The sequence below is a fragment of the Herbaspirillum sp. Her4 genome (assembly GCF_057961335.1).
This window is the reverse complement of the sequence record NZ_CM176330.1, coordinates 3,483,577-3,941,713: the sequence shown is the minus strand read 5'-3', so window position 1 is coordinate 3,941,713 and position 458,137 is coordinate 3,483,577. Positions and strand designations below refer to the sequence as shown.

General features: G+C 61.5%; 405 protein-coding genes, 1 tRNA gene, 10 pseudogenes and 1 riboswitch (1 of these 417 cut by a window edge). Of the genes and pseudogenes, 169 read left to right on the top strand and 247 right to left on the bottom strand.

Annotation, left to right across the window (positions count from 1 at the left end; all coding sequences use genetic code 11):
- The first annotated feature begins 269 nt into the window (after positions 1-269).
- Together copC and copD are read left to right on the top strand one after the other, a co-directional pair.
- Entirely contained in the window at positions 270-635 is a 366-nt protein-coding gene (gene copC / locus ACWFUC_RS17880) for a copper homeostasis periplasmic binding protein CopC (RefSeq protein ID WP_121045680.1), read from the top strand.
- Positions 632-1,516, top strand: coding sequence for a copper homeostasis membrane protein CopD (copD, locus tag ACWFUC_RS17875; RefSeq protein ID WP_489622878.1), 885 nt, complete (start codon positions 632-634; stop codon positions 1,514-1,516). Before copC ends, copD begins: the two co-directional genes overlap by 4 nt.
- A gap of 83 nt (positions 1,517-1,599) precedes the next feature.
- On the opposite strand, the gene ACWFUC_RS17870 is transcribed toward copD, so the two are convergent.
- Complete coding sequence (locus ACWFUC_RS17870) at positions 1,600-3,174, bottom strand: subtype B tannase (protein ID WP_489637248.1); 1,575 nt, start codon at positions 3,172-3,174, stop codon at positions 1,600-1,602.
- A gap of 383 nt (positions 3,175-3,557) precedes the next feature.
- Here ACWFUC_RS17870 and ACWFUC_RS17865 point away from each other — a divergent pair, with 383 nt between their 5' ends.
- The 4 genes from ACWFUC_RS17865 (at position 3,558) to ACWFUC_RS17850 (ending at position 6,823) form a co-directional block, all read left to right on the top strand.
- Entirely contained in the window at positions 3,558-3,944 is a 387-nt protein-coding gene (locus ACWFUC_RS17865; protein WP_489634066.1) for a DUF2946 domain-containing protein, read from the top strand.
- 322 nt (positions 3,945-4,266) lie between these two features.
- Positions 4,267-4,632: a helix-turn-helix domain-containing protein gene (locus ACWFUC_RS17860; RefSeq protein WP_489634065.1), complete on the top strand. Its 366-nt coding sequence runs from the start codon at positions 4,267-4,269 to the stop codon at positions 4,630-4,632.
- Between the two features lie 119 nt (positions 4,633-4,751).
- The gene (locus ACWFUC_RS17855) at positions 4,752-5,147 is read left to right on the top strand and encodes a DUF2946 domain-containing protein (RefSeq protein ID WP_489634064.1); all 396 of its coding nucleotides are present in this window, start codon (positions 4,752-4,754) and stop codon (positions 5,145-5,147) included.
- Between the two features lie 239 nt (positions 5,148-5,386).
- On the top strand, positions 5,387-6,823 hold the full coding sequence (locus tag ACWFUC_RS17850) for a c-type cytochrome (protein ID WP_489637247.1): 1,437 nt from the start codon (positions 5,387-5,389) through the stop codon (positions 6,821-6,823).
- Here ACWFUC_RS17850 and ACWFUC_RS17845 read toward each other — a convergent pair.
- From ACWFUC_RS17845 to ACWFUC_RS17825, 5 genes are all read right to left on the bottom strand, one after another.
- Complete coding sequence (locus tag ACWFUC_RS17845) at positions 6,739-8,832, bottom strand: TonB-dependent siderophore receptor (RefSeq protein ID WP_489637246.1); 2,094 nt, start codon at positions 8,830-8,832, stop codon at positions 6,739-6,741. The genes ACWFUC_RS17850 and ACWFUC_RS17845 overlap by 85 nt on opposite strands.
- A gap of 54 nt (positions 8,833-8,886) precedes the next feature.
- Positions 8,887-9,645, bottom strand: a complete 759-nt coding sequence (locus tag ACWFUC_RS17840) for a MotA/TolQ/ExbB proton channel family protein (RefSeq protein WP_489637245.1) — start codon at positions 9,643-9,645, stop codon at positions 8,887-8,889.
- A gap of 298 nt (positions 9,646-9,943) precedes the next feature.
- Positions 9,944-10,714 (bottom strand): amino acid ABC transporter ATP-binding protein, encoded by a 771-nt coding sequence (locus ACWFUC_RS17835; protein ID WP_489622867.1) that lies wholly within the window; start codon positions 10,712-10,714, stop codon positions 9,944-9,946.
- Positions 10,711-11,361: an amino acid ABC transporter permease gene (locus tag ACWFUC_RS17830; RefSeq protein WP_034333493.1), complete on the bottom strand. Its 651-nt coding sequence runs from the start codon at positions 11,359-11,361 to the stop codon at positions 10,711-10,713. The genes ACWFUC_RS17835 and ACWFUC_RS17830 overlap by 4 nt, the downstream gene beginning before the upstream one ends.
- A gap of 63 nt (positions 11,362-11,424) precedes the next feature.
- Complete coding sequence (locus tag ACWFUC_RS17825) at positions 11,425-12,582, bottom strand: trans-sulfuration enzyme family protein (RefSeq protein ID WP_489622866.1); 1,158 nt, start codon at positions 12,580-12,582, stop codon at positions 11,425-11,427.
- A 100-nt stretch (positions 12,583-12,682) separates the two neighbouring features.
- Between ACWFUC_RS17825 and ACWFUC_RS17820 the strand changes: the two genes are divergently transcribed.
- Together ACWFUC_RS17820 and ACWFUC_RS17815 are read left to right on the top strand one after the other, a co-directional pair.
- Positions 12,683-13,612, top strand: coding sequence for a LysR substrate-binding domain-containing protein (locus ACWFUC_RS17820; protein WP_489622865.1), 930 nt, complete (start codon positions 12,683-12,685; stop codon positions 13,610-13,612).
- A 298-nt stretch (positions 13,613-13,910) separates the two neighbouring features.
- The gene (locus ACWFUC_RS17815; RefSeq protein WP_489622864.1) at positions 13,911-14,741 is read left to right on the top strand and encodes a transporter substrate-binding domain-containing protein; all 831 of its coding nucleotides are present in this window, start codon (positions 13,911-13,913) and stop codon (positions 14,739-14,741) included.
- Between the two features lie 127 nt (positions 14,742-14,868).
- Here ACWFUC_RS17815 and ACWFUC_RS17810 read toward each other — a convergent pair.
- Positions 14,869-15,200, bottom strand: a pseudogene (locus ACWFUC_RS17810) (integrase core domain-containing protein); the annotation flags it as partial.
- Between the two features lie 354 nt (positions 15,201-15,554).
- Between ACWFUC_RS17810 and ACWFUC_RS17805 the strand changes: the two are divergent.
- The 3 genes and pseudogenes from ACWFUC_RS17805 (at position 15,555) to ACWFUC_RS17795 (ending at position 17,021) form a co-directional block, all read left to right on the top strand.
- Positions 15,555-16,073, top strand: coding sequence for an SRPBCC family protein (locus ACWFUC_RS17805; protein ID WP_489622863.1), 519 nt, complete (start codon positions 15,555-15,557; stop codon positions 16,071-16,073).
- Between the two features lie 63 nt (positions 16,074-16,136).
- Positions 16,137-16,619: pseudogene (locus ACWFUC_RS17800) on the top strand (NAD(P)-dependent oxidoreductase); the annotation flags it as partial.
- Positions 16,605-17,021 carry an NAD-binding protein gene (locus ACWFUC_RS17795; RefSeq protein ID WP_310839754.1) on the top strand — a complete coding sequence of 139 codons (417 nt, stop codon included), beginning with the start codon at positions 16,605-16,607 and terminating at the stop codon, positions 17,019-17,021. The pseudogene ACWFUC_RS17800 and the gene ACWFUC_RS17795, both read left to right, overlap by 15 nt.
- Before the next feature lie 15 nt (positions 17,022-17,036).
- Here ACWFUC_RS17795 and ACWFUC_RS17790 read toward each other — a convergent pair.
- Positions 17,037-17,363, bottom strand: a pseudogene (locus ACWFUC_RS17790) (2OG-Fe(II) oxygenase); the annotation flags it as partial.
- Between the two features lie 163 nt (positions 17,364-17,526).
- Between ACWFUC_RS17790 and ACWFUC_RS17785 the strand changes: the two are divergent.
- Positions 17,527-20,469: a Tn3 family transposase gene (locus ACWFUC_RS17785; RefSeq protein ID WP_489622805.1), complete on the top strand. Its 2,943-nt coding sequence runs from the start codon at positions 17,527-17,529 to the stop codon at positions 20,467-20,469.
- Positions 20,470-20,660: 191 nt separating this feature from the next.
- Positions 20,661-22,889: a TonB-dependent receptor gene (locus tag ACWFUC_RS17780; RefSeq protein WP_489622804.1), complete on the top strand. Its 2,229-nt coding sequence runs from the start codon at positions 20,661-20,663 to the stop codon at positions 22,887-22,889.
- On the opposite strand, the gene ACWFUC_RS17775 is transcribed toward ACWFUC_RS17780, so the two are convergent.
- A complete protein-coding gene (locus ACWFUC_RS17775; RefSeq protein ID WP_489622803.1) occupies positions 22,886-23,179 on the bottom strand; it encodes a hypothetical protein in 294 nt (97 codons plus the stop codon). The genes ACWFUC_RS17780 and ACWFUC_RS17775 overlap by 4 nt on opposite strands.
- Before the next feature lie 40 nt (positions 23,180-23,219).
- Positions 23,220-24,001: pseudogene (locus ACWFUC_RS17770) on the bottom strand (transposase family protein); the annotation flags it as partial.
- Here ACWFUC_RS17770 and ACWFUC_RS17765 point away from each other — a divergent pair.
- From ACWFUC_RS17765 to ACWFUC_RS17755, 3 genes are all read left to right on the top strand, one after another.
- Positions 23,893-24,297: a tyrosine-type recombinase/integrase gene (locus tag ACWFUC_RS17765; RefSeq protein ID WP_489622802.1), complete on the top strand. Its 405-nt coding sequence runs from the start codon at positions 23,893-23,895 to the stop codon at positions 24,295-24,297. The pseudogene ACWFUC_RS17770 and the gene ACWFUC_RS17765 overlap by 109 nt on opposite strands.
- A 427-nt stretch (positions 24,298-24,724) precedes the next feature.
- Positions 24,725-26,209 (top strand): SulP family inorganic anion transporter, encoded by a 1,485-nt coding sequence (locus ACWFUC_RS17760; RefSeq protein ID WP_489622801.1) that lies wholly within the window; start codon positions 24,725-24,727, stop codon positions 26,207-26,209.
- Positions 26,210-26,340: 131 nt separating this feature from the next.
- On the top strand, positions 26,341-26,781 hold the full coding sequence (locus ACWFUC_RS17755) for a sulfatase-like hydrolase/transferase (RefSeq protein WP_489622800.1): 441 nt from the start codon (positions 26,341-26,343) through the stop codon (positions 26,779-26,781).
- Positions 26,782-26,859: 78 nt separating this feature from the next.
- Here the strand turns inward: ACWFUC_RS17755 and ACWFUC_RS17750 are convergent.
- Both ACWFUC_RS17750 and ACWFUC_RS17745 read right to left on the bottom strand, forming a co-directional pair.
- Positions 26,860-27,195: pseudogene (locus tag ACWFUC_RS17750) on the bottom strand (NAD(P)H-dependent oxidoreductase); the annotation flags it as partial.
- A gap of 1,093 nt (positions 27,196-28,288) precedes the next feature.
- Positions 28,289-29,041 (bottom strand): EAL domain-containing protein, encoded by a 753-nt coding sequence (locus tag ACWFUC_RS17745; protein WP_489622799.1) that lies wholly within the window; start codon positions 29,039-29,041, stop codon positions 28,289-28,291.
- Between the two features lie 313 nt (positions 29,042-29,354).
- On the opposite strand from ACWFUC_RS17745, the gene ACWFUC_RS17740 reads away from it, so the two are divergent.
- A complete protein-coding gene (locus ACWFUC_RS17740) occupies positions 29,355-29,957 on the top strand; it encodes a recombinase family protein (protein ID WP_489622798.1) in 603 nt (200 codons plus the stop codon).
- Positions 29,958-30,313: 356 nt separating this feature from the next.
- Here the strand turns inward: ACWFUC_RS17740 and ACWFUC_RS17735 are convergent, their stop codons facing one another.
- Entirely contained in the window at positions 30,314-31,939 is a 1,626-nt protein-coding gene (locus tag ACWFUC_RS17735; RefSeq protein WP_489622797.1) for a methyl-accepting chemotaxis protein, read from the bottom strand.
- Between the two features lie 266 nt (positions 31,940-32,205).
- On the opposite strand from ACWFUC_RS17735, the gene ACWFUC_RS17730 reads away from it, so the two are divergent.
- Together ACWFUC_RS17730 and bfr are read left to right on the top strand one after the other, a co-directional pair.
- The gene (locus ACWFUC_RS17730; RefSeq protein WP_489622796.1) at positions 32,206-32,397 is read left to right on the top strand and encodes a hypothetical protein; all 192 of its coding nucleotides are present in this window, start codon (positions 32,206-32,208) and stop codon (positions 32,395-32,397) included.
- A gap of 189 nt (positions 32,398-32,586) precedes the next feature.
- Entirely contained in the window at positions 32,587-33,063 is a 477-nt protein-coding gene (bfr, locus tag ACWFUC_RS17725) for a bacterioferritin (RefSeq protein ID WP_489622795.1), read from the top strand.
- Positions 33,064-33,202: 139 nt separating this feature from the next.
- On the opposite strand, the pseudogene ACWFUC_RS17720 reads toward bfr, so the two are convergent.
- From ACWFUC_RS17720 to ACWFUC_RS17700, 5 genes and pseudogenes are all read right to left on the bottom strand, one after another.
- Positions 33,203-34,282: pseudogene (locus ACWFUC_RS17720) on the bottom strand (IS3 family transposase).
- Between the two features lie 283 nt (positions 34,283-34,565).
- Positions 34,566-34,943: a hypothetical protein gene (locus ACWFUC_RS17715; protein WP_489622793.1), complete on the bottom strand. Its 378-nt coding sequence runs from the start codon at positions 34,941-34,943 to the stop codon at positions 34,566-34,568.
- Positions 34,944-35,362: 419 nt separating this feature from the next.
- Positions 35,363-35,845 carry a 3'-5' exonuclease family protein gene (locus ACWFUC_RS17710; protein ID WP_489622792.1) on the bottom strand — a complete coding sequence of 161 codons (483 nt, stop codon included), beginning with the start codon at positions 35,843-35,845 and terminating at the stop codon, positions 35,363-35,365.
- A gap of 14 nt (positions 35,846-35,859) precedes the next feature.
- Positions 35,860-36,468, bottom strand: a complete 609-nt coding sequence (locus ACWFUC_RS17705; RefSeq protein WP_489622791.1) for a 3'-5' exonuclease — start codon at positions 36,466-36,468, stop codon at positions 35,860-35,862.
- Between the two features lie 100 nt (positions 36,469-36,568).
- Complete coding sequence (locus ACWFUC_RS17700; RefSeq protein ID WP_489622790.1) at positions 36,569-36,787, bottom strand: hypothetical protein; 219 nt, start codon at positions 36,785-36,787, stop codon at positions 36,569-36,571.
- Between the two features lie 258 nt (positions 36,788-37,045).
- Here ACWFUC_RS17700 and ACWFUC_RS17695 point away from each other — a divergent pair.
- The 3 genes and pseudogenes from ACWFUC_RS17695 to ACWFUC_RS17685 form a co-directional block, all read left to right on the top strand.
- Positions 37,046-37,381, top strand: a pseudogene (locus ACWFUC_RS17695) (DUF4158 domain-containing protein); the annotation flags it as partial.
- Between the two features lie 12 nt (positions 37,382-37,393).
- A pseudogene (locus tag ACWFUC_RS17690) lies at positions 37,394-38,310 on the top strand (IS3 family transposase); the annotation flags it as partial.
- On the top strand, positions 38,300-38,611 hold the full coding sequence (locus ACWFUC_RS17685; RefSeq protein WP_489622789.1) for a Tn3 family transposase post-transcriptional regulator TnpC: 312 nt from the start codon (positions 38,300-38,302) through the stop codon (positions 38,609-38,611). The pseudogene ACWFUC_RS17690 and the gene ACWFUC_RS17685, both read left to right, overlap by 11 nt.
- Positions 38,612-38,971: 360 nt before the next feature.
- Here ACWFUC_RS17685 and ACWFUC_RS17680 read toward each other — a convergent pair whose 3' ends face one another.
- The 3 genes from ACWFUC_RS17680 to ACWFUC_RS17670 are packed head-to-tail and all read right to left on the bottom strand — an operon-like array spanning position 38,972 to position 41,276.
- On the bottom strand, positions 38,972-39,337 hold the full coding sequence (locus tag ACWFUC_RS17680; RefSeq protein ID WP_489637244.1) for a DUF3325 domain-containing protein: 366 nt from the start codon (positions 39,335-39,337) through the stop codon (positions 38,972-38,974).
- Positions 39,334-40,983: a PepSY-associated TM helix domain-containing protein gene (locus ACWFUC_RS17675; protein ID WP_489637243.1), complete on the bottom strand. Its 1,650-nt coding sequence runs from the start codon at positions 40,981-40,983 to the stop codon at positions 39,334-39,336. The genes ACWFUC_RS17680 and ACWFUC_RS17675 overlap by 4 nt, the downstream gene beginning before the upstream one ends.
- Positions 40,980-41,276: a DUF3649 domain-containing protein gene (locus tag ACWFUC_RS17670; protein ID WP_489637242.1), complete on the bottom strand. Its 297-nt coding sequence runs from the start codon at positions 41,274-41,276 to the stop codon at positions 40,980-40,982. The genes ACWFUC_RS17675 and ACWFUC_RS17670 overlap by 4 nt, the downstream gene beginning before the upstream one ends.
- Positions 41,277-41,508: 232 nt before the next feature.
- On the opposite strand from ACWFUC_RS17670, the gene ACWFUC_RS17665 reads away from it, so the two are divergent.
- Positions 41,509-41,727, top strand: a complete 219-nt coding sequence (locus tag ACWFUC_RS17665) for a glutaminase (RefSeq protein WP_489634275.1) — start codon at positions 41,509-41,511, stop codon at positions 41,725-41,727.
- A 267-nt stretch (positions 41,728-41,994) separates the two neighbouring features.
- Here ACWFUC_RS17665 and ACWFUC_RS17660 read toward each other — a convergent pair whose 3' ends face one another.
- A complete protein-coding gene (locus ACWFUC_RS17660; protein ID WP_489637241.1) occupies positions 41,995-43,482 on the bottom strand; it encodes a tyrosine-type recombinase/integrase in 1,488 nt (495 codons plus the stop codon).
- A gap of 2 nt (positions 43,483-43,484) precedes the next feature.
- The gene (locus ACWFUC_RS17655; RefSeq protein ID WP_489634277.1) at positions 43,485-44,438 is read right to left on the bottom strand and encodes a DNA-binding protein; all 954 of its coding nucleotides are present in this window, start codon (positions 44,436-44,438) and stop codon (positions 43,485-43,487) included.
- A 310-nt stretch (positions 44,439-44,748) separates the two neighbouring features.
- Between ACWFUC_RS17655 and ACWFUC_RS17650 the strand changes: the two genes are divergently transcribed.
- From ACWFUC_RS17650 to ACWFUC_RS17605, 10 genes are all read left to right on the top strand, one after another.
- Positions 44,749-45,558: an endonuclease/exonuclease/phosphatase family protein gene (locus ACWFUC_RS17650; RefSeq protein ID WP_489637240.1), complete on the top strand. Its 810-nt coding sequence runs from the start codon at positions 44,749-44,751 to the stop codon at positions 45,556-45,558.
- A 171-nt stretch (positions 45,559-45,729) separates the two neighbouring features.
- The gene (locus tag ACWFUC_RS17645) at positions 45,730-46,278 is read left to right on the top strand and encodes a Chromate resistance protein ChrB (protein WP_489637239.1); all 549 of its coding nucleotides are present in this window, start codon (positions 45,730-45,732) and stop codon (positions 46,276-46,278) included.
- Positions 46,279-46,315: 37 nt separating this feature from the next.
- Positions 46,316-47,305: a COG4280 domain-containing protein gene (locus tag ACWFUC_RS17640; RefSeq protein WP_489637238.1), complete on the top strand. Its 990-nt coding sequence runs from the start codon at positions 46,316-46,318 to the stop codon at positions 47,303-47,305.
- 52 nt (positions 47,306-47,357) lie between these two features.
- Positions 47,358-47,431, top strand: a riboswitch (Fluoride riboswitch).
- Positions 47,432-47,505: 74 nt separating this feature from the next.
- Positions 47,506-48,846, top strand: a complete 1,341-nt coding sequence (locus ACWFUC_RS17635; RefSeq protein ID WP_489637237.1) for a voltage-gated chloride channel family protein — start codon at positions 47,506-47,508, stop codon at positions 48,844-48,846.
- Positions 48,839-49,195 carry a DUF190 domain-containing protein gene (locus tag ACWFUC_RS17630; protein ID WP_489637236.1) on the top strand — a complete coding sequence of 119 codons (357 nt, stop codon included), beginning with the start codon at positions 48,839-48,841 and terminating at the stop codon, positions 49,193-49,195. The genes ACWFUC_RS17635 and ACWFUC_RS17630 overlap by 8 nt, the downstream gene beginning before the upstream one ends.
- Entirely contained in the window at positions 49,192-49,569 is a 378-nt protein-coding gene (gene crcB, locus ACWFUC_RS17625) for a fluoride efflux transporter CrcB (RefSeq protein ID WP_489637235.1), read from the top strand. The genes ACWFUC_RS17630 and crcB (ACWFUC_RS17625) overlap by 4 nt, the downstream gene beginning before the upstream one ends.
- Positions 49,570-49,579: 10 nt before the next feature.
- The gene (locus tag ACWFUC_RS17620; RefSeq protein ID WP_489637234.1) at positions 49,580-49,900 is read left to right on the top strand and encodes a DUF190 domain-containing protein; all 321 of its coding nucleotides are present in this window, start codon (positions 49,580-49,582) and stop codon (positions 49,898-49,900) included.
- A gap of 70 nt (positions 49,901-49,970) precedes the next feature.
- On the top strand, positions 49,971-50,198 hold the full coding sequence (locus ACWFUC_RS17615) for a hypothetical protein (protein WP_489637233.1): 228 nt from the start codon (positions 49,971-49,973) through the stop codon (positions 50,196-50,198).
- A 41-nt stretch (positions 50,199-50,239) separates the two neighbouring features.
- Positions 50,240-50,452, top strand: a complete 213-nt coding sequence (locus tag ACWFUC_RS17610) for a hypothetical protein (RefSeq protein ID WP_489637232.1) — start codon at positions 50,240-50,242, stop codon at positions 50,450-50,452.
- Between the two features lie 428 nt (positions 50,453-50,880).
- Positions 50,881-52,137 carry a class I SAM-dependent methyltransferase gene (locus ACWFUC_RS17605; RefSeq protein WP_489637231.1) on the top strand — a complete coding sequence of 419 codons (1,257 nt, stop codon included), beginning with the start codon at positions 50,881-50,883 and terminating at the stop codon, positions 52,135-52,137.
- Between the two features lie 73 nt (positions 52,138-52,210).
- On the opposite strand, the gene ACWFUC_RS17600 is transcribed toward ACWFUC_RS17605, so the two are convergent.
- From ACWFUC_RS17600 to ACWFUC_RS17590, 3 genes are all read right to left on the bottom strand, one after another.
- Positions 52,211-54,058, bottom strand: coding sequence for an alkaline phosphatase family protein (locus ACWFUC_RS17600; protein ID WP_489637230.1), 1,848 nt, complete (start codon positions 54,056-54,058; stop codon positions 52,211-52,213).
- A gap of 555 nt (positions 54,059-54,613) precedes the next feature.
- Positions 54,614-55,126 (bottom strand): 3'-5' exonuclease family protein, encoded by a 513-nt coding sequence (locus tag ACWFUC_RS17595; protein ID WP_489637229.1) that lies wholly within the window; start codon positions 55,124-55,126, stop codon positions 54,614-54,616.
- Between the two features lie 11 nt (positions 55,127-55,137).
- Positions 55,138-55,722 (bottom strand): 3'-5' exonuclease, encoded by a 585-nt coding sequence (locus ACWFUC_RS17590; protein ID WP_489637228.1) that lies wholly within the window; start codon positions 55,720-55,722, stop codon positions 55,138-55,140.
- 620 nt (positions 55,723-56,342) lie between these two features.
- Between ACWFUC_RS17590 and ACWFUC_RS17585 the strand changes: the two genes are divergently transcribed.
- The 3 genes from ACWFUC_RS17585 (at position 56,343) to ACWFUC_RS17575 (ending at position 62,839) form a co-directional block, all read left to right on the top strand.
- Positions 56,343-59,357 (top strand): Tn3 family transposase, encoded by a 3,015-nt coding sequence (locus ACWFUC_RS17585; RefSeq protein WP_489637227.1) that lies wholly within the window; start codon positions 56,343-56,345, stop codon positions 59,355-59,357.
- Positions 59,354-59,704 carry a Tn3 family transposase post-transcriptional regulator TnpC gene (gene tnpC / locus ACWFUC_RS17580; RefSeq protein WP_489637226.1) on the top strand — a complete coding sequence of 117 codons (351 nt, stop codon included), beginning with the start codon at positions 59,354-59,356 and terminating at the stop codon, positions 59,702-59,704. The genes ACWFUC_RS17585 and tnpC overlap by 4 nt, the downstream gene beginning before the upstream one ends.
- A gap of 219 nt (positions 59,705-59,923) precedes the next feature.
- Positions 59,924-62,839: a Tn3-like element IS1071 family transposase gene (locus ACWFUC_RS17575; protein ID WP_489625081.1), complete on the top strand. Its 2,916-nt coding sequence runs from the start codon at positions 59,924-59,926 to the stop codon at positions 62,837-62,839.
- 143 nt (positions 62,840-62,982) lie between these two features.
- On the opposite strand, the pseudogene ACWFUC_RS17570 reads toward ACWFUC_RS17575, so the two are convergent.
- From ACWFUC_RS17570 to ACWFUC_RS17550, 5 genes and pseudogenes are all read right to left on the bottom strand, one after another.
- Positions 62,983-63,348 (bottom strand): annotated as a pseudogene (locus ACWFUC_RS17570) (PKHD-type hydroxylase); the annotation flags it as partial.
- A 52-nt stretch (positions 63,349-63,400) separates the two neighbouring features.
- Positions 63,401-65,674, bottom strand: coding sequence for a catecholate siderophore receptor Fiu (locus ACWFUC_RS17565; RefSeq protein ID WP_489625557.1), 2,274 nt, complete (start codon positions 65,672-65,674; stop codon positions 63,401-63,403).
- 377 nt (positions 65,675-66,051) lie between these two features.
- Positions 66,052-67,434, bottom strand: a complete 1,383-nt coding sequence (locus tag ACWFUC_RS17560; protein WP_489622861.1) for an MFS transporter — start codon at positions 67,432-67,434, stop codon at positions 66,052-66,054.
- 35 nt (positions 67,435-67,469) lie between these two features.
- Positions 67,470-68,477 (bottom strand): alcohol dehydrogenase catalytic domain-containing protein, encoded by a 1,008-nt coding sequence (locus ACWFUC_RS17555; protein ID WP_489622860.1) that lies wholly within the window; start codon positions 68,475-68,477, stop codon positions 67,470-67,472.
- Positions 68,470-68,967 carry a lactoylglutathione lyase family protein gene (locus ACWFUC_RS17550; RefSeq protein WP_489622859.1) on the bottom strand — a complete coding sequence of 166 codons (498 nt, stop codon included), beginning with the start codon at positions 68,965-68,967 and terminating at the stop codon, positions 68,470-68,472. The genes ACWFUC_RS17555 and ACWFUC_RS17550 overlap by 8 nt, the downstream gene beginning before the upstream one ends.
- 123 nt (positions 68,968-69,090) lie before the next feature.
- Between ACWFUC_RS17550 and ACWFUC_RS17545 the strand changes: the two genes are divergently transcribed.
- The gene (locus ACWFUC_RS17545; protein WP_121045402.1) at positions 69,091-69,999 is read left to right on the top strand and encodes a LysR family transcriptional regulator; all 909 of its coding nucleotides are present in this window, start codon (positions 69,091-69,093) and stop codon (positions 69,997-69,999) included.
- A 291-nt stretch (positions 70,000-70,290) separates the two neighbouring features.
- Here ACWFUC_RS17545 and ACWFUC_RS17540 read toward each other — a convergent pair whose 3' ends face one another.
- From ACWFUC_RS17540 to ACWFUC_RS17515, 6 genes are all read right to left on the bottom strand, one after another.
- Positions 70,291-72,393, bottom strand: coding sequence for a TonB-dependent receptor (locus ACWFUC_RS17540; protein WP_489622858.1), 2,103 nt, complete (start codon positions 72,391-72,393; stop codon positions 70,291-70,293).
- A 96-nt stretch (positions 72,394-72,489) separates the two neighbouring features.
- Positions 72,490-73,719 carry an MFS transporter gene (locus ACWFUC_RS17535; RefSeq protein WP_489622857.1) on the bottom strand — a complete coding sequence of 410 codons (1,230 nt, stop codon included), beginning with the start codon at positions 73,717-73,719 and terminating at the stop codon, positions 72,490-72,492.
- Entirely contained in the window at positions 73,716-75,575 is a 1,860-nt protein-coding gene (locus ACWFUC_RS17530) for an IucA/IucC family protein (protein ID WP_489622856.1), read from the bottom strand. Before ACWFUC_RS17530 ends, ACWFUC_RS17535 begins: the two co-directional genes overlap by 4 nt.
- A 633-nt stretch (positions 75,576-76,208) precedes the next feature.
- Positions 76,209-79,388 carry a hypothetical protein gene (locus ACWFUC_RS17525; RefSeq protein ID WP_489637225.1) on the bottom strand — a complete coding sequence of 1,060 codons (3,180 nt, stop codon included), beginning with the start codon at positions 79,386-79,388 and terminating at the stop codon, positions 76,209-76,211.
- 754 nt (positions 79,389-80,142) lie between these two features.
- Positions 80,143-80,451 (bottom strand): hypothetical protein, encoded by a 309-nt coding sequence (locus tag ACWFUC_RS17520; protein WP_489622787.1) that lies wholly within the window; start codon positions 80,449-80,451, stop codon positions 80,143-80,145.
- 53 nt (positions 80,452-80,504) lie between these two features.
- A protein-coding gene (locus ACWFUC_RS17515) for an IS3 family transposase (protein WP_489622786.1) occupies positions 80,505-81,604 on the bottom strand; the annotation gives its coding sequence in 2 pieces (ribosomal slippage) (positions 80,505-81,352 and positions 81,352-81,604; 1,101 coding nt in all).
- A gap of 78 nt (positions 81,605-81,682) precedes the next feature.
- Here ACWFUC_RS17515 and ACWFUC_RS17510 point away from each other — a divergent pair.
- Entirely contained in the window at positions 81,683-82,348 is a 666-nt protein-coding gene (locus tag ACWFUC_RS17510; RefSeq protein ID WP_489622785.1) for a hypothetical protein, read from the top strand.
- Between the two features lie 95 nt (positions 82,349-82,443).
- On the top strand, positions 82,444-82,674 hold the full coding sequence (locus ACWFUC_RS17505) for a hypothetical protein (protein ID WP_489622784.1): 231 nt from the start codon (positions 82,444-82,446) through the stop codon (positions 82,672-82,674).
- A gap of 38 nt (positions 82,675-82,712) precedes the next feature.
- On the opposite strand, the gene ACWFUC_RS17500 is transcribed toward ACWFUC_RS17505, so the two are convergent.
- From ACWFUC_RS17500 to ACWFUC_RS17435, 14 genes are all read right to left on the bottom strand, one after another.
- Entirely contained in the window at positions 82,713-83,159 is a 447-nt protein-coding gene (locus ACWFUC_RS17500) for a VirK family protein (RefSeq protein ID WP_204725584.1), read from the bottom strand.
- A gap of 19 nt (positions 83,160-83,178) precedes the next feature.
- On the bottom strand, positions 83,179-84,435 hold the full coding sequence (locus ACWFUC_RS17495; protein WP_489622783.1) for an esterase-like activity of phytase family protein: 1,257 nt from the start codon (positions 84,433-84,435) through the stop codon (positions 83,179-83,181).
- The gene (locus ACWFUC_RS17490; protein ID WP_204725583.1) at positions 84,410-85,318 is read right to left on the bottom strand and encodes a nucleoside hydrolase; all 909 of its coding nucleotides are present in this window, start codon (positions 85,316-85,318) and stop codon (positions 84,410-84,412) included. Before ACWFUC_RS17490 ends, ACWFUC_RS17495 begins: the two co-directional genes overlap by 26 nt.
- A complete protein-coding gene (locus ACWFUC_RS17485) occupies positions 85,315-86,250 on the bottom strand; it encodes a carbohydrate kinase family protein (protein ID WP_489622782.1) in 936 nt (311 codons plus the stop codon). The genes ACWFUC_RS17490 and ACWFUC_RS17485 overlap by 4 nt, the downstream gene beginning before the upstream one ends.
- Positions 86,247-87,353 (bottom strand): ADP-ribosylglycohydrolase family protein, encoded by a 1,107-nt coding sequence (locus ACWFUC_RS17480; protein ID WP_209584986.1) that lies wholly within the window; start codon positions 87,351-87,353, stop codon positions 86,247-86,249. The genes ACWFUC_RS17485 and ACWFUC_RS17480 overlap by 4 nt, the downstream gene beginning before the upstream one ends.
- A 32-nt stretch (positions 87,354-87,385) precedes the next feature.
- The gene (locus tag ACWFUC_RS17475; RefSeq protein ID WP_489622781.1) at positions 87,386-88,357 is read right to left on the bottom strand and encodes an ABC transporter permease; all 972 of its coding nucleotides are present in this window, start codon (positions 88,355-88,357) and stop codon (positions 87,386-87,388) included.
- Positions 88,347-89,492: an ABC transporter permease gene (locus ACWFUC_RS17470; RefSeq protein ID WP_489622780.1), complete on the bottom strand. Its 1,146-nt coding sequence runs from the start codon at positions 89,490-89,492 to the stop codon at positions 88,347-88,349. The genes ACWFUC_RS17475 and ACWFUC_RS17470 overlap by 11 nt, the downstream gene beginning before the upstream one ends.
- The gene (locus ACWFUC_RS17465) at positions 89,489-91,084 is read right to left on the bottom strand and encodes an ABC transporter ATP-binding protein (RefSeq protein ID WP_489622779.1); all 1,596 of its coding nucleotides are present in this window, start codon (positions 91,082-91,084) and stop codon (positions 89,489-89,491) included. The genes ACWFUC_RS17470 and ACWFUC_RS17465 overlap by 4 nt, the downstream gene beginning before the upstream one ends.
- Positions 91,081-92,193 (bottom strand): BMP family lipoprotein, encoded by a 1,113-nt coding sequence (locus ACWFUC_RS17460; protein ID WP_489622778.1) that lies wholly within the window; start codon positions 92,191-92,193, stop codon positions 91,081-91,083. The genes ACWFUC_RS17465 and ACWFUC_RS17460 overlap by 4 nt, the downstream gene beginning before the upstream one ends.
- Before the next feature lie 20 nt (positions 92,194-92,213).
- The gene (locus ACWFUC_RS17455) at positions 92,214-92,969 is read right to left on the bottom strand and encodes a GntR family transcriptional regulator (RefSeq protein ID WP_489622777.1); all 756 of its coding nucleotides are present in this window, start codon (positions 92,967-92,969) and stop codon (positions 92,214-92,216) included.
- A 132-nt stretch (positions 92,970-93,101) separates the two neighbouring features.
- Entirely contained in the window at positions 93,102-93,782 is a 681-nt protein-coding gene (locus tag ACWFUC_RS17450; protein WP_489622776.1) for a MotA/TolQ/ExbB proton channel family protein, read from the bottom strand.
- 67 nt (positions 93,783-93,849) lie between these two features.
- Positions 93,850-96,321, bottom strand: a complete 2,472-nt coding sequence (locus ACWFUC_RS17445; protein WP_489622775.1) for a TonB-dependent receptor — start codon at positions 96,319-96,321, stop codon at positions 93,850-93,852.
- A gap of 140 nt (positions 96,322-96,461) precedes the next feature.
- On the bottom strand, positions 96,462-97,169 hold the full coding sequence (locus ACWFUC_RS17440) for a TonB family protein (protein ID WP_489622774.1): 708 nt from the start codon (positions 97,167-97,169) through the stop codon (positions 96,462-96,464).
- Positions 97,169-97,582, bottom strand: coding sequence for an ExbD/TolR family protein (locus tag ACWFUC_RS17435; RefSeq protein ID WP_310838616.1), 414 nt, complete (start codon positions 97,580-97,582; stop codon positions 97,169-97,171). The genes ACWFUC_RS17440 and ACWFUC_RS17435 overlap by 1 nt, the downstream gene beginning before the upstream one ends.
- A gap of 491 nt (positions 97,583-98,073) precedes the next feature.
- Between ACWFUC_RS17435 and ACWFUC_RS17430 the strand changes: the two genes are divergently transcribed.
- The 3 genes from ACWFUC_RS17430 to ACWFUC_RS17420 all read left to right on the top strand — a co-directional run bounded on the left by ACWFUC_RS17430 (position 98,074) and on the right by ACWFUC_RS17420 (position 105,852).
- The gene (locus tag ACWFUC_RS17430) at positions 98,074-102,876 is read left to right on the top strand and encodes a hypothetical protein (RefSeq protein WP_489622773.1); all 4,803 of its coding nucleotides are present in this window, start codon (positions 98,074-98,076) and stop codon (positions 102,874-102,876) included.
- 127 nt (positions 102,877-103,003) lie between these two features.
- Positions 103,004-103,477: a CesT family type III secretion system chaperone gene (locus tag ACWFUC_RS17425; protein ID WP_489622772.1), complete on the top strand. Its 474-nt coding sequence runs from the start codon at positions 103,004-103,006 to the stop codon at positions 103,475-103,477.
- Between the two features lie 38 nt (positions 103,478-103,515).
- Complete coding sequence (locus ACWFUC_RS17420) at positions 103,516-105,852, top strand: flavin monoamine oxidase family protein (protein WP_489622771.1); 2,337 nt, start codon at positions 103,516-103,518, stop codon at positions 105,850-105,852.
- Positions 105,853-105,938: 86 nt separating this feature from the next.
- Here ACWFUC_RS17420 and ACWFUC_RS17415 read toward each other — a convergent pair whose 3' ends face one another.
- The 6 genes from ACWFUC_RS17415 to ACWFUC_RS17390 form a co-directional block, all read right to left on the bottom strand.
- Positions 105,939-106,640 carry an ABC transporter ATP-binding protein gene (locus ACWFUC_RS17415; RefSeq protein ID WP_204725570.1) on the bottom strand — a complete coding sequence of 234 codons (702 nt, stop codon included), beginning with the start codon at positions 106,638-106,640 and terminating at the stop codon, positions 105,939-105,941.
- Complete coding sequence (locus ACWFUC_RS17410; RefSeq protein ID WP_489637224.1) at positions 106,637-108,337, bottom strand: branched-chain amino acid ABC transporter ATP-binding protein/permease; 1,701 nt, start codon at positions 108,335-108,337, stop codon at positions 106,637-106,639. Before ACWFUC_RS17410 ends, ACWFUC_RS17415 begins: the two co-directional genes overlap by 4 nt.
- Before the next feature lie 49 nt (positions 108,338-108,386).
- Complete coding sequence (locus ACWFUC_RS17405; RefSeq protein ID WP_489622769.1) at positions 108,387-109,253, bottom strand: branched-chain amino acid ABC transporter permease; 867 nt, start codon at positions 109,251-109,253, stop codon at positions 108,387-108,389.
- A 5-nt stretch (positions 109,254-109,258) separates the two neighbouring features.
- Positions 109,259-110,446 carry a substrate-binding domain-containing protein gene (locus ACWFUC_RS17400; RefSeq protein WP_489637223.1) on the bottom strand — a complete coding sequence of 396 codons (1,188 nt, stop codon included), beginning with the start codon at positions 110,444-110,446 and terminating at the stop codon, positions 109,259-109,261.
- Positions 110,447-110,514: 68 nt separating this feature from the next.
- Positions 110,515-111,921, bottom strand: a complete 1,407-nt coding sequence (iaaH, locus tag ACWFUC_RS17395; RefSeq protein WP_489622767.1) for an indoleacetamide hydrolase — start codon at positions 111,919-111,921, stop codon at positions 110,515-110,517.
- Positions 111,922-112,022: 101 nt separating this feature from the next.
- The gene (locus ACWFUC_RS17390; protein WP_489625555.1) at positions 112,023-112,913 is read right to left on the bottom strand and encodes a SphA family protein; all 891 of its coding nucleotides are present in this window, start codon (positions 112,911-112,913) and stop codon (positions 112,023-112,025) included.
- A gap of 196 nt (positions 112,914-113,109) precedes the next feature.
- On the opposite strand from ACWFUC_RS17390, the gene ACWFUC_RS17385 reads away from it, so the two are divergent.
- The 3 genes from ACWFUC_RS17385 (at position 113,110) to ACWFUC_RS17375 (ending at position 116,312) form a co-directional block, all read left to right on the top strand.
- The gene (locus ACWFUC_RS17385) at positions 113,110-113,325 is read left to right on the top strand and encodes a hypothetical protein (RefSeq protein WP_489622766.1); all 216 of its coding nucleotides are present in this window, start codon (positions 113,110-113,112) and stop codon (positions 113,323-113,325) included.
- A gap of 318 nt (positions 113,326-113,643) precedes the next feature.
- Positions 113,644-114,378, top strand: a complete 735-nt coding sequence (locus ACWFUC_RS17380) for a response regulator transcription factor (protein ID WP_489637222.1) — start codon at positions 113,644-113,646, stop codon at positions 114,376-114,378.
- A 329-nt stretch (positions 114,379-114,707) separates the two neighbouring features.
- Positions 114,708-116,312, top strand: coding sequence for a methyl-accepting chemotaxis protein (locus ACWFUC_RS17375; protein WP_489625554.1), 1,605 nt, complete (start codon positions 114,708-114,710; stop codon positions 116,310-116,312).
- Between the two features lie 22 nt (positions 116,313-116,334).
- Here the strand turns inward: ACWFUC_RS17375 and ACWFUC_RS17370 are convergent, their stop codons facing one another.
- The 4 genes from ACWFUC_RS17370 to ACWFUC_RS17355 all read right to left on the bottom strand — a co-directional run bounded on the left by ACWFUC_RS17370 (position 116,335) and on the right by ACWFUC_RS17355 (position 123,118).
- On the bottom strand, positions 116,335-118,728 hold the full coding sequence (locus ACWFUC_RS17370) for a hypothetical protein (protein WP_489622764.1): 2,394 nt from the start codon (positions 118,726-118,728) through the stop codon (positions 116,335-116,337).
- Positions 118,729-118,862: 134 nt separating this feature from the next.
- On the bottom strand, positions 118,863-120,914 hold the full coding sequence (locus tag ACWFUC_RS17365; protein ID WP_489637221.1) for a hypothetical protein: 2,052 nt from the start codon (positions 120,912-120,914) through the stop codon (positions 118,863-118,865).
- A gap of 192 nt (positions 120,915-121,106) precedes the next feature.
- Entirely contained in the window at positions 121,107-121,562 is a 456-nt protein-coding gene (locus ACWFUC_RS17360) for a CesT family type III secretion system chaperone (RefSeq protein ID WP_204725561.1), read from the bottom strand.
- A 461-nt stretch (positions 121,563-122,023) separates the two neighbouring features.
- Positions 122,024-123,118, bottom strand: a complete 1,095-nt coding sequence (locus tag ACWFUC_RS17355; protein WP_204725560.1) for an ATPase, T2SS/T4P/T4SS family — start codon at positions 123,116-123,118, stop codon at positions 122,024-122,026.
- A 317-nt stretch (positions 123,119-123,435) separates the two neighbouring features.
- Here ACWFUC_RS17355 and ACWFUC_RS17350 point away from each other — a divergent pair, with 317 nt between their 5' ends.
- On the top strand, positions 123,436-124,113 hold the full coding sequence (locus ACWFUC_RS17350; RefSeq protein ID WP_259435131.1) for a response regulator transcription factor: 678 nt from the start codon (positions 123,436-123,438) through the stop codon (positions 124,111-124,113).
- On the opposite strand, the gene ACWFUC_RS17345 is transcribed toward ACWFUC_RS17350, so the two are convergent.
- The 36 genes from ACWFUC_RS17345 to ACWFUC_RS17170 all read right to left on the bottom strand — a co-directional run bounded on the left by ACWFUC_RS17345 (position 124,098) and on the right by ACWFUC_RS17170 (position 154,242).
- On the bottom strand, positions 124,098-124,595 hold the full coding sequence (locus ACWFUC_RS17345; RefSeq protein WP_489622763.1) for a lytic transglycosylase domain-containing protein: 498 nt from the start codon (positions 124,593-124,595) through the stop codon (positions 124,098-124,100). The genes ACWFUC_RS17350 and ACWFUC_RS17345 overlap by 16 nt on opposite strands.
- Positions 124,570-125,070: a hypothetical protein gene (locus tag ACWFUC_RS17340; protein ID WP_489637220.1), complete on the bottom strand. Its 501-nt coding sequence runs from the start codon at positions 125,068-125,070 to the stop codon at positions 124,570-124,572. The genes ACWFUC_RS17345 and ACWFUC_RS17340 overlap by 26 nt, the downstream gene beginning before the upstream one ends.
- Positions 125,036-125,977, bottom strand: coding sequence for a shufflon system plasmid conjugative transfer pilus tip adhesin PilV (pilV, locus tag ACWFUC_RS17335; RefSeq protein ID WP_489637219.1), 942 nt, complete (start codon positions 125,975-125,977; stop codon positions 125,036-125,038). The genes ACWFUC_RS17340 and pilV overlap by 35 nt, the downstream gene beginning before the upstream one ends.
- Positions 125,978-126,077: 100 nt before the next feature.
- Positions 126,078-126,737 carry a type IV pilus biogenesis protein PilM gene (gene pilM / locus ACWFUC_RS17330; protein WP_489622762.1) on the bottom strand — a complete coding sequence of 220 codons (660 nt, stop codon included), beginning with the start codon at positions 126,735-126,737 and terminating at the stop codon, positions 126,078-126,080.
- Positions 126,686-127,255, bottom strand: a complete 570-nt coding sequence (locus ACWFUC_RS17325; RefSeq protein ID WP_489637218.1) for a type 4 pilus major pilin — start codon at positions 127,253-127,255, stop codon at positions 126,686-126,688. Before ACWFUC_RS17325 ends, pilM begins: the two co-directional genes overlap by 52 nt.
- Before the next feature lie 19 nt (positions 127,256-127,274).
- A complete protein-coding gene (locus ACWFUC_RS17320) occupies positions 127,275-128,351 on the bottom strand; it encodes a type II secretion system F family protein (protein ID WP_204725555.1) in 1,077 nt (358 codons plus the stop codon).
- Positions 128,341-129,960, bottom strand: coding sequence for an ATPase, T2SS/T4P/T4SS family (locus tag ACWFUC_RS17315; protein WP_204725554.1), 1,620 nt, complete (start codon positions 129,958-129,960; stop codon positions 128,341-128,343). The genes ACWFUC_RS17320 and ACWFUC_RS17315 overlap by 11 nt, the downstream gene beginning before the upstream one ends.
- Complete coding sequence (gene pilP / locus ACWFUC_RS17310) at positions 129,957-130,460, bottom strand: type IV pilus biogenesis protein PilP (RefSeq protein ID WP_204725553.1); 504 nt, start codon at positions 130,458-130,460, stop codon at positions 129,957-129,959. Before pilP ends, ACWFUC_RS17315 begins: the two co-directional genes overlap by 4 nt.
- A complete protein-coding gene (pilO2, locus tag ACWFUC_RS17305; protein WP_209585032.1) occupies positions 130,450-131,727 on the bottom strand; it encodes a type 4b pilus protein PilO2 in 1,278 nt (425 codons plus the stop codon). The genes pilP and pilO2 overlap by 11 nt, the downstream gene beginning before the upstream one ends.
- A gap of 17 nt (positions 131,728-131,744) precedes the next feature.
- Complete coding sequence (gene pilN / locus ACWFUC_RS17300) at positions 131,745-133,469, bottom strand: PilN family type IVB pilus formation outer membrane protein (protein ID WP_489625553.1); 1,725 nt, start codon at positions 133,467-133,469, stop codon at positions 131,745-131,747.
- Positions 133,469-134,062: a toxin co-regulated pilus biosynthesis Q family protein gene (locus ACWFUC_RS17295; protein WP_259435126.1), complete on the bottom strand. Its 594-nt coding sequence runs from the start codon at positions 134,060-134,062 to the stop codon at positions 133,469-133,471. The genes pilN and ACWFUC_RS17295 overlap by 1 nt, the downstream gene beginning before the upstream one ends.
- Before the next feature lie 354 nt (positions 134,063-134,416).
- Positions 134,417-136,501: a type III secretion system outer membrane ring subunit SctC gene (gene sctC, locus ACWFUC_RS17290; protein WP_489625516.1), complete on the bottom strand. Its 2,085-nt coding sequence runs from the start codon at positions 136,499-136,501 to the stop codon at positions 134,417-134,419.
- Entirely contained in the window at positions 136,498-136,914 is a 417-nt protein-coding gene (locus ACWFUC_RS17285; RefSeq protein ID WP_489625515.1) for a hypothetical protein, read from the bottom strand. The genes sctC and ACWFUC_RS17285 overlap by 4 nt, the downstream gene beginning before the upstream one ends.
- Before the next feature lie 4 nt (positions 136,915-136,918).
- Positions 136,919-137,146 (bottom strand): hypothetical protein, encoded by a 228-nt coding sequence (locus ACWFUC_RS17280; protein ID WP_017453244.1) that lies wholly within the window; start codon positions 137,144-137,146, stop codon positions 136,919-136,921.
- Positions 137,147-137,270: 124 nt separating this feature from the next.
- Entirely contained in the window at positions 137,271-137,879 is a 609-nt protein-coding gene (locus ACWFUC_RS17275) for a FliH/SctL family protein (RefSeq protein WP_489625514.1), read from the bottom strand.
- Positions 137,880-137,911: 32 nt separating this feature from the next.
- Positions 137,912-138,502, bottom strand: coding sequence for a hypothetical protein (locus tag ACWFUC_RS17270; RefSeq protein ID WP_489637217.1), 591 nt, complete (start codon positions 138,500-138,502; stop codon positions 137,912-137,914).
- A gap of 32 nt (positions 138,503-138,534) precedes the next feature.
- Positions 138,535-139,392, bottom strand: coding sequence for a type III secretion system inner membrane ring lipoprotein SctJ (sctJ, locus tag ACWFUC_RS17265; RefSeq protein WP_489625512.1), 858 nt, complete (start codon positions 139,390-139,392; stop codon positions 138,535-138,537).
- Between the two features lie 102 nt (positions 139,393-139,494).
- Positions 139,495-139,896: an EscI/YscI/HrpB family type III secretion system inner rod protein gene (locus ACWFUC_RS17260; protein ID WP_204725546.1), complete on the bottom strand. Its 402-nt coding sequence runs from the start codon at positions 139,894-139,896 to the stop codon at positions 139,495-139,497.
- Positions 139,897-139,980: 84 nt separating this feature from the next.
- The gene (locus ACWFUC_RS17255) at positions 139,981-140,586 is read right to left on the bottom strand and encodes a hypothetical protein (RefSeq protein ID WP_489625511.1); all 606 of its coding nucleotides are present in this window, start codon (positions 140,584-140,586) and stop codon (positions 139,981-139,983) included.
- Positions 140,583-141,695 (bottom strand): type III secretion system export apparatus subunit SctU, encoded by a 1,113-nt coding sequence (sctU, locus tag ACWFUC_RS17250; RefSeq protein ID WP_489625510.1) that lies wholly within the window; start codon positions 141,693-141,695, stop codon positions 140,583-140,585. The genes ACWFUC_RS17255 and sctU overlap by 4 nt, the downstream gene beginning before the upstream one ends.
- Positions 141,692-142,486 (bottom strand): type III secretion system export apparatus subunit SctT, encoded by a 795-nt coding sequence (gene sctT, locus ACWFUC_RS17245; RefSeq protein ID WP_489625509.1) that lies wholly within the window; start codon positions 142,484-142,486, stop codon positions 141,692-141,694. The genes sctU and sctT overlap by 4 nt, the downstream gene beginning before the upstream one ends.
- 13 nt (positions 142,487-142,499) lie before the next feature.
- Positions 142,500-142,763 (bottom strand): type III secretion system export apparatus subunit SctS, encoded by a 264-nt coding sequence (sctS, locus tag ACWFUC_RS17240; RefSeq protein WP_204725542.1) that lies wholly within the window; start codon positions 142,761-142,763, stop codon positions 142,500-142,502.
- Between the two features lie 41 nt (positions 142,764-142,804).
- Positions 142,805-143,464, bottom strand: a complete 660-nt coding sequence (gene sctR, locus ACWFUC_RS17235) for a type III secretion system export apparatus subunit SctR (protein WP_204725541.1) — start codon at positions 143,462-143,464, stop codon at positions 142,805-142,807.
- The gene (gene sctQ / locus ACWFUC_RS17230; protein WP_489625508.1) at positions 143,458-144,555 is read right to left on the bottom strand and encodes a type III secretion system cytoplasmic ring protein SctQ; all 1,098 of its coding nucleotides are present in this window, start codon (positions 144,553-144,555) and stop codon (positions 143,458-143,460) included. The genes sctR and sctQ overlap by 7 nt, the downstream gene beginning before the upstream one ends.
- Positions 144,556-144,629: 74 nt before the next feature.
- Positions 144,630-145,247 (bottom strand): hypothetical protein, encoded by a 618-nt coding sequence (locus ACWFUC_RS17225; RefSeq protein ID WP_259435120.1) that lies wholly within the window; start codon positions 145,245-145,247, stop codon positions 144,630-144,632.
- A 3-nt stretch (positions 145,248-145,250) separates the two neighbouring features.
- Positions 145,251-145,754 (bottom strand): hypothetical protein, encoded by a 504-nt coding sequence (locus ACWFUC_RS17220; RefSeq protein ID WP_204725539.1) that lies wholly within the window; start codon positions 145,752-145,754, stop codon positions 145,251-145,253.
- Entirely contained in the window at positions 145,751-147,139 is a 1,389-nt protein-coding gene (locus ACWFUC_RS17215) for a FliI/YscN family ATPase (RefSeq protein WP_204725538.1), read from the bottom strand. Before ACWFUC_RS17215 ends, ACWFUC_RS17220 begins: the two co-directional genes overlap by 4 nt.
- Positions 147,140-147,144: 5 nt before the next feature.
- A complete protein-coding gene (locus ACWFUC_RS17210) occupies positions 147,145-148,182 on the bottom strand; it encodes an FHA domain-containing protein (protein ID WP_489625507.1) in 1,038 nt (345 codons plus the stop codon).
- A gap of 55 nt (positions 148,183-148,237) precedes the next feature.
- On the bottom strand, positions 148,238-148,663 hold the full coding sequence (locus tag ACWFUC_RS17205; RefSeq protein WP_259435116.1) for a hypothetical protein: 426 nt from the start codon (positions 148,661-148,663) through the stop codon (positions 148,238-148,240).
- A 68-nt stretch (positions 148,664-148,731) separates the two neighbouring features.
- Positions 148,732-149,196 carry a hypothetical protein gene (locus tag ACWFUC_RS17200; protein ID WP_489625506.1) on the bottom strand — a complete coding sequence of 155 codons (465 nt, stop codon included), beginning with the start codon at positions 149,194-149,196 and terminating at the stop codon, positions 148,732-148,734.
- 198 nt (positions 149,197-149,394) lie between these two features.
- Entirely contained in the window at positions 149,395-151,485 is a 2,091-nt protein-coding gene (gene sctV / locus ACWFUC_RS17195) for a type III secretion system export apparatus subunit SctV (protein ID WP_204725535.1), read from the bottom strand.
- A gap of 8 nt (positions 151,486-151,493) precedes the next feature.
- Entirely contained in the window at positions 151,494-151,760 is a 267-nt protein-coding gene (locus ACWFUC_RS17190; RefSeq protein ID WP_259435114.1) for a hypothetical protein, read from the bottom strand.
- A gap of 22 nt (positions 151,761-151,782) precedes the next feature.
- Entirely contained in the window at positions 151,783-152,235 is a 453-nt protein-coding gene (locus ACWFUC_RS17185) for a hypothetical protein (RefSeq protein ID WP_204725533.1), read from the bottom strand.
- On the bottom strand, positions 152,232-152,558 hold the full coding sequence (locus ACWFUC_RS17180; RefSeq protein WP_204725532.1) for a hypothetical protein: 327 nt from the start codon (positions 152,556-152,558) through the stop codon (positions 152,232-152,234). The genes ACWFUC_RS17185 and ACWFUC_RS17180 overlap by 4 nt, the downstream gene beginning before the upstream one ends.
- A 10-nt stretch (positions 152,559-152,568) precedes the next feature.
- Positions 152,569-153,201 carry a hypothetical protein gene (locus ACWFUC_RS17175; RefSeq protein WP_489625505.1) on the bottom strand — a complete coding sequence of 211 codons (633 nt, stop codon included), beginning with the start codon at positions 153,199-153,201 and terminating at the stop codon, positions 152,569-152,571.
- A gap of 237 nt (positions 153,202-153,438) precedes the next feature.
- Positions 153,439-154,242, bottom strand: coding sequence for a hypothetical protein (locus tag ACWFUC_RS17170; RefSeq protein WP_489625504.1), 804 nt, complete (start codon positions 154,240-154,242; stop codon positions 153,439-153,441).
- Positions 154,243-154,530: 288 nt separating this feature from the next.
- On the opposite strand from ACWFUC_RS17170, the gene ACWFUC_RS17165 reads away from it, so the two are divergent.
- Positions 154,531-155,139 (top strand): RNA polymerase sigma factor, encoded by a 609-nt coding sequence (locus tag ACWFUC_RS17165; RefSeq protein WP_204725530.1) that lies wholly within the window; start codon positions 154,531-154,533, stop codon positions 155,137-155,139.
- A gap of 126 nt (positions 155,140-155,265) precedes the next feature.
- Here ACWFUC_RS17165 and ACWFUC_RS17160 read toward each other — a convergent pair whose 3' ends face one another.
- From ACWFUC_RS17160 to ACWFUC_RS17105, 12 genes are all read right to left on the bottom strand, one after another.
- Entirely contained in the window at positions 155,266-155,700 is a 435-nt protein-coding gene (locus tag ACWFUC_RS17160) for a hypothetical protein (protein ID WP_489625503.1), read from the bottom strand.
- A gap of 185 nt (positions 155,701-155,885) precedes the next feature.
- Complete coding sequence (locus tag ACWFUC_RS17155; RefSeq protein ID WP_489625502.1) at positions 155,886-157,181, bottom strand: class I SAM-dependent methyltransferase; 1,296 nt, start codon at positions 157,179-157,181, stop codon at positions 155,886-155,888.
- A gap of 16 nt (positions 157,182-157,197) precedes the next feature.
- Positions 157,198-158,700 carry a methyltransferase regulatory domain-containing protein gene (locus ACWFUC_RS17150; RefSeq protein WP_489637216.1) on the bottom strand — a complete coding sequence of 501 codons (1,503 nt, stop codon included), beginning with the start codon at positions 158,698-158,700 and terminating at the stop codon, positions 157,198-157,200.
- Between the two features lie 162 nt (positions 158,701-158,862).
- The gene (locus ACWFUC_RS17145) at positions 158,863-159,030 is read right to left on the bottom strand and encodes a hypothetical protein (protein ID WP_204725527.1); all 168 of its coding nucleotides are present in this window, start codon (positions 159,028-159,030) and stop codon (positions 158,863-158,865) included.
- Between the two features lie 70 nt (positions 159,031-159,100).
- Entirely contained in the window at positions 159,101-159,685 is a 585-nt protein-coding gene (locus tag ACWFUC_RS17140) for a hypothetical protein (RefSeq protein WP_489625500.1), read from the bottom strand.
- Between the two features lie 75 nt (positions 159,686-159,760).
- On the bottom strand, positions 159,761-162,679 hold the full coding sequence (locus ACWFUC_RS17135; protein ID WP_489625499.1) for a hypothetical protein: 2,919 nt from the start codon (positions 162,677-162,679) through the stop codon (positions 159,761-159,763).
- A gap of 336 nt (positions 162,680-163,015) precedes the next feature.
- Positions 163,016-163,567 (bottom strand): hypothetical protein, encoded by a 552-nt coding sequence (locus tag ACWFUC_RS17130; RefSeq protein WP_209585315.1) that lies wholly within the window; start codon positions 163,565-163,567, stop codon positions 163,016-163,018.
- Between the two features lie 15 nt (positions 163,568-163,582).
- Complete coding sequence (locus ACWFUC_RS17125) at positions 163,583-164,791, bottom strand: J domain-containing protein (RefSeq protein ID WP_489625498.1); 1,209 nt, start codon at positions 164,789-164,791, stop codon at positions 163,583-163,585.
- A 282-nt stretch (positions 164,792-165,073) separates the two neighbouring features.
- Positions 165,074-166,639: a class I SAM-dependent methyltransferase gene (locus tag ACWFUC_RS17120; RefSeq protein ID WP_204725641.1), complete on the bottom strand. Its 1,566-nt coding sequence runs from the start codon at positions 166,637-166,639 to the stop codon at positions 165,074-165,076.
- Positions 166,640-167,125: 486 nt separating this feature from the next.
- Complete coding sequence (locus ACWFUC_RS17115) at positions 167,126-167,299, bottom strand: hypothetical protein (RefSeq protein WP_204725523.1); 174 nt, start codon at positions 167,297-167,299, stop codon at positions 167,126-167,128.
- 39 nt (positions 167,300-167,338) lie between these two features.
- On the bottom strand, positions 167,339-167,551 hold the full coding sequence (locus ACWFUC_RS17110) for a hypothetical protein (protein WP_204725522.1): 213 nt from the start codon (positions 167,549-167,551) through the stop codon (positions 167,339-167,341).
- Between the two features lie 109 nt (positions 167,552-167,660).
- Entirely contained in the window at positions 167,661-167,906 is a 246-nt protein-coding gene (locus ACWFUC_RS17105; protein WP_209585343.1) for a hypothetical protein, read from the bottom strand.
- 218 nt (positions 167,907-168,124) lie between these two features.
- Here ACWFUC_RS17105 and ACWFUC_RS17100 point away from each other — a divergent pair, with 218 nt between their 5' ends.
- Positions 168,125-168,544 carry a hypothetical protein gene (locus tag ACWFUC_RS17100; RefSeq protein WP_259435103.1) on the top strand — a complete coding sequence of 140 codons (420 nt, stop codon included), beginning with the start codon at positions 168,125-168,127 and terminating at the stop codon, positions 168,542-168,544.
- 175 nt (positions 168,545-168,719) lie between these two features.
- Here the strand turns inward: ACWFUC_RS17100 and ACWFUC_RS17095 are convergent, their stop codons facing one another.
- Positions 168,720-169,202 (bottom strand): CesT family type III secretion system chaperone, encoded by a 483-nt coding sequence (locus tag ACWFUC_RS17095; protein ID WP_489625496.1) that lies wholly within the window; start codon positions 169,200-169,202, stop codon positions 168,720-168,722.
- A 70-nt stretch (positions 169,203-169,272) separates the two neighbouring features.
- Positions 169,273-169,398 carry a hypothetical protein gene (locus ACWFUC_RS17090; RefSeq protein ID WP_259435101.1) on the bottom strand — a complete coding sequence of 42 codons (126 nt, stop codon included), beginning with the start codon at positions 169,396-169,398 and terminating at the stop codon, positions 169,273-169,275.
- Positions 169,399-169,729: 331 nt separating this feature from the next.
- On the opposite strand from ACWFUC_RS17090, the gene ACWFUC_RS17085 reads away from it, so the two are divergent.
- From ACWFUC_RS17085 to ACWFUC_RS17075, 3 genes are all read left to right on the top strand, one after another.
- Entirely contained in the window at positions 169,730-171,571 is a 1,842-nt protein-coding gene (locus ACWFUC_RS17085) for a hypothetical protein (protein ID WP_489625495.1), read from the top strand.
- A gap of 91 nt (positions 171,572-171,662) precedes the next feature.
- Positions 171,663-172,757, top strand: a complete 1,095-nt coding sequence (locus tag ACWFUC_RS17080; RefSeq protein ID WP_489625494.1) for an aspartate/glutamate racemase family protein — start codon at positions 171,663-171,665, stop codon at positions 172,755-172,757.
- Between the two features lie 30 nt (positions 172,758-172,787).
- Positions 172,788-173,282: a CesT family type III secretion system chaperone gene (locus tag ACWFUC_RS17075; RefSeq protein ID WP_204725520.1), complete on the top strand. Its 495-nt coding sequence runs from the start codon at positions 172,788-172,790 to the stop codon at positions 173,280-173,282.
- 103 nt (positions 173,283-173,385) lie between these two features.
- Here the strand turns inward: ACWFUC_RS17075 and ACWFUC_RS17070 are convergent, their stop codons facing one another.
- From ACWFUC_RS17070 to ACWFUC_RS17025, 10 genes are all read right to left on the bottom strand, one after another.
- Complete coding sequence (locus ACWFUC_RS17070) at positions 173,386-174,768, bottom strand: CapA family protein (protein ID WP_204725519.1); 1,383 nt, start codon at positions 174,766-174,768, stop codon at positions 173,386-173,388.
- A 39-nt stretch (positions 174,769-174,807) separates the two neighbouring features.
- Positions 174,808-175,659 carry a serine hydrolase gene (locus tag ACWFUC_RS17065; protein WP_489625493.1) on the bottom strand — a complete coding sequence of 284 codons (852 nt, stop codon included), beginning with the start codon at positions 175,657-175,659 and terminating at the stop codon, positions 174,808-174,810.
- 60 nt (positions 175,660-175,719) lie between these two features.
- Positions 175,720-176,610: an N-formylglutamate amidohydrolase gene (locus ACWFUC_RS17060; RefSeq protein WP_204725517.1), complete on the bottom strand. Its 891-nt coding sequence runs from the start codon at positions 176,608-176,610 to the stop codon at positions 175,720-175,722.
- Between the two features lie 29 nt (positions 176,611-176,639).
- A complete protein-coding gene (locus ACWFUC_RS17055) occupies positions 176,640-177,623 on the bottom strand; it encodes an ABC transporter ATP-binding protein (protein ID WP_489625492.1) in 984 nt (327 codons plus the stop codon).
- Between the two features lie 2 nt (positions 177,624-177,625).
- A complete protein-coding gene (locus ACWFUC_RS17050; RefSeq protein WP_209568949.1) occupies positions 177,626-178,585 on the bottom strand; it encodes an ABC transporter ATP-binding protein in 960 nt (319 codons plus the stop codon).
- 9 nt (positions 178,586-178,594) lie between these two features.
- A complete protein-coding gene (locus ACWFUC_RS17045; protein ID WP_204725514.1) occupies positions 178,595-179,560 on the bottom strand; it encodes an ABC transporter permease in 966 nt (321 codons plus the stop codon).
- 13 nt (positions 179,561-179,573) lie between these two features.
- On the bottom strand, positions 179,574-180,545 hold the full coding sequence (locus ACWFUC_RS17040; RefSeq protein WP_204725513.1) for an ABC transporter permease: 972 nt from the start codon (positions 180,543-180,545) through the stop codon (positions 179,574-179,576).
- Positions 180,546-180,874: 329 nt separating this feature from the next.
- On the bottom strand, positions 180,875-182,452 hold the full coding sequence (locus ACWFUC_RS17035; RefSeq protein ID WP_489625491.1) for an ABC transporter substrate-binding protein: 1,578 nt from the start codon (positions 182,450-182,452) through the stop codon (positions 180,875-180,877).
- Between the two features lie 226 nt (positions 182,453-182,678).
- Positions 182,679-183,434: an IclR family transcriptional regulator gene (locus ACWFUC_RS17030; RefSeq protein WP_204725511.1), complete on the bottom strand. Its 756-nt coding sequence runs from the start codon at positions 183,432-183,434 to the stop codon at positions 182,679-182,681.
- A 128-nt stretch (positions 183,435-183,562) separates the two neighbouring features.
- Complete coding sequence (locus ACWFUC_RS17025; RefSeq protein ID WP_204725510.1) at positions 183,563-184,771, bottom strand: porin; 1,209 nt, start codon at positions 184,769-184,771, stop codon at positions 183,563-183,565.
- Positions 184,772-185,132: 361 nt separating this feature from the next.
- Between ACWFUC_RS17025 and ACWFUC_RS17020 the strand changes: the two genes are divergently transcribed.
- Complete coding sequence (locus ACWFUC_RS17020; RefSeq protein WP_489625490.1) at positions 185,133-185,723, top strand: RNA polymerase sigma factor; 591 nt, start codon at positions 185,133-185,135, stop codon at positions 185,721-185,723.
- Positions 185,724-185,829: 106 nt separating this feature from the next.
- On the opposite strand, the gene ACWFUC_RS17015 is transcribed toward ACWFUC_RS17020, so the two are convergent.
- A complete protein-coding gene (locus ACWFUC_RS17015) occupies positions 185,830-186,594 on the bottom strand; it encodes an IclR family transcriptional regulator (protein ID WP_204725508.1) in 765 nt (254 codons plus the stop codon).
- Between the two features lie 337 nt (positions 186,595-186,931).
- On the opposite strand from ACWFUC_RS17015, the gene ACWFUC_RS17010 reads away from it, so the two are divergent.
- Positions 186,932-187,093, top strand: a complete 162-nt coding sequence (locus tag ACWFUC_RS17010; RefSeq protein WP_259435090.1) for a hypothetical protein — start codon at positions 186,932-186,934, stop codon at positions 187,091-187,093.
- A gap of 29 nt (positions 187,094-187,122) precedes the next feature.
- Here the strand turns inward: ACWFUC_RS17010 and ACWFUC_RS17005 are convergent, their stop codons facing one another.
- The gene (locus tag ACWFUC_RS17005; protein WP_204725507.1) at positions 187,123-187,851 is read right to left on the bottom strand and encodes an SDR family oxidoreductase; all 729 of its coding nucleotides are present in this window, start codon (positions 187,849-187,851) and stop codon (positions 187,123-187,125) included.
- A 134-nt stretch (positions 187,852-187,985) separates the two neighbouring features.
- Here ACWFUC_RS17005 and ACWFUC_RS17000 point away from each other — a divergent pair, with 134 nt between their 5' ends.
- Both ACWFUC_RS17000 and ACWFUC_RS16995 read left to right on the top strand, forming a co-directional pair.
- Complete coding sequence (locus ACWFUC_RS17000; protein WP_310158012.1) at positions 187,986-189,371, top strand: aminotransferase; 1,386 nt, start codon at positions 187,986-187,988, stop codon at positions 189,369-189,371.
- A gap of 298 nt (positions 189,372-189,669) precedes the next feature.
- Positions 189,670-190,344: a hypothetical protein gene (locus ACWFUC_RS16995; protein WP_489625489.1), complete on the top strand. Its 675-nt coding sequence runs from the start codon at positions 189,670-189,672 to the stop codon at positions 190,342-190,344.
- A gap of 622 nt (positions 190,345-190,966) precedes the next feature.
- Here ACWFUC_RS16995 and ACWFUC_RS16990 read toward each other — a convergent pair.
- Together ACWFUC_RS16990 and ACWFUC_RS16985 are read right to left on the bottom strand one after the other, a co-directional pair.
- On the bottom strand, positions 190,967-191,251 hold the full coding sequence (locus tag ACWFUC_RS16990) for a hypothetical protein (RefSeq protein WP_489625488.1): 285 nt from the start codon (positions 191,249-191,251) through the stop codon (positions 190,967-190,969).
- Positions 191,252-191,907: 656 nt separating this feature from the next.
- Positions 191,908-193,146, bottom strand: coding sequence for a sigma-54 interaction domain-containing protein (locus ACWFUC_RS16985; protein WP_489625552.1), 1,239 nt, complete (start codon positions 193,144-193,146; stop codon positions 191,908-191,910).
- A gap of 373 nt (positions 193,147-193,519) precedes the next feature.
- Between ACWFUC_RS16985 and ACWFUC_RS16980 the strand changes: the two genes are divergently transcribed.
- The 8 genes from ACWFUC_RS16980 (at position 193,520) to cydX (ending at position 200,489) form a co-directional block, all read left to right on the top strand.
- A complete protein-coding gene (locus ACWFUC_RS16980; RefSeq protein WP_489625487.1) occupies positions 193,520-194,395 on the top strand; it encodes an MBL fold metallo-hydrolase in 876 nt (291 codons plus the stop codon).
- Between the two features lie 22 nt (positions 194,396-194,417).
- Positions 194,418-194,612 carry a YgaP family membrane protein gene (locus tag ACWFUC_RS16975; protein ID WP_034337443.1) on the top strand — a complete coding sequence of 65 codons (195 nt, stop codon included), beginning with the start codon at positions 194,418-194,420 and terminating at the stop codon, positions 194,610-194,612.
- Positions 194,613-194,680: 68 nt separating this feature from the next.
- Positions 194,681-196,348 (top strand): bifunctional protein tyrosine phosphatase family protein/NAD(P)/FAD-dependent oxidoreductase, encoded by a 1,668-nt coding sequence (locus tag ACWFUC_RS16970; RefSeq protein ID WP_489625486.1) that lies wholly within the window; start codon positions 194,681-194,683, stop codon positions 196,346-196,348.
- A 10-nt stretch (positions 196,349-196,358) separates the two neighbouring features.
- Positions 196,359-197,153, top strand: coding sequence for a sulfite exporter TauE/SafE family protein (locus tag ACWFUC_RS16965; RefSeq protein WP_489625485.1), 795 nt, complete (start codon positions 196,359-196,361; stop codon positions 197,151-197,153).
- Positions 197,154-197,219: 66 nt separating this feature from the next.
- Entirely contained in the window at positions 197,220-197,492 is a 273-nt protein-coding gene (cydP, locus tag ACWFUC_RS16960; RefSeq protein ID WP_489625484.1) for a cytochrome oxidase putative small subunit CydP, read from the top strand.
- Between the two features lie 3 nt (positions 197,493-197,495).
- On the top strand, positions 197,496-199,118 hold the full coding sequence (locus ACWFUC_RS16955; protein WP_489625483.1) for a cytochrome ubiquinol oxidase subunit I: 1,623 nt from the start codon (positions 197,496-197,498) through the stop codon (positions 199,116-199,118).
- Positions 199,119-199,145: 27 nt separating this feature from the next.
- On the top strand, positions 199,146-200,285 hold the full coding sequence (gene cydB / locus ACWFUC_RS16950; protein ID WP_489625482.1) for a cytochrome d ubiquinol oxidase subunit II: 1,140 nt from the start codon (positions 199,146-199,148) through the stop codon (positions 200,283-200,285).
- 36 nt (positions 200,286-200,321) lie between these two features.
- Positions 200,322-200,489 (top strand): cytochrome bd-I oxidase subunit CydX, encoded by a 168-nt coding sequence (gene cydX / locus ACWFUC_RS16945; protein ID WP_034334022.1) that lies wholly within the window; start codon positions 200,322-200,324, stop codon positions 200,487-200,489.
- A 310-nt stretch (positions 200,490-200,799) separates the two neighbouring features.
- On the opposite strand, the gene ACWFUC_RS16940 is transcribed toward cydX, so the two are convergent.
- The 5 genes from ACWFUC_RS16940 to ACWFUC_RS16920 form a co-directional block, all read right to left on the bottom strand.
- Complete coding sequence (locus tag ACWFUC_RS16940) at positions 200,800-201,468, bottom strand: methionine ABC transporter permease (RefSeq protein WP_259435081.1); 669 nt, start codon at positions 201,466-201,468, stop codon at positions 200,800-200,802.
- Positions 201,452-202,621 carry a methionine ABC transporter ATP-binding protein gene (locus ACWFUC_RS16935; RefSeq protein ID WP_489625481.1) on the bottom strand — a complete coding sequence of 390 codons (1,170 nt, stop codon included), beginning with the start codon at positions 202,619-202,621 and terminating at the stop codon, positions 201,452-201,454. The genes ACWFUC_RS16940 and ACWFUC_RS16935 overlap by 17 nt, the downstream gene beginning before the upstream one ends.
- A 31-nt stretch (positions 202,622-202,652) precedes the next feature.
- On the bottom strand, positions 202,653-203,474 hold the full coding sequence (locus tag ACWFUC_RS16930; RefSeq protein WP_121040230.1) for a MetQ/NlpA family ABC transporter substrate-binding protein: 822 nt from the start codon (positions 203,472-203,474) through the stop codon (positions 202,653-202,655).
- A gap of 149 nt (positions 203,475-203,623) precedes the next feature.
- The gene (locus ACWFUC_RS16925; protein WP_489625480.1) at positions 203,624-204,457 is read right to left on the bottom strand and encodes a MetQ/NlpA family ABC transporter substrate-binding protein; all 834 of its coding nucleotides are present in this window, start codon (positions 204,455-204,457) and stop codon (positions 203,624-203,626) included.
- Positions 204,458-204,678: 221 nt separating this feature from the next.
- Positions 204,679-205,740, bottom strand: a complete 1,062-nt coding sequence (locus ACWFUC_RS16920; RefSeq protein WP_489625479.1) for a DNA-binding protein — start codon at positions 205,738-205,740, stop codon at positions 204,679-204,681.
- A 168-nt stretch (positions 205,741-205,908) separates the two neighbouring features.
- Between ACWFUC_RS16920 and ACWFUC_RS16915 the strand changes: the two genes are divergently transcribed.
- Positions 205,909-206,904 carry a site-specific integrase gene (locus ACWFUC_RS16915; protein WP_489625478.1) on the top strand — a complete coding sequence of 332 codons (996 nt, stop codon included), beginning with the start codon at positions 205,909-205,911 and terminating at the stop codon, positions 206,902-206,904.
- A 25-nt stretch (positions 206,905-206,929) separates the two neighbouring features.
- Here the strand turns inward: ACWFUC_RS16915 and ACWFUC_RS16910 are convergent, their stop codons facing one another.
- Complete coding sequence (locus tag ACWFUC_RS16910) at positions 206,930-207,298, bottom strand: hypothetical protein (RefSeq protein ID WP_039788085.1); 369 nt, start codon at positions 207,296-207,298, stop codon at positions 206,930-206,932.
- A gap of 270 nt (positions 207,299-207,568) precedes the next feature.
- Here ACWFUC_RS16910 and ACWFUC_RS16905 point away from each other — a divergent pair, with 270 nt between their 5' ends.
- Positions 207,569-208,189, top strand: coding sequence for a carboxymuconolactone decarboxylase family protein (locus tag ACWFUC_RS16905; protein WP_209568968.1), 621 nt, complete (start codon positions 207,569-207,571; stop codon positions 208,187-208,189).
- Positions 208,190-208,266: 77 nt separating this feature from the next.
- On the opposite strand, the gene ACWFUC_RS16900 is transcribed toward ACWFUC_RS16905, so the two are convergent.
- From ACWFUC_RS16900 to ACWFUC_RS16890, 3 genes are all read right to left on the bottom strand, one after another.
- Positions 208,267-209,061 (bottom strand): EAL domain-containing protein, encoded by a 795-nt coding sequence (locus ACWFUC_RS16900; RefSeq protein ID WP_489625477.1) that lies wholly within the window; start codon positions 209,059-209,061, stop codon positions 208,267-208,269.
- A 72-nt stretch (positions 209,062-209,133) separates the two neighbouring features.
- A complete protein-coding gene (locus ACWFUC_RS16895; RefSeq protein WP_489625476.1) occupies positions 209,134-211,653 on the bottom strand; it encodes a YbcC family protein in 2,520 nt (839 codons plus the stop codon).
- Between the two features lie 23 nt (positions 211,654-211,676).
- Complete coding sequence (locus tag ACWFUC_RS16890; protein ID WP_489625475.1) at positions 211,677-213,239, bottom strand: NADH-quinone oxidoreductase subunit L; 1,563 nt, start codon at positions 213,237-213,239, stop codon at positions 211,677-211,679.
- Positions 213,240-213,337: 98 nt separating this feature from the next.
- Between ACWFUC_RS16890 and ACWFUC_RS16885 the strand changes: the two genes are divergently transcribed.
- From ACWFUC_RS16885 to ACWFUC_RS16855, 7 genes are all read left to right on the top strand, one after another.
- Positions 213,338-214,231 carry a LysR family transcriptional regulator gene (locus tag ACWFUC_RS16885; protein WP_034329222.1) on the top strand — a complete coding sequence of 298 codons (894 nt, stop codon included), beginning with the start codon at positions 213,338-213,340 and terminating at the stop codon, positions 214,229-214,231.
- A gap of 202 nt (positions 214,232-214,433) precedes the next feature.
- Entirely contained in the window at positions 214,434-214,649 is a 216-nt protein-coding gene (locus tag ACWFUC_RS16880; RefSeq protein WP_034329223.1) for a hypothetical protein, read from the top strand.
- Between the two features lie 153 nt (positions 214,650-214,802).
- Positions 214,803-215,120 (top strand): ArsR/SmtB family transcription factor, encoded by a 318-nt coding sequence (locus ACWFUC_RS16875; protein WP_121040210.1) that lies wholly within the window; start codon positions 214,803-214,805, stop codon positions 215,118-215,120.
- Between the two features lie 2 nt (positions 215,121-215,122).
- The gene (locus tag ACWFUC_RS16870) at positions 215,123-215,572 is read left to right on the top strand and encodes a YeeE/YedE family protein (protein WP_489625474.1); all 450 of its coding nucleotides are present in this window, start codon (positions 215,123-215,125) and stop codon (positions 215,570-215,572) included.
- Complete coding sequence (locus ACWFUC_RS16865) at positions 215,569-215,997, top strand: YeeE/YedE family protein (protein ID WP_134222363.1); 429 nt, start codon at positions 215,569-215,571, stop codon at positions 215,995-215,997. The genes ACWFUC_RS16870 and ACWFUC_RS16865 overlap by 4 nt, the downstream gene beginning before the upstream one ends.
- 87 nt (positions 215,998-216,084) lie before the next feature.
- Complete coding sequence (locus tag ACWFUC_RS16860) at positions 216,085-216,960, top strand: MBL fold metallo-hydrolase (RefSeq protein ID WP_209580436.1); 876 nt, start codon at positions 216,085-216,087, stop codon at positions 216,958-216,960.
- Positions 216,961-217,384: 424 nt separating this feature from the next.
- A complete protein-coding gene (locus ACWFUC_RS16855; RefSeq protein WP_034341368.1) occupies positions 217,385-218,080 on the top strand; it encodes a VIT1/CCC1 transporter family protein in 696 nt (231 codons plus the stop codon).
- A 3-nt stretch (positions 218,081-218,083) separates the two neighbouring features.
- Here ACWFUC_RS16855 and ACWFUC_RS16850 read toward each other — a convergent pair whose 3' ends face one another.
- Positions 218,084-218,497, bottom strand: a complete 414-nt coding sequence (locus ACWFUC_RS16850) for a DUF2306 domain-containing protein (protein ID WP_121040200.1) — start codon at positions 218,495-218,497, stop codon at positions 218,084-218,086.
- A gap of 285 nt (positions 218,498-218,782) precedes the next feature.
- The gene (locus ACWFUC_RS16845) at positions 218,783-220,834 is read right to left on the bottom strand and encodes a response regulator (RefSeq protein WP_489637215.1); all 2,052 of its coding nucleotides are present in this window, start codon (positions 220,832-220,834) and stop codon (positions 218,783-218,785) included.
- 236 nt (positions 220,835-221,070) lie between these two features.
- Here ACWFUC_RS16845 and ACWFUC_RS16840 point away from each other — a divergent pair, with 236 nt between their 5' ends.
- Positions 221,071-221,901: a VOC family protein gene (locus ACWFUC_RS16840; protein ID WP_489625472.1), complete on the top strand. Its 831-nt coding sequence runs from the start codon at positions 221,071-221,073 to the stop codon at positions 221,899-221,901.
- Between the two features lie 12 nt (positions 221,902-221,913).
- Here ACWFUC_RS16840 and ACWFUC_RS16835 read toward each other — a convergent pair whose 3' ends face one another.
- The 18 genes from ACWFUC_RS16835 to ACWFUC_RS16750 all read right to left on the bottom strand — a co-directional run bounded on the left by ACWFUC_RS16835 (position 221,914) and on the right by ACWFUC_RS16750 (position 241,377).
- Positions 221,914-223,926 (bottom strand): AsmA family protein, encoded by a 2,013-nt coding sequence (locus ACWFUC_RS16835; RefSeq protein WP_489625471.1) that lies wholly within the window; start codon positions 223,924-223,926, stop codon positions 221,914-221,916.
- A 186-nt stretch (positions 223,927-224,112) separates the two neighbouring features.
- Entirely contained in the window at positions 224,113-225,858 is a 1,746-nt protein-coding gene (locus ACWFUC_RS16830) for a methyl-accepting chemotaxis protein (RefSeq protein ID WP_489625470.1), read from the bottom strand.
- A 226-nt stretch (positions 225,859-226,084) separates the two neighbouring features.
- Positions 226,085-226,477: a D-ribose pyranase gene (gene rbsD, locus ACWFUC_RS16825; RefSeq protein WP_034341119.1), complete on the bottom strand. Its 393-nt coding sequence runs from the start codon at positions 226,475-226,477 to the stop codon at positions 226,085-226,087.
- A gap of 21 nt (positions 226,478-226,498) precedes the next feature.
- Positions 226,499-227,398 (bottom strand): ribokinase, encoded by a 900-nt coding sequence (rbsK, locus tag ACWFUC_RS16820; protein ID WP_121040193.1) that lies wholly within the window; start codon positions 227,396-227,398, stop codon positions 226,499-226,501.
- Positions 227,399-227,434: 36 nt separating this feature from the next.
- Complete coding sequence (locus ACWFUC_RS16815) at positions 227,435-228,448, bottom strand: LacI family DNA-binding transcriptional regulator (protein WP_489625469.1); 1,014 nt, start codon at positions 228,446-228,448, stop codon at positions 227,435-227,437.
- 11 nt (positions 228,449-228,459) lie between these two features.
- Entirely contained in the window at positions 228,460-229,446 is a 987-nt protein-coding gene (locus tag ACWFUC_RS16810) for an ABC transporter permease (protein ID WP_121040189.1), read from the bottom strand.
- Positions 229,447-229,497: 51 nt separating this feature from the next.
- Positions 229,498-231,066, bottom strand: a complete 1,569-nt coding sequence (locus ACWFUC_RS16805; protein WP_134222354.1) for a sugar ABC transporter ATP-binding protein — start codon at positions 231,064-231,066, stop codon at positions 229,498-229,500.
- 92 nt (positions 231,067-231,158) lie between these two features.
- Positions 231,159-232,103, bottom strand: a complete 945-nt coding sequence (locus ACWFUC_RS16800) for a sugar ABC transporter substrate-binding protein (RefSeq protein ID WP_039788120.1) — start codon at positions 232,101-232,103, stop codon at positions 231,159-231,161.
- A gap of 428 nt (positions 232,104-232,531) precedes the next feature.
- Positions 232,532-232,657: a hypothetical protein gene (locus tag ACWFUC_RS16795; RefSeq protein ID WP_255475291.1), complete on the bottom strand. Its 126-nt coding sequence runs from the start codon at positions 232,655-232,657 to the stop codon at positions 232,532-232,534.
- A 491-nt stretch (positions 232,658-233,148) separates the two neighbouring features.
- Positions 233,149-234,345, bottom strand: a complete 1,197-nt coding sequence (gene nhaA, locus ACWFUC_RS16790) for a Na+/H+ antiporter NhaA (RefSeq protein WP_489625468.1) — start codon at positions 234,343-234,345, stop codon at positions 233,149-233,151.
- Positions 234,346-234,569: 224 nt separating this feature from the next.
- Positions 234,570-235,007, bottom strand: a complete 438-nt coding sequence (locus ACWFUC_RS16785; RefSeq protein WP_039788122.1) for a universal stress protein — start codon at positions 235,005-235,007, stop codon at positions 234,570-234,572.
- 159 nt (positions 235,008-235,166) lie between these two features.
- Positions 235,167-235,964 carry an N-formylglutamate deformylase gene (hutG, locus tag ACWFUC_RS16780; RefSeq protein WP_489625467.1) on the bottom strand — a complete coding sequence of 266 codons (798 nt, stop codon included), beginning with the start codon at positions 235,962-235,964 and terminating at the stop codon, positions 235,167-235,169.
- Positions 235,965-235,983: 19 nt separating this feature from the next.
- Positions 235,984-237,450, bottom strand: coding sequence for a formimidoylglutamate deiminase (locus ACWFUC_RS16775; RefSeq protein ID WP_489625466.1), 1,467 nt, complete (start codon positions 237,448-237,450; stop codon positions 235,984-235,986).
- Positions 237,451-237,547: 97 nt separating this feature from the next.
- Positions 237,548-238,207: a HutD/Ves family protein gene (locus ACWFUC_RS16770; protein ID WP_489625465.1), complete on the bottom strand. Its 660-nt coding sequence runs from the start codon at positions 238,205-238,207 to the stop codon at positions 237,548-237,550.
- Positions 238,197-238,970: an amino acid ABC transporter ATP-binding protein gene (locus ACWFUC_RS16765; protein ID WP_245201944.1), complete on the bottom strand. Its 774-nt coding sequence runs from the start codon at positions 238,968-238,970 to the stop codon at positions 238,197-238,199. The genes ACWFUC_RS16770 and ACWFUC_RS16765 overlap by 11 nt, the downstream gene beginning before the upstream one ends.
- Positions 238,970-239,635, bottom strand: coding sequence for an amino acid ABC transporter permease (locus tag ACWFUC_RS16760; RefSeq protein WP_039788129.1), 666 nt, complete (start codon positions 239,633-239,635; stop codon positions 238,970-238,972). Before ACWFUC_RS16760 ends, ACWFUC_RS16765 begins: the two co-directional genes overlap by 1 nt.
- Before the next feature lie 113 nt (positions 239,636-239,748).
- Complete coding sequence (locus ACWFUC_RS16755) at positions 239,749-240,501, bottom strand: glutamine ABC transporter substrate-binding protein (RefSeq protein ID WP_489625551.1); 753 nt, start codon at positions 240,499-240,501, stop codon at positions 239,749-239,751.
- Positions 240,502-240,639: 138 nt separating this feature from the next.
- Positions 240,640-241,377: an IclR family transcriptional regulator gene (locus tag ACWFUC_RS16750; RefSeq protein ID WP_034332582.1), complete on the bottom strand. Its 738-nt coding sequence runs from the start codon at positions 241,375-241,377 to the stop codon at positions 240,640-240,642.
- 262 nt (positions 241,378-241,639) lie between these two features.
- Between ACWFUC_RS16750 and ACWFUC_RS16745 the strand changes: the two genes are divergently transcribed.
- The 3 genes from ACWFUC_RS16745 to prpF are packed head-to-tail and all read left to right on the top strand — an operon-like array spanning position 241,640 to position 246,224.
- The gene (locus ACWFUC_RS16745; RefSeq protein ID WP_134222347.1) at positions 241,640-242,362 is read left to right on the top strand and encodes a GntR family transcriptional regulator; all 723 of its coding nucleotides are present in this window, start codon (positions 241,640-241,642) and stop codon (positions 242,360-242,362) included.
- A gap of 53 nt (positions 242,363-242,415) precedes the next feature.
- Entirely contained in the window at positions 242,416-245,037 is a 2,622-nt protein-coding gene (gene acnD, locus ACWFUC_RS16740; protein WP_489625464.1) for a Fe/S-dependent 2-methylisocitrate dehydratase AcnD, read from the top strand.
- On the top strand, positions 245,034-246,224 hold the full coding sequence (prpF, locus tag ACWFUC_RS16735) for a 2-methylaconitate cis-trans isomerase PrpF (protein WP_287019532.1): 1,191 nt from the start codon (positions 245,034-245,036) through the stop codon (positions 246,222-246,224). The genes acnD and prpF overlap by 4 nt, the downstream gene beginning before the upstream one ends.
- 87 nt (positions 246,225-246,311) lie before the next feature.
- Here the strand turns inward: prpF and ACWFUC_RS16730 are convergent, their stop codons facing one another.
- From ACWFUC_RS16730 to ACWFUC_RS16720, 3 genes are all read right to left on the bottom strand, one after another.
- Positions 246,312-246,518: a hypothetical protein gene (locus tag ACWFUC_RS16730; RefSeq protein ID WP_039788137.1), complete on the bottom strand. Its 207-nt coding sequence runs from the start codon at positions 246,516-246,518 to the stop codon at positions 246,312-246,314.
- Positions 246,519-246,644: 126 nt separating this feature from the next.
- A complete protein-coding gene (locus ACWFUC_RS16725; RefSeq protein WP_489625463.1) occupies positions 246,645-247,394 on the bottom strand; it encodes a transporter in 750 nt (249 codons plus the stop codon).
- 522 nt (positions 247,395-247,916) lie between these two features.
- A complete protein-coding gene (locus tag ACWFUC_RS16720; protein ID WP_489625462.1) occupies positions 247,917-248,849 on the bottom strand; it encodes an HDOD domain-containing protein in 933 nt (310 codons plus the stop codon).
- 353 nt (positions 248,850-249,202) lie between these two features.
- Between ACWFUC_RS16720 and ACWFUC_RS16715 the strand changes: the two genes are divergently transcribed.
- The 11 genes from ACWFUC_RS16715 (at position 249,203) to ACWFUC_RS16665 (ending at position 258,964) form a co-directional block, all read left to right on the top strand.
- Positions 249,203-250,273 (top strand): ligase-associated DNA damage response exonuclease, encoded by a 1,071-nt coding sequence (locus ACWFUC_RS16715; RefSeq protein WP_209568983.1) that lies wholly within the window; start codon positions 249,203-249,205, stop codon positions 250,271-250,273.
- Positions 250,266-251,969 (top strand): ATP-dependent DNA ligase, encoded by a 1,704-nt coding sequence (locus ACWFUC_RS16710; protein WP_489625461.1) that lies wholly within the window; start codon positions 250,266-250,268, stop codon positions 251,967-251,969. Before ACWFUC_RS16715 ends, ACWFUC_RS16710 begins: the two co-directional genes overlap by 8 nt.
- Positions 251,950-254,508 carry a ligase-associated DNA damage response DEXH box helicase gene (locus ACWFUC_RS16705; RefSeq protein ID WP_489625460.1) on the top strand — a complete coding sequence of 853 codons (2,559 nt, stop codon included), beginning with the start codon at positions 251,950-251,952 and terminating at the stop codon, positions 254,506-254,508. Before ACWFUC_RS16710 ends, ACWFUC_RS16705 begins: the two co-directional genes overlap by 20 nt.
- The gene (gene pdeM / locus ACWFUC_RS16700; protein ID WP_489625459.1) at positions 254,505-255,161 is read left to right on the top strand and encodes a ligase-associated DNA damage response endonuclease PdeM; all 657 of its coding nucleotides are present in this window, start codon (positions 254,505-254,507) and stop codon (positions 255,159-255,161) included. The genes ACWFUC_RS16705 and pdeM overlap by 4 nt, the downstream gene beginning before the upstream one ends.
- A gap of 60 nt (positions 255,162-255,221) precedes the next feature.
- Entirely contained in the window at positions 255,222-256,025 is an 804-nt protein-coding gene (locus ACWFUC_RS16695) for a transporter substrate-binding domain-containing protein (RefSeq protein ID WP_489625458.1), read from the top strand.
- A gap of 290 nt (positions 256,026-256,315) precedes the next feature.
- A complete protein-coding gene (locus tag ACWFUC_RS16690; protein WP_489625457.1) occupies positions 256,316-256,639 on the top strand; it encodes a hypothetical protein in 324 nt (107 codons plus the stop codon).
- Between the two features lie 55 nt (positions 256,640-256,694).
- Positions 256,695-256,943, top strand: a complete 249-nt coding sequence (locus ACWFUC_RS16685; protein WP_489625456.1) for a hypothetical protein — start codon at positions 256,695-256,697, stop codon at positions 256,941-256,943.
- Between the two features lie 94 nt (positions 256,944-257,037).
- Positions 257,038-257,610 carry a hypothetical protein gene (locus ACWFUC_RS16680; RefSeq protein ID WP_489625455.1) on the top strand — a complete coding sequence of 191 codons (573 nt, stop codon included), beginning with the start codon at positions 257,038-257,040 and terminating at the stop codon, positions 257,608-257,610.
- A gap of 178 nt (positions 257,611-257,788) precedes the next feature.
- Positions 257,789-258,274 (top strand): YncE family protein, encoded by a 486-nt coding sequence (locus tag ACWFUC_RS16675; protein WP_039788152.1) that lies wholly within the window; start codon positions 257,789-257,791, stop codon positions 258,272-258,274.
- 69 nt (positions 258,275-258,343) lie between these two features.
- Positions 258,344-258,784, top strand: coding sequence for a hypothetical protein (locus tag ACWFUC_RS16670; RefSeq protein ID WP_489625454.1), 441 nt, complete (start codon positions 258,344-258,346; stop codon positions 258,782-258,784).
- Positions 258,785-258,808: 24 nt separating this feature from the next.
- The gene (locus tag ACWFUC_RS16665; RefSeq protein ID WP_489625453.1) at positions 258,809-258,964 is read left to right on the top strand and encodes a hypothetical protein; all 156 of its coding nucleotides are present in this window, start codon (positions 258,809-258,811) and stop codon (positions 258,962-258,964) included.
- Between the two features lie 45 nt (positions 258,965-259,009).
- Here ACWFUC_RS16665 and ACWFUC_RS16660 read toward each other — a convergent pair whose 3' ends face one another.
- From ACWFUC_RS16660 to ku, 4 genes are all read right to left on the bottom strand, one after another.
- On the bottom strand, positions 259,010-260,377 hold the full coding sequence (locus ACWFUC_RS16660) for a hypothetical protein (protein ID WP_489625452.1): 1,368 nt from the start codon (positions 260,375-260,377) through the stop codon (positions 259,010-259,012).
- Between the two features lie 106 nt (positions 260,378-260,483).
- Positions 260,484-261,569, bottom strand: coding sequence for a nucleotide excision repair endonuclease (locus tag ACWFUC_RS16655; RefSeq protein ID WP_489625451.1), 1,086 nt, complete (start codon positions 261,567-261,569; stop codon positions 260,484-260,486).
- Between the two features lie 186 nt (positions 261,570-261,755).
- Positions 261,756-264,329 carry a DNA ligase D gene (ligD, locus tag ACWFUC_RS16650; protein ID WP_489625450.1) on the bottom strand — a complete coding sequence of 858 codons (2,574 nt, stop codon included), beginning with the start codon at positions 264,327-264,329 and terminating at the stop codon, positions 261,756-261,758.
- Complete coding sequence (gene ku, locus ACWFUC_RS16645; RefSeq protein WP_489625449.1) at positions 264,326-265,345, bottom strand: non-homologous end joining protein Ku; 1,020 nt, start codon at positions 265,343-265,345, stop codon at positions 264,326-264,328. The genes ligD and ku overlap by 4 nt, the downstream gene beginning before the upstream one ends.
- 229 nt (positions 265,346-265,574) lie before the next feature.
- Between ku and ACWFUC_RS16640 the strand changes: the two genes are divergently transcribed.
- From ACWFUC_RS16640 to ACWFUC_RS16625, 4 genes and pseudogenes are all read left to right on the top strand, one after another.
- Positions 265,575-267,269 carry a thiamine pyrophosphate-binding protein gene (locus ACWFUC_RS16640; RefSeq protein WP_489625448.1) on the top strand — a complete coding sequence of 565 codons (1,695 nt, stop codon included), beginning with the start codon at positions 265,575-265,577 and terminating at the stop codon, positions 267,267-267,269.
- A 3-nt stretch (positions 267,270-267,272) separates the two neighbouring features.
- Positions 267,273-267,530, top strand: coding sequence for a hypothetical protein (locus ACWFUC_RS16635; RefSeq protein WP_489637214.1), 258 nt, complete (start codon positions 267,273-267,275; stop codon positions 267,528-267,530).
- Positions 267,531-267,677: 147 nt separating this feature from the next.
- Positions 267,678-267,896 carry a hypothetical protein gene (locus ACWFUC_RS16630; protein WP_121040144.1) on the top strand — a complete coding sequence of 73 codons (219 nt, stop codon included), beginning with the start codon at positions 267,678-267,680 and terminating at the stop codon, positions 267,894-267,896.
- Positions 267,897-267,968: 72 nt separating this feature from the next.
- A pseudogene (locus ACWFUC_RS16625) lies at positions 267,969-268,517 on the top strand (type 1 glutamine amidotransferase domain-containing protein); the annotation flags it as partial.
- 385 nt (positions 268,518-268,902) lie between these two features.
- Here ACWFUC_RS16625 and ACWFUC_RS16620 read toward each other — a convergent pair.
- The 3 genes from ACWFUC_RS16620 to ACWFUC_RS16610 all read right to left on the bottom strand — a co-directional run bounded on the left by ACWFUC_RS16620 (position 268,903) and on the right by ACWFUC_RS16610 (position 270,292).
- Positions 268,903-269,151 carry a hypothetical protein gene (locus ACWFUC_RS16620; RefSeq protein ID WP_121040142.1) on the bottom strand — a complete coding sequence of 83 codons (249 nt, stop codon included), beginning with the start codon at positions 269,149-269,151 and terminating at the stop codon, positions 268,903-268,905.
- Positions 269,152-269,292: 141 nt separating this feature from the next.
- Positions 269,293-269,862, bottom strand: coding sequence for a DUF4142 domain-containing protein (locus tag ACWFUC_RS16615; protein ID WP_121040376.1), 570 nt, complete (start codon positions 269,860-269,862; stop codon positions 269,293-269,295).
- A 157-nt stretch (positions 269,863-270,019) separates the two neighbouring features.
- The gene (locus ACWFUC_RS16610) at positions 270,020-270,292 is read right to left on the bottom strand and encodes a SemiSWEET family transporter (protein ID WP_489625446.1); all 273 of its coding nucleotides are present in this window, start codon (positions 270,290-270,292) and stop codon (positions 270,020-270,022) included.
- A 277-nt stretch (positions 270,293-270,569) separates the two neighbouring features.
- Here ACWFUC_RS16610 and ACWFUC_RS16605 point away from each other — a divergent pair, with 277 nt between their 5' ends.
- Positions 270,570-271,100: a CBS domain-containing protein gene (locus ACWFUC_RS16605; protein ID WP_034329987.1), complete on the top strand. Its 531-nt coding sequence runs from the start codon at positions 270,570-270,572 to the stop codon at positions 271,098-271,100.
- A gap of 375 nt (positions 271,101-271,475) precedes the next feature.
- On the opposite strand, the gene ACWFUC_RS16600 is transcribed toward ACWFUC_RS16605, so the two are convergent.
- Positions 271,476-271,736, bottom strand: a complete 261-nt coding sequence (locus ACWFUC_RS16600) for a hypothetical protein (protein ID WP_252696111.1) — start codon at positions 271,734-271,736, stop codon at positions 271,476-271,478.
- Positions 271,737-272,024: 288 nt separating this feature from the next.
- Here ACWFUC_RS16600 and ACWFUC_RS16595 point away from each other — a divergent pair, with 288 nt between their 5' ends.
- On the top strand, positions 272,025-272,780 hold the full coding sequence (locus ACWFUC_RS16595; protein WP_034336803.1) for a YoaK family protein: 756 nt from the start codon (positions 272,025-272,027) through the stop codon (positions 272,778-272,780).
- A gap of 199 nt (positions 272,781-272,979) precedes the next feature.
- On the opposite strand, the gene ACWFUC_RS16590 is transcribed toward ACWFUC_RS16595, so the two are convergent.
- Positions 272,980-273,318: a KGG domain-containing protein gene (locus ACWFUC_RS16590; RefSeq protein ID WP_034336800.1), complete on the bottom strand. Its 339-nt coding sequence runs from the start codon at positions 273,316-273,318 to the stop codon at positions 272,980-272,982.
- 383 nt (positions 273,319-273,701) lie between these two features.
- Between ACWFUC_RS16590 and imuA the strand changes: the two genes are divergently transcribed.
- Genes imuA through ACWFUC_RS16575 form a run of 3 tightly spaced genes read left to right on the top strand, consistent with a single transcriptional unit; the run spans position 273,702 to position 279,108 of the window.
- Positions 273,702-274,451, top strand: a complete 750-nt coding sequence (gene imuA, locus ACWFUC_RS16585; RefSeq protein ID WP_489625445.1) for a translesion DNA synthesis-associated protein ImuA — start codon at positions 273,702-273,704, stop codon at positions 274,449-274,451.
- Positions 274,378-275,862 (top strand): Y-family DNA polymerase, encoded by a 1,485-nt coding sequence (locus ACWFUC_RS16580; protein ID WP_489625444.1) that lies wholly within the window; start codon positions 274,378-274,380, stop codon positions 275,860-275,862. Before imuA ends, ACWFUC_RS16580 begins: the two co-directional genes overlap by 74 nt.
- 9 nt (positions 275,863-275,871) lie before the next feature.
- Positions 275,872-279,108: an error-prone DNA polymerase gene (locus tag ACWFUC_RS16575; RefSeq protein ID WP_489625443.1), complete on the top strand. Its 3,237-nt coding sequence runs from the start codon at positions 275,872-275,874 to the stop codon at positions 279,106-279,108.
- Between the two features lie 26 nt (positions 279,109-279,134).
- On the opposite strand, the gene ACWFUC_RS16570 is transcribed toward ACWFUC_RS16575, so the two are convergent.
- The 3 genes from ACWFUC_RS16570 to ACWFUC_RS16560 all read right to left on the bottom strand — a co-directional run bounded on the left by ACWFUC_RS16570 (position 279,135) and on the right by ACWFUC_RS16560 (position 282,342).
- Positions 279,135-280,316, bottom strand: a complete 1,182-nt coding sequence (locus ACWFUC_RS16570; protein WP_489625442.1) for a GGDEF domain-containing protein — start codon at positions 280,314-280,316, stop codon at positions 279,135-279,137.
- Positions 280,317-280,559: 243 nt separating this feature from the next.
- On the bottom strand, positions 280,560-281,501 hold the full coding sequence (locus ACWFUC_RS16565; RefSeq protein ID WP_121040118.1) for a LysR substrate-binding domain-containing protein: 942 nt from the start codon (positions 281,499-281,501) through the stop codon (positions 280,560-280,562).
- 64 nt (positions 281,502-281,565) lie between these two features.
- Complete coding sequence (locus ACWFUC_RS16560; protein ID WP_489625441.1) at positions 281,566-282,342, bottom strand: FadR/GntR family transcriptional regulator; 777 nt, start codon at positions 282,340-282,342, stop codon at positions 281,566-281,568.
- A 311-nt stretch (positions 282,343-282,653) separates the two neighbouring features.
- Between ACWFUC_RS16560 and ACWFUC_RS16555 the strand changes: the two genes are divergently transcribed.
- From ACWFUC_RS16555 to ACWFUC_RS16540, 4 genes are all read left to right on the top strand, one after another.
- Positions 282,654-284,087: an aldehyde dehydrogenase family protein gene (locus ACWFUC_RS16555; protein WP_489625440.1), complete on the top strand. Its 1,434-nt coding sequence runs from the start codon at positions 282,654-282,656 to the stop codon at positions 284,085-284,087.
- Positions 284,088-284,131: 44 nt separating this feature from the next.
- The gene (locus tag ACWFUC_RS16550; RefSeq protein ID WP_121040112.1) at positions 284,132-284,890 is read left to right on the top strand and encodes an SDR family oxidoreductase; all 759 of its coding nucleotides are present in this window, start codon (positions 284,132-284,134) and stop codon (positions 284,888-284,890) included.
- 148 nt (positions 284,891-285,038) lie between these two features.
- Entirely contained in the window at positions 285,039-286,346 is a 1,308-nt protein-coding gene (locus tag ACWFUC_RS16545; protein WP_489625439.1) for an MFS transporter, read from the top strand.
- A gap of 323 nt (positions 286,347-286,669) precedes the next feature.
- Complete coding sequence (locus ACWFUC_RS16540; protein ID WP_240733893.1) at positions 286,670-287,455, top strand: glycosyltransferase family 2 protein; 786 nt, start codon at positions 286,670-286,672, stop codon at positions 287,453-287,455.
- Positions 287,456-287,484: 29 nt separating this feature from the next.
- Here ACWFUC_RS16540 and ACWFUC_RS16535 read toward each other — a convergent pair whose 3' ends face one another.
- The 5 genes from ACWFUC_RS16535 to ACWFUC_RS16515 all read right to left on the bottom strand — a co-directional run bounded on the left by ACWFUC_RS16535 (position 287,485) and on the right by ACWFUC_RS16515 (position 291,504).
- Positions 287,485-287,778: a hypothetical protein gene (locus tag ACWFUC_RS16535; RefSeq protein WP_034335679.1), complete on the bottom strand. Its 294-nt coding sequence runs from the start codon at positions 287,776-287,778 to the stop codon at positions 287,485-287,487.
- 99 nt (positions 287,779-287,877) lie between these two features.
- On the bottom strand, positions 287,878-288,594 hold the full coding sequence (locus ACWFUC_RS16530) for an ABC transporter ATP-binding protein (protein ID WP_489625438.1): 717 nt from the start codon (positions 288,592-288,594) through the stop codon (positions 287,878-287,880).
- Entirely contained in the window at positions 288,587-289,345 is a 759-nt protein-coding gene (locus ACWFUC_RS16525; RefSeq protein WP_489625437.1) for an ABC transporter ATP-binding protein, read from the bottom strand. Before ACWFUC_RS16525 ends, ACWFUC_RS16530 begins: the two co-directional genes overlap by 8 nt.
- The gene (locus ACWFUC_RS16520) at positions 289,342-290,565 is read right to left on the bottom strand and encodes a branched-chain amino acid ABC transporter permease (protein ID WP_489625436.1); all 1,224 of its coding nucleotides are present in this window, start codon (positions 290,563-290,565) and stop codon (positions 289,342-289,344) included. Before ACWFUC_RS16520 ends, ACWFUC_RS16525 begins: the two co-directional genes overlap by 4 nt.
- A gap of 3 nt (positions 290,566-290,568) precedes the next feature.
- A complete protein-coding gene (locus ACWFUC_RS16515; RefSeq protein ID WP_121040103.1) occupies positions 290,569-291,504 on the bottom strand; it encodes a branched-chain amino acid ABC transporter permease in 936 nt (311 codons plus the stop codon).
- A 164-nt stretch (positions 291,505-291,668) separates the two neighbouring features.
- Between ACWFUC_RS16515 and ACWFUC_RS16510 the strand changes: the two genes are divergently transcribed.
- From ACWFUC_RS16510 to ACWFUC_RS16485, 6 genes are all read left to right on the top strand, one after another.
- Positions 291,669-293,144, top strand: coding sequence for a protein adenylyltransferase SelO (locus tag ACWFUC_RS16510; RefSeq protein WP_489625435.1), 1,476 nt, complete (start codon positions 291,669-291,671; stop codon positions 293,142-293,144).
- A gap of 88 nt (positions 293,145-293,232) precedes the next feature.
- The gene (gene msrB / locus ACWFUC_RS16505; RefSeq protein WP_034335690.1) at positions 293,233-293,628 is read left to right on the top strand and encodes a peptide-methionine (R)-S-oxide reductase MsrB; all 396 of its coding nucleotides are present in this window, start codon (positions 293,233-293,235) and stop codon (positions 293,626-293,628) included.
- Positions 293,629-293,673: 45 nt separating this feature from the next.
- The gene (locus ACWFUC_RS16500; RefSeq protein ID WP_039788195.1) at positions 293,674-294,294 is read left to right on the top strand and encodes a septation protein A; all 621 of its coding nucleotides are present in this window, start codon (positions 293,674-293,676) and stop codon (positions 294,292-294,294) included.
- The gene (locus tag ACWFUC_RS16495) at positions 294,291-294,575 is read left to right on the top strand and encodes a BolA family protein (RefSeq protein ID WP_039788198.1); all 285 of its coding nucleotides are present in this window, start codon (positions 294,291-294,293) and stop codon (positions 294,573-294,575) included. The genes ACWFUC_RS16500 and ACWFUC_RS16495 overlap by 4 nt, the downstream gene beginning before the upstream one ends.
- Before the next feature lie 94 nt (positions 294,576-294,669).
- Entirely contained in the window at positions 294,670-295,446 is a 777-nt protein-coding gene (locus ACWFUC_RS16490; RefSeq protein ID WP_489625434.1) for a peptidylprolyl isomerase, read from the top strand.
- Positions 295,447-295,950: 504 nt separating this feature from the next.
- Positions 295,951-297,060: a porin gene (locus tag ACWFUC_RS16485; RefSeq protein ID WP_121040093.1), complete on the top strand. Its 1,110-nt coding sequence runs from the start codon at positions 295,951-295,953 to the stop codon at positions 297,058-297,060.
- 180 nt (positions 297,061-297,240) lie between these two features.
- On the opposite strand, the gene purL is transcribed toward ACWFUC_RS16485, so the two are convergent.
- Positions 297,241-301,272, bottom strand: coding sequence for a phosphoribosylformylglycinamidine synthase (gene purL, locus ACWFUC_RS16480; RefSeq protein WP_343725000.1), 4,032 nt, complete (start codon positions 301,270-301,272; stop codon positions 297,241-297,243).
- 469 nt (positions 301,273-301,741) lie between these two features.
- Between purL and ACWFUC_RS16475 the strand changes: the two genes are divergently transcribed.
- From ACWFUC_RS16475 to ACWFUC_RS16465, 3 genes are all read left to right on the top strand, one after another.
- Complete coding sequence (locus ACWFUC_RS16475) at positions 301,742-303,013, top strand: FAD-dependent oxidoreductase (protein ID WP_204725453.1); 1,272 nt, start codon at positions 301,742-301,744, stop codon at positions 303,011-303,013.
- Between the two features lie 238 nt (positions 303,014-303,251).
- Positions 303,252-304,820 carry an NAD(P)H-hydrate dehydratase gene (locus ACWFUC_RS16470; protein ID WP_489637213.1) on the top strand — a complete coding sequence of 523 codons (1,569 nt, stop codon included), beginning with the start codon at positions 303,252-303,254 and terminating at the stop codon, positions 304,818-304,820.
- Entirely contained in the window at positions 304,774-305,718 is a 945-nt protein-coding gene (locus ACWFUC_RS16465) for a DMT family transporter (protein WP_489625432.1), read from the top strand. Before ACWFUC_RS16470 ends, ACWFUC_RS16465 begins: the two co-directional genes overlap by 47 nt.
- 10 nt (positions 305,719-305,728) lie before the next feature.
- On the opposite strand, the gene ACWFUC_RS16460 is transcribed toward ACWFUC_RS16465, so the two are convergent.
- On the bottom strand, positions 305,729-306,436 hold the full coding sequence (locus ACWFUC_RS16460) for an ABC transporter ATP-binding protein (RefSeq protein WP_039788208.1): 708 nt from the start codon (positions 306,434-306,436) through the stop codon (positions 305,729-305,731).
- On the opposite strand from ACWFUC_RS16460, the gene ACWFUC_RS16455 reads away from it, so the two are divergent.
- On the top strand, positions 306,435-307,112 hold the full coding sequence (locus ACWFUC_RS16455; RefSeq protein WP_489625431.1) for an arylesterase: 678 nt from the start codon (positions 306,435-306,437) through the stop codon (positions 307,110-307,112). The two genes, ACWFUC_RS16460 and ACWFUC_RS16455, sit on opposite strands and share 2 nt — an antisense overlap.
- 80 nt (positions 307,113-307,192) lie before the next feature.
- Here ACWFUC_RS16455 and ACWFUC_RS16450 read toward each other — a convergent pair whose 3' ends face one another.
- The 3 genes from ACWFUC_RS16450 to ACWFUC_RS16440 all read right to left on the bottom strand — a co-directional run bounded on the left by ACWFUC_RS16450 (position 307,193) and on the right by ACWFUC_RS16440 (position 311,033).
- Complete coding sequence (locus ACWFUC_RS16450) at positions 307,193-307,912, bottom strand: glutamine amidotransferase (RefSeq protein ID WP_489625430.1); 720 nt, start codon at positions 307,910-307,912, stop codon at positions 307,193-307,195.
- 464 nt (positions 307,913-308,376) lie between these two features.
- A complete protein-coding gene (locus ACWFUC_RS16445) occupies positions 308,377-310,296 on the bottom strand; it encodes a SurA N-terminal domain-containing protein (protein WP_489625429.1) in 1,920 nt (639 codons plus the stop codon).
- A 212-nt stretch (positions 310,297-310,508) separates the two neighbouring features.
- A complete protein-coding gene (locus ACWFUC_RS16440; RefSeq protein ID WP_489625428.1) occupies positions 310,509-311,033 on the bottom strand; it encodes a hypothetical protein in 525 nt (174 codons plus the stop codon).
- 337 nt (positions 311,034-311,370) lie between these two features.
- Here ACWFUC_RS16440 and ACWFUC_RS16435 point away from each other — a divergent pair, with 337 nt between their 5' ends.
- The 16 genes from ACWFUC_RS16435 to ACWFUC_RS16360 all read left to right on the top strand — a co-directional run bounded on the left by ACWFUC_RS16435 (position 311,371) and on the right by ACWFUC_RS16360 (position 330,978).
- The gene (locus ACWFUC_RS16435; RefSeq protein WP_489625550.1) at positions 311,371-312,459 is read left to right on the top strand and encodes a putative 2-aminoethylphosphonate ABC transporter ATP-binding protein; all 1,089 of its coding nucleotides are present in this window, start codon (positions 311,371-311,373) and stop codon (positions 312,457-312,459) included.
- Between the two features lie 12 nt (positions 312,460-312,471).
- On the top strand, positions 312,472-314,229 hold the full coding sequence (locus tag ACWFUC_RS16430; protein ID WP_489625427.1) for a putative 2-aminoethylphosphonate ABC transporter permease subunit: 1,758 nt from the start codon (positions 312,472-312,474) through the stop codon (positions 314,227-314,229).
- 81 nt (positions 314,230-314,310) lie between these two features.
- Positions 314,311-315,342 (top strand): putative 2-aminoethylphosphonate ABC transporter substrate-binding protein, encoded by a 1,032-nt coding sequence (locus ACWFUC_RS16425; RefSeq protein ID WP_039788217.1) that lies wholly within the window; start codon positions 314,311-314,313, stop codon positions 315,340-315,342.
- A gap of 155 nt (positions 315,343-315,497) precedes the next feature.
- Positions 315,498-316,700, top strand: a complete 1,203-nt coding sequence (locus ACWFUC_RS16420) for a TIGR03364 family FAD-dependent oxidoreductase (RefSeq protein ID WP_489625426.1) — start codon at positions 315,498-315,500, stop codon at positions 316,698-316,700.
- Positions 316,701-317,269: 569 nt separating this feature from the next.
- Complete coding sequence (locus ACWFUC_RS16415) at positions 317,270-318,931, top strand: MFS transporter (RefSeq protein WP_134222306.1); 1,662 nt, start codon at positions 317,270-317,272, stop codon at positions 318,929-318,931.
- A gap of 343 nt (positions 318,932-319,274) precedes the next feature.
- Positions 319,275-319,919 carry a LuxR C-terminal-related transcriptional regulator gene (locus tag ACWFUC_RS16410; protein ID WP_489625425.1) on the top strand — a complete coding sequence of 215 codons (645 nt, stop codon included), beginning with the start codon at positions 319,275-319,277 and terminating at the stop codon, positions 319,917-319,919.
- Positions 319,920-320,289: 370 nt separating this feature from the next.
- Positions 320,290-322,206 carry a methyl-accepting chemotaxis protein gene (locus ACWFUC_RS16405; protein ID WP_489625424.1) on the top strand — a complete coding sequence of 639 codons (1,917 nt, stop codon included), beginning with the start codon at positions 320,290-320,292 and terminating at the stop codon, positions 322,204-322,206.
- Positions 322,207-322,252: 46 nt separating this feature from the next.
- Positions 322,253-323,866, top strand: a complete 1,614-nt coding sequence (locus ACWFUC_RS16400; protein ID WP_489625423.1) for a chemotaxis protein CheW — start codon at positions 322,253-322,255, stop codon at positions 323,864-323,866.
- A gap of 33 nt (positions 323,867-323,899) precedes the next feature.
- Positions 323,900-325,021, top strand: coding sequence for a chemotaxis-specific protein-glutamate methyltransferase CheB (gene cheB, locus ACWFUC_RS16395; RefSeq protein WP_489625422.1), 1,122 nt, complete (start codon positions 323,900-323,902; stop codon positions 325,019-325,021).
- Between the two features lie 13 nt (positions 325,022-325,034).
- The gene (locus ACWFUC_RS16390; protein ID WP_489625421.1) at positions 325,035-325,649 is read left to right on the top strand and encodes a HEAT repeat domain-containing protein; all 615 of its coding nucleotides are present in this window, start codon (positions 325,035-325,037) and stop codon (positions 325,647-325,649) included.
- On the top strand, positions 325,649-326,509 hold the full coding sequence (locus tag ACWFUC_RS16385) for a CheR family methyltransferase (RefSeq protein WP_489625420.1): 861 nt from the start codon (positions 325,649-325,651) through the stop codon (positions 326,507-326,509). The genes ACWFUC_RS16390 and ACWFUC_RS16385 overlap by 1 nt, the downstream gene beginning before the upstream one ends.
- Positions 326,506-326,892 carry a response regulator gene (locus ACWFUC_RS16380; RefSeq protein ID WP_034309545.1) on the top strand — a complete coding sequence of 129 codons (387 nt, stop codon included), beginning with the start codon at positions 326,506-326,508 and terminating at the stop codon, positions 326,890-326,892. The genes ACWFUC_RS16385 and ACWFUC_RS16380 overlap by 4 nt, the downstream gene beginning before the upstream one ends.
- Complete coding sequence (locus tag ACWFUC_RS16375) at positions 326,889-329,300, top strand: chemotaxis protein CheA (protein WP_489625419.1); 2,412 nt, start codon at positions 326,889-326,891, stop codon at positions 329,298-329,300. The genes ACWFUC_RS16380 and ACWFUC_RS16375 overlap by 4 nt, the downstream gene beginning before the upstream one ends.
- Complete coding sequence (locus tag ACWFUC_RS16370) at positions 329,297-329,536, top strand: hypothetical protein (RefSeq protein WP_034341450.1); 240 nt, start codon at positions 329,297-329,299, stop codon at positions 329,534-329,536. The genes ACWFUC_RS16375 and ACWFUC_RS16370 overlap by 4 nt, the downstream gene beginning before the upstream one ends.
- Before the next feature lie 76 nt (positions 329,537-329,612).
- Positions 329,613-329,987: a response regulator gene (locus ACWFUC_RS16365; protein ID WP_034309554.1), complete on the top strand. Its 375-nt coding sequence runs from the start codon at positions 329,613-329,615 to the stop codon at positions 329,985-329,987.
- Position 329,988: 1 nt separating this feature from the next.
- Positions 329,989-330,978 carry a methyl-accepting chemotaxis protein gene (locus ACWFUC_RS16360; RefSeq protein WP_166675059.1) on the top strand — a complete coding sequence of 330 codons (990 nt, stop codon included), beginning with the start codon at positions 329,989-329,991 and terminating at the stop codon, positions 330,976-330,978.
- Here the strand turns inward: ACWFUC_RS16360 and ACWFUC_RS16355 are convergent.
- Complete coding sequence (locus tag ACWFUC_RS16355) at positions 330,975-331,913, bottom strand: LysR family transcriptional regulator (RefSeq protein WP_121040041.1); 939 nt, start codon at positions 331,911-331,913, stop codon at positions 330,975-330,977. The genes ACWFUC_RS16360 and ACWFUC_RS16355 overlap by 4 nt on opposite strands.
- 214 nt (positions 331,914-332,127) lie before the next feature.
- Between ACWFUC_RS16355 and ACWFUC_RS16350 the strand changes: the two genes are divergently transcribed.
- The 3 genes from ACWFUC_RS16350 to ACWFUC_RS16340 are packed head-to-tail and all read left to right on the top strand — an operon-like array spanning position 332,128 to position 335,135.
- Positions 332,128-333,429: a CitMHS family transporter gene (locus ACWFUC_RS16350; RefSeq protein WP_489625418.1), complete on the top strand. Its 1,302-nt coding sequence runs from the start codon at positions 332,128-332,130 to the stop codon at positions 333,427-333,429.
- A 43-nt stretch (positions 333,430-333,472) separates the two neighbouring features.
- Positions 333,473-334,828, top strand: a complete 1,356-nt coding sequence (locus tag ACWFUC_RS16345) for an acyclic terpene utilization AtuA family protein (protein WP_489625417.1) — start codon at positions 333,473-333,475, stop codon at positions 334,826-334,828.
- 1 nt (position 334,829) lies between these two features.
- On the top strand, positions 334,830-335,135 hold the full coding sequence (locus ACWFUC_RS16340; protein ID WP_034336919.1) for an AtuA-related protein: 306 nt from the start codon (positions 334,830-334,832) through the stop codon (positions 335,133-335,135).
- Positions 335,136-335,193: 58 nt separating this feature from the next.
- Here the strand turns inward: ACWFUC_RS16340 and ACWFUC_RS16335 are convergent, their stop codons facing one another.
- Positions 335,194-335,448 carry a hypothetical protein gene (locus tag ACWFUC_RS16335; protein WP_083859734.1) on the bottom strand — a complete coding sequence of 85 codons (255 nt, stop codon included), beginning with the start codon at positions 335,446-335,448 and terminating at the stop codon, positions 335,194-335,196.
- 322 nt (positions 335,449-335,770) lie between these two features.
- Here ACWFUC_RS16335 and purT point away from each other — a divergent pair, with 322 nt between their 5' ends.
- Both purT and nadB read left to right on the top strand, forming a co-directional pair.
- Positions 335,771-336,982, top strand: coding sequence for a formate-dependent phosphoribosylglycinamide formyltransferase (gene purT, locus ACWFUC_RS16330; RefSeq protein ID WP_489625416.1), 1,212 nt, complete (start codon positions 335,771-335,773; stop codon positions 336,980-336,982).
- Between the two features lie 169 nt (positions 336,983-337,151).
- Positions 337,152-338,756, top strand: coding sequence for an L-aspartate oxidase (gene nadB, locus ACWFUC_RS16325; RefSeq protein ID WP_121040032.1), 1,605 nt, complete (start codon positions 337,152-337,154; stop codon positions 338,754-338,756).
- A 4-nt stretch (positions 338,757-338,760) separates the two neighbouring features.
- On the opposite strand, the gene ACWFUC_RS16320 is transcribed toward nadB, so the two are convergent.
- The 7 genes from ACWFUC_RS16320 to ACWFUC_RS16290 all read right to left on the bottom strand — a co-directional run bounded on the left by ACWFUC_RS16320 (position 338,761) and on the right by ACWFUC_RS16290 (position 344,356).
- On the bottom strand, positions 338,761-339,468 hold the full coding sequence (locus ACWFUC_RS16320) for a hypothetical protein (protein WP_489625415.1): 708 nt from the start codon (positions 339,466-339,468) through the stop codon (positions 338,761-338,763).
- Between the two features lie 156 nt (positions 339,469-339,624).
- Positions 339,625-339,948: a helix-turn-helix domain-containing protein gene (locus ACWFUC_RS16315; RefSeq protein WP_489625414.1), complete on the bottom strand. Its 324-nt coding sequence runs from the start codon at positions 339,946-339,948 to the stop codon at positions 339,625-339,627.
- Between the two features lies 1 nt (position 339,949).
- Positions 339,950-340,246, bottom strand: a complete 297-nt coding sequence (locus tag ACWFUC_RS16310; RefSeq protein WP_489625413.1) for a DNA-binding protein — start codon at positions 340,244-340,246, stop codon at positions 339,950-339,952.
- An 80-nt stretch (positions 340,247-340,326) separates the two neighbouring features.
- Positions 340,327-341,919, bottom strand: a complete 1,593-nt coding sequence (guaA, locus tag ACWFUC_RS16305) for a glutamine-hydrolyzing GMP synthase (RefSeq protein WP_134222283.1) — start codon at positions 341,917-341,919, stop codon at positions 340,327-340,329.
- Between the two features lie 105 nt (positions 341,920-342,024).
- Positions 342,025-343,494, bottom strand: coding sequence for an IMP dehydrogenase (gene guaB, locus ACWFUC_RS16300; protein WP_489625412.1), 1,470 nt, complete (start codon positions 343,492-343,494; stop codon positions 342,025-342,027).
- A gap of 132 nt (positions 343,495-343,626) precedes the next feature.
- Entirely contained in the window at positions 343,627-343,932 is a 306-nt protein-coding gene (locus ACWFUC_RS16295) for an RnfH family protein (protein WP_039788241.1), read from the bottom strand.
- Entirely contained in the window at positions 343,925-344,356 is a 432-nt protein-coding gene (locus ACWFUC_RS16290) for a type II toxin-antitoxin system RatA family toxin (RefSeq protein WP_034336959.1), read from the bottom strand. The genes ACWFUC_RS16295 and ACWFUC_RS16290 overlap by 8 nt, the downstream gene beginning before the upstream one ends.
- Before the next feature lie 67 nt (positions 344,357-344,423).
- Between ACWFUC_RS16290 and smpB the strand changes: the two genes are divergently transcribed.
- On the top strand, positions 344,424-344,873 hold the full coding sequence (smpB, locus tag ACWFUC_RS16285; protein WP_088753876.1) for an SsrA-binding protein SmpB: 450 nt from the start codon (positions 344,424-344,426) through the stop codon (positions 344,871-344,873).
- 73 nt (positions 344,874-344,946) lie between these two features.
- Here the strand turns inward: smpB and ACWFUC_RS16280 are convergent, their stop codons facing one another.
- Together ACWFUC_RS16280 and ACWFUC_RS16275 are read right to left on the bottom strand one after the other, a co-directional pair.
- Complete coding sequence (locus ACWFUC_RS16280) at positions 344,947-346,527, bottom strand: glycosyltransferase family protein (protein ID WP_489625411.1); 1,581 nt, start codon at positions 346,525-346,527, stop codon at positions 344,947-344,949.
- A gap of 46 nt (positions 346,528-346,573) precedes the next feature.
- The gene (locus ACWFUC_RS16275) at positions 346,574-347,311 is read right to left on the bottom strand and encodes a hypothetical protein (RefSeq protein ID WP_489625410.1); all 738 of its coding nucleotides are present in this window, start codon (positions 347,309-347,311) and stop codon (positions 346,574-346,576) included.
- Between the two features lie 370 nt (positions 347,312-347,681).
- Between ACWFUC_RS16275 and ACWFUC_RS16270 the strand changes: the two genes are divergently transcribed.
- Together ACWFUC_RS16270 and ACWFUC_RS16265 are read left to right on the top strand one after the other, a co-directional pair.
- Positions 347,682-348,371 carry a response regulator transcription factor gene (locus ACWFUC_RS16270; RefSeq protein ID WP_039788247.1) on the top strand — a complete coding sequence of 230 codons (690 nt, stop codon included), beginning with the start codon at positions 347,682-347,684 and terminating at the stop codon, positions 348,369-348,371.
- A 1-nt stretch (position 348,372) separates the two neighbouring features.
- A complete protein-coding gene (locus ACWFUC_RS16265; RefSeq protein ID WP_039788249.1) occupies positions 348,373-349,797 on the top strand; it encodes an ATP-binding protein in 1,425 nt (474 codons plus the stop codon).
- A 107-nt stretch (positions 349,798-349,904) separates the two neighbouring features.
- On the opposite strand, the gene ACWFUC_RS16260 is transcribed toward ACWFUC_RS16265, so the two are convergent.
- The 5 genes from ACWFUC_RS16260 to ACWFUC_RS16240 form a co-directional block, all read right to left on the bottom strand.
- Complete coding sequence (locus tag ACWFUC_RS16260) at positions 349,905-351,125, bottom strand: serine hydrolase domain-containing protein (protein WP_489625409.1); 1,221 nt, start codon at positions 351,123-351,125, stop codon at positions 349,905-349,907.
- A gap of 69 nt (positions 351,126-351,194) precedes the next feature.
- A complete protein-coding gene (locus tag ACWFUC_RS16255; protein WP_034336986.1) occupies positions 351,195-352,106 on the bottom strand; it encodes an SPFH domain-containing protein in 912 nt (303 codons plus the stop codon).
- Positions 352,107-352,149: 43 nt separating this feature from the next.
- Entirely contained in the window at positions 352,150-352,584 is a 435-nt protein-coding gene (locus ACWFUC_RS16250) for an NfeD family protein (RefSeq protein WP_489625408.1), read from the bottom strand.
- Positions 352,585-352,735: 151 nt separating this feature from the next.
- Positions 352,736-355,090 carry a phosphoenolpyruvate synthase gene (gene ppsA / locus ACWFUC_RS16245; protein ID WP_240733890.1) on the bottom strand — a complete coding sequence of 785 codons (2,355 nt, stop codon included), beginning with the start codon at positions 355,088-355,090 and terminating at the stop codon, positions 352,736-352,738.
- Positions 355,091-355,100: 10 nt separating this feature from the next.
- Positions 355,101-355,406 (bottom strand): hypothetical protein, encoded by a 306-nt coding sequence (locus ACWFUC_RS16240; RefSeq protein ID WP_489625407.1) that lies wholly within the window; start codon positions 355,404-355,406, stop codon positions 355,101-355,103.
- Positions 355,407-355,455: 49 nt separating this feature from the next.
- On the opposite strand from ACWFUC_RS16240, the gene ppsR reads away from it, so the two are divergent.
- Positions 355,456-356,310, top strand: a complete 855-nt coding sequence (ppsR, locus tag ACWFUC_RS16235; RefSeq protein ID WP_039788257.1) for a posphoenolpyruvate synthetase regulatory kinase/phosphorylase PpsR — start codon at positions 355,456-355,458, stop codon at positions 356,308-356,310.
- On the opposite strand, the gene ACWFUC_RS16230 is transcribed toward ppsR, so the two are convergent.
- The 17 genes from ACWFUC_RS16230 to rpsB form a co-directional block, all read right to left on the bottom strand.
- Positions 356,291-356,785, bottom strand: a complete 495-nt coding sequence (locus ACWFUC_RS16230; protein ID WP_489625406.1) for a DUF6314 family protein — start codon at positions 356,783-356,785, stop codon at positions 356,291-356,293. The two genes, ppsR and ACWFUC_RS16230, sit on opposite strands and share 20 nt — an antisense overlap.
- Positions 356,786-356,799: 14 nt before the next feature.
- The gene (locus ACWFUC_RS16225) at positions 356,800-357,591 is read right to left on the bottom strand and encodes a TrmH family RNA methyltransferase (protein ID WP_489625405.1); all 792 of its coding nucleotides are present in this window, start codon (positions 357,589-357,591) and stop codon (positions 356,800-356,802) included.
- An 11-nt stretch (positions 357,592-357,602) separates the two neighbouring features.
- Positions 357,603-358,235, bottom strand: a complete 633-nt coding sequence (rnhB, locus tag ACWFUC_RS16220; protein ID WP_121040000.1) for a ribonuclease HII — start codon at positions 358,233-358,235, stop codon at positions 357,603-357,605.
- A 59-nt stretch (positions 358,236-358,294) separates the two neighbouring features.
- On the bottom strand, positions 358,295-359,470 hold the full coding sequence (gene lpxB / locus ACWFUC_RS16215; RefSeq protein WP_209580550.1) for a lipid-A-disaccharide synthase: 1,176 nt from the start codon (positions 359,468-359,470) through the stop codon (positions 358,295-358,297).
- On the bottom strand, positions 359,454-360,242 hold the full coding sequence (lpxA, locus tag ACWFUC_RS16210; protein WP_489625404.1) for an acyl-ACP--UDP-N-acetylglucosamine O-acyltransferase: 789 nt from the start codon (positions 360,240-360,242) through the stop codon (positions 359,454-359,456). The genes lpxB and lpxA overlap by 17 nt, the downstream gene beginning before the upstream one ends.
- A gap of 135 nt (positions 360,243-360,377) precedes the next feature.
- Positions 360,378-360,842, bottom strand: a complete 465-nt coding sequence (fabZ, locus tag ACWFUC_RS16205) for a 3-hydroxyacyl-ACP dehydratase FabZ (protein WP_006462531.1) — start codon at positions 360,840-360,842, stop codon at positions 360,378-360,380.
- Positions 360,835-361,923: a UDP-3-O-(3-hydroxymyristoyl)glucosamine N-acyltransferase gene (lpxD, locus tag ACWFUC_RS16200; RefSeq protein WP_489625403.1), complete on the bottom strand. Its 1,089-nt coding sequence runs from the start codon at positions 361,921-361,923 to the stop codon at positions 360,835-360,837. The genes fabZ and lpxD overlap by 8 nt, the downstream gene beginning before the upstream one ends.
- A 128-nt stretch (positions 361,924-362,051) precedes the next feature.
- The gene (locus tag ACWFUC_RS16195) at positions 362,052-362,561 is read right to left on the bottom strand and encodes an OmpH/Skp family outer membrane protein (protein ID WP_227022628.1); all 510 of its coding nucleotides are present in this window, start codon (positions 362,559-362,561) and stop codon (positions 362,052-362,054) included.
- Between the two features lie 45 nt (positions 362,562-362,606).
- A complete protein-coding gene (bamA, locus tag ACWFUC_RS16190) occupies positions 362,607-364,982 on the bottom strand; it encodes an outer membrane protein assembly factor BamA (RefSeq protein ID WP_489625402.1) in 2,376 nt (791 codons plus the stop codon).
- A 193-nt stretch (positions 364,983-365,175) separates the two neighbouring features.
- On the bottom strand, positions 365,176-366,549 hold the full coding sequence (gene rseP, locus ACWFUC_RS16185; protein WP_310157683.1) for an RIP metalloprotease RseP: 1,374 nt from the start codon (positions 366,547-366,549) through the stop codon (positions 365,176-365,178).
- On the bottom strand, positions 366,546-367,718 hold the full coding sequence (gene ispC / locus ACWFUC_RS16180) for a 1-deoxy-D-xylulose-5-phosphate reductoisomerase (protein WP_489625401.1): 1,173 nt from the start codon (positions 367,716-367,718) through the stop codon (positions 366,546-366,548). The genes rseP and ispC overlap by 4 nt, the downstream gene beginning before the upstream one ends.
- A gap of 26 nt (positions 367,719-367,744) precedes the next feature.
- Positions 367,745-368,572 carry a phosphatidate cytidylyltransferase gene (locus ACWFUC_RS16175; RefSeq protein ID WP_489625400.1) on the bottom strand — a complete coding sequence of 276 codons (828 nt, stop codon included), beginning with the start codon at positions 368,570-368,572 and terminating at the stop codon, positions 367,745-367,747.
- Positions 368,572-369,330 carry a polyprenyl diphosphate synthase gene (gene uppS / locus ACWFUC_RS16170; RefSeq protein WP_083859609.1) on the bottom strand — a complete coding sequence of 253 codons (759 nt, stop codon included), beginning with the start codon at positions 369,328-369,330 and terminating at the stop codon, positions 368,572-368,574. The genes ACWFUC_RS16175 and uppS overlap by 1 nt, the downstream gene beginning before the upstream one ends.
- Before the next feature lie 193 nt (positions 369,331-369,523).
- On the bottom strand, positions 369,524-370,084 hold the full coding sequence (gene frr / locus ACWFUC_RS16165; protein ID WP_034332968.1) for a ribosome recycling factor: 561 nt from the start codon (positions 370,082-370,084) through the stop codon (positions 369,524-369,526).
- Positions 370,085-370,200: 116 nt separating this feature from the next.
- Positions 370,201-370,917, bottom strand: a complete 717-nt coding sequence (pyrH, locus tag ACWFUC_RS16160; RefSeq protein WP_006462540.1) for a UMP kinase — start codon at positions 370,915-370,917, stop codon at positions 370,201-370,203.
- 316 nt (positions 370,918-371,233) lie between these two features.
- Positions 371,234-372,121: a translation elongation factor Ts gene (tsf, locus tag ACWFUC_RS16155; RefSeq protein WP_034332958.1), complete on the bottom strand. Its 888-nt coding sequence runs from the start codon at positions 372,119-372,121 to the stop codon at positions 371,234-371,236.
- Positions 372,122-372,257: 136 nt separating this feature from the next.
- Positions 372,258-372,998, bottom strand: a complete 741-nt coding sequence (gene rpsB, locus ACWFUC_RS16150; RefSeq protein ID WP_039788284.1) for a 30S ribosomal protein S2 — start codon at positions 372,996-372,998, stop codon at positions 372,258-372,260.
- Positions 372,999-373,339: 341 nt separating this feature from the next.
- On the opposite strand from rpsB, the gene map reads away from it, so the two are divergent.
- From map to ACWFUC_RS16135, 3 genes are all read left to right on the top strand, one after another.
- A complete protein-coding gene (gene map / locus ACWFUC_RS16145; RefSeq protein WP_121039982.1) occupies positions 373,340-374,164 on the top strand; it encodes a type I methionyl aminopeptidase in 825 nt (274 codons plus the stop codon).
- A gap of 145 nt (positions 374,165-374,309) precedes the next feature.
- Complete coding sequence (locus ACWFUC_RS16140; RefSeq protein WP_489625399.1) at positions 374,310-376,862, top strand: [protein-PII] uridylyltransferase; 2,553 nt, start codon at positions 374,310-374,312, stop codon at positions 376,860-376,862.
- Between the two features lie 110 nt (positions 376,863-376,972).
- A complete protein-coding gene (locus tag ACWFUC_RS16135; RefSeq protein ID WP_034332946.1) occupies positions 376,973-377,719 on the top strand; it encodes a pseudouridine synthase in 747 nt (248 codons plus the stop codon).
- Positions 377,720-377,794: 75 nt separating this feature from the next.
- On the opposite strand, the gene ACWFUC_RS16130 is transcribed toward ACWFUC_RS16135, so the two are convergent.
- A complete protein-coding gene (locus ACWFUC_RS16130; RefSeq protein ID WP_121039976.1) occupies positions 377,795-378,280 on the bottom strand; it encodes a cyanophycin metabolism-associated DUF1854 family protein in 486 nt (161 codons plus the stop codon).
- A gap of 3 nt (positions 378,281-378,283) precedes the next feature.
- Positions 378,284-380,560, bottom strand: a complete 2,277-nt coding sequence (locus tag ACWFUC_RS16125) for a cyanophycin metabolism-associated ABC transporter (protein WP_121039973.1) — start codon at positions 380,558-380,560, stop codon at positions 378,284-378,286.
- A gap of 647 nt (positions 380,561-381,207) precedes the next feature.
- On the opposite strand from ACWFUC_RS16125, the gene ACWFUC_RS16120 reads away from it, so the two are divergent.
- Together ACWFUC_RS16120 and cphA are read left to right on the top strand one after the other, a co-directional pair.
- Positions 381,208-383,406, top strand: coding sequence for a cyanophycin synthetase (locus ACWFUC_RS16120; protein ID WP_134222264.1), 2,199 nt, complete (start codon positions 381,208-381,210; stop codon positions 383,404-383,406).
- A 61-nt stretch (positions 383,407-383,467) separates the two neighbouring features.
- Positions 383,468-386,041, top strand: coding sequence for a cyanophycin synthetase (gene cphA / locus ACWFUC_RS16115; protein WP_489625398.1), 2,574 nt, complete (start codon positions 383,468-383,470; stop codon positions 386,039-386,041).
- A gap of 79 nt (positions 386,042-386,120) precedes the next feature.
- Here cphA and def read toward each other — a convergent pair whose 3' ends face one another.
- The 6 genes from def to ACWFUC_RS16085 form a co-directional block, all read right to left on the bottom strand.
- Entirely contained in the window at positions 386,121-386,657 is a 537-nt protein-coding gene (gene def / locus ACWFUC_RS16110) for a peptide deformylase (RefSeq protein WP_489625397.1), read from the bottom strand.
- 93 nt (positions 386,658-386,750) lie between these two features.
- Positions 386,751-387,641, bottom strand: coding sequence for a UTP--glucose-1-phosphate uridylyltransferase GalU (gene galU, locus ACWFUC_RS16105; protein ID WP_039789660.1), 891 nt, complete (start codon positions 387,639-387,641; stop codon positions 386,751-386,753).
- Between the two features lie 126 nt (positions 387,642-387,767).
- Positions 387,768-389,840 (bottom strand): NAD-dependent DNA ligase LigA, encoded by a 2,073-nt coding sequence (gene ligA, locus ACWFUC_RS16100; RefSeq protein ID WP_489625396.1) that lies wholly within the window; start codon positions 389,838-389,840, stop codon positions 387,768-387,770.
- A 24-nt stretch (positions 389,841-389,864) separates the two neighbouring features.
- A complete protein-coding gene (locus ACWFUC_RS16095; RefSeq protein ID WP_489625395.1) occupies positions 389,865-391,202 on the bottom strand; it encodes a cell division protein ZipA C-terminal FtsZ-binding domain-containing protein in 1,338 nt (445 codons plus the stop codon).
- A 400-nt stretch (positions 391,203-391,602) separates the two neighbouring features.
- Complete coding sequence (gene smc / locus ACWFUC_RS16090) at positions 391,603-395,133, bottom strand: chromosome segregation protein SMC (protein WP_084320190.1); 3,531 nt, start codon at positions 395,131-395,133, stop codon at positions 391,603-391,605.
- A gap of 207 nt (positions 395,134-395,340) precedes the next feature.
- Positions 395,341-397,113, bottom strand: coding sequence for a methyl-accepting chemotaxis protein (locus tag ACWFUC_RS16085; protein WP_489625394.1), 1,773 nt, complete (start codon positions 397,111-397,113; stop codon positions 395,341-395,343).
- 356 nt (positions 397,114-397,469) lie between these two features.
- Here ACWFUC_RS16085 and dapC point away from each other — a divergent pair, with 356 nt between their 5' ends.
- The 8 genes from dapC to ACWFUC_RS16045 all read left to right on the top strand — a co-directional run bounded on the left by dapC (position 397,470) and on the right by ACWFUC_RS16045 (position 405,829).
- Positions 397,470-398,681 carry a succinyldiaminopimelate transaminase gene (gene dapC / locus ACWFUC_RS16080; RefSeq protein ID WP_121039951.1) on the top strand — a complete coding sequence of 404 codons (1,212 nt, stop codon included), beginning with the start codon at positions 397,470-397,472 and terminating at the stop codon, positions 398,679-398,681.
- 65 nt (positions 398,682-398,746) lie between these two features.
- On the top strand, positions 398,747-399,580 hold the full coding sequence (gene dapD / locus ACWFUC_RS16075; RefSeq protein ID WP_039788307.1) for a 2,3,4,5-tetrahydropyridine-2,6-dicarboxylate N-succinyltransferase: 834 nt from the start codon (positions 398,747-398,749) through the stop codon (positions 399,578-399,580).
- A gap of 118 nt (positions 399,581-399,698) precedes the next feature.
- Positions 399,699-400,058 (top strand): ArsC family reductase, encoded by a 360-nt coding sequence (locus tag ACWFUC_RS16070; RefSeq protein ID WP_039788309.1) that lies wholly within the window; start codon positions 399,699-399,701, stop codon positions 400,056-400,058.
- Between the two features lie 2 nt (positions 400,059-400,060).
- The gene (gene dapE / locus ACWFUC_RS16065) at positions 400,061-401,188 is read left to right on the top strand and encodes a succinyl-diaminopimelate desuccinylase (RefSeq protein ID WP_489625393.1); all 1,128 of its coding nucleotides are present in this window, start codon (positions 400,061-400,063) and stop codon (positions 401,186-401,188) included.
- 23 nt (positions 401,189-401,211) lie between these two features.
- Complete coding sequence (gene prmB / locus ACWFUC_RS16060) at positions 401,212-402,102, top strand: 50S ribosomal protein L3 N(5)-glutamine methyltransferase (protein ID WP_134135288.1); 891 nt, start codon at positions 401,212-401,214, stop codon at positions 402,100-402,102.
- A gap of 51 nt (positions 402,103-402,153) precedes the next feature.
- Positions 402,154-404,136, top strand: coding sequence for an ATP-binding cassette domain-containing protein (locus ACWFUC_RS16055; RefSeq protein WP_489637212.1), 1,983 nt, complete (start codon positions 402,154-402,156; stop codon positions 404,134-404,136).
- A 134-nt stretch (positions 404,137-404,270) separates the two neighbouring features.
- The gene (locus ACWFUC_RS16050; RefSeq protein WP_121039936.1) at positions 404,271-405,074 is read left to right on the top strand and encodes a cystine ABC transporter substrate-binding protein; all 804 of its coding nucleotides are present in this window, start codon (positions 404,271-404,273) and stop codon (positions 405,072-405,074) included.
- Between the two features lie 95 nt (positions 405,075-405,169).
- Positions 405,170-405,829, top strand: coding sequence for an amino acid ABC transporter permease (locus ACWFUC_RS16045; RefSeq protein WP_199900340.1), 660 nt, complete (start codon positions 405,170-405,172; stop codon positions 405,827-405,829).
- Between the two features lie 98 nt (positions 405,830-405,927).
- Here the strand turns inward: ACWFUC_RS16045 and ACWFUC_RS16040 are convergent, their stop codons facing one another.
- Entirely contained in the window at positions 405,928-406,209 is a 282-nt protein-coding gene (locus ACWFUC_RS16040; RefSeq protein WP_039788314.1) for a hypothetical protein, read from the bottom strand.
- Between the two features lie 189 nt (positions 406,210-406,398).
- On the opposite strand from ACWFUC_RS16040, the gene ompR reads away from it, so the two are divergent.
- Genes ompR through ACWFUC_RS16025 form a run of 3 tightly spaced genes read left to right on the top strand, consistent with a single transcriptional unit; the run spans position 406,399 to position 409,118 of the window.
- Positions 406,399-407,157 carry an osmolarity response regulator transcription factor OmpR gene (gene ompR / locus ACWFUC_RS16035; protein ID WP_039788315.1) on the top strand — a complete coding sequence of 253 codons (759 nt, stop codon included), beginning with the start codon at positions 406,399-406,401 and terminating at the stop codon, positions 407,155-407,157.
- 37 nt (positions 407,158-407,194) lie between these two features.
- Entirely contained in the window at positions 407,195-408,556 is a 1,362-nt protein-coding gene (locus ACWFUC_RS16030; protein WP_204725417.1) for a sensor histidine kinase, read from the top strand.
- Positions 408,549-409,118 carry a flagellar protein FlhE gene (locus ACWFUC_RS16025; RefSeq protein WP_489625392.1) on the top strand — a complete coding sequence of 190 codons (570 nt, stop codon included), beginning with the start codon at positions 408,549-408,551 and terminating at the stop codon, positions 409,116-409,118. The genes ACWFUC_RS16030 and ACWFUC_RS16025 overlap by 8 nt, the downstream gene beginning before the upstream one ends.
- Before the next feature lie 11 nt (positions 409,119-409,129).
- On the opposite strand, the gene radA is transcribed toward ACWFUC_RS16025, so the two are convergent.
- Together radA and alr are read right to left on the bottom strand one after the other, a co-directional pair.
- A complete protein-coding gene (radA, locus tag ACWFUC_RS16020; protein WP_489625391.1) occupies positions 409,130-410,515 on the bottom strand; it encodes a DNA repair protein RadA in 1,386 nt (461 codons plus the stop codon).
- 83 nt (positions 410,516-410,598) lie between these two features.
- Complete coding sequence (gene alr, locus ACWFUC_RS16015) at positions 410,599-411,678, bottom strand: alanine racemase (protein ID WP_489625390.1); 1,080 nt, start codon at positions 411,676-411,678, stop codon at positions 410,599-410,601.
- Between the two features lie 268 nt (positions 411,679-411,946).
- On the opposite strand from alr, the gene lplT reads away from it, so the two are divergent.
- On the top strand, positions 411,947-413,218 hold the full coding sequence (gene lplT / locus ACWFUC_RS16010) for a lysophospholipid transporter LplT (RefSeq protein WP_121039922.1): 1,272 nt from the start codon (positions 411,947-411,949) through the stop codon (positions 413,216-413,218).
- 33 nt (positions 413,219-413,251) lie between these two features.
- Here lplT and ACWFUC_RS16005 read toward each other — a convergent pair whose 3' ends face one another.
- Genes ACWFUC_RS16005 through tsaB form a run of 4 tightly spaced genes read right to left on the bottom strand, consistent with a single transcriptional unit; the run spans position 413,252 to position 416,505 of the window.
- Positions 413,252-414,262, bottom strand: a complete 1,011-nt coding sequence (locus ACWFUC_RS16005; protein WP_489625389.1) for a DUF1853 family protein — start codon at positions 414,260-414,262, stop codon at positions 413,252-413,254.
- A gap of 13 nt (positions 414,263-414,275) precedes the next feature.
- The gene (locus ACWFUC_RS16000) at positions 414,276-415,295 is read right to left on the bottom strand and encodes a uracil-DNA glycosylase (protein ID WP_489625388.1); all 1,020 of its coding nucleotides are present in this window, start codon (positions 415,293-415,295) and stop codon (positions 414,276-414,278) included.
- Positions 415,292-415,789 carry a ribosomal protein S18-alanine N-acetyltransferase gene (gene rimI / locus ACWFUC_RS15995; protein WP_310835541.1) on the bottom strand — a complete coding sequence of 166 codons (498 nt, stop codon included), beginning with the start codon at positions 415,787-415,789 and terminating at the stop codon, positions 415,292-415,294. Before rimI ends, ACWFUC_RS16000 begins: the two co-directional genes overlap by 4 nt.
- Positions 415,786-416,505, bottom strand: a complete 720-nt coding sequence (tsaB, locus tag ACWFUC_RS15990; RefSeq protein WP_489637211.1) for a tRNA (adenosine(37)-N6)-threonylcarbamoyltransferase complex dimerization subunit type 1 TsaB — start codon at positions 416,503-416,505, stop codon at positions 415,786-415,788. Before tsaB ends, rimI begins: the two co-directional genes overlap by 4 nt.
- Before the next feature lie 111 nt (positions 416,506-416,616).
- Between tsaB and ACWFUC_RS15985 the strand changes: the two genes are divergently transcribed.
- Positions 416,617-417,045 carry a thioredoxin family protein gene (locus tag ACWFUC_RS15985; RefSeq protein WP_489625387.1) on the top strand — a complete coding sequence of 143 codons (429 nt, stop codon included), beginning with the start codon at positions 416,617-416,619 and terminating at the stop codon, positions 417,043-417,045.
- Between the two features lie 37 nt (positions 417,046-417,082).
- Here ACWFUC_RS15985 and ACWFUC_RS15980 read toward each other — a convergent pair whose 3' ends face one another.
- A complete protein-coding gene (locus tag ACWFUC_RS15980) occupies positions 417,083-417,994 on the bottom strand; it encodes a LysR family transcriptional regulator (protein ID WP_039788330.1) in 912 nt (303 codons plus the stop codon).
- Positions 417,995-418,244: 250 nt separating this feature from the next.
- Between ACWFUC_RS15980 and ACWFUC_RS15975 the strand changes: the two genes are divergently transcribed.
- The 3 genes from ACWFUC_RS15975 to ACWFUC_RS15965 all read left to right on the top strand — a co-directional run bounded on the left by ACWFUC_RS15975 (position 418,245) and on the right by ACWFUC_RS15965 (position 420,542).
- On the top strand, positions 418,245-418,523 hold the full coding sequence (locus ACWFUC_RS15975; RefSeq protein ID WP_489625386.1) for a DUF4148 domain-containing protein: 279 nt from the start codon (positions 418,245-418,247) through the stop codon (positions 418,521-418,523).
- 528 nt (positions 418,524-419,051) lie between these two features.
- Positions 419,052-420,305 carry an aspartate kinase gene (locus ACWFUC_RS15970; protein ID WP_006462578.1) on the top strand — a complete coding sequence of 418 codons (1,254 nt, stop codon included), beginning with the start codon at positions 419,052-419,054 and terminating at the stop codon, positions 420,303-420,305.
- Between the two features lie 143 nt (positions 420,306-420,448).
- A tRNA-Ser gene (locus ACWFUC_RS15965) sits at positions 420,449-420,542 on the top strand.
- A 264-nt stretch (positions 420,543-420,806) separates the two neighbouring features.
- Here ACWFUC_RS15965 and sodC read toward each other — a convergent pair.
- The 6 genes from sodC to rph form a co-directional block, all read right to left on the bottom strand.
- Positions 420,807-421,343: a superoxide dismutase family protein gene (sodC, locus tag ACWFUC_RS15960; RefSeq protein WP_034335522.1), complete on the bottom strand. Its 537-nt coding sequence runs from the start codon at positions 421,341-421,343 to the stop codon at positions 420,807-420,809.
- Positions 421,344-421,602: 259 nt separating this feature from the next.
- A complete protein-coding gene (locus ACWFUC_RS15955) occupies positions 421,603-423,675 on the bottom strand; it encodes a putative bifunctional diguanylate cyclase/phosphodiesterase (protein ID WP_489625549.1) in 2,073 nt (690 codons plus the stop codon).
- A 5-nt stretch (positions 423,676-423,680) separates the two neighbouring features.
- A complete protein-coding gene (locus ACWFUC_RS15950) occupies positions 423,681-424,880 on the bottom strand; it encodes an EAL and HDOD domain-containing protein (RefSeq protein WP_489625385.1) in 1,200 nt (399 codons plus the stop codon).
- A 141-nt stretch (positions 424,881-425,021) separates the two neighbouring features.
- Complete coding sequence (hemW, locus tag ACWFUC_RS15945; protein ID WP_489625384.1) at positions 425,022-426,266, bottom strand: radical SAM family heme chaperone HemW; 1,245 nt, start codon at positions 426,264-426,266, stop codon at positions 425,022-425,024.
- Positions 426,263-426,853: an RdgB/HAM1 family non-canonical purine NTP pyrophosphatase gene (gene rdgB / locus ACWFUC_RS15940; protein WP_134222244.1), complete on the bottom strand. Its 591-nt coding sequence runs from the start codon at positions 426,851-426,853 to the stop codon at positions 426,263-426,265. Before rdgB ends, hemW begins: the two co-directional genes overlap by 4 nt.
- A 153-nt stretch (positions 426,854-427,006) precedes the next feature.
- Complete coding sequence (gene rph / locus ACWFUC_RS15935; RefSeq protein WP_039788342.1) at positions 427,007-427,735, bottom strand: ribonuclease PH; 729 nt, start codon at positions 427,733-427,735, stop codon at positions 427,007-427,009.
- A gap of 315 nt (positions 427,736-428,050) precedes the next feature.
- On the opposite strand from rph, the gene ACWFUC_RS15930 reads away from it, so the two are divergent.
- From ACWFUC_RS15930 to ACWFUC_RS15910, 5 genes are all read left to right on the top strand, one after another.
- Positions 428,051-428,965, top strand: a complete 915-nt coding sequence (locus tag ACWFUC_RS15930; protein WP_489625383.1) for a YicC/YloC family endoribonuclease — start codon at positions 428,051-428,053, stop codon at positions 428,963-428,965.
- Positions 428,966-429,032: 67 nt separating this feature from the next.
- Positions 429,033-429,671 carry a guanylate kinase gene (gene gmk, locus ACWFUC_RS15925; RefSeq protein WP_039788345.1) on the top strand — a complete coding sequence of 213 codons (639 nt, stop codon included), beginning with the start codon at positions 429,033-429,035 and terminating at the stop codon, positions 429,669-429,671.
- A gap of 75 nt (positions 429,672-429,746) precedes the next feature.
- On the top strand, positions 429,747-429,950 hold the full coding sequence (rpoZ, locus tag ACWFUC_RS15920) for a DNA-directed RNA polymerase subunit omega (protein WP_008328299.1): 204 nt from the start codon (positions 429,747-429,749) through the stop codon (positions 429,948-429,950).
- 35 nt (positions 429,951-429,985) lie between these two features.
- On the top strand, positions 429,986-432,247 hold the full coding sequence (locus tag ACWFUC_RS15915; RefSeq protein ID WP_039788346.1) for a RelA/SpoT family protein: 2,262 nt from the start codon (positions 429,986-429,988) through the stop codon (positions 432,245-432,247).
- A 213-nt stretch (positions 432,248-432,460) separates the two neighbouring features.
- Positions 432,461-433,687 (top strand): DUF2252 family protein, encoded by a 1,227-nt coding sequence (locus tag ACWFUC_RS15910; protein WP_489625382.1) that lies wholly within the window; start codon positions 432,461-432,463, stop codon positions 433,685-433,687.
- 7 nt (positions 433,688-433,694) lie between these two features.
- Here ACWFUC_RS15910 and ACWFUC_RS15905 read toward each other — a convergent pair whose 3' ends face one another.
- Positions 433,695-434,663, bottom strand: a complete 969-nt coding sequence (locus ACWFUC_RS15905) for a LysR family transcriptional regulator (protein ID WP_039788350.1) — start codon at positions 434,661-434,663, stop codon at positions 433,695-433,697.
- A gap of 142 nt (positions 434,664-434,805) precedes the next feature.
- On the opposite strand from ACWFUC_RS15905, the gene ACWFUC_RS15900 reads away from it, so the two are divergent.
- Complete coding sequence (locus ACWFUC_RS15900) at positions 434,806-435,414, top strand: FMN-dependent NADH-azoreductase (protein WP_489625381.1); 609 nt, start codon at positions 434,806-434,808, stop codon at positions 435,412-435,414.
- 72 nt (positions 435,415-435,486) lie between these two features.
- Here the strand turns inward: ACWFUC_RS15900 and ACWFUC_RS15895 are convergent, their stop codons facing one another.
- Positions 435,487-436,827 (bottom strand): DUF3422 family protein, encoded by a 1,341-nt coding sequence (locus tag ACWFUC_RS15895; RefSeq protein WP_489625380.1) that lies wholly within the window; start codon positions 436,825-436,827, stop codon positions 435,487-435,489.
- A gap of 122 nt (positions 436,828-436,949) precedes the next feature.
- A complete protein-coding gene (gene greB / locus ACWFUC_RS15890; RefSeq protein ID WP_034334847.1) occupies positions 436,950-437,507 on the bottom strand; it encodes a transcription elongation factor GreB in 558 nt (185 codons plus the stop codon).
- A gap of 192 nt (positions 437,508-437,699) precedes the next feature.
- Between greB and ACWFUC_RS15885 the strand changes: the two genes are divergently transcribed.
- Positions 437,700-438,587 carry a methylglyoxal synthase gene (locus tag ACWFUC_RS15885; RefSeq protein WP_489625548.1) on the top strand — a complete coding sequence of 296 codons (888 nt, stop codon included), beginning with the start codon at positions 437,700-437,702 and terminating at the stop codon, positions 438,585-438,587.
- Positions 438,588-438,594: 7 nt separating this feature from the next.
- Positions 438,595-439,209, top strand: a complete 615-nt coding sequence (locus ACWFUC_RS15880) for a hypothetical protein (protein ID WP_489625379.1) — start codon at positions 438,595-438,597, stop codon at positions 439,207-439,209.
- An 89-nt stretch (positions 439,210-439,298) separates the two neighbouring features.
- Here the strand turns inward: ACWFUC_RS15880 and ACWFUC_RS15875 are convergent, their stop codons facing one another.
- The 4 genes from ACWFUC_RS15875 to ACWFUC_RS15860 form a co-directional block, all read right to left on the bottom strand.
- Positions 439,299-440,657: an EAL and HDOD domain-containing protein gene (locus ACWFUC_RS15875; protein WP_134222239.1), complete on the bottom strand. Its 1,359-nt coding sequence runs from the start codon at positions 440,655-440,657 to the stop codon at positions 439,299-439,301.
- 150 nt (positions 440,658-440,807) lie between these two features.
- Positions 440,808-441,695, bottom strand: a complete 888-nt coding sequence (locus tag ACWFUC_RS15870; protein ID WP_121039868.1) for a 23S rRNA (adenine(2030)-N(6))-methyltransferase RlmJ — start codon at positions 441,693-441,695, stop codon at positions 440,808-440,810.
- A 199-nt stretch (positions 441,696-441,894) separates the two neighbouring features.
- On the bottom strand, positions 441,895-443,631 hold the full coding sequence (locus ACWFUC_RS15865; RefSeq protein WP_209580617.1) for a ClcB-like voltage-gated chloride channel protein: 1,737 nt from the start codon (positions 443,629-443,631) through the stop codon (positions 441,895-441,897).
- Positions 443,624-444,001, bottom strand: coding sequence for a winged helix-turn-helix domain-containing protein (locus tag ACWFUC_RS15860; RefSeq protein ID WP_134135268.1), 378 nt, complete (start codon positions 443,999-444,001; stop codon positions 443,624-443,626). The genes ACWFUC_RS15865 and ACWFUC_RS15860 overlap by 8 nt, the downstream gene beginning before the upstream one ends.
- Positions 444,002-444,148: 147 nt before the next feature.
- On the opposite strand from ACWFUC_RS15860, the gene modA reads away from it, so the two are divergent.
- From modA to ACWFUC_RS15845, 3 genes are read left to right on the top strand one after another with little or no spacing between them, the layout of a single operon-like run.
- A complete protein-coding gene (modA, locus tag ACWFUC_RS15855; RefSeq protein ID WP_489625378.1) occupies positions 444,149-444,919 on the top strand; it encodes a molybdate ABC transporter substrate-binding protein in 771 nt (256 codons plus the stop codon).
- A gap of 21 nt (positions 444,920-444,940) precedes the next feature.
- A complete protein-coding gene (gene modB / locus ACWFUC_RS15850; protein WP_489625377.1) occupies positions 444,941-445,615 on the top strand; it encodes a molybdate ABC transporter permease subunit in 675 nt (224 codons plus the stop codon).
- A gap of 46 nt (positions 445,616-445,661) precedes the next feature.
- Positions 445,662-446,330: an ATP-binding cassette domain-containing protein gene (locus ACWFUC_RS15845; RefSeq protein WP_489625376.1), complete on the top strand. Its 669-nt coding sequence runs from the start codon at positions 445,662-445,664 to the stop codon at positions 446,328-446,330.
- Positions 446,331-446,483: 153 nt separating this feature from the next.
- On the opposite strand, the gene aceA is transcribed toward ACWFUC_RS15845, so the two are convergent.
- Positions 446,484-447,788 (bottom strand): isocitrate lyase, encoded by a 1,305-nt coding sequence (gene aceA, locus ACWFUC_RS15840; protein ID WP_034333643.1) that lies wholly within the window; start codon positions 447,786-447,788, stop codon positions 446,484-446,486.
- A 493-nt stretch (positions 447,789-448,281) separates the two neighbouring features.
- On the opposite strand from aceA, the gene ACWFUC_RS15835 reads away from it, so the two are divergent.
- Positions 448,282-450,513, top strand: coding sequence for an FUSC family membrane protein (locus tag ACWFUC_RS15835; RefSeq protein ID WP_343725060.1), 2,232 nt, complete (start codon positions 448,282-448,284; stop codon positions 450,511-450,513).
- Positions 450,514-450,588: 75 nt separating this feature from the next.
- Here the strand turns inward: ACWFUC_RS15835 and rraA are convergent, their stop codons facing one another.
- The 5 genes from rraA to ACWFUC_RS15810 all read right to left on the bottom strand — a co-directional run bounded on the left by rraA (position 450,589) and on the right by ACWFUC_RS15810 (position 457,428).
- Entirely contained in the window at positions 450,589-451,089 is a 501-nt protein-coding gene (gene rraA, locus ACWFUC_RS15830; protein ID WP_489625375.1) for a ribonuclease E activity regulator RraA, read from the bottom strand.
- A 49-nt stretch (positions 451,090-451,138) separates the two neighbouring features.
- Positions 451,139-452,887, bottom strand: coding sequence for a diguanylate cyclase (locus tag ACWFUC_RS15825; RefSeq protein ID WP_204725400.1), 1,749 nt, complete (start codon positions 452,885-452,887; stop codon positions 451,139-451,141).
- Positions 452,888-453,360: 473 nt separating this feature from the next.
- On the bottom strand, positions 453,361-455,949 hold the full coding sequence (gene clpB / locus ACWFUC_RS15820) for an ATP-dependent chaperone ClpB (protein ID WP_489625374.1): 2,589 nt from the start codon (positions 455,947-455,949) through the stop codon (positions 453,361-453,363).
- A gap of 105 nt (positions 455,950-456,054) precedes the next feature.
- A complete protein-coding gene (gene crcB, locus ACWFUC_RS15815) occupies positions 456,055-456,429 on the bottom strand; it encodes a fluoride efflux transporter CrcB (protein WP_121039842.1) in 375 nt (124 codons plus the stop codon).
- 18 nt (positions 456,430-456,447) lie between these two features.
- Entirely contained in the window at positions 456,448-457,428 is a 981-nt protein-coding gene (locus ACWFUC_RS15810; RefSeq protein ID WP_489625373.1) for a LysR family transcriptional regulator, read from the bottom strand.
- A gap of 210 nt (positions 457,429-457,638) precedes the next feature.
- Between ACWFUC_RS15810 and ACWFUC_RS15805 the strand changes: the two genes are divergently transcribed.
- Positions 457,639-458,137, top strand: the 5' portion of a protein-coding gene (locus tag ACWFUC_RS15805) for an efflux transporter outer membrane subunit (RefSeq protein WP_489625372.1). The gene runs 965 nt beyond the window's last position; 499 of the gene's 1,464 nt are visible here — the first part of the coding sequence; it begins with the start codon at positions 457,639-457,641; its stop codon lies off the right edge, out of view.

Sequence of the window (458,137 nt, the reverse complement as noted above, 5' to 3'; positions counted from 1 at the left end):
CCGATCGGGCCGCTCACGGAAATCAAGCCTTCCTGTGAGAAAAAGACAGGAAGTCCTTGCCTGTAAAGGATTTGTAAGATTTTCGTCAGATGCACATTCGGCTTGTCTGCGACAATATGTCGCATGTGCTATGCCTTGGTCGTGGCAAACTTGTCGCCCGCGAAGATGTGCGCCCGGATGCTGGCTCAGTCAGCTTCCATGAATCAAATCACCGGTCCGATCAAAGTAGGTACATCCCCTCAGCCGATCCCATAGTGGAATTGAAGATAATGAAAAACGTTAAGCGCCTCCTGTCGCTAGTGATCCTTTCCAGTCTTTTCCTGGCGCAATTCGTCTGGGCGCACGCCCACCTGAAGACGGCCATTCCTGGCGATCAGGCGGTAGTGGCTTCACCAGCAGAGCTGACACTCACTTTCTCAGAGGGATTGAATCTGAAATTCAGCGGCGTCAGGCTGTCAGGCCCCGATCAGAAGGAAGTCAAATTGGGTGAGTCCATGCTCATGGACGAGGGAAAGTCATTCATGGTGGGGATCCCCACACGACTGGCACCGGGTACCTACACGGTGCAATGGCATGCCTTGTCCGTGGATGGACACAAGACCGAGGGCAGCTATAGCTTTTCCGTAGCGCCTTGATTTCTCCCACGCTTCTGTTGGGGCTTTGCCGGCTGTCACTCGATGGTGCGGCACTGTTTTTGTGGGGCTCCGGCCTGACCTTGTTTGTGCTGGTGGCAGAGCCGCTCAGGAGCGTGCTATGGCAACGCCTGGGCGTATGGCGACGTCTTTTGTTCGGACTCCTGTTGACTGCCGTGCTTGCCAGTTTGCCCGTGCAAGCCAGTATTCTTGGCGATGGCTGGGCTGATGCCTGGCACCTTGACATGCTCGCTGCGGTAGCCAACGGGACCTCAATCGGTACGGCATGGTGGACCCAGCTGGTCGCCGTTTGCCTGCTCCTGCTCAGCGTGACGCAATCGGATCGCGTGGGCCTGTTTGCATGCATCGCGGGTAGCGGCATCATACTGACGAGCCTGGCGCTGACCGGTCATGCCGTCATGCATGAGGGAGGGGCGGGAGTACTGCATCAGGCAAACGACGTTCTCCACGTTTGGAGCGTTGGCGCTTGGATAGGCGCGTTGCCTGTCGTCTTGATGATCCTGTCAGACCAATATCGCCGCGCGCATCCGGATCTGGTCAGTACAATCTTGCGGCGTTTTTCAAATATCGGCCATGCAGTGGTGGCATTGGTTTTCCTGACAGGCTTGCTCAATACCATCCTCATTCTTGGACGACTGCCGTTAGACTTCCATTTTCGCTACCAAGCGCTGTTGAGCATGAAGATCCTGGTGGCTGGCGCAATGATGGCGATTGCCGTGTTCAACAGGTATGTACTGGTACCGTCGATGCGTCATCATCGCAATGCCCTGCGACAGATACGCCGTCTGACCCTGGCGGAAATTTTGCTCTCCTGGTTTGCGTTGATGTTGCTGGCATGGCTGGGAATGTTGCAGCCAAATTGAAAATGCTGCCACTGCGGCAAAGCGCCGCAGCGTGACGTCTTGAGCACATGCTCTTGCGCTCCGAGATATCCGGTCTCCCCAGCCTAACTCACCTGCGCCTGGATCCATGCAAACAGCGACTCCAGGTCGTAATCGCCACTATGTGGGCGGTTCCAGGCGAACTCCAGATTGACCTGTGCGCCACGCTGACGTGCCGCTGCAGCGAGCAGCGTCGGCACCGCCAGCGAGGTGTCCCGATCCATCGTGCCTTGTCGGATGCGCCAGCGTTGCGCCACTACGGAGCGCGCATCAGCGATTTCCTGCATCGCATCCATGGCCTTGACCGTCTGTGGCTCAGCCAGGCCAGCACCGGAGACCTTGCTGTGCTGCGCCGAGAATGCGGTGAAGTGGCGCTTGTCGGTGTTCGCATCGCCGAACAGCTGATTCTCGCCGGTTTCCAGGGCCAGGCCATCGAAGGCTGGTTGACTCTTCATGCGTCCGACACTACGTGCATAGGCACTGAAATCGACTGCTACCACCTTGTCATCGCGACGCTGAAGCCATGCCAGCTGACCCAGGTCAGTGCCGCCCGCCTGGGCCTTGCGGGCCGAGTCGAGCAACAGCCCGGCGATATGATCACGCAATGATCCGTGACCATCGGCCTGCAGGCTGAGCGTGCCTCCCTCCGGCGAACGCAGGCCCAATGCATTGACATAGTCGACAAATGCCGCACGCAGTTGCGCCGACAGCTGCAACTGCGCATCACTGAGCTGCCCCACGACTTCCTGACGCTGAATTTTGTAATCAAGCATCGAGATAGCCACGTTGCGATACTCTCGCACGCCCTCGAACTGCCATTCGTAGGCTTCATCGGCATGCGCCAGATTGGTAATGGGGCAATAAGCAGATACGGCGAAGATATCGTCGCGCCCCGGCGCTGCCCCCAGCTTGTTGAGCTCAGCCTCGTAGTCAGGGTGATTGCCGCTGGCACCCAACAGCGCTGACAAGGCACCACCCGCGCTGGTGCCATTGGAGATGATACGTTCGGGGTTGCCGGGGAAGCGGCCAGCGTTGTAGCGTAACCAGCGCACTGCCGCCTTGAGATCGACGATGGCGGCAGGCGCCTTGCCGGTCCATCGGCCATCGCTCGCTTGCAGAGTGCGTCCCCGCGCACCCGGGGCCGCGACGATGAATCCACGCGCCAGGGCCACGGCACTGGCGCTGACGGTATTTGTGCCCATAGGGGGAGGTGGCAAGGCCCCCGGAGGCAGGTCTGGCGGCGGATTGTGTTGCTGCCCAGGTTGGCCACCCGGCGGTCCCGGTGGAAAGCCGCGTCCGGCAAGAGTCCCTGGTTTTGCGGGCATGTAGCCGCCTACCGCATTGGGAAAGAAAATCGGGGCGCTACGCGCGTCGAAGCTACCGATGCGGCCGCCTTGAAAGTAGGTCTCGGGAATGTACAGATTGAGTACCTGGTACTCCGGCTCGACCGGTCGCGCCACGTAGGGGATGCCCTCGAAGGCGCGTACCTGGATGACCTGGCCATCAACCGTTACCTGTTGCTGTTTGTAATGCGCCGTGTCCAGCAGCAGTTGCGGGTTCTCTCGGATCGGCTGCGCAAACGCGGCCTTGGAAACCGTGGCCGCTGCAAGCAGTGCCAAATTGAATTCTCGTCGATTCATGAGGATGTTGCCTTATTGAAATTTAAAGCCATGCCAACTGCATCGCCTGGTTCGCGAAGGGAAAAAATGGCGTAACCCTTGAATCTTCTCCGCGCAGCCTGTGCCAGAAATGGCCTGCCTGAAGATCATATCAGTCGAGAAGTTCTTCAAGCTGGTTTTCAGAAATTTACTTCATGGACGGCGTGATTGTTTTGACGAGAATTTGATCAGTAACCGACGGGGAGATTCCAACGCCAAGCAATGCTACGGAAGTCGCATGGCACATGACCTTGCTGCGGCAAATTGACGCAGCCAGGTCCATGCAGCGTCAGCACCTGCGAATGCGGGCTTATCATAGCTGACGCCAAATCCTATTTTTGCCTCTCGTTTCCAGACCTCCGAACATGAGTTTGAGCCGACGCTTTCATCAACTGCTCGCATGGCTTGCGCTATGCGTGATGGTGTTTGGTGCTGCCGCTCCAACCATTTCGCGGACGCTGGCCTCCAATAGCCAGCTCACCTGGATGGAAGTCTGTAGTGCCAGTGGCACCAAGCGCGTCGCGGCACCGGGAAACAGTACGACAGGGCAGGAGAAAGTGCCCATCGACGGAGCACACTGCGGCTATTGTGTCCTTCAGCAGCACGCACCGACACTACCCTCTGTTGCCCCCGGCATCACCTCGCTGATTGCGTTGCTCGCGCATCCTGTCTTCTTCATTGCTGACGTCACCGTGGTCGCGGTTCTGGCTCCCACGGCACATCGCAGTCGAGCGCCTCCGGGTCTCGTTTAATCGCCTAGATCATGTGTGTTGCACAGGTCTCTTTCGCAGACTTGTGCAGGTCTTTGTGTGCCTGGCCAGTCTAACCACAGATGTTCAGCAAGGCAGAACATGAGCAAGCAGCATGCATCCAGGCAGGGATGCATGCCATCGGCTCATCACAATGGGAAAGCGAGCGCAGTCAGCGCGGAGGCTTTCTCATTTCCCTCCCGATCCATTCAGCGAACGCTCCGTTCAGGATGCCGCAACACACGTACGTCCGATTGCATGATCTCCAATCGAGACGTCCATCACGAGGTTTGTTACCCCGGCCTGTCCGGCCCCAGGAGGCCATATGCAAACGAATGATTATTTGGAATTGGTAAAGAGAAAGCTCGACCTGCAGTCCGACCACGCATTGGCAAACGTACTGGGTGTGACGCGCAGTGCGATCAGCCACATGAAAAGCGGAAAAAGTGGTATCGGCGATGCGACAGCAGTGAAGGTGGCCCAGCTAACGGGCATTCCGGTTGCTCACGTCCTGATCGCCATTCATCTTGAACGCTCGAAGGCCCCTGAGGTGAAAGCAGCGTGGGCCTCAATGATGGAAAAATTTCCCGCACCTGTTGATACCCTCATGCCACACCGCAATCGGCACCTGGACTGTTTTTCAGGGTGCTCGCATGAGGTATGTGTCGCTGATGGACATTCTGCAAGTTGAACATGTCGTCACTGCGGCAAATTGACGCAGCCAGAAGAATAGCTGCTCGTCGGTCGCAAGAGCGGGCTTATCATGACGTATCCTCGCCGTCACTTGGCCTACGTTTCGGATCGCTGAACATGAGTTTTAGCCCACGCTTTCATCGACTGCTCGCATGGCTGGCGCTATGCGTGATGGTCTTTGGCGCTGCCGCTCCGACCATTTCTCGAACCCTCGCCACCACCAGTCAAGTCACCTGGATGGAAGTCTGCAGCACGAGTGGCGTCAAGCGTGTAGCCGTACCAGGAAACAGTACAGCAGGGCAGGAGAAAATGCCGGCTGACGGAACGCACTGTGGATATTGTGTTCTTCAGCAGCACGCTCCGACACCGCCATCTGCAACGCTCAATATCACTTTGCTTGTGGCGGTGCTGGTGCATCCTGTCTTCGTCATTCCTGACGTTACCTTCGCCCAAACCTTGGCGCTCACGGCACATCGCTGTCGCGCTCCTCCCGGTTACCCGCAATTCCCTTGATTCCACGTGTTGTACCCGCCCTTTTCGCGGACTCGTGCGGGGCTGTACGCGCGTGCTCGGTGTGAGCGGAAATGTCGGCCCCAATAGCCCATGAATCAGCCGCAATCCTCTCAAACAGAGGTTTGCGTCATTGGCTATTGCACCGGTACAGCCCGAAATAACAGTCGGCCGGGATGCCGCAATGCTCTTGCGCCAGGCAACCGCGCACCTGAATAACAATAACTATCGAGGAGTAACGTATGGACATGCTGGGCATGTATCCGACGTTCTACGTCCCGGCCGTGGGAACGGCATGGGTCATGGGCATCATCGGCGTCATTCACGTCGTGGCCTCTCACACGTCGGTGGGAGCCTCTTTCCTTTTCGCTTTGCTGGAGACCAAGAGCTACAAGGAAGACAAGCCTCAACTCATGGAATTCATTCGCAAGTACGGCATGTTCTTGCTGGTGTTTTCCTACATCATCGGATCCATTACCGGTCCCGGTATCTGGTATGCGATCACGGTGGCCAGTCCACGAGGAGTGGGTGGGCTAATTCATAACTTCGTCTGGGTCTGGGCCGCAGAATGGGTCTACTTCACGGTGGAGGTGCTCGGAGTCTATGCGCTGGTCTACCTGATCGGGAAGATTGATGCAAAAACGCACCTCAAGCTCACCTGGTCTTTTGCGCTGGCCTCATGGGCAACCATGTTGCTGATCGTGGGGATCCTCTCCTTCATGATGTGGCCAGGCCATGAGAACTGGTATCAGACCGGCTCCACCAACGATGCCTTCTACAACATGAACTTCTTTGCGCATCTGGGGACACGGACCGGTTCAATGCTGGTGATGGCGGCAGTAGTTGGCTTGCTGGTCGCGAGTCGGGTCGATGATCTGTCCCTGCGCCGCAGCGTGGTCAAAATGCTCGCTCCCGTGGGACTGGCGGGTGGCCTGTTCGCGGTGATGATGTTCTTGTACTACCTGCGCACCTTGCCTGAGAACGCCATCGTGATGCTCAACAGTCATCTGCTGCCCATCTACGCGCAAGGGATGGTTGCTGTCTTTCTGGTAGCGACAGCCTGGTTGATATTTGCTTGGTGGAAGCCCCAGCGGATCTATACCTCGTTGGCGCTGGCGATGTTGGCGTTCATCTCGGTAGTGGGAGTATGGCCGGAGGAACGCATGCGCGAGTCGATGCGCAAGCCATTCGTGGCAGGGCAATACATCTACGGCAATCAGATCATCGCACGTGACGTACCGGGCAAGGGGATTGTCGCCGAGGTCGACTTGATCGCCCAGAAAGGGCTGACTCAGGTGCATCCCTTCATCCCTGATCGCCTCCGCATCATCACCGATGGCAATCGGCTGGAAGCAGGGCGGCTGTTGACCAAAATTGCGTGTGCGAATTGCCATGCCCTGGAGCCTAGGGCCCCATTGCGCAGCCTGCCCGACAAGTTTCATGGCGCCACCGATGAAGATCTCATTGCCTCCTTCCTGGCCGGTCCGTTGCGGCATGGTACGCAGGTCTATATGCCACGCATCGATCTGCCAGATCGGGAGATCCGTGCCATCGCGCATTTCCTGGCTGTTACCAACACGGGAGCGGATGTGAATCAACTTATCGCGCAACAACAATTGGCCGCTGGTGATGCGCGGCTATACCCCGAGAGCTGCAGAGTGTACCGACCAAAGTCATAGGCGGCCTGAGCATCCACTGTCGCCATGCCTGGCACGGAGACGGTATTGGGCAAGGTCAGCTGACGGCGGCCGAGTGCCGTGATACCGGCTCCGAATGACAATCCCTCAGCGGCGCCATCCAGTACGCGATAGCGGAAGGCCAGGCGTCCGCTATGTCTGGGCACACGGGCCAGTGTGTCACCAACCGGGATCGTATTGTCTTGCGTAACCACCGCTTGGGTATAGGCGTAGTTCGCCAGCAAGGACAACGCTCGAACCGGTTCCCAGGTCATGTCGGCCTCGAATCCGCGTGCGCGTTGCTGTCCCGTCTGGATCGACACGAGGGGATTGGCGGGATCGGCGGTGGCGACGTTGTCACGAGTTTGTTCGAACACGGCCAGCGTGCCCGACAACTTGCGCGCTTTATCGTCAAGCTTGATACCCAGCTCGATGTTCCTGGAGCTCTCCGGCTTGGGTATCGATGAACCAATGAAACCGAAAGGTGCGCGGAATGCAGTTGCATAACCGGCATACAGGGCCAGGCCTTGCAGCAGGTCGTAATTGACGCCGACCCGCGGCGAGACATGGTGGTAGGTTTTGTCGGTCCCCTGTTCGGCCTCTTGAAACTCAAGCTGAGTCAGGCGCAGGGCCCCTGTGAAGTGCCAGCGGCCATAGTGAGCCTGGTCCTGCACGTAAGTTGCGAGGGTGCGGTAGCGATCCGTCTGCGTCGAGTTGATGGGGGTCTTGTCACCAAAGGAGAGGTTGTATTGAGGGTTGGAAAGATCAATCGAGCCGACACTCGTCCCATCAAAGCCCATCCCCGAATAAAACTTCGTCAGGTCGTATGCAACCCCAGCGACCCACTCGTGACGTCCCCCCAGCATGTTGAATGGCGCGATCAAATGCGCGTCGAGAGCGGTTTCACGCGTGCTGGTGCTCATGGTGAGCGGGAAGATGGGATAGGTGGTGGGCGTAGATGCACTGGGCGCTGCGAGTGCCGGATAGATGAAGCTTCCGTATTCGCCAACGTTACTGGTGTAGTACTGTGCGGACGCCTCCAGGCGAACGCCGTCATCAAACTTGTGGCGCAACTCGATCTTTCCGAGACGATTGTTGATATCCGTCATGGGCTGGCCATTGGGCGCACCTGGAAAGGCATTGCGATAAAGCTGACCCGCCAGCGCCTGTTGAGCGGGCAGCCCTGAGTACTCAAGCTGCTGCGTACGGTTGTACTGGCCAGAGAAAAGAATCTCGGTCTGCGCGTCGGGCTTGAACAGGATGCTGGGCTGGAAAAAAACGCGTTTCCCGTGGACCTTGTCGATCCAGCTGTAATTTTCCTGGTATTCCCCTGCAAGGCGTATTGCAAGCTTGTCGCTCAGCGTTACGTTGTAGTCACCATAGGGGTTGGTGGTGGAGTAGCTACCGGCTCGTACGCCGACAAAGCCTCCATTTCTGCCAATCTCAGGACGTGTCGACTCAATGTTGATGAGTCCGCCCAGGGGAGACCCCAGTCCACCACCATACAAGCTCGAACTCGGTCCCTTCAGCACCTCGATTCGTTCGACGCCGACCAGCCCTGCCGGATTGAATGCCTGTTGATTCCCGCCGAAGATGGACAGGCCATCCAGATAGGTCTCCGCAGGAAATCCGCGGATGATGGGAGCGATCAGCAATGCTTCTTCCGGCTTGGTCGGTACCACTCCGGAAACGTTGACGAGTGCATCAGCGAGGCTGTGGACGTCCTGGTCATCCAGGAGGGATCGCTTCAATACGGAGACGGACTGCGGTGTCTGAAGCAACGGTGTCTCCGTGCGCGTCGCCGCGCTGGAGCGTGAAGCAGCGTAGCCCGGGCTCTCTTCCGTAACGACAACCTCAGGAAGCTCCGAAGACACGGGCGGCTTGTTTGAAATGCTTTCAGCAGCAACTGCATTGGTGATGGCAGTCGAGGTGGCGTTGCTGGTTTGCGCCATGACGACTGTTGCAAATGGATAGATCAATGCGATGGCGGCTGCCAGGGAAGTCTTTTTCATCGTTTAAAGTTAATTGGAGACGAACTCGGGAAGCCTGATAACTGCTCAGCAGGGTTAGCGCCTGAGCGACCTGCCTGGCTTGCGCAGGTTCTCCCGGGGGGACGGCGAGCCGCTCAAGGGCAACGCATGGACTTGGTCCTCGCCTGCACGAGCGCCAGTGACGAACAATGCGTGCAAGTCGAAACCGAACTTGTTCAAGCGTGCCAGCGTGCTTTTGTTGCCGCGTACCAGCGCGTTATAGCCAAAGGTGGCGGGAATCGCTACGGCCAGTCCCAATGCGGTCATGATCAGCGCCTCCCCAACGGGGCCGGCAACCTTGTCGATGCTTGACTGGCCGGTGGTGCCGATGGAGACCAGTGCGTGATAGATCCCCCAGACTGTTCCGAACAGGCCAACAAACGGTGCCGTCGATCCCACAGAGGCCAGAACGGCCATGCCCGCTTGCAGACGCGCAGCAGCTTCATCAATGGATTGCCTTAGACCGAGGGTGATCCAGTCGCTGATCGCCAGCTGTTCATGCAAATGTCCCTGGTGCTGCTGATGATGAATGAGCGCCGTCTTCCCGGCATGGGCCAGCGCGAAAAATGGATTGTCATGTCCCAAAGTGCTCAGAGCGCTCTCCAGATCACCTGCCGTCCAAAAATCACTGCGGGCGGCCTCGCCGGACTTGCGCAGACGAAGCAGGGCAAGTGCCTTGGTCAGGATCACATACCAGGAGGCGATGGACATGCTTATCAGCAGAATCGCGACTGCGCGCGTGACCAAGTCACCCTGCGCCCACAAGCTCTGAAGGCCGTAAGGACTGACTTCCATGATGTTTTAAGCCTTCATGAGGCGGGCCGTGCCGGGCCGCCCTGGATGGGAGAAGACCCGAATTATGCGCGCAGGACCAGGCGCAGGGCGTGCGACAAATTGTCACATTCTGTTTACCGATGTCCTGCCGATCTCATGCTCGCCTGTCAGGCCGGCCCATGGAAGATCCAGCTCACTATCCTGAACCTGTTCAATCGTCGCGATGACACGGGTGGTTCGGCCTCCAACTTCAATGACACCTTGAGCCTGGGCCGCGCGTTGTCGGCCCAGGTCACGGCGCCTCGCCAGCCTGCGCACATCATTCGTGGAGGCGTCCCAGGAACTGCCGCGAGCGCTCGCTGCCCTGCGCGCCGAAGAACAGGGCAGGGGTGGTATCTTCCAGCACGTGTCCACCTTCCATGAAGAGGATGCGGTCGGCTACATCCCGGGCGAAGCGCGTTTCGTGCGTCACCACCAGCATGGTCATGCCTTCCGCCGCCAGCGCGCGCATCACGTTCAACACGTCGTCGCGCAGTTCCGGATCCAGTGCCGAGGTCGGCTCATCGAAGAGGATCACTTCCGGATCCATGGCCAGTGCGCGGGCAATGGCCACACGCTGCTTCTGGCCACCGGAGAGCTTGCCCGGATAGGCATCGGCTTTCTCCGCCAGTCCGACCTTGCCCAGCAGCGCGAGGCCGCGCTCACGGGCCTCCCCCTTGGCGACCCCCTTGACCGAGACCAGGCCTTCGATCACGTTCTGCAACGCCGTCATGTGCGGGAACAGATTGAAAGACTGGAACACCATGGCTGTCTGCTGCCGGATCTGCAGCGTCTTGCGCCGCAGTTCGCGCGCGGGCAGCGTCGCCGGATCGTTCAGCGCCACGCCGCAGATTTCGATGCTGCCGCGATCCGGCAATTCCAGCAGGTTCAGCGAGCGGATGAAGGTGGTCTTGCCGGACCCGGAGGGGCCCATGATGACCACCACTTCGCCCCGCGCGACTTCGAGGTTGATGTTGCGCAGTACCTGATTGGCGCCATAAGCCTTGGCCAGGGCGCTCACGCGCACAGTACGGGAAGAAGACGGATTCATTGATAGCGCCTCGACAGTTTCTCTTCCAGCCAGGTTTGCAGGAGAGTGAGCAGTTGATTGATGACCCAGTAGATGGTCCCGACGATGATGAACATGTCCATGTAGCGGAAGGTGGTCGCTCCCAGCTGGTCGGCCACGCGTGTCAGCTCCACCACGGTGACGGTGGAGGCCAGCGAGGTGTCCTTCATCAGCGCGATCAGGCGACTGCCTACGGGTGGAATGGCGATGCGCAGGCCTTGCGGCAGGATCACGCGCCATAGCGTCTTCCAATAACCCATGCCCATGGCCCAGGCAGCTTCCCACTGGCCGCGATCAACCGCATTGATGCCGGAGCGAAAGTTCTCGCTCAGGTAGGCCGCCGAGAACAAGGTCAGCGCCAGCAAGGCGGCGGGGATGGGATCGATGGTGATGCCGTAGTTGGGCAGGCCGAAATAGATCAGCAGGATCTGGATCAGCAAGGGCGTGCCGCGAAACACCGACACATAGGCAAACGCCAGCCAGCGCAGCGGCCGCGCATCGGAAATGCGGGCCAACGCAATGAGCATGCCCAGCGCCGAGCCCAGCACGAACGAGCCGATACCCAGCCCGATGGTCACCACTACCGCTTTTTCCAGCAGCGGTAGCGCCCTGACAAACAGATCAATCATGGTTCTCCTCCCGGTTGCAGCGCCTGCATTGGGGCGCTGCTTCAATGTTCATTGATGCGGGCATCACGCCTGGGCTGCCGCGCTTGCATACTGGGCCAGTGCCTGATCCAGATCGGCGATCAGCAGGGCGGGGTCTTCCAGACCGATGGACAGGCGCACCACCGGCTGGTCGGTCGCCGGGAAGGCGCGGTTGGCCTGCAGCGCGGCCGGATAATACGCCGCCAGGCTGTGCACGCCGCCCCAACTGGCACCGATGACGAAGTGCTGCAGGGCGTCGAAGAAGCCGTGGAAGGCGCTTTCCGGCGCCGGTTGCAGGATCATCGAAAACAGGCAGCCAGGGGTCTTGTAGTCGCGCTTCCAGAGGGCATGGCCGGGGTCGCTTTCCAGCGGCGGATACATCATGCGCGCCACCATCGGATGGCCGGCCAGATGGCGTGCCACCTGCAGGGTCGACGTACCTTGTGCCTGCACCCGCAACGGCAGCGTTTCCAGCCCGCGCAGCACCAGGAAGCAATCCTCGGGACTGACCTGCTGGCCGAGGATGCTCTGGGTCTCGCGCAGGATGCCGTAGTGGCCGTGGTCATTCATGCTGATGCATCCCATGAGCACGTCGGAGTGACCGCCCAGGAACTTGGTGGCGGCCTGGATGCTGAAATCCACGCCCAGATCCAGGCATCTCAGCCCCAGCGGGCTGGCCCAGGTGTTGTCCAGCATGGTCAGTACACCGCGCTCGCGTGCCACGGCCGTGATGGCCGGGATGTCCTGCATTTCCATGGTGACCGTGCCGGGCGCTTCCATGCAGATCATACGAGTGGTGGGCTTGATCAGTGCGGCGATGTCCGCACCGATGTCCGGCCGGTAGAGTTCCACCTCCACGCCCATGTGCGCCAGCCATTTCTCGGCAAAGGTCTTGAGCGCACCATAGCAGGCCGCCGAGACCAGCAAATGGTCGCCACCGCGCACGAAGCCCATGACGGTGGTCATCAGGGCGGCCGCACCGGAGGGCGCAATGACGCAGTGGCGGGCGTTTTCCAGCGCGGCGACACGCTGCTCCAGCAGGCGCGCCGTGGGGGTGCCGGTGACGCCATAGCTGAAGCCATCGGGCTGGCGCTGCTTGCGCTGGACAAAGTCCTCGAAGGTGTCGAATACCACGGTGGAGGCGCGCATCACCGGGGGCGAGAGACTGGCGAACGCGGGTTGCGATGAAATAGGGTGGCTCATGCGATTAATTTGTTAATCTAAAAAAGAGGAACCCAGTATCCGAATTCGCGCCGCAGCCATCAACAGCACGCGGGACTAACTCTATAAGTGGTACTTATATATGGACATGCGAGACATTCAGGTCTTCCGCGCCGTCATGCGCGCCGGGACCACCAGCAAGGCCGCCGCCCTGCTCAACGTATCCCAGCCCGCGATCAGCCAGTCGATCCGCAAGCTGGAAGCGACTTCCGAACTGCGGCTGTTCGAGCGCACCCGTGGCCGCCTGGTGCCGACGCAGGAGGCGCTGGCCTTGATCGTGGAGGTGGATCGCTGCTTTGCCGGCTTCGAGATGATCGAGCACCGCATCCGCAGTTTGCGCTCGTTCGGACTGGGCCGTCTGGCCATTGCTTCTTTTCCCGCACTGGGCAATGGTTTCATGCCGCGCGCCATCGCCGCCTTCGGACTGGGTGAGCGGCGTGTGCAGATGTCGTTCCAGATCATGAGCTCGCGCGAGGTCTACCAGCAGGTCAGCGCAGGGCAGCTGGATTTCGGACTGATGGCCGATGAGCTGTCAGTCTCCGGGCTGGAGCATTCGCAATTCATGAGCGTGCCGGGTGTGATCGTGATGAACGACCGGCACCCCTTGGCCGGCAAGCCGGTGATCACGGCTGACGATCTGCTGGAACATCCCTTTATTGCCCTCAATCCGGAAGATGCCAGCCGCCGGCGTCTGGAGCAGGAGCTGATGCTGCAGGGGAAGGTCTTGCGTCCCATCCTGGAGACGCCTTATTCCAATTCGGTGTGCGAATTCGCCATGCGCGGCGTTGGCATGGGCATGGCGCATCCCATCCTGGCGCTGGATTACGTCACGCGCGGCCTGCGCCTGAAGCCGATGGAAGTGACGGCCAACTTTACGGCGCTGCTGGTTTTCCGGCCTGGGGTGCCGATGTCGGAGAATGCCAAGGAACTGCTGCGGGTGATGCGGATCCAGATGGAGTCGGACATGAGCTCACTGCGCCAGGTGCTGTACCAGAAACCCGGCACGTTCTGAACTTCCCGGCAATGCACCGATTTGAGCGCTGCGCACAAGGTTGGGGCAAGGCCATGCTGCACGAGACCGCAAGAAGAGCAGTCAGCCCCGAGATAACTGGGACAGGGGGTGAAACACTGTTGGCCCTTATCATTTTGCTGTTCCGGATTGGTGCAGCATATCTTGTCGATCCATCAGTTTGATCGAGGAAAGTATAAGTTCTGCTTATCACTCAAGAAACGTGTACGGATTGCTGATCCCCCGGCCTGCGCACAGAATGGGCTTCCGATTTCATTGATGATCAAGAGGGGACAGCACCATGAAGTTGCATCATTTCATTCCCGCCTGCCTGCTGGCAGCGCTCCTGGGCAGCGCAGCGGCTGCCGTGACAGCCCAGAACATTCCGGCCGACATTCTGGCCAATGCCCGTGCATCGGGCGTGATCCGCATCGCCAATACCCAGAGCAGCCCGCCCTGGAGCCTGATCGATGACAAGCTGCAACCGGCCGGTTATGACGTCGAGGTGGCCAAGGAAGTGGCGCGCCGCATCGGCGTGGCCAAGGTGATCTTCGTGGCCGACAGTTTCAAGAATTTTGTGGAAGGACTCAAGGCGGGCAAGTACGACATGGTGATGAACGACCTCACCCCTTCGCCGGAACGGGAGAAGCAGGTCGATTTTGCGGCACCCTATGGCGTGGAGGATTTTCGTATCTTCGTACTGGCCAGCAATGCCAGCATCAAGGACAAGCCCGATCTCAAGGGCAAGAAGGTCGGCGTGACGACCGGCACCACCAACGAAAGCTGGGCGCGGGCCAATCTGAAGGAATCGGATATCCGCGCCTATGACAATGGCGGTTTCGTCTTCAATGACCTGGGCAATGGGCGCATCGATGCGGTCATCAGTTCGCACTTCGGTGGCATGAAATACGCGAACGTGAACAAGTTGCCGATCAAGGAAGTCGGACCAGTACTGATCTACCAGCTGTCGGCACCGGCCATGGCCAAGGGCCAGCAGCCATTGAAGGAGGCCGTCAGCAAGGCCATTGGCGACATGACGCGCGATGGCACCATTGATAAGCTGGCGCGCCGCTGGGTGGGTGCGGATTTCGATATGGTGGGGGATATCCAGCGGGCTTTGCAGCAACCTTGATTTTCTTGTTGCCGTATCGGTAACGGGTGTTCAGCGGCAGGCCAGCAGGCTTGCCGCTAGTGCATTGTAGTCGGACAGGTTCGCTGCAAAATTCGGTACAACTCAGTCAATAACGGACACTCTTGTTTTATGCGGTCCGCAGTTTCCTGTTGAATTGTTCAACAAACCGAGCGGGGGCAATGTTGCCAAGACGAGAGTGACGCCGCTTGCGGTTATAAAAAATTTCGATGTGTTCCCGAATCGACACCCCAGCCTCTGCACGCGTTGTGTAACGTTGGCGATGAATCAGTTCGTTTTTCAAGCTGCCCAGACGCTCTCCGTCGGCGCATTGTCGTAGCAGTTCCCTTTACGCGACATCTATGCCCGCGCGCCAAACTTCTTCAGCAAACGACCAAAGGCATGGGAGCAATACTGACTGCCACGGTCCGTGTGATGAATCAGGCCATGTGCCGGGCGTCTCGGTGCGGAGCTCCCTTGTGTATCTCTGTTTCTCTGATTTGCTTATTGCTTGCTCCTGTTGGTCAAGTTTAACAAACAGGCGTGTCCGGAAATTTCAGGGCTACCTAACGATGGGTTGTTTGCATGGATCCACACACAGGTAGAACAAGCTGCCAACTGAGGGGAGGGATCATTTCTCATATCATTTGAGCTGATGACAATAATAAGAAAACAGGATTGGATTTATATCTGATTTGTTCGCATCATGACCTTCCTGTGATGAGGCAATCCTCTGCGACCGTCGGCAAATGCCAGTCCGACACGCTGGTAGCTTGCCTCATCTTCATTCAACTGCACCATGAAAAGGAATGTGACATGAACGCCATCATCTGGCCCGAAGGCTACGTGCCGGGCTTTACCGAGAATTTTGCTTCCAACGAAGTCATCGTCGCTGGCCTGAGTGCGGCCGACGTTTGGCCGCTGCTTGCCGTGCCATCGCAATGGCCGACCTACTACGCCAACTCGGCGAATGTACGTTTCTACGACGGCAAGGGTCCGCAATTGGCTGACGGGGACCGCTTCTATTTCGAAACCTTCGGTTTCCCGGTCGAGGCGCAATGCAATGAATACGTGGCCCCCACCGCCGGCCAAGCCGGTCGTATCGCCTGGCACGGCTGGGCCGGGGAGGTGGGCAGCGACGATCGCCTGGATGTGCATCACGCATGGCTGGTGGAAGACCTGGACGGAGGGCGGGTGCGGATCCTCACGCAGGAAACGCAGAAAGGCAAGCCGGCCGAGGTGCTGCACAATACCAAGCCCAACCCGATGATCAACGGACACCAGGACTGGCTGGATGGCCTGGTGGCAGCAGCACGTCAGGCACGTCGCCCGTAACGGCGTCGCCATTTTGTTCATTCAGGGCCGGGCCCCTGCAGTAAGCCCGCCCGCCAAAAGGAAAGACACATGACAACAATCGCCGTATTGGGCTTGGGTGCGATGGGCTCGCGCATGGCCGCCAATCTCATCAAGGCAGGTCACACCGTGACCGTCTGGAATCGCAGCCCGGCTGCCGCCGACGCCTTGGTAGCCGCCGGCGCCAGATGGGCCGGCACGCCCAAGGAAGCCGCCATGGGCGCGGACTTCGTCATGGCCATGGTGCGTGACGATCAGGCTTCGCGGCAGGTGTGGCTGGATGCAGCCACCGGTGCGCTGGCCGGCATGAGTCCTGGTGCCATTGCGATCGAGAGCTCGACGCTCACTCCGGACTGGATACGTAATCTGGGACGCCAAGCTGCCGACCGGTCGATCGGCCTGCTCGAGGCACCGGTATCGGGAAGTACGCCCCAGGCCGAGGCGGGCCAACTGGTCTATCTGGTCGGTGGCGAGGCTGCTACGCTGGCCCGCGCCGAACCCGTCCTGAAGACGATGGGCAGCGTCATCCAGCACGTGGGTTCGCTCGGGGCGGGGGCACTGACCAAGCTGACCACCAATACCTTGCTTGGTATCCAGGTCAGCGTCCTTGGCGAATTGATAGGCCTGCTCCGTCATGCCGGCGCGGACGTGGCAAAGGTACTCGAAGCCGTTGCGGCGACGCCCGTATGGAGTCCGGTTGCAGGGCGTGTGGCCGGCTCGATGCTCGCGGGAGGCTTTGCCCCGCAGTTTCCGGTCGAGCTGATCGAGAAGGACTTTACCTATACCGTGGACACTGCAACGTCGGAGCTGATGGTGCCAACCATCGCTGCCGCGCGCGGAGTCTTCCGTGCCGCAATGGAGTGTGGCCTGGGCAAGGAAAACATGACTGCCGTGGTCAAGTTGTTCACGGAGCCTGCGCGTAGCACTTGAGCCGGTGATCCGACGTCACGGTTCACTCCACATGCGCAGCAGGTTGTGATAATTGCCGGTCAGCGTGAGCGTTTCCTTGCATTCGCCCACGCGGCTGCGGAGGCTGTCGATGGAGCGATCCATTTCGTACAGCAGGGTCCGCCGTGCATCATCCCGGATCAGGCTCTGCGTCCAGAAGAAGGAGCATACGCGCTCTCCGCGCGTGACCGGCTCCACGCTGTGCAGGCTGGTGGCCGGATAGAGAATCAGGTCGCCGGCAGGCAGCTTGACCTCATGTTCACCATAGCTGTCGACGATGACGAGACCGCCGCCGTCGTAATCCTCGGGATCACTCAGGAACAGGGGTCTCTTTGATCTACGTGCAATGACCGACGGTAGATCGTTCCACTGTTTACGCGGGCTTCAGCGGTGTGCACTGCAACAATTCCTTTAAAATCAGGCACTTGCTGTTTGCCTTTTCCACCGCGTATGATGGTGCGCATTGTTCTCTTCAGAGAGTCAAACAATGGACCACTGGCACGCTCCCTACCTCGGCTTGCGCCATATCCCGCCCGAACTCACCGAGTTTGAGCTAAACACGTTCTTCACGTTTTCCCCCAAAGAACGCGCATTGATTGAAGCGAGGCGCAGCCTTCTTTATCGCCTGGCGCTCTCCCTCCACATTGGCTTTATTCGGATGACCGGCCGCACGCTTGATGCCTACAAGCAAATTCCGAAGGTTCTGTGGAGCCATCTCGGGGAGCAATTATCTATCGACCCGCCCGAGATCGGAACATTGCGCTCCCTGTATGAGACGCGGCCACGGACCTTAATCGACCACCAGCAGCTGGCACAACAGGCGCTGGGCTTTTCCTCGATGACCGAGCACCAGCGACGTTACCTGGTCCGCTGGCTTAAGGAGACCCTGGTCGGCCGACCGGATGCCTCTAGCCTGCTCATGCAAGTCAAGGTATGGCTATACCAGCATCAAATATTGGTTCCGCACGATAGGCTTCTCAGGCGCGTGATCGCCGAAGCGATACGCAGCCATGAGGCTGCCTTGGAGACTGCCCTGGTACGCTACCTCGGGGAGGCCAATATCCAGGGGTGGAGCCGGGACCTACCGGCACCGTATGAGGACAGGGGAAGCCTGCAACAGTGGCTATGGGCGGTCCCTGTGAAGCACTCGACAGTTCAGATGTCTGAATTGTTCGCAAAAATCGATCACCTCAAGGAGCTGCGTGTTCCCACGGACTGGCCTGCCGAAGTCAATGAGACGCTCGTGCGACATTACGCGCGTCGTTGCGCTAATCGCCCACCTTCCGTCAGCAAGCGTATTCAATCGCAGTCCCGCCGACTAGAGACAGCTTGCTTCATGCGCTACGCACTGTGCTCAGCTACAGACCAGCTGCTTGCGATGTTTCGACGGTGGGCGATTGACGTCACGACCGAAGCAGGTCGACAGGTCGATGCCGGGCGACCTGACCTCAAGAAGCAGCTTTGCGGCTTCGCAGAGGCAGTCAAGCTTCTTGCTCTGGAGACTGCTTCTCCAGCTGCGGAAACGCTGCTCAAGATCGTGGAACTGGCTGACCAGGTGCTGCAACAGCACGCCCCGAGTCGACGGAGCTTGATTCGTCTGCAGCTGATGGCAAAGAGTGCGCAGGCCCGCGCTTTGTTACACAAGCTGGTCGACTTGCCCTTTGAGTCGGAGTCGCAACATCCGGTTGTTGACGCCATTCACGTGCTTCGCGGTCTGTACGGCCCAGACGGTGGCAACGAATTACCATTTCACACCAATATCAAGATCGGCCGAGTCTGGCGTGAGATCATCCAGGGCGAGGATCGCGTTGCGGCACTGCGTGCGTTTGAGTGGGCCACTATTTCCGCTCTGAGAATGGCGTTGCGCAATGGATCGGTTTTCGTGAATCACAGCTTTTCATTCCGCAGCCGGGAAACCATGCTTATTTCCCGCGAGGAATGGAAGGCAAAGCGGCACCATCACTACGGCGACCTTGGAGTATCGGAAGACCCCAAAGTTTTCCTGAATAATGTCATTGAGCACCTGGACGAAGGCCTAGAACGGCTGAAGGATGCCTACCTGTCCGGTGACGTGCGCATCGAGGCTGGAAGCATTCGCAACGAGGCCTTGGTGGCCGAAGAGCGAGATCCCCACCTCGATGCGCTACGGCGGGCCATCTTCGAAGACCGCCCAGTCGGGCAACTTCCGACGATCATTCTCGACATCGATAGTGAAGTGCGATTTTCTTGGCTGCTGTTGGGGAGGGAACCGCGCTCACGCAGCGAACTGCTTCTCGTCTATGCCGCGGTGCTGGCCCACGGCACATCCCTGTCAGCAGCGGACATTTCACGCATGATCCCGGAGCTCAAAGCTTCGTCGATCCGGCAGATGATGAAACTGGTGGCAGACGAGCGCAAATTGCGAGAGGCTGCAGATGCAGTCCTGGCGTACATGCACCGACATCCCATCGCCGCGCATTGGGGAATTGGCGATCTGGCGTCGTCCGACATGATGAGCTTGGAGACCACACGCACGGTCTGGCAAGCGCGCGCCGACCCGCGTCGCCGCACGGCCTCAATCGGCATCTACACCCATGTGCGCGATCGCTGGGGTATTTTTTACGATCAGCCCATCCTCCTGAAGGAACGCCAGGTAGGTGCAGCCATCGAGGGCGTGGTTCGTCAAACCGCTACGGAAGATGTCGCTCAGCTCGCAGTAGATACCCACGGTTACACCGACTTCGGGATAGCCGTGGCAAAGGGTCTCAAGTTTGACCTTTGCCCTGTGCTTCAACACATGCGTGATCGATACCTCCATGTCCCCCGTGGCCACATGGTGCCGGATGAAATCCTGCCAGTGGTGGTCGGCGACGTTGACCTGGACGGGATCGAAGCAATTTACGATGAATTCGTCCGAGTGGTGGCATCCATCAAGAGCGGGCGCTGCACCGCTGTCCAAGCGCTGCAGCGTTTTGGATCGTCTGCCCGTGGCCAGGACGTGTACGACGGCGGCACGCAGCTTGGTAGGCTGCTCCGGTCGATCTTCTTGATCGACTACTTTACCAATTCGACCTTCCGCCGTGAACTTCGCCATGTGCTCAATCGCGGCGAGGCTGTGCATGCAATTCAGCGCGCTGTCCACACCGGCAAAATCCCCACCGAGTTGGCCAAGCGTCCGGATTCGTTGGCGGCAGTTTCGTCAAGTCTTTCCTTGCTGACCAATGTGCTCATGGCCTGGAATACCCGTCATATACAGCGTACCGTTGACCGTTTTGAGGAATTCGGCGGCGAGCCTATCGCTCCAGAACTTCTGAGGCGGATCGCTCCTACTCACCTGGAAGGACTGAATCTGCGCGGCACCCTTGAGTTTCCCTTGGCGGAATACGCGATACGTATTCTGCCTAGCAGTGCGGTCACGAGTTTACCGGCCAGTCAGAAACAGATCCGATAGCATGGCGAGATTGGTGTCGACAAATTCAGGCCGCTAAGACCGCTGCAACCAGCTTAGCGCGCTTTCTTTCCCGTTTCTGAGACGATCCTCCATTACGGAAGTAAAGTTTTCATTAATTAATGTAAATGCGAACGATAATTACTTATAATCCGATAATTCGTTTTCCTGCCGCAACTTTTGAAAGTTTCTTCATGTCACTCTCGCACTTCCACCGCCTCACGCCGCTGGCCGCCGCGCTGGCACTGGCTTTCCTCAGCCCCCTGCCGGCCCTGGCGCAGAGCAGCGCCACCAGCACCAGCGACAGCACCGCCAGCAGCGACCAGAAAGACCAGCAACTGCCCACCATCACCGTCAATGCCTCGGCTGACGCCTCCGCCGATGGCCTGACCAAGGAATTCGCCGGTGGCCAGGTCGCGCGCGGCAGCCGCCTGGGCGTGCTGGGCAATGTCGACAATCTGGACAGCCCGGTGCGCTCGGTGGCCTACACCCAGCAACTGATTGCCGACCAGCAGGCGCATGGCGTGGGCGACGTACTCAAGAACGATCCGGTGGTGCGCACCACGCGCGGCTATGGCAACTTCCAGGAGTCGTACATGATCCGCGGCTTCATCGCCAACTCCGACGACCTGATGTACAACGGCCTGTTCGGCATCCTGCCGCGCCAGTATGTGGCCGCCGAAATGATCGAGCGCGTCGAGGTGCTGTACGGCGCCAGCGCCTTCCTCAACGGCGCCACACCGGGCGATGCCGGCCTGGGCGGCACCATCAACATCGTCCCCAAGCGCGCCGCCAATGAGCCGCTGACCGAGGTGACGATGGGCTACGAATCGGGCAACAGCAAATATGCCGCCATCGATTTCTCGCGCCGCCTCGGGCCGGAAGATCGCCTGGGCGTGCGCATCAACGCCGCCCGCCATGCCGGCGGCACCGGCGTGTCCAATGAAAAGCGCGAAACCAACCTGTTCTCGCTGGGTGTGGATTATCGCGGTAATGATTTCCGCCTCTCAGCCGATCTGGGCGTGCAGGAAAACAATCTCAACAACATGCGCTCCAGCGTCACGCTGGGCAGCGGGCTGACTTCGGTGCCGGCGGCGCCGAGCGGCTCGGCCAACTATTCCCAGCCGTGGTCGTATTCCAATGAACGCGACATCTTCGGCACCGTCCGTGGCGAATGGGATCTGTCCGATCACACCACCGCCTGGGCGGCCTTCGGCGCCCGCCAGGGTACCGAAAACAATTCGCTGTCCGGCATCCGCGTCAACAACGCCAGCACCGGCGCCGCCTCCACCTACCGCTTCGACAATGCGCGCCAGGATGATGTGGCCACCGGGGAAGTGGGCATCCGCACCCAGATCAAGACCGGCGCGGTCTCACACAAGCTGGTGGCCGCCGCTTCGATGTACTCGCTGAACTCGCGCAATGCCTATGGCTATTCGTCCTTCTACGCGCTGGGCACCAATCTGTACAACCCGACGATGTACAGCCAGCCGGCACTGACCACGCTGGGCAACAGCCTCAGCGACCCGCAGACCACCACCCGCACCAACCTGGCCAGCGCGGTGGTCTCCGACACGCTGGGCTTCTATAACGATCGCCTGCTGGTTACCGTGGGCGTGCGTCAGCAGCAGCTCAAGTCCGACACCTATGCCTACAACACCCACCTCAACAGCGCGCACTACGACCAGAGCGCCACTTCGCCGATGGCCGGCGTGGTCTTCAAGGTGCAGAAGAACCTGTCCCTCTATGCCAACTACATCGAGGGTCTGCAGCAAGGCAAGCAGATTACCGACACCACGGCGGCGAACTATGGCCAGGTGCTTGCCCCGTACAAGTCCAAGCAGAAGGAAGTGGGCGTGAAGTATGAACTGGGCGGCCTGGGTCTGGGGGCGGCCTTCTTCACCACCGACCGTCCGCTGTCCTACAAGGATGCGGTCACCAACATCGAAGCCACCAACGGTCTGCAGCGTAACCGCGGCGTCGAACTGACCGCCTATGGCGAGCTGAGCAAGAACCTGCGCCTGCTCTCGGGCATCACCTTCCTCGATGCCAAACAGCAGCAGACCAACGGCGGCACCAACAATGGGAACTACGCGATCGGCGTGCCCAGGCTGCAAGCCAATGCCGGTCTGGAGTACGACATCCCCGGCGTGCGCGGCCTGAGCATCAATGGCCGCGCCACCTACACCTCGACTCAGTACGTGGATGCCGCCAACAAGCTGGAAGTGCCGTCGTGGGTGCGCTATGACATCGGCGCGCGCTACCTGACAGACATCGGCGGACACGCCGTGACCTTCCGCGCCGCCATCGAGAATCTGGCCAACCGCAACTACTGGGAATCGGCCGGTGGCGCCTCCAACTCGGGCTATCTGGTCCTGGCCAACCCGCGCACCTTCAGCACCTCGGTGTCGGTGGCTTTCTAAGCCGCATCGCCAACCGGCCTGCGCGCTGCAGGCCGACAGCAAAACGCCTGCTGTGTCGACGAGGACAGCAGGCGTTGTCGCATGGGCGCCGGCACCGGGCGGCGCTGCCTCAGTCGAAGCGCGGCGTAGGCGATCAGCATTTCCTCGATGAACAGCTTTGGCGAGAGCGGATGGTCGGCAATGGCGGGACGTTCCCCCATGCCGCGGATGGCCGCCGAAATCGCTAGCGCATCGAGGCACTGGGCCAGACGCAGCAGTTCCTTGGCATGCCGCCGGTAGTAGCGCACCACGCCGGCCTAACGGTGTAACGCTTGTTACAGCGTTACGCCGGAAGTACCAGCGCCCGGCGACTTGGGTGGGCAGGAACTTCATGTCCCAGCACCACACCTGGCGCTGCGCGGTGGCGATGTGCGTGGTGGGCCGGCGACTCTTGCGCGGGGCCTTGGCGCGTCCGCGGTGACGCGCCTGTCCCTGGGTGCGCAGCACGCGCTGGAAGCTCGACTCACTGGCGATGTACACCCCCTGGTCGGCCAGCATGGGCACGATGCGTGCTGGCGGCATGTCCGCAAAGCGCGGCTCGTTGGCCACGCGCAGCAACTGCGCGCGCTCAACTTCGGTCAGTGCGTGGGCGGGCATGGGGCGCACAGCTTGCGGTCTCCTATCGCCCGTGTCGAGGCCCTGATGGGCTCTCCAGCGCTGCAGGGTACGAGCAGTGATGCCCGCGATCTCGCAGGCCTGGTGCAAACGCGCTCCCGCCTTGCAGGCGGCCTCGATGTTGCGGGCATGTTCCTGGCGATCTTGCAGGTCGATCATTCGTCCTCGTCCCGCAGGTTTCTTTGCAAGATCGCCTCGCATTTTTTTGAGAGTACCAGCAGCGCCGCCGTCTCCGTCAGGGCCTTGTCCTTGCGCCGGACCTCGCGTTCTAGTTCCTTGATGCGTCGCTGATCCTGTCTCGTCTGCGACGGGCTCGCGCGCGCCTCCTCGGGAACGGCCAGCGCCTGCGTTGCGTTTGACTTCCACTGCTGCAACTGCTGGGGATACCGGAACGTGCTGCCCTGCCACAGCGCTACGCACTTGGCTGGACGCGGCCAGCATTGAGGGCGGCGCGGTTTTCCGCTCGGTCAATAAGTGGGAAATGGTCGGTGAGCGGCCAATTCACCCCGCGAGCATCAATACGATCCTGGCAGATTGTGCAGCATTGACCGCTCTAGACTACATCCCCGATCTTTCAAGTCACAGCCTGCGGCGAGGCATGGCAACTAGCGCCTATCGCGCTGGCGCGGACTTCCGACAAATCAAGCGGCAAGGCGGCTGGCGACATGACGGCACCGTGCAGGGGTACATCGAGGAGGCTGGCCGTTTTGAGGAAAATGCCGCGCGACATTTACTCCGAAAGCCTCCTGCCTGATCCTATTATCTTTGAGTGTTGTGAGTGAGGTCCGTGGCAACTGCCGGGTGACTTTTAGCGCTATAAATGTTCAAGTAGACCGGCTATTTCGGAGAGCGAGACGCATTAGCTTCGAACAAACTTTTGCACATCTTTGTCGCATCGCTTAAACTCTCAACTCTAAATTCATCAATTAATCTCATCTCTCCACCCATGTAGTCCATTCGAACCTCCACTCTGTTAATAAAACAGCTTCCGCTGGGGGTTCGTTCGCGTGGGTTTTGCCTGAGCGTTCGTTTAGAACGTCATTTTTCCCATTCAAAATCTAAATGTATGCTTGGTTCGAAGCCGGCGTGTGTAACGCTTGCGGGCTCTCTGCGCGTGGCGTGTTGCCATGTGACGTAGATGCGTACAGCCATCTGCGTATCGCTCATTGAATTTGGAAACTATGAAGACTCGTACCTTTAAAGAAGAATGGTTATCTAACGTCCGGGGGGACGTCTTGGCAGGAATCGTAGTGGCATTAGCCCTCATTCCTGAAGCACTTGCTTTTTCAATCATCGCTGGAGTTGACCCAAAAGTTGGTCTCTATGCAGCTTTTATCATTGCAGTGGTGTCGGCAATTGCTGGGGGGAGGCCAGGCATGGTCTCGGCAGCGACAGGCGCAATTGCGTTGCTGGTAGTGTCTCTAGTAAAAAATCATGGTGTCGAATACCTATTCGCAGCGGGAATCATGGCAGGGATCCTACAAATAGCAGCGGGCTATTTGAAGCTGGGCGCTTTGATGCGGTTTGTCTCTCGATCTGTCATCACAGGATTTGTGAATGCACTCGCCATTCTCATCTTCCTTGCGCAACTGCCGGAGCTGCGCCATGGAGGAATGACTGTCTATGCCTTAGTTGCTGCGGGTCTCGCTATTATTTATCTGCTGCCAAGAGTGACGAAGGTTGTTCCCTCCCCCCTCATTTGCATAGTAGTTCTCACAGTCATATCGATCGTTATGGGCTTGCCTGTGCGCACGGTTGGCGACATGGGGGCCTTTCCGGACAGCCTGCCGTCGTTCCTTATTCCCAACATCCCGTTCAATATCGAGACACTGAAAATCATCTTGCCATATTCCTTGGCGATTGCCGTAGTGGCTCTGCTTGAGTCGCTGATGACTGCAGCGATCATTGATGATTTCACCGATACTCCCAGCGATAAAAATCGAGAATGCCGTGGGCAAGGACTGGCAAATATTGTTGCTGGTTTCATCGGAGGGATGCCTGGCTGCGCTATGATTGGCCAGTCGGTGATCAACGTGAAATCTGGTGGTAGCGGCCGGTTATCGACGTTTGTTGCTGGTATCGGTTTGCTTGTTCTCGTTGTTTTTCTGGGGCCTTGGGTAAAGCAGATCCCAATGGCTGCATTGGTGGCAGTAATGATCATGGTATCGATCAGCACCTTTAGCTGGCGTTCAGTTAAGAATCTCGCCAGACATCCAACGATGTCCTCAATCGTCATGGTTGCCACCGTTGTCGCAGTAGTCGCAACAGACAATTTGGCTATTGGTGTTGGCGTGGGCGTTTTATTGAGCGCGGTCTTTTTTGCATCCAAAGTGCAAAAAGTGACACTGGTTGAATCAATCGTTATCGAGACCGGAAAACAGAGGAAATACACCGTACGTGGGCAGATATTTTTTGCTTCTTCCGACGCATTGATTGGCGAATTTGACTTCAAAGAAGAAATTGAAAGCGTCGTGCTTGATTTAACCCATGCGCATTTCTGGGATATCACAGCAGTCGATGCTTTGGATCGTATCGTCCATAAATTCCGACGCAATGGTATCAACGTGACAGTCACGGGCTTGAACCGAGCGAGTGCCACCATGATCGAGAAATTTGCGACCCACGACAAAGCCGGCCATTCCAATCAAGCCAATATGGGTCACTAATCTCTTTCGCAGAGATTGACTGACTTTGCGCAGAGCACCGCACCACCAGGCGGTGGTGCATTACCCACGCCAAGACGATCACGGTCGTATGGCGTAGATAAAATCGCACCAAGAATTAAGGAGAACCTCGAGTGAGGCAAGTAGTTCACCGGCTCTGTATTGGGATCAGTGGCCTTGGCATTTTCTGGTTACTTGGCTTGATCAGCGCCAACGAATTGGAAGCGGGCCGCTCTTCGTGGGTAGTCGAGTCCAGAGGCGAATATGACAACGCGGTGGCTTACAGTGATTTCGTAGTTGCAAGCCTGATCAAAGAGGCAATGGCTGCGGGTGGTAACAATGCAAGCGTCATCTATAGCTCTGACCATGCACAAGAAGTTGGTCATACAAGAAACCACACTGTGCAATCATTATCAGATCGATCCGGTTATGAGATTCCACTTCTGGTATGGACGCGAGGCGAGAGCAACAACAAAAACAGTTCCGACCTGAACTTGCAAACCGATCCTATCAAACTGATCATTTGGACCATACTCTTGCCGGCTTGCTCAAGATCCGATCGATCTACTACGTAGAGTCAAAGGATCTTTTAAGTGAGAATTTCGTTAGACGCGCTCGTTTTATAAACGGAAGCCTATATTCACCTTGAGTTATCAGAGTGATGCCTGATTCAGCCGCAGGGACAACTTCTCGGCAGTTTCTCGGCGCTCGCTGTAGCGGTCAGTCAAAAATGGGGAAATATCGCGCGTCAACAACGTGAACTTGAATAATTCCTCCATCACGTCGACCACGCGTTCGTAGTATGGCGACGGCTTCATCCTGCCGACATCATCAAACTCCTGATAGGCTTTGGCCACCGACGACTGATTAGGAATGGTCAGCATACGCATCCAGCGGCCGACGATCCGCATTTGGTTCACGGCGTTGAAGGACTGCGAACCTCCAGATACCTCCATGACGGCCAACGTCTTGCCTTGAGAGGGACGAATGAACCATTCGTGAGAAAATGCGACCAGGCCCAGTCATTCAACGCTTTCGTTTCAAAATACCCAGGCGAGTTTTTTTAGCTTGTTCCTGTTTCAATCGTTTTCGTCTGCTACCGAGCGACGATAGGATAAGCAGTGCAACACCAAAACTAATGGCAGAAAATAAGACGATGATTTGCGATGCTAAGCGTGACATGACAATGCAGATGTTTTGAGCTCGGAAGAATTATTTGGATGGGAGCTGGTTGATAGGCGCATATCGCCTATAGCAACGTTGCTATTTCTCCGAAATGCTATTGTCGCATAAGAACTTAGGGCTTCTCTGCGGCCTTTCTTCAATTCCTAATTCGGCCAAATATTTAACTACTTCCACCTCACTCAACTCAACCGACGACACGCCAGTATGTTCTCTGAAGTCTCCACTTAGATGGCGGAGCGCTTTTAATGGAATTTTGGTTTTCTCGTGAACAGCAAGAAGAATCCATGACGCGACTTGTCGGCCATGCCTGATTCGACTCAGCGTAGGAGGAGCAATACTAAAACGTCGAGCGAGGTCCGCATCAGAGCTGTCCCGAAAGTGACTTCGCAAAAAGTCCAATAGCGAATGCTTGACTACATAGGCTCTTAAATTAGGCATCCTGGTGCTTTCATTGTCCGTGCAAAGGTCATTTTTTTACTCACGCCATTTACGTTCGTCATTATTGATCAGAATTACTCACCGAAGTATTTAACGTAGACTGACCATAGACAGAATGTTATCCATAGCTGAGCGCAGTGGCGACTGTGGCATTCATCGTTGCGGAATCGTAGCTTCGCTGGAAGCTGCTGTTTGTGAATATTTTTATTTTTTAGGATGTTCATAGCATTTTCTTTATCGAAACCAAATCAACACAAGCCTCTGATTTAACTTTCCAAATGATGAGATTCAGCGGGACGGGATTTTTCATAAAAAAAGACCACCAGTTTTTTTGCCGGGGGAAGCAGACTGGTGGCCAAACTGTGTCATGCCAGGGGGGGGGCTGGCAGTTACAGAGCCCAACTCAAAACGAGGGATTTTGAGTGCGCTTTGATTGTTGTCGTAATCTATGTCTCCACCTTATGCTCCTCGAAGGCGAATGGGAGGCGACTTACTCGCAGGACGGCTAATACCAAATCCCTGAAGCCATTTGATATCCAGTTGCTGGGCAATTTGAACATCGACCTCGTTTTCTACCCCCTCAATGACAACGGTAGGCGCAAGCGACTTGCTGAGTGTAGTTAGACACCACAGCTTTTCCATCCCCTTCTCCGATGCACGAGCTGCCCATAAGAAACTGGCATCAATCTTGACTACATCTGGACACAGTTTTCTTGCAAATTGCAGTCGACTCTTACTTGCATCAAAATCATCGATTGCAACTTGGCAGCCCATATCTTGAAGGACTCTTCCGCATCGCACAGCCGCCTCAACATCCAAAAATGAGGCGCTTTCTGTTATCTCTAGCGTCAATCTCGAGGCAATATCTGGGCGCTTTCTTAAAGGAAGAATCAACGCTTCCCAGTGTTTGTCTTCCCACAGACTGCATGCTGAAAGATTGCATCCTATGCGTAGATTTTGGTGATGCATCAACACCTCTAATGCCGCACCAACGACCAGATGATCCAACTCACGGATCATGCCACTCTGCTCCAAGGCACCAATGACAGCCCCAGTACTTGATGCCTCTAATCCCGATATGCGCATCAGACACTCTTCATATAGGACACGCTCGGCGCAGAGTCGATCAATAATTGTCTGAAAAAAGAGGATCACCCGCCCATCATTCAGGCCGCACTGAAAATCCGAAATCAACTTTTCGCGGGTGCACATCACGGTAGGGCCTCACGCCCGAACGCGGCTGGTTGTTTGCGAAATCCCATAGTCATCTCTTTACCCGATTTCGCCTCGCCGCATACCCATTCTCCCCACGTGCCGCGTAGCATATAAACGTTCCTTTATGTAACGATGCTTTTCATCGTTGTACATAGCCGCAAAGACGGCTCTAGATGCTTACCTTGGACAATAGTTCTTAATGGTCAAAAAGGAACTTTTTTGTCAATCGAAGGCGATAGAGAAAATTGGTGCTTCGACTGAATTTCTCACTCCGCATCGCCTTCTCGCTATCAAGTAGAAAGGTAGAACTATGATTATTGGATACGCACGAGTGTCAACAGAGGACCAGTGTCTTGATTTGCAGATTCAGGCGCTTACCCAGATAGGATGCGAGAGAATTTATAGAGACCATGGAATGTCTGGGGGAACGCAATCGCGTCCAGGATTAAATCGAGCCTTAAAATCTCTAAAAAAAGGAGATACATTGGTAGTGTGGCGCTTGGATCGCCTTGGCCGCTCTTTGGCCCATATGATTCGAATTTTGGAGCAGCTTGGAAAGAATCAGATTGCATTTCGCTCGATTACGGAATGTATAGACACTGATTCATCGGGCGGTCGGCTGATTTTTCATGTGATGGCTGCGCTCGCCGAATTCGAAAGAACATTAATTAGCGAGCGAACACGTGCTGGAATTGCGGCTGCCAAAGTCAGGGGAGCACGTTTTGGACGTCGGCCACTGCTAAGTGATGAACAGATTCGTACAGCCGGTGGAATGATGGCGAAAGAGAATTCCAGCCTGAAGGAACTGGCCGCATCTTTGGGTGTTCATCCGCGGACCTTACAAAGAGGTCTAACTCGTTTGACTGAAACTTCAGGAAGGAGTCGAGTTTTCGAAGAAGCCAAATTGACCTGACCTTAAAAAATGGTCCGGCTTGAAATTTCATATTGGCTGCGAAGAATATTCGTGTCTTATCGAACCGAATTTCCCCCACGACATTTTGCGTACCGTATTGCTTACTGGAGCCTGTCCGACGGAATACATTTCGAACATCGGAACTTTTCTGGATGAAACGCTCCTTGAGCTCGCTATCATGGCCGTAGAGGAGGCGGCTGATGATCCACAAACACACGCGCACAACTGAATTTGCAAGAAATTTTGTGTAACCAAATAAAAAAGCGCCAGCATAAGAGCTGGCGTTTTCCATTATTAAACGAATGTGATTCGTTCTCGCGATGAAGCATAGCATAAGGCGCGCTCGAACTTGCGGTTCAATTCCCCAGTAACGGCATCATAGGTCGTAACGTGAGATCGCTCTCCACGACATGGGGCAACGCCGCGGACTTGGTCTTGAAAACCGAGGCCGCATCACGTAGCCGGTCGGCCTGATGCGCCATCGATTGAGCTGCACTGGTAGCCTGTTCAACTAGGGCTGCATTCTGCTGAGTAACTTCATCCATCTGAGAAATGGCAATATTTATTTGGCCAATACCCGAACTCTGCTCGCTAGACGCCGCCGTAATTTCGCTCATCAAATCATTGACCTGTTTAATGGAGGCTACTAGCTGATCCATTGTGCTACCTGCCTCAATGACCAGCTTCTGTCCTGTCTCTACATGTTGTACCGAAGATTCGATGAGTGTGCGAATCTCCTTCGCTGCAACTGCGCTACGCTGTGCCAGCGAGCGCACTTCGGTGGCCACCACCGCAAAACCTCGGCCCTGTTCACCGGCACGGGCTGCTTCCACGGCTGCATTCAGAGCCAGAATGTTGGTCTGAAAAGCAATCCCTTCGACGGTGGCAATGATCTCGGTGATCTTGTAAGAGCTTGCGGAGATATCCTTCATTGTCGCCACTACACGTTCGACCACTTCACCGCCACGCTGCGCATTGAGCGCTGCTGATTGCGTAAGCTGGTTGCCTTGTGAGGCGTTCTGGGTATTTTGCTCTACGGTCGATGTGATCTCCTCCATGCTAGACGCAGTCTCTTCCAGAGACGCTGCTTGCTCTTCAGTACGACGAGAGAGATCGAGATTGCCCACAGCGATTTCATTGGCCGCAGTGGAAATCGATTCCGCCGATTGCTTAATGCCATCGACGATACCCATCAGTTGCGCGCGCATCGCTTCCAACGAAGCCATAAGACTGCTGCGATCGTGCTCCACCAGCGGAATGCTCACAGCCAAGTTGCCCTGTGCAATTTCCGCAGCCAATTCCTGCGCTTTCGCCGGTTCCCCACCGAGCTGGCGTAGCACACTGCGCACGATTATCAGAGCTGCAATTACCGACAGCATTACTGAGACGACGACTAGCGCTAGGATCGCAGTCAGGATGCCCTGCGCAGTGGTATTGGCTTCATCCCCCGCTTGCGCATTGAGCTCGTCCTCAAAGCTCCCCAATTCGTCGAGACGGTCGAGCCACTGGCTCTGCAACGGACGAATCTTTTCCACCAGCATAGTGACAAGTTCAGCCGTCTTATTTTCCTGCCCCAGCGCCACTGCCTGGTTCAGTAGCGGCTGGGTCTCGCCGGCATTCTTTGCAATCAGAGCGAAGAGTTCATTTTCCTTGTTCGTGGTACCCGGTAGTTCGAACAATTTGGCCAACTTGCTCTGCGCATCCTGATAGGCAACGTCCTGACGTTTGATGCGGTCAACTTCGCGGCTGATCAACGTCGGGTCCTGAAACAGCGCTATGTTGCGAATTGAAAGAGCACGGATGCGCACACTGTCGTTCATCACGTTGGCCAGCATGCCCTGTTGGTTGTTGACCAGGATATCCGACAAATTGCTACGGATCTTCAGAAGACCCCATATCCCGGCCGAGGAGATTGCCAATAGCAAAATTATGACGCCACCAAAACCTAATATAAGACGAGTAGATACTTTAATATTTTTCACGAATAGCCCTTTGGATCGAGGTAAACAGCGCTGAAGGTGGTAATGAAATGCCAGAAATACTCTTTGCAACTGAATAGCCAACAGCTAGCGAGCAAGATGCTGAGCTATCGCCAAAAAGACTCCGTTATGCGCATAGATTTCTCTCTCGCACTAAGGATATTTATAACGCCCCTCTATAGGCGGGCTCGCAACAAAAAAAGGAGTATAGAGCGATGAGGACAAGTACCTCTGGCTCGCGCGCAGATCAAACTTTTTAAGTTGCCGACTTGACCAAACAAGTTGGCTTTATTTCGCTGATGGCGCGCAAGTTGCTGATTTTCCAATTCCACGCTGGCTTTGGACTCAACATTATTTTTACCGCATCATATCACAACCTCGCAAGGCGAATTGGCCCCTCATCCCTTAATAGTCAAGTTGCAAAAGCCAGGCAATGGGGCTTTAATCTTTTAGCGGCGTAAAGATCCCTCACAATTTCACTTTAAATAACTATTAAAGGGAAACATATTAATGTTAGGAATGATTCGTGCTAATTAATAATGAAGATATTTCTCACCTGCGCTATGATGCGCCCGCACAAAGTAAGCTAGGAGGACGCGCCCCATAGGTGCCTCCTACCTCGTTCCACTAACATTTTTAGAGAGGCCCATATGAAAGGCGATCCAGCAGTTATCAAACTCCTCAATGCACAGCTGACGAATGAACTTACGGCCATCAACCAATATTTTCTGCATGCCCGCATGTACAAACATTGGGGCTTAGAAAAAATCGGGCAAAAGGAGTATGCAGAATCCATTGGTGAAATGAAACATGCGGACAAACTGATTGATCGCATTCTGATGTTGGATGGTCTCCCAAACCTTCAGTCCCTACATAAACTGATGATTGGGGAAAATACGAAGGAAATGATTGAATGCGATTTGAAACTGGAAAAGGCGGCTCACCAGACTGTCAAAGAAGGCATCACCACTTCTGAAAAACATGGCGATTATGTATCACGCGATCTCTTCTTGCTAATCCAAGAGGACACCGAAGAACATATTGACTGGTTGGAAACGCAGCTGGATCTAATCGAGAAAGTCGGCATGCAAAACTACCTGCAAAGTCAGATGGTGCCTGGAGAATAGTTGTATTCCCCGATCATACTTCTGCAAAAGTCTCGATGGACAGCACTGCAATCTGGATAGACAAGCTAGACAATACCCCAGGTAGGTGCAGGTCACAGGGTAATCCCCCCATTTCTAACGTTTGCCAGAAGTAGAAACGTCAAGCAGCCATGGCCAGCCTCTGTTTCGGGGTAAATCCGCCCAAGGCCATGTTAGGGCGTTCATGGTTGTAGGTCCACATCCAGTTGCTCGCAAATTGCTGAACGTGCTCCAAATCATCCCACTGATACTGAGATAGCCATTCATAGCGCACAGTCCTGTTGAACCGTTCCACATAAGCGTTCTGCTGCGGCTGGCCCGGCTGGATGTACTGCAGCTCAATGCCCGTTTGCTGTGCCCACTGTGTAATTGTGGTACTCCGGGCCGTTGTCGCATCGAATGGCGCTGGGTTTACCGCGCCATTCGATGATTTGCTTCAGGCTACGAATCACTCGCTCCGATGGTAGCGAGAGATCCACTTCGATGCCCAGTGCCTCTCGATTAAAGTCGTCGATCACATTGAACAAGCGGATGCTTCGCCCATCTGCAAGCTGGTCGTGCATGAAGTCCATCGACCAGGTCTGGTTGCAGCCACTAGGTACAGCAAGCGGCCTAGGTACTTCGCGGACCAACCGCTTGCGCGGTTTGATACGCAGGTTCAACTCCTGTTCGCGATAGATACGGTAGACGCGCTTATGATTCCAGCCAAAGCCACGGACGTTGCGCAGATACAGGAAACACAGACCAAAGCCCCAACTGCGGTGGTTATCGGTCAGTCGGAGCAACCAGTTTGCGATCTCTTCATTCTCTGGCTTACGCTTGCTGATATAGCGATAACAGGTTTCGCTTACCTTAAACGCCTGACAGGCAAGCTTGATCGGCACACCACGTTCTTCAACAACGCGCTTGGCCATCTCGCTGCGACGAGATGGCCTTACCAGTTTTTTTCGAGCGCCTCTGCCACAATCTCGGCCTTGAGCTTTTCCTCGATGTACATTTTGCGCAGCCGGGCGTTCTCCGCTTCGAGCTCCTTCATGCGCGCCATCATCGATACATCCATGCCGCCGTACTTCGAGCGCCATTTATAGAACGTCGCTGTGCTGATGCCTAGTTCGCGGCAGATGTCCGGAACACCAAGGCCTGCTTCAACACGCTTGATCGCCTCGATAATCTGGCTGTCTGTGAACTTCGATCTCTTCATTTGTAGAACTCCTCTGTGAGAATATTCTACTTCTGGCGGCGTTGGTTTTAAGGGAGGATTACCACAGGAACATATGTTTCAGGTTTAGTACGTTCCGCCTGCATCTCGGAGATTACCTCTGCGCGTGTATTACTTTTTAACTGGCTGGGTTGGGCATTCGCATCGGCAAATGCTCGATGGTCTAGCCTGTATAGGACGTTGGAAGCTCACGAAAAGCGTAGCAGTTAGCCTTGGCATCATTGAGTGCGTGGTGCTCGGGTAGCTTATTCTTTCGGTGAAATTCTTACCGCAATAGCTCATTTATGCGATCGGCGACCAGTTGACGTCTGCACCAGGGCGGCACCCGTCCATCCAAGGCATCGTAGAAAAGATCCCAGTCCGTCTGATAGTCGTAGCAAGTAAAGACTTCTTGGCCCGTCGGCCGTACTAGCCTGAGCCAATTGGTCATCTGCAGGTAAAGGTCGTCCTTATTCATTTCCGCATGCGGTGCGTATTCCAAAAGCGGAAGGACCGCGGCCTTAACGAATTCGCTGCATTCACGCACCTCGTAGGGTAGCTCGGCATAAAACTCTTCGCCGGTTTGTGCTACCAGGCCGATGCTGATCAACTGCGGATCGAGAAAGTCGGTGAATTCGGTGTCGATGAAAACGTTGAATGACATCGTGTGGTCCTTCGTTAAACAACTGCACTCGCTTGGCCTGGAAGCATGGCATGTCCTAATACCCATGGTATCAGCTTGGCAATATTGACTGCATCGTCCAGCCCGCGATGATGCAGCCCCTCCAGGCTGATCCCGGCTAGCGCGCATGGCCCGAACCATGCCGACTCCCTTACCAATGCGCTGAGCCTTCGCAAACAGTCGCTTGGCATTCTTATGGGGCATCATCAAGGGCATATCAATGCCGTGGCGCTGGGCGGCGTAGCCTATGATTGTTGCTCTTAGTCCGGGGGAATTAGGGCGAGCAATCTGGGAAGTTTTTTGGCCACAGTTTCGTGCGCATCGCTCTCGATCTCCTGATAGATAGTCAGAACCTGTTCGCCCATCAACGCCAGTTTGGCTAAGGACCATACGGCAGTTAGCTAGTTAGCTTGCTGCTCGAGAGGGGGCTCTCGAAATGCATAGCAATTTGCACGAGCGTCGTTCAGTGCATGATGTTCCGGCAATTTGTTTTTCTTGTGGTATTCGTATCTCAGGAGCTCGTTGATGCGGTCTGCCACGAGCCGACGCTTGCACCAAGGGGGAACCCTGCCATCCAACGCGTCATAAAGTAGATCCCAGTCTGTCTGGTAGTCGTAGCAAATGAAGACGTCTTCGTTAGTGGGCCGAACGATACGAAGCCATTGCGTTATCTTCCCGTACAAATCTTCCATTGCCACTTCCGCATGCGGGGCGTATCCAAGCAACGGAAGTACGGCATCTTTCACAAATGCGCTACACGCCCTGATGTCGTAGGGGAGTTCAGCGTAGAACTCTTCCCCGGTCTCCGCCACGAGGCCGATGCTGATGAGCTGCGGATCGAGAAAATCGGTGAATTCGGTATCGATGAAAACATTGAACGCCATAGCAAAGTCCTAGCTTATAAAACCGGACCATTGGGAACGCCAAGATGGGCGCTTCCTAGGATCCAAGGCATCAATTTGGCGATGTTTACGGCATCGTCGAGTCCTCGGTGATGCTGCCCCTCCATTTCGATCTTAGCGAGCGCGCAGGCCTTTGCCATGCCCACCTCTTTCCCAATGCGCTGAGCCTTGGCAAACAATCGCTTGGCATTTTGGTGCGGCATGGTCAGCGGTGAAACAATACCATACCGCTCCGAGTCCCTTTGCATCTGCTTGAAGTCGTAAGCTCCCCAGCTAATCCAGACTGTATCTCTCGACACAGCCTCGCTGACAAAAGTCTGAAGCGCCTGCGCAGCAACAGGAAACAGCGGTGCCTGATCAACCTCGTCTTGGGTGATACCGATCAATTGCTTGCAAAATGGGGTAAGCACCGGCCGTACCAGCGGTTTCACCAGCTGCTGAAATCGCTCAAGCACCACGCCACCTTCGGTGACCCAGCAAGCACCGATTTCAATGATTTCCATCTCTTCCGGCGGGATGCTACCGTCGTCCGAACAGGTCGCTTCGAGGTCGACAACGAGAATTCTTGCCACATGATCCTCTTGATAATGGGGTTGGTCCGGCATGGAGGGTAATTTCGCATGCGAAATTACTGCCTTTAGTCACTAAAGGATCTGTTGCTTTCGCAACTTGAGCCGGCTCAACTTATAGGCTAGCCGGTAGCTATCAGCTAGCTGAGAAATGTTTGCTACTGAATTTGCGGCTGACGCGAGTGGAAAATATTCGCCCGTCCATTGAGCGCATCGGCCGGGTAGTCACTGCAATGGCACCATCCTTAATGGACAGGAAAACACGTTGGCCTATCTTCCAGTCGGTCAATGCCTTCGGCCACGAGACTTTGCCGCCGCGTTCGAGAATGGTGGAGTAGGTTTGACGTTTCTTCATGCAAGCTTGATTGTGCAGTTTTGATCAGAGACGATCACGTTTTGGGGCATTTCATTCCACAGTTTATAGCATCTCGTGGTCACAATTTATTCATGTCGTGACTTGAGTCCGCACAACATACAAAGAATATCTGAGAGCGTGAAAACTTGCCATTGACAACGAACCTTCGGCTGATGCAATGTCCGTGGAGCCTGTTGATGTCACTCCGATTTCTCAACGATTTCGCCTTTGAGCGACCCTGCCAAGGATCCCATTACCATGGCCAGTATCGAACGGACTGCGTATCCTAGATTTCCACGTACGCTGACACTTAAAGATCTTCATGCGACCTTCACCCCGCGGCCTGAAGAAATAGAATGGGCCGCCGGGTTCGCCCGTTCCGCGCCGAGGCGCCTCGGATTACTGGTGAATCTGAAATGCTTTCAGTTTTTACGCTACTTTCCTGCCATTGAGGCAATTCCCCCGGAAGTTGTGGAGCATATTTCTGCGAGTCTTGGAATGCAGCCTGTCCACGCAATTTCGTACCCTGACTCGAACATATCCCCATATCGCCATCACAAGGCAATTCGCACGCTACTCGGGGTAACGCCATATGAGCACGTGAAGCTTTCGGATGCTGTCATCGATAACCAGATACTGCGCGAGGTCAGCCGGGGAAACTTCTGAGCCCGGCACGTCGCCGCCAGGCTGTGGCCCATGTCAGAATGAGCTTGGGTCACGCTGAACGGCGTATCTGCCGGGCGCTCCATCTCTCCCGTTCCTCGGTTCGTTATGCTGCCCAGCCGCGCGCGGATGAGGCGCCATTAACCGAAGCCATCATCGAACTGGCCAGCCAGTATGGCCGTTACGGCTATCGACGCATTCACGCCATGCTAGAAGCTCAAGGCTGGGAGCTGAGTCGCTCTCGGGTGGAGCGTATCTGGAAACTAGAGGGCTTGAAGGTGCCAGTGAAACAGCCAAAGAGAGGAAGGCTGTGGCTAGCCGACGGTAGCTGCATCCGAATGCGGCCGGAATATGCCAATCATGTCTGGAGCTGGGACTTCGTCATGGAGAGAACGCATGATGGACGTGTTCTGAAAATCCTGGTGCTCATCGATGAGTTCACCCGCCGCTGTCTCGCGCTGCACGTGGCCAGGCAAATTCGCAGTAATGACGTCATCGATATCCTGGCTGAGGCCATGGTGACCTACGGTGTTCCGGCCTATCTACGCTCTGACAATGGGCCGGAAATGGTCGCCAAGAATCTTCGGCGCTGGCTTGCATCGGTCGGTTCAAAGACGCTGTATATCGAGCCAGGAAGTCCATGGGAGAACGGATACTGCGAATCCTTCAACGGCAAATTCCGGGATGAACTGCTCAACGGAGAAATCTTCTACACCCTCCGAGAAGCTCAGGTCATCATTGAGCGATGGCGTCATCAGTACAATACCGTTCGACCGCACAGCTCACTGAAATACCGGCCGCCGGCACCGCAGGCTACACTGCCGGCAACAACCCCAGCACCACTGCGGCTTGCCGCTTAGACTAACTTTAAGTCTGGACCAGTTGTTTCAGGCCGGTCAGGCGTTACTAACCATCGTCGACGAACTTGATAGGGTCATAGATTTGCTGCGCGCAGAAGATGGATTGCGCGACGAATTGCTTCGCCTGCATGGAATGGCGCACACCGTCTTAAACGGCGCGGGTCTCTCTGTGCCGACAGGGGAGGACTCTTTACCAGAGACAGTATTTGACACAATCAGCTGTGTTCAACGCGTCGTAGGGATTATGCGCGGTTGGCAGCGCTCAATAGAGCCCCTTGAAGCACTCACACCAAAAGATTGATTCTATTATAAAGCCGCCGGTCTTTATTACTTTTAAGCTTATGTATGAACATTGGCCTTATCTCGGTTGCCCCCCCTATTGGGGCGATAAGTATTCTGACACGGGGGGGATGGGGACAATGCATCACCAACATAAGCTTGTCAACGGGAAAAAATCACTGCAAGATTTCGAGCGCCGAACCTGCGTCAGCTCGACGTGCAGCATGAAAAAAAGGGCTGCGACATATTGCCGCAGCCCGCAAATACAACAGAGAGGAAGTGTGATTGGCCCTGATTTCAGCGCTGCGCTTCTTAATCCAAATCAAACCGACGGCGCAGATCCGCTCGCTTTCTGCATGCCCGCACAACACATCGCCGGACATCAGAAAGGAGTGACTGCGCTCACCCACCACACCATCAGGGGCAGCGCGCCGAGCAGCAGCGCACGCCTTATCGCAGGCAGGCGAGCAGGCCAGTAGCTCACGGCCAGTACCAGCAACAGCGCAGCCAGCGTCAACACGCCCAGCCCAGCCACCAGGCCGACGCCCCAGCCCTGCATGTGTACGTTGAGGGCCAGGCTGGCCAGCAAGCCCAGCACGGCTGCGCCGCGCAAGCGCATGCGCAGCGGCGGCGCGGGTTCGACGCCGCGTCCGTGGATATCGGTGTAGTGGCGATCCATCGCCATGGCCAGCGCGCTCCATGCGCCGCCAGCCAGCACCAGCGCCAGCAGGAAGCCCGGGGCGCTCATGCGATTTTCTTCGCGACTGCAGGATGCGCTGCGCGCCGCACCGGCACCGATCGTTCCTGCGATGCACGCTGACGCCGTGCAAGCAGGTGTGCGGCCAGCGCCAATGCCGATCCCAGCGCCAGCAGCGTGAGATCGCATCCGGCTACCGCCCACGGCCCACGCCCCTGCAGCAGCGTCACGCCCAGGTGCGAATGTGTAGTGAACACATTAAGCACCGGCAAACCCAGGAACAGCGCTGCCCCTGCACCCAGCTGCAAGCGCCACATGCCCAGGCTGGGGCGGATCTGCGCCAGCACCGCCGCGATCGCCCAGGCGGCAAAAAATAGGTGGATCTCCATCTGCGCGCGCTCCGCCAGTTCCACCGGCAGCAGGCGATTGGCCCAGAAGTAGCTGGCGAAGGCGATCGGCAATCCGGCAATGGCACCGAGGTTGAGCGCCTCTACCAGCCGCGGGCCGAACCCGGCGCGGGCATCAGCGGCGATGGCCTTGGCTTGTTTCTGGCGCGTCTTGACGGCCCACAGCAAGGCACCGGTGGCCACCATCAGGTAGCCACACAGCCCGCACAGGAAGAACAGCATACGCAGCCAGGGATCGGCGAAATGTGCCAGGTGCAGTCCGACCAAAGCGCCGCGCGTGACCGCCGTGGCGCTGACTGCCTCACCGAGCGCCGCCACTTGACGTCCGCTGACGCCCTCGAAGAACAGCGCCGGTTGCAGTGACGAAAGTGTGGCCAGTTTCTGGCGCGTGACGACCACTGTCGCCTTGGCATCACCCGGGTTGTTGACCACCACCAGCGCCAGCGGTGCGCCTTGCCAGTGCTGCCGCGCGCGTTCGGCCAGGGCCTGCAGCGCGGTCAGCGGCGCCGCCACGCCCGCCGCCTTGACGCGTCCGGTGCCGCCCGGAAACACTTCCTCGAAGAAGGCCTTCTCGCCGCCCTGGTCGCGATAAGCGCTTTGCACGCCCCACGGCATGATCATGAACATCAGCGTGATCAGCCCGGTGTAGGTGATCATCAGGTGGAAAGGCAGCGCCAGCACTGCCGTGGCGTTGTGCGCATCAAGCCAGGAGCGCTGGCCCTTGTTGCGGCGGAAAGTGAAAAAATCGGCAAAGATGCGCCGGTGCGTAATCACGCCGCTGACGATGGCCACCAGCATGAAGAGCGCACACACGCTCACGATCCAGCGTGCCCACTGCACCGGCAGGTAATGCAGGTCGAAATGCAGGCGATAGAGGAACTCGCCGCCCCGCGTATCACGTACCCGCGCCAAGGGCTGGCCGGTGGCGGCATCGATACGCTCGCTCTTGAAGCGGCTGCGCGGGGAACTCGCTGCTTCCTTGCCGGCAGCAGCAGGCGGCGCGATCCAGCCGACCCGCATGGCCACGCTGCGTTCGTCCGGCAAGGTGATGAACCAACGCTCGGCCTGCGGCGCGCGTTGCTGCAGATAAGCGGCTGCACGTTCGATCGCTTGGGCCTGCGTTACCGGCGCGGCGGCGCTGGCGTGCAGCTCGGGCATCATCCACAGGCTGATCTCTTCCTTGAAGTAACTGGCACTGCCGCCGGCAAACACCAGCAGCAATACCCAGCACACCAGCAGCCCGCACCAGGTGTGCAACCAGGCCATGGACTGCCGCAATCCCTCCTTCATGGCAGCACCCGTCCGAACCAGGCCAGCAACGCCAGCGCCAGGGCCGGCAAGGCCAGCCCGCACCAGGCGCGGCAGGCACTGCGGGCCGCAAAGACCCAGATCACGGCACACGTGAAGACCGCAAAGGACAACATGGTCGCCGTCATCACAGCATCGGCCCGCCCCATGGGCAGGAAGCGCGCCGCCACCATCGTCGCCAGCGTGGTCAGCACGTAGCCGCCGCCCACGGCAGCCAGCGCGCGAGAGAGCACGGCCAACCGGTAGCGCAAGCCGGACGGGGCCGCAGAAGTCATTTTGTCAGGCACCATGAAAGTGAAAGCCGGAAGGCGGAGCCACGCTGCAGCCGGACTCGGGAGCAGGCAAGCCTCCAATTTATTTGATAATGATTATCAATTATATGGAGTCTACGGCGGCTGGACAAGTCCGCTTGCTGCACAAAGCGCTCTACCCGCATCACCAGGAGAACGCCGGTCATGCCTGGCCGCACTCATCTGGCCACCATCGCGCGCATGACGGTGTGCGCTCATGCTCACTACCGGCACCAATGAGTATTCCGGCATGACCGCCTTCGCCATTGGCCTGCCCACCAAGAGCGGCGTGGGTGGCGGCGTGCTGTCGGTGATCCCAGGGCGCGGCTGCATCTGCGCCTGGTCGCCGCGACTGGACCCGCGAGGTAATTCGGTGCGCGCAATGAAGGCGCTGGAACTGATGTCGAACACGGCCGGGCTATCGGTATTCGCCTGAAGTAAGGGCGCAAAAAAGTAGAAATCTCGCAGCATTGAAATACGTTGTGCTCTATCTCTCGCACCATCAGCGCAATCGACTACTAATTCAGCGAAGCCTTAATGAGTTATTGCGCTACGAGTTTCACAAGAAAAACAATATGCCCGAACACCATGCGCTCAATGATGCAAGAGCCAATTGCTACGCATTCCGGGAGCTGCCTGCTGAATCCAGTGGAGCTTCGTTTGCATAGAGCTAAAGGTGTAGGCAATAGAGCTGTTAGAAGTCTTACTTGCCACCGTTAGTAAAACTGGTCTCAACGAAATTACGCAACTGGGCCAAATCTGTCTTGGAATAGCCGGCAGTCGTTTGCACAGACGCATGGCCGAGTAAAGCTTGCGCAACTGGAAGTGGCACCTGGTGATCGACCACCAGTGCCTTTGCATACGCATGGCGTAACCAATGCGGTGAAGCGGCCTCTAGTAACGACGCCAGAGCGCCATCGTTCGGTCGAAGAGTGGTGGCGACTTCCTCAAAAATCGCCTTCACCTCACTGTACAAGCCGCTCTCCTGCAATGCGCCGCCTTTGAATCCATGGATTAGCGGTGCCACCTCGTGGGCGGCAGGCTGCGCAGTCAATCCGCGCGCAATGCGATAGGTCGTGAGGGCGTTTGCCGCGACATCCGGTAATGGAATGGCCCGATCCTTATTGCCTTTGCCATGGACGTAGAGCGTCCATTTGCCGTCATCCTCTACAGCGACACGCGGCAAGTTGGTGTCGACATGCCACGCCAGTTCTGCAAGGCGAATTCCGCCATAACGGTACAGAACCCAGATTGCACGCCTGCGCAGGAGTGCCAACTCAGTCTTTCCTTCGATTGGCGTATCTAGCCAGGCGTCGCAGGCATTGAGTGCGGTCGGGGAAAGAAATCGTTTTGGAGAAAACTCATTCCTGGCCTGCGTGCCGGTGACCAAGCCAGAGGCCGGGTTGGCGATGAGATAACCGGTATCGAACCAATATTGATAGAGACTAGCGACGACGGCCAGTGCTCGCGCCTGCGTGCGCTCACTAGGCGCCACAACACGTTGCTGACCTTGGTCGGAGATGCTGATGCGGGCCACGCGTAACGAATCGCGGTAAGCCAGCAAATCGTTACGAGTAAGGTTGGAAAGCGGTCCTATCTGCCGATCCCGGCACCAGCTGATGAGGCGTCGTAGATCGGCGGCATATGCACGCAAAGTATGCCGGGAGCGACTTGCCCGGTCACGCAAAAACAGGGAGAGCGCTTGGCAGTCGTCAAAGGTCGCCAGCGTATTCGTGGAAGCTTCTTGGTTAACAAAGCGCCCGCTACGCGAAAGCCAGGCCACGAGCGTTCGGACATGCTGGGGATCGATAGCCGCGACCCATCTCTGGTGATCGCCAGAGTCTGATGCCTGCACCTGTATGGGTTCCCAATGCCGGAATCGTCGACGATACGTGCGAAGAAGTCGGTTCAATGTATCTTGCGGACTGGGTGCGTTATCCGTTGCAGCAGTGCGAAGGCGACCACTTTCCCACCACTCAACGACCTCGGTATGATCGAGCAATAGATCAAATACTGATCGCATCTCGACCTTCGCCGTCCCCAGCGAAGAAAAAGCACGCTTTATCTTGGCCAGCGTCCAGCGTTCATAGCAGGTGTGCCCGAGCACATGGGTGAGATATGCCAACGCCTCATCGGTGTCTTCAGGCAGTGGCGCTGGTGGAGCTACGCCGTGATCGAGCCAGCGTGCCATGATCAGCCGCCTTTGCGGCGGGGTGCTGGCTGCTTGCTGCCTGGGGGCTCGGCAGGTGCTGGCGAGCGCCGGTGCCGCGTTGTTGCAGCGTTGGCCAGAGTGGAGCGCATGATTTCTTCCAGTTGGGAACGCTGACTTGCGTTTACAGCCTTCAGTGCGGTGGCTTCACCCACGGCGGCCTGTCGCTTATCGCGTTCTGAAGCAGCGTCCGCTTCGGCATGAGAAATAGCTTCTTCTAGCGTCGAAATCCGTCGCTCTGCAAATTTTAGCTGTGAGCTCAGCCGGCTCTGTTCCTGTTGAAACTGCTGCCGCTGCAATGCCGTTTCTTGGAGCAGTTGCTTGGACAAGCCTTCATATCGCTGCTGTGCTGCCACCAGGCTTTCTTGATGAATCTGTGCGGCAGCGGCACTTTGCTCACGTGACTCATGCAGTGCGGCCTGGGTTGACTTCAAATCTAGCTGCATCGATGCCACGCTCGCATGTGCTGCCACCAACTCGGCGCGTGCTTGGGCCACCTCTTGGTCCCGCATAGAAAGAAGCGCGCGTATCGCATCCAATTCTTCACGCAACATATCCACCCGCATATTTGCCTCGGCCACGGTCTCTTGGGCGGTCTCGACCGATTGCTGGGCTTCGAGCTTGAGCTTTACGACATCATCGAGCTGCGAAGACACCGCCGCCTGCCAAAGCTGGCGCATGAGATCGGAAATATCTGCCGGTATATCTGGGAGAGCCATGTCGGCCAAGCCGGCGCTGATAATTTCCGATTCAATCGCGTTTATGGTCCGGCCGAGCGTCGCCGGATCGCCGCCGCCAAGCCGATCCTTCAACTTGCGTACCGAGACGATGCGGCGAAAGCGCTCGCGGGTCGGCGGGGATGAGTCATGGGCCTCGGCCAGCATCGACAGGATGGTCGAACGGATCTGATCGGGGGAGGCAATGGCGGGGCGGGACATAGAGAGGCTCCGTTGGCGGACGAATATCCTTATATTACATACATTCCTAACGTTATGTACGGTTAAAACGTTAGTTTTAATTTTTAAAATAAAAGATAACTCCTATTATCGTCTTAAAACAGGCCAATGAGGAGGCTAAATGCCAGCCTGCGGCCGGTCGCGCATGGGGAGTAGGTTGGATATGAGGGGAAAGGCACCAGTCAGCAAGCAACTGATTTAAAAGGGAAATTTCATTTTGGTCGCCCGGAAAGCCTCGTCAGTACTGGGGCCGCCTACCGTCGCAAAATGCACCGGAATCAAAGAGACCCCATTGAACAACCTGAAAGTTTTGACGTACAACTCCCTCTTCGGAGGGGCGGACGGCAGTGACACGAGCAGATCAGCCACACAGATTCAACTGATCAGCAAGTTGCAGCCTGATATTTTCCTCATGCAAGAAGCGCGGTCATGGGATGGCGATGGCTATAGCCTCTTATTTGCAATGGAGAAACAAATCGGGATGCGCGGATTCTTGTCGCCAGCCCTCGTTACGTGTCAGCACGTCGTGACCTTCATTCGTGAGCCGCTCAAGCCGATCCGATTCACCTCGGACGCCGCTCACTTTCATCACGCCATGGGGGCATTGGTGGTGCATGTGCCGGGCATCGAACGGCCGCTGACCGTCTACAACGTGCACCTATGCCCTAATGGGGCGACATTGCGACAGCGCGAGGCGGCTTACCTGGCCGTGCAGGCGGCGCCAGACAGCCTCGCACTGATTGCCGGCGATTTTAATTCTGCGTCGCAGTACGACGATACGCCCGAGGACTGGAACAAGCTTCCCGACCATCATCGATCCAGGTATCTGGGTGTTGACCTCAAGGAGATTGATCGGAGCGTCACATCCCATCTTGACGCGGCAGGATGGATAGATATCGGTAACGCGTTGGACCTTCACAAGACACCCACCGTACCGACACGTTGCTACCCGCGCAGCGAATTTCCAACCATGCGGTGTGATTACGTGTTCGCTACCCGCGCATTGGCGCTGATGGCGCGGAGCTACGAAGTCATCCGTAATAGCAGCACTGATGTTGCCTCCGACCACTATCCGGTACTCACCAGCTTCGATCTCTCTTGATGGAGAAATGCGCATGTTTCTTCCTACATTGGTAGAGCGAGCCAGGCTTAACCGACCTAGCCGGCGGGAACGACCAATCGATGGCAGCAAGCTTGAGCCTCACGAGCGCCCACCATGGGTTAAGCGCCTGCTTGAGCGAGCGATCACCCATCTTCTGAACTGAAAGTACCTATGAAAGCAAACTGGCTTCTCCTCAGCTATAAGATCCCTCCGGAACCCGCCAAAGCCAGAGTGGCAGTCTGGCGCAAAATCAAAGCCTGTGGGGCGGTGTACCTGCAAAGCAGCGTGTGCGTGATCCCAAATAACGCGGAGCATCAACGCATCCTCCGCATGCTCCAAAACGATATCGTCACGAATGCTGGAGAGGCTTTCGTATTAGAGGCGGTTGGTCTTGACGATCATCAGGAACAGCTCCTAACACAGCGATTCAACCAAGATCGCGACGAGGAATACGAAGAGTTTCTCGATAAGTGCAACGACTTCGAAAAGGAAATTGCCAAGGAAACAGCCGAGGAACATTTCACCTACGCTGAGTTGCAAGAGAACGAGGAAGATCTCAAAAAACTCAAGAATTGGCTGGAGAAAATCCGCAAGCTGGATTTCTGCAACGCCCCCAAGGGCGAAGATGCCGCCAAGCGCCTTTCGTTCTGCGAGCAGCTTCTGGATGAATACGCGAACACCGTCTTCCAACGGGAAAACTCGCGCCTCAATGACGGCTGACTCCTTCACTCATCTCCACGCTGAAAGGTAGATTTAAATGCTAAATCTGGCTCATCTTGCACCTACAGTGCTCGCTTCGTTTATGGCCTCATTGGTCGAATTTGTAGAGGCGCTGACCGTCGTATTGGCGGTCGGCACCGTCCGAGGATGGCGACCGGCTATTGCTGGCACCGTCAGCGCCCTAGGCATTTTGCTTCTGATGGTCGTCTTCTTCGGGAAATCGCTGGCAGCCATTCCCCTGCCAATTATCCAGCTTGTCATCGGCACCTTGTTGTTGATGTTTGGGCTACGCTGGCTGCGCAAGGCCATCCTGCGCTCGGCCGGTGTCATACCACTGCATGACGAAACAGCGGCCTATCAAAAGGAAACAGCACTTCTCCGCCAGGACATGCCTTCCAAGAATGCCTGGGACAAAGGTGCCTTCCTCACCGCTTTCAAGATTGTGATGCTGGAAGGCATTGAAGTGGTCTTCATCGTCATTGCCATCGGCGCAAGCGGGCAACTCATGCTGCCGGCGTCCATCGGCGCGTTGGCAGCCTTGCTCGCGGTCATTCTGTTGGGACTGTGGCTCCACCGCCCCTTGGCGAATATTCCGGAAAACACCCTGAAGTTCGGCGTCGGCATTCTCCTGGCGGCTTTCGGAACATTCTGGGTCGGGGAAGGTATCCGTATCGAATGGCCAGGGGAGGACCTGATTTTGATTGCCCTCATCGTCGGATATTTTGCTATTGCTCACGTTGTTCTGTGGGCTTGCAGAAAAAGACGCGCGAGCCGCATCCTTTCGACCCGGGCGACACAAAAGAAGGCTGTGGCCAGCAATCCCGGGTGGCTGGCTACGATCTGGATCGAGCTGGTAGCCATGTTCGTTGATGATGGCGTACTGGCAGGAGGTACGCTTGCCTGGATCGCAGTGGGCTGGGGAGCAATGGCGATTGTATCGGCACCAATGGAACTTGCGGCCAGCCTGTTTTCAACCGGGCTGGCCATTATCCTGGCCGCCAGCGCGATTAGAGCGTCGTCAAGATAAGACAACAGCGAGGCAAACATCGGTTGTTCTTTAAATCGAAACTTGCTAGTATCTGTTCCAAGGAGATGGCATTCCTCCTCGAACCGCCACCAACATTCTGTTGGGGCTGATGATGCCTACAGTAACCTGGTAACCCAGGACTGTAGGCATTCGCCTTTATAGTTCTGCTCGCCAGGCCGATTACTTCAATCCCTGGCAGCATGAAACACTACAAACACCCCGAACAACTTGATCTGCTTCCGTACATCGGAAAATGGTGCGTCATCGCCAGCTTGATTGCCGCCCTGGCGGGCACCGCATCTGCATTCTTCTTGTTCGCGCTCGAATACGCCACGCATTGGAGGGAAAGCCATGGCTGGATCATCTGGCTCCTGCCGTTGGGCGGCTTCGTTGTTGGCTGGCTCTATCTCCATACGGGCAAGCCGGTCGAGGCTGGCAACAACCTGCTGATTGACGAAATTCACGACCCGAAGAAAGTGGTGCCACTACGGATGGTACCGCTGGTCCTGTTTGGCACCGTGATGTCGCACCTGTTCGGTGCCTCGGTGGGCCGAGAAGGTACTGCCGTGCAGATGGGCGGTGCGCTGGCTGACCAGTTGACGCATCTCTTTAAGATGCGGCACGAAGACCGCCGCATTTTGCTAATGGCCGGGATAAGTGCAGGCTTCTCGTCGGTCTTTGGTACACCCATGGCCGGTGCCATCTTCGGGCTGGAAGTCTTGGCCATCGGGCGTATGCGCTATGACGCCATTTTCCCTTGCTTTGTGGCTGCCATTGCGGCCGATCAGATTGGGTTAGCTTGGGGCGTCCATCACACCCACTATTCCATGACCGGAAGCGCGCCTATCGCGATTTGGAGCGTTGCGGCCGTGATCGCGGCAGGCATCATCTTCGGCCTGATCGGCATGATCTTCGCCAACACGACCCATAGCCTGTCTTCTTTCATGAAGCGCCACGTCTCTTATGCACCATTGAGACCGTTTATTGGCGGCTTGGTCGTCGCCATCGCGGTATGGCTCGTCGGCACGGATCGCTACATTGGCTTGGGTATCCCAGTGATTGTGGAATCCTTCCAGCACCCAGTGGCACCCTGGGATTTCCTGGCCAAGATGATTTTTACTGTCACCTCGTTGGGTACGGGCTTTAAGGGTGGCGAGGTGACGCCCCTGTTCTACATCGGCGCCACCGTCGGTAATGCCTTGGCGCCGGTGCTGCATCTGCCATTTTCCCTTTTGGCGGGTATCGGATTCGTGGCGGTCTTTGCCGGTGCGGCCAATACCCCCATTGCTTCCACCATCATGGCCATCGAATTGTTTGGCCCTGAAATTGGCCCCTTCGCCGCGCTTGCCTGCGTCGTGAGCTATCTCTTCTCTGGACATACCGGCATTTACCACGCCCAACGAGTGGGACATGCAAAGCATCGTCCGCACCCAGAAGGAATGAAGATATCTGAGATCAGCGCCTATCGGGCGAAACTGAAGAACGAGCATCAGCAGCAGACCACCGAATCTAAGACAGAGAAGGTCCAGGACCATGACTGAGACGACTGCGCTTCGGCTGTACTTCCCGATTTCTGCCAAGGCGAAAGCCACCCGATTCTGGCACAAGCTATCCGCGCCAGCGCTTGCGCATCACCTGGTAGCCGTGGCGCATCGCGCAGGTATTGCGCAGGTCACCCTGCATCATGTGACGGCCGGCTATCTGCCTGGCGAAAAGATGAGTCATCACCATCCGGATGTCTCATCAATGCGCCATCCCCAGTGCCTCGAATTGCTTGACTCGGAAAAGCAACTGCGCAAGTTCCTGCACGATCACCATGAGGAGCTGACCAAGGTTCGCGCCGTACTTTTCCGGTGTGAATTGCCCCTTGAGGCAGGAGACAAAACATGATCAAGGCAATCGCTGTCATCAGTCTGGGAGGCGCCGTAGGGTGCGTCGCCCGCTGGGGGCTCAGCACCAGGTTTAACGGCATGTTCAGCGTTATCCCAGCCGGTACGCTTCTAGCCAACTGGCTCGGTGGCTATCTCATCGGGCTGGCTACCGCCTATCTGGCTACCCATCCGATGATCGCGTCGGAGTGGCGCCTGTTCATTGTTACCGGTTTTCTCGGCGGGCTGACGACCTTTTCCACGTTCGCTGCAGAAGTTGTTTCCTTATTGCAGAGCGGCCGGCTTATATGGGCGATTGGCGCAATTGGCCTGCACGTGGGTGGCGCCTTGCTGATGACGATTCTCGGTATTTCCACAGTGATGTTGACACGTTAAGGAGCCCACCATGAAAGGCTTTCAGATCACCTTTTTCACGCAGCAAGACCGCAAACACAAAGGGAAGCCGTTGGCCGAATGGTTGCTGCAGTTCGCGCGTGAGAACGGTGCGCACGGCGGCACGATCACGGCTGGAAGCGAAGGATTTGGACGAGATGGACGGATACATTCCGCGCACTTCTTTGAGCTGGCCGATCAACCCATCGAAGTAGTTGTCGCCGTGGACGAACGCACCTCGACGACGCTGTTTTCTGGACTTGAGACAGAAGGTGTATCGGTTTTTTACGTGAAGACGGCCGTCGAATTTGGTGCAATAGGCTCGCCAAAGTAAAACGGCATCGGTCAACCTGGGAGAAATAATGGAGACAAAAGAGAAGCCAAGCAGCCAGGAGATGCGGGACTTGAAAGCCAAGCTGAACCTGCACATTGGGATGCTGACAGCCGCCCACTTCGTGATTCTGGCTGGTTGGTTGGGCCTATCTCAACTCGAATACAGAAATCCAAGAGTCGTACTTTGCTTATTGATTTTGACGTCGTTGACCTGGCTGTGGTTGGTTGTCACAGCCAGGCGTCGCTGGAGTTTATGGAGGGCGCAGGAGCGCAAGGAGACGACGCCAAGTGAGCACTAAGACTCACCATTGCGTCAATTTTTCATATTTAGGAGATCACCATGGCAATTACGCTGAAGAGTCGACATCCAAAGAAAGAACAGCAGAGCCTGGCCATTGGCCTGGAGAAGTGGCACGAGAGCCTATTGCTAATAAGCGCTCTGCTAATCGTTGGCGCGCTCTTTCTCGGAAGTGAAAATGCAGAACAGCATATCCTGCACTTATTGCACTGGATCGGAAGTGACTGTAGCTGGTGCCGCATCTCCCCCATTTGAAATCTCGCCAGCGTGACTAAAGCGATCCTTCAGTCGCTTTAGTCTGCTTACTGATGCTGGACTGGGTAAGTCACGGATCATCTGGATGCTTCCGCTATGACGTTTCGGTGCGGTTGGGCTCTGTCTTCCTACTGGCAAGCCGCTAGGGCCGACAACAACCTGTTGCTCTTGGGTACCGTCATGTTTCATCTTCTCGGCGCTTTGGGCGGAAAGATGCGGCGGCTCAGCCAAGGGGAGGCTGGCTTACAAGTCGGCCGATACCGAGATAAGTCCGGAAATCGCATTTAATCCTGCAAGTACTTAACGTCGCAGTCTTTATTGCGAGTAAACGGTAGCTTGAAGGGAGAGTTTTTGCTTAATTGCCGCCCTGACGCAAGTAGCACTCCTGGCAGGGCCTAAAGAAGTCATCACTAACGTGGAGGAAAATCGTGTTTTGGGAAAAGAAGCTTGACGCCTGGGTACAAAACATCCGTAACGTATCCGCGCTGCCCCTGCGGTTGGTGCTGTGGAACGGACAGCAGTACGACTTCGGTACCGGTGTGCCGGAAGTCACCCTGAAAGTCCCGCATGCATCGGCCATCACCTCGCTGTTGACACCGTCGCTCTCCAGCCTCGGCGAAGCCTATGTCGAGGGCAAGATCGAAGTCGAGGGCAAGGTCAAGAACATCATCAACGTCGCCAACGCGCTGGCCGCCAACACCCTCAAGGCCGAAGGCCGCCTGGGCCGCGTGGTGCGCAGCGTGACGCACACCAAGAAGCGCGACGCGGAAGCTATCCAGTACCACTACGACGTCTCCAACGACTTCTACAAGCTGTTCCTCGACGAGAACATGGTCTACTCCTGCGCCTACTTCGAGAATGGCGACGAGGACCTGGGCAGCGCCCAGCTGAAGAAGATCGACCATATCCTGGAAAAGATCCAGCTCAGGCCCGGCCAGAGCCTGCTCGACATCGGCTGCGGCTGGGGGGCGCTGGTGCTGCGCGCGGCGCAGAAGTATGGCGCCCACTGCGTGGGAGTGACGTTGTCGAAGAACCAGTATGCGCTGGCGCGCGAACGGGTCGAAGCCGCCGGGCTCTCGGACCGCATCGACATCCGCCTGCAGGACTACCGCGATGTCACCGGCAGCTTCGACCGCATCACCTCGGTGGGCATGTTCGAACACGTCGGCGTCAAAAACCTGCCGGTTTACTTCGCCCAGATCTGTAAGTTGCTGGCGGATGATGGCATGGCGATGAACCACGGTATCACCAGTACCGACATCGAGAATGGCGAATCACCTTATGGCGCGGGTGAATTCATTGACAAATACGTCTTCCCCGCCGGCGAGCTTCCGCACATCAGCACCGTGCTCAAGACCATGCAGGAAGGTGGGCTGGAAGCCTTCGACGTGGAAAACCTGCGCCGCCACTACGCCCGCACCTGCGGCATCTGGGCCGACAACTTCGAAGCAAATACCGCAGCCATCCAAAATGTGACCGACGATAAGCATTACCGCATATGGCGCGTCTACCTGGCCGGTAGTGCTTATGGTTTCGAACACGACTGGATTTCGCTCTATCAGGTGATCTGCACTAAGGCTGGCAACAGCGCCCAGACGCTGCCGTGGTCGCGCAAATATATCTACCAAAAAGAAGACTCGCCTCCTCATCAAGCAGGTACTTTATCGACGCGACCCAGCACGTAAGTAAAAAAGCCGCTCCCGAGAGCGGCTTTCAACATAAATTGGATTGACGCTTGGGTATAAAACCCTGGGTTTATCAGTGAGTCCCAATAGCGTCCAGACCAACTGTCTTACCAGGAAAGCCAGCGGCATCAAAATAGCGAGTCTTACCGACCTCTTGATACATTAAGACGGTACGTAATCCCTCATCTGAAGCAAGCGACTTGATTGTTGTTTTCGTCACTACCGGAATTTTCCCATGAGGCATTGCCTCCGTCAGCACTCTCCCAACCAGCTTTCCTTGATTCGAAATTTTTAACCGAAGAATCGCAGCAATTGTCTTTCCTACATCAGCATTGCTTACCGGGGCGGTATCAACAAACTGAGTTTTGAAGTCTGGTCCATAAGCGGCATTAAAATTAAAGGTGTCGGCTCTGCTGAAACTACCATGCATACCTTGTCCCTGTTGCAGACCCGTATCAGCAATTTCTACTGCACAAGTATTTACAATGTCGCAGCCTGTAGAAAACGACTTGAAATTCACGGCAATGGCCGGCATTGGTGTGATCGCGGAGCCCTGTAGGTTGATATCCTTCAGCGTTAATGTGCCTGGAAAAGTTCCCAAGCGGCTATCGACGAACACGCCGCTCACATAATCTTGCGCAAGCAAGGTTTTTACAATTTTTTCGGCCAATTTTTGTGAAGCTGCTTTGCCAGAGGTTGACGGCAAATAGATCAGGTCTGAGCCCCCATTTCCGGCCACAACCACTAATGGCTTATCTGGATTGTCGCCGAGAACACCATTTGCAAATTTTGAGTGAGCACCGGTCGGGATCTGAGCGTTCTTTTGGTCTGGATCCCACAGCGTCAGGCCTAACGCAACTGCGAGATCTTTAGCAAGAAAGCCGGGCGGCAAAAATCCTTCTGGGACGTCCGAATAGCGCTCTTTCGCGGCATCACTGGTAGCGCTTTGCTTGGAGATCGTTGAAAAGCCATGATCCGCAGAAACCACGATATCGGTAGTTTTGTCCAACCCTAATTCAACCAAGGCCTCTTGAATCTCGCGTAAGTTATCGTCTGCATTCTTGATTGCCGCAAGTGTGGTTGGGCCATTGATGCCCGGCACCAATTTGTTCAGGCTGTCGCCTTGATTGTGTTGCGTGCCATCGGGATCACGAGACCAGAACACTGCGACAAATGGTTTGTCGTCTTGCTTGAATTTTTTGAGTACAACCTTAGTGAATAGCTGGGCAAACCATTTTTGCTGTTCTACGTTGGCCGTAAGGGTGCCGGGTATAACGGCCGAACCCGATTTTCCGTTATCTCCACGGGTAGGCGCAGACACCGGTAACCCGGCGGCCAACAAGCCTTCCGCAGCCCATTTCGCCAATGGAATGCCATTTTTTGTACCGGTTGAATCGTCCGCAATGATTGTTTTTTGCCCGGTGCGTTCGGTATGATCAAAAATCAGAACTGGCCCCAGTTTGCCGATAGAGGCCGTATTGAATCCGGCCTTACGAGCTGCCTTTAAAATTGTTTCGGCATTAAGATAGTCGCCCGCAAAATGCTCATCAACGTCGCCAAGCACTGGATCGCTCTCCAAGAACGGCGTGACAGACGCGCCAGCTCCCGGTACCGGATAGCCAGTATAGATTGTATTGCTGAAATCTCCGGTATCCCCTAAATAGTGCCCTGTCGCCATTGCCGAGGCATTTGCGGTCGTAAATGTTGGAAACAACGAATGACTATTCGCAAATCTGACTCCTGCATCGCGCAGGTTTGACATAGTTGGTGCTGTATCGGGACGGACCATCTCTGCCCGCATTCCGTCCGGGACGAACAAGATTACGTTGTGTGGCTTGTCTGCGGCCTGTGCCGCGTTCATCGCGACGTAGACGCCAACTCCAAGGGCGATTTTCAGTAGCGGGTTAACTCGAAACGTCATTGTGTTTCTCCTTGGCGCAAATATATATTTGAATTGTTTCTGCTGAGTGTTACTCGTGCCACGAAAACCGCATGGCCGGGCGTAAATATCCTGCAAAGGAGTTACTAAATCAAGGAAAGCGCCCTACGCGTTAATGAAATGTTTCACTTCTTGGAATTGCTTTATTTGTTATATCGCTGTCACAAAATTTTCTTAAACTAGATAAATTTATAAAAATTTCTAGCTCTGATGTTCGGGCAAGCTGTTTTGCTGATGGCACTCATACCGTAATAGCTTAGTAATACTGATACGATCAGCAACGAGACGTCTACACCATTGAGGCAAGCGGCCATTCAGGGCGTTATAAAAGAGGACCCAGTCAGTCTGGTAATCGTAGCAAATGAAGACCTCTTCATCTTTTGGCCTTACCAGCCTGAGCCAGTTCGTCATCTAGACATAGAGATCGTCTTTGGTCATTTCGGCATGCAGCGCGTATCCCAATAGCGGACGGACGGCCGATTTGACGAACTCGCTACATTCGCCGACTTCATAGGGGAGCTCTGCCGCGCTCCAAGTTCAATCGGCCCCTTGTGGTGATCGGGCCACCGATGCGCCATCTGACGTTGGTGGTAGCTCCCGGAAAGCATAGCAATTCGCCCTGGCATCATTAAGAGCATGGTGTTCAGGCATCTTGTTTTTCCGATGGAACTCGTACCGTAGGAGCTCGTTAATGCGATCTGCGACGGGGTGACGCTTACACCATGGTGGCACGCGCCCGTCTAGTGCATCGTAGAAAAGATCCCAGTCCGTTTGATAGTCGTAGCAAATAAAGACATCTTGATCCTTTGGTCGCACCAGCCTGAGCCAGTTCGTCATCTGGACATAGAGATCGTCCATGGTCATTTCGGCGTGCGGTGCGTATCCCAAGAGCGGAAGGACGGCCGCCTTGACGAACTCGCTGCATTCACGCACCTCGTAGGGAACCTCGGCGTAAAACTCTTCGCCGCTCTGGGCCACCAGGCCAATACTAATCAACTGCGGATCAAGAAAATCAGTGAACTCGGTATCGATAAAAACGTTGAACGGCATCGTGCGCTTCCTCATAAGACCACTGCGCTGGTTTGGCTCTGGCCAGACAGCGTGGCTTGTCCCAATACCCACGGCATCAGCTTGGCGATATTGACGGCATCATCGAGTCCGCGATGATGTCGCCCCTCCAAAGAGATGCCGGCCAGCGTACACGCCCGAACCATGCCCACCTCCTTGCCAATGCGCTGCGCCTTCGCAAACAGTCGCTTGGCATTCTGATGCGGCATGGTCAAAGGCATGGCGATGCCATGGCGTTGGGCGTCCCTTGTCAGTTGTTTATGATCGTAGGCTCCCCAGCTCATCCAGACAGTATCGCTCGCCACCACCTCGTTGACGAAGGCCTGAAGCGCTCGGGCTGCGACAGGAAAGAGAAGAGCCTGATCGACTTCCTCTTGAGTAATGCCGATCAGTTGCTTGCAAAATGGCGTGAGTGTCGGTCGCGTCAGCGGCCTGACCAAGTGCTGAAACCGTTCAAGCACCACACCACCTTCGGTGGCCCAGCAGGCGTCGATTTCAATGATTTCCATCTCTTCCGGCGTGATGCTGCCGTCGTCCGAGCAGGTTGCTTCCAAGTCGACTACGAGAATTCTTGCCACGTGATCCTCTTGATTATTGATATGCCAGGAGTGAAGGGCAATTTCGCATGCGAAATTGCCTGCCTTTAGTGACTAAAGGGGGACAGTAGCTTTCGCGACTTGAGCCGGCTCAAGTTTGACTAGCTGATAGCTATCACCTAGCTGAGAAATGCATGCTGTTGAATTTTCGACTTACGCGAGCGGAAAATATTCGCCCATTCATTGAGCGCGATGGCAGGGTGGTTACGGCGATCGCACCGTCATGAATGGACAGGAACACACGTTGGCCAATCTTCCAGTCCGTCAACGCCTTCGGCCATGAGACTTTGCCGCCGTGTTCGAGGATGGTTGAGTAGGGTTGACGTTCTTTCATTGGCTGCGAGGGATCCCAAAATACAAAGTTGATGGGCCGATGGCCACGATTTGAGCTATTTCATGACACAGTTTAGTGCATCTCGTGCCCACAATTTATTCATGTCGTGATTCGAGGCGAAGCAAGGCATTTAGGATAAGCGAGAGCGTGAAAATTTGCCATTGACAATGACGCGGCGGCTGATGCAATGTCCCGGAAGCCGCAAAAATTCCCCATGTTCTTTCAATGATTTCGCCTTTGAACGACTCCGCCAAGGAATACTCGCACCATGGCCAGTATCGAACGGACCGCGTATCCAAGATTTCCGCGAACGCTCACGCTTAAAGACCTTCAGACAGCCTTCACACCCCGTCCGGAAGAAGCTGAATGGGCGCAAAGTTTTGCCAGATTGCCAGCACGTAGGCTTGCGTTGCTGGTCAATTTGAAGTGCTTTCAATTCCTCCGATATTTCCCGCCCATAGATTCCATCCCCGGCGAGGTAGTTGAGCACATATCCGCCAGCCTCGGGATGCAGCCGGTGCTGAAGATATCGTATCCCGACACGGACACTTCTCCCTATCGACACCACAAGGTGATACGCGCACTCCTCGGGGTCAAGACCTATGACCAGGTCAAGACAAAGGCACTTGCCATTGACATCGCCGAACGGGCAGCCGCTGTCGTGGACACGCGCGTTGATATCATCAACATCACGATTGAAGAGTTGGTCCGGCTGGGATACGAATTGCCAGTGTTCAGTACCCTGGACAATATTGCTGAACAGGCACATGCGCGAGCAGAATCGATCTTTTACACCGAGATAGGACAGCGCCTCTCATCTACGCAAAAACGCTGGCTCGACGGACTTCTCGAAACAGATTTGCCACAGCGCAGAACCCTCTATCACCAAATAAAGCAATCGGCAAAGAAGGCCTCCAGAAAGCATCTCGATCTTGTGATTGACCAACTCAATTGGCTTGAGTCGCTTCCCGATGCCAGTGAGCTTCTGCGCGATGTTCCCGCTAACAAGCTGCGACATTTGTCGGAGCGTGCGGCTGTTCTGGATGCCGCCGAAATGAAGAACTACCGGCCGCAGAAGCGCTACACCCTCATTCTTGCGTTGATCTGCCATATGCGGGTAGCTGCTCGTGACGATATCGCCGAGATGTTCATCCGTCGGATAGGCGCGATTCACAAAAGTGCCCGAGAGGAACTGCTAGTTCTGCAGGCCAAGCAACGAGAGCTAAGTGAGGATCTCGTCGCCACATTGGAACAGGTCGTCGAGATTTTAGCAGAGGGCTTGGAAGACGCTCCCACAGGAAAACGCATTCGCGAACTCTTGGCTCCGCATGGAAGCCTTGATCGCTTACAAGGCGACTGCGAGGCTATCCGTGTGTGGAGCGGTGGCAACCATCTTCCATTATTGTGGAAACCATACAAATCGTGGCGTGCGGCGATGTTTCAGATGGCCAAGGTATTGGTGTTCAACCCGGCCACTCAAGATAAAACATTGTTGAAGGCTTTGGAAGTAGTGTTGGAAAACGAACATCGCAAAGCAGAATGGATCAGCGACGAAGTCGATCTATCCTTTGCGTCGGAACGCTGGCGCAAGCTGGTGCGGCGCTCCCACGGCCTCGGAAATCCTACCAATCGGCGTTATCTTGAGGTGTGTGTTTTCTCGCACCTAGCCAGCGATCTGCGCAGCGGGGACATGTGTATCGAGGGTGCAGGCACATTTGCCGATTATCGGGATCAGTTACTTCCCTGGAGTGAATGTGAGGCTCTACTCGCTGACTATTGCGATCGAATCAGTATCCCCAGCACCGCCGACAGCTTTGTCGATCACTTGAAGAATTTGTTGGCAGACACCAGTTCGCAAGTCGACAACGAATTTCCCAATCACGCGGGTGACGTCACAATCAGCGCCAATGGTGAACCCACATTGCGGCGAGTCACGGCGCGAGAAATCCCGGCTTCGGCTATCGCGCTCCAGGCGGCCATCGAAAATCGTCTGGTGCCGCGTAATCTGCTCGATATCTTGGCTAACATCGAACACTGGACCGGCTTTACTCGGAATTTCGGGCCCCAGTCAGGCGATGACCCAAAATTGAGAAATGCGAGAGAGAGATATCTTCTCACCGTCTTCGCGATGGGTTGCAACCTGGGACCGCACCAGGCGGCACGGCACCTTTCCAACGGCGTGACGCCTCACCAGCTTTCCTATGTCAATCAGCGTCACATGAGCCTTGAGCAGCTGGATAGCGCCTGCCGCGACCTGACCGAGCTCTACCTGCGACTGGAACTGCCCAAACTGTGGGGCGACGGTAAAAAGGTAGCCGCCGACGGCACGCAATATGATTTCTACGAGCAGAACATGCTCGTGGGCATGCATTTCCGGTACCGCAAGATGGGCGCAGTTGCGTATCGACATGTTGCAGACAACTACATTGCGAATTTCCGCCACTTCATACCGCCGGGCATGCTGGAGGCCATTTACGTGATCGAAGGGCTGCTTAAAGCAGGCCTGAGCGTGCAACCTGACACCGTCTACTCGGATACACACGGGCAATCGGAGGTGGTTTTTGCGTTCACTTACTTGAACGGGATCCAGCTGATGCCGCGGATCCGCAATTGGAAGGATTTGAAATTCTATAAGGCTGAGAAAGGAACGCGGTATAAGCACATTGATCGGCTCTTTAGCGATGTCATCGACTGGAAGCTCATTCGGAACCACTGGAAAGACCTCATGCAGGTCGCAATCTCAATCCAGCAAGGGCGAGTGGCATCACCCATGCTCTTACGCAAGCTAAGCCACGACGGGCGCCACAATCGCCTTTTTGCGGCATCTCGCGAACTAGGGCGAGTTCTCCGCACTGTTTATCTCTTGCGCTGGATTTCTCAGAAGGAAATGCGTCAGGAGGTCACTGCAACAACGAACAAGATTGAGTCTTATCACGCATTTACCAAATGGCTGGACTTCGGGGGCGATGTCATCACGGAGAATGATCTGAATGAGCAGCAGAAGCGGATCCGCTATATTGATCTGGTGGCGTCGGCGGTGATCTTGCAGAACACGGTCGACATGATGCGCATTATTCAAGAACTGTACGCCGAGGGTGAAAACATCGCCGTAGAAGATGCAGCGTTCATGAGTCCGTACGGCACCACCGGGGTCAAGCGGTTTGGCAATTACCATCTGGACTTGAAACGCCCGCCGGAGGCATGGTTAAAAGAGTCGCTGTTCCGGCAGGCGGCAAAACGTGCGAGGGAACAAGCGACTAAGGACGCAGAAGGAGCAGCATGACAATGCATCACCGAACTACACTGAGCGCATACGGGCTAGTCGATGCACAGGCCTTAACCGAACTGGAGGAGGGTTTCGATACATCCGCCATCCTTCGGATGGTCGACCAGCTCGATGACATGGTCGATCAGCTGCGCTCTGAGGATGGTTTGCGCGACGAATTGCTGAGACTCCACGGTATGGCGCACACCGTCATCAACGGCGTCGGAATTTCCATTCCTACGGGGGAGGACACCATCACGGAAGTTGCCTTCGACACCGTCGCCAGTATCCATAGCCTCCGCGCCACTATGCAGTCGTGGCTTCTGATACTAGAGCCGCTGGAAAAGCTGACACCCAAAGATTAGGCATAAAAATCGGTTTCTATATTACTTTTTGGCTTATATCCGAAAATTTGCTTTATCTCGGCTGGCTCCCCTGAGGGGTCCCCTCGTTTTCAGTGCAATAAGTGACGGTACGCAAAGCTAGCACTGGCGCGGGGGTGGTCTGGGTAGATCGTTGATTTCATTGACTTTCCTGTTCGCTTTGTAAACGGGTATGGTGGCCTCCCACTTTTGAGGTTCACGATGCAGGGTTGGCACACAACGTTTTTGGGGATGCGTGGGCTCCCCCGCGATATCAGCGACTTCGAGATGAAGGCATTTTTCACCTTCGATGGTGCCGAGCGCGACGCAATCAATGCACGCCGAGGTGATTCCCACAAGCTTGGTCTGGCGCTCCATATTGGTTTCCTGCGCATGAGTGGGCGTTTGCTCGGTGCCTTTCGGGTAATTCCAGTAGCCTTGTGGCGCCACCTTGGCAACGAGCTTGGCATTGCAGCACCAGAAGTCGCCTCGCTGAGAGCCATGTATGAACGCGGGCGCACGCTATTCGATCACCAACAAGTAGCCTGCACGGTCCTTGGATTCCAGTGGATGAGCGAGCACCAGCGCCGCTCACTGGTACGTGAACTGCGCGACGAAGTGGCGCGCTGCGCCGACCGCGATCAGCTACTCGTGCGGGCGCGTCAATGGCTGTACAAGAACAAGCTGGTGATCGTGCACGAGCGGGCAATTCGGACACTGATTGCGGCGGCACTTGCCCAGCTTGAAGTTGAAACAGGCACCGCCATCGCCGCCAGCGTTGATCCAGCAACACTTGATCGCTGGCGAGCCTCAGTTTCAGAGCTGCGCCCAGATGGACAAACCCAGCAGAGTTGGCTATGGGCTGCACCGGCGAAACACTCAACCCGCCAAATCAGCGAGGTACTGGAGCGCATCGACCTGCTTTACACGCTGGACGTTCATAAGCACCTGGCAGACATCCCCGATCTCATCTTGCGCCGCTACGCGCGCCGACTTGTCTCCAGGCCGCCCTCAGCCGGAGCCAAGATCAAAGAGCCAGCGCGCACCGTGGAGGTCGCATGCTTTCTTCGGTATTGCCTGTTCACCACCACAGACCAGTTGATCCTTATGGTGCAGCGCCGGATCGCCGATCTGTGGCGTCAGGCTGCCGCCGATGTCCCCGCTACCGTCAATTGGGCCGCAATGTACAAAACGCTGCTCGGCGAACTTGTTGCCTTGAGCGCGCAAGGTGCGGTGCCAGATGCTGAGTTGCGTGCCCGTCTTGAAGCCTTGATCACCGAAACCCAGAAACGCAAACCACCGAGCAGGGCCTCCCTGGTCCGCGAGGGATTGATTGATGGAATTCGCCCCGTGCGGTCGTTGCTCGTCGCCATTGCAAAGCTGCCCTGGCAGGCCACCGGCGAGCATCCTGCCATCGAGTACCTTGCCAAGCTGCAAGCTTTATATCTCAAAGGATCCAGAAAGCTGCCAGTTGAAGTGGTGGCACCAAGTCTGGGAATGATCTGGCAGGTTTCGATCTCCAGCCCAGACCGGGAACGGGCGTTTCAGGCGTTGGAGGTGGCCACCCTGTTTGCCCTGCGCCGCGCGGTGCGCAATGGCTCGGTCTGGATTGAGCACAGCCTGAGCTTTCGGGGTCGTGCGCGCTTGTTCTTCACGGACGAGCGTTGGCAGGCAGAGTCCAAGAAACACTATGCCCGTCTATCGTTACCCAGCAAGGCTGCCACTTTCTTGAAGCCTTTGCTGGCCAGAGTAACTGCCGGTGTCGATGCGGTGGCCGCTGCAGCCCGCAGTGGCGTACTGCGCGTGGATGATGAACTCCATTTGTCGCCATTGCCCGCAGAGGACGAAGACCCAGAAGTGACCAAGCTGCGCGCGGCTTTGGATCACCGCATCGGTGAGGTTCAATTGCCGGAAGTGATTCTGGCCGTTGACGCCCAGGTGCGCTTTAGCTGGATCATGCTCGGACGTGAGCCGCGCTCTACCGACGAGCTGCTGATGGTCTATGCCGGCATCATGGCCCACGGCACCAGTCTGACTGCGGTCGAATGCGCGCGCATGATTCCGCAATTGTCTGCCACCAGCATTCGCCAGGCCATGCGCTGGGCGCGGGACGAACGGCGTCTGAGCCAGGCCTGCCAGGCTGTGCTGGAATTCATGCAGCGACACCCGATTGCCGCCACCTGGGGGCGGTCCGATTTGGCATCTTCTGACATGATGAGCATGGAGACCACCAAACGGGTGTGGCAAGCCCGGCTTGATCCTCGGCGCAACACACCTTCCATTGGAATCTACTCCCATGTAAAAGACCGGTGGGGCATCTTCCATGCGCAGCCCTTTGTGCTCAATGAGCGCCAGGCGGGCGTGGCCATTGAAGGTGTCATCCGCCAAGAAAAGCTGGAGACCAGCCAGCTTGCTGTGGATACCCATGGCTACACCGACTTTGCCATGTCACATGCCCGTTTGCTTGGTTTTGATCTTTGCCCGCGGTTGAAGGAACTCAAACAGCGCCACCTCTTTGTGCCACGCGGCACCAAAGTGCCCACAGAAATCGCTGCGGTGTGCGAAGCCAATGTCGACGTCGCTTTGATCGAAAAGCATTGGGATAGTCTGGTGCACCTGGCAGCCTCGGTCATGAGCGGACATGCCAGTGCGGTGGCAGCTCTTGCGCGGTTCGGTTCTGCCGCCCAGGGCGATCCAATCTATGAGGCTGGCGTGCAATTGGGGCGGTTGCTGCGTACGGCGTTTTTGGCTGACTACTTTGTCAAGGACGCTTTCAGGAACGAGTTGCGCCGGGTGCTCAATCGGGGCGAGGCTGTTAACGCCCTCAAGCGCGCCATTTATACCGGCCGGATCAGCCCGGCGCAGGCCAAACGTGTCGATGAAATGCAGGCTGTGGCCGATGCGTTGAGCCTGATGGCCAACATCGTGATGGCGTGGAATACCTCACAGATGCAGGCGGTCCTGGATCGCTGGTCGAACCGCCGCCAGGTCATTCCACCGGAACTGATCGGGAAGATTGCGCCCACCAGGCTGGAGAGCATCAACTTGCGGGGTGTGTTTCGCTTCCCGGTTGACCGCTATGCTGACCAAATCCTGCCTTCGCGGCCAAATGCATCGATAACTGGCACCAATGGATGAAACCGACCACGGTTTGACGCCACGAATCGCAGATTTGAAAGTGAACAGGAAAGTCAATGAAATCAACGATCTACCAACACCACCTCCGCGCCAGTGCTAGCTTTTCGTACCGTCACTTATTGCACTGAAAACGAGGAGACCCCGAACAACGTGCTGGAGACATCGGTGCGCAGCCACATCGGTGAATGGGGAACCCCGCGCAGCGAGCCGTCTACATGCAGGCCGTAGGTTTCCCCGGTGCTGCTGGCATAGCGGTTGAACAGAGGCGGCATGTAGCGCGCCGGCAGCGCTGCCCGGAAGAACATCGGATTCTGCTGCAAGGCGCGCAGGATGAGCTGTCCCTGTTCGCGTGCCACCGGGCAATCTTCAGGCAGTTGATGGTTGCGCTTGACCTGAGCGCCCTGGCTGCCGACCGTGGCGCGACCATCGATCCAGTCGGCTGCATCAATGGCGTCACGCATCGCTCGGACCTGCTCCCGGCTCAGTACGTTGGGAATATGCAATAACATCGTCCAGACCTCATAAAAATCCCGGGGCCTTCAGCCCCGGGGACATCTTCCGTCAGAAGTGATAATTGACGGTCACACGCGCCGAGCGCTCCAGGCCCGGGGTATAGCGATATCCCAGGTAGTTGATGGCGGTGATGTAGTGCTTGTCGAAGAGGTTGTAGACGTTGAATTGCAGATCCCAGTTCTTGCTGACCTTGTAGCTTGCCATCGCGTCATACACCCAGTACGCAGGAATGTGGTCCGGCGTGGTGGCCAGCTTGGTCTGGCGCTTGACGATGCCGACATAGCGCGCGCCGCCGCCGACGGTCAGTCCCATTGGCATGCGGTAGCTGCTCCACAGGCTCAACGCGTTCTCGGGGGCATAGGGCAGGGTGGACGAGCCATCCTGTGCGGTCGCCGCTCCGACCACGATATCGGTCTTCTGATGCGTATAGGCCGCAGTCACGTCCCAGTCGCGGGTGATCTTGCCGGTAGCGGACAGTTCGACACCCTGCACGCGTTTCTTGCCGATCTGGGAATACGTGCCATCGTCATTCTCGTAGACTTCGTTGTAGACATCGGTCCTGAACAGCGCCGCGGTCAGAAGGAGATTCTGGTTGAAGAATTCCCACTTGGTGCCCGCTTCCAACGTCTTGGACTTCTGCGGTTCCATACTCGGATTGCTGGCGCTGCTGGTTGAACTCGACAGCGAATAGGCACCGAAGCTGCTGGTGCTGCCCGGCGGCAACTGCGATAGCGCGTAGTTGACATAGAGGTTGCCGTTGCTGGTCAGCTTGTAGAGTGCGCCCAGCTTGTAGGTGAACAGGTTGCCGCTGCCCTCGATATTCGTGTTGCCGGTAGTGGCGATGGCGTTGTAAGTGGTCTTGTAGTGATCCAGGCGCAGACCCGCATTGACCTGCCAGCGTTGGTTGATCTTGAGCGTATCGAACGCATACAGCGCGGCGGTATCGGTCTGCCACACAGCGTCCTGCCCGTTGCGGGTAATGGTCAGGCCGCTGGAGGTCAGTTGCGGATCGTAGAGGCTGAGGGAAGACAGGGTGCCGGTCTTGTTCAAGCCGTAATTGGTTTGCTTCTCCCGCGAGATTTCGAAGCCGGAACTCAGGCTGTGTTCCATGCCGAACGTCGTGAATTTCGTCGTCAGGTTCGTCTGGTTGGAGATGATCTCGTCGTCAAGTTGCTTGGCTGCACCCAGACGGGTAATGGTGCCGTTGCTGGTGGTAGGAACGCCGGCCGTGACGGCCAGGTAGTCGACACTGTTCTTGCCCCAGCGCGTGGTGTTCTGCAGCATGGTGGAGCCGTTGATATCGTGCTCGACACGTGCAGTAGCCATGGTAGCGATGGAGTTGTCGTGCGAATCGCTGCTGCCGTAGTAATTGCTGCTGTTGACCTGGCTTGCAGAGGACAGTCCGGCGACGGTTCCGGAGAAGCCGGCCATACCGATGGTGGGCAGTCCACTTTCGGGCAGGTTGTTCTTTTCCACGTGCAGCAGGTTCAGGTAGACCCGGGTATCGGTATGCAGGCCGAAGGCCAGTGAGGGAGCGACACCCCAACCGCGGTTCCTGACCTGATCACGACCGGCTACACCAGAATCCTCGCCAACCAGGTTCAGGCGGAAAGCCGTACCGCTTCTGAATTCATCCAGGTTCTTGTTCCAGTCCAGGGTAGTGCGCCGGTAGCTGCCGCTACCCGCGCCTGCGGAAGCATCGAAGCTGTCAGCCAGCTTGGGTTGCTTGGTCACCAGATTGATGGAACCAGCCGCCGAGCCACGGCCATTGTCGGTACCTGCCGCACCCTTGGTGACCTCGACCTGTTCGATATTGAACATGTCGCGGGTCACTGAGCCGAGGTCGCGAATGCCATCGACGTAGATGCTGTTGGAAATATCCAGCCCGCGCATGTAGAGCGCATCACCGACATTCGGGCCGCCGTTGCCTTCGCCGGCGTTGAAGGTGCCGACGCCTGGCACGTTGCGCATGGCCTCGGTGAGGGTGGTCACGCCCTCGGATTTCAGCACTTCCTTGTCGAGTACCTGGATGGTCTGGGTGGTCTCGGCCAGAGGGGCAGTGTACTTCGGCGAAGACAGGACCTTGGTCCCGCTTGCCTCGACGGTGATACCGGGCAGAGCGGTGCTGCTGTCAGCACCGGTGCCGGTATCAGCGGCGTGGGTCACGGACACCGACAGTGTCATGGCCAGTCCGGTGATGACGGTAGCACTGCCGCGAGAGAGCGGTGAGACAGGGAAATCGTTTGGCGCGCGTTTGCGACTTTTTATGTATGACACGAAGCGTCCTCTGTGAAGCGGAAAGGCAATCGCCACCGCCCGCATTGACATGCAGGTGGCGAAGATTCCTGGTTTGAAGGGAGGGGGCGAGTCTGGCGGCTGGCGGGATTTCGCGGAGTATCTGGCAGATGCAGGTGCAAGCCGTGGATGGAGTCTGCAAGCGACTGCTAGAACTGAAATATTTTAAATAAGAATTATTTATATTTAAAACACATTCGATGTCCTTTACCTGGATTTGCAGCCCCAGGAAATACCAGGCGGATGCGCTTCAATCGTTGCGCGTGTATTGCAACAACGTTGATCCGAATTTAATGGGTAGGCCTCTTGTCAGGGTGGACTGCGTTGAATCAGATGATCCATGCGCGATAGAACGCCCGAGATGATCATGGAAACCTGCGCGCGACAAAATGCCAACTTGGGGTTCAGCCCTGCCCGCCGCGTTGAATGAACTCCTGCCCTGCATGCGCAGGTAGCCGCAGCACGCCCAGCAGGCTCACCACCACCATCAGTGCCAGTACGATGAAGGCCGTCTGAAAATCTTCCAGGGTGGGAGTAACGAGGTTACGGTTCACCCCGCCGTGCGCCAGGCGCACGCTCAGTGAAGCGACGGTGATGCCGGCTGCCATGCCAATCTGATTGATCGTGTTGGACAGTCCGTTGGCATGTCCCATCATGGCTTTGGGCACATCGGCAAAACCGATGGTGCCGAGGGCGGTGAACTGCATCGAGCGCGTCATTCCGGCAACGATCAGCAGTGGCACCATCAGGATCGGTGAGTCGTGTGGCTGCAATTGGGCGCAGCCCAGCAAGGCAAGTGCACAGAGCGCGCCATTGAACAACAGGACCTGGCGGTAGCCGAACTCGCGCAACACGCGGGTGGTCATGCTCTTCATCAGAAGGTTGCCGGCGAACAGTGCCAGTACCAGCAGGCCGGCCGTACCTGGATCAGCACCGAAGCCGAGCTGGAACATCAGCGTGAGCAGAAAAGGCGCAGCACCGATGGCCATGCGGGCCAGTGTGCCGCTGAACATGGCAAAGCGGAAAGTAGGAATGCGCAGTGCTGCCAGGTCCAGCATCGGCGCGCTGCTGCGCAAGAAATGCCGACATGACAGTCCGCCCAGAATCACTCCGGCCAGGCCGGACCATAGGCTTGTTGCGTCGATATTGGCCTCCAACTTCTCCAGTGCGATCAGCAACAGCGAGATGCTGCCGCCACAGAGCAGGAAGCCGGTCCAGTCGAAGCGAGTGATCTGTTCGCCACGGACGTCGGGAAGGATGCGCCACGCCACCACCCACGCCAGCAGACCGAGGGGGGCGTTGATCAGGAAAATCCATTGCCAGCCCAGATGCTGGCTGATGAAGCCGCCCAATGGTGGACCGAGCACCGGGGCCACCAGCGCCGGCCAGATCAGTGCGGACATCGCAGCCATGAGATTTTCGCGCGGGGTCTGGCGCAGTATCACCAATCGCCCGACCGGGACCATCAGGGCGCCGCTGATGCCCTGGATGATGCGGATCGCAACGAAGGCTTCCAGATGCTGCACCAGTGCGCAAAGCACTGAGCTGAGCGTAAAGAGGGCGATAGCCGACATGAAGACCCGGCGCGAGCCGAAGCGATCGGCGATCCAGCTGCTGGCAGGGATGAAGATGCCCACGGCCAGCAGATAGGCACTGATGCCTACATTGAGGGCCAGTGGCGTGACACCGAAGTCGCGCGCCATGGCGGGGATGGCCGGCGTCGTGATGGCACCGTCGAGGATCTCCATGAACAGGGCGCCGGTGACCAGCCACGTAATCCAGCGCATCCGGGCGGCGTTTCCCCGTAAGGCCGTAGCGGCGTTCATGAACTGACGTGGACCAGCGACTTGCCGGTGAAATTGCGCTGCTTGAGTCCTTCGAGCGATTTAGGCAGCTGATCGAAGTCATGCAGCAGATGCTGCTCGGCTTGCAAGTCCCTCCGGGCGAGATCCTGCAACATCTGCTGGCCAGCGCCGGTGAGCGTATTCCAGTCGGCATCGCTGCCATGCACGTGCAAGGCACCCAGCGCCACTTCATGTAGCGACAGCGCGCGGCCGAATGGCGCGCAAGGCCAGTGTTCAAGGCGACCCTGTATGCAGACCAGATGGCCATTGGCATCCAGGGCGGAGGCGAGCAGGGCGGCATGCTGTGCACCGATGCAATCGATGATGGCCGTGACGTGCAGGTCATTGATCAATGCACCATGAGTCGGCGACAGGGGGCCATCGAGGCAGTTGATCGCTCCCAGCGCATGCAGGCGCGGCCAATGACGCGCATGGGCCATGGCGGTTACCTGCCAGCCTTGACGGCACGCCAGCTGCACCAGATAGTGGCCAACCGATCCGCCGGCTCCGCTGATGAGCAACCTCCGGCCCGCAGGCGCAGGCAGCTTCTGCAGCGCCATCCAAGCCGTCAATGCAGGGCAGGGAAAGGCTGCTGCATCAGCAAAGCTCATTGCATGCGGAATACGCATGAGCGCACGCGCATCGACCACGGTGTACTCGGCAAAGCTGCCACCACGGCGCAGGTCCTGGTGATAGGCCACACGGCTGCCCAGCCAGTTGTACGGTACGTCCGGACCCAAGCGCATGACTTCTCCCGCACCGTCCACCCCGGGCACATGTCCGGGGGCCCAGGATGCGCCCATGCGGCCCAGTACTTTCCAGTCAACCGGGTTGAGACCGACGACGCGATTGCGCACCAGCACCTGGCCCGTCCCGACCTGCGGCAGCGGCTGCCGCTCGGGGCGCAAGGCCCGCGTGTCAAAACCTGCATACCAACCCCACGCGAGGTGGTCCGGTGGCAGTGGCGGCAAGGCGATCTCAGGCATAAGCCCCCGCCGAATAGGTCAGCTCGTAGCTGTGACTGTAGATCTCCAGAATATTGCCGAAAGGGTCTTCCATGTAGACCATGCGATAGGGTTTTTCGCCGGGAAAGTAATACCTGACGGGCATGCGCTGCTTGCCTCCGGCTGCCACGATCCGGGCGGCCAGCCCTTCGACATCCGGGTCCTGCACACAGAAATGGAAAACGCCGCTTTTCCAGTACTGGAAGTTGTCAGCCGGGCGTTCAGCGTTGCGGAACTCGAAGATTTCCACGCCGACACGGTCACCCGTGGAGAGATGGGCGATACGGAAAGAGCCCCAGCCGACGCCGAAGACATCGGTACACATCACGCCGATGGCGCTGTCATTTTCGCTGATCGTGGTGGGCGGCATGATGAGGTACCATCCCAGCACTTCGGTATAGAACTTGACGGCAGCATCCAGATCCGTGACTGAGAGGCCGATGTGAGAAAAATTCCGGGGATAGCGGGGCACGAGATTTCCTTTCCAGACTGAGGGCGCAGCGGGAGATTTGCGACGGACCAGAGGGTCGTAGTGTAGGACCTGCCCCGAATCATTAAAATGACGTGCAAATTATCAGTGCCATAAATTTTGCTTATGCTAAATCCGCAATGGCTGCGAACCTTTGCCACACTGGGCGAGGAGGGCAGCTTCACCCGTAGTGCCGATCGTCTGGGCCTCACGCAGGCGGCCGTGAGTCAGCACGTGCGTCAGTTGGAACTTGAGCTGGGGCCCTTGCTGATTCGCAGCCCGCGCCGCCTCGAGTTCACGCCAGCCGGCCTGCTGTTGCTGGAATACTGCCGTGAGGCTGATCATGCCGAGCGCCGTTTGCGTCAGCGTCTGGTAGAGGCGGACCATACGCCGGGGGAGGTTTCTCTCATCACCCCGGGCAGCATCGGACTATGCCTGTATCCGCTACTGATGGATTTGCAGCAGCGCTGGCAGGGGCTGTCAGTGCGCCACCGCTTTGCTCCCGATACCGAAGTATTGCGTGAGGTACTGGAGAACCGCTATGAACTTGGGGTGTTGGCGCTGCGGCCCGATGATGCGCGTCTGAGTGTGACGCACTTCGCAGAAGAGCCGCTCGAACTGGTGGTACCCGCCGGCCGTCATGCAGATCAGTGGGATGATCTTGCACGACTGGGTTTCATCGATCATCCGGACGGGCAGGCCATGGCCACGCGTCTGCTCAGCCGTCGCTTCCCGGACGCACCTGGGGTGCGGCAGCTGCCCTGCCATGGCTTCAGCAACCAGATTGGCCTGATCCTGGAACCAGTGAGCCGCGGGTTGGGCTTCACGGTGATCCCGCGCTTTGCGCGTCAGGCGTTCGCTCGACAGGATCAGTTGCAGGTCATCCAGAATGGCACCCAGGTGGTCGATAACCTGTGGCTGATCCATCGGGCGGAGTGGCCCTTGTCGCCGAGTGCGCGACGAGTGGTGGAGTTCCTCCGCGAGACCATGATGAATCTGGCGCTCCACCGCATCAACAATGGTCGTCCCGGCTGACTTCCTTGGCGGCAGCTGCGCCGGATCCAGCCAGTGCATTGCGCCTCGCTACAGCATAACGACAGCATCAGATGGCCGGCCAATTCAAGCCACCCCGCTAAGGCTGAGGGTTGAATCCATTTCATGATGGCCGAGGGAATATATCCCGTACCGAGGCAGACTTCTCGAATCATCGGTAGTCCTGGAGATCCGGGCCAGGCCGGCCGCGACTTGCTCGCCTCCGCATCGGCTCTTGTCTGCAAGGGGACAGGATCCGATGCGGCGCAAAGCCGGTACGCGGCCGCTCCGCCATCAGAACCGGTAACGCGTACTCACCAGCAGGCTGCGCGGCTCGCCGGGCATGTTGTAATCGTTGGCGGCACTGTGGGCGGAGATGAAGTAGCGGCGATCCAGCAGATTCTTCAGTGACAGCGTGACGTCAAACTTCTCGGCTACATAACCTGCGCCAAGATTGATGACTGCATAGCCGGGCAATACCGTCAGGTTGTCAGAGGAAGCGAAACGCGCCGATTCGGCCCGCGCGCCCGCCGCCACCCAGTAGCCATCAGGCAGATCGCGCTTGAGCCACAGGTTGAAGGTGTGACGCGGCGTAAGGGACGACACGTTACCCTGGAAGGGCGTGCCAGCGGAGGTCAGCCCGCTGGATTGAACGATGAGCCCATTCATGTAGGCATAGCCGGCGATGAGATTCCAGTGCGGTGCAAGCTCGCCGCTGGCGGACAATTCCACACCGCGCGTGCGCTGTTGACCGACGTTGATGGCAAAGCCCGGCCGGTTCGGGTCGGCAACCTGGATGTTGTTCTGCGTCATCTCGAACAGCGCGGCCGTCAGGCTGGTCTTGTCGTTGAGCTCGTACTTGATGCCGACCTCCTTGCTCTCGGTCTTGGTCGGTTCCAGCTGGGCGCTGTTGCCGTAGAAGACGAAGGAGTCCGCCAGCGGCTGGAAGGAACGGCTGTAGCCGGCATACAGCGAGGTGCGCTCATCGGGCTGATAGACCAAGCCCACACGGGGCGACAGCGGGGTGTCGACGCGATTGAGGCTGGATCTGGCGACCTTGTCATCGCGGTCCTGGGACAGGCGCTCATAGCGCAGACCGGCCAGCAGTTTCCATTGCGGCGTCAGGCTGATCAGGTCCTGGACATAGGTGGCCAGCGTATTGATCCGGGTCTCCGCATTGATGTTCGGCACGGCGTTGGCCGCAATGGGCGACAAGTTGGCCAGCACCGGATTGAACAGGGAATAGGTCGCCGCATTGTTGCGCGTGACCTGCCAGTCAGTCTTGTTTTGCCAGCTGTATTCCACGCCATACAACAGCTCGTGGTGCATGCCCGCCAGTTGCAGTTTCTGGGTCAGTTCGTTTTGCCAGAACAAGCCACGCTCGGCACGCTGGCGATGGGCCTGGGCGATCGTCACCGTCGGATTGGCGGTCTGGGTGACCCGGCTGATGGTAGTGTAGTTGCGGTCGAGATCGAAATCGTAGGTGCGCAGCACCGAGCGCCAGGCCAGGCGTTCGCTGAACTTGTGGTCGAGGGTAAAGGTGGCGTCCTTCACCTCGGATTGCACGAAGGCCCTGTCGCGCCCGTTGGCCGCACCGTAATAGGTGGCAATGGGCACATCGGCGGGACGGCCCCGGTAACTGGGGATGCCCTGGTCGGCCAGTCGCCTGTCGTGCAGATAATTGAATTGCGCCGTGAAACTGGTCTGCGCATCCGGCTTGTAGGTCAGGGAAGGGGAGAGTGCCTGGCGTTCCAGGAAATACTGGTTGCGGAAACTGCTGGAGTCTTCCACCGCGCCGGTCAGGCGAAACAGCAGCGTGCCGTCGGCGCTGTTGCGGCCTACGTCGAATTCGGTGCGCTTCTGTCCTTCGCTGCCGACGGTGAGCCCGATCTCGCTGACCGGATCGTCGCTCGGTTTCTTGGTCACACGATTGACGATGCCGCCCGCCGAGCCGCGTCCGTACAGCACGGAGGCCGGACCCTTGAGCACTTCCACGCGTTCCACATTGGAGAGGTCGCGGAAATACAGCGCATCATCGCGCACGCCATCGATGAACTGATCGGTGATGGCGCTGAAGCCGCGGATGATGACCTGGTCGCGCTGGGCGTCGCCCAGACTGAAACTGAGACCGGCCACGTTCTGCAGGGCATCCTGCAGCGACAGGGCATTCTGATCGCGCATGACCTGCTTGGTGACGGTGTTGACGGTTTGCGGCACGTCGCGCAGCGGTACGTCGATCTTGGTGGCCGCCGAGGAGTTCTTGGGCCGGTAGCCGCTGTTGTCATCTGCGGTCGCCTTGACGGTCACTTCCGGCAGCGCATTGGTTTGGACTTGTTGCGCGTAGCTGTCGAAGACCAGGGCCAGCAGGGCACTGAGGGTACACAGTTTGGTGTTCATAGCAATATTGTTTTACGTTGTGAATGGACGAACTTCTGTTGCAGAGGCTGGCGGAAGGCTGGCGGAGGGAAAGCTTGTGACGGCAAGGGAGGTGTTTCAGCTGGCGGCCTCGCGGGTGTCGGAACGTCGCTGCAAACCATGCAGGGCGGCGGCCACGATCAGATAGACGGCAGCGTTGGGCCAGAACACTTCACTGATCGGCAGCCAGCCCATGGCCGAGGCACCGGCAGCTGTTCCGAGCAGGGCACCGGCCTTGGCCGCGCTGTTGCCGGCGCCGAGCACCCAGCCTTGGCGGTGGCCATCGGCCTGGCGTGACAGCAGGGTGTAGAACACCGGCAGCAATGCGCCGAGGAACACGCCCCACAGCAAGCGTGCCGCGACAAACCATGCCGGCACATGACTCATGGACTGCAAGGCCAGCGTGGCAGCGCAGGCCAGCGTGATCCACTTGACCCGCTGCAGGACTTGCTCCGGTGCCAGTGCAGCGAAGGCGCGTGCCCAGAGCGGAGCCGCAATGCACAGGCCCAGTGCGGTAGCGCCATAGCAAAGGCCGGTGAAGCTGGCATTGGCATGCAGGACCTGATCGGCATACACCGCAAAGAAAGCCTGCGGCATGATCTTGCCCGCCTGCACCAGCAAGATGCCCAGCAACAAGCCTTGAAACGCGTGCAGTGCAGGGCGTTCTGCCGCCGTTGGAGCAACCGGCTTTGATGATGCGCGCTGTCGATCAGTCGGCGCGGCTGGCTTGACGAAGGGCAGGGCCACCGCAGCCAGCAGCGCGCACAGCACGCAGACCAGCGCGGTCGTCAGGTTGACGATCCAGAACCCCCAGAGGTCAAACAGGATGCCGCCCAGCCATGGGCCCAGGGCTGAGCCCATGGCGGTGGCTACTTGCAATCGTGCCATGAGTGAGCTGCACTGCGCCGGGGTGGCCAGACCCGCACCATAGGCTTGCGCCGTAGCGATGAAGCCGCCCAGCGCGCCCTGGATCAGGCGTGCCAGCAGTACTACGGTGACGCTGTCGGTCCAGGCCGCCATCAGCTGGCTGACCGCCAGCGCCAGCAAGGCCCGCACCACCATCGGCTTGTGGCCGGTCTGGTCGCCCAGGCGGCCCCACCAGGGGGCAGTGAGCATGGTCATCAACAAGGGGCCGGCATAGACCGCCATGCTGACCCAGGCCAGCGTGGCAGCCGACATGGGAGCCAGCTCCCGCAAATGCAGAGGCCAGAAGGGGCCGCTCATTTCCATCGCGCCCATCGAGAGCAGCTGGATGGCCATCAGATAGCGCAACGCCACAGCCGGACTGCGGCCCATCAACACGCTCATGCTGCGCCCAGCAGGGGATTGGGCATGCGCAGGACGACGTCCTCGGAGGTGTCGCTCAGGCGCATGCGGACGAAGGACTTGGCCGGCCAGTCATCCTGCAGCAGTGCCCGATACTCGGTTTGCCAACGCTGCGGTTCGGTGTTTGGCTTGAGTTCCGCGAAGCAGGCTTCGAGACGCTCGCGCAGTACCGCCATGAATGCTGCTTCCGGCTTCTGATAGGCGCGTGAGAGCAGCAAGGCAAGTTCGATGATGTGGCACAGCATGAAGGCGTGCAGAAATTTGTCGCGCACGGAATCGTTGTCTTCGAACAGGGTGTGCTTGCTGCTGTAAGTTTCCAGCGCCAGTCTGCTGTGGCGCAAGGCGGGGGCATGGATGCGCAGGTCCCCAAAATCGCGCAACAGCATCTGCACGGGCCGAAGTTGGGCATCCACCATCACGAAGCTGTTCTGCTGATGGGCTTCAAAGGCGATGCCATAGCGCAGATAAGCTCCCAGCACTGCCGGCAAAGCGACGTCCAGATAGGCAGCAAAGAAGTGTTCGGCAGCATCGGCGTCGTCTCCCCACGCTGCGCTGACCAGATCGCAGACCAGCGGACGCCCGCTCAGAGGGGAATCTGCAAACAAGGTACCCACCGGTACCGGCATGCGCTCCTTGCAGCGTTGCGTCATGGGGTTGCTGCGGTAGAGCACGGCCAGGTGGCGGGAGACATCGTCATTGCCCTGCGGGGCGCGGTAATACAGGCCGACTTCTTCACCGAGGATGGCCAGCCGTCCGCCGAAACCGTCTTCCCTGGCGATGATGTCGCGCAGCAGCCTGGTCAGGCGCGGGCCCATCACGGCAGACTTGGGCGAGACGGTACGCTCGACGCTGGTCAGGCGCAGCGATACGGGCAATTTCATGTGCGGCTGTGTCGGCGAGCCTTCAGGGACCACGGTGCGGAAGGACATGGTCGGCCGGGCTGGCAGGCTCGCTTCGGGCAGCAGCAGGAGCTGGCGCTTTTCCAATGCCTGAGCGAAGCGTTCGGGGATGGCGCGATCCAGCTGGTAGGGATGCAAGGGCAGGGGGAGCCAGTGTGAAACGTCTTCACCTCGGTGCTGCAAGGCTGTTGTCCACGTTTCCCAGGCTTGCGGGTAGTGGGTAGCGAACCATTGCCGGTATTCGGCGTGGTCCTGGCCGCCGGTGATGCAGGCGACATCGACGTGCATTGCTGCCAGGGAGAGCGTGATCGTGGCTTCAAATTCGGGCGAGAGCGCCATGACCTCGGCGCTGCTCAGGCCGAGTTTGGTCTTGTAGTTGGGGTGCCAGGGATGGCCCAGCGTGCCCCATTGTTCCAGCAGCAGGCTCGGGTTGGGGTGCGCTGAACGGAATAATGCGGCGACAAAATTGGTCTGCTGATGCCCGAACTCGGCACGCAATCGAAGTCCCCAGTGTTGGCGGTAATTCAGGCAAACGGCGTCATTTTCTGCGCTGTTGGAGAGCTCCATGATCAGCCGTTGCAGGCTGGCTTCGGAAATGTCCTCATGCGCCCGAGCCACCTTTGCCAACAACATGGACGAGCTCAGCAAGGCTTGCGGGACCGGGTTTCCGACACTGTAGTGTGCAATGGAACCGTGGAGCTGGCAGTTGTCCGCCACACCCAGGTGCAGGCCCTCGATGCGCAGCATGCTTTGTGCTTTCCACAAAGGCAGCCAGGCGTAGTGCCCATCGAAGATCAGGTGTTCCCGCTGCAGCAGCTTTTCGCGGAACAGCGCTTGCAGGGTGCGTTGCAGGCTGCGCTGCCGGGCTTGATGCCAGGCTCGGTTGAGATGGACATCTTGGGGTTCACCTAGGTCCTGGATGAGATTCAAAGTACGCATATTGTTGCCTCATGTAACAAAGTGTCTTTGAATTGTATCAAATGAGAATAGCTATAATTCTTATTTATTCGAGGGGTATTTATTCGTATAATTTGTATTATGTAAAATAGTTATTTCCCACCTCGAAGCCCACGAGAAAAGCCGCCATTCGTTCGTTGAAGTAAAAGTGCCTTATTACCTGAAACGAATTTGCCTTTTTCTGTTGCAAATGAAGAGAAAGTGCCTTGTTACCAAGGTCGATCAATCCGCCAAACTGCATCCCCTTGGTGTTGCGCACCCTTCATAGCTTGAAGGACACACTACTCAAGGCGGCACGAGAAGTTAGCTCCAGCGTCTTGGTTTTCGAACACTATGAACAGACCGCGAACAGGTTTTGGGGTTTCGAACAAGGCCCGTGAGGAACTCAGTTGTGTAGGCACTAGAATGGAATAGCCCCTTGAATCTCAGGACACGAAGACTCTCTTAAAATAGAGGATAGTCTTATGACCAGTTTTACGACTAGGCAAACCGTGGACCACATCGAGATTCTGACCGAGCCGGAGCGTCGCAGAAGACGCACGCCCCAAGAGAAAATAGCCATCGTCCAGGAGACCTTGGCTCCTTTGCGCTGAAAACACTGGCCGAGACATTTGCTCATAGCGTTACGTCCACCTGCGGCCCTTGATAGGACTGTAGCGCCTGCAGTAGCTCTCCACGCTTCTCCTCCGTGAGTGGGCGCATTTGCTCATGCGGCGCGATCCTGCCCTCCAGCAGATTATCGGGCATCTGCAAGGCAGCTACCGCGTTGGGCTCGCGGGCCAACGCGGTAGCAAAACCTTTCACGCACGCCGCCAGTTTGTTGGTCTGCTTGCGTTGTGCCAGCTTCTCTATGAAGGCCAGGCGGGCATCCACATCCAGCCCGGCGCACAAGGCTTCACTCAGGCGTTGCTGAACCGAAGGCGCAAGCGCGGCAAAGATGTTCTCGTTGATGGCGGCGAAGATCCTGGCTCCGATGTCGCGATAGGAGCCCAGACGCAGGTGACGCAGCATCTCTTCTGCTGCAGCACGCTGTAGGGCTGGGTCCTCGGATTGCAGATTGCGTTCATGCAGCAAGGCCCAGTCCGAAAGGATATGCGCGCGGGTCTCGGCACTCACTCCGGGCAAGCCTGAGTCCAGGCACATCGCGAAAAGTGACTCCCAACGAGACAGATCTTCTTCTGGCATCGCCCCCGGTGCAAATGCCAACGCACTTCCGGTCAGCAGCGAGGCAATGGCATGCGGCGCATAGCGGGCTCGTTCCATCGCAGCCGACAGGTTCTCGCCCTCGCCTGTGCCGGCGGCCATACCGGTTCGCTGAATCTCCGCGCGCATCGCCGCCACATCCGTACCATGGCGTGCCGCATCACTCAAGCGTGGGGCGAAGGCGCTGCAGACAATACCAATCTGATCGGTAATCAGCGCGTCGGACAGGTATTCGGACTCCTCCAGCAGGCTGTCGAGTTCCTCCCTGAGCCACTGCTTCTGGCCGGCCACCCTATCCGCGGCATACTTGGAAGTCTGCGTCGCACTGACGATGAGCTCGTCCATCACGGCCTCGCAGCGCTGCAGCGTCAAGGGCGCAGGGATACCACGCGTGTCGAAACGCTTGTTGATGATCTGTATCGCCGTAGGGCCCCAGTGCATCACGTCGCCCTCCTCCAGCATGGTACGAAAAGCATCCTTGGCGACCTCCATGATCTTGTGGTGCAGTTGGGGAACATCATTGACGGACAGTCCACCTTCCAGCATCCAACCCAGCGCATAGTGTTTCTCAACCAGCTCTTCCCTGCTCTCGCGGCCCACGGTCAAGCGCAGCAATTCTCTCCCGACATCCAGCATCGACGTCCCCAGGAAGCCGAAACTGGTCCGTAGCTCCACCTGGCGCGCAAGGATCTGCATGGCCCGACGAGCATTTAAGGTATTCAGGAGAAGGAAAGGCAGATCCTCTTCCCGCAAGATCATCCCGGCATCGATCTGGTGCGTCTTTCGAAGACAGAAGGCATCGACAAAGGCGGCATTTCTGGTGGCTTCGTCGATGAGCTTGAGTTCATCGTCCTGCGCGTGGCCGAGCATGTGCACCAGCAACTGGCTCTCGTCATTGTTGATCCAGCCAAGATCCTGCTCTGCCTCGCGCAGCTTGCAGTTGGCCAGGCGGGTCTTGGCATCGTCACGTCCGATGACGGTCACTGCCCCCGCCATGATCTTGCCACTGCCCAGTGAGGTGTATTTCTGATAGCTCTTGCAGAGTACGATCTTGAGCTGACCACTGTCGATCAACGGCTGCAGCTTCTCGATGACATCGGCGAGATCGGATTTGCCATCGGCAGCACGTTGCTCCAGCGTCGCATCAAGCACCAGTACACCGGGATCGCTTTTACTCATCTTCCCGTTCTTGACCCAGGCGATGGTCTGACTGACCAGCTTGTCGGTGCTCCAATCGTTCTGCTTGTCCTGTTCGCCGTGGCGCTGGGGCCAGCTCGGATGAAGTGGTGCCATGCGGATGCGGTCCTGGTCGTACCAATGTCCCTTCGAGTGCAGCTTGACCGTCTCAAAGTAGTCCGGCAAGGGATCCTGTTGGGCCAATGCCTGTGTGCGCTTCGTGCCGGTCAGCTTGCGCGCCATTTCCACGCCTGTGGAAATGGCATCCATGCCGCTGGAGAGCAGGAAAGTTTCCGGTGGAGCGATCTGCAGCTGACCCAGCACCGGTCCACATCGGCGCTCTAGCAATGCTGCCGTTGCCTTCTTGAAATCGGTCTCGCCGTAGGGCTGGACGGACGCCAGCAGAAGATGCATTTCCTCAATGATCGCCTCCTGTGCCGAGAAGAACAGCGTGGAGTCGTTGGTCACCGTGGTCATTGCCTGCGCAGTCCTGAGGAGGCTGTCGAGAGCATTGGCGATGAGGGGATCGTGTCGCAATCCGGGGCTGTCCAGCTTGCTCTGCAGGGTCTGCTGCAATGCTGCCAGCAAGGATGCGGTGCTGTTGGCTACCGTCTGCATGGCATGACCAGGTGGCAGCTGCCGCAGTGATGCTATCGTGCGTGCCATGTCTTCGCCCCAGGCCGACTGCAAGTGCGCGTGATTGTCGATGCGTTCCTCATCAAAGAGTTGCTGCAGCGTTTTGCGCGGCCGTACCGTATTGTCAGATGCCGGATGGGTAGACTGCCAGTGGAGCTTGTCGACATGGAAATGCGACGGTTGGCAGCCCAGGCGTCGCACCAATTTTTGCGCCTCGGGTGCCAGTGCCTCGCTGGCCAATTCGATGGCCACCAGGCCCGACTTCAAGGGCAGGATCCGGCCTGGCTCCTTGCGCCCGGGGACCAGGCGGGAAGCCGAATTGCGCATTTTGAGCTGGGCAAGGATGCGGGCCGCGTTGGTCTGCGAATTGGCGAAAAGGACGCACTTGGAAGGATGGCTGCGCCCCAGGATGCGGTAGATGTCCAGGCATTGCGTCCTGGTTCTCTCGGAGGGCGCATCCCGCTGATATTCAGCACTTTCTTGATGTTCCACCGTAAGGCCGGGCACATGGCGTTGCTCCAGTGCGGGCCCGCTCAGTGCGTATTCTTTCCTGGCCGTGAGGAGGCCATATTGACGGGCCAGATAACCGCTATCGTGGATGCCTTGCAATTGCTCGCGGCGTTGACGCGCGTAGCTGGCCGAGCCGATATGGTCGAGTGCGGCAGTGCGATCGTGCCTCCAGCGCACCGCCAGGTACTGTTCCAGCGCGGATGAAAAATCATCGCCACCCTGAGGCGCAGCTTCAGCTGTGCGCGGGCCCGAGTGCGCTGACAGCGCCATGTCGTCGGCGAACTCCGTAGACTGGAGCCAAACTGGACGGCTGTGACGCATGCTGGCCGACCCCGTCTTGGTGGCACCGAGTACAGCCGATGGTCCCCCGCTCGATGAGGCCGCTGCCTCCTGAGCATTGAGTTCAGTCTCCGTGGGGACCATGGTGCTGATCGAATGGCTGGCAATCCTCATCCGCAGGCTCCTGATGGGCAATGGAGCTCATGAGTGGTGCGCGGACGCGCCTGGTTCCATTGCACCTGCCCTTCCGTGCCGCTCAAGTGTTCGGGTGCTCTGCCCTGCGAGGGCACCGCCCGCTACCCGGCATCAGGTTCCAAACGTACTAGCGGATTGCAAGCGAAAGACCGGAAAAAAATTCCGATGATCGGCGACAGGTGTTGACTGACTCGCAGAGTCGGGCCTGTGCCGGTGATCCGAAGTAAAGCCCCCAAACGATGGATCAATGCCCAGCCCTTGTTGGGTGCACAGACAAGCGCAGACCAATCCGAAAATCGCCTAAAAATAGACAAATCGGGAAAATCAAGAATGGATAAATTATTCGCGTTGTTTCAGATGCGCTCGGCGAACTTATCTACTCGTTCCAGCACCCATCAGGACATTGAATCTTCATCACTCCAACTGCCCACGTCGGTTTTCATTTAGAAATATGTTTCCGTGCTCAAATCCTTCCGCCCACCTCAATGCATCTCTCCCATGGAGTACGGCGCCGGAAACAGAGGATTGCGGCGCAGAAAACGCCGGTCAATTACCTTGCGGCAGTCCTGCTGCTGCGCTTGGCGACTCCAGCCAGGTCGGCGGACCGCCTCGCCGCCGCGAATCCACGCTGGCCAAATTCAGTCGCCTCTTCCGGCATCAGGAAGCTGCGTCCGGTTCTGTCAATGAGTGCGCCGATATCGATCATCCACAATGGGACGAACTGCAGCCTGCGCTGCGCAAGTACGTCAAAGCACGCATGCAAAAGGCACTGGCCCAGCAAAGGCACTTCGGTGCCGACCATCTTGAAAGCCAGAAAGGAATCTGCCGAGGTATGGGCTCCGTCTGGCTTCGTCTGCATCAGGCGAAACCTTCGGCAAAAGCCTCTGACCTGCGTCGGTAATTTGTAGCCAGTCAGGCAGTGAGTCGGTTGTCGATCATATTCGATTCCAGCCAGGCTCGACGGACCGTAGCTGGAGGTTGGTACTGATGTGCGCTATGCGGCCTGCGCTCGTTGTAGAACTGACGCCATCTTTCAATCAGCACTTTTGCCTCTGCCCGACTGCGGAACCACTCCCGGTTAAGCAGTTCGTCACGCAGCTTGCCATTGAAGCTTTCCACGAATCCGTTCTGCCATGGACTGCCTGTCGCAATGAAGGCGGGACCAACGGAGGCATCCCGCAGCCAGCGCATGACCTTGGCCGCTGTGAACTCGGCGCCGTTGTCCGACCGAACGTAGGCCGGCTTTCCATGTAACCGCATCAATCGCGAGAGCGTCAGAATGACGTCCTGGGAGCGCAAACTGGCAGCAACTTCGATGGCCAGGCATTCCCGGGTGTATTCATCGATCACGCACAGCATCTTCAATGAGCGTCCATCCACCATCTGGTCATGAACAAAGTCGTAGCTCCAGACCGAATTGGGCTTGGTTGCTCCAGGTAGCCGAATGTCGTTGCCGCATCGACGCCTGCGAGGCCGCTTTCGTGGAATACCCAGTTTGAGCGCGCTCCAGAGCCGTCGTACTCGGGACTCGCCCAAGGCCAGCCAGGCAGACATACGCCGATAGCCGAATCGAGGGACCTCTTGCGATGCCGCGATCAGCTGCTGCGTCAGACTCCGATCCTTTTCAGGTTGTAGCAACTGATAACCTGCTACCCGCCGGCTCAGATCCAGATAACGACATGCCTTGCGTTGCGACAGCCCCCGACGAGTAAGGACTTCCAGCGCTTCGCGCCGGCCCGCGGAGGTCATCATTTTTTTCGGCTTAACTCCTTCAAGCCATCAATCACCAGCAGCTGCTCCGCCACCATGCGTTTGAGCTTGTCGTTCTCGGATTCAAGCTCTCTGAGCCGCCGGGCATCCGAGACATCCATACCGCCAAACTTGTTTCTCCAGCGGTAAAAGGTCTGCTCTGTAATGTTATGACGCTTGCACAGATCTACCGTCGCAATCTCCTTGCTCTCTGCTTCTCGCAAGATGCTGATGATCTGTTCGTCCGTAAATCGCTTCTTCATTGAGTTCTCCTTGGCGTTAGCATAAAGAACTCACTTAGCCGGTGGCTACAAAATTCGTCTCAGGTCACCTCGGTACGCATGTCCCTGCTGATGTCGGAGCGTGGTACGGCACATGCCACCATCGCACAACGACTGTACGCCCAGGAAAATGTTCATCACCACTCCGGTGCAGCGCCGTCGCTAAAGAGGCTGCTGGAGCTGGGGCTCGAAGCCCAGTTCGATACGGCGGTATCAAATCTCTCAAGCGTCTACTCAAGTCAGGCGAGATGCATCAGCAATGAATTTTTCACGGGGTCAGCAGCGTATCTACGTGCAGAACAGCTACTGAAAAGATCGCCCGGTTATTACGATCTTGGCATTAGTCTCACCAATCAGAGCGGAGAAGAAGCCGGCCACAACCTCAGCGTATTTTCGCAAGGGGATAGGCATTCACTGACCGTGTTTGATTCAAACTTGGGTGAGTGCAAGGTGCCACCGGGTGAATTGCCCCGATTCATGAACGAGATGTCCCGGTTTTACCAGGCGACAAGAGCTTACGCATTCTCAGGAATCCGTTCCATCCTGAAAATGGAGTTCACTGAGGACGTCAGCGCAACCCCTCTTGCGCAACTGGCTGGCGAACTGGATGGATCATGCAGGGTAGCGACGGATCAGGATCTGGCAGCAGGAGCTTCAGCGTTCCGAGCCATGTCGCACATTTCGCTCGCCATGCCTGCACGCATCGAGCTTACGCACCGCGCCTGATACAGGTGCTCAATGCGTCGAGGAACTCTTTCTCCAGTCACACCTACCTATGCGTGGCGGCTCACTTAGTCTCAACCTGGCACACAGGAGGAATCATGCTCGATTGGCTGGAAATCACGGGGATCGGCTGCGGCATCGTTATCGTCATCCTGTTCCGCATTGCGTTACGCAACGCCATACGACAAACCGTGGCCGAAGAAATGGAACAGTGGCGAAAGACCGGCCGCGTCCATGCCGACCAAAATCAGGAGCGGCCTTTGTCCTTTACTTCATCGCGTCACGAACTGGTCTTCGAACTGAGCTGCAACCGCGACCGCTATCGCTAGGGCCTTTGCACAGGGCGTACACGCCCTGCACTCATGGCTCATTGCCGGAAGAACCGGATGCCTTCATTGATGCTGCACTGGTAGGAAATGCGCTCTCCAAGCCGCGTGTAAGCAGGCAGCTGGAACATGTCAGCAGTGAAGGTTACGCTCTGATCGGCCTTGACCTGGTAGCGCAGGAATTGCCATAACGGCTCCCCGTTTCTGCTCACAGTAGGATGGCTGTCCGAGAAGCTCAGCACGCCATCCATGACAAGATAAGCATCGATGGTCAGGCCCCCTTTCGCTTTGCCAGTCCGGCTGGTCACCCCATCCGGGCGGCAATGACTCAGGTCCAGCGAGAGCCGCACAGTCGCGCCCTGGTCGAGCGCCTGCACGATGTCGGCCTGGCTGGATAACGCCGTCACAGGGACTGTGTCGGCGAAAGCGGAGGGCACGCTCAAGCACAGACCGATGAGAGGCAGTGCTACGGTGGACAGAATTTTCATTGAAAGCAGTCCTTTCTCTTCAAGGGGGAATCACTTCGAACGCCAATAGCTGCGTTACCTGGGAGGCATTGAAATTATTATCTGAAATGAAGACCAGGCTGTCATGCCCGTTGGCCAGTCGCGGCCCCCAGGATACGCCCTCCAGATTGTCGATCTTCGCCAGCGGCAAGGTGTCAAAGTCGAGGATCAGTCGTTTGCCGGCCGGCCTGATGCAGCACTGTCCGGCCAGTGCAGGCATCGCCGCAATATCGGTAGCATTGCTGATATCCATTTCGTAGAGCCGGATGTGGAAGCGAAACACGCCATCGCTCCCCTGCACTCCCGAGCGTTCCAGTGCCAGCAGATGATGTGCATCGACGGCCAGCAACTCGGAGAGGCCGTTATCGGCATATCGGCCTCCCGGTGCATGCGCAATTGCGTCCAAGGAGTAGGCATATTGGGCGATGATCGTGCCGTCGCGACGATAGTGAGTGATACGGGCCAGAGCACCATGTTCCAGCGTAGGTACTTCGCCGTCCTGATACAAGGGAGCCTCCATCCCCAGCCACAGTGTCTGTCCGTCGGGCGAGAAAGAAAGACCTTCGAAGGAAAGATTGTCGCGCGGCCCCAGTGGCTGATCCGGGCGCACCTGGAACATCGTACCGGTGGGAAACTGTGACAGGTAGCTCCCGTCGCGATCAGCGCGCCGGACAAAGGGCGACATCTTTTTCGGACGATTACCCTCACTGCTATACCAGAGACTGCCATCGAGCGGATCAACCCGTATGGATTCCAGATCAGGAATATCGCCGCCCCGCACTGCCGCTTCTCTTGCATCCGGGTACAGGCTGCCATCGGCTTGTCTCAGCAGCGTCACCGCATCCACCTGCAGGGCATGAAATCCCTGCAGGTCATAGCGCAGCTTCAAGGTGTAAAAGCGCGCGGGACTGACCTCGGAGCGATCATCGCTTTCCGCGACCCAGGTGTCGGAGCGGGGATCGTAGTCGATTCCGGACAAGCCGCCGATCACCGTCCCCATGAATGGCGCATTGAGCGCAATACGCTGCTCGCCCAGCAGACGCAGGCTGCCCACAAGGGATTTCGTCGGTGTGCTCTGGTCCGGGTTGACGGCACAGCCGCCCAACCAGAAAGCCAGCAGGCAAGCCAGCCACACCAGGCGGGTGCGGATCAGAAAAACAGGCAACGGTAATGAACGCATAAACAGGAACGGTTGGAGTTCAGCGACGGTCCATCGCATGACAAAGCCGGATTCACGGGAGACCGGAAAGTTTTTCAAGCACCAGCGCCAGCAACCCGTCGTTATCGACGCTGGTGGCGGCTCGAATGAAGGAGGCAGACGCATCTGGCGGGTCAAACTGCGTGAGCGCATAGCCCTCGGTGAGACCGGGGCGCCAGTCGACCTCAACGCGGCACAGCTGCTCGCCAAACAAGGCAGGTTGCAGCAGCGCGGCAACCGGGCAGACATCGTGCAGCAATGGATCCATGGCGGCGTATTGCCTGAGCATGGCGGCGGCCGCTTGCCCGCAGCGATTGGCCAGGCACCCTGTCGTCTCGATCCACGCGGGGCTCATGACCGCCTGGTGCGTTACATCCAGCGGATACAGATGGATGGCAGCACCGCTGCGCATGACCAAGTCAGCCGCCAGCGGATCGGCATAGAAATTGAACTCGGCCGCCGGGGTGATATTGCCCGGCACCCGCAAGGCGCCGCCCATGATGGAAAGCCGCCTGCTCCGCCGCAGAATGCCCGGCACCAGCAATTCGGCCAGTGCCAGATTGGTCAAAGGGCCGATGGCCACGAGGTCGATACTGCCGGCGGGTGCCTGCTGCAGATGGCGCACCAATGCCAGCGCACCGTGCTCGCTCTCGAGAGCAGCGGGTGTCCCGGGCAGGACGCCACCGAGGCCGTCTTCACCATGCACCAGGTTGCAGCGCGCCGGTTGGCCGCTCAAGGGGCGCTCGGCCCCGGCGTGAACAGCCAGGTCTGGCCGACCGGCCAGATCCATCAGCTTGCGGGCATTGCCGGCCGTGATCGCAGCAGGCCGGTTGCCCGCCGTGGTGGTGATGGCCAACAGATCCAGCTCGACGCTGCCGGCAGCAAGGAACAAGGCCAGCGCATCGTCGATACCGGGATCGCAGTCGATGATGACAGTGCTCATGAAGTGGCTCCTGTGCAAGCGGTGGCGGTAAGGATGGCGGCCACGCTGCCCTGGTCGGGCAAGCCGTGGCGCGCACCGAGGGCGCTGACGACGCAGCTGGCAGCAGCGCAGGCAAAACGCAGCGCCAGCGACAAGGGCTGTCCTCTCAGGCGGGCACTCAGATAGGCCGCGTTGAAGCAGTCGCCGGCCCCGGTGGTATCGACCACCTGTGCGGGGAAGGCCGCGTGGCGGGAGGAACTGGTACGTACTGCGCCAAGGGCCCCACCCGCCCCCAGCGTGACGATGATCTCCGAGGGGCCCAGGCGCAAAGCCTCGGTGAGCACCTGAGCGGAGGGTGCGCAGCCGGTCGCCTTGTGAAAGCCCGCCTCGTTGAAAAACACGATGTCCGCCAGCGAGGCCCGACGCCACATCTCGTCTGCGTTCGGTGCCACGGCTGCCTCCAGATCGATGGCCACGAGCGTGCCAGTAGCACGGGCCAGGTGACTGACCGTCTCCAGCTCAGCCAGATCGTAGGGCATGGCATAGACCAGCCGCGACTGTCTGAGCGCCGTGTGCAAAGCGTCCGTATCCAGCGTGGCGGCGGCCATGGGCAGGTAGATGATCGACTTCTCCCCGGAAGGCGCCAGGATTGCGACTGCCGACGCCGAGGCCGCCTGCTGCTGCACGGTCAGCCATTGCGTGGCAACACCATACTCCCCCAGGGAGTCGCGCAGCAGCTGCGCATGAGGATCATCGCCAACCCGTCCGAATTGGGCGCAGTGCATCCCCAGCCGACTGGCCGCACAGGCCACATTGGCCGTGGTGCCGCCGGGCAGGACGCCCAGCCATTGCCCCACGGTCTTGCCGCCGGGCGGCGGCAGCTGCTCGGCGCGCAGCATCAGGTCGGCCACCGGGTCGCCCAGGGTCAGCAGGTCGTACGGGCGCGAACTCATGGCTGTACCCGTGGCGATACGGTGCTGGAGAGACGTTGGGCGCGTTGCGCCATGTTGACGATCGCAAGCTGGCTAAGGCCCTCGGCGATCTGCTGCAGGTCGAAGTCGTCATGATTGACTTCCAGGAATTCACTGAGCAGATCGGCCGGCAACGCAGCCGTGCCGCGCAGAGCGCCGACGATGGCCCCCGCCATGGTGGCGATGGAATCCGTATCATTGCCGATCGAGGAACACAGTGCGATGGTTCGCAAAGGATCACCCTGCGCATAGCACACCACGCCCAGGGCCGCCGGTACGGACTCCGCTGCCAACACGGAATTGCCGACCTTCTTTTCCATGTTCACCAGAAACTCGCGGTCGTTGCGCGATTCGGCGGCGATACTCAAGGCCATTTCCAGCCTGGCCAGATAATTCGGCCCGGCCACGGAGCGCGCATGCTGGCTGGCCATTCGCTCGCCCATACGGCCGCCGTGGGTGGCCGCCGCCAGCACCTGCTGCAGATCGTCGCTCACCAGCGCCTGGGCAGTGGCAGCGCTGATCGAGCAGGCGGCGGAAATGGCCACATCCGTATCGTGTGAAGGCAGGCAGGTGACCAGTGCCTGTTCGCAGGCCGCCGCCAGATCGCCGGGATGAATCAGCCCAGCCGGTGCCACCCGCATGGCCGCACCATTGGTAATGCCAATGGTGGTCATCTTGCGCCGCGAGCTGCCAATGATGCCCACCTCATTGACATCGCCGCCCTCTTGCAAGGCCTTGACCATCAGCGCCGTGCTCGGCCCCATGAATCCCGCCTTGGGGCTGGTGCTGGCCCAATCCAGCAGGCAGCTCACCCAGCCGTCATAGTCGAGCCGTCCGTCGGCGGCGATCAGGGCGCGCGCCAGGTAGTACATCTGGCTGGCGTCATCGGTGACCTCAGCGCGCTTGCCGGCATTGGCACCGGCAAAGGTGTCATCGGGCGGGGTGCCGAAGCGGGTCACCAGTCCGCCGTGACGGGCGGCGATCTCGTCGATGCTCCATTGTTCGGTCTGGGCACCGAGGGCGTCGCCCATACCGGCCAGGGCCAGCGAGGCGAAGATCCTGTCCCTCAAGTTTGTGCTGCTCACATGCTTCTCCTGTAATGCGAAGGGGTTGTTGCTTAGCTTGATCTGTGCGCCCTGCCCTGCTTGCGTGCACCGGCGGCGACCAGCGCCAGCAGGGTGACCACAGGAGGCAGCATGTACAGCAGTTGCGGTGCCATGCCCGCCGCACCGAGCCGGGTCGAGAGGACCGCGCTGGCACCGAAGAGCAGGGACGCCAGCACCGTGCCGGTGAGGCCGCGCGCGCCGACGAAGACCGCCGCCAGTGCCAGGAATCCACGTCCGGCAGTCATGTCGGACTGGAACAGACTGAGGTAGCCCATGCTCAGGTAGACCCCGCCCAGGCCAGCCAGCATCCCCGAGACCACCAGTGCCAGATAGCGCATGCGCTTGACCGGAATGCCCGCCTCGGCGGCGGCCTGCGGATGCTCCCCTGAGGCACACAGCCACACGCCGGTACGGGTATGACGCAACAGCAGGCGCAGCAGGGGAATGGCCAGCAAGGCGGTCCACAGCAGCAGATGATGGCCCCGACCATGTTCGCCATTGAGCAGCAGGTCCAGTTGCGGCCAGGACTGCAGGCCGGGAAGATGCAGCGCCGGCAGCACTGGCGTATCGAGGCTGGCGGTCGAGCCCTTGTCGCCGACCAGCGTGGACAGCAGGAACACCGTCAGGCCGGCAGCCAGTACGTTGAGGGCGATGCCGGCCACGATCAGATCGGCACCCCATTCGAGGTGGAACACCGCCAGCAGCAGCGCCAGCAGCATGGCCGCCAGTACCCCGGCCAACGCCCCCAGCCAGGCGTGCCAGACCGGCGGCAGGCCCGGCAGCCAATACGCCGCCAGCACCGACCCCACCACGGCAAAGAAAGCCGCCACCAGCATCAGGCCTTCCAGGCCCACGTTGATGCAACCTGCCAGATCAGAAATCAGTCCACCGAGCGCGGCCAGCAGGATCGGTGTAGCGGCGCGCAGCAACGCCGGCAGCAAGGTGGCGGCAGCCATGCTCCAGGCCCAGTAGTCATGCGTCATGTCGGCCTCCCGCTACCCTGCGCGCGCGCCAGCGCAGCCAGCCCCCGGCCAGCGCCGGCTGCATGCGTTCGGCCACCAGGAACAGGATGACCAGCGCCTGGATCACCAGCACCACTTCGCGCGATACATCGGTACTGCGTTCCATGGCCAGTGCCCCGGTACGCAGATACGCATACATCAGCGCCGCCCACGGCACTGCGCGCGGCTCGCAGCGAGCCAGCAACGCTACCAGCAAGCCTTCGTAACCGAGTCCGGCAGGCAGATCGACGGGCAGGCGCTTGAGCAGGCCGTGGCTGATATGCATGCCCGCCAGCGCGGCCAGCACCCCGCCCGCTCCCATCGACAGCCAGACCGTGCGCTGTACCGGCAGGCCGGCCTGCAAGGCGAACGCAGCTGACTGTCCGACCACCCGGATTTCGTAACCCAGCGTGGTGCGCATGAGCAGCAGCCAGCTGGTCCAGACCAGTAGCGGCAAGGCCAGCAGCATCACCGTCACGTTGGTATGGACCAGCAGCACCGGCAGCTGCAGCGAGGCCGGCAGGAAGGGCGTGACGATGAAGCCGCCGGCGGGGTCGCGCAGCCAGCCGCTGACCAGCCAGCGATAGGCCTGCACCGCCACGATATTGAGCATCAGAGTGGTGACGATCTCGTTGGCCTGAAAGCGCGTCTTGAGCAGCCCCGGCAAGGCACCCCAAAGGAATCCGCTGGCACAGGCCGCCAACATCGACAGGCTCAGGACCACAAACCACGGCCCCGGCAGATAGAGGCTCACCACGGTAGCGGCCAGCGCGCCCAGGAACAGCTGACCATCTGCGCCCAGCGAGAATTGCTTGGCGCGGAAAGGAATGGCCACGGCCAGACCCAGCAGGGTCAGCGTGATGGCGTCTTCGATCACGGCCCCGAAACGTACCAGGCGGGTCAGTTGCCAGCCCTCGCCCGCACCCCAGTGCAGGCGCGGCAAGGCACCGGTGAGCAGGGTCAGGAACGCGCGCAGGGGCTCGCTGCTGACCGCGCACATGATCAGGAAACCACACCCCAGACCGGCGGCCAGCGCCACCGGCAGCCGCAGACGTTGCGCCAGGGCTTGCTGACGTTGCAGACGCTGCTGCAATGGCAGGGCGATCGCTTGCTTCATGCGGGAACTCCGGAAAATGTGACTGCGTTATCGAGCAAGGCGGTGGCATTTTGCTGGCGTTGGGCGCCGGTCAGATAGGGACCGAGGACATCGGCGCTCAGCCCGGCTGCATCGAAGTGCGCTACCAGCGCCCCCTCGGCCATCACGGCCACGCGGTCCGACAGCACCAGCAATTCATCCAGGTCTGCCGAGATCAACAGGATTGCCGCACCGCCCTCGCACAAGGCCAGCAACTGACCATGCAAGGCCCGTGCAGCACCGATATCGACCCCGCGCGTGGGCTGGCTGGCGATCAGCAGACGCGGCCCGGCCGCCACCTCGCGCCCCAGCACCAGTTTTTGCATGTTGCCGCCGGAGAGCGCTCCCATCAGCGTCGCCGATGAAGGAGCGGCCACACCGCAGTGCTGCATGAGCGTGGCGGCGGTACGGCCGATGGCGGCGCTGTCGAGCCAGCCGCGGCGGGCAAGCGGTGCCTGGTGGTAACTGACGGCGATGAGGTTGTCGGCGATGCTCATCTCGGCTGCCACGCCGTCGCGCATGCGGTCTTCGGGGATGTAGCCCACGCCGCAGGCACGCACCTCACGCACACTCAGGCCGGTGAAGCGCCGCCCCTGCAAACGGCCTTGTCCGCCGCTGGCTGGCTGCAGGCCCAGCAGCACCCGCGCCAGCACATCCTGCCCATTGCCCTCCACGCCGGCGATGCCGAGAATCTCTCCGGCTGCGATGTCCAGTGACAGCGACTGCAAGGCCAGGCGTCCGTCTGCATGATGCGCCTGCAGATCGCGGATTTCGACCAGCGGCTGCGTCGCCCGCTGCCGGGTACGCGCGGGCATGGTCGGCGGTGCCTTGCTGACGATCATGCTGCCCAGTTCGGCCTCGGAAAAATCGCTTACCCGACCGCTGCCGCTGACCCGTCCCTTGCGCAACACCGTAAAGCGGTCGGCGACATCGCGGATCTCCTTGAGCTTGTGACTGATCAGCACCACGGTGAGACCCTGCGCCACCATGCTGCGCAGAACGCGGAACAGGCTCTCGGCTTCCTGCACCGAAAGCACCGCCGTGGGCTCATCAAGCAGCAGCACCCGCGCACCGCGATAGAGCGCCTTGAGAATACCCACGCGCTGTTGCACCCCGACCGGCAGGTCGCGCACGCGCGCCAGCGGCTCCACCTCCAGTCCGAATTGTTGCACCAGCGATTGCACGCGCCGCAACGCCGTCTTGCGGTCGATGCGCCAGCCTCGCCGGGGCTCCGCGCCCAGCACGATGTTGTCGGTCACGGTGAAGGAAGGCAGCAGATGCAGATGCTGGGGCACCAGCCCGATTCCGGCGGCAATGGCTTGCGCCGGATCGGCCAGTACGCGCGCCTGGCCGTCCAGCCAGAGGCTGCCGCAGCTGGGTTGTTCCAGGCCATAGAGCATCTTCATGACGGTCGATTTGCCGGCCCCGTTCTCGCCCACGATGGCGTGGATCTCCCCGGCCCGGATGGACAGGCTCACATCGTCGTTGGCCAGCGTGCCGTTGGGATAGAGTTTGGAGACTTGGCGCAACTCCAGTAGCGCCGTGCCGGCCTGCGGCATCGCTGGCGTGCTCATCCCCTTGCCTCCGTGTTGGCGCGGGCAAAGCCACTGGGCGGGCGCACGCGGCCACTCACCAGATCGGCGCGCACGGTATCCAGACGTTGACGCAGGGGCTGCGGCAGCCGGTCCAGCACCTCCGAATGCGGTGCCAGCCCGATACCGCCCTCGGCCAGGCCGAGGGAATCGGCGCGTCCATAGGGCAGCTGCTGCCGCAGCGCCAGACTCAGGGCCTGCACGATGGCCACATCGACGTTCTTCAACACCGAGGTGACGATGGCGGCGGCGCGCTGGGGATTGCTGTGGTGATACATCTCATACTGGTCCAGATCCACGCCGATGGTGTAACGATGCGCCTCGCTGGCCGCTTCGGTCACGCCCTGCCCGGTCGCACCGGCCGCCTGAAAGATGAGACCGGCACCCGCCGCCATCTGGGCATTGGCAATATCCTTGCCGGCCGCAGGATCGGAAAAGCCGTTGGCATACTGTATCGCCACCCGTATCGATGGATTGGCCGCACGTGCGCCCGCATCGAAGCCCAGCAGGTAATCATCGATCACCGGCAATTGCATGCCACCCACCTGCCCCAGACCGGCGTTGGCGGGCAGGCCCGGCAGCAGCCGCTCCTGCAGCAGCATGGCGGCCAGATAGCCCGCCAGGTAAGCGCCCTCGTTCTGGCGGAACAGGATGGAATGTACATTCCCGCAAGCACAGCGGGCATAGTCCACTGCAGCATCGAACATCACGAAGCGCATGCGCGGAAACTCTCCGGCCAGCCGCTGTACGTAGGGCACCATGGTGAAGGTGCCGGCCAGCACGATATCGTAGTCGCCACTATCGGCCAGATCGGCCAGCGCGGACTCCCAGCGCGTCGGGTCATTGCCGCCTTCGACCACCCGCACGCTGACCGGCAGTTCACGCCCGGCGCGGCGCATTCCCTTGGCCGCCGAATCGAAAAAGGATTTGTCGCCCAGCGTGCCATTGATGAACAGGACCGCACGCAGCACCGTCTTGTCATTGCCCTTGCGTGCCAGCCGATCGGACCAGTGCGCCAGTAGCGACAGCAGTGCCAGCAGAAGCAGGGCCCAGGCCAGGCGAGGCAGCAGGTAGCGGAGAGTGGCGTTCATCAATGTGGGCAGAGGCAGGTTCAGCGCGTGCCGTCGCTATGACGGGCGACGCGCGTGCGGTAGCGGTAACTGGACACGTATTTCATGAGGCAATATTCGATAGGCTGGCGGCGGTCGGACAAAGTGATCCGTTCGCAGATGAGCAGAGGTGCCGCCACCGGTACATCCAGCCATTGCGCGTCGTCGGCATCGGCCGCACCGGCACACAGATTTTCCACGGCCTCGGCCGGGTCGAAACCGTACTGTGCCGTCAGCAGCTTGTAGAGCGAACCGCTGCGCTCGATCTGGCTGCGGGTCAGGCGCGATCCGCGCGGCAGGACCAGATGGGCATCGTGCACCCCGACCGGAACGTCGTCGATCAGGCGCACGCGCCGCACCCGTACCAGCGGCGTACCGGACTCGATATTGAGCAAGGTGGCGATGGCCATGCTGGCACCGATGTTCTCGATGCTGATGATGCGCTGTCCAGGTACGCCGCCCCGATTGCCGGTATCTTGCGAGAAGCTGTCGATGAAGCGCGTGGTGCCACGCACGATGGCCGGCGAGACAAAGGTGCCGCGTCCATGATCGCTGTAGATGATGCCGCGCTCTTCCATGTAGCGCAGTGCCTTGCGCACCGTATCGCGACTGACTTCATAGTGCTCTGCCAGCTCGCGCTCGGGCGGTAGCGCCTGATTGTCGGTGAGCAGGCCGCGATCGATCGTGTCGCGGATGATATCGGCCAGCCAGCGGTAGCGCGGCAGCTGGGTTTCGCTTGGAGTGAGGTCTTTTTTCATGACGGCAATCTTACATTGGTACGTACCAGTTGTAAATCACTGAACCCGGACCGAAACCGTCGCACCGGGCAGGTGCGAAGTGGTGAAGTGGCGAAGTGAGTCTCCGGCGCGTACCAGCCCGCTCCGCTTAGCTCAGCCTGCCGCCAGCACCGGATGGCGGGCGCTGCGGGCCGCCTCGCCGGCGTCGCGCAGGCCGCGGCTGTCGTCCTCGGCAGCATCATGTTCCAGACCGGAACTGCGCAGCAACAGTTCCTTGAGCAGGTCATTGAGGTTGTCGGCGCATTCACGCAAATAGTTGTAAAACAGCAGACCGAACAACGCAATTGAAATGCCCAGCGCGGTGGCATACAGTGCCGTGCCGATGCCCTTGGAAACGCCCGAGGGGTCGGAAATGCCCGAGGAGGCCAGGACCGCGAAGGTATCGATGATGCCCAGGATGGTGCCGACCAGGCCCAGCAACGGTGCGGCCGTGACGATGGTATCGAGGACCCAGAGGCGCGCATTGACCCGTTTCTTGCCGGCGATGTAGATGGCCTCGCCGAGGTCTTCCTGCTGGGAATGTGTCAGCCCTCTGCCCTGTGTCTGCAGCGCCTCGCGCACCAGTTGCACGGGCACCGTCTGGCGTTCCAGCAGCGCGGGATCGATGAGCGACGAGCCACCCTCCCCGGCACTCATCGTGCGCAGCAAGCGTGCTGCGTCGCGGGCGCTGAAGAGGAAGAACAGCTGCCGTTCCACGATCATGAAAACCGCCAGTGCAGCGGCCGCATACATGGCATAGAAAGTCAGTTCATGGAATAGCTGGATGGCATTCATAAAAGCTCCTTGGGGTAGAGGCACTGCCGGTTTCAGGAAGGCAGTGCGGTCGGTCAGGCCAGTCGGATCAGAAATCGCTGCTCAGCGATACCTGGAAGGTGCGCGGTGCGCCGACGTAGAACAGCGGTGCCGAAGCCGCCGCGATGGCGGCACCATTGGTGCCGGTGGTGGCGTTGGCATTGGTGGTGAAGGACGAACCGCTGGGACCGGTCATGCTCAGGTATTTCCTGTCGAACAGGTTGAGCAGCTGGAAACGGATCGTCGGCGTCTGCAGGAACAGGGTCTTGTTGAAGCGATAGCCTGCGCCGAGATCGAAGAGCGTATAACCGCCGATGCTGTCGTCGTTGACCAGCGTGGTGTAGCGCTGGCCGACGTAGCGCCCTTGCGCACTGGCGTAGAAGGGACCGGTGGTGTACTGCAGCGACAGGGAGGCCAGCCATTGCGGGGTGTCGGGCATCTGCTTGCCTGCGGTCTGCAAGGTGGTGGCGGTGCCGTTGGCGGCCCGTACGGCCACCTTGTCATCGAGCATGCTGGAGTCGGCATGGGTCAGCGAGCCATACATGTTCCAGTTGTCATTCATCTTGTACCCCGCTTCCAGCTCCAGGCCATAGGTGCGCGAGGCACCCACGTTGAACTGGGTGCTCAGGGCCGAGACCGGATCATACTGGCTGGCGATGCGGTCCTTGAAGTCGATGTAGAACACCGAGCCGGAGAGTGTCAGGCGGTTGCCTGCATAGCGGTAGCCGAGGTCGATGTTGTTGGATTTTTCCGGACTGACCTTGGGCGAGCCGATGCGCAGCGGCACGATGTTGCCCTGGCTGTCACGTGCGATCAGCGCGCCATTGACGATGGAGGTGGTGTAGTTGCTGGCGGCCGCGGTCTGTACCAAGCCGGTATTGGCGGTGTTCTCCGGTGCGCGGGCATTCTGCCCCAGATTCAGGAAGACCGACTGGGTTTCGGTGAGCTGATAGCGCAGGCCGACATTGCCCAGCGTATTGCTGAATGTCTGCTTCACTTCGTAGTCCGCCCCGCCGCTGTTGGCGGTCAGGCCGCTGGCAAAGTTGAGGTAGTCGCGCTTGACCTCCTGGCGCTTCAGGCCCAACTGGATGTTGAGGCGATCATTGACCAGCGAGAAACTGTCCTGCAGGAACACCGTGTGCGCATCCACCCGGGTGTACCAGTTGCGACCGGCATTGTAGGGCGCCCCATCGGCGTACTTCAGGTACTGGGCACTGTTGGTCAGCCAGTAATCCGAGGTATTGCCATTGCTGTCGATGGAGACGAAGGGACTGTATTGCTGCGAGATCCCGCGATCCAGCCACAATCCGCCCGAGAGGTTGTGGCTGCCCAGTTGATAGTTGGCCTTGGTGGTGACACCGAAGCGATTGGTCTGGCTGATATTGCTGCCGTAGCCCAGGATCGTATCGAGCGTGTCGCCGTCGCCATTGAGGTCGCCGATGCCACCGTGCAGCAGGTTGCTGCCGCGCGCCTCCGAGACGCTGGTGAGCTGGTTGCCGCCGGTGCCGTAGCCGTAGATGTAGTACGGATTGACATCCACGCTGGCCTGCGGCGAGAGCTGCCAGTGGTTCACCATCGATACCTGATAGTTTTCGAAGGGATTGTTGTTGAAGCCCTGGTAGTTGCCGAGGATGGCGGCATTGGCCGTGGCCTCATTCTGGGCCGTACCACTTCCGGGTGTCAGGTGGCTCGGCGGTGTCGTGCCGAAATCATAGCCATAGCCGAAGCGCGCCAGATCGGCCTTGCTGACGGTGCGATAGTTGGCATTGTCCATCTTGTTCCACAGGAAGGCCAGTTTGGAGTAGCTGCCTGAGCCGAAATCGAAGACCGCCTTGGCGTCCACGTGCTCGCGCTTGGCGCTGCCGCTGCCCTTGAACTTGTCAGCACCGGCCTGCGACATGGAAATGAAGAACTTGGCCCGGTCATTGGCAAACTTGCCGGAATCGAAGCGCACGAATTCCTTGTTGTAACGATTGGAGCCGAAGGCGAGATTGAACTTGCCACCCAGCGTGTCCCGCGGGTCACAGGTACTGATGCCGACGTTACCGCCACTGGCACCGACGTGCGGTGCCTCCATGTCACCGCTGCCCTGGTTGAGGAAGACATCACAGGTGTTCTCGGGATCGGCGAACTCCTGGATGTTGATCGAATAGTTCAGCGAGTCGTTCAGCGGTGCGCCATCCAGCGTCAAGCCCATCTGATTGGCGTTGTAGCCGCGTACCCGCAGCGTGCCGCCGAACAGGCCAGTGCCGTCCTGGTCGAACGCCGATACCCCCGGCAGGCTCTGGATGATCTGGAAGGCCGTCGAAGAGGCTCCCATTTTGCTGATGGCCTCGCGACTGACCGAGCTGCGCGCCTTGGGCGTGTCGTCGGCCTGGATCATGCCGCCGCCCGGTGCCTCGGCCGCACCGGTGACGGTGATCTGACCCAGATTGCTGGTCTCCTGCGCCCATGCCGGCACCAGTTCGGTCAGGAACAGGCCCGACACCAGCAGGGCCAGCTTGTTGAATTTGAACTTCATCGTTGCGACTCCCATAGAGTGGTTCGGTTGTGCCTCGCGCGCCTTGCCGACGCTGATGGCCATTGCGTTTCTCATGCATCGCCCATACGATGCCGACTGCTCGGAAAAGCTTTACTGGCGTGGGCCACGGGTGGTCCGTATCAGTCCGTTGCCGGTTTGAATTCGAGATCGACTACGAAGCGGTGCGTGGATTGTCCAGGCTGGAACTGTTCGGGAAACGCGGGGAACCGCCCCATCCCCACACTGCGCCGCGCGGCCTGGTCAAGCAGCATCGAATTGGAACTCTGCTCGATACCGGCGTCGACCACCGAACCATCGCGATTGAGGATGAACCACACCTTGACCGTTCCTTCCGGTCGCTGCAGGCTGGCTTCACGCCCGGTCGGATAGCGCTTCACGGCATTGAGATAGGCGCGCACCCGGGCGATGAATTCGGCCTCCACATTCGGCTTGGGTGCAGGCGGTGCCGGTGGCGTCGGCGGCGCCACCGCTGCCGGCGCAGGCGCTGCGGGCGCTGGCGGGGTGGGCGCTGCCACCGGCGCGGGCACCCTTACCGCCGGCGTGGTCGTCGGCTTGGGCAGCTCGGGTTTTGGCACCGGCGGTGTCGGCCTGGGCGGCGGCAGGCTGCGCGGGGCCGGCTCGGACGGCGGTGTCTTGGGCGGCTGCGGTGGCTGCGGTGGAGGGGGCAGGCTGACAGGATCGATGACCTCCAATTTCACTGGCTCGTCGTACTTCGGCTTGAGCGGCTTGACCACCTGTATCCCGGCCGTCACGAGCAGCAGGATCAGCCCGGTTGCCGGCAAGGCGGCTACCCAGTCGCGATGGCGATAAATGAGCTGCATGGCCATCACTTGCGCTTGGACACGAAGGACAGCGCATCAAAGCCGTTGCCCTTGAGGACATCCATGAGGTCGATCACGCGCTGGAACTCGATCTTCTGATCGGCATTGACGATGAGCACCAGCTTCTTGCCGGGCTCCTTCTGCTGCAATTGCTTCAGGCCCGGCACCAGCGCCTCCAGCTTGACCGGCTTGCCTTCGAGCTCCAGCTCCCCGCCTGCTCCCAGGGCGATGCGTGCGATGTGCTGGGTCTGCAGGTCGCTGGCCGAGGAGGAGCTGGGCAAGGAAGTCTTGATGCCCAACGCCGGAATGACGTTCAGGCTCAGCAGCACGAAGAAGACCAGCAAGAACATCATCACGTCGATCATCGGAATGATCTCGATACGCGCCCTGCGCTTTTCCGTTTCGCCCCAGCTTCTCATCGCTTCAACTCCTTGGTCGGTGTCGCGCATGGGAAAAAGTTCGCACGCGCCCTGAAAGTGAGGCGATTATGAAATTTCAGAACTCGGCTGTCAATAAGTGGTACGTACCAACTTAATATCTTTTTGATTTTCTTGTTTTTAATATTGCGGTAACAAAAATGCGGTATTGGGGACGTTTACTTCGCTTGTCGTTACGGGGATATTTCTACTTATGCACCGTTAAAGTGCTATATAAGGCCAATTTAGGGCGGTCAACGCAAAACTGCCTGCCCCGCATCCCTGCCGTCGGGGAATTGCAAGGCGCGCCCAAAAGGAACCTTTTTGCACCAGTGGTACGGTCCAATTAGTGGTTAACTGCGCTATGAGAATATGACATTTCGATGACGTTGGAACGATGTGACGGTTCGTGCCACCCAGCAGCAGACCCAAGGTCATTGCCGCGTCGCGCGACGCCGGCAGGACCTCCTTCAGCCCTCTTCTCTTGCACCAACATGGCCCATATTTCTTCTTCACGCCCAGCGTTCGGCGACATCGCCGAGCCGAGCGGGGCGTCATCTGCAACATCAACGACCGTCGCTCACACTGAGGCGGCGTCGCCTCCGCAATCGGCGGATTCCGTTCGTCTGCCATCCGGTCGCAGCCTGGAACGCCGACCGGTACAGCTGCAAGGACGCATCGAGCAGCAGCAAATACCGGTTCTGCACCCGCATATTGACGCCCCGGCCGACGTCCATATCGAGATCGCGCCCGATGCCACGTTGCTGTCGGCGCTGCGCACACCAGTAGCGGCCCCCTCGCCTGCGCTGGCACAGCTGCACCAAGACATGCGGCAGAGCGGCGTAAGCCGTGCCGAATTCGACGAGATCGTCGTGGCCCTCAATGGGCGGCACGTGGAATCGGCCTCGGCCGGGATCAGGCTGGCCTCGCTCAATGATCATGTCGGCATCGCCAGTTTTCCGTTCGCCTTCCGTACCAGCACGGTCGCCACGCACCTGCTGGTGGTCAAGGACAGCGTGCCGGGGCCGCAGGGCCCGGACGAGCTTTACTTCATCAAGGGTTACGCCAACCGGCTGGTCAGCGCGCGCGCGCTGCTGGGGTTTGACGCACGGCGCGAGGAACTCATGGCGGCAGAACGCAGCGGCACGGGCGGTCCGCAAGTGACCATGGAAACCTACTTCTGTACCTATTTGCTGGAGTGTTCGCGGCGCTCGGTCCTGTTCGCGCGCCGCAGCGTGGACGAGAGCAATACCGTAGTCATGCCGGTGCCGCCCAATGCCACCCAGTTCCCCCGCCAGTTTTCATGGGCCAACGCCGAGAACTACATGGCCGAGGGATTTGGCGATCCGCCACCATCGAGCCGCGCCGACGGCCGGAGCAGTGATTTCCGCTTGGGCTACTGCGATCTCAATGGTCCGGAGAACCGGGCCATCATCTTCCTCACCGACCAGAAGTACCACGATACCCCGCGTCCGATCCAGAGCCGCTCCTATGGCGAGTATCCGGCCAGTCTGAACATCAGCGGCGGCGCCATCGCCCAGGTGACCGGCTTCGATGAACGCGGGGTGGAGATCATCGCGCCCAGCAATGCGCCGGGCGTGAAGAATGCGACCATGCGCCAGCTCATCGAATCCTTCATGGACGAGCGGCCACGTAACCGCACCCTCATCGTACGCACAGAAGACCAGTACAGACACCGCTTCGAATACACGCAGCAGGGCCTGCAAATGACCCTGCTCGATCCGCATGGCGATGCGGTCAAGGCGCTATCGCCCTTGCCAGGTGCGGATGTCTCGACCTATGGGTGGCGCGGCGACAATACCGGCCCCTATGGCAGCATTGCCGGCTTTGCCGATCCCCGGATCATCGTTTCCACCGGCGAGGAAATCCCCGCCGCCCCCTTCCTCAAGGATCGCCATTCGCTCAAGGGCATTGCCACGGCGGCCTCGCATGTGCTGACCGACATCATCCTCAACGACCTCAATCCCATGGTCGCGGGCACTACCGCCAATGGCATCATCCGCACCAGCCTGCGCGCACTGATCACCGGGACCACGGTCTATGGCATGACGGCGCTGATGAACAGCCTGCGCGACGAAAAGACGCACACCTTGTTTTCCGGTGCCCGCGCCTTCACCGGTTCGGGCGCGGGTGTCGTCGACGAGAAGACCATTGCCAGCGCCATCGCAGTGACCGTGCTGGCACAGGATGTGGTGACTGTGGCCTACCGTTTTGCGTACAAGAATTTCGTCAAGGACACGGCCAAGAGCCGGGAAAACATTCCGGGGCAGATTTTCAATGAAGCGCTGCTGCCTTTCCTGGGCGAGCTGGGGCGGCTGCTGCTCAATTACGGCATCCAGTCCCGCATGGGACTGCCGCGCGGCAATCAGAACGATATCTACAGCCTCTTCGGCGTGGCCACGGTGCTCACCGGCATCGAATTCCTGCGCGGCCGCTCGGGCGACCCGCAAAACCATCTGTTGCTCAGCGCAACCTACAAGGCCATGGACTTTTTCGCGGCTGACCTGGTGTTCCGTTCGCTGGGCGCGGTCTACGGTGCCCCGCCGCCTGCGGCCAGCGCCAGCGGTGCTGCCGCCGGGCACGGCGACATGGGCCGCAATTATCTGGAAGCGTTCGTCACGCGTCTCGGTGTACGTGGCGTTGACAAGGCCTTGCTGCCGATACTCTCTATCGTGTTTGCCGGTGCCGGTCTGGCCGGCCGTTCCGCGCGCGCCGGCGAAGACCAGCTGGCGCGGGAGAACAGTCCCAACAATCTGCTGGCACGGGTGCGCGATCTGCTCAACGTCTTTTCGCTGGAAACCGAGCGCATGCTTGAGCAAGGACGTGATCGTCTGGAAGATGTGGAAGCCTTTCGACGAACCTCGGTCATGCTCAAGGATGGCGTGGAGAAAATGCGGCGGGCGATCAACCATCTCAACCTGGAGGCACCACGCACGGCACGCACAGAGCTTGAACAGGTGCAGGCAGCGGCCCGTTTCCACGAGATGTCGCCGGCACGGCAACAGCAACATCTGGAGGATGTGCAGCGTTATTACGAAGAGATGATCGCCGCCTCCGACCTGCTCTCCGGGCGCGCGCACCCGCCCGATATCGAGCAGGCCGGTCCCTCGCAGCTCCCTGATCTGGAACTGGCTGCCTCCAACAGCATTGCCAGTTTGCCGGTGCGCATCCGCAAGGCCACGGAACAGTTGATGAAAAGTTTTCCGGCGACCTATGCGGTCAACTCGGCCATGGCCTATCCGACCGCAGTGTCGCCCGACTTCATCAGTGCACCGCTGCCGCACACAGCCAGCCCGTCGGCACCCTTCGCCCGCACCGAACGCATTCCGCGCGAACAGACCACCTTTACCGATGCCCAGGTACCTTACGTCAAGGAATTGCAGCAGACGCTGGGCAATGCACCGGGCATGCCGCAGACCGTGGATCACAGCAATCCGCTCTACCAGCGTCTGAGCGATCGCATGATCGAGGAAGGACGGGAAGCGATCCATGCCTATACGCTGGAGTCGCAGCTGTTCCACTACCTGCTGCGTTGGGCGCAGACCGGGCAGGCGCGCTATCTGCGGCTGGCGCCGGGCGTGTGGTTCAAGACGGCGGCCATGAACCAGCGTGGCAATCTCACCGGAGAGCGTGATCGCATGGTCACGCCTTTATCGGTCCTGATGGTCAATCTGATGTCCCTGCACGCCAAGACCGTCCCGCACAACGTCTACCGGGCCGTGGTGACCGATGCCTACTACGTGGAGCAGTCGCGCCAGGCGCAGGCGCGCGAACGCTATGGCGCGGATGCCGTCTTCATCGGCGAGGGGGCCCTGCTGGCCATGACCGAATTCATGTCGGTCACCAGCTCCGGGCACATGGCGGCGACCTTCCTGCAGGGATTGGGCTATGGCGCGGCCCCGCTGGATCGCAGCCAGAAGATGGTGATACAGCAGGAGACCGCCGTGACGGTCATCCCCTTGGCCGAGCACATGCAGGTGGAGAGCCTGCTCATGGCCGGTTCGGTCGCGGTGCTGGATCGCATCGATCATGATCCGCCAGCCGAGCGCCCGCAGCGCGGGGGGGCGGACGGCCCGGACGACGCAGAAGAATTCAATCTCGGTCAGGTGCTCTACATCCGCCAGCTCGACACCTTCCAGGCCGAGGTGCGCTATCACCGTTATCTGGAAGCGTTGGAACAGGCCCGGCAAGATGGTCAGCCGCTACAGCTGGAGCTGGAAGACGGTGCCATCTGCTGCCATCCGGAGACGGCGCAGATGTATCGCTACGATGCGCAACGCCAGGAGATGATCTTTACCGGCGGTACGCTCAACAATTTTCACGGCGCGCCGCTGGAGCCTCGCGAAGATGAACCGGCGCGCTGGCGCCATCCCTACCATTCGGCGCTCAGTCCGGCGCAGATCCGCGTGGGCATACTGGGCGCCATCCTTACCGGCCATCCGATCACGCCGTTTCTCAACGACGCCGTGCGCAACGTATCGCATGAGAAGTTCCGGGAAAAAGGGGGCTACTACGACGTCAATCATCCGAATCACCGCTACAAGCAGCGCGACGACGAGCGGCGCCAGGCCATGAAGGAGCGGGTGCGTGCCAATGTGTTGCCGGAGATTCTCGATTGGACACCCGCAACGCGCTTCCCCCTGCCCGCCCCCGGCCAGCCGTTCCTGCCCGGTCGGCCCTTCCCGGGCGAAATGCTGGCACGTACGCTGTCGACCGCCCTGCACCGTCCGCTGATGGTCATGGAAGTGGATGAGGCCGGCCAGCTGCTGCTGGAACAACAGGAAGTGCGCGACGACAACCACGCCCTGCGCCTGCAGAATGTGCTAGCGATACGACGGCATTTCCTCAAGACCCACGACCTGTTCGACCTCACCTATTCCCCCGAGGTCGCCCCGATGTTGGGCGTCGGGCCGCGCGGCTACTATCTGGTCACACTGCATGAGGCCAGCTATCGGGCAGTTCCGGTACGTATTGCCGGTGATGGCCTGCAGGCCGGCAATCTCATTCATGCTTTCCTGGCGGCCGCGTATCCCAACCCCGACCAGCGCCGCTATCAGGTACGTGATGGTACTCTGGTCAGTGCTACCGACACGACGCGCGGCTGGCGCAGACTGGTGCCGGGACGCCCCGACTACGTGGCCAATTCGGCCCGCGATGTACTCGCCTGTCTCAAGAATTTTGCGCGCAGCGACTACGATCCCATCGATCAGTGGCTCGACCGTACCCATGCCGAACTGCATGGTGAGCGAACGCAGCCAGCCGCGACGGCGCGCTGATCAGGCGGCGCATGAGATGGAACCGGCGCTGCCCGGATGCCACTTATCGATGCGGGAAAAGAACCGGGGCGTCGCCTGATGGGCGCCCTCCTTTCTTCCGCCTTTTAACGATGCCTCTTTCACGATCATGTCCCACTCCCCTTATTCCCGGCTCATCGCGCAGTTCTGCGGTCTGACCCTGTTCGAACAGCCTGAAACCCTGCTCAAGGGCCAGGCTTTTCAGGTAGAGGGAATCGATTTCTCCCTGATCCACAGCGAACAGATCAATCCGGCGCGCATGACCATCTGCTGCGATCTGGGTGAACTCGGCCAGACGCAGGCTCCGGATCTCTGCCAGAAACTGCTGAAGATGAACCTGTCGCTGCACACCACCGAGAAGCCGATCTTTGCACTCTCGCCGGACACCGGGCACCTGGTCCGTCTGCAAGCCGAGACGGTGGCCGAGTTGACCCCGGGATCGCTGCTGCAAAAGTTAAAAGTCCTCGCACACGAAGCGCGGCAATGGCGCATCGATCCGCTCCTGCTCAGCCAGGAGCGGCGCGCGCCACCGCCCAACAAGGGTGCATCCAGTTTTGCTTCACTCATGGTGCGCAACCGCTGAGGGCGGAGCCGCCCCATGACTTACCAAGGAATTCAATCATGCACAACGTCACAGAAACTTCCCGGACGGGCTTCGATGCTACTGCATCCACTTCCTCCGGCCGCGAAGTTGCTCCATCCACTTCTGCCGCCAGTCTCACGGCCGCTACCTTGTCCCTTCTGGAGAGCGGCCCCAGCCGCACCAATGGCAAACGCGATCTGCCCTTCATCAATACCACCCGGGTGGGCGAGTGGCCGGCGGTCCGTCCGCAATCCCTGGCCGCACCGATGCTCCACAATCTGGAACTGCTGCGCAATATGCCCAAGGGTGAACAGCGCCTGCAGGCACAGCGCGAGATCTATCAGCACTGGCATGTCATGAGCGAAGCCGAAAAGGTCGAGTTGCTCAAGCATGTCAGCGTGCAATACCTGAAGGGCGATATCAGCCCCAACCCTACCTTGGAGAACAAGGAGTTATGGCTGGCCAATCAGTATTACCATCTCGCCGCTGAAGGCGTCCCCGGTGGCATGCTCGGTCACCTCAAGAGTACCCTGCCGCCTGCGCGACTGGCTGCGCTGATCGCGGTACGCCGCCAGGGCCCGTCGGTCAGCGTGTTGCATTCGCTGCTCAGCGAGATGAGCTCGCCTCAGCGCAACAAGCTACTGATGCATCTGGATGAGGGCGAACGCAGTGCGATCACTGAAATCCTGGAGAAGAAGCCGGACATCAGCTTCATCGACACCGGTTACAGTTACAAGAAATACCTGAAGTTCAATGACGGCATCGCCGTCTTGCCGCCCGAGGCCATGAACAAGAAGGTGGCCATCGTGGGCAGTGGTGCAGCCGGCACCGTCGCCGCACGTGAGCTGCTCAAGATCGGCCTGACCCCCGTCATCATAGAAGCCGACAAGCGCATCGGTGGTCGCCTGGAATCCCGTCCCTATCATGACGGCGAGACAGAATCGAAAGCCTTCTCGGAAATGGGCGCCATGCGCTTTCCGCCCACCGGGGAAACCTGGTTCCACTATCTCAAGCAGTTCGGTGTGAAAACCGATCCGAATTTCCCCAATCCGGGAAAGATCGACACCAAGCTGTTCTATCGCAATCAAGTCATCGACTGGCCGGCAGGCAATGCCACGCCCTCGCACCCGGTGTTGCAGAAGGTGGGGCGCGACTTCACCGAATTTGCGACCGCGCTGATGATGCCGCTGGAAGAGGCCCGAGCTGTCCATGATACGGAAAAGATGGAGGCGATCTGGCAGGGCTATATCACCAAGTACAAGGACATGAGCTTCCAGGCCGCCGTGCTGGAGGGACTCAAGGAACAAAAAGGCTGGGGCAAGACGGAAATGGATGCCTTCGGTGCACTGGGGATCGGGACGGGCGGTTTCGGTCCTTTGTACCAGGTCAATTTCCTGGAGATTCTGCGCGTCATGCTCAACAAGCTGGAAGATCGCCAGAACCTGCTGCCCGACGGCACCAGCGCAGCGCTGCAGCAGTTCTATTCGGAACCGGTGACGCGTCCTGACGGCAGCAAGGTCAGTCTCGAGGACAGCGCCGACATTCGTCTGCAGACCAAGGTGACGAGTGTACAGATGGATAATGGTCGTCCGAGCCTGACCACCGTCCGCCAAAACGGAGACGCGGCCGAGGAGAGTACCGAAACTTTCGACGCCGTGATCGTCACGGCCACTCCGCCCGCCTTGCAACGCATGGGATTGACCGTGACCTCCGGAAAAGGCACGGATCCGCTTAGCGATACCGTCAAGAGTGCGCTGATGGATCTGCACATGATGGACTCTTCCAAGCTTTTCATCCGTACCCCGACCAAGTTCTGGCTGGATGAGCAAGGAAAGCCGCGCAAGGATATTCCGCAGAGCATCCAGACCGACCAGTCGCCCCACGGCATCTATTGCCTGGATTATCCGGGCGTGAAGGAAGGCGTGGTACTGGTCAGCTACACCTGGGGGGACAAATCCACCAAGCTCATGGCCATGACGCCCGAAGAACGGCTAAGCGAATTCAAGAAAGTGATCGAACAGGTCAGTCCCGAGTTCGCCCGCAACCTGGAGCCGGTCAATGACGAGATCCACGCCATCGACTGGCAGGGCACCCCCAACCAGTACGGGGCCTTCAAGCTCAATACACCCGGTCAGGAGGCCAGCCAGCAGGAGGCCTACTACCAGTACCTAAGCGTCAACGAGAACCATCCCGATACCGATACCGGGGTCTATATTGCGGGGGACTCGATCTCCCACACCGGGGGCTGGGTCGAAGGTGCGGTCACGACTGCGCTCAATGCGGCGGTGGCCACCGCCGTCCATCTGGGCGGCACCGTACCGGAAAATTCGCCACTTAGCCTGGACAAGAACAAGTACGACTACGGCGCTGCCTGATCGCCACGCTCGAGACCTTCAGTTCGACACTGCGTGAAGCAAATTCACGCAGTGTCCTGATCCTCGGTCACACCCCGGATTGCGGCTCACACGGCCAGATAAGCCTCGATGCGTTCGCGCGAAAATTGCGCCAGCGGAGCGCTGGCAACGAACTCCCCATGATCCATGATCAGCAGGTGATCGCAAACCGACAGCAGGAAGTCGATATTCTGTTCTGCCAGCAGAAAGGCCTTACCCCGTGCCTTGGCCTGTTGGATGACCTGTGCCATGAGCGCGATATTTTCAGGAGCCACTCCTTCGCTGGGCTCATCCAGCAAGCTCAAGGCCCCCTCTTCACTCATGATGCGGACAAAGGACAAGAGTTTCTTTTCCCCTCCACTCATCACCCCAGCCTTCTGTGGCAGCCGAGACTGCAGCCGCGGAAACAGTAGAAAGCTGTTGGCAAAAATCGCCAGGTCGCGGTCAGCCTGCCCCAGCGTCAGATTATCAGCCACCGAAAGCTCGTCAAAGACCACCCGTTCCTGCGGCGCATAGCTCATGCCCAGTGCCCGATAGGCATAGGCAGCCTGCCCTTCCAGCACCTGACCGGACCAGACCACGCTACCGGAAAAGGGGCGGATGATTCCGGCTAGGGCGCGCAAGAGCGTACTCTTGCCGACGCCATTGCGGCCGATCACACCCACCGCCTGCCCGGCGCTCACCGTAGCGCTCACGCGATGCAGAACTGGCGTGTCCGCATAACCGGCCACCAGATTGTCGAATGTCAGCAGCGGGACGGGTAGCGTCATTTTCTTCCTCCCAGATAGACCTTGCGTACCTCGGGTGATGCCTTGATCTGCGCCAGTGCGCCCTGTGCCAGCAACTGTCCTTGGTGCAGCACGAAGACATGGCCGCCGATGGCCTCCAGCGCACTCATGTCGTGCTCGATCAGCAGCGCGCTGGCACCGAGATGGTCGACGCTCCAGCGTACGACCTCCATGAGTTGCTGGGTTTCCGCCGGCGAGAGCCCGGCGCAGGGTTCATCGAGCAGCATCAGTCGCGGCTCCATGAGCGCCACCATGGCGAACTCGAGCATCTGGCGCGCTCCTTGCGATAGACTGCCCGCTGCCAGCTCCGGCCGCTGCTGCAGCAACGGCAGCCTTGACAGCAAGCGCTTGCCGAACGCCGAGTGCCATCCCAGTGGTGCGCTGCGCAGATAATCGCGTGGCGACAAACGATTGGCCCAGAGTGCAATGAGCAGGTTGTGTCTGACGCAGAGTCCAGGGAATACCGAGGGAATCTGGAACTTTCGTCCGATGCGCAATTGCGCCACTCGCCATGCGGGAGAGCGGGCGATCGAATGGCTGTTGAACCAGATTTCGCCCCGGTCGGCCGTCAGGCGTCCGCTCATGGCGTTGAACATGGAGGTCTTGCCTGCCCCGTTGGGACCGATCACGCAACAGATGCCGCGCGTTCGGCTCTCCAGCGTCAGCCCGTCAAGAATGCGTACCGCCCCGCGACGCACGTGCACATCCTGCAGTTGCAGATGAGGGACGGCATCGCGGCCGCTGGGCGCACCTGACGACAGCGCCGGTGCTTGCTGTTCCGTGAGCGAGGTGGACGGTCGCACCCAGCGCGCCGGCCAGCGCAGCCAAGGCGCCACCGCGCCTGAGAGTCCCTGCGGAAACCACAGCACCGCGGCGATGAAGATGAGCGCCATGAGCGCTTCCCAGAAGGGATAGCGATCCCGCAAGCTGGCCGAGACCAGACCGATGATCACCGTGGCCGCCAATGCCCCCACCGGACTGCGGCGACCACCGATGGCCGCCCAGATCACGAATTGCGTGGACATGCCGATGCCAATGGCACTGGGTGTCACAATGCCCTGGTGGGGAGCGTACAGCAGGCCGGCCAGTCCGGAGGCCGCCGCGCCGATGGCAAAGGCAATCGCCTTGAGCCTGCCGGTATCGAAACCGAAGAGTTGCAGACGCTCCTCGTTCTGCTCCAGGGCGCTCCACAAGATGCCGAGCGGTGAACGCAGCAGTCGGCAGAAAATCCAGGTACTGCCGATGGATACCACGGCGATGACGTAGTAGAGCGTGGCGTATCGATCGGTTCCGGGAAGATCGGGAATGTCGACCATGCCATTGAAGCCGCCCGTCAGGCCGCTGAAACGATTGGCCAGCAGGCTGGCCAGCATGGCCAGCGCCAGCGTGATGAGCGAGAAGAACGGGCCATTGTCCACCTTGCGCCCAAAGACTGCACGGGCCAGCAGATAGGCAATGGCCGCCGGCAACAGCAGGCACAGCGGCAGCAGCGCCAGCATCACGGGCTGCTGCATGGCGGCCCGCAACAGGGTTCCTGAGAGGTAGGCACCCAGCCCGAAGAACACGGCCTGCCCCAGACACAGGAAACCGACATTGCCCCAGCACAGCGCCACGCCTTGCGTGACGATGCCCAGCAACAGGTAGAGCGCGATTTGATAGGCATCGAAATCCCCCACCATGGCAGGCACCAGCAAGAGCGCAGCGCTGATCAGGACAAGGGCAAGGCGGTTAGCGGCGCGCGATGAGACCATTGGGACGAATCCAGAGAAAGAGTATCGACACGATCAGCACCGCGGCATAGCCAGCCGTCTGATCCAGCAGGTTGGCCGTGAGGCTCTGGGTGGCACCAATGATCCCGGTACCGGCCAGCAGGCCTGCCACGCTGCCGAAACCGCCGACGATGAGCACGAAGAACGCGTTGAGCAGATAGTCCAGCCCCATGTAGGGCTCGACCCGTACCAGCGGTGCCAGCATGACGCCGCACAGGCCGGCCAGCGTCACGCCCGTCACGAAGCTCAGGCTCGCCAGCCGCGTGGTATTGACACCGACCGCCCTGGCCAGGACCGGATTGCCGGTCATGGCGCGGATACGCGCACCAACCTGACTGCGGCCAAACCAGATTCCCAGCGCCAGCAAGCCCAGGAACACGCACGCCATCAGTTCGAGCCGATAGAGCGGATAGGCCAGCGTCCCCAGTTGCAGCGGCTGCGCGGCTGCCAGCGTCACGTTCTGGTATCCGGCACCGAAGGCTGCCTTGATCAGCTCACGCATCACGATCGACAGTCCCCAGGTCGCCAACAAGGTATCGAAGGGACGGCTGTAGAGCGTGCGGATCAGGTAGCGTTCCACCGCCCATCCGACCGTGGCGCAGACCACGATGGCCAAGGGCAAGGCCATCAGGGTCGGCAGTCCGCGTTGCTGTATGAAGACCACGCAGTAGGCTCCCAGCATGACGAACTCGCCATGGGCCATGTTCATCACCCCCAGCAATCCGAACACGATACCCAGTCCGATGGCTGTCAGCGCCAGGATGGAGAGCACGTAGAGCAGGTCCAGCCCCATCGTCGCCAGCGCGCTTGCAAGCATCGCAGTCATGGTGCTCAGACTTTGCAGCTCTGGCCGGCACCCACGGCGGGGAAGGTCTTGGCGATCTCAAAGCCGCTCGGTGAGGCACGCGCGACGAGGATATCCTCCACCACATGTCGCTGATGCATTTCCACCCGACCGCGCGGACCGTCGTAATGGGCCCCTTCGCTTGCGACATTGAAGGCAGGAACCGTAATCTTGCCCGCGCGTCGGGCCAGCTCCTCGAACATCAGGAATCCCTCGTAGCAGGATTCGGCCAGGCTGTTGAGTTGCGCATCCGGACCCTTGAATCGGGCCTGGTAGCGCGCCGCGAAGGCCTTGGCCGGTGCGGTCTGCAGGGCGGCAAAGTAACCGGCGGAGGAATACAGATTCTCGGCATTCTGCACACCGATACCGGCCAGCGTGTTTTCTTCGATCAGTGTCCCCAGACGGGTGATGCCGGCGGCCAGACCGAGGCCGGCGAAGGCGCGATTGAAACTCACCGAGGCCCCGCCCACCAGGGTGATGAGTACCGCGTCGGCGCCACTGGCCCGGATCTTGGCCAGGCTGGCATCGAAGTTGTCGACCGAGAACGGTACATATTCCTCACCGACCACGCTGCCACCGCTGCTGGCGATATGGGTGCGCGCAATCGCATTGGTCTCGCGTGGCCAGTTGTAGTCGTTGCCGATCAGGTACCAGCGCTTGAGTTTGCGTTGCTCGCTGAGCCAGGGGATCACCGGTGCCAGCTGCTGGGCCGGTGTTTCGCCGGTGACGTAGACGCCGGGAGAGCACTCCCCGCCTTCGTAGGAAGCGGTGTAGAAATACGGCACCTGGCCCCGCAGCATGGTGGTCAGTGCACCACGGACGGCACTGTCGTGCATGCCGACGAATGCACGTACGCCGGCACCCTTCCATAATTTGAGGGCAGTCTGCGTGGCGGCTTCCGGCCCGGCACCGGCGTCGCCGAAGAGCACCTCGATCTTTTGTCCGAGAATGCCGCCACGGGCGTTGATGTCATCCTGGGCGAGCAGGCAGCAATTCTTGCTGGATGGGCCGAACAATCCGGCCGGACCGCTTGCAGGAATCATGGCGCCGACCTTGAGTGTGTCGGCCGCGTGGGCGTTGCGGGCGGTCAGCGCGCCAGCCAGACCCAGTACGCTGCTGCTGGCCATGCCGGTGACGCCGAGTAAAGTGCGGCCGAGAAAAGTACGACGTTGCATGATGCGTTTCTCCGGAAAAATGAAAGGATGGACGAACGATGGAAACAAGACCTGCAAGCGACACCGGCCTAGCCAGGCTGCCGCGGCGGGGGCGGTATGGTGCCGAGGATCGCCTCCACGCAAGCGGCCACCTCCAGCAGGCGGCGGTCCCCACCGGCCGGACCATCCAGTTCCAGACCCACCGGCAGACCGCGGTCCGACAAGCCCAGCGGGATGCTGATGCCGGGTAACCCGGCAATACTGGCACCGTCGACATTGCGGGCGAACGCACCGAAGGTCGGGACGCGTTCTCCGTTGAGATCGACGCTGGCGTCCTCGCCGATGGGGCGGGCAGTGAGCGCGGTGGTGGGAAAGATCAAGGCATCGAGGCGCTTGCTGCGCAAGCAGTCGTCATAAAGTGCCTGGATCATCGCGCGCTCCTTGAGCGCTTGGCGATATGCCTGTTCCGGGACCGGCTGATCCATGGCGGCTTGAATGATGCCGGCCACGTCGGCGCTGCCCACCTGCTTCAATACGTCCAGCAAGGCTTGCTTGGCATCCGTGGCATGCAGATAAGCAGGAAGATCGACCAGAAACTCATACAGCACGATAGCGAACCCGGCGGCACCATTGAGTGCCTGCAGCGTCGGCAGTTCGACATCGATCAGCTCCACGCCAGCCTTGGCCAACCGCGCCAGCGCACTCTCGGCGGCAGCTTCTACCTGTTGCTCCAGGCCGACCCAGGAAGGGTTGCGCAATACACCCAGCCGCAATTGCCGGGGCGAGATAGCGCTCAGAGGCTGCGGCTCGCGGCTACCCGTCATGATCTGGTCCAGCAGGGCTACATCGGCTACGCTGCGCGCCATCGGACCGGGGGTGTCGCGCGTATGTGAAATCGGCACGATGCCCTGCTGCGAATAGCGTCCCGAACTCGGTCGCAGACCCACCACGCCACACAGTGCCGCCGGGATACGGACCGAACCGCCGGTGTCTGTGCCCACCGCGGCCGGTGCCAGTCGCGCCGCCAGCAGGGCGGCCGAGCCGCCACTGCTGCCGCCGGCAATCAGATTGAGGTCATACGGATTGCGGCATGGCCCGTACACGCCGTTGTTGTTGGTGATGCCGAAGGCCAGTTCGTGCAGGTTGGCCTTGCCTGCATACAACGCACCAGCAGCAAACAGGTGCGCTGCCACCGGCGCATGATGTTGCGCCACGTGCTGTCGCAACGACGCTGTGCCGCCCGTGGTGGCGATACCAGCGACGTCGATATTGTCCTTGATAGCCACAGGGATGCCGGCCAGCGCACCATGCCCACCACCATTATCGACCGCTCGCGCCTGCGCTCGCAGCAACGCGGGGTCGCGGTGCAGGTAGCAATTCAGATGTGCCTGCGCTTCGGTCTCAGCGATGAGTACATCGACATATTCCGTACAGGAGAAACGGCGATCGGCAAGTCCTTTTCGCACTTCGATCAGGGTCAGTTCCAGCAGGTCCATGAATTCATCCATTCACTAGTAAAGTGACTGGCCACGCTGGCAGGCAGTCCCCGCAAGCGTCACGCCCAGTCTCAAGGTGATGCGGGCCACAGCCGCGCCAATCAGAACTTGAATACGCTCTTGAGCCACAGGCTCTTGCCCTGTACCCGGTTCTCCACCCTGGTCTCGGTGAGGTACTTGAGTTCGAAGGAAGCGAAACTGGCCTGATAGAACAGACCGGGGCCGATTGCCAGCACCCGTCCCTTGTTGCCGTCGCTGCCCACTTTCACGCCGTTCTGTTCGTCGTTGGTGATCTGCTGGAAGTAATAGCCCTGCAAACCTGCCTTGAAGCTGGAGGTAAAGGCGTAACCGAAGTTGTAGTCGGCCTCGAAGTACTGACCGGATTTGTAGTTGGTGGCGTTGTTGCGGGTATTGAAGCTGTAGGTAAAGCGACTGGAAATATCGATGCCGTTGGCCGGTGCGTAGGTCCAGCCAAACTGTGGCCGAATGGTGGTGTAGTTCGAACCGATGTTGGCCAGCCGGTCCTTGTTGTACAAGCCGGTCGGTGCGACCAGCGCCATCAGGCCGTACCAGTGCCAGTCACCCTGATGCCACGCCACCAGCGAACCCACCTCCAGATCGCCCAGCCCGGTGCGACTGTCTGTGCGACCTGCGGCCTGGACCGTCTGGTCTACCAGCGGCAGCGCACCGTAGAAGCCCAGCAAGCCACCATAGACGTTGGTGTTGGTCATGTGGACGATCTTGAGGGCCGCCACATTGGCCTTGACGCTGAACCCAGGCACGGAGGAATTTCCATTACCGTCGTTGAAGCGGTCTCCACTGTAGTGGTTCAGAAACGCCAGGCCGTAGGTGCCCGGCGGCGGCAGCGCGCCTGCCATGAAGCCGTCTGCACCATTGGGTGTATTGCCGCCGCCGCCTTCCACGGCCAGCACAGCTGGAGACGCCAGCACCATGCCCGACCAGAACAATCCTTTCAACAGAATCTTGCGCATCACGTCACTCCCCTTTTTTGTCAATTGGTTGGTGGCAACTTGCCGCCAACGCTTCCCGCACGCACGCCGCACAAGCGAGCCAGTCGCAGCGCATCCCCCGGAGATGGCATCTCGCCCAGAGAAACAGCTCATCGGCTGAAGTGGAGAATAGGTCAGCGTAGCGTGCGCGCCTATCCACAAGAATGAGGATGCAGTGATGAGCCAAAAGGTCGTCTGCGCAAATGTCGCCATCGTGCCGCCGCGCATCGCTTGCTCCCTGCCATCGGCCCGAAATGCAGGCGAGATCGGTGCTTGCGGCCGGCGCGCAACATCTGCGGCATTGCGTCGTGACGGCAAACTCGGTAGCATGGACGCGCTGCAAATCCGGCTCGCGAGACGGCGGGCGAAGGAACCAGCAATAAATACGATTTAAATAATTTATAAAGTATGGAGACCGCGCGGCGACAGGATTGACTCCATGTCACTGCGTACCCAGTAGTCCCTTGTTCATCGATGATGTGAGAGCGTACCGGCGGCAAAGCGGATGTGGAATGCATCTTGCTTGATGGCAGGTCGCTTGCCTGCGTGCCACCTGTGGCGAAGACATCTGCATCCGAATGCGGCATCCACAGGTGCATGGCGGCGCGATCAGGTGCGGGCACGATGCTTTTTGGTGCGTGATCCGTGACGAGCAAGGGGCGACAGATGTGTGTTGAGGAGGGCACGACGCGTGTACATTTCGGCCGAGAAATTGCAGTTGCTTGAGCACATCATGTGGGGGCTCAATGGCTGCCACTCCAACCATGAAGTTCGCGAATTCCTTTCCCTGCCGCTGCTCCGGTTGCTGGAAGCGGATTACTTCGCGTCCTATACCTGGGATGATGACCGGCAGTGTTTCAATGACCGGGTATCGGTCAATATGGATCCGGCCAATCTGGCCAACTACGAGCACTACTATCAGTATCGCGATCCCATCACCCATCAGCTTCAGCGCCTAAGCGTACCGACCCTGGTCACACAGGTGATGCCGATGGAGCATCTGCAGCGCACCGAATTCTTTAACGACTTCCTGGCGCGCGACGGCTTGTGCTTCGGCATCAACATGTTTGCCTATGATGGCACCCGCAATATCGGCGACATCCGCATCTGGCGCGGCGCACGGAAAGAAAACTTCAGTCCGGCGGCGCTGCAGTTGCTGGCGCTGATCCAACCATCGTTCACCCACGCCTTGCAGCGGACCAAGCCGCGCCCGACAGTCTCGGCGGCCGGTGAAGTCGACCTCGCCGTCGTATCCCGACTGTCAGAGCGCGAACGCGATCTGGCCCGCTACATCTGCAGAGGGCTTTCCGACAAGGCGATTGCGCGTGAATTGCACATCGAATTCTCGACTGTACGCACCCATATCTCCAAGATCTTCAAGAAGCTCAACGTCAGCAACCGGACGCAACTGGTCAAGTGTCTGATCGAAGAACGCCAGACAAGCTGACGGGAACCTGACGCGCTGGCTTCAGTGCAGTCGGCCTCACGCGGAGCCGTATCAGCATTCCGCCGCCCCCCCGCTTTGCAGGCCCCCCCTGCGCCCCTTCGTCACTCGCCATCGGGCTGCATTACCCTGCCCATTTTCAGCTCGATCTCATTGTCCTCTTTGCTTTGGAGCGTAACGCCGACGTCCATGCTTGGCGGGCGCAGTCGCGCCATGTAGCAGCACTGCGTGCCATGAATTAATTTTTTAGTGTCTCATTGCTCAATACACTGTTACCATTAGCGATACTCTACTTTTTGATACAGCGCGACGTTCTCTTAAAAGGAGCAGTGATGTTCACACATCTGAAGATAGCCAAGCGGCTTGGCTTGGGCCTTGGGCTGGTTCTGGTGTTGTCTTGCATGACCACTGGCGTCGCGTTATGGAATCTACAGACATTGAGCGACGCCTCCTCGGCCATGATGAAGAAACCCCTGATGAAAGAGCGGCTCAGCAGCGACTGGTATCGGGCCATCGAATCCGGGATCATGCGCACTACTGCCATCGCCAAAAGCAGCGACAACTCACTGACGGCTTTTCTTGCTACCGAAGGGCCCAAGAAATCAGGGGATTTGCAAGAACATATCGGCAGCCTGCTCGACACCGATGAAGAACGCGCCCTGTTTGAGAAGATCGGCGTCCAGCGCAAGCGTTATCTGGCGGCGCGGGATCGGGTCAATCAGCTGAAGGCTGGCGGCCAGGCCGAGCAGGCGCTCAAGACACTGGAAAATGAATACGTTCCGGTGGCCAAAGACTTCCAGCAGCTCATGCAAGCCTTTCTCAACGTCCAGCGCCAGCAGATCGACAGCATCAATATCGAGATTGAACGCACGGCAAAGCAGAGTCGTCGGCTGCTCTTGATTCTGGAGGGCCTGGCCATCCTGCTGGCGGCCATCGTGGTGCATCTGCTGGCGCGTTCCATCATCGGCCCGCTGACCGAGGCGGTCCGGGTCGCGGACCGGGTCGCCCGGGGCGATCTGACGGCCAACCTTCAAGTGGACCCACGGGACGAGGTCGGCCAGTTGATGCAATCGCTGCATTCGATGACGCTCAATCTACGCGAACTCATCAGCAAGCTGCGTATCAGTATCCACGGGATTGCCATCGCCTCGGCCGAAATCGCCACCGGCAACCAGGATCTTTCGATACGGACCGAGCAGCAGGCCTCTTCGGTGGAAGAAACCGCGGCCGCCATGGAACAGATCGCCACCACCGTCAAACGTAACGCGGAACACGCCCGACGTGCCGACCAGACCACGGCCATTGCTTCCAGTGCGGCCTCGGCTGGTGGTGAGGCGGTAGCGCGAATGATACGGACCATGGAGACCATCAATGCTTCGTCCCAGAAGATCTCCAGTATCATCGGCGTCATCGATGGCATCGCCTTCCAGACCAATATCCTCGCACTCAATGCTGCAGTAGAGGCCGCACGTGCCGGTGAACAGGGACGCGGCTTTGCCGTGGTGGCCACGGAAGTGCGCAGTCTGGCCCAGCGTTCGGCGGCCGCGGCCAGGGAAATCAAGGAATTGATTACCGATTCGGTACTCAAGGTCAATGCAGGCACCGCGCTGGTACAGGAAGCCGGCAAGACCATCCACGGCATCGTGGTGAGCGTGGAAAGCGTCGCCGCCATCATTGGCGATATCAGTTCCTCCGGTCAGGATCAGGCAAGCGGGATCGCCGAAGTCAGTGACGCCATCAACCTGATCGACGACGTCACGCAAAAGAATGCCGCCTTGGTGGAACAAGCCATGGCAGCAGCGGCCGCCATGAAGGATGAGACGCGTAGTTTGACGGGCCTCATCAGCATCTTCAAGCTCGAGGGCAGTAGCGAGACCCCTGTACTGGAGGATGCGTCCGGCCGCCCGGTCAAGCCCTCACTGGCACTGCAGTATTGAGCGTTCAGACGCGGCTGGACTGTCAGGTCTGCGGTCGCTCAAGCAATGAACGAATGGAGGGATAGTCGTACAGTTCGTCCCCCATCGCCGAGATCGTGTCGGCGCGTACGCCCGGCGACGGCAGCCTTGCCAAGCCCGCCCTTGCCAGTGCGTCCAGTGCGCGGCGCAGCATGTGACGCGACTGCGCCACCTCGGCTTGCGGCCACCCGCGCGCCCGCGCCATGTTGTACAAACCGACCGGTCCGCTGGTGAGGCCATGTCCTATGGCGCGCCCCAGAAGCCTTAGTTCGTCCCGACGGGTATAGGTAAAGCGTCGGTAAGCCTGGGTGCCGCGCAGGTCCACGCTGCGCGTGGACGTCTGAAGAGACCAGCGGGGATCGTCCTGGGGCGGGTTGTCGAGGGCCGAGGGCGGCGGCCCGGAGAGGATGCGTTTGTTGTCGGCTTTGGTCACCCGTACCTCGCCGGTCGCAGCCGTAAAGACGGCACCGCCGGTGACACCCGCGGTGGCCGCCCCGGCCATCGGGGCAGGTTGCAGTTGTTGGCTATCGCCCGCGACCTGCAGACTGTCGATGTTGGTGAGGGTATCGAGGATCGGCAGGCTCGTACCGGTCGAGATTCCCCCTTGGAAAGCCTGTACATACCGCTGGATGATCTGGGCTGACTCGCCCGGTTTGCGCAGGCGTGCGCGGCGATTGCACTTTTCAAGGTAAGACAGATCGTCCAGACAGCGACCGATCAGGCCGTCTGCCGGGAGCTGGCGCCAGTGTTCCATGTCGAACGATTCAAAGTCGTCGATCTCACGGGTGGCGATGGCGATTTCCCCAGCCAGCTCGGCGCTGCGTCGCTGCAGCACCGCCAGCGGTCGTTGGCGGCTGCCGCCTGCGGCAATCTGGCGTTCAAGCTCCAATTGTTCCTTGATCAGCGTGGCGAACGCGTCTTCATACACCTCCCTGATCGCCGCCACGCGTATCTCCGGTTGGGTGATGAAGGATTGGCGCAAAGCGGCTTCATTGACGTCCGCTGCAGTGAGTTCCGAGAAGTGGCGCTTTGCCGCCTGCGGCAGCAGGAAATCGCCCCATTTCACATTGGCGCGCAGATTATAACGGTGCCGGTTACGCCGCTCATCCAGATAGCCGGCCGCCCATTGCAAGGGAATGGTCGCGCCAAGGATGGCCGGACCGGCAATCTGGCCGGCCACGGGCACGGTCGCCGTGATCACTGCCCCGCTCACGCCGATGCCGTTGACGGCCATGCCCCAGGCCTTGCTGTAGGTCTGGGTGCGATTGAGACCGATGCGCCGCCGGTAGCTACGGTCGATCAGCTCGTGCAAGTCCCTGAAGGCAGAGACCAGGCCGGCCAATGCTGCGGAATGATCGTCTCCATCGACCACTCGCTCGAACTGCGTGATCGCCTGTTCCAGCGCCTGGCGACGGGCCGCGGCCCTGTGCAGGATCTGGCCCATGTCCGAGCTCTTGTCGATCTCCGGCCTGACCACCGGCTGTCCGCCGGCACGCTTGAACGACTCCTTGATATCGGTGAACGTGCGCAACCGCCCCGTGACGAACGGATTGATCAGGTTGGGCGGGAGTTCATGCGCGAGTATCTTGAATACCTCCGCCAGGACCTTGAGCGCTGCACCACTCCCGGGCAACTCCGATACACCCAGGCTGATCAGTGCGGCGGCTGTACTGACCACACGCCCGGCAACGCTGTGCAGGCCCTCATAACGTCCGGCAATGCTGATGCCGCGCAGATATCTGGCGACGTCGATATTGAGCGCCTCCATCATGTGCGCGGTGGCCACGTCGGTGAGCAGCGTACGGGAATAGTTCTCCGGATGGTGCCGGAGTTCTGTGAGCAGATCGTCAATCGGCTGCTGATACAGGCGCTGTAGCGTCTGGCGCTCCTCGCTGGACTTTGGCAGGCGTGGCAGGAATTTAGCAAGATTGCTCTTGGGGAAATAAATTTCGGCGGCTCGCCGCAGTTTGATCGCTGCCACCGCATGGTCCAGGTCCAGCTGGCGATCGATGGCATGTTGATACTCCAGCAGCAGCTCACCGCGCCGCGCAAGCTGCAGCAGCTCCGGGGACACCCTCGGAGCGCTGTCGGCACGCGGTGCCTGGCTGTCGATGAGGCTGATATGGTCAAGCTCGCTGTCGGCGATCTCCTCGGAGGGTGGTGCCACGCACCCTTGTGGCAACGGTGCCGAAGCAGTCCTGCGCACCTGCGCCAGCAAGGCCGCAGCTGCGCGCCGGTCGGACATGATGCGTTGTGAATGACCACGTTCCTCTTGGTCGGCGGCCGCTAGCTGTGGTTGAGCGCCGCCGTCGGCCGGCGCAAGCGCACGTGCCAGCGGCGGCGGTAGCGGTAATTCAGAGACCGCAGGTAGGTGGAAAGAAGTGGAAGCGGTTTTCATGGGACGTGTAAAAGACTTGCGATGGGACGCATGGGAACAGCCGACTGCGGCCGTCGATGTATTCGACGTGCCGCTGGCGGCCAATGCGCTTGCCCTACGGGGAACGACAGCTGGCCATCACGGCCGAATTCCGGTCAGCCGTTACCGGCGGCGAATTTGCTTGCGTTGTCGATGCGCTGCTGTAATTGCGCCTGCGTATGCCGGGCGCTGCGGGCGCTGTATTCGATCATCGCGCGCTTCACGACCGCCGTGGGCAAGGCGAACATCGAACGGCCAATCGACTTCAATCCTTGCACAACAAGACCTGGCTGGAAGCCGACGCGAGGCGTTTTGCCGAGTTTGGCGTCTTCGCGCATCTCGCTGCGCTGGGTGATCTTGTCGTTGACCAATGCACCGCTGGAGAAGGCACCGGCCACGCCGATGAGGGACATGACCGAGGCGATGGCATAGCGGCCACCGTTGCTGACCACCGGTGCGGCTGCGGCTGCTACGGTGGGGGCGGCCGCCAGTACGGGGGCCAGGCTGTTCACCGGAGACGGGGCCTGGGCCAGCACTTGTACGGCACGGCGGTGCGCCTCGGTGGACTCTGCCTGGATCATCCGTATCAAGGCCGAAACCACCAGCGGCATGTTACTGCCGGCAAACACCATCTGGAACTGGGCCCCCACTCGCTGCGCCACCTGCGGAATGAAGTCCGACGGCAGACGCATGCGGACCCATGCTGTGCGCAGGGCGGTCTCCCATTCGTGCTTGCCGTCGACGCTGCGCAACAGGATCGCGCGATTTTCCGGAGAGACATCTAGCCAGTTATCTTTCTGGACATGCTCCTTGTCCGCCTTCGCCTGCGCCAATTCTTCATCCAGGGCCGCATAGCGCTGCCGCGCACCTTCCATGGTGTCGAGCTTGCGCTCTTGGACGGCGAGCGCCCTGCCCTCGCCTGCCTCGGGGTCTGCACTGGCGGCAGCCAGTCTGCGCCACTCATGCGGATTCATGCCGAGCATGTCGGCCATCTGCTGCTCCAGATACTGGATCTGCAGGGACAGGTACTCCTTGAATTGGCCCAAGGCGACCGCCTCGCCTCGAGTCCATTGGCGCGGAACATCGCTTAGGTCGAGATGTTCCGTTGAGAGTTCTTGCAAGCGCAGTTGGCCCTGCTCCAGTTGCGTCTGCTGCTCGGGCCGGATCAACCGGGTCGAACGCAAGGTGGCCAGGAGGGTATCGCTTTGCTTGGCCAGCTGTCCTTTGGGCCCGGCCCAGAATTGTTGCAGGCCCATGGTCAGTACTGCGGTGCCGATCTGGATATAGGCCGAGAGGTGTGAATTGGCCGTGGCCGTACCGCTGATCTGCCCGGCCAGCGTGCCCGCCACGCGCAGGACACGATTCCATGCCAGGTAATACTGGCTGACGTAGTTGAGTTCGGTGACGTCCTTGCGCACCTGGAATTTGTTCTGTAACTGTGTGTGCTGCTGCATCAGGCCAATCGCCTGCTCACCGTCCTGCTGCATTTGCGCGACCTGCGCGTCCCAGGCCGGCGAACCTTTCTCCAACGTGGCCAGTGCCTGGCTATGTTCTTCCATACGTTTGGAAGACAATTCCATCTGGCGGGTGACGTCGATGAGCTGCTGCCGGGTCTCGGGATAGAGTGGTGCCCGCATTTCCTTCGAGCGTGCTGGCTGCCCCTTGGCGCGCATCAGCTCCTGGCGCGCCACCATGGGAATCTGAATGGCCGCATTGATCATCGGCGTAATCAGCGAGAAGCCCACCTGCATGCACAGGTTCACCAGCGCATAGTGGACCGGATGGTTCTTGAGTTCGTCGCGCGGGACCGAGGCGGTATAAATGGAGGGCAGCACGGAAAGGAAATTGCCCAGCTGGCTGCTCATCGCGTACACCGTACCCGAACCGACCCAGCCTCCCTTGAACACTCCACCCACCACTGCCTTGAATTCCTCCGGCGTGATGTGTTGCATCTGCAGATAGAGTTCCTGCGCGCGGGTCCAGTCCTGCTGCGCTTGTGGTCTGCCTAGCTGCGTTTGCTGTTCCCTTACGAATGCAAGTGCCTGCTCGGGATTGACCGGCCGACTCTTCACCTGCAGATAGTTGTCCAGGATCTGCCGCAGTTCGATATCGCCGGCATGCGCAGTTTCGGCTGCTGAAGCCAGTGGCAGGACCGCCAGTTCCTGCACTGCAGGTGCTTGTTGCTGAACGATCTCCCGCAAGCTGGCTGGTGGCGGTGTCAGGCTGATGCTGATGGCTGGCACCGGTCCAGCCGGGGTTGACGTCGATCCTGATTCGCGAGTCGGCGACAGGGTGTCGACCTCCGTGATTTCCGATGTGATGTGCATGATATGTTCCGTAATCAAGGCTAGTGCGCTGGCTTATGCTGCGCTAAAGAGCCGGTGTTGGGTCTTGGATCTGGTGCGAGTGGCACTTTCCAGGAAATGATTCTGCTGCCATTGCCTTGCTTCGGCGGCATAGTGGACGAAGGCATTGACCAGTTTGGGCGCATCGATCTGCGACAGTTCGGCGCGTCCCATCAGCATGGCGTGGCCGGTCTCAAAGTTGACCGAGAAAGTCGGTGTTCCCACGCCGAACATCAGCAGATTGCATTCCAGCAGACGCTGCAGGATATCGGCGCGGTCGGCGTTGTCGGGGATGGGGCCGAAGTCGCAAAAATAGGCGAGGCTGCCCTCCTCCATGGCCGCACCATCCATCAGGGTGAAATTGATGCCATCGATTTCCAGGTGTGCATGCTCGGCCACTCCCTCCGGAGGAAGGGTGTTGGCAAGCCGCGAGATGTCGGCCACCAGCGTGCGAAAGTCAGTTTCTTTCATTGAGGTCTTTCGAAGTTGACCACGGATTGAGTCCGCTGTTGTGTTCTGCGTGTCACACAGATGTCAGCTTCTTTCGTTAAAAATGTCGATAGCGAGCGACTCCGTGCACAGTCATGGGTCACCATTGCTGTGACCACAGTTCCACTCATCACGGCATGTTTATCGCGATCTGCCGGGCAGTTCACAGGGTGACAGGGGCGTAGCGCCGCCGATGGTCTCGCGTGAGCGCCATGGGTGCGATGAGAGAAATATAAAAAAGATGTGCCTGATAGAACCTGCTTCCGGGGAACTTGGTATAAACCAGCAGTTTCAGATAGCAGGAAAAGAAAAAGCCCAGTGACGCATTGCGCGTCCTTCGTGCGTGCGAATGCGATGGCATTGCGCCATCGTTGTAATGCCTGCGCAATTTTTTGCCGGCACGATGCGGACGGGGGAGCGACCCCGCCCGTCATGGCCAGGTGTCAGCGCTTGCTGGTCAGCATCTCATGCAGTTCGATGCGGTTATAGGCAATGCGCAAGGCATCGCGCGGATTGATCCGCTTCTTGGCGATCAACTGGATCAGGACATCGTTGAGCGTGCGGGACATATTATCTTCCTTGCGCTTCATGAAGTCGCCGATGAGCGGCAGCTTTTCCGGATCCATGATGAAGGGCGCGATCTGCTGGTTGTTGTTGAACACCATCTCGCTGGCCATGACGTGTTGTTCGCCATCTTCGGAAGGCAGCAGGCTCTGGAAGATGACCCCGATCAGGGAATCCGCCAGCGATGCCGCCCGCTGAGTCCGCTGATCGGGCGGAAAGAAACTGAGTAGCTTGGTAATGGCGCGCACTGCACTGCTGGTATGCAGCGTGGCCAGGACGAGGTGGCCCGATTCGCCGGCATGCAGGACCGTGTCGGCAGTCTCGAAGTCGCGAATTTCTCCGACCATCAAGACGTCGGGTTTCTGGCGCAGGGCTTCGCGCAGACCGCTGGAAAAACTCCCGGTATCGGTGGGCACCTCTTTTTGAGAGATGATGGATTGCTTGCGTTGAAGTTCGTATTCGATGGGTTCTTCGATCGTGACGATATGCGCGTGACGGGTGGCGTTGATGTACTCCAGCATGGAGGCCATCGTGGTTGTCTTGCCCGCCCCCGTGGGGCCCGTGATGAGGATGAGGCCCTTGGTGACATCCAGGATGGTCTTGATGTAAGGCGGCAATCCGGTGTTCTCCAGCGCCATCGGCTCCAGTGGGAAGCGGCGGATCGAGATCGCCACCCGGGTGCCGCGCGCCATGCGGAACACATTGCAGCGCAGACGCCAGCGGTCAAGGATGAACGGAGAATCGATCGCCTTGTCGATGATCTTGTCTTCCCAATCCTCGTCGATTGCGTTGAGCAGAGGTTGCATCTCCCCGAGCGTCACGGGGAAGTCGCCACAAGCCTGCCAGCCACGGGGCGTCTTCAGCATCAGTGGCTCGTCCTGCTCGATATGGATATCAGAGAACGTCTTTTGGTTATTCAGCAGCAGGAGCAGTTCTTGCTGCAGATCTCGCGCAAAGGAGGAGTTGTTTGCCATTCGGTCACCTGGGTAGATCATGATTTATTGAGCAACCGGAGAAACATTATTGCCTTGTCTGTCCAGTTTTGGCATTGAACCACTAGGGATGAAGCCATTGTTGAGCCCCGGAGGATCGAATGAAATTGCTCTATATTAATAATTGAAGTATACCTTCCGTTGAATGACGAGATGTTCAAGAATTCTCAACGATTTGACAACCGAAATCTGGAATATCCATCGACGTAGAGATGGCATAACACAGCTTGAATCGCGAAATGAAAATAGCATGCTATCTACGTAACCCGGCTGTATATGTCCAAGTGAAGGAAGCACTAATGCGAGCTGGCCTCGAGCCGGTGCATTTCACGACGGAGACTGATCTCTTGCGCTCGCTGCGGCGCAGGGGATTCAGCCTGATCATCATCGATATCACCGTTGCCCCCGGAAGTGACGATAATATCTTCTCCTGGCTGAACTACCGAAGCGGCGATCGGACCCCGACCCTGGTCTTGTCACCTACCCGTAGCGCCGAGCTGGCTGCGCTGACACTGGACAGCGGGGCTGACGACTTTCTGGTTCGTCCTTTCGAGGTCATTGAGTTTACTGCGCGTGTGAATGCCCTCATCCGGCGCTCGGCACCGGCCGCGAGCCGGCGCACGATTGAATATGCGGGATTTTCCCTGAACCGCGAATCTACACGATTCAGCTATCAGGGAACACCGATCAACCTGACGCCGCGCGAATTCAGCATGGCGTGGCTGTTCTTTTCCTCTCCCGGGGTCTACATCTCGCGCGAGACCATCGGTGCCGTGATCTGGAGCACCGACAGTGAAATCGCCGGCCGTACCATCGAACAACACGTCTACAAACTGCGCAAAAAACTGCAGATCGACCCTGACCGGCCGGTGGTCATGATCCGCACCGCCTACAACCAGGGATATCGATTGGAATTATGCAAGGAGCTCGCGCCCGGTCTGCACGCCGCAGACCCGGACGACTATCTTCCCGCTTGAACCAGCGCTTCGCTCGGGATATTGCGATAGACCCGCCGCGCATATTCGATTCTCAACTTGGGATTTCTGGCGTTATAGGCACCGACCGCCTCCCAGGTCGGTCCCATTCGCTGCATGTTCTGGGACAGGATCCATGCGCCGACCTGCAGATTCACACAGGGGTCCTTCAAGCGGGACTCGTCGATCCCGTACTTCTTCAGTGTAGGCAGCCAGGCGCTGTTGATCTGCATGAGCCCGATGTCGTAGGAGCCGTTCTTGTTCTGGTTCCTCGCCAGAGGATTGAGATTGGATTCGGTTTTGGCGATCGCATACAGCAGATGCACGTTCACGCCGTACCAGTTGGCCACCTGCTCCCAGCAGGCATGCGCCAGGCCGCAGCTTGACGCCAGCAGCGTGCCGGCCAGCAGGTTACGCCAGAGGCGGCGCGCGAGGAGCGCATGCGCGGCAGCGCGCCGATCAAGGTGAATAGGTACCGTTGGCATATCTAAAAGTCTTGTCCTGGTAGCAAATGAGGGGCGTGGCGTTCTGGTCCATCAGGATCGTGCCGATCGGAAACTTGATGAAGGGATTGCCATCGTCGTCAATTGCGTTGTAGTTGCAGGGATCATGAGGGTTCGCGGAGTCGTACAACTGGATACGCGGCGAATGCATGCCGCCCCTCGAGTTGACGTTGCCCTGGGCGTAGATGTTGTCGGCGTTGATGTTCTTGCCGACCGCGAGGTTGATGCCAACGGTCATGTTGCGACCTGCGCTCATATCGTTGCCGGCTCCGACGTTGCCTTGGCTATTAATGTCACCAGTGGCGCTGATGGTTCCCCCGGAGGTGATGGACTGGCTGGCGGCCAGCTGGCTGGCATCGAGGGTGCCGGGTACGGTCATGTTGCCCTGCTGGTCCACCGCCAAGGCTACCCACTTGGTGCCATCATAGGTAAATGCACGATTCAGCCCGGTGACCATGCGCACATCGCCGGCCAAATTTCCTGAACTGGGCAGCCCCCCCCCAGCTGGCCACCGGCTCGCGCCATTGTGATGAGGTCGACCAGCGGCCATTGCTGGCGCAAGTGATCAGGTTGCGCGTGGCGCTGTCGATGGCGATTCCCGCCTCTGCCACGCCGGCCGCATTCAGGCAGGACGCGCCGCTTTGCGTCAGCGCCGCCGCCGCAAACCGCACAGGCGTATTCATGCGGTTCAGCTCGGGCCGCCCCGGGACCGCGCTACGGTACAGAAAATCCGTGGAGAGTTGTCCCGGCCCATCGTAGAAGACGCTCGACACCAGATGGCCACCATCGGCGGCACCGCCGCTTAATGCCGGGGCACCGCTGCAGGCCACTGAACGATAGGGATCGGTGGCGATGCTCCAGGAGGCACCGCGCGCCACCCCGGGATTGGCGGCCGTAATGTAGCCGCTGCCGATGCCGGCATTCATGGAGACGGCGGCGATCTCGCGGTCGGGGATCTTGTTGCCCCCGCTGGTGATCACTAAGGCATCGAACTGCCCGGGATGACCTACCGGATCCGGCTGGCGCACCAGGATGCAGGGAATCTGCCCATAGGGGTTGCTGGTGGCCATCCCGCTGGCTACCAGCTTGGCGGCTTTCAGGTCGGCCAGGCCGACGGCGACTACTGTACTGGCCGTGGGGGTGGCGCTTTGCAAGGACTGGTTGTTAATACTGAGATATTTCGTTGCAGCCGCACTGATCTGCGACTGATAGTAGGCGGTCTGCGTGCCCTTGAGATCATCGATGGAATCGTCGATCAGGTGCGCCAGACCCAGCAGGATCATCGAACCGATGACCAGTGCGCCGAGTACTTCAATAATGGCGAAACCGCGCTGCGGACGGGTACGTGAGGCAGGATGAGGCATGGGATCGGCTCCGGGAAGAAATGGCGCAGGCCGGGCTGCACGAACAGCGGCAACAACTGGGCAACGGGAGGTCAGTCTGGGGACTGGCGGTGCGCTTGCTTCATTGGGTCATGGCGATCCATAGCGGAGAACCATCTGGAATGGCTCTGCCAGCCAGCGCGGTGACCGGAATGCCGGTATCGCCGAAGACACCCGATTGCAGTGTGCTTTTGCCGGTCCGATAGACGCCGACCAGCACGGAATCGCCGGACAGCTGGGCGAGATCGGCAAGAATGTTGATCGAGGGTAGCGACGTTCCGTAGACATAAATGATTCCGTCCTGATCACGGTAGTTGCTCCAGATAAGCCGGTCGCTTTGCTGATAGAGCAGCGACCAGCTCGGCAAAGCGCGTGCGCTTTTAAGGGCCTCGATGGAGACGCTTGTGCCACGCAGGTCGTTGGCACTGAAATAGTCGATGACCGCCTGGCGGTACAGGGCCATCTCCGAGGCCGTTTCCCGGCAGAGATTGGACTGGACCACGGCCAGTTGCTGACTGCTGGTGCTGCAATAAAAGCCACCCGCCGCGATCATTACCAGTGCCACGATGAGGCCCCACATCGCTCTGTCCTTTCCTTGGTCGACATCAGCGTCACCGGGTGATGCGCGTTCCTGCATCAACCCGATGATCAAACCATCCGCCTCGCTGGAGGCATGGGCAGCAGCGGCTTTCAGGACGCGGTAAAGGTCACCGAATTGCCAGCTGCCGAATTCACCGTGCATAGCGCATTGGCATTGCTCACCGTCGCCGGGAAGGTGGTGATCGGACTGTTGCCCCCCTGGTCGATCTGGGTCCAGCCGCTGGCACCGCTGATCATGCTCACGCATACATCCTGCGGTACTGCGTTGTAGGTGATGGTAAAGCCGGTGCTGGTTCCAACGATGGTCACCGCCCCACCCCAGCTGTTGCTCAAGGTGGTATTGGTCGGACGTGCCAGGGTGTTGGGGATGGCATTGGCCAGCAGCAGGCTCGGCACCAGCGAGGACGTCGGATAGCTCTGGCCAATATAGAGCTTTCTGACGGCGGTCCGGATGGCCACGACCTCTTCGGTCATCTGGTTGGCCTTGGCGCTGCCGAAGGCGCCTGTGAGCAAGGAGACCGCGCCCAGTACCACAATGGCCGCAATGCCCAGGTAGGCAATGCCTTCCAGCAGCGACGCCCCTTGCTGTCGCGCCAGCAGGCTATCTGAACGGATGGCCAGATGGTCATTTTTGCTATGGATGTGTTTACACTTCATCATGCTTTCCTTGTCTGGTAGTTCAATGGACACTTCGCGTTAGTGCTGCAATTTCCTGCTGGATGCCGAAAAATCCGGTCACGAGCCAGCCAATGACCAAGGCCAGGGTAATGATGGAAAAACCGTTCAATACCTTCATCCTCAGCGAGATGGCCTCCACTCCCTGCTCCATCCATTCATCTGCCAGAAGCTTGAGCGCTTCTGCAAATCCTTTGTATTCTGCGTAGACGCACAGATCATCGATGACCTCCTTGGATGGGAACTGATACCCGGCATTGCGAAGTGCTTCGCCACAGTTCAGGCCCGAACGTACCCCCAGCAAGGCACCATCCAGTCGTTCCCGCAACCAGGGTTGTGCCATCGCCGACAGGCGCAGCAGCGACTTCTCCACCGTCACGCCGGCCGACTGCAAGGCCGAGAACGCGGTAAGGAATCCGCATCCGACCATCAGGCGATAGATTGAATAAGGCGGCAACTGGTCCACCAGGATGCGCAGCGAACCGGTCCAGCGGCTCATCGACAGCGCCAGGGCGACCAGCAGTACCAGCAGGCCCAGCACGGCGTAAGCCATCCACTGCTGTACCCACAGCGACATCAGGTACAGCGACCTGGCCGCACCATGCCAGCCGGAGGGATCGATCATGCGGGTGAACTCGGGGATAACCCGCGTCCCGAAGAGGTAGATGTAGACAATCACCAGCGCCAGCACCGATAACGGATAGGCCAGTCCGCCGAGAATCACCCCCTTGATCTTCTTGCCCGCCTGCACCACGCTCACCACCGCCATGAGCGTGTGCTCCAGCTTGCCTGACTGTTCACCGGCCATGATGATCATCTGCTCGGAGCGCGGCACCCACCATTCCAGTCCCTCGGCCAGCAGACGCCCGTTCTGCACCATGCGCCGACAGTCATCCAGGACGATGGCCAGCGGCTCACCCGGCTTCTTGCCATGTTCAGAGGCGCGGTCACGCAATTCTTCCAGGATCTTGAGCAAGGGCAGTCCATGCGAGAGCATCTTGGCGATCTTGCGGTACAGGCTCAACCTGACCGTGGCCGTAAATTGGGTCCGTGCCCACCAGCGATTGAGATCACGCAGCACCGTCGGCCTCCACCACGTGCAGGTGATTTGCGGCGGTCGCCGCCGCCCCCTGGAAATAACCGACCACCTTTTCCGCCATGGCCGGATCGATCAGACCGGCCACCACCTTTTCGAGTGCATGATCGGCGATGCTCCTGCCACCCAGCAATTCCTTCCAATGCCGCCACGCCTGACATTTCTCTCCCATCCGTAGATGGCGGAAAAAAATCTCGTCCGGCACGATGACCTCGGCAACGACGGTCCGTCCGATCGTGCCGCGATGCGAACAGAGTTCGCACCCCGGGCCGGAGACGAAGACGTCCTGCAGACGATCCGGGATCACCTTGCGCAAGCGCGCCAACAAGGCCGCCGACACCCGATCCAGGTGCGCCAGCAGTGGTTGCTTGCAATGCGGGCAGAGCTGCTTGACCAGACGCTGACTGATCAGGCCAGTGATGACCGTGTGGTCAAGCACCATGCTCTGCTGCAAGCCCAGATCGACGAGACGGTCCACGATGGCAAGGGCACTGTTGGCATGCAGGGTGGTCCAGATCTGGTGGCCTGTCATCGAGGCGCGCAAGGCATTCTGGGCCGAAGCCCGGTCGCGGATCTCACCGATCATGATGGTGTCCGGATCGAGCCGCATGGCATTTGAGATGGCCGCCGAGAACAGGCGCGAGCGTTCCTCTTCGGTGTGGGCATTGGTCACCGTGGTCTGAACCGCGCCTTCGATCGGGTATTCGACCGGATCTTCGATGGTCAGTACGTGCAGTTTCCCCTCACTTTCCAGAATCTGCCCGCTAAGCACACGCTGCAGCGTGGTCGACTTGCCCGAGCCAGTGGGTCCGCTGATGATGTTCATGCCGATGGGCTGTTCCTTAAGACGTTGCAGGTCGCTCACCTGCTGGGCAGAAAAGCCCAGCGAGCCCAGATCCAGGTTCTCGCCCACATCGTTGTACAACAAGCGCAGTACCATCACGCTGCCCTCGTTGGTCGGCACCGTGGCGATACGCACCCCATACAGCTCCGGCGGCAGCTTGTCACGATCGGCGATGCTGGCATCCTGGCGTTCGGTCGGTTTGTAGGAACTGTCGGATACCGAGGTCATGGCACCATACAAGGTCGCCAACAAGCGCTCACCGTATTCACGGGTTTGCCCGCCGACCGGCAACAGATCGTTGTGAATGCGAAAAAAGATCTCCGTACAATTTTTCCGCACCCGCAGGTGGATGTCCGAGGCCCGCACCCGGCAGGCCTTGTTGAGCATTTCCTTGGCCGTGACCTGCATCATCGAGTGTTCTTGATTGCGCTCGGCCTGGATCGGCAATCCATTGCTGTTGATGCGGCGGATCAGCTCGATGCTGGCCTGCACTTCCCTGAAGGGATGGCCCATGCGCTCCAGTCGTCCGCGGTAGGACAGCACATGCGGATTGAATGCCTGACCGGCCGCCACTAGCAGCCTGCCATCTCCCAGCAGACATAGCAGTTTCTTCTCTTCCGGTCGCGCCTCCAGGCTGCCGGCATTGCTGAGCAAGCCCAGTCCACAGAGCGCCTGAAGATCGTCGAGTCCAAGTGTGGCCTGCCCCTTGCCCGCTGCCTGGCCTTCCTGCCGTTCGGCATGCTGGATCATCGCGCAGCACTCCTGGCTGGCGCAGCTGGCATACCCAATGCAGTGCCAGCGTAAGCGCCGTTGAAGCCCACGCTCTGCGGTACATAGGTCCCCAGGCGGATACGCTGATTGGACTTGGATATCACCACGACCTCACGAGGCGTTACCGAGACCACTTTCATGCCATTGGACAGGGTATCTCCCTGTTGGACATCGACGATGCTGCCGTCACTAAGCTGCAGGGTGGCGAAAATCTTGCTGCCCACGCCTTCGATGGCGCGGATCACCGGGTCGCCCACCACCACGGGCTGCGTGATGGCAGCCGTCATGCTTTGCTTCATGGCAATTTCATTCTGTCGCGTAACGATGTTGGACTGGATCTCCAACTGTCGCTCACGGGCCTTCAATACCAGGGTTTCCGCTTCGATCCGCGTGAGGCTCTCGGAGACATTTTCCGCCGAGGCCGACACCACATGCAGTGCCGTGGCTGCGACCCAGATCAGTGCCAGATTATTTTGCATAGATCGTTCCCTCCAGAGACCACTCGGCCCCGTGATAAACAAGTTTTTCGACCCGGACGCCCGGGCGGTTGAGCATGGTGGCGATGTCGGTCGGTGCCATGCCATGGGCATTGATGGAAAAAAGGTAAGAGCGCCATCCCGGCTGCCACTGCTGTTGTTGCGGCTGTTGCTGCGCCTGCAGCTTCAGCGGCGCTACCGCGCTCACCTTCATGGGCAAACCGATGGCCTGGAAGCGCGACATCAGCCCTTCGAGGGTTGGCTGGGCCTGGCCCAGTGCATCGTTGTCACCGCTGGCCATCGACAAGGGACGGACGTAGCTGGCCTTGTCGCCACCGGCATCGACAATAGCTGCCGGCACCTGGGCCCGCAGCAGGGCGATGGTCGAATCGCCGCGCAGCCAGCTGTAGCTCTGGCGCTCGGGTGTGCAGAGGTAGCTTTCAAGCTGCCAGCCGCCTGCGGTCAGATGATCGAACTGATTCATGCAGGTCCTCACCATCACTGGCGGCAACGGGATGTGCGACCAGGGGTGAGCGGCAGCCTGGGCATCGCGCTCGATCTGTGCGCGCGCACGGGCGATGGCCTGTTCGTTTTCGTGTTCGGCCAGCTTTTGCTGGTAATAGCGCCAGCCCAGCCATCCGCCTGCGACCACCGCCAAGACGACGGCGGTACCCACTGCAGTGGGCAGCCAGGCTGGCAGACCGTCAATCTGATACAGGCGCCACCACTTGTGCACGCGAATGCTGCCGTCCTTCTTGCGCGGGATCAGGGTGGCGATGGTGCGCGCGTTGAAATTGTGGAAGCCCATATCGGCCAGCTCGGGCTCCCCAATGACCACATTCCAGCCCCCCAGCGCATAGTCGGAGTGCAGTCGGTCCAGCACCTCCTCCTTCTCGCCGACGAAGTCGCCGTTGGGCAGGAAGTTGGCGTCGCGCACAGCCAGGTACAGCCACTTTCCGTCCGGGAGCATGAACGCCCCAAGCCAGTTGTGGACCGCCTGCTGCTCACCATCGTAAAAGGCCCCCTCGATGGCCAGCGTCTTGGAAACAATCGCCGCCAGGGAGAACATCCCACAACGCCCCCCCTCCCGGCTATGCGCAAAACCGGCCTGGGCGGTGGAGTGGTCCATGCGGATGACCAGCAGATCGGAATCGATCTTGCGGCCGAGATCGATGGCCTCCTTCTTCAGTTCGCGTGGACGCGACAGGGACTGCCAGAAAAGTCCGCAGACGAACCGGTGCTTTTCTATCTGGGTGACATAGCTCGCCATGGCTCGGGTCCTGTTCCTTAGATCGCCGCCATGGCCACCGGCGTGATGAGCACGACGATGATTTCTTTATTGTTCTGGCCATTGACGCCACCACCGAGCAGGAAATTCCTGGGCGTCCCCACCCCTTTAAAATCGAGGTTGTCATCAGTCTGTTCGAAGCCGCTGATGATGAGCGTCTCGTTGGATTTCATGGCGACACGCTGCAGGAAATTGCGGGTATCGAGTTCCGGGGATTCGATACGGCTGCCGTTGCTTTCGATCTGCCGGATGCCACGCAGGGTAGAGATGTCAGTGGAGAACTGCAGCATCACCGTACCATTGGTCAGCACGTGCGGCAGGATGCTCATGTTGAAGCCGGCCGTCACTACGCCCGGGATCAGGGTGGTGGTGGTACCGACCTGCGCCACGATCGACGTCTGCGAAGACTGCAAGTAACTGGTCTGGCGTGCTACCTGCACCGGTACGGGCTGGTTGTTCAGGGTCACGACCGAGGCGGTGGTCTGGCGACGCACCTTGCCCTGTTCGGACAAGGCATTGATCACCGCTGTGGTACCGGAAAACTTGGACGAGCCGACGATACCGGCCGTGAAATTGCCGGAGCCCGGCGAGGCTGGCGTGAAGCTGTTGCTGATGCCGAAGTTCCGGTTCAGGCTGTTGTAGACCGCACTCCAATTGATACCGTATTCGTCGGAATGCGACAGACTTACCGACAGCACCGTCACATTGATGGCGATCTGGCGTGACAGTGCCTTGTTCTCGCCATCGATATAGGCGGCGATCTTGTCCAGCGAATCCGGGGTATCGACGACCGTGATGGCACCGGTGGCCGGCGAGGCCAGTACCTTGCCATAGGGCGAGAGCATGACCTTGATGGCATTCTCAATACCACTGTAGACCGATAGCTTAGAAGCGACCCCTGTGTTCTGGGAATTGTTGGCCGATACGGCACTGCCACTGGAAGTCGCGCTGCCCCCGCCACTGTTACCGCCTCCCGAGACGCCACCGGTGGAGGTCGCACCGCTGGTTACGGTGGCCGTGAAGGTGGAGTCGCCTGGAATGGCATTGATCTGGAAGTTGCGCGACTCCGTGTGGAAGAACTGAATGGTCCCGTCAACGTATTTCCATGAGACGCCGAACCGCGCAGCGGCGGTATCGAGCAAGCCCTTGAGCGAACCATTGGCATAGGAAATTCGTACGCCTGTCGACGCATCTCCCGGCAGGGACAGCAATTGTGGCGTCGGAGCAGAGGGCAGCGGCAGGCGTGCGGCATTGCCGGCCGTCGCGCCCGGTGCTGCTCCCTGGTTATTCTCGCCGGGCAAACCAGGCGGCAGCGGCTGGGTGGCATTGAACCCGGCCGCTCCCGGGCGATTGCGAAATGCCATCCCGGCCACTTCCTGGGTATCGGCGGTGACCCGGCTGGGAATGCCGGTGCGCAAAGTGATGCGCTCGGCCAGCTCGCTTAGCGAATAGAGGGTGCGATCAAAGGTAGTGGGTTCGTAGAAGATGGGCGGTAGCGCCGGTTGCCCCAGCTTGACCACGTTCTTACCCAACCAGATGCCGCTGTCGTGAGTCACCAGCGGCGTGGACGGCATCACCGCGCCTGGTGCGGTGCGGCCGACCTCCTTGACCAGGCTGGCGGTCTTGTCGGTGGTGGCATCGATATCGCTTTCCATCTTGTGTAGCGCGGTGCATCCCCCCATGACGACGACCAACGGTGCCAGCGCCCAGTATTTTGCCTTCATCATTCCGCCCCCTTGGCCGTGATACGCAAGACCTTGTTACCTTGATAGAACATGGCTTTCATCGGGATCTCGGCACTTTCCATGCCGCGTGTCACGGCACCCACCGCTTCCTCGAAACTGCCATGGACAGTGGTGCGGGTCTCGACCGCGTAGTCCACCGGCAGCTCCCACACCAGTTGCCATCCAGCCTTGCTGGCCCAGCGCGCCAGGGCGGCATTGAGGGTCTTGTCAGAGACGATGATTTCCCAGGTCTCCTGTGCATCCGGTGCCGTCGGACTCTGCGGCAGCGCTGCCGGCAGTTGCTCCACATCCGGTGCCGGCGTAGTGGCCCCGCCATTCCTGCCCTTCCCGGCTGCCCGCGTCTTCTGACCATCCAGCTTGGCCAGCATGATCACGCCGTTGTCGCCGGTGGCCAGCCCCGTCGGGGCGGTATCGCAGTCATCAGAGAGGCCGCCCTCGTCCGCCAGCAGGTCGAACCGGCTCGTCACGGGGAACAGATGCTCGGTGGAGGTTTGCGCCTGGGCAGCCTGCAAGCCACCGGCCAACAGGGTGCAACCCAGCGTAAAGGAGAAAATACTTAGTACCCTGTTCATGCATTTGTAAGTAATTTGTTCTGAATACATGACTAACCCTTATGCGTCATTTGGTTGAATTCTTCACCGCCCGATGCTCTTGTCACGGTGTTGCAGCGATACAGAAAGTGTCGTCTGCCCGCAATTTCTCCTCGAATCCAGTGTGGCGACCTTGACTCGGTCGGCATCTGTTCGTTTGATTTCTGGTTGATAGTAAAGAAGATTCAAGACGGAGATTCTCAAAAAATATGACCGGCATTTTCTTAGAATCGTCCCCACCATTTCTTAAAAAGAGCGAACGTTCGATTTCTCACCAAATCGCTCTCACGACCGTCGCCCTCTTGTGCGAGAAGGCTGTATTCACTGCGCGGTCACCTACATCATTCCGACGCCGGCGGGTCGCTTGCACTGGACTCGCGCCCGGGTGGGCAGGCGCAAGCCATTCCCAATGGGGCTGAAAGGGCCAGGTGCGGCAGCAGTGGCGACCGGGGCCGGAGAGGTAACGGGCACAGTGGCGGGAGTCGCGCTGGCCACTGCCGTATCGCTTGCGCCGGCCGCATGCGCCGGCGGTCCCACCGGTAGCACGGGTCCGGTCGTGGAACCGGGGATGCCAGGAGGCAGCGCAGGCATCGGTGTGGCTGGCGCGCCCGGCATTGAAGCAGGCGCAGCGGGGATGGCCGGTACACCCGATTGATCAGGCGACTTTTCCCGCAATGCCTTGGCCGTGGACACATCCAGACCGTCGGTGCCGGTGATGCGTGGCGTGATGAGGAACAGTCGCTCCTTGGTGCTGGTTGACTGCGATTCGCTGCGGAACAGCCCGCCCAGGACCGGCAAGTCTCCCAGGACCGGAACCTTCTGCTTGTTCTTGCTCAATGCCTCGGCCCGATAACCGCCGATCATCAGGGTCTGCTGTGAGTCGATAATGGCCTGGGTGCTGATGGTGGAACGGGTGACGCTGGTCGATACCGTATTGTTGGCATTGCCGGAGTTACCGCTGTCGTTGCTGTCCAATGAGCCATCTTCGATGTCTACTTCCAGTCGCACCCGCGTCTGTCCGCCGTCATGGATGATGCGCGGGATCACGCGCAGCTTGGTCCCGGCGGTGATGTCGGCCAGGTCTGCCACACGCTCGCCCACCAGCGACACGTAGGCGCTTCGGCTCAGGTCGAGCACGGCCGCCACATTGTCCAGAGTCAGTACGGTAGGCGTGGCTAGGACGTGGGCATCGCCATGGGACTCCATGGCCTTGAGTCGCGCATAGAAGCGGGCGGCATTGCTGATGAGCAGCGTGGCCCCGGGTAATGGCAGGTTCATACCTTCCGAGGCCGCAGTGGTGGCATTGATGGTACTGTTGACTGCCCCGGCGCGCACCCCCCATTCCACGCCCATGTCGGAGAGCTTGCTGCGATCGATATCAACGATGAGGGCCTCGATTTCGATCTGCTGCGGCTGGACATCGAGTTCGGCAATCAGCGAGGCGTACATGTCGCGCTTGTTGATGTTGTCGTAGATCATGATGGCATTGAGGCTGGGATCGGCTTCGATGCGCGGACGTCCGTCCTCTTCGCTGGCGCGTCCGGACTCTCCGGCACCAGCGCCGCTGCGACCCGTCTCCATCCCGCCTCCCGGCATCATCAGGTTATTGCCATTGCCCATCGGCGCAGAAAACAGCGGCCCCAGACCCTCGCTGGCGCTATCGCCAATGGCAGCGCGCTCATTTTTGGGCAGGCGCGATCGTTTATTGCTGGCGGCATCGAAGCGTGGCGTGGAACCGCTCAGTTTCTCACCACTGTTGGGACCGAACAGCAGGTTACTTAGGATGGTCTTGATACCGGGAATGGTCTCGGTCTTGCCGCGCGAGGTGATGACACGGTCCATCGCCGTGGCGTACTTGAGGCGGAACATCATGATCTGCCGTCCCTTGCGGGGCACTTTTCTGTCACTGGCGGGCAGCAGCACATTACGGGCCAGATCGACATAGCTGCGCGGGCCGCTGACAATGACCACGCCCTCATCCGGCAGCTCGCCCCAACCGAACCGCTCGTCATACAGACCCAAGCCGACCAGCGCAGCCTTGGCATCCTGCACGGCATCCTCACCTACCTCCAGCCGCTCGGAGGTGTTGTCGCTGGCCGCGGCGACGTAGAGCGTGTTGTTGTAGACGAACCAGCGAAACTTGTAGGTCGCACCGAGCCGGTTGAGAAACTCGATACCGTTGTCGGCTTTGAGTCGTCCTTTCACCAGGCGGTCGCCCTCGCCGCTCATCGACAGCCGGACCCCATAGGTACGGGAAAAATCCTCCAGCACACCAGTGAGCGTCATGCCGCTGGCATTGATGGAAAAACCGCTGTCCTTCCATGCTGCGGGTACTGCCGCATGCAGTGTCGTCCCCCACAGCAGCAACGCCACCAGCAAGATGCCCATGCCCCACGATTTGATCAACTCGCGGATATTCATTTCATTCCCCCGGACTGAAACAACAGTTTGTAGAAGCGTTCTTCATCGCGCCTGGCGTGTTTGTCATGGCTGGCAGGTGTGCGGGACAAGGCGGCACGCCACAAGGCCAGCTGGTTGAGCAGCTGCTCCAGCGGCTCTGCCAGGTCTGACCAGCCGCTTGCACCGGCCACCCAGCGCGACAGTACCAGTCCGGCCTCCGGCTCCCAGCCCAGACCTGCTTCGAATTCTCTGGCGCTCTGGAAACTCACACGCATGGCCTCGGCCAGTGCGCTGTCGCTGGGTCGACCGCCGAGGTAGACGCCAAGCTCGGCGCCTTCCTTCCGTACCCGCAGAAACACCGTCTCGCCATCGATGACGACCGGTTCGTCCGGCGGCAGGGTCTGCAGCCAGTGGTCTGGGCTCTCGGGGGACATCGTGTTACTTGGTTTCGTTGAGGACGGTTTTCAACGGCTTTTGCAGCAGATTGAACTGGGCGCTCATGGCGCTTTTGGTGACGGATTGCTTTTGCAGCAGATCCATGAAGGCAGCTGGATCAGGCATTTCGCCATCGGCCTGCTGGCGGTTGAAGTCGTTGATCTTCTGGCTGATCTCATCGAACTTCTTGTCCATGTGGCGCAGATTCTGCAGTACCGGATTGCTCGACATGACACTCATCTCCTCATGTGGATGACAGGGGGCGTACGGCAGATAGGTGGCAGCGGTCAGGACTTCAGTTCGGATTTTTTGCGAGGTCGCTATCGGCCGGGCCGATGCGCTCTACCACCGCAGCTCATGACGGGGCTTGCGGTTTGAGGTGAGTGCTGGCACCGGCCAGACCATCGCGCAAGGCCTGCACCGCCAGTGCGAAGTCGCTGCGCCACTCCCCGCTGGCCGCCTCCAGCCGGCAACTGCCGGGGGGCAGCGCGGGATCGGTCTGGATCTCCCAGGGCGAAGCCGGCAGCAGCGGCTGGTCGTCCGGATGGACCCACAATACTGCCTCATGCAGCTTGGCTGGTGCCTCCTGCCGTACCCTGCGCAGCATGGCGGCGATGCGGTCGCGCGGGGTAAGCTCCAGCAGCAGGCGCTCTATGACGTCCTGCGCCAGTTCCACGACCACTTGTTCGATGCGCTCCAGCATGTCGTACTGCGCTCGCTGCAAGCCGTCAAGCAACGCAGTACCACGTTGCGCGACTTCTTCCTGCTGTCGCTTCACGGCGTGCTGCGCCTCTTCTGCGGCCTGTTCGCGGACCAGTTCAGCCTCGTCGCGGGCCTGCGCCAGCATCTGCGCTGCCAGTTGTGCCGCATCGCTGGTCACGGTCAGACCGGTCAGACGCAGCACACCGTGGTGCGCACGCAGATGATCCGGCATGGTCACACGTTGCACCGCAAAGTCGCTCATGGGTCGTCACTTTCATAAAACGCGGGTCGATATCATCCTTGTTGCGCGCGCATGCAACAGGACTGCCAACACCGCAAGGCACGCCGGGCGGCGGCGGCTGATTCGGATACCGGCGGATGAGCCGCAGCGGGCAAGGCGCTGTCGATGCGGCTGCGCTCGGAGTGATCCAGCAAGCCGCGCAAGCGCGCCCACATGCCGGGAAAATGCTGTTCCAGCCGCCAGGCCAGTTCGGCCAGTCCGACCAGCACAGCGTCTGCCTGCCCGTCGTCGTACCTGCTGATCCCAGGGACGCAGCGCGTCAGCGGCTGGGCCAGCGAGACGCGCTGACACCAGGTCTGTTGGTCCCGCGCCAGCGTACCGAGAACCGACTGTTGGCGCTCACGCGCGGCGAACAGGCCGCCGAACAGCCCGGCACGGTGGCGCAACTCCTCCCCCTGCTGGCTGGCTGCACTCTGCCAGCCAGGTTCGAACAGGCGCGGCAAGTCCGGGGCCAGCGCGGCGCGTTCACACCAGGCGCGATAACTGTCGCGCTTGGCCACCAGGGTCGCGCTCATCCCCGGCAGGACGGGCAGCTCAAAGTATTGCCAGGGGGCGAACCACCAGTCGAGAAAGGCCTGACTCAAGATCGGCGATGCTGGGTCGGCAAGCAGATCTTTCACGATTTTCCCTGCCCTGCCTTGCCTGCCGTCGCAGCTGCGGCTGCGGGGGCTGGCGAAGTCGGCGTTGCCGTAGTCGCACTCGGCTCGCTGGGATCTGCGGACTTGGCCTTGCGCATCGCTAGCCGGGCGATCATCAACATAAGCTTGGGATTTCGCTGTACGTGCAGCAATACCAGCCAGCCGCCCACCAGCAGGACCAGCAAGACCAGCCCCAGCAGGGTCAGGCCAAGCGCCCTCACCGACGAGACAGCCACCACGAAGGGACCCAGAGTGGTCCATTCGATACCCGCCGTGGCTGCCTCACCGGGCATCATCACCACCGAGACCTTGGCACGTCCCTCCTCGCCGCTTAGGCCGGGAATACTGGAGGCCACCAGCTTGCGGATGCGCGGCATGACCATATCCTCGTCCAGCGGTGCACGATATTTGACGAATACCGCTGCTGACGACGGCTGAATCGGTTCGCCCGGTGCAATCCGCTCCGGCAGGACGACATGGACGCGCGCCGAGATGACATGGTCGAACTGCTGCAGCGTTGATTCCAGTTCCTCGGAGAGCCCATGAATGTAGCGGATACGCTCCTCCATGGGGGTGGAAATCATCCCCTGCTTCTTGAACACCTCGCCCAGGTTGGACAGGCTGCGGCGCGGCAGGCCAGCCTCGTTCATGGTCTCGGTGGCGCGCGAGAGATCATCCTCCTTGACGATCAGGGTCACGCCTTCCTTGCTCTTCTGCTTCTCGACACTGATGCCCTTGCGATTGAGCACCAGAACGATTTCGTTGGCATCGCCATCGGACAGGCCGGCCTGCAGATTGACCGATCGGGAGCAGGCCGATAGCAGAAGCAGCAGCACCAGGATCGCTCCCAGGCGCGGCAGCTGTGCCAGCAGCCGGTTACTGCACCGTGATGGCGAGCGCAGGGAGAGGACATTGGCTAGTGAGCGAAAGCGCATGGCTTATTGCAGCTTGGTGAGAGAATCAACCGAGGTCACCGCCTTGGAGACGACCTTGGAGACGGTCTGCACCCGTAGCTGGAAATCATTGAGTGCCATCATCGCTTTCATCAACTGCATGGAGTCACCGGTGCGGGTGGCTTGTTCCAGCAGCTTGGAGACGTACTGCTGGTCCTGCTTGATCTCCGCCGCCAGGTGCGTGGTGCGGCCAACGATGGCCGAACCCAGGGAGGCGTTGTCGGTCTTGATATGCGCCGGATCGTTGTTCAGATGGCGCGCCAGGGCCGCACGGAAATCGCTGCTGTCGGCCGCATTGACGGGCTGCAAGTCCAGCATCACGTTGTTGTTCTTGCCCAGCGTTTCAAAGGAATAGCCGGCGCTGCCAGCCTCGGTCATCACACTCATGTTTTCGCCTCTCCAGGAAATGGCCGCTCTTGACTCCTTCCTGTGTGGTCGCTGGCGCGCCGCTGGTTCCGCCCCTGCCCGTGATCAGAAATCGGGGAGCAGGTCGCACAATTGCCCGCCGCAGCCCAGCGGCGAGGAAGGATCACAGAACCCGGACTGCAGGCAGCGACGTTGCCGCTGGCTCGGCGACAGGGGGGCACCGGGCGCAATCAGTGGCGGCCTGATGATGCGAGAAGTTCGCAGGAACACCGCGACTTGGGTGTAGTTCAATGCAAGATGATGGGCGCGATCACCGCTGCCGATGATGCTCTCTTCGCCATCGCCGCGCCCGGTGCCGCCCGTGGCGAGGCCGACCTTGTCATCCGACGGGCTATCCGTTTCGTCCAGCAGCAGACCGCCAGCCTCCTGGGACCTTGCTTCGGTGCCAGGAGAGGAAGACAGTGCGGCCGCCGGCATATCGCCGATGATCTCCAGCTGGACGGTGCAATTGAAACCGGTGATGTCACTGATGCCGGTATGTGCTGCACTGTTCTCCGAGCTGTCGCGACCTTCCCTGGCGCTGCTCACGCGCACCCGGGTGATGGTCTGGCTTAGCGTGGCCTTGATGGTGCGTCGGGGCAGGCTTTCGCGGGCTGTCCCAGGAGTGCTCGGCTGCTCGGCACTGCAGAGATGCTCGGTCATTTTCATCATGGTGGCATTTCGGATGAATCCGGCTTGATGCCGTAGCTTTCCAACTCGACGTGGCGGTCGGTCCGGGCACTGGCCACCAGCTCATGCACCACGGCATAGACATGAGCGACGGCCTCGTAACTTTCTCTCGGAATCACCGTATCCTCATCGCAATGGGCGTACAGGTGGCGGGCCAGCCAGACATGGCGAATCACCGGAATGCCGCATTCGCGCGCGCGCCGGATCATGGCCCGGGCCGTCTCGTTCTTGCCTTTGGCCAGTACCTGCGGAACCATCTGTTGGCCCGCATCGTAGTAAAGGGCCACCGCGAAGTGGGTGGGATTGACCACCACGGCGTTGGCATTGGCGGTCTTGGCCGCCGGTGCCTCGTTGGCCCACTGACGCGCCAGCCGCTTGCGCTGCCCCTTGATGAGCGGATCGCCCTCGGACTCCTTGTGCTCGCGTTTAATTTCCTCCTTGTCCATCATGAGTTCCTTCTTGTGGAAGTATTTCTGGATGGCAAAATCGACCATGCCGATACACAGACAGACCACGATGACGACGTGGAAAATGGACCGCAGGATCGTCAGAAAACCGTAATAGCTGTCCTTGGGATCGCCGCTGGAGAGAGAAACGATGTTCGCCAGATTCCCGCGCACCAGCACGTAGACGATCCAGCCGATCAACAGCGCCTTACCCACGGTGGTCATCAGCTCTACCAGCTTCTTCTTGGAGATGATCTGCTTGAGACCATTGACCGGATTGAGCTTGTCGAACTTGGGCGTAAGCGCCTCGCTGGCCACCAGCATCCCGAACTGACCCCAGTGCGCGGCCACGCCAATGACGATGCAGACCACAAAGCAGGTGGCCACGACGATGGCCACGAAGATGCCGGCCGAACTGAGGATGGACATGGCGACCGGGATGAAATCCTGTCCCACTCCATGGATGCCGGCATCCATCAGGTTGGAGATGGCACCGCGCCAGAGTGATTCGGTGGCCAAGGCCAGCTCGGCCACCACCACCAGCATGGCCAGCCGCGCCAGGTCCCGACTGACAGCGATCTGGCCCTTCTTCCTGGCATCCTCGATCTTCTTATGGGTAGGTTCTTCGTTCTTTTCGTCGCTCATCGTTTCCCCGCATCGCTCAGGCTGGCCAGCAAATCCAGCAGGTGGGCAAAATCACCGGTGACGTGATGGGAAAAAGTGGCCCAGTACATCAGCAGAATCAGCAAGCCGACCAGGCTCTTGATGGGGGCCGACGCAAAGGAGACCTGCAGATTGGAGGCGAATACGCCGATGATGGCGAAGGCGAATTCGATGAGCATCAGGGGAATGATGACCGGCGCACCGTAAACCACGACATACCACAGGAACTCACCGAAACGTGTGACCAGGACATCGAAATGCCCTGCATCAAAAGGTGGCAGCAAGGTGTAGGCAGGCCATAGGGCATAGCTCTCCAGCAGGATCCGCGCCAGAGCCGAAAACAGTCCTGCCTGCACCATCACCAGCACCACCGCCTGCAGCAGCATGGCACCGAGGGCACTGGCATCACGGTCGACGCTGGCGTTGTTGGCCTGGATCTGGATGGGGGAGCGCTGCATGTCGAAGATAGATCCGATAGACTGCGTGACCCACAGCGGGAGCGCCATCAGAACACCGAACAGCAGACCGATCATGGCTTCCTTGAAGGCCAGCATGGCCGAGAGCAGGAAATCGGGAACGCGGTCCTGTACGAACAGAAAGGTCGGTACCGCGGCTGGCAGCGCAATGGCCATGGCGGTGGCGTTCTTGGCCATCCCGGTCAGCACGTTCAGGCCGAAACCGGGAAGGATCACCAGGCACACCAGCACGCGCGGCGTGACGATGGCAACGGTCACCATCACCGCATGCAGGTCGATCAGGGTGGAGGATTGCATGGGGACCGCCGTCTTAGCGGCCGATGTCGGGAACCATGGTCATGGCCAGATCCGCCAGCCGCAGCAGTTCAACACCGATCCAGCGGCCCATGGTTGCCAGCGTGACGGCCACCGCCACCAGCTTGACCACATAGGGCAGCGTCTGGTCCTGGATCTGGGTCACCGCCTGGATCAATGAGACCGCTACGCCGCACAGCGTAGCAATGACCAGCGGCGGTGCCGACATCATCACTGCCATCCACAGGCCTTGCTGGAAGAAATTGAGCGTATCAGCCATGTTCGCTTTCTCGTGAAATTGCGCCGATCCGGTAGGTCCTGTCAGACATAGGACAGCGCCAGCGCGTTGAGCAACTTGCCCCAGCCGGCCACCAGTGTGAAGAGCAGCAGCTTGAGGGGAATGGTGATGGTCTGCGGACTGACCTGCTGCATACCCAGCGCCATCAAGAGATTCGAAATCAGCAGGTCGATGATCACGAATGGGATATAGATCAGAAACCCGATCTCATAGCCGGCCTGCAGTTCCGATACCACGAACGCCGGGATCAGAATGAGCGCATCGCTGGGGCGAGCCTCCTTGGCCACGTCCTTGGGCCAGAGCTTCTTGGCCGATGCAAGAAACAGCTCGCGCTGCTCCGGTCGGCTGACTTTCATCATGAATTTGCGCAGTGGCTCGAAGGATTCCTGTGCTCTCACCAACAATGGCGTGGTCCGTGAAGCGACCGGCGAGGACTCCGTCTGTAATGCGTGTACCCCGATTTCCTGTACCGTCGGGGCCATAATGAACACGCTTAACGCCAGTGAGATGCCATAGATCGCCAGTGTCGGTGGCACCTGCTGCACCCCGATGGCGTTGCGCAGGACCAGCAACACCAAGGAAATCTTCAGGAACGAGGTAGTGGTCACCACCAGCAGCGGGATCAGCGCCAGCAGGGCCAGCAGGACAGAAAACGAGACGACGTCAAACTGATTGTTCAGCATGCCCCACCCCAGTGGACGATACGAATGCCCAGCGCACCATCCACATCCACCACTTCGCCTTGTCCTACCCGGCGGCCTCCGCAAAAGATGCCGATATCGCCAGGCTGGCCGGACTGCAAGGCAAGAATCGATTGCGGTGCCAGACTGCGCAGTGCTCCCAGCGGCAAGGTAATGCGTCCCAGTTCAAAGGCCAGCGTCAGCGACAACTCTTCAAGCGTGGCCGGCGCGTCGTCGTCCGTAGCGCTCTCCCCTGCGGATGAATCCGCCGCTGCGCCATAATCGAGATCCTCTGCTGATTCCATATCCAAGCCTGACTCCGATGAGATGAGTTGCAGTTGCGCGGGAGCGAGATAACGTACACGCCAGCTGCGCCCGGCCAGATTGAGCCTGCCCGTGCCATTGCTCTGGAAGGCCGGACGGGAGGGCAAGATGATGTCCCCCGGTGCCAGTGCGGCGCAGGCAGCATCGCTTAGTCGGTGCCATCCGAGCACCACGGGTTGGCACCACGGGATCGCCAAAAAATCGTCTTCCGATGCGCGCAACGCGGTGAGATCACAGTCCTCCAGCAAGCGCAGCAAGGTTTGCGGTGCCGCGTGCAGCCGGCCCAGCATCAAATGAGCGTCTTGCTGCAGGCTCAATTCCAGGGTACAGACCTGCGATGTGTCGGCTATCGGTGCAACCCTAATCTGTGCTGTCCGGCACGGCAGGCTGCCCTGCAATCTGGCGGCCACGGCAGCGGTCAGCCACGGTGGACATTCCTGCGCTGATTGAGCGGCCAGTGCTGCCGTAAGGTCGATGCCGGTGAGTACGCGCAACCAGCGTATGCCGTCGTCCAGCCATACGGAGCCGGCCGGTCCCGACAGCAGGAGCGCAATGTCTGGTGTTTGTGCCACCGCATTGGCTGTGGCCAGACGCAGCGTCAGCTCGGCGTCCTGGTCCGGCAGCACCATAAGTAACCCACGTCCGACCTTGCGCGTCAGTGCCGCCAGGCTGGAAGAAACCTTGGGTGCGCGGCGCAGAAGAGGATTCGTGGTCAATCGGGCAGACTCGCCGTTCTGCTCCGCCAGGTCGCCGGAAACGGTATCGGGCATGAATGGGGCATCCTGCTGCATGGTTGATCGTGGGGGCCTGCACTGCGGCTGGCTCCGGGCTATTGGCCATCCGGCTAGAGCACGGCCAGTCGCACGCTTCTGCCCATACGTCGCGCCAGTCCCTTTTCCAGTTCCAATCTTTTGCCAAGCAGGATCTGGCGCAGCCGATCGCTCCCGGCCGCCAGCAGGAACGAGGCCAGCGACTCTCTCAGGTCGGTCAGCACGGCCAGCGTCTCGCCTCCGGGCAGCATGACCTCGAAGACGCCGCTCTGTGCCTGTACGGGCAGCAGATCGAGCAAGGCCTCGGTATCGAAATTCGACGTCGCGTCCGTGCTGCCCAGTCCCTCTTCGGACTGGCTGTCGTCCTCCCCCGAGTGCCCCTGCTCTCTGCCCTCGGGCATCACGAAGCAGCCCTCCATACGGGCCGCATCACTGGCGCTGGCGGGCGTGCGTTCGCCGCTGCCCGACATGGCGGAACGTTCCCGGGTCACCCGCCGGGGGCTCTCGGGCGCACGTGGACGCAGATTGCTCTGCGTAGCGGGCTGACCATGCGAGAGAGCTGCTGCCGGGGCCGGCCGTACCGGCGGCAAGTGCGTCGTGAATGGCGGCGCGCGATTGGCCGGTGAGCGCTGTACGGGCAGCGGTTCGCCATAGATGCGCTCCAAGACCGAGGAAATTGTTTGAGGTGGCATTCTTCATTGCTCCATCATCTGCGCCTGCGCGCGCATTTCGTCACGCAAGACGCACAGTTTTTCCTGCTGCCGATTGGCTTCCAGCACCTTGCGCCGTGCCTCGAAAAAGACGCTGCGGGCCTGCCGGCAACGTTGTACCCATTCCTGGCAGCGCAGATACAATTGGGCGCTTTCCGCCTGCATGCGCTTGTACAGTGCCTTGGCACGATTGAATTGCCCGGTGGTCAGTGTCATCTGCATGAATTCACGGCGCGATTGCTGCCACTGCGCCTGGGTGCGGGCCATCATGTCCCGCCAGAGTTCCCGTGCCTGCCGCAATTGATTGCGTGAAGCCCGCCAGGCCTGGCGGGCTTCGTTGCGTTCGCGCTCCAGACGCCCGAGACGCTGCTTGCGCACATGGAGCAACTGATCCAGCCGCCGGTCCTCGCGTTTGCGTTCGGGTACATCGATGACCTCACGGCGGCTGCGACGCCCGATCCCATCCGCGATCTGATGCGCAGTCGTCATGCCTGCAATTCCATGAGCTTGTCGAGCGTCGGCTGGAACGGGTCACTGCTGCTGGTATCCTGGCGCAGGAAGGCCAGTTGCTCGGCCCGCAGCTTGACGGCGCGGTCGGCCACCGGGTCGGTACCGCTCTTGTACTCGCCCAGCCGGATGAGCAGCTCCATCTCCTGATAGCGCGCCATCAGTTCCCGGAAATGCGATGCGGCCTTGCGATGCTCACGAGTGGTCACATTGCTCATCACCCGGCTGATGCTGGCCAGCACATCGATGGCCGGGTAATGCCCCTGCTCGGCAAGCTTGCGGGTCAGCAGAATATGGCCATCCAGCAGCGACTTGGCTTCGTCGCCGATGGGATCCGACGCCGATTCACCATCGACCAGCACCGTGTACATCGCCGTAATCGAACCCTGCGGGGTCCCCCCGGCTCGCTCGATCAGGCGTGGCAGCATGGTGTAGACCGAGGGCGTGAAGCCGCCCCGGGCCGGTGGCTCACCGGCGGCCAGACCGATTTCGCGCTGGGCACGGGCAAATCGGGTCAGTGAGTCCACCAGCAGCAATACCTTCATGCCACGATCGCGGAAAGCCTCGGCGATGGCGGTGGCGGTAAAGGCCGCGCGCGCCCGTTCCATCGAGGTCCGGTCGGAAGTCGCACAGACCACCACGGTCTTGCGGATCAATTCGGCATCCAGTTCATGTTCCAGGAATTCGTTGAGCTCTCGGCCACGCTCGCCGATCAGTCCGAAGACAATGGCCTGGGCTTCACAGCCGCGCGCAATGGCCGCCATCAGCGTGGTCTTGCCGCATCCTGGCCCCGCAAAGACGCCGATACGCTGTCCGGTCCCCATGGTCAGCAGACCGTCGATGGCCCGCACGCCCGTGGCCAGCGGCACCGAGATGCGTGGCCGGTCGGTAGCCTTGGGGGCGTCGCGCATGACTGGCGACATCGCGCGCCAGGTGGCCACGTTCTCCGCCGCTGCCGGCGCGCGGAACATCCAGCGACCGAATCCGTCCAGCACGCAACCGAACAGGTGATCCCCGACCTCGATGCTGTGGGCGCGCCGCAAGGGTTCAATGACGGTACTGCTTGAGACCCCCTCCAGCGGACTCAAGGCCGACAGGATCGCCGCCTTGTCGGTGAAGCCCACCACTTCGGCCAGGATCGGCGGACTTTCGACGTGCGGGTCGCGCAGATGGCAAAGCTCGCCGATCTGGACCGGCGGCATGTGCGCTTCCACCAAGGTGCCCAGCACCTGCGACACCTTGCCGAAACTGACGAAACCCGGACGCACAGGCAGACTCTGGCGCCATACCCCGAGCTGCTGGCGGATATGCTGCAGTTTCCTCTCCAGCGGATCGGCCTCGTTGACGGCTGCGGTTGTGCTTGTCATCGGGTTTACCACCGGACGTTGATGTTGCGGCGGCCGGTGAAACTGACCTGGTTGCTGTCGATGCCGGCCAAGACAACGCCGCGATATTCGTCGCCGATATAGAGACGCCGACCGTCGTCGGTGACGATGCTGGCGTTGCTGCCGGAAATCACCTGCTGGATGCGAAACGGCAACATCGATTCGGCGCTGCCGATCTTGACCCTCACTGGGAAGTCAATGTCATGTGCACGCACGAAGTTGGCTAGCATGCGCTGGAAGCGCTCGCTCTCGTCCTCATCCAGGGCCGCCTCCAACACCCACTCGCGATCGGCCAATTGCAGATTGAAACGCTTGAGCAGATCCACCTCTGCCAGCCGCTTGCGGAAGGCCGCACGCAACTGTTCAGGCGTCATCTTGGCAGCAGGTGCCTCGATGGCCGCCGTAGCCCCAATCGGCGGCAACAGCCGCTCATTGGGGCTCAAACTTTCCTCCACGCCGGACGGGTAATGGCGGGTGATGGCATACGCCGCTGCCGCCGACAGCAGCGCGGCCAGCGACAAGGGCAGCAACAACAGGCGACGCCCGCGGTTGGCGCTGGTGGGCAGGTTAGGCAAGGTCTCTACCGTGGGTATGGCCGTAGCCTCTATGGCACTCCTCACCGCGTCGTCCATGACCGTGTGGTTCTCTTTGTCGTCTTCCGAGGCGGGCGGGATCGACGCATCCGGCGCCTCAACCACGCTGCCGACCGGCTCCGGTGGAGGGTCCCGCCAAATACTGCCTTCTTCGGTAACGGTCAGCCAGATCGGGCCGAGGCGTGCGAAATCGCCGACCTCCAGCTTGAGGGATTCACGCTGTTGGTTATCCTCGGCATTGTGCAGTTGGCCGTCCAGCGCTTCCAGCGTCCAGCCCTCGGGGCTCAACGAAACACTGGCGTGGTGTGTCGCAATGCCGGGGTCCGCCAGGACCACATCGGCCTCGTCGCTGGCACCGATGATGCAGACCTGGTCGCCAAGCGGGATAGTTGCACCGCGAAGATAACCATTCAGAATCCGCATTTCATGCATGACGATGCTCCATCAAATTCAAGTGTGAACCGTTGATGTTGGTGCCCCTGCTGGCTCAGAACTCGGCACTCTTGAGCAGGGCCAGCAAGAGGCTGCCACCGCCGCTCCTGGCGGTCGATGGGTCCAGTGGATTCCAGCCGGGATTGTCACTGTTAAGCAAGGCCCCGATGACCATGGCTTCGGCCAGTTCACGGCGCTGCTTGGCCTGCTTCTCGCGCTCCCGGCCGGCTGCTTGCAAGGAAATGGTGCTGTCAGACTTGCTGCGCAGCAGCGCAGGGGTGCGTTTTTCCTTTTCGGCCAGCGCCTGATTGACCTCCTGCATGACTTCCCCGATGAACAGGCAACATTTCTCCCGGAGCTGGTCGATCTCCTGTGCCAGAAAGCTATCCTTGCTCGCCCGGTCGATGATGTTCTGCGCTTGCTCCCGGGTCATCGGTGACGCGTGCGGCTGCGCTGGTACTTCTTTTGCAGAAAAGCTCATGACTTACACTCCGTTGAATCAAGCGATAGGGATAGGCGAAAGGACGGTGTGCTGAAACGCCAGTCGCATCAGCTCTGTTCGCGGCGATCCTGCCGCTCTGGCGCCGATGCACCGGCCTCAGCTTCGCGTTGACGTTGGCGTGCCAGGGCTTCCAGAACATCTGTGAAAGTCGGCGGCGTGGTCGTTGCATGCGCACCGTGCAATGCACCAGGCACCCGCGTCTCCAGCAGTGTCAAGAGCCTAAGCAGATCTTGCTCGACCCTGTGCTGCTCGCCTTGCAACCGTTGCCTTGCATGCGCAAAGATGCCGGTGTAGAAGGTGTGGGTATGGTGCATCTCGCCGTTGCGTGCCGAAAAAACGCGCATGGTGTGTTCGAGGTGCTTCAGGCTGAAGTTGGCATACGCCACCATGAACCGCCGCGATAGCGACACGGCCTGACGCGAGACCTTGGCCAGCAGGGACGAGGATCCGGTCTCTGCGGCGTGATCGTGATGAATCTCGGGCGCTCCCGAGGAATTGATGTGAAAAGCCATGATTGTTGCTCCAACAGATGGATTGCGATGAGCGCCGTGATGGCAGCCCCTGACATCTTCACCGTCGCGCCTTGCGGTCGCAGGCATCCAGACTGACTGCAGGCTGGCAGCGGGGCGGGACGGAGAAGACCTACCCTACTTTATGTCGGTCTGTGGCAACAAGTTCCACTGTGGCGCAGTGGCGCTGACCTGCCCGGCTCAGATCTCGATCATCCCGACCGGCTTTACCTTGGCATGCTGGGTCAGTTCGGAAAAGGCGAAGACCGGCACCGGAAAGAACTCTTCTTCGATGAGCTTGCGCACCGAGCGCCTGATGTCGGCGGCGGTCACCAGTACCGGTGGCGTGATGGGTGTACTGACGTTGGAAGACAATTCGTTGAGGCGGTCCAGAAACATCTGTTCCAGTTCCGAATCGATGTCGAGGTAACTGCCCTGGCTGGTCTGGCGCATGGCATTGCGCAGCTTGTCTTCCAGTTCAGGCGACAGCAGGATCACCTCGATGAGACCCTCCCTGGCGACCTCAAAGCAGAGCTGACGCTTGAATGCCAGCCGCACGTAGTCTGCGATGACATCCGGATCGCGTTCCTTGGGTGCCCAATCCAGGGTAGTCTCCAGCAGCAGGCGGGCGTTACGCAGGGCGACGCCTTCGCGCGTCAAGCGCTGTACCACTTCAGTGAGCCGGGGCAGCGTCACCGACTTGATGACTTCCTTGCCCAACTCGGGGTAACGCCGCTCGGCCCAGCGCGTGAAGCGGATGACCTCGTTGACGCCGACAAACATCTGGCAGTTGCGCAGCATCTCCACCTCGATATCGGCGGAGAAGACGTGTTCCCAGCGCTGTACTGGCACGCCTGTCTCGGCCAGTTTTTCTTCATCTTCCAGGCGCAGCCAGACGCGGCGACGGCGCGATCCGGCGATATTGCGTTCGTGCGCCTCGAAGCCCAGCTCGGTCACCCGCTCCAGATTCTCGCGGGTCGCCCCCCAGCCCAGCATGATGGGTTCGTCGATCAGGGGAACCTCCGCCATCAGGAATTGCACGCGACCTTCCGGCACGGCAGTATGAAACTCGAACTCGATGGGCTTGAGATCCGGAATGCCACGCCGCTCAAGCAGTCCGTTGCGCATGATGCGTACCGCCGAGCGAATGATTTCGGCCTCCGGCGTGTTGCGCATGGCTTCAGGCATGCGCAATGTAAAGGGGGTGGTGGCCGAGAAGTTGGTGAGGTCGACGATACCGGCGTTGGCGCGCTCGATCTCCTCGGCCTCCAGCTTGCTCTGGGCATCGGCCAGCGGTTTGAGGATCCCGACCATGCCGGCCACGAACAGAGCCAGCGCAAGAATGATGAAGACCATGCTGGGCATGCCAGGTATGGCGGCAAACAACAGCATGATGGCCGCTGCCGTCAGCAGAGCCCGCGGTTCGGCAAACAACTCGCCGACCAGGTCGCGGCCGATATTGGTACTCTTTCCCGCTTCCTCATCCTTGCTGACCCGGGTAGTGATCACGCCTGCACCCAGCGAAATCAGCAGTGCCGGAATCTGCGCAATGAGCGCGTCGCCAATGGAGAGGATGGAATAGACCCGCATCGATTCTGCGGCATCCAGATTGCGCTGGATGATGCCGATGGAGATGCCGCCGATAAGGTTGATGGCCACGATGCAGATGCCGGCGATGGCATCCCCTTTGACGAACTTCATCGCGCCGTCCATGGCTCCGTGCAGCTGGCTTTCCTGTCCCAGCTTGGCGCGTTTTTCCTTGGCTTCTTCGGCCGTGAGGATACCTGCGCGCAGATCGCTGTCGATGGACATCTGCTTGCCGGGCATGGCATCCAGCGAAAAGCGTGCCGATACCTCCGAGACCCGCTCCGAGCCCTTGGTGATAACGATGAACTGCACCACCGTCAGGATCAGGAAGATCACCAGACCGACCACCAAGTTGCCGCCCACGACAAAGTTACCGAAGGTCTCGACGATATGACCGGCGTCGCCTTCCAGCAGGATCAGCCGCGTGGTCGAGACCGAGATGGCCAGCCGGAACAGCGTGGTCAGCAGCAGCACCGCCGGGAAGGTGGAAAAGGCTGTGGGCCCAGGCATGTACATTGCCACAATCACGATCAAGCCGGAGATGCACAGGCTCAAGGCGATGAGCATGTCCAGCAGCCATACCGGCATGGGCAGCACCAGCATGAACACGATGCCGATGACGAAGGCGGCGACGATCAGCTCGGCGCGCTGGGCAAGTTTGGCAGCAAACTTGTTGAGCGCCATCAATATCCCGATTCCTTGCATGCCTTCCCCTAGAGATTGGTGGCGCACGGCGCCTCGGACGCCCCGCCTGCATTGAGCCTGGCGAGGATCAGGTCGATCCAGGCTGCGTTTTCCGTGTTGCGCATGGTCACAAGACGCTGTCGGTCCACCGGCTCAAGCAATTCGGTCGCCGCATAGGACGCCATCAGGAACAGTTTCGGATCGTCCGGCCACACCTGCAGGCAGCCCTGGGCCAGCTCAAGGGCCGCTTCGTACTGGTAGGCGCTGAAGTAGCCCCAGACCAGACCGATGGCCATGAGCCGTTCCTCGGAGAGGGCATCATGCGGTCTCTTTCTTCTCATCATTTTCCTGGTCTTGCTGAATGGACGGTCCCTCGGCGTGGCTGCGCCGCATCTGCTGCAGGCGCAGACGCCAGTCGATGTTGTCGTTGATCCTGCGCACTGCGGCTAGACAAGGGCCGCGTTGTTGTTCAGGCAGTTGCAGCGAATGGGCGATCAGCACCTTCTGCAGTTCGCGCATGCGCGGCACCGGGTTGATGCTCCATGCCGGGCTGTCAGAGGAGCATTCGGGTCCCAGCAACCGGTTAAGCACCACCATCCCCGGATCTACCGGCAGATCAAGGGGGGGCAGCGAATTCTCCTGCTCTACCGGCAACAACTCCGGCAGCGCCTTACGGTTGACCGGCAGCTGGGGAAGACTATGGATCTCCCCAAGCTCGTCTAGTCCGGGCAGATAGCCCGGATCACTGGCACTGACTTTCTGATGGATCAATTGAGCAACTCCTCTGCAATGGCCAGCGCCGCATCGTCCAGTGGCGGGACTTGCTCATGCACGCTGTTCAGTCGGCGCAGCACGTAAAGGCTGCCGTCGGTGAACATGGCGGGCAGCCAGGTGCCATACCGTTCCAGATCTTCCGCGCGTCGGCTCAAGATCTGCCTAACAGATGCTGCCCCCTCGCGCGTGCCGCCCAGCCCGACAATGACGCCCTCGGCCAGTGGGTACACGAACAGCACCAAGCCATCCTCCAGACGTCGGGTGGCCACCACCTTCTGCAAGCTGGCGTCATGAATCATCGTGGTGAGAATCTCTTCCATCTCCCTGCTCTCAGCTCCGGATCCTGGTTTCCTGCTGGCGCATGGCCAGCACCGATTCACGCCACTGGCGCTCGCGAATCTCGTCACGGGTCGTCACGCTCGACGCATCGTCCTGGTAGAGGTTGATCTGACGGGTCAGCTCTTCCAGCAATTCGCGGCGCATCTGCATTTTCTCTTGCGGCCACAGCATGGTGGGCAAGCGCGTCATAGCATCCCGGATCAGGAGATACACCCTGCCCTTGCCGTGGTTGTCGAGCTTGCGCACATCCACCATCTGCGACACCAGATGTGCCATCTTGCCCTTGCCCCAGCCCGCTTCTGCGGCGGTGAGCATCAGTACCGCCAGTTCCGCGCTGCTTTGCGTGATCAACAGCTTCTCCTTATCGGACAGCGTCACGCGCAACTCATCGGCGATGGCGATACTTGATCGCACCAGCGTAAATGCCGAGGCATCGGACATTGTGAGCCAGTAGCGACCCATGCTCCGATGCGGGTTCTTGCGCAAATCCGATTTCATCTTGATTCTTCCTATCTTGGCGAGTGGATGAAAACACTGACGAAGAATTGAATGAAAAAAGTGCCCGCCCTGTCGGCAGACGCTGCCATCAACGGCCGATGCGAAGGGCGGCGGTACGCTGCCCATGCCAGCGTTGTTCTAATATTCGGGTCTCCGCAACATGGCCGATGGCTGGCCAAGACCGTGCAGGTCTGTACCGTGGGCAGGCAGCCACCCATCCAGGAGCTTGCGTCGCAGCGCCTCGGCCACGGCAAAATCGAATCGCAGGTTCATGCCGCGGCCCCGCCTGGATAATGTCGCAGCGCAGGCCATGTCAGTACTCGTTGCATTACGGTTCGCTTTCATTTCATTTTGTGAAGAGGCTTAGAATCCGGCCATCATGCGTGCCCGCAAGCTGCTCAGGGCTTGCTCACACTTGGCCGGTCCAAAATTGCGGATGAGTGCCTTGAGCATGGTCAGCGGTGTCAGCGGTGCATCGAAATTGCCCTTGGACTTTGCTCCAATCAGGAAACGCAACTCGCGCGTGCTGGGGCCGCTGGCGGAAACACCCTCCTCGCCGACCATCGCTTCCAGTGAATTGACCATTTCATCGCTCTGCTGCAAGGCGCGTCGAAGCTCATGGGGATGGCGCTCGGTGAGATTGTTCATCATCGCCGCAAGTGCCTTCTTGATTGCACGGTCCTTGCCGCCGCCCTGCGGATTCTGCTCAATCTGCTCCAAGGCCTCGTAGAACACGTGGTAACGCTGCAGCGGATCGAAATACCTGGACAGCATGGCCTCTACTTCCGCCTGGCGCTCACGGTCAGCCCCGTTGCGCAGCAGATCCAGGGTCTGTTCGATTGGCGCGAACAGTTCTTCTTCGTCCTCGTCTCGTTGTTCCTTCTCGCCCACTCTGACTTTGGACTTGCGTGTGGGCGTGGACGGCTTTTGCTGGCTCTGCGCGCGCACCGGTGTGCGCAAACGCTGCCGCAGACTCTTGCGGCTGAAAGCCAGTCCCTCCTGAACCCCGGCCAGGACCTCCAGCGCATCAAGCGGACTGAGTTCGGCCGCCGTATTGGCATTGCCCAAGGGATCCATGCCGGGGCGATGGCCGTGACGCAGATGCGGCCTGGGCAGCGTAGGGTCCGGGCTGACGTTGTCGAGGCCGTCGAAGGGGGTGATTTTCATGTTCATGATCTTGAGTGGTTCAGCCCGCGTCTATGGTTCCTTCTCCTGCCTACGGCGCCTCTGACGATCGCGCAACCTTGTCGGTGGCTACCGTAACATCACCGGTTCCGGAAATTTCTCATCAATGATGAAGAGCTTCCTCAACATTTTTCAAAGTCTCATGAATGTTCACCGTTTTGATGAAACTTCATTTGTCGCTGCTATCTTCCGCTCCAACCAGCAAGGTTCGCCCTCCAACGCGGCGTAACCGAGCCCCCACCCACCCCTCGAATTTCCAAGGAGGAGCAAATGAATCAAGCATTGGAAGAACAACTGCACGACAGCAGCATGCAACATGACGAGCAGGCCCACGAACAAGCGGCGGCTCAACCCGCCCCCATCGACGTCGTTCAACTGTTTACCGAACACAGAACGCATTTGTTACGCTTCATCCAGCGCTATGTCGGCAGCTATGAAGATGCCGAAGACGTAGTACAGAATACGTTCATCGAAGCCAGCAAATGCGCGCATCGCTTTTCCGGACTCTCCAAGCCCTCGACCTGGCTGTTTGGAATTGCCCTGAATCTGGCACGTAACCAGGTCCGTCGAAACATCGCCGACCGTTGCGATGCCGTCGATGAGAATTTCATGGAACAGATCGTCGATACGCACGCGGATCCGGCCGTGCTTTATGAAATGCGGCAGATGGCCGAGAAGGTCGAAAACCTGCTCAACGAATTGCCCGTCAAGATCCGCGCCACTTTCGAAGCCGTACTCGATGGCGATGCGACCTACGAGGAAGCCGCCGAGCACCTGCACATCCCGATTGGCACCGTGCGCTCACGGGTCTCGCGCGTACGCGCCACCGTGCGCAGCAAATATGGCAGCGCACCGCTGAGCCAGAGTCTGTATGCCTGACGCGCGTCACAAGCCTGCCCTGTTGGTCCAGGGCAGGCGCGCATGGCCGTCCGCGGCGGGCGAGCCCGCACGTGCCGGGATCACGGGTGGCCGTCAAGGAAAAAGAGGAAATACGCCCTAGCTACCCTAGGCGGCACCGGCATTGATCGCCAGATGATAGTCGCGGGCAATGTCGGCGGTGAGGAGAATGGCATCCATGATGTTGCGCTCGTGGGCCAATGTGGCCACGGCGATGCGCTGCACGACGATATAGCGGCCCTGATCGGCATGCCAAAGGAAATCAGTCTGCGGTGGCAGGGGCGGGGCGCCCGGCGGGGAAAACATGCGCGGCAGGTAATGCGGCTGCTCGCAACGGGGCAGCAAGGCCGTGATTGCCAGGTGGTGATCCGAGGTATCGGGATCGATCAGGGTCCGTGTGAAAATCTCGCCCAACTGCAACTCCAGCACCGCCACGGCCGCATCAGCTTGGCCGGTCAGGCCAATGAGTTCGCGCAGCAGGCGGTTGACCCGTTCAATGTGGGTCTCGCCGGACGGACCAGACTTCTTTTCTTCACTATCCAATGGTGGCGTCTCGCTATTGTTGCAAACGGGAAAGGCCAGCTATCCTCCCCGAGCCATGATTGTCCAAGCCCAGCGCGCCAGCCCAATGCAGCCGTTATTCTAACCGCGAAACGCCGTGGGCCGGCGCGCCTTCTCAACGACGCCGGGCCCTATACGGATGCGCGAACGCGCCCATGGCAAACGCATCAGCGTTTGTGCAAAGTGCGCCCTGCCGATGCATGCCGCATCTCGATTGCATCGCCCTGGGCAGCAGTGAGACGCTGCACGGGGGCGGTCGGCAGCTCACCAGCGTTGAGAAAATGAACGCCGGCCTGACCCGAGGCTGTCAGCAATGCGGCCATCTGGCCAATGTCTTCCAGGCGCAACGGGAACAGGGCAGGAATCTCGGCCAGCTCCACCAGACTGTGCGGACGCCGTACCAGCGCATCGAGCACCGGCTGATAAAAACGAGGATCGGCCTTGACCGTGCCGATGGACAATTCCAGATCCAGCGTGAGGCTTTCGGGCAGGCTGGTCAGCACTAGGCCGAGTTGACGCAGCCAATGCTCACGCCGCGGAGAAGTCATGCGCCGTAAGCCGCGCAGGTAGATATCCGAACGCCAGCTGGTGTTGCACAGGTAGTCCTTGACTGTTTCGCGCAGTATGGGGTCGCCCACGGTCGCCAGCAGCTTTTGCTGCTGTGGCGTCAGGTAGAGCTGGGGAAAGGCCTGCGCCAGATCTGCCGAGCCGACGTGATCCATCTTGGCACCGGCCATTACCCTTGCGACGTCCGCATGGTAAAGCGCCGTCCAGCCATCACTAAAGTATTCGCAGGCGAGATAGCCGCCCTTGTCGTGGCGCAGCGAATCGAGCCGGTGCTGCAGATTGGGATTGCCATCGAAAAAGCTTGCACCCAATGCTTGCAGTTGCTGCACCATCTCGCGTGCCGCTGCCATTGATTGGTGCGTGGCAGGACCACCGCTGCAGACCCGTTCCCGGATCAGGCGTTGTAGGGGCAAGGAGGGGCTCCATCCTGGCATGGCGTCATAGTTCAGGTAGACGACGCCGCCCGGCTTGAGATAGCGGGAGATAAGGTCGACGATATGCTGGCGCTGGCCGCCATCGACCCGGCTGTATAGGCCGCACAGGGAGATGAAGTCCATCGGCGGCAAATCGGTCAGCCTGGCAGCTACCTCGGCGACGCTGTGTTCCAGTACATAGAGGTTTTCCAGTTCAGCGACCTGTGTTGATTCCCGTGTGCACAGCATCTGGACGGGTCTGCAATCGATGGCGTAGAAGTGTCCCTGTGGATTGGCTGCCGCCAGCACGCTGGCGGTCAGGTCCGGCCCCATTCCGAGCACAAGGTAATTGAACGGACGATCCAGTGCGACCGGTTCCACACCACGGAGGATGCAGGAAAAACTCAAATGCACAGGGCTTGGCTCCCGGTAGACACCGGTCGGGTCATCAATGCCGGCGTGATACGCTTGTTTGCACTCCATATTTCCTCTTCGTGGATCAATGCGCGCCGCCCTGCGTCGGATCCGGCAGCATCAGCAAGTGCTTCCAGAACGGTCGGCGACGGGTCAGGATGGCCTTGACTGTTTCTTGTACCTCATGCAATTTTTCTTCCGTACTCACCAGCTCGCGCTCGTCCAGAAGAATTGGCACATGCTGCGACTCGACCTGGCGCAGCACCCGGCTGGCCAGGTTGGTGGAACTCATGGTGGCGGTGTGCGGATCGGCCAGCGAGTCGTAGACCAGTCGCTGGAACAGTGGCGTTGCCACGCCGCTGCCCAGCAAGGGCGACGCGAATACCCGATATTCGCTATGCAGCTGGGCGATCGCCTGGTTCAGACGCAACGCCGGTAGTCGATCCTGCGTGGCGGACTGGAGGAAATAAGGCGCGGCCTGCCCGGTGTCGACCAGCAAGGCCGCCAACTGGGCAATGTCAGCCAGGCTGCGATCTTGCAGGCATCGCAGCTGGCGCAATTGCGACAAGCTCTTCGGACCGTCCGCCAGCGCGTCCAGCATGGCACCGTAGATCTCGGTATCGGGCTGGTAGCCACAGAGGGGAAAACCCATCTTCAGACTCACCGTCTCCCGTAACACCGTCAAAGCCAGACCAATGCGCTCGAACCATTGCTGCTGACGCCGGGCACCCAGAGGGCGCTTGCCGTGCATGTAGATATCCTTGCGAAAGCAAGTGTTCTTGAGATAGTCCTTCACCGTCTCACGTAGCGCGGAGTCCTCGATCTGCAGCAACAGGTCGCGTTGCTGTGCATTCAGGTACAACGCCGAAAATGCCCACGACAAGTCGGCCGATCCTACATACGCCAGCTTGGCCTGGGCCGCATCGCGAGCCACATCGATGTGATAGAGCGGCTGCCAAGCTTGGCTAAGGTATTCGTGAATCAGTTCGGGCGTGCCACCAGCATCCTCTTCCAATGCGAGCCGCAGATGGGCCTGCAGATTGGGGCTGGTGGTGCTGGTGAAATAGTCGCCTTGGGTTTCCATCAGTGCCCGCACCAGACTGCGGGCCCGGTCGATGTGTGCTTGCATGCGGCCCTGAGAAAGGCTCGCATGTTCCAGCAGAAGGCGCTGCAGTGGCAAGGTCGAGGCCCAACCGGGCATGGCGTTGTAGTTCAGATAGACCACCCCGCCCGGTTTCAGGTAACGGTCAACCAGGCGCATGATGCAATTGCGTTGCTCGGCGCTGACCCAGCTGTAGATGCCATGCATCGTGATGAAATCCAGCGGCGGCAGTGCCGTCAGGCCGTCGGCCAGATCAGCGAAACTGGTTTCCAGAAAGTGGATGTTTTTCAGTCCTGCCGACTCGGACAGTTGCCGGCTGCCCGCGATGTGCGCCGGATTGCAATCGACAGCATAGAAGTCTGCTTGAGGATTGGCAGCGGCGAGGATATTGGCGGTCAGACCCTGGCCCGATCCCAGTTCCAGATAACTGAAGTGCCGCTCGGGGGAAGGTGGCTCGCAGCCATTGAGCAGACATGCGAAGCTCAAATGGGCAGGGCTCTGCTCGGGAAAGAACCTGGCCATCTGGGCGAAATCGGCAACATAGCCTTCATGACATTCCATTGGAATCCATAGTGATGAATTGAGATGACGTTGGCCGCTTGATGCGCACCAACCCGCAGCAGCGCCAGGCCCCTGCCCTAAGGCGCTTCATTTTCGTTGCAGGCGGCGAATGCGATGCCAGGGAAAGTGCTCATCAAGGCGTAGTTCCTCGCCATCCCCGAAGTGCTCCAGGTACGGCGTCCTGCGACGCTTGCGGTTCTTTTTCGGCCCGTTCTCGCGCTCCATGGCGTCGATGCCAGACAGATACCTTTTCATGCTGAACTCCAACCGGGATGAATGCAGATTGATTTCTGAAGCAGTCTTGCCGCCACAACTGCAGCGGACCTTAGGTCTGTGCCGCGTGAGCGACGGGCCGCCAAGGTGCCTCGAACAGCGCACCGTGCATCCGGGCGAACTGGGCGCGTTCGCGCCTGGCACGGCCGACCCCGCTCGTCCTTTTCATCGGAGCCTTATTCGGCGTCGCTAAGGCTGTGGCCGCCGGATCCTCTTTGGACCTGCCCGCCCTGCCCTCGCCGACGCGCCGCATGTAAGGCTTATCCACGCGCAGGCCGCGCGCCAGTTCGTCGCCCTGCGGAATCGCTTCCAGCGGCTCGCTGGCTTGCATGTCCATGCGCTGCCAGTGCGCGATGTCGCCTTGAACAATCTCTGACGAATCACCGTAACGGCGCTTGTCGCTGACCCGGTTGCGGGCCGCACCGGGTGCCCGCTCCAGAAAAGCGCGGGTACCACGCCGTGGATGATCGATCGCCTTGGCCGGTGCGCTCTGGGGCGCGGGTGCGAGGGACGCTGTAGGTGCCGGGGTCATGTCCTGTGCGGACAGACTTTCCTGGATGTCGATGTAATCACGCAGGAACAAGGCGTAGTCGATCGCACGGGATGGTCCGTGGGTATTGATGCGTGCAATTGACATGATGCTTCCTATCTATTTACTGAATGTTCAGACGGTGCCAGACCGTATGCCGTCCGGCCGGGCACCGTCCTTTATTTAGCCAGCGGAAAACTGACCAGCCTTCACCGCAGCAGCGAAGTCCAGTTGTCCCAGCAGACCATCCTGCTTGCCGGTGTTGGCCGACTCCAGTTCCTTGAACAACTGTCCACCGTTGGCCATCAAGGCCTGTGCGGCTTGTTGCACTTCCGGAGGAACGGCCTTGAGCTTGCCATCCTTGTCCTGGTAATAGCCGGTCTCGGCGATGTTCTTCACATCGCTGGCCGACAAGAGATCGATCTTGTTGTCCTTCAGAAAGTGATCCATCGTATTGCCTGCGCTATAGGCCGACGGCAACACGGTATTGGGTGTGGCGATGGTGGGCATAGCGTTTTGGCTGTCCAGGCTGCCATTCTTGACGGCGGCGGCGAAGTCCTTCTGACCCAGCAGGCCGTCCTGTTTACCGGTGTTGGCCGACTCCAGCTGCTTGAACAACTGCCCGCCATTGGCCATCAAGGCCTGTGCGGCTTGCTGTACTTCCGGCGGAACGGCCTTGAGCTTGCCATCCTTGTCCTGGTAATAGCCGGTCTCGGCGATGTTCTTCACATCGTTGGCCGACAGCAGATCAATCTTGTTGTCCTTCAGGAAGTGATCCATCGTATTGCCCGCGCTATAGGCCGACGGCAACACGGTATTGGGTGTGGCGATGGTGGGCATGGCGTTCTGGCTGTCCAGGCTGGCATTCTTGACGGCGGCGGCGAAGTCCTGCTGACCCAGCAAACCGTCCTGCTTGCCCGTGTTGGCCGACTCCAGTTCCTTGAACAACTGACCGCCATTGGCCATCAAGGCCTGTGCGGCTTGCTGCACTTCAGGCGGAACGGCCTTGAGCTTGCCATCCTTGTCCTGGTAATAGCCGGTCTCGGCGATGTTCTTCACATCATTGGCCGACAGCAGATCGATCTTGTTGTCCTTCAGGAAATGGTCCATCGTATTGCCCGCACTGTAGGCCGATGGCAGTACGGTATTGTCGGCCACGATGGTCGGGGAACCGGTCGACAAGGTCGAGGCGTTGTTGTCCAGGCTATGGTTCTTGACGGCGGCGGCGAAGTCCTGCTGACCCAGCAGGCCATCCTGCTTGCCGGTGTTGGCCGACTCCAGTTCCTTGAACAACTGACCGCCATTGGCCATCAAGGCCTGTGCGGCTTGCTGCACTTCAGGCGGAACGGCCTTGAGCTTGCCATCCTTGTCCTGGTAATAGCCGGTCTCGGCGATGTTCTTCACATCGTTGGCCGACAGCAGATCAATCTTGTTGTCCTTCAGGAAGTGATCCATCGTATTGCCCGCACTGTAGGGAGACGGCAGTACGTTGGTGGGTGTGGCAATGGTGGGCATGGCGTTCTGGCTGTCCAGGCTACCGTTCTTGACGGCGGCGGCAAAGTCCTTCTGGCCCAGCAAGCCGTCCTGCTGGCCGGTATTGGCCGACTCCAGCTGCTTGAACAGCTGGCCGCCATTGGCCATCAAGGCTTGAGCGGCTTGCTGCACCTCGGGCGGAACGGCCTTGAGTTTGCCGTCCTTGTCCTGGTAATAGCCGGTATCGGCGATATTCTTCACATCGTTGGCCGACAGCAGATCAATCTTGTTGTCCTTCAGGAAGTGATCCATCGTATTGCCCGCGCTATAGGACGACGGCAACACGATGTTGGGCGTAGCGATGGTGGGCATGGCGTTCTGGCTGTCCAGGCTGCCATTCTTGACGGCGGCGGCGAAGTCTTTCTGACCCAGCAAACCGTCCTGCTTGCCGGTGTTGGCCGACTCCAGTTCCTTGAACAACTGACCGCCATTGGCCATCAAGGCCTGTGCGGCTTGCTGCACTTCAGGCGGAACGGCCTTGAGCTTGCCGTCCTTGTCCTGGTAGTAGCCGGTCTCGGCGATGTTCTTCACATCATTAGCCGACAAGAGATCGATGTTGTTGTCCTTCAGGAAGTGATCCATCGTGTTGCCGGCGCTGTAGGCCGAGGGCAACACGTTGTTGCTGGCGACGCTGGTGGGGCTATTCCAAGGGCCGGCGCTACGGGTATTGTTGAACCCGTCCAGACTACCGTTCTTGACAGCGGCATCGAAGTCCTTCTGTCCCAGCAGACCATCTTGCACGCCGGTGTTGGCCGATTCGAGCTTCTTGAAGAGCTCGCCGCCGTTCTCCATCAGTTCCTCGGCCGCCTCGCGAACGTTTTCAGGCAGGGGTTTGAGGCTGCCGTCCTTGTCCTTGTAGTAGCCAGTCTGGGCCATATCACGGACATCATCCGCCGACAGCAGATCGATCTTGTTGTCCTTCATGAAGCTGTCCATCGTCTTGCCGGCGTCGTAACCAGATTGACCGTTGGAGAGCAGACCCTGCATCACTGCCTGCAACAGAAAGTCATCCGCCAGGCCGTTGCGGGGCGTCGTGCGGTTAGTACCGGAATCGTCCGACAGGATTCCCTGGCGCTGGGCAGCAGGAAAGTCCTTGGGACCGAGCAGGCCATCCTGCTTGCCGGTGTTGGCCGACTCCAGTTGCTTGAACAGCGCGCCGCCATTGGCCATCAAGGCTTGGGCAGCGGCCTGCACATCGGCCGACACCGGTTTCAGGTTGCCGTTCTTGTCCTGGTAATAGCCGGTATCGGCGATATCGCTCATCTGCTTGGCTGACAGCAGACCGGTATTGTTTTCCTGCTGGAAGTTGCGGATGGTATTGGCTGCGCTCGCGCTGGAGGGAGTGCGTCCGCCCCCCAGGCCCATCAGACTCAGGATCGCGCCCTTGAGATTGTCGGGGATGGGTAGATTGTTGACCATATCGGAGGTCGTGCCGTCACCCTCCTTCAACAGAATATCGCTGGACTCGGGATCGAGTTGCCCACCCGGTAGAGCACCTGGAAGGAAATTGTCCTGGTCAATGTTGTAGGTGGTCGTGGTGGTGGTCGTGGTGGTGATGTTTACCGACATAGATTTCTCCAAAAGATGGTGGACTATCCGCACGCCCGTGGCGCGCGGCAGCATCCACTGGTGGAGAGAGTCTTCCCCAACGCCATGCCTTCCACTGCCGCAACACCGATGGACTCCCGAATGAGTGACGCCGCGTCTTGCCAGGTTCCTTTTTTTGAATCCATGCCGCAAGCGCTCACTTGGCCGACAGTTAATGAAGACACGACCAACGACAAGCACGGCCGCTTCGGAGAAGACAGCCGCGCCGGACGAGGCAATTTGCACAGACGGTACGGGACGATTCCGTCCCGCTTTCATATCGCAGGATATGGATGAGCGCTCGTCGTGGTTTTTGGCTTACTGTTGCAGCATCTTGATCAGCAGGTTGCCGGATGAGGCCGCGCTGGTGGAAGGGTCATTCGGATCCCACACTTCATTGCCCCAGTTGACCAGGCTGCCGATGACCAGATCCTCGGCCAGCTCCCGACCGTTGCGGATCAGGGATTCACCATCGCGCGACATCTTTTTGAGCGTGCGCAGATCCATCTCTTCGCGCCGACCACCGAGCCGCGTTGATGCCTCCGTCGTGTTGACCAGCGCCGCGAAGACCTGATCTATCACGGCTGACATGCCTTCCTGGAGCTGCTTGCGCAGCAACTCCATCTCCTGCTCTGACAAGCCGATATTCCTAAGCGCCTCCAGCTGTCGCATGCCCTGCTGATCCTGCTGTTGTACGCTATCCGATGCCTGCTCCATGCAGGCCTGCGCTGCCTGGGCAAGCGCGGTGAAGTCAGTGTAGGCGGCCGTCGTTGCGGGACCCGGCGGCAGCTGGCTGGGGATGCGTTTTAGTGGCAACTTGAGCTGCGGATCGGGATAAGAGAAGTACATCGTCAATTCGTCGCGTTCCATGTTGGATCCTGGCGCTCAAAGCTGGGCAAAGGCAGGGCTGGAGAGGAATTTGTAGGCGCGATCGATCTGCTCGTACTTTTGCTGGGCTACCGCCTTTTCCGTGTCGCTTTTATTCACCTGTTTATCGTAGTGCCAGCGAAAGGCCAGTTTCTTGTAATGGGTCCTGATCGTGGCCTGGTCACGCTCGTCCGGTTTCAGCCCGAGTGCGGCAAGAGAATCCGCCGCCAGTTTGTGCAAGTCCTGTCCGGCGTATTCCTGATCGAAGAAGCCGGTCCGGTTAAATTCCTCGTTGACCTCGACGAAGACCTCTCCGGTAACGTGATCCTTGACAGTGCGCTCCCTGCTGACGCCATCGTCCGCAGTCCGCCAGTCTGATCTGGAGTGATGCTCCCCGGTCGTCTGATGAAAGGTATCGTGCCAGGTCGTCTTGGTGACTTCGTCGTAGGTGGTTCGGGAACGCACGCCCCGATCATCAGCGGCGCTCCACGCCGTACAACGGTAATGCGTTTGTTCTCCGGGATGGAAGTAGGTCTTCCATTCGGTCGCGTTGGCATGATCCCGGATCATGCCGACAAACCAGCCTTCGTTATTCGGAACGACCGGATCAAAGATGCTGAAATGTTGCAGCGGCGGTCCCTCGCGTCGACTGGTGGTCCAGCGGCGTTGATGGCGGTGTTCGATCTCGTCACGCTGCTGCCAGCCGTCGGTGCCGCTTCTCCAGTCGGTCACGGAGATACGTTCGCCGGTATCGACATGATGGGTAGCATTCCATTTCACGCCATCGCTGTGCCACTCCATTCTCTCGATCCGTTCCTTGGCATCGAAGTGGGCCCCCGGCAGAATGCTTGCGCCAGGCGGCAGTACGGCACGCCAGGGCCGATGGATGGCACGCTCCGCGTCATGGGGCTGGTGACTGGCGTAGATACCGTATTGCTTGAGCTTGCTGTAAAGCTCCTGGATCAGCGTGCTCATTTGTACCTGCAATTCAGCCAGTCGCTCACGAGCCTCGGTATAAGCCTGTTGCGCACGCGGATGGTTACGCATGCGCCGGGACAGATCGGCGGCATCGAACTGGGTACATTTCTTGTACCAAGCACTGTTGCGCATGGTACTGAAGGACGAGGACAGTTTGGCGGCACCCTCGCGAATCTTGGCACGACCCTCGCCGCCGACAGAGAAATAGTCACTGATCGACCGGAGACTGAAATTATTGTAAATGGGCATCTTGGTATCCTCGGAAAGAAGCGGGGCGAAAAATACGTCGCCGACCTGATTTCTGAGTCGCGAAAGACTTGCACCGGTTCCCTTCATAGAAGATGCTTGTGAAAAGATGGCACGGTCTCGCGATGAAATGTGGAGGACAGGGAAACTCTCGTTGCCCGTCATGAGACCGACCGGGGCTGTCAGCCCCCCTCACCCCATGCGAAGAAATGACATGCACCGCGCCACCATCTCACCACGATGGATGAAACCGGTTCCCGCTATCTCGGTGGCGCGCGCCGCACATCAGGGCGTGGCGGACTGCGGTGCCATATTCAGATTGCGCCAGACCGGCATGCGCTGTTCGGCAATGGCTTCGGCCAGATAGCGCAATTCGGCATCGATCTCGTGCGGCGCTTCCAACGCCACGCCCGCGCGTTCGACCTTGGCACCTTGACGCTGTACGGCTTGCGCCATGGCCTGTACCCAGCCTTCCGGCTGTAGCACCGCGTGCCCGGCCTGATCGTAAGCTACCCGCTGTAGCAGGCTGGATTTGACGCCATTGCCCAGCAACGGCGAGGCCAGGGCCTGGAAATGATCGCACTCGCGGGAACGGGCTGCGATCACCCTGTTCAGGCGCGCTGCAGGTGCCTGATCGTTCCCGGCCGCGGAAAGAAAGAATATCGAAGCTTGCCTGCCGGCCATCAATAAGCTCGCCATCGACGCGACCTCGCGCAAGCCATATCCACGGCTGCGGATTTCTGGCAGAGCGGCCAGCTCGACCAGCGAATGCGGGCGCTCCAGCAGCGCCTCGATCATCGGATCGGCCAGGCGCGCATCGGCGTTGATCTTGCCGATCACCAGCGTCAGTTCCAGATTGATCCGTGAGCGAGGCAGGGTCAGCGCCACACCGCAGCGTTCCAGCCAGGCATCACGACGGGCCGGGCTCATCATCCGCGCGCCGCGGACATAGATATCCTCCCGGAATGAGCTGTTGCGCAAATGGTCCCATGCCAGCTCACGCATTGCGCTGTTGGGCAGGCCGGCCAGCAGGTCGCGTTGTCCCTGTGTCAGGTACAGCTCCGCGAAACTGTTCTCCAACAACGCCGAGCCAACATAATCAAGCTTGACCGCAGCCATTGCTTGGATCACATCGATGGAATACAGCGCATCCCATCCCTGGTTGAGATATTCGTGGGCCAGGTAGTCCACGTGTTTTCCACCCAACATCTCCAACCGTAGCCCTAGTCCATCGCTGGCAGCACGGGCGAAGGCGGCGGCATTCTGATCACGTAGCGCCCCGACCAGTGCGCAGCCCTGCGCCACCTGGCGCTCGCAGGACTGCGTGCTGTCGCGGCCGAATTCGCGCAGGAGGCGCTGCAGGGAGAGCGCCGAACTCCAGCCAGGCATGGCGTTGTAGTTGAGATAGGCGATGCCGCCCGGCTTGAGGTAACGACGCAGGAATTCGGCGATGTACTGGCGGTTGGTGGCATCGACCCAACTGTAGACGCCGTACATGGTAACGAAGTCGAACTGCGGTAGATCGACCTCGCCGCCTGCCATCTGCTCGAAACTGCATTCGAGTACGGTCAGATTGTCCAGCGATGCGGCGTCCACCATCTCGCGTGCGGTCTGGACGTGGGTGGGCAGGAAGTCAACGGCATAGAAGCGCCCTTGCGGGTTGGCCGCCGCCAGCACCGCCGAGGTCAGGCCCTGGCCGCAGCCCAGTTCCATATAGGTGAAGGGTCGATCCAGCGGCACCGGCTCAACACCGAGCATCACACAGCCCACACTCAAATGAACCGGGCTTTGTTCGGCGAAGAAACTGACCGGATAGTCAATGCCATGCACATAGCCATTACTCCATTCCATTGCGGTTGCCTTTCTGTCGTAAGAAAAGCGCCACCCCGGATCTCCGGGCAGGCGCTGCACATGCAACACACTGCATGCAGTTGTACTGATCCGCTGGCCTATTTGCGGGGCATGCGACGAATGCGGTGCCAGGGGAAATGCTCATCCAACCCGGGCTGCTGCAGCCTGTCCACAGGCAGTGCCACAGCTGAAAAGCAGTGGCCGTTTCCTACATCGTCGAGCGAATGTGATTGGGGCATCATGGTCGTCATCCAGTCAGATCAAGCAGGTAAAGAAGACGCAGCGCAGTGATTTCTACGATATCCGGCTTATTCCGGTTCGGCGGCGAATGCGGCCAGAGACACCGAGTCGAAAGGGAACATTGCGAGCAAACAGACGCTTACCCACAGTGGCCCGAAGATCCGCATCTGCAGGCCGGACATCAAGCTCCTTGCCGGCGAGTGAAAACAAGCGTTGAAAAGGAATGGTCGGTGGCCGCAGCGCTGATCAGATTGCCGCTTGCGCAGCATCCTCGGCCTTCTTGATGAACTTGGTGAACACTGTGACGTTGTCGACATTTGTCACCGCAGCACTGATGGCCGATTCGATTTGCATAGAGCGTCCAGCGCCCTTGCGAACGCCGTCACCCACGCCAACCGAAGAAGTCGCATTACTGATCATCCATGTCTCCTTGCAGCAGTCGCGTCTGGCACGTACTGCCTATTGCTGGTCGTTGACGTTCTTGGCCATGGCGCTGAAGATCTTCAGCTTGGCCAGCGATGTAGCCTGCTGCGACACCCACAGCTGGAATTCCATGGCATTTTCCGAGCCCGCCTGGGCATTCTGCACCATGGGATCTTCACCACCCTGGCGCAAGCTGGGATTGCCGTAGGACTGGGACGAATTCGTCATCTGGCTTTGATAAGTGCTCATCAGCGTCTCCTTTCGTGAGAACGTCACTTGAAAAAAGAATCGGCAGTGGCAGTGGCGGCACCGCTGTGGATGCCGCCACTTGCCGGAATCGTTCCGGTCGTTACCGGTCTTAGATATTTTGAATGGCGTTATCCTCCCCTTTCTTCACAAATTTGGTATATGCGGTAACGGCATTGACAGCGGTTTCAGCTGCGCTTTCCATACTTTGATCCGCAATTGCATGTCCAGAGCCTGCAAGAGAAGCACCACCTACAGCAGCCATAACAACCTCCATGAATGGTAAAAAAAAGTACCGCACCACCAGAACAGCAGAACGGTCACTGATGGGTGGGAAAGTCGACTCCGACAGTTCCATCTTCGAGATTATTTTCCTTGTGGACCGGTCAGGCGGATTGTCCGCGAATCTCCCTGTATGGACTTGTCTGGCTGTCCGGTTCCATTCTTGGCACGCGCTTGCGATCAAGCTGTGAGGCGATGTGACGAAATGAAAGAGTCGCACGGAACCGTTGCGGCCCCCGGGACGACCTATCGGGGCAGTAATGATGTTCCCTTCAACTCTTACAAGGAAATAACATGAGCTTAAGTATCTCGTCTGGCGGCGTCAGCAGCATCCCGACCGGCGCTGAAATGGATTCGTTCTCGTCGACCCTGAAAAATGCATCATCCGGCGACCTGCTCAAAGCCCTGGGCAAAGAAGGTATGGAGCCATGGCAGAAGGATGCCATCCTCAAGGAACTGGAAAATCGAGCGCAGCAATCGCAGAAGTCCGATTCCAACAACGGTGCCAACAGCGCCGGCAATGGTGGCGGTAATGGCGGCGATGATGACGAGATCAAGAAGCTGCTCAAGAAACTGACCAAAGGCACCATCAGCCCTGGCGAAGAGCAGAAGCTGGCCGGTGCCCTGGGCGTGGATACCCAGACCCTGGACGCAGCCAAGGGCGGCGACGCTGGCGGTGGCGACACTGGCGGCGGCGATATCAAGGGCGGCTGATTCTGTAGCAGGGTCGCGCGATGGCATGCTCGTTCCTGCCATCGCAGCGCCTGTGCGGTACCGGCAGGCGGCGCAACAAACCATTCGCAATCCCGGCATGCCGGGATGTCGTCGTTGCTCGCGTGTTGCGCGACCAGGGATCGCACGAACTACGCGCGTCACTATCCTGACTCACTCACATTTCCGTTCCGTCCTCGCCAAACAGGTAATGGTCGCGTCGCCAGCGCAGTGCCAGACTTACCAGAAAATCAAACAGTTCCAAGGTCGATTCCAGCGAGGCCGAACTTAGTGAAAAGCGGCAGATGAGGATAATGCTTTCCCTCTGCGCCTGATAGGTGAAGGCCGGACAATTGGCGTTGAAGAGATACATGTTGGTCTCCAGCAGACGCAGCAATATCTGCTCTCGCTGAAATTGAGGCAGCGAACCGAACTCGCAAGACAGCAACACGCTGTCAGGCACGATCAGCCCACCGTGGTAGAGATTCAATTCCACCCCTTTCACTTGCATGGTGGTCGCCTGATGCGTGGCTCCCTGCAACGGTAGGCCGAAATGTGCGCCCAGTTGTTCAATCAATTGTCGGTAACGGCTGATCGTCATATTTTGCTTGTTGTAGGCCCGCGTTTTTTGCGTACGCCAGGCGGTGCCGGTGCGGGGCAAGCACCTCCAACCCCGTCACCGGCAGCCGGCTGCACGACATCCTTGTAACGTCCTGCTCCGGCCTGCAGTCTTACTTGATGTCTTCCGGTTTGGGACTGCTGTCTTCGGTGCATCCCTCGATGAAGGTCCCGACGGGATTCATGAGGGTATCCAGAGGATGGGTCAAAGCATGAAACAGACCGCCAATGAGCGACATGGATGCACTCCTTTCCTTGAGATGAAGTTGACTCGACATGAGTCGACATGAGTGGCCGCAGCACGGTGCCCTGTTCCTTCCCCGTCTTGTTCCCAACGCCTTCCCGCGCCAACTTCGTCCGGTCATTCCGATTTTATTTCCGTGATGGAACCACCTCTTTTCGCGCCTCTACTCAATGACGCGGGTTCAATGAATTCCCCGCCACTCAACCCGGAAGCATCTTTGGCGTGACATGCACACACCGCCCACCCATTGGCGCGGACATGCCCCTGTTACACGGCAACTGCCTCCGGTTCATCACGCAATTTTAAGAATACAAAGGCAAGAAAAAATGGCACACATTCCTTCCACCAGCGGCGTCAAGCGCGATTACGACGACTACGCCGACACCCCTTCCCAATCGCCCACCCAGGCCACGACGCCCACTGAAACCGGCGGTACGCCGCGCGTATCAGGTTCCGGCTCGCGCGCCTCCGCGCTGCGGGCGGTCTCTGATCCAGTTGTCTCCGAGATCCTGCAGAACATCACCGGCAAGGACGATGGCCTGGCCGCCAAGAACCTGTCGTTGCTGCAAAAGCGCCTCGGTTCCGGCTTCGTCAAGATGATGACCAGCCCCGGCGTGGCCGACCTGGTGCGCGACGTCAAGCTGGAACAGAACTTCGAAACCCAGCGCGGACAGGACGCGGCACTGGCCAAACATTTTGGTGACGCGTCGGCCGTACCGCTGCCCGCCAACATCAACCCAACCGAATTCGTGGTGGCACCGCTGGACATCATGCCCTACAAAGTCGGCGACTCCGGCGAGTTCCGCGCCACCCTGCTGGAACTCAACGGCACCGGCTACGGCAACATCACCACCATGGAGCCCAACACCCTGGACACCGTGATGAGTTCGTTCGGCAATGTCAGCCACATCCTTGAAAAAGAACCGACGGCACTGTTCCTGGTCGCCTGTTCGGGACGGGAAGATCCGCCCGCATTCGGGCAAAGCAAGAAGATCCACGAAAAGCTGATGATCGCCAATGCCATGCAAACCACCATCGCGCAGGCACAACAGGAGCAAGCCGAGAAGACCGGCCAGCCGGTCCTGGGCGTGCAGGTGCTGGGCGTGGACAGCTTCGATGCCGACGCCCTGGTCATGAGGGACGGCAAGCCGGTCATCGAGAACAGCAAGGCGCTGGAAAAGCCAGGACGCGACAAGGATGGCGTGGAAAACATGAAAACCATTCTCAACGGCCACAGCTGGGACAGCCCCATCCAACCCACCGTACTGGTCGGCTATACAGCGCAACTGGCCAAGGCCATCGAGATCCAGGATGGCACGCCCTTCCTCAATGGCCGCAAGGTCAGCTTCATTGGCAACGATCGCCTGGTGCTCAACATCAATGCACTCAATGAGGGCAGCGGCAAGAAACTCGATACCAGCAAGTTCACCTCCAACAACATCAGCTATGTGCCGGCCGCTTCCAAGGGCCACGCCTACGCTTTCACCAACCAGTTCAACAAGGCCGAGGGTGCCGCCTATCCGGGCTTCTCGCGCGAGATCGTCAATCGCCAGGCGTCCACGTTGGAAGATGTGGAGAAGGAAGTGATGAGCATGCTGGCCGAGGGCAAGCGTGTCATCATCAAGCCCAGTGGCACCGGCCATGGCGACGGTATCCGCGCCTTCGATATTGCCGAGAAGGAGACCCCGGAACTGATCCGGCAGGAAATCAAGGAGTCCTATGAATCGGTCAAGGGGACCTACGGTGACCGTGGCGGCTTCCCCTACACCATCTCCGAGTACCTGACCGCTGACCGTGTCTCCAAGGAGGACTCGCCGCTGAAATCGATGAAGTACGAATTCCGTGTGGCCGTGTATTCGGATTACTCCGACAAGGAAAAGGGCCCCCAGCTCAAGGCGGTGCCGGCGATCATCAAGATCGATGGCGGCTCCAAACTGCGCGAAGGCGAAAGCGGCGACTTCTCCAAGAGCTTCGCCAGCGTCTCGGCCCAGGTGCTGGCCACTGGCCTGCCCGCGTCCGAATTCATGAAGCCACTGTGCAGTGAAGCCACGCTGGACCTGGTCGGTGTGAGCAAGGACGAGATGACCGACCTGTGCAAGTGGTCGACTCGCCTGGTGTCGCACATCCTGGCCAACGTCGACCAGAGCGACACCATCCTCGACAAGTAATTTCCGCAAAGTCAGACAGCGCAATCGCGTGCGGCCGAGCGCCGCGCGCGGCTTGTGCCCTTCTCCACCCATTCGACTGACAGGTATTATCATGGCTGCCATTTCACCTCATTCGTCCGGCGACACCAGCCTGGCGAGTTCCTCAGAACAAGCCCCGGTCCAGGAACGTGCCCCCGCTTTGCAAGCGCGGGGGGTTCCGTGGGGACCGGCCCTGCAACTGAACAACAACGACATCTATCCCATCCTCGAACAGAAGTGGAAGAGGACCCTCGATCTGGGCAGCAGTTTCCAGGAGGGCTCATCTCCCAAGCGCCTGCGCACAGAGGATATCGACACGGCCCAGGTGCCGCTGCCGCCCTGCGTCAACTTCGTCCCGGTCGGGGTGGTCGGCGGCATGGGCCCGGAAGCGACACTGGACCTCACCCAGAAACTGTTCAAGACGGCCAAGGAGGTGGGCGACCCGAAGTCCGACCAGGATCATATGCAGGTCATCACGATGAACATCCCCAATCTGATCAAGGACCGTACTGCCTATCTCAACAGCTTCACCGGCGACCGTAACAACGCCGACGAATGGCGCGCCCATCTGCTCAAGAACGATCCCAACAATCCCTATCATGGCTCGCTCGCCGTGGCACAGGCCTGCGTGGCCGCCGGGGCGCATTTCCTCATCTTTCCCTGCAATACCTTCCACGCTTACCACGGCGTGCTGTCGGAAAAACTGAAGGTCCCGCTGCTGCATATCGCCGAAGCCACCATGTGGGCGCTGCGGAAGCAGAATCTGGATCCGGACAAGTCGGTCGGTCTGTTGGCCACCAGCGGCACCATCGATAGCAAGCTCTACCAGACCACGGCAACGCGGATGGAGCAGTACGGCTGCCCCCGCATCAAGTGGGCGCTACCCTCTGCGGCGTCCCAAAAGGACAATGTAATGGCCGGCATCTACGAAGGCGTCAAGTTCGGCGACATGGAGAAAGGAACCAGACTGCTGGACCAGGCGGTTCAGGAACTGGGCAAGGAGCACAAGCTCTCGGCCGTGGTGGAAGGATGTACCGAAATTCCCTTGGCATTGAAGGACAAGGATTACGGCAACATCAAATTGATCGACCCGACCCAGGCGCTGGCGGAGATGGCGGTGGAGTTTTCCCGCAACCTGGCCCGACTGGAAACGAAGTTCGCACGCTAGGCCCGATACGGAAGAGCGACGAGGTCATCCATGTCCAAACAGCAATATGAACAACTGATACACCAGCTCTGCAACCTGTGCCAGATCAAGGGTGCGCAGGGCATTCTGGAGGGCGGTCCGGTAGCGGTGAACGATGTCGTGTTCTCACTGGCCCACCACGAGCAGGTCAGTCCCGATACCCTGCTGGTCTATTGTGATTTCGGCGCGGTGGAAGCCGGACGCGAAGCCCAGGCCTATCGCGCACTGTTGGAGACCAATCTGTTGATGTACGCCGGCAACGGCCCCATCTATACGCTCTCGCCGGCGACTGGTCGCGTCGTCTTTGCCAACCGTTACCGGCTCGGCGGCATGGATGCCGTTATGCTGCGTTCGATTCTGGCCCATCTGGCCGCCAAGGCCATGGACTGGCGCAAGGATCAGTTGCTCGATCCTCCGCCGGTCAGGCGGCATCATGGACATGCCAGCAAGATCCCACAGCTGTGGAGCAGACCCACGCCCACCGACGATGATGCCTACAAGCATTGAAGCGGTGTGCGCCAGTCCAGCTGAACTGGCGTGTCGCTAGGAATCCCCGTCTGATGATGCTGCCTGCCCTCCCCGGCAGGCAGCGTTTTTTCTGCCGTCTTGTTCAGGCCAGGCTGATGATGCCCAGTTCCCCGACAATATCGATGCGGGTGCCGTAGACGGCAGACAAGCGTTGCAGACGTTGAAGGATGCGCTGGGCGTCATCGCCGTGGGCGATGCGCGGAATGCCGCGATCGGCATCGCGTTCACCCTCCCAGTGCATCTCGATGGGATGCAGTACGATCTGTTGCAGTTGGCCACGACTGCCGTAGCGATTGACCGCCACCACGCTCTCATACCACACCTGTTCCTTGAACACCCCGTGTACCCGCCGGTGTTCCATGAACTCGGCTTCGGTCATGGACATCGGTTCGACCTTGTCCTTCTCGTGTTCATCGCGGGTGATGGGCTGCTGCTGGTTCTCCATGAAGAAGAAATTGCCCAGCGAGTAGTAGATCGGCTTGCCCTTGTAGATTTCGATTCCGCGCAACTGGTGGGGTCCGTGGCCGATGAAGGCATCGGCACCATTGTCGATAGCCTGGCGGGCCAGCAGCGGCATGAAGTCCGGCGGCGTCTCGCAGAAATTTCCCGGTTCATGCGTGTGCATGGAAGCGATGGCGAAATCGGCACTCTGCTTGCCCTGACGCAGATGATGGATGATTTCCTTGCGGTCACGCTCGTCCATGGTGAAGGTGAAATCAACGCCCTCGCCGACCTCCTCGCTGGCCCGGTACTTGATATCGAACAAGGTCACCGTGCCATTGCGGGCATCGGCAGCCAGAACGGACTTGCGCATCATGCCCTTGGGCAGCGCATCGCGAATGGCTGCTAGCATCGCCAATCGCTGCGGGGAAACTAGTACATGACGCATGGTGCGCAGGGCATTGAGGCCGGGGCGTCCCGGAATCTGGCCCAGCGGATCGATGGCCCGGGCATTGGCCTCGAAGCGCGACGCCAGCGCCACCATGGCCACACGCGCCGCCGGGATGCACAGGAAGCGCGCCGCGCGGGCCTGCGCCAGCGTCTCGCCGGTTCCGGCATGAACCATGCCGGCTTTGTCGAACAGCGCATCGGTATAGCGCATGCCCTCCACGCCCCAGTCGGTGGTGTGGTTATTGGCACGGCTCATGAGATTGAAACCCATGTCCTTGATATCCTGCGCCACTGCAGGCGTACTGATGAGCCACGAGCCACCGGCCAGCGCCGACGGATAACCGCCGAAGCGCTGCAGATCGATGGCGGTTCCCTCGAAATTGCCGAAGGTGACATCCCCGCTCTTGAGCAGGGCGATCAGGTCCGGGCTCTTGCGCTGCAGTCGGGGAAAGATCGCATCGGTCAGGATCAGGTCGCCAGCGGCCACCAGAGTGAACCCCTCCGGCACGTTGGCATCCATCCACGAAGGGGCCAGTTGTCCTTCTGCGTGGTGGCCGTCTTGCTTGTCATTCATGTCTGCTCTTTCATTACGTTAAGCGGGACGGGACACGGATCAGCGGTCGTTGCCGATATCGTCCCAGCAGGCGCGCGCCAGGCGGCCCAGGGTATTGAAAGCCGACACGTAGCCAGGCATACCGTCAGGCATTTCCCAGGGCACCTGGTCGGTGTAGCCGGTCAGGATGAACACGGGCTGTTCGTTGCGAAACACGATGCCGCCGTCCATGCGACCACGCTTGCCGGTACCACCCTTGTGCGCGACCTTGGTATCGGAGGGCAGCAGCGATGCCATTTTGGTGCGTAACTTCTGCCAGCTCAAGACCTCGATGGCAAATGCACATTGTTGCGGCGTGCAACCCAGGCGCTGCGCCACTTCGTGATCGGAACAGCCCTTGAGGATCAGGTCATACAGCAGTCCCTGATCGCAGGCGCTGATGGTGGTCACTTCGTCGAGCTTGTGATCAGCCGGCATATCCGGACGCGGCACCGAATTGCGATGGACCGTATTGCGCATACCGATGGAACGACAGAACTGATTGATCTCCTCCAGGCTGATGCGTTCCATCACCATGGCCGTACAGACGTTGTCGCTGACGATGATCATCTGGACCAGAGCGTCACGCAGGCTGATGGTGAAGCCCGGCGTAAGGAACTTGAAGGTCCCCGACACCACGCCCTGACGCAGCCTTTCCTCGTACAGGATGGGCGCATTGAGGTCCAGTCGGCCCTGGTTGACGGCGCGCAGCACGGCCATCAGGATCGAGGTCTTTCGGGTGCTTCCGGACGGGAAGGCGACATGTCCGTCGCGATCAGCCTCCTCGCCGGTGAGCAGGTTCTTGACATACCAGGCGGTCACATAGGGCTGCTCTTCGCAGATGGCGTTCAGGCGCGCTACCAGGTCTTGCATCTTGATTTCCTTTTCGACGATTTCCGATTCTGTGCGATGTGAGGAGGTGACGGAATCGCCTCATGGCGCTGGCGTCACCGGCGGATTCTGCTGCATCTCCTTGCGCAGGTGCTCGGCCAGCGAGCCCAGGAAGCTGCTCAAATCGTGCTGCAACCGCTCGAAACCCTCGTGTTTTTCGCAGCGCTTTTCATTCATGTAGACGCTGCGCTTGATCTCGATCTGGATGCTATGTCGTCCGAGCGTCGGTACACCGTAATGCTGGACGATATAGCCCCCCTGATAGGGCGTGTTGATCCTGACGCGATAGCCGCGTCGGTCAAACTCGCTGGCGACCCACTCGGTGAGTGCGCTGCTGGCCGAGTTGCCCTTGCGATCGCTGACCACGATGTCGGGGCGGTCCGCGCCATTGTCCACGTTCATGGCATTGCCCACCGACTTCATCGAATGGCAGTTGATGTGCCAGAAGCGGCCGAAACGCTGGAGCGCTTCATCGAGCAATGCCGCCAGAACGGCATGGTAGGGTTGATAGTAATGGCGCAGGCGATGTTCGACCTCCTCGATCCCCAGCTTGTCCTGATACATCGGGATGCCCGGCAAGGCGTGACGCCGGATCAGGCCCATACCGCGGCTGCATGCCGCCGACGGAGTCAGCGCATGGGGCCAGGGCTGGGCCAGCATCTCCTGGTCGATATCATCGGGGGCGCGATTGGGATCGATGTAGGCGCGTGGAAATCGCGCCGACAGCAAGGCCGCCCCGACCGCCGGCGCGCCCGCCCACAATTCGTCGACATAAGCGTCCCAGGTGGTCTGCAAAGCCTCGGCGGATGCCACGATGCCGCTGTTGAAGGGATACAGCGTGCCACTGTGGGGCGAATCGACCACCAGCGGCAGCTGGGTCTCGCTCACGCCCGGGCGCAGTAATGCATACACTTGATTGACTGACTTGATCATTGCTTTTCCCGTTGGATACTGCGACGCCGTCAGGCGTCATTGAGATGGCATGCGGACCAGTGGCCATCGCCGATGCTGCGCAGCATCGGCCGTTCCTCGCTGCAGCGACGCATGGCACGCGGACAGCGAGGGTGAAAGGTACAGCCGGCGGGTGGGTTGAGCGGACTGGGCAGCTCGCCCTGGATCGGCCGATGTTCCACCACCTTGGCATCGAGCCTTGGCGCATCGGCCATCAGCGCCTGGGTATAAGGGTGATTGGGCCGGGCAAACACCGAACGCTTGTCGGCGATCTCCACGATGCGGCCCAGATACATGATTGCCACCCGATCCGCGATGTATTCCACCACCGCCAGGTTATGGCTGATGAAGAGATAGGTCAGCTGCTTGGTCTCGCGCAATTCCATGAACAGGTTGAGAATCTGCGCCTGCACCGACACGTCCAGCGCCGAGACCGCCTCGTCGCAGACGATGAACTTCGGGTCCAGTGCCAGCGCGCGCGCAATCGCAATGCGCTGTCGCTGCCCGCCGGAGAACTGGTGCGGATAACGACCGGCATAGGATGGGTCAAGACCGACCTGCTTGAGCAGATCGCCGACGAAGGCAGAGGCATCCTTGCGTTGCACCAGTCCGTGATACAAGGCCGCTTCGCTGATGACCTGATCCACGCGCTGACGCGGATTGAGCGAGGCATACGGGTTCTGGAATACCATCTGAATGTTCAGGTGTGTCTGCAGGCTCGGCTTGGTCATATCCTCGCCTTTGAAGGCGAGACTGCCGCTGGTGGCCGGCAGCAGACCGGCAATCATCCTGCCCACGGTGGATTTGCCGCAGCCCGATTCACCGACCAGCCCCAGGACTTCACCGCGTTCTATACACAGCGAGACTTCATTGACCGCGTATACCCGCTGTGCCGGCGGCTTGGCCAGCCCCAGCTTGCCCAGTGCACGTGTGAGCCCGCTGCTCTTGAGGCTGAAGCTCTTGCTCAATTCGTTGGTCGTCAGCATTGTTGTCATCCTCATGCACTCAATGGGTAAAAGCAGCGATGTTCCCGGCCGCCCGCAGCCACGACCGGCGGAATGGTCTGGCAAGCCGGCGCTGCACGACTGCAGCGTGGCGCGAAGGAACATCCGGGCGGCAGTCGCAGCAGGGGCGGCGTGGCACCGGGAATGGAGTAAAGGCGCTTGCCTTGATGCTCGGCCTGCGGCAGCGAGTCGATCAGGCCTTGCGTGTAGGGATGCAGCGGCTGCCGGATGACCTGCTGTACCGGCCCGCGCTCGATGATGCGGCCGGCATACATGACGCACAGATCATCGGCCAGATCCTTGACCACACTGATGTCGTGGGTGATCCAGATCAGGGCGGTTCCGCTTTCGCGCGCCAGCTGTTTCATCTCGTACAGGATCTGGGCCTGGATCGTCACATCCAGGGCCGTGGTCGGCTCATCGGCGATGATCAGATCCGGATGATTGATGATGGCATTGGCGATGGCAACGCGTTGACGCATGCCCCCGGACATCTCGTGCGGGTACACCCGCATGCGCTCCTCCGGGGCCGGGATGCCGACCCGCTTCAAGGCATCGCAGACGCGCGCATCGATCTCCTTGCGCGATACCTTGCGATGGATGGCAATGGTCTCGCCCAGTTGCGCGCCAATGCGCATGACCGGGTTCAGAGACATCATCGGATCCTGAAACACCATCGCGATGCGATCCCCGCGCAACTGGCTCCAGCGCTTGGGGCTGGCTTGCCGCAGGTTCTCGCCGTTGAAGATGATCTCGCCGCCCGTGACACGGCCCGGCGCGTCGATCAGGTTCATCAATGAAAAAGCCGTGACGGACTTGCCTGATCCCGATTCGCCGACGATGCCCAATACCTTACCTTTTTCCAGCGTGAACGAGACATCGTCCAACGCCTTGGCCACACCCGCTTCCGTGTGAAATTGGGTGACCAGATTCCTGACTTCCAGCAGTGCCATCTTCGCTCCTTATGCATCCAGCTTGGGGTTGAGGACCACGCGCAGCTGGTCGCCCACCAGACTTACCGCCATGACTAGCAGGACCAGCGCCACACCGGGAAAGACGCTGATCCAGTATTGGTTCGACAGCATGTAGTCGAAACCGTTGGAAATCAAAAGGCCCAGGGAAGGCTTGGTCTGCGGCAGGCCGATGCCCAGAAAACTCATGGTCGCCTCCAGCGTGATGGCATTGGCCATCTGATTGGTAGTGGTGACGATCAGCGGTGCCACGCAGTTGGGCAACACGTGGCGGAACATGATGCGGCGCGCCGGCAAGCCTTGGCCCAAGGCCGCCTCGATGTAATCCTTGCCGCGTTCGACCAGGGCCGCGCCGCGCACATTGCGGGCAAAAATGGCCCACTGCACCAGCACCAGCGCCATCAGCGTCTTGTCCACCCCCTGCCCCAGCACGGCCAGCAGCACCAAGGCCACCAGGATCGTCGGCACGCTTAGTTGCACATCGACGACGCGCATGAGCAAGGCATCCACCTTGCCGCCAAAGTAGGCCGACACCAGGCCCAGGCTGGTGCCCAGCACCAGTGCCACCAGCGCACTGGCCACGCCGATGCCCAGACTGATGCGCAAGCCATAGAGGATGGCACTAAGCATGTCGCGGCCAGCGCCATCGGTGCCCAGTACGTAGTGCATGCTCTGGTCGGTACTGAGCGTACCGGGACTGCGTTCGGCTTCTAGGATGGAGACCTTGGACAGATCATAGGGATCCTGTGGGGCAATCAGGGGTGCGGCTACCGCCGCGACGATCAGGATGGCCAGCAGCAGTGACGCCGCCGTGCCGACGCGGCTCTTGAAGAAGCGTCTGGCCAGAACGCGCCAGGGAGACTCCGAGGCAGCGGTTTCGGTGGACGGCCTGGCGATACCTGCTCCGGAATGAGCCTCCGATGCCAGTGCGCCTGTCTCGATATCATTCATCATCATTATGTTTGCCTCTTCAAGCCGACTTGGTCCGCAGACGCGGGTCCAGAATCAGATACAACACGTCAACCACGAAATTGATCACCACATAAAGCAGCAAGACCACCATCAGATAGGCCACCACCACCGGCCGGTCCAGCTGCAGTACCGAATCGATGATGAGCTTGCCCATGCCGGGCCAGGCAAAAATGGTTTCGGTGATCAGGGAAAAGGCGATCAGGTGACCGAACTCGATGCCCATGACGGTCACGATGGGAATCATGACGTTGGGCGCGATATGCCGCATCATCAGGCGTACCGCCCCTACCCCCTTGGCACGCGCAAACTTGACATATTCCTGTACCGCCACCTCGCGCGTGCCGGCCTCGGTCATGCGCATCACCAGGGCGATGTTGTGCAGGGCCAGCGTACTGGCCGGCAGGATGATGTATTGCAGCCCTTCCCAGCTAAGGAAACTCACCTGCACTCCCAGCAAGGAAGTGGTCGGACCGCGGCCGCCGGAAGGCAACCATCCCAGATTGACCGAAAATACCAGGATCAGCAGCAGGCCCAGCCAGAACACCGGCACCGTCACACCCAGCACCGAAAATCCCATGGCAAGCTTGTGCACGCGACTACCGGGGCGCAAACCGGACCACATCCCCAGCGGAATGCCGATCAACGCCGACAGCAGCAAGGCCGCCACAGCCAGTTCGAAGGTGGCCGGCATGCGTTCGAAGATCAGGCCGATGGCCGGCTGATTGAAGACGAAGGAATTGCCCAGATCCCCATGTAAGGCATTGGTCACGAAGCGCAGGTATTGCTGGTACATCGGCAGATCCAGCCCCAGCGCATGCGAGGCGCGCTGTATTTCTTCCAGTGGTGCATCCGGTGCGACCAGCAGATGAATGGGGTTGCCCACCAGATTGATCCCGACGAAAGCCAGAATCGACATCACAAAGATCACCAGCACGCTTTGCAGCGCGCGCCTCAACAACATCTCAAACATCGTTCCGCTCCCATGTCGAATTCACGCCGGACTCCTGCTCGCGATCAGGAGGCTGTCCCGGCAGCCCCTCGCAGCTCATGATACGCCGTATCAATGAGCGATACTATATATTATCAAGCGATACCGTGTCAAACAAAGATCACCATCCGAAACATCTTTTCATGCCCTGCGATTCCAGGCGGAAACCCAGTTCCAGAGCGGGATTGCAGCAATCATCGCAGATCGTCTTCGGGCGCGGAGCCGTGGAGAAACCGTGGTTCAGCAAAAGAAAAAAAGGAGTGCAATCTGCACTCCTTGCGCACTCCTTCCCGGGTCGTATGCGACGATCTTTACTTCTGGCGGATATCCATGGCCATGGTGAATCCGTCAGCGCGCGGTGTCAGAACGAGGCTCTTCTTCATGGCCCAGGATGCATTGAGGTGCTGCAACGGAATGATGGCGACATCGCTCAAGGCCAGGCGGCTGGCCTGCCGCTGCAGATCCGCCCGGGTTGCCTCATCGGTAGTACCCGCAGCGCGTTCGATGAGGGCATCCACTTCCTTGTTGCTGTAGCGTCCATAGTTGCTCACGCCAACAGAGGCTGCCGCGTTGTAGCTGTGGATCATCGACACCAGCCCCGTGAGTGAATCGCCGGTCACCGCCCCGTTGCCGACCAGGAAGGCACTGAATTCAGGCTCGCCGCTGCCGCCACTTCCGAAGGCACGGGTCTGGAACACGGCATATGGCATCGTCGCCACGTCCGTCTTGATCCCCACCTGACTCCATTGCTGGGCGACCGCCTCGCATAGTCGGGCGTCATTGACATAGCGGTTGTTCGGGCAATGCAGGGTCAGCTCAAAACCTTGCGGATAGCCCGCCTGCGCCAGCAACTCCCGGGCCTTGGCGACGTCATAGGCGGGCATTCCGAGGTCGGCGTCATAGCCGAAGAATCCCTTGGGCACCGTTTGCAACGCCGCCGTGGCATCGTCCTTCATGAGGTACTTGATGATGCCGTCGCGATTGATGGCCATCGTCATCGCCTGACGCACCTTGAGATCCTTCATGGGATTCTTCTTCAGGGGGGCGCCACTGGCGTCGCGCACGAAGGGCGAACTGTCGCGGAACTGATCCAGCGCCAGATAGTTGAGCATGTAGGACGTCACCGAGACCAGCTTGAAGGCACGCAGCGATGTCTCCATGTTGGCGGTGATATCGTTGATGATGTCCAGCGAGCCCGATAGCAAGGCGGCTGCGCGAGCCGGCTCACGCGGAATGAACTGGAAGCTCACGGTATCCCAAGGCTCCTTCTCGCCCCAGTACGTCGGATTCTTGGTGAGCACGAGTTTCTGTCCATGCAGCCAACTGCCGAAGCGATACGGTCCGGTGCCGATGGCCGATTTACCATTGGCGAAGCTTTCTTCGCTGACGTGCTCACCCAGGGATCTGGGCAGGATGGCGATGAGGCCGAGATTGTCTGGCAGCGTCGGGCTGACGTGCTTCGTCTTGACCTGCACGGTCAGGGGCGCACTGACACTGATGGCGCTCACTTCGCGCAGATAGGAGCGGAAGGTGCGCGGTCCCGAAAGATTCATGGCGCGCTCGATCGAATACTTGACGTCCTCGGCCGTCATGGTCTGCCCATCATGGAACTTCACATCCGGCCGCAACTTGAATTCCCAGGTGGTCGGATTGAGCATGCGCCACGACAGCGCCAGGCCAGGCTTGGGACGCAGCTGATGATCCTGGGCCACCAGTGAGTCATAGACGTGAACCCAGATGTTGCGGTTGGCGCTGTTGAGCACATGGGGATCGGCCGAGGTGATCTCCGCCTTGAACCCGATCTTCAGTTCAGCCGCCTGCACGACCGACCCCAGCAGCCCAACGGCAATACAGGCTGCGGCAAATACTTTCCTCACTACCTTGAACATGTTGCGACCCTCTCCTTGACTTCGATTAAACAGTTGAAGCTGCCGCCATCAGCTCATTGCCTGTCACCCTCTGGCCGGTGCAGCAATGCGTCCGGCCAGAGGCAGAACACAAGAACCGTATTGGCGCGCCCGCTTATTTCATGACGGCTTCGCCTCGTTGTCGCTCGCATCAACCATCCTTACCAGCGGCCGCCAGATGAGCACATGGATATATTTCGTCCGGCGCTCAACGATATCCCAGATTCATTGACAATTGGCGCGCCGCCGTTCGCAGCATGCCTGCCATTGTCGCGACCTCCTCGCCACCGATACGGCTGGCCGGGCCGGCCACGCTGATGGTGGCCATCACCTCGGCATTGGCATTGAAGACAGGCGCTGCAATGGCCACCGAATCGACCGACATCTCACCGTAGGAGACCGCATGCCCCGCCTGCAGGACCTTGGCCAGCGCCTGCTTGAGGCTGCTGCGATTGACCAGCGTGGCCCCGGTGAAGCGCTTGCGTTCTGTGCGCAGGATATGATCCTGAATCTCCCGCGGAGCATAAGCCAGCAGTACCTTGCCTGACGCTCCCGCATAGAGCGGTCGCCGGTTACCTGGCTCGCACGGAGCGCTGACCGGCTCTACGGATTCCCAGCGTGCAATGCAGACCGATTCCAGACCATCGCGAATGCGCATCTGTACGGTTTCCTGGCAGGTAGTACCGATCTGACGCAGATATTTCTTGCCCAGTCGGGCCAGACTGATCTGACCTTCGGCCTCCACCCCCAGGTACAAGGCATTGTGGCCCAGGCAATAGACAGGTGCCTGGTGATCACGACATACCAGACCACTCTTCTCCAGCGTATAGAGCATGCGGAACGCCCGCGCCTTGGTCATCCCCGAGCGTAGCGACAACTCCGTCACACCCAGGCCGGGACATTTCGCCACCAGCAGGAGCAGCCCCAGCGTCTCTTCAACTGCATCGATTGTGTAATCAGTCATGACTCTGATGTCTCGGCAGGAGTCCAGCGCGGTTCTCCGGCGCTGCATAGGCAGGCCGACGTTCCAGAAAAAAGCCAATCCCGCAAGCGAGATTGGCAAAGAGGAGACACCTCAAGAAAAACGGAACCTTAGAAGCGATGCAGGATGCCCAGCGCCAGGGCATTCTGCGACTTGTCCGCGCCCGGCGCGCCATTGCTGGTCAGGCCCGGGCTGTACATGTCGGAGGCCCGCATGTTGGCCACCATCGCATACAGCAGGCTGCGCTTGGACAAGTTGTAGTCGGCACCCAGCACCAGCGTGGTGAGCTTGCCCTTGTTGGATGCACCCACGAAGTCGTAACGGGAATGGATCACGCTGCCCTTGAAGACCCAGTTACCCAACTTGTAGTCGGCACCGACGTCATAGATATCAGCACGCGAATTGTTGATGCCGCCCGCAGTGAATGCCGCCACGCCGCTGGTGGCGGTCGCTGTACGTACAAAGTTGACCGCAGTACCCGACGAGGCGTTGACCAGCGGCTGCTTGACCAGCGAATAAGTACCGCGCAGGGTCACCGGACCGATATCGTAATTGCTGCCCAGCATCCAGACCTTGGTGCAGGTGTCGCCTGCATTGCCCAAGGTGGAAGTATTGCAGCCGGCGTTGGTGGCCGCGCCCTGATCACTGCTGGTATTGGTGGTTGCCGAGCCGACGGTCGCCGCCTTCTTCGACTGCCAATAGGCGAAGCCGATGCCGAACGGGCCATTGTCATAGTTGGCACCCAGTCCCAGCGACTGACCGGTGCTGTTGGAGCCGGCCGTTTCGCCGAAGGCGTAAGTGAAATTCGCCTGGAAGCCACCGAAGTTCGGTGTGGTGTAGTAGATCATGTTGTTGGCACGTTCGCCGGTGGCACGATCCAGATTGTTGCCATGCGCCTTGCCGGTGAAGGGCAGCATGCGCGATGCGGTGGAATACTGATTGGCGATGAAATCGGTGTAATCCTTGCGGCGACCCAACTGCACATCACCGTAGTTTCCCGACAGACCCACCGTGGTGCGGCGACCGAAGGTGGCACCATTCTGCGTGGAGGCGCCGTTATCCAGCGTAAAGCCGCCTTCAATGACGAATTCGGCCTTGTTTCCGCCACCCAGATCCTCGGCACCACGGAAGCCGAGACGCGACTGCGTGTACTGACCCGAATCGATGCCCACGCGGTTACCTGTGCTGGTACCGGTGGTAGCCACTTTGTCGACATAGCCCAGACCAGCCGTGGCAATGCCGTAAATCTCCACCGAGCTTTGCGCACAGGCGGTCCCCACGATGCCCAGGCAGGCCAGTCCAATTGCGGATTTCTTCACATCTCTCTCCCTTGATACCAGATTGTCGATAATAGAAACATCACCCCAACGTATCGCTAAGCAAACCAATGTAACGATAGGCGATATGTTAAACAGCTGTATTGAGATCGTCAACGATGTTTCATCAAAAAATATACGGTATTATCATGTGAAACAGAAGTGACTATTCAGGTGCAAAAAATACACCGGAAGATGCGCTGGCAGGCGACTTTGCCCAAAACGAGACCATACCCGGCTTCAATGTTGGCTGAAGCGGGTGTTTCATTGAACGAAGAGCGCTGGCGTGCTCCGTACATTGCGTCGATGACTACCTCAGGCCATGCATGCCAGCCTATTGACACCTGAGCACAAGGAAAGCGAGATGCAACACGACATGCCGAAAAAGAGGCAACAGCGCCGCGTACCGGACGCCGATCTGGCCGCAGACGACGCTGGCTTGATGGCGAGCATCGCCAAGGGCGATGTGCTCGCTTTCGAGAAATTATATAAACAGTATGGTCCGCGGCTGACGGCGTTCCTACGTCGCTTCACCGCCCACCCCCACCTCATAGATGAGATCATCAACGACACCATGTTGGTGGTATGGCAGAAAGCGCACACCTACAACCAGACCTGCAAAGTCTCGACCTGGGTGTTTTCGATCGCCTATCGCCAAGGCCTCAAAGCACTGCGCAGCTTGCGGCAAAAGACAGAGATCTTGGTCGACGAAGATGAACTCAGCGACATGCCTGAGCCGGAACAGCAGATGAACCATCTGCAAATGAGGAAATTGCTGGAAAACGCGCTGGGGGAGCTATCGCTGGAGCAGCGTAATGTGATCGCCCTGACCTTCTACCACGGCATGGCCTACGACGAGATCGCACACACCATGAGATGTCCGGTCAATACCATCAAGACCCGAATGTTTCATGCACGGCGCAAGCTCAGATCGCTGCTGCATGCGTATCAATGAAGGACCAAGAGGCGTTCCAGGCCGGACCGGGAACGTGTCCCGGGAGGACTCGACTCATCGCGCGAGCAGTCCGGCTTGAAAGCTATACAGATAAGGCCTGTGTTTCTCAGGCCAGCGCGTCGACGTAACCGAGCAGTTGGGAGAAACGGGCGGCGGACTGGGTGATGATCTTGACGTACTTGTCCAGTTTCTCTTTGGGAACGCGGCTCGATGGCGCCGTCATGGACAGCGACGCCACCACATTGCCTTGGGAATCGCGCACCGGAGCAGCGACCGCCACCATGTCCGCCGTCTTTTCGGAATGGGAAATGCTGAATCCCTCCGCCAGGATCTTCTTGAGTTCCTTCTTGAGATCGGTCTGCTTGATGATGGTGTTCGGGGTGAATTTCTCGAGCTTGCCGGAGAGGATCTCGGCCTGCACATCGGCCGGCGCATAGGCCAGCAAGAGCTTGCCGGAAGCCCCTGCAAACAAGGGACGACGATCACCCAACTGGCTGTGAACCCGGATCGCATGCGGTGCATCCCACCACGCCACGCAGACCGTATCCATGCCGTCGCGCACCCTGACCAGGACGCTCTCGTTGCATTCGTTTCCGATATCCTGAAGGATGTCACGGGCCACGCTGACCAGGCTCAACTGGCCCTGCGCGGCGGTTCCCAGAATCAGCGCACGATAGCCGAGGCTGTAGGTCGCCATGGGCAACTGACGCCGTACCAGACCGCGCTCCTCCAGCGTAGTGAGCAGCCGGAAGGCTCGTGCCTTGGTATTGCCGGAGCGCTTGGCCAGCTCGGTCACGCCATGCCCCCCTTCTTCAGCCACCAGAAACAGCAGCTCTATCGCCTTGCTGACGGCATCGACGGTGTAACTCATAAATCAGTTTCCTTGTTATTCAACGCAATCTTCACGAGACCGTCACCGACGGCCTGGTCCCGCCCCCACGGGATGGCCATTTTCGCAGAAATACGCGCATGGTGTTCGCCCGCCCGGGCGAATCAGGTCACCGCATCTGGCACCTGGTCCGTAACCTGCCCGATGAAACGGAAGATCAAGACCAAAACGATACACTGTTTCCCTGACGGAAACAATACAAGTCTGTAGCACGGCGGTGCATCTGCTTGGCGAACCAACTGGCGCGCCATCGCCACTAACCGTGGCCAAGCATGCAGACCGTGACAGCCGATGGCGCAATCCGGGAGGAGATGCTCAGATGAGAAAATTTGCAGTCCGGGTAAGAACGGCCGAACAAGCCTATACCTACATGGAACTTGCTCACAGCAGCGGCGACGCGGCGGCGGCAGCTTGCGATCGCTTCGGACCGTGCGGCGTGACGGTCATCCCCCTGTCCGGCCATGGCTACCGCCCTGCCTGAGATCGCCAGCCTATACGCCCTGGCGGCGCTCAAGCCAGGCTTGCCACCGGCTGCTGCCCGAACGCTTCAGCCAGAAGAAACTCCACCAGATGCCGCGCACAGGTAGCCGGTTCCGCCAGTTGCCCCTGCGCCCGCAGGCTAAGAAACAGTTCCCGCAAAGGAAATCGCTCGGCGGGAAGCTCCCGCAGTTGCGCCTGCATGTCGGTATCGACCACCCCGGGGGCCAAGCTGCAGATGCGCAGCCACGGCAAGGCATCCTGCGCGACCGCGCGTGCATGCTGGTCCAGCGCGGCCTTGCTCGCGCCGTATACCGACCACCCAGGATAAGCGTGGCGACCAGCACCACTGGACAGATGCAGGATGCGGCAAGTGCATCCGGGGCGGGCTTGCACAAGTGTCGCCACCCTGGCCGACAGCATGAGGGCCGAGCCGACATTGAGCATGACAGCCCGGGCGACGTCATGGGCGCACTGGAATGGCAACGCAGCGCTCGGTTCGATCGTGGCAGCGTTGTTGATCAGCAGCACCTGCCCCTGATCTGCGAAAAAGGCCGCCAATATGCCACTGTCTAGCCAGCTGCCCAGTTGCCGGGGATCGGCCAGATCGATCGCCTGTTCATGCAACAACCCGGGCCAGTGCCGGGCCAGCGCGTCATTGCGGCCACGCGCCAGCCCCAATACCGCAATCTCGCGTTGCATCAATTCGGCGGCGATGGCCGCCCCAAGACCACGGCTGTGGCCGGTCACGATGGCTTTCATGTTTACTCCTGCGGTCGGGATCCTGCCGGTGGGGGAACCGCCGGCGCTGCGATGCCACTCAACGAGAAATGGTCCGCCACGGCACGCTCTGCTCCGTTGGCGCTCCCCGAGGCAAACTTCTGCTGACAAAAACCATGAACCATATCGTCGGTCGCGTACTGGAGCAAAGAGACTATCGGGCCATTCATCTGGCGCGACATCTGTTGCCCTTCGAGGATCACAAGTTCCTTCAACCCGAGCATGCACGCGTCATCGTACGCGGGCAGGGCCTGCATGTCTGGGACGAGCAGGGCCATCGCTTGCTCGATGCCATGTCCGGCCTGTGGTGTACCACCCTCGGCTACGGGCGGCAAGAGCTGGTGGACGCGGCCGCCAGGCAGATGACGACCTTGTCCTACTGCAGCCAGTTCTTCAACACCACCCACCCTGCCGTAGCCGAGCTGTCTGCCCGATTGTTCGAGCTGCTGCCGGCCTGTTACAGCCGCGTGCTGTATTGCAACTCGGGCTCCGAGGCCAACGAGACGCTCATCAAGGTCGTCCGCCGCTACTGGGAACTCGCCGGCCGCGCCGGCAAGCGCGTCATCATCGGGCGTCACAATGCCTATCACGGGTCGACGGTTGGCAGCGCCTCCCTGGGCGGCATGAAGATGATGCACGCGCTGGGTGCAAGCCTGCTGCCCGAGGTCGCGCACATTGAGCAGCCCTTCTGGTTCGGCTATGACGGTTCGCTGGGCCAGACCGAGTTTGGGTTGCATGCAGCGCAAGCCCTGGAGCGCAAGATCATTGAACTCGGTGCGGACAACGTGGCGGCATTCGTGGCGGAGCCCTTTCAGGGCGCCGGTGGCATGATCTTCCCGCCCGCCAGCTATTGGCCCGAGATACAGCGCATCTGCCAACGCCATGACGTTTTGCTGTGCGCCGATGAGGTGATCGGTGGCTTCGGACGGACCGGTCATTGGTTTGCGCATCAGCATTTCGGGTTCCAGCCCGACCTGATCACCATCGCCAAGGGCCTCACTTCCGGCTATGTGCCCATGGGCGGATTGCTGCTCTCCGAGCGCGTCGGCGAGACATTGGCCGAGCGTGGTGGCGTGTTTGCTCATGGCTTCACCTACCAGGGGCATCCGGTTGCCGCAGCGGTCGCGCTAGCGACCTTGTCACTGCTGGACCAAGGCGGTGTCCTGGCGCGACTGGCTAGCTGCACCGGGCCGTATCTGCAGGCCCAACTGCGCAGCCGGCTGGGCGACCATGTACTGGTCAACGGTATTGAAGGAACAGGCGCGGTAGCCGCCCTGCAGCTGGCCCCGAAAAAGCAGGGCAAGCAGCGCTTTGCCAACGAAAATGCGGTGGGGCTGTATTGCATGCAGCGGGCGCAGCACCATGGACTGATCGTGCGCACTTCCGGCGCACGCATCATCCTTGCGCCGGCGCTGGTGGCCAGTCTTGCCGAACTGGACGAACTGATCGACAAGCTCGCGCTGACGCTGGATGACACGGCGCGGGCTTTGAAGATGGCGTGATCATGAGCATGCACCTGCGCATGCATGTTCACTCCTTGCTGCGCTCGATGCGTAGGCGACGCAGCCAGCGGCATGCCCGCATGGCAAGCAACCCCAGCACCGGCATCCTGCGCTCACTGCGGTACCGGACCCTGGCGCTGCGTTGCGTAGGCGTGGAACCGCGCTGCCGAACCTTGCCACCCAGAACAGTCCGCCTTCGCTGATCTCGGCGAAGGCGGTACGCCTTGTCAAGACAAGACGGGATTCCCGGACATGCTTTCTCATCCTCGCATCCCGATCGATCATGGGAGATCCTAACGTGTCCGCGAAGCATTCACCCTTTTCTCTTTGGGGCCTGACGCTGGAGGCCGAGACCGCTCCTCATCAGCCGCCCATGAAGCAAACCTTCATCGTCCGGCTCGGGCGGGAAGCCGGCGTACTCACCTTCGCCTCGGCACTGGATGCGGAAATCTATTGCCAGCATCTGGCGGCGAGCGGCGTAGGCAGATGGCAGCGAGAACGCCTGGAACGTATCGACCTTTCCGTCGTGCTGGCAGCGATACCGGAACAACAACAGCGGCTCATGCTGTCGCTGGGGTACTATGCCTCCGAGAGCAACGACTTGCTCGCCGATGACAGCCAATCGCTCGTGACGCCCTTGCTGCCGGTGCAGTTCGATATGCGCCAGCGGCGACATGGCCCGCGCCAGATGCGTATCGGAACCGATATTCCGGCCTTTGTCCAGTATTGGTGGGGCCTTATAGGGGGCGAGAATTATGGCCAGCTGATCGGTGCGCTCGAAAATCACTCCGAATGCGCCGTGAGCCAATGTGCGACCGAGGCGCTGCGCAAGATTCACATTACGGGCATCAGCGACTATCTGCGTACGTGGACCATTAAGGGAATTACTGAGATCTATGCGTTGTACCGACCGGATGCCGGCGAATGGGGCTTCCGCCGGGCAAGCCAGGAGCCAGTACGACAGCTCCAATGATGGCCGGAAATTTCTACTTTAGACGGGTAAGGCGCGCATTGCGAAACGCCCTGTGAGATCGCTCCTGCCCAAACCAGTTGGGACTGTCAAACATGATTCTTAGCTCGTTTATAAATAACCGGGTCGTTTCGAAGCACAACTTGCGCGGCAAGCGGAAAAATTTCTAGATCAACCTTGACCCATCCGCGCTTCTCAGGAGGTAGCTTTCAATACTCAGCGGAAGAAACTCAAGGACAAGATAGCCGTTGAGCTAGCGCAGAATAGTTTCCTAAGGCTGGCTGCGGCGATGCTCAATCTTTGGAAAAACTAAGGGGGAGACTGAACCGTCCGCCCTTTCCATCCTTCGTTCCCACCCTCCCCAGCTTATGATCTACGAAGCGAAAAGTGGGAATCGTTCTTGCTACTACATCGGTTGTATAAGCAATTTTTCCATTTCCTTTGTATAGCCCTTCAGCGACGGGTGAGCAATGACACGTATGCTACAGGTTGACTGAAGATGCGACGCTGCTACCTAAAATTTCCTAGCCGGTCTCCCGCAAAATGGTGAAATTCACGACATGAATTACGCTCGGCTCTTGCCTAAGGACGAAGGCGAGATGATTATCAAATTTCAATTCAATACTCAACGGAAGAAACTCAAGGACATATCCGCTCCGATGAGAAGCGTTAAAGGAAGCTTGTCTGGAAAAATAAACTTAACAGTCACAGTATGGTTTTGAACATGTCGCAACGTTAACACGGTAAATTTTTCGGTCTTGGCGGATAACGAGCCTTTTCCCCAAGTTGTTCCTCCAGGCAACTTATCGCTGATACGCGCCTCTATAGTTCTTTTCTTTTTATCAAGGTTAGGACGGATTCCGATTGAACGGCGCGAAAAGATTAGGCCTCCGTGATGAGTAAAGCGCATTCGAGTAGTACTGCTTGTATGTAGGCCAATTGTCCCTGTATAGCAAACCGTTGCCTATTTTTGGGAGAGTCGAAAAACCAGCAGTCTGCTTTGGCAGAGCGCTTGTCCATCGCTGCAACCGCGGAAATACGCTGTCGACCCGGGAGTGATGGAGCTGAAAAGTTACTCAGTATCGAGTAGAGAGATGACTTAGACATCGCGGCCTCGCAAGGGGCGAACATAGTTTTACTATAGGCCGCAAATCTGACATTTCAATCAAAAATAGGAGCTAGTCAAGATCTGGAAAAGGAGGATGGTTCTTTCACTGGAATTGGAGATTTTGAAAGTACCAATTATTCCTTCATCGCTCCGACTTTCTATTTTGGATCAGCAACATTTAGGAAGGAAAGCTTCGTAAGGGTGCGCCTAAAGGAAGGTAGTGCGTGGGACAACCCGATACCTTACCCCGGCAAACTTTCCATCTAAGCGCTGCATGGTCGTTCGTTGAAGTAAAAGTACCTTATTATCTGAAGTAAATTTGCCATCTTTTGCTGCAAATGAAGCAAAAGTGCCTCGCGGTCGCCTCGCCAGCTTCGACATTGATCGGTGCTCAGCGAGCGCCTTCGGGGAAAAACCGATCCGTTCCGTGTACAGACTGAGAATTACCTTGCCCAGCGCTAATCAGATTCTGCCTCTTTCATACGTCTATATAACGTACGTTCGCTCATCCCCAAACTTGCTGCCAGCTCTTTGCGGCTTCCATTGAATTCGCGTGCTATCTGTACAAGATCATGTACTTGGCGGGCACGCTTGTCGATCCCAGGAGTTCGCGGCGGATTGAAACGATCCAATGCCAGATGCTCTTTCTTGATCATGCCATCGTCCGCAAACAGGCGCGCCCGCTCGATCACGTTGCGAAGTTCACGGATATTTCCGGGCCAGTCGTGCTGCAACAACTGCGCCATGGCTTCCGTAGAGATTTTCAGCGACTTGCCTTCTCCCCCTGCCCCCCTCTGAAGTAATGACTCGACCAGCAAAGGTATGTCATCGGGCCGCTCGCGCAATGGCGGAAGATGAATCGGGAAGGCACTGATGCGGTAGTAAAGATCCTGACGGAAATCGCCTCTGGCCACCATTTCCTCCAACGGCTTATGGGTGGCAGCCACGAGGCGAAATTCGGACTGCTGCGTATCCACTGCACCAACGCGTCGGAACGTGCCAGATTCAATCAACCTTAACAGCTTCACTTGCATCGCCAACGGCACGTCGCCGATTTCGTCCAGGAACAAGGTACCACCCTTGGCTGTTTCAACCAGGCCTGCCTTGCGAACATGGGCGCCGGTAAAGGCGCCCTTTTCGTATCCAAATAACTCGCTCTCGAACAGGGTCTCCGTCAATCCCGAGCAGTCCACCACCACGAACGGCCCATGCACCCGAGGACTGGCCTCATGCACTGCGCGCGCAAACAGTTCCTTGCCACTACCTGACTCTCCAAGCAGCAAAACCGGTAGATCCGACATCGCCACCCGCTGCAATTCGCCCAGGGCACGATTGAAGGCTGCAGACTTGCCAACCAGCCCCTGGCGACTGGCTTGTACCGAGGCATGACGCACAGTCTGCAGACGCTCGACGAATCCCACCACGCGATGCTGGTGATCGATGATGGGCCGCAGCTCAACATCCACATGTTCTGGTCCGCGCGGCGTGTGATGAATGTGCAGTACTCGATCCGGCCCCTTGGTGGCCAGTGCACGTTGCAAAGGACAATGTTCTCCTGCCTGATCGCAAGGAACCTGGTAATGGTGTGACATTGCATAGCACTTGTGGCCAATGGGGGACCTGCCAGCTGTGGCGAACTGCCTCTTGTAGGCGGTATTGGCAGCCAGAATCTCGTACTCCGTATTCATCACGATCATCGGCGTGGGCTCATGGTCCAGATAGGAAATCAGGGCCTGTACCTGGAACGACTGCAAAACATCGGGTAGCGACTCCACGAAATCTCTCGCTTTCTTCAAGACAAATTCAGGCAAATGCCGCATCCAGGCGGTTCTGGCAAATGGACCTCAGCAGCAAGTCCATGTGGGAACCTCCCTCTGATTTGGGGCGGCGCACATGCGCTGCCAAGTGGCAGTATGACACTGCCACTTGGCAGTGTCACTGGCAGTCATTCGGACTGCATATGAAGTGCATTTGTAAAAATTTCCTTATAAATCAGTTGGTTGAAAAATTCCCACGATCTGGCACAAGTTTTGATATGAACAAAATATCTGACAATCAGAGGAGGACAACGTGGACAACCTGCATATTGAAGGTCATTTCGACCCTGCCACCAGTACTGTGAGCTATCTGGTACTGGACCGCACAACCCGGCAATGCGCACTGCTGGACAGCGTGCTGGACTACGATCCCAAATCCGGCCGTACCTCCACCAGTAGCGCCGATCACCTGATCAGGCGCGTGCAGGAGCTCGAGGCTTCGGTGCAATGGATCCTGGAAACCCATGCCCATGCCGACCATCTGTCTGCGGCACCCTATCTCAAGCGCAAGCTGGGCGGACGTATCGCTATCGGTGAGCACATCCGACAGGTGCAAAACGTATTTGGGGCGCTTTTCAATGCCGGCAGTGAATTTGCTCACGATGGCAGCCAGTTCGATCACCTGTTCGCCGATGGTGAGCACTTCCGGATCGGCGCTCTGCAGGCGCGTGTCATGCATACCCCCGGCCATACGCCGGCCTGTATCACCTATGTCGTGGAGGAAGGTGATCAGATCGCAGCCTTCGTCGGCGACACCCTGTTCATGCCCGACTACGGGACCGCACGCTGCGATTTCCCCGGCGGGAACGCCCGCACGCTCTTCCATTCGATCAACAAGGTCCTGAGCCTGCCGCCGCATACCCGTATCTACCTGTGTCACGACTACCAGCCCAACGGCCGGCAGCTTCAGTTCGTCACCACCGTGGCTGAAGAGCGTAGCAATAACATCCATGTCCGCGATGGCATCAGCGAGGAGGAATTCGTGGCCATGCGCAGTGCCCGTGATGCCACCCTCGCCATGCCGGTACTGCTGCTACCGTCGGTGCAAGTCAACATGCGTGCGGGGCAGTTGCCACCGGCCGAAGCCAACGGCATGCGTTATCTGAAGATCCCGCTGGACGCAGTCTGATCACCAACCCTGAGGAGTCATCATGAAATGCAATGTAGGCGGTATCGACCGCATCTTGAGAATCGTCATTGGCGTCGTCCTGGTCATCCTTTCGGCGACCGGTACCGTGGGATGGTGGGGCTGGTTGGGCCTGATCGCAATAGGAACCGGCTTGTTCCGCTTCTGTCCGCTGTATCCGCTGCTGGGCATCAGCAGTTGCGCTACCCGGGATCGCTGATCCCCCTCCCCTTGCTGGCCGACGCCGGGGCGTCGCCGCCAGGGGCACATCAATCAAGGAGACATTCCATGAACATCAAGCAACTGACGGCCAACTTGTCCGTCTCGGCCCAGGTCATGCCTGCCGATATGGCAGAGATCGCGGCGGCCGGCTTCAAATCCATCATCTGCAATCGTCCGGACGGGGAAGCCGGCGACCAACCCAGTTTCAGAGAGGTGGAACAACAAGCTCAGACTGCGGGCATCGAGGCGCACTATCTGCCGGTGATCCCTGGTCAGGTGGCCGATGCCCAGGCGGACGAATTCGACCATCTTCTCGAAGAGCTACCCAAGCCCGTGCTGGCCTATTGCCGTAGTGGCATGCGCAGTACCACGCTGTGGGGGCTCTCGCGCGCCGGCCGCATGTCCACGGGGGAGATATTGACCCGTGCCGAACAGGCGGGTTACGACCTGAGCGCACTGGTGCGCAGAATCAACCAGAGCAATGCCACCCCATTCGATGTGGCCGACTCGACGCACAAGGTAGTCATCGTGGGTGGTGGCGCGGCAGGGATCTCGGTGGCGTCGAGCCTGCTGGCGCGCCAGCCTGGACTGGATATCGCCATCATCGACCCGGCCGATGTCCATTATTACCAACCCGGCTGGACCCTGGTTGGCGGCGGTGTATTCAAGCCCGCGCAGACAGCCCGGGTGATGGGATCGCTCATCCCGCGCGGCGTACGCTGGATCAAATCGGCCGTGGCAGGTTTCGAGCCTGAGCGCAATGCGGTGCTGCTGGAAGGCTGCCGTGTGGTCAAGTACGAGCAGCTGGTGGTCTGTCCCGGCCTGAAACTGAACTGGGACGGCATCGAAGGCCTCACCGATACCCTGGGTCGCAACGGCGTGACGTCCAATTATCGTTATGATCTGGCGCCCTACACCTGGGAGTTGGTGGAGCGTTTCAAAGGAGGCGATGCCGTGTTCACCCAGCCGCCTATGCCCATCAAATGCGCTGGCGCCCCGCAAAAGGCCATGTATCTCTCTTGCGATGCGTGGCGGCACGCTGGCGTGCTCAAGAAATCGAATGTGCAGTTTCGCTCTGCTGGCGCCGTGCTCTTCGGCGTGGCCGAATACGTACCAGCCTTGATGGAGTATGTGCAGGCCTATGGCATCAATCTCAACTTCGGACAGACCCTGACTGCCATCGATGGTGGACGCAAGATCGCCACCTTTGCAGTCAGCTCCCCCGATGGCAGCTCCCAGAAAGTGGAAGTCCCCTTTGACATGATCCACGTGGTGCCGCCGCAGACCGCGCCAGACTTCATCCGCAGCAGCCCTCTGGCCGATCCGGCCGGGTGGATCGATGTCGATCAATCGACCTTGCAGCACAAGCGCTTTGCCAACATCTTCGGGCTGGGCGATGCGGCCAACTCGCCCAACGCCAAGACCGCCGCTGCGGCCCGCAAACAGGCGCCGGTGGTCGCCCACAATGTGCTCCACAACCTGGGCCGGCAATCCGTTCAGGCCCGCTACAACGGCTATGGCTCCTGCCCCTTGACGGTGGAACGCGGCAAGATCGTTCTGGCTGAATTCAACTATGGCGGGAAGCTGGCGCCCAGCTTCCCGGCGTGGATGCTGGATGGCACACGTCCATCGCGCCTGGCCTGGCTGCTCAAGGAGCGCATTCTGCCGCCGCTGTACTGGGAAGGCATGCTCAAGGGACACGAGTGGCTGGCGCAACCCGAAATGGTCGGTTGAGGAGACAGAGATGAGCATGAGCCTGTTACTGGGTGCCCTGGTGGGCTGCATCATGGGGCTCACCGGTGCCGGTGGCGGTATCCTGGCCATTCCGCTGCTGGTGTTCGGCCTGCATCTGAGCGTGCCGCAGGCCGGTCCCATCGGCTTGCTGGCCGTTGGCATTGCTTCGGCGATGGGGGCGGTGATCGGTTTGCGGGCCGGCATCGTACGCTATCGCGCCGCCGCGCTGATCGCCGTTGTCGGCATTGTTCTCACCCCGCTGGGAACGTGGCTGGCCCATCAGCTCGATACACGCTACCTGACGCTGCTGTTTGCCATTGTCATGGTGTGGGTGGCCATCAAGGGCATGCGTGATGCCCGGCGCAGCAGGACGGCCGCGGCTACCGTACCAGATGACTGCCCCTGCCTGCGCGACCAGAGCGGACGCTTCGTCTGGACACCACGTTGTGCCAGTCGCCTGGCCGTCATGGGCGGCTTGGCGGGTGTGCTTTCGGGGCTGCTCGGCGTGGGTGGCGGGTTCGTCATCGTACCGTCCTTGCAGCGGGTGACCGACCTGGCCATGCAGTCTGTCGTCTCAACTTCGCTGGCGGTGATCGCGTTGATTTCATTGGTCAGCGTCGGCACCAGCATGGTCAGTGGTCACTTCGATCTGGGTATTGGATTACCTTTTTCTGCGGGAGCGATGGCTGGTATGTTGCTTGGCGGGAAGCTTGCAGTACGCTGGCACCCAGCCCATCTGAAACTGGCATTTTCGATAGTTTGCATGGTAGTGTCTGCTGGCCTGATCATGAAGTCTATTTACTGATCATTGGGCGTCCATGCTTTCATTTCAAATCGGCTTTCCTACACACCCACATAAAAAATAGAGGTGATGATGAAGCAATTTTTGGGGCAAAAGTGTAATCCAGGGGGCACTTCCAGACGGCTGACAAGCATGCCGCTGGCGGCGGAAATCTCCATTCTGCTGATCGTCAAAGTGGCCCTCATTACTGGGCTGGCCAAGACCTTTTTCGCACATCCCGAAGCCAAGCACATGCAGATGCCGGTACAGCGGGTGGAGCAACGCATGCTCGCGCCAAATTCCGTATCGGCATCGTCGGCTGACATGCAACAGGCATCTAAAACAATTACCAAACCGGAGTAAGACATGGTTCCCATTGATGAAGTCGTCTCTTTGTCGCGGCTGCAGTTCGCCGTCACGGCGCTCTATCACTTCCTGTTCGTCCCCCTCACCCTGGGCTTGTCCTGGATCCTGGTCATCATGGAGTCGGTCTATGTCATGACCGGCAACCAGATCTACAAGGACATGACCCGCTTCTGGGGCAAGCTCTTCGGCATCAACTTCGCCATGGGCGTGGCCACCGGCATCACCCTGGAATTCCAGTTCGGCACCAACTGGTCCTATTACTCGCACTACGTGGGCGACATCTTCGGCACCCCGCTGGCCATCGAAGGCCTGATGGCCTTCTTCATGGAATCGACCTTCGTCGGCCTGTTCTTCTTCGGCTGGGACAAGCTCTCGCGCAAGCAGCACCTGATCGTCACCGTGCTGGTGGCGCTGGGCTCGAACCTGTCGGCGCTGTGGATCCTGATCGCCAACGGCTGGATGAACAATCCGGTGGGCGCCGAATTCAACTTCGAGACCATGCGTATGGAACTGGTCAGCATGACCGAGGTGATCTTCAACCCGGTGGCGCAGGTCAAGTTCGTACACACCGTGGCCGCCGGTTACGTGACGGCATCGATGTTCGTGCTGGGCGTCTCCGCCTGGTACTTGCTCAAGGCCCGCGACACCGCCTTCGCGCTGCGTTCCTTTGCGGTGGCAGCAGGTTTCGGCCTGGCCGCCACGCTCTCGGTGATCGTGCTGGGGGATGAATCGGGCTACACCGCCGGTGAAGTCAACAAGGTCAAGCTGGCCGCCATCGAAGCCGAGTGGGACACCCACCCTGCCCCCGCCGGTCTGACTCTCTTCGGCCTGCCCAATGACAAGGAAGAACGCACCGACTACGCCGTCAAGATTCCCTACGTGCTGGGCCTGATCGCAACCCGCTCGGCCGATACCCAGGTGCTGGGCATCAAGGATCTGAAGAAGGAGCATGAAGTCCGCATCCGCAACGGCATGCTGGCCTATGCCGCGCTGACCCGGCTGAAATCCGGCGACAAGTCGCCCGAGGCCCGCGTCGAGTTCGACAAGCTCAAGAAGGACCTGGGCTACGGCCTGCTGTTGAAGAAGTACACCAACAACGTGGTCGATGCCACGCCGGAGCAGATCAGCATGGCTGTGAACGACACCATCCCCAAGGTCGCGCCGCTGTTCTGGGCCTTCCGCGGCATGGTGGCGCTGGGCTTCCTATTCCTGTTCATCTTCGCCGCCTCGTTCTGGTTCCTGGCCAAGAAGCAGCTGGCGCCGCAGCGCTGGCTGCTGCGCCTGGCCGTGATCGCCATCCCGCTGCCCTGGATCGCCGCCGAGCTGGGCTGGATCGTGGCCGAATACGGTCGCCAGCCCTGGACCATCGCCGGCATCCTGCCGACCCACCTGTCGGCCTCCTCGCTGCAGCCGGGCAGCCTCTACTTCAGCCTGGCCGGGTTCATCCTGTTCTATACCTTCCTGCTGGTGGTGGAGATGATCCTGATGGTGAAGTACGCGCGCCTCGGCCCCAGCAGCCTGCATACCGGCCAGTACTACTGGGAAACCAAGGGTCATGAAAAGAGCCCCGGCGATGTCCTGCCGCCGCCCCTGAATCCGTCGGCCAATGCCGGCAGCCACTAAGCCACCAGAAGAAATGAGGAAAGCAGAATGATCTTCGATTACGAAACACTCAAGCTGATCTGGTGGGCCTTCGTGGGCGTACTCATCATCGGCTTCGCCCTGACCGACGGCTTCGACTTCGGCGTGGGCATGATGCTGCCCTTCGCCGGCAAGAACGACACCGAGCGCCGCATCCTGATCAACTCCATCGGCCCCACCTGGGAGGGCAACCAGACCTGGTTCATCACCGCCGGCGGCGCCACCTTCGCAGCCTGGCCGCTGGTGTATGCGACGGCCTTCTCGGGCTTCTACATTGCCCTGATGGTCTTGCTGTTCTCGCTGTTCTTCCGTCCGGTGGGTTTCGACTACCGCAGCAAGGTGGCCGATCCACGCTGGCGCAATGCCTGGGACTGGGGCCTGTTCATCGGTGGTTTCGTGCCGCCCCTGATCTGCGGCGTGGCCTTCGGCAACCTGCTGCTGGGTGTGCCCTTCCACTATGACGACACCATGCGGGTCGAATACACCGGCAGCTTCTTTGCCCTGTTGAACCCCTTCGGTCTGCTGGCGGGCCTGCTGTCGGTGGCCATGCTGCTGATGCACGGTGCGGCCTTCGCCTTCGTCAAGACCGAGGCCGCCGTGGGGGAGCGTTCGCGCAAGACCGTCATCAGTGCGGCGCTGGTGACGGTGCTGCTGTTCGTGGCCGGCGGCTTCTGGGTAGCCCAGATGCCTGGTTATCGCATCACCTCCATGCCGGACGCCAACAGCGCCTTCACTCCCCTGGCCAAGACGGTGGAAGTGGTCGCCGGTGCCTGGTTCGACAACTACGCCAAGTGGCCCGTGACCAAGCTGTTCCCGGCGCTGGGCGCGGCCGGTGCGGTACTGGCGGCCTTGCTGGCGCTGGTGCGCAGTGCCCGCCTGGCCTTCATCGCCAGCGGGCTGTCGGTGACCGGCATCATCCTCACCGCCGGCATGTCGCTGTTCCCCTTCGTCATGCCCTCTTCACTGGACGCCAAGAGCAGCCTGACCCTGTGGGATTCGGTCTCCAGCCACAAGACCCTGGGCCTGATGTTCTGGATGGTGCTGATCTTCCTGCCGCTCATCATCGTCTATACCGGCTGGGTCTATCGCGTGGTCAAGGGCAAGGTTACCGCCCGCGACATCCACGAGAACGAACACACGGCGTATTGATTACGCGCAATCGCAAACTGCAACGAGGAGAACATCATGTGGTATTTCGCCTGGATACTCGGCATCGGCCTGGCCCTGGCCTTCGGCATCATCAACGTCATGTGGCTGGAAGCCAACTATGCCTTCGGCCGCCGCAAGGCTGAAGAAACGCATGCGCGCTTCGTCGATGCGCGCAATCACGCCGAAAGCCGTCAGGGACGCTGAGCGGGTCTGATCTGAGGGAATTATTCAGATCAAAGAGATGGCATTATTTTCTTCTGGCCACTTTGCGGCACTCCCTGTCTGATTGGAAGGCCAGCAATTGCAGGCCTTCCGCACCGAATATGCGCGCCGCATGCAACAGGCTTACCCGTCCAGCGCGGACGGCAGCACGCTGCTGCCGTTCCAGCGCATGTCCATCGTGGCGAGCTTGCCAGTATGAACATGCGCTGCCATACAAAACAGCGGGCCCCTGCATGCAGGGGCCCGCGAAATCAACAGCAAGCCTCAGGACTTGGTCAGCGCTACAGTCCCATCAGCGTTCACGCAGCCAGCGCACGTAGCCGTCCCCGATACGCTGCACCACCGACACCAGCAAAATCAGCACCGCAATGACGATCACCATCACCTGCGTATCGAATCGCTGATAGCCATAGCGGATTGCCAGATCCCCCAGCCCGCCCGCGCCCACGGCACCGGCCATGGCCGAAGAGCTGATGAGGGCCACCAGCGTGATCGTGAAGCCCCCCACGATGCCGGGCAGAGCCTCGGGCAGATAGACATGCCGCACGATGTCCCATTTCTTGCAGCCCAGTGCCTGCGCTGCTTCGACCAGACCGGGATCAACCTCGCGCAAGCTCACCTCGACGATGCGCGCAAAGAAAGGCGTGGCGCTGATGGCCAGCGGCACGATGGCGGCCCAGACGCCGATGGTGGTGCCCGCCACCAGGCGCGTGAGCGGAATCAGCGCCACCAGCAGAACGATGAAGGGCGTGGCGCGAAAACCATTGATGATGCTGCCCAATACCCGGTGCACGCGCGGGGAGGCCAGGAAGCCGCCCGGCGCCGTCACGATCAGCAGCACCGCCAGCGGAATGCCCGCCACCAGCGCCAGTGCGCCCGAGATGCCTACCATCTGCAGCGTATCGACCAGCGCATTGCCGTAGCGCTCGATGGGAATGGAAAGACTAAGTTCGAGTGACATATCCCAACTCCTTGATGTGATGCGCAATCGCCGTGGGTCCCTGTGTCAGGGCCTGCCAGTCTGGTGATCCCGTGACGTCGGCCAAGGCGATGTAGAGCTGACCGTGGGTATGTCCCTGGATGCGCTCCACGCTGGCCTGCAGCAAGCGCGTCTTGCCGCCCAGCGCCTGAGCCACGCGCAACAGATCAGGCTCCAGGCCATCCCCGCCACGGTATTGCAATTGCAGAATGCGCTCATGCAGCCCGGACGGCGGCACGGTCTGCAGTTTGTCCAGCAGTTCCGGCGGCAGGCCTTGCTGCAGTGGCGCCAACAAAGCTTGCGTGGCTGGATGGGCGGGATTACCGAACACCTGCCACACCGGTCCCAGTTCAGCGATGCGTCCCTGTTCCAGCACCAGCACCTGGTCGGCGATCTCGCGAATGACGCTCATTTCATGCGTGATCAGGATCACCGTGATGCCCAGCTTGCGGTTGATGTCGCTCAGCAGTTGCAGGATGGCGTGAGTGGTTTCCGGGTCCAGCGCCGAGGTGGCCTCGTCGCAGAGCAGGATCTCGGGCCCGCTGGCCAGGGCGCGGGCAATGCCGACACGCTGCTTCTGGCCGCCCGAGAGGCGGCGCGGATAGGTATCGGCCTTGTCCTGCAGACCGACCAGGGCCAGCAGTTCGCGCACCCTGCCCTCCACCTGCTGGCGCGGCACGCCGGCCACGCGCAGCGGCAAGGCGATGTTGTCAAAGACGGTCTTGGCCGAGAGCAGGTTGAAATGCTGGAAGATCATGCCGATGCGCCGGCGCAATTGCACCAGTTGCGCATCCTCGAGGGTCGCGATATCCACCCCATCGACTTCGATGCGCCCGCTGGTGGGCGTCTCCAGCCGGTTGATGGTGCGCAGCAGGCTGGATTTGCCGGCCCCGCTGCGGCCGATGATGCCGAAGATGCTGCCGGGCGCAATCTCCAGGTCGATGTCCTGCAAGGCCTGCACCGGGCCGGCCGATGAGAGGTAGGTCTTGCCGACCTGGCGCAAGGCCACCCTGCCCTTGGGACCGCTGCCGGGCCACGGGCCGCCAGGGGCCGAGGCCTGCGCGGCAGCATCATGCTCCGCCTCGGGACGGCTGGGAGCGGTCAAGGATTGTCTGGCCGTGATCGAGAGTTCCATGCGGTTTCCTTCCGGGACGGGTGCGGCGGTTTCAGGGCTTCTGCCAGGCCAGCGTGTAGAGACGCTTGTCGCTGTTGAAGGCACGATGGATGTCGGCCTTGACGGTCTCCGAGTTCTGGTAGATGCGGATGAATTTCTGGATCACCGGATCATTCACGCGGCTGGCCTTGGTGACGAACTGGATGGCGAAACGGGCATCCTCGATACCGGAATAGGCCAGGCCGCTGGAAGGATCGAAGGCCTTGGCCGCCACGATGAAGTGCGGATAGCCCTGAGCCAGGTCGACATCGGGCGTGATGCGCACCAGCTGCGGGCCTTCCACTTCCACGAAGTTCAGCTTCTTGGGGTTCTCGACGATGTCATTGAGACTGCCCAGGTAGCCGACGTTGGGCTTGAGCTTGATCAGTCCCACACTCTGCAGCAACAGCAAGCCGCGCCCCTGGTTGACAGGATCGTTGGCGATGCCGACCTTGCCGCCCTGTGGCACTTGGGCGAAGGACTTGTGCTTGAGCGAATACAGGCCGACGTTGGCCAGGATGCCGGTACCGGCACTGGCCAGCTTGTAGCCGTTCTTCTGTATGGCATTGTCGAGGAAGGGCTGGTGCTGGAAATAGTTCAGGTCCAGGTCCCCTGCATCCACCGCCACATTGGGCGTGGTCCAGTCGGTGAATTCGACGACTTGCACGTCAATGCCCTGGTTCTTGGCTTCCTTGGCGGCCACTGCGATGGAGTCGCCATAGGCCCCAGGCACCACGCCGATGCGCAGCTTGTCGGCGGCGTGCGCCACACCGGCATGGGCAGAAAGGACAGTCAGGACGACCAGCAAATGACGGAAAAGACGGGAAGGCTGCATGCAGGGCTCCGGAAAAAATGGGTTTTGGGAAAAAATGTTCAGGTCGTGAATCAGCCGCTGGCAGCGTCGGCGCAACGGGAGGCCGCTGGAAGCGGGCTTGCGGCCGGCGAGGCTCGAGATGATCACTCGCCAGCGACACAAAGCTTCATTCAGGGCTTTTGCCAGGGCAAGCTGTAAAGCCGTTTGTCGTGCGCATAGCGCTCATCGATCTTGGCCAGCACGGCGGGCGATTGCTGGTACAGCGTGATGAATTTGCGGATGCGCGGGTCAGCGGCATTGCTGGTGCGCGAGACGAAGACGATCGCGAAGCGCTGGTCGTCCACGGTCGAATATTGCAGGCCGCTTTTGGCGATCTCCGGCTTGCCGGCGGCAACCAGATGCGCCGGGTAACCCTGCGCCAGATCGACGTCATCCAGAGCGCGGACCAGTTGCGGACCTTCGATTTCCTTGAAATCCAGTTTCTTCGGGTTGCTGGCGATGTCAGCCAGGCTGGCCTTGGCGCCCACACCGGGCTTGAGTTTGATCAGTCCGGCGCGTTCCAGCAGCAGCAGTCCCCGGCCCTGGTTGACGGGATCGTTGGCCACGGCCACGGTGGCACCGTCCTTCAGTTGCGCCAGGCTCTTGATGCGGGTGGAAAACAGGCCGATGTTGGGCAGCACGCCATAACCGGCAATCGCAAAGGCGTAGCCACGTTGACGGATGGCGTTTTCCAGGAAGGCGGTGTGCTGGAAGTAATTCAGGTCGAGGTCGCCGGATTGCAGGGCGACATTGGGCGTGGTCCAGTCGGTCATCTCGACCACGCGTACCTCCAGTCCCTGCCGCTTGGCTTCTGCTGCGGCCACTTGGATGGAGTCGGCGATCACGCCGGGCGTCACGCCGATGGTCAGAGCTTGAGCGTGCGAAAACGCTGCGCTCAAGGCCAGGATGGCACCGGCCAGAGTCTGCGGAAACCGGAAGCGGCGAATGAAGTTCTTTGCGTGCATGACCTGATCGTGGAGTCGTTCAATGGAGGCAGCGGACACGGCCTCGAAAGCCGCCGCGAGCCCCGATTGTGGTCGATCAGATCATTTGGAGCTACAAAGTAAAACATGCTTGGATATCAGCTTTTTGCATGAGCCTTCATCGGCGGGCATGGCTGGCTGAATGGAAGTGCAGCACGGACGTGCAGCGAGCGCATGCACGGCACCACTGCCCTGCCCCGGTATCAGCCGGGGTCGGTGCCTGAGTCTTTTGGTACCGGTGGCGCTGCCTTTTTATCCTGTTGCACAGCGGAGTGGTCGCGCCACTCTTTGAGCAGCGCTTCGTGCGTTTCCAGTCGTGCGCGTACCGCCGCCAGCTCGCGCTCGCCCTGCTGCCATTGCCGGCGCCCGCTGGCGGCCTCTTCTTCGGCACTGATGACCCGGGCCTGCAGTTGCGTCAAGGCCTCGTTCCTGGCAGCCAGCTGCGCTTCGAGCACGCGCTTGGCGGAAGCCTGTTCCTGCAGCACCTCCATTTGTTGTTCGCGACGCGTGGCCAGCGTGTGCTGTTCTGCCAGCGCCTGCCGCGCATGTGACAACTCGGCAATCAGGCGCACGCCTTCCTGATTGAGCCGGGTGACGTCCTCCTGGCGCACCACTGCATCCTGGCGCAACTGGCGCAATTCGGCTTGCAGGGTCTGGAGTTGTTGCTCGTGGCGTCGCTGGTCCTGGTCGCGCTGGTCCTTGGCGGCACTGCGGTAGTGCTCCAGGGCATCGCGAGCGTGCTGGTGCTTTTCTTCGAGCGACTGGCGGTGCTGTTCGTTTTCGGCCAGGCGTTCCTGCAAGGCAGCGAGCTTCACTTCCAGGGTGCGTGCCATGGCGGTTTGCTCCTGGCGTTCCTCGCGGGTTTTCTCATGGGCGGCGCGCTCGGCGATCAGGGCTTTTTGCGTCTGATCCAGACGCAGGCCCTGCTCGCCATGGGCGGCCTTCAGCAATGCCAATTCCTGCGCCAATCGGGCCGTTACCGTCTCCGTTTCCGCACGCACTGCCTTGACCTCTGCCCGGGCCTCCTCCTGCAACTGCACGGCGAGCCGCTCCACCAGGTCCTGCAGAGCCTCGCTGACGCTGCGCGGCTGGCTCTGGCCGCCCTCCTCTTCTTCCAATTCCTTCAGGTATTTGTGGATTGTAGTCTTGGAGCCGGTATTGCCCAGTTCTACCCGCACAGCATCCACCGACGGATGTCGGCCCAATGCCAGCAAGGAATCGCGCGCTTTCTTTACTTCCGATTTGTAGAGGCCGGTACGTGCCATGGTCCAAATCCGTTATTTGATGATGAATTACATAATACGTAATTACATACTAATATTGAAGAATATTTATGCAGATGTCGAAAATAATTAACACAGGATATTGGATGATTATCGAATCTGATCGCGTAAAATCCTCCGAATCTGCCCTCACCCGTCTGTAATGAGCCCATGCCAGCCGCACCAGCACCGTTGAATATCGATGACTATCTGCACGCCGCCACGCGTGACAACACTCGCCGCAGCTATCGTGCGGCCGTGAAGCATTTCGAAGTGGAATGGGGTGGTTTTCTGCCAGCCACGGCGGACAGCCTGGTGCGCTATCTGGCTGAGCACGCCGGCAAGCTGGCGCACAACACGCTCAAGCAGCGCATCTCCGCGCTGGGCCAGTGGCATGTCGACCAGGGATTCCCGGACCCGACCAAGGCTCCGGTCGTGCGCAAGATGCTGCGCGGCATCCTGGAACTGCATCCTGCCCAGGAAAAACGCGCCAAACCGCTGCAGCTGGAGGCGCTGGAGCAGACCATCGCCCATCTGGAACGCGAACGGGAACTGGCACGCCAGCAGGCGCGCTTTGCCGACCTGCTGCGGCATACGCGCGACAAGGCATTGTTGCTGATCGGATTCTGGCGGGGATTTCGCAGCGACGAATTGGCGCGGCTGGATATCGAACGCATTGAGGCGGTGGCAGGCGAAGGCATGCGCATCCACCTGCCCCGCACCAAGACCGACCGCAGCCTCAAAGGCAGCACCTACAAGACGCCGGCGCTGTCACGGTTGTGCCCGGTGGCGGCTTATCTCGACTGGCTGGCGGTGAGCGGCCTGAGCAGCGGACCGGTACTACGCGGCATCGATCGCTGGGGCCGCATCAGCGAAGAAGCGGTCAATGCGGCCAGCATCATCCCCTTGCTGCGACGGATCCTGAAATCGGCAGGGATTGATGATGCACATCTCTACAGCTCGCACTCGCTGCGGCGCGGCTTTGCCAGCTGGGCCAGCGCCAATGGCTGGGAGATGCGCGCCCTGATGGAATACGTGGGATGGAAAAACATTCATTCGGCGGCACGCTATGTGGAATCTCAGGATCCCTACCACCGCGCCATGCTGGAGCGTCTGCTGCCGCAGCAAATTGCGGTACTCGGCACGCCCGATCAGGCCGAACCATAAACCACCGCGATCCCGTCTGGCCGGACTACTCGCAGTCCGGATTGCCGTGCGTTCTCACGCATTGCGCACGGGCGCAGGCGGCGATCACCTGGTTGCGGCCATATTCATTGATGTCGACCGTCACGTAGACGGGATATTGCTGATATTCGGTACGCAGGATGTCCTGGCAGACCGTATCGGTCCGGTTGCCGTTGACCACCGAGCTGCAGCGCGTCTGTCCGGTCGGCACCTGGATGGTGCGGGTGCGCATTTCCATCCGCGTCTGCTGGATGATCGGATACTGGGCATAGGCGGCCGGGGCGCACTGGCTCTCGGTGGCGCGATAGGCCTCGGTGGCGCAACCGCCAAGCGCCAGCATCACGGCCAGCCACGGGAGCACGGCGTAGGTTTTCATCGGTAAGGTCTCGTTGCTTGTTCAGTGGGCAGAGATTGTAGCCGCGCACGGGTCCCGGCACCATGACGACGCGCAGCAGCACCTCCGGACGGGAGCGAAATCGGCAAGGACGTGCCGATGTTGCATGACATTCACATGGGCTCAGGCGAAAGTGAAGACTCAGCAACACAATCCGCTGAAGCTCCCCTATCCTAGAGCCGCCGTCGCGGTGGCCCGCCAAGGCCAGCGTCGGCACCATAACCAGACCAACATCCAGAGACAGAGACCTTCATGAAACGATTCCTGCGCATTGCCCTTGCCTCGACCTTGCTCTCGGCCGCCGTCGCCCAGGCTGCGGATCGCCTGCCGGTGATCCCGCCCGATCAATACACGCCGGAACAGAAAAAAGCCGCCGATGAATTCCTGGCCGCCCGCAAGGTGCCGGTGTTCGGGCCCTTCGAACCGCTGATGCACAGCCCGCAAGTGATGACGCAGGCACGCTCGATGGGCGACTACCTGCGCTACAACTCGGCCATCGGCAATACCCTCAGCGAACTGGTGATTCTGATCACGGCCCGTGAATGGACCCAGGATTACGAGTGGTACGTACACTATCCCATCGCCATCAAAGCCGGCATCAAGCCGGAAGTGGCGGCGGCCATCGCCGACGGCCGCCGTCCCGAGGGCCTGAGCGAGGACGAGCAGATCGTCTATGACTTCTCGCTCGAACTGCATCGCAACAAGCGCGTCTCCGATCCGACCTTCGCCCGCGCCGAAAAGCGTTTCGGCAAGAAGGGCGTGGTCGATCTGACCGGCATCAATGCCTATTACACGCTGCTGGCCATGCAGATGAACGCGGCGCAATACCAGGCACCGAAGGAGGCCAAACGGCTGGTGCGCTTCCCCGAATAAGGGCTGGCAGGACGCAAAAAAAGCGGCATCTCCGGATGCCGCTTTACTTTCTTGTTTGCTGCTTCTTTTCGACCTGATCAGTCCCAGGCCTGGGTCGGCACGATGGCCAAAGTCTGGAAAGCTGGCTTGGCAAACCAGTACCCCTGCATCAGGTCGATCCCCAGCGCCGCCAGGTGATCGCGTTCGGCACGGGTCTCGACGCCCTCGGCCAGGATCTCGATATCCAGCTCCTCGCAGATGGCGGCGATGCCGGCCACGATGGCCTGGCGCGGCTTGTCGGTGTCGATGTTGCGGACCAGGTCCATGTCGATCTTGATCAGATCGGGCTGGTATTCGGCCAGCAGGTTCAGGCCCGCATAGCCGGCGCCGAAGTCATCGATGGCGGTACGAAAACCGAAGCGGCTGTATTCCCGGAAGATGTTCACCAGGTGCGGGCGGTCGACCACGCGCTCCCCTTCGGTTACCTCGAAGATGATGCGTTCGATCGGGAAGTCATGCTTGCGTGCGGCCTTGAAGGTGCTCTGGATGCAGACCTCCGGGCGGTACACCGCATTGGGCAGGAAATTGATCGACAGGTACTGCGTCATGCCCAGCCGTGCCGCGCCTTCCACCGCCTTGGTACGGCAAGCCTGGTCGAAACGATAGACGTTGCTGTCGTTGACCTGGTTCAGCACCGTGTACGCGGGCTCGCCCTGCGGCCCGCGCACCAATGCTTCATAGGCGTACACCGAGCGCGTGGACAGGCGCACGATGGGCTGATAGGCATATTCAAACTCGATGTCCAGCTTACCGTCGTCCGAGCAGCCCTCGCAGGAGCGACGCGCAGCGTCCTCTCCCGGGCTGGCATTGGAGTCTGGAATGATGGGGATCATGCTTTCTCCGGTAAATCATTAGTTGCAAAACGGCATCTATGCTACCGCATCTTGCCAACGATACCAGAAGTTTCACAAGCCGATTGACTTCCATCCCTCGCGCCGCCACTGCTCCAGGCCTGCCTCTCCGAAACGCCACAGGTGCAGCCAGCCATGCTCCAGCAGCTGACGCACGATGGCGTGGCGGGCGACCACGGCATCGATGGCCTCGGCCGGCGCATCGATCACGACGGTCAGGCGCAGCGGTTCATGCACCCACTGCTGGCCATCATGCAGCGACTGGCGCGACAGGCCGATGCGCAGATCGCCGCCATTGCCTTCGAAGACACCGATGGTGCCCCCGACCACGTTGTGCAAGAGCTTGTTGCCGCTGCCCAGGCGCTGCGGATCGCTGGTGGAGGCGTGATATTGCCAGTTGATCCAGTGCGTCACCAGCATGGGCGCGGTCATCAGCAGTTCCAGCACGCTGCCGTCCCGATCCTCGCTGGCCTCGTAGTCATGCAGGAAGCAGCGGCCACCCAGGTCCAGTCCACGGCTGCGTGAACGCGGGGCGATCAGGAAGGCGGCATTGCCGGTCAGGCCCCATTCAGGACGCGTCTCGGCACCGTCGTTGGCGCGGCGGCGCAGTTGCTTCAGCAAGGCCGGCGCGGCCTGGGCCGGCTCCATCCCCAGGCGCAGCGCACGCTCGCGGCGGACACGGTCACCGGCCTCGGCCAGCACCGGCTGCAGGGCTTGCCAGCGCGCGCGGGCCGCTGCCGGCATCAGGTCGAGATCGAAGGCTTCGATTTCGTCGGTCGTGGTGTTGTGCAGGACGGCCAGGAAGTGGCTGTCTTCGGGGATGAAGATCTGCCGGTCCAGCAGGCCGCGGCGCACCTCCTGTTCGTTGAGCAACTGGGCCAGCGTGCGCGCGTTGACTTCGCCGGTCTGGCCGCAGCAGGCGCCACAGTCCAGCGCTGCCGCATGCGCGTTGTTGGCGGACTGGCTGCCATGCCCGGCCAGCAGTACCAGCGGGGCCACCTGGCGATCCAGGCCCATGGCGTGCAGCACGCGGGCGGCCAGTGCCACCTTGTCGTCCAGCGCGACGCCGACCAGTTGCGGCCGGCACACTTCGCGATAGCGCGACGGCAGCCCGGCCAGGTCATCGCGCGCACGTTCGGCCTGGCCAGGCTGCAGCCATTTCCAGAGACCGCCCAGTGCTGTCACACCCGCCACCTCGACGAAGGAAAACGCCGACCCCGGCCAGCGCGTATTGCCCTGCCACTGTTCCTTGAAGGCCAATGTCTTGCGCCGCGCCCGTGCCACGGCACTGGCCAGCACGCCGCCATCGGCGACCGTTCCGGCGGGGGAGACCACATCCTGCACCTGATAGGCCGGTGCCAGCAGGCCCGGCAACTGCGGACGGCTGGCCTCGGTGGCCAGCGGCGTGTAGGCCACCGGCAGGCCGAAGAAACCCGCGAAGCCCATCGTCTGCATGCCGGGATGGACCGCCTCCAGCGCCCGCCGTAGCGGTTCGCTGCGTACATCGATGCAGAATGCGGCCTGCACCTCGACCTGCGGCGCTGCATTGGCCGACTGTTGCAGCAAGGCTGCCGCCAACTTGCGCTGGTAGCCGGCCTCCAGTGCGACCTGCCAGAGTTCATCGACCAGCAGGTCCTGACGCACTTGTTCCAGACGCTCCTGCGAGCGTGCCCAGGCCTGTTGCACCGTGTGGAAGGCGTGGCTGGCGGCTTCGTCATCCTTGCACTCCAACAGCAAGGCACCCCAGGCCATGCGGATGGCCAGCAATTCACGCAGGTGTTCATCACTGCCGCCTGCGAGTTTGGCCTCCCAGCCCAGATAGGCACACCACGAGGCCCAGCCATTGACGGTCAGCAGGACCGATTCAAGATAGTCGGCCCAGACCTCGGGCGGCAGGTCCATGCGCCGCATCACCCAGCGTTCGGCCTCGCGCGCGCAGGCCGGCAGCGCCCGGACGCCATCGGCAATGTGCGGCAGGCCCATCAGCAAGCCGATGCCGTGGTCGTGCTCCAGCGTCTCGCGCCAGAAGGCATACAGGCCCATGCCGCGTTCAGGCTGCCAGTCGGCCTGGTGCTGGTCGAAGTAGGCGGCACAGGTCTGGCTGACCTGGTGCGTGATGGCCTGCCGCCAGGAGAGCCGGGTGTGGCGCTGGGGATCGTTGTCCAGCACGTCGATCAGCAGCGGCAGCCGTGGCGCCGGGCCGGTGGCGGCCAGTACCGACAGACAGTGGGCAACGTCGAAACCGCGTTCCTGGGCCTCGATCGAGTGTGCCAGGGCGTATTCCAGATCTGCTTCGGTCACCCGGCACTGGTCCCAGGCCTGCTGCAGCTGTTCCTTGGGCGGAAAGACCTGGATGCCGCCCAGCAGGGCCATGCGCGCGGCCACCTGGCGCAGCGGCATGCCGACCCGCGACCAGTGCGGATTGACGGCGATGGCACGATCCAGTGGCCAGGCCGGGGCGATGGCACCGCAGGCGTCCTGGCAGGCTTGCTGCAATTGCTGCTCCAGCTCGGCGCTCCACGCAGCGATCGGCGCGGCGGCTGGTCCTTGGCTATCTTGGGCTAATACGTTCATGCTGTTTCTCCGGTGAGGCGGGCTCAGCCCTGGCTACGGCCATCGGCGGCGAGATTGTTCACTTGTTGTTCGGCAGCGGCCCGGCGGGCACTGGGAGCCCAGTTCGAGGGCCACAACTGCAGCGCCAGGCGGGTATAGGCTTCATCGAGGTAGAAGCCGGCGTAGCTGCGGCGTCGCCAGGCGGCCATGGACTGCGGTGCCAGTTGCAGCAAGCCCATGCAGACATACAAGGCCAGCATCGCCAGCAAGGCCGTCACGCCGAACACGGCACGCGGGTAATCGTTGACGTGCAGCGGCAGCAGGTGGGCCACCAGGGCCGCGAGGGTCAGGCCGGCCGCACCCAGCAGGCCCAGCAGCCAGCCGCGCAGGCCACCACTGCCCTTGGCCGTGGAGCGCCACAGCAGCGGTGCCCAGGCCAGCCCGAGGATGCCGCTCCACCACCATGGCCAGGCCGCATGCGGGCTCAGGCTGTGCAGGCCCAGCACCAGGGCGATGCTGACCATCGGGGCGAGGATCACGCTCCAGGCCGACGGCAGCGCCGGGTTGTGCAAGGCCGACAGGCGGGTCTCCCGCACCACCGAGGAGGCCGACAGGAAGGCGTGTGCCTTGTACAGCGAGTGGCCGATCAGGTGCAGCGCGGCGAACAGGTACAGTCCGGCGGCACACTCCAGCAGCATGAAGCCCATCTGCGCCACGGTCGACCAGGCCAGTTTGACCTTGATGCTGATGCGGGTCAGCATCACCAGCCCGGCCAGCAACACGGTACCGGCGCTGACGATGAGCAGCACGGCGCGCGCCGCGACGGCCTGCTCCAGCAAGGGTGCAAACCGCACCAGCACGAAGCCGCCCAGATTCACCACGCCGGCATGCAGCAGCGCCGAGACCGGGGTCGGCGCTTCCATCACCTGAATCAGCCAGCCGTGCACCGGCAGCAGCGCAGTCCGCAGAATCACCGCAAGCGTCAGGCACAGTGCGCTGATCTGCAGGCTGGTGCTCATGCCGTGCTGGCTCAGGTAGGCCCACAGGTCCGAGAAGGAGCCGCTGCCCACGGTCGTCCAGGCCAGTGCGGCCGCCGCGATCAGCAGGCAGTCGGCGATGCGGTCGGCGATGCTTTTCTTGTACGAAGCCAGACGGGCAAAGGGACGTTCCGGATAGAAGCACAGCAGGCGTTGCAGGGCCAGGCCCACGACGGCCCAGGCGGCGATCAGCACCACCCAGTGATCAGCCAGCAACAGCAGGTGGACGGCAGTCAGTACCAGCGCGAGCGCCGCGGCATACTGGCGCTGGCCGGCTTCACCCTGCAGGTAGCGTGCTGAAAAACTGCCGATGACGGTGCCCAGTCCCTGTACCAGCAGGGCCAGCACCAGGCCCAGCGTGGACGGATGCAGCACGCCCGGCCACGGGGCGCTGTCGCGTGCCATCACCAGGTTGAACAAGGTCAGCAGCAAAGCCAACAGGGAGAGCGACTGGAACAGCGTCCAGACGCGCGGCGGTGCCAGCCGGAACAGACACAGCGCCAGAGCGGCGGCCATCGTCAGCGCGGGCGGTGCCCAGGCGCTGCAGGAAATCAGGGGGATGGTCGTCATGACAAGAACCTCATGCATTGGAATGGCATCATGATGCTTGCCATCGATCGTTCTGTAAATTACATTTATCAGAACAAATTCATTCATAAAATCGAACGATGCGCCTAGAACAGCTTAACTTTCATCATTTGCGTTATTTCTGGCGGGTGGCCAAGCTCGGCCATCTGACACGGGCGGCGGAAGAACTGCACACCTCGCAATCCGCCGTGTCCGCGCAGATCCGCCAGCTTGAAAAGCAGCTGGAAGAAGATCTCTTCATCCGTGAAGGCCGCCGCCTGACGTTGACCGACACCGGGCAATTGGTGTTCACCTATGCCGACAATATCTTTGGACTTAGCCAGGAGCTGCTGGGCCGGCTGGAAGGCCGCTCGGCCGGGGTGACGCGCCTGCGAGTGGGTAGCGTGGCCACACTGTCGCGTAACTATCAGGAAAACTGGATCCGTCCCATGCTCTCTGACCCCTCGGTCTCTCTGACGCTGGAGTCGGGCTTGCTGGAAGGGTTGCTGGAGCGGCTGATGCAGCATCAGCTTGATGTGGTGCTGGCCAATGAGACCGTGCCCTCCGACCCGGATCGGCCCCTGCACTGCCGCTTCCTGGGCAGCCAGGCGGTCTCGGTGGTGGGTCCGGCGCACCGCTGGGAGGCACGCAGCCTGCGCATTCCGCAAGACCTGGAAGGCATCGACATGGCCCTGCCCGGCCCGCGTCACGCCCTGCGCATGCAATTCGACGCGCTGTGCATCTCCAATGACGTGCGCCCGCGCATGCGTGCCGAGGTGGACGACATGGCCATGCTGCGCCTGATCGCCCGCGACAGCGGCTGGCTCACCGTACTGCCGGAAGTGGTGGTGCAGGACGAACTGCGCAATGGTGCCCTGGTCGTGGCCGGCCAGACGAGCGAGCTGGTGGAAAGCTTCTATGCCATCACCACGCCGCATCATCACTACGATGAACTGCTGGACCGGCTGCTGGCGGGCGGTCCCGTCCCTTCTTGATCTTCGAGGAAGATTGTTTCAGCCGCACGCGGGTTACCGGTCTGAAATAAATGCTACTCCTTGGTAGAATGCAAAATGATTTGCGCAAATATATGTACGCTAATGCCAATATTGCCAACGTGGTAATGGCGTACACTTGGGCAACTCAGGGGGCAAGTGTTGTCGAGCTTGCTGCTTCACGACAAGAAACCCGGCGGGCACGATGAGGAAGGCACTTTTCAGGTATCGCGACGAGCTGGTCAGGATAGAGCTCAAGTGTCCGGGCGACGCCGGCACCGGCTGGACCTGGGATCTCTATATCAATGGCGAACTGCAATTCTGTGGCGAAGATGCCCCGTTTGCGTTCGCTGAAGAGGCGATGGCGGCCGCCAAGCAGGCCAGCCGCCATCTGATCGACCTGCTGCACGCCTCCCACTGAGCAGCGCAGCGCGCTTGCCACAGCTGTTTCAGCGAATCACCCATCGTTTCACACCCTCCTCTTGCTTCGCTTCCGGTTCAGAAGGCCTTGCCATCTTCATGTCGCGCATTTATTATATGAATTAATATATTATTGAATTGAATAGTGTTCGCCATGACCAGCCCCAGCTCGCTACAAGCCGACCAGATGCGCCGCGCCGCCGGCCAGGCGGTGGCCGCGTTGAAGGTACTCGCCAATGAAGACCGGCTGTTGCTGATGTGCCAGCTATCGCAGGCTGAAATGTGCGTCAGCGAGCTGGAGGAAACACTCGATATCCGCCAGCCCACACTGTCCCAGCAACTTGGCGTGCTGCGCAACGAAGGGGTGGTCAGTACGCGGCGCGAGGGCAAGCGGGTGTACTACCGTGTCGCCGATCCCAAGTTGCTTGAGATGCTGGGACTGATGTACCAACTTTATTGCCCCAAGGAATGAGCATGGACATTGCGTGGAATGCCTTCACCCCCGCCGCCTCGCTGACCGGTGGCCTGCTGATCGGAGCGGCCGCCAGCGTGCTGGTGCTCTGCAATGGACGCATTGCCGGCATCAGCGGCATCGTCGCCGGTCTGCTGCCGCCCTCGGCATCGGATCGCGCCTGGCGCGCCCTCTTCGTACTCGGCTTGCTTCTCGCGCCGCTGCTGGTGTCACTGGCAAGCGCCCTGCCCGCGCCCCGCATCGACGCCGGCTATGCGGCCATCGTACTCGCAGGCCTGCTGGTCGGCGTGGGGACCCGTTACGGTGCCGGTTGCACCAGTGGTCACGGCGTCTGCGGCTTGTCGCGCCTGTCGCCACGCTCGGCGGTGGCGACGGCGTGCTTCATGGCGGCCGGATTTCTGAGTGTCTATCTGTTGCGCCACGTGCTGGGGCTGCAAGGAGTGCTGTCATGAGGCTCCTGCGCAACCTCGCCGCGCTGGCCGCCGGCTTGCTGTTCGGCCTCGGCCTGATCGTCTCGGGCATGGCCGATCCGGCCAAGGTATTGGGATTTCTGGATCTGGCTGGCCAGTGGGATCCATCGCTGGCCCTGGTGATGGGCGGGGCCATCGCCATCGGGCTGCCGGCCTTTACGCTGGCACGCAAGCGTCAGCGCACACTGCTGGGCGAACCGATGCAATTGCCCACGGCGCGCACCATCGACCGCCGACTGGTGCTGGGCAGCTTGCTCTTCGGCATCGGCTGGGGCATTGCCGGCATCTGTCCGGGACCGGCATTGGTCTTGCTAGGCATGGCATCGGGCAAGGGCCTGGCCTTCGTGCTGGCGATGCTGGCCGGCATGCTGCTGTTCCGCTGGAGTGAGCGGTTTTGGGCGAAATGAATGTTGCTGCACGCAGGGTGTCCATACAGGGGGCCTCTTGCCGTAATCTGCCCGTTTGAATGTGAAGAAAAAACACCAGGATCACCCATGGACAATCTGCATATCGAAGGTCATTTCGACACCATCACCAGCACTGTCAGCTACCTCGTGCTGGACCGCGCCACCTTGCACTGTGCGCTGGTGGACAGCGTGCTGGACTACGACCCCAAGTCCGGCCGCACCTCCACCCGCAGCGCCGATCATCTGATCGCCCGTGTGCAGGCACTCGGTGCGACGGTGCAATGGATACTGGAAACGCATGCGCATGCCGACCATCTCTCCGCCGCGCCCTACCTGAAGCAGAAGCTGGGTGGCCGCATCGCCATCGGCGAGCACATCCGCCAGGTGCAGCAGGTCTTTGGCAAGCTCTTCAACGCCGGCACCGAATTCGAGCACGACGGCAGCCAGTTCGATCATCTCTTCACCGATGGCGAAACCTTCCGGATCGGCCAGCTGCAGGCGCGCGTGATCCACACGCCTGGCCATACGCCGGCTTGTGTCACCTATGTAGTGGAAGAAGGCGGACAGAGCGCCGCCTTCGTCGGTGACACGCTGTTCATGCCCGACTATGGGACGGCGCGTTGTGACTTTCCGGGCGGAGATGCGCGGCAGCTGTTCCGTTCAATCAATGCGGTACTGTCGCTGCCGCCGCAGACACGCCTCTTCATGTGCCACGATTACCAGCCGGGTGGTCGCGAACTGCGCTTCGAGACCACCGTGGCGGAAGAACGCCAGCACAACATTCACGTTCGCGAAGGGATCAGTGAAGAGGCATTCGTGGCCATGCGCAGCGCGCGTGATGCCACGCTGGACATGCCGGTGCTGCTGCTGCCTTCGGTACAGGTCAACATGCGCGCCGGACAGATGCCGCCAGCGGAAGGCAATGGTGTGCGTTATCTGAAGATCCCGCTCAACGCGGTCTGAGCAGGGTCAACTGTGTCCGGCGGACTGGAACAGTCCCAGCAGCGCGAGGCCGCCGATCAGTGCCAGGATGAGGATGCCGGCCACGATGGCGATGGCGGCTTTGGGCTTGCGATCAGCCATGATGAGATCTCCCTTGATGCATGGATGTAATGGGGTCTGCGGACGGATCGCTCAAAATTCAGAATGAAGACTCATCCGCAAGCGTTCACCCTAGCAAGCGGAGTCGGGCAACGGCATCAGCGCCAGCCTGGAAATGGCCTTCCGAAAGCCTGTCATCCTCGTGGGACAAACGGCGGTCAAGCTGCGCCATCCGTTCGCCATCAAATACGAATTGCCCTCATTTTCGCTAATTGTCGTGGCCTTTGCCGCAGCACAGCCCTAGAATCTGCGCCATTCCGCAACCCTGTATATGAACAGAAGTGTCATGGCCAAATTCCATCTCGAACATCACAAGGTCGACGCCATCTCCTGGCTACGCGCCGCCGTCCTGGGTGCCAACGACGGCATCGTCTCCACTGCCAGCCTGCTGGTGGGTGTGGTGGCGGCCAATGCCACGCATGAGAACGTGCTGCTGACCGGCGTCGCCGGCCTGGTCGCGGGCGCCATGTCGATGGCGACCGGCGAATATGTCTCCGTGCACTCACAGGCGGACAGTGAACACGCCGCCCTGAGCCAGGAGCGCGAAGAACTGGCCACGGATCCGGAAGGCGAACATCGCGAATTGATGGGCATCTACATGCGCCGGGGACTGAATCAGGAGACCGCGCATCAGGTCGCCACCCAATTGATGGCCCACGATGCCCTCGATGCGCATGCGCGCGATGAACTGGGCATTTCCGAAACCACGGCAGCGCGGCCGGTCCAGGCAGCCATCGTCTCGGCCCTGAGCTTTGCCGTCGGCGCAGCCTTGCCGCTGGCGGTGGTGCTGCTGGCACCGGTCGCCAGCCTGTTGCCGGCCATCGTGATTGCCGCCCTGCTGTCGCTGGCGGTACTGGGTGCGGTCGCGGCCAAAACCGGTGGTGCCAACTTGTGGAAAGGAGCCTTGCGGGTGAGTTTGTGGAGCTCGCTGGCCATGGGGTGTACGGCGGCGATCGGGTCTTTCTTCGGCGCGGCCGTCTAGCCATCAAAGCCAACCCAGCCATTGCCCCCAAATCAGTTGGCCGAGATAGCGTGACGGCAGCAACGTGAAGGCCCCCGCCACCAGGCAAGCACCGATGTAGACCCGCTGCATGGTGCGCCGATGCAGCGCGATATCACCACGCATCACCGCCGAGAGTCCGCGGTAGAGCAGGAAGGCCGTAGCTGGCACCAGCAGATGCAACGGCGTATAGCCCGCGATGTTGGGCAGGTCATGCGAACGGATGAAGAGCGCCGAAAGCACGGTAACGGCCATGCAGCTGAACCAGGCATAGCCCAGGGCGCGGTGCCATCGTGGCCGCACCGTGCGGCCGAGCCGGGCCCAGAAGGCGAAGGGTCCAATGACGACCGCAGCGAGTGCGACGCTCAAATGGAGTGCGATGAGAGGTGTGAGGGACATGGCAGGCTTTCAGCGAATCGGTGGAGCGATTCTGCTGAGGCTGCTGGCAGGACGATAGCGGGATGCGACGAAATGCAGATGGGATGCCGCAGAGTGCAGCGGCAAAGCGAATTAGTGTCGTCAGGCCGCCCAAGTCCGATCAACACTTGCCGCAATACCCCGACCACCTACGCGAGGGATGGGCCGTCCTCAGCGGTGGTGGCGGAGCGAGCACGTAGGGATCGGAAAACACGACGCACCACTCGGGCACCCGATCCCGCCGCCGGAGGCAGCCCCGGTGCCGTATCACCCGCTGCGATCCGAACTCTCCTGCCCCACCAGCTCCCTGACCCTGCGCGCCAGGACATCGGCCGCAAACGGCTTGGTCAAGACCTGCATCCCGCGTTCAAGATGACCATGATTGAGCACCGCATTCTCGGCATAGCCGGTCACGAACAGCACCGGCAATTCGGGCCGCGGTGCGCGGATGGCATCGGCCAGCTGGCGGCCGTTCATGCCATTGGGAAGCCCGACGTCGGTGACCAGCAAATCCAGCTCGGGATAAGTGGCCAAGACGCGCAAGGCCGAGGGACCATCTTCCGCCTCCAGCACGCTGTAGCCCAGATCGCTCAGGACCTCCACCGTCACCATGCGCACCAGCGGTTCGTCATCGACCACCAGAATGGTCTTGCTGCCAGGCGCTGCCGCCGCAGAACCGTCGTCCGGCAACGGCAAGTCCTCTTCCCCGGCTTCGCCCAGGTGGCGCGGCAGGTAGATGCAGAGCGTCGCACCCTGACCCAGTTCTGAATAAATGCGCACCGCACCGCCCGACTGGCCGGCAAAACCATACACCATGGACAGCCCCAGCCCCGTGCCCTGCCCGGTCGGCTTGGTGGTGAAGAAAGGATCAAAGGCGCGCGCCACCACATCCGGCGACATGCCGGTGCCGGTATCGCTCACGCACAGCGACACGTACTGGCCCGGCGGCACACCGCGCTGCATGGCGGCAATGTCGTCCAGCCAGCGGTTGGCGGTTTCAATGGTCAGCCGCCCGCCGTGCGGCATGGCGTCGCGGGCATTGATGCACAGATTGAGCAAGGCGTTTTCCAGCTGGCCGACGTCAACGAAGGTGTTCCACAGGCCACCTGCCGCGATGGTTTCCACCGTGATCGCCGGGCCCACGCTGCGGCCGATCAGTTCGTGCATGTCGGCCACGATGCGGTTCAGGTCGGCCGATTTCGGATCCAGCGTCTGCCGGCGCGAGAAGGCCAGCAGCCGCTGCGTCAATGAAGCCGCACGCTTGACGGCAGATTGCGCGCCATTGAGGTGGCGCTCGATGTCCGAGATGCGGCCCTGGGCCAGCCGCACTTTCATCAGTTCCAGGCTGCCGCTGATGCCGGCCAGGATGTTGTTGAAGTCATGTGCCAGGCCGCCGGTGAGCTGGCCCACGGCTTCCATCTTCTGCGCCTGGCGCAGGGCTTCCTCGGCTTCCAGCAAGGCGTTGGTACGCTCCTGCACGCGCTGTTCCAGCGTGTCGTTGAGGGCGCGCAGCGCAGCCAGTGCGCGATCGCGTTCGGCTTCGACGGCGCGCCGCCCTTCGATGTCGATCAGCACACCGGGGAAGGTGCTGGCATGGCCGTCCGAGGTCAACTCCACGCGGCCATTGGCTTCCAGCCAGTAGTAGCGGCCGTCGCGGCGGCGCGTGCGGTATTGGTGGGCATAGGCACCGCCACGCGCCAGGGCTTCGCGGATGCGGATGGAAAGCAGATCACGGTCGTCCGGATGCACTGACTGCATGAGATCTTCCAGCTTCAGGCCAATCAGGCCCTTCTCAGGAGGGACGCCGAAGGCGGCCGCAAAACCGTCATCCACGCTGAACCGGTCGGAGGGGATGTCCCAGATCCAGGTGCCGATGATGGCCCCGGCCTCCATGGCCAGCTGCACGCGCTGGACGTTCTCGCGCAGAGCGGCTTCGGTACGGCGGCGTACGGTAATGTCGCGGAACAGCACCGAGACCTGCCGCATCTCCACCGGCCCGACGCGCGTGGCCGAGACTTCGATGTGCCGGCCCACGGCCTGGAATTCCTGTTCGAAACGCAGCGGCTGGCCGGTCAGCAGGACCTGGCCATAGACATCCAGCCAGACCTGGGCATTGTCCGGCTCGATCTCGCGCAGGCGTTTGCCGACAATGCCCTCGATGCCGGTATGCCGGTAATAGCCCGAATTGGCTTCGATGTGGACGTAGTCACTGAGCGGTCCATGCGGACCATCGATGAATTCGATGATGCAGAAACCGTCATCGATCGCCTCCAGCAAGGCGTGCCGATACGCTCTGCTCAAAGGGGAATTGCTTTCCATTGCCGTTGCCGCTTGCTGATCCAAGATTACGCCCTTCCTCGTCGCACTGTTCTGATTGAGCGTCCTCCGCCACCACGCTTGCGTCGTTACGGTAGAGCTTGTCGGCATAGTAATGGAAACCCTGCCCCTGCGGCCAGATTCCCGGACAAATCCCCCCGCCCTGACAGTCCATGTGGCTGCCCTTACAATGGCAGCCCGCTGCTGGTTGGCGCGCTCTTTCTTGTTGATTGGCTTTTATGACTACCGCTTCCTCCAAAACGCTCCCGTCCTCGCAAAATATTCTTGCCCGGCTGGATCACGTGGTCCTCAATACCCACTACCAGATCGATCGTGCCCACGCGCAACTGCATGCGCTCGGTTTTACGCTGACACCGCGCGGCCATCATACGTTGGGCTCGGTGAACCATCTGGTCATGTTCGAAGGCGGTTACCTGGAGCTGATCGGCCAGCCCCGCGAGAGCGAAAAAGTCCGCCAGGAAATCCTCGACAGTCCGCTCGGCCTAGATGGCCTGGTCTATGCCGTCGACGACATCCCCGCCTGCCACGACGCCTGGCAGGCGCTGGGGCTGGCCGTGCAACCGGTGCAGCACTTCTCGCGGCCGGTGGAAGTGGACGGGGTGGCCATCGATGCGCGCTTCTCCACGGTCCGCCTGATTCCCGGCCAGTTCGCCGCCGGACGCGTCTATGCCTGCCATCACTTCACGCCCGAACTGGTCTGGCGTCCGCAGTGGATGGCCCACGCCAATGGTGCGCGCGGTGTTGCCAGCATGGTCGTGGTGGATCGCGATCCTCAGGCGACCCGCCTTTCCTATGCACGGCTGGGCCAGTGGGAAGATGGCTTCCAGCTGGAGTTCCTGGATGCTCCTGCCCTCGCTTCACGTCTCGACACGTTGGCCGAGCATGCTCCCTCGCGGCCGGCGGCCTTTGCCATGCTGCGTTTCTTCGGGGCGGACCGGGCCATTGTTGCCGCGGGTGCGCGCTCGCTCGGATTGCCGTTGCAGCAGGATGCGCAACGGGTGCTGGTGGCCCTGCCCGATTTTGATGCCGTCTTCGAATTCACCGACTGAAACGTAATCCTTTCAAGAGGGTGCCGCAGCGGCATGCGGCGCGCAGTCGTCGGGAATCTTCTGTCCCGGCGTAATCAATGGAATCACTGCGGCCACCGGCGCCACCAGCGCCAATGCGGCGGCCGCACCAGCCCGCGCGGCCAGAGCCCCCTTGCTGGCACCGATGTCCGGTTTTGCGAACGTGCCACGTACATACAAGGGCGTACGCAGCGACAGGATGCGAACCTGCTTGGTGCGCGGAACCACGTCCAGCGAGAGGGTTTCCTTGGCCAGATCAACCTGGCCGCTGATGTCGATGGCGGCATCCTCGGTATTGAGAATGCCATGGCGCACCTGCGCCAAACCATCCTTGATGCTGACATCGGCGGCACCACACAGCAGCTTGACCTGCTGGTCTCGATACAGCTTGGCGAACACCGCATTGGCCAGGTTCAGGCCGGCCGCTTCCAGAATGAATTGACTGATGGTGCCCTGGCTGAGGTCCGCCTTGATCTCGCCGTTCGCATGAGCCAGCATGGCCGCGACCGAATTGCCGCTACCAGTCAGCGTGGCGCGGCCATCGACCTTGCCGAAGCTGGCATCGATGCGGGCCAGACGCGGGAAGAGTTCACGCACCTGCACACCCTGTACTTGCAGCTGCAGCTTCGCGCCGATATCGGTCTGGCGTCCGTCCAGGCGGATCTCTCCTTCTCCCTTGCCACCGGCCAGCGCAAAGTGCAGTGGCGCGGCGGTCAGCACCTGGTCTTGCAGGCGCAGCGTGGTGCTGGCGTCCTGCAAGTCGATGTCCGGATGCAACTGCACGCGTTTTGCATGCAAGGCGATCTCGGCATCCAGCTTGGCCCAGCGCTGTGGTTTGGCGGGCTGATCGGGAAGAACGCGGGTGGCGGTCTTGTCCGGATGCGCGCCGGATTTTTTCCCTGCATCGGGAACGTAGTCGGACAGGCGCAGCAGGCCCGCCTCCGCCGTCACGCGCAAGCGATTCTTGGGTGGTCCCCGGTAGTACTGCGCATCGCCGGAGAAATCACTGTCACCGACCTTTCCGGTGAAGTGCGCATAGTGCCAGTCCCAGGCGCGGGTCTCGGTATCGAGGCGGGTGATGCTGAGCTGACCTTGGGTCGTGAAGGGCCGCGTGGCGGGAAGCGGGACACCGCTGGCGGCGTAAAGCCGGTCGAGGCTGTCGCCGCTGAGTTGCAACTGCAGTTCGGCACGGGCCAATTGATGAGGATTGATGAGTTTGCCCGATAACGCCGTATGGACTTCGCCAACCTCACCTTCGGCCTGCAAGGGATAAATACTGTCTTCATTGAGGAGATCGGGCAAGGCTCCGCCGCGCAGATTGCCCTGAATGCTGGCATCTCCAAAGCGCCCGGTGATCGCGGCCTGCAACACCATGGCCGATGGGTTGGCAGGGCCGACACTGGCAGCGCCTTCTGCCTGGCGTACCTCCGCGGCCTGGTTAGCCGAACTGACCAGCGGTCGAACATCGAAGTGCAGATCCATGTTCAGCGGCTGGTCGACATAACGGATCTGTGCGCGCTCGAAGACGATCTGATGAATGTCGAAACTCCAGCGTGAACGTGGCTGGTCGGAAAAGCGCCAGCTCTTGCGACGCTCATCGGCGCGTTCCATGACCAGGTCCAGGCCTTCGACGCGCAGGTCGGTAATGTGCCAATGCCAGCGCAGCAGCGGCAAGGGAGAAAAGTGCAGATCCAGTGCGCGGGCGCGTAGCAGGTGGTCGGCGCTACTGGCCCACTCGGGATTGCCGATATGCAGTTCGCGTGCAGTGAAATGCAGTTGGGGGAGCCAGGGGCTGCTGCCGTCCTTGAGCGCAGGAGCCAGCGACCACCCCAGCGTGATGGGGCCATCGACACGAATCTCGCGCGCCAGCACAGCAGAGAGCTGGCGCGTGATCCAGGGCTTGGCCAGGTTCCAGTCGAACAGGGCAACGGCCAGCGCGAGCGCGGCTATCAATGCGACCAGCGTCAGGGCCACCCAGGTCAGGAACCTGAAACCCCGCCTCATCATGATGGTGATTGCCGTCTCCCCGCCCTCTCGCATGTTTCCCCTTCCTCCCTGGCCGCTGGCCATCGACTGATCTGCGTTCTGCAAACGCAACAGTATCAGCTGGCGGACGCGCCAAGGCTATAGGAGGCTGCGCCACCTGCTTGTCAGAGTAGCGGCAGCGCGGAGGGCAGCACCGTCAGGAACCGCTCAGAAGGTTTCCCAGAGGTCTTCGTCAGCGCGCGCTGCGGACTTGCTCGCGGGTGTGGACGCCGGGACCGCCACGGCAGGCGCACGGAGAACCGGGACGGCCGCTGCCTTCGGGGCCAGAACTGGCGGTCGGACCGGCGGCCGGACGGGTGCTGCCGGCTTGGCAGGCGCTGCCACGGTCACCTGCGGGCCTTGCGCCAGCTTGAAGATGCTGATCGCGGTAGCCAGGTTAGCGGCCTGGTCCTGCAGGGCTCCCGCAGCTGCAGCGGCCTGTTCGACCAGGGCAGCATTTTGCTGGGTGCTTTCATCCATCTGGCCCACTGCCCGGTTGATTTCCTCAATCCCGGTACTCTGCTCGACACTGGCGGCCGAAATCTCGCCGACGATGTCGGTAACGCTGCGCACGCTGCTGACCACCTGCTCCATGGTGTGGCCGGCTTCGGCCACCAGCAGGCTGCCGCCCTCCACCTTGGCGACGGAATCGCTGATAAGGCCCTTGATTTCCTTGGCTGCGGCCGCCGAACGCTGCGCCAGCGAGCGCACTTCAGAAGCCACCACCGCAAAGCCGCGGCCCTGCTCACCCGCGCGCGCCGCTTCCACGGCAGCGTTCAGGGCGAGGATGTTGGTCTGGAAGGCGATACCGTCGATGACACCGATGATGTCGACGATCTTGCGCGAAGACTGGTTGATTTCTTCCATCGTGGTGACCACGCGGCCGACGATTTCACCGCCTTGCAAGGCCACCTCGGAGGCCGTGGCAGCCAGTTGGTTGGCTTGGCGGGCATTGTCGGCGTTCTGGCGCACGGTGGAGGTCATCTCTTCCATGGCCGATGCGGTTTCTTCCAGCGAACCGGCTTGCTGCTCGGTGCGCGACGACAGGTCCATGTTGCCACTGGCGATTTCTCCCGAGGCGGTGGCAATCGAGTCGGTACTGCGACGCACACCGGAGACGATGTCGACCAGGTTGTCGTTCATCTTGCGCAGGGCCGCCATCAGCTGGCCCGTCTCATCTCTGGAATGCGGTTCGATGCGCGTGGTCAGGTCACCGGCAGCGACGTTCTCGGCCACACGGACGGCCTCGTTGAGCGGCTTGACGATGGAACGTACCATCAAATACCCCAGCAGGATCGCGGCCAGCACGGCGACCGCCGAGCAAGCCAGGGTGACCTGGATCGCCAGCGCACCGTCAGCGACGGCCTGCGCACCTTCAGCACGCAGCTGGCTGTCCTGGGAATCGGCGAAGGCGGTGGCGAGGGAAAGATAGGCGTTCTGGCTGTCGGTAATCTTGCGCAGGACGAATTCGTCGGCGGCATCGCCCTGGCCTGCCCGGATCAACGCCAGGAACTGCGCCCGGCTGGTCTCGAAGAGCTGGCGCGCATCATCCAGCGCCTTGGCCTTCTTCTGGCCTACTGCAGTCACCTGGCGCGCCGTGATCTTGTCCAGGGCTTCCTTGCTGGCGCGGACCGCAACGTCCAGCTGGCCGATGCGCTTTTCATTGGCGGCCGGATTGCCGATGTCGATGGCCATGCCACGCAGGTACTTGATCTGCTCGTTGACGCCGTCACGCAGGTCGAATGCCCAGCGCACCTTCAGGTAGCGGTCATTGACGATCTGGTCGATCGCACGATTGATGTTGTTGATCTTGATGAAGGCGGTGATGCTCACCACGGCCAGCAAGGCCACGATGAAGGCAAACACGATCGCCAGGCGCGCGCCGACCTTGAGATTCCCGAAATATGCAAACATGCTGGTTCCCTATGCTGTTCATTTATTGTCTGTCTCTTCCAGTCCTCGAAGATCCAGCTTCTTGTTATCGAACAGGGAAACAAGCTCCTCTGTATTTTTATTCTGGAGCCCGCATGATGCGCCAAGGCAACCCATCGTACAACCGTTGCGCGACACTATTTCAGCAAGTGTCGCAAAGTCATCACACAACTAGATGTATAAATGTGTTTGTTTGTAAATCTCTTGCTCAGAACACCACGCCAGCGCCGAGGATGATATTGGCGTAAGGGGTGCATTCCCCGGTGCGAATATAGGCCTTGGCAGCGGCGGTCGCCTGCTTGAAGGCTTCATGCGACAGGGTACGCGCTTGCGGCAGGTCCAGCGCCGCAATCTGTGCTGCCAACGCAGGGCTGACGGTCTGCATTTCATCGGCCACGACGTGGAATTCCACCTGCAATTCCGTGAGCACCGTCTTGAGTACCGTCATGAAGTCCGGCACGCCGCGGGTCACCGCCAGATCGATCACGGGGACACCCGCGGGAGCAGGCAAACCGACGTCCCCGATGACCAGCGTATCGCCATGCCCCATGGTGGCGATGACCTGGGAAATGGCGGCGTTGAGCAGAGCAGTCTTTTTCATGGCAATCAGAAAGATAAGCGATCAGAGCACGACTTCGTCGCGCGTGGGAATGGAGGTCTGGGCACCGACGCGGGTCACGCTCAGGGCGGCCGCCGCCTGGGCATAGGCGATGGCGTCGAACTGATCGCGGCCCTGCGCAATGGCACCGATGAAACCGCCGATGAAAGTGTCGCCCGCCGCCGTGGTGTCGACCGCCTGTACCTTGCGCGCCGGCAGATGACGCTGCTGGCCGTCGGCGAAGGAGCCGTAGACGCCCTTCTCGCCCAGCGTCACCACCACGTTGCGCGCGCCCAGCCCGTGTAGCTTCTGCGCCAGCAGCGGGATGTCCTCGGATTGCTCCTCGGCCAGCATGGCGGCTTCGATTTCGTTGAGGATCAGGTAATCGATCTTTTGCAGCAGTGCACGGGGCAAGGCTTGTGCCGGTGCGGGATTGAGCACTACGGTCTTGCCCAGGGCGTGAGCCAGTTCGATGCTGTGGATGACGGTCTCCATCGGCACTTCCAGTTGCAGCAGCACGATGGAAGCCTGTTCGATCACGGGGCGCGCGCGTTCGATGCGCTCCACGTCCAGGCGGCCATTGGCACCGGCGGCGATGACAATGCTGTTCTGGGCATTGGCGTCGACCATGATGGAGGCAATGCCGGTGGCTTCGCCCGCGACTTCGTCAATGTAACGGTCATCGATGCCGCAGGCGGTGATCGACTGGCGCATCTGGCCACCGAAGGCATCGTCGCCCACGCAGGCTACCATGGCCACCGAAGTACCAGGTGCGGCCAGGCGGGCGCAAGCCACGGCCTGGTTGGCACCCTTGCCGCCGGGGATGGTCATGAATTTGTCGCCAGCCAGGGTTTCGCCCGGCAAGGGCATGCGCGGGACGCGCAGGACCAGGTCCATGTTGACGCTGCCGATGATGACGATCATGTGTGTTCTCTCGTGCTCTGTTGAAGTGTTTCTTGTTCAGGTCAGGTTCCGGCGCGGGCCGGTCGAGCCGCGCAGCTGGAGTTGCGGCGCCACCGTCTCGCGGCGCGCCGGCAGGCTGGGGTCGGCGATGCGTTCCAGCAGGAACTGTGCCGTCAGGTTGCCCAGCTTGCGGGTATTTTGTGCCACCGTGGTCAGGGGCGGATGGACGAATTGCGCCAGTTCGATATCGTCGAAACCTACCACCGACAATTCGCCCGGCACCTCGATCTGCAATTCACCGGCGGCACGCAACACGCCGATGGCCATCATGTCGTTACAACAGAAGATGGCATCCGGCCGTGCGCCCTGCGCTCGTCCCTGCAGCAATTGCATCGCAGCCTGATAACCGCCGATGCCGCTGAAGTCGGCATGCAGCAGGTCGCCGTCGGCCAGCGCCAGGCCGCCCGCCTGCAGGGTCTGGCGGAAGCCCTGCACGCGCTCGTCCGACAGTTCCAGGCCATCCGGCCCGGCGATGCAGGCCACGTGGCGGCGCTGCAAGTCCAGCAGATGGCGCGCCGCCAGGCTGCCGCCGAGCGCGTTGTCGGTGCTGACCAGATCGATGTCCAGTTCCTTGGGCGCACGGTCCAGCAGGACGGTCGGAATATCGAGCCTGCCCGCCGGATTGAGATCGGCCTGGTTCAGGGTGGCGATGATGAGGCCATCGCAGCGCTTGGTCTGCAGGACTTGCAGGTAGTCGCGCTGCTTGTCGGGATCATCGTCGGAATTGCAGAGGATGACGCTGTAGCCGGCACCATAACAGTGGTCTTCGATTCCGCGTGCCAGCTCCGAAAAGTACGGGTTGGTGTTGTTGGGAATGATCAGGCCAATACTGCCCGTGACCTTGCTGCGCAATGACCGCGCCAGTGCGCTGGGGACGTAGTCCAGTTCCTTGACGGCGGCCAGTACGCGCTCACGGGCATCGCTGCTGACCGGGCGCGTCTGGTTGAGCACATGCGAGACCGTGGTGTAGGACACCCCGGCCAGCCTGGCGACATCCTTGATGGTGGCCATGGCGAATTCGCTCAGCGGGCGTGGCGTTGGCCGCGACGGCGATAGGTGTCCAGGATCACGGCGACCACGATGACGGCGCCGGTGATGATGCGCTTCATCGGCTCGCTCACGCCAACCTGGGCCAGGCCCGCTTCCAGCACGGAGATGATCAATACGCCGATGAAGGTGCTGACGATGGAACCCCGGCCGCCCATCAGGCTGGTGCCGCCGATGACCACCGCCGCGATGACTTGCAGCTCCATGCCCACGCCGCCGTTGGGATCGGCCGCTTCCAGGCGCGAGACCTGGAACAGCGCCGCGATACCGGCCAGCGCGCCCATCAGGGCGAAGGCCAGGATCTTGCTGGGATTGGGGTTCACGCCGGACAGGCGCACCGCTTCTTCATTGGTACCGATGCCGATCCAGTAGCGGCCCAGCACGGTGCGGGTCAGCACCAGTTGGGCGATGATCACGATGGCGATGGCCGACAGGAAGGCCGGCGACATGCCGAACAGAATCGGCGAGCTGATCACGTCCACCGCGCTGCCGATGTATTCGGTGCGCGAGTTGGTGACCTGGTAAGCCAGGCCACGAGCGATCTCCAGCACACCCAGCGAGACGATGAAGGAAGGAATGCGCCAGTGCACCGAGACCATTCCGGTCAGCGTGCCGCACAGCGCCGCCACCACCACGCCCAGCGGGGCCGCAGCGTACAACGGCCAGCCCCAGCGCACCATGGCCATGGACAGCATGGAGGCCGCCAGTGCCATCACCGAGCCGACCGAGAGGTCGATGCCGCCGATGATGAGGATGAAGGTCATGCCCACCGACATCACCACCAGCGGCGGGATGTCATTGGAAAGCGTGATGAAGGTCGCCGCACTGAGGAAGTTCTCGCTCAGGAAGGCGAACATCACGCACATGGCCAGCAAGGCCGCGATCAGGCCCAGGTAGTTCTTGAAACCGGCCAGGTAGGCCGCTTGCCGGCTGGCGGCGGGGGTAGAGGAAGAAGTTTGCATCTGTCTCGTTGATTCTTGGCAGTTGATAGTCGGGCCGAAGAGTGCGGCCACTCAGGCAGTATTGCCGGCCACGTGCGCCGCTGCGGCAGCTTCCTGGCGTCCCACATAACCGCTGAAGGCGGCCGCCAGGATGCGCTCCTGCGACCAGTCATCGCGGCTGAAGGTATCGGCAATGCGGCCTGCGCTCATGACGGCGATACGGTCACAGATCTGCATCAGTTCGCGCAGGTCGCTGGAGACCACCAGCAAGCCCTTGCCCTGCGCCGCCAGTTCGGCGAAGAGGCGATAGATATCGGACTTGGCGCCGATGTCGATACCGCGCGTGGGTTCATCGAACAACATGATGGGGCAATCGCGGTACAGCCAGCGGGCGATCACCACTTTCTGCTGGTTGCCGCCCGACAGTTCGCCGGCGGCTTGCGCCACGCTGCCGCTGCGGATGCGCAGTTTCTTCACATAGTCCTGCGCCACGCTGCTCTCGGCCGCGTGATCGAGCATGCCGGCGCGGCTCACGCTGCCCAGATTGGCCAGCGAGGTATTGACGCTGATGGCTTGCGGCAGCAGCAGCCCCTGCCCTTTGCGGTCTTCGGTGACCATGGCGATACCGGCCTTCACCGCATCCTTGGGACTGCGGATGCGCGCAGGCTGCTGGCTGTCGCCAATGAAGATCTCGCCCTGATCGGCACGGTCTGCGCCAAAGATCAGGCGCAGGAGTTCGGTCCGGCCGGAGCCGATCAGGCCGGCAATGCCCAGCACTTCACCGGCATGCAGCGCCAGGCTGGCCGGCTGCACGACCGGAGCACGCCCGAGGCTACGAATGCGCAGCACCGGAGCACCGATGTGGCGATGTTCGGCATCGAGGTCAACCTTGGTCAGCTCACCGGCCATCAGTTGCACCAGTTGCTCGGTGGAATAACGGCCGATGTCGTCATTGCAGACCAGCTTGCCATCGCGCAGGACCACGATGCGGTCGGCGATGCGCTTCAATTCTTCCAGCCGGTGCGAGATGTAGATGATGGCCACACCTTCGGCGCGCAGGCGCTCGATGCGCGAGAACAGCAGTTCCACCTCGCGGTTGGTCAGCATGGCCGTGGGTTCGTCCAGGATCAGGCAGCGGCAGCTGCCGATCAGGTTGCGGGCGATCTCGACCATCTGCTGGTGGCCCAGGCCCAGGTCGCCGACCGGCGTCCACGGGTCGAGCTCACCGAGTCCGACCACTTCCATCTGGGCGCGAGCGGCCTCGGCCAGCTTCTTGCGGTCGATCCAGCCGAAGCGGCGCGGCAGTTTTTCCAGGAACAGGTTTTCCGCAATCGACAGCGTGGGGATCAGGTTCAGTTCCTGCATCACCATGCGGATGCCCAGGCCTTCAGCCTGCGTGCGCGATGTCGGTTGATAGGGCTGGCCATCCAGCGTCATGCCGCCGGCGCTGGCGTCGACCAGGCCGCAGATGATCTTGGAGAGCGTGCTCTTGCCGGCGCCGTTTTCGCCGGTCAAGGCCAGCACCTGGCCCGGACGCAGGTCCAGGTCAATGCCATCGAGCACCGGTGCGGCGTAGCTCTTGCCGATGCCGGACAAGGTCAGCAAGGGCGAAGCTTGGGAGGGAGAGTCGTTGGGCTGCATGGTTCTGTAGCGCACAAGGAGGGAGAGGCAAAGCCCCGCGCCCGGTCACGGGCGCAGGTACCTTGCAGAGAAGACGCCAGAGAGCGTCGGTATTACTTGGTGACCAGCGAGACCTTGGTCTCGACCACGCCACCCAGGGCGCTTTGCGGCTTCTTCTCGGTCACGGCCTTGAGGGCGGTCTCGATGCCGAAGACGGCTTGCTGCTGGGCGAACTGGTCCACGGTGGCCAGTACGCGGCCATCCTTCAGCATCGGCTTGATGGCGTTGATGTTGTCGTAACCGACCAGTTGCACCTTGCCGGTCTTGCCAGCGGCGCGGATGGCGGCCACGGCGCCCAGCGCCATGTTGTCATTGCCGGCCAGGATGGCCTTGATGTCCGGATGCGCGTTCAGGATCGAGGCGGCGACCTTGTTGCCCTGGTCGATTTCCCACTGGCCCGACTGCACAGTCACGACATTCGCACCGACATCCTTCATCGCATCCTGGAAGCCCAGGGTGCGCTGCTGTGCGTTGAAGGTGGTGGACACGCCTTCAATGATGGCGACCTTGTCACCCTTTTGCAGTTGCTTGCCCAGATAGTCGCCGGCCAGCTTGGCGCCCTTGCGATTGTCAGGGCCCACGAACGGCACGGTGATGCCCTTTTCCTTCAGGGCGGCGTCGTCCAGCTTGTTGTCGATGTTGACCACGATGATGCCGGCGTCGATGGCCTTCTTGACCACCGGCACCAGGGCCTTGGAGTCAGCCGGGGCGATCACCAGGGCATTGACCTTGGAAACGATCATCTGTTCGACGATCTTGATCTGGTTGGCGGTGTCCTGCTCGTCCTTGATGCCGTTGGCGATCAGGTCGAACTTGCTGGCGTTGGCCTTCTGGTATTCGCGGGCACCGTTCTCCATGTTCAGGAAGAACTCGTTGGCCAACGACTTCATGACCAGGGCCACCTTGGGCTTGGCCGGAGTCTGTGCCATGGCGGCACCGGGAAGGACTGCACATGCCAGGGCGGCGATGGCGAAATGGCGGCGGGTGAATTTGTTCATCTGGGTCTCCAGTATTGATGTTGCCGGCGTTTCCTAGAAGATAGACGCCGTTATAAGTGCGCAAACGTTTGCGCGGAAAGGAGAATAGCACCGCAAAATAAGAAAATAAAGCTGCGGTGCAGCTTTTTTTTCATCCTTGGAGATTGCGTGAGGAAGCCCGCTGCAGCCCCTTCTCCACCGCCGAAACGGCGAACGGCGAGGAGCGCCGGCAAGACGCTCCCCGCCGTTCTGGCAGGCAAATGCAGGTGTCAAATGACGAGTCGACGATACGCGCGGAAGACCAGCACGGCACAGCCCCCATGTCCACGCCCTTGCGCGGGATGGGAAGCGGCATGCTTCAGGCCAGCACTGGTCCGATACCCTCGCCTGGCGTCGATCACGCAGCGCCGGCGTTCATTCCGGCGTGCGTCAGGGTGAATGTTTGGAGGTCAGTGACCGAAATGGGTGCGGCGCCAGACATAAGCTCCGAAGGCACAGCTCCCCACGATCACGTACATCGCATACCACACCAGTGCCTGGCTACCGTAGCTCATGAGCAATTCCATCAGTTTCATGCTTGTCTCCTCTGCTTTTGATGGCCGGGCTGTTATTCGCCTGGCTTATCGTCCCAAGGGGTGAAAATGTCGAAACGACAATATCCCCGGCTTGCTGCGAGCGCTGTTGTCAGTAGTGTCAGCATCGGCGCCCTTCCACGCCGCGCCGTTACAGGCCCGTGCAAGTATCTTGCTACTGCCAAAAGGTGATGTAAACAATCGTTTGTTCTGCGCAGCAGCAATTCATGGCCGAGCTGCTGGTCGGCATTTCGTTGTCGTAGGGATTCACTTCGTCATGTGGAAGCGGAAGCCTGTCGGGAGCCCGTTTCCGGCCGGAATCGCACTAATGGTGTGCAAACAATTATTTTTTATATAATTTTTTGCATCGCAAAACAGAAAGTCGATATTTCGTCGCCAAATGGCGACTTTTCGTATGTCTCAAGCGTATTGATGAGATTTTTGATAGACAACACGCACAGTGGCCGCATGGAAAATGCGGCGCACCGTGATGTTCACGCTGGTGATATCTCTTTGCGCCACAAGACCAGTGTGCCCAGCAAGCCCGCCAGGATGGAGCCGCCCAGCACCCCCAGTTTGAGCTTGGCTTCGAAATCCGCACTCAATCCCTGGAAGGCCAGGCCGCCGATGAAGAGACTCATGGTGAAGCCGATGCCACACAGCATGCAGACGCCGATGAACTGCCGGGTACTGGCACCGGCCGGTGCTGCGGCCAGTCCGCTGCGGATCATCAGCCAGGCTGCACCGAAGACACCGATGGTCTTGCCCAGTAGCAGTCCGCCGGCGATGCCGAGCGGGATCGGCTCAAACAGGTTGCCCAGCGACATGCCCTGGAAGGACACGCCGGCATTGGCGAAGGCAAACATGGGCAGCACAAGGAAGGCCACCCAGGGATGCAAGCCATGCTCCAGGGCACCCGCCAGCGGCTGGTCGTCGGCGTCGCGCATGGGAATGGCCAGCGCCGTGACCACCCCGGCCAGCGTGGCGTGGATGCCCGACTTGAGCACGCACACCCAGATCACCAGACCGACGACGATGTAGATATCTGCGCGCCGCACGCCGCTGCGATTGAGCAGCAACAGGACCAGCGTCCCTACCCCGGCCCCGGCCAGCATGCCCAGTGAGAGGTTGTCGGTATAGAAGAGCGCGATGACCACGATGGCGCCCAGGTCATCGATGATGGCCACGGCGGTGAGGAAAACCTTGAGCGAGGTCGGAACCCGCGACCCCAGCAGCATCACGATACCGATCGCAAAGGCGATGTCGGTGGCCGCGGGAATGGCCCAGCCGCGCAGCGCCACCGGATCGCCCAGGTTGATGAGCGCATAGATCGCCGCCGGCACCACCATACCGCCCAAGGCCGCTGCCGCCGGCAGGATGGCCTGTTTGCGGGAGGCCAGTTCGCCTTCGACGAATTCGCGCTTGATTTCCAGACCGACCAGGAAGAAGAAGACCGCCATCCACAGGTCGTTCACCCACAGCAGCAGCGGCTTGGACAACACCACAAGACCACCGATGTCGACCTTGCCGGGAATCCGGGTGAAGGCCTCGTAGGTTTCTCGCCAGCTGCTGTTGCTGATGATCAGCGCCAGCACCGCAGCGATGGCCAGCACGATGCCGCCAGCGGCTTCATGCGCGAAGAAGCGGGTAAATGCGTTACCGCCGTGGGCCTGATGAGGGGATGTGGTCAATGCGGGCTCCTTGTTGTCGTCTTCAAAACAAGGCCTGACTGTAACAAAGGCCGAGGTCTTTCTCCAAACTTTCGGCCCCGGGGCTCGCGATGCGCGGACAAAAAAAATGGGCCGTCCCTCTCCACAGGAACGGCCCGACCCTCCACACCACAAACCTTCATGACGGCATTTTCAACCGCCCTATGCGCACGCATGCGGTGCGCATCTCTTCATCTTTTCGCCAATTAGCGATAAACCAGCACCGGTACCTTGCTATGCGCCAGCAGCTTCTGGGTCTGGCTGCCGAGCAGCAGGCGGCCCAGCGTGGAACGGGCCTTGGAGGCCATGATGATGGCATCGCAGTGCTCGCGTTCGGCCACGCGCATGATCTCTTCGTAGGGACGTCCACCCTGGGCCACCTGCACCGTGCAGGGGACACCTTCTTCACGGGCCATCGCGGTGATCATCTCGACGCTGGCCAGGGCACGTTCGCGACCGGCTTCATCGGTGCGCTCCACATCCACGCCGACGCTGACTTCAGGAATCGACAAGGCCCGCAGATTGCCTGCTACCGACAAGCCAACCAAGGTGCTGCCGCAGCTCTTGGCCAGCGCGATGGCGGCCTTGACGGATTCGTTGCACAGACGGGAACCATCGGTTGCCAACAGGATGTTCTTGAACATGATGACCTCAGCAGGTGACTGGATTGCGTTGACTTGGTATGACTGCATACTAAGCCTCGCCTGCATGAACGGATTTGACATGCATCAAGCCGCCCGGGCTGCAGCGCCGCAGCTGGCCTGCGTTTGCGCTGGATCAAATGGTACGGGCGCAGGCTCGCATCAGGGATGAAACGCCATGAAGCGCGTCACCAGCGCCTGCAGCACCGGCTTGAGCTGATCTGCCAGCGCTGCCTGCAACGCATAAGGTGCGTGCTCCTGCATGTAGCTGCGCTGCGCCAATTCCAGTTGGAGGGCATGGACCTGCCGGGCGGGCTGGCCGTAATGACGAGTGATGTAGCCGCCTTTGAAGCGGCCATTGAGTACGGCGGGAAACTGCGGCGCCAGTTGCTGCGCCAGCGCCAGCAAGTCTTCTCCAAGACCAGGTGCGCAGGCAGCACCGCTGGCAGTTCCGAAATTGAAGACCGGCAGTTCGCCCTCGAACAGATGCGGAATCACCGAGCGGATCGAGTGCGCATCCCACAGCAGCGCGTAGCCATGCACTGCCTTCAGGCGCGCCAGTTCGGCCTGCAGAGCCGCATGATAGGGATGCCAGTAGACCTGCAGGCGGCGTGCGACCTCGGCGGCATCCGGTTCACAGCCCTCGCGGTACAGCGGCAGGTTGTCGAATGTCGTCAGCGGACACAGCCCGGTGGTGTTCTGCCCCGGATACAGGCTCTGTCCGTCCGCTGGCCGGTTGAGATCGATCACGTAACGTGAATGAAAAGGACGAATCACGGAAGCGCCAAGGCCAAGGGCAAACTCATAGAGTTCGGCGATATGCCAGTCGGTATCGTCCACCTGCAGGCCAACCGTACTATAGGAGGCCAGCAACTCCTCCGGCAGACGAGTACCCACGTGAGGCATGGAAATCAGCAGGGGCGAACTACCTTGGTGCAGCTGGCAAATATCGTGCGGCATTACTGGCATCGTGCGGTCCTCAATCCTTCAACAATTCGGCAATCGCGCGGCGATAGGCGCGGCGCGCGTCATCCTGCAAGGGGTGCTGCCCGGAGGCCACGACCTGGCGGCCACCCACGTAGACATCCTGGATGGGCTGGCCATCATGCTCGCAAAACACCAGTGCCGAGAGCAATTGCCCGGGGCTGCGATCGGCCAGGTTGACGTCGTCCCCGTCGAGGACTACGAAATCCGCCTGCTGCCCCACAGCCAGTCCGGCGACCGCGCGGCCGCTGGCAGCCGCACCGCCTGCCACGGCCTGGGCAAACAGGCGGTCGGCCGTGGCCGGTGACGCTTCGGAGGCCAGCACGTTGCGCCGGCGATGATGCAAGCGTTGTCCATACTCCAGCAGCCGCAATTCGGAACGCGGGTTGATGGCGATATTGCTGTCCGAGCCCAGGCCCCAGGGAGTCCGGGACTGCAACAGCTGCCCGGCATCAATGATGCCGTCGCCCAGATTGGCCTCGGTCGTCGGGCACAGTCCCACGATCGCACCACTGGCGGCCAGATCCAGGTATTCCCCTTGATCCATGTGGGTGGCGTGAATCAGGCACCAGCGCGCATCCACGTCCTGCAGCGACAGCAGCAATTGCACCGGACGCTGGCCGCACCAGGCCAGGCAATCCTGAATCTCGCGCCACTGCTCGGCGACGTGGATGTGAACGGGAGCGTCGCGTCCTCCCGACTGCTGGCGCAGGCCGCTGACCAGTTCTTCCAGGCCTTGCGGCGATACCGCCCGCAGCGAATGCGGGGCTGCGCCATAGCGGCGCATCGGGTTCTCCGGCAAGGCGTGCAGCAGGCGCTCGCGCAGGGCCAGCAGGTCGTCAGGCGTCGCGATGAAACGCGCCTGCTCCTGCGAACCCGGCTGCCCCCCGAAGCCGCCGTACTGGTACAGCACCGGCAGCAGGGTCATGCCGATGCCCGCCTCGGACGCCGCCTGCATCAGCCGCAGCGCCAGTTCGGCGCGGTCGGCGTAGGGGCTGCCGCCCGGGGCATGGTGCAGATAATGGAATTCGCAGACGGAGGTATAGCCCGCTTTGAGCATCTCGATATAGAGATGGCAGGCAATGGCGTGCAGATGCTCCGGCTGCAGTCGCTGGGCAAACCGATACATCAGCTTGCGCCAGCTCCAGAAGGAATCCGAAGGACTGCCCATGACCTCAGTCAGGCCGGCCATGGCGCGCTGGAAGGCATGCGAATGCAGATTGGGCATGCCTGCAATCACCGGCCCGGACGCCTGCGCTGCTGTGCCAGGCGCGCTGCGGGCGCTGATCTCGATCAATCGTCCGGAGTCATCCCAGCGCAGCAGGACGTCATGCTGCCAGCCATCCGGCAGCAAGGCCAGCGGGCAAAACAGGGCACGCGCCGATTGGCGAGGGAGCGCGTGCGCATGCGGCTGTGGATGTGCATGCAGGTGTTGCTGTGTTTGTTCGCCAAGCGATGCCATATGCTCACCTTTTATACTGGCGGTTTTGTAGTGTATGCCGGACACCGTTGTGCCGCTTGCAGCGGGTGGAATCAGAACGGCCTCGGCGCTTCAACGCTTACATGTGCTGGCCTTCCTTTTGCTTGGGGACGATGCAGACCAGCAGCACCACCGCCCCCGGCGCACACAGCAGATCGGGCATGCGCGCTCTGTGCCCTGGTTGCAGCCGCGCGAACTGGCCGGCGCGCAAGGCCTGTTGCAGACCGTCTTCATCGGAAAGGCAGGCTGCGCCTCTTGCCATGTACAACAAAGCGCTGTGGCTGGGCAGGCAACGCGAATTGCGCTCGTCCAGCATCACTACCCTGCCCTCGGCGACTTCACGCCGCACCATCAGGTTGAAGTCCAGCGTGGGCGCACCATGCATCCGCACCTGGATCGATTGCTCACCGGGGAAGTCGTACGGCGCAAAGCAGTGCGCCAGATCGTGGACCTGCCGTCCCTCGCTGTGCAGCGTGAAACCGCCGCCTTCAAGCAGGACGATGGTGCGATCGATACCCTCGAAGGTGGAAAAATCTGCATCGCTACCGACGTCGGCCACGCTGGCCCGCCAGATAAAACTGGCGAAGTCGGCCTCCGGCGGCTCCACGCACAGTTCACGGGTCTGCCCGCCCTCGTTCTTCCAAGGGACGGCCGCCACGCTGGCCAGCTCGCCGACGAACGCTATCGCACCGTGCTGCGGCACTCCGGAACCCGCCACCGCATGGGCTTTACCCGGCATGACCCACCTCGCGGGCCAGCATGGTTTGCAAGAAACTGCGGGTACGTGCCTCGCGCGGTGAAGTAAATATCTCGGAGGGCGGACCGGACTCGACGATGCTCCCGTGATCCATCACCACCACCACATCGGCCACCTCGCGCGCAAATCCCATCTCGTGCGTGACGATGAGCATGGTCATGCCGTCGCTGGCCAGGTCCTGCATCACCTGCAGTACTTCACCGACCAACTCCGGATCCAGCGCCGAGGTGGGCTCGTCGAAGAGCATCACCTTCGGTTCCATGGCCAGCGCACGGGCGATAGCCACGCGCTGCTTCTGGCCGCCGGACAAGGTGCCGGGATATTCCTTCGCCTTGTGTTCCAGCCCGACCTTCCTGAGCAGCCGCAGCCCCTGCTCCTGCGCCGCCTTGCGCGGCACGCCGCGCAGGCAGGTCGGTGCCAGGGTGATGTTGTCCAGCACGTTCAGGTGCGGGAACAGGTTGAAGGACTGGAATACCATGCCCACCTCGGCGCGCAGCGCATCGAGCATGGCTTCGGGCATCATGCGCCCGCCCTCGACCACCGTATGGCCGCCGACCACCACGGTGCCGCCCTCGGCGGTCTCCAGCCCGTTCAGGCAGCGCAGCAAGGTGCTCTTGCCACTGCCGCTGGGGCCGATGATGACGACCACCTGACTTGGGGCGACCGAAAAATCGATGTCCTTGAGCACGAGATGGCTGCCGAAGGATTTGCGCAAGCCTTTGATATCGACCACGCTGTGTTCCATCACACCCTCCCTTCGGAGCGCAGGACCTTCTCGATCCGGCGCAGCGCCAGCGTGGTCACGCTGGTCAGCACGAGATAGATCAGGGCAATGACCAGATAGGTTTCCAGCGAGCGGTAAGTAATGCTGATGATCTTCTCGCCCTCATGCATCAGGTCGGCAATGGTCAGCAGCGACACCAGTGCCGAGTTCTTGATCAGCGCGATGAATTCATTGCCCAGCGGCGGAATCATGCGCACGAAGGCCTGCGGCAGGATCACGCGGCGCATCGCCATCCGATAAGGCAAGCCCAGCGAGCGTGCCGCTTCCATCTGGCCGCGTTCGATGGACTGGATCGAACCACGCACGATTTCCGAAATATAGGCAGCGCTGTAGATGCCGAGCCCGAGGATGCCGCACACATACGCCGGCAGGATCACGCCCACATGCGGCAACCCGAAGAACCACAGGAACAGCTGCACCAGCAAGGGGGTGCCGCGTACCAGCGTGAGATAGAAAGTACACAGACCATACAACAGCCGGCGCTGCGGATTGAGCCGCCCCAGGCCGGTCAGCAGGCCCAGCACGCACCCCAGCACCAGCGAGGCGGCGGTGATTTCCACGGTCACCATGGTGCCGTGGAGGAGCGAGGGCCAACTGTCCCAGACGCCCGAAAAGTCCAGTTTCATGAAGTGCTCCGGCAAAAGGAGTCGCTTGCCCGGTCACGGCTGGCGGACCGGGTCGGCCATGCAGAGAGGAATGGAGGAGCCCGGCGACAACGCCAGGCCAGGTGCGCAGGATCTCAGTCCTTCCTGGCAAACCACTTTTCGGTCAGCGCATCGTAGGTGCCGTTCATGCGCAAGGTCTGCAGGGCCTTGTTGAGATGCTCGACCAGCGCGGTATCGTTCTTGCGCAGGGCAAAACCATACAGTTCGGTGGTCAATCCCTTGTCCAGCACACGTACCAGCGGCTGGGTGCGGGCATATTCGACGGCGGCCGGACGGCCGGTCACCACCGCATTGACGCGGCCGGTGGCCAGCAGGTCGAACATGGCCTGGTTCTTTTCCACTTCCACGCGTTCCACGCCGGGGAAGTTGTCACGCAGATAGCTCACCGATTTGGTGCCGACCTGAACCGAGACGCGCTTTCCCTTGTTCAGGTCTTCCGGCACCTTGATGCTGGTGTCGTCACGCCGCACCAGCACGGCCAGACCACCCCGATAGTAGGGATCGCTGAAGGTAACCACCTTGCGGCGCTCGTCGGTCATGTAGATGGCCGAGGCAGCGATGTCGAAGCGGTTGGAAATGAGGCCGGGAATCAGGCCCTTGAAGTCGATGTCGATCCACTGGATCTTCTTGCCCATGGTTTTGGCCAGGGCTTCCATCAATTCGATATCGAAACCGGTACGTTTGCCATCCTTGACGAATTCCATCGGCGGGAAGGTGGCATCGGTACCGACACGGATCACGTTGTCGGCGGCACGGGCGGCAGGCGCGGCCGCCACCAGCAGAAACAGGCTGGCCGAGACGGCGCACAGCAGGCGGGAAAGCTTCATCATGAGTTCCTCGGTAGAAACGACGACATGGACTGGACGCCGGGGTACCGGCGTAATGGATTATTCATCCCTGGGCCCGGATGGGGCCCTCCCGCGTCCAGCCAGCACCGTCTCTCCGGACGGCGCAGCCTGACTGGCTTAAAAACGATTACATATGCGCTGGGCGGACTCCACCGTCATGCGGACCAGCTCCTGTTCGCGGTTACCCACGCGCAGGGCCGGCGCCATCAGGGTGATGGTGCCTTCCAGGCGGCCATTGGAAGTCATGATGGGTACCGAGACGCCCCACACGCCCAGGTCCACTTCACTCTCGCTGATGGAATAGCCGCGACGGCGGATCTCATCGAGCTGTGCTTCCAGCGCGGCGGCTTCCTCGGGCTTGTCGCCCAGCTGGTCGGCCACCAGTTTTTGTTGCAGCTTGCGTGGCATGAAGGCCAGCAGGCTCTTGGCCGATGCTCCCTTAAGCAAGGGATGTGCCCGGCCCTTGGTGAAGGAGCAGCGCAGTGGCTGGTCGCTTTCTTCCATGGCGATGCACACCATCTGGCCGTTGATCGGCACCAGCAGGCCCACGCTCTCCCCGCTGCGCTGGACCAGCGAAATGATTTCCTCGCGGCTCTGGCTGATGAGGTTGGAGTTCTGGTCGAACCCCCACGCCAGCTGTACCCCGGTCGGCCCCGGCTCGAAGGTGCCGGAATTCATGTGTTCCTGCAACAGTCCCCATTTCTTGAGGGATGCCAGGTGGCGATAAACGGTACTGACCGGTTGTTGCACCATCGCAGCAATCTGCTTGGCACTGACGGGCTTGCCGGCACGGGCCACGCCGGCGAGTACGTGGAGAACGCGGTCAACGATGGTAGAGGTTTGTGGTGAGTCCATGGCGGCAATATAAGGTTAAATTCTCACTTTGGGCGAACGATTCCCGTATATGAGGAAATAAATAGAAAAATTTTGAGCTACTTTTTCATATATTCCCAGCGGGCGGCTGAATTTTCTCACCTGTAACGAAAATTGCCTCATGCTATTTTTTTACTGGGTAGTGCCGAAATTGTTTCGGTGTCGACACTTCTTCCCTTTTTAGGGCAAAGTGCTATGATTAAAGGCACCATTTTGAAAATATTGTCGACACGGCGAAAAACCCATGAGCGAGCTGATTGCACTGCCTGGTGCCGAACGTGACGGAGAAACCCTCTCCGAACACGTTTTTCGCAAAATCCAGAGCGCCATCGTGCAGGGCGAGATCGCGCCCGGCAGCAAGATTTCCGAACCGGAACTGGCCCGCACCTACGGCATCAGCCGCGGCCCGCTGCGCGAAGCCATCCACCGTCTGGAAGGACAGAACCTGCTGGTGCGCGTGCCCCACGTGGGTGCGCGCGTGGTGTCACTGACCCTCGAGGGCCTGGTGGAACTGTTCCAGATCCGCGAATCGCTGGAAGGCATGGCTTGCCGCCTGGCGGCGCAGCGCATGAGCCGCGCCGAGCTGGACGAACTGCGCCGGGTGCTGGAAACCCACGAGAAGGATGAAGCCTTCCAGGCTGGACGTGGCTACTACCAGCAAGAAGGCGACTACGACTTCCATTACAAGATCATCCAGGCCAGCGGCAACCAGATCCTCACGCGCATTCTCTGCGGCGAGTTGTACCAGCTGGCGCGCATGTATCGCATCCAGTATTCGGCCGCTCCCAACCGGCCACGCCAGGCCTTTGCCGAACACCACCGCATCCTCGATGCCCTGGCCGATGGCGACGGCGAACTGGCCGACCTGCTGATGCGACGTCACATCGGGGCCTCCCGCCGCAACATCGAACACCAGATCGCCCAGACCGGGCCCGGCAGTACCGGGCAGCAGCGCGATCAGGCCTGAACGCATTCCTCCACACAACAACCATTCCATCAACGAGACACGAGCCAACCGCCATGAATACCCAATACCGCAAGCAACTGCCCGGCACCCGACTGGATTATTTCGATGCCCGCGCCGCCGTGGAAGCGATCCATCCTGGCGCATGGGAAACCCTGCCCTACACTTCCCGTGTGCTGGCAGAAAACCTGGTGCGCCGCTGTGATCCGGCGACCCTGACGGATTCACTGCGCCAGCTGATCGAACGCAAGCGTGAACTGGACTTCCCGTGGTTCCCGGCGCGCGTGGTGTGCCACGACATCCTGGGCCAGACCGCGCTGGTGGATCTGGCCGGCTTGCGCGACGCAATTGCCGACATGGGCGGCGACCCGGCCAAGGTCAACCCGGTGGTACCGGTGCAACTGATCGTGGACCACTCGCTGGCGGTGGAATGTGGCGGCGACGATCCGCAGGCCTTCGAAAAGAATCGCGCCATCGAAGACCGCCGCAATGAAGACCGCTTCCACTTCATCGACTGGACCAAGCTGGCGTTCGAAAACGTGGACGTGATCCCGCCCGGTAACGGCATCATGCACCAGATCAACCTGGAGAAGATGTCGCCGGTGATCCACGCCAAGGATGGCGTGGCCTTCCCCGACACCCTGGTCGGCACCGACAGCCACACCCCGCACGTGGACGCGCTGGGCGTGATCGCCATCGGCGTGGGTGGCCTCGAAGCGGAAAACGTCATGCTCGGCCGCGCCTCCTGGATGCGCCTGCCCGACATCATCGGCGTGGAACTGAGCGGCCGCCGCCAGCCCGGCATCACGGCCACCGACATCGTGCTCTCGCTGACCGAATTCCTGCGCAAGCAGAAGGTGGTGGGGGCCTATCTGGAATTTTATGGCGATGGCGCGGCCAGCCTGATGCTGGGGGATCGCGCCACCATCTCCAACATGGCCCCGGAGTATGGCGCGACGGCCGCCATGTTCTCCATCGATCAGCAGACCATCGACTACCTGAAGCTGACCGGTCGCGAAGATGAACAGGTCAAGCTGGTAGAAACCTATGCCAAGGAGGCCGGCCTGTGGTCCGATAGCCTCAGCAAGGCCGAATACGAGCGCGTGCTGCGCTTCGACCTCTCCACCGTGGTCCGTACCCTGGCCGGTCCCAGCAATCCGCACAAGCGCCTGCCGGTCTCCGAACTGGCCGCCCAAGGCATCGCCGGCAAGGTGGAGAACGAGCCAGGCAAGATGCCCGATGGCGCCGTCATCATCGCCGCCATCACCAGTTGCACCAACACCAGCAACCCGCGCAACGTGATCGCAGCTGCCCTGCTGGCACGCAATGCCAATCGCCTGGGCCTGACCCGCAAGCCGTGGGTCAAGAGCTCGCTGGCCCCCGGCTCCAAGGCGGTGGAACTGTATCTGGAAGAAGCGGGCCTGACCGCTGACCTGGAAAAGCTGGGCTTCGGCATCGTCGCCTTTGCCTGCACGACGTGCAACGGCATGTCCGGCGCGCTTGACCCGAAGATTCAGCAGGAGATCATCGACCGCGACCTGTACAGCACTGCCGTACTGTCCGGCAACCGCAACTTCGATGGCCGCATCCATCCGTACGCAAAGCAGGCTTTCCTGGCCTCGCCGCCGCTGGTGGTGGCCTATGCCATTGCCGGCACCATCCGTTTCGACATCGAACAGGACGTGCTGGGCGTGACCGCCGAAGGGAAGGAAATCCGTCTCAAGGACATCTGGCCCAGCGACGAGGAAATCGATGCCGTGGTGGCTACCGCAGTCAAGCCCCAGCAATTCCGCAATGTCTACACCCCGATGTTCTCCGCCCGCGTGGACCGCAGCCAATCGGTCAGCCCGCTGTACGACTGGCGTCCCCAAAGCACCTACATCCGCCGTCCGCCCTACTGGGAAGGTGCGCTGGCCGGTGAGCGCACGCTCTCGGGCATGCGTCCGCTGGCCGTGCTGGGCGACAACATCACCACCGACCACCTCTCGCCCTCCAACGCCATCCTGCTCGACAGCGCGGCCGGCGAATACCTGGCCAAGATGGGCTTGCCGGAAGAAGACTTCAATTCCTACGCCACCCATCGGGGCGACCACCTGACCGCGCAGCGCGCCACCTTTGCCAATCCCAAGCTGTTCAACGAAATGGTCAGGAAGGCCGATGGCAGCGTGCAACAAGGTTCACTGGCGCGCCTGGAACCGGAAGGCAAAGTCATGCGCATGTGGGAAACCATCGAAACCTACATGGAACGCAAGCAGCCGCTGATCATCATTGCCGGGGCTGATTACGGCCAGGGTTCCTCGCGCGACTGGGCCGCCAAGGGCGTGCGCCTGGCGGGTGTGGAAGCCATCGTGGCCGAAGGCTTCGAACGCATCCACCGTACCAACCTGATCGGCATGGGCGTGCTGCCGCTGGAATTCAAGGCCGGCGAAAACCGCAATACCTACGCCATCGACGGTACCGAAACCTATGACGTCATCGGCCAGCGCCGTCCGCGCGCCGACCTGACGCTGGTGATCCAACGCAAGAATGGCGAGCGTGTGGAAGTGCCGGTGACCTGCCGCCTCGATACCGCCGAAGAAGTGTCGATCTACGAAGCCGGCGGCGTGCTGCAACGCTTCGCCCAGGATTTCCTGGAAGCCTCCGCCAACGCCGGCCAGAACACCAAGGAACAAGCATGAGCCAAGTCCCCCAGATCCGCATTGCCGCCACCTACCTGCGGGGTGGCACCAGCAAAGGCGTATTCTTCAAGCTGGACGACCTGCCCGAGGCCGCCCGCGTCCCGGGCCGTGCACGCGACAAGCTGCTGCAGCGGGTGATTGGCAGTCCCGATCCCTATGGCAAGCAGATCGACGGCATGGGCGGTGCGACTTCCAGCACCAGCAAGACAGTGATCATTTCACGCAGCGAGCGGCCGGGCCATGATGTCGACTACCTGTTCGGCCAGGTCTCCATCGACAAGGATTTCGTCGACTGGAGCGGCAATTGCGGCAACCTGTCCGCAGCGGTCGGTCCTTTCGCGATTTCCGCCGGGCTGGTGGACCCGTCCAAGTTGCCGCAGGACGGCGTGGCCGTCATCACCATCTGGCAGGCCAACATCGGCAAGACCATTGTGGCCCACGTGCCCATTCGCGGCGGACAGGTGCAGGAAACCGGCGACTTCGAACTGGATGGCGTGACCTTCCCCGCCGCGGAAGTCCAGCTGGAATTCATGGACCCGGCGGCCGAGGAAGAAGGCGCAGGGGGTGCCATGTTCCCCACCGGAAACGTGGTCGATACGCTGGAAGTGCCCGGCGTCGGCAGCTTCCAGGCCACCATGATCAATGCGGGCATCCCGACCATCTTCCTCAATGCCGACGAGATCGGCTATACCGGCACCGAACTGCAGGACGCCATCAACAGCGATCCCGCCGCGCTGGCCCGCTTCGAGACCATCCGCGCCCATGGAGCGATCCGCATGGGATTGATCAGCAAGGTGGAAGAAGCCGCGACCCGGCAGCACACGCCCAAGGTCGCGTTTGTTGCGCCGCCCAAGGAATATGTCTCTTCGAGCGGCAAGACCGTCACGGTACAGGATACCGACGTGCTGGTGCGTGCCATGTCCATGGGCAAGCTGCACCACGCCATGATGGGCACGGCTGCCGTGGCCATCGGCACGGCAGCCGCCATTCCCGGAACGCTCGTGAACCTGGCGGCCGGCGGCGGTGAACGCACCAGCGTACGCTTCGGCCATCCGTCCGGGACCTTGCGTGTCGGTGCGGAAGCGAAGCTGGAAGACGGCCAGTGGGTCGTCACCAAGGCCATCATGAGCCGCAGCGCGCGGGTGTTGATGGAGGGGTGGGTGCGGGTGCCGGGGGATGCGTTCTGAGGCGAGGCTGCGGCCAGTGGCTGCAGACATGAAAAAGCCGGCCACCTTGCGGTGCCGGCTTGATCGGCTTGCGGGTCCAGGGTGGACTCAGACGCGGTAGATTTTCTCCCCGGTCTGGACGATCCTGAATTTCTCGTTGGTCAGGGGATCCAGCGCGCGACCATCAGCCAGCTTGTAGCTGCGGCTGAAGGCCCGGGCCGCTTCATCGGCCTCGTCCTGCTGCGTCTGGTACACCTCTACGTGGTAAGGTGCGCCGGTCTTGCCCTTGGCATCGAATTTTTCCACCAGATCCATATGTCGTCTCCTTAGTCGTGGCCTAGCGCCAAGGTCAACGATAGCAGATTTGGCGCGGCTTTCCAGCGCATTGCATGTTGCAGCGCACAGAGAAGAAGATCTGTGAGCTGCCTGCTCACTACCTCATCAGAAGTGCAAGGTCACCCCGACACCGAGCTGGCGCGTCACCTCGGCCTTGTTCAGGCCGAATTTGGCACCAGCATCGATGTCCACCGTCTTGTTGGGCGACCAGATGGCCCCCACCAGGGCATACGAGGGCAATTTCCGGCTGGACGCGTCCTGATTCTGTGCCACGCCGGTATCGGCCACCAGACGCCATTGTTCGTTCAGCCCATACCAGACCGCCACCGAGGCGCGCCAGATGGTCTTGCGCTTCGTTTCCTGGTCAGTCTCCAGCTTGTACGGGCTGTAGCGCAGGCCCAGGTTGCCGTGCAGGGTCCAGGGGCCGGTCTCGTAGGAAGCGATGCCGGTCAGGCCCATGCCGTTGCGGCCGCTTCCCAGCCCCTTGCTTTCCTCGCCGCTGGGCATGAACAATTCCGGCTTGAGCGCCAGGGCCAGGCCGTCCGCCTCGTAATAGCGCCATTTGGCTCCTACAGAGACATCGCCCACCCCCGTACCGTTAGGCGACTGAAAGGTCTGTGGCAGGTTGAAGAACAGGTCGAGCTTGTCGGTGACACCATAGGTGAACGTAAATGCCCCGACGTGGCCGGCATCGCCACTCTGCTTGCTCCAGTCGGTATTCATTTCGAGCTGGATGCCGCCGGCCCCCTGTACGCCCGCATCGTCGGTGTTCAGCGGATGGGCCGCGAAGGCGGGATGGCTGGCTGCCAGCAGCAGTGCGGTCAGGCAGGACAGACGGATGGTGTTGTTTTTCATGAAAGACCCCACTTTCTTGTACTTTGTGTACTTTGTTTTGATCGGTACGGCATTCGCGTGGCCACACTGACACACCCGTGCCTGCCACGGACGTGACGGAGCACGCCGCAGGCGACGGGTACAGCAAAGTGGTCGGAGCGAACCGAAGGGAAATCGCGCCGCTGCCATGCCGGGACACATTAGCAAAGGAATTTGCCAGGCATTCCGGACAGGAGAGGCGCAGGCAAGGCCTTATTGATGAATATGTCCTCGTTGGTGGCTGCGGTAAATGCCGTGGCTTTTACGGAAGGAACATCAATCTGGCTGGGTTCATCGAGCCTTGCATGCGGCTGGAAGCGAAGTTTTGGCAGGGTCTGATGATGACGGGGAATGACGGCTGCAGGCGGTTCCTGCAGCGATCCTGACGGTCAACAGAGGCGCTTCACTTCCAGAGCGAGGGGGATAGTACCATCGGCGACTGACAAATCAGCAACAAAAAACTTCGATTTTTCATGACTAAATCTGACGATTCTTGCAGATCCGTCACTCCGGCTTTTCCGCGGCGGCAGCCAGTTCGGTCCCGATCTCGCGCAGCACCCGGGTCGGCACCTTGAGCAAGGCCCCCCAGTCACTCCAGTCCCATGAAACGCGGCCGCACAGGTACTCCAGGCTGGAGAGCGGCAACTCGAAGCGCTCACCCAGCGCCAGCAGGCGCGGCAGCAAAGCTGGCCGTGCGGCATCGCTGGCCACGCAGACGTCCGCCACGCAGGCCGCCAGTTCCAGCAAGCGAATCAGACGCTGCTGGCGGTCTTCCTCGTCCATGCCGGTATTGTCGGCGTCGTGGTGATACAGCACCGTTTCACAGAAGAGCTTGGGGAAATGCCAGTCCTGCATCATCGCGGCGGCCAGCTCCAGGTGATTGAATCCGAACAACGCCTTTTCTTCCTGGCGCAAATGGCTGCCCTGCACGCCGCTAGCCAGCAGTTCGCCATACCGCTTGGGACGGGCCGAGGCCAGACCCAGGCGGCCGATATCGGCCAGCAGGCCGATGGTGAACATTTCTGCCGGGGGAGCCACCTGCAGCAGGTCGCCCAACGCCTGGCCGGCGCAGGCCATGGCCGTGGAACGGCTCCAGAACAGGTCGTAATCGAATTCCTTGCAATCGCCGCGCCGAGCCGATTCCGTCAGCGAAATCGCCAGCGCCATCTGGCGTACCGCGTGCAGCCCCACCATCAGCAACAGCTCGACATTGACGGCTGCAACCATGCGCCCCTTGTTGATGTTGGGGATGTTGGCAATCTGGATCAGGCGGCCGGCCAGTACCGGGTCACCCTGCACCTGCGCCACCAGATCCGGCAGCGCGATGTCTTCCTGCTGGCACATCTGCATGATCTTCAGACGCACGCCGGAAGGCGCAGGCAAGACTTCGGAGTCTTGCAGTTCACGGAAAACCTTGGGATCGACGTAATGAGACATGAGGATTGGTGTGATTCTTTTGAGTTCGATGCTTGGCGCAAAGCCAATTGGAATTGACGACAAGCATACCCAAATAATAGCCGTTGTGCGTTGCATCATTGCAAACTGAAATCAAGTTTCATGCATGCGTGCGACCTTCCCGCTGACAGAAAGGCAAGACAGGCGCTGACAGCTTCCGGACCGGCTTGCCGTTAAGCTGACCGAGCGGGACAAGTAGCGGCAAATTTGCCTGAATTTTCATATAACTCGCGGCAAAGCCGGGACAAGGACGCGGCAGGCATGGACAAAGCCCGCCGGACACGGCACAACGGAGCCGCACGATTTCGACAAGGCAGAGCGAGGACACATCAGCAATGGCAGGCAAGGAAGACATGGTCGTGGTACGCAAGGAGGGCCTGTATTGCGTGCCCGGCGATTTCTACATCGATCCCTGGCGACCGGTGGCGCGCGCGGTGATTACGCATGCCCACGCCGACCACGCGCGCGTGGGGCATGGCCACTATCTGGCAGCAGCGCCGGGGGCCGGCATCCTGCGTGCGCGGCTGGGCGCAGAGATCAACCTGCAGCCCCTGCCCTATGGCGAAACCATCACCCACAATGGCGTGCGCCTGTCGTTGCACCCGGCCGGCCACGTGCTGGGCTCGGCGCAACTGCGCATGGAACATGAAGGCCGCATCTGGGTAGCCTCCGGTGACTACAAGCTGGAAGCGGATGGCACCTGCGCCCCCTTCGAGCCGGTACGCTGCGACGCCTTCATTACCGAATCCACATTCGGCATGCCGATCTACCGCTGGCAACCACAGCGGGAAATTTTCGAGGAAATCAACCAATGGTGGCGCAGCAATGCCGCCGAAGGGCGTGCCAGCGTCTTGTTCTGCTATTCCTTCGGCAAGGCGCAGCGCATCCTGCACGGCATCGATGCCAGCATCGGCCCCATCGTGTGCCATGGCGCGGTAGAGCCGCTCAATCGCCTCTACCGCGAGGCCGGGATCGCCCTGCCGGAGACCCTGACGGTCGGCGAAGCGGAAGCCAGCAAGCGCGGCAAGGCGGCCGCCTACGCGGGCAGTCTGGTGATTGCCCCGCCATCGGCGGCCGGGTCGCCCTGGATACGCCGCTTCGGCGACTACAGCGATGCCTTCGCCAGCGGCTGGATGCGCTTGCGCGGCACGCGCCGCCGGCGTGGCGTGGATCGCGGGTTCATCCTCTCCGACCATGCGGACTGGCCGGCCCTGCACGAAGCCATCCACGCCACCGGTGCTGAACGCGTCATCGTCACCCACGGCCAGGTCGCCACCATGGTGCGCTGGCTGCGTCAGAACGGCCTGGATGCCGGGGCCTTCGCGACTGAATACGGAGATGAAGAAACTGACGAGAACCCCAGCCCCGCCGCCGCCGTGACGGCGCAGGAAGGCGGCCATGCGTGAATTTTCACGGCTGTATGCCGAACTGGACGCCACCACCTCCACTACCCGCAAGCTGGCGGCCCTGCAGGATTACTTCGGCCGCGCCGATGCCGCCGATGCAGCCTGGGCGGTGTATTTCCTGGCAGGCGGCAAGCCGCGCCAGGCCGTCCCGACGGGCTTGCTCAAGCAATGCGCCATGGAATTCGCGCAGATCGATGAATGGCTGTTCGAGGAGTGCTATCACAGCGTCGGCGACCTGGCCGAGACCATCGCCCACGTCCTGCCGCCGTCCAAGGGGTCAAGCGACCTGGGCCTGGCGCGCTGGATGGAAGAGCGCATCGCGCCCTTGCGCGGGGCCGATCCTGCCGTGATCCGCACCGCCTTGTTTGCTGCCTGGGATGAACTGGACTGGCAGGGACGCTTCCTGCTCGCCAAACTGATCGGCGGTGGTTTCCGCGTGGGCGTGTCGCGGCTGCTGGTCACGCGTGCACTGGCCAGCGTCGCGCAACTCGATCCCAAACTGGTGGCGCAACGCATGGTTGGTTGGACCGATGGCCGCGCCCGTCCGGACGCCCGCCGTTTCGCCGCGCTCATCGCGCCGGCGGACGGCCAGGATGCGCAGTTGCAGGGCGGCCAGCCCTATCCTTTCTTTTTGGCGCATCCCCTGTTGGAGACACCGGACACCCTGGGTCCGCTCTCGGACTGGCAAGTCGAATGGAAATACGACGGCATCCGCGCCCAGCTGGTGCGGCGTCAGGGAAGCAACTGGCTGTGGTCGCGCGGTGAAGAATTGATCACGGATCGCTTCCCCGAACTGGCCGCTTTGGCCCTCCCGGACGGCACCGTGATCGATGGCGAGATCGTGATCCGCCTGCCCGATTCCGGCCCCCAGGCCGATCGTGTGGCCCCCTTCGCCGACCTGCAGAAACGCATCGGCCGCAAGAACCTGACCGCCCGACTGCTGGCGGACCTTCCGGCGGGTTTGATTGCCTACGACCTGCTGGAGCAGGATGGGCAAGACCTGCGCAGCCTGCCCCAGCACGAACGCCGCAGCCGGCTTGAAACGCTGGTGCAGGCCCATGCAAGCCCGGCGCTGATGCTGGCACCGCAAATCGCCTCGGGCGACTGGGAGGCGCTGGCGCAATTGCGCAGCACCTCGCGCGAACGCGGTGTGGAAGGCATGATGCTCAAGCAACGGGAAGCCCATTACGGCATCGGCCGCACGCGCAATGTCGGCACCTGGTGGAAGTGGAAGGTCGATCCTTATTCCATCGATGCCGTGCTGATCTACGCCCAGGCCGGCCATGGCCGGCGCGCCTCGCTCTACACCGATTACACCTTCGCGGTCTGGGATGCACCGGATGACCAGGGCGAACGCAAGCTCGTACCTTTCGCCAAGGCGTATTCCGGCCTCACCGATGCCGAAATTGCCGTGGTGGACCAGGCCATCCGCAAGACGACCATCGAGAAATTCGGCCCCGTCCGCAGCGTCAAGCCGAGCATGGTGTTCGAGATCGGCTTCGAGGGAATTGCGCTGTCCTCGCGCCACAAGGCAGGCATCGCCGTGCGCTTCCCGCGCATTCTGCGCCAGCGTCTGGAGAAGACCATCGAGCAGGCCGATACCCTGGCCAGCCTGCGGGCGCTGCTGGGGCCGTCGGCCAGCGTGCCGCCTGAAGAAAAACAGAAAGAACTGCATCGTGCCTCGCAAGACGACTAACTCCCGTGCGCCCGCACTGAAACGCGCAGAACAATGGTTCAGCCAGCGCGGCTGGGAAGTCTTCGATTTCCAGCGCGCCGTCTGGCAGGCCGCTGCCAGCGGCCAAAGCGGCTTGCTGCATTCCGGCACGGGGTCGGGCAAGACCTATGCCGTCTGGTTCGGAGCCCTGCTCCATGCCGAGCCGAGGTTCGGCATGCCTGACCTGCCCGCCAACGCGCCTGGCTTGCGGGTCTTGTGGATTACACCGATGCGCGCCCTGGCGGCCGACACCCTGCGCGCCCTGCAAGCGCCGCTGGCCGATCTGCTGCCGCACTGGCAGGCGGGCATGCGGACCGGCGATACCGCCTCCGGCGAACGTGCGCGCCAGATGAAATCCCTGCCGCAGGCGCTGGTGACCACCCCTGAAAGCCTGTCCCTGCTGCTTTCGCAAGCCGATGCCCGGCAGCGCTTTGCCAGGCTCGATGCCGTCATCGTCGATGAATGGCATGAGCTGATGGGCAACAAGCGCGGCGTGCAGGTGCAATTGGCGCTGGCGCGACTGCGGCGCTGGCGGCCCGGAATGGTGGTCTGGGGGCTGTCGGCGACGCTCGGCAATCTTGAGCAATCGCTGCAAGCCCTGCTGGGTCCGGCAGCTGCCGAACAAGGCGTACTGGTACGCGGCGAACAGCGCAAGCGCATCGTCATCGACACCCTTCTGCCGCCGCAACCGGCACGCTTCGCCTGGGCCGGCCACCTGGGCATGCAGATGCTGCCGGCCGTGGTGCAGGAGATCGAGGCCAGTGGCAGTACGCTGGTCTTCACCAATACCCGGTCCCAGGCTGAACTTTGGTACCAGAATTTGTTGGACGCCCGGCCTGACTGGGCTGGCATCATCGCCTTGCACCATGGCTCGCTGGACCGCGAAGTGCGGGACTGGGTCGAACACGGCCTGCGCGATGGCCGGCTCAAGGCCGTGGTCTGCACCTCCAGCCTGGACCTGGGAGTGGATTTCACGCCGGTAGAGCGGGTATTGCAGATCGGCAGTCCGCGTGGCGTGGCCCGCTTGCTGCAACGTGCCGGACGTTCCGGCCACTCTCCGGGTCGCAGTTCGCGCGCCACGCTGGTGCCGACCAACAGCCTGGAACTGGTGGAAGCCATCGCGGCCCAGGATGCGATCGCAGCGGGTCGTGTGGAACAGCGTCCGGTACCGGAAACGCCACTGGACGTGCTGGTGCAGCATCTGGTCACCATCGCGCTGGGCGGCGGCTTCCAGGCCGATGCGCTGCTAGAGGAAGTACGGCAAGCGTGGTCCTATCGCGATCTGCGTGAGGACCAGTGGCAGTGGGCGCTGGATTTCGTGGTGCGCGGGGGCCAGAGCCTGACCGCCTATCCCGAATATCACCGGGTGTGCCAGGGCGAGGATGGCGTCTACCGTGTGGATGTGCCGGCCATCGCGCGCCGGCATCGCATGAACATCGGCACCATCGTGGCCGATGCCAGCCTGCATGTGCAGTACATGAAGGGCGGACGCATCGGCACCATCGAAGAAGGTTTCATCGCGCGCCTGCGTCCGGGTGACCGTTTTCTCTTCGGGGGGCGGGTGCTGGAATTTGTCCGGGTGCATGAGATGACGGCCTGGGTCCGCCGCAGCACCGCCGGCAGTGGCGCGGTTCCTCGCTGGCAAGGCGGGCGCATGCCCTTGTCCTCGACACTGGCGCATGCCGTCCTGGATCGTTTGCAACAAGCCGAGCAACAGCACTTCGACGGCCCCGAGATGCAGGCCGTGCAGCCGCTGCTGGCCTTGCAGCATGCCTGGTCGGCGCTGCCGACGGGTAAGCGGCTGGTGGTGGAAGCCCTCAAAAGCCGCGAAGGGCATCACCTGTTCTTCTATCCCTTTGCCGGGCGTCTGGTCCACATGGGGCTGGCCTCGCTACTGGCCTGGCGACTTGCCAGCACGCGCGCAGCCACCTTCTCCATTGCCGTGAACGACTATGGTTTCGAATTGCTGGCGGCAGACCAGGTGGAGATGGCCCGCCTGGCCCCGCAACAGGCGCAGGACCTTTTCAGCGAAGAGCATTTGCTGGAGGACGTACTCGCCAGCCTGAACGCGACGGAATTGTCGCAACGGCGCTTCCGCGAGATCGCCCGCATTGCCGGACTGGTCAGCCAAGGCTATCCGGGCCAGCACAAGAACGCGCGCCAGTTGCAGGCGTCGTCGGCGCTGTTCTTCGAGGTCTTCCGCAAGCATGATGCCGGCAATCTGCTGCTCACCCAGGCCCAGCGCGAGGTAATGGAACAGGAGCTGGAACTGGAGCGCCTGCGCAGCACCCTCGCCGAGCTGCGGGCGCGCGCCATGACGCTGGTGCAACTGGAGCGCCCTACCCCGTTTGCGCTGCCGCTGATGGTGGAACGCTTCCGAGAGAAACTCTCGACCGAGAAACTGGCGGACCGCGTCGCACGCATGCTGCGCGAGCTGGAAGGTGCCGCCGACAAGACCGCCTCTCGTGAACAACCCCAGCCCGCCGCACGGCGCATGGCCAAGCCCCGGACTTCCGCATGATGCAATACCCCAGCTTCGACGCCGATGGCGCCATCCTGACCATGTTGCCGGAACGCGCCCTGCTGTGGCGCGAGCGCGGCATGCTGATCCTGGCCGATGTGCATTTCGGCAAGGCGGCGGCGTTTCGGGCGGGCGGCATTCCCGTCCCGCACGGCACGACCCGCGCCAACCTGGAGGCCATTGATGCGCTGGTTCAGCAGCATGCGGTGCGTCACATCGTGTTCCTTGGGGATTTCCTGCATGCTCGCGCGGGCCGTGCTGCAGGAACGCTCGCGGCGCTGGCGCAATGGCGTGAGCGCAACGCGGGACTGACGCTCACGCTGGTGCGCGGCAATCACGACCATCATGCGGGGGATCCGCCTGAAGCACTGGGCATGGAGCTGGTCGATGAACCCTGGCGGATCGGCCCGCTGGCCTTTTGCCATCATCCGCAGACGGTTGAGGGTGCCTTTGCCATTGTCGGCCATGTGCATCCGGTGTATCGCCTGTCCTCGGCGGGCGACAGCTTGCGGCTGCCCTGCTTCGTGGTGGATGGGCGCTGGGCCATGCTCCCGGCGTTTGGCGCGTTCACGGGCGGCTATCGTGTCGATGCCTTGCCGGGGCAGCGCATCTACCTGGCGGCCGAGGATTGTGTCTTGCCGCTGCCCGGCTGAACCGCCCTCCAATACGGGGTATCATCGGCGCGCTGATATTCATACGAGGAGACCAAGAAAATGACATCCAAACACCGCCTGCTGGCCCTTTCGATTGCACTCAGTCTGGGCGTGCTGGCCAACGCGCCGGCACAGGCCGATGCACTGGCCGACATCCAGAAGGCCGGCGTGGTGCGCATCGGCGTACCGCAGGACTTTGCGCCTTTCGGTTCCGTCAATACGGACCTGCAATTGCAGGGGCTGGACATCGATGTGGCCAAGCTGATCGCCCAGAAAATGGGCGTCAAGGTGCAACTGGTTCCGGTGGCCAGCGCCAATCGCATCGCCTACCTGCAGACCCACAAGGCCGACCTGGTGATCTCCACCCTGGGCAAGAATGCCGAGCGTGAGAAGGTGATCGATTTTTCCCAGCCCTATGCACCCTACAACAACAGCGTGTTCGGTGTGGCCAGTGTGGCGGTGAGCGGCCCTGCGGACCTGGCCGGCAAGACCGTGGGCGTGGCACGCGGTACCTTCCAGGATTTGCAACTGACCGACACGGCGCCCAAGAGCGCCACCATCAAACGCTACGAGGACAACAACGCCATGATCTCGGCCTATGTCTCGGGCCAGGTACAGCTGGTGGGCACGGGTGACTTCGTGGCCTACGCCCTGGCGGAGAAGGCACCCAACAACAAGCCGGTGCTCAAGTACATCATCCAGGAATCGGCCTGCAACGTCGGCTTGAACAAGGGCGAGACGGCCTTGTTGGGCAAGGTCAACGAGGTGCTGACGGCGGCCAAGAAGAGCGGCGAACTCAATGCCATCGTGCAGAGATGGCTCAATGTGCCGCTACCGGCGAAGATGGCCAGCACGTTCCAGTAAAGAGCAAATCTGGTTGAAGCTTCATGTCGCCATGCTGCGGCATGAAGCTTTATTTTTCTTGCCCATATTTCAGTCATGAATTAACGAACTTTTTCGATGGAGGGTGAAGGCCAGGATTGGCAAAATGCACGGCACAAAAATGAGCGGGCTTAATGCTGAGCGCCGCTGCCATGCAGCAGTCGATACGGGGGTAGCACGGGGACAACTTGATGCCAGCGTGGTGTTGAAGACCAACACACGTTCATTCGCAGTACAGCGCGAATGGCGGACCATCAAGATGAGGCTATCCCGTGACCCAAGATGCAGCACCGCCCGGCAGGCAGCACAGCGCGCCCGTTGCACCGCGCTTTCCTTCCACACTCCTTTCTGGCTTCCCCTCTTCGCTCTTCGGCCCCGGCCTGTCGCAACACGCGCGCCTGATCAGGCTGGACAGCGCGCAAGAAGCCGGTCTGTCTGAATCCCTGGTCGTGGAGTGCTTCCACGGCCAGGAGAGCGTCAATGACAACTTCCAGTTCGACATCGATGCCCTTTCGGTTTCCACCGATCTCGATCTCAAGCCATTCATCGGCACCGAGCCGGGCAGAACTACCGGAAGGATCTGCGGATTTAGTTGAGACGCTCCTATGCGCAAAGAAGACGGAAGCCAGCAAAAACTACTTGCTACGGCATATGAGCAAGTTCATAGACCGCACATGGATGGATGAAAACTACGTGGAGCGCACCCAAAGAGTCAAAGCCGACGCGGCGCTTGCAGAACGATTATTGAGCGCAGGCGAGGCATGGGATGTCAGTGTAGAAATCTCAGCTAACCGGGTCAGTATCACCTACATGCCCAACGAAGCCTGCATTTCTGACCGAGAGTTGGTGCGCAAAAAAGGGCGCTGGATGATTACGGCAATCGGTAGTGCTTGCGATTAGTTTTTCGCCCAGATGCCAAAGGTGGCGTGCCGACAGAATCCTCGTCATGCCAATGAAAAATAGTAAGCCTTCACATCAATTTGGAGAAAAATGAATGACACTCCGCAATACCGCGCAAGCGATCCTGATGACCCTTGCTGCCACCCAGGCAAACGCAAGCGAAACCACGCCGTCGAATCAAACATTCTCACGATGCCAGCAGGTAAAGATAAAGGATAAGAGCATAACGCTCACAAACTGCACGCAGTCAGACAATGTGACTTATGCCACTTATGAACACCCAGAATCAATCTCTGGGAGTGCTAATGAATTTGATAAAGAAAGAGCCATCATCGCGACATCAACCGACAAACAACATCTTCTGAAACAGTCAGGATTTCGCTTTAAATCGGGAAGGCCCGTTTTTAATCAAACAAAGCTTGAAGTGATTATTTCTCCTGATTCCGTATCAAAGCGGAAAGCTATCCGGACGCTCGCAGAGCGAGGTTGGACAATAAATGGAGAGGATATCGAGTATTTTTCTCCGCACGATAGAGGTTATGTCATGAGTTGCTTCACTGCATTCAAGGGCCACGAAAAGATCAGCGTCACCGTCGCCCAGTGTCTGGACTATGGTGAACTTCAAAGCTTCAAACAATTGCTAGGAAAAGTTCGTATTGAACAATGAAGACATCAATACGATTTGATGGCACGGAGCGATCGGCTCCTCAAACATGTCGGTACAGAGTGCATGATTCTGGATGCGCTTGTAACTGTATGCCGCCGGCCCGTTCCATGAAGTTAAATTCTGCGCAGCCATGGCTTCGCCGTGACCGCAGGATCAATTGAAATCAAAACCTCCGATCATGCGCCTGATGCTGACGTCAAACTACTCTCTAGCTCTCTTTCTTCTCGCACTCTTTGCCTGCCCTGCGCGGGCTGGAGCCGAAACTCCCGTGCATCGCAGTTCCTTCCGCGCTGTCGGCAACCAATTCGCTTTTGAAGCGGGCAGACGCACTGTCGCCGTCCAACTGGACATTCCGGTGAATCAATGGGCCGTCAACTGCGCCCGGACCCACGCCATCGTCTGGGGAATCGACCAGCGCAAGCTACCGATGGGCGTCCCGCCATTCAACAAGATCTATGTCATCGATCTCCGGCGGGGCAAGCCGGTCGGTCATTTCACGCGCACGCGTGGCCCTTTTGAAGCCCGTTTCAGCAAGGATCAGACAATGGCGATCGTCGATGACGAAGTCGTGGACCTGGCCAAAGGAAAGGTGGTCGGGTATATCTACGACATGAAGCTTGATGATGAGACATGCTCGCCTTTCCCCGGAAAGCTGTCAGGCTAACAATCACTGACTCCTGCTGCCCTCATGATGTCGAGGTGCAAAAGGCTCACGCTCAGAAATTTACGAATCATGAAAATACCAAGCACAATACTTTCTTTCCTTGGCGGGGCCACTGCCGCAAGTTTGCTGTTCTGCGGCTACCTTATCTGGAAGCCCGCTACCGTAAAAATCCACCGCCTCACCACACCTTTACAACTCAGTACCGAACAGGCATCAAATGGTGTGCTGCCAGTCGGTACAACGCTCTATTACGATACGTCTTTCCCTGAAGGATTTTCCCGCTACAAGATCTACGTCAACATCGACCGCATGCCACTGCCGCTGGAGAACCTGCCGGATCCGACCATGATCGCCCCGTTAGAAGCAGCTCCTTTCCGTCACGAAGCGCTGCTGAAACTTCTCAGGAATCATCCACTTACCAGAAAGGATCTCGATACGATCCTCAGCACTGGCTATCTATCCAAGGACGAGCTCAAAGAAGTACTCAGTGAATTCCTGGCGTCAAGATGAAACGACGAGCTGCTCGATCACCTGATGAAAGCCGGTGAAGCCTGGCAAGTCACCACAACCGTCACCGATGAGCAAATTGAGGTGATGTTCTTTGCCGACGAAGCCTGCGTGGAAAGCCGCAGCCTCCGACTCGACCAGAGAAAATGGCTGCTCTACGGGCTTGGCGCAGGATGCGATTAAGCATCGCGACAGCGCCGCCGACCCCGTCAGCGCTGCGTCCACTCATCAGAACTTGCTCGACACCCCCAACCCCCACTTGCGTTCCGCATCCCCGCTATCCGGCAGCAAGCCGTTCGAATAATCCAGGCTCAGGCCCACGTTCTGGTTGAAGTTGTAAGTCAGCACCGACTTCCAGTAATGAATGCTGCGATTGCCCTGCAAAGCCTTCAATCCGGTATAGGTCGTGGTGAAATCAAACGGCAAGGCCGGATTGGTCGAAGACAGCGTGAACCCCGCCTGCGCCCCCAGTCGGATGAAATCCCGGTGCTGGTCGTAGACATCCGGATCCCCCCGGTTGATGTAGATACCGTTACGGCTCTGGCCGATCAGAATCGGCTTGAACGCCAGCCCGTTGTTCCAGCGCAGGAAATCGTTGAGCACGCCCGGGCGAACCGGCGTAAGCGTGAAGTTGACCGTCAGCAGGCGGCTGCCGTCGGTATTGTTGACAAGGTAGTCGGGACGCGCCGTCAGATCCTCCGTATTGGCCGTATCCGCATGCGCGAAGTGGAAGGCGGACAGCATCCCGATCTGGCTGGTGCGCGTCGTGGTGATCTCGGGATTGCCCGTGTCATAGGTGGTCACCCGGTTCTGCTTGAAGCCCACATAAGGCACCGCCTCATAGGTGCTGCCCGGCTCGCCCATGGGCCGCTTGTCCAGCGAATATCCGGCAAACACCACAACATCATTGGTACGCGATTGCGCCACATCGTCATTGGCCAGCGACACCCTGGCCCGATCGACCGAGGCAAAAGCCGCCTTGTTGCGATGATCGATGGAAAGCTGGTCAGGATTGCCGCGAATACGTACATGGTCCATCCAGCCCGCCTGCTGAGCCTCCTGAGCCTGCGCCGTGGCCGGCGCGGCAGGTGCGGCCGCTGGCGTCGATGCAGGAGCCGGTGCCACGCCCATGCGCAAGGCGGCATCTGCATGGGCCAGCCGCGGAGTGGCATCGGCCGTCGTGCAGCGCAAGGCCACGCGGCTGTTGTCGCGGAAGAAGGCGATGACATCGCTGCGGCCACTCGGCTGGAAACTGGCATCCTTGCCATCCAGCAGCGATTGCACATCGGCCGCCATGTGGTCGACGTTGCAGCTGTCGCCCTGGCAGGCCTGTCCCCCTGACTTTTCCGTGGCGCGCTTTTGCAGCAGCCAGGCGACCAGCGCACGCGGCGAGTTCAGCGGCGCTGGCTCCTTGCCGACCGACAGATAGGCGGTACTCACGGGATAGGTACGGATCAGCGTGGCAGCCAGCTGGTCCTTGTCCAGCGTTTGCTCGGTATTGCAGACGCCTGCGGAATCTGCGGCATGGGCCGGGTTCAGGCAGAAGGGAGCGGCCAGCAGGATGGCGGCGACAGGGAGAGTGAATCGTCGTTGCATCGGATCGAAGGGAGTCAATACAGAAAAAGCGGGAGGAATGTGATGCGGACTTCAGGTCCGGCAAAAACAGCAAGGGCCGGGAAGACCGGCCCAAGTCAATGCGAATTCAGCCCTGCGCCAGCGGCAGCCCGGGCAGCGGACGCAGTTCCAACTGGCCCAGCAGATACGGCTGGATCATCAGCTTGTAGCTGTCCAGGTCAAAACCCTTGAGACTGGCGGCCGGACGGCTGGCCAGTTGGCGGTTGTCCCGGTCCAGCGAGCCCAGATAACGCCAATGATCGATGACATGCACCTGCTGCCAGCCATCACCCTGCTCTACCAGGGCCATCGGGCCAGCGTAAGGCCAAGGCAGGATGCGCAAGTCTTCCAGCGCCTGCATCAGGCGCTGCTGGTGCTGTTCATGCGTTTCTTCACCGGTGCAGGCACCGCGGCAACGGCGGATCTGGCGGCCGAAGCAGGCCATGCCGACACCATCGGCCTGCTCCAGACCGGTGGCAATGGAGCACAGGCCATGGCGCTCGACCATCTTTTGCAGGGCTTCCTGCGCCGCACGCTCGCTGGTATAGATGCCGAACAGATTCTCGGCACGGCTGAATTCACGTTCCTCAACCTGGGCCACCTGCGGCTGGCCGACCTCGTTCAGGCGCAAGGTGAACAGTCCACGCTTGGTGCGCTGCTTCTTGTTGTGCGACGGACGCAGATCACGCAGCAGGCTGCTTTCCAGCAGGGCAGCGCCCAGCTCACCGGCGGTGCGACGGCATTCGATGCGGCGGGTCTGGCCGATCAGGAATTGTTCTTCATGATTGTGCAAATGGGCCAGCACGCGGCTGCGCAGGTTCACGCTGCGGCCCACGTACAAAGCCTGATCGTTCACACCACGCAAAATGTAGACGCCGCAGGCTGCGGGCAAGGCTTCAATGCTGGCGCGGTCGATATGCAGCGGATAGCTGAACGTGGCAGCGCGATGGGCCGCCGGCTGCGGTGCATTGAAGGTGGCGCGGGGCAAGCCCGCGTGGCGCAGGCCGCGCTGCCCTTCCTGTTCCAGCAGGCGGTCCACCAGCGCCGCCGGCAACTTGCGCGGCTGGGCAACATGCAGCGCGGCGGGAGCCTGAGGCATCAGGCCCGGCATCACGGCTTGCAAGGGGCGGGTAAACAGCTGGGTCAGCGAAGTGCGGTGGCTGATGGTATTCATGGCGCTGGCCAAATCCTTCTTGTTGTTCATGTCACGGCGGGGCGTGCTCTGTCAGGTTGCAAACGGACCGGCTAGCCGCGTCCATCAAGTTAAAGTGGATTATGAAGTTTGCCCTTGTCATCCACAGTCGGCAGGAAGATGAACCGCGTGTAGGACATCACCTCCTTGTTGAGCTTGCCGGTCGGCTCAGGCCGGATCGAAGGCATCGAGCATGGCGCGCGTCAGGCGCTGCGGTGACTTGTGGAAATCGGCCCAAGGGTCGCTGTGGGACAGGCTTTCCAGCCTTTTCCGCATGGTGGAGACCCGAAAATGGTCGGCCTGCACGCCCTGCTCCAGCTCTTCCCAGGTGATCGGCACCGACACCGGCGCGCCGTCGCGGGCGCGCACCGAATACGCCACAACCGTAGTGGCACCGGGCGCATTGCGCAGGTAGTCGATGAAGATCTTGCCAGTGCGGGCAGCCTTGCTCATGCGGGCGATGAAACGATCCGGCAGCAGGCGCGCCAGGTGCGCCGCCAGGCGGTGTGCCCAGTCCTTGATCAGGTCCCAGTCGTGTTCCGGACGAATTGGCACCATGACATGCAGGCCCTTGCCGCCGGAAGTCTTCAAAAAACAGCTCAGGCCAAGCTCCTCCAGCAGCCCCCGTACCAGTTGCGCACCCTCCACCACCGTGGCCCAGGGCACATCAGGTGCCGGATCGAGGTCGAACACCACCCGGTCCGGCTTGTCCAGCGCCCGCCCGGTGGCCCCCCAGGCGTGCAGCTCCAGCACACCCATCTGGACGGTGGCGACCAGTCCGGCAACGTCGTTGACCATCATGTAGCGTGCCTTGCCCTCGCCTTCCGGCACTTCAATGCTTTCGATGGCGTCCGGCATACCTTGGCCGGTGTGCTTCTGGAAGAAGCACTTCCCGGCATGGCCGTCCGGGCAGCGCACCAGGGATAGCGGGCGCTGCTTGAGTTCGGGCAGGATCCAGGGCGCGACGCTCTGGTAGTAGCGCGCCAGTTCCAGCTTGGTCAGGCCGGTATCGGGGAACAGGATCTTGCCGGGATGCGTCAGTTTGACGCCCTCCACCGTCACGGGCCTGGACAGGTCTTGTTCGCTGCGGCGGGCGGGCGCTTTCGGCTTCGCTTCCGCGTTTTCGGGATGGACCTCATCAGAGGCGATTCCCGGCGTTTCCCTGACGATCTCCTCCGGTGCCTTGTCCTCGCGCAGCGCTACGAAGCTGCCGTGACGCAGGATGCCGGACTTGGTCCACTGGGCGAATTTCACCTCTGCCACCAGTTCCGGCTTCAGCCAGTGCACGCCACGCCGCTGCTGCCCGGTCGGCGGATTGACGAAGGCAGGCTGGTCCTGTTCGCGCTGGCGGAACTGCTTGAGCATGCTGCCCAGCAAGCGTTCGTCGAAGCCCGTGCCCACGCGGCCGGCATATTGCAGTTGTCCTTGCTCGTCATGCACACCCACCAGGATGGCCCCGAAGCCGCTGCGCTGTCCGGCCGGCTCGGTATAACCCGCGATGACGAACTCCTGCCGATGTTCGCACTTGACCTTGATCCAGTTGCGGTCGCGCCGCCCGCTATAGGGCGCATCGGCCCGCTTGACCACGATGCCTTCCATCCCGTGCTGGCACGCGTGGCGAAATACTTCATCTGCGTGGCCGGCGATATGCTCGCTGTAGAGCAGCAAGCCCTGTTCATCGCCACCCGGAATCACGTCGCGCAACAGCTCCTTGCGCTGGTGCAGCGGGAGTTGGCGCACGTCATGGCCATTCAGGTACAGCAGGTCGAAGGCGTACAGGGCCAGCCGGATGCCGTTGGCCTGCTGGCGGTCGCCGCGCACCAGATTTTGCAGGGCCTCGAAACTGACACGGCCGTCGACATCCAGTGCCACCACCTCGCCGTCGATCCAAGCCTGATCCACCGGCAGCTTTGCCAGCGCCTCCACCAGGATGGGCCAGCGATGGCTCCAGTCCAATCCTTCCCGGGTATGGATGGCAGCCCGGCCGCTCTCGATGCGGCACAGGCCGCGATAACCGTCGAACTTCAGTTCGGAAAGCCATTCCTCGCCCTGGGGTGCGGTGTCGGCGATCGTGGCCAACTGCGCATCCATGCGTTCGGGCATGTCACTCCTGGATTGCACGGGTGAAGGCGCGATGGCCTTGCCGGCGGAGGGCGTATCCCCCTGGTCCTTCACGCTTTCCGGGCGCAGGTCGGTGATGGCGGCGGCGGCACCGGTGCGGGCGGCGTCATCTTCTTCCTTGATGAGCAGCCAATTCTCCTTGCCATCCTCGGCGGGCTTGCCCATGCGCACCAGCGCCCAGCGGCCCTGCAGTTTCTCACCCGTGAGCAGGAAGCTGAGATGGCCTTTCCTGAGCCCGGCCTGCGGATCGCCATGCGGTTGCCACTGGCCGCGATCCCACAGCACCACGTGGCCTGCTCCGTACTGGTGGGCCGGGATATCGCCTTCAAACGTGCCGTAATCAAAAGGGTGGTCTTCGACCCGCACGGCGAGCCGCTTGTCATGCGGATCCAGACTCGGCCCCTTGGGAACGGCCCAGCTCTTGAGTACGCCATCGAGTTCCAGCCGGAAGTCGTAATGCAGCCGACGTGCATGATGGCGCTGGATGAAGAACTGCAAGCCCTCCGGTGAGGCCTGCTTGCCCTGCCGCCGGACAGCCTGAGCGTGGCCGGACGGCTCGGGCGTGACGCTGAAATCACGCTTGGCATGGTAACGAGCCAGTGCGGAAGAAGACCGGCTCATGCCTGCGCCCTCCTGGCGTTGGCGCGCGCAGGCGTGCTGCGCGCCGTACTCTTGCTGGCGGCGGCCTTGCTACGGGGCGATGCCTTGCTGCGGGCCGCCGTTCGGGACTCGCTCTTGGCCGCGCTGCGGCGTTTGGCAGCAGGCTTGCGGTCGGCCATCTTGTGGACCTTGGCAGTGCTCTCGTCTGCCTTGTCTTTCGGGGCTGGCTTGGATTTGCCTCGTCCATCCAGACTGCTCTTGAGCAAGGCCATCAGGTCCACCACCTTCGCGCCCGACGTGGCTGGCACAGCGGCCTCATCGGGTTCGGCCACCGCATGCGTCTGGCGGCTCTTGATCTTCTTCTTGATGAGCGCCAGCACGTCATCACGATAGGTATCGTGGAACTGGCCGGGCTCCCAATCGGAAGACATGTGATCCACCAGCGCCCGCGCCATCTCGACTTCCTGCTTGGTCACGGCGGATTTCTTCGATTTGCGTGACGGCACCGGCAAGTCATCCGGTGCCCGCAATTCGCTGGGATAGCGCAAGGTGATCAGTTGCAGCATGTCGCCTTGGGGAATCAGGGCGGCCAGATGCTGCCGGGTACGGATGACAATCTGGGCAATGGCCATCTTGTCGCTGGCCAGCAGGGTTTCGCGCAACAAGGCGTAGGCCTTGTCGCCACCCTTGGCCGGGGCCAGGAAATATGGCTGCTCGTAGTAGAGGATGGGGACTTGCTCACGCTCCACGAAGCTCTGGATGTCGATGCTCTGGGTGGCCTCCACATTGGCCTGGCGCAAATCTTCATCGGACATGAGGACGAACTTGCCCTCCTCGTACTGGTAGCCCTTGATGATGTTTTCCCAGGGGACTTCGCGCCCGGATTTCTTGTTGTAGCGCTTGTAGCCCACCGGAGACAGGTCGCGCTTGTCGAGCAGGGTGAAATCCAGCTCATCGTGTTTTTCGGCGGTATAGAGTTCGACCGGGATATTGATCAGCCCGAAGCTGATGGCTCCCTTCCACAGTGCGCGTCGCATCGCTTCCTCCGCAAGTTCGCTGATGCGCCGATTATCAAATCGCCCCCGCCGCCGCGCAGTCGGACTGCCGATGAAGCCCGCGTAGGAATGTGCCGCTCCCGCCCGCCATGGCGCGCCTTGCTGCCTCCCGCCCGGTCTTCTCCTACATGGATTTACCGCACATGCCGATACAGGCCCGGCACTGCCGGACTTACTCTTGAGCGATTCCCTCCCCCTCCCAGGAGCCGCCATGCCCGCTACCGTTGCAGACATCCTCATCGACACGCTCTACGAGATCGGCGTGCGCCAGATCTTTGGCGTCGTCGGTGATGCCTTGAATCCCCTGACCGACGCCATCCGCCGTGACAAGCGCATCGAATGGATCGGTGTACGCCACGAAGAAGGTGCCGCCCTGGCCGCCGCCGGCCAGGCCAAACTGACCGGCCGCCTGGCCGTGTGCTGCGGCACCACCGGCCCCGGTGCCAACCACCTGGTGGCCGGGCTCTACGAAGCCCGCAAGGACCACGCGCCGGTGCTGGCCATTTCAGGCGGTGTGCCCGCAGCCAAGCGCGGCACCGACTATTTGCAGGAAAATTCACCCGACATGCTGTTCCGCGATGTGGCTGCCTACAGCCAGGTCATCACGAGCCCGGAACAGGCCGCCGCCGTGTTCCACCAGGCCATCGCCCAGGCCTATGCACAGCGCGGCGTAGCGCACCTGAACATTCCTGCAGACATCATCGGCGCCAAGGTCAGCGGCACCGTCCCCAGCATTCATACGCTGCGTGAGCGAACTGAACTGGCGCCGCCCGCCGCCGATATCGCCGCTGCGGCTGAACTGATCAATGCCGCCGGCTCGGTGGCCATCTTCGCCGGCAATGGCTGCCGCGGTTCCATCGACCAGGTGCTGGCCCTGGCCAGCAAGCTGCAGGCTCCGGTCATGCATACCTTCCGAGGCAAGGATCTGGTGGCTTACGACCATCCGCACTGGATCGGCGGAGTCGGCCTCATCGGCGGCGCGCCAGGCACTGATGCCCTGCATGGTGCAGAGGTGATGCTGATGCTGGGCTCGGATTATCCGTATTCGGAATTCCTGCCGACCAAAGCCAAGATCATCCAGATTGACGAACGCGGTTTCGTGCTCGGCCGCCGCGCCCCGGTCACGCTGGGCATTACCGGCTCGGTCGGACCGGCCGTGCAAGCCTTGCTGGAAAAGGTCGACGGCAAGACCGATGGCAGTTTCCTGCAGAAAGCCAATGCCGATCGTGAACGCTGGAACAGCAAGCTGGACAGCGCCGCCGAGATCAAGCGCCATCACAAGAAGATCAAACCGCAAAGCGTGGCCCGGGCCCTGAGCGACCTGGCCGACGATGATGCGCGCTTCGTGATCGATACCGGCGTGGTCACGCTGTGGTGCGGCAACTGGATCCGCCAGCGCGGCCAGCAGCGCCTGCTGGCCTCGTTCAACAATGCCGCGGTCGGCACCTCGCTCGGCCAGGCCAATGGCATCCAGGCACTGGACCGCGAACGCCAGGTGATCGTGGGCGTGGGTGACGGCGGCTTCACCATGCTGCTGGGTGAGTTCATGACCAGCGTGGAGCACAAGCTGCCGGTCAAGGTGATCGTCTTCAACAATCGCGAATGGGGCCTGGTGCATCTGGAGATGGAAGAAGCCGGCATGCCTGCCTTCGAGGGCTCGGAATTCCCCAATGCCGACTTCGCCGCCTTCGCCCGTGCCTGTGGCGGCCAAGGTTTCACTGCGCGCGCCCCGGAGGAGTTGCAGGAGAGCCTGCAGCAACTGCTGGCCGCGCCTGGCCCGGCGGTGCTGGATGTTTTCATCGATCCGTCGGAGCTGCCCGTCATGCCGCACATCAAGATGGAGCAGATCTGGAAATTCGGCCTGGCCAAGGTCAAGGAAAGCCTGATTGCCATGCAAGGAGGATGAACCATGGATGCCATCGAACAGCAACGAGAAGAGTACGCCAAGCAGCTGCGCCTGCGTTTCGAGGAATACAAGCGCTGGGCCATCGAGCACTGGCCCGTGGCGGAACAGCCGCTGGACGACAGCGCGTTCATTGCGGCCGAACGTGAACTGGATCTGCTCACCGGCACCATGCTGCACCCGGGCCGCAAACCCGACGGCATTCCCGCCAGCGGCGCGCAGCAAACGCAGTTTGAAGACGTGACGCCAGCACCCTGGCCGTGAAATCTGCGCGGGGAGAAATCTTCCTCGCGCATTCTTACGTGCGGTTGCGCCTCCCGCTTATAGGGGGGCAGCGGCAGGCGCAGTAAGCTTCATCTCACAGGCTGCACCGCTTGCCAGCACATTCCATCAGACCAGAAGGAGAACAGCATGAGCGAAAGCAAAACCGGCAAGGACCATCGTCCCAACCAGTACGACACGCCGTCCGAAGTAACGCTGGATGAGGCCAATGAGATGAGCTTCCCCGGCAGCGATCCGGTGTCCACCTCCAACATCACGCGCATCGAAAAGGCGCCCGAGATGGACAAGGCCAAGGACGACCACCAGAACAGCCACCGCGTCAAGGAAAACACCCCCAAGGCCAACTGATCCAGTTGCGCCCGATTCCTGGGCGGCCGGTGCATGCCGGCCGCTTTTTTATTTGATGAAGGGAGAACCATGATGAGCAATCGCTACAACCAATTGAAGGTCGCCGTGCTGGTGACCGATGGCTTCGAGCAGGCCGAACTGCTGGAACCGAAAAAGGCGCTGGAAGCCGCCGGCGCGACGGTCCACATCCTCTCCGACAAGAGCGACAGCGTGCAGGGCTTCAAGCACGTGGACAAGGGCGAAGTGGTCAGTGTCGATGGCAGCCTGGATAGCGCCAATCCGGCTGATTATTCGGCCGTGCTGCTGCCGGGTGGCGTGGTCAATGGCGACGCCATGCGCCTGCTGCCCGAAGCCCGCAATTTCGTGCGCGCCGCCAATGATGCGGAAAAACCCATTGCCTCCATCTGCCATGGCGGCTGGCTGCTGATCTCGGCGGGCATCGCCAAGGGGCGCACCGTGACCAGCTGGCCCAGCTTGCAGGATGACTTCAAGAATGCGGGTGGCCAGTGGGTCGACCAGGAAGTGGTGCGGGACGAAAACTTCGTGTCCTCGCGCAAACCCGCCGATATCCCGGCCTTCAACAATGAATTCATGAAACTGCTGGATGAGCAGCAGCGCCGTGAACAGCGCCAGCAACCCGCCGACGCTGCAGGCGATGGCTCCATCTCTGCCGGCGGCTCCTCCAAACCGCAATTGTCGGAGAAAGGCAGTGCCCCGGCCGCACCGCCCAACCATGAAAGCGAAGCCTTTGCGGTCGCCCATGGCGAATCGGCGCAAAGCGATGGTTAAGCACGGTTTCAGGCTGATATGAAGGAAAGTGAAAATCGAGGGCTAGCCCCTCGATTTTTTATGGCCGGGCGACGGGTTGGCTCTGAAGCGCGCGCCTGTTGCGTGAAGGAATTGACCAAAACTGCCAGCCCTGAAAACGAGCATGCCGCCCGGACCACGCCGGACGGCATTGGCACCACCAAGGATGCCAGGCAAATGGCCGGCATCCATCGGCGGCCTAACCCCTCTGTTCCGCTTGATGCTTGTGCATGGCTTCGGCGAGCAGTGCCAGGGCAGCCTTCTCGGCCGCTTTACGTTTCTTGCAGATACGCACCGGTTGCGCACCGAGGTCCAGCAAATCCATATGCCAGAGTTCATCGATACGGGTATCGATGTAGGCGACGTATTTGTGCTTGTCCAGCTTGGTGACACGCGGCATGAAATGACCGGCTTGCTGCTGTTCGACGGAGCGGGCGAAGTGTTTCATGGCAAGTCTCCTGGGCACACGGGCGTGAGGGGGGGACGGCATGACAGGGGGCGGGAGTGAAGCTGACTACAGCTTAGTCGATCAACGCCGCAAGGGAAGGTTTATTTCATTTGCAGTGCTGATCGACTGAAGGGATGACGATTATTTCTTGGCGGCATCCACGGTTTTCTTCAGGTCACGGCCCATCTGCAGGTGTTCCTGCAGGCCCGGCAGCGTCTTGGCGGCAAAAGTCTTCACATCCGGATCTTGGGCTTCCTTGGACGACTTCTGGAACAGCTTGACCGCATCTTCATGTGCAGAGACACCAATCATGCTGGCATAGCGCTTGTCGAAGGTATTGCCCTTGAGCTTTTCCAGGATGGCGATCTTGGCGCGCTGGGCCATGCTCGGTTCGGCAGGCAGCGTGACATCCTTGCTCGAGGCCAGTTGCTTGAGTTGCTCATCCACCGTGGTGTGCTGGTCGATCATTTTCTGGGCGTAATCCTTGACGGCCTGGTTGCTGCTCTTTTCGAGCGCGATCTTGCTGGCTTCGATTTCAGCGTGGCCGGCTTCGGCGGCGTTGGTCATGAAGCTCTTGTCCTTGCTGTTCACGGACTCGGCCGCTGCATTGAAGGAAAAGGCGGCCCCGGCGATCATCAGGACGCCGGCCCCGATCAGGCGGCGGCTGGCACAGGTGTGCGGGCGGGATTGAATATTCTGCGTACGTTGCATGAAAGGCTCCTTGTCGTGTGGATGATGGATCAGCTTCTGCCCCATTCGGGGCTGCCATGTTTTCACTGTAGTCAGGAAGCGCGGCGGCTTGCATCAGACAGCGCCAATGACCGATGTAAGAATCGATGAGCCGCATGGCGCCTGGCTCTCTCGTGACTCACTGCTGTCGGCGGCGATTGCGCAGATACAGCACCTGGCCCAGCAATGCGGTGAAGAGCAGGAACACATTGGAGACCACGAACACCCAGTCCCCTTGCAGGACGCTGTAGGCGACGAAGCCGGTAGAAGCCGCCAGTTGGCCCGCAAAGAGCCAGTGCGAGACCCCCTGGGTGGAGCGGCTGCGCCACTGTTCATAGACTTGGGAGGAAATGGTGAACAGAAGGATGAGGGTCGCGCCCCAGCCGATGAGGTCGGTGATTTGATCGGACATGATGGTCGATATGAGCCCGTGAAGGCCCGGCAAGCGAATGGTGTGCCGATGGTGGACCAAGCCGGCAGCGGCCACAGTCGGCCAGCGCCGCGAGGCGGTGTAGGAAGTTTCCCCGGCAGCCCTGCAACGCAGGTCGGCGCATTCGCACGGGCCTGCGCGAATTGGCCGACCCGACAAAGGGCGCATGTGGCATTGCGGCATCGGCGTCACTTCCCTAGTCTGGAGTGGAAGTCGGGATCCCCCTTTACAGCCATTTCCATCCACTCAGGAGGTCAACATGCACGCTACCCGAACCATTGCCGACGTCATGACACGCGGTGCCCATACCTTGAGCCCGGATGATTCCGTCATCCGTGCCGCCCAGGCGATGGAGTCACTCGACGTAGGCGCCCTGCCCGTCTGCGATGCCCAGCACAATCTGGTCGGCCTGGTCACCGACCGCGACATCGTCCTGCGCGCCGTAGCCCGCAATCGTCTTTCCGAGAGCCTGCCGCTGACCGAGGTAATGAGCCACGAGGTCCTGTGGTGCTACGAAGATGAGCCTGTAGATGATGTGCTGGACGATATGGTGCAGCGCCAGATCCGCCGCCTGCCCGTGATGGACCGCCAGAAGAATCTGGTCGGCATGGTGAGCTTGGGCGACGTCGCCGCCAAGACCCAGAATCGCGGCGTGGGCAACGCACTGGCGGAGATTTCCTTGCCCGCTGCACCGGTGCGTCCGGCACAGGAAGTGTCGCCTTCTGGCGACTTCGAATTGCCGGAAGTGCGCAATAGTGACATGCACGAGGTCAATATCGGCCACAACTAGTACTGGCGCGGCTTTGCGGGGCATCTGAAGAGACGCGCTGTAGGTGTTTTCCTACGCGTTTATTGGACACTGTCCGATCTTCTTTTTTGCGCTGCATCGCTACTATGCATCTCAACGAACTCGAAACCGAGGACCCCACATTCCGATACGAACGTCCCCCTCCGTCGTGTCATGAATACAGTCCATCCCCCATCGGTTTATCCCCACGAGTCGTTTTCATAAGCAGAAATTCTCCGGCGATTCCCCCGATCCCCGGCGTCTTATATCCCTCCCCCTCAGGCCGCCTCCCCAGGCGGCCTTTTTTATCTTCATGTTTATCCGCATTGGTTTCTTCACCTGAAGAATGGTTCGCATGGTTCGCATGGTTCGAATGATTCAGTTGCCCTGTCCGGCGATAAACGCCAGAGCATCGGCATAGGCCAGTTCGCTGGTCGTGCGCAACATCGGGCAGACATGGGTGGAGACCGGCTCCTGCGGCGCTTGCGGGGAAGCGCCGATGAGTACGATGCCGCGAAAGCCGCCTTCCTCGGATTGCTGCACGCCTGGCTGCATGACCGGTGCTCCTTGCGCATCGGCCACGGGGCCGCTCAGTTCGCCCAGATGGTGACCGCCGGGAATGTCGATGGGAATGCTCATGGTGTGCTCCTCTGTTCAAGGTGAAAGACCTGGCAGGAAGAAACCTGTGCGGCCCGCGCCACTGACGCAGGTCAGGCAATGCAGCCTCTTTCCCCGCGCCGGGCCAGGAAGAAGTATTCTTGTCAGCATAAGAAACACTGAAGGCAAAGGCAGCAAGAAGCCACCGGCACTCTGCGTAGGAAGCGGCGAAGATGAGTCTCTCCGGGGGGACAGGAGAGGCAGACGTTGCGCAGGGGTGGCTGGGGGATGCTGTCGCCTGGGGTGCTTGCCTCTCTGTCTGGAACCGTCATGCCCATCAATTACCTGCGCCGTCTGACCAGTCCGGCGCGCACCGATCTCTCCAACCGCCATCTGGGGCGTTCGCTGGCCTTCATCGCCGGCGCCGTCAATGCAGGCGGTTTCCTGGCCGTGGGCCAATACACCTCGCACATGTCGGGCATCGTCTCCTCGCTGGCCGACAACCTGGTGCTGGGGGAAACCCTGCTGCTGGTGGCCGGCGCCAGTGCCTTGCTGTCGTTCCTGCTGGGAGCGGCCTGTTCGGCGGTGATGATCAATTGGGCGCGGCGGCGCGGCCTGCACAGCGAATACGCCATGCCGCTGATGCTGGAAGCCATGCTGTTGCTGTGTTTTGGCATCCTCGGCAGCAATCTGGAAAATCACCGTCTGCTGTTCGTGCCGGTGACCGCGGCCTTGCTGTGCTTCGTGATGGGTCTGCAAAATGCCATGATCAGCAAGATTTCGCGATCAGAGATCCGTACCACCCACGTCACGGGCCTGGTCACCGACATCGGCATCGAGATCGGCAAGATGTGCTACTGGACCCTGGCCCCCCGCCAGCCCCATGAGGCGGTGACGGAAGATCCCGTGCCGGGTGCGCGGCGCAAGTTCATGCTGCTGTCGTCCTTGCTGCTGATGTTCTTCCTGGGGGGCGTGACGGGTGCTTTTGGCTTCAAGGCGCTGGGCTTCCTGGCGACCATGCCGCTGGCAGCCGCATTGTTCCTGCTGGCGCTGGTGCCGATGATGGATGATCTGGCACGCAATTGAAGCCTCCCATCGGAGGCGGGCTGCAGGCAACAAAAAAGGCGCTCAACGCGCCTTTCGTTTTATTGTTATCGACTAGGTGCACCGCCCGGTTCCTGAAGCCAGTGGAGCGCAGGGTCCTTCGTTGGAACGGCTGCCTGATGCGATCAGGGTCCTGGTACGGCGGCTGAGTCTGCCTGAGGTAGCCGCTGGGGCCGCTTTCTCAGCCTTGCTGCTGGGGATTGCTGTCCGACTGCTGCGGCTGCTGGGCGCCATTGCCCTCTTGCGGCGTGCTCTGGTTCATTTGCGGCTGGGCCGATGCACTGGCGCCATTGCCACCATTGCCGTTCTGAGCAGCGGCGGCCGCGGCGGCATTCTTGCGGCCATGGCTGTTCAGACCACCCTTGCGTCCGGCTTCCCGGGCTTCGGCGGAGGTGAACTCATGGGCGGCACCCTTGGCGTGGGCGGCCTTGCCTCCCATGCTGGCGATCTGGCGCTGTTTCTCCCTATCCATGGCGGCGAAGCCGCGATTGCTGTTCCCCGGATTTTGTGAATTTGCCATGTGTGACTCCTTGTCTTGGATGATCGAATGGAGCAGACATTTGTCATTCGCCGCCCTCTTGCTCTGCGCGAGCATGCAAATGACAACCCAACTTTTGTCCACATCTGCAGTGTAGAAAGCCTCACCGATCCTCACTATCGGAAGAGCTCTTCTGCCAAGGTCAGCAATGGCTGTCAGACATGTAGGAAAAACTGAAGATGAGCTTCCATTTTCGGTATCAATTGCTGATGGATCAGCAATCTTCGGCATTGCCTTCAGGAAATTGCACGTGATTGGAAGCCCAAAGGCAGTTTTTTTCACACCTCAAAACAATTACTGTATATTTATACAGTCTTTGCTTTTACCCGCACTTTATTGCTGTTTCGCATCCTCGTTTTCTTGCCATGTTGACATCCAGCTCTCCGGTCCCTCGTCCGGAAATCATCCACCCCTCGCTCTGGCTGGCCTCCCAGCTGGCGCGCGGTGGTGCGCGCGGTGTCTCCAGCGGATTCGAGGCGCTGGATGCCGAGCTGCCCGAACGCGGCTGGCCGCCCGGGGTGCTCATCGAGCTGCTGCTGCCGCAGGACGGCGTGGGCGAGCTGCGCCTGTTGCGCCCGGTACTGGCGCGTGCGCCCGCCACTGCCCGGCGCCCGCCGCAGGCTGGCCGGATCGCCCTGCTGCAGGCCCCACACCAGGTCAATGCCCCCGGCTGGGCGCATATGGGGGTGGAAGCATCACGGCTGCTGCAGTTGCAGGCCGATCATGCGGCCGACGCCTGCTGGGCTGCCGAGCAGGTCTTGCGGGCCGACAGTTGCCAGGCCCTGCTGATGTGGCAGCCGCGCTTGCGCAAGGGCGATCATGACCTGCTGCGACGCCTGCATGTGGCGGCGCAGGCCGGTCAGACGCTGTTCTTCATGCTACGGCCGCTGTCCTGCGCGCGCGAGCCTTCCCCCGCACCCCTGCGGCTGACGCTCAAGTCAGCGCGCGACGGGCTGGAGATCGGTTTTCTCAAGCGCCGCGGCCCGCTGCGCGAACAAAGCCTGTTTCTCCCTTTGCTGCCTTCACCGAATTTGCAACGCCATGTCACCCCTGTGGATCGCCGTACACCTGCCACTGCTGCCGCTGGAAGTCTTCCGTCCGAACTGGCTGGATGAGGCAGCGGCCGTGGTCTTCGAGCGTGATCGCGTATCCGCCCTGACGGCACCGGCGCGCGCGCTGGGCGTGCACGAAGGCATGCGGCGTGGCGGCGTGCAGTTGCTGGCACCGCAAGCGCATCTGAATGAGCGGGATATCCTGCGGGAGCAAACCACCTTGCAGCAAGCCGCCCTGGCCCTGCTGCAATACACGCCCCAGGTCACGCTGGCCGAAGAGGCCTGCATCCTGCTGGAAGTGGGCGCCAGCCTGCGCCTGTTCGGCGGCATCCGGGCCCTGTGCCGCAAGATCCGGGTGACCATTGCCCGGTTGGGACTGTCGGCCACCCTGTCCTGTGCCGTCACGGCGACCGGGGCCTGGCTGCTGGCACGCTATGGCTACGTGCGCACCCTGAGCCACCATTCCCTGCAGCGCCGACTGGACCGTCTCCCGGTGGTTCTGCTCACCGCCGCCCGTGCCCATCTGGAATGGCTGCACGGGCTGGGCTGCCGGCAGCTGGGCCAGGTGCAGCGCCTGCCCCGCGCCGGCTTGCAGCGCCGCTGCGGCAAGGAATTGCTAGGCATGCTGGACCGCGCCTATGGTGCCGCACCCGAAGTGCATGACTGGATCGTGGCACCGCCAACCTTCCAGGCCCGGGTGGAGCTGCCGGACCGCATCGAGCACACCGACATCCTGGCCGCCTATGCCCAGGGCTTGCTGGCTCAGCTGGCCGGCTGGCTGACGGCACGCCAGCTGGCCATCAAGAAGCTGCGCCTGTGGCTGGAACATGAACGCGGACGGCAGGCAGTGGCGCCGACCGAGCTGCAGGTAGCGCTGTCGGTCCCGGCCTGGCAGGAAGACCACCTGCACACCCTGGTCAAGGAAAAACTGGCCCGTTCCTCCCTGCCCGCCCCCGCCATCGCCCTGGGGCTGGCCGCCGATGAACTGGAAAGCCAGCACGCGGCCAGCGAGATGCTCTTCCCCGAACCCGGCGGCAGTGCCGAGGATCATCAGCGCCTGCTGGAACTGCTGGTGGCGCGTCTGGGCGCGGACAAGGTGCAGCAGGCCGCCCCGCGCGCCGATCACCGGCCCGAGATCGCCAACCGCTGGTGCAGCGTGATGCAGAGCCCCGCCAGCCTGCCGGCTGCCCTGAACACCGATGCGGCACGATTGCCGCCGCGTCCGCTGTGGCTGCTGGCCGAACCCTTGCCCTTGCGGATGCAGCAGCACAAGCCCTTCTATCGCAGTGCGCTGGAATTCACTTCGCCGCCCGAACGCATCGAAGCCGGCTGGTGGGAAGGCCGGCCATTGACGCGCGACTACTTCACGGCGCGCGATGCCAGCCATGCCTATTACTGGATCTTCCGCCAGTGGCGCGGCGGCGAGTGGTCCGACGAGGAGCCGCAGTGGTTCCTGCACGGCCTGTTCGGCTAGGAGCACGGCATGCAAGCTTCCCTGCCCTTGGGCGTCCCCCAGACCGGCCTGCCCGACTATGCCGAACTATATTGCCGCACCAACTTCAGTTTCCTGCAAGGCGCCTCGCATGCACAGGAACTGGTGGATCGTGCCATCGAACTGGGCTATCGCGCCCTGGCCATCACCGATGAATGCACCATGGCCGGCGTGGTGCGCGCCCATGCCGCCTGGATGGAACAGATCCATCGCGGCAAGGCCAAGGATTTCAAGCTGCTCATCGGCAGTTGCTTCCGTTTCACGGCCTTGAAGGAAGATCCGGCCCAGCCCCTGGCGAAGATGACCCTGGTGGGGCTGGCCAGGAACCGCGAAGGCTATGGCAACCTCTGCGAACTCATCACGCTGGCGCGCACCCGTGCCGAGAAAGGCAGCTACCTGCTGTCGCCGGAAGACCTGAGCCAGCCGCCGCCCGCCCTGTCGCACCTGCGCACCCTGCCCGATTGCCAGCTGATCCTGGTGCCGGACTACCCGGCCGATGAAGAAACGCTGGATGCGCAATTGCGCTGGTTCACCCCGCTGGCCCCCGGCCGCTCATGGGTCGGCATGACGCGCCTGTACCGTCCGCTGGACGACCTGCACCGCGCTGCCATCGATGCCGCAGCACGGCTGCACGGCCTGCCGCTGGCGGCGGTGGGCGATGTGCAGATGCACCAGCGTTCGCGCAAATACCTGCAGGATGTGGTCACGGCCATCCGCGTCGGCAAGCCGGTGCAGGAATGCGGCCTGGCCCTGGCCCCCAATGCCGAACAGCACCTGCGGCCACGCATGCGGCTGTCGCTGGTGCACAGCCCGGCGACCTTGGCCCAGACCCTGGCGGTGGCGGCCGGCTGCCAGTTCAGCCTGGCTGAACTGCGATATGAATATCCTGACGAACTGGTGCCGCTGGGCATGAGCCCGGCCGACTATCTGCGCCAGGAAACCTTGGCCGGGGCCTTTAAACGCTATCCGCAAGGGATACCGGGCGAGGTGCGCTCGCAGATCGAGATGGAATTGTCCCTGATCGCCCAAAAGGAATATGAAGCTTATTTCCTGACGGTGTACGACCTGGTCAAGTTCGCCCGTTCACGCGGCATCCTGTGCCAGGGGCGCGGCTCGGCGGCCAACTCGGCGGTGTGCTACTGCCTGGGGGTGACCGAGGTCGATCCCACCTCCACCCGGCTGCTGTTTGCCCGCTTTATCAGCGAAAAGCGCGAGGAACCGCCCGACATCGACGTGGACTTCGAGCACCAGCGCCGCGAAGAAGTGATCCAGCACATCTACCGCAAGTACGGCCGCCGCCGCGCCGCGCTGGCGGCCGCCGTGCACAGCTACCGGCCGCGTGGCGCCCTGCGCGAGGTCGGCAAGGCACTGGGTGTGGATGCGGCCATCGTCGATACGGTGGCCAAGTCGCAGCACTGGTTCGACAGCCGGGAAGAATTGCTGGCCCGCTTTGCCGAAGCCGGGCTGGACCCGGAACTGCCGCAGATCGGCCTATGGGCCAGCATCACCGGCAAGCTGCTGCGCTTCCCGCGCCATCTGTCGCAGCACACCGGGGGCTTCGTGATCGCGCGCGGGCAGTTGTCGCGGCTGGTGCCGATCCAGAATGCGGCCATGGAAGAGCGTTCCGTCATCGAATGGGACAAGGATGACCTGGAGTCACTGAAGCTGCTCAAGGTCGACGTCCTGGCGCTGGGCATGCTGACCGCCCTGCGCCGCTCGCTGGAACTGGTGAGTTTGCGGCGCGGCCTGCCCCAAGTCATGCAGATGTACGACATTCCGCGTGAAGATCCGGCCACTTTCGACATGATCTGCAAGGCCGATACCATCGGCGTGTTCCAGATCGAAAGCCGCGCCCAGATGAGCATGCTGCCGCGCATGCAGCCGCGCACCCAGTACGACCTGGTGGTGCAGGTGGCCATCGTGCGGCCGGGGCCGATCCAGGGCGGCATGGTCCACCCCTACCTGCGGCGGCGGGAATTGGTGCGCAGCGGCGGCAGCTTCGACTATCCGGACAACACCAGCAAGAGCGGCAAGATCAGGAAGGTGCTGGAGCGTACCCTGGGCATCCCGATCTTCCAGGAGCAGGTGATGGATGTGGCCATCGAGGCTGCCGGGTATTCCCCCAGCGAAGCCGATGACCTGCGCCGCTCCATGGCCGCCTGGAAGCGCAAGGGCGGCATGGGACCGCACCATGAACGGCTGGTGCTGGGCATGACCGACAATGGCTATTCACGTGAATTCGCCGAGAGCATCTTCAACCAGATCGAGGGCTTCGGCGAATACGGTTTCCCCGAAAGCCATGCCGCCAGCTTTGCCCTGCTGACCTATTTCAGCAGCTGGCTCAAGTGCCACGAGCCGGAAGCCTTCTTGTGCGGCCTGCTCAACAGCCAGCCCATGGGCTTTTACTCGCCCTCCCAATTGATCCAGGATGCACGCCGGCATGGGGTCAAGGTCCTGCCGGTGAACGTCTTGCGCAGCCGCTGGGAATCCATTCTGGAGCTGGACCCCGCCGGGCAGGCGCGTCCGGCCGTGCGGCTGGGCATGAGCCTGCTGCGCGGCATGCCCGAACAGGCGGCGCAGCGTATCGAGCAGGCCGGGGCCGAACGCCCCTTTGCCGATGTCGATGACCTGGCCCGGCGCGCCGGGCTGGACCGCCACGCCCTGCAAGCGCTGGCAGCGGCCGATGCCTTGCGCGAGCTGGCCGGACACCGGCGCGCTGCGCTCTGGCATGCGGTGGGCGCAGTGCCCGACCGTGACCTGCTGCGCACGGCACCGCGCGGTGATGACGCGGTCCAGTTGGAAGCACCCGGCGAAGGCGACCAGATCGTCGACGACTACCGCGCCATGAATTTGACGCTGCGCCGCCATCCGCTGGCGCTCTTGCGCCCGACCTTGCAGCGGCGCCGCTTCATGAGCGTGGCCGACCTGAACACTTTGCAGAACCGCCAGTTCGCCTGCTGCTGCGGCATCGTCACTGTGCGCCAGCGGCCGGGCACGGCCAAGGGAGTGATCTTCATGACGCTGGAGGATGAGACCGGTTCGGCCAACGTGATCGTCTGGCCTTCGGTGCTGGAACGGCAGCGCAGCGAGGTCTTGAATGCGCGCTTGCTGGGGGTGTATGGCAGCTGGCAGTGCCATGGAGAAGTGCGCCACCTGGTGGCAGGACGGCTGGAAGACTGGAGCCATCTGCTGGGGGAGCTGCAGCCGCGCAGCCGGGATTTCTTCTGAAGCTGCCCTGTAAGGCAGCGTCCGGATCAAGCCGCCAGCGCCATCCGGAAAGCATTGCGCCCTTCGCTCTTGGCACGGTACAGGGCCAGGTCGGCTTCGTGCACCAGCGCATCCCAGCTGCTGGATTGGCCCGGTGACAGCACGGCCAATCCGACGCTGATGGTGACTGGTTGTCCATGACCGAAATCGTGGTTGCGTACGGTTTCCAGCAGATGCTGGGCAATCTGGCGTGCCTGGGCTTCCGACCAGTCCGGGAAGACCGCGCAGAATTCTTCGCCACCGTAACGGCCCACCATGCCGCCCTGGCAACAGTGCTCGCGCAGCAAGGCGCCGATGTCAGCCAGCACCCGATCCCCGACCAGGTGGCCGTGGGTGTCGTTGATGTCTTTGAAGTGATCCACATCGATGAAGGCCAGCGTCAGGACCCGCCTGCCCTGCACGGCCCGGGCCAGCGCCTCTTCGCCACAGCGCACCAGCTCGCGGCGGTTGAGGGTGCCGGTCAGTTCATCTTCGGTCGCCAGCCGCTGCTTGTCGGCCAGCAGCCGTTCGAAGTAGATCATCATCAACGAGACCGACAGCAGCAAGGTACCGCTGATGGGAATCAGATAGATCAGGCCTACACCCAGACTGCTCATCTCGGGGGGCATGAACAGTTCTGGATGCGACAGCGACAGCAGCAGCCGGCTCACATGGGTGGCGCTGAGGATCAACAAGGCCACGATGCCGATCCAGCGGCCAAAGGTCCAGCGTGGATAGCGCGCGACCAGCGGCCCGGACAAGCCCTTGAAGAATTCAAGCAGCACCAGGCAGAACACCACCTGCATGCCGCCCACGGCGAGGTAGGCACGATGGGTGAAATCGGCGCCGCCGATCAGCAGCGCGGTAAAGCTGACGGCGTAGGCGATCAGCAGCATCCAAGGCCAGTCGCCCGACTGGCGCTGGTAAAAGCTGCGCAGTCCGCACCAGGCAACGATGCCGGAAGAAAACACCAGCGTATTGCCCAGCAACAAGCCGAGCGGCCGCAGGCTGCCAGCCAGCCCGGCATACACTGCAACGGTAACGCAGATCCCCAGTGCCGAGAACACGCCCGAGAGCGCCCACAGCCGCGTGAAGCGCTCTGACGGCGTGCTGATGAACAGGCCGGTCATGATCACGCCACTGCAAAACTGTACGATGGCCAGCGCAATGCTGGCGGTGAAAGGATTCATGCGGATTCGCTTGCCCTTGCGGGCAGGTATAGAAGGCATCGCGGCAAGCGATGCGGAGGATGCGCCCCTCAGCGCATCGGCGGCATCCTCAGTTGGCTTGGGGCTCGAGGACGGCCAGGGTCGTCGCCAGTGTAACCGAAGGCGCCAGCTCAGCAGTGATTTTCAGCAATTCATCAAAAAATCTGAACTTTTAAGCTCAAAAAGACGGCGCTTGTTCAATTTTATTCACTTTATTAGCGTGGTTCATGTACGTTCCAACAGCCGGGTATGTCCCCACTGGCCGGAACGGCACAGCGCATCGGTCACATCCAGCACCAGTCGTTCCACCGCAGCCGCCGCGGTGGTCAGCGGGATATTGCGCGAGGCGCACAGCACCAGGGTGCGCGAGATCTGTTCGCCGGCAATGGCATGGGCGACCATCTCGCCGCGCTCGATGTCGGCCAGCAGCGGCGCCACCGGCAGGATGGTGGCGCCGATATCGGCCAGGATGGCCGATTTGAGGATGGCCACCGAGTTGATCTCGATGACGTTATCCAGGCTCATGCCCTGGCCGCGCACCAGGCTCTCGATGCGCGGGCGCACCCCATGGGCCAGGCCCGGCAGGATCAGCGGGGCTTCGATGGCCTTGGCCAGCGGCACGCCCTTGCGGCCTTTCACCCCATAGCGCGACTTGGCGCGGGTGATGTACATCATCTCTTCCTCGATCATGGGCGTGGCTGCGAAGGACGACAGCTGGCCATCGTCAAACAGCACCGCCAGATTGATGCGGCCGGATTTCAACTGGGTGATGAGGTTACCGGTCAATTCCTCGGTCAGTTGCAGGGTGATCTCGGGGTAGATCGAGCGCACTGCATTGAGCAGCGGCAAGGCCAGCGCATTGGAGACACTCTGCGGAATGCCCAGCGCCACCGTGCCGGAGGGTTTGTCGGTGGACTGCGCCACGGCCTGCTTGGCATCCTGCACCTGTTTCAAGATCGCCAGCGCGTGCTCATAGAAGACCTTGCCGGCATCGGTAGCGATGACCCCTTGGGCCGAGCGATGCAGCAATTGCGCCGCCATCTCGTCCTCCAGCTGGCGGATCTGCTGGGTCAGCGCCGGCTGGGCGATGTGCAGCACACGCGCCGCGCGTGAGAGCGAGCCGTGATCGACGATGGCCACGAAGTAGCGCAGTTGGCGTAATTCCATGCGAAGAGCTTCCTGCTGGACGATAAGTAGTTAACTAAATTGACAGCCTGAATGACAAGCAGCCTTACAAGCCGGGCCGGCTGTTGAACATGCGCGTGCGGGCATTCTCGATATGCCCACGCATGGCGCGCCGTGCGCCTTCGGCATCCTGCAGGCGGATCAGCTCGAAGATCTGGCGATGTTCGTCCATGGCATCCTGCGAGCGCTTCCAGGGCGGGATCTGCATCAGGTGGCGCAGCATGTTGACGGCGTGGCTGACATCGTATTCCAGCGTCTTCATCACCTGCACGAAGCGCTGGTTGCCGGTGGCCTGTGCGATGGCTTCATGGAAGCCGAAATCATAGTGATGGGCGATGCCGCCCACGCGGTTGGCTTCCTCGAATCCGAGCAGCAAGGCATCCATCTTTTCCAGATCCTGCTTGTTGCGTCGCAGGGCGGCCATGTAGGCGCATTCCGGCTCCAGCACCAGCCGCAGTTCCAGCCCGTTCATGATGTGGCCGATGCGGGTCTCGGGTTCGCCATCGGGACGGGCCGGGGCCAATCCTGCCTTTTCCTTCACATAGGTCCCGGAGCCACGCTGGGACTCCACCAGCTGATCTTCACGCAGCCGATCCAGCGCCTGCCGCACCACCGGCCGCGAAACCTCGAACAGCGTGGCCAGGTCGTTTTCGGAAGGCAGTTTGCTGCCGACGGCAATGCGGCCTTCAACGATGACATGGAACAAGGTTTCATATACCCGTTCAGCGAAGCGTTCCGGCCGCACCGGACCCAGGCCAGCCGCGGCCAGGCTCAGGATGTCACCGGAAGCGCCGGGGCGTGGGGACTTGCTCGATGAGGGCATCGACACTCCAGTTAGGCAGGAAAGGACAGGAACGGCATGGGGCGCATGGTAGCGGATTTGTCAGTCTCACCGCCAGCCATCCGATGCAAGTAGTCATCAAAGTAGTAAATATATTTGACATCTTGGATGCACAGGCTTAGATTCAGGCACAACAAAAAACAGCAGCACACGACAAGACACCAGGAGACAAGCCCCTTCCCGGCCCCGTTCGGACTGACCGTCCGACGCTGGCCCGCGCCTGCATGGCATGCCCTCTTGCTGTTTCCCTGTCCTGCTCCTTTTCGTGATTTGCCTCCAAGGACCGCACCGCCATGAAACAGCACTTCATCGACAATCGCTGGGTTGCCCCCGCCTCCGGCGAAAGCATCCCCGTCATCGATCCCTCCGATGGCCAGGCCTTCGAGGCCATCGCCCGTGGCAATGCCGCCGACATCGACCAGGCCGTGCAGGCAGCACGCCGCGCGTATGAAGGTGCGTGGGGCAAGCTTTCCGCCGCCGAGCGCAGCCGCCTGCTGATGAAGCTGGCCCACAAGCTGCAGGATCACCAGGAAGAACTGGCTCAGCTGGAAGGACGCGACTGCGGCAAACCCATGAAACAGGCACGTGCCGATGCTGCGGCCATCGTGCGCTACTTCGAGTTCTACGCCGGTGCCGCTGACAAGCTGCACGGCGACACCATTCCCTACCAGGCCGGCTATACGGTACTGACCCTGCGCGAGCCGCACGGCGTGACCGGCCACATCGTGCCGTGGAACTATCCGATGCAGATCTTCGGACGCTGCGTGGGCGGCGCCCTGGCTGCCGGCAATACCTGCGTGGTCAAGCCGGCCGAGGATGCCTGCCTGTCCATCCTCCGGGTGGCCGAACTGGCCGCCGAGGCGGGCTTCCCCGAGGGTGCGCTCAACATCGTCACCGGCTATGGCCACGAGGCCGGCGACCTGCTGGTCAAGCACCCTGACGTGGACCACGTGTCCTTCACCGGCTCGCCCAATGTGGGCAAGCTGGTGGTGCGCGCGGCCGCCGAGCATCACACCCCGGTCACCCTGGAACTGGGCGGCAAGTCGCCGCAGGTGGTCTTCGAGGATGCCGACATGGACGCCCTGCTGCCGGTGGTGGTCAATGCCATCGTGCAGAACGCCGGCCAGACCTGCTCGGCCGGCAGCCGCCTGCTGGTCCAGCGTGGCGCTTACGAACAGGTGCTGGAGCGGCTTGCCGGGCTGTTTTCTCAGCTCAAGGTGGGCTCCTCGCAGATGGACCTGGACTGTGGTCCGCTGATCCGCAAGACCCAGCAGGAACGTGTGGCCGGTTTCCTCTCGGATGCACGGCGCGACGGCATCGCCCTGGTGGCGCAAGGCGAGATCGCGCCCGGCGCCCCGTCCGGCGGTTTCTACCAGGCCCCGGCCCTGCTGCGCGACGTGCCGCCCCAGCATCGGCTGGCGCAGGAAGAAGTGTTCGGTCCGGTACTGGCGGCCATGTCGTTCGAGGATGAAGCCGAGGCCATCGCCCTGGCCAATGGCACCGACTACGGCCTGGTGGCCAGCGTCTGGACCCGCGACGGCGGCCGCCAGCTGCGGCTGGCGCGCGCCATTCGCAGCGGCCAGGTCTTCATCAACAACTATGGCGCCGGTGGCGGCGTGGAACTGCCCTTCGGCGGCGTCAAGGCCAGCGGCCACGGGCGCGAGAAGGGCTTCGAAGCCCTTTATGGCTTCACGGTCCTCAAGACCATCGCCATCCGCCACGGCTGACCTCCCCCCTCATTCAACACACACAATTTTCAAGGAGACACATCATGCGTTTGCAAGACAAGGTAGCCATCGTCACCGGTGGCGGTTCGGGTTTCGGTGAAGGCATCGCCAAGGCCTATGCCCGTGAAGGCGCCTCCGTCGTGGTGGCCGATATCGGCGAAACCGGCGGCCTGCGGGTAGTCGAAGAGATCAAGGCGGCGGGCGGCCGTGCGGTCTTCGCCAAGGCCGACGTCTCCAAGCGCGCTGACATGGACCAGTTGCTGGCCAGCGCCTTGGAGCACTTCGGCAAGCTCGACATCGTCGTCAACAATGCCGGCACCACGCATCGCAACCGCCCCATGCTGGAAGTGGAAGAAGACGAGTTCGACCGCGTCTATGCAGTCAACGTAAAGAGCATCTTCCTCTCGGCCAAGACCTTCGTGCCCTATTTCCGCCAGGTCGGCGGCGGTGCTTTCGTCAACATCGCCTCCACCGCTGGCATCCGCCCGCGTCCCGGCCTGACCTGGTACAACGGCAGCAAGGGCGCCGTCATCACCACCAGCAAGTCGATGGCGGCAGAACTGGGTCCGGACAAGATCCGCGTGAACTGCGTCAATCCGGTCATCTCGGCCACCGGCCTGCTGTCGGAATTCATGGGCGTGCCCGACACCCCGGAAAACCGCAAGAAGTTCGTCGCCACCATCCCCATGGGCCGGTTCTCCACTCCGGAAGACATCGCCAATGCCTGCCTCTACTTGGGTTCCGATGAAGCAGAGTTCGTCACCGGCGTGTGCATCGAAGTCGATGGCGGGCGTTGCGTGTAGGACGGCGGTGTAAAAATCTTCATGCAAGCGGTGAGGATAATGATTTGACAATGTCCTCACCGCCTCTACAATGCGTGGCACCGTCAAGCGGTCACAAAGAACCGGCGACGCACAACAACGATACGTCAAACATCATCTGGAGCGAGACATGACCTACCACGCAGGCGCAGCGGCCGACGGCGCGCGCGCATCCTTTGAAGACGCGACCTACAGCAAGGTCACCTGGCGGCTGCTGCCGCTGCTGTTCCTGTGCTATGTGGCTTCCTACCTGGACCGGGTCAATGTCGGCTTTGCCAAGCTGCAGATGCTGCAGGACCTGAAATTCAGCGATACCGTCTACGGCCTGGGCGCGGGCATCTTCTTCCTGGGTTACTTCGTCTTCGAAGTGCCCAGCAACATGATCCTGCACAAGGTCGGCGCGCGCCTCTGGATCGCCCGCATCATGATCACCTGGGGCATCATCTCGGGTGCGATGGCCTATGTCACCACGCCGGAAATGTTCTACATCATGCGCTTCCTGCTGGGGGTGGCCGAGGCCGGCTTCTTCCCGGGCGTGATCCTGTATCTGACCTACTGGTATCCGGCCGCACGCCGCGGCAAGATCACTGCGCTGTTCATGACCGGCATCGCGCTCTCGGGCGTGATCGGCGGACCGCTGTCGGGCTGGATCATGCACGCCATGCCGGGCGTGTGGGGTCATACCGGCTGGCAGTGGATGTTCATCCTGGAAGCCATTCCTTCGCTGATCCTGGGCGCCCTGGTGATCCTCTATATGAAGGATCGCATCCGTGACGCCGAGTGGCTCACCGAAGACGAAAAGCGCCTGCTGGAAACCAACATCAGCCACGAAGAAAGCCAGAAGGAGCACCTGTCCCTGGGTGCCATGTTCGCCAACGGCCGCGTCTGGCTGGGTGCGCTGATCTACTTCTGCTTCGTCATGGGCCTGTATGGCGTGAGCTTCTGGCTGCCGACCATCATCAAGGCCACCGGCGTCTCCGATCCGCTGAACGTGGGCTTGCTCACCGCCATCCCCTACGCCTTCGCCGCTGCGGCCATGGTGTTGATCGGCCGCAGCGCCGACGCCCGCCGCGAGCGCCGCTGGCACGTGGCCATTCCCGCCTTCGTCGGTTGCATCGGTTTGTTGCTGTCCACCCTGTATGGTCACAACACGGCGCTGGCGATGGCCTCGCTGACGCTGGCCAGCGTCGGCATCCTGACCACCCTGCCGCTGTTCTGGAGCCTGCCGACGGCCTTCCTGTCGGGCACCGCCGCCGCCGCCGGTATTGCGCTGATCAATTCGCTGGGCAACCTGGCCGGTTTCGTCAGCCCCTTCCTGGTCGGCTGGCTCAAGGACACCACCCAGAGCACCAATGCCGGCATGTACGTGCTGGCGGCCTCGCTGGTCATCGGCGGCCTGCTCACGCTGAGCTTGCCGGCCAAGCTGGTCAACAAGTAAGACGGCCTGGCAATCCTCTTCGCATTCAGGTCGGCCCTCCACCTGCCTCCCGGCAGGTGGACTTCTTCATGCAGCTCCCCGCATCAAGTTTACAGTGCCTGTTTTGGGCGCTATAGTTAGCCCCCAATAAAAGTCGATTCCGGGGGGGATCCCATCTTGCTGCATCGTCTGCCCGCCGGGCCGATGTCCATCGACACCCTGCACCTCTTCTACGCTCGCCGGGAGAGCATTGCCTGCCAGCCGGACGAATGGCCTGACGATCTCCTTTCAGGATTACCGGCCCAGGCCGGCTGACATCCACCGCCCACTACTGACTCATGACCATGCATATTGCGCCCGTGTTTTCCATCGTCGTCTCCACGCACCGCCGCCCGGCCATCCTTGAACGCGCTCTGCAATCCTTGCTGGCCCAGAGTTTCAGGGATTTCGAGATTGTCCTGGTGGCGGATGAGGGCACTGCCGCGACCAAGGAAGTCGCCAGCCGCCTGCTGCGCGAGACTGATGTCTTCCTCTGCCTGCCCGGTGCCAAGGGCCCGGCCGAATCACGCAATGCGGGTGTGCAGTTGGCGCGTGGCCGCTTCATCCTGTTCCTGGATGACGACGACAGCTATCGGCCCGATTTCCTGCAAGCCATCGTCCAATGCAACCGCTTCCGCAGCGATGCCGTCAACTACGTGTCCTATAGCCAGGTGAGGGAAATGCGTACGCCCGAGAGCACCCAGGTGATCTCCAGCACCGACATCGATATGAGCGGCACCGACATCCGCGGCCTGCTGGTCAGCAATTTCATCCCCAACAACACCATCATCCTCTCCTCGTCCATCGCCAAGCGCCATCTGGTGGATGCCGCGCTGCAAAGCCATGAGGACTGGGATTACCTGATTTCGCTGGTGGTCAAATACGACTTCAATTTCCTTGGTATTTCCGGGCCGGTCGTGCACATCAATGAAGGCCAGAGCCGCAACAACGACGCGAAGTCCCAAGGTTCGATCGCCTTGGATTATTTGTCGATCTACCGCAAATGGCCGGCAAGCGACGACGACCTGCGCCTGCGTCGCAAGGAGATGCTGCGCACCCTGGGATTGGATTTGCCACCGGCCATGCTGTAATCAGAAGAGAAAAATCCGCACGCCCTGAATCAACGTCTGCGTTCCGATTGGCTTGCGGATTGCGGCTCCAGCAATGCCCGCATCGCCAGCCGCACCAGCTCGGCATGCCCCGCCTGCGGGAAACGCTGCCGCTGGCGGGCAATCAGTTGGTCAACCCGCATCCGGTCCCCGTGGCAGAGTTCGGTCATGCGGGCGGTCATCTCCAGATAGCCCTGCGGATCGTGCAAGGGCACATCCTCGCGGCGGACGTAACGCAACCAGGCGCGGTCAGCCGCATACAGGGCCAGGACGGCCAGGCAAATCAGCAGGGGCCAGAGCAGCATGAACATCTCCCGATCGGCTAAAGCGGGGATTGTGCGCGTCCCCTGATGGCCCGACCATCGTGGCGGCACGAGAATTGCCCCCTTTCGCCGGCGATGGCCTCAGAGAGCCAGCCACTCCTGCTGCAAGGCCTGGTCCGCCGCCAGTTGCGCCGGCGTGCCATGAAAGACCATTTCGCCGCGTCCCATCACGTAAACTCGCTGTGACAGCTCCAGCGCCAGAGCCTGTTTCTGCTCTATCAGCAGCACCGCCACCTGCCGCTGGCGCAGCAGTGCGAGGTAATGAGCGACCTGCCCGACCATCTGCGGCGACAGGCCCTCGGTCGGTTCGTCAATCAGCAACAGCCGGGGATTGCCCATCAGTGCGCGGCCCAGCGCCAGCATCTGCTGCTCCCCGCCCGACAGCGCCCCGGCCGCCACCTTGTAGCGCCGTTCCAGGGACGGGAACAAGGTCAATACTTCCTCTTCGCGCCAGCCATCGTCCGGTACCGTCCCGCTCTTGCGGCCGAGCAGCAGATTTTGCTGCACGGTGAGCGCCGGAAAGACATCGCGGCTTTCAGGCACGTAGCCGATGCCGCGCTGCGCGATGGCGTAGGTGGCCAGACCGGCCAGCGAACGGCCCTCGAAATCGATCTCCCCCGTACTGCGCACCTGGCCCATCACGGCCTTGAGCAGGGTCGAACGGCCCGCGCCGTTGCGGCCCAGGATGCTGACGATCTCCCCGCGCGCCACCTCCAGCGAGACGCCATGCAGTACGTGGCTCTGGCCGTACCAGGCCTGCAGGCCAGTCATCCTGAGCAAGGCAGAGGATTTATCCATGGGGCCTCCGGTCCAGATACAGCGCCTGGACATCCGGATTGGCACGGATGCGCTCGGCGCTGTCGCAAGCGATCACGCGGCCGTTGTCCATGACCGCGATGCGGTCGGCCAAGCCGAAGACCACCTGCATGTCGTGTTCCACCATCAGCAGGCTCTTGCCGACGGTGACTTCGCGGATCAGCGCGACCATGGCGGCACTCTCGGCACGGCTCATGCCGGCTGTCGGCTCGTCCAGCAGGATCACGGAGGCATCGGCCGCGATGGTCACTGCCAGCTCCAGGGCGCGCTGCTCGGCATAGCTCAGCTCGCCTGCGGCCACCTCGGCACGTTGGGCCAGACCGACCTTGTCCAGCACGGACAGCGCCCGCTCGCTGGCATCGCGCAACTGGCCGATGCGACGCCAGAAGGCATAGCGGTAGCCCAGCGTCCACAAGAGCGCGCAACGCACATTCTCAAAAGCGCTCAGGCGCGGGAACAGACTGGTGATCTGGAAGCTGCGTGCCAGTCCCTGCCGGTGAATCTGCTGGGGCGGCTCGCGCGTGATGTCGCGTCCGTGCAATAGCACGCGGCCGGCATCAGCGCGATAGCGTCCCGAGACGACGTGGAACAGGCTGGATTTGCCGGCTCCATTCGGCCCGATCAGGGCACAGCGCTCGCCGGGCTGCAATTGCAGATCGACACCACGCAGGATCTCGCTGCGGTCGAAGGCCTTGTGCACATCCTGCAGTACCAGTGGCAAAGGGGCCGTCATCGCGCCCTCCCCGAACGTTGCCAGGCCACCAGCGCACCCGTGCCCACCACCACGCAGAGCGCTGCGAGGCCCCACGGGGCTGCGGCATGAACGTCGATGCGCCAGCCCCACAGCATCAGCGATGCAGCGCCTTCGCCGGTATCGGCGAGGCTGCCCAGGCTGGCCTGATACGCCATCTCGGTCGCCAGGATGACACCCGTCAAGGTACAGAATGCAGCCGCCAGCCACCATGCCAGACGTCCCGCAAGACGGGCATTCATCTGGCCGCCTTGCAGCAGGTGCCAGCTGCGGTCGATCAGGCTGGCCAGCCCGCCCGGCGTAGTCATCACGATCAGGATGAAGAACGCACCCAGATAGAACTGCCAGGCCTGCGTATAAGCCGACAACCAGGAAGAAAACAGCACCCCGACGACGCCCCCGATGACGGGCCCGTAAAAATAGGCGGTGCCACCGATGAAGGTGAACAGCAGGATGGTGCCGGAGCGCAGCGCTCCGACGTATTCCGCACTGACGATTTCGAAATTGATGGCCGACAGCCCGCCAGAGACCCCGGCAAAGAAAGCCGACAGGATCAAGGCCAGATAGCGCACCCGCTGCGGATCGTAGCCGAGGAAGGCGGCGCGTTCGGGATTGTCGCGCACGGCATTGAGGATGCGGCCCAGCGGGGTATGGCGCAGGGCATGGATGGCGATGGCACAGACCAGCAGCCAACCGGCAATCAGGTAATACACCTGAATCTGCGGGCCGTAGCTGATCCCGAGCACGGGCTCGCCGATGACGCGGTTGCCCGAAATGCCGCCCTCCCCGCCGAAAACCTCGGGAAACATCAACACGCAGGCCGAGACCAGTTCCACCAGTCCCAGCGTGATCATGGCGAACGTCGTGCCGGCGCGGCGCGTGGTGAGATAGCCCAGCACCACCGCACAAAGCGCGCCGGTCAGGCCGCCGGCCAGCGGGACCAGCGTCACCGGAAAGGCCAGCACGCCATCGGCCATGCGGTTCATCAGGTGAATGGCCCCAAAGGCGCCCAGGCCGGAATACACCGCATGCCCGAAAGAAAGCATTCCACCCTCGCCCAGCAGCATGTTGTATGAGAGGCAGAGCAGCACCATCGTGCCCATCTGCGACAGCAGCGACAACGCCGCGCTCTGCGGAAACACCAGCGGTGCGGCCAGCAGCATCAGGGCAAAGAGCAGCCAGGGAAGCACGATCCGTTGCATGGCTCAACTCTCCCGCCGGCCCATGAGGCCCTTGGGACGCACGATCAGCATCACCACCAGCAGCAGATAGGGCAAGACCGGTGCCACCTGCGCCAATGTCAGCCGCGCCAGCGGTGCCAGCGCGCTGCCGGCCGGCACCTGCAAGCCCAGGCTGGCCAGCGAGACATCCAGCGCCACCGCAAAGGTCTGCATCATGCCGATCAGCAGGGAGGTGATGAAGGCTCCGGCCAGCGAGCCCAGGCCGCCCACCACCACCACCACGAAGATGATGCTGCCCACGGCCGCCGCCATCCCCGGCTCGGTGACGAAGGCATTGCCACCGATCACGCCTGCCAGCGCCGCCAGTGCGCAGCCGCCGCCAAATACCAGCATGAACACGCGCGGCACGTTGTGGCCCAGCGCTTCGGCCATCTGCGGATGGGTCAGCGCGGCCTGGATCACCAGTCCGATGCGGGTATGGCGCAGCAACAGCCACAAGGCCAGCAGCATCAAAGCCGCCACCAGCAGCATGAAGCCGCGATAGACCGGGAAGGCGGTCGAATACAGGGTAAACAGCGTGCCGTCCAGTTCGGGCGGGATGCGATAAGGCACCGGCGAGCGGCCCCACACCAGTTGCACCAGTTCCACCACCAGATAGGACAGACCGAAAGTGAACAACAATTCCGGCACATGCCCATAGCGATGCACGATGCGCAGGCCGTAATGCTCCACCAGCGCCCCGGCCACACCCACGATCAGGGGCGCCAGCAGCAGCGCCCACCAGAATCCGAGGACGCCAGCCAGTGCATAGGCAACATAGGCACCCAGCATGTAGAAGCTGGCATGGGCGAAATTGGGCACGCCCATCATGCTGTAGATGAGCGTCAGGCCCGAGGACAGCAGGAACAGCAAAAAGCCGTAGCCCAGGCCGTTCAGGAAGGTGATCAGCGCGAATTCCAAATTGCCAGCCTTGCGGGGAGATGCCGTATCGAGGAGGTTGAAGAGCTTGCCGCGTCCGGCCAGGCGCGGCAGGACGCAAAAGTGCAGCGATCCTATGGGATTCGCGCTTCTCTGTCAAAATAGCGGATTGCGGCCCGGTCCGGGCTGCGCGCCACAGGCTGACCATGACGCAATCCTATCCGCTGCCCCCTTTCGGGAACCGTTTCGCCGAACTGCCGCCGGCCTTCTATACCCGGCTGCAGCCCACGCCCCTGCCCGCGCCCTACCTGGTCGGATTCAGCGAGGCAGCCGCGGCCACGGCCGGTCTGCCACGGCCGGCCGATGAGCACTTCAGCTTCCTCGACATCTTCGCCGGCAACCTGATCCCGCCCGGTTCGACGCCGCTGTCGGCGGTCTATTCCGGTCACCAGTTCGGCGTCTGGGCCGGCCAGCTCGGCGATGGCCGCGCCATCACCCTGGGTGACCTGCCGGCCGCCGACGGCCAGGGACGCATCGAGCTGCAGCTCAAGGGCGCGGGCATGACCCCCTATTCGCGCATGGGTGATGGCCGTGCCGTGCTGCGCTCCTCGATCCGCGAATTCCTCTGTTCGGAAGCCATGGCTGCGCTCGGCATCCCGACCACGCGCGCCCTGACCGTGATCGGCTCGGACCAGCGCGTCATGCGCGAAGCCCCGGAAACCGCCGCCGTCGTCACCCGCATGGCCCCCAGCTTCATCCGCTTCGGTTCTTTCGAGCACTGGTATTACAACCAGCGCTTCGATGAACTGAAGATTCTGGCCGATACCGTACTCGAGCAGTTCTATCCGGAACTGCTGTCTGAAGAGAACCCGTATCAGGCCCTGCTGAAAGAAGTCACCCGCCGCACGGCGACGCTGATGGCGCAATGGCAGGCCGTGGGCTTCATGCATGGCGTGATGAATACCGACAACATGTCCATCCTGGGCCTGACGCTGGATTACGGCCCCTTCGGCTTCATGGAAGCCTTCGACGCCCGCCACATCTGCAACCACACCGACCGCCAGGGCCGCTACAGCTACCAGATGCAGCCACGCATCGGCCAATGGAACTGCTTCGCGCTGGGCCAGGCCATGCTGCCGCTGATCGGCTCGGTGGAGCAGACCGAAGCGGCGCTGGCCGACTATGAAGCCATCTTCCAGGCGCGCCATGCCGAATTGCTGCACGCCAAGCTGGGGCTGCGTACGCAACAGCCCGAGGATGAGCAACTGATTGAAGCGCTGTTTGCCATCCTGCAAGCCAATGGCGTGGATTTCACCCTGTTCTTCCGCCGCCTGGGCGACTTGCGCATCGGCAATACGGCTGACGACGAGCCGGTACGCGATCTCATCCTCGACCGCCCCGCCTTCGATGCCTGGGCCGCGCAATACCGCGCCCGCCTGCGCGCCGAAGACAGCGACGACGCTGACCGCCGGCTTGCAATGCACGCGGTCAACCCCAAGTACGTGCTACGCAATTACCTCGCTCAGGACGCCATCGACCGTGCGCTGGAGAAGGATTTCAGGGAAGTGGCCCGCCTGCAGCAGATCCTGCAACATCCCTTTGACGAACAGCCCGAATTCGCGCGTTATGCGGCGCTGCCGCCGGAGTGGGCCCGTCACCTGGAAGTGAGCTGCTCATCCTGAAGCATGGCCTGACTTTTGACACATCTGAAACTTTCTTCCTGAGCAGGCCGCAGTTGCCCGCCGCCCGTCATCCCCCAAGGAGCCAAGCATGAACAAACGTGTAGAAAAGACCGAAGCGCAATGGCGCGAACAACTGGACCCGATGGAATACCAGGTCACCCGCGAAGCCGCCACCGAGCGCGCCTTCACCGGCCGTTACTGGGATCACCATGAAGCCGGCACCTATACCTGCGTCTGCTGTGACACGCCGCTCTTCACCTCGGATGCCAAGTTCGATTCCGGCTGCGGCTGGCCCAGCTACTTCGAACCCATCGATCCGGCCAACGTGCGCGAGAAAGTGGACCGCAGTTATGGCATGATTCGCACCGAGATCATCTGCAACGTCTGCGACGCCCACTTGGGCCACGTCTTCCCCGACGGCCCGCCGCCGACCGGACTGCGCTATTGCATCAATTCGGCTTCGCTGCGTTTCGACCCGGCGTAAGCCGCTCCTCCACCGTTTCATTGACTCACTGAAGAAGCCAACCCGATGAAGTTTCTGTTCGACCTGTTCCCCGTCATCCTGTTTTTCGGCGTCTTCAAATGGGCCGAGGGCCATCCCTCGGCCGCGCAGGACCTGGTGATGCAATACCTGGGCGGGGCCATGTCGGCCGGTGCCGTCACGGCCAGCCAGGCCCCGATCCTGCTCTCGACCGCGGTCGCCATCGTCGCCTCGCTGGGCCAGATCGCCTGGCTGCTGCTGCGCCGGCGCAAGGTGGACGGCATGCTGTGGGTGTCGCTGGCCATCATCGTGGTCTTTGGCGGTGCCACCATCTATTTCCGTGACGATACCTTCATCAAGTGGAAACCGACCATCCTGTACTGGGCCTTCGGCCTGGCCTTGCTGGTGTCGCAGCTGTTCATGAAGAAAAATCTCATCCGCGTCATGATGGAAAAGCAGGTCACCCTGCCCGAAGCGATCTGGCCGCGCCTGAACCTGGCCTGGATCGTGTTCTTCGCGGTCATGGGCGTGCTGAACCTGTACATCGCCTTCAATTACTCGCTGGATACCTGGGTCAACTTCAAGATGTTCGGCAGCATGGGCCTGATGTTTGCCTTCATCATCGGCCAGAGCCTGTTCCTCTCCAAGTACATGAAGGACGCCGAATGAGCGCCGCTGACACCCGCGTGCAGCGCATCACCGAGCGTCTGACTGCAACTTTCTCGCCGCAGGTCTGTCTGGTCGAGGATGAGTCGGCCCTGCATGCTGGACATGCCGGTGCCGCCTCTGGCGGAGGACATTACAGGATCCGCCTGGTTTCCGACTTGTTCGCGGGCAAAAATCGGTTGAACCGCCATCGGCTGGTGTATGATTGCCTGTCCGACCTGATGCAGCAGGAGATCCATGCGCTGGCCATAGTGGCGCTCTCCCCATCAGAGGCAACGAACTGAGACCAAGAACAAAGACCGACGCCTGCTTTTATCCAAGCCCCTCCTGTTTTTCTTCTCCGTTTTGATTCATTCCTTTCTTTTCTAGGATTCAACAATGACATTCAAACCCGCTCGTCTGCTGGTGCTGCTGTTCGCCATCGCTTCCATCCCGGCCTTCGCTCAAAACCTGGCCGTCGTGAACGGCAAGGCGATCCCTTCCTCACGCGCCGAACTGATGGTCAAGCAGATGACTGCGCAAGGCCAGCCTGACAGCCCGCAACTGCGCGGTGCCATCAAGGAAGAGCTGATCAATCGTGAAATCCTGATGCAGGAAGCCGACAAGCAAGGCCTGTCCAACAGCACCGACGTCAAGAACCAGCTGGAACTGGCCCGCCAGTCCATCGTCATCCGCGCCCTGATCGCTGACTACCTGAAGAAGAACCCGGTCTCCGACGCCGACATCAAGGCCGAATACGACAAGTTCAAGACCCAGGCCGGCGACAAGGAATACCACGCCCGCCACATCCTGGTGGACAAGAAGGAAGACGCCGAAGCCATCATCGCCAAGCTGAAGGCCGGTACCAAGTTCGAAGACCTGGCCAAGCAATCCAAGGACACCGGTTCGGCAGCCAACGGTGGCGACCTCGACTGGGCGACCCCGGCCTCCTTCGTCAAGCCGTTCTCCGACGCCATGGTGGCCCTGAAGAAGGGTGACATCACCCAGACTCCGGTGCAGACCCAGTTCGGCTGGCACGTGATCAAGCTGGAAGATGTGCGCCCGGCCAAGGTCCCGACCCTGGACGAAGTCAAGCCGCAGATCGCCGAAGCCCTGCAACAGAAGAAGCTGCAGGCTTACCAGGAGCAACTGCGCGCCAAGGCCAAGGTGCAATAAGCCTGACGCCCTGATCGCCGAAGAGGACGGCTGCGCGTCCTCCTCTTCATCGCTCTCCCCGCATGCCCGGCCAGGTTTCCTTGCCGGGCATGTTGCTTTTTAGCTACGTTTGCACGCACAAGTTCTGCTTGAAACGTCAAAAAGTCGCTTGTAAACCCCGGATTTCCTCCAAAAAACCGCTGAAATTGGCTTTCCTGTCATATGGAAGACACAAATCCAGTTTCATAGTGAAGATTTATTTTTATAAAAGATTTACGCAATATATTTTTTATAATCATATAAATTCACTAAATAATTAAAAAAGAGGAATTTTCCTGCAGCATTTCGCGCATTTTGCGAACCATCGTTCTGATATTCTTCGACCCAGTTCCAAATAGGGACAGGCTGCGGCCGGCCACGTTGAATGCGGTCGCGGCGATAAAAGAGGTGTTTCGGGGAGAGGCACACAAGGCTGATCCGCGGCGCCATCAACAACACAACATCGTGCTTTCTGGAGAGAAACCTATGAAGAAGAGTTCCATGCTGCTGCTGGCAGCCGGCCTGACCACCGGCGGCGCAGCCTTTGCCCAGTCCTCCGTGACCATCTACGGCATCGTCGACACCAGCATTCGTTATCTGAGCAATGACAATGCCCAGGGCAGCAGCAACGTGCGCATGGACAATGGCGCCATTTCCAACAGCCGTATCGGTTTCAAGGGGACCGAGGACCTGGGTGGCGGCCTGAAGGCAGTGTTCCGTCTGGAAAACGGTTTCAGCAGCGACACCGGCGCCGCCCAACAAGGTGGCCGTCTGTTCGGTCGTCAATCGTGGGTTGGCTTGGCCGGTGACTTCGGCAAGGTCTCCGTGGGCCGCCAGAACACCGCCCTGTTCGACCTGATGGCTGATCACTTCGATCCGCTGACCGTCGGCAACTACGAAACCAACTCCTGGATGCCGGCTGCCGCCACCCGCGTGCGCAGCGACAACACCGTGCGCTATGACGGCCAGTTCGGTCCCGTGGCCGCTTCCGTGAGCTACGCCTTCGGCGAGCAAGCCGGTTCGACCCGCAGCGGCAGCCAGATCAGCACCGCCCTGCGCTACAACAACGGTGGCTTCGCCATCGGTGGCGGCTTCCAGCAAACCGTGGACACCACGGCTGCACGCAACAAGGCCACGACCTACAACCTGTCGGCTTCCTACGCCTTCGGCGCGGCCAAGGTCTTCGCCGGTTACTACCGCATGAAGGACGCGACCGGCCTGAACGGTCTGTTCATGGAAACCACCAACTACTCGCTGGCCAACACCGCAGGTGGCAACACCGTCGGCGTGGAACGCAAGGATGATGGCTACTTCTTCGGTGCCAACTACCAGGCCACCGCTGCACTGAGCCTGACCGGCGGCGTGTACTACGACAAGAGCAAGAACGTGGCCTACCAGGCCCTGGGCAATGTCGGCGACGGCAAGCGTTACACCGTCGTGGGCGTGGCCGAATACGCCCTGTCCAAGCGCACCCAGCTGTACACCACCGTGGACTACAACAAGGCCAAGGATGCTGCCGTGTACGAGATCACCAACTCGGCCAACGGCAAGAGCAACCTGACCACCGTCGGCGTTGGCATTCGTCACATCTTCTGATCCGGCTTGAGGATGGCGCTTTCCTTCGGGGAAGCGTCACCACCCGACCGCGCAGCAGAAACAAAAAACGCAGTTCCGAAAGGAACTGCGTTTTTTTCATCCTGCTTTTTCAGCCCCTGCCCGAGTGCCCCGCACAGCGGGCAGTCGGAACAGGAAACTTCATTTCAAGCCATTTCCGGCTCAACCCACCCACTTGCGGGCATTGCGGAACATGCGCATCCACGGCGAATCCTCGCCCCACGATTCCGGGTGCCAGGATTGGGTCACGGTGCGGAACACGCGTTCGGCGTGCGGCATCAGGACCGTGAAGCGGCCGTCCGGGGTGGTCACCGAGGTGATGCCCTGCGGCGAACCGTTGGGGTTGAACGGATAGGCTTCGGTGGCCGCGCCGCGATGGTCGACGTAGCGCATGGCGATGAGGGCCTTGTCGATGTCACCGGTCTGCGAGAAGTCGGCAAAACCTTCACCGTGGGCAGTGGCGATCGGTGCCTGGGTACCGGCCATGCCCTGCATGAAGATGGACGGCGAATCGGCCACTTCCACCATCACGAAACGCGCCTCGAACTGCTCGGACTTGTTGCGGGTGAACTTGGGCCAGGCTTCCGCGCCCGGGATCATGGACTTCAGGTTGCTCATCATCTGGCAGCCGTTGCAGATGCCCAGCGAGAAGGTATCCTGGCGCTGGAAGAAGCGCGAGAACTGCTCGGCCAGCTGCGCATTGAAGAGAATCGTCTTGGCCCAGCCTTCGCCGGCGCCCAGCACGTCACCGTAGGAGAAGCCGCCGACGGCGATGAAACCCTTGAAGTCATCCAGCTTGGCACGGTTGGCGATCAGGTCGCTCATGTGCACGTCCACGGCGGTGAAGCCGGCCTTGTGCATGGCGTAGGCGGTCTCGATGTGCGAGTTCACGCCCTGCTCGCGCAGGATGGCGACCTTGGGACGCGCCGCTGCGCCCAGAGACAGGTAGGGTGCGGCGATGTCTTCCTGCGGATCGAAGGTGAGCTTGGGCGTCATGCCGGGGTCGGCTGCGTCCAGCAGGCGTTCGTATTCGGCATCGGCGCAGGCCGGGTTGTCGCGCAGGCGGGCGATGCGCCAGCTGGTCTCGCTCCAGACGCGGTGCAGCTCGGCACGCGGCTGGCTGTAGATGTTCTTGGCGTCGCGCATGAATTCGATCACGTCGCGGTCGTTGGGCTTGCCGATGATGTGGCTGCACGCGCCCAGGTTGTAGCTGCGCAGCACGTTCATGACGTCCGACTTCTGCTCGGCCGGAACCTGGATCACCGCACCCAGTTCTTCGCTGAACAGCGCGCGCAGGGTCAGTTCATTGCGGCGTTCGGCCACTTGCGTGGTCCAGTTCTTGGAATCGCCCCAGTCTGCGGCGTGCTCGGCTTCCATGGTCAGGATGTCGAGGTTGACCGAGATGCCGGTGTGACCTGCAAAGGCCATTTCGGCCAGGGTGGCATACAGGCCGCCATCGGAACGGTCGTGGTAGGCCAGCAGGCGGTCTTCGGTATTGAGTTGCTGAATGGCGTTGAAGAAGGCCTTCAGGTCTTCTGCGCTGTCCACGTCCGGGGTCTCGTTGCCGATCTGCTGCATCACCTGCGTGAGCGCCGAGGCACCCATGCGGTTCTTGCCACGGCCCAGGTCGATCAGGATCAGGACGGTTTCGCCCTTGTCCTTGCGCAGTTGCGGGGTCAGCACGCGGCGCACGTCGGTCACCGGCGCAAAGCCGGAGACGATCAGCGAGACCGGCGAGGTCACCGACTTGGCGCCCTCTTCATCGCTCCAGGTGCTGCGCATGGACAGCGAATCCTTGCCCACGGGGATCGAGATCCCCAGTGCCGGGCACAACTCCATGCCCACGGCCTTGACGGTATCGAACAGCGCGGCGTCCTGGCCGGGCTGGCCGCAGGCCGCCATCCAGTTGGCCGACAGCTTGATGTCGCCGATCTCGGCGATGGGGGCGGCAGCGATGTTGGTGATGGCTTCACCGACAGCCATGCGGCCCGAGGCCGGAGCGTCGATCACGGCCAGCGGGGTACGCTCGCCCATGGCCATGGCTTCGCCGAGGTAGCCTTCCAGGCCCATGGCGGTCACGGCCACGTCAGCCACCGGCACCTGCCACGGGCCGACCATCTGGTCGCGCACGGTCATGGCGCCGACGCTGCGGTCACCGATGGTGATCAGGAAGGACTTGTCGGCCACGGCAGGCAGGCGCAGTACGCGCTGGGCCACATCCACCAGCTCCATGCCGGTCAGGTCCACCGGCGGCAATTGCTTCTCGACGTGCTGCACGTCGCGGTGCATTTTGGGCGGCTTGCCCAGCAGCACATCCATGGGCATGTCGACCGGGCTGTTGTTGTGCTCGGGATCGATCACCTTCAGCTGGCGTTCTTCAGTGGCGGTACCGACCACGGCGAAGGGGGCGCGCTCGCGCTCGCACAGGTATTTGAACAGGTCCAGGTGTTCCGGCAGGATGGCCAGCACGTAACGCTCCTGGGATTCGTTGCTCCAGATCTCGCGCGGAGCCAGGCCGCTTTCTTCCAGCGGCACCTTGCGCAGGTCGAAGATGGCACCGCGCTTGGCATCATTGGTGATCTCGGGGAAGGCGTTGGACAGGCCGCCCGCACCCACGTCGTGGATGGACTGGATGGGATTGTCGTCGCCCAGCGCCCAGCAGGCATTGATGACTTCCTGGGCACGGCGCTCCATTTCCGGGTTGCCGCGCTGGACCGAATCGAAGTCCAGATCGGCAGTATTCACGCCGGTAGCCATCGAGGACGCAGCACCACCGCCCATGCCGATGCGCATGCCGGGGCCGCCCAGCTGGATCAGCAGGCTGCCCACCGGCAGGTCGTTCTTTTTGGTGTGCTTGGCGGAAATGTTGCCCATGCCGCCGGCGATCATGATGGGCTTGTGATAGCCCATGACCTGCCCGCCCACGTTCTGCTCGTAGGTGCGGAAGTAACCGCCCAGGTTGGGACGGCCGAATTCGTTGTTGAAGGCCGCGCCACCGAGCGGGCCGTCGATCATGATCTGCAGGGGCGAAGCGATGCGCTCCGGCTTGCCGTAGATGCCGCCCTGGGCGTGTTCATCGCGCTGGTCCACCGGCTGGGCGACGTCGCGGGCGTTTTCCCACGGCTGCACCGCATGCGTGACCATCAGGTTGGACACGGTAAAGCCGGTCAGACCGGCCTTGGGCTTGGAGCCACGGCCGGTCGCACCTTCGTCGCGGATCTCGCCGCCGGCGCCGGTGGAGGCACCCGGGAACGGGGAGATGGCGGTCGGGTGGTTGTGGGTCTCGACCTTCATCAGGATGTGGGTCAGTTCGTCCGAAGCTTCATACACGTTGCCCTTGGTGGCACCACGCTGGTAGAAGCGCGAAACGGTCGCGCCCTCGATGATGGAGGAGTTGTCCGAATAGGCCACCACGGTGCCCTTGGGCGCCAGTTGATGGGTGTTCTTGATCATGCCGAACAGCGACTTGTCCTGCTTTTCGCCGTCGATGGTCCAGTCGGCATTGAAGATCTTGTGGCGGCAGTGTTCGCTGTTGGCCTGGGCGAACATCATCAGTTCGACATCGGTCGGATTGCGCTGGGCCTTGGTGAAGGCGTCCACCAGGTAATCGATTTCGTCATCAGACAGGGCCAGGCCCAGTTCGGTGTTGGCGCGTTCCAGCGCGGCACGGCCGCCGCCGATCACGTCCACCGATTCCAGCGGCTTGGCCTGCAGTTCCGAGAACAAGCCGGCGGCGTCCTGCGGATCGCGCAGCACGGTTTCGGTCATGCGGTCGTGCAGCAGCGCGGCCACGGCCGGGATGCTGGCTTCATTCAGTTTCTTGGTCCCCCCCAGCAGGCCGGTCTTGACCTGCACGCGGAAGATGATGCCGCGCTCGACCCGGTGGATGTGGCCCATGCCGCAGTTGCGCACGATGTCGGTGGCCTTGCTGGCCCACGGCGAGATGGTACCGAAGCGCGGGATCACCACGAAGGCATCGCCCTCGTCGCTGCCATTGAAGGGATCGCCATAGGTCAGCAGGCCGTTGAGGCGTGCCTCGTCCTCCCGCGTCAGGGCCTGGGCCTGGCCGGCGTCGACGAAGTGCAGATAGCGGCCGGATACGCCGGTGATGGCGGCATCCACTGCTTGCAATTGGGTCAGAAGGCGTTGGGTACGGAAAGCGGAAAGGGCATTGGAGCCCGGCAGGATCAGCATGGCGAGGTCGAGGCAGTTAGCTTGAATCGGGAAAACCGTCGCAGCATCGCGGCAGGGACCGGTCCACCGACACCAACCGCCCCGAATGACGCATTGCACAAGGAAAAATCGTGCAGGTCGGGGACTGGCGGAATGATGGATCGTGCGCGCGTTTGCTGGCAGAGCCGGCATTATACAGTGGACACCGCGCCAAGTCCCGCGCAAAGCGAGCGGCGGGGCCGCCCTGCCTCCAAGCGGGCGGCAGCGCGATGCAGCAGACCGCTGTCATCCGCGCCGTGTCGCCAGACGTTGTCATTTGAAGCAGAAAATGTCCCCCCTTTCGGGCAGGACGCACGTAGCCCTGCGGCAATATCCAAACTGCAAGGAAATTTCGCGGTATCATTCGGCCCGCATCGGCGCAGGGCCAGCCCGGCGATCCATGGCCGATGCCCACGACCACAGCGGCCCTGCCGCTTCCAAGACGAACAGAGTGAACAGCACACAACGACAGATCGCCGTCATCGGCGGGGGACTTTCAGGGATTTGCAGCGCCTACTTCCTGGCCGCCAGAGGCTATGAAGTTGCCGTCATCGAGCGCCGTGCGCACGTGGCCGAAGAAGCCACCTTCGGCGATTCAGGACTGTTGGCTCCGGGGGCGGCCATGCCGCTGACATTGCCGGGGGCCATGGCGACCTTCGCCTGCCGCTTCCAGGACGAGCCGCGGGTCCTGCTGGCCCCTGGTACCGATTTCGGCCGCCGGCGCTGGATGCGTGCCACGCGCCAGGCCCAGCACCACGATTTTGCCGGGAACAAGCTGCGCCTGACGCGCCTGTCGGCCTACGGCCAGAGCCTGACCCTGCAATTGCAGGCCCATCACAACCTGGACCATGAAAATGGCCAGGGCGTGTTCCACCTCTTCCGCCAACCGGCCGAAGCGGCCCGCATGGCGCAGCTGGAGGAAGCCGCCGGCCAATGCGAGTTCAAGCACCAGGCCCTGGACGCGGCCGGCATCCGCACACTGGAACCGGCCTTCTCGTCGGAAGCGAAGCTCTCCGGCGCGCTCTACTACCCGGAAGACATGGCCGGCAACTGCGTGCTGTTTGCCAAGCAGATGCGCAATGCGGCCCAGGAGCTGGGGGTGAGCTTCCATTTCGATTCCACCGTCACCTCGATCAACGCCGAATTCGGCGGCCGCCTGACGCTGCACGTCAGCTCGCCTCATCTGGCCTCGCAAATGCGGGTGGATGCCGTTGTGGTGGCAGCCGGCATGTCCAGCGCCGAACTGCTGCGTCCGCTCGATACCGACCTGCCGCTGCTGGCCCTGCAGAGCTATTCGGCGCTGGTGCCGGTGAAGAATCCGGATGATGCACCCAGCATGGCCCTGCATGACGACAGCTACAAGGTCAGCATGACGCGCCTGGGCAGCCGCATCCGCATCAGTGGTTTGCTGGGCTTCGTGCCGCAGAGCCAGACCTTGCCGCCCAAGGCGCTGCGCAACCTGCTCAAGATTGCCGGCGACTATTACCCCAATGCCGCCAACTACAACCAGGCGCATTTCTGGAGCAATACCATGGCCCTGCTGCCGCACGGCCTGCCTGTGGTGGGACCGACGCGGCAAGGCAACGTCTTTGTCAACGTCGGCCACGGTGCCACCGGCTGGGCCGCCAGCGTCGGTTCGGCGCGCCTGTTGTGCGACATGATCAGCGGCGATGACAGCGAAATCCCGGTCGAAGGCTTGCTGCCGCGTGACGTGCTCGGCTGAGCGAGCAGTTGCCGAACCACGCGGTGCAGCCCGACCGCGTGCATTCTTTTCATCGATGAAAATCGCCGAAGCGCCTGCGCTGGCAGAACAATTCACTTAAAATCAAGCACCCGCGTGACCAGCGCTTGAGCAGGTGAATTTTTCTGCACTTGGCTCCCCAGCGCCGATCTTTAGCGGGTTCCAGCGATCTGCCTGCTGCACTGACGCCCATCCACTCAACGTCCCTGCCACCCCGATCATGAGCGCGCTCCATTCCGTTGCCGAGATCCGCCAGGTTGAACAAGCGGCCCTGTCCGCCCTGCCTCCTTACACCCTCATGCAGCGCGCCGGCGCGGCCATCGCCGAGCAGGCCCAGCAGTTGCTGTCTTCGACCACGGCCTCCTCGCCCTCGGTGCTGGTCCTGGCCGGGCCCGGCAACAATGGCGGTGACGCACTGGAAGCCGCCTGCCTGCTGGAAGAAGCCGGCATCGAGGTGAGCGTTCAGCTGCACGCCGATGAAAGCCGCCAGCCTGCCGATGCGCGCCGTGCCCTGGCACGGGCGCGCGAGGCCGAGCTGGAGTTCATTGAAGGAACGGGGGATGTCCCGCTGCGCGCCCGCTCCTGGGCGCTGGTGATCGACGGACTGTTCGGCATCGGCCTGACGCGCCCGCCGGGCCCGACCCTGCGGCCCATCATCGATTACATCAACAGCCTGCGCTGCCCGGTGCTGTCCATCGATGTCCCCAGCGGACTGAATGCCGATACCGGCAGCATCGTGGGCGGCCGCGAGGGCGTGGCGGTGCAGGCCACCCATACCCTGAGCTTCATCGGCGACAAGCCCGGACTGCACACTTGTGACGGCAGCGACCACAGCGGCCAGATCGTGGTCGACGCGCTGGAGATCGACACCGCCCTGCTGCCACCGGCGCGTGCCTTCCTGAATGGTCCGCAGAGTTTTGCCACCGCGCTCAAGCCACGTGCCAACAACAGCCACAAGGGCAGCTACGGCGACGTCATCGTGGTGGGCGGTGCGCGCGGCATGGCCGGAGCGCCGGTGCTGGCGGCGCGCACCGCCGCCTTCGGCGGAGCCGGACGGGTCTATGTGGCCTTCGTCGACGATGGCCCGGCCTACGACGACAAGCATCCCGAACTGATGTTCCGCCTGGCCGACCGTGTCGAATTCGGCGCCAGCGCGGCGCTGGTGATCGGCCCCGGCCTGGGTACCTCGCGCCATGCGCATGACATCCTGGCGCGGGCGCTCGACAGCGAAGCCGACATCGTGGTCGATGCCGACGCCCTGAACCTGATCTCGGCCGAACCCACGCTGCAGCACAAGCTGCATCGCCGCAGCCAGCGCAGCAAGGAGGCCTGCAGCATCATCACGCCCCATCCGCTGGAGGCAGCACGCCTGATCGACAGCACTACCCAGCAAATCCAGCAGGACCGCCCGCAGGCCGCGCGCCTGCTGGCCCGCCAGTTCAACGCCATCACGGTGCTCAAGGGCGCGGGGACCGTCATCGCCTTCCCCGATGGCGAGATCGCCATCAACCCCAGCGGCAATCCTGCTCTGTCCACCGCCGGCACCGGTGACGTGCTGTCCGGCCTGTGCGGCGCACTGCTGGCGCAGGGCTGGCCGACCCGTGCCGCGGCACTGGCCGCCACCTGGATCCATGGCGCCGCCGCCGACCAGCTGGTGGCTGCCGGCCAGGGGCCAGTGGGGCTGACCGCCAGCGAATTCATCCCGGCCATCCGTGCCGTGTTCAACCAGATCCTCCGAGACCATGTCCAGCGCCGTCCTGCCTTACATCCGCATCGCCCACAACCATAAGCTGGGCATCATTTTCCTCATCGCGGGCCTGTGGACGCTGTCCCTGCTCGATACGGCCGGCAAGCTGCTGGCGCTGGCCGGGTATCACGTGGTGATGATTGCGTGGATGCGCTACACCATCAACCTGTTCTTCATGGCGGCCACATTGGCACCGCTTTACCGGCGGCGTCACGGGCGCAGCATCCTGAAGTCGAACCGGCTGGGACTGCAGTTGGGGCGCGGCGCACTGCTGCTGGCCTCGACGCTGATTTTCTTCTCGGTGTTGAAGATCGTGCCGCTGGCCGAAGGCACGGCCATGAACTTCTGCGCGCCCATGATCGTGCTGGCGATTTCTCCCTGGCTGCTGGGCGAGCGCAGCTATTTGTCACGCTGGATTGCGGTACTGATCGGTTTTACGGGCATGCTGATCGTGATCCGCCCCAGCGGCGACATCCCGCCGGTGGGCGTAGCGCTGGGACTGGTCTCGGCCTTCACCCAGGCCTTGCTATCCATCCTCAACCGCAAGGCCAGCCAGGCGGACAATCCCATGGTGACGCTGTTCTATGGCGCGCTGGTGGGCAGCATCGTCTCGACGCTGCTGGTGCCCTTCTTCTGGACCAGCCATACGCCGACGGTGGTGGAACTGGCGATCCTGGTCTCGACCGGTATCACCAGCACCATTGGCCATTTCCTGCAGAACTCGGCCTACCGGCACGCGGAAGCCTCGGTGCTCACGCCCTTCTTCTACGCCCAGATCATCTCGGCCTGCGGCATGGGCTGGCTGGTCTTCGGGCAGTTCCCGGACCAGATCACGGTGCTGGGCATTGCCATCATCTGCACCAGCGGCATCGGCATTGCCTATATCGAACACAAGCGGGCGCACCCGCTGCCGCCGGCCGATCCGATGGAATCCGTCTGATCGGTCGGAATTACTTCACCAGCCGTCCGGCCGCGATGGTCAGGGTCCGCTCGCAGCGCGCCGCGATGCCGGGGTCATGGGTCACCAGCACCAGCGTGGAGCCGCGCTCGCGGTTCAGTTCGAACATCAACTGAATGACCGATTCGCCGGTCGCCGCATCGAGGCTGCCAGTCGGCTCATCCGCGAACAGCAGTGGCGGCTCGGTGACGAAGGCGCGCGCCAGCGCCACGCGCTGCTGCTCACCGCCGGAGAGATATTTGGGATAGTGCTTCAGCCGGCTGCCCAGGCCCACGCGGCCCAGCATCTGTTCAGCCTTGGATCGGGCCTGGCTGTCCCCGCGCAGTTCCAGCGGCAGCATCACGTTTTCCAGGGCATTGAGGTGCCCGAGCAACTGGAAGGACTGGAACACGAACCCCAGCTTGCGCTTTCTCAGCAGCGCCCGGCCGTCTTCGTCGAGGGCGTAGATGTCTTCACCATCGAGCCGCACGGAACCTTCGCTGGGCGTATCCAGTCCAGCCAACAGGCCCAGCAAGGTGGACTTGCCGGAGCCGGAGGCGCCGACGATGGCCACCGTGGTCCCGGCGGCCACGGTAAAATCGATGTCGCTCAGGATGGTCAGCCGGCCGGCAGGCGCGGAGACATCGGCAACGTGTTTGGATAACTGAAGGACTTCAATGGCGGCAATGACGGCGGAACTGGCAGGAGCGGAAGCAGGCATGCAGGGCAATCGGGCAAGAGGGTCCGGAACAGGGGCGAGGCGCAAGGCGCTGTTGGGCGCGGCAGTGCGGCTGCTGGCGGGCGTCGCGCTGGTGGTCGCGGCGACGAGCGCTTATTCTGCCCCAAAAAACCTGCTCGTGCTCGGCGACAGCCTCTCGGCCGAATACGGTCTGCAGCGCGGCACCGGCTGGACCGGCCTGCTGCAGCAGCGGCTGCAACAGAGCAAGGCGGATTACCAGGTGGTCAACGCCAGCATCAGCGGCGACACCACCATCGGCGGGCGCAACCGCCTGCCGGCGCTGATGACGCAGCACAAGCCGGAGGTCCTGGTGATCGAACTGGGCGCCAACGATGCCCTGCGCGGCCTGCCGCTGAAGACCAGCCAGGACAACCTGCAGGCCATGATCGACCTGGCGCGCCAGCAGAAGGCCAAGGTGCTGCTGGTGGGCATGCAGATTCCGCCCAATTACGGTCCCGACTACACGCGCCGCTTCGCCGGGATGTACCAGGATCTGGCCAAGAGCAACAAGGTGGCACTGGTGCCGTTCTTCTTCGAGGGGATTGCCGCCGATCTTTCGCTGTTCCAGGCCGACCGCATCCATCCCAATGAACAGGCCCAGCCCAGGCTGCTGGACAATGTGTGGCCGTATCTGAAGCCGCTGGTCGGGGTGAAGTAAGCGCCCTCTCCGTTGCGACACAAAACAAAGCCCCTGTGCCATCGCTGGCCACAGGGGCTATTTCATTGAGCGCAGGCGCTTCAATGCCGTGCGTACAACTTCAGGAATCGCCGCAGCAATCCGGTCGATTGCGGCGTGTCACACACCTTCTCGCACAGCGCCTGGGCATCGATGCCGCAGCCACGATAGATATCGGTGTAGTAATGCAGGTGCGCCCGCACGAACTCCGGCGAAAACTCGGGGTGGAACTGGGTCGAATAGACGTTGTGCTTGTGCTTGATGACGTGGTGGGGATCCATCGGCGAACGCGCCATGACGATGGCATCCTTGGGCGGACGCAGCACCGACTGCATGTGCAGCATGTGGGCCGGGAACTCCGAAGGCAGCACGCCCAGCAATTCATCCTGGCGGCAGCATTCCAGCGTCTTCACGTGCATGGTGCCGGCCGCGCGGCCGGCCGGGTTGTAGCCGACTTCGCCGCCAAAGGCGTGGGTCAGCAGCTGGTGGCCGTAGCAGATGCCAAACATGGGGGTGTCGAGCTCGGCGGCGTCGCGGATCCATTCGGCGGTGCGCTCGCTCCAGTCTTCCTTGTCGGTCACCATGGCCGGTGAGCCGGTGATGAAGACTGCCCGGTAGCTGCGCGGGCAGGACGGGCGCTGGCCTTCATAAACGGTGACGACTTCGATCTCGGTGTGGCACAGGCCGGCAGCGCAGCCTATCTGGTCGGCGTAACCACCGTAGTTGGTCTTGAGGGCGGGATTGGCATCGCCGGTTTGTATGATCAGGACTGGGGCAGGCATAAAAACGTGGTCGTATTCAGGGCAAGACTCGCATCGGACGCACTCCTCGTGGAAATACCCCCTGCGATGCTTTTCGAATGTCGACTGGAGAAAGCGACAACAAGTACGGCAGCCGTTTGTTTCCGAAACGGCGCAACATGACGTGCGGATGACAGGAAATTCATCTCGACAGCACAAAAACTGCCTTTTCCCGCTAGATGGAAAGCTGACGAAACGCCAACGGCGATGGAAGAAATGAAGCGGATTCCCCGGTGCCGGCTCCCTTGTGCATCCCGCCCGAATGCAGCGCCGGTGTCCATGATGAAACAAAAAGGGCCGCTGGAAAAGCGGCCCGTGTAAATTTTTTAGTAAATTGTGGCAGTCATGCCGACAATTCCCCGCCTTGGGGCGGCACTGCGCACCGATTCACGATCCCGGTGCGCCCTCTGCACGCATTGCCCCAAAGGCGGGCCATGCCCTTCACCTTACTTGGCGGCGTCATCCGCGCTGACGGCGGCGGCGCCCTTCAACAGCTTGGTCTTGGCCTTCTCGCGCAGATAGTCCAGGTAACCCAGTGCTTCCTGCTGCGACAAGGCGGCGGTGATCTGTTCCTGCTCGGCCTTGCGGCGCGCGGTGTCGACCGTCTTGGGCTGTTCCACCTTGGTGATGCGGTAGATCTGGTAGCCCATGCCCGGGGTCTCGGCGCCGACGTAGGCCGGCAGCTTGGCGGTATCGGCCTTCATGACGGCGTTGAAGGCTTCCTGGGTCCAGCCCTCGGACTTCACGCGCGAGACCACCTTGGCATCGCTGAAACCAGTCGCATCATCCTTGGCTTGCAGCTGCGCCAGACGTTCCTGGCCGGCCTTGACCGCCAGCGACTGCTCTTCGGCCAACAGAACGGCCTTCTGCACATCGGCCTTGACTTCCTCGAACGGACGCTTGGCCACCGGCTTGTAGCTGGTCATGCGGCCGGCCACCAGGGTGTTGGGGGCGATCTGCACGGCTTCGGTATTGTGCTTGGCCTTGATCACGTCGTCGGTGAACAGGGCGGCCAGGAACTTGCCATTGTTGTACGGCGCAGCGCCGGCAGCCGGATTCGGATTGCGGGTCACGCCCGAGGCGGTCTGGATCTTCAGCTTGAGCTTGTCGGAGACGGCCTTGAGGCTGTCGCCGTTTTCATAGACCAGGTTGTTGAACTGGTCGGCCATTTCGGAATACTTCTTGGCGGCGATCTGCTTCTTGATCTCGGCTCCGATCTCGGCCTTGACCGATTCCAGCGGCTTGACGGCGGCTGGCTTGATGCCGGTCACTTCGATCACGTGATAGCCGAAGTCAGACTCGACCGGATCGCTGATCTCACCCTGCTTCAGGCTGAAAGCGGCATCGGCGAAGGGTTTGACCATCGCGCCACGGCTGAAGTAACCCAGGTCGCCGCCATTGTCGGCCGAGCCCGGATCCTGCGAATTGGCCTTGGCCAGCTTGGCGAAGTCGCCCGGGTTCTTGCGCAGCTGCGCCACCAGGCCTTCGGCCTTGGTCTTGGCGGCAGCCTTGTCGGCGGCCGACGCATCCTTCTTGACGGTGATCAGGATGTGGCTGGCGCGACGCTGTTCTTCGGTGGCGTACTGCTTCTGGTTCTGCTCGTAGTAGGCCTTGATGTCGTCATCGGTGACGCTGGCCTGGGCGGCCACGGCGGCAGCATCCAGCACCACGTACTCGATGTCGGCCTGTTCCGGGGTCTCGAAACGGGCACCGTTCTTGTCGTAATAGGCCTTGAGCAGCTCGTCGGTCACCTTGGCCTGGCCAGCGTAGCTGTCCGGCTTGAAGTTGAGCATCTGGACCGTGCGTTCCTGGTCGTTCAGGCTGGACAGGTTCTCGGCCACGGTCTTGGGGGCGAAGGCGGTGGTCTGGATCGCGGCATTGAGCTGCTGCAGGGCCATCTCGCGGCGCAGGCCGGCTTCGTAGGATTTCTGGGTCATGCCCTGCGCGGCCAGCAGTACGCGGTACTGCTCGTTGTCAAAGCTGCCGTCCGGCTTGGTCAGGCCGGGGATCTGCAGGATGCTTTGCTGCAGCACCTGGTCCGGCACCACCAGCTTGCTGGCCACCACTTCAGCACCCAGAGCGCGCTGGGCGATCAGGTTGTCGAGGATGGCGCGGCGCGCCTGCGGGCTGTCGAAGATCTTGCTGTCGAACTGATTGCCATACACCTGGCGCATGCGGTCCAGCTGCTGGCGATGCGCGGCGTCCCACTCTTCCTTGGTGATGGTCTGGCCGGCCACCTTGGCCACGCCGTTGTCGTCGGTCAGGCGGCTGTAGCCTTCCAGGCCGAAGAAAGCGAACGACGGGAAGATGAACAGCAGCAGCAGGAACTGCATCAGACGCTGGTGAGTACGAATGAAATCAAACATGTATAGCCAATCAATAAACGATCTGGTCAATGAAGGACAGCGGGGTTCAGCGCAGACTGCCGCTGGTGCGCGCCCATAAGAAAAAAGGCGAACTCGCGTTCGCCCTGATCCGGCGCAGGCCCGTCAGGCCCGGGAGACACAACGCACACCGTCGTGCTCGCGCGACATTATACACATGCCAATGCCGGGCGGCATCTTTGGCAAGGCTGCCGCTAGCGGTCCATCTGGGCCAGGGCTACGCTGCGCAACTGAAAGCGGCCATCGTTGTTGAACAGCCAGCTCTCCGACAGTTCGATGCGGCCCTGCTTGAGCAGCGCCGGCGGCGGCTTGGGGAAGGGAGCGGCCGATTTCAGGCTGCCCAGGGCGCTGGCTTCGGCGTGCTTGTCGCGGTTGCTGCGCAGGATCTCGCTCTTGACCAGATTGCCGTCGCCATTGACCACGTACTTGATGACGATCACCGAGCGCAGCAAGGCCTGCGGGCGTTCCACGTAGACACTGGTGAAATTGACCTGGGAAATGCGCTTGGCCAGGTCGACCTTGTAGCCGTCGACGGTGGTGGCGGTGGAGGTGGCATCCTCGGTGGTCTTCTTCTGCTCGATCAGGGAGCGCGCCAGCGCATCGCGCTCCTGCTGGGTGCTCTCGGGTGCGGAGCAGGCCGCCAGCATGGCAGCAATGCCCACGCCCGACATCGCCAGGCGCACGCCCGGCCGGCGGGCAGGCCTACCGTATTTGTTCATTTTCTCCTCCTGATCACTGTCCGATCTTGCTTCACTCGCCGCATGGCGTCAATGAATGATCGGACCGAATTTGGACAGCGTTGCGCCGCCCGGATTCCCTCGCCGCGAGAGCTTCCAAGATGATCCATAGCTTCAATCTATAGCAAGGATTCCGGGCTGCTATCACAGCAGGGGGTGTCATCCAGCAGTCATATTTGGCCCGTACCATCCGCTTGCCTCTGAACGGGCCAGTCCATCCGGCGAAAGTCCGCATGGGGACTGCCTTTTGGCAACATCGCGAACCAGCTGGAAACCCTCCGAAATGATGCAGACACCCTCTTCCGCCGCCGCCCTTGCGATGCCGGTTTGCCCGCCTGATGACACCGACGGCAACGAGCGTTTCCTGTCGGTGCGCGGCATCGACAAGCGCTTCGGCGCCTTCACCGCGCTGGACGGCGTTTCGCTGGAAGTGCGCCAAGGCGAGATGGTCTGCCTGCTGGGTCCCTCGGGCTGCGGCAAGACCACCCTGCTGCGCACCATCGCCGGCCTGGAGCGCCAGGATGCCGGCCAGATCTTCGCCGCTGGCCGCGACATTTCCGATCTGCCGCCGCAATCGCGCGATTACGGCATTTTGTTCCAGTCCTACGCCCTCTTCCCGAATCTGACCGTGGCCGACAACGTCGCCTACGGCCTGCGCAATATGAAGCGCCAGGCACGCCAGGAGCGCGTCACGGAAATGCTCTCCATGGTCGGCCTGGCCGGCAGCCAATCCAAGTATCCCGGCCAGCTTTCAGGCGGCCAGCAGCAACGGGTGGCCCTGGCGCGCGCGCTGGCCCCCTCGCCTTCGCTGCTGTTGCTCGACGAACCGCTCTCGGCCCTGGACGCGCAGGTGCGCGAACACCTGCAACTGGAAATCCGCCGCCTGCAGAAGCAATTCCGCATCACTACCCTGATGGTCACGCACGATCAGGAAGAAGCCATGGTCATGGCCGACCGCATCGCCGTCATGCAGCATGGCCGCATCGAACAGTTCGGCACGCCCGCCGAGATCTACCGTCGCCCGGCCACGCCCTTCGTGGCGGATTTCATCGGCCACGCCAACTGGCTGCCGTTTTCGCGCATCTCGGGTTCGCAGGTCACGGTCGGGGCCTTGCGCTTCGAAGTCCGCCCTGAAGAAGCGGAGCTGCAAACCGGTCGCCTGTTCTGCCGCCCCGAAGCGGTGGAACTGTTTGCCACCGAGTCCTGCGCCAACCGCTTCCAGGCACGCGTGATCGATCGCATCTATCTCGGCAACCGCTATCGCCTGGCCTTGGCGGCCGATGCCCTGCCGGGCCAGACGCTGCTGGCCGATGTCAGCGGTGAATCGCACGAGCGCCTGGCCGATTTGCCGGCGCACGACGGACTGTGGGTGGCGCTGCCGCGTCAGGCCCTGCAGGTCTTTGCCTGAGCCGGACCGTTCATGACGATGCAATCTTCCTTGCCGCCCACCTCCCCCATGCCTGCCCTGGCGCGCGATCGCACCCAAGCTGGCGTCCCAGCGGCGCGGCGTTCCCTGACCGACCGCAGCCAGTGGCTGCCGGGCGCGATGAAATGGATGCTGCTGGCCCTGCTCCTGCTGGGCCTGGGCGGTCCGCTGCTGTTCATCCTGGCGCAAGCCGTGCTGACGCCCGAGGGCAACTGGGCGGGCAGCCAGCCTTTCGTGACGCTGTTCGCCAACATCAATTTCCTGCCCATGCTGGGGCGCAGCCTGTGGGTCTCCACGGTGACCGCCGTGGTGACGGTGCCGCTGGCCTATGTGTTCGCCTACGCCCTGCAGCGCACCTGCATTCCCTTCAAGGGCCTGTGGCGCGGCATCGGCCTGCTGCCGCTGCTGGCGCCGTCGCTGTTGCCCGGCATCGCACTGATCTACCTGTTCGGCAACCAGGGCCTGTTCAAGGAGTGGATGGATGGCAGCATCTACGGCTTCTGGGGCATCCTGCTGGGCGAAGTGTTCTACACCTTCCCGCACGCCATGATGATCCTGCTGTCGGCGCTGTCGCAGGCCGATGGCCGTCTGTACGACGCGGCGCACGCCATGGGCGCATCGCGCTGGCGCATCTTCACCACCGTCACCCTGCCGGCCACGCGCTACGGCATCTTCGGAGCGCTTTGCCTGGTGTTCACGCTCACCATTACCGACTTCGGCGTGCCCAAGATCACCGGCGGCGCCTACAGCGTGCTGGCCGTGGAGGCCTACAAGGCCGTGGTCGGCCAGCAGCAGTTCGGACGCGGTGCGCTGATCGGCTTGCTGCTGCTGGTGCCGGCCCTGCTGACCTTTGCCCTGGACGCCTGGCTGCAGCGGCGCCAGCGCGCCACCATGAGCAGCCGCTCCGAAGCTTACGTTCCCCGCCCCGACTGGCGCCGTGATGGCATCAACCTGCTGGCGGTGGCCCTGATTGCGGCGGCCATCCTGATGATGATCGTGGTGGCCATGGGGGCATCCCTGGTCAAGCTGTGGCCCTACAACCTGCAACTGACGCTGCAGCACTACGACTTCGACAACATGGATGGCGGCGGCTGGCTGGCCTACTGGAACAGCCTGAAACTGGCCTGCGGCACCAGCGTGGCCGGGACCCTGGTCATCTTCACCGGTGCCTGGCTGATGGAAAAGACGCGTGGCCAGGCCTGGCTCGCACCCCTGCTGCGCATGCTGAGTTTCCTGCCGATGGCCGTGCCCGGGCTGGTGCTGGGCCTGGGCAGCCTGCTGTTCTTCAACCATCCGTCCAACCCGTTCAATTTCCTCTACGGGACCATGACACTGCTGGTGCTCTGCTCCATCGTGCACTTCTACACCACGGCCCATCTCACCGCCGTCACCGCACTCAAGCAGCTCGATCCTGAATTCGAAGCGGCCTCGCTGTCGCTGAAGGTGCCGCTGCTGCAGACCTTCCTGCGCGTGACGGTGCCGCTGTGCCTGCCGCAGATGCTGGAGATCTTCCGCTACCTGTTCGTGTCCTCGATGACCACGGTGTCGGCGGTGATCTTCCTGTATCGCCCGGATACGGTACTGGCCTCGGTGGCGGTGTTGAACATGGACGACGCCGGCGATGTCGGCCCGGCGGCCGCCATGTCCACGCTGATCCTGCTGACCTCGGCTGCGGCCTCGCTCTTCATGCACCTGGCCGGCAGCCGCTGGCTGGCGCGGGCCCAGGCCTGGCGCCGTGGACGCGCGCATTGAGCCGGACCGGCAGCCCTACGATTTCTCCACCTTGCGTCCCCGACGCGTTTTCAACCCAGCCATTCACTGACGAAGGCCATCATGAAAAAAACCAAGCTGTTTTCCCTGTTCGCATCGGTGATCGGTGCCGGCCTGCTGTTCTCGGCCCAGGCCCACGCCGCTACCACGCTGACCGTCTACACCGCCCTCGAAGCCGACCAGATCAAGGCTTACCAGGCCGCGTTCCAGAAGGCCAACCCGGACATCGAGATCAAGTGGGTGCGCGACTCCACCGGCATCGTCACCGCCAAGCTGCTGGCCGAAAAAGCCAACCCGCAGGCTGACGTGATCTGGGGCCTGGCCGCCACCAGCCTGGCCCTGCTGGACAAGGAAGGCATGCTGACCCCGTACGCCCCGCAAGGCTTGTCAGCGATCGACGCCAAGTACCGCAGCGCCGCCAATCCGCCGGCCTGGGTCGGCATGGACGTGTGGGCCTCGGCCATCTGCTTCAACACCGTGGAAGCGCAAAAGCAGGGCCTGCCCAAGCCGACCTCCTGGGCCGACCTGACCAAGCCGGTCTATGCCGGCAAGATCGTCATGCCCAATCCGGCTTCCTCCGGCACCGGCTACCTGGATGTCTCGGCCTGGCTGCAGATGATGGGTGAAGAAAAAGGCTGGGCCTACATGGACGCCCTGCACAAGAACATCGGCCAGTACACCCACTCCGGCTCCAAGCCCTGCAAGCAGGCCGCCACCGGTGAATTCCCGATCGGCATCGCCTTCGAGTACCGTGCCGTCAAGACCAAGAAGGAAGGCGCACCGATCGACGTGATCCTGCCGTCTGAAGGCCTGGGCTGGGATATCGAAGCCACCGCCATCGTCAAGGGCACCAAGAACCTGGAAGCCGCCAAGAAACTGGCCGACTTCTCCGCCAGCAAGGAAGCCATGGCCCTGTATGAAAAGAACTTCGCCGTGGTCGCCATTCCTGGCGTGGCCAAGCCGGACGAGCTGCTGCCGGCCGACTATGAAAAGCGCCTGATCAAGAACGACTTCACCTGGGCCAGCACCAGCCGTGACCGCATCCTGACCGAGTGGAGCAAGCGTTACGAAAGCAAGTCGGAGAAGAAGCAGTAATTCCAGGACTTGCCCGCAATACCGCGCCGTCACGGGCCCGACACCTTCGGGCCGCACCGTGACGGCGCACGGAGAGGACCGCAGGACGCCGCCAGAGCGTCCCCGCACAAGACGCCACACGACATCTCGCAACTGACTCCGATGGAGCACTTCCCATGAACAATTCCCTCTCAGAACACGATCCGCAGCACTTCGACCTGGCCGTGGTCGGCTCCGGCATCCTTGGCCTCGCCCACGCCTATGCTGCCGTCAAGCGCGGCCTCAAGGTAGCCGTCTTCGAACGCACCGGCACGCCGCTGGGCGCGTCCGTACGCAACTTCGGCATGGGCCTGGTGACCGGCCAGCCGCCCGGCATCATGCTGGACCTGGCCCGCGAAAGCCGCGCCCTCTGGCTGCACCTGGCCGCGCGCGCGCATTTCAGCGCCCGTGAAGCTGGCACCCTGCTGTTTGCCCGCAGCGAGGCCGAACACGACGTGCTGCTGGAATTCATGACCGTGCGTGCACGCCAGTACGACTACCGCGCCTCCCTGCTCGAAGGCGACAAGCTGGACGCGCTCTACAACGGCCGTTTCCGCCATCACCGCTCGGCCCTGCACGGCACCGAAGACCTGCAGCTGTATTCGCGCGAAGCCATGCCGGCCCTGGTGGCCTACCTGCATTCGCAGGGCGTGCATTTCCGTTTCAACACGCTGGTGCATGGCACCGCCGACGGCCGCCTCTCGACCACGGCCGGAGAATTCCGCGCCGAGCGCGTGGTGGTGTGCTCGGGTCACGATTACCTGACGCTCTTTGCCGACCGTCTGCAGCCGATGAACCTGAAGCAGTGCCGCCTGCAGATGCTGCGCCTGAAGACTGAAGAAGCGGTGCCGCTGACCCATGCCGTGCTGACCGGCCTGTCCTGCACCCACTACGGCGCTTTCTCGGACCTGCCGACCGCCCGCGCAGTGCACGCGGAGATCGAGGCGAACGCCCCGCTGCTGAACAAGCACGGCATCCACCTTCTGGTCAGCCCGACCCCGTATCAGGAGCTCATCGTCGGCGATTCGCATCACTACGGTACCGATTCGCCCCCGTTCAACAGTGAGGAAATCGATGAACTGCTGATCGGCCTGGTCGAACATACCCTGGCTTCGCGCGTGCAGGTGATCGAGCGCTGGCAAGGCGTCTACGGCAGCAAGGGCCCGGGCCCGTTCTCGGCCCTGGCCATCGACGACCACACCTCGGTGGTACTGATGCATACCGGCATCGGCATGAGCGTTGGCCTGGGCCTGGGCGAACGCGTGGTCAAGGCGCTGCTGGAGGGCGACAGCCTGCCCACACCGACAGCGCAAGCAACCCCGGCCACCGCGCTGGCCTGATCCCCGCACCTGAGCGGTGACAGGGCGGTGATGCCGCCCTGTCACCGCCATCCCGCCTGCCGTCCCGCCCGGGAGGGCCTGCCGCTGATCCGCATGCCTGGCACGACGCTTCACTTGCCCGTGCTGATTCCTAACAGAAAAATCTTTTTGAGCATCCTCCCCAAAAGGCGAGCCGCGCGCTGCAGTCGCTGCGCCGCAATATCCACCACCACCCCGCAAGGCCTTGGCTGACGCGCTTTTTGCTGCTGCGTCGCAACCAGAAATCGACTTGCTGCGCTGTAAGCTTGTGTAAGTTTGGAGCAAGTCCTGCGTAAGTTTGGCGTCGCACACTCGCCGCATGGACAAGTGGGTCCTTACGCAAGCAATGCGAAGCCAATATCGCGGTTTGTGTCAGACGGGGAAGCGAGGGGTGTCGATGTTTCATGCTTTGCATGCTCTTCATGCTTTGTTCTCCGGTGCGTTCTTGCATAACGCCCCATTCGGCCATCTGTTGCATTGTTGCCCTGTTGCCCCGAGTACCTGGTTGCATTCCATGCAGTAGCACACTCATTAAAACCAAGGAGACAGACATGACCACAGCATCAGTCAATACGACTGCGCGCGGCATCACCCCGGAGGAGAAGAAAGTCATCTTCGCCTCTTCGCTAGGCACCGTTTTCGAATGGTATGACTTCTACCTGTACGGCTCGCTGGCGGCCATCATCGCCAAGCAGTTCTTTGCCGGCACCGACCCCAATACCGCGTTCATTTTCGCCCTGCTGGCCTTTGCTGCCGGTTTCATCGTGCGTCCCTTCGGCGCGCTGGTGTTCGGCCGCCTGGGTGACCTGGTCGGCCGCAAGTACACGTTCCTGGTGACCATCCTGATCATGGGGGCCTCGACCTTCATCGTCGGCGTGCTGCCCAACTACAACTCGATCGGCATCACCGCCCCGATCATCCTGATCATCCTGCGCATCCTGCAGGGTCTGGCGCTGGGCGGTGAATACGGCGGTGCTGCCACCTACGTGGCCGAGCACGCGCCCGAAGGCCGCCGCGGTGCCTTCACCGCGTGGATCCAGACCACTGCCACGATGGGCCTGTTCCTGTCGCTGCTGGTGATCCTGGGTGTGCGTACGGCCGTGGGTGAAGCCGCCTTCGCCGACTGGGGCTGGCGCATTCCCTTCCTGGTCTCCATCCTGCTGCTGGCCATCTCGGTGTGGATCCGCATGTCCATGAACGAGTCCCCGGCTTTTCTGAAGATGAAGGCCGAGGGCAAGACCTCCAAGGCCCCGCTGACCGAAGCCTTCGGCCAATGGAAGAACCTGAAGCTGGTGATCCTGGCGCTGGTCGGCCTGACCGCCGGTCAAGCCGTGGTGTGGTACACCGGCCAGTTCTATGCCCTGTTCTTCCTGACCCAGACCCTGAAGGTGGATGGCCCGACCGCCAACATCCTGATCGCCGCCGCGCTGCTGCTGGCGACGCCCTTCTTCCTGTTCTTCGGTTCGCTGTCGGACAAGATCGGTCGCAAGCCCATCATCCTGGGTGGCTGCCTGATTGCCGCCGTCACCTACTTCCCGATCTTCAACGGCCTGACCCACTTCGCCAACCCGGCGCTGGAAGCCGCACTGCAAAAGTCCCCGGTGATCGTCACCGCCGACCCGGCCAGCTGCCAGTTCCAGTTCAACCCGACCGGCACCAAGAAGTTCACCTCGTCCTGCGACATCGTCAAGGCCAAGCTGTCGGCCGCTTCGGTGAACTACCAGAACGTGGCTGGTGCCCCGGGCTCGGTGGCCACCGTCAAGATCGGCGACCGCGTCATCACCTCGTATGATGCCGCCGGCCTGTCCAAGGAAGACGCCGCCGCCAAGGACAAGGAACTGTCCAAGGCCCTGGCTGACGACATCAAGGCCGCCGGTTACCCGAGCAAGGCCGATCCGGAGCAGATCAACAAGCCGATGGTCCTGCTGCTGCTGTTCATCCTGGTGATCTACGTGACCATGGTCTACGGCCCGATCGCCGCCTGCCTGGTCGAAATGTTCCCGACCCGCATCCGCTACACCTCCATGTCCATGCCTTACCACATCGGCAACGGCTGGTTCGGCGGCCTGCTGCCCACCACCTCCTTCGCACTGGTGGCCTTCAAGGGCGACATCTACTACGGCCTGTGGTATCCGATCGTGATCTCGCTGATCACCGTGGTGATCGGTCTGCTGTTCGTGAAGGAAACCGTGCGCAACAACATCCACGAGTAACACTCGCAATGAGGTGCTCGCCGCCCGGCCCCCAAGGCAGGACGGCGCAGCGCGAAGCCATACGGACCGGGCGCAATGATGATTGCGCCCGTTTTTTTCATGGGTGAGGCGTAACAGCCGCGAATGGGCGTGCTGAACGTGAACAGAATGACCAGATCATCTTCATCAAAAATCATATTTCTGATGAATTTGCAGTTATTCGATATATTTGATTGAAATGATTAAGAAAAACCGGTAAATTCACCGCTGAGAATAGGCATCCCGAGACCGCTGCGCGTGCCGTGCGCTGTCGCTGGCACACTGAGGGTTGCCACATCAATTTGCTCAGTGGGGGATCCTGAACATGAACATAGTTCTGGTGGACGATCAGATCATGATGCGCGCGGGCCTGCGTTGCCTGATCGAGAAGCTGGAAGGCCAACAAGTCATTGGCGAAGTGGAAGCCGGGCCGGTGGCCCTGCATGTGATCCAGAGCGTGGCGCCGGACGCGGTCATCATCGATATCTCCACCGACACCCGCAAGGGACTGGCCCTGCTGGCCGACATCTGCAGCAAATGCCCTGCCAGCCGCGTGGTCATCGTCGGCAACCAGCCCGATGCCGAGCTGCTGGCCGAGGTGATGCGCATGGGGGTAGCGGCCTATCTGCTCAAGCAATCCAATCCCGCTGAACTCGATATCGCCTTGCAGGCCGTGGCCCGCAACGAGTGCTACCTGACCCCGGCCGTGACCAAGTCCATGATCAGCCACTGCCTCTACACGGGGCCCGCCCGGCAGACCCAGACCGATCCGCTTACGCCGCGCCAGCACCAGATCCTGGCCATGATCGCCCATCGCAAGACGACCAAGGAAATCGCCTACGAACTGGACCTGAGCGAAAAGACCATCGCCGCCCACCGCGCCCAGATCATGGACCGCATCGGCGTACGCGACGTGGTCGGGCTGGTCTTGTGGGCCGTCAAGAACAACCTGGTGGAACGGCAGACCTGAGCCCTCCTCCAGCAGCTGCTGCAGCCGTTTTTTCCTGATCTCTTCGCGCAACTTCCCGCGCCCTGTCTGTCCCAGCTCCTGCCACCCGGTACGCCAGTGCGGCGACTTTCCACCCCATCCTTTGTACGGACCAGCGCCCGCTGACCGCGGCACGCGTGCTTCGCGCTTGCCTTGCGCAAAGCGCGGTCCTGCGCACATGGCCAAGGCGTCAACACGGCCCTAGGCAAGCGCAACCGGGCTGCTCGGTTTGCCTAGGAAATTTCCTATGTATCTCCTAGGACCGGAACCGATTCCGCCCGGCAATATTGCCGCCTACCATTTCTCCTGCAAGACCGTCCGTTTGAGCACAACTTTTTTCCAGGAGGCGCACATGGCGCTCGTCAAGACTATCCAGAACTCCAACTATGAGGGTGCAACCGACCAGCGCGCGGCCGCCTCGACTTCGCGCCAGGCCGATGCCCTGCGCAAGAAGGCCCGCACCCTGGCCAAGCAGCAGCAGGCCGCCGAGCGTATCGCCGCCGCCACCGCCGAACTCAGCGCCGGCATCTCGGAGGCCTCGGCGGCCACCGAAGAACTGAAAAGCGCCTCCGACCAGATCGCGCGCGGCGCCGAACAGGCCTCCAGCGCCGCCCAGGAGTCGCTGGCGGCCTTCCGTCAGGTCGAGCAGGCCATCGGCCGCCAGTTGCAGAATGCCGATCAAAGCCAGGCGCGCATGCTGGCCGTGCAGAACCAAGTCACCCGCACCAGCGGCGATATCGCCACCCTGGTCACCAACGTGGGCATCGCCGCCCAGCGCCAGTCCAGCTCGGTGACCATGGTGGCCGAACTGGAAAAGCAGGCCGCCAACATCGGCGACATCGTCAAGGCCGTGGCCCGCATCGCCGACCAGACCAACCTGCTGGCCCTGAACGCGGCCATCGAAGCGGCCCGCGCCGGACAGCATGGCAAGGGCTTTGCGGTGGTGGCCGACGAGGTGCGCACCCTGGCCGAGACCTCGGAAAAAAGCGCCAAGCAGATCCAGGAGCTGGTCGGCCAGATCCAGCGTGAAGTCAAGGCCGTGGTCGAAGGCATCGGCGCGGCCGCCACCACTGTCTTGGGCGAGGTCGAAAGCGGCAAGATGATCAGCGCCCAGCTGGAGAACATCCGCCGCGATGCCCAGGTGATCGTCGCCGGCGTGCAAGAAATTGCCGTAGGCGCCCAGCAGTCGGTCGCCGCGACCAAGCAGGCGCTTGATGGCGCCCAGGAAATCGCCGCTGCCGCCGAAGAACAATCGGCCGCTGCCGTCGAATCCGCCAAGACCGTGGCCGAGCAAGGCCAGGCATTGTCGGAAGCAGAAACCACCTCGCAAGCGCTCTCGGAACTGTCCGAAGACCTCAAGAACTCCACCGATGTGGCCAAGAGTGCCGAAGAAGTCGCCGCCAGTGCCGAAGAACTCTCGGCGGCCGTACAGGAAATCAGCCGCGCCAGCGCCCAGATCATGTCGGCCATCGAACAGATCCGCAAAGGTACGCAGGTGCAATCAGTGGCCACCGAAGAATCGGCCACGGCCATCGAACAGATCTCACGCGGCCTGCAGGTGGCACAAGCACGCGCCGGCACCAGCGGCGAACGCGCCACTGCGATCCGGGCGCTGCTGGGCGAGAACAAGAAGGCCGTCGATTCGCTCATCGCCGGCATCGCCAACTCGGTGGACGCCTCACGCGCCTCGATTCGCCAGATCAAGGATCTGGCCCTGGTCTCGCGCCGCATCGACAAGATCGTCGATGCCATCACCACGGTCTCCATCCAGACCAACATGCTGGCCGTGAACGGCTCCATCGAAGCGGCCCGCGCCGGCGAGTTCGGCAAGGGCTTCGTGGTAGTCGCGACAGACATCCGCAACCTGGCCCACGACTCGGCCGGCAATGCCGACAACATCAAGGACCTGGTCAAGGCAGTGCAGGACCAGATCGCCGTGGTCGAACGCGACCTGGAAGAAATTGCCGACGCTGCCATCGGCGAAGCCGAAAAAGCCAAGGCCATCACCAGCGCCCTGATCAGCATCGAAAGCGATGTGGCCGCCGTGGAGCAAGGCACGCAGGAAATCCTGTCGGCCGCCAGCGAGGTGGCTGCGGCCATCATGCAGGTGCGCACCGGCACCGAGCAGATTGCCGCCGCCGCCCAGGAAGCCGACCGCGCCGCCACCGAAGCCGCTGCCGCCGCGCGCCAGCAGTCCCAAGGGGCCGAGCAACTGGCCGCCGCCGTCGAGGAAGTGGCCTCGCTGGCCGATGAGCTGCAAAGCACCTGACTCGCTGCTCCAGTGAACCCGTGGACCCGAGAAAGGCACACACAACATGAATGACGCATCCCTCATCGAGCGCGAGGTGGCCCCGGCCGCCATCGCGCCCGCACCCGGCGCAGCGACGCCGCCGGCCTACGGTGGCGCAGCCGACGACGACCTGCCCCCGCCTGCCACCGGCGACTCCGAACTGCGCCAGTTCGTCACCTTCACGGTAGGCGACGAGGTGTTTGGCGTGGACATGGCGCCGGTACAGGAAATCATCCGCGTGCCGGAAGTGGTGCACGTGCCGCTGGCCCCGCAGGCCCTCCTGGGCCTGGCCAACCTGCGCGGCAAGGTGCTGCCCATCGTCAGCCTGAGCCGCATCTTCGGGCTGCCGGACCGGCCGGCCGACGATGCCAGCCGTGCCGTGGTGATCGACCTTGGCCAGCCGCTGGGTTTCGTGGTGGATCACGTGGCCAGCGTGGTCGGCGTGGACCTGCGCCAGATCGAAGACGTGGCCTGCATCGCCTCCTCGGTGCGCACCGAGTTGCTGTCCGGCCTGATCAAGGACGTCGGCGGCCACCCCATGATCATGGTGCTGGATTTTACCCGCCTGGTGGCGGCCGAATTTGCCGAAGCCGCTACCGGCACGCGCGCCGGCCAGGCCGCCATGGATGGCGGTAGCGCCGAGGAAGTGCAGGCTCAGGGTGGCGACGAACTGCAACTGGTCAGCTTCATGGTGGCCGGCCAGGAATATGCGGTAGCCATCGAAGACGTGCAGGAAATCGTGCAGATGCCCCAGACCATCGTGCAAGTGCCGCATGCGGAGCCGCACGTGCTGGGCATCATGACCCTGCGCAACCGGCTCTTGCCGCTGGTATCGCTGCGCCACATGTTCGGCCTGCCGCCGCGCCAGCAGGACCACAGCAGCCGCATCGCCGTGGTCGCCCCGGCGGCCAGGGAATCGGCAGGCGCCGTGGGAGTGGTCATCGATACCGTCAACGAAGTGCTGCGGGTGGCGCTGAACACCGTGGAAGCGGTTCCCACGCTGCTGGCGCGTGACCAGGGGATGGCTGACATCGCCCGCATCTGCCGGCTGGACAACGGAAAGCGGCTGGTGTCGGTGATCGATGCCGTGAGCCTGCTGCGCCAGCCGGCCATCGAAACCCTGCTGGAGGACAACGAGATGAACCAGGACAAGCAGCCCGAGACCCGCAGCGACGATGAGGAGCAGGTCGTGGTGTTCCGCTTCGGCGACGAGGAATTCGGCGTGCCCATCGACAGCGTGCAAGAGATCGTGCGCGTGCCGGAGCAACTGACCCACGTACCGCGCGCCCCGACATTTGTGGAAGGCGTCATCAATCTGCGCGGCGCCGTACTGCCGGTGATCGACCTGCGCATGCGGCTGGGCCTGCCGCGGCTGGAGCGCAGTGATCGCCAGCGCATCATGGTGTTCCTGATCGACCAGGTGTGCACCGGCTTCATCGTCGATTCGGTGGCCGAGGTCCTCAAAATTGAACGCCGCGCCATCGGGCCCGCGCCTTCGCTGTCGAGCCAGCAGGTGCGCCTGCTCTCGCGCATGGCCAACATCGAGAAACAGAAACGCATGATCCAGCTGGTGGAACCCCGCTACCTGGTGGAAGGCGAAGAGCTGGCCCTGCTGGCCGGCATGGGACAAGCCGCGTAAGCCTACGCACGAGAAAGGACAGGAGAGAGAAGGATGAAGCTGCTCATCGTCGATGATTCAGCCCTCATGCGCAAGCAGCTGGGCGAGCTCTTCGAGCAGGCCGGTGGCTTTGCGGTGGCCTTTGCTCGCAATGGCCGCGAAGCCGTCAGCATGAACCTGGAATTCGCGCCCGATGTCGTCACCCTCGACATCAACATGCCCGAACTCGATGGTCTCTCAGCGCTGGCGGAAATGATGCTGCAACGTCCGGTGCCGGTGATCATGCTCTCCTCCCTGACTGCCCAGGGGGCGCTGGCGACCTTCGAAGCCCTGGCCCTGGGGGCGGTGGATTACGTGGCCAAGCCGGGCGGCACCATCAGCCTGGGCATCGATGTGCTGCGCACCGAACTGGTGGCCAAAGTACGGGGCGCTGCCAAGGCCAAGGTGCGCGGGCCCGACGCAGTGCCGCCGGTCCCTTCGCCGCGCAGCGCAGCCCGTACCCGCACCATTGCACGGCCGGCCGATCCTGTCGGATCAGCGGCAGTGGCACCAGCCCCCTCCACGCCGCTGGATGCCCGCCAGCCAGGAGTGGTGGTCATCGGAGTCTCTACCGGCGGCCCGCGCACGCTGGAGCGCATCCTGCCGCAGTTGCCGGCGCACTTCCCCTGGCCGGTGGTGGTGGCGCAGCACATGCCAACCAGTTTTACTGCGCCCTTCGCCGAGCGCTTGGGCCGTCTGTGCGCCCTGCGCGTGGTCGAGGCGGCGCAGCCCATGCCGCTGGAAGCGGGCACGGTCTATGTCTGCAAGGGCGGTGCCGACAGCATCTTCACCACGCGCAACGGCAGACCCACGCTGGTCAGCCGCCCGCCGGACGCGACCCAGCTGTGGCATCCCTCGGTCCAGTTGCTGGGGGCCAGCGCCCTGCAGCTGTATCCGCCCCAGGCCATCGTGGGCGTCATGCTCACCGGCATGGGCAGCGATGGGGCCGAGGCCTATACCGAGATCCGGCAAGCCGGCGGACGCACCATCGCCGAAAGCGAACAATCCGCGGTGGTCTTTGGCATGCCGGCCGAACTGATCCGCCGTGGCGGCGCCAGCAGCGTACTGCCGGCCGACCGGATTGCGGGCCAGCTGATCCAGTGGCTGTGCCCCTTCACCCAACACGACTCACACTGACACGGAATCCATCATGCCCTTGAACAAGTCCACAGGAATGTCCAGCGCCAGTATCCCGGAAGTGGCCCGCGCCACGGCCCTGGCCAGCCTGCAGGCGGCGGACCCGGCGCTGCGCCGCAGTGCGGCCCAGACCCTGGCCGGACAGCCGGAGGCGGTACCGGTCATCCTCGATGCCCTGGAACGCGAATCGAGCCTGGCCGTGCGCACGGCCCTGCTCGATTCCCTGGCGGCCACGCCCGGCGATGAGGCCGTGCAAGCCCTGGCCGGCTGCCTGCGCAGCGAGGACGCGTGGCTGCGCAACGCCGCCATCGACCTCCTGCGCGGCATGCCCGAGCAGGTGGCTCCCGTGATTGCGCACATGCTCATTGATCCGGAAAACGATATCCGCATCCTGGCCGTGGGCATCCTCGACACGCTGCGCCATGCGCGAGTGGAAGACTGGCTGCTGCAACTGATCGATGCCGAGACCGATGTCAACGTCTGCGGTGCCGCGCTGGAAGTGCTGACCACCATCGGCACGCCGGCAGCCATCGGTCCGGTGACCACGCTCATGCGCCGCTTTGCCGACGAGCCCTACATCACGTTTGCCGGGCGCCTGCTGCTGAATCGGCTTGGACGGGGCGCGTAATGAACGTTTCTGCAGAAGCCCCCACCCGCAGCATCAGCGCCGAAGACTTCGAGCGCTTCCGTGAATATTTTTACCGCCGCAGCGGCATCCACTTCGAATCGACCAAACGCTATTTCGTCGACAAGCGCCTCATCGACCGCATACAGGCCGCCGGCTGTGCCGACTTCCGCGAGTACTTCTCGCTGCTGCGCTTCGAGACCTCGGGCCGCGAATGGCAGCGGCTGGTCAACGAGATGACGGTCAACGAGACCTACTTCATGCGCGAGCACTACCAGTTCGACTGCATGGTGCAGTCGATGCTGCCCGAGCTGGTGGCGCGCAAGCCGCGCGGCGAACCGATGCGCATCTGGATCATGCCGTCGTCTTCCGGCGAGGAAGCCTACACGGTGGCCATGTACCTGCTGGAACGCTGGCCGGAACTGGCACGCTGGGATGTGGAGATCGTCTCCTCGGACATCGACACCCGCATCCTGGCCCAGGCCGAGGCCGGCCTCTATTCGCCGCGTGCCGTGCACCAGTTGCCGGCCGCCTGGCTGCAGAAGTATTTCACCCGCGAGGGGGAAAACTGGCGCATCAACCGCAGCCTGCGCGAGGTCGTGGCCTTTACCCGCGTGAACCTGAACGAACGTGCCGAAGTGGCAGCCTACCGCAACTACGACCTGGTGTTCTGCCGCAACCTGCTGATCTACTTCGACGACGCCTCGCGCCGCCGTGCCGCTGAAGCCCTCTATGACGTATTACGCCCGGGCGGTTTCATCTGCCTGGGCCACTCGGAGTCGATGAGCCGCATCTCATCGCTGTTTGCGATCCGCAAGTTTGCACAAGCGATCGTCTACCAGAAGCCATTGGAGCAAGCATGAAACATATCCTCATCGTGGACGATGCTGCCACCGTCCGTCTGTATGAACGGGCCATCTTCGAGGACGCCGGCTATACCGTCCGCGAAGCCAGCAACGGGTTGGAGGCGCTGGAGACGGCGCTGGCCGCCTGTGCCGAAGGCCAGCAGCCCTTCGACCTGTACGTGGTCGACGTCAACATGCCGCAAATGGATGGCTACTCTTTCCTGCGCGCCCTGCGCCAGCACGACATCCCCCAGGCACCGGCCATCATGGTCAGCACCGAAGCCCAGGAATGCGATCGCCGCAAGGCCTTCGAGGCCGGTGCCAATCTCTACATCGTCAAGCCGGCGCGCCCCGTGCCGCTGCTGCGCAACGTCAAACTGATGCTGGGAGAAACGCAATGACGACCGCCTTCTCTCCCCTGCTGCTGCAATTCATGCAGGAGTCGCGCGACGGCCTGCAGGAGATCGCCAGCCGCCTGCTGGCCCTGGAACGCCAGCCGGCCGATCCCGAATTGATGGAGTCCCTGTTCCGCGTGGTGCATACGCTCAAGGGCAACTGCGGGCTGTTCGAGTTTCCCGAGATGTTCCGGGTGCTGCATGCGGCCGAAGACTTGATGAGTGCGGTACGCGACGGCCAGGTCGCCTATGACCGCGAGATGGCCGACCTGCTGCTGGAAGCCATGGACTTCGTGGCACGCCAGTTCGACGACATCGAACTGGCCGGCCAGCCGGACCCGGTCCAGGCTGCCCCGTGCGCAGAACTGGTGGCCCGCCTGCGCCAGCGCTGCGGGATGCAGCTGGCCCAGGGCGGTGGCGATGCCCACCAAGCGAGCCAGCGCGCGGCTGAAGAGGCCGCCCGCAGCCGCATGGCCGAGGCCCTGGGCCGGGTGCCGGCCAGCCTGCGGATGGCGTGGGCGGATGCAGCCCGCAATGGCGAGACCTTGCTGTGGGTGGAATACACGCCGGAACCGGAATGCTTCTTCAAGGGCGAGGATCCGCTGCGCCTGGCCGCGCAGATGCCGGGCGTGCTGTGGCGCCGCGTGTTGCCCGGCAGCGCCTGGCCTGCCCTGGCCGAGCTGGATGCCTATCGTGCCAACCTGGTATTCCAGGCAGTAACGACCGCCGACCGCAGCCTGCTGGATGATCATTTCCGCTACGTGCCGGGCCAGTTCTGGATCACCGCCCTGCCGGCAGCGGCCATCGAAGTCAAGGACCAGACCCGGGCCAACGATGCGCTGATGATCGTGCAAACCCAGAATGATGCACTGTGGGCACTCGAAGGCGCGCCCTGGGTCCCGGGCCATCTGAAGGCCGCCGTCACGACCATCGCCAATTGCATGCGCGCCATCGGACGCCTGGATGTCTTGCCGGCACTGGAAGCCTGCGCCGAGGAAGCCCTTGCGCTGTCGAGCGTGGCGCCGGTGGTGGCCTGGATCGAGCAGCATGCGCAAGTGCAGTCGGTGGCCGAGATGAGCGCAGACGCTGATGTACAAGAAGAAATGATCGCGGCAGAAATCGCCGCACCGGCCGCGGTGGCGGCGGCCGCCGCCCCGGCGACGGCGGCAATCGCCCCCGCAACTCCCGAGGGAGAGGCTCCCGTCAATTTCGGACGCCGTGCCGAGGACAGCAATGGCGCGCGGGTCCTGAAGGTGGAACAGGAAAAAGTGGACCGCCTCATGAACCTGATCGGCGAGATGGTGGTGGCCCGCAACGGCCTGCCCTACCTGGCCTCCCGTGCCGAGAACCAGTACGGCGAGCGCGAGCTGGGCCGCGATATCCGGGCCCAGCATGCGGTCATCAACCGCATCGTCGAGGAGATGCAGGATGCCATCATGCAGGTGCGCATGATGCCGGTGTCCTTCGTGTTCCAGCGCTTCCCGCGCCTGGTGCGCGACATCGCGCGCAAGCTGGGCAAGGAGGTGCAACTGCTGCTCGAAGGCGAGACCACCGAGGCCGACAAAAACGTCATCGAGGCCTTGGCCGACCCCTTGGTTCACCTGGTGCGCAATGCGCTGGACCACGGCATGGAAACGCCCGAAGAACGCCGCGCCGCCGGCAAGCCGGCCACCGGGAAGCTGGTCATGAGCGCACGCCAGGAAGCCGATTGCGTGGTCATCGAGATCGCCGACGACGGGCGCGGCATCGACCCCGCCGTGATCCGCCGCAAGGCCTATGCGCGCGGCCTGGTGGATGAAGCGGCACTGGAACGGATGAGCGACCGCGAGGCCGTGAACCTGGTGTTCCTGCCCGGCTTCTCCACGGCCGAGGCCGTCACCGATCTCTCCGGGCGCGGCGTGGGCATGGACGCGGTGCGCACCGCCATCGAACGCCTGCACGGCAGCGTGCAGCTGGAGAGCCAGGCCGGCCAGGGCACCCGCCTGCAACTGTCGTTGCCGCTGTCGATGGCGGTGACCAACGTGATGATCGTGCAGTCCGGCGGCGTGCAGTACGGCCTGCCGATGGAAGCGGTGGTGGAAACGGTGCGCGTCCCGGCCGCCGACGTACACCGCATCAAGCAGCACAATGCCGCCGTCCTGCGCGGGCGCATCGTGCCGCTGCTTGAACTGAACAGCCTGCTCGGACTGGACACCCCGCAGCGCTGCAACGAGCACGACGAATGGGCGACCCTGATCCTGCGCGTGCACGGGCAGTACCTGGGATTGGTGATCGATGACTTCCGGGAGGTGGTGGAAGTGATCCTCAAGCCGCTCTCGGGCGTGCTCGCCGGCCTCACGGCCTATGCCGGATCGGCCCTGCTGGGCGACGGCTCGGTACTGATGGTCATCAACCCCAAGGAGCTGCTGAAATGACGATCGAATTCAAGGACGACACCCTGCACTGTGCGGGCGTACTGGCCGTGGAGGATGCCGAGGCCCTGCTGGCCCTGGTGGCCGGCCATCCGGCGGCCCCGGTGGACCTCTCCGCCTGCGAGCATGTACATACGGCCTGCCTGCAGGTCTTGATGGCAAGTGCAGCCAGCATCAGCGCCTGGCCGGGCGCGCCGGAACTCAGCGAATGGCTGCGCGCGGCCTTGCCGCAGCACTGAGGCCGCCTGCGCCGCCAACAACCCGGACAAACCAGACAAGCCAGACAAGCAGCATCAACCAGCAAGGAGTACCCAAATGAGCAAGACCATCCTGGTAGTGGACGATTCAGGCACCATGATCCTGAGCCTGAAAAACAATCTCGAAATTTCCGGCTTCAAGGTCATCACGGCCAACGACGGTGCGGCCGCCCTGGCCCGCCTGGGCCAGGCGCCCAAGCCGGATCTCATCATCACCGACATCAACATGCCCAACATGGGCGGCATCGAATTCATCGGCAAGGCGCGCGCCCTGCCGGGTTTCCGCTTCACGCCCATCCTGGTGCTCAGTACCGAGAGCCAGCAGGCCAAGCGCGATGAAGCCCGCAGTGCCGGGGCCAGCGGATGGATGGTCAAGCCGGTGCCGGGCGCCGAGCTGCTCAAGATCGTCAAACAGGTGCTGCCGGGAGCCTGACATGGGAATCATCCACGCCCTGCGCACCCGGGTACGCGCCCAGCCGCACATGCCGGTGGAACCGGGACCGACCTGCCAGGCTGCCCTGGTGGCCAGCATGCAACTCGACGAAGAAATCGCCGTGCGCCTCAAGGGTGCGGTGGAGCAGACCGAGAATTCCTCGCTGGCCATCATGAGCGAAGCGCGCGCCCTGTGCGACCGCTCTGCGCAACTGCTGGAGCGCATGCAGCGTGCCAGCCAGGAAAACGAGCGCGTACGCGACGAGATGCTGGAGACGGTCGATGCTTTGGTCGCCATGACGGAATTCCTCAAGAGCCTGCCGGAACGCATGCGCCGCGACGTCGAGAGCATCGGCCGTATTGCCGTGGAGATCGACAATCTCTCGGACCTGGCGCAGAGCGTCCAAGGCATCAGTACGCAGTCGCACCTGTTGTCGATCAACACGGCCATCGAGGCCAGCCGTGCCGGCCCGCAAGGCGCGGCTTTCAAGGTGATCGCCTCGGAGGTACGCAACCTGGCAGCCAATTCGCATACCGCAGCGGCGCGGATTCGCACTACCTTGTCGGAAGTGCGCAAGACCTTGCACGACGAACTGGGCGGCAATACAGCCCAGTCGGCGGCCGACCTCGATCGCATCGCCGCCACCGCCGAGGCCGTGGGCAGGCTGCGTAGCAGCTTCGAGCACGTGCGCGATACCAGTGACCAGCAATACGCGCAGATGATGGCGCATGGCGAGGAACTGGTCGCGACCACCGGCAACATGCTGGGCCATCTGCAGTTCCAGGACGTAGTGCGGCAATGCGTGGAGCGCGTCCAGTACGCCGTGGACCGGCGCAATGCGGCCTTGGCCCAAATGGCGGGCGAGACCACGGTGATCCTGCCCGCGCATGAGGCGGCCACGGTGATCGCGCAGGTGGTCATCGATTACGTGGAACAGGAGCACCGCCACCTGGTGCGCGAGCCGGACTTGCCGGCCATGGAATTGTTCTAGGAAGCCTGTGGTTTGCGGCCGCGCCGCGCGGGGGTTGCGCTTTCAGCGCGCGCCTTGGCCTGGATCAGGTCCAGCAATCCTTGTGCGGCGATGGACAGGCTGCGCTCCTTGGGCGTGACGATCAGCAGCGGCCGCACCAGCTCGGGCGCGTCCACCGGAATGGCCACCAGATTGGGCAGGCGGAACTGGAACAGCGTCAGCTCCGGCACCACGCTCACGCCCAAGCCGCTTTCGATCAGGGCCGCCAGGGTCGCCAGGTGTTCGACCTCCAGCCCGGTGTGGATCACCGCGCCCGGCCGCAGCACGGCATCCAGATGCTGGCGCACGCTGGTGGAGCGCGCCAGGTGGATCATTTCGCACCCGGCCAGCTGGGCCACCTTGATGCGGCGCTTGCCGGCCAGCGCATGGTCTTTGCGGCAGACCAGGTAGAACGGGTCGGCGCACAGGGGCTGCGTGGTGAACTCCAGCAGATTGGGGCCCGGCGCGGTAAGGGCGATATCGGCCTTGCCCTGGCGCAGCAGGTCCAGGCATTGATCCGATATGGCATCGAACAGCTCCACCGCCACACCCGGATGACGTTGCCGGTAAGCCGCCAGCACCGGCGGCAGCCAGCCTGCCGCCAGCGATGGCAAGGCCGCGATGGCCACCCTGCCCTTGCGCCGTGCGACGTAATCGTTCATGTCCGCCAGCGCCGCCTCCATGTCCGCCACCAGCTGGCGCGCCACTTCGACAAAGACTTCACCTTCGGGCGTGAGGCTCACGTTGCGGGTATCGCGCTCGAACAGGCGCGCGCCGGTCGCGGTTTCCAGCTTCTGGATCATGGCGCTGAAGGCGGACTGCGACACATGGCAGCGCTCGGCTGCATGGCCGAAATGACGGCAGTCGGCCAAGGCCAGGAAGGCGTGCAGCAGGCGCGTGGAGAGGTTGGCGTGCATGGTGGAAAACGGGATTGGATTATGCTGGAAAGCAGATCAATCAATCGAAAAAAGCGACTTTACAACAAAATCAGCCGCCACCTACACTCGCCCTGCTCACATCCGCGCACCCTGTACGGAATCATGTACAGAAGCTGAAGCACAAAAAAGAACGAACCGGTACCGGATGTGCTGACACGACAAGAACATCACATCAAAAAAACCGGAGACACGCATGTTGGCCCTGCTCGGCTTTGTCACGATCGTATCCTTGTTCACGGCCATCCTCACCAAGAGGATGTCGCCCCTGGTGGCGCTGATCGCCATCCCCATCATTGCCGCGTTGATCGGCGGTTTCGGATTGCAGACCTCCAAGTTCATCGTGCAGGGCGTGACCGCCATTGCCCCAGTGGCCGGCATGTTCGTCTTTGCGATCCTGTTCTTCGGCATCGTGACCGATGCCGGCATGCTGGACCCGATCATCAGCCGCATCCTCAAGACCGTAGGCAGCCGCCCCACCCGCATCGTGCCGGGCACGGCGCTGCTGGCGCTGCTGATCCACCTGGATGGTTCGGGTGCGGTGACCTTCCTCATCACCATCCCCGCCATGCTGCCGCTGTACACGCGGCTGGGCATCGACAAGCGCATCCTGGCCTGCGTGGCCTCGATGGCGGCAGGCGTGAATTTCCTGCCGTGGACCGGGCCCATGATCCGCGCCTCGGCGGCGCTGCACATCCCGGTCTCGGACATCTTCACGCCGCTGGTGCCGGTGCAACTGGTGGGCTTGGCCTTCGTATTCATCGCCTCGTATCTGCTGGGCCTGAAGGAAGAGCGCCGGCTCGGGCTGGGCAAGGGATCGAGCGTCGATTTCGTGCAGCAGCATGAACTGAGCGAGGCGCAACTGAAGATCCGTCGCCCGCAGAATTTCTGGGCCAACATCGTGCTGACGGTCTTCGTGCTGGGCGTGATGATCAGCGGCAAGGTCGATCCGGTGGTGATGTTCATGATCGGCGTGGTGCTGGCGCTGATGATCAACTACCGTGACGTCGCCATGCAGCGCGAGCGCATCGACGCCCACGCCAAGGCGGCCCTGCTGATGGCCAGCATCCTTTTTGCGGCGGGCGTGTTCACCGGCATCATGACCAAGTCAGGCATGCTCTCGGCCATGGCCAAGACTGCCGTCGGGTTCGTGCCGCCCGAGATGGCCGGCCATATCCCGGTGGTGCTGGGGGTGCTGTCGATGCCGCTGTCGCTGCTATTCGATCCCGATTCCTTCTACTTCGGCGTGCTGCCGGTGATCGCCGAGGTCAGCCACATGCTGGGCGTACCGACCATCCAGGTGGCCCAGGCAGCGCTGTTGGGCCAGATGACGACCGGTTTCCCGGTCAGCCCGCTCACGCCCGCGACCTTCCTGGTGTGCGGCCTGGCCGGGATCGAACTGGCGGACCACCAGAAATACACCATTCCCTTCCTCTTCGGTGCCTCCGTGGTGATGACCATCGCCTGCGTAGTACTGGGGCTGTTCCCGCTGTTCTGAGCGCGGGCCACTGGAAGTGCAACACCCTGTTTTGGAGAAGCGCATGACCCAAGATCCACAACGCACCGTGCGCATCGGCGCCGGTGCCGGCTATTCAGGCGACCGCATCGAGCCGGCCGCCGAACTGGCCGAACACGGCCAGCTGGATTACCTGATCTTCGAATGCCTGGCCGAGCGCACCATCGCCATCGGCCAGCAAGCGCGGCTGGCAGACCCGAGCAAGGGTTACGACCCGCTGCTGGCCGAACGCATGCATGCTGTGCTCAAGACCTGTGCCACCCAAGGCATCCGCCTCATCACCAATATGGGCGCGGCCAACCCGCTGGCGGCGGCGCAACGCGTGCGCGAAATCGCGCGTGAACTGGGACTGAGCGGACTGAAGGTAGCAGCCGTGGCAGGAGACGACGTGCTGGAGGCCGTGCAGCAGGACGAATGGCGCATCGAGGACAATGGCCAGCCGGTCGCTTCCCTCGGTAGCCGCCTCATCTCGGCCAATGCCTATCTGGGCATCGCCCCCATCGTCGAAGCCCTGCAGGCCGGGGCCCAGGTCATCATCACCGGCCGCGTGGCCGACCCTGCGCTGGTGCTGGCGCCTCTGGTACACGAATTCGGCTGGGCCGCCGATGACTGGGACAAGCTCGGCCAGGGCACCCTCATCGGCCACCTGCTGGAGTGCGCAGGACAGATTACCGGTGGCTATTTTGCTGATCCCGGCAAGAAGGACGTGGCCGGACTGGCGCGGCTGGGGTTTCCCATTGGTGAAGTAAAAGCCGATGGCAGTGCAGTCATTACAAAAGTGGCCGGCTCCGGAGGACAAGTCACGGCGCGTACCTGCAAGGAGCAATTGCTCTATGAAATCCATGATCCGAGCGCCTACTTCACGCCTGATGTGATTGCCGATTTCTCGCAAGTCCGCATCGAAGAAGTCGGGCCGGACCGCGTCGCCGTCACCGGCGGCCGCGGCCGTGCGCGACCGCAGACGCTCAAGACCACGCTGGGCTACCGCGACAGTTTCATTGGCGAAGGCCAGATTTCGTATGCCGGGCCGGGCGCGCAAGCGCGTGCGCAACTGGCCGGCGAGATCGTGCGCGAGCGGCTGGCGATGACCGGCGTGCAGACTGAAGAACTGCGCGTGGACCTGATCGGCATCAATGCCATTGCCGGTGAACAGATGTCGGCGCAAGCGCCCGAGCCGCACGAAGTCCGCCTGCGTGTGACCGGCCGCACGGCCAGCATGAAAGAGGCGGTCCGCATCGGCAATGAAGTCGAGACGCTTTATACCAACGGCCCGGCCGGTGGCGGCGGCGCCACCAAGTCGGCCCGCGAAGTCATCGCCGTGCTTTCGCTGCTGCTGCCACGCACGCTGGTGCATCCATCCGTTTTCATCGAGGAGGCCTGAGATGCTGCTCAGAGAAATTGCTCATTCGCGCGCCGGAGACAAAGGCGACATATCGAATATCTCCGTAATCGCCTATCGGCAGGAGGACTATGCGCTGCTGGAGCGCACCCTGACGGCCGAGCGGGTGCGTGCGCATTTTGCCGGCGTGGTCCATGGGGAAGTGGTGCGCCACGCGCTGCCGCATCTGGGGGCACTCAACTTCGTGATGCAACGCGCGCTGGGCGGAGGGGTTACCCGGTCACTGGCGCTGGATGCGCATGGGAAGGCGTTGTCGGGGGTGATGCTGGACTTGGAGCTGGACTACTGACCAAGTCGCCCTTGCAGGCGGTGTCAAAGGCTCGCAGCCTCCATGAATACGGGTGCGATCATTCGAACCGGATCGGCTCGGCAGGACTGCGATCAAGAAGGTCCTCCAGCGCGCTCACATCCTCATTGATGAGGCCATGCTCTCGATTCATCTGGCAGAGCGCGTCGCCCATTCGCAGATGACCGCCAGGCTCCGCCACACCGTTCACTAATTCAGGGACCTCTGCTTCAGGGCTGTATGGCTGCAGGGCAGCGCGCAAGCTAGGCGCCAAAGATTTGCTCGAAAGAAATGGCGGTTGATCTGTCTTGGACATGGATGTTCGCTTTTATGTTGAGATCGCCGAATTTGGCGCAACAATTCAAACTCGTCCAGCGCCAAAGTCCCGTCTCGTAGGAAACGTGCTCGGTTGCGCTCATTCACTGCAAAAACGCGAGAAAAGACCGACGTTATTCGATCCGCGTCGGTACCGTAGTCAAAATTCATTTCCCAAAGGAAAAATAAGCAATTTTTCGCCGATACTTCTTGTCAGAACTAGGCATATTGCGACTGTCCAAACCCTGCAAGATTTGGTATCGTCCGCCCGTGATTGATTCTCGCACTGCATCAGCGCCCCCCGCTGACACACTCCCCCCGATATGAAAAAACCAATCCGAATCGGCACTCCTCTGTCTCCTTCCGCCACCAAAGTCATGCTGCTGGGCTCCGGCGAACTCGGCAAGGAAGTCATCATCGCCCTGCAACGCTTGGGCGTGGAAGTCATTGCCGTTGACCGTTATGAGAACGCCCCTGGCCAGCAGGTCGCCCATCGCGCTCACGTGATCAACATGACCGACGGTGCCGCCCTTGCCGCACTGATCGAGCAGGAGCAGCCCGACCTGATCGTGCCCGAAATCGAGGCCATTGCCACCGAGACCCTGGTCAAGCTGGAAGAAGTCGGCCGTGCCCGCGTGATCCCGACCGCGCGCGCTGCCTGGCTGACCATGAACCGCGAAGGCATCCGCCGCCTGGCCGGTGAAACCCTGGGCCTGGCAACCTCGCCCTACCGCTTTGCCGACAGCCTGGACGAACTCAAGGCGGCCATTGACCAGATCGGCTTCCCCTGCGTGATCAAGCCGGTCATGTCGTCTTCCGGCAAGGGCCAGTCCAAGATCGACGGCCCCGATGAAATCGAAGCCGCCTGGAACTACGCCGCCGCCGGTGGCCGCGTCGACTCCGGCCGCGTGATCGTCGAAGGCTTCATCGACTTCGACTATGAAATCACCCTGCTGACGGTGCGCTCGCTCAACGAAAACGGCGACACCATCACCAGCTTCTGCGACCCCATCGGCCACGTCCAGGTCAAGGGCGACTACGTCGAGTCGTGGCAGCCGCACCCCATGCCCAACGCCGCGCTGGAAAAGGCCCGCGACATCGCCCGCAAGGTCACCGAGAACCTCGGCGGCCTGGGTCTGTTCGGCGTGGAACTGTTCGTCAAGGGCGACATGGTCTGGTTCTCCGAAGTCAGCCCGCGTCCGCATGACACCGGCATGGTCACCATGGTCAGCCAGGTGCAGAGCGAATTCGAACTGCATGCCAAGGCCATCCTCGGCCTGCCGGTCAATACCGCCCTCAGGAGCCCCGGTGCCTCCGCCGTGATCTACGGCCAGCATGACGCCCGGGGCATCGCCTTCGATGGCGTGGCTGAAGCGCTGCGCATCCCGGGTGCCGACATTCGCCTGTTCGGCAAGCCGGAATCCTTCGCCCGCCGCCGCATGGGCGTGGCGCTGGCTTCCGGTGACAGCGTCGAAACCGCACGTATCCGCGCCAAGCAGGCTGCGGCCAAGGTCAAACCGGTCATTCCGCAGTGATCTTGCGCTCAGTCGCATGACGTGAACGGGCCCCGACGAAAATCGGCGCCCGTTTTGTTTTATGCGGGCAAATACCTCGCCGGGGAGCCAGAAACGATATAAACGATATGCCCGCGGCATGCCGCTATAATCACCGTCTCCCTCCACAACAGCAGCTTTGCTCACGATCATGAAGTGTGATGTCGCCATCCTCGGCAGCGGTCTGGCCGGTCTTTCCGTGGCCCTCCATCTGGCAGAGAAGTACCAGGTGGTGGTCGTTTCCAAGGGCGAGCTGCTGGACGGGGCCAGCAACTGGGCACAAGGCGGCATTGCTGCCGTGCTCGATTCGGGCGACAGCCACGCCCAGCATATCGACGATACGCTGGTGGCCGGTGCCGGCCTGTGCGATGAAAGTGCCACCCGCTACATCGTCGAACACGGCCGCGAGGCCATCGAATGGCTGATCGCGCAGGGCGTGCCCTTCACCCGCGACGACAGCGCCGAGCTGGGCTATCACCTCACCCGCGAAGGTGGCCACAGCCAGCGCCGCATCATCCACGCCGCTGATGCCACCGGCCACGCCGTCCAGGTGACGCTGGAGCAGCGCGTGCGGGCCCACCCCAACATCACGCTGCTGGAGCATCACTGCGCCATCGACCTGATCCATGCGCGCAAGCTCGATCCCAAGGCCGAACCGCGCTGCCTGGGCGTGCATGTCCAGGACACCGCCAGCGGCCGCGTGCTGGCCATTGCGGCCGGCCGCACGGTGCTGGCCACGGGCGGGGCCGGCAAGGTGTATCTCTACACTTCCAATCCCGATTCAGCCACCGGCGACGGCATCGCCATGGCCTGGCGCGCCGGCTGCCGGGTGGCCAACATGGAATTCATCCAGTTCCATCCGACTTGCCTGTATCACCCTTACGCAAAATCCTTCCTCATCAGCGAGGCCTTGCGCGGCGAAGGGGCCTTGCTCAAGCTGCCGGCTTCGGCGGGTGCTCTGGCGGGCCAGCGTTTCATGCCGGAACACGACGAGCGTGCCGAGCTGGCGCCGCGCGACATCGTGGCGCGTGCCATCGATTTCGAGATGAAAAAACGCGGGCTGGACCATGTCGACCTGGACATCAGTCATCAAAGCCCGGCCTTCATCGCCGAGCACTTCCCGACCATCCAGGCGCGCTGCCTGGAGTTCGGCATCGACATCACGCGCCAGCCCATCCCGGTGGTGCCGGCAGCGCACTACACCTGCGGCGGCGTGGTGACCGACATGGCCGGCCGCACCGACCTGCCAGGCTTGTATGCGGTCGGCGAGACGGCCTATACCGGGCTGCATGGCGCCAATCGCCTGGCCAGCAATTCGCTGCTGGAATGCCTGGTGCTGGGCCGCTCGGCGGCCGAAGATATCGAACGGGAGTTGTCCGCGGGCACCTGGCGCATCGCCGAGGTACCGCAATGGGATGAAAGCCGCGTCAGCGATGCCGACGAGGAAGTGGTGATCGCCCACAACTGGGACGAGCTGCGCCGCTTCATGTGGAATTACGTCAGCATCGTGCGCACCGACAAGCGTCTCGAACGCGCCCAGCACCGTATCCGCCTGCTCAAGGAAGAGATCGACGAGTACTACGCCAACTTCCGCATCTCGCGCGATCTGCTGGAGCTGCGCAACCTGGTGGATGTGGCGCAGTTGATCGTTTCCAGCGCCCTGATGCGCAAGGAAAGCCGCGGCCTCCACTTCAGCCAGGACTATCCACGCACCCTGCCCCGCGCCACACCGACCATCCTGCCGGGACGCCCGTAAGCGGCTATTTGCGCTGGCGGTATTGTTTGCGGTAGACGTTGGGGGCGGCCAGCACGTCGGCGACGGTCTGGCTGTAGCGGGTGGCGGCCTCCCCTTCCAGGGTATCGAAGTGCAGTACGGGCCGTTCGCGCGGCACGGGCATGCATTGCGCGACCGGCATGCCTTTGGGCAGTACGCCGACAAACTCTTCATCGGTCCAGACGGCAGGGAAATTGATACCGGCGTCATGGAACTGGTCCGCATCCACCAGTCCTGAGAGCAGCCGGAACGGCAGGTCGTGGCGATTCACCGGATGCGTCGCAAAGAGTGACCAGCCAGGTTCCAGTTCGATGGTCCAGAAGCTGTTGAACTTCAGCACCAGCGCATCGCCTTGTTCGAACGGTGTACCGGTGACCTGCGCGGGCGGATGAAAACTCAATGGTGCGCGCGGATGGCCCTCCACGGTGGTCGCCGGGGCTTCCCAATCCCAACTGAAGCTGCCTTTGTCCACGTGCACGTCGCAGGGCAGCAGGATCATGAAGCCATGGGCCATCGCATCGATGAAGGGCGGGCATTGCTTGACGGTACGGATATCGCGGTCATGCAGCGCGGAGAAGGCCTTGGCCGGCATGCCGCGGATCCAGTCGGGAATCAGCTCGCGGGCCAACCGGGGGCGTGGGAGATGGTCAATCAGCGCAGGATCGCAGCGGAAGTGGATTTGCGGTGAGGGCATGAGGTTCAGGGGCGATATGAAGATTCAAGGCCAGGCCTTTGCCCGAAACAGCGGAGCAATGGGGCGAAGCCAATGATAGCGCGCCACGGTCGCCCTCCGGATATGAAAAAACCCGCCTTCAGCGGGTTTTTTCAGGGTGGTCAGGTTTAAGAAACTTCATACGACGCTCAACTCTTCGGACAGCTCGGGGTGCTTGATGATCAGCCGTAGCAGGCATAGCACCCCTCCTGGTGGCGCGAACCGTCCTTGTTCCCAATCGCGCAATGTCGCTACCGGGGTTTCGATGCGCTCGGCAAAAGCAGCTTGCGTCAGCCCGGATTTCTCCCGTGCCTGACGCACGATGATCTGCTCCGGGGTTGTGACACGCCCAACCCCTGCCTTCGCCTCTGCAAGTGCTTGCCGCAGATCGGGAAGAGCCTCACCAACATCGGCCTCAACAGCCTTTGCCACCTTCTCAACGTCGATTTTCCTGATGCCCATGTCACACCACCTTCTTGATGTCAGCGGAAAGCATGTTGGAGCGTTCGGCTTTCGCATAAGCCGCCACCAGCAACACCACTTCCTGCTCCGTCAGGTTGAAGTAGATCACCCGCGCGCCGCTTGACTTGCCTGATCCCGAACGGCTCCAGCGAACTTTGCGTGCACCATCAGCACCTGGGATCACATCCCCGACCAGCGGGTTCAAAGCAATCCAACCGATGAAGGCCAGTCGCTCATCCTCTGACCACAGCTTCTCGGCCTGCTTCTGGAAGGTCGGAGTTTCGATCACGGTGCGCATGGATCGAATTATACGGGATACCCGTACTTAGTCAATCCATGCAGACCGAGATCCCCTCTTCGTCAACGACAGGCGCAGGATCACTCCCACTCAATGGTCGCCGGCGGCTTCCCCGAAATGTCATAAACCACCCGGTTCAAGCCACGCACCTCGTTGATGATGCGATTGGACACGCGTCCCAGCAGCTCATGCGGCAGGTGCGCCCAGTGCGCCGTCATGAAGTCCTGCGTCTGCACCGCACGCAAGGCCACCACGTATTCGTAGGTACGGCCATCACCCATGACGCCCACCGACTTCACCGGCAGGAACACGGCAAACGCTTGGCTGGTCTTCTCGTACCAGCTTTGACCATCGTCATCCTTCGTATTGCGCAGTTCTTCGATGAAGATCGCATCCGCACGGCGCAGCAGGTCGGCGTACTCTTTCTTCACTTCACCCAAGATACGCACACCCAGTCCAGGACCCGGGAACGGATGGCGATACACCATCTCCGGCGGCAGGCCCAGCGCCACGCCCAGTTCGCGCACTTCGTCCTTGAACAGTTCGCGCAGCGGCTCCAGCAGCTTCAGGTTCAGCGTTTCCGGCAGGCCGCCGACGTTGTGGTGGCTCTTGATGGTGTGGGCGGTCTTCTTGCCCTTGCCGGCGCTTTCGATCACGTCCGGATAAATCGTGCCTTGGGCCAGCCACTTGGCGCTGGTCAGCTTGGCCGATTCGGCCTGGAACACTTCCACGAATTCGCGGCCGATGATCTTGCGCTTGGCTTCGGGATCGGTCACGCCCGCCAGATGGCCCATGAACTGCGCAGTGGCGTCCACATGGATCACCTTCACACCCAGGTTCTTGGCAAACATTTCCATGACCATCTTGCCTTCGTCCAGGCGCAGCAGGCCGTGGTCGACGAACACACAGGTCAGCTGGTCACCGATGGCGCGATGGATCAGCGCTGCCGCCACGCTGCTGTCGACACCGCCCGACAGGCCCAGGATGACTTCATCGCTGCCCACTTGCTGGCGGATCATCTCGACGGCTTCGGCGATGTAGTCCGGCATGTTCCAGTCCGACTGGCAGCCGCAGATCTCGTGCACGAAGCGGCCCAGCATGGCCTTGCCCTGCACCGTATGAGTCACTTCCGGGTGGAACTGCACACCGTAGAAACGACGCTCTTCGTCGGCCATGCCGGCGATCGGGCAGTTGCCCGTGGAGGCCATGAGCTTGAAGCCGGCGGGCAGTTCGTTGACCTTGTCACCGTGGCTCATCCACACCTTCAGCATGCCGTGGCCTTGCGCATTGGTGAAGTCGCTGATGTTGTCCAGCAGCTTGGTGTGGCCGTGCGCGCGCACTTCAGCGTAACCGAATTCACGCAGGTGGCCGTTCTCGACCTTGCCGCCCAGTTGTTCGGCCATGGTCTGCATGCCGTAGCAGATGCCCAGCACCGGCACGCCCAGTTCGAAGACCGCTTGCGGGGCACGCGGCGTGTCGCCTTCGGTGACGCTGTTGGGGCCGCCGGAGAGGATGACGCCGGCCGCGCCGTAGTTGCGCACGAACTCGTCGGTCACGTCATGCGGGAATACCTCGGAAAACACACCGGCTTCGCGCACGCGGCGAGCGATGAGCTGGGTCACCTGGGAACCGAAGTCGAGGATCAGGATTTTCGAATGCGAATGCGTGGACATGGGCAGTGAGGTCTGGCTACGTTAAAAATGGACTTCTGAAAAGATCAACAGCCCGACAGCCTGGCACAAGGCCGGTGGACTGTCGGGCTGTGGCCGCATCGAAAATTACTCGGCGCGGTAGTTCGGGGCTTCCTTGGTGATCTGCACGTCGTGGACATGCGATTCACGCATGCCGGCCGCGGTAATCTCGACAAACTCGGCGCGCTCGCGGAAGTCGTCGATGGAGGCACAACCGCAGTAACCCATGGAGGAGCGCACGCCGCCCACCAGCTGATACAGGATCGCAACCACGGAGCCCTTGTAGGCAACGCGGCCTTCGATGCCTTCCGGCACGAACTTGTCTGCGGTGTTGTCGCCGTCCTGGAAGTAGCGGTCGGCCGAACCGTCAGCCATCGCACCCAGCGAACCCATGCCGCGATACGACTTGTAGCTGCGGCCCTGGTACAGGATCACTTCGCCCGGGGCTTCTTCGGTACCGGCGAACATGCTGCCCATCATCACGGCCGAAGCGCCGGCGGCCAGCGCCTTGGCGACGTCGCCCGAGAAACGGATACCGCCGTCGGCGATCACCGGAACGCCAGTACCCTTGAGGGCTTCAGCGACGTTGGCGATGGCCGAGATCTGCGGCACGCCGACGCCGGCGACGATACGGGTGGTGCAGATGGAGCCGGGGCCGATACCGACCTTGACAGCATCCGCGCCATGTTCCACCAGAGCCTTGGCGGCAGCGGCGGTAGCGATGTTGCCGCCGATGACTTCGACGTGCGGGTAGCGGGTCTTGACCCACTTGACGCGGTTGAGCACGCCAGCGGAGTGGCCGTGGGCGGTGTCGACCACGATCACGTCCACGCCAGCGGCGACCAGCAGCTCGATGCGCTCGTCATTGTCCGGGCCGACGCCGACGGCGGCACCCACGCGCAGCTTGCCGTGTTCGTCCTTGCAGGCGAAGGGGTGTTCGGTGGATTTTTCGATGTCCTTGACGGTGATCAGGCCGCGCAGCTCAAACGCATCGTTGACCACCATCACGCGCTCCAGGCGGTGCTTGTTCATCAGACGCTTGGCTTCTTCCGGATCGGCGCTGGAGCCGTTTTCCTTGACGTAGACCAGCTTGTCGCGCGGGGTCATCTTGGCGCGGACTTCTGCGTCCAGTTCTTCTTCAAAGCGCAGGTCGCGGTTGGTGATGATGCCGACCAGCGCCTTGCCTTCCACCACCGGGAAGCCGGAAATGCCATGCTGCTTGGACAGCGCGATGACGTCACGGATCTTCATGGTGGGGGGGATGGTGATCGGGTCACGGACCACGCCGGACTCGAAACGCTTGACCTTGGAAACCTCGCGCGCCTGTTCCTTGGGCGTCAGGTTCTTGTGGATGATGCCGATGCCGCCCTCTTGCGCCATGGCAATGGCCAGGCGGGATTCAGTCACTGTATCCATTGCCGCGGAGACCAGCGGAATGTTCAGCGAGATGTTGCGCGTCAGGCGCGTGGTCAGGGAAGTGTCTTTGGGGAGGATGTCCGAGAAGGCCGGAACGAGCAGCACATCATCGAACGTGAGTGCTTTTTGGAGAAGACGCATAGTGTTTCCTATAGGCGCAAAACCGAATTATACAGAAAAGCTGAACGCGCGTCTTGCTCTACTTGCGTTTCTCCCTCCGGGCGTCGTAAAAATGCCGGAAGGCTGGGATTCCGGGCCGGGCAACAGCACCGTTCAAGGGCGGTCCGCTTGCTCCCGGTGCGCGGCGCGGCGGCGGCGCGACTGCTTGGGGTCCGCAATCAGCGGCCGGTAGATCTCAATGCGGTCGCGTGCGCGCAGCACCGTGTCGAGCGTTTTGATCTTGCCGAAGATGCCGACCTTGCACACCGACAGGTCGATGGCCGGCTGCTCGCGCAGCAGGCCGCTGTCCAGAATGGCCTGCTGGATGGTACTGCCGGGGGCTACCTGCAGGTCCTGCAGGATCTGCAGGCCGGGCGCGGCGTAGCAGAGCTGCACTTGCAAAAAGGCCTCTTCAGCCATATATCTGTTCGGCGCGTTTGCAGAAGGAATCGACGAAGCTGTTGGCGATCATGCTGAAGACCGGCCCGATCACCCCTTCCAGGATGCGGCTGGAAAATTCATATTCCATGTCGAATTCGATCTTGCAGGCATCCTCGCGCAGCGGCTTGAAGGTCCAGCGGCCTTCGAAATGCTTGAACGGGCCTTCCACCAGGCGCATGGTCATGCTGGTCGGGCGCACGTTGGTGTTCTGGGTGCTGAAGGATTGCTTGAGGCCGTGATAATTGATCTTGATCTTGGCCGTGAGGCTGTCATCACTGCGCTCGGAAACCTCGACACCGCCACACCAGGGCAGGAATTCAGGGTAATCCTCAACCTTGTCGACCAGGTTGAACATCTGCTCCGCGCTATAGTTGATCAGGACGGTTTTGTGTACGACTGCCATCGAGGGTGATCCGTTTGATAAAATCGCAAAGGCACAATTTTAACCGACGAGACGAATTTTTATTTAGATGAGCATTATTGATAACAAAAAGGCCTTTTTCGATTACTTCATCGAAGAGCGATTCGAAGCAGGCCTCGTCTTGCAAGGTTGGGAAGTCAAATCGATCCGCGCCGGCCGCGTGCAACTCAAGGAAGCCTACGTGATCGTGCGCAATGGCGAGGTCTACCTGTTCGGCTGCCACATCAGTGCACTGACCAGCACCTCCACGCACGTGCATCCGGAAACCACCCGCACCCGCAAGCTGCTCCTGAATGCCGCCGAGATCAGCAAGCTGATCGGCAAGGTGGAACGCTCCGGCTACACGTTGGTGCCACTGAACTTGCACTACAGCAAAGGCCGCGTCAAATGCGACATCGGCCTGGCCAAGGGCAAGAAGCAGCACGACAAGCGCGAGACCGAAAAACAGCGCGACACCCAGCGCGAAATCCAGACGGCGATGAAGCAGCATCGCCGCTGATCCCTTCCTGCCTCTCCTTGACTGCGACCACGGCTGCCTTGTGCAGCCGTTTTCATGTCTGCTTGCAACGCGCTTACGCCCAACCCTCAAACCGTTCACGGCAAGCGGCGACGATATCCTCCACCACACTGCCCCACTGCCCCCGCTGCTGCTGGCGGAACAGCTTCACCGAGGTATACCAGGCAGTCTGCTCGCCCTGCAAGCCCCAGCGCCACTCGCCCTCCAGCCGCTGCGGCAGGAAGCACGGCAAGCCTAACGCGCCGACCAGGTGCACCACGGCGGTATCGACGCTGATGACCAGATCCAGCGCGCAGGCCAGCGCTGCCGAATCGGCCCAGTCCGCCAGCGGGAAGGTGCGGAGCCGGCCAGACAGCTCCTGATGCACGCCCTGATCGGCCAGCGGGATCTCGACTTGCAGGCAGACCACCTCTACCGGCAACTCAAACAAAGGTAGCCACTCGGCCAGTGGCACGTCGCGGCTGGGATGCGGCGTGGCGTACTGGCGACCGGCCCAGGCCAGGCCGATGCGCGGACGGCGCGGTGAAGCCGCCGCTGTCTCGGCCAGACGCTGCTGCCATTGCTGAAGGCGAATCGGATCCACATTCAGGTAAGGCGCGGCCGGAGCCTGGCTCGGATGCGGCAGATCCAGCAAATACGGAAGACTGAGCAAGGAAGCGTGACAATCATGCGGACCGGCTTCACTGACATGCGCCACGCAGCGAACCTGCGCAAAGGACGGCACGAGCACTGCCAGCAAGCCCGCCGGGGCACACAGGGTGACCTGTGCCGCCTGCGCTGCCACCAGCGGCAGATAGCGAGCAAATTGCAGACAATCGCCCTGCCCTTGTTCAGACCACAGCAGGATGTGTTTGCCACTGAGCGACTCGCCGTGCTGCCAGCACGGACTGGGCGTGGTGATGGCGCGCCGGGCCAATTCCGGAATCCGGAAGCGCGCTTCATGTTCGCGCCAACCTTCGGCGAAGTCCCCGCGCGTGAGCAACATATGTGCACGCCCCACCTGGGCTTGCGGAAAGTCGGCATGCCAGCGCAAGGCTTCTTCATATCCGGCTTGAGCCGCTTCGATCCGGCCCATGCGACGCAGGATGTCGGCCCGATTGAAAGCGATCAGGGCGCGCGCCTCATCCTCGGCCGCGTCGTCGGGATAGCAGCGCAAGGCCTCTTCATGGCGATTCAGCCGCAGCAGGATATCGGCATGCAGGGCCTGGTCCTCCAGCGCCGGCAGCGGGAGGGCAGGTTCGATGGCGGACAAGGCCGCATGGGGTTGGTCCAGCTGGTGGTACAAGCGCGCCAGCAACACCCGCTGATCGACAGGCCTTGCGCCCTCCTGCAGCAGCCGCGCTTGGAGCGCATCGGCCCATTGCAGCAAGACGGCACGATGCGCCACACGGGCTTCGTCGTAATCGGGCAGCAGATCGAGGCAGGCTTGGTAGGCAGCGGCCGCGGCAGGAAGATCGCCGTTTTCCTGCAACAGGCTGGCACGCTGCATGAGCACGGGCAGGAAGCCGGCATCGAGTCGCAGGGCCTGATCGAGAGCGGCCAGGGCGGCGGCAGGCTGGCCTGCACCGCGCAGGGCGATGGCCTCGCACATCAGGCCCATGATGCCAGCCAGGGTGGCGGGGTCGGGAGCATTCATGGCCGGCAGCTTAGCATGGCTGCCGGCCCGGGCACGGCCCTTCCCGTCACGCCGTGGTATCGATCAGGTTGCCAGTGGTCTTGCCTGCGGCCAGCTTGCTCTGCAGGCTTTGCAGGAAGCTCGAGAGCGAGGTCGTGGATGACGACGCGCCCAAGGAACTGAGGAGGTTGCTGAATGCACTTTCCAGCGAGGAGACGGTGCCGTCTCCTGAGCCTGCATCAGTGCCGCTGCTGCTGCCGGAGAGGCTGGAAATGAGGCTCTGGAGATCCGCCTCCAGCCCTCCTCCCGGTGGCGGCGGACGGCCGCCCGGCGTGTAGGCGCGTGCGGTGGTGTCGGTACTGGTCGAACTGGTGCTGCTGCTCGTGCTGCTGGTATCGCTGGTGGCCGATACGCTGCTGGTGCTGCTGTCGTTGGAAGACGTGGAGCTGGCCGGGGGCGGTCCCGGCGGCGGATTGTTCTGGCCCTTCAGAGCCGCCATCAATTCCTGCAGGAAGGCATCGAGCTTGGAATCGACGTTGGCCGACGAGATGCTGCTGCTGGAGGAAGTGGTGGTAGCCGACGTGACCGAAGTGGCGCTGGTGGCCGAGCTGTCGAGATCGACGCCCAGCGCGGACAGGATATCCTTGAGCGCCCCGATGAGGCCCCCGCCCTTGTCACCACGCGGCGGCGGCGGTGGCGGCGCATCCATGCGCGGCGTGGCGCTGGTCGAAAAACCGCTGGTTGCAGACAACGCCGACAGATCGGCAAGACTGAAATTGCTGGACGACACGCTGCTGATGGCCATGACGGACTCCTTTTATTGTGCGCGATGCCCCATGCATCGCTCCCTTGTACATGCCAAAAGTATCGGTCATCAAGACGTGTTAAGTTGATGCCTGCTGCGTAAAGCCGAGTAAAGTCTTGTTAAGCGCGCTCGTCCGGCCTCAGCGCCCCAGCCAGGCCCGGTGCGGGTTGCCGTCAGGCACTGATGAATGGAAAGCAAGAAAATGCGAGTTCTCGTACTTTGGCAGGCAGCGGCCGGCCGCGGTAAATGAATGTAAAGATGCAATTGTAAAGAAGGCCTGAAACACTTCTGCAAAACCTTTTACGGCATATTACGGGCTGCCGACGCCCTGCGGCCTGAAGGCAGGGCAATTCGAGAATGGAATGCAGCAATGTCTAAAGTGCTTTTGATCGACGATGACGTGGAGCTCGTCGAGATGCTCAAGGAATACCTGGAGCAGGAAAAATTTGAAGTCAACGTCGCCCATGACGGCGAAGCCGGTGCCGCCGAGGCGCTCACCGGCCAGTACGCCATCGCCGTGCTGGACGTGATGATGCCGCGCCTGAACGGCGTCGACACCCTGCGCCGCATTCGCGCCAAGAGCAACATGCCGGTCGTGATGCTGACCGCCAAGGGCGATGACACCGACCGCATCATCGGTCTGGAACTCGGTGCCGACGACTACGTCCCCAAGCCCTGCACGCCGCGCGAGATCGCTGCCCGCATCCGTGCCATCCTGCGTCGCGCCTCGGCCGAAAGCAGCGAGCAGGCGCCCTATTCGCCGCTGGCCGTGGGGGCCCTGTCGATGTGGCCGGAACAGCGCCGTGCCACCTGGAACGGCCGTCCGCTGGAACTGACCAGCAGCGAATTCAACCTGCTTGAAGTGCTGGCCCGCAATGCCGGCAAGCCGGTCAGCAAGCAGACCCTGTCGGAGCAAGGCCTGGGCCGTCCGCTGGCGCGCTTCGACCGCAACATCGACGTCCACCTCTCCAGCATCCGCCAGAAGATCGCCGCACTGGGCAGCGACAAGAGCTGCATCCAGACCGTCTACCGCCTGGGCTACCAGTTCATCAAGGAATAAAGTGGGCCGGCTTTTCTGGAAGTTCTTCTTCTTCATTGCGATCGCCCAGATCACCGCCACCTTCGGCGTGGGCGTGCTGTTCTGGATCGAGAACCTGGAACGCAGCAACCGCAATTCGGAGATCGACCTCAGTCCACCGGCCTCCTTCATGATCCGCGCGGCCGCCGCCACCCTGCAGTTCGGCGGCCCGGAAGCCTTGCGCAGCCTGATCAACGAGGGGCGCCCGCATCGCCTGCAGCTGTATGCCGTGGATGAAGACAACCAGGACCTGATGGGCCGCGAAGTCTCGCCGCATCTGGTGGAACAGGCGCGCCGCGTGCTGGCCACCGAACGCGATCGCCGGGTGGTGGAACTGGTCAAGGCCGCCAACGGCCACAGCTACCTGATGTTCATTCCCACGCCCAACGACGAGTTCGGCCCGCCCCCGGGCGGCATGCCGGGCCGCGAGCCGCGCTACATGAAGGATCGCGGCGGGCCCAAGCCGCTGTTCTTCCCGACCATGCCGATTGCCGTGGCGCTGGTGGCCAGTCTGGTGTTTGCGTTGCTGCTGGCCTGGTATTTCTCGCATCCGATCCGGCACCTCAAGAATGCCTTCAACCAGGCCGCCAACGGCAATCTGGACCAGGCGCTGGAACCGGTCATGAGCGCGCGCAACGATGAACTGGCCGACCTGGGACGCGACTTCGACGCCATGACGGCCAAGTTGCGTACCCTGATGGAAAGCCAGCGCCGCCTGTTGCACGATGTCTCGCACGAGCTGCGCTCGCCGATTGCGCGCCTGCAGATGGCCATCGGCCTGGCACGCGTGCAGGACAAGGACAAGCTGGAACTGACCCTGGAGCGCATCGAACGCGAAAGCGTGCGCATGGACAAACTGGTCGGCGAATTGCTGACCTTGTCGCGGCTGGAAGCCAACGTGCCTGGTTCGATGGAAGAAGCCATCGCCATCCAGGCCATGCTGGCCGACATGACCAATGACGCCAGCTTCGAGGCCGAGGCGCTGGGCAAGCGGGTGGAGAGCCGCATCGATTGCCGGGTGCAGGTCAAGGGCAATCCGGAATTGCTCTATCGCGCCATCGAGAACGTGCTGCGCAATGCCATCAAGCACACGGCACCCGAGACGGCCGTGCAATTCGTGGCCGAGATCGACGAGGTCAACAAGCTGCTGCACCTGTCCATCCTGGATCGCGGACCGGGTGTGCCGGAAGAAGAAATGGACAGCATCTTCGAGCTGTTCTTCCGCAGCAGCCGCACCAAGAGCAACAGCGCCGGCCACGGACTGGGGCTCTCGATTGCGCGCCGCATCGTCGAAGCGCACCAAGGCTTTATCCGCGCCGCCAATCGCAGCGACGGCGGCTTGCGAGTCGACATCACCCTGCCCTTCATGGCCGATGAGCCGGCACGCGGAGACACTGCCGAGATCTGATCGCCGCCTCACGGGCGACAGGCACGATATGAACGATATGCACCAAGACCAAGCCCCGTCCGGTTTCACGCCGGGCGGGGCTTTTCAATGGGCGTTTGCTGTATGAATTATTGTGCAGCAGAAGGCACCGCGGCCGGATTGACGATGGCATTCATCAACCCGCGCTGCACCGCCACCTGGAAGGCGTGCAACTCGCTCACACCCTGCTCCGGCGGATAAGGAATCGGCAGGCGGTTCATCAGCACCGCCCAGGTCCAGCCATCGGCGCGCGATTGCAGGTAGGCGTAGGTGCCGGTGGTGAGTGCGCCGCTGTGGGAGAGGATCTCCACCCCATTGCTGCGGGTCACCACCCAGCCCAGGCCATAGTTGTTCTCGGCCTGTGCGGGATTGCGCTGCTTCATCAGCGCCAGTGTCTGCGGCTGCAGCAAGGCGGCAACGCCGCGCCCTTGCGTCGCATCGGCAAAGCGTACCAGGTCGGCCGCCGTGGCGATCCAGCCCGCAGTGGCATCCATGGCCTTGAAATGCAGGGCCGAATAGGATTCCGGACCGGTGGCGCCACTGCCATCGCGATCGGCCACAGCGGGCCAGCGTGGATCGTCGTAATAGACGGTCTCGTTGGCCGCACGCTCGATGCGGCGGTCACCGGCGATGGCGGCATCCTCCACCGCAGCGGGCTTGAAGACCAGTGCCTGCACCGCCTCTTCATAGGACATGCCGGACTTCTGCTCCACCAGGCGTCCCAGGACGTTGTAGGCAAAATTGCTGTAGAAGAATTCCGTTCCCGGAGCCGCATCCAGCAGGCGCTGCTTGAGCACGTAGGCGATCACGTCGCGCGCCGAGGCCGGTGCGGCTACTTGGCGCGCCTTGGCGATGTTGACCAGATCGTATTGCGGATCGTAGTCGCTGCCACCCCAGCCGCTGGTGTGCTGCAACAGCTCGCGCAAGGTGATCTTCAGGACACGCTGGTCCAAGGGCTGGGCAAAGTCAGGATAGGCGGCGTCCGGCAGCAATCCTTCCGGACCGAACACGGGACGATCCAGGACCTGCGGCAGCTCCTTCTCGAACAGCTTCAGCACCGCCACCGCCGTGACCGGCTTGGAGACGCTGCCGATCCGAAAACGCGTCAGCGGCGTGACCGGCGTATTCGATTCGGTCACCGCCATGCCGTAGCCACGCTGATACACCAGCCGGCCCTGATAGGCGATGGCGATGCTGGCACCGGGCACGGGATATTGACCGAGCAATTGCGTCATCTGCTGGTCGACGCGTTCGGCCAGGGCGGCCATGTCGGGGCTTTCCTGCGCCAGCACGGAAACGGAAGCGAGCATCAGGCCTGCCGCCATCAGTGCAGCCAGCGGTTTGCATGCAAAAACGGACGTAAAACTTGGATGCATGGCTTACTTCTGCTGCTTGACGACTTGCAGGGCCGAGGCGATCAGCCCGCTCATGTCCGCCAGATTGGCCGGCACGATGATGGAATTATTGGTCTTGGCCAGCTTGCCGAAGGCATCGACATACTGCTCGGCGACCTTCAGGTTGACTGCGTCCGAACCACCCGGCTGCTCGATGGCGGCAGCCGTCTTGCGGATCGCCTCGGCGCTGGCTTCGGCGATGGCGAGGATGGCCGCAGCCTGGCCCTCGGCACGGTTGATGGAGGCCTGCTTCTCGCCTTCGGAGCGGGCAATCGCGGCTTCACGCTCACCGGTGGCGATGTTGATCTGTTCCTGCTTGCGACCCTCGGAGGCAGCGATCAGGGCGCGCTTTTCGCGCTCGGCGGTGATCTGGGCCTGCATGGCGTGCAGGATTTCCTTGGGCGGGGTCAGATCCTTGATTTCATAGCGCAGCACCTTCACGCCCCAGTTCTCGGCCGATTCATCGATGGCGCTGACAATGGCGGTGTTGATGTGGTCGCGTTCCTCGAAGGTCTTGTCCAGTTCCATCTTGCCGATCACAGAGCGCAACGTGGTCTGCGCCAGCTGGGTGATCGCCGCGATGTAGTTGGAGGAGCCGTAGGACGCGCGCATCGGGTCGGTGATCTGGAAATACAGGATGCCGTCGACCTGCAATTGCGTGTTGTCCTTGGTGATGCAGACCTGAGGCGGCACGTCCAGCGGGATTTCCTTGAGGATGTGCTTGTAGGCCACGCGGTCGATGAAGGGCACCACGATGTTCAGGCCAGGAGCCAGCGTGGCGTGGTATTTGCCCAGGCGCTCGACCACCCAGGCATGCTGCTGCGGGACCACCTTGACCGTCTGCACGACGAAGACAATGGCAAGGAAGAAGATGACCAGAGTGACGCTACCCAGCATGAAATTCTCCTGAAAACGAGAGGGGGAAGAAGTGAAGACCCGATCAGCGCGGCGCAACCAGCAAGCGGCTGCCACGGATTTCACGGATGACGAAGCTGCCGGGACTGGCATGATGGCCGGGCAGCAGCTCGACATCCCACTGCGCACCGCGATAAGGCACGCGCGCCATGAACTGGTTGCCGTGCACCTGCCAGGCCGGGACCTCGACGCTCTGGCCGATATCGAGCAAAAGATTGGGATCATCGTTGGCGCTGCTGCGGCGCAGCCGGCCATACGGGCTGCGCCGCAGGCCGAGCACCGCCGCCACGCCGACCACGGCGGCCACCAGCAACTGCCACTCCAGCATCAAGCCGAACCAGGCGGCGATGGCGCCGGCCACCAGTCCCAGCGCGATCATGAGCAGGTAAAAGGTGCCTGTGAAGAGTTCTGCACCTAACAGCGCGCCGGCCAGCACCAGCCAGAGTGACCAGTCCGTCATCGTCGAATCCCCATGAAGAAAACTGCAAACACCCGCAGTCTACTGCAGCTTGAGAAAATAAAACAAAGGCGCGGACATTTCTGTCCGCGCCTTTCACTTCTTTCGAAGTTGGTCGTGAGTGACGCTTAAAGCTTCACCACTCCTTGCTTCATCACTTCTTGGCCAGCTGCTGCCAGGTGTCGATGACGGTATCGGGATTCAGCGAGATGGACTCGATGCCCTGCTCCATCAGCCATTCGGCGAAGTCCGGATGGTCCGAAGGACCCTGGCCGCAGATACCGACGTACTTGCCCTTTTCACGGCAGGTAGCGATGACCTTGGTCAGCAAGGCCTGCACGGCCGGATCGCGCTCGTCGAAGTCGGCGGCCAGCAGTTCCATGCCGGAATCGCGGTCCAGGCCCAGGGTCAGCTGGGTGAGGTCGTTGGAACCGATGGAGAAGCCGTCGAAGTGTTCCAGGAACTGCTCGGCCAGGATGGCGTTGGACGGGACTTCGCACATCATGATGACGCGCAGGCCGTTCTCGCCACGCTTCAGGCCATACTTGCCCAGCAGACCAATGACCTTCTCGGCCTGGCCCAGGGTACGCACGAAGGGCACCATCACCTCGACGTTGGTCAGGCCCATGTCTTCACGCACGCGCTTCATGGCCTGGCATTCCATCTGGAAGGCTTCAGCGAAGTCGTGGGCCAGGTAACGCGCGGCACCACGGAAGCCCAGCATCGGGTTTTCTTCGTCCGGCTCGTAGCGCGAACCGCCGATGAGCTTCTTGTACTCGTTGGACTTGAAGTCCGACAGGCGCACGATCACCGGCTTGGGCCAGAAGGCCGCCGCGATGGTGGCGATGCCTTCAGCCAGCTTGTCGACGTAGAAAGCCTTGGGCGAAGCATGGCCACGGGCGACCGATTCGACGGCCTTCTTCAGGTCGGCGTCGATGTTCGGGTATTCCAGGATGGCCTTGGGGTGCACGCCGATGTTGTTGTTGATGATGAATTCCAGACGCGCCAGGCCGACACCGCCGTTGGGGATCGACTGGAAGTCGAAAGCCAGCTGCGGGTTGCCCACGTTCATCATCACCTTCAGCGGGATCGGGGGCAGTTCGCCACGGGCCACTTCGGTCACTTCGGTTTCCAGCAGGCCATCATAGATCTTGCCTTCATCGCCTTCGGCGCAGGAGACCGTCACCAGGGTGCCATCCTTGAGCACTTCGGTGGCATCGCCGCAGCCGACCACGGCCGGCACGCCCAACTCACGCGCGATGATGGCGGCGTGACAGGTACGGCCACCACGGTTGGTGACGATGGCCGAGGCACGCTTCATGACCGGTTCCCAGTTGGGGTCGGTCATGTCAGCCACCAGCACGTCGCCGGGCTGCACGCGTTCCATTTCAGCCGGATCGCTGATGACGCGCACCGGACCGGCGCCAATCTTCTGGCCGATGGCACGGCCGGTGGCCAGCACGGTGCCCGAGCTCTTGAGCTTGAAGCGCTGCTGCGCATCGGTCGCCTTCTGCTGCGACTTCACGGTTTCCGGACGGGCCTGCAGGATGTAGAGCTTGCCGTCGCGGCCGTCCTTGCCCCATTCGATGTCCATCGGACGCTGGTAGTGCTTCTCGATGATGGTGGCGTACTTGGCCAGTTCCACCACTTCGGCGTCGGTCAGGGAATAGCGGTTGCGCAGTTCCACCGGCACATCCACGGTCTTGACCGAACGGCCGGCCTTGGCTTCGCCGGTGAATTCCATCTTGATCAGCTTGGAACCCAGGTTGCGGCGGATCACCGGCTGCTTGCCCAGTTCCAGCATGGGCTTGTGGACGTAGTATTCGTCCGGGTTGACGGCACCCTGCACCACGGTCTCACCCAGGCCATAGCTGGAAGTGATGAAGACCACATCCTTGAAGCCGGATTCGGTGTCGATGGTGAACATCACGCCCGCCGCGCCCACGTCCGAACGGACCATGCGCTGCACGCCGGCCGACAGGGCCACTTCGGCGTGCGTGAAGCCCTTGTGGACGCGATAGGAAATCGCGCGGTCGTTGTAGAGCGAGGCGAAGACGTGCTTCATCGCTTCGAGCACGTTGTCGATGCCGACCACGTTCAGGAAGGTTTCCTGCTGACCGGCGAAGGACGCGTCAGGCAGGTCTTCTGCGGTGGCGGAGGAGCGCACGGCGAAGGACATCTCGGCGGTCGAATCGGCCACCAGCTTGTCGTAGAAGGCACGGATTTCCTGGTCCAGGCGGGGCTGGAACGGGGTCTCGATGATCCATTGACGGATCTCGGCACCGGCTTGCGCCAGCGAGCGCACGTCATCGATGTCCAGGCCTTCGAGGCGCTGGGCAATGCGGGCGGCCAGGGTCGGACCGCCATCGGCGCTGTGCTCCAGGAAATCGCGGAAAGCTTGCGCAGTCGTGGCGAAACCGCCCGGCACACGTACACCGGCGCCGGCCAACTGGGAAATCATTTCTCCCAGCGATGCGTTTTTGCCACCGACGGACTCGACGTCCGTCATGCGAAGAGTTTCAAAGGAGGCTACGTATACCGCCCCCTGGGTGTTTACTGCGTTGGACATGACTACCCCTAGCTTGATGATAAGAAATCTTCGCGGGCGCGGCATGGATCGGTTTATTTTTGTTATTCTGCGACGGTTGCGGCAGCAGGTGCGGCTTCGAGGACCAGCCCAGGGACAGCATCAGGCGCGCAGCCACACCGAGGACGTTTGCCAGTGCAAACATCATCAGGAATTCGGGCAAATTGCGCAGCGACATGACGGTCATCAAGATGGGCTTCTCGAAATTGTTGCCAAGCATTGTACCGCGTGAAATCATTTTTGTTCGTAGCACCCAATACTTTTTCTATTTTCCAAAAGACAACTAAATGCTCGACCCCATGCCGATCCCGCACCCTTCACCCGTCGTGGCCGCCAACCGCACCGTGTTCTTCGTCTCCGACGGTACCGGGATCACTGCGGAGACCTTCGGGCATTCGGTGCTGAGCCAGTTCGAGCTGCGTTTCAAGCAGATCCGCCTGCCCTTCATCGATACCCTGGAAAAGGCCCACGACGCCACCCGCAAGATCAATGAAGCCTATGCGGTGGATGGCAAGCTGCCCATCGTCTTCTCCACGCTGGTGAAATCGGAACTGTCCTCGGTGATCCGGCGCGCCAAGGCCATGCACATGGACCTGTTCCAGACCTTCGTGGAGCCGCTGGAGCAGGAACTGGAGATGAAGTCCACCCACACCATCGGCCGCAGCCACAACACCACCGATTCCGAGGAATATCGCAACCGCATCGAGGCCATCAATTTCTCGCTGGCACACGATGACGGCCAGTCCAACAAGAACCTGTCGGAAGCCGACGTGATCCTGGTGGGCGTGTCGCGCTCGGGCAAGACCCCGACCAGCCTGTACCTGGCCATGCAGTTCGGGATCAAGTGCGCCAACTATCCGCTGATCCCGGAAGACTTCGAACGCGAAAAGCTGCCCAGCGGGCTCGTACTGCACAAGAAAAAGATCTTCGGCCTGACCATCGCCGCCGAACGCCTCTCGGAAGTGCGCAATGAACGCCGTCCCGGCAGCAAGTACGCCGCGCTGGAAAATTGCCGCTATGAAATCAATGAGGCCGAGAAGATGATGCGCCGCGAGGGGATACGCTGGATGTCGTCGACCACCAAGTCCATCGAGGAAATCGCCGCCACCATCCTGCAGGAGATCAAGCTGGAGACGCGCTGACCGACTGTCGGCGCGAAAATTCAGTGCGCACGCGGGTGCGCTTCTTCGGGCCGTTGATGGTGGTTTCCATGGTGAAGGAGTCTTCACCATGGGCTGTATACACCGCGGTATAGCAGTCCGGGCCGCACAGGTGATCGGCGGCCGGTATCAGTTCCTGTCCGCGTAACAGATAGTCCTGATAAGGCTGGCCGACACGCTCGCCGTCAGCGAACAGCACGCACAGGCGCTCCGGGCCGAAGCGATAGTCAAAGACGCGGGAAAACGGAATCAAGCGGCCAGGCGCGCCGGTCATGCGCAGCTGGCCCTGCTCGCGGTAGACCAGTTGGCCCGGCGTCTCGCCTCTAGTGAAACTTAGTTCACCTGACGCCGTAGCTTGGGGGTTTTCGCTGGCTTCCCAGATGGTGCGGCTGAAGATCCATTCCCCGAGGAAGTAATCGGCCATGGCGGCCAGATCGATGGGGGGAAAGGCCGCCATGATACGTGCCGCCCTCAGCGCCCGACGGTACGCTGGCGCAGTTGTTCGAACAGGCAGACCGCCGCTGCCGCCGCCACGTTGAGCGATTCCATCTCACCCAGGTGCGGGATCACCACTTCATGGGTGGCCGCATCCTGCAAGGCCGGCGACACGCCCTGCCCTTCATGCCCCAGCAGCCAGGCCACCGGACCGGAGAGGTCGCAATCGTAAATGGTCTGAGCCGCGTGCGAGCTGGTAGCCAGCAAGGGGATGCGGCTGGCGGCGCACAGAGCGACCAGGTCGGCATTCTCGAAGATGTCCAGCACGAAATGCGCGCCCATGCCGGCCCGCAGCACCTTGGGCGACCAAGCAGCGGCGGTACCCGGCGAGCAGAACACTTGCTTCACCCCAGCTGCGGCTGCGCTGCGCAGGATGGAGCCGAGATTGCCCGGATCCTGCAGACCATCGAGCAGCACCGCCGATTCCTTCAAGGAAGCCGGGGCCACCGGCTCGGGCGTACTCACCAGCAACAGCAGGCCCACGCCGTTCTCCACGGTGCTGATGGCGTCATACAGCTTGTCGGCCAGCACCAGGCATTGCGCGTGCAAGGCTTCACATTGCGCCAGGATGGGCGCTACTTCCGGGTGATACTGGGCGCTCTCGGCCACCACGCACACCTGCGGCGCGCCGCGATGCTGCAGCCAGGCCTGCGCCAGGTGCACGCCATCCAGCAGGCTCTGGCCGGCGCGGCGGCGAGCCTGGCTGCTGGTGGCCAGTTGCTTCAAATCCTTGAAGACCGGGTTGTCCTTGGAGGTGATCAGTTTCATGCCTGCCTCGCTCACGCCATCACCACCGTCTGGCCGGACAGCAAGGCCCTGACCGGCGCATAGGAGCGCCGATGCACCGGCGAGACGCCATGCAGGCGCAGCATTTCCAGGTGCAGCGGGGTCGGATAGCCCTTGTGGCGGTCGAAACCGTAATGCGGATAGGTGTCGTGCAAGACCAGCAGCGCCGCATCGCGCGCAGTCTTGGCGAGGATGGAGGCGGCCGAGATGGCGGGCACCTTGTCGTCGCCCTTGACGATGGCTTCGGAGCGGATGCTCATGACCGGGCAGCGGTTGCCGTCAATCAGGGCCAGCGTGGGCAGCGTCGAAAGTGCCTCCACCGCGCGGCGCATGGCCAGCATGCTGGCGTGCAGGATGTTGAGTTCGTCGATCTCCTGCTCGTTGCAGGAGGCAATGGCCCAGGCCAGCGCCGATTCCTTGATCTCCAGCGCCAGGCTGTCGCGCGCGGCTTCGGAAAGTTTCTTGGAGTCGCGCAGGCCCTTGACCGGGCGCGCCGGATCGAGGATCACGGCGGCAGCGAACACCGGACCGGCCAGCGGACCACGGCCGGCCTCATCGACGCCGCAGATGATCTCGCCGGTGTAGTCGTCAAACAAAGCCAGGGTCTGGGGGGCCGCCTTGGGCATAGCAATTTCCTTCATCAAACTCTCACACGGATCGCCGCAGCGATCCTTCTTTCGGTCCGTCAACGACGGCGCGCGCCAATGACTTCACAGACCGCATTGGCGCTCTCCCGGCTGGTATCGCGCAGCAGGGAGTGGTGCATGTCGGCAAAGCGCCGCACCAGCCGCTGCTGGTGCGCATGGTCTTCCAGCTGGTGCCACATGGCATCGGCCAGGGCCTGGGGCGTGGCCTGGTGCTGCAGCAGTTCCGGCACCAGGAAGTCGCGCGCCAGGATATTGGGCAGACCCACCCAGGGCTGGTAAGCCATGTGCCGCATGATCTGGTACGAGGCCCAGTTGACCTTGTAGGAGATCACCATGGGCTTCTTGTACAAGGCCACTTCCAGCGAGGCCGTGCCCGAGGCCACCAGCACTGCATCCGAGGCTTCCATCGCACTGTGCGACTGGCCACGGATGACGCTGATGCCAAGATCTTCATATCCGCCCTGGCGAATCTGCTCTTCAAAAAAGGCCATCTGCCGGTCGCCCGCCATGGGCGTGATGAACTGCAATTGGGGGTCGCGCTGCCGCAACAGCCGTGCCGCGGCGAGGAAACCTTCGCCGTTCTGCTTCAGTTCGCTCATGCGGCTGCCCGGCAGGATGGCCACCACCCTGCCCGGCCCCGCCAGTCCGAGGCGCTGGCGTGCGCCTGCGGTGTCGGGCTGCAGCGGGATCACTTCGGCCAGCGGATGGCCGACGTAGGTCACCGGGACGCCCGCCTGGCGGTACAGGTTTTCCTCGAAGGGAAAGATCACCAGCATGTGCGACACCGCGCGCTGGATCTTCTTGATGCGCCAGCCGCGCCAGGCCCAGATCTGCGGGCCGATGAAGTGGATGGTCGGGATGCCGGCCTTCTTGAGCTGCTCTTCCAGGCCCAGGTTGAAGCCGGGATAGTCCACGCCCACGAAGACATCAGGCCGGTCCGCCAGCAGCTTGTCGCGCAGCGACTCCTGGATGCCCTTGATCTCGCGGTAGCGCGGAATCACCTCGAACAGGCCACGCACCGTCAGCTTGTCCATCGGCCAGTCGCTGGTAAAGCCGTGCGCCATCATGTGCTCGCCACCAATACCGTGCAGGCGCACTTCCGGCAGACGCTCGCGCACGCCGGCCAACAGGCGGCTGCCCAGCAGGTCGCCCGAGCTTTCGCCGGCCACCAGTGCGATCGACTGGCGGCGCGTGATGTCAGCGGATGATGCCACGGGCCGAAGCCTCGATGAACTCGCGCAGCAGGCGGATGTATTCAGCGCTGTGGGCCGACTTGGCTTCCATCTCCGCCAGTTGCTGCTTGGCTTCTTCCAGCGGCAGGCCGGCGCGGTAGATCACCTTGTAGGCGCGCTTGATCTCCATGATCTGCTCGCTGGTGAAGCCACGGCGCTTCAAGCCCTCGCTGTTGATGCCGGCCGGCACGGCACGGTTGCCGGCCGCCGTCACGAAGGGCGGCACGTCCTGGCTCACGGCCGCCGTAAAGGCCGTCATGGCATGGGCGCCGATATGACAGAACTGGTGCACGGTGGTGAAACCGCCCAGGAACACGTGGTCGCCCAGGTGCACGTGGCCGGCCAGCGTGGCATTGTTGGCCAGGATGATGTGGCTGCCCAGCTGGCAGTCGTGCGCCAGGTGGACGTAGGCCATGATCCAGTTGTCATTGCCGATGCGGGTTGCGCCGCCATCCTGCACGGTACCCCGGTTGAGGGTGACGAATTCGCGGATGGTGTTGCGGTCGCCGATCTCCATGGTGGTGGGCTCGCCGGCGTACTTCTTGTCCTGCGGTGCGGCGCCAATGGAGGCGAACTGGAAAATCTCGTTGTCACGGCCAATGGTGGTGTGGCCTTCGATCACCACGTGGGGACCGATGCGCGTGCCCGCGCCGATGCGCACGTCAGGACCGATGACGGCATACGCGCCGATCTCGACCGATTCGTCGATCTGCGCTCCGGGGGCAATCACTGCGCTGGGATGGATCTTGGACATGTCCTGTGCTTCGATGGGTTCACTTGTTGCACATCTTGCAATGAAGCAATCTGCACAATGAATCAGGCCCGGCGCGATCTTGCCGATCACCGCCGGGCCTGGCTTGATGCGTCAAGCCTGCAGGCAGGCCTGGGGTCAGGCGCTCTGGCTGGCGTCGGCGGCGCTGCGCATGGTGCACATCAGGTCGCCTTCCACAGCCACCTGGCCGTCCACGGTGGCCACGGCACGGTATTTCCAGATGCCACGGGCACGGCGGGTGATTTCCACTTCCATCTTGAGCTGATCGCCCGGTTCCACCGGACGCTTGAAGCGGGCATTGTCGATGCCGACGAAGTAGACCACGGTGTTCTCATCGGGCTTGCGGCCTTCGGTCAGGAAGGACAGCAGCGCAGCGGTCTGGGCCAGCGCCTCGATCATCAGCACGCCCGGCATCACCGGCTTGTGCGGGAAGTGGCCGTTGAAGAATTCTTCATTCACGGTCACGTTCTTGATCGCGGTGATGGTCTTGCCGCTCTCCCAGTTCAGCACGCGATCAACCAGCAGCAGCGGATAACGGTGCGGCAGGTACTGTTTGATTTGATTGATGTCGAGGCTATTCATTCTCTTCTTGATTCTCTGAAAGCGGGGCTTGGCCTGCTTGTTCTTGTGTCAACGTTTTAAGCGATTTTTCCAACGCCCGGATTTTCTCACGCATCGTGCCCAGATTGCGCACCAATGCAGCTGATTTTTCCCAGTCGCGGTGTTCGGTGATGGGATAGAAGCCGGTGTATTGCCCCGGCTCAAGAATCGAACGCAGGGCCAGGGTACCGGCCGAGACGTGCACCTTGTCCACGATGGTGATGTGGCCATGGATCATGGCCGCGCCGCCGATGGAGCAGTATTTGCCGATTTTCGCGCTGCCGGCGATGCCGGCACAGGCGGCAATGGCAGTATGGGCGCCGATATGGCAGTTGTGGGCGATCTGGATCTGGTTGTCGAGCTTGACGCCCTCCTCGATCACGGTATCGGCCAAGGCACCACGGTCGATGGTGGTATTGGCACCGATCTCGACGTCATCACCGATCATCACGCGCCCAACTTGCGGGATCTTGATCCATTGCCCGGCTTCGTTGGCGAAACCGAAGCCATCGGCCCCGATCACCGCACCCGAATGGACGATGCCGCGCGCCCCGATTTCGCAGGCGTGATGCAGGGTGGCACGGGCGTGGAAATGGGTGTCCTCACCGACCTTGGCGTGGTGGCCGATGAAGCTGCCGGCGTCGATACGGGCGCGGGCACCGATGACGGCACCGGCTTCGATCACCACCAGCGGGCCGATCACCGCATCCGCCGCGACCTGGGCCGATGGATCGACCAAGGCGCTGGCATGGATGCCGGCAGGCGCGCGCACTTCGGCCTGAGCCTGAAACAGCTGGGCCGCGCGGGCGAAATAGGCGTAAGGATTGCGGGTGACGATGCGGGCACCGGCATAGCCCTGCACCTGGGCGTCGTCCGTCTCGGACAGGATCAGCGCCGCCGCCTGGGTCTGGTCGGCTTGCGCACGGAACTTGGGATTGGAAAGGAAAGTGATGTGGCTGGCACCGGCGGCATCCAGCGGCGCGATGCCATCGACCGCGATGGTCGCATCACCCTTCAGCTGACCGCCCAGGCGCTCGACCAGTTGCTGCAGTCGAATACTCATCTTGGTTTTTCCGAATGGTAGGCGTTGCTTGGCTTACGGTAGAACAAAGGCCGCCCTGAAGGCAGCCCCTGAAGCGACATGCGGGCGCAGGACGTTGCCGCCCGGCGCCCGCATGGTGAAGGCGGCAATTACTTGGCCAGTTCCTTCAGGACCTTGTCGGTAATGTCGATGCGCTTGGAAGCGTAGACGGCTTCCTGGAAGACGATGTCGTACTTCTCGGCTTCGGCGATCTGGCGGATCACCTTGTTGGTGCGTTCCAGGACCACGGCCAGTTCCTCGTTGCGGCGCTGGTTCAGGTCTTCGCGGAATTCACGCTGCTTGCGCTGGAATTCCTTGTCCAGGTCGGACAGGTCACGCTGGCGCTTGGCGCGGTCGGAATCCGACAGCACGGCAGCATCCTTGTCCAGCTTGTCGGACTGGGCCTTCAGACGCGCAGCCATGTCTTGCAGGTCACGGTCACGCTTGGCGAACTCGGCTTCCAGCTTGGTTTGTGCGGCCTTGGCAGGCGCCGCTTCGCGGAAGATGCGCTCGGTGCTCACGAAGGCGATTTTCGAGCTTTCCTGCGCGTGGGCGGGGGCAAAGCTCAACAGGCAGGCAGCCATCACGATGGTCTGCAGGGACAGGAACGATTTGGTCATGAACTTCAAGATTACTCTCCGTATTACGAATCAATGATGACCGCTTTAGAAGCCGGTACCCAGTTGGAACTGGAAGGTTTGAGACTTGTCACCCGCCTTCAGGTTCAATGGCTTGCCGAAGCTCAGCTTCAGCGGACCGATCGGCGACACCCAGCTGATACCGACACCGGCCGAATAGCGCAGGTCGTTGAGCTTGATGTTTTCGCCGTCGGCGAAGACGTTGCCGCCGTCAAAGAAGGTGAACCAGCGCAGCGTGCGGTCCTGGCCCGAACCCGGGAACGGGAATTGCAGTTCGGCATTGCCGTACAGACGCGAAGCGCCGCCCATGGAGTCACCGTACTGGTCCTTCAGGCTACCCAGCGAGGACGCTTCATAGCCGCGCACGGTGCCGATACCGCCGGCGTAGTAGTTCTTGAACACCGGGTACGGCTTGCTGCCCAGGCCGCGGCCGTAGTCGACTTCGCCATTCAGCGCCAGAGTCACGGCCTTGCTGAAGAACGGCTGGAAGTACTGCTGCTGGTAGCTGGCACGGTAGTACTTCAGGGTGCCCACATAGGAGACCTCGAAGTTGGCGCGCTGATAGCGGCCGGTGGTCGGCACCAGGGCCGAGTCACGGCCGTCACGCTGCCATGCCACGGTCAGCGGGATGCTGGTGGTACGGGCGCTGCCCACACCGCAATTGTTGGTGCTGGAGGTCACATCACAATCGCTCGCGCCCACGCCGCCAAAGTCACGCACGTACTGGCGATAGAGCGTCGGGCTGGTGCTGTCGGTGCTGACGTTGGTGTTTTCCACGCCAATACCGAAGAACACGCGATCCAGCTCCGAGAACGGCACACCAAACTTGATGCTGCCGCCCAGGGTCTTGACCTTGTAGTCACCGGTCGCGTAGACCGAGGGGCGAATCGTGCGCAGGTAGATCTCATAGGTGCGGCTGATGCCGTCATCCGTGAAATACGGATTGGTGGTCGACAGCGAGATCGTGCGATAGCGCGAGCTGGTGTTGATGTCGATACCGACGGTGTTGCCGCTGCCGAAGGCGTTTTCCTGCGAGATCGAGCCGGTCAGGCTCAGCTTGTCGGACTGCGAGAAGCCGGCACCGACCATGATGTTGCCGGTCGGCTTTTCCTCGACCTTCATGTTCACATCGACCTGGTCGCTGGTGCCCGGCACTTCAGGCGTATCCACGGTCACTTCCTTGAAGTAGCCCAGACGGTCGACGCGATCGCGCGAAAGCTTGATCTTCTCGCCGTCGTACCAGGAATCCTCGAACTGGCGGAATTCGCGGCGGATCACCTCATCGCGGGTCTTGGTGTTGCCGGCGATGTTGACGTGACGCACGTAGACGCGCTTGCCCGGGTCGACCATGATGGTGAAGGCAACTTCCTTCTTCTCGCGGTCCACATTGGGGTTGGCGTTGACGTTCGCGAAGGCGTAACCGAAGTTGCCCAGACGCTCACCGATCTTCTTGGTGCTGTCGGTCAGCTTGGCGCCGGAATAGACGTCGCCCTTCTTCAGCTGCAACAGCTTGGCCAGTTCCGGCTCCATGCCGAACATCTCGCCTTCCAGCTTGATGTCGGAGACGGTGTACTTCTCGCCTTCCTTGATGTTGACGGTGATGTAGATGTCTTTCTTGTCGGGCGTGATCGACACCTGGGTCGATTCGACCTGCATCTCCAGATAGCCACGGTCCAGGTAGTAGGAGCGCAAGGTTTCGATGTCGCCCTGCAGCTTTTCCTTGGAATACTGGTCAGCCTTGGTATACCAGGTGAACCAGCCCGGGGTGGTCAGCTTGATCTGGTCGCGCAGGGTGCTGTCGGAGAACACCTTGTTGCCGACGAAGTTGATCTGCTTGATGCGCGAAACTTCACCTTCATCCACGGCGAAGGTAATGGCGACGCGATTGCGCTCGACCGGCGTGACGGTAGTCGACACCTTGGCACCATACAGGCCGCGCGACAGGTACTGACGCTTCAGTTCCTGTTCGGCGCGATCGACCTGCGAGCGGTCAAAGATCCGCGACTCGGCTACGCCGATTTCCTTGAGGGCCTTGGTCAGCTGTTCCTTGTCGAATTCCTTGATGCCGGAGAAGTCGACGCTGGCAATGGCCGGGCGTTCGACCACCTGCACCACCAGCACGTCGCCTTCGGCTTCGATGCGCACGTCACGGAAGAATCCGGTGGCGTACAACGCCTTGATGGCGGCGGTGGCCTTTTCATCGTTGAAGGTATCGCCCACGCGCACCGGCAGGTAACTGAAGACGGTGCCGGCTTCGGTACGCTGGATGCCTTCGACGCGGATATCCTTGACCACGAACGGCGTGATGGCCATGGCCTGGCTGGAGCACAGGGCAAAGGCGGCAGCGGCAATCAGGCGACGGGAGAGAGTCGGAATGGGATGTTGCGCAGGGTGTAATTTCATCTATCGTTCATCAACAGTTTTTCGCTGCGGCACTGCCTGACATGATGCTGGTAAGCAATTGAAAACGGATTCCTGATCCATTGCCAATTGCTTAACAACTGCCATCGGGGTTGGCCGGCAAATGTAAAAAATCCGGTCTTTCTGGCCGCCCCGCCGATCTTGCTTGCTCGACGGGGCCGGCATCAGGCCGGATTCATCCTTGGAACATCAGTCGCACGATATCGTTGAAAGCGGCAACGAGCATCAGCGCCATCAGTAATCCCAGGCCGGCGCGCTGCGCGATTTCCCCAAACCGCTCGGAAACGGGCCGCCCTGTCAAAATCTCCAGCGCATAATACAGCAAATGACCGCCGTCTAAAACCGGGATTGGCAACAGATTCATCACTCCCAGGCTGATACTGATGAAGGCCAGGAAGCTGAGGTAGCTCACCAGGCCCACGCGGGCGGTCTGTCCGGCATAGTCGGCGATGGTGATGGGGCCGGTAATGTTCTTCAGCGAGACCTGCCCGATGATCATCTTGCCGATCATCTTGATGGTCATCACGCTGGTATCCCAGGTGCGCTGCGCGCCCTTGGCCACGGCCGTCAACGGGCCATCGCTGACGGTGGCCATCTCCGGTGCCAGCGGCACTTCGACCTTGATGCGGCCGATGCGCTTGCCGCTTTCACCCTCTTCCACCGACTCCGGCGTGACGCGCACCTCGATCGGCGCCGTGCCGCGCACGCCCTGCAGCAGCAGAGGCTTGCCGGCGGATTCGCGCACTTTTTCCACGAAGGCCAGGCCATCCTGGACAGGGACGCCATCGATGGCGGTGATGCGGTCGCCGCTCTCCAGTCCTGCCATCTTGGCCGGACCCTCCATGATCTTGCCCAGCACGGCAGGCGGACGCGCCAGCGACAGGCCGAGCTTGCCGAGGAAGTCGCCTTCCAGCTCATTGCTGTCAATGCCGCCCAGACGCAGCGTGACCGAGTTGAGCAGCTTGCCGCTGCCATTGGGATTGGGACGTTCGACGTCGATGCGGGCATCGGCCTTTTCCAGCACCAGTTGCATCAGTTTCCAGCGTACTTCGGACCAGACCTGCACCGGCGCGCCATTGATGGCCGTGATACGGTCACCGGCGCGCAAGCCGGCCTGGTAGGCGGCCGACTGCGCGGTCGCTGCACGCAGCACGGGCACCGGCTCCGGCACGCCGTGCATGTAGAGACCAGCAAAGAGGAGAATGGCCAGCAGGAAATTGGCGATCGGTCCGGCCGCCACGATGGCGATGCGACGCCAGACGGATTGGCGCGTGAATTCGCGCTTGAGATCGGCTTCCGGAATGTCTTCCAGCGGCTGTTCGCGCGCGTCCAGCATCTTCACATAGCCGCCCAAGGGCAGCACCGACAGCGCCCATTCGGTCTGGTCGCGGCCGAAGCGGCGCGACCAGATCACCCGGCCCATGCCGACCGAGAAGCGCAATACCTTCACACCGCACCAGCGCGCCACCAGGTAATGCCCCAGCTCGTGGACTACCACCAGGGTGCCCAGGGCAACGAAGAAAGCGATCAGGGTATGCAGCAGGTTCATCGTGAAATCAGTGCCTCGGCGTGGTCACGCGCCTGCCGGTCCTGCTCCAGCAGCGCCGTGATGTCATCGGCTTGCCGGTTGGGGATGGCGGACATGACCTCGTGGATCAGGGGAGCGATCTTCCCGAAGCCGATGCGGCCATCGAGGAAGGCTTGCACGGCGACTTCGTTGGCGGCATTAAGGATCGCCGCCAGCGTACCGCCGGCCCGCAGCGCATCATACGCCAGTTTCAGGCAGGGGAAGCGCTGATAGTCAGGCGGCAAGAAGGACAATTGCGCGATCTGCGCCAGATCCAGCGCTGCCACGCCCGAGGCGATACGCTCCGGATAGGCCAGCGCATTGGCAATGGGCGTGCGCATGTCGGGGTTGCCCAACTGCGCTAGCACAGAGCCATCGGCATACGAGACCATGGAATGAATCACGCTCTGCGGGTGGATCACCACCTCGATCTTGTCCGCCGGCGCGCCGAAGAGCCAGTGCGCTTCGATCACTTCCAGGCCCTTGTTCATCATGGTGGCGGAATCCACCGAGATCTTGCGCCCCATCACCCACTTGGGATGGGCCACGGCTTCTTCCACGGTGACTTGATCCAGCGTATTCACCTCCCGATGGAGGAACGGACCTCCCGAGGCCGTCAGGAGGATTTTCTCGACACCATGCGCCGTCATCGAACGGGTGTAGCCGGCGGGCAGGCACTGGAAGATGGCATTGTGTTCGCTATCGATGGGCAGCAGGCTGGCACCATGTGCCTGCACCGCATCCATCAGCAGCTGGCCGGAGATCACCAGAGCTTCCTTGTTGGCCAGCAGGATCTTCTTGCCGGCACGTGCGGCGGCCAGCGTGGAGGCCAGTCCTGCGGCACCGACGATGGCCGCCATGACCATGTCGCAGCCGTCGGCGGACGCGATCTCGCACAAGGCTTGCGGACCGTAGGCCACTTCGGTGGACAGCCCGGCTGCGCGCAACAAGGTTTGCAACTGCGCGGCCGCTTCGGCGGAACCGACCACGGCCACTTGCGGACGGAAGCGCTGGCATTGCTCGGCCAGTTCAGCAACACGGGAATGGGCGCTCAGCGCAAAGACGCGATAGCGGTCGGGATGGCGGGCCACCACGTCCAGCGTGGACACGCCGATGGAACCGGTGGCACCGAGAATGCTGATGGACTGCATGGAATTTCCAGAAGGAAAGCGGCGGCTCAGGCAGCCGCCAGCCAGAGATCGACCAGCGCTGCCAGCGGCAGCACCGGGATGAGCGCATCGATGCGGTCGAGCACGCCGCCGTGGCCGGGCAGCAGGTTGCTGCTGTCCTTCATGCCGGCGCGGCGCTTAAGTTGCGACTCGAACAAGTCACCGACCACGCTGGCCACCACCATGAGGCTGAGCACGCCGACAAAGCCGCCCCAGCCCCAGCGATTGAACAGGTGATACTGGAAGGTCTCGCCACCACTCATGGACATGGCCACTGCCGCCGAAATCACCAGCACCGCCAGCCAGCCGCCGATGGCACCCTCCCAGGACTTGCCCGGGGAAATGGTGGGAGCCAGCTTGTGGCGTCCGAAGCCCTTGCCAGAGAAATAGGCACCAATGTCAGCCACCCACACCACGGCCATCACCGACAGCAGATACAGCGGCGAATGCTGGAACAGGTCCACGATGGCAACAAAGCAGCCGAGGATGGACAGCATGTAAGTGCCGTTGAGCAGCCTATTGCCGAAAGCTTCGATCCGGGGCAGGCCCAGGCCAAGCGCGGGCACGAAGCGCAAGGTCCACAACAGCACGCAGAGCACATACAGGGCGCGCACGCTGGGCAAGCCGGAGAAGAACAGGATGACGCTGAAGACCAACGTCCACAAGGCAGCCCACAAGGTGGGACGCGGGCTCTTGAAGAGACGGAAGCATTCCCACGAACCGGCGGCGAAGAACACCAGCACCGCCATGGCAAAGGCCGGGAAATAACCGAAATACAGGATGGGCAACAGGATTGCCAGCAGGATCAACGCCGTGATGACACGCGTCTTGAGCATCAGGAAGCCTTTTTCTGGTCCAGTACCTGGGCACTGGTGCGCCCGAAGCGGCGCTCGCGTTGTTGGTAGGAGCCGATCGCCTGATCCAGCGCCTTGTCGTCGAAATCGGGCCAGAAGGTTTCGGTGAAGTACAGCTCGCTGTACGCCAGCTGCCACAACAGGAAATTGGAGATGCGCTGTTCACCGCCGGTACGGATGAACAAATCGGGCTCAGGGGCATACGCCATGGCCAGATACGGGGCCAGTTCTTCTTCGGTGTAGTCGGTCGCGCCCGGCTTGTCCTTGACCATTTTGGAAACGGCCTGCATGACATCCCAGCGCCCGCCATAGTTGGCGCAGACGGTCAGCGTCAGGCGGCTGTTGCCGGCGGTCTGCGCCTCGGCCTTGGCCGCCATCTCCTGCAATTTCGGATCGAAGCGGCTCATGTCGCCGACGATGCGCAGGCGGATGCCATTGTTGGCCATCTTGCCGACTTCACGCTCCAGCACCGTCATGAACAGACGCATCAGCACCGACACTTCGTCGGCAGGGCGACGCCAGTTTTCGGAACTGAAGGCAAACAGGGTAAGGAATTCGATACCGCGCTCGGCGCAGGCCTCGACAATGGAGCGCACTGCATCCACGCCCTTGGCATGCCCCGCCACACGCGGCAGGAAACGTTTGGTCGCCCAACGACCGTTGCCGTCCATGATGATGGCAACATGGCGCGGAACCGCGGAAGTCTCCGGAACCGCCAGAGTTGAGCTTTGATGCTTCATGTAAATGATTTATTACTTTTCCGTGCGCCGGATGGTGAAGCGCAACATGGTAACGGGCATGCGCCGCTTTGACAAACCGGCCAGCCTCCTCCCCCCATTGCCGCTCTCACTTCCCGCCTGCACTTTTGCTGTCTTGGACTTGTTCGTGCAGCGCGGCCGCCATGGCAGCCGCGCGTGAGACCTGCAGGACGGCTTACACCGTCATCACTTCCTTTTCCTTGTCGGTGACCATTTTGTCGATGTCAGCCACGAACTTGTCGGTCAGCTTCTGGATCTCGTCCTGGCCGCGGCGCTCTTCATCTTCCGAGGCGATCTTGTCCTTGACCAGCTTCTTCAGGCCTTCATTGCCTTCGCGGCGGATGTTGCGCACGGCGATCTTGGCATCTTCGGCTTCACTCTTGACCAGCTTGACCATTTCCTTGCGGCGCTCTTCGGTCAGCGCAGGCATCGGCACACGGATCAGGTCGCCGTGGGTGGCCGGGTTCAGGCCCAGGTCGGCTTCACGGATGGCCTTCTCGATGACGGCGGCCATCTTCTTCTCGAACGGCTGCACACCGATGGTGCGCGCATCGATCAGGGTCAGGTTGGCGACTTGCGACAGGCCTGTCGGCGAACCATAGTATTCCACCATGACCTGGTCCAGCAGGCCGGTGTGGGCGCGGCCGGTACGGACCTTGGCCAGGTTGGCCTTCAGGGTTTCGATGGACTTGGCCATCTTCTGCTCGGTATTTTTCTTGACGTCAGCGACACTCATGCTGCTCTCCTAACTTTGGTGCAATAACTTGGCTTGTCTTGATGGCAAATGCCTGAAAGACGGGCATTGTAAACGGGAATCCCGGCCTGCGGCCGGTTTCTGCACTGCAATATCAATCAGACGTGGACCAGGGTGCCTTCATCGTCACCCATGACCACGCTCTTGAGCGCGCCCGGCTTGACGATGGAAAACACCTTGATCGGCAGCTTCTGGTCGCGGCACAGCGCAAAGGCGGTGGCATCCATCACCTGCAGGTGCTTGGCGATGGCTTCATCGAAGGAGATCGACTGGTAGCGGGTGGCGGCCGGATCCTTCTTGGGGTCGGCGGTGTAGACACCATCCACCTTGGTGGCCTTCAGCACGATCTGGGCGCCGATTTCCGAGCCACGCAGGGCGGCGGCGGTATCGGTGGTGAAGAAGGGGTTGCCGGTACCGGCGGCGAACACCACGATCTTGCCTTCTTCCAGGTATTGCAGCGCCTTGGGGCGCACATAGGGCTCGACCACCTGCTCGATGCCGATGGCCGACATCACGCGGGCCGTCAGGCCGGCCTGGCGCATGGCATCAGCCAGGGCCAGCGAGTTCATGACGGTGGCCAGCATGCCCATGTAGTCGGCGGTTGCACGATCCATGCCCTGGGCGCCCGGCGCGACGCCGCGGAAGATGTTGCCGCCACCGATCACGATGGCCAGTTCCACGCCCAGTTTGCTGATTTCTGCTACATCCGCGACCATGCGTTCGATGGTCGCGCGATTGATACCGTAGGCGTCGTCGCCCATCAGTGCTTCGCCGGAGAGTTTGAGGAGTACGCGCTTGTAGGCTGGTGTTGTCATTGCAGGGCTCCGTGTTCTGTCCGAGGTTGAATTACGTATTGACGCGCCGGCACTCGCTGTCACCCGACGAAATGGCGCTTTTTCGTCATCAGGGGCAGGTCCGAACGCATGAGGGGATGTACTGCTGCGCCCTATTCTGTCTTGCCGTGTGCTGCCAGTATTGCTTTAGCTACCCATATTGCCGTTGCCAGGCGGCCTGCCCTGCGCGTCATCATTCATCCGACGGACGACCCTGACTGTAGACGCGGGCGACTCCGAAAGTTCCCGGAATCCGGCTTAAAAAAACGGGCCTCTCGGCCCGTTTTTCCTGCGACGCTTACTGAGCTTGTTTCGCTGCAGCCACTTGCGCTGCCACTTCGGCAGCGAAGTCGTCTTGCTTCTTCTCGATGCCTTCGCCGACCACGTACATGGCGAACGACTTGACGGTGGTATTGGCCGCCTTCAGCATCTGTTCGACGCTTTGCTTGTCGTTCTTCACGAAAGCCTGGTTGAACAGCGACACTTCCTTCAGGTACTTCTGCACCGAACCGTCCACCATCTTGGCGACGATGTCAGCCGGCTTGCCGGATTCGGCAGCCTTCAGGGCGGCGACCGAGCGTTCCTTCTCGATCAGGTCGGCCGGCACCTGCTCGGCCGACAGGGCGACCGGCTTCATGGCAGCGATGTGCATGGCCACGTCCTTGCCGACTTGCTCTTCAGCGCCGTCGAACTCGACGATCACGCCGATGCGGGTGCCGTGCAGGTAGGCAGCCAGCTTGCCGGTGGTTTCGAAGCGCTGGAAGCGACGGAACGACATGTTCTCGCCGATGCGGCCGATCAGTTCGGTGCGCAGTTCTTCCAGGGTCTTGCCGTCGGCCAGCTTGCAGGCGCCCAGGGCAGCCACGTCAGCCGGATTCTGTTCGACCACCAGCTTGGCAGCAGCTTCGACCAGACCGATGAACTCGTCGTTCTTGGTCACGAAGTCGGTTTCACAGTTCACTTCGACCAGCGCGCCGACGTTGCCAGCGATGTAGGCCGAGATCACGCCTTCTGCGGTGATGCGGGAAGAGGCCTTGGAAGCCTTGCTGCCCAGCTTGACGCGCAGAATCTCTTCGGCCTTGGCCATGTCGCCATCGGCTTCGGTCAGCGCCTTCTTGCATTCCATCATCGGCGCGTCGGTCTTCGCACGCAGATCGCCCACCATTGCTGCGGTAATTGCCGCCATACTTTTCTCCTGACTTGGAGGCATCCCGCGCTTGCGGCATGCCTGAAACTCGAAAATTGAATCAAAAAAAAGGGGCCACTGCGTCACTACCCGCTGTCACCCCTTTTTGGACTACCGTACTACCGGAAGAGCAGAATCAAGCCTGCTCGACCTCGACGAATTCATCGCCCTTGACTGCTTCGACGACGTCGTTGACGGCGTTGGCGCGGCCTTCCAGCACGGCGTCAGCCATGCCGCGAGCGTACAGAGCGATCGCCTTGGCGGAGTCGTCGTTACCCGGGATCACGTAGGTGACGCCTTCGGGCGAGTGGTTGGTATCGACCACGCCGATGACCGGGATACCCAGCTTGGCGGCTTCGGTGATGGCGCCCTTGTGGTAGCCGACGTCGATGACGAAGATGGCGTCAGGAATGCCGCCCATGTCCTTGATGCCGCCGATGGCCTTTTGCAGCTTTTCCTGTTCACGGGTGAACAGCAGGGCTTCCTTCTTCGACAGCTTCTCGACCGAACCGTCTTCGATGGCAGCTTCCATGTCCTTCAGGCGCTTGATCGAGGTCTTGATGGTCTTGAAGTTGGTCAGCATGCCGCCCAGCCAGCGCTGGTCAACGTAGGGCACGCCAGCGCGTTGCGCTTCAGCGGACAGGATGTCGCGGGCTTGACGCTTGGTACCAACGAACAGGATGGTGCCACGGTTGGCCGACAGCTGGCGCACGTACTTGACGGCTTCCTGGTACATGCCCAGGGTTTTTTCCAGGTTGACGATGTGAATCTTGTTGCGATGGCCGAAAATGAAGGGGGCCATCTTGGGGTTCCAGAAGCGGGTTTGGTGACCGAAGTGGACACCGGCTTCCAGCATTTCGCGCATGGTAACGGACATGAATTTCTCCAGGGTTAGGTCTGGAATCCGCTCGGTCATCCGGCTCATGCAGCCGGACACCCTTTTAGCGAACGGATTCGCGTTTCAAAAGATAATTTACGACACTTATTGCCAAACAGACATGAAGAATCATTCCGCACACCGCATTCGACAACTGACCTGAGGTTTTCAGATCAGCCCGGCATTCTACTCGACCCATCACTTTTGTTCAAGTAGCACATGAAGATAAGGAACGCAGCCAAACGCCGTCCCCGGCTTGTCGGCCGGAGCCGGCAAAACAGAAAGCACCCCCGTCGTCTATAATCCCGTCTTGACGATTTTCTAGCGAATTGCGATTCATCATGGGCAACATCACCATCAAGACCGCCGAAGACATCGAAGGCATGCGCGTGGCCGGCCGCCTGGCCGCCGAGGTACTGGACTACATCACCCCCTTCGTGAAGCCGGGCGTGACCACCGGCGAGATCGACCGCCTCTGCCACGAGTACATGACCAACGTGCAAGGCAGCATCCCGGCCCCGCTGAACTACTGCCCGCCGGGCTACACGCCCTACCCCAAGGCCATCTGCACCTCCCTGAATGACGTGATCTGCCACGGCATCCCCGGCGACAAGGTGATGAAGAACGGCGACGTGCTCAACATCGACGTCACCATCATCAAGAATGGCTACCACGGCGACACCAGCCGCATGTTCTTCCTGGGCGAGCCATCCATCCTGGCACGCCGCCTGACCGAGATCACCTATGAATGCATGTGGCTGGGCATCTCCAAGATCAAGCCGGGCGCACATTTGGGCGACATCGGCCACGTCATCCAGCAGCACGCCGAAAAGGCCGGCTACAGCGTGGTGCGCGAGTTCTGCGGCCACGGCATCGGCAAGGTCTTCCATGAAGAACCGCAAGTCCTGCACTACGGCCGCCCCGGTACGCTGGAGAAGCTGGAAGCCGGCATGATCTTCACCGTGGAACCGATGATCAACGCCGGCCGCCGCGAGATCCGCGAAATGGGCGACGGCTGGACCATCAAGACCAAGGACCGCAGCCTGTCAGCCCAATGGGAACACACCGTGCTGGTCACCGAGACCGGCTTCGAAGTGCTGACGGTGTCGCCCGGCATGCCGGCACCGCCGGCCTTCATCCAGAACCAGGTCGCCACCCCGGCGTGACCCTGGCGGCCGGAACCATGTGCCCCTCCACCCTGCACACAGTTTCCGGCACGAAACCTGCTTCGAGCGCAAAGCCGCATGGGGATGCGGCTTTGTTCATATAGGCGCCGCCCCGCCGCCCTGCTTGCCTTAATTGCCGACCACGATGCCCACACTCGCCATCACGCTCAAGAAACAGCTCAAGGCCGCGCGCCAGCAAGCCATCGAGGTGTTCCAGTCCAACCACAAGACCGAGCAGTTGCTGGCCCAGTTGCGCCGCAACGTGGACGAATCCCTCACCACTGCCTGGGAAGAACTGGGCATGTCCGGCAATGCCGCCCTGGTGGCCGTGGGCGGCTATGGCCGGGGCGAGCTGTTCCCGCATTCCGACGTGGATGTGCTGATCCTGCTGGACCAGGCCCCGGATGCGGCCAAGAAGGAAAAGCTGGAATCGCTGGTGCAGCTGTTCTGGGACATCGGCCTGGAAATCGGCCACAGCATCCGTACCATCGACGAATGCCTGGATGAATCGGCCGCCGACATCACGGTACAGACCAGCCTCCTGGAAGCCCGCCTGGTGACCGGCAACCGCGCCCTCTTCAAGAAATTGCAGGAGCGCTACCAGGCCGCGCTGGACCCTCTGGCCTTCTTCCAGGCCAAGACCCTGGAAATGCGCCAGCGCCACATCAAATATGAAGATACGCCCTACAGCCTCGAACCCAACTGCAAGGAAAGCCCCGGCGGCCTGCGCGACCTGCAGGTGATCCTGTGGGTGGCCAAGGCGGCGGGCCTGGGCAACTCCTGGGGCGAGCTGGCCGAACACGGCATGCTGACCTCCACCGAGGCGCGCCAGCTGCGCCAGAAGGAACGCGCCTTCAAGGACATCCGCATCCGTCTGCACATCCTCACGGACCGCCGCGAAGACCGGCTGGTGTTCGACATCCAGACCCAGCTCGCCGAGACCTTCGGCTTCAAGACCACCGACACCCGCCGCGCCAGCGAATATCTGATGCAGCGCTACTACTGGGCGGCCAAGGCGGTCACGCAGCTCAACACCATCCTGCTGCAGAACATCGAAGCCCACCTGTTCCCGCAGCAGGCGGTGCCGCGCCCGCTCAACGAGCGTTTCAACGAGGTCAACGGCTTCGTCGACATCGCCCATGACAAGGTCTTCGAGGAGACGCCGTCAGCCATGCTGGAAGTCTTCCTGGTGCTCTCCGAGCATCCGGAACTGAAGGATATGTCGGCGCGCACCCTGCGTGCGCTATGGCATGCGCGCTTCAAGATCGACAATGCCTTCCGCGCCAATCCGGAAAATCATCGCCTGTTCATGCAGATCATCCAGAGCAAGCGCGGCATCACCCACGCCCTGCGTGGCATGAACAGCACCAGCGTGCTGGGACGCTACCTGCCGAACTTCCGCCAGATCGTCGGCCAGATGCAGCATGACCTGTTCCATGTCTACACGGTGGACCAGCACATCCTGATGGTGGTGCGCAACGTGCGCCGCTTCACGATGAGCGAACATGCGCATGAATATCCCTTCTGCAGCCAGCTCATGGCCAACTTCGGCCAGCCCTGGGTGCTGTACATCGCGGCGCTGTTCCACGACATCGCCAAGGGCCGGGGCGGCGACCACTCCAAGCTGGGCATGGACGACGCCCGCGCCTTCTGCGAGCAGCACGGCATCTCGCCGGACAATACCGAGCTGATCGTGTTCCTGGTGGAGCAGCATCTGGCCATGTCGCACGTGGCGCAGAAGCAGGACATGTCGGACCCCGACGTCATCACCGCCTTCGCCCAACTGGTCAAGGACGAGCGCCACCTGACCGCGCTCTACCTGCTGACGGTGGCCGACATCCGCGGCACCAGCCCCAAGGTCTGGAACGCCTGGAAGGGCAAGCTGCTGGAAGACCTGTACCGCATGACCCTGCGCGTGCTGGGCGGCGAAGCGCCCTCGGCCGACCGCGAACTGAAGAATACCCAGCAGGAAGCCATCAAGACCCTGCGCCTGTACGGCCTGCCGGCCGACGCACACGAAGCGCTGTGGAAGCAGCTGGACGTGGCCTACTTCCTGCGCCACGACGCCTCCGACATCGCCTGGCAGACGCGCTGCTTCTACGACAAGGTCGATACCGGCGTACCGCTGGTGCGCTGCCGCCTGGCGCCCATTGGCGAAGGCGTTCAGGTGGCGGTCTACACGCCCGACCGCCCTGACCTGTTTGCGCGCATCTGCAGCTATTTCGACGAAAAAAGCTTCAGCATCTTCGACGCCAAGATCCACACGACCCGCAACGATTACGCGCTGGACGCCTTCCTGATCAATGCCCCGGTGTTCGCCAAGAACTACCGCGACATCATCAACCTGATCGAGCACGAACTGGGGGCCCTGCTGCAGTCCGACGCCCCGCTGCCGGCTCCTTCCAAGGCTCGCCTGTCGCGCCTGTCGCGCACCTTCCCGGTCAATCCGTCGGTGGATTTGCGCCCGGATGAGCGCGGCCAGTACTACCTGCTGTCGGTCTCGGCCAATGACCGCGCCGGGCTGCTGTATTCGATCTCCAACGTGCTGGCCAAGTACCGCATCAACCTGCATACCGCCAAGGTCATGACCCTGGGCGAGCGGGTGGAAGACGTCTTCCTGATCGACGGCCCCGGCCTGTCCCAGCCGCGCAATCAGATCATGCTGGAAACCGAACTGCTGCAGACCCTGCGCATCTGACCCGCATCACCCTGTCCGCGCTGCCGCCCCAGTCTGGCGCGGCGGCGCGGCTGGCCGTACAATCTCACCCTCGCCGCTGGCCGGCCTCCGTTTTTCGCAAGGCAATCCCCATGACTGAACCTGTACGACTTTCCAAACGCATGTCCGAACTCGGCCTGTGCTCGCGCCGCGAAGCCGACGAATGGATAGAAAAAGGCTGGGTGCGCGTGGATGGCCAGGTGGTGTCGGTGCTGGGCAGCAAGGTGCTGCCGCACCAGAAGGTCACCGTGGAACGCCAAGCCAGCGCCGAGCAGGCCCAGCGCGTGACCATCCTGATCAACAAGCCCATGGGCTACGTCAGCGGCCAGGCCGAGGATGGCTACAAGCCGGCCATGGTGCTGGTCAACGAACAGTCGCGCTGGGCCGAAGACCAGACCGAGATGCGCTTCCACCCGCGCCAGCTGAAGAGCCTGGTGCCGGCCGGACGGCTGGACATCGATTCGGTGGGCTTGCTGGTACTGACCCAGGATGGCCGCATCGCCAAGCAGTTGATTGGCGAGGATTCGGCGGTCGACAAGGAATACCTGGTGCGCGTGCAATACACGCGTCCCGGCAAGCTGCCCGAATCCGATCTCAAGCGCCTGAACCACGGCCTCATCATGGATGGCAAGCCGCTGCGTCCGGCCAAGGTGGTGTGGCAGAACGAGGATCAGCTGCGTTTCACCCTGCGCGAAGGCAAGAAGCGCCAGATTCGCCGCATGTGCGACATGGTCGGACTGAAGGTAATCGGCTTGAAGCGCGTGCGCATCGGCGGGGTCAAGCTGGGTGAGCTGCCGACCGGACAGTGGCGCTACCTGCGGCCGGATGAGAAGTTCTGAGCCTCAACCCGCTCCATACAAGAACGGCCCTGATTCATCATCAGGGCCGTTCTTTTTTGCCGCAGGCAAAAAGGATCAGAGGAAACGATCCAGGATCTTGCGGCTGTGCTTGTCCAACGCCTTCTGGTCGCGGATCAGGAACTGGATGCCGTGGCTGTCGGCAATCAGCAGCGCCGGCGCGGCCAGGCGGCGGATGTCTTCCTCGCCCTTGAGCGTGAAGGTGGTGGTACCGCGCGTGGTCTGCACGGTCCAGTCGCTGGGCGTGGCGAAGGTCGACACGCTGACGATGCGCTGGATCTCCGGCATGAACTCGCGGCTGGCCAGTTCTTCCTCAATCAGGCGGCGCGTCGGCGCATCCACTTCCTCCAGGGTATCGATCCAGGCCAGCTCGTGGCCGTCGCTGCTGACCAGAGACAGGCCGCGATCGGGCGATGTGACCGGAAATGCACGTACAGGAATCACGTGCTCGTGCAGGCCGCCCTGGGCGTCGGTCAAGACCAGACGTCCGAAAGCATTGCGTTCCAGGGTGAAGCTTTGGGCAGAATTGTTGGTGGTGCTCATGGCTTATTCGCCCTTCTCTTCTTCGCTCACCGAGACCTCGGCATCACCCTCAGGATTGCGCGCCTGGGCCTGGTAGAGCTTGTAGTAATGCCCTTCCCGGGCCATCAGTTCTTCGTGGTTGCCGACTTCGACCACCTGGCCACGATCCAGCACCACCAGGCGATCGGCCTTGCGCAGGGTCGACAGGCGGTGCGCGATGGCAATCGTGGTACGGCCCTGGACCAGGTTGTCCAGCGCCTTCTGGATTTCCTTTTCGGTAGTGGTATCGACCGAGGAAGTCGCCTCGTCCAGGATCAGGATGCGCGGGTCGATCAGCAGCGCGCGCGCAATCGAGATGCGCTGGCGCTCACCGCCCGACAAGGCCTGGCCGCGCTCACCGACCAGCGAGTCATAGCCTTGCGGCAGGCGCAGGATGAACTCATGCGCATGGGCCGCACGGGCCGCCGCGATGATTTCCTCGCGGGTGGCTTCCGGCTTGCCGTAGGCAATGTTCTCGGCAATGGTGCCGAAGAACAGGAAGGGTTCCTGCAGCACCAGGCCGATGTTGCGGCGGTATTCGGAAATGGGCAGCGAACGGATGTCCACGCCATCAATGCGGATCGCCCCTTCGGAGACATCGTAGAAGCGGCAGATCAGGTTGACCATGGTGGACTTGCCCGAACCGCTGTGGCCGACCAGTCCGATCATCTCGCCCGGCGCAATGGACAGGCTCATGTTGCGGATCACCGCACGGTTGCCGTAGCGGAAACCGATGTTGCGCACTTCGATGGCCCCCTTGACGTTTTCCAGGTGCACCGGGTTGGCCGGTTCCGGCACGCTGGAGACGTGGTCCAGGATGTCGAAGATGCGCTTGGCGCCGGCGGCGGCCTTTTGAGTCACCGAGACGATGCGGCTCATCGAATCCAGGCGCGTATAGAAGCGGCTGATGTAGGCCAGGAAGGCAGTCAGCACACCGACCGTGATCTGGTTGCTGGAGACCTGCCAGATCCCGAACACCCACACCACCAGCAAGCCCACTTCGGTCAGGAAGGTGACCGTGGGCGTGAACAGCGACCAGATCTTGTTGACCCGGTCATTGACCATCAGGTTGTGACGGTTGGCTTCGCGGAAACGTGCCACTTCGCGCTTCTCCTGCGCAAAAGCCTTCACCACGCGGATGCCGGGGATGGTATCGGCCAGCACATTGGTCACTTCCGACCAGATGCGGTCGATCTTCTCGAAACCGTGGCGCAGACGATCGCGCACCACGTGAATCATCCAGGCGATGAACGGCAGCGGCAACAAGGTCACCAGTGCCAGCCAAGGGTTGATCGAAATGAGGATGGCCGCCGTCATGATGATCATCAGCACGTCGATGGCGAAATCCAGCAGGTGCAGCGACAGGAACACGCAGATGCGGTCGGTTTCCGAGCCGATGCGCGCCATCAGGTCGCCGGTGCGCTTGCCGCCGAAATACTCCTGCGACAGCCGCAGCAGGTGCGCATAGGTGGTGGTGCGCAGGTCTGCGCCGATGCGCTCGGACACCAGCGCCAGGATGTAGGTACGCGCCCAGCCCAGTCCCCAGGCCAGTACCGCCGCGCCCAGCAGGCCAGACAGGTAAAGCGTGGCCAGGTGGGTGTCAATGGGAGTGCCGTTCTGGAACGGGATCAGCACGTTGTCCATCAGCGGCATGGTCATGTAGGGCGGCACCAGCGTGGCGGCGGTGGAGGCCAGCGTCAGCAGGAAGCCCAGCAGCAGCGAGCCCTTGTAGGGCTTGGCAAAGCGCGACAGGCGGAACAGCGCCCAGGTGGAAGGCGGCGCTTCCTTCGTTTCCGGGCAGATGGCACAGGTTTCCTGCCCTTCCGGCAGCACGGCCTTGCAGGTCGGGCAGACGTCGCCCTCCTCTTCGGCCTGCACGCCCGAGGCCAGCAGGTCGCGCTGCTGCTCGAACAGCTTGATCAGGCGCAGCGCCTGCGGATTCTGGGCCAAGGTGTAACGCCAGGCGGCCAGCCGGCTGGCAGCGTCGCACAGCTCCAGGGTACCCACACCGGCGTGGTCGACATGCTTCAGTTGCAGGTCGGGGCGATAGGCCCACTCCTGCCATTGCTGGCGGTCCGGGGCCAGCGCCAGCAAGCGGCGGTCGGTGGCCAGCACCAGCGAAGCGTTGAATTGCAGCTGGGCGTCCAGGTCCAGTTCCAGCCAGGCCAGCACGGATTCACCCTGGACCAGGCGGGCAGCAGTTTCCGTTTGCCAGCGCTCGGGCAGGCTGGCGGTCGCGGAAGGTATTGAGTCAGTAGTCATGTAACGGCAGCGTTGAGGCCCGAAGTGAGCAGTTTGGCTATTGTTTTAGGAGGTGCAGGTCTCGCCGGACCTGTTGTCTTGATGCCTGCAAGGATGTGCCAGCGGGCAGCGCGCGATTATAGCGCAGCGTCCCCTGCTGCAAATCCACGAACTGCGCCGCCTCGTGGGTATCGCTCGGGCAGCGGCCCTCCGATAACGCAAGAGCGCCGCAAACGGTGTACCGCCAATTTCACTTCCGACTACGCGGGGGTGATCTTTCCCGCATGATGCGAATGGCTGATCTGCCCAAAGCTTCAGGTCACGACGGCGTGCGCGTTTTTTCCGGCCGCATTGCCACGGCAGCGGGACAGTCTGCGACAATATCGTTCATATCCACCCCCAGCCTGCCCGCATGATTCTCGCATTTCGCCTGCACCTTCCGGCCTGCCCTCTCACCTGCGGAGCCAGCTCTTGATTGCCGCAAGACAACACTCCATTTCATTCAGTTATTCCAGTTGGCAAATGCAGTAAACCAAAACTCGCCCTGCGCGTTAGTGAACCATGCGTTATTCTGACAGAGCGCTGACCGGCGTGCGCAGGGCGGCACGTGCGATGCAGCCAGCATCGGCATCCTGGCTTGGGCAATTACAGCGGACTATCCACCACACATGAAAAACATCGAATTCCTCCGTTTTCTGAATCTCAAGGGTCCCAACATCTGGACCTACCGCTCCGCCCTCGAAGTGTGGATCGATATCGGCGAACTGGAAGATTTTCCCTCCAATACCATTCCCGGCTTCGTCGACCGCCTCACCACCTGGTTGCCCACCCTGATCGAACACCGCTGCAGCTACGAAGAGCGCGGCGGCTTCGTGCGGCGCCTGCACGAAGGCACCTGGCCCGGCCACATCCTGGAACACGTGACCCTGGAACTGCAGAACCTGGCCGGGCTGCCTGGCGGCTTCGGCAAGGCGCGCGAGACCAACGTGCGCGGCGTCTACAAGGTGGTGGTGCGTGCGCGCCATGAAACGGTCACCCGCGCAGCGCTCTTTGCCGCCCGCGACCTGGTGCTGGCCGCCATGGAAAACCAGCCCTTCGACCTCGACACCACTCTGCGCAAGCTGCGCCGCATGGTGGATCGCCTGTGCCTGGGCCCCAGCACCGCTTGCATCGTGGACGCCGCCGACGAGCGCCGCATCCCGACCATTCGCCTGTCCGAAGGCAACCTGGTGCAACTGGGCCACGGCTGCAAGTCGCGCCGCATCTGGACCGCCGAATCCGACCAGACCGGCGCGATTGCCGAAGGCATCTCGCGTGACAAGGATCTCACCAAGTCGCTGCTGGAAACCTGTGGCGTGCCGGTGCCCGAAGGCCGTCTGGTGGACAGCCCCGCAGACGCCTGGGATGCCGCCCAGGACATCGGCCTGCCGGTGGTGGTCAAGCCCTGCGATGCCAACCATGGCCGCGGCGTTTTCATCGACCTGAACACCCGGGAAGAAATCGAGACCGCCTACAAGGTCGCGCTGGAAGAAGGCAGCGGCGTGCTGGTCGAGCGCTTCGTGCCGGGCCTGGAACACCGCCTGCTGATCGTCGGCGGCAAGCTGGCCGCCGCCGCCCGTGGTGAACCGATCTTCATCGTCGGCGATGGCAAGTCCACCGTGCAGGACCTGCTGGATGAACTGAACCGCGACCCGCGCCGCGGCCTGCTGGAAGAACACCTGCTGGACCCGGTGCTGCTGGACCGCGAACCGGCCGCCGTGCTGGAACTGCAGCGCCAGAACCTGACCACCGAATCGGTCCCCGCCGCCGGCCGCCGCATCCTGCTGCTGCGCAATGGCAATGTCTCCTCCGACATCACCGACCTGGTCCACCCCAGCGTGGCAGCTGCCGCTTCCCTGGCCGCGCGCATCGTCGGCCTGGACATCGCCGGTGTCGACATCGTGGCCGAAGACATCTCGCGCCCGCTGCAGGACCAGGGCGGTGCCATCGTCGAAGTCAATGCCGGCCCCGGCCTGCTGATGCATTTGAAGCCCTCGGACGGCAAGCCGCGTCCGGTCGGCGAAGCCATCATCGACAACCTGTTCGGCCCGGAAGAAAATGGCCGCATCCCCATCGTCGGCGTCACCGGCACGCATGGCAAGACCACCATTTCGCGCCTGATCGCCCGTATCGTGCACCTGTCGGGCAAGCACGTGGGCCTGGCCTGCGGCGAGGGCTTGTACTTCGGCGAACGCCAGATCGAGCGCGGCAACCGCGCCACCTGGGATGCCGCCCATCGCGTGCTGCTCAACCGCGCCGTGGAAGCTGCCGTGTTCGAGAATGGCAGCGCCGCCATCCTGGCCGAAGGCCTGGCCTATGACCGCTGCCTGGTCGGCGTGGTCGCCAATATCGATCCCACCGACAGCCTGCCCGAGTTCTACATCGAGAACGCCGAGCAGATCGCCACCAAGGTCAAGCGTACCCAGGTCGACCTGGTGCTGCCGGAAGGGGCTGCCGTGCTCAATGCCGACGACCCGCTGGTGGCCGACATGGCCCAGCTGTGCGATGGCGAAGTCATCTTCTTCAGCACCGACCCGGCTTCCGAACTGCTGGCCAGCCACCTGAAGGAAGGCGGCCGCGCCGTGTTCCTGCGCGATGGCGACCTGATCCAGGCCGATGGCGAGCGCCAGTGCAAGGTCAGCTCGGTGGATGCCATCCCCCTGACCGAAAACGGCGCGGTGGCCTACCAGGTCGAGAACGTGCTGGCCGCCGTCGGCGCCGCCTGGGCCCTGGGCATCGGCCCGGAGGTAATCCGTGCCGGCATCGAGCTGTTCGGCACCGAACGCGCCGAAGAGCAAGGCCTGAAGTTCAAGAGCCAGGCCGCCTGAACCGGCGTGACCTGCAAGACCGACTGAATCAAGATCAAGAGACATCTAGGAAAACGAGTCCATGGACGTATCCCGCATTCGCGCCCTGCGCGGCCCCAATCTCTGGAGCAGACACACTGCCATCGAGGCCATCGTTTCCTGCCCGGAAAACGAGCGCGTCATCGATGACATGCCCGGCTTCGAACTGCGCCTGCGCGCCCGCTTCCCGCAGATCGGCTTCCTCGAACCCGATGGCGGCAAGCAGGTCGTCTCCATGGCGCACGCCCTGGCCGCTGCCGCCCTGGCGCTGCAGAACCAGGCCGGCTGCCCGGTGACCTTCACCCGCACGGTCTCCACCGTCGAGACCGGCATTTACCAGGTGGTGGTGGAGTACAGCGAAGAAGAAGTCGGCCGCCTGGCCTTCGACCTGGCACTGGAACTGGTGCGCGCCGCCCAGGCCGACACCCCCTTCGACCTGACTGGTGCGCTGGCCCGCATCCGCGAACTGGATGAAGATGTACGCTTGGGCCCTTCTACCGGCTCCATCGTCAACGCCGCCATCAAGCGCGGCATCCCGTATCGCCGTCTGACCCAGGGCAGCATGGTCCAGTTCGGCTGGGGCAGCCGCCAGAAGCGCATCCAGGCCGCCGAGACCAGCAACACCAGCGCCATCGCCGAATCGATTGCGCAAGACAAGGACCTGACCAAGATGCTGCTGCACGCCGCTGGCGTGCCGGTCCCCAACGGCCGCGTGGTCGAGACCGTAGAAGATGCTTTGAAGGCCGCCGAGGAAATCGGTTCGGCGGTGGTCATCAAACCGCTGGACGGCAACCAAGGCAAGGGCGTGGCCGTCAACATCAGCACCCCCGAACAGATCACTCGCGCCTTCAACAACGCCGCCCTGATCAGCGATGAAGTCATCGTCGAGCGCTACCTGCCCGGCCACGACTTCCGCCTGCTGGTCATCGGCAAGACCCTGGTGGCGGCGGCCCGCCGCGATCCGCCGCAAGTCATCGGCGACGGCGTGCACACCATCCGTCAATTGATCGACCAGGTCAACGCCGATCCGCTGCGCGGCGACGGCCACGCCACCTCGCTGACCAAGATCCGCCTGGACGACATCGCCCTGTCGGTGCTGTCCGGCCAGAACCTGGACCCGGAAGCCATTCCCGCCCAGGGCGTGCGCGTGGTCCTGCGCAACAACGCCAACCTCTCCACCGGCGGTACCGCCACCGATGTCACCGACGACGTGCATCCGGATGTGGCCGCACGCGCCATCGCCGCTGCGCAAATGGTCGGGCTCGACATCTGCGGCGTGGACGTGGTCTGCAATTCGGTGCACATGTCGCTGGAAGAACAAGGCGGCGGCATCGTCGAAGTCAACGCCGCACCCGGCCTGCGCATGCACCTCTCGCCGTCCTACGGCAAGGCGCGCGATGTCGGCGAAGCCATCATCTCGACCATGTACGAGGATGGCGACGATGGCCGCATCCCCGTGGTGGCCGTGGCCGGTACCAACGGCAAAACCACTACCGTGCGCCTGATCACCCACCTGCTGGCCAAGACCGGCCTGCGCGTGGGCATGACCAACACCGATGGCGTCTACATCGATGGCCAGCGCACCGACACCGGCGACTGCAGCGGCCCGCGCAGCGCCCGCAATGTGCTGTTCCACCCGGACGTGGATGCCGCCGTACTGGAAACCGCCCGTGGCGGCGTCCTGCGTGAAGGCCTGGGCTTTGACCGCTGCGCCGTGGCCGTGGTCACCAACATCGGCATGGGGGACCACCTGGGCCTGTCCTACATCAGCACCGTGGAAGACCTTGCCGTGGTCAAGCGCGTCATCGTCGAAAACGTGGCGCCGACCGGCACTGCCGTGTTGAATGCGGCGGACCCGATGGTGTCCAAGATGGCCTCCTCCTGCCCCGGCTCGGTGACCTTCTTCGCGCTGGACCCGACCCACCCCATCATGGCCACCCACCGCGCGCAGGGCCACCGCATCGTCTATCAAGACGGCGACGCCATCGTGGCCGCGCAAGGCACGTTCGAAAAACGCCTGAAGCTGTCCGGCATTCCGCTCACCCGCAGCGGTGCCATCGGCTTCCAGGTCGAGAACGTGATGGCTTCCGTGGGTGCGGCCTGGGCCCTGAACCTGGACTGGGAACAGATCACCGGTGCCCTGGCCAGCTTCATCAGCGACAGCGGCACCGCACCGGGTCGCTTCAACCTGTTCGACTACAAGGGGGCCACCCTGATCGCCGACTACGGCCACAATCCGGATGCCATCCAGGCCCTCATCAAGGCCGTCGACAGCCTGCCCGCCAAGCGCCGCTCGGTGGTCATCAGCGGTGCCGGCGACCGCCGCGACGTCGACATCACCCGCCAGACCGAACTGCTGGGCGATGCCTTCGATGAAGTGGTGCTGTATCAGGATCAGTGCCAGCGCGGCCGTGAAGACGGCGAAGTGATTGCGCTGCTGCGCCAGGGCCTCGAAGGGGCCAAGCGTACCAAGGATGTGAAGGAAATCAACGGCGAATTCGTCGCCATCGATACTGCCCTCGCTACCCTGCAGCCCGGCGACCTGTGCCTGATCCTGATCGACCAGGTGGAAGAGGCGTTGGCGCACATCGACCAGCGTGTGAAGGAAAACGCCTGATGGCCGATATACGGTTTCATCGGTCCTGAAACGAACATCCCGGCCTGGTGCCGGGATGTTTTTTTTGCAGCGTCCTTGTTCAGTCGTCCTGGTTGGGATCCAGATCCGGGAACAGCACTTCCGTGAATCCGAACTGGCGGAAGTCGCGGATGCGCATCGGATACAGGATGCCCTGCAGGTGATCGCACTCATGCTGCACCACGCGGGCATGGAAGCCGTCGACGGTGCGGTCAATCTCGTTGCCGTGCAAGTCCAGGCCCTGATAGCGCAAACGGCTCCAGCGCGGCACCACGCCGCGCATGCCGGGCACCGACAGGCAGCCTTCCCAGCCCTCTTCTTCCTCGTCCGACAAGGGCGTCAGCACCGGATTGATGAGCACCGTCTCCGGCACCGCCGGTGCCTCCGGATAGCGCTGGTTGTGGCCGAAGCCGAAGATCACCAGCTGCAGGTCGACACCGATCTGGGGCGCGGCCAGCCCGGCACCGTTGACGGCACGCATGGTCTCGAACATGTCGTCCACCAGTTGCGCCAGTTCAGGCGTATCGAATTGCGTGACCGGCTGCGCCTGGCGCAGCAGGCGCGGGTCGCCCATTTTGAGGATCTCGCGTATTGCCATTGAAGCTCTCCATGAAAGACGCCCGGCAGGAACCGGGCGTCATTGTGCAAGCAGTGCGCCGCGCCAGAGGCTGGCGCTGGACCGCAGCTGCGATCAGCGTGCCTTGCTGGCCACTTCCTGCAGGTATTCCGAGAAGGCCGGACCGGTTTCCGGGTGCTTCAGGCCCATGGCCACCATGGCCTTGAGGTAACCCAGCTTGGAACCGCAATCATAACGCTGGCCCTGGTAACGGTAGGCCAGCACGGATTCGGCCTGCATCAGCTTGGCGATGCCGTCGGTGAGCTGGATCTCGCCGCCAGCGCCGCGCGGGATGTTTTCCAGGTAGTGGAAGATGCGGCTGTTCAGCACATAGCGACCCACCACGGCCAGCGTGGACGGGGCTTCTTCCGGGGCCGGCTTTTCGACGATGGCGTTGATGCGCTCCAGGTCCGGCTGGTAAGGCGTGGCGCTGACGATGCCGTATTGGCGGGTATCGTTCTTGGGCACTTCCTGCACGGCCAGCATGCTCATGCCTTCACGTGCATAGATGTCGGTCATCTGTGCCAGCACCGGCTTGACGCCCTCATCGGTGTCCATGAAGTCATCGGCCAGCAGGATGGCGAAGGGTTCTTCACCCACCACCGGACGCGCGCACAGCACGGCGTGGCCCAGGCCCAGCGGCTCGGACTGACGGATGAAGATGCAGTTGACGTTCTTGGGCACCACGTTCTGCACGATCTCCAGCAGCTTCTTCTTGCCGGCGGCTTCCAGTTCGGATTCCAGCTCGTAGGCCTTGTCGAAGTGGTCCTCGATGGCGCGCTTGTTGCGGCCGGTGATGAACACCATTTCCGTGATGCCGGCGGCGACCGCCTCTTCCACGGCATAGTGAATCAGCGGTTTGTCGACGATGGGCAGCATTTCCTTGGGCTGGGCCTTGGTGGCGGGCAGGAAGCGGCTACCGAGACCGGCGACAGGAAAAACGGCTTTCTTGATCTTCTTGATCATCATGACTCCGAGGTAAGGATGGGTCTTGTTATGTTGTTATGGCGTGATGCGTTGAATCCTGCACCGCAGTCCCGGGAACGGGACTGCTTACGGGCGGCATTCTATATGAATAAAAAGACAAGGTGATTACGTTTCTGACGCATCCTGACCGGCGCAAAGCGCCTTCAGTGCGTCCTCATCGAGGATGGCGATGCCCAGCTCCTCGGCCTTGGCCAGCTTGCTGCCGGCTTCGGCCCCGGCGACCACGTAACTGGTTTTCTTGGACACGGAACCGGAAACCTTGCCACCGGCCGCTTCGATCAGCTGCGAGGCATCATCGCGCGACAGGTTGGGCAAGGTGCCGGTCAACACGAAGGTCTTGCCGGCCAGATGCTTGGCACCGGCATCGACGCCCTCGCTTTCGGGCCAATGCACGCCGACCGCGCGCAATTGCTCGACCAGCTCGACGTTGATCGGATCATTGAAGAAGGCACGGATCGAGGCGGCGACCACCGGACCGATATCGGCCACTTCCAGCAGTTGTTCTTCACTGGCGGCGAGCAGCTTGTCGATGCCGCCGAAATGGCGCGCCAGTTCCTTGGCCGTGGCTTCGCCCACGTGGCGGATGCCCAGCGCATAGATGAAACGTGCCAGCGTGGTGCTCTTGGACTTCTGCAGAGCATCCAGCACGTTCTGCGCCGATTTCTCGGCCATGCGGTCCAGTTCGGCCAGCGCCGACAAGCCCAGTCGATACAGGTCAGCCGGCGTGTTGACCACCTGGCGATCCACCAGTTGCTCCACCAGTTGCTCGCCCAGACCTTCGATATCCATGGCGCGGCGTGAAGCAAAATGCTGCAGTCCGCCCTTGCGCTGTGCTGAACATTTCAGCCAGCCGCCCGAACAGCGTGCCACTGCTTCATCTTCCGCCCGCACGATGGGCGAGCCGCACACCGGGCAGTTGGCCGGCATGACGAAGGGGCGCGCATCAGCCGGACGCTTCTCGGGCACGAAGGCCACCACTTCCGGAATCACGTCACCGGCGCGGCGCACGATGACGGTGTCGCCGATCTGGATGTCCTTGCGGCGGACTTCATCTTCGTTGTGCAGGGTCGCGTTGGTGACTGTCACCCCACCGACGAAGACGGGATTTAGGCGCGCCACAGGAGTGATGGCACCGGTGCGGCCGACTTGCACTTCGATGTCCTGTACCACGGTCAGCGCTTCCTGCGCCGGGAACTTGTGGGCCAGCGCAAAGCGCGGGGCGCGCGAGACGAAGCCCAGGTGCTTCTGCTGGTCCAGCCGGTCCACCTTGTAGACCACGCCATCGATCTCGTAAGGCAGGCTCTCGCGCTTGGCACCGATGCTGCGGAAGAAGTCCAGCAGACCGGCAGCCCCCGTCACCACGGCGCGCTCCTTGCACACCGGCAGGCCGAGTTGCTGGTACCAGTCCAGCAGGGCCGAGTGCGAAGCCGGCATCTCGGCCCCCTCCAGCACCCCAATGCCATAGGCGAAGAAGCGCAGCGTGCGTTGCGCGGTGATGCGCGAATCCAGCTGGCGCAGACTGCCGGCGGCGGCATTGCGGGGGTTGGCGAATTCCTTCTGCCCGGCATCGCGCTGGCGCTGATTCAGGCGCGCGAAGTCGTCCTTGTACATCAGCACTTCGCCGCGCACGTCGATCACTTGCGGCAGGCTCTCGCCGTGCAGGCGCAGGGGAATGGCACGCACGGTGCGGATGTTGGCGGTCACGTTCTCGCCCGTGGTGCCATCGCCGCGGGTGGCGGCCTGCACCAGCACGCCATTCTCGTAGCGCAGGCTGATGGCCAGGCCGTCGAACTTCAGCTCGGTGGCGTAGCGCACTTCCTGCAAGGTTTCCAGGCCATCACGCACGCGCTTGTCGAAGGCTTCGATGTCTTCGTCGGCGAAACCGTTGCCCAGCGAGAGCATGGGGATGTCATGGCGCACCGGCTCGAACTGCGGCAGCGGCCCGGCACCCACGCGCTGCGTCGGCGAATCGGGCGTCAACAGTTCGGGATGGGCGGTTTCCAGTGCCTGCAGTTCCTGGAACAGGCGATCGTATTCGGCGTCCGGAATGCTGGGCTGGTCGAGTACGTAATAACTGTGGTTGTGGCGATTCAGTTCGTCGCGCAGCACGCGCGCGCGCGAAAGCCAGTCCGGCTCCCCTTGCGGGGGCCGTCCGGCGGAAAACAAGTCGTCTTGCATCGTAGGGGGAGTAAAAACGCGGCCTTAGCTGAACAGGCGCAAGGCACGGGTGGAACCGGCAGGGATCTCGGCCGATTCCATGGCGCTGTAGAACGCGGCCACCTGTTCGGCGATATCGGAGAGAGCTTCATCGGTCAGGGGCTGGTCGCTGTCATCCACGATGACGCCACCCAGGCGGGCCGACAGCGACTTGGCGCAGGCCACCAAAGCACCGTAGCCATCGCGCGACGGCGCCACACGGGGCACGTCCAGCAACAGGGTCAGGCGATCGGTGGTTTCATCGGTCGGCGTGGCATTGGTGGAGAGGGCGAAGAGCACTTCACCTTCGCCATCCTGCATCACCAGATAGCCTTCTGTACGGCGATCAAAGCCCTGGCGGGTCAGTGCGGCCAGCAAGGTCGCCAGGCTCCAGGGCGCGCCTTGCGAGCGCACGTTCACCGACAGCTGCGCATCATGGTCAATGATGAACTGGTGGAGCGCCTGGGCGGTGCGGATGACGTCGGGCATGTCCGGCAGTTCGGGTTCGCCCGAGAGCGAATCGGTCAGGTCGCGCAGGCGCATGACCAGTTCCGAATACTCGATCTCGTTGATGGCATTGCTGCGATTGGCCAGCTGCGCACCGGCCAGCAAGGCGTTGTAGATGCTGCCGTGGGCGATGGCTTCCCAGTCGCCGTCGGTGGTGCGGCCGATGAAATGCACCGGCTTGTTGCCGACATGGCGCAGGCCTTGCAGCATCGGCAGCAGCTTTTCGCCGCGCAGCGGGTTGTCCAGGGCGATGGGGATGTTGCAGTCGATCAGTTCGTCCACCGGCAGTTCGCGCTTGGGCGCCAGGCGGGCCTGCATCTCGGGCGGCGGCGTGAAGGCGGGGACGGTATCGCCCTGCTCTTCCGCTCCGGCGATGACCTGGGCCACCGTCGATTGCGGCGCCTGCGCCACCGCCTCGCCCAGTACGGCCTCCTCGGCTGCCGCAGTGGCAGAGGCTGCGGGCACCGGCGGCTCACCCAGGAAGGGTTCACGCGGCTCGAACTCGGCCTGCTCCTGGTAAGCCTTCACGGGGGCCGGTACCGGCTTGCGTTCGGGCAGATCATAGAAGGAAGGCTCGGCGCGTCCGGCATCAGGTTCGAGCGTCGGCTCGGCCATGCGCGGCGCAGGCGAGGTGTGGTCTGCCACAGGCGGGGCGAAGACCGGCTCGGCCGTGGCCGCCGGCTCGTCCGGCGACATCAGGACATCATCATGGGACGAAGAAAAGGCGCGCTCCACGGTCTTGCGCGCCTTGTGCTCCTGCCACTTGTTGTAGGTGATGACCCCGGCGACGAAGACGCCGCCCAGGATGATCAGGCTGGTCTGGAGATCCATCATCATGCTGCACGACCTTTCAGGCTGGCGGGCTGGAGGGCGCCATCATGGGCGCCGCGTGGCATGGTCGGCTGGGAAAAGCTGCTCATCGAAGAAATCCGAATCCTATCAATCCAAGAAAGCCTGGACCGCGCGGGCCGCTCACACGGCGCTCCGTCGATGCTGCCGCAGCGCTGGCAGCCGCCTGCACCGGCTCAGCGGAGCCATGCAGGGGAATCGGACGGATCGGGTACGGCAAGTGCGCGGTCAAGATATTGTTATTTTTCCATGGCCCGTGGGGGCCGAATCAGAACGGTTCCAGCTGGGGCTTGCGCCCGCTGCGGGCTGGCCGGCAAGGTTTTCAGGGTACGGTCACACCCCCTGCTTGTCAAGCCGACAAAGCCGCAGGCCATTGCCGCACAAATCATCAGGCGGCCTGCTCGGCGCTGGAGAAGTTGGCGGCCGACTCCATGTCCACCGCCACGATGCGCGACACGCCCTGCTCCTGCATGGTCACCCCGATCAACTGCTGCGCCATTTCCATGGCGATCTTGTTGTGGGAAATGAAGAGGAACTGCGTGTACTCCGACATGCGCTTGACCATGTTGGCGAAGCGTTCGGTGTTGGCATCGTCCAGCGGCGCGTCCACTTCGTCGAGCAAGCAGAACGGCGCCGGGTTCAACTGGAACATGGAGAAGACCAGGGCCGTGGCGGTCAGTGCCTTCTCGCCACCGGAGAGCAGGTGAATCGTGGCGTTCTTCTTGCCCGGCGGCTGCGCCATGACCTGCACGCCGGAATCGAGGATCTCGTCGCCGGTCATGATGAGTTTGGCCTGGCCGCCGCCGAAGAGCACCGGGAACAGTTCCGAGAAGTGGTGATTGACCTTGTCGAAGGTGTCCTGCAGCAAATCCCGGGTTTCCATGTCGATCTTGTGGATCGCATCCTGCAGCGTGGTGATGGCTTCGTTCAGGTCGGCATGCTGGGCATCGAGGAAGTGCTTGCGCTCGGAGGCGGTCGCCAGTTCATCCAGTGCGGCCAGGTTGACCGCCCCCAGCGCCGCGATGGCATTGGTGAGGCGCGTCACTTCGCCTTGCAGGTAGGACGGACGCATGTCGCTGGTCAGTTTTTCCGACAGCGCGGCCTCGTCGGCCTGGGTCTGTGCCAGCGCTTCGGAGAATTGTTCCTGGTTCAGGCGCGCGGCCTGTTCCTTCAGTTGCAGTTCGGTAATGCGGTCACGCTGGGGCTGCAGGCTGCGTTCAGCCTGCATGCGCGATTCTTCATGTGAACGAAGTTGCTGCGACAGCTGATCCAGCTCGTGGCGGGCATCGGCCAGCGCACGCTCCTGTTCGCTGCGGCGGTCCAGCAATTCCTGCAGGCCGGCCTGGGCGGCCTGGTCGTCCAGGCTTTCCAGTTCCAGCGAGCCTTGCTGCATGCTGGCAAACAGTTGCGCCGCCTGTTCCAAGGCGGTGGCAATGCCGCGCTTGAGTTCCTCGATCTTGTTGCGATGCGACTTCTCGGCGAACTCGGTTTCCTGGGCGGCGCGCTCCAGCTCGCGCAGGCGGGTGCGAGCGTCGTTGAGCTGCTGTTCCTTGTTCAGGTAATCGGTCTGGCCGTTCTCGTGCTGTTCCTGCAGTTCGGCCAGTTCGATGTCCAGCTCTTCGAAGCGGGCCTCGGATTCGGCCTGCACCTGCTGCTGCTCGGCTTCCTGCATCCCGATTTCTTCCAGATCAGTGGCGATCTGGGTGCTGCGCTGGTTGAAGCGCTCTTGCACTTCGGCCAACTTCATCACCTCGATCTGCAGGCTGTGTGCCGATTGCGTGAGCGAATTGACGCGCTGGCGCAGTTCCTGCAGACGCTGCGATGCGCCCGACAGGGCTGCCTCGGCTCGCACGGCACGGCCCTTGGCCTCCTCAGCCAGCATAGCCTGGGCACGTTGCTGCTTGGTGATGTTCTCGATTTCCTGCTGGCGCGCCAGCATGCCGTCCTGCTCCGAATCGGAGGCATAGAAACGCACGCTGGCATTGCTCACCACATGGCCCTGACGGGTCACGAACAAGCCGCCCAGCGGCAGCTTGGCGCGCTCGGCAAAGGCGGTGGCCGTGTCGTCGGCGATGTAGATGTGATTGAGCCAGTCGTTCATCAGGGCGCGCAGACCCGGATCATTCAACTGCAGCAGGGTCACGAAGGGCTTCAGGCCCGCCACCGGCTGGGCTTCGGGCTGGGCCAGGCCGGCATTGGGGGCGTACAGCGCCAGCTTGGCCGGCGGGGCGTCGCTGAAGAAGGCCTTGGCCCAGTCCAGGTTGGACATTTCCAGGGCCGACATGCGCTCGCGCAGCACCGCTTCCAGCGCGGTTTCCCAGCCGGATTCGATGTGCAGCTTCTGCCACAGGCGCGGCAGCTCGGCCAGGCCGTGCTTTTCCAGCCAGGGCTGGACCTTGCCCTGGGCCTGCACGCTTTCCTGCAATTGCTTCAGGGCGGTGAGGCGAGCTTCCAGCTGGGCGTTGGCAGAGGTTTCCTTGCTGACCAGTTCCTGGGCGGTGCGGCGCTCTTCTTCCAGGCGCGGCAGTTGCTCCTGCGCCTCTTCCAGATACATGCTCGCCTCTTCCAGCGAGGCCTGCTTTTCTTCCAACTGCATGCGCAGGTTGGACAGGTGGGTCTCGTCAGGCAGGGCCATGCCGCTCTTTTCCTGCAGCAGGCGTTCGCGGCGCACGGCCAGGCCCGAGAGGATGTTGGAGGCATTGCGCTGGTGCGTGGACTGCAGTTCGATCTGCTGCTGCACCTGCATGATCTTGCCGCGCGACTCGGTGGTCTTGACCTGCGACTCGCGCCAGGCCGATTCCAGCGAGGGCAGGCGGTCGCTGGTGTCCTGCACGGCGTGCTGGGCTTGCTCCACGCGCATGCCGAATTCTTCCAGCTGGATCTCGGCTTCGGCCAGTTCTTCCTGCTGCTGCGTGCCCTGGCGCTGCCACTGGTCGCGCTGCGCGCCCAGCGAGTTCAGTTGCGCCTGCAGACGATTGCGCGATTCGATGACGAACTTGATCTGCGCTTCCAGGCTGCCGATCTCGGAATTGGTCTGGTACAGATGGCCCTGCGCCTGGTGCAGGCGGTCGCCGGCGGCGTAGTGCGCCTGGCGCATGTGCTCCAGTTCAGTTTCGACGTGGCGCAGCTTGGCGGTCTGCTCTTCCAGGTCGATCTGGGCGCGTTCGATTTCCTTGAAGAAGCGCTCCTGCTCGGCCTTGGCTTCGTTCTTGCGCAGCAGCCAGAGCAGCTTCTGCTTTTCTTCCTGGTCGTTCTGCAGCTCGTGGAATTTCTTGGCCACGGCGGCTTGCGCTTCCAGCTTTTCCAGGTTGGCGTTCAGTTCGCGCAGGATGTCTTCCAGGCGCGTGAGGTTTTCGGTGGTGTCGTGCAGGCGGTTTTCAGTCTCGCGGCGGCGCTCTTTGTACTTCGACACGCCCGCGGCTTCTTCCAGGAAGATGCGCAGCTCTTCAGGACGCGCCTCAATGATGCGCGAGATCATGCCCTGGCCGATGATGGCGTAAGCGCGCGGGCCCAGGCCGGTACCGAGGAAGATGTCCTGGATGTCGCGGCGGCGCACGGACTGGTTGTTGATGTAGTACGAGGACGTACCGTCGCGCGTGAGCGTGCGCTTGACGGCAATTTCGGCGTACTGGCCCCACTGGCCGGCCGCCTTGCCGGCGGAGTTGTCGAACACCAGTTCGACCGAGGCGCGCCCGGCCGGCTTGCGGTGGGTGGAGCCGTTGAAGATGACGTCCTGCATCGACTCGCCACGCAGCTCGGAGGCCTTGGATTCGCCCAGGACCCAGCGCACGGCGTCGATGATGTTGGATTTGCCGCAGCCATTGGGCCCGACCACACCCACCAGCTGCCCCGGAACCTGGAAGTGCGTAGGCTCGACGAAGGACTTGAATCCAGATAATTTGATGGAAGTTAGACGCACGTTATCGACAAATTGAATCAGTTAAGAGGAAGCGGGATTTTTGCTTCCGGAACGGCCGGTATCATAACATCGCACGGGCCCGGCCAGACCAAAAACCGCGCCAGGATGCCTGCTTCCGCCCTCTTGTCCGATGCGCTGGCCCCATGAAAATCGCCGTACCGAGCGCACCCGGTACGGCGTCCATTTCTTCATTTCAATCCGAGAAAATCAGAAGGTCTCCCAATCCCCATCATCGTTTGCGGGCGATGACCTGCCCGCAGAGGCCGGTTTGGCGGGGGCTGCAGGCTTGCCTGGTGGTGGCAGCGGCGCGGCTGCCTTGACCAGGGGCTTGGCCGCAGGCTTGGGCAGTGGTTTGACCGGGATCGCTGCCTTGGCCGCAACAGGCGCAACCTTGGGTGCAGCCATCGGCGCGGGCGCTGCGGTGCCCTCCTCTCCTTCGACGCGGAAGGTCGCCACCGCGGCCTTCAGGCGTCGCGCCTGCTCTTCCAGTGAACCGGCTGCGGCAGCAGCCTCTTCGACCAGGGCCGCGTTCTGCTGGGTCACCTGATCCATCTCGCCGATGGCCAGGTTGACCTGCTCGATGCCCCGGCGCTGCTCTTCGGACGCCGCCGAAATCTCGCTGACGATGTCGGTCAGGCGATGCACCGCCGACACCACCTCGCCCATGGTCTCCCCGGCGCGGGCCACCTGGTCCGAGCCATCGCCCACGCGCTGCACCGAATCCTCGATCAGGGCCTTGATCTCCTTGGCCGCCTGGGCACTGCGCTGGGCCAGCGAACGCACTTCCGAGGCCACCACCGCAAAGCCGCGCCCCTGCTCGCCGGCGCGGGCGGCTTCCACCGCCGCATTCAGGGCCAGGATATTGGTCTGGAACGCAATGCCATCGATCACGCCGATGATGTCGGAAATCTTGCGCGAGCTTTCCGTGATGCCCTCCATGGTCTGCACCACCTGCCCCACCACCTCGCCGCCGCGCCTGGCGATTTCCGAGGCGTTGTTTGCCAACTGGCCGGCCTGGCGGGCGTTGTCGGCGTTCTGCTTGACGGTGGCGGTCAGGGTATCCATGTTGGAGGCTGTGGTCGCCAGCGAACCGGCCTGCTCTTCAGTGCGCGAAGACAGGTCCAGGTTGCCCGCTGCAATCTCGCGCGCGCCGATATCGATGGCATCGGTGCCCTGGCGGATGCCCTTGATGACGCCGCCCAGCCGCTCTCGCATGGTGGCCATCTCGAAGAGCAGACTGCGGTTGTCACCGGCACGGGTGTCGACCCGTACCGTCAGGTCGCCGTTGGCAATGCGCGTGGCGATGGCTACCGCATAGGCCGGCTCGCCACCGAGGCTACCGGTAATGCGGCGGATGATGGCCAGCATCATCAGCGAGACCAGTCCACCGACCACCACCAGGATACCGAGCAATTTGAACAGGTCGGAGCGGAACTGGGCCTGCACATCGGAGAGGAACACGCCCGTGACGATGAACCAGTCCCAGGTCTTGTTGTGCACCACATAGCTCATTTTTGGGGTGCGGTTACTGTCGTCGGTACCAGGCAGGCGGCCCATGTATTGCACGAAGCCGTGCTGTTTTTCCTGGCCGACCTTCATCATCTCGACGTAATAGGCCTTGCCTTCGGAATCCTTGCGGTCGGCCACGTTCTTGCCGATCATCGCCTTGTTGGAAGGCAGCATCAGCACCACCGGGCGGGAGTCGAAGATGAAGAGATAGTTGTCGCCGTCGTAGCGCATGGCGGCGATGCGTTCCAGCGCGTTCTTCTGGGCTTCCTCTTTGGAAATCTTGCCTGCCGCGACATCGGCCACATAGCTGTTGACCACCCCGTTGGCGGCTTCCACCACGCGGCTCAGGCCATCCTTGCGTTCTTCGATCATGGTTTCACGGGCGCTGAAGGCGGACCAGGCGGCCAGCGCCAGCAAACCGATCCACATCACGACCAGCGCAGACAGTAGCTGCGCCTTGAGGCTTTTCATTCTTGTTCTCCGGGAATGGGTGGGCCGCCCTGTGAACGGTCCCGTTTTGGCGAGCGACCACAATACTCTCTGACTCTCCCTGACAATCCCCTGAATACACCGCGTAACTGTCCCTGATTTTCCGGATTGCACCTTTTCTTTGCCAGCGTGCAGGAAGGTAAACACGCGCCCGATCAGGATCACCACAGCCGTTTTCTTGTGCGCCAGACATGCCAAGGACTCAACACCGGGCCGATTGGGAGCGCGGCAATGCCCTCAAATGACGGTATAATCGCCAACTTTCCCAGCCCTTTGCCGTGGCCGGCCGAGCTCCTCGCGAGATGCTGGCCCGGAAAGCTTTACTCCAGTCCAGCGACGTGAATCCCCTACTCGACAAACTGCAGCCCTATCCCTTCGAAAAGCTCAAGAAGCTCTTCGCCGGCATCACGCCCGACCCGGCTTATCGTCCGATCAGCCTGGGCATCGGCGAGCCCAAGCACCCTACCCCTGCCTTCATCCAGCAGGCGCTGACGGACAACCTGTCCGGCCTGGCCTCGTATCCGGCCACCCTGGGCAGCGACGCCCTGCGCGGTGCGATCGCTGACTGGCTGCAGAAGCGTTACGACATCCCGCGTCCCGATCCGGCCACCGAGATCCTGCCGGTGATCGGTTCGCGCGAGGCCCTGTTCTCGCTGACCCAGACCGTGGTCGATCCGACCAGGCCCGGCGCGCTGGTGATGTGCCCCAACCCGTTCTACCAGATCTATGAAGGTTCGGCCTACCTGGCCGGCGCCGAGCCCTATTTCGTCAATTCGGACCCGGCGCGCAACTTTGCGCCCGATTTCAGCCAGGTACCGCAAGAAGTATGGGAACGCGTGCAACTGCTGTTCGTCTGCTCGCCGGGCAACCCGACCGGCGCCGTGCTGACGCTGGAAGACTGGAAGGAACTGTTCGCCCTGTCGGATCGCTATGGTTTCGTGATCGCCTCCGACGAGTGCTATTCCGAGATCTACTTCAAGCAGGATCCGCCGCTGGGCGGCATGCAGGCCGCACGTCTGCTGGGCCGTGACTATCGCAACCTGGTCTCCTTCTCCAGCCTGTCCAAGCGCTCCAACGTGCCGGGCATGCGCTCGGGCTTCGTGGCCGGCGATGCAGCCATCCTCAAGAAATTCCTGCTCTATCGCACCTACCACGGCGCGGCCATGAGCCCGGTGATCCAGGCCGCCTCCGTGCTGGCCTGGCAGGACGAAACCCACGTGCAGGACAACATCGCCAAGTACGTCACCAAGTTCTCCCAGGTGACCCCGCTGCTGCAGGAAGTGATGGACGTCGCCCTGCCCGATGCCGCCTTCTACCTGTGGGCCAAGGTCGACAAGCTGGTCGACATCAGCGACACCGAATTCGCCCGCCGTCTGTACGCCGAATATAATGTCACGGTCTTGCCGGGCAGCTACCTGGCACGCGAAGCGCATGGCGTCAATCCGGGCGCGGGCCGCATCCGCATGGCGCTGGTGGCCGAAGTGGGCGAATGCCTGGAAGCTGCGCAACGCATCGTCGCCTTCACGAAGAAACTGGCCGGCCAGGCTTGAGCTTGTCCGCACCGGCCCCGGTGCCAGTTTCTCTCCCGTTCACACTAGAGTTCATCGATATCAACATGACACAGTCCATTCAGCACATCATCGATCAGGCGTGGGAAGATCGCGCCAGCCTGTCTCCCAAGAGCGCCCCGGCCGACATCCGCAATGCGGTGGCCGAAGTGATCGCAGGCCTGAATGATGGCACCCTGCGCGTGGCCAACCGTCAGGGCGTCGGCCAGTGGGAAGTCAACCAATGGGTGAAGAAGGCCATCCTGCTGTCCTTCCGCCTGGAAGACAACGTGCCGATGTCGGCCGGACCTGGCTATCCGCAGTTCTACGACAAGGTGCCGACCAAGTTCGCCAATTACACTGCGGAAGATTTCGCCAAGGGCGGCTTCCGCGTGGTGCCGCCGGCGGTGGCGCGTCATGGCTCCTTCATTGGCCGCAACGTGGTGCTGATGCCCTCCTACGTCAACATTGGCGCTTACGTCGACGAAGGCACGATGGTCGACACCTGGGCCACCGTCGGTTCGGCGGCCCAGATCGGCAAGAACGTTCACCTTTCCGGTGGCGTCGGCATCGGTGGCGTGCTGGAGCCCGTGCAGGCGGGTCCGGTCATCATTGAAGACAATTGCTTCATCGGTGCCCGTTCGGAAGTGGTCGAAGGCGTCATCATCGAAGAGAACTCGGTGCTGTCCATGGGCGTGTACATCGGCCAGTCGACCAAGATCTACGACCGCGAAACCGGCGAAGTCCACTACGGCCGCGTGCCGGCGGGCTCGGTGGTGGTGCCGGGCAACCTGCCGTCCAAGGATGGCAAGTACAGCCTGTACGCCGCGATCATCGTCAAGAAGGTCGATGCCCAGACCCGCTCCAAGACCTCCATCAACGAACTGCTGCGCGGCGAGTAATTCCGCGCTGCGGCTTTGCTGAAGGCCTGAAGTACCCACGCGCCGCGCCGGTCGTCTCGCACACCGGCGCGGCGTCGTGTTCTGGCCCCCGATAGCCAGCCCCATTGAGAAAGCGAACATGAGCGACAAGATCACCCTTTTTGGCATTCCCAACTGCGACACCGTCAAGAAAGCCCGCGTGTGGCTGGACGAGCAAGGCATCGCCTTTCACTTCCACGATTTCAAGAAGGCCGGCCTCACTGCCGAACAGGCCCAGGCCTGGCTGAAGGACGTGGAGCGCGACGTGCTGGTCAACCGCAAGGGGACCACGTGGCGCGCCCTGCCGGATGAGCGCAAGGCCGCCATCACCGATGACGCCGCTGCGGTGGCCCTGATGGTGGAAAACCCATCGGTGGTGAAGCGCCCGGTGCTGTTCGATGGCAAGCAGTATCACGTCGGCTTCAAGGCCGATCAGTATCAACACATTTTCGAGAAATGATCATGAGCAAGACGCTGGCCCTGACCCAGGAATTGATGTCCCTTTCTTCCGTCACCCCCGAAGACAAAGGCTGCCAGGCGCGGCTGGCGGAATTGCTCGCGCCGCTGGGTTTCGTCTGCGAGACCATCCAGTCCGGCGACGTCACCAATCTGTGGGCGCGCAAGGGAACGGCGCAGCCGCTGGTGGTCTTTGCCGGCCACACCGACGTGGTGCCCACCGGCCCGCTGGAGAAGTGGCAGTCGCATCCCTTCCAGCCGACCCTGCGCGATGGCCGCCTGTACGGTCGCGGCGCGTCCGACATGAAGACATCGATTGCCGCCATGGTGGTGGCTTGCGAAGAGTTCACGGCGGCCCATCCCGATCACAAGGGTTCGATCGGCTTCCTCATCACCAGCGACGAAGAAGGCCCGGCCATCGATGGCACGGTCGTCGTCTGCAATGCCCTCAAGGAGCGTGGCGAGCAGCTGGATTACTGCATCGTCGGCGAGCCGACCTCGGCCAAGACCTTGGGCGACATGATCAAGAACGGCCGCCGCGGCACCATGTCGGGCAAGCTGACCGTCAAGGGCATCCAGGGCCATATCGCCTATCCGCAACTGGCGCGCAATCCCATCCACCAGGCTGCGCCGGCACTGGCCGAACTGGTGGCCGAGCAGTGGGATGCGGGCAATGAATACTACCTGCCGACTTCCTGGCAGATTTCCAATATCCATGGCGGCACCGGCGCCTCCAACGTGATCCCCGGCGAAGTGGTGATCGACTTCAACTTCCGCTTCTCCACCGCCAGCACCGTGGAAGGTTTGCAGCAGCGCGTGCATGCCATCCTCGACAAGCATGGCCTGGAATACGACCTGAAGTGGACCGTTGGCGGCCTGCCCTTCCTGACCCCGCGCGGCGACCTGTCGGATGCGCTGTCCAAGGCGATCAAGGACGAGACCGGACTGGATACCGAACTGTCAACCACCGGTGGCACCTCAGACGGCCGCTTCATCGCCCGGATCTGCCCGCAGGTGATCGAGTTCGGTCCGCCCAATGACAGCATCCACAAGATCGATGAGCACATCGAAGTGCGCTATATCGATCCCCTGAAGAACATCTACCGCAAGACGCTGGAAAACCTGCTGGCGTAAGCCCAAGCATTGAAGAGAACATCATGACCCCCAACAATTTCTCCACCGTGCGCGACCTGCTGCGCTACGCCGTGACCCGCTTCAACACCGAGCAACTGTTCTTCGGCCACGGCAGCAGCAATGCGCTCGACGAGGCAGCCTACCTGATCCTGCATACGCTCAAATTGCCGCTGGATCAGCTCGATCCCTTCCTGGATGCGCGTCTGCTCCCCGAGGAAATCGCTTCCGTCATGCGCGTGATCGAACGCCGCAGCAAGGACCGCGTCCCGGCGGCCTACATCACCAATGAAGCCTGGCTGGGCGCATATCGCTTCTACGTGGATGAACGCGTGATCGTGCCGCGTTCCTTCATCGCCGAACTGATTCCGCAGCATTTCTCGCCCTGGATCCAGGATCCGGAAGCCATCGTCAACGCGCTGGACCTGTGTACCGGTTCCGGTTGCCTGCCGATCCTGCTGGCTGATGCCTTCCCGAACGCGCAGATCGATGCGGTCGACATCTCTGCCGACGCGCTGGCCGTGGCGCGCAAGAATGTGGACGAATACCAGTTGCAGGAGCGCATCAACTTGGTCGAGTCCGACCTGTACACGCAACTGCCGCTGCGCAAGTATGACTTGATCATCAGCAATCCGCCCTATGTGAATTCCGGTTCCATGAGCAAGCTGCCCCAGGAATACCTGCGCGAACCGCAACTGGCCCTGGCCGGTGGCGAGGATGGCATGGACCTGGTACGCAAGATCGTCGCCGGCGCTGCCGAGCGCCTCACGCCCGAAGGCGTGCTGGTGGTCGAGATCGGCAATGAGCGCGCCTTCGCCGAAGCGGCCTTCCCGGAACTGGAACTGACCTGGCTGACCACCAGTGCCGGTGACGACATGGTGTTCCTGGTCACGGCCGAACAACTGCAACTGGCCTGACCCTGAGCGTCAGCATCCGCGTTAGCGCGCTCCAACGATTGTGAATCACCGATGATCCGTTTCCAGCAAGTTTCCCTCCAGCGCGGCGTCAAGCCGCTCCTGGACAATGTCGACCTGACGCTCAATCCGGGCGACAAGATCGGCCTGATCGGTGCCAATGGCGCCGGCAAGTCCAGCCTGTTCGCCATGCTGCGCGGCGAGCTGCATGCCGACCAGGGCAATGTCGATTTCCCGGCGCGCTGGCGCATGGCCTACGTCGCGCAGGAAACGCCGGCGCTGGATCGTCCCGCCATCGAGTACGCCATCGATGGCGACGCTCACCTGCGGCAGCTGGAAGCCGATCTGGCCCGCGCCGAAGCGCAGCCGGACGACAAACACGACGGCAACCATATCGCCGAGCTGCATACCGCGTTGGCCGATGCCGATGCCTACACCGTGCGCTCGCGCGCCGAGCAATTGCTGCTGGGTCTGGGCTTTTCGCTGGAGCAGATGGCGCGGCCCGTGGCCAGCTTCTCCGGCGGCTGGCGCATGCGCCTGAACCTGGCGCAGGCACTGATGTGCCCGTCCGACCTGCTGCTGCTGGACGAACCGACCAACCACCTGGACCTGGATGCCATCATCTGGCTGGAAGACTGGTTGAAGCGCTACGCGGGCACCCTGCTCATCATTTCCCACGACCGCGATTTCCTGGATGGCGTGGTGAACGTGATCGTTCATATCGATGATCGAAAACTCAAGCGCTATTCCGGCAACTACAGCAGCTTCGAGCGCCAGCGCTCGGCCCAGCTGGAGCTGATGGCGGGCATGATCGAGAAGCAGCAGCGCCAGCGTGCGCACCTGCAATCCTTCATCGACCGCTTCAAGGCCAAGGCGACCAAGGCACGCCAGGCGCAGAGCCGCATGAAAGCCCTGTCGAAGATGGAAGAGCTGGCACCGCTGCGGGCGGCCGCCGAATTCTCCTTCGAATTCCGTGAGCCCCTGTCGGCACCGAATCCGCTGCTGGTGATGGAAAAGGTCAACGCGGGTTATCACATCGAGGGCAAGAATGGCGCGCCCGATGAAGACAAGATCATCGTGCATGGCATCGATTTCTCGCTGCAGAGTGGGCAGCGCATTGGTCTGCTGGGCGTCAACGGCGCGGGCAAGTCCACGCTCATCAAGACCGTGGCCGGCGAGATCGATCCGCTGTCCGGTACGGCCCGCCTGGGCAAGGGACTGGTGATCGGCTACTTCGCCCAGCATCAGGTGGAAATGCTGCGCCATGTCGAATCGCCGCTATGGCACCTGACCCGTCTGGCACCGGATGTGCGCGAGCAGGAACTGCGCAACTTCCTGGGCAGCTTCAATTTCAACGGCACCATGGCGACCTCCTCCATCGCTCCCTTCTCGGGCGGAGAAAAGGCGCGCCTGGCGCTGGCTCTGATTGTCTGGCAGCGCCCCAACCTGCTGCTGCTGGATGAACCGACCAACCACCTGGATCTGGAAACCCGCGAAGCGCTCACCATGGCGCTGGCACAGTTCGAAGGCACGCTGGTGCTGGTCTCCCACGATCGCCACCTGCTGCGCGCCACGACCGACCAGTTCCTGATCGTGGCCGAAGGCAAGCTGCAACCCTTCGATGGCGACCTCGACGACTACAAGGACTGGCTCTTCAAGACCAAGCTGGCCGCCCGCAATGATGCAGCGGCTGCCGCGCCGCTGCCCACGGCCAGCCAGCCGGTGGCCGAGGCCCCGGCCTCGCTGGTGGACCGCAAGGAACAGAAGCGTCTGGAGGCCGAGCAGCGCCAGAAGATGTCGGCCCTCAAAAAACCGATTGAGGCCCGCATCAAGCGCCTCGACGAACAGATCGCCAAGCTCAATGCGCGCAAGGGAGAGATCGATGCGCGCCTGGCCAGCCCGGATATCTACGACGCCGCCAACAAGGAAGAACTCAAGACGCTCATCACCGACCAGGCCTATTGCAGCAAGGAGCTGGACCAGCTTGAAAATGAATGGCTGGAACAGCAGGAGGCGCTGGAGCAATTGCAGGCCTGAGCTGCGGAACCGCGTCGGGCATAAGCTTTCTACATCAAAGTATTAAGCCAGCCCTTGCAGTTCGGCAAAACGAGCGCATCATTGCGCCCTGGCCGCAGTTTTTGTGGCGAAAGTTTTTATAAGGACATGAACATATGAAGAAGAATATCAAGCAATGGCTGCTGGCCGGTGTCGGCGCAACCCTGCTGGCGTCCAGCCTGAGCGTGTCGGCGGCCGACCTGCTGGAATCGGTCAAGAGCAGCGGCACCCTGAAGGTGGCGCTGGAGGGCAACTATCCCCCGTTCAACTTCAAGGATGCCAAGACCGGAGAACTGACCGGTTTTGAGGTCGATGTGGCCAAACTGCTGGCGGCCAAGCTCGGCGTCAAGCCGGTCTTCACCACCACCGAATGGAGCGGCATCCTGGCCGGTCTGGGCGCAGGCAAGTACGACGTCATCATCAACCAGGTCGGCATCACCGACGAACGCCAGAAGGCTTTCGACTTCTCCGATCCGTACACCCTCTCCAGCGCCCAACTGATCGTGCGCAAGGATGAAAAGCGCGAATTCAAGAGCCTGGACGACCTGAAGGGCAAGAAGCTGGGCCTGGGTCAGGGCACCAACTTCGAACAGAAGGCCAAGGCCGTGGCCGGCATCGACGTGCGCACCTATCCGGGTTCGCCCGAGTATCTGGCTGACCTGGCCGCCGGTCGCATCGATGCTGCCCTGAACGACAGCCTGCTGGTCGGCTACATCCTGAAGTCGACCAACCTGCCGCTGAAGGCTGGCAGCCCGATCGGCACCGTCGACAAGATCGGCATTCCCTTCCGCAAGGGCAATCCGGAGTTCAAGGCTGCACTGAACAAGGCCCTGGCCGACATCAAGGCGGACGGCAGCTTCAAGGCCGCTTCCGAGAAGTGGTTCGGCATTGACGTGAGCCAGCCGCCGAAAGCACAATAAGGCGCGCCTGAACTGGCGCTCCCTGCCGCCCGGCACGTTCCGGGCGGACCGACTTATCCCCGCATCGCGGGGATAATTTTTTTATTCGAATGCTTATGGAAATCCTCGAACTGCTACAGCAAGCCGCCCCGACCCTGGCCAAGGGCGTGGGCTACACCCTGCTCTTCGCGCTGGCCTCGATGGTCGGCGGCCTGGTGCTGGGCTTCGTGCTGGCGGTGGCACGCATCGTTCCCTGGCGGCCCATCCACTGGCCGGCTGCCGTGTACGTCAGCATGATGCGTGGCACGCCGCTGCTGGTGCAGATCTTCGTGGTCTATTACGGCTTGCCGGGGATCGGGATCGAATTCTCGCCGCTGACAGCGGGGGTGCTGACCCTGAGCCTCAACGCCGGCGCTTACCTCTCGGAAAGCCTGCGCGGTGCCATCCTGGGGGTGACGCATGGCCAGTGGAATGCGTCTTACAGCGTGGGACTGACGTATTTCCAGACGCTGCGCTACATCATCGTGCCGCAGGCAGTGCGCATAGCCGTGCCCTCGATGAGCAATACCCTGATCAGCCTGATCAAGGATACCTCGCTGGTATCAGTCATCACGGTGACCGAATTGATGCTGGCAACCAAGGAAGTCATTGCGGTGACCTTCCGCCCGCTCCCGCTGTATCTGGCGGCGGCAGCCATTTACTGGATCCTGAGCCTGTGCTTCGAAGCCTTACAGCACCGGCTGGAGAAGCGGCTGGGCAAGGCGCACCAGCACTGATCGCCCGCCCCAAGGAAAAAAGCCCGAATGCGATGCACTCGGGCTTTTTCGTCAGCTTTTTGTTGACCGGGGCGGGAATCTTTTCATCCGCGCGGAACTCAACGCTTGACGCGGTAGATATCCTGGCCGACTTCATTGATCTGGCGGCGCAGTTCGCGGCGTTCATCGGCACTGAGCTTGCCGTTGCGGCGCTGGTCCTGGTCGCTGGCGATCTGGTTGCGGTGATCCTGCGGGTTGAAGTCACCGGCATGCTGCCTGAAGTCGCCCGGCTGCCCCGGCATCGGCCGGCCGCCCTGCGGAGGGCCAGCCAGCGCGGCCGCTCCCACACCGAGCGCCAGCATCGCTGCCAGACATAGCTTGTTGACGACTGCAATCTTCATAATGCTATTTTTTCCGGAGACAGAGAATCAGGGAAGAGAAAGCGGTATCGACGTTGCTTTCCCGACGTGATTCCAGTTTAGGCCGCAGGCCGCGATGGTATAAGATGATTAAGGTAAGGTATGTAACAGTTTGTAATGGATCAACAGCCCCGACTTGCTCAAAATCGCCAAGACGCTACCATAGGCAACATGAATACGACCAACGGCAATACTAATACGACAACATCCGCCAATCAATTCAAAGTGTTGGTGGTGGATGACGACATCCGCTTGCGCGACCTGCTGCGCCGCTATCTGACCGAGCAGGGTTTCAACGTGGTCACGGCGGAAAACGCCCAGGCCATGAACAAGCTCTGGATCCGCGAACGCTACGACCTGCTGGTGCTGGACCTGATGCTGCCCGGCGAAGATGGCCTGGCCATCTGCCGCCGCCTGCGCGGTGCCGGCGACCAGACGCCCATCATCATGCTCACCGCCAAGGGCGAGGACGTGGACCGCATCATCGGTCTGGAAATGGGCGCGGACGACTACCTGCCCAAGCCCTTCAACCCGCGCGAACTGGTGGCGCGCATCAATGCGGTGCTGCGCCGCAAAGGTCCGGATGAACTGCCGGGTGCGCCTTCGGAAACCCCGGAAACCTTCGAATTCGGCGACTTCATCCTCGACCTGGGTACCCGTACCCTGAAGAAGAACGGCGAAACCATTTCCCTGACCACCGGCGAATTCTCGGTACTGAAGGTATTTGCACGCAACGCCCGCCAGCCGCTGTCGCGTGAAAAGCTGATGGAAATGGCGCGCGGCCGCGAATATGAAGTTTTTGACCGCAGCCTGGACGTGCAGATCTCGCGCCTGCGCAAGCTGATCGAACCCGATCCGGCCAATCCGCTGTACATCCAGACCGTGTGGGGCCTGGGCTATGTCTTCATCCCGGAAGGGAAACCGCGCTGACCTCCCGCTTCACCCCTGACCTGCAGGCCGTTTGCCGATGAAAACCCGCCCTCAATCCGGATGGTTCAGCAACGGCCTGTTCTGGCGCACCTTCTTCCTCCTGACCTTCCTGATCACCGCCAGCATGGTGGCCTGGGTGGCCAGCTTTCGCATGGTCGAACGCGGACCGCGTGCGGAACAGCTGGCCGCGCAGATCGTCTCGGTGGTCACCATCACCCGTGCGGCACTGACGCACTCGGCCCCCGAGATGCGCCGGGAACTGCTGTTCGACCTGGCCAGCAATGAAGGTATCCGCATCTATCCGCTGGAAAAGAGCGACCGCATCGTCCCGCCCGAGGACTCGCCCATCATCCCGGAACTGGAGTACTACGTGCGCCAGTCGCTGGATGAGAACACCATCTTCGCCTCCAGCGTGAATGAAGTGGAAGGCTTCTGGATCAGTTTCAATATCGACGATGACCAATACTGGCTGATGCTCGACCGCGGAAGGCTGGACCGCACGTCCGGCCTGCAATGGCTGGGCTGGGGCTCGATCGCGCTGTTCCTGTCGCTGATCGGTGCGGTCTTCATCTCCACCCTCATCAACCAGCCGCTGGCGCGGCTGACGGCGGCCGCTCGCGCCATTGCCAAGGGCCGCCAGCCCGAGCCGCTGCCGGAATCCGGCCCGACCGAGATCGAGGAAGCCAACCGCAGCTTCAACCAGATGGTGGCCGACCTCAATCGCATCGAATCGGATCGCGCCCTCATCCTGGCCGGCATCTCGCACGACCTGCGCACGCCCCTGGCACGCATGCAACTGGAAGTGGAGATGGCCAACCTGTCCGATGAATCGCGCGACGGCATGCATTCGGACCTGGCACAGATGGACAGCATCATCGGCCAGTTCCTCGACTACGCGAAGCCATTCGATGCCAACAGCCTGGAAAGCATCGACCTGGCCGGCGTGCTGGAAGATGTGGCCGCCAAGTCTGCGCGCCTGTCGGACGTGAAGCTCACTACCGAGATCACGCCCGCCACCGAAGTCGCCGGCAATGGCACCGAGCTGGCGCGTGTCTTCAGCAACCTGATCGAAAATGCGCGCCGCTACGGCAAGACGCCCGGCACCGACTGCGCAGAAATTCATCTGCGCAGCCGCATCGAAGGACATCAGGTGGTGGTGGAAGTGTTCGACCATGGCTCGGGCGTGCCCGAGAGCGAGTGCGAACGCCTGCTGCGCCCCTTCACCCGGCTCGATACCGCACGCGGCCAGGCCAATGGTTCCGGCCTCGGACTGGCGATCGTCAACCGCATCGTGCTCAAGCACAATGGCAAGCTGCTGTTGAAGGGACATGAAGACACCCACGGCGGCCTGCTGATCCAGATTTCCCTGCCCTTGAAGGGCCATCGCCGCCATGCCTGAGCGGTCCCTCCACTGGCGGCACCTGCCCTGCCTGCTGGCAGCCGCCCTGCCCGTCCTGGCCATGGCCCAGACCTATGCGGATCGCAACCTGAGCATGCCCGCTGCCGGCAGTGAGGGCAGCAAGCGTCCCATCGTGATCATTTCGCCGGTCATTCCAAACGGTCCCTCACCGCTCAGCATTGCCCCGCCCCAGGGCGGTCCGGCAGGGGCCTATGCTTCCGACGAGCCAGGCCCGGACATCCGCGCCCGCAACGCCGACTACATCACGCAATTCAAGGTGGTGGGACAGATACCGGCCGGCGCAATCATCCGCAAGGTCAGCTGGCGCTATACGCTGGCCAGCAAGCCGCCCGGTTTCGAGGCCAAACTGTGCTGGAAGGATGCCGGGGTATGCTGGGACGTAAGCCAGGCCAATGCCGGCAGTACCGAATTCTTCAATGGCCGCGACGCCAGCCAGCCCTTCCAGCTGCATTACGGCGTGCGCGGTACGGCCCGCACGGGCGAGCCCCCCATCAAGGGCGAAGTCAACCAGGTCATCGTCACCTTCGACACGCCCGGCTGATCCGGAGCAGCTTAGGCGGCGTAGTCGTCGATATCGCGCGCCTTTTGCAAGGCGTCATCGATCCGTTCCACCGCGATCACCTTCAAGCCCTCGATGGCTTGCTTGGGCGCATTGGCCTTGGGGATCACGGCAATGGAGAAGCCCAGCTTGGCGGCCTCGCGCAAGCGCTCCTGGCCGCGCGGCGCCGGACGGATCTCTCCGGCCAGACCGACTTCCCCGAACACCACCAGGCCACGCGGCAAGGGCTTGTTGCGCATCGAAGAATTGATCGCCAGGAGCACCGCCAGGTCGGCGGCGGGTTCAGTAATCTTCACCCCGCCGACTGCATTGATGAAGACATCCTGATCGAAAGCGGCCACCCCCGCATGACGGTGCAGTACCGCCAGCAGCATGGCCAGCCGGTTCTGCTCCAGGCCGACCGACAGCCGGCGCGCATTGGGAACGTGCGAGCTGTCCACCAGGGCCTGGATTTCCACCAGCAGCGGACGCGTGCCTTCCTGGGTCACCATGACGCAGGAGCCGGGGACCTGGTTTTCGTGCTGGGAAAGGAACAGGGCCGAAGGGTTGGAGACCCCTTTCAGGCCCTTCTCGGTCATCGCAAAGACGCCCAATTCGTTCACCGCCCCGAAACGGTTCTTGAAGGCGCGCACCAGGCGGAAGCTGGAGTGGGTATCGCCCTCGAAGTACAGCACCGTATCGACGATGTGCTCCAGCACGCGGGGCCCGGCCAGCGCGCCTTCCTTGGTCACGTGGCCGACCATGATGATGGTGATGCCGGACGTCTTGGCGACCCGCGTCAGTTGCGCCGCACATTCGCGCACCTGGGCCACCGAGCCGGGGGCCGAGGTCAGCGCATCGGAATAAATGGTCTGGATGGAGTCAATCACGGCCACTTCGGGCTTGTGCTCGGCCAGCGTGGCGAGGATCTTTTCCAGCTGGATCTCGGCCTGCAATTGCAGTTCACGGGCATCCACCGCCAGGCGCTTGGCGCGCAAGGCGATCTGCGAGCCGGACTCTTCGCCGCTCACATAAAGCACTTTCTTCAGTTTGGAGATATTGGCCAGCGCCTGCAGCAGCAAGGTCGACTTGCCGATGCCGGGATCGCCGCCGATCAGCGCCACTCCGCCCGGCACCAGACCACCGCCCAGCACGCGGTCGAATTCCTCGATGCCAGTACCAAAGCGCGGCACGTCGATCGCTTCGATATCGGCCAGGCTCAGTACCGGTGCGGTCTGCGCCAGGCTTTGCGGCGTCGACGAATAGCGATTCCCGCCTCCGCTCTCCACCAGCGTCTCAACCAGGGTATTCCACTGGCCGCAGGCCGGACACTGGCCGGCCCATTTGTTGCTGACCCCGCCGCATTCGGTACAGGTGTAATTGGTCTTGACCTTCGCCATCGTCGCCTTGCTGCTTTCTGCTCTACCTGGGTATGCCTGCTGAAACTTCCCGGAAATCTGTCAGGAGGTTCATCTTTTTTCGTTCAGTCCACTTCACGCACCGCCACCCGTGGGGCCAGTGCGCACATCAGTTCATATCCGATGGTACCCGCCGCAAAGGCAACCTCATCGATGGGCAATTGCCGGCCCCACAGCTCGACGCGGCTGCCGACACTCGCGCCGGGAAGTTCGGTCAGGTCCACGCACAGCATGTCCATCGAGACCCGCCCGACGGTGCCGGTCTTGATACCGTCGACCAGCACGGGCGTGCCTGTCGGCGCATGGCGCGGATAGCCGTCCGCATAGCCGCAGGCGACCACACCGATACGCATCGGCTTGTCCGCCACGAAGCGGCTGCCGTAGCCGATGGCTTCACCCGTGGGGATGTCCTGCACGCCGATGATCTGGCTTTCCAGCGTCATCGCCGCGCGCAGGCCAAAGTCGGCGGCACTGCCACCGCCCGGGGTAGCGCCGTACAGCATGATGCCGGGGCGCACCCAGTCATGGGCCAGTTCGCCATGCATCAGGTCGGCAGCGGAATTGCAAAGGCTGCGCGCGCCGGGCAGCCCTTCGGTGCCGGCCTGGAAGCGGCGTACCTGCTCGGAGAGCGGCAAGGACGGGTTGAGCGCATCGTCGGCATTGGCGAAGTGGGTCATCATGGTGATGCTGCGCACGCTGGCGATCTTGCTCACGCGCGCATGGGCGGCGTGAAAGGCCTCGGGCTTGAAACCCAGGCGGTTCATGCCGCTGTTCATCTTCAGGTGCACATGGAAGGCAGCGTCGGTGACGAATTGTTCCAAAAGCGCGATCTGCTCATCGCAATGCACGGCAAACTGGATGTCGTGGCGGGCCAGCACTGGCAGGTCCTCGGCATCAAAGAACCCTTCCAGCAACAGGATGGGCTTGGTCCAGCCCAGCTCGCGCAGGCGAACGGCATAATCCGGTTCGACCAGCGCCAGGCCGTCGGCATCGGCGAAACCGCGCATGGCGCGTTCCAGCCCGTGACCGTAGCCATTGGCCTTGAGTACCCCCCAGACGCGGGCGTTGGGCGCATGGGCGCGGGCGACGGCAAGATTGTGTTGAAGTGCGGAAATGCTGATGGAAGCGACGATCGGTCTTGGCATGATATCCAGTGGCAGTAACGAGGGCAGATGGCTCACAGAGGGCCTTCGCGGGTAGGCGAACGGCCGATCTCGGCTGGCAATGCGCACGGCGAGCAGCAAGGCCGCCATGGGCCTGCCTGTCGCGGTTCGCCCGGAAGTTTTTGTCCAGCGGGGAACAAGCGGGCATTTTACCGGACGAACATCTTTATGGTTTGACTTATGACGGAGCGTGCATGGTTTCATGGTATAAAGCTACCCGGACATCATTTGTTATACATCTTGGACAGGGATGAATCGCGGTTTCTATACCATCATGGCGGCGCAGTTCTTTTCGTCGCTCGCCGATAACGCGCTGCTGATCGCCGCCATCGCCCTACTTGCCGAAATGCATTCGCCAGCGTGGATGACCCCGCTGCTGAAGCTGTTTTTCGTGCTTTCCTATGTGCTGCTGGCGGCCTTCGTGGGTGCGTTCGCCGACGCCTTCCCCAAGGGCAAGGTCATGTTGATCACCAACATGATCAAGATCGTCGGTTGTTCCCTCATGTTCTTTACCGTGCATCCTCTGCTGGCGTATGCCGTGGTCGGCTTCGGTGCAGCGGCCTATTCACCGGCCAAGTACGGGATCCTCACCGAACTGCTGCCGCCGGAAAAACTGGTCGCGGCCAACGGCTGGATCGAGGGGCTGACGGTGGGCTCCATCATCATGGGCACGGTCCTCGGCGGGGCGCTGGTCAATCCCAAGATTTCAGCGGTGATCCTCAGCTTCGACTTCCCGATGGTCGACCTGCCCATTGACACCCCCACCGAAGCGGCCCTGTGCATCATCTCCTGCATCTACATCGTCGCCGCCCTCTTCAACTTCTACATTCCTGATACCGGTGCCCGCTACGAGCACCAGGAACGCAATCCCATCCGCCTCATCGTCGATTTCGCCGGCTGCTTCACCACCCTGTGGAAGGACAAGCTGGGCCAGATCTCGCTGGCCGTGACCACGCTCTTCTGGGGCGCCGGGGCGACATTGCAGTTCATCGTTCTGAAATGGGCGGAAAAGTCGCTGCACATGCCGCTGGACAAGGCCGCCATCCTGCAGGGTATCGTCGCCGTGGGTGTTGCCCTGGGTGCAGTGGCCGCCGCCCGCTTCGTGCCGCTCAAGAAATCGCTGACCGTCATGCCGCTGGGCATCATCATGGGCATCGTGGTGATGCTGATGACCACCACCACCTCGGTGTGGGTGGCCTATCCCCTGCTGGTGATCGTGGGCGCGCTGTCGGGCTACTTCGTGGTGCCGATGAACGCCCTGCTGCAGCACCGTGGCCACGTGCTCATGAGCGCAGGCCATTCGATTGCCGTCCAGAACTTCAACGAGAACCTCTCGGTGCTGACCATGCTGGTGCTGTATGCCTTCATGGTGCGCATGAACCTGGATGTGAATACCGTCATCATCATCTTCGGCTCCTTCGTGGCCGGCATCATGTATCTCATCATGCGCCGCCATGCCGCCAACCAGCGCGAGCATGACTCGCTGGCGCTGATCGGCGAGGACAAGCATCCCCACCACTGATTTCACGATGGATTGAAGGTCTGGACCGGCGGTTCAGACCGGCACGATGGCGTGCTGCACCGTTGCGGCGGCACGCGCTTCCCACTGCGGCGGCACGACGAAGCCGCGCATCACTTCCAGCCATTCCGGTTCGGTGCCCTCCTGCAGGCGGCATTGCGCCACCATGACCGGACTGTCGTCGGCACTGAACATGTCTTCCAAGGTGCTCCGCAGCTGTGCCAGGGTCATGCCCTGCCCGGCTGGAAGGCGCGCCGGTGCCAGCCAGGACAGTCGCGGCAGGACGGCATAGCACATCGTCTCTTCCTCAATACGTGGTAGCGAGGCCGCATCACACCAGAATCCCCGGCAATGATCGGCAGCAATGCCCATGGTGGGCGGCAAGCTCAGCGCCGCATCCAGCGGGTAGAACAGCCATCCCTTGACCAGGGCGCGCGCCGCTACCACAGGAGCCGGCAGTACCGCCTGGGCGGCCGGATGTTCGGAAAGCTTCAGTTGCTGCTGCATGATCTTGCGCATCTTGCGGCCCAGCGAATCGGCCAGGTTGGGACCGACGAAGGCATCCGCCTGCGCCGTGGCGGCCAGCTCCCGCGCCTGCAAGAGATAGAACTTGGTGGCGAACTCCCAATGCACGACGCCGCCGTCGTTCTCCGCCTCGGGGGAACGAATCAGGAAATCGAATTCGCCGAGTGTTTCTCGCGTCGGTCCCTGATTGCGGACCTGCAAATTGGCGGCGACCAGGCAGTCCTGCTGGCGCAGATAGAAACCGAGCAGCTTTTCGGCGTACCGGCCCAGGCGTCCTGATGGCTGTTGCGCCAGGTGGGCGTGCAAGGCGGCATTCATGGCCGGATCGTATTGCAGGTCGTGCAGCCAGCCGGCCACCTCGGGTGACAGCTGGCCCAGCGTGGCGACCCGGCCCTCCCAGCAGACGGCCTCCGGCGCCAGCAGATCGGGCGCATACAACAGCCAGGCCAGTGCGCGCACATGCGGATCCCGCAGATCGGGCCAGCGCTGGTGGAAACGCGCCTGATGCGAGCTCAGGTCCATGCTGGGCATCGCTTCAGCGGGCTTGCGCAGCGTAAGTGCTCATGGCCAGGCACAGGTCGGCCCAGGCCTTGCTCTTGTCGGTGAGCGTGCGCAGCAGATAGGCCGGGTGGTAGGTCACCACCAGCGGCAGGTCCTGATAGCGATGCACCGTGCCGCGCAGACGCGAAACCGGCGTGGCCGGATCCATGCCCAGCAGCGAAATGGCCGCCGTCTTCCCCAGCGCTACCAGCACGGTAGGCTGGATCAGTTCGATCTGGCGCTGCAGGTAAGGCAGGCAGGAGGCCACTTCCTGCGGCGAGGGCGGACGGTCGCGGCCGTTGTCGTCGGTGGGACGGCATTTGACGATGTTGGCGATGTAGGCATTCTCACCGCGCTTGACGCCCATGGAGAGCAGCATGTTGTCCAGCAGCTTGCCGGCAGGACCGACGAAGGGTTCGCCCTGCTGATCCTCGTTGCGGCCCGGGCCTTCGCCGATGAAGAGCCACTTGGCCTTTTCATCGCCTACGCCGAAGACGGTATTCTTGCGGCCTTCGCACAGTCCGCAGCGGCGGCACTCAGCAACCTGCTGCTTGAGCTGCGGCCAGTCCATGGCCTTGATGCGGGCAATCATGGGGTCAACGGCCGGGGCGTCTTCCTCGTCGTCGCCGTCCGGGATCAGCATCGGTTCCAGCGCAGTACCGAAGTCCATCTCGTCCAGCCAGGAAGGCGGGCCGCCGTCTTCATCGACCGGCGCACGCGGACGAGCGGGGGCGGCGGGAGCCGGACGAGCAGCAGGCGTGGACGGTTGCACCACCGGAGCAGCGACGGGCGGCCTGGATTGAGCCACGACGGGTTCAGGCGCGATGACCTTGGGCGCGTCGACAGGGGCAGCGGGCACGGCCGCGGCCGTTTCCTGAGCAGGTACTTCCGCCTGCGCGGCCTGCACCTCTTCCACCGCCAGCTCACGCCGCACCCAGACCGGGCCAATGCCCAGCGCATCCAGCAGGGCCAGGGAGGAGCCGAAGCCCGGATCTTGTTTCAATTCTTCATTCATAAGGGCAGACTCATGACGATAGCCCCTTCTCGGGTCTGGTTGGCGGCGGGATAGTAATTCTTGCGCCGCCCGATTTCAGTAAAGCCGTACTGGCGATAGACCTTGGCGGCATGCACGTTGGACTCACGTACCTCCAGCAACATGGTCCGCATGTGGTGCTGGCGTGCCAGCCCGGTCGCCTGGTCCAGCAGCATGCGGCCCAGGCCCTGATGCTGATGCAGGGCGGCCACGCTGATATTGAGCAGATGGGCTTCATCCACGGCCAGCATCACCAGGAAGTAGCCCAGCAATTCGCCGTGGGCATCCCGCAGGGTCTGCGCCTGGTAGCCGCTGTAGAGCGAATCCTGAAAATTGCCGCGCGTCCAGGGATGGGAGTAGACGGCCTCTTCGATCCTGACCACCGCATCCAGGTCACTCGCGCCCATGGCCGCAAATTGCAGCCGCCCGTAACGCGGATGCGAGACAGGCAGCGGCACGGCCAGTTGCTCGCTCATGCCACACCCTTGGCCGCATCGCGCACTTCGCGCTCGGCCGTGGTCAGGGCCACCTTGTTACGCAGATAGAGCGGCTGCGCCTGCTGTGCCGACAAGGCCAGGCCGGCGCTGAAATGCACCTGTCCCAGCGTCGCCACCTGGCGCGCATGGGGCATCGCCTGTGGCTGCACACTGGCGAAGGCGGCCGTGCAGAAGTTGGCGCTGAAATGCTCGGCATACACCGACAAACCATTGCCGCAGGCATGGGGGCGGCCTTCGACCGGTACCTGAGCGGCAGACGACAGGGCCGGTTCGGCAAGCGTCTCCCAACCGCCATCGGTACGGGCGCGGTAGCGCGCCCAATAGACTTCACCCATGCGGGCATCGAGGATGGCCAGCACATCGCTGGCCTGCGGATTTTCATCACGGCAGGCTTGGGCCGCCGCTTCCAGAGTCACCACGGGGACCACCGGACGGTCACAGCCAAAGGCCAGCCCCTGCACCACGCCGCACGCCGTGCGCACGCCGGTGAAGGAGCCGGGGCCCACGCCAAAGGCCAGCGCATCGCATTGCGACAGCGCCAGGCCGGCATCGGCCAGCAATTGTTGGATCATGGGAAGGATGGCGTCCGAGTGCGTCTGGGTACCAGCAGACTGGCGCGCAATCAGTTCGCCCTGGTAGAGCAAGGCCGCCGAGGCCAGCTCGGTGGAGGTTTCAATGGCAAGAATCGTGGACATCCCGCTATTTTACCGTGCGGCGCGCAATTGTTCGGTGCGTTCGCATCTAAGGTGAGCCTTTGTGCGGCAGCGCAAAACCCTTCGCGCCGAAGGGGGTAAAATAAGCGTGCCATGTCCTACCAGAAATTAGACCAAACCAACCGCCGCCCGCTCGCCGAGGCGCTTCGCAACGACACCTGGGTCGTGGCCTGCCTGTGCGCGAACTGGTGCGGCAGCTGCCGTGAATATGAAGCCGCCTTCCAGGCCTGGGCGGCCCGCTATCCGCAGCATCACTTCGTGTGGATCGATATCGAGGACCAGGCCGACCTGGTCGGCGATCTCGACATCGACAACTTCCCTACCCTCCTGATCGAGCGCGGTGCCACGGTCACCTTCTTCGGCCCCATGGAACCGGACACCCGCCTGGCCGAGCGCATCCTGCTGGCCCAGGTCGACAAGAGCGACGCCGACCTGCAACGTGAAGCCGCCAGTTCCGCCGAGCGCCGCACCTGGCAGGAAGATTGCAGCCTGCTGGACAAGCTGGCTGATGTGATCGGCTGAAGTTTCCCTCAACGCGCGTCGCTTCTGGTTGCGTAATTCAGGTCAGCCAGGGATCGGTTTCCGGGTGCGGGAAGCGCGCACTGATGAAATCGGCAAAGCTGCGCACCTTGGCCGACAGCAGCCGGCGGCTCGGATACACCATCGAAATCACCACCTGCCCCATGTCAAAGCCGGGCAGCACCTGTACCAGCTTGCCGCAACGCAGGTCATCGCCCAGCGAGTAGGAGGGCCGCAGCACGATACCCATGCCAGCCAGTGCCAGGTCACGCAAAAGCACGCCGCTGTTGGAGACCACCTTGCTGACGATGGGCACATCCATCACGCCGGCCTCAGTATTGACATGCCAGTGATGGCGCAAATATTCATGCGAGAAGTTCAGGCAGCTGTGGCGCGACAGGTCTTCGGGCTGTGCGGGCGCTCCGGCGCGCTCCAGGTAGGCAGGTGAAGCACAAAGGATCACCTTGGCTACACCCAGCTGTCGCACGATCATGCTGGCATCAAACTTTTGCATGCTGCTGAAGAATCCGATATCGATGCCTTCCTCCACCAGGTCGATGGAGCGGTCGGAAAGATAGACGTCCAGCCCCACGTCAGGATAGATCCCGGCATAGGCAGCCAGCATCTCGCCCAGTTGCGACTGGCCGAAACCGGCATTGGAATAAATCGCCAGCGTCCCGGCCGGACGTTTGGTTTCCATGGATACCAGCGCTTCGGCATCATCGACCTCGGCGAGGATCATGTGAACCCGCTCCAGATAGGCCTGCCCGGCCTCCGTAAGCGAGAGGCGGCGGGTCGAGCGATTGAGCAGGCGGGTCCCCAGGTGTGCCTCCAGATCGGCGATGAAACGGGTTGCCACCGCATTGGAAATGTCCAGCAACTCGGCGGCACGCACGAAACTGCCCTGCTCCACCACCTTTGCAAACACCCGCATTGATTGCAGACGATCCATTTTTCAAGTCCCTGATTGTTCCACAAAGAGAAATAGTCAATTCCGATTAAACCTATTTTTCTTCGTCTTCGCAATATTTACACTTCATTCATCGGTTAGCGCAACGCAACAAAGCAACAAAGATCGCGCTGACCGGCTCCACCAGGTCGCCCACGAGTGGGCTTTCCCACAAGGAGAGCATGGATCACTCCCGCGACTCGCCGGCCCTGGAGAAGAGCAACCCCCACTTACCCAAACAGAGGACATTATCATGAACATCAAGAACATCATCGTTGCCGCCTCCCTGCTCGCCGCTGCTGGTGCCGCCATGGCTGAAGCTCCGTATCCGCCGGAAACCCCGTTCCACTCGACCCAGACCCGTGCTGACGTCAAGGCCGAACTGCAACGCGCTCAAGCCAATCACGAGATCGCCACGCGCAATGAATATCCCATCATCCGCCAAGCCCCCTCGCAACTGAGCCGCCAGGATGTCGCCAACCAGGCGCAACAAGCCAACAGCGCAGCACAAAGCCTGTATAGCGGCGCTTGATCGGAACCGATCCGCATCCGATGTCCGGATGGACCGATTCCGCCACGGCAGTGTTCCGCACCGGCGCATGCCCCGCGTTGAACGTGAATGAACGCGAACGAATGCCGACCGCCTGCGTCCGAACCACCGTGCCAGGATGAAGCTATACCGCAGCAACGCACTACCCGCAGTACCGCAGTCCCCGTACCGCAGCACCACCTGCCATGCCGCCACGTCTTGCCGGGCGCATGACAGCTGGTGCACCAGCCTCCCTCCTCCCCACGTTTGGCTCCCCTTCTTTTTTCACTGATCGCGCCCTGGCCGCAAGTGACGTGCATTCTCACCGCATGAGCCGGCCAGATCGTGCATGACTGATGCATTCAATGCGCTTTTTTGCTGCGATGCGACATGCAAACATCCCCGGAAAACCTTGTCAAACCGAGCTTTTCCTTGAGATTTTGGCGCACCGCATGTAAAGTCAAGGGTTTGTTCCTTCCCGCCTGGCTCAGGGTTTTCTTGTCAAAGTCGGGCCACCATTTTTTATCCCCTATGGCTTTATACGTTCACAAATACGGCGGCACCTCGATGGGCTCAATCGAGCGCATCCAGAATGTCGCAAAGCGCGTTGCCAAATGGCACGACGCCGGCCATCAGATCGTTGTCGTGCCTTCGGCGATGTCTGGTGAAACCAACCGCCTGCTGGGCATGGCCAAGGAAATCATGGCCCAGCCCGACGGCCGCGAACTGGACATGCTGGCCTCGACCGGCGAACAGGTCTCGGTGGCGCTGCTGGCCATCGCCCTGCAGGCGCTGGGCAAGCAAGCCGTCTCCTACGCCGGCTGGCAAGTCCCCATCAAGACCGACTCGGCCTTCACCAAGGCGCGCATCCGCTCCATCGATGACGCCAAGGTCCGCAAGGATCTGAACGCTGGCAAGATCGTCATGATCACCGGGTTCCAGGGCGTGGACGCCGACGGCAACATCACCACCCTGGGCCGTGGCGGCTCGGACACCTCGGCCGTGGCCGTGGCCGCTGCCATCAAGGCGGCGGAATGCCTGATCTACACCGACGTGGATGGTGTCTACACCACCGACCCGCGCGTGGTGAGCGATGCCCGGCGCCTGAAGACCGTGACCTTCGAGGAGATGCTGGAAATGGCGTCCCTGGGTTCCAAGGTCCTGCAGATCCGCTCCGTGGAATTCGCCGGCAACTACAAGATGCCGACCCGCGTGCTGTCGTCGCTGACCGACCCGCTCACGCCGCTGGCCGAAGAAGCCGCCTCCGGCACCCTGATTTCGTTTGAGGAAGACAAGAACATGGAACAAGCAACCATCACCGGCATCGCCTTCAGCCGCGACGAAGCCAAGATTACCGTGCTGGGCGTACCCGACCGTCCGGGCATCGCCTACCAGATCCTGGGCCCGGTGGCCGACGCCAACATCGAAGTGGACATGATCATCCAGAACCAGTCGGTGGAAGGCAAGACCGACTTCACCTTCACCGTGCCGCGCGCCGAATATGCCAAGGCTGTGGAAGTACTCAACAGCAGCGTCAAGGCACACATCGGTGCAGCCGCCATCAATGGCGACACCAAGGTCTCCAAGGTCTCGGTGGTCGGCGTGGGCATGCGCAGCCACGTCGGCATCGCTTCGCAGATGTTCCGCACGCTGTCGGAAGAAGGCGTGAACATCCAGATGATCTCCACCTCGGAAATCAAGATCTCGGTGCTGATCGACGAGAAGTACATGGAACTGGCCGTGCGCGCCCTGCACAAGGCCTTTGACCTGGACAGCGCCAAGTAAATCACGCACCGCGCAAAGCGAAGACCGCACCGGTGAAAAAACAGTGATTTTTTGCAAGACCACTGTTGACCGGATGCAAATGAGAAGATATTATCTCGGTCTTCGCTGAGGCAACGCAGCAATGCGATAACAGCCTTCAGTGTGGAGACGTGGCCGAGTGGTCGAAGGCACTTCCCTGCTAAGGAAGCATACGGGCTTAAACCTGTATCGAGGGTTCGAATCCCTCCGTCTCCGCCAAAGCTTCAAATGAAAAACGGGTCCTGATGGACCCGTTTTTCATTTCCCCTTCCGGCTTTATCTCTTACTCAAAAAATCCCCGCTTGCACCGACTCGTTCAGGGCAACTTTAATTCTCGCTGCTGATTGGGTCCTGACTGAACCGGCAAATACCCCTCCATCTGAAGGTCAAGCAGCGTGACCACGGCGCGCGGATCGAACAGGAAGTGCGCCCGCTAGAACGCACTTCCTGATCCACATCCTGATGGCATGTCAGGACGAACGCTTACTGAATCACCCCGCACGCCAGTCGCACACCCCCACCACCCAGCGGAGCCGGATGATCCGAGTGATTATCCCCGCCCACATGCACCATCAGCGCATGTCCGCGCACTTCGGCCAGCGTCTTCAGGCGCGGGGCCAGGACCGGGTTCTCTGCCTTGCCATCGGCCGTGACATACAAGGCCGGCAAGTCGCCCAGATGACCTTCGCCATAGGGACCTTCATGCTTGCCAGTCTTTTGCGGATCCCAATGCCCACCGGCGGCCAGCGCCGGCTCCATCTTTCCATCCTTCTCCAGCGGCGCGCAGGAAGCATTCTGGTGCACATGGAAACCATGCACGCCCGCCGGCAAGCCCGACAAGGCCGGCTGGAACAGCAGCCCATAAGGCGTCTCGCTGATGGTCACCTCGCCCGCCGGGGACGCCACCCCTTGCGCGTTGACCAGGTTCAGCGCCACCTTGAGCGGCGCTTCGGCAGCCATGGCAGCCGAAGCCGCAGATGCGCAGGCCAGCAAGGCCAGCTGTGCAATACGTCGTTTCATGATCGTTCTCCTTCGTTGGTTGAAAGGTGAAGAATAGGCACTGACACGGCAGTACGCCGAAAACCTGAAAAATTGCTGATGATATCTGGACAATATTCTCCCATCAGACCGAAAAACTTCGAGAGAATGCCCGAAGGGATTAAATCTCTCGCAACACGGCCTTCAGCATAGGACCGCATCCGGCGCAGGACAACAGGGGAATCTGGAAGAGAAGCAGCCAGTTGCCGGGCAGCGCAACACCACGCACCGGCTGCCAGCCTTATTGATCAGGAAGGTCTTCAGCGGAAGCCGGCATTTCCGGCACAAAGTTGAGCTTGCGCCCCTCCAGCAGCATGGCGTGGAAATCCACCGCCGGAATCGGGCGCGAGAAGATATAGCCCTGCAATTCATTGCAACCGGCTTCGCGCAGGAAGTTGAATTGCTTCTGCGTCTCCACCCCTTCGGCGATAACCTTGTGGCGCAATTGCTTGGCAATGCCGATGATGGCGCTGGCGATGGCGCAGTCATTGGTATCGTCCGGAATGCCCATGGTGAAGGAACGGTCGATCTTGAGCGTATTGATGGGGAAGCGCTTCAGGTACGAGAGACTGGAATAGCCGGTCCCGAAGTCATCCAGCGAAATCGTGATGCCCAGGCTGCAGATCTTTTCCATGATGGAAATGACGCGATCGGTGCTGTGCATCAGCATGCTCTCGGTGATTTCCAGCTCCAGCCAGTCGCCACTGAGCGAATGGCGGTTCAGCGCCGCACGCACGCGGTCCGGCAGCGAACGGGTGAATTCGCGCGCCGTCACGTTCAGGGCGATGCGGATCGGAGCCAGGCCGGCATCCCTCCACGAGCGCGCCTGGCGGCATACTGCGTCCAGCACCCAATCGCTCAACTGCACAATCAAGCCTGTTTCTTCAGCAATCGGGATGAACTCACCCGGCAAAAGCAATCCGCGCTCCGGATGCTGCCAGCGCACCAGGGCCTCGCCACCGGTGATCGCCAAGGTGTTCATATCCACCTTGGGCTGGTAGTACAGCAGCAATTCGTTGTATTCGAAGGCGTGCAGCAAACCGGTTTCGATGCGCAACAAGTCCAGCGTGTTGCGATTCATCTCTTCGCTGTAATAGACGTAGCCGTTTTCGTTGTTGTCGCCACCCTGCTTGGCCCGGTACATGGCGATGTCAGCCAGGCGCAGCAGGGTTTCGGTATCGGTCGCGTCTTCCGGGTACATGCTCACGCCAATGCTGGCCCCCACGCGCAGCTCATGGCCGTCGATGAAGAACGGATCATCAAACACGGCCAGCAGCTTCTGGGCGACAAAGCCGGGATGGTAATCCTTGTCGATGTCGAACAGCGCCACCGCGAATTCATCCGCCCCCAGGCGTGCCACCACATCCTGCTCGCGCAAGGCGCGGCGCAGGCGGATCGCCACTTCCACCAGCAACATGTCGCCGGCCACGTGGCCCAGCGTGTCGTTGATGGGCTTGAAGCGGTTCAGGTCGATGAACATCACGCAGCCGTGCATGTTCTCATGCCGGGCTTCGGTCAGCGCCTGATCCACGGTGCGGGTGAGCAAGGTGCGGTTGGGTAGTCCGGTCAGGGCATCGTAGTAGGCCAGATGATGGATCAGCTTTTCGGCGTTCTTGCGTTCGGTGATGTCGTTGAGATAGCCGATCAGGCCAATCGGATGGCCGTGCTGGTCACGCATCACGGACAGCGACAGACTGGCCCAGAACACCTCGCCGGACTTCTTGCGGCGACGCACCTCCATCTCGCGGCCACCCTGCTCCAGGAACAAGTCGTGCAGCGAATCCTCTTCCTCTTCGTTCTCGTAGAGGAACAGCACGTTGCGGCCGATGGCTTCCAGCGCGCTGTAGCCGAACAGTTGCTCGGCCCCACGGTTCCAGCTGGTGATGAAACCGGCCGGGTCCATGGTGATGACCGACTCGTGCATCTGATTGAGGATCTGCGCCTGCTGCTCCAGCTTGGCTTCGATCTGGTCCAGCGAACGGGCGCGCTTGTCGGTCTCGGCGCGGCGCTGCATCAGGCGGCCGAGGAAAGCCGCCAGCATCGCCAGACGCGTGCGTTCCAGTTCGGTATAGGGGCGGGTCAGCGCCGGAAAGACGAAGTGGCCGAAGCGCGCGCCCTCATGCTCCACCACCTGGCACAGCCCGCTGGCCGACTCCGGCGGCGGGCTGACCACATAGCGGCCACCGGGACGCTTGAGGAAACCGGATGCAATCCCTCCGAGTGCCGCGTGCAAGGCCATGCCCTGCAGGTTCTGCATGGCGTCCAGCAGTGCCGAACAGCATGCCAGATCGTCAGTGCCCACGGAGGAAATCATTGTCATCACGCCTCAGTGCTGACGCGCGTGGCCCAATTGAAGGCCTGGATCAGACAACGGCAATACACCTCGGCATCGAGACCGGCTGCATCAAGGTCGACATGACGCAGCGGAATGCGGCCATCTTCGGAGCGCTCGACCACGTTCAGCAGTTTGCCCAGCCGGCCGGTACGGTACACCAGCGCATTGACGATATCCACCGGCAGCTTGAGCGGCTCGATGATGTCGTTGAGCGGCATGCCCAGCAAAATATCCAGCAGCGAGAACATGCCGGTGATGAAGGCGCGGTCCAGTTCTTCCTGGGTGCAGTCCACCTTCTGCGCCATCGATTCCATCATCGCCGCGCGCGCCGCGGCACGCGGCAGCAGCGGATTGGCGGACTCGTCGCCGGGGAAGCGTGCATACAGCAGCAACTGCAGCCAGCGCTGCAGCTGGCGGCGGCCCAGCAGGTTGATGGCCTGGGTGAAATTGGTGATATGGGCCGAGAAACCGAAGGCGGCCGAGCTGACCAGCTTGAAGAGCTGATAGGACAAGGCCGGGTCCTGCTTCAGCAGGGATTCCAGTTCATTGGCATCGGCGTCGCGTGCCACCAGCTCCAGCAATTTCAGCAGGCGCGCACGGGAAATGGAATTTTTTTGCGACAGGCGGCTGTCGGGATGCAAGGCATAGTCGCCCGAGAACCAGCGGAAACCTTCCACCCGGCAGGCATCAAACTGAACGGCATCGCCCACGTTCTCGGCCAAGTGCGGTCCACGCAGGCGGTGCAGCCAATACCCGGTTTCAGGCAGGTGCCCCACCCCGGCGTCCAGCGCCATCGATTCGACAAAGGGAAAAACGCTCGCGCCCTGCGCCGGCAAGCCATCGGCGATGATGGCGAAGCCGCGGCTGTAGAGCCAGTCCAGCGCATCGATCTTGCCCGGGTCCACACAATGCTCCACCGGCACGCGCAATGCGAGCTGCCCTTGCGGGATCTCTTGCCGGAATTCCGGCGCGAAGACCGCAGGATCACGCACCGGGATGATGCAGCTCAGTCCGCCCAGTGCATCATGCAGATCGAACTCATTGAACAGGCGAGACAGCAAGGCATTGTCGTCTTCGACCGCAGGTGAAATATGCAAGGACAGCGCTGTCCAGACGTGGTGGACGTCCGCGACGGGCTGCAAAAACACGAGTGGAAATGGAACGCTTTTATCCTGAACAGCCATATTTTTATCGTGGCGCGCCGCATTATTTGCTGAGACGCTCTGCAATGTTAAAAAAATATTAACAAGTTTCCCAGCAGAATACTTAATTAAAATTAAATTTTTTCTAAATATACCCGATAAAAGCCACCTTGCAACATGGGTTTATTCTGACAAGAAAATTTCCTGCAAATCATTGAGAAAACGACGCCCAAGATCGGTCGGCCGGATCAAAGCGTGATCGCGATACAACATGCCTTTTTGCTCGGCCAGATTCAGTGATTTTTCGATCTGGTTCAGGCTCATGCCGGTCCGCTCGGCGAAGAGATTCGGTGAGAATCCTTCCGTCAGGCGCAAGGCGTTGAGCATGAATTCGAAGCCCAGGGCATCGCGGCCGATTTCCGCTTCTTCCTGGACAGGCGTGCCGGCCTTGGCATGCTCCAGGTAGGACTGGGGATGCTTGTAACGCATCTGGCGCACGATGCGGTGCGGGAACGAGAGCTTGGAATGCGCCCCCGCGCCGATGCCCAGGTAGTCCCCGAATTGCCAGTAATTGAGGTTGTGGCGGGCGCGCCGCTTGGGCTGGGCATAGGCTGAGACCTCATAGTTGACGTAACCGGCAGCCGTGGTCAGCTCGGCAATCATGTCCTGCATGTCGGCGCTGGCATCGTCATCCGGCACCGGCGGCGGATACTTGGCGAAGAGCGTGTTGGGCTCCAGCGTCAGGTGATACAGCGACAGGTGCGGCGGCGCGAAGGCGATGGCCGTTTCGATGTCGGACTTGGCCTCTGCCAGCGTCTGCTGCGGCAGCGCGTACATCAGGTCGAGGTTGAAATTGTCGAAGTTGGCCTGCGCGATCTCCACCGCCTTGCGCGCCTGGTCGCCATCATGGATGCGGCCCAGGGCATGCAGGTGCTGGCCGTTGAAGCTCTGGATACCGATCGACAGGCGGCTGATGCCGCTATCCCGGTAGGAGCGGAACTTGTCGGCTTCAAACGTTCCCGGATTGGCTTCCATGGTGATCTCGATGTCGCCATCGAAGGGCAGCAAGGTGCGCAGGTCCGACAGCAAGCGATCCAGACCGGCGGCCGACAGCAGGCTGGGCGTGCCGCCACCGATGAAGATCGTATGGATCTTGCGGCCCCAGATCAGCGGCAGCGACTGCTCCAGGTCGCTGCGCAGGGCATCCAGATAAGCTTCTTCAGGGAAACTGCCCTTGACCTCATGGGAATTGAAGTCGCAATACGGGCACTTGCGCACGCACCACGGGAAATGCACGTACAGCGACAGCGGCGGCAAAGCCGTCAGCTGCAGGCTGCCGGGCTTCAGGAAGGCCAGCGCGGCCTGAGCCGGGCCGCTGGCCGCCTGGCCAGGCGGGATATCGGCCGGGATCGGCTTGATGGGGATCATGCCAGCTTCTCGACCAAGGCACGCAAGGCCTGGCCACGGTGCGAGACGGCATTCTTCTCGGCGGCCGTCAGTTCAGCGGCCGTCTTGCCCAGGGAGGGCAGCAGGAAATACGGGTCATAGCCGAAGCCGCCCTGGCCGCGCGGCTGGTCGATGATCTCGCCCTTCCATACGCCATCGGCAATCACCGGTTGCGGATCGTCGGCATGGCGCACGTAGACCAGCACGCAGTAGTAATAGGCGGACTTGTCGGCATGGGCTGCCAGATCGGCGATGAGCTTGGCGTTGTTGCTGGCGTCAGACTTGGGCTCGCCGGCGTAGCGGGCGGAATAGACTCCGGGCGCACCGCCCAGGGCATTCACGCACACACCGGAATCATCGGCCAGGGCCGGCAGACCGGTCAGGCGGGCGGCGTGGCGGGCCTTGGTCAGGGCATTCTCGACGAAGGTGCCGAAGGGTTCTTCCGCTTCGGGCACGTCGAATTCGCCTTGCGGGCGCACGTCCAGTCCGATGTCGCCCAGGAGACTGGCGAATTCCTTCAGTTTGCCGGCGTTGTTGGACGCCATCACGATCTTTTGCTTGGGTTGCATGTCTGGTCCTGATCTTGGCGAGGCGCGCGGGATGGGCATGACAGCCGCTGCGCCCCAATGAAAAACGCCATGTCGGTGCGGCACATGGCGTTTTTGTTCATATCGCTTCTAGGCGGCATTGTACGGCGATTTGCGCCGGGACGTGGCCGCGGATTACAGGCCCAGGGCCTGCTTCTGCAAGCCGTTGAGCGTGGCGATGCCTTGCTGGGCCAGGTCCAGCAGGTTGTTGAGGGTGGCACGGTCGAAGGCGGCGCCTTCAGCGGTGCCCTGCACTTCGACGAAATGGCCGCCATCGGTCATGACCACGTTCATGTCGGTATCGCAATCCGAGTCTTCCAGGTAATCCAGATCGAGCACCGGGACGCCCTGGTAGACGCCGACCGAAATCGCGGCCACGAACTGCTTGACCGGAATGGTTTCGATCAGGCCGCGCGACTTCAGCACGTTGAAGGCGTCATAGGCGGCCACCATGGCGCCGGTGATGGCGGCGGTGCGCGTGCCGCCATCGGCTTGCAGCACGTCGCAGTCCAGCTGCAGGGTGCGTTCGCCGAAGGCTTCCAGGTCAAAGGCGGCGCGCAGGGCGCGGCCGATCAGGCGCTGGATTTCCTGGGTACGGCCGGATTGCTTGCCCTTGGCGGCTTCGCGGTCCATGCGGGTATGTGTGGAGCGCGGCAGCATGCCGTATTCGGCGGTGAGCCAACCCTGGCCCTTGCCCTTCAGGAAGCCGGGGACCTTTTCCTCGATGGAGGCGGTGCAGAGCACGCGGGTGTCCCCGAACTCGACCAGCACCGAGCCTTCGGCGTGCTTGGTGTACTGGCGGGTCAGGCGCACGTCGCGCAATTGCGAAACGCTGCGGCCGCTGGGGCGATGGGAAGCTGTCATGGTGATCCTTGTCTTGGTCTGGGCGAGGCTGGGCGGATGGCGGGCGGCCAATTGGCCCCCAAAACCGCCGGTTTGATGTTTTTGATAGCGCGGCGCCGCGAAACTTCATTAAAATGCGGGCTCCGACCGGGTGGCACCCGGGCAGGCCGCACAGGCGGTGCCGGAACGTTCAAGTCCGGCATTGTAAAGGAACACGATGTCCGCCGTCGCGGCATCCTCCATTTACCTCTCTGGCCACCCTGCCCGCCCCGCCCGCAACCCTTATTCGCCGGCGCGCCCTGCTGCGCCGCCCGCCCGCTTTATGGAGTCCCGACCTTGACCATCTACAGCATGACCGGCTATGCCGTCACCACCCGTGAAACCACTGCCGGCACGGTCACCCTGGAAATGAAGAGCGTCAATTCGCGCTTCCTCGACCTGCAGTTCCGCATCAACGATGACCTGCGTGCGGTCGAACCGATGCTGCGCGAAGCCATCATGGGCCGCCTGGTGCGCGGCAAGGTGGAATGCCGCCTGTCCTTCGGCCGCAAGGTCGCCAGTGGCAACAGCCAGGCCCTGAACCACACCCTGGTAGGCCAGCTGGCCAGCCTGCAAGACCAGCTGCGCGCGCAATTCCCTGATGCCGCGCCGCTGTCGATCAACGAACTGCTGCGCTGGCCGGGCGTGATGGAAGAAGCCGAGATCAGCCAGGACACCCTGCAAGCCGACATCCTGGCCACGATGCAGCAGACCCTGGACGCCTTCGTCGAATCGCGCGCCCGTGAAGGTGCGGCCCTGCAGGCCGTGATCCTGGCCCGGGTGGAAGCGATGGAAGCCATCGTGGCCCGCATCACCCCGCTGGTGCCGCAGCTGGTCGAGCAATTCCAGCAGAAGGCCACCGAACGCATGACCGAAGCTCTGGGCCTGGCCCTGCAGACGCAGAATGGCGCAACGCCCGTGGCCACCCGCGAGGAATCGCTGGAACGCATCCGCCAGGAAGTGACCCTCTACGGCATCCGCATCGATATCGCCGAGGAACTGGCACGCCTGTCGGCCCACCTGGGCGAAACCCGCCACATCCTCAAAAAGGGCGGCCAGGTCGGCAAGCGCCTCGATTTCATGATGCAGGAACTGAACCGCGAGGCCAACACGGTCGGCTCCAAGGCCGCCGTCAAGGAACTGGCCGATGCCTCCATGGAACTGAAGCTGCTCATCGACCAGATGCGCGAGCAGGTGCAGAATCTGGAATGACCCCAGCCGCACAGCCCCATTCCGACCGATATTGATTAGTTAAAAGACATTTTTCAGCGAGGACCCCATGCCCGTCCAAAAACCCACATCCGGTAGCCTTTTCATGGTGGTTGCCCCGTCCGGCGCCGGCAAATCGACCCTGGTCAACGCCCTGCTCAAGCAGGAGCCGGCCATCAAGCTGTCGATCTCCTACACCACCCGCGCACCGCGTCCGGGCGAAGAACATGGCCGTGAATATTATTTCACTGACGTGGAAGATTTCCTGAAGCGCCAAGCCGAGGGCGAATTCCTTGAGTGGGCCGAAGTGCATGGCAACTATTACGGCACCTCGCGCCTGATGATTGCCGACCAGATCGCCAATGGTACCGACGTGCTGCTGGAGATCGACTGGCAAGGCGCGCAGCAGGTGAAGAAACAATTTACCAATGCGATCGGCATCTTCATCCTGCCGCCTTCGATTGCCGCGCTGGAAGAGCGCCTGAAGAAGCGCGGACAGGACGAACCACACGTCATCACGCGCCGCATCCTGGCCGCCGGCGGCGAAATCGCTCACTCGCCGGAGTTCGAATATGTTATTATTAATCAAGAGTTTGCCGTCGCTTTGTCCGAACTGACGGCAATCGTCCAGGCCGCCCGCTGCCGCTTCCCGCAGCAAGCCGCCCGCAATGCCTACCTCTTCACCCAGCTGGGCATCCACGCGAGCTAAGCCGCACAAGCCAGACCAGCAACCCGGCGCCGGACCCATCAATCCACAAGCAAGACCGTCATTCAGGAGTATCACATGGCCCGCATTACCATCGAAGATTGCCTCAAGCAGATCCCCAACCGCTTCCAGTTGACCCTGTCGGCCACCTACCGTGCCCGCCAGCTGCTGCAAGGCCACACCCCGAAGGTGGAAGCCAAGGACAAGCCGACCGTGACCGCCCTGCGCGAAATCGCCGCTGGCAAAGTCGGTATCGAGATGCTCAAGAAGGTTCCGGCCTGATCCTGGTCCGTCCATGAAGCTGATAACGGACAAGTATGAGCCTCACCACTACCGACTCCACCTTATCAGCCGCTGCTAGCTCCAAACGTGCCGCCGGTTCCGGCCGCACCGCAACTCCCCTCGAAGTCGCCCCTGCCGCCCACAGCGGCGTGGCGACTTTCGCGCATCTGATCCCCAAGCTCGAAGAGTACCTGACCCCTTCCGAACTGAAGAAGGTCAAGGAAGCCTATCGCTTCGCCGACGAGATGCACCTGGGCCAGATGCGCAAGTCCGGCGAGCCCTACATCTCGCATCCGCTGGCAGTGGCCGAGATCTGCGCCGAATGGAAGCTCGACGCCCAGGCCATGATGGCGGCCTTCCTGCACGATGTCATGGAAGACCAGGGCGTCAAGAAGGAAGAGCTGATCGAGCGCTTCGGCGCGTCCGTGGCCTCACTGGTGGATGGCCTCTCCAAGCTGGACAAGATCGAATTCCAGAGCCAGGTCGAGGCGCAGGCGGAAAACTTCCGCAAGATGCTGCTGGCCATGGCGCGCGACGTGCGGGTGATTCTGGTCAAGCTGGCCGACCGCCTGCACAACATGCGCACGCTGGGCTCCATGCCGCCCGAGAAGAAGCGCCGCATCTCGCGCGAGACCATGGAAGTCTACGTGCCCATCGCGCACCGCCTGGGCCTCAACAACATCTACCGCGAGCTGCAGGAGCTGTCCTTCGCGCACCTGCATCCGCTGCGCCATCGCACCCTGCTCAAGGCCGTCAAGGCCGCGCGCGGCAACCGCCGCGAAGTGGTGACCAAGATCATGGAATCGGTCACCAGCACCCTGATCGCCGCCGGCATCCCGGCCCAGGTCGATGGCCGCGAAAAGACCCTCTACGGCATCTATCGCAAGATGCGCAACAAGCACCTGAGCTTCTCGCAGGTACTGGACGTGTACGGCTTCCGCGTGGTGGTGGACAGCTTCGCCAACTGCTACGTGGCGCTGGGCACCCTGCACTCCCTGTTCAAGCCCATGCCGGGCAAGTTCAAGGATTACATTGCCATTCCCAAGTTGAATGGCTACCAGTCGCTGCACACGACCCTGATCGGCCCCTACGGCACCCCGGTGGAGTTCCAGATCCGCACCACCGACATGCACCGCGTGGCCGAATCCGGCGTGGCCGCCCACTGGCTCTACAAGGATGACGAAGGCAGCCTCACCGACCTGCAGCAGCGTACCCACGCCTGGCTGCAGTCGCTGCTGGACATCCAGAAGCAGACTGGCGATTCAGCCGAGTTCCTGGAGCACGTCAAGGTCGACCTGTTCCCGGATTCGGTCTACGTCTTCACGCCCAAATCGAAGATCATCGCCCTGCCCCGTGGTGCCACGGCGCTCGATTTCGCCTACAGCATCCACACCGACATCGGCGACCAGACCACTTCAGCCATCATCAACCACGAGCCGGCCGCGCTGCGCTCGGAGCTGCACAACGGCGACATCGTCGAGATCATCACCTCGCCGACCTCGCGCCCCAGCCCCAACTGGCTGGGCTACGTGCGCACCGGCAAGGCCCGTTCGGCCATCCGCCACCGCCTGCGCACGGCCAACAAGGTCGAGTCGCAAGCCGTCGGACGCCGCTTGTTGGGCAATGCTCTTCATACGTTGGGCATCGAACCTGAACTTCCTTCCCATATCGTCGAGCGCCTGCTCAACGAATCCAGCGCCAAGACCATGGATGACCTGTATGCCGAGATCGGCATCGGCACCCGCATGGCCCCGCTGGTGGCACGCCACATCATGACCATGATGGATACCGGCGTGAGCGTGCCGCAGCTCGATCCGGAAGGCCACATGCTGCCCAACAAGCCGGACCCGGTGGTCATCACCGGCAGCGAAGGGGCCTCGGCGCAATTGTCGTCCTGCTGTATGCCGATCCCGGGCGATCGCCTGACCGGCTATTTGAAGCCGGACCAGACCCTGATCGTGCATACCCAGGAGTGCGAGACCGCTAAGCGCCTGCACGAGAAGGAGCCGGACCGCTGGATCGACCTGGTCTGGGGCCATGATCTCAATCGCCGCTTCGATTGCCGCATCACCATTCTGATCCACAACGAGCGCGGCACGCTGGCGCGCATCGCTGCCGAGATCGGCGAGTCCGATGCCAACATCGTCTCGGTGGCCATGGATGACGAAGGCGGCAATGGCTCCATGAAGTACCTGCGCTTCACCATCCAGATCGAGGATCGCGTGCACCTGGCGCGCCTGATGCGTGGCATCCGCAAGATCGACAGCGTCGCACGTATCCTGCGCGAACGCGGCTGATCCTGCCCTGTCCCCCCTCTGCAAACGCCCGCTGATGCGGGCGTTTGTCTTTTCCGGGATCCGTTTTGCGGGCAGCGTGCAGGCAGCGCATGGCCGGGTGTCTGACAAGGCAAGTCTCGCTTCTCTGATAGGCAAGCGGCGAAGAGGCGAGGAAACTGAACATTGGGCTTCATCCGCCCAAAAGAAAAATGAATATAAATAATATAAATCGCCATGCCAAAAAAACTGCTTACGAGGACGCCTCGTCCCTCTGCACGCCAGGACATCCTGAAAACCGCCCAGAACCTCAAAATGGCCCGCTCCGCCCACGCTTACGTGCGCGGCAGCACCCTGCGCTTCTACAACTGGCTCAATGAAACCCAGGCCAGCAGCCTGCCCGAAGGTCCGGCCATCTGGATCTGTGGTGACTGCCACATCGGCAACCTGGGCCCGGTGGCCAATGCCGAGGGCAAGATCGACATCCAGATCCGTGACTTCGACCAGACCGTCATCGGCAACCCATCGCACGACCTGATCCGCCTGGCACTGTCGTTGGCCATGGCCGCGCGCAGTTCGGACCTGCCGGGCGTGATCACGGCCAAGATGATGGAGGTGCTGGTGGAGGGATATGAATCTGCCTTCCGGCCCGGTGACGACCTGCGCTTGGGCAAAAAGCCCAAGTCCGTGCGCGTGGCCCTGAAGACTGCACATCGCCGCACCTGGAAGGAACTGGCGCATGAACGCATGCAAGGCAAGACCGTGCATATCCCGCTTGGAAAACGCTTCTGGTCGGCCTCGCGACAGGAAACAAAAGAGATCACCGCGCTGGTGGAGTCAGCACCGGCGCGCGCCTTGCTGACGTCCTTGCGGCATCGCGAGGACGACGCTGCCATCAAGATGCTCGATACCGCCTACTGGATGAAGGGATGCAGCTCGCTGGGCCTGCTGCGCTTTGCCGTGCTGCTGGATGTGAACGAACAGGCCAGCGAAAGCAGCGACCTGTGCCTTTTCGATATCAAGGAAGCCGTCACCGCCGCCGCGCCCCGCTACCGCGATGCCGGTATGCCGCGCGACAACGCCGAACGCGTCGTCACCGGCGCACGCCATCTTGCGCCACACCTGGGTTCACGCATGCTGGCCACGCGCCTGCTGGAGCGCCCGGTGTTCGTGCGCGAGCTGCTGCCGCAGGACCTGAAGCTGGAAATCGATCACGTCAGCCAGGAAGAGGCGCTGCGTGCGGCGCGCTACCTGGCCCGCGTCGTTGGCCAGGCGCATGCGCGCCAGATGGATGAAGCAACCTGCCGCGCGTGGTACACCGAACTGGCGCGGCAACGGTCGAAGACGCTGGAAGTGCCGTCCTGGCTGTGGCGCAGCGTGGTCGACCTGGTGGCCAACCATGAGCGCGCCTATCTGGAACATTGCCGCCGCTATGCCCTGGCCGAACAGGCGGTGGAGTTCTGAGACGGACTCAGGCCGCTTTCTGCGGTAGCGGTTGCACAGCGGCCTCCCGTTTCAGATGCTCCTGGCAGGCCTGTGCGCCCTTGTCGGCAATGCCGCGCTCCAGCTTGTCGGCGAAGAATTCGATGAGCGCACTGACCGCACTGGGCAATTGCCGCCGGTGCACGTACACGGCATAGAAGCCCATGGTGTCGCGCTGGTAATCCGGGAGGATGTTGATCAGGCTGCCATTGCGCAGGTCTTCAGAGGCCAGCATGGTCGGCAGCAGCGCAATGCCCAATCCTGCCCGCGCCGCACGCAACTGCCCTTGTGCGGTGTTGATGCACAGGCGCGGTACCACCCGCACGTTTTCCGGACCGTGCGGCCCTTCCAGTTTCCACACCGTATGCTGGGGTGCCTGCGACGTCGCCAGGCAGGCATGGCCCACCAGGTCGGCCAGGGCCTGCGGCGTGCCTGCGCGCTCCAGGTAACGCGGACTGGCAATGAGGGCCATATGGCTCTGCACCAGCTTCCTGGCCACCAGGCTGGAGTCGGGCAGCACCCCACCCCGGAAAGCCAGATCGATACCCTCGGCGATCAGGTCGGCGCGCCCGTCATTGAGCACGAACTCCAACTGCACCTTGGGATAGAGATGCATGAACTCATGCATCCACTCGATGGAGAAATTGTCGAAGAAGTCCACCGGGGCAGCCACGCGCAGGCTGCCAGACGGTTCCCCCTGGCTTTGGGTGAGACTGGCGCTGGCGTGCTCGATGTCTTCCAGGCCCGGCGCGCAGCGCTCGAAGAATTCCCGCCCCGCCGCCGTCATGTTGAGCTGGCGCGTCGAGCGTTGCAGCAGCCGCACCCCCATGGCCGCTTCCAGCGCCTGCAGGCGGCGGCTGATGGTATTGGGCGGCATGGACAGCTTGCGCCCGGCGGCGGCGAAGCTGCCGGCACGCACTACATGGACGAAAAGCCAGATGTCGTTGAGGTCTAGCATGGCGATATTCGATTCCCACCAAAAATGGATCAGTGAAATGCGATTCTCGCATCTATTGGAAGAAATGAAAACTGGGTATCGTTGACCCCAATGCAAGGCGTTCACCGAAGGCCTTGCCCACCGAACAACGAAAGGACACACCATGAGCACTCTTCTGCACATCGACTCCAGCGCCCGCAGCGGCGGTTCCATCTCCCGTCAGCTGACCGCTTCCTTCGCCCAGCAATGGCAAGCCAAGAACCCTGGCGGCAAGGTGGTGCACCGTGACCTGGCGGCCAATGCCCTGCCGCACCTGAGCGAATCGATGCTGGGTGCCTATTTCACCCCGGCCGACGCGCGCAGCGCCGAACAGGCTGAAGTGATCAAGCAATCCGACGCCCTGGTGGACGAACTGCTGGCCGCCGACACCATCGTCATCGGCGTGCCGATGTACAACTTCGCCCCGCCGTCGACCCTGAAGGCCTGGATCGACCACGTCTTCCGCGCCGGCCGCACCTTCAGCTACACCGAGACCGGCCCGGTCGGCCTGGTCAAGGGCAAGAAGGCCGTCATCATGCTCTCGCGCGGCGGCAAGTATTCCGAAGGCCCGATGGAAGCACTGGACTTCCAGGGCAAGTACCTCAAGGGCGCACTGGGCTTCATCGGCATCACCGACGTGGAACTGGTGGTCGCCGAGGGTGTGTCCATGGGCGAAGAAGCTGCCAAGGCCGCCGTGGCCGGTGCAGAAGCCAAGATCAACGCCACTGCCTGATCCTCGCCAGAGCAATTCCCAGCAACGGGGTGCGCCGCCAACGTGGTGCGCCCCGTTTGCTTTGGCGCGCCGTCAATGGTTGCCCAGGTCCTTGTGCATGCGGCGCAAGCCCAGCCAGACGCAGGCCGCTACCACCGGCACCACCAGGCCGGTGGCCAGGTCGGGATTGATGGGCAGGCCCGCCGCCTTGGCCGCCTTGCCGGCATAGCCCAGCAAACCGATCACGTAATACGAGATCGCCGCCACCGACAAGCCCTCCACGGCCTGCTGCAGCTTCAGTTGCTGGGCGGCGCGGGCATTCATGGATTCCAGGATCTGGCGGTTCTGGCGCTCCTGCACGATGCCGATCCGCGTACGCAACAGGTCGTTGGTATGGGCGATGCGCTCGGCCAGCGCTTCCTGGCGGCGGGCGATGGCCTGGCAGGTATTCATGGCGGGGGCCAGGCGGCGCTCCATGAATTCGCCGATGGTCGGTACACCCTCGATGCGCTGCTCGCGCAATTCTTCGATACGCGCCTGCACCAGGCGGAAATAGGCTTGCGAGGCCGAGAAGCGATAGCTGTTCTCCAGCGACAGCTTTTCGATGCGCGCCGCCAGTCCGGTGATCTTGCGCAGGATGCGCTCATCCTCGGCCATCTCTTCCGGCGTGCCGCTGGTGGATTGTTCGGACTGCACCATGGCTGCCGTCAGCGCGGCCAGGTCGCCTTCGATTTCATTGAGCAAAGGGCCGGACTGCTGCGCATGCGGCAAGCCCAGCAGCGCCATCATGCGATAGGTCTCGATTTCAAGAATGCGCTGCGCCAGGCGTCCGCCCTGCAATTCGCGCAGGCCGATATCGCGTACCACGAAGCGCGAAAAACCATCCGACTGGATCTGGAAATCGGTCCAGATCTCGCCCCCTTGCAAGACCTTGCTGGAACTCATCAGCTTGCCTTCGAAGATGCGCTGCATCTGGCGCGCGGTCGCAGCCGTATCGTCAACGCCCGGCTCGACCACCACGTGCGCGGCCACCATCAGCTTCCCCTTCAGACCCAGCAGCCATTGCTGCGGAATATGCGCCAGCGGCGCGCGGGCAAAGGCGTGGTCGGTGCCCAGTTCTTCCTCGTGCGCCTGGGCGAAGGTGTAAGTGGCGAACTCGGTATGGCACTCCCACTTCAGGCGGAAGCGGCCGAAGTCATGATAGAAGTGCTTGGCCTCGCCGCCCGGCGCGACCACGCCGAAGTGGGCGCACAGTTCGTCCAGCAGGACATGCTGGGCGCTGGCGTGACGGCCTCCGTTGCCGTCTTCGCGTACGTAGACGGCCAAATGCGTCAGGGTTTCCGAGCGCGTGAGCTGCAGGAAGGGGCGCGAATGCACCTCGGCCGCCAGGACGACGCGCTGCGGGTGATTCAGGCTGGCAAAAACGATGGACATGAAGGTTCTCGTGGAAGATTGAAATTCGGGGTGCCCGGCGCAGGAAGCGGCGCACGCGGCGACGGCCTGCCCGCATGCAATTTGCACGCCGGGCCGCCGTCAGCAAGAAAGAGGGAGGAGCGCTACTGCGGTGCCGGATACGTCACTTCGAGGATGGTCAGCTGCTCTACCCCCGACGGTGTCTGCAGCACCACTTCATCGCCCTCGCGGGCCTTGGTCAGCGCCCGCGCCACCGGCGAGATCCAGCTGATCAGTCCCTTGAGGGGATCGAGTTCATCGATGCCCACGATGGTGACGGTGTGCTCTTCGCCGCGCTGGTTTTCGTAGGTCACGGTCGCGCCGAAGAAGATCTGGTCACTGCCGTGGTGCACGGAAGGATCGACCACCTCGGCATTGTCCAGCCGCTTGGTCAGAAAGCGGATGCGGCGGTCGATCTCGCGCAGGCGCTTCTTGCCGTAGAGGTAGTCGCCGTTTTCGGAACGGTCGCCGTTGGAGGCGGCCCAGGACACCACGCGCACCACTTCCGGACGCTCTTCATCGATCAGGTGCAGCAGTTCATCCTTGATGCGCTGATGCCCCTGCGGGGTCATGTAGTTCTTGCTGCCGGCGGGGATGGCCGGCAAGGCGATTTCGTCATCGTCGTCGGCACCGTCGGATTCTTTTACAAAAGCCTTGTTCATGCTGGAGTGGGGTTGGTATGCAGGTTGACGCTTATTGTAGCCGCATGCGAGCGCCTGCAACGGTACAGTTGCGGCGATTAATGCGCGGGGCACCGTGCCGGGCTCGCCCTTTGGGGCGCACTCGGCGATAATCTGCACTCGCGCCTGCGCATGCCGTCCATGCCAGGTTCTCCAACTCGCCTGCTCGCGCCCATGTCTTCCATCGCTCCCCGCTATCGCATCGGTCTCATTGCCAACCGCGCCCATCAGGACGCTTCGGATTCCGCCCTGGTCCAGCTGCTGACCGGTTCGCGCCATCGCATCGAAAGCCTGCAACCCGAACTGATCGTGGTCGGCCGCACGCTCGATGCCATCGGACAAATGAATCTTCTGCCTGGCTACGAGCATCTGGTGCGTTTTCCCTATGGTCGCCACGGCGGCCTGATGAAGCTGGTGTCGCGTACCGTGGACCCCGATCCCGCCCGCACCCTCGATGCGGTGATCTACCTGATCGATCCGGTCGACCCCTCGTCCACCTTCCCGGAAGCGGTGGCCCTGAAGCGCCAGTGCGTGATCCACGGCAAGCCCTTCCTCTCGACCCTGGCCGGTGCCCAGGAGTGGTTCGAGCTGGAAGCCCTGGCCAACGGAGCCGCGCCCGACAGTTTCCTGGACAACCGTTTCCATCTGAAGGACGAAGGCATCGCCCTGATCGCCCACGACGCCATGAAAACGCGCATGCTGGAGCTGGCCGAAAAGCATTTCGAGGTACTCGACCAATTTGCCTTCCGCTGTGCCACCGGCACCACCGGCGGCCTGCTCAACCAGCTGGCGGTGAAGATGAAAGGCGAAGCTGGCCGCAACTGGGTCAAGCCCTTCCTCTCCGGTCCCTTGGGCGGGGACGCCCAGATCGCCGAACTGATCCTGGAACGCCAGTGCCGCCGCGTACTGTTCCTGGAAGACCCGCACGTGGCACGCCAGCACGAGGCCGACATCCAGCTGCTGGAACGCGCCGCCCGCACCGTCACCGGCTATGCCTCCTGCATGAGCGACGTGAAGTGGGGCGACCGCTGGCTCTCGCTCATCAAGGCGCGCGCCGTCTGATCGCTGGATGACTGACCCGACCTTGCCGCCGCGCCGGCCGCCCCGCTGGCGTCGACGGCTGCTGGCACCGCTGATCTACACCGCAGCCCTGCTGCTCATGCTGGAAGAATGGCTGTGGGATGCCACCCAGGCGGTGCTGGCACGCATCCCCGAATGGCCCTGGCTGGTGCAATTGCAGCGCTGGGTGGAACGGCTCTCGCCCTACGCGGCGCTGCTGATTTTCCTGGCACCAACCCTGCTGCTCTTGCCGGTGAAGATTCTGGCGCTGATGTCCATCGCGCATGGCCACCCTACCCTGGGCGTGATCATCGTGCTCACGGCCAAGGTGCTGGGCACGGCGCTGGTAGCGCGCATCTATGCGCTCACGCGGCGTAGCCTGCTGTCGCTGGAGTGGTTCCAGCGCTATCACACCCGGCTGCTGGACATCAAAGCCCGGCTCACCGCGCAACTGCAGGCCACGGCCGGCTGGCAGCAGGTGCAGCGTCTGCTCAAGGCGGTCAAGTCGGCCATTGGAGAGTTCAAGCGCAAGCTGGCCGCCCGCATCGTCACACGCCCCGGTGCGCCGTCCTCTCGCCTGTTGCGGCTGCTGCGCCGGCTGGTGGCCCGCATGCGGAGCAAATAGATTCATCTTGCTGACTTCAAAAATGAAAAGGGCTGCTAAAGCAGCCCTTACTTCATGAAGACACGTCCGCTCATGCGGCAGCGGCGCAATCAGTCATCGTCATCGTCGTCATCGATGTAGCCCTCCGGCGGCGGCGACATCTGCATCGTGGCCTGTTGGCCGATGTTGTTGTTGGCGATGCTGTTGCCCCATTCGAAGGCCTGCTTTTCGGCGGCAAAGAAATCGTCTGCCGACAGTTGCAGCTCTTCCAGCAGGCGCTGCATCTCCTCCTGGTCGGGTGCGCGCAGTTCGGTGCACTCCACCAGGCGCAGCACAGTGCCGTAGAAACCGGTACGGCGCAGCAGCGCTTCGCGGATCTCGGTACTGACGGTGATCTGGCGCAGCACGGTTTCCATGCTCATACCGAAGAGTGCATCCACCAGCGACATGATGCCGACCGTGAAGGCCATCTCCGACATCTTGCGACGGCCGGGGCGAATCTTGGCCGTGATCAGTTCCAGCATCTTGCCGCGTGTGGCCGCCAGAATCATCAGCGGCGACATGGAATGGGCGCGATCCTTGTCGGTATTGGCAAACAGGAGGATCTGCAGCCAGCGCTTGAGCTGGCGGCGGCCCAGCACGATCAGCGCCTGGCCCAGCGAATCGATGAACTTCTGGAAACCGTAGACGGGCGTGTTGACCAGCCGCAGCAGCGTGAGCGACAGGGCCACGTCGCGCTTGATGTAACGAACGATCTCGGCGTTGTCGACATTGCGCACCAGGAGCGTGAGCAGATGCATGATGATCATCTTCGAGGCTTCCAGCTTCTTGCCCTGGAGGATCATCGGCTTGGCGAAGTAATAGCCCTGGAAATAATCGAAGCCAAACGTCATGCAGTCATTGAACACCTGCAGGCTCTCGACCTTCTCGGCCAGCAGTTCCTTTTGCGCCCGCTTGAAATGCACCGACAGCTTGAGCAGCTTGCTGGGATCGACTTCCATCACGTCGATCTTGATGATCTTCACCAGCGGCAGCAGCTCTTCGATCTCCTGCGACTCAGCCACCACATCGTCCAGCGCGAATACGTAACCGGCGGCCACGAGTTCACGCACCCGCGTCACCAGTTCGGGCGTGACGCGCACGGTTTCGAGGATTTCCAGCACCACCTTGTCGGCCGGCAGGAAATAGATGAAGTCGCTCATCAGCACGGCGGCATCGACATTGATGAAGCCGTGCAGATTGCCGATCACGTTGGACAGCCCCAGCTCCGAAGCATGGGCAATCACGGCCGCCGTGGCCGTGACGTCATCCTTCACATTGGCCGGACCGAATGCGGCGCTGCGAAACAGCAGTTCATAGCCGATCAGATCCTGCTCGCGGCTCAGGATGGGCTGGCGCGCCAGGAAGAAATCCAGGGCCTGGTGCGCAGGAAGGGGCGAAGCGGTTGGGTCGGCGGACTGGTCTGACATGGTTGTTTTTCTACGGGCCCCTGGCGTTGCGATCAATCTTGACGTACAGCAATCCGCTTATTGTATGCCGATTTGGCATTGTTTCAGCGACATCACGACTATTCCAAACGAAAAAACTCACGAATATTCACAAACCCGCATTCACGCGATTCAGTTTTCGCCGGATTCGAGCACGTATTCCGCGGTGTCATCCACGCCCAGCACCTCGATCAGGTAGGGCATGACCTCCTTCAACTGGGCTTCCAGCGTCCAGGGCGGATTGAGGATGAACATGCCGCTGTTGTGCAGACCAAAACCATCGGGCGCCGGGCCATGGATGGCCAGCGTGACGTTGAGCCAGCTCTTGGCGCCCAGGCGCTTGAGTCGTTCAGGCAGCTGGCGCGATTCGTTGCGCTGCAGGACCGGATACCACACCGCATACGTGCCGGTCGGGAAACGCGTGAGCGCATCGGCCAGCACCTGGGCCACGTGGGTGTAATCGCGCTTGTCTTCATAGGGCGGATCGATCAGCACCAGGCCGCGGCGCGACGGCGGCGGCAGCAAGGCCTTGAGGCCCTGGAAACCATCGCCCCGGTACACCATCACCCGCTTGCCGCGTGCAGCCGGGCGCTGGCCCTGGGCGGCGGCGTGGGCCTCGAGCTTGCGGAAATTGTCTTCCAGCACCTTCACTTCGCTGGGGTGCATTTCGAACAGACGCAGGCGATCCTGCTCGCGCATGGTCTTTTCGGCGCAGTAGGGAGAGCCGGGGTAGTAACGCATCTTGCCGCTGGGATTGAGCGACCTGACCAGATCGACGTATTCCTTCACCATCGCCGGCAGGTCCTTGCGGTCCCACAGCTTGGCGATGCCGGTTTCATATTCGGCGTTCTTGCTGGCGTAATCTCCATCCAACGCATAGACGCCTGCGCCGGCATGGGTGTCGATGACCATGTAGGCAGGGTCTTTCTGCCCGAGATAGCGCATCAACTGGATGATCACCATGTGCTTCAGGACATCGGCGTGGTTGCCGGCGTGGAAAGCGTGGCGATAACTCAGCATGGAAAATTCACTTCTAGGATGGGGGTTGAAATCGGGTGACGCATCGGCTCGAACGAGTTCCGCGCCACGGCCACCGTTGAGGTGGAACGTTTCGCATTTTATCAAGGATAAGTGAGCAGTTGTCGGACAGCTCCGCCATTGTTACAAACAACGGCGCTGCCAGCGGCGGCGACAAGCGAGCCTCCCGCCTTCCCTGCCCTCAGTTTCCGGCGCGATCCAGGCGGAAATAGGCATCCAGCAGCGAGGTCTTGAAAACCACCCCCAACAGGCGCGGGTCTTCCGCGCTGGCGATGACGGGCAGGCGCTCCCCCTGGTGATCGAGGAACAGCTGCAGCGCCTCGCCAAGGGACATGTCGGGCGTGACTTCATGCAGGAAGTGCGGCCGCAGGAAGTCCCGGGCGACCCGGCCTGCAGGTTCCTTCTTGTCCAGCAGCCAGGAGGTGATGTCCTGCAAGGCCACCACGCCCAGGTAGCGCTCATGGGCATCGACGATGTAGACGTACTTGACCGGGTATCTGAGGAACAGCGCGCTGACCTCTTCCAGGCTGGCTGTCTCGCTGAGCACCGTATCGGCCGGGCGGATCAGGTCACTCATGTGGGTGCCGCGCAGGCGCAGCCGCTCTTCGTTGTCGCGATGGCGTTTGAGGGTGATCTCGTACATGGAACGCCCGTCCGTGCTGCGCGCCACCACATAGGCCACCACGCAGGACAGCATCAGCGGCAGCACCACCTGATAGCTCAAGGTCATCTCGAAAATCATCAGGATCGCCATCAGCGGCGCATAGGACGCAGCCGCCAGGAAGGCCCCCATGCCCACCATGGCGTAGGCGAAGGGCTGCGACATGTGGAACGGCAGCAAGGCCTGCGCGGTATCGCCGAACAGGTAACCCACCGCCGCGCCGACGAACAGCGTTGGCGTGAAGATACCGCCCACCGCACCCGACCCGACGGTGATGGCGGTGGCCAGCACCTTGATGACCAGCACCATCAGCACCGCCTGCCACAGCCAGGTGGTATGCAGCAGCGAATTGACCAGGCTGTAGCCATTGCCCCAGACCTCGGGCACTTCGATGGAGATCAGCCCGACCAGCAGCCCGCCCACACCCAGGCGCACCGGCAACGGCAACTTGAGCTTGCCGAAACCCTGCTTGCCCAGTTCCAGCACACGCAGGAACTGCGGTGCCAGGATCCCGGCCAGCACACCCAGCACCAGGAACAGCAGTACTTCCCAGCCGCCGATCTCGGGGAAATACGGCATCTCGTAGGCGGCACGATAGCCGGGCAGCTCACGCATGGTGATGTTGGCCACCACCGAGGCCACCACCACCGGGCCGAAGCTCTCCATCACCAGCGAACCGAGGACAATCTCGGTAATGAAGAAAGCGCCCGCAATCGGCGCGTTATAGGCCGAGGTAATGCCGGCTGCGGCCCCGCAGGCCACCAGCAGCCGCAGGCGAGATGAAGGAAAGTGTGAAAACTTTCCCACCAGCGAGGCGCACAGAGCCGAGAGCTGCACCATCGGCCCCTCGCGGCCGATGGAGCCACCCGAGGCAATCGAGGCCAGCGAAGAGATGCTGCGCAAGAGCGTATTGCGCACCGGAATGGCACCATCGCCGATGGCCACCGCTTCCATGTAATCGCCGCCATTGCCGGCCGGGGTGCGCTTGGCCCATACCAGGAACAGGCCGGCAATCACGCCGCCGCAGGTCGGCAGCAGCACCCGCACCGGCCAGGACAAGCCCTTGGCGATATCGACAAAGCTGCCATCATGCCCTGTCAGCCAGATCTGCAGCAGCGCGATGCATTCACGGAAGGCGATCGTGGCCAGCGCCCCGACGAAGCCGGCCAGCGCGCCCCACAGCAGCATCGAATGATTTTCGGAAACGCGGCAGGCATTGAGGACGCGCAGCCGGTACTTGATCCACAGCTCATGCATGGTCGTCTTCGCCCTCCGGCTGGACGGCGCTCATCAAGCCCTGCAGATGCCTGAGATCGGCGGCGATACTGGCCGCCGCCTTTTTCTGCATGCGTCGATAGCGCGCCAGCACTTCCTGCCCCAGCTCAGTGACGGCCGCCCCGCCCCCGCGTGCGCCGCCCGTGGCGGTCGCCACCAGCGGGCTGGCGAAGCAGCGGTTCATCTCCTCCACCAGCAGCCAAGCGCGGCGATAGGACATCTCCATCTCGCGCGCCGCACCGGAAATCGATCCGGTCCGTGCAATCGCCTGCAGCAGGTCGGCCTTCCCCGGGCCGAAGGCTATCGTCTCGCCCTGCATCACGCGCACTCGTAGAGTCTTGGAATCAGTCATGCGCGTGATTGTACTAGCGGGCAGTCCGCTGCGGCCAGACGGCTGCACGCAATTGACGTTCGTTATATCCTTGCGTATATTTCGCCGACCTGCCGGGCTTCTGCTTTTTTGCCCTTTTCTTCATTTGTCACGAGCAAGGACTGCACCATGCTAAAGACCGCCCGCCTGAAAGCCGCTCTGGGTGCGGCTTGTGCCGCTACGCTGCTATTGGCCACTACCAGCGCGCAGGCCACCGACCTGGTGGTGTCGGCCGCCGCCAGCCTCACCAATGCCTTCAAGGAACTGGCCCAAAGCTTCGAACAGCAGCATCCGGGTGTGAAGGTCATTACCAACTTCGGCGCCTCTGACATCCTCATGCAACAGATCGTGCGCGGTGCCCCCGCCGATGTCTTCGCCTCGGCTGACCAGACCGCCATGGATAAAGCCGCCGCCGAAAAAGCCGTCGATTCCTCTACCCGCAAGAATTTCGCCGCCAACCAGATCGTGGTGATCGTGCCGCATGACGCCAGAGTGCAACCGGCGACGCTGGCGGACCTCACCGGCGCGGGCTACCAGCGCATCGCCCTGGGCAATCCTGCCTCAGTCCCCTTTGGCCGCTACACCAAGGCCGCACTGGAGCAGGCCGGACTGTGGGCGCAAGTACAGGCCAAGGGCGTGATGGCCGAGAACGTGCGCACCAGCCTGGATTACGTGGCACGCGGCGAAGTCGATGCCGGCTTCGTCTTTGCCACCGATGCGGCGGTCATGCCGGAGAAGGTCAAGGTTGCCCTGCGCATCCCCTCCACCACCCCGGCCACCTGTCCCATCGCGGTGACTGCCGGTACCCGGCAGCCGGCACTGGCCGCGCAGTTTGTGGCGCACGTACTGTCGGCCAGCGGGCAGGCGGTGCTGGCGCGCTATGGCTTCCAGAAGCCCTGATCGCTTGACACGGCGCGCCTGATGCATCCGGTCTGGACTCCCCTGCTGCTCTCGCTCAAGGTCGCGGGACTGGCGACCTTGCTCAACCTGGTGCTGGGCGTGGCCGCCGCATGGGGACTCTCGCGCTGGCGCTCGCCGCTGCGCGATTTCATCGATTCGATCCTGACCCTGCCACTGGTACTGCCGCCGACCGTGCTGGGCTATTACCTGCTGGTGCTGTTCGGCCGGCGCGGCACCTTCGGGGCCTGGCTGGAGAGCCTGGGCATCGAGTTGGTCTTCACCTGGCAGGGGGCAGTGCTGGCGTCCACCGTGGTGGCCTTTCCGCTGGTGCTCAAGGCGGCGCGGGCGGCCTTCGAGAGCGTGGATCATCAACTGGAAGATGCCGCCCGCGTGTTGGGCGTCTCTGAAACCGGGGTATTCTTCCGGGTCAGCCTGCCCCTGGCCACGGGCGGGATCACGGCCGGGGTGCTGCTGGCCTTTGCACGCGCCCTTGGCGAATTCGGTGCCACCCTGATGGTGGCCGGCAACCTGCCGGGACGCACGCAAACCCTGTCGGTGGCCATCTACGAAGCCGTGCAGGCGGGGGACGATGGGGCCGCTACCTTCCTGGTCGTGGTGACCTCGATCACCTGCATCGTGCTGTTGATGGTGGCCGGGCGCCTGATGCCGGACCGCGTGCAGCTGCCGCTCCGGTAAGATTGCTTCACTTTCCCCTCCTGCCATCTGACACCTGAACGATCACGTGAGCGTCGACCTTCACCTTCAGAAAGAGCTGCGCGCTGCCGATCGCGTCTTTTCGCTCGACATCACCCTGGCCTCCGACAGCCAGCGCATCGTGCTCTACGGCCCTTCGGGTTCGGGCAAGAGCCTCACCCTCAAGGCCATCGCCGGTTTGATGCGCCCTGACAGCGGCCACATCCGCATCCAGGGCCGCACGCTCTTCGACAGCGCGCAAGGCATTGATGTGCGGGTGCAGGACCGCAACGTCGCCTACCTGTTCCAGGATTACGCCCTCTTCCCGCATCTGACGGTGGCGCAGAACATCGCCTTTGGTCTGGCACGCGGCAGCATCAACCTGCGCCGCCCCGCCGAGCATCCGGCCGTGCGCCAGTGGTTGCAGGCCTTTGAACTGGACGCCATCGCCCACAGCCGCCCGACGCAGATTTCCGGCGGCCAGCGGCAGCGGGTGGCGCTGGCGCGCGCGCTGGTGGCCGAACCCGACATGCTCTTGCTGGATGAACCCTTCTCCGCACTGGACCTGTCGCTGCGCCAGCGCATGCGCAGCGAGCTGGCCGAGTTGCAAAGCCGTCTGCAGGTGCCGATGCTGCTCATCACCCATGACCCGGCCGATGTGGAAGCGCTGGGGCAGACCGTGTTCGAACTGCGCGACGGCCGCCTGCATCGTCCCTGATCCTGGCCGCCTGATTTCCGGGAGACGGACGAAAAAAAACCGCACTCTTGTGGAGTGCGGCATCAAGTTCGGGGATCTCCCCGCCGGCCCGCGCAAGGATGCGGGCCGGCGTTACATCACACACATTCACTCAAACTTCGGCATCGTCCTGGCTCAGGCGGCCTTCTTGGCCTTGTCGTCGAAGAATTGTTCATCTTCGGTCGAACCGTGCAGGGCCGTGGTCGACGACTGGCCTTGCTGGATGGCCTGGGTCACGGCGTCGAAGTAGCCGGTGCCGACTTCGCGCTGGTGCTTGACCGCCGTGAAGCCCTTGGAGGCGGCGGCGAATTCGGCTTCCTGCAGTTCCACGAAGGCCGACATCTGGTTGCGGGCATAGCCGTGCGCCAGGTTGAACATCGAGTAGTTCAGCGCATGGAAACCGGCCAGCGTGATGAACTGGAACTTGTAGCCCATGGCACCCAGTTCACGCTGGAACTTGGCGATGGTGGCGTCGTCCAGGTTCTTCTTCCAGTTGAAGGACGGCGAGCAGTTGTAGGCCAGCAGCTTGCCCGGGAACTTGGCGTGAATGGCTTCGGCGAAGGTCTTGGCAAAGGCCAGGTCGGGCTTGCCGGTTTCGCACCAGACCATGTCCGCATACTCCGCGTAGGCCAGGCCACGCGAGATCGCCTGGTCGATGCCCGGATGGGTCTTGAAGAAGCCTTCCACGGTGCGCTCACCCGACAGGAAGGGCTTGTCGTTGGCATCCACGTCGGAAGTCAGCAGGTCGGCGGCTTCGGCATCGGTACGGGCGATCACCAGGGTCTTGGTGCCCATGACGTCGGCAGCCAGGCGAGCGGCGTTGAGCTTTTCACAGGCTTCGCGGGTCGGCACCAGCACCTTGCCACCCATGTGGCCGCACTTCTTGACCGAGGCCAGCTGGTCTTCGAAGTGAACGCCGGCGGCACCGGCTTCGATCATCGACTTCATCAGTTCGAAGGCATTCAGGACGCCACCGAAACCGGCTTCGGCATCGGCCACGATGGGCGCGAAGAAGTCGATGTCGTCACGGCCTTCGGACCACTGGATCTGGTCGGCACGGGCGAAGGTGTTGTTGATGCGCTTGACCACCATCGGCACCGAGTTGGCCGGGTAGAGCGACTGGTCGGGATACATTTCACCGGCCAGGTTGGCGTCGCCGGCAACTTGCCAGCCGGACAGGTAGATCGCCTTCAGGCCGGCCTTCACCTGCTGCATGGCCTGGTTGCCGGTCAGCGCGCCCAGGGCATTGACGAAGGGTTCATTGTGGACCAGGTTCCAGAGCTTGTCAGCACCACGCTTGGCCAGGGTGTGCTCGATTTGCAGCGAGCCGCGCAGGCGGACCACGTCGGCGGCGCTGTAGTTGCGCTTGATGCCCTTCCAGCGGGGGTTCTCTGCCCAGTCGCGTTCCAGGGCCTGGATTTGCTGTTCACGTGTGCTCATGTGGATCTCCTTGTTGGTCAATATGAAGTGGCTTGAAACCGGATGAAATCGTTGATTCCATGACTTCATAGTAGGCCTGGCGGAGCGGAGCAACAATGTCTTATATAAGATATCTGTAAAATTTTTATACCAATATAATCATACACTTACGCGATCTATTTTGCGATACGAAACGAAAATCCGGAGAATGAAAAGGAATTTTGATGCAGCGCACTCGTACTTTTCACCATACGAAATGACGATTTCGTATCGTAAAAAAAGCACGGAGATGAAACCTCTTGCACGCTCATCGTTCATATCAACGCGATCGTTGATGACGTTTTTGACCGATCCAGGCCGCACTGGCGTCCGAAGATCCGTTTTTTCCTTCATCTATCGACTCGTCAAACTGTCTTCCACGACCCAAGGCGCTCGGGTTGTCTAATTGCAAAAGAAGGCAGAGAATAAGCGCCTAACTCATTCCAAAGCGGTGATGCAACGCCGCCCTGTCTACATGCATTACGCCCTGGACATTCGCACCTTCCTCTTCAGTCATTATTTCTATACAGGTGTGCGGATCGCGATCGGGGTAGTCGGCCTGACCCTGCTGGTGTTCAACGTCGCCGACATGCCGACCACGATGACGGTCTTCCTGGGGGCCCTCTGTACCAGCCTGATGGACCTGCCCAGCCCGCTGCGCCACAAGTTCAACGAGATGCTGGCCGGGGTGCTGCTCTGTACGGTGGTGATGCTGGTCATCAGCCTCTGTGCGCCGGTGCCGTGGCTGGTGAGCGCGATGATGGTAGTGGTGAGCTTCTTCGCCAGCATGATGGTGGTCTACGGCAAGAAGACCATGCCGCTGCAGTTCGCTGCGCTCATGGTGATGACGCTGTCGATGGAGAACCAGGTCCCCATTGCCGACGCCTTCCTGCATGCGGGCCTGTTCCTGGGCGGCGGGCTGGGCTATCTGGCTTATTCGATGACGGTATCGTGGTTCCTGCGCCGCCGCATCAAGCAGCAGGTGCTGGCCGAGGCGCTGTTCGAGCTGGCACGCTACCTGCGCATCAAGGCCGACTTCTATGACGTCAAGCATGACCTGGCCAGCCAGTTCAACCAGCTGGTGCGCCAGCAGATCGTGGTGGCCGATAAGCAGCAGGCCTCGCGCGACCTGATCCTGCGCGACCTGCATACCAAGCAGGATGGCCTGCTGGTGCAGGTGCACCTGTCGATGCTGGAACTGTATGAACAGGTGCTCTCTACCCACGCCGACTATGCCCTCCTGCGCCAGCACTTCGGCGAGTCCGACGTGATGATCTTCCTGCGCGACCTGGCCACCAAGGCGGCCCAGGACATCGAATCGATCGCCTATGCGATTACCCGCAAGAAGGCCTCCGAACCCAGCGTGAACTACAAGGCCGAGCTGCGCGCGGTGCAGTTCGAGATGCAGGAACTGGCACAGCCCGGTCCGCGCCAGGCCTCGCAGGAAGCGCTCACGCTGCTGCGCGTGACCTACAACAAGATCCGCGACATCATCGAATTCATCGGCCAGGTCCACCAGGCCACGCAGAACCCGGTCGATCCGCTGCCCATTCTGCCGGGTTCGGACATGACACCCTTCCTGACCCAGCAGAAATTCAAGTTCAACATGCTGCTGGTGAACCTGCGCTGGCAGTCGCCGATCTTCCGCTTCGCCATCCGGGTGGCGCTGGCCGTGACCACCGGCCTGTGGATTGCCGGGCTGCTGCCCTACATGGCGCACGGCTACTGGATCGTGCTGACCATCGTCATCATCCTCAAGCCCAATTTCAGCGCCACCAAGCAGCGCATGGCGGACCGCCTGATCGGCACCGTGATCGGCTGCCTGATCACCATGCTGATCCTGCGCTTCGTACACAATCCGCTGGGCCAGTTGGCGGTGCTGTTCGCCGCCAGCGTGGCGGCCCCCGCCTTCACCTACATCAAGTACCGCTACACGGCCATTGCGGCCTCGGTGCAGATCCTGATGCTGCTCAACCTGCTGGTACCGGCCGGTCACCAGGGCGTGATCGGCGAGCGGCTCATCGATACGCTCATCGGCGTGGTCATCGCCACCGTCTTCAGCTACGTGCTGCCAGCCTGGGAGTACCGCGACCTGCCCAAACTGCTGCGCAACGTGCTCAAGTCCAGCCAGCGCTATCTGACGGCCAGCCGCGATCTGCTGGAGGGCAAGGTCAAGGATGATTTCTTCTACCGGGTTTGCCGCAAGGGCTTCATGGACAGCCTGGCCGCGCTAATCTCGGCGCTGGTACGGATGATGGATGAACCGGCCACCAAGCAGCGCGCGGTGCGCGAGCTGAACCGCTTCATCGTGCAGAACTATCTGGTGGCGGCCCACATTGCTGCCCTGCGCCTGATGCTGCGGCGGCATCAGGAAAACATGCCCCAAAGCGCAGTGGCCAGGCTGATCGAGGAGACCTATCTGGAAGCCAGCCAGCACCTGGCCGAAGCACAGCGCCTGCTGGCCCCCAAGCCAAGAAAGCGTGGCGGTGCCGTGGTAGTGTCACCCGACGCAGCCGAGGACAAGGCCCTGTCCGGCAAGATCGAACTGATCGGCCCGGTCACGCCGGAACCGGTACCGGCCGAGGCCAGCGCCTGGTCGGGCTGGGACAACCTGCGCCGCCGGACCAGCCTGCTGAATCAGGATTTGAAGGAAATTGTCAGCCAGACCGAGGCCATCGACCGGGTACTGCGCAAAACCCCCGACTGAGCGGCTTTGCGGGCTCAAACAAAAGCCCGCACGCGGCGGGCTTGAAAGCTTGCAACAGAAGGTGAAGGAAAACGCTCAAAGCCGGGTACGCGACACCAGCACCCCATCCACATCGGCATAGATCCAGTCGCCCGGATACACCGCCACGCCGGCAATGCCGACCTTGATGTCGGCATCCCCTGCCCCCTTGCGGAAGCTGCGCTGCGGATGGGTAGCAAGCGCCCGGATGCCGACCTCGCAGGCATTGAGTTCAGCCGCATCGCGCACGCAGCCATTGACCAGGATGCCGGCCCAGCCATTGTCCTGCGCCAGCTGTGCCAGATTGCCGCCGACCAGGGCGCAACGCAGGCTGCCGCCGCCATCGACCACCAGTACGTCGCCATTGCCCGGGGTTTCCAGGGCCTTGCGCACCAGCACGTTGTCCTCGAAGACCTTGAGCGTACGCGCCGGACCGGCGAAGACCTGCTTGCGGCCAAAAGAGGCAAAGATGGGCGGCAGCACGTGCAGCGTGCCGGCGCTCAGCTTGTCTTCGTTGGCGTCGCACAGGTCACAGGTGGCAAAGCTGGCAAGGGTCATGGGATTCTCCGGGCGTTCGATGGTGGGTCTGGGGACACCTGAACGCAAATCAAACTGACAAGATGCGATGCAGGCGCTTCTGGTCGAACATACGTGAATCGGCGACCCGCAGCAAGGTTTCGACATCCAGCCCGTCGTCCGGATAGAGCGACACGCCGACCGACGCATCGACCGTATAGTCCTGGCCATCCCGCCCTGCGATGGGCTTGTTGACGGCGTGCCGGATCTTGTCGGCGATGCTGCGGGCCACGTCCATCTCGGTCACGCCATGCAGGTAGACCACGAATTCGTCGCCGCCGAAGCGCGCCACCGAATCATCATGGCGCAGGCTGTGCTGCAGGCGCTCGGCGATGGCAATGAGGACCTTGTCGCCCTCGTCATGGCCGTATTCATCATTGACTGCCTTGAACCGGTCGAGATCGATGAAGAGCAAGGCAAAGTGCAGCGGCACGGCCTGCGAACTGTTGCGTCGGCGGAAATCGATCTGCGCGATCAGCGAATCGCGATTGAGGACATTGGTAAGCCGGTCGGTGCGCAGGTTGCGCTCCATCTCCACGAAGCTTTGCGCGAGCTGGCCGATTTCGTCATTGCGGTCGATGTTGAGGGCCGGGAACGGGCTGCCGTTGCCGATACTCTTGGCCGCCAGCGTCAGCTTGCGGATATCGCGCAGCACCCAGCGCAGCAGCAGGAAACCGATCACGAAGGTCAGGCAGACCGCCATCAGGCCCAGCGTCAGTGTCTGGTAGACGCCGCTGGTGACCGACCCCAGGAAGTCCGAGCGCGGTGCCGCGCTGATGGACAGCCAGGCCAGTCCGGCGGGATCACGGTAGAGGCGAAAGGCCACCTCGATCTTGCTGCCTTCGCTGCGCGATCCCAGCAGGATCAGCTTGTCCGGCTCGGGCGGGTGCGTGCCCAGATAGCGCTGCACTTCTTCGAAAGCCTGCCGCACCAGCGGCGACTTGCTCTGTCCGGCATTGAGCCGCAGCGGTTCGCCACCGTTCTCGCCGGCCTGGTAGATGGGCTCATCGAGGGAGGTGGCGACCATGTCCCCCTTCATCTCCGTGACGAAGGCCACACCTTGGGCACTCAGAGGCACCTGGCGCAGCAGATCGGTCAGCTGCTGCAATCCGATGCTGCTGTTGGCCACACCGAGCAGGCTGCCATCCTCGGCGAAGATCGGCTTGGACAGGTTGATGCCGACGATGGCCTTGTTGCGGTAGTCGACATAGACCGGTGACCAGGTCTCCCGGCCCTGCTGCACGGCCTGCAGGTACCAGGGCCGCTTGCGCGGTTCGTAGTCCTGTACGGCGGTCAGTTTCATCTCGGTCCCGGGACCGCGCAGGTAGTAGACGAAATTCTTCTGTCCCGGCTCGCGCACGCTGTACATGAAGACCTGCGGCTGCTCCTGCTTGATTCCCAGGAAACTGCCATCGGCACCGCCGAAATAGACGTAGCTGGGCTCATCGAAGAGCGAATTGGCCAGCCACAGCCGGTCTTCCAGCTCCTTGCGGCTTTTGGGGAAAGGCAGCGCAGCCGGTGCTTGCCCGGCCTCGGCCGGCGGCACCGGCGGCGGCGCAATGACGTTGAGGGTTTCGCGGGCCCCCATGGTCTGGCGCGTGATGGCCTGGCTGACGCGGCCCATCACTTCGGTCAGGGCATTGCGCGCCAGCACCTCGGTGGCATCGTCGCCCGCCCGGTACAGGAACCAGCCGATGGTCAGCATCAGGCAGACCATCAAAAAGATGAACGGCAAGATGAACAGCCGCTGCAAGGACGATCGCTTCAGAATCGCCCCCATACGCCCCTGCTGCTGACGTGACCCCAAATGACGGATATGACCATGAATTCCTTGCTGCCAGCATCGCAAACCGGCCCGGCCATTGCCGCGCTGGCTTGCTCCTTTTATCGATGGCGCACCGGTCTTGTCTGTTCAGGCGCGTCCCCCTTGTAGTGAAGTAAATATCACATTCCCCCTCGCTTGGGGAGGGTTTTTTTGCGATGCGGCGTAATAAAGCACGCCCGTCAACCTCGCCAAGAGCCGCACTGGGCGCGGAGAAGTGCCATTTCGCCAATTATTGTAAATGTATTACAACTTTTACGGACACCTGTGCAAGCCAGGCCGCCTTGCTTGCGCTTTTGCTGGCGCAAATTCATGAAAAAACGGCGGGACATGAACACATGTCCCGCCGCTTGTCAGCCCTGAATACCAGGACCTTCACTTTCATGAGGGAGCTGGTCTGACCGGCCGCAAGACCGGGCAGACCAGGGGCCTCAGCCCTTGCTGAAAGCCAGCTGGCCGTTCTGCACCTCCACGTGGACCAGGTCCTTGGGACCGAACTTGCCCGCCAGGATCTGCTTGGACAGCGGGTTTTCGATCTCCTGCTGGATGGCACGCTTGAGCGGACGCGCCCCGTAGACCGGATCGAAGCCGGCCTCGGCGATCTTCTGCAAACCAGCCTCGCTGATCTGCAAGCCGATCTCCAGCTTGGCCAGGCGCTGTTCCAGGATGCGCAGCTGGATCTTGGCGATGGCACCGATGTTCTTGGCGTCCAGCGCGTGGAAGACCACGATCTCGTCCACCCGGTTGATGAATTCCGGGCGGAAGTGCGTGCGCACCTCAGCCATCACCGCCAGCTTCACCAAGGCCGGATCGCTGTCTTCCATGCTCTGGATCTTGTGCGAACCCAGGTTGGAAGTCATCACGATCACGGTGTTCTTGAAGTCCACGGTACGGCCCTGGCCATCGGTCATGCGGCCATCGTCGAGTACCTGCAGCAGGACGTTGAAGACATCCGGGTGCGCCTTTTCGATTTCATCCAGCAGGATCACGCTGTAGGGCTTGCGGCGCACGGCTTCGGTCAGATAGCCCCCCTCTTCGTAGCCGACATAGCCCGGCGGCGCGCCGATCAGGCGGGCCACGGAGTGCTTCTCCATGAATTCACTCATGTCGATGCGGATCATGGCTTCTTCGGTATCGAAGAGATACGAGGCCAGCGCCTTGCACAGCTCGGTCTTGCCCACGCCGGTCGGGCCCAGGAACATGAACGAACCATACGGCTTGCTGGGGTCACCCAAACCGGCACGCGAACGGCGGATGGCGTCGGACACGGCCACGATGGCTTCGTCCTGGCCGACCACACGTTCATGCAGCACGTCTTCCATGTGCAGCAATTTCTCACGCTCGCCTTGCATCATGCGCGAGACCGGGATGCCGGTGGCGCGCGCCACGATCTCGGCGATTTCCTCGGCACCGACCTGGGTGCGGACCAGCTTGGGCTTCTCGGCCTTGACGCCCGCTGCATCCTTCTTGTTCTGCACTTCCAGCGCGGCCTCCAGCTCGGCCAGCTTGCCGTACTTGAGCTCGGAGACCTTCTGCCAGTCGCTCTTGCGGGTGGCCTCTTCCATCTGCAGGCGCACCTTCTCGATTTCTTCCTTCAACTGCTGGCCGCCCTGCGCAGTCGACTTCTCGGCCTTCCAGATTTCTTCCAGATCGGCGTATTCGCGCTCCAGCTTCTCGATTTCTTCCTCGATCAGCTGCAGGCGCTTCTGCGAGGCTTCATCCTTCTCGCGCTTGACGGCTTCACGTTCGATCTTCAGCTGGATCAGACGACGGTCGAGCTTGTCCATGACTTCCGGCTTGGAGTCGATCTCGATCTTGATCTTGGAAGCAGCTTCGTCGATCAGGTCGATGGCCTTGTCCGGCAGGAAGCGATCGGTGATGTAGCGATGCGACAGCTCGGCAGCCGCCACGATGGCCGGGTCGGTGATGTCCACGCCGTGGTGCACTTCATACTTTTCCTGCAGACCGCGCAGGATGGCGATGGTGGCTTCCACGCTGGGCTCATCCACCAGGATCTTCTGGAAACGGCGCTCCAGAGCGGCATCCTTCTCGATGTACTGGCGATATTCGTCCAAGGTGGTGGCGCCCACGCAGTGCAGTTCGCCGCGGGCCAGGGCCGGCTTGAGCATGTTGCCGGCATCCATGGCGCCTTCGGCCTTGCCGGCGCCGACCATGGTGTGCAGCTCATCGATGAAGACGATGGTCTGGCCTTCGTCCTGGGCGATTTCCTTCAGGACAGCCTTCAGGCGTTCCTCGAATTCGCCGCGATACTTGGCACCAGCCAGCAATGCGGCCATGTCCAGCGACAGCACACGCTTGGACTTGAGGCTGTCCGGCACTTCGCCGTTGACGATGCGCTGGGCCAGGCCCTCAACAATGGCGGTCTTGCCCACGCCGGGTTCGCCGATGAGCACCGGATTGTTCTTGCTGCGCCGTTGCAGCACCTGGATGGCGCGGCGGATTTCATCGTCGCGGCCGATGACCGGATCGAGCTTGCCGGCGCGGGCGCGCTCGGTCAGGTCCAGGGTGTACTTTTTGAGGGCTTCACGCTGGCCTTCGTCCTGCTGCGAAGACACGGAAGCGCCCCCGCGCACCGCCTTGATGGCCGCTTCCAGCGACTTGCGGGTGAGGCCGTTTTCACGGGCGGCACGGCCGGCGTCGGACTTGTCGTCCGCCAGGCCCAGCAGCACCATTTCGCTGGCGACGAACTGGTCGCCGTGCTTTTGCGCTTCCTTGTCAGCCAGGTTCAGCAGGGCTACCAGCTCGCGGCCGACCTGCACCTCGCCGCCGTTGCCGGAGACCTGCGGCAGGCGCTTGACGGCCGCCTGCAAGGCAGTGGAAAGGCCGTTCACATTCACGCCGGCGCGCTGCAGCAGCGAGCGCGCGCCGCCGTCATCCTGGTTCAGCAGTGCCAGGATGAGGTGAACGGGTTCGATATATTGATTGTCGTGGCCGACTGCCTGGGATTGCGCGTCGGCCAGCGCTTCCTGCAATTTGGTGGTGAGTTTGTCGAGACGCATGGTTCGCTCCAATTTTTCAATGAGATGAAAGTTGGGCCAGCGCCTGCGATTTTCAAGCAATGATCGTGCCGTCTGTTTTGATCTGCATCATGTCGCTCAACGTAGTCATCCAGCCAAAGCGCGATAGCTTGCAAACCCGGCAACGCAAAGCACGACAGAGCCCAGCAGATGCAGGCCCGAGTGCCCGATGGCCCACAGGTAATCGCCCCGCTGCAGCAGGATCATGGACTCGGCCGAGAAGGTCGAAAACGTGGTTAACCCGCCAAGCACGCCGGTCACGGCGAACAGCCGCCATTCCGGTGCCAATGCCGGATGCTGCTCGAAATAGGCGACCAGAAAACCGATCACGCCGGCCCCGATCCAGTTGGCCGCCAGCGTGCCCAGCGGCACGAAGTGCCCGTCCACGTTCCATACCACGGAGATGCGCCAGCGCAACCAGGCGCCCAGCGCTGCTCCCATCCCGACCGCCAGCCATCCCATCGCATTCCCCTCGATTGATCAGTCCAGCGTACCACCGCGTGCGGCCAGGCCCTGCATTTCCTCGCGCAGACTGCCCAGGCGTTCCAATGCCTGATGGTCTTCCTGCAAGGTCTTGTCTACGGTTTCGTGCATCCAGTCGACCCAGGTGCTGATCTTGGCATCCAGGTACTGACGTGAAGGATACAGCGCATACACCCCCATGTTCTGCAGCCGGTGCTGCGGCAGCACCCGCACGATGGTGCCAGCGCGCAACGCGTCCACCGCCGCATAAATGGGCAGCACGCCGATGCCCATCCCTTCTCGCACGGCGGTGAGCATGGCTTCGGCCACGTTGACCTGGAAATTGCTCCTGACGGGGATCACGGTCTGGCCTTCCGGCCCTTCCAGCGCCCATTCGATCAGCGGAGAAATGGGGCTCACCAGTTGCAGGCAGACGTGGTTCAGAAGATCGCCGGGATGCTGCGGCAGTCCGTATTTATCCAGATAGGCGGGCGCGGCACAAAGGATGCTGAAGGTACTGCCCAGCTGGCGGTAGATCAGGCCGGAATCGGGCAGCTCGCGCGCCACCACCAGGGAGACGTCGTAACCCTCTTCCAGCATGTCGGGGATGCGCTGCGCCAGCGTCAGCTCCACCGCCACCTCCGGATAGCGCTTGTGATAGCCCGAGATCGACGGGATCACGTAGCGCTGGCCCAGGCTGGTCATGGCGTGAATGCGCAGCCGGCCGGAGGGTTTCACGTAGGCCGCGCTGGCCTCGGCCTCGGCTTCGTCCACATAGGCCATGATCTGCTGGCAACGCAGCAAATATCGCTCGCCCGCTTCAGTCAGGGCAATGCGGCGCGTGGTACGGTTCAGCAGGCGGGTGCGCAGATGCCGCTCCAGATCGGCCACGGCGCGCGAAACATGGGCAGTGGTCAGGCTCATCTGCTGGGCCGCCTGAGTAAAGCTGCCAGCCTCGACCACGCGCGCGAAGACGCGCATGTTTTGCAGGGTATCCATCGTTTTCCTATCACTGTACTGAGCGCAGGGGTCCGTCTGGCCGAACTTGCCGCTGCGGACTCACTGCGCCATGACAGCATTGTTACCCAGAATTGAGCAATCATTGTTGCGGCATCCGATATAAACAATTGCGAAATAGCGGATTTTTTCGAGAATAATTACAAAATAGAATACACAACTTCTGATATTTGCATTTTTTTGGGTAATTCCATGACACGTATCGCCTTCTCCAAGCTGTCCGCGCTGACCGTCATTGCGCTTTCGCTGACAATCGCCGGTTGTGCCGACCAGGGCGGCATCCAGCCGCAGGCCCAGCTGCGCGACGTCGCCGCGCTGGACGCCGGCCAGGCCATCCGCCAGGCCGCCAGCGAAGCGGGATGGCCGCAGCGTGCCTGGTGGCAAGCCTATGGCGATGCGCAACTGAACCAGCTGGTGACCCGCGCCGTCGCCGGCAACCCCAGCATGGCCGTGGCAGCCGCTCGCGTGCGCCAGGCGCAGTCGATGGCCGTCGTCGCCCATGCCGGTGAATTGCCCAGTGCCCAGCTGGACGTGTCGGTCGGCCGCAAGGATTGGTCCGACAACGTCTATTACGGCGCGGCCTTCCGCGACAAGCTGACCTGGAACAACACCGCGACCCTGGGTCTGTCCTACAACGTCGACCTTTGGGACCGCAACAAGAACACCACCCTGCGTGCCCAGGATGAAATGC

What these genes read in the sequence shown, in the direction of transcription:
- ACWFUC_RS16445 (WP_489625429.1), bottom strand. Translation starts at nt 310,296, where the DNA reads ATGTTTGATTTCATTCGTACTCACCAGCGTCTGATGCAGTTCCTGCTG.
- ACWFUC_RS16755 (WP_489625551.1), bottom strand. Translation starts at nt 240,501, where the DNA reads ATGAAGCTTTCCCGCCTGCTGTGCGCCGTCTCGGCCAGCCTGTTTCTG.
- ACWFUC_RS16045 (WP_199900340.1), top strand. Translation starts at nt 405,170, where the DNA reads ATGGAAATCCTCGAACTGCTACAGCAAGCCGCCCCGACCCTGGCCAAG.
- ACWFUC_RS15905 (WP_039788350.1), bottom strand. Translation starts at nt 434,663, where the DNA reads ATGCTAGACCTCAACGACATCTGGCTTTTCGTCCATGTAGTGCGTGCC.
- ACWFUC_RS16095 (WP_489625395.1), bottom strand. Translation starts at nt 391,202, where the DNA reads ATGATGATGGATCTCCAGACCAGCCTGATCATCCTGGGCGGCGTCTTC.
- ACWFUC_RS17190 (WP_259435114.1), bottom strand. Translation starts at nt 151,760, where the DNA reads ATGGCCATCGGTCTGGTCTGGGGCTACTTCAGCGCCTACCAGTACGAA.
- ACWFUC_RS17575 (WP_489625081.1), top strand. Translation starts at nt 59,924, where the DNA reads ATGCAGGGTTGGCACACAACGTTTTTGGGGATGCGTGGGCTCCCCCGC.
- cydP (WP_489625484.1), top strand. Translation starts at nt 197,220, where the DNA reads ATGATGAAGCAATTTTTGGGGCAAAAGTGTAATCCAGGGGGCACTTCC.
- ACWFUC_RS17325 (WP_489637218.1), bottom strand. Translation starts at nt 127,255, where the DNA reads ATGATGAAGTGTAAACACATCCATAGCAAAAATGACCATCTGGCCATC.
- ligA (WP_489625396.1), bottom strand. Translation starts at nt 389,840, where the DNA reads ATGCAAGACGACTTGTTTTCCGCCGGACGGCCCCCGCAAGGGGAGCCG.
- ACWFUC_RS17565 (WP_489625557.1), bottom strand. Translation starts at nt 65,674, where the DNA reads ATGCGGGCGGTGGCGATTGCCTTTCCGCTTCACAGAGGACGCTTCGTG.
- ACWFUC_RS17760 (WP_489622801.1), top strand. Translation starts at nt 24,725, where the DNA reads ATGAAGACTCGTACCTTTAAAGAAGAATGGTTATCTAACGTCCGGGGG.
- ACWFUC_RS16885 (WP_034329222.1), top strand. Translation starts at nt 213,338, where the DNA reads ATGCGCCTAGAACAGCTTAACTTTCATCATTTGCGTTATTTCTGGCGG.
- ACWFUC_RS17475 (WP_489622781.1), bottom strand. Translation starts at nt 88,357, where the DNA reads ATGACGCATGACTACTGGGCCTGGAGCATGGCTGCCGCCACCTTGCTG.
- ACWFUC_RS17780 (WP_489622804.1), top strand. Translation starts at nt 20,661, where the DNA reads ATGTCACTCTCGCACTTCCACCGCCTCACGCCGCTGGCCGCCGCGCTG.
- ACWFUC_RS16365 (WP_034309554.1), top strand. Translation starts at nt 329,613, where the DNA reads ATGAGCAAGACCATCCTGGTAGTGGACGATTCAGGCACCATGATCCTG.
- ACWFUC_RS17055 (WP_489625492.1), bottom strand. Translation starts at nt 177,623, where the DNA reads ATGACAACAATGCTGACGACCAACGAATTGAGCAAGAGCTTCAGCCTC.
- ACWFUC_RS17635 (WP_489637237.1), top strand. Translation starts at nt 47,506, where the DNA reads ATGAAACACTACAAACACCCCGAACAACTTGATCTGCTTCCGTACATC.
- ACWFUC_RS17420 (WP_489622771.1), top strand. Translation starts at nt 103,516, where the DNA reads ATGCACAACGTCACAGAAACTTCCCGGACGGGCTTCGATGCTACTGCA.
- ACWFUC_RS17815 (WP_489622864.1), top strand. Translation starts at nt 13,911, where the DNA reads ATGAAGTTGCATCATTTCATTCCCGCCTGCCTGCTGGCAGCGCTCCTG.
- ACWFUC_RS16435 (WP_489625550.1), top strand. Translation starts at nt 311,371, where the DNA reads ATGCCGGTTTGCCCGCCTGATGACACCGACGGCAACGAGCGTTTCCTG.
- ACWFUC_RS16340 (WP_034336919.1), top strand. Translation starts at nt 334,830, where the DNA reads ATGCTGCTCAGAGAAATTGCTCATTCGCGCGCCGGAGACAAAGGCGAC.
- ACWFUC_RS17405 (WP_489622769.1), bottom strand. Translation starts at nt 109,253, where the DNA reads ATGACTGCGATGCTTGCAAGCGCGCTGGCGACGATGGGGCTGGACCTG.
- ACWFUC_RS17085 (WP_489625495.1), top strand. Translation starts at nt 169,730, where the DNA reads ATGGCACACATTCCTTCCACCAGCGGCGTCAAGCGCGATTACGACGAC.
- alr (WP_489625390.1), bottom strand. Translation starts at nt 411,678, where the DNA reads ATGCCAAGACCGATCGTCGCTTCCATCAGCATTTCCGCACTTCAACAC.
- ACWFUC_RS17460 (WP_489622778.1), bottom strand. Translation starts at nt 92,193, where the DNA reads ATGAACGCCACTCTCCGCTACCTGCTGCCTCGCCTGGCCTGGGCCCTG.
- ACWFUC_RS16870 (WP_489625474.1), top strand. Translation starts at nt 215,123, where the DNA reads ATGGACATTGCGTGGAATGCCTTCACCCCCGCCGCCTCGCTGACCGGT.
- ACWFUC_RS16640 (WP_489625448.1), top strand. Translation starts at nt 265,575, where the DNA reads ATGCCCGCTACCGTTGCAGACATCCTCATCGACACGCTCTACGAGATC.
- rpoZ (WP_008328299.1), top strand. Translation starts at nt 429,747, where the DNA reads ATGGCCCGCATTACCATCGAAGATTGCCTCAAGCAGATCCCCAACCGC.
- ppsR (WP_039788257.1), top strand. Translation starts at nt 355,456, where the DNA reads ATGCTCGACCCCATGCCGATCCCGCACCCTTCACCCGTCGTGGCCGCC.
- ACWFUC_RS16375 (WP_489625419.1), top strand. Translation starts at nt 326,889, where the DNA reads ATGACGACCGCCTTCTCTCCCCTGCTGCTGCAATTCATGCAGGAGTCG.
- ACWFUC_RS17825 (WP_489622866.1), bottom strand. Translation starts at nt 12,582, where the DNA reads ATGAGCCACCCTATTTCATCGCAACCCGCGTTCGCCAGTCTCTCGCCC.
- ACWFUC_RS16775 (WP_489625466.1), bottom strand. Translation starts at nt 237,450, where the DNA reads ATGGCATCGCTTGGCGAACAAACACAGCAACACCTGCATGCACATCCA.
- ACWFUC_RS17060 (WP_204725517.1), bottom strand. Translation starts at nt 176,610, where the DNA reads ATGATCAAGTCAGTCAATCAAGTGTATGCATTACTGCGCCCGGGCGTG.
- sctT (WP_489625509.1), bottom strand. Translation starts at nt 142,486, where the DNA reads ATGCAATCCTCCACCCTGATCGACCTGCATGCGGTGATGGTGACCGTT.
- def (WP_489625397.1), bottom strand. Translation starts at nt 386,657, where the DNA reads ATGGCAATACGCGAGATCCTCAAAATGGGCGACCCGCGCCTGCTGCGC.
- ACWFUC_RS17860 (WP_489634065.1), top strand. Translation starts at nt 4,267, where the DNA reads ATGCAAACGAATGATTATTTGGAATTGGTAAAGAGAAAGCTCGACCTG.
- ACWFUC_RS17035 (WP_489625491.1), bottom strand. Translation starts at nt 182,452, where the DNA reads ATGTTCAAGGTAGTGAGGAAAGTATTTGCCGCAGCCTGTATTGCCGTT.
- ACWFUC_RS17820 (WP_489622865.1), top strand. Translation starts at nt 12,683, where the DNA reads ATGGACATGCGAGACATTCAGGTCTTCCGCGCCGTCATGCGCGCCGGG.
- ACWFUC_RS17285 (WP_489625515.1), bottom strand. Translation starts at nt 136,914, where the DNA reads ATGTCCCCCGAGAGCCCAGACCACTGGCTGCAGACCCTGCCGCCGGAC.
- ACWFUC_RS17710 (WP_489622792.1), bottom strand. Translation starts at nt 35,845, where the DNA reads ATGGCGTTCAATGTTTTCATCGATACCGAATTCACCGATTTTCTCGAT.
- sctQ (WP_489625508.1), bottom strand. Translation starts at nt 144,555, where the DNA reads ATGCCCGATACCGTTTCCGGCGACCTGGCGGAGCAGAACGGCGAGTCT.
- ACWFUC_RS16855 (WP_034341368.1), top strand. Translation starts at nt 217,385, where the DNA reads ATGGCCAAATTCCATCTCGAACATCACAAGGTCGACGCCATCTCCTGG.
- cphA (WP_489625398.1), top strand. Translation starts at nt 383,468, where the DNA reads ATGGACGTATCCCGCATTCGCGCCCTGCGCGGCCCCAATCTCTGGAGC.
- ACWFUC_RS17155 (WP_489625502.1), bottom strand. Translation starts at nt 157,181, where the DNA reads ATGGAGTGCAAACAAGCGTATCACGCCGGCATTGATGACCCGACCGGT.
- ACWFUC_RS16345 (WP_489625417.1), top strand. Translation starts at nt 333,473, where the DNA reads ATGACCCAAGATCCACAACGCACCGTGCGCATCGGCGCCGGTGCCGGC.
- ACWFUC_RS16055 (WP_489637212.1), top strand. Translation starts at nt 402,154, where the DNA reads ATGATCCGTTTCCAGCAAGTTTCCCTCCAGCGCGGCGTCAAGCCGCTC.
- ACWFUC_RS16520 (WP_489625436.1), bottom strand. Translation starts at nt 290,565, where the DNA reads ATGCAACGGATCGTGCTTCCCTGGCTGCTCTTTGCCCTGATGCTGCTG.
- ACWFUC_RS16595 (WP_034336803.1), top strand. Translation starts at nt 272,025, where the DNA reads ATGCCCATCAATTACCTGCGCCGTCTGACCAGTCCGGCGCGCACCGAT.
- ACWFUC_RS17645 (WP_489637239.1), top strand. Translation starts at nt 45,730, where the DNA reads ATGAAAGCAAACTGGCTTCTCCTCAGCTATAAGATCCCTCCGGAACCC.
- ACWFUC_RS16270 (WP_039788247.1), top strand. Translation starts at nt 347,682, where the DNA reads ATGTCTAAAGTGCTTTTGATCGACGATGACGTGGAGCTCGTCGAGATG.
- ACWFUC_RS16965 (WP_489625485.1), top strand. Translation starts at nt 196,359, where the DNA reads ATGAGCATGAGCCTGTTACTGGGTGCCCTGGTGGGCTGCATCATGGGG.
- ACWFUC_RS15970 (WP_006462578.1), top strand. Translation starts at nt 419,052, where the DNA reads ATGGCTTTATACGTTCACAAATACGGCGGCACCTCGATGGGCTCAATC.
- ACWFUC_RS16530 (WP_489625438.1), bottom strand. Translation starts at nt 288,594, where the DNA reads ATGGATAAATCCTCTGCCTTGCTCAGGATGACTGGCCTGCAGGCCTGG.
- ACWFUC_RS16070 (WP_039788309.1), top strand. Translation starts at nt 399,699, where the DNA reads ATGAGCGACAAGATCACCCTTTTTGGCATTCCCAACTGCGACACCGTC.
- cheB (WP_489625422.1), top strand. Translation starts at nt 323,900, where the DNA reads ATGAAGCTGCTCATCGTCGATGATTCAGCCCTCATGCGCAAGCAGCTG.
- ACWFUC_RS16915 (WP_489625478.1), top strand. Translation starts at nt 205,909, where the DNA reads ATGCCAGCCGCACCAGCACCGTTGAATATCGATGACTATCTGCACGCC.
- ACWFUC_RS17165 (WP_204725530.1), top strand. Translation starts at nt 154,531, where the DNA reads ATGAATCAAGCATTGGAAGAACAACTGCACGACAGCAGCATGCAACAT.
- ACWFUC_RS15865 (WP_209580617.1), bottom strand. Translation starts at nt 443,631, where the DNA reads ATGCATGAGCTGTGGATCAAGTACCGGCTGCGCGTCCTCAATGCCTGC.
- ACWFUC_RS16940 (WP_259435081.1), bottom strand. Translation starts at nt 201,468, where the DNA reads ATGTCACTCGAACTTAGTCTTTCCATTCCCATCGAGCGCTACGGCAAT.
- ACWFUC_RS17510 (WP_489622785.1), top strand. Translation starts at nt 81,683, where the DNA reads ATGTCCCTGCTGATGTCGGAGCGTGGTACGGCACATGCCACCATCGCA.
- ACWFUC_RS16440 (WP_489625428.1), bottom strand. Translation starts at nt 311,033, where the DNA reads ATGAACAAATACGGTAGGCCTGCCCGCCGGCCGGGCGTGCGCCTGGCG.
- ACWFUC_RS17665 (WP_489634275.1), top strand. Translation starts at nt 41,509, where the DNA reads ATGCTCACTACCGGCACCAATGAGTATTCCGGCATGACCGCCTTCGCC.
- ACWFUC_RS16665 (WP_489625453.1), top strand. Translation starts at nt 258,809, where the DNA reads ATGAAAGCCGGTGAAGCCTGGCAAGTCACCACAACCGTCACCGATGAG.
- ACWFUC_RS16230 (WP_489625406.1), bottom strand. Translation starts at nt 356,785, where the DNA reads ATGGCGGCCTTTCCCCCCATCGATCTGGCCGCCATGGCCGATTACTTC.
- pilO2 (WP_209585032.1), bottom strand. Translation starts at nt 131,727, where the DNA reads ATGGCGAGCTATGTCACCCAGATAGAAAAGCACCGGTTCGTCTGCGGA.
- ACWFUC_RS15955 (WP_489625549.1), bottom strand. Translation starts at nt 423,675, where the DNA reads ATGATTTCCTCCGTGGGCACTGACGATCTGGCATGCTGTTCGGCACTG.
- ACWFUC_RS16620 (WP_121040142.1), bottom strand. Translation starts at nt 269,151, where the DNA reads ATGAAACACTTCGCCCGCTCCGTCGAACAGCAGCAAGCCGGTCATTTC.
- ACWFUC_RS16140 (WP_489625399.1), top strand. Translation starts at nt 374,310, where the DNA reads ATGCCCACACTCGCCATCACGCTCAAGAAACAGCTCAAGGCCGCGCGC.
- ACWFUC_RS17700 (WP_489622790.1), bottom strand. Translation starts at nt 36,787, where the DNA reads ATGAAGAAACGTCAAACCTACTCCACCATTCTCGAACGCGGCGGCAAA.
- ACWFUC_RS17145 (WP_204725527.1), bottom strand. Translation starts at nt 159,030, where the DNA reads ATGAAAAGGTATCTGTCTGGCATCGACGCCATGGAGCGCGAGAACGGG.
- ACWFUC_RS17655 (WP_489634277.1), bottom strand. Translation starts at nt 44,438, where the DNA reads ATGTCCCGCCCCGCCATTGCCTCCCCCGATCAGATCCGTTCGACCATC.
- ACWFUC_RS16415 (WP_134222306.1), top strand. Translation starts at nt 317,270, where the DNA reads ATGACCACAGCATCAGTCAATACGACTGCGCGCGGCATCACCCCGGAG.
- ACWFUC_RS17745 (WP_489622799.1), bottom strand. Translation starts at nt 29,041, where the DNA reads ATGTGCACCCGCGAAAAGTTGATTTCGGATTTTCAGTGCGGCCTGAAT.
- ACWFUC_RS16680 (WP_489625455.1), top strand. Translation starts at nt 257,038, where the DNA reads ATGACACTCCGCAATACCGCGCAAGCGATCCTGATGACCCTTGCTGCC.
- ACWFUC_RS16955 (WP_489625483.1), top strand. Translation starts at nt 197,496, where the DNA reads ATGGTTCCCATTGATGAAGTCGTCTCTTTGTCGCGGCTGCAGTTCGCC.
- gmk (WP_039788345.1), top strand. Translation starts at nt 429,033, where the DNA reads ATGCCCGTCCAAAAACCCACATCCGGTAGCCTTTTCATGGTGGTTGCC.
- guaA (WP_134222283.1), bottom strand. Translation starts at nt 341,919, where the DNA reads ATGTCCACGCATTCGCATTCGAAAATCCTGATCCTCGACTTCGGTTCC.
- ACWFUC_RS16760 (WP_039788129.1), bottom strand. Translation starts at nt 239,635, where the DNA reads ATGAAACTGGACTTTTCGGGCGTCTGGGACAGTTGGCCCTCGCTCCTC.
- ACWFUC_RS16425 (WP_039788217.1), top strand. Translation starts at nt 314,311, where the DNA reads ATGAAAAAAACCAAGCTGTTTTCCCTGTTCGCATCGGTGATCGGTGCC.
- ACWFUC_RS16130 (WP_121039976.1), bottom strand. Translation starts at nt 378,280, where the DNA reads ATGAGCACCACCAACAATTCTGCCCAAAGCTTCACCCTGGAACGCAAT.
- ACWFUC_RS16000 (WP_489625388.1), bottom strand. Translation starts at nt 415,295, where the DNA reads ATGAATGAAGAATTGAAACAAGATCCGGGCTTCGGCTCCTCCCTGGCC.
- pilP (WP_204725553.1), bottom strand. Translation starts at nt 130,460, where the DNA reads ATGCAAAATAATCTGGCACTGATCTGGGTCGCAGCCACGGCACTGCAT.
- galU (WP_039789660.1), bottom strand. Translation starts at nt 387,641, where the DNA reads ATGATCAAGAAGATCAAGAAAGCCGTTTTTCCTGTCGCCGGTCTCGGT.
- ACWFUC_RS17620 (WP_489637234.1), top strand. Translation starts at nt 49,580, where the DNA reads ATGAAAGGCTTTCAGATCACCTTTTTCACGCAGCAAGACCGCAAACAC.
- ACWFUC_RS16540 (WP_240733893.1), top strand. Translation starts at nt 286,670, where the DNA reads ATGCATATTGCGCCCGTGTTTTCCATCGTCGTCTCCACGCACCGCCGC.
- lpxA (WP_489625404.1), bottom strand. Translation starts at nt 360,242, where the DNA reads ATGTCCAAGATCCATCCCAGCGCAGTGATTGCCCCCGGAGCGCAGATC.
- rpsB (WP_039788284.1), bottom strand. Translation starts at nt 372,998, where the DNA reads ATGTCCGTTACCATGCGCGAAATGCTGGAAGCCGGTGTCCACTTCGGT.
- ACWFUC_RS16315 (WP_489625414.1), bottom strand. Translation starts at nt 339,948, where the DNA reads ATGGGCATCAGGAAAATCGACGTTGAGAAGGTGGCAAAGGCTGTTGAG.
- hemW (WP_489625384.1), bottom strand. Translation starts at nt 426,266, where the DNA reads ATGATCCCCATCAAGCCGATCCCGGCCGATATCCCGCCTGGCCAGGCG.
- imuA (WP_489625445.1), top strand. Translation starts at nt 273,702, where the DNA reads ATGTTGACATCCAGCTCTCCGGTCCCTCGTCCGGAAATCATCCACCCC.
- ACWFUC_RS17630 (WP_489637236.1), top strand. Translation starts at nt 48,839, where the DNA reads ATGACTGAGACGACTGCGCTTCGGCTGTACTTCCCGATTTCTGCCAAG.
- clpB (WP_489625374.1), bottom strand. Translation starts at nt 455,949, where the DNA reads ATGCGTCTCGACAAACTCACCACCAAATTGCAGGAAGCGCTGGCCGAC.
- purT (WP_489625416.1), top strand. Translation starts at nt 335,771, where the DNA reads ATGAAAAAACCAATCCGAATCGGCACTCCTCTGTCTCCTTCCGCCACC.
- lpxD (WP_489625403.1), bottom strand. Translation starts at nt 361,923, where the DNA reads ATGAGTATTCGACTGCAGCAACTGGTCGAGCGCCTGGGCGGTCAGCTG.
- rseP (WP_310157683.1), bottom strand. Translation starts at nt 366,549, where the DNA reads ATGAACCTGCTGCATACCCTGATCGCTTTCTTCGTTGCCCTGGGCACC.
- rbsD (WP_034341119.1), bottom strand. Translation starts at nt 226,477, where the DNA reads ATGAAAAAGACTGCTCTGCTCAACGCCGCCATTTCCCAGGTCATCGCC.
- ACWFUC_RS17715 (WP_489622793.1), bottom strand. Translation starts at nt 34,943, where the DNA reads ATGTCATTCAACGTTTTCATCGACACCGAATTCACCGACTTTCTCGAT.
- ACWFUC_RS16785 (WP_039788122.1), bottom strand. Translation starts at nt 235,007, where the DNA reads ATGTTCAAGAACATCCTGTTGGCAACCGATGGTTCCCGTCTGTGCAAC.
- ACWFUC_RS17360 (WP_204725561.1), bottom strand. Translation starts at nt 121,562, where the DNA reads ATGAAAGAAACTGACTTTCGCACGCTGGTGGCCGACATCTCGCGGCTT.
- ACWFUC_RS17355 (WP_204725560.1), bottom strand. Translation starts at nt 123,118, where the DNA reads ATGGCAAACAACTCCTCCTTTGCGCGAGATCTGCAGCAAGAACTGCTC.
- crcB (WP_121039842.1), bottom strand. Translation starts at nt 456,429, where the DNA reads ATGGGATGGCTGGCGGTCGGGATGGGAGCAGCGCTGGGCGCCTGGTTG.
- ACWFUC_RS16830 (WP_489625470.1), bottom strand. Translation starts at nt 225,858, where the DNA reads ATGTTTGCATATTTCGGGAATCTCAAGGTCGGCGCGCGCCTGGCGATC.
- sodC (WP_034335522.1), bottom strand. Translation starts at nt 421,343, where the DNA reads ATGAAACGACGTATTGCACAGCTGGCCTTGCTGGCCTGCGCATCTGCG.
- ACWFUC_RS16335 (WP_083859734.1), bottom strand. Translation starts at nt 335,448, where the DNA reads ATGTCCAAGACAGATCAACCGCCATTTCTTTCGAGCAAATCTTTGGCG.
- ACWFUC_RS17295 (WP_259435126.1), bottom strand. Translation starts at nt 134,062, where the DNA reads ATGAACAGGGTACTAAGTATTTTCTCCTTTACGCTGGGTTGCACCCTG.
- pyrH (WP_006462540.1), bottom strand. Translation starts at nt 370,917, where the DNA reads ATGACAACACCAGCCTACAAGCGCGTACTCCTCAAACTCTCCGGCGAA.
- ACWFUC_RS16050 (WP_121039936.1), top strand. Translation starts at nt 404,271, where the DNA reads ATGAAGAAGAATATCAAGCAATGGCTGCTGGCCGGTGTCGGCGCAACC.
- ACWFUC_RS17065 (WP_489625493.1), bottom strand. Translation starts at nt 175,659, where the DNA reads ATGCAAGACCTGGTAGCGCGCCTGAACGCCATCTGCGAAGAGCAGCCC.
- aceA (WP_034333643.1), bottom strand. Translation starts at nt 447,788, where the DNA reads ATGAGCACACGTGAACAGCAAATCCAGGCCCTGGAACGCGACTGGGCA.
- ACWFUC_RS17855 (WP_489634064.1), top strand. Translation starts at nt 4,752, where the DNA reads ATGAGTTTTAGCCCACGCTTTCATCGACTGCTCGCATGGCTGGCGCTA.
- ACWFUC_RS17555 (WP_489622860.1), bottom strand. Translation starts at nt 68,477, where the DNA reads ATGCCTGAGATCGCCTTGCCGCCACTGCCACCGGACCACCTCGCGTGG.
- ACWFUC_RS15910 (WP_489625382.1), top strand. Translation starts at nt 432,461, where the DNA reads ATGCCAAAAAAACTGCTTACGAGGACGCCTCGTCCCTCTGCACGCCAG.
- ACWFUC_RS17030 (WP_204725511.1), bottom strand. Translation starts at nt 183,434, where the DNA reads ATGACTGATTACACAATCGATGCAGTTGAAGAGACGCTGGGGCTGCTC.
- ACWFUC_RS17375 (WP_489625554.1), top strand. Translation starts at nt 114,708, where the DNA reads ATGTTCACACATCTGAAGATAGCCAAGCGGCTTGGCTTGGGCCTTGGG.
- ACWFUC_RS16695 (WP_489625458.1), top strand. Translation starts at nt 255,222, where the DNA reads ATGACATCCAAACACCGCCTGCTGGCCCTTTCGATTGCACTCAGTCTG.
- ACWFUC_RS15985 (WP_489625387.1), top strand. Translation starts at nt 416,617, where the DNA reads ATGTCCTACCAGAAATTAGACCAAACCAACCGCCGCCCGCTCGCCGAG.
- ACWFUC_RS16750 (WP_034332582.1), bottom strand. Translation starts at nt 241,377, where the DNA reads ATGGACTCACCACAAACCTCTACCATCGTTGACCGCGTTCTCCACGTA.
- ACWFUC_RS16560 (WP_489625441.1), bottom strand. Translation starts at nt 282,342, where the DNA reads ATGCCCTCATCGAGCAAGTCCCCACGCCCCGGCGCTTCCGGTGACATC.
- ACWFUC_RS16935 (WP_489625481.1), bottom strand. Translation starts at nt 202,621, where the DNA reads ATGGAACTCTCGATCACGGCCAGACAATCCTTGACCGCTCCCAGCCGT.
- ACWFUC_RS17425 (WP_489622772.1), top strand. Translation starts at nt 103,004, where the DNA reads ATGTCCCACTCCCCTTATTCCCGGCTCATCGCGCAGTTCTGCGGTCTG.
- ACWFUC_RS16410 (WP_489625425.1), top strand. Translation starts at nt 319,275, where the DNA reads ATGAACATAGTTCTGGTGGACGATCAGATCATGATGCGCGCGGGCCTG.
- ACWFUC_RS16580 (WP_489625444.1), top strand. Translation starts at nt 274,378, where the DNA reads ATGTCACCCCTGTGGATCGCCGTACACCTGCCACTGCTGCCGCTGGAA.
- dapD (WP_039788307.1), top strand. Translation starts at nt 398,747, where the DNA reads ATGACACAGTCCATTCAGCACATCATCGATCAGGCGTGGGAAGATCGC.
- acnD (WP_489625464.1), top strand. Translation starts at nt 242,416, where the DNA reads ATGAATACCCAATACCGCAAGCAACTGCCCGGCACCCGACTGGATTAT.
- ACWFUC_RS15900 (WP_489625381.1), top strand. Translation starts at nt 434,806, where the DNA reads ATGAGCACTCTTCTGCACATCGACTCCAGCGCCCGCAGCGGCGGTTCC.
- ACWFUC_RS17345 (WP_489622763.1), bottom strand. Translation starts at nt 124,595, where the DNA reads ATGCCAACGGTACCTATTCACCTTGATCGGCGCGCTGCCGCGCATGCG.
- ACWFUC_RS17260 (WP_204725546.1), bottom strand. Translation starts at nt 139,896, where the DNA reads ATGAGTGTGATGACCGAGGCTGGCAGCGCCGGCTATTCCTTTGAAACG.
- map (WP_121039982.1), top strand. Translation starts at nt 373,340, where the DNA reads ATGGGCAACATCACCATCAAGACCGCCGAAGACATCGAAGGCATGCGC.
- ACWFUC_RS16250 (WP_489625408.1), bottom strand. Translation starts at nt 352,584, where the DNA reads ATGACGGACTGGTCACTCTGGCTGGTGCTGGCCGGCGCGCTGTTAGGT.
- ACWFUC_RS17050 (WP_209568949.1), bottom strand. Translation starts at nt 178,585, where the DNA reads ATGGCACTGCTGGAAGTCAGGAATCTGGTCACCCAATTTCACACGGAA.
- ACWFUC_RS17215 (WP_204725538.1), bottom strand. Translation starts at nt 147,139, where the DNA reads ATGACAAGCACAACCGCAGCCGTCAACGAGGCCGATCCGCTGGAGAGG.
- lplT (WP_121039922.1), top strand. Translation starts at nt 411,947, where the DNA reads ATGAATCGCGGTTTCTATACCATCATGGCGGCGCAGTTCTTTTCGTCG.
- ACWFUC_RS17795 (WP_310839754.1), top strand. Translation starts at nt 16,605, where the DNA reads ATGGGCAGCGTCATCCAGCACGTGGGTTCGCTCGGGGCGGGGGCACTG.
- ACWFUC_RS17115 (WP_204725523.1), bottom strand. Translation starts at nt 167,299, where the DNA reads ATGATCAGTAATGCGACTTCTTCGGTTGGCGTGGGTGACGGCGTTCGC.
- ACWFUC_RS17415 (WP_204725570.1), bottom strand. Translation starts at nt 106,640, where the DNA reads ATGACGCTACCCGTCCCGCTGCTGACATTCGACAATCTGGTGGCCGGT.
- ACWFUC_RS16390 (WP_489625421.1), top strand. Translation starts at nt 325,035, where the DNA reads ATGCCCTTGAACAAGTCCACAGGAATGTCCAGCGCCAGTATCCCGGAA.
- ACWFUC_RS16575 (WP_489625443.1), top strand. Translation starts at nt 275,872, where the DNA reads ATGCAAGCTTCCCTGCCCTTGGGCGTCCCCCAGACCGGCCTGCCCGAC.
- ACWFUC_RS16175 (WP_489625400.1), bottom strand. Translation starts at nt 368,572, where the DNA reads ATGCTCAAGACGCGTGTCATCACGGCGTTGATCCTGCTGGCAATCCTG.
- ACWFUC_RS16985 (WP_489625552.1), bottom strand. Translation starts at nt 193,146, where the DNA reads ATGATCGTGATGAATACGGAGTACGAGATTCTGGCTGCCAATACCGCC.
- ACWFUC_RS16715 (WP_209568983.1), top strand. Translation starts at nt 249,203, where the DNA reads ATGGCAGGCAAGGAAGACATGGTCGTGGTACGCAAGGAGGGCCTGTAT.
- ACWFUC_RS16835 (WP_489625471.1), bottom strand. Translation starts at nt 223,926, where the DNA reads ATGATGAGGCGGGGTTTCAGGTTCCTGACCTGGGTGGCCCTGACGCTG.
- ACWFUC_RS17485 (WP_489622782.1), bottom strand. Translation starts at nt 86,250, where the DNA reads ATGAGTTCGCGCCCGTACGACCTGCTGACCCTGGGCGACCCGGTGGCC.
- ACWFUC_RS17865 (WP_489634066.1), top strand. Translation starts at nt 3,558, where the DNA reads ATGAGTTTGAGCCGACGCTTTCATCAACTGCTCGCATGGCTTGCGCTA.
- ACWFUC_RS16990 (WP_489625488.1), bottom strand. Translation starts at nt 191,251, where the DNA reads ATGCGCTTTACTCATCACGGAGGCCTAATCTTTTCGCGCCGTTCAATC.
- ACWFUC_RS16745 (WP_134222347.1), top strand. Translation starts at nt 241,640, where the DNA reads ATGAGCGAGCTGATTGCACTGCCTGGTGCCGAACGTGACGGAGAAACC.
- ACWFUC_RS16450 (WP_489625430.1), bottom strand. Translation starts at nt 307,912, where the DNA reads ATGCCTGCCCCAGTCCTGATCATACAAACCGGCGATGCCAATCCCGCC.
- sctS (WP_204725542.1), bottom strand. Translation starts at nt 142,763, where the DNA reads ATGGCTGATACGCTCAATTTCTTCCAGCAAGGCCTGTGGATGGCAGTG.
- ACWFUC_RS16360 (WP_166675059.1), top strand. Translation starts at nt 329,989, where the DNA reads ATGGGAATCATCCACGCCCTGCGCACCCGGGTACGCGCCCAGCCGCAC.
- ACWFUC_RS16770 (WP_489625465.1), bottom strand. Translation starts at nt 238,207, where the DNA reads ATGCCGGGTAAAGCCCATGCGGTGGCGGGTTCCGGAGTGCCGCAGCAC.
- ACWFUC_RS17225 (WP_259435120.1), bottom strand. Translation starts at nt 145,247, where the DNA reads ATGCCACCTCAAACAATTTCCTCGGTCTTGGAGCGCATCTATGGCGAA.
- ACWFUC_RS16850 (WP_121040200.1), bottom strand. Translation starts at nt 218,497, where the DNA reads ATGTCCCTCACACCTCTCATCGCACTCCATTTGAGCGTCGCACTCGCT.
- ACWFUC_RS17175 (WP_489625505.1), bottom strand. Translation starts at nt 153,201, where the DNA reads ATGGGCAGCGTACCGCCGCCCTTCGCATCGGCCGTTGATGGCAGCGTC.
- cydX (WP_034334022.1), top strand. Translation starts at nt 200,322, where the DNA reads ATGTGGTATTTCGCCTGGATACTCGGCATCGGCCTGGCCCTGGCCTTC.
- ACWFUC_RS16910 (WP_039788085.1), bottom strand. Translation starts at nt 207,298, where the DNA reads ATGAAAACCTACGCCGTGCTCCCGTGGCTGGCCGTGATGCTGGCGCTT.
- ACWFUC_RS17450 (WP_489622776.1), bottom strand. Translation starts at nt 93,782, where the DNA reads ATGAATGCCATCCAGCTATTCCATGAACTGACTTTCTATGCCATGTAT.
- ACWFUC_RS15895 (WP_489625380.1), bottom strand. Translation starts at nt 436,827, where the DNA reads ATGTCCATCGTTTTTGCCAGCCTGAATCACCCGCAGCGCGTCGTCCTG.
- ACWFUC_RS16545 (WP_489625439.1), top strand. Translation starts at nt 285,039, where the DNA reads ATGACCTACCACGCAGGCGCAGCGGCCGACGGCGCGCGCGCATCCTTT.
- ACWFUC_RS17500 (WP_204725584.1), bottom strand. Translation starts at nt 83,159, where the DNA reads ATGAAAATTCTGTCCACCGTAGCACTGCCTCTCATCGGTCTGTGCTTG.
- ACWFUC_RS17525 (WP_489637225.1), bottom strand. Translation starts at nt 79,388, where the DNA reads ATGGCGCTGTCAGCGCACTCGGGCCCGCGCACAGCTGAAGCTGCGCCT.
- ACWFUC_RS17070 (WP_204725519.1), bottom strand. Translation starts at nt 174,768, where the DNA reads ATGAATGACAAGCAAGACGGCCACCACGCAGAAGGACAACTGGCCCCT.
- uppS (WP_083859609.1), bottom strand. Translation starts at nt 369,330, where the DNA reads ATGAAGCATCAAAGCTCAACTCTGGCGGTTCCGGAGACTTCCGCGGTT.
- ACWFUC_RS16710 (WP_489625461.1), top strand. Translation starts at nt 250,266, where the DNA reads ATGCGTGAATTTTCACGGCTGTATGCCGAACTGGACGCCACCACCTCC.
- ACWFUC_RS16490 (WP_489625434.1), top strand. Translation starts at nt 294,670, where the DNA reads ATGACATTCAAACCCGCTCGTCTGCTGGTGCTGCTGTTCGCCATCGCT.
- ACWFUC_RS16840 (WP_489625472.1), top strand. Translation starts at nt 221,071, where the DNA reads ATGACTACCGCTTCCTCCAAAACGCTCCCGTCCTCGCAAAATATTCTT.
- ACWFUC_RS17015 (WP_204725508.1), bottom strand. Translation starts at nt 186,594, where the DNA reads ATGAGTTACACCGTCGATGCCGTCAGCAAGGCGATAGAGCTGCTGTTT.
- ACWFUC_RS16260 (WP_489625409.1), bottom strand. Translation starts at nt 351,125, where the DNA reads ATGCTCGCTTCCGTTTCCGTGCTGGCGCAGGAAAGCCCCGACATGGCC.
- ACWFUC_RS17200 (WP_489625506.1), bottom strand. Translation starts at nt 149,196, where the DNA reads ATGGCTTTTCACATCAATTCCTCGGGAGCGCCCGAGATTCATCACGAT.
- ACWFUC_RS17505 (WP_489622784.1), top strand. Translation starts at nt 82,444, where the DNA reads ATGCTCGATTGGCTGGAAATCACGGGGATCGGCTGCGGCATCGTTATC.
- ACWFUC_RS17005 (WP_204725507.1), bottom strand. Translation starts at nt 187,851, where the DNA reads ATGAAAGCCATCGTGACCGGCCACAGCCGTGGTCTTGGGGCGGCCATC.
- ACWFUC_RS16860 (WP_209580436.1), top strand. Translation starts at nt 216,085, where the DNA reads ATGGACAATCTGCATATCGAAGGTCATTTCGACACCATCACCAGCACT.
- ACWFUC_RS15875 (WP_134222239.1), bottom strand. Translation starts at nt 440,657, where the DNA reads ATGTCAGACCAGTCCGCCGACCCAACCGCTTCGCCCCTTCCTGCGCAC.
- rnhB (WP_121040000.1), bottom strand. Translation starts at nt 358,235, where the DNA reads ATGCCCAAGGCGGCCCCCCAGACCCTGGCTTTGTTTGACGACTACACC.
- prmB (WP_134135288.1), top strand. Translation starts at nt 401,212, where the DNA reads ATGACCCCCAACAATTTCTCCACCGTGCGCGACCTGCTGCGCTACGCC.
- ACWFUC_RS17830 (WP_034333493.1), bottom strand. Translation starts at nt 11,361, where the DNA reads ATGATTGATCTGTTTGTCAGGGCGCTACCGCTGCTGGAAAAAGCGGTA.
- ACWFUC_RS16890 (WP_489625475.1), bottom strand. Translation starts at nt 213,239, where the DNA reads ATGACGACCATCCCCCTGATTTCCTGCAGCGCCTGGGCACCGCCCGCG.
- ACWFUC_RS15810 (WP_489625373.1), bottom strand. Translation starts at nt 457,428, where the DNA reads ATGGATACCCTGCAAAACATGCGCGTCTTCGCGCGCGTGGTCGAGGCT.
- ACWFUC_RS16370 (WP_034341450.1), top strand. Translation starts at nt 329,297, where the DNA reads ATGACGATCGAATTCAAGGACGACACCCTGCACTGTGCGGGCGTACTG.
- radA (WP_489625391.1), bottom strand. Translation starts at nt 410,515, where the DNA reads ATGGCGAAGGTCAAGACCAATTACACCTGTACCGAATGCGGCGGGGTC.
- ACWFUC_RS17110 (WP_204725522.1), bottom strand. Translation starts at nt 167,551, where the DNA reads ATGAGCACTTATCAAAGCCAGATGACGAATTCGTCCCAGTCCTACGGC.
- ACWFUC_RS17430 (WP_489622773.1), top strand. Translation starts at nt 98,074, where the DNA reads ATGGCCCATATTTCTTCTTCACGCCCAGCGTTCGGCGACATCGCCGAG.
- ACWFUC_RS16275 (WP_489625410.1), bottom strand. Translation starts at nt 347,311, where the DNA reads ATGGCCATCAGCAGCGTGTCGTCCAGCAATTTCAGTCTTGCCGATCTG.
- ACWFUC_RS16880 (WP_034329223.1), top strand. Translation starts at nt 214,434, where the DNA reads ATGAGGAAGGCACTTTTCAGGTATCGCGACGAGCTGGTCAGGATAGAG.
- greB (WP_034334847.1), bottom strand. Translation starts at nt 437,507, where the DNA reads ATGAACAAGGCTTTTGTAAAAGAATCCGACGGTGCCGACGACGATGAC.
- ACWFUC_RS16720 (WP_489625462.1), bottom strand. Translation starts at nt 248,849, where the DNA reads ATGTCTCATTACGTCGATCCCAAGGTTTTCCGTGAACTGCAAGACTCC.
- copC (WP_121045680.1), top strand. Translation starts at nt 270, where the DNA reads ATGAAAAACGTTAAGCGCCTCCTGTCGCTAGTGATCCTTTCCAGTCTT.
- ACWFUC_RS17595 (WP_489637229.1), bottom strand. Translation starts at nt 55,126, where the DNA reads ATGCCGTTCAACGTTTTTATCGATACCGAGTTCACTGATTTTCTTGAT.
- ACWFUC_RS17660 (WP_489637241.1), bottom strand. Translation starts at nt 43,482, where the DNA reads ATGGCACGCTGGCTCGATCACGGCGTAGCTCCACCAGCGCCACTGCCT.
- ACWFUC_RS17680 (WP_489637244.1), bottom strand. Translation starts at nt 39,337, where the DNA reads ATGAGCGCCCCGGGCTTCCTGCTGGCGCTGGTGCTGGCTGGCGGCGCA.
- bfr (WP_489622795.1), top strand. Translation starts at nt 32,587, where the DNA reads ATGAAAGGCGATCCAGCAGTTATCAAACTCCTCAATGCACAGCTGACG.
- ACWFUC_RS17090 (WP_259435101.1), bottom strand. Translation starts at nt 169,398, where the DNA reads ATGTCGCTCATTGGCGGTCTGTTTCATGCTTTGACCCATCCTCTGGAT.
- ACWFUC_RS17080 (WP_489625494.1), top strand. Translation starts at nt 171,663, where the DNA reads ATGGCTGCCATTTCACCTCATTCGTCCGGCGACACCAGCCTGGCGAGT.
- ACWFUC_RS16460 (WP_039788208.1), bottom strand. Translation starts at nt 306,436, where the DNA reads ATGCCTGCTTCCGCTCCTGCCAGTTCCGCCGTCATTGCCGCCATTGAA.
- ACWFUC_RS15860 (WP_134135268.1), bottom strand. Translation starts at nt 444,001, where the DNA reads ATGACTGATTCCAAGACTCTACGAGTGCGCGTGATGCAGGGCGAGACG.
- ACWFUC_RS17105 (WP_209585343.1), bottom strand. Translation starts at nt 167,906, where the DNA reads ATGGAACTGTCGGAGTCGACTTTCCCACCCATCAGTGACCGTTCTGCT.
- ACWFUC_RS16610 (WP_489625446.1), bottom strand. Translation starts at nt 270,292, where the DNA reads ATGTCCGATCAAATCACCGACCTCATCGGCTGGGGCGCGACCCTCATC.
- cydB (WP_489625482.1), top strand. Translation starts at nt 199,146, where the DNA reads ATGATCTTCGATTACGAAACACTCAAGCTGATCTGGTGGGCCTTCGTG.
- ACWFUC_RS16350 (WP_489625418.1), top strand. Translation starts at nt 332,128, where the DNA reads ATGTTGGCCCTGCTCGGCTTTGTCACGATCGTATCCTTGTTCACGGCC.
- ACWFUC_RS16525 (WP_489625437.1), bottom strand. Translation starts at nt 289,345, where the DNA reads ATGACGGCCCCTTTGCCACTGGTACTGCAGGATGTGCACAAGGCCTTC.
- ACWFUC_RS16550 (WP_121040112.1), top strand. Translation starts at nt 284,132, where the DNA reads ATGCGTTTGCAAGACAAGGTAGCCATCGTCACCGGTGGCGGTTCGGGT.
- ACWFUC_RS16385 (WP_489625420.1), top strand. Translation starts at nt 325,649, where the DNA reads ATGAACGTTTCTGCAGAAGCCCCCACCCGCAGCATCAGCGCCGAAGAC.
- ACWFUC_RS16030 (WP_204725417.1), top strand. Translation starts at nt 407,195, where the DNA reads ATGAAAACCCGCCCTCAATCCGGATGGTTCAGCAACGGCCTGTTCTGG.
- ACWFUC_RS16255 (WP_034336986.1), bottom strand. Translation starts at nt 352,106, where the DNA reads ATGCTGGGTAGCGTCACTCTGGTCATCTTCTTCCTTGCCATTGTCTTC.
- ACWFUC_RS17130 (WP_209585315.1), bottom strand. Translation starts at nt 163,567, where the DNA reads ATGGAACGCGACGAATTGACGATGTACTTCTCTTATCCCGATCCGCAG.
- ACWFUC_RS17400 (WP_489637223.1), bottom strand. Translation starts at nt 110,446, where the DNA reads ATGCAACGTCGTACTTTTCTCGGCCGCACTTTACTCGGCGTCACCGGC.
- sctC (WP_489625516.1), bottom strand. Translation starts at nt 136,501, where the DNA reads ATGAATATCCGCGAGTTGATCAAATCGTGGGGCATGGGCATCTTGCTG.
- ACWFUC_RS16590 (WP_034336800.1), bottom strand. Translation starts at nt 273,318, where the DNA reads ATGGCAAATTCACAAAATCCGGGGAACAGCAATCGCGGCTTCGCCGCC.
- rraA (WP_489625375.1), bottom strand. Translation starts at nt 451,089, where the DNA reads ATGACCCTTGCCAGCTTTGCCACCTGTGACCTGTGCGACGCCAACGAA.
- ACWFUC_RS17020 (WP_489625490.1), top strand. Translation starts at nt 185,133, where the DNA reads ATGCAACACGACATGCCGAAAAAGAGGCAACAGCGCCGCGTACCGGAC.
- ACWFUC_RS17390 (WP_489625555.1), bottom strand. Translation starts at nt 112,913, where the DNA reads ATGCGCAAGATTCTGTTGAAAGGATTGTTCTGGTCGGGCATGGTGCTG.
- ACWFUC_RS15915 (WP_039788346.1), top strand. Translation starts at nt 429,986, where the DNA reads ATGAGCCTCACCACTACCGACTCCACCTTATCAGCCGCTGCTAGCTCC.
- ACWFUC_RS17220 (WP_204725539.1), bottom strand. Translation starts at nt 145,754, where the DNA reads ATGACGACTGCGCATCAGATCGCGGATGGGATCGGGCGTCGCAGCCGC.
- ACWFUC_RS16570 (WP_489625442.1), bottom strand. Translation starts at nt 280,316, where the DNA reads ATGAATCCTTTCACCGCCAGCATTGCGCTGGCCATCGTACAGTTTTGC.
- ACWFUC_RS16295 (WP_039788241.1), bottom strand. Translation starts at nt 343,932, where the DNA reads ATGGCTGAAGAGGCCTTTTTGCAAGTGCAGCTCTGCTACGCCGCGCCC.
- ACWFUC_RS16355 (WP_121040041.1), bottom strand. Translation starts at nt 331,913, where the DNA reads ATGCACGCCAACCTCTCCACGCGCCTGCTGCACGCCTTCCTGGCCTTG.
- ACWFUC_RS16195 (WP_227022628.1), bottom strand. Translation starts at nt 362,561, where the DNA reads ATGACCAAATCGTTCCTGTCCCTGCAGACCATCGTGATGGCTGCCTGC.
- ACWFUC_RS16875 (WP_121040210.1), top strand. Translation starts at nt 214,803, where the DNA reads ATGACCAGCCCCAGCTCGCTACAAGCCGACCAGATGCGCCGCGCCGCC.
- ACWFUC_RS17560 (WP_489622861.1), bottom strand. Translation starts at nt 67,434, where the DNA reads ATGCGCTGGATTACGTGGCTGGTCACCGGCGCCCTGTTCATGGAGATC.
- ACWFUC_RS15975 (WP_489625386.1), top strand. Translation starts at nt 418,245, where the DNA reads ATGAACATCAAGAACATCATCGTTGCCGCCTCCCTGCTCGCCGCTGCT.
- ACWFUC_RS16930 (WP_121040230.1), bottom strand. Translation starts at nt 203,474, where the DNA reads ATGCAGCCTTCCCGTCTTTTCCGTCATTTGCTGGTCGTCCTGACTGTC.
- ACWFUC_RS16240 (WP_489625407.1), bottom strand. Translation starts at nt 355,406, where the DNA reads ATGATTTCACGCGGTACAATGCTTGGCAACAATTTCGAGAAGCCCATC.
- smpB (WP_088753876.1), top strand. Translation starts at nt 344,424, where the DNA reads ATGAGCATTATTGATAACAAAAAGGCCTTTTTCGATTACTTCATCGAA.
- ACWFUC_RS17530 (WP_489622856.1), bottom strand. Translation starts at nt 75,575, where the DNA reads ATGCGTACTTTGAATCTCATCCAGGACCTAGGTGAACCCCAAGATGTC.
- ACWFUC_RS16225 (WP_489625405.1), bottom strand. Translation starts at nt 357,591, where the DNA reads ATGAAACTGATCACCTCCAAGGACAACCCGGTCTTCAAGGATTTGAAG.
- ACWFUC_RS15880 (WP_489625379.1), top strand. Translation starts at nt 438,595, where the DNA reads ATGACTGACCCGACCTTGCCGCCGCGCCGGCCGCCCCGCTGGCGTCGA.
- ACWFUC_RS16920 (WP_489625479.1), bottom strand. Translation starts at nt 205,740, where the DNA reads ATGGCACGTACCGGCCTCTACAAATCGGAAGTAAAGAAAGCGCGCGAT.
- ACWFUC_RS17445 (WP_489622775.1), bottom strand. Translation starts at nt 96,321, where the DNA reads ATGAAGTTCAAATTCAACAAGCTGGCCCTGCTGGTGTCGGGCCTGTTC.
- sctV (WP_204725535.1), bottom strand. Translation starts at nt 151,485, where the DNA reads ATGCAAGGAATCGGGATATTGATGGCGCTCAACAAGTTTGCTGCCAAA.
- ACWFUC_RS17455 (WP_489622777.1), bottom strand. Translation starts at nt 92,969, where the DNA reads ATGAAAAAAGACCTCACTCCAAGCGAAACCCAGCTGCCGCGCTACCGC.
- ACWFUC_RS17040 (WP_204725513.1), bottom strand. Translation starts at nt 180,545, where the DNA reads ATGTTTGAGATGTTGTTGAGGCGCGCGCTGCAAAGCGTGCTGGTGATC.
- ACWFUC_RS17870 (WP_489637248.1), bottom strand. Translation starts at nt 3,174, where the DNA reads ATGAATCGACGAGAATTCAATTTGGCACTGCTTGCAGCGGCCACGGTT.
- ACWFUC_RS17835 (WP_489622867.1), bottom strand. Translation starts at nt 10,714, where the DNA reads ATGAATCCGTCTTCTTCCCGTACTGTGCGCGTGAGCGCCCTGGCCAAG.
- ACWFUC_RS17075 (WP_204725520.1), top strand. Translation starts at nt 172,788, where the DNA reads ATGTCCAAACAGCAATATGAACAACTGATACACCAGCTCTGCAACCTG.
- rimI (WP_310835541.1), bottom strand. Translation starts at nt 415,789, where the DNA reads ATGAGCGAGCAACTGGCCGTGCCGCTGCCTGTCTCGCATCCGCGTTAC.
- rbsK (WP_121040193.1), bottom strand. Translation starts at nt 227,398, where the DNA reads ATGATCGTCATCATCGGCAGCGTCAACATGGACCTGGTCCTGCGCGTC.
- pilN (WP_489625553.1), bottom strand. Translation starts at nt 133,469, where the DNA reads ATGAAGGCAAAATACTGGGCGCTGGCACCGTTGGTCGTCGTCATGGGG.
- ACWFUC_RS16675 (WP_039788152.1), top strand. Translation starts at nt 257,789, where the DNA reads ATGCGCCTGATGCTGACGTCAAACTACTCTCTAGCTCTCTTTCTTCTC.
- ACWFUC_RS17120 (WP_204725641.1), bottom strand. Translation starts at nt 166,639, where the DNA reads ATGGAATGGAGTAATGGCTATGTGCATGGCATTGACTATCCGGTCAGT.
- hutG (WP_489625467.1), bottom strand. Translation starts at nt 235,964, where the DNA reads ATGCCGCACGATATTTGCCAGCTGCACCAAGGTAGTTCGCCCCTGCTG.
- ACWFUC_RS16765 (WP_245201944.1), bottom strand. Translation starts at nt 238,970, where the DNA reads ATGGAACACAGCGTGGTCGATATCAAAGGCTTGCGCAAATCCTTCGGC.
- ACWFUC_RS17850 (WP_489637247.1), top strand. Translation starts at nt 5,387, where the DNA reads ATGGACATGCTGGGCATGTATCCGACGTTCTACGTCCCGGCCGTGGGA.
- ligD (WP_489625450.1), bottom strand. Translation starts at nt 264,329, where the DNA reads ATGAGCCGGTCTTCTTCCGCACTGGCTCGTTACCATGCCAAGCGTGAT.
- ACWFUC_RS16310 (WP_489625413.1), bottom strand. Translation starts at nt 340,246, where the DNA reads ATGCGCACCGTGATCGAAACTCCGACCTTCCAGAAGCAGGCCGAGAAG.
- ku (WP_489625449.1), bottom strand. Translation starts at nt 265,345, where the DNA reads ATGCGACGCGCACTGTGGAAGGGAGCCATCAGCTTCGGGCTGATCAAT.
- tnpC (WP_489637226.1), top strand. Translation starts at nt 59,354, where the DNA reads ATGACAATGCATCACCGAACTACACTGAGCGCATACGGGCTAGTCGAT.
- pdeM (WP_489625459.1), top strand. Translation starts at nt 254,505, where the DNA reads ATGATGCAATACCCCAGCTTCGACGCCGATGGCGCCATCCTGACCATG.
- ACWFUC_RS17125 (WP_489625498.1), bottom strand. Translation starts at nt 164,791, where the DNA reads ATGCCCATTTACAATAATTTCAGTCTCCGGTCGATCAGTGACTATTTC.
- ACWFUC_RS16655 (WP_489625451.1), bottom strand. Translation starts at nt 261,569, where the DNA reads ATGAATACCATCAGCCACCGCACTTCGCTGACCCAGCTGTTTACCCGC.
- rdgB (WP_134222244.1), bottom strand. Translation starts at nt 426,853, where the DNA reads ATGCAACCCAAGCAAAAGATCGTGATGGCGTCCAACAACGCCGGCAAA.
- ACWFUC_RS16685 (WP_489625456.1), top strand. Translation starts at nt 256,695, where the DNA reads ATGAGCAAGTTCATAGACCGCACATGGATGGATGAAAACTACGTGGAG.
- ACWFUC_RS17140 (WP_489625500.1), bottom strand. Translation starts at nt 159,685, where the DNA reads ATGTCAATTGCACGCATCAATACCCACGGACCATCCCGTGCGATCGAC.
- dapE (WP_489625393.1), top strand. Translation starts at nt 400,061, where the DNA reads ATGAGCAAGACGCTGGCCCTGACCCAGGAATTGATGTCCCTTTCTTCC.
- ACWFUC_RS16430 (WP_489625427.1), top strand. Translation starts at nt 312,472, where the DNA reads ATGACGATGCAATCTTCCTTGCCGCCCACCTCCCCCATGCCTGCCCTG.
- ACWFUC_RS16135 (WP_034332946.1), top strand. Translation starts at nt 376,973, where the DNA reads ATGACTGAACCTGTACGACTTTCCAAACGCATGTCCGAACTCGGCCTG.
- ACWFUC_RS16470 (WP_489637213.1), top strand. Translation starts at nt 303,252, where the DNA reads ATGAGCGCGCTCCATTCCGTTGCCGAGATCCGCCAGGTTGAACAAGCG.
- ACWFUC_RS16125 (WP_121039973.1), bottom strand. Translation starts at nt 380,560, where the DNA reads ATGACTACTGACTCAATACCTTCCGCGACCGCCAGCCTGCCCGAGCGC.
- sctR (WP_204725541.1), bottom strand. Translation starts at nt 143,464, where the DNA reads ATGCTGAACAATCAGTTTGACGTCGTCTCGTTTTCTGTCCTGCTGGCC.
- ACWFUC_RS16865 (WP_134222363.1), top strand. Translation starts at nt 215,569, where the DNA reads ATGAGGCTCCTGCGCAACCTCGCCGCGCTGGCCGCCGGCTTGCTGTTC.
- ACWFUC_RS17180 (WP_204725532.1), bottom strand. Translation starts at nt 152,558, where the DNA reads ATGGAAGAGATTCTCACCACGATGATTCATGACGCCAGCTTGCAGAAG.
- ompR (WP_039788315.1), top strand. Translation starts at nt 406,399, where the DNA reads ATGAATACGACCAACGGCAATACTAATACGACAACATCCGCCAATCAA.
- ACWFUC_RS17205 (WP_259435116.1), bottom strand. Translation starts at nt 148,663, where the DNA reads ATGAGCTTTTCTGCAAAAGAAGTACCAGCGCAGCCGCACGCGTCACCG.
- rph (WP_039788342.1), bottom strand. Translation starts at nt 427,735, where the DNA reads ATGACAGCTTCCCATCGCCCCAGCGGCCGCAGCGTTTCGCAATTGCGC.
- ACWFUC_RS16635 (WP_489637214.1), top strand. Translation starts at nt 267,273, where the DNA reads ATGGATGCCATCGAACAGCAACGAGAAGAGTACGCCAAGCAGCTGCGC.
- ACWFUC_RS16420 (WP_489625426.1), top strand. Translation starts at nt 315,498, where the DNA reads ATGAACAATTCCCTCTCAGAACACGATCCGCAGCACTTCGACCTGGCC.
- bamA (WP_489625402.1), bottom strand. Translation starts at nt 364,982, where the DNA reads ATGAAATTACACCCTGCGCAACATCCCATTCCGACTCTCTCCCGTCGC.
- ACWFUC_RS17670 (WP_489637242.1), bottom strand. Translation starts at nt 41,276, where the DNA reads ATGACTTCTGCGGCCCCGTCCGGCTTGCGCTACCGGTTGGCCGTGCTC.
- sctU (WP_489625510.1), bottom strand. Translation starts at nt 141,695, where the DNA reads ATGAGCGACGAAAAGAACGAAGAACCTACCCATAAGAAGATCGAGGAT.
- modA (WP_489625378.1), top strand. Translation starts at nt 444,149, where the DNA reads ATGCTAAAGACCGCCCGCCTGAAAGCCGCTCTGGGTGCGGCTTGTGCC.
- ACWFUC_RS17675 (WP_489637243.1), bottom strand. Translation starts at nt 40,983, where the DNA reads ATGAAGGAGGGATTGCGGCAGTCCATGGCCTGGTTGCACACCTGGTGC.
- purL (WP_343725000.1), bottom strand. Translation starts at nt 301,272, where the DNA reads ATGCTGATCCTGCCGGGCTCCAATGCCCTTTCCGCTTTCCGTACCCAA.
- ACWFUC_RS16510 (WP_489625435.1), top strand. Translation starts at nt 291,669, where the DNA reads ATGACGCAATCCTATCCGCTGCCCCCTTTCGGGAACCGTTTCGCCGAA.
- crcB (WP_489637235.1), top strand. Translation starts at nt 49,192, where the DNA reads ATGATCAAGGCAATCGCTGTCATCAGTCTGGGAGGCGCCGTAGGGTGC.
- ACWFUC_RS17340 (WP_489637220.1), bottom strand. Translation starts at nt 125,070, where the DNA reads ATGGTCACCGGGCTGAATCGTGCATTTACCTATGATGGCACCAAGTGG.
- ACWFUC_RS17255 (WP_489625511.1), bottom strand. Translation starts at nt 140,586, where the DNA reads ATGATGAAAATGACCGAGCATCTCTGCAGTGCCGAGCAGCCGAGCACT.
- ACWFUC_RS16845 (WP_489637215.1), bottom strand. Translation starts at nt 220,834, where the DNA reads ATGGAAAGCAATTCCCCTTTGAGCAGAGCGTATCGGCACGCCTTGCTG.
- pilM (WP_489622762.1), bottom strand. Translation starts at nt 126,737, where the DNA reads ATGCACGGTGAATTCGGCAGCTGGCAATTCGGTGACCTTTACCGCGTC.
- msrB (WP_034335690.1), top strand. Translation starts at nt 293,233, where the DNA reads ATGAACAAACGTGTAGAAAAGACCGAAGCGCAATGGCGCGAACAACTG.
- ACWFUC_RS17785 (WP_489622805.1), top strand. Translation starts at nt 17,527, where the DNA reads ATGGACCACTGGCACGCTCCCTACCTCGGCTTGCGCCATATCCCGCCC.
- ACWFUC_RS17210 (WP_489625507.1), bottom strand. Translation starts at nt 148,182, where the DNA reads ATGCATGAAATGCGGATTCTGAATGGTTATCTTCGCGGTGCAACTATC.
- ACWFUC_RS17000 (WP_310158012.1), top strand. Translation starts at nt 187,986, where the DNA reads ATGAACCATATCGTCGGTCGCGTACTGGAGCAAAGAGACTATCGGGCC.
- ACWFUC_RS15825 (WP_204725400.1), bottom strand. Translation starts at nt 452,887, where the DNA reads ATGGGGGCGATTCTGAAGCGATCGTCCTTGCAGCGGCTGTTCATCTTG.
- ppsA (WP_240733890.1), bottom strand. Translation starts at nt 355,090, where the DNA reads ATGACGGACGTCGAGTCCGTCGGTGGCAAAAACGCATCGCTGGGAGAA.
- ACWFUC_RS16600 (WP_252696111.1), bottom strand. Translation starts at nt 271,736, where the DNA reads ATGAGCATTCCCATCGACATTCCCGGCGGTCACCATCTGGGCGAACTG.
- ACWFUC_RS16900 (WP_489625477.1), bottom strand. Translation starts at nt 209,061, where the DNA reads ATGATCCCCATCATTCCAGACTCCAATGCCAGCCCGGGAGAGGACGCT.
- guaB (WP_489625412.1), bottom strand. Translation starts at nt 343,494, where the DNA reads ATGCGTCTTCTCCAAAAAGCACTCACGTTCGATGATGTGCTGCTCGTT.
- ACWFUC_RS17440 (WP_489622774.1), bottom strand. Translation starts at nt 97,169, where the DNA reads ATGGCCATGCAGCTCATTTATCGCCATCGCGACTGGGTAGCCGCCTTG.
- ACWFUC_RS16400 (WP_489625423.1), top strand. Translation starts at nt 322,253, where the DNA reads ATGAATGACGCATCCCTCATCGAGCGCGAGGTGGCCCCGGCCGCCATC.
- ACWFUC_RS17585 (WP_489637227.1), top strand. Translation starts at nt 56,343, where the DNA reads ATGGCCAGTATCGAACGGACCGCGTATCCAAGATTTCCGCGAACGCTC.
- ACWFUC_RS16670 (WP_489625454.1), top strand. Translation starts at nt 258,344, where the DNA reads ATGAAAATACCAAGCACAATACTTTCTTTCCTTGGCGGGGCCACTGCC.
- ACWFUC_RS17435 (WP_310838616.1), bottom strand. Translation starts at nt 97,582, where the DNA reads ATGAGAAGCTGGGGCGAAACGGAAAAGCGCAGGGCGCGTATCGAGATC.
- ACWFUC_RS16895 (WP_489625476.1), bottom strand. Translation starts at nt 211,653, where the DNA reads ATGAACGTATTAGCCCAAGATAGCCAAGGACCAGCCGCCGCGCCGATC.
- ACWFUC_RS16925 (WP_489625480.1), bottom strand. Translation starts at nt 204,457, where the DNA reads ATGCACGCAAAGAACTTCATTCGCCGCTTCCGGTTTCCGCAGACTCTG.
- ACWFUC_RS16290 (WP_034336959.1), bottom strand. Translation starts at nt 344,356, where the DNA reads ATGGCAGTCGTACACAAAACCGTCCTGATCAACTATAGCGCGGAGCAG.
- ACWFUC_RS17350 (WP_259435131.1), top strand. Translation starts at nt 123,436, where the DNA reads ATGCGAGCTGGCCTCGAGCCGGTGCATTTCACGACGGAGACTGATCTC.
- ACWFUC_RS17845 (WP_489637246.1), bottom strand. Translation starts at nt 8,832, where the DNA reads ATGAAAAAGACTTCCCTGGCAGCCGCCATCGCATTGATCTATCCATTT.
- ACWFUC_RS16040 (WP_039788314.1), bottom strand. Translation starts at nt 406,209, where the DNA reads ATGAAGATTGCAGTCGTCAACAAGCTATGTCTGGCAGCGATGCTGGCG.
- ACWFUC_RS16495 (WP_039788198.1), top strand. Translation starts at nt 294,291, where the DNA reads ATGAGCGCCGCTGACACCCGCGTGCAGCGCATCACCGAGCGTCTGACT.
- ACWFUC_RS16380 (WP_034309545.1), top strand. Translation starts at nt 326,506, where the DNA reads ATGAAACATATCCTCATCGTGGACGATGCTGCCACCGTCCGTCTGTAT.
- ACWFUC_RS17740 (WP_489622798.1), top strand. Translation starts at nt 29,355, where the DNA reads ATGATTATTGGATACGCACGAGTGTCAACAGAGGACCAGTGTCTTGAT.
- ACWFUC_RS16405 (WP_489625424.1), top strand. Translation starts at nt 320,290, where the DNA reads ATGGCGCTCGTCAAGACTATCCAGAACTCCAACTATGAGGGTGCAACC.
- ACWFUC_RS17135 (WP_489625499.1), bottom strand. Translation starts at nt 162,679, where the DNA reads ATGTCGGTAAACATCACCACCACGACCACCACCACGACCACCTACAAC.
- nadB (WP_121040032.1), top strand. Translation starts at nt 337,152, where the DNA reads ATGAAGTGTGATGTCGCCATCCTCGGCAGCGGTCTGGCCGGTCTTTCC.
- ACWFUC_RS16280 (WP_489625411.1), bottom strand. Translation starts at nt 346,527, where the DNA reads ATGAATGCTCCCGACCCCGCCACCCTGGCTGGCATCATGGGCCTGATG.
- ACWFUC_RS17470 (WP_489622780.1), bottom strand. Translation starts at nt 89,492, where the DNA reads ATGAAGCAAGCGATCGCCCTGCCATTGCAGCAGCGTCTGCAACGTCAG.
- ACWFUC_RS15885 (WP_489625548.1), top strand. Translation starts at nt 437,700, where the DNA reads ATGTCTTCCATCGCTCCCCGCTATCGCATCGGTCTCATTGCCAACCGC.
- ACWFUC_RS16815 (WP_489625469.1), bottom strand. Translation starts at nt 228,448, where the DNA reads ATGGCCACCATCAAGGATGTCGCCAGGCTGGCCGGGGTGTCCTACACC.
- ACWFUC_RS17280 (WP_017453244.1), bottom strand. Translation starts at nt 137,146, where the DNA reads ATGTCGAGCAATCCGGTACTGCAGAATCTGCGCCACATGGACAAGAAG.
- fabZ (WP_006462531.1), bottom strand. Translation starts at nt 360,842, where the DNA reads ATGAATAGCCTCGACATCAATCAAATCAAACAGTACCTGCCGCACCGT.
- ACWFUC_RS16535 (WP_034335679.1), bottom strand. Translation starts at nt 287,778, where the DNA reads ATGCTGCTCTGGCCCCTGCTGATTTGCCTGGCCGTCCTGGCCCTGTAT.
- ACWFUC_RS16975 (WP_034337443.1), top strand. Translation starts at nt 194,418, where the DNA reads ATGAAATGCAATGTAGGCGGTATCGACCGCATCTTGAGAATCGTCATT.
- ACWFUC_RS16005 (WP_489625389.1), bottom strand. Translation starts at nt 414,262, where the DNA reads ATGGACCTGAGCTCGCATCAGGCGCGTTTCCACCAGCGCTGGCCCGAT.
- ACWFUC_RS16905 (WP_209568968.1), top strand. Translation starts at nt 207,569, where the DNA reads ATGAAACGATTCCTGCGCATTGCCCTTGCCTCGACCTTGCTCTCGGCC.
- ACWFUC_RS17315 (WP_204725554.1), bottom strand. Translation starts at nt 129,960, where the DNA reads ATGATCCAGCATGCCGAACGGCAGGAAGGCCAGGCAGCGGGCAAGGGG.
- ACWFUC_RS17170 (WP_489625504.1), bottom strand. Translation starts at nt 154,242, where the DNA reads ATGAAAATCACCCCCTTCGACGGCCTCGACAACGTCAGCCCGGACCCT.
- ACWFUC_RS16970 (WP_489625486.1), top strand. Translation starts at nt 194,681, where the DNA reads ATGAACATCAAGCAACTGACGGCCAACTTGTCCGTCTCGGCCCAGGTC.
- ACWFUC_RS16455 (WP_489625431.1), top strand. Translation starts at nt 306,435, where the DNA reads ATGCAGGGCAATCGGGCAAGAGGGTCCGGAACAGGGGCGAGGCGCAAG.
- prpF (WP_287019532.1), top strand. Translation starts at nt 245,034, where the DNA reads ATGAGCCAAGTCCCCCAGATCCGCATTGCCGCCACCTACCTGCGGGGT.
- ACWFUC_RS17600 (WP_489637230.1), bottom strand. Translation starts at nt 54,058, where the DNA reads ATGACGTTTCGAGTTAACCCGCTACTGAAAATCGCCCTTGGAGTTGGC.
- ACWFUC_RS17840 (WP_489637245.1), bottom strand. Translation starts at nt 9,645, where the DNA reads ATGGAAGTCAGTCCTTACGGCCTTCAGAGCTTGTGGGCGCAGGGTGAC.
- ACWFUC_RS16810 (WP_121040189.1), bottom strand. Translation starts at nt 229,446, where the DNA reads ATGCAAACTTCTTCCTCTACCCCCGCCGCCAGCCGGCAAGCGGCCTAC.
- ACWFUC_RS16120 (WP_134222264.1), top strand. Translation starts at nt 381,208, where the DNA reads ATGAAAAACATCGAATTCCTCCGTTTTCTGAATCTCAAGGGTCCCAAC.
- ACWFUC_RS16660 (WP_489625452.1), bottom strand. Translation starts at nt 260,377, where the DNA reads ATGCAACGACGATTCACTCTCCCTGTCGCCGCCATCCTGCTGGCCGCT.
- ACWFUC_RS17385 (WP_489622766.1), top strand. Translation starts at nt 113,110, where the DNA reads ATGAGCCAAAAGGTCGTCTGCGCAAATGTCGCCATCGTGCCGCCGCGC.
- ACWFUC_RS15835 (WP_343725060.1), top strand. Translation starts at nt 448,282, where the DNA reads ATGCATTACGCCCTGGACATTCGCACCTTCCTCTTCAGTCATTATTTC.
- ACWFUC_RS16320 (WP_489625415.1), bottom strand. Translation starts at nt 339,468, where the DNA reads ATGCCCTCACCGCAAATCCACTTCCGCTGCGATCCTGCGCTGATTGAC.
- frr (WP_034332968.1), bottom strand. Translation starts at nt 370,084, where the DNA reads ATGAGTGTCGCTGACGTCAAGAAAAATACCGAGCAGAAGATGGCCAAG.
- ACWFUC_RS16555 (WP_489625440.1), top strand. Translation starts at nt 282,654, where the DNA reads ATGAAACAGCACTTCATCGACAATCGCTGGGTTGCCCCCGCCTCCGGC.
- ACWFUC_RS17410 (WP_489637224.1), bottom strand. Translation starts at nt 108,337, where the DNA reads ATGGTGGGGGATTTCGATGCCTATCAAATCGCGCTCTACCTGTTGCTG.
- ACWFUC_RS15950 (WP_489625385.1), bottom strand. Translation starts at nt 424,880, where the DNA reads ATGGCTGTTCAGGATAAAAGCGTTCCATTTCCACTCGTGTTTTTGCAG.
- ACWFUC_RS17370 (WP_489622764.1), bottom strand. Translation starts at nt 118,728, where the DNA reads ATGAAAACCGCTTCCACTTCTTTCCACCTACCTGCGGTCTCTGAATTA.
- ACWFUC_RS16630 (WP_121040144.1), top strand. Translation starts at nt 267,678, where the DNA reads ATGAGCGAAAGCAAAACCGGCAAGGACCATCGTCCCAACCAGTACGAC.
- ACWFUC_RS16085 (WP_489625394.1), bottom strand. Translation starts at nt 397,113, where the DNA reads ATGAAAAGCCTCAAGGCGCAGCTACTGTCTGCGCTGGTCGTGATGTGG.
- ACWFUC_RS16725 (WP_489625463.1), bottom strand. Translation starts at nt 247,394, where the DNA reads ATGAAAAACAACACCATCCGTCTGTCCTGCCTGACCGCACTGCTGCTG.
- tsf (WP_034332958.1), bottom strand. Translation starts at nt 372,121, where the DNA reads ATGGCGGCAATTACCGCAGCAATGGTGGGCGATCTGCGTGCGAAGACC.
- ACWFUC_RS16485 (WP_121040093.1), top strand. Translation starts at nt 295,951, where the DNA reads ATGAAGAAGAGTTCCATGCTGCTGCTGGCAGCCGGCCTGACCACCGGC.
- ACWFUC_RS17490 (WP_204725583.1), bottom strand. Translation starts at nt 85,318, where the DNA reads ATGAGCACTGTCATCATCGACTGCGATCCCGGTATCGACGATGCGCTG.
- ACWFUC_RS17010 (WP_259435090.1), top strand. Translation starts at nt 186,932, where the DNA reads ATGAGAAAATTTGCAGTCCGGGTAAGAACGGCCGAACAAGCCTATACC.
- iaaH (WP_489622767.1), bottom strand. Translation starts at nt 111,921, where the DNA reads ATGGACCTGCTGGAACTGACCCTGATCGAAGTGCGAAAAGGACTTGCC.
- pilV (WP_489637219.1), bottom strand. Translation starts at nt 125,977, where the DNA reads ATGCCTCATCCTGCCTCACGTACCCGTCCGCAGCGCGGTTTCGCCATT.
- ACWFUC_RS17805 (WP_489622863.1), top strand. Translation starts at nt 15,555, where the DNA reads ATGAACGCCATCATCTGGCCCGAAGGCTACGTGCCGGGCTTTACCGAG.
- modB (WP_489625377.1), top strand. Translation starts at nt 444,941, where the DNA reads ATGCATCCGGTCTGGACTCCCCTGCTGCTCTCGCTCAAGGTCGCGGGA.
- ACWFUC_RS17100 (WP_259435103.1), top strand. Translation starts at nt 168,125, where the DNA reads ATGAGCTTAAGTATCTCGTCTGGCGGCGTCAGCAGCATCCCGACCGGC.
- ACWFUC_RS15980 (WP_039788330.1), bottom strand. Translation starts at nt 417,994, where the DNA reads ATGGATCGTCTGCAATCAATGCGGGTGTTTGCAAAGGTGGTGGAGCAG.
- ACWFUC_RS17045 (WP_204725514.1), bottom strand. Translation starts at nt 179,560, where the DNA reads ATGATGATGAATGATATCGAGACAGGCGCACTGGCATCGGAGGCTCAT.
- ACWFUC_RS17520 (WP_489622787.1), bottom strand. Translation starts at nt 80,451, where the DNA reads ATGCAGACGAAGCCAGACGGAGCCCATACCTCGGCAGATTCCTTTCTG.
- ACWFUC_RS17610 (WP_489637232.1), top strand. Translation starts at nt 50,240, where the DNA reads ATGGCAATTACGCTGAAGAGTCGACATCCAAAGAAAGAACAGCAGAGC.
- ACWFUC_RS16565 (WP_121040118.1), bottom strand. Translation starts at nt 281,501, where the DNA reads ATGGAATTACGCCAACTGCGCTACTTCGTGGCCATCGTCGATCACGGC.
- ACWFUC_RS15870 (WP_121039868.1), bottom strand. Translation starts at nt 441,695, where the DNA reads ATGCTGAGTTATCGCCACGCTTTCCACGCCGGCAACCACGCCGATGTC.
- ACWFUC_RS16465 (WP_489625432.1), top strand. Translation starts at nt 304,774, where the DNA reads ATGTCCAGCGCCGTCCTGCCTTACATCCGCATCGCCCACAACCATAAG.
- ACWFUC_RS17545 (WP_121045402.1), top strand. Translation starts at nt 69,091, where the DNA reads ATGCTAAATCCGCAATGGCTGCGAACCTTTGCCACACTGGGCGAGGAG.
- ACWFUC_RS16605 (WP_034329987.1), top strand. Translation starts at nt 270,570, where the DNA reads ATGCACGCTACCCGAACCATTGCCGACGTCATGACACGCGGTGCCCAT.
- ACWFUC_RS16800 (WP_039788120.1), bottom strand. Translation starts at nt 232,103, where the DNA reads ATGAACAAATTCACCCGCCGCCATTTCGCCATCGCCGCCCTGGCATGT.
- ACWFUC_RS17705 (WP_489622791.1), bottom strand. Translation starts at nt 36,468, where the DNA reads ATGCCGGACCAACCCCATTATCAAGAGGATCATGTGGCAAGAATTCTC.
- ACWFUC_RS16615 (WP_121040376.1), bottom strand. Translation starts at nt 269,862, where the DNA reads ATGCAACGTACGCAGAATATTCAATCCCGCCCGCACACCTGTGCCAGC.
- ACWFUC_RS16805 (WP_134222354.1), bottom strand. Translation starts at nt 231,066, where the DNA reads ATGCAGCCCAACGACTCTCCCTCCCAAGCTTCGCCCTTGCTGACCTTG.
- tsaB (WP_489637211.1), bottom strand. Translation starts at nt 416,505, where the DNA reads ATGTCCACGATTCTTGCCATTGAAACCTCCACCGAGCTGGCCTCGGCG.
- ACWFUC_RS17275 (WP_489625514.1), bottom strand. Translation starts at nt 137,879, where the DNA reads ATGAGCGACTTTGCGGTGCAACGTGTGACCATGCCGGATCATCTGCGT.
- ACWFUC_RS17465 (WP_489622779.1), bottom strand. Translation starts at nt 91,084, where the DNA reads ATGAGCACGCCAGCGATGCCGCAGGCCGGCACGGCGCTACTGGAGTTG.
- ACWFUC_RS16500 (WP_039788195.1), top strand. Translation starts at nt 293,674, where the DNA reads ATGAAGTTTCTGTTCGACCTGTTCCCCGTCATCCTGTTTTTCGGCGTC.
- ACWFUC_RS17640 (WP_489637238.1), top strand. Translation starts at nt 46,316, where the DNA reads ATGCTAAATCTGGCTCATCTTGCACCTACAGTGCTCGCTTCGTTTATG.
- ACWFUC_RS16025 (WP_489625392.1), top strand. Translation starts at nt 408,549, where the DNA reads ATGCCTGAGCGGTCCCTCCACTGGCGGCACCTGCCCTGCCTGCTGGCA.
- ACWFUC_RS16730 (WP_039788137.1), bottom strand. Translation starts at nt 246,518, where the DNA reads ATGGATCTGGTGGAAAAATTCGATGCCAAGGGCAAGACCGGCGCACCT.
- ispC (WP_489625401.1), bottom strand. Translation starts at nt 367,718, where the DNA reads ATGCAGTCCATCAGCATTCTCGGTGCCACCGGTTCCATCGGCGTGTCC.
- ACWFUC_RS17535 (WP_489622857.1), bottom strand. Translation starts at nt 73,719, where the DNA reads ATGAGCGTGTTGATGGGCCGCAGTCCGGCTGTGGCGTTGCGCTATCTG.
- ACWFUC_RS17540 (WP_489622858.1), bottom strand. Translation starts at nt 72,393, where the DNA reads ATGAACACCAAACTGTGTACCCTCAGTGCCCTGCTGGCCCTGGTCTTC.
- ACWFUC_RS16795 (WP_255475291.1), bottom strand. Translation starts at nt 232,657, where the DNA reads ATGAAACTGATGGAATTGCTCATGAGCTACGGTAGCCAGGCACTGGTG.